General features: G+C 63.0%; 448 protein-coding genes, 2 tRNA genes and 6 pseudogenes (2 of these 456 cut by a window edge). 234 read left to right on the top strand and 222 right to left on the bottom strand.

All coding sequences use genetic code 11. The features are described from left to right. A protein-coding gene (locus tag FJ430_RS13540; protein ID WP_226892182.1) for a mandelate racemase/muconate lactonizing enzyme family protein crosses the window boundary here: on the bottom strand, nt 1-1053 show its 5' portion. 18 nt of this gene lie to the left of the window's left edge; the window shows 1053 of its 1071 coding nt (coding positions 1-1053); its start codon is at nt 1051-1053; its stop codon lies off the left edge, out of view. Nucleotides 1054-1244: 191 nt separating this feature from the next. Between FJ430_RS13540 and FJ430_RS13535 the strand changes: the two genes are divergently transcribed. Continuing rightward, nucleotides 1245-2306 (top strand): LacI family DNA-binding transcriptional regulator, encoded by a 1062-nt coding sequence (locus FJ430_RS13535; protein ID WP_140640499.1) that lies wholly within the window; start codon nt 1245-1247, stop codon nt 2304-2306. 87 nt (nt 2307-2393) lie between these two features. Here FJ430_RS13535 and FJ430_RS13530 read toward each other — a convergent pair whose 3' ends face one another. The 9 genes from FJ430_RS13530 to ehuB form a co-directional block, all read right to left on the bottom strand. After that, nucleotides 2394-3428 carry an ABC transporter permease gene (locus FJ430_RS13530; RefSeq protein WP_140640501.1) on the bottom strand — a complete coding sequence of 345 codons (1035 nt, stop codon included), beginning with the start codon at nt 3426-3428 and terminating at the stop codon, nt 2394-2396. After that, a complete protein-coding gene (locus FJ430_RS13525; RefSeq protein WP_140710430.1) occupies nt 3425-4963 on the bottom strand; it encodes a sugar ABC transporter ATP-binding protein in 1539 nt (512 codons plus the stop codon). The genes FJ430_RS13530 and FJ430_RS13525 overlap by 4 nt, the downstream gene beginning before the upstream one ends. A gap of 75 nt (nt 4964-5038) precedes the next feature. Then, nucleotides 5039-6109 carry a sugar ABC transporter substrate-binding protein gene (locus FJ430_RS13520; protein ID WP_140710428.1) on the bottom strand — a complete coding sequence of 357 codons (1071 nt, stop codon included), beginning with the start codon at nt 6107-6109 and terminating at the stop codon, nt 5039-5041. 61 nt (nt 6110-6170) lie between these two features. Then, nucleotides 6171-6938 carry an SDR family NAD(P)-dependent oxidoreductase gene (locus FJ430_RS13515; RefSeq protein WP_140640507.1) on the bottom strand — a complete coding sequence of 256 codons (768 nt, stop codon included), beginning with the start codon at nt 6936-6938 and terminating at the stop codon, nt 6171-6173. Between the two features lie 695 nt (nt 6939-7633). Beyond that, a complete protein-coding gene (locus FJ430_RS13510; protein WP_140640509.1) occupies nt 7634-8383 on the bottom strand; it encodes a GntR family transcriptional regulator in 750 nt (249 codons plus the stop codon). Continuing rightward, the gene (gene ehuA, locus FJ430_RS13505; RefSeq protein ID WP_140640511.1) at nt 8380-9159 is read right to left on the bottom strand and encodes an ectoine/hydroxyectoine ABC transporter ATP-binding protein EhuA; all 780 of its coding nucleotides are present in this window, start codon (nt 9157-9159) and stop codon (nt 8380-8382) included. Before ehuA ends, FJ430_RS13510 begins: the two co-directional genes overlap by 4 nt. Continuing rightward, nucleotides 9156-9815: an ectoine/hydroxyectoine ABC transporter permease subunit EhuD gene (gene ehuD / locus FJ430_RS13500; protein ID WP_140640513.1), complete on the bottom strand. Its 660-nt coding sequence runs from the start codon at nt 9813-9815 to the stop codon at nt 9156-9158. Before ehuD ends, ehuA begins: the two co-directional genes overlap by 4 nt. Then, on the bottom strand, nt 9812-10540 hold the full coding sequence (gene ehuC / locus FJ430_RS13495) for an ectoine/hydroxyectoine ABC transporter permease subunit EhuC (protein ID WP_140652706.1): 729 nt from the start codon (nt 10538-10540) through the stop codon (nt 9812-9814). The genes ehuD and ehuC overlap by 4 nt, the downstream gene beginning before the upstream one ends. 57 nt (nt 10541-10597) lie before the next feature. After that, entirely contained in the window at nt 10598-11461 is an 864-nt protein-coding gene (gene ehuB / locus FJ430_RS13490) for an ectoine/hydroxyectoine ABC transporter substrate-binding protein EhuB (protein WP_226892181.1), read from the bottom strand. Between the two features lie 231 nt (nt 11462-11692). On the opposite strand from ehuB, the gene FJ430_RS13485 reads away from it, so the two are divergent. From FJ430_RS13485 to FJ430_RS13455, 7 genes are all read left to right on the top strand, one after another. Continuing rightward, the gene (locus tag FJ430_RS13485) at nt 11693-12874 is read left to right on the top strand and encodes a M24 family metallopeptidase (RefSeq protein ID WP_140710426.1); all 1182 of its coding nucleotides are present in this window, start codon (nt 11693-11695) and stop codon (nt 12872-12874) included. A 36-nt stretch (nt 12875-12910) separates the two neighbouring features. Next, nucleotides 12911-14059: a M24 family metallopeptidase gene (locus FJ430_RS13480; protein WP_140710424.1), complete on the top strand. Its 1149-nt coding sequence runs from the start codon at nt 12911-12913 to the stop codon at nt 14057-14059. A gap of 9 nt (nt 14060-14068) precedes the next feature. After that, entirely contained in the window at nt 14069-15325 is a 1257-nt protein-coding gene (locus tag FJ430_RS13475; RefSeq protein WP_140710422.1) for a sarcosine oxidase subunit beta family protein, read from the top strand. Nucleotides 15326-15336: 11 nt separating this feature from the next. After that, nucleotides 15337-15594, top strand: coding sequence for a sarcosine oxidase subunit delta (locus FJ430_RS13470; RefSeq protein WP_140640525.1), 258 nt, complete (start codon nt 15337-15339; stop codon nt 15592-15594). 4 nt (nt 15595-15598) lie between these two features. Next, on the top strand, nt 15599-18547 hold the full coding sequence (locus FJ430_RS13465) for a sarcosine oxidase subunit alpha family protein (protein ID WP_140710419.1): 2949 nt from the start codon (nt 15599-15601) through the stop codon (nt 18545-18547). Continuing rightward, a complete protein-coding gene (locus FJ430_RS13460; protein WP_226892180.1) occupies nt 18540-19082 on the top strand; it encodes a sarcosine oxidase subunit gamma in 543 nt (180 codons plus the stop codon). The genes FJ430_RS13465 and FJ430_RS13460 overlap by 8 nt, the downstream gene beginning before the upstream one ends. Nucleotides 19083-19748: 666 nt before the next feature. Next, complete coding sequence (locus FJ430_RS13455) at nt 19749-20189, top strand: CBS domain-containing protein (protein WP_140710417.1); 441 nt, start codon at nt 19749-19751, stop codon at nt 20187-20189. A gap of 46 nt (nt 20190-20235) precedes the next feature. Here the strand turns inward: FJ430_RS13455 and FJ430_RS13450 are convergent, their stop codons facing one another. Beyond that, nucleotides 20236-20673 (bottom strand): DUF2267 domain-containing protein, encoded by a 438-nt coding sequence (locus tag FJ430_RS13450; RefSeq protein ID WP_140640531.1) that lies wholly within the window; start codon nt 20671-20673, stop codon nt 20236-20238. 277 nt (nt 20674-20950) lie between these two features. Here FJ430_RS13450 and FJ430_RS13445 point away from each other — a divergent pair, with 277 nt between their 5' ends. From FJ430_RS13445 to FJ430_RS13420, 6 genes are all read left to right on the top strand, one after another. After that, on the top strand, nt 20951-21499 hold the full coding sequence (locus tag FJ430_RS13445; protein WP_140710415.1) for a DUF6496 domain-containing protein: 549 nt from the start codon (nt 20951-20953) through the stop codon (nt 21497-21499). A 167-nt stretch (nt 21500-21666) separates the two neighbouring features. Continuing rightward, complete coding sequence (locus FJ430_RS13440) at nt 21667-22527, top strand: NAD(P)H-binding protein (RefSeq protein WP_413467847.1); 861 nt, start codon at nt 21667-21669, stop codon at nt 22525-22527. A gap of 407 nt (nt 22528-22934) precedes the next feature. Beyond that, nucleotides 22935-24695 carry a thiamine pyrophosphate-dependent enzyme gene (locus tag FJ430_RS13435; protein ID WP_140710411.1) on the top strand — a complete coding sequence of 587 codons (1761 nt, stop codon included), beginning with the start codon at nt 22935-22937 and terminating at the stop codon, nt 24693-24695. Nucleotides 24696-24707: 12 nt separating this feature from the next. After that, nucleotides 24708-26699 carry a protein-L-isoaspartate(D-aspartate) O-methyltransferase gene (locus tag FJ430_RS13430; RefSeq protein ID WP_140710409.1) on the top strand — a complete coding sequence of 664 codons (1992 nt, stop codon included), beginning with the start codon at nt 24708-24710 and terminating at the stop codon, nt 26697-26699. Between the two features lie 153 nt (nt 26700-26852). After that, a complete protein-coding gene (locus FJ430_RS13425; RefSeq protein WP_140640539.1) occupies nt 26853-27056 on the top strand; it encodes a hypothetical protein in 204 nt (67 codons plus the stop codon). A 178-nt stretch (nt 27057-27234) separates the two neighbouring features. Continuing rightward, nucleotides 27235-27438, top strand: a complete 204-nt coding sequence (locus FJ430_RS13420) for a DUF2934 domain-containing protein (RefSeq protein WP_140652681.1) — start codon at nt 27235-27237, stop codon at nt 27436-27438. 838 nt (nt 27439-28276) lie between these two features. Here the strand turns inward: FJ430_RS13420 and FJ430_RS13415 are convergent. Continuing rightward, complete coding sequence (locus tag FJ430_RS13415; protein ID WP_140710407.1) at nt 28277-28726, bottom strand: DUF6894 family protein; 450 nt, start codon at nt 28724-28726, stop codon at nt 28277-28279. A gap of 205 nt (nt 28727-28931) precedes the next feature. Between FJ430_RS13415 and FJ430_RS13410 the strand changes: the two genes are divergently transcribed. From FJ430_RS13410 to FJ430_RS13400, 3 genes are all read left to right on the top strand, one after another. Continuing rightward, nucleotides 28932-29249 (top strand): hypothetical protein, encoded by a 318-nt coding sequence (locus FJ430_RS13410; RefSeq protein ID WP_140710405.1) that lies wholly within the window; start codon nt 28932-28934, stop codon nt 29247-29249. A gap of 284 nt (nt 29250-29533) precedes the next feature. Further along, entirely contained in the window at nt 29534-29764 is a 231-nt protein-coding gene (locus tag FJ430_RS13405) for a low affinity iron permease family protein (RefSeq protein ID WP_226892179.1), read from the top strand. Between the two features lie 94 nt (nt 29765-29858). Beyond that, complete coding sequence (locus FJ430_RS13400; protein WP_140710403.1) at nt 29859-30482, top strand: flavodoxin family protein; 624 nt, start codon at nt 29859-29861, stop codon at nt 30480-30482. Between the two features lie 10 nt (nt 30483-30492). Here FJ430_RS13400 and FJ430_RS13395 read toward each other — a convergent pair whose 3' ends face one another. The 12 genes from FJ430_RS13395 to FJ430_RS13340 are packed head-to-tail and all read right to left on the bottom strand — an operon-like array spanning nt 30493 to nt 42298. Further along, nucleotides 30493-30741, bottom strand: a complete 249-nt coding sequence (locus FJ430_RS13395; protein WP_140640549.1) for a cytochrome C oxidase subunit IV family protein — start codon at nt 30739-30741, stop codon at nt 30493-30495. After that, nucleotides 30738-31373, bottom strand: a complete 636-nt coding sequence (locus FJ430_RS13390; protein ID WP_140710401.1) for a cytochrome c oxidase subunit 3 — start codon at nt 31371-31373, stop codon at nt 30738-30740. Before FJ430_RS13390 ends, FJ430_RS13395 begins: the two co-directional genes overlap by 4 nt. Continuing rightward, nucleotides 31370-33010, bottom strand: coding sequence for a cytochrome c oxidase subunit I (ctaD, locus tag FJ430_RS13385; RefSeq protein WP_140710399.1), 1641 nt, complete (start codon nt 33008-33010; stop codon nt 31370-31372). Before ctaD ends, FJ430_RS13390 begins: the two co-directional genes overlap by 4 nt. Further along, nucleotides 33007-33960 carry a cytochrome c oxidase subunit II gene (gene coxB, locus FJ430_RS13380; RefSeq protein ID WP_140710397.1) on the bottom strand — a complete coding sequence of 318 codons (954 nt, stop codon included), beginning with the start codon at nt 33958-33960 and terminating at the stop codon, nt 33007-33009. The genes ctaD and coxB overlap by 4 nt, the downstream gene beginning before the upstream one ends. After that, nucleotides 33957-34709: an SCO family protein gene (locus FJ430_RS13375; RefSeq protein ID WP_140710395.1), complete on the bottom strand. Its 753-nt coding sequence runs from the start codon at nt 34707-34709 to the stop codon at nt 33957-33959. Before FJ430_RS13375 ends, coxB begins: the two co-directional genes overlap by 4 nt. Continuing rightward, nucleotides 34706-35104 (bottom strand): hypothetical protein, encoded by a 399-nt coding sequence (locus tag FJ430_RS13370; protein ID WP_140710393.1) that lies wholly within the window; start codon nt 35102-35104, stop codon nt 34706-34708. Before FJ430_RS13370 ends, FJ430_RS13375 begins: the two co-directional genes overlap by 4 nt. Before the next feature lie 40 nt (nt 35105-35144). Then, nucleotides 35145-36233, bottom strand: a complete 1089-nt coding sequence (locus FJ430_RS13365; RefSeq protein WP_226892178.1) for a hypothetical protein — start codon at nt 36231-36233, stop codon at nt 35145-35147. A gap of 20 nt (nt 36234-36253) precedes the next feature. Further along, nucleotides 36254-36796, bottom strand: a complete 543-nt coding sequence (locus tag FJ430_RS13360; protein WP_140703663.1) for a c-type cytochrome — start codon at nt 36794-36796, stop codon at nt 36254-36256. Next, entirely contained in the window at nt 36793-37320 is a 528-nt protein-coding gene (locus tag FJ430_RS13355) for a DUF3341 domain-containing protein (RefSeq protein WP_140703664.1), read from the bottom strand. Before FJ430_RS13355 ends, FJ430_RS13360 begins: the two co-directional genes overlap by 4 nt. Then, a complete protein-coding gene (nrfD, locus tag FJ430_RS13350) occupies nt 37317-38675 on the bottom strand; it encodes an NrfD/PsrC family molybdoenzyme membrane anchor subunit (protein ID WP_140703666.1) in 1359 nt (452 codons plus the stop codon). Before nrfD ends, FJ430_RS13355 begins: the two co-directional genes overlap by 4 nt. Continuing rightward, nucleotides 38668-41658: a TAT-variant-translocated molybdopterin oxidoreductase gene (locus tag FJ430_RS13345; RefSeq protein WP_140703668.1), complete on the bottom strand. Its 2991-nt coding sequence runs from the start codon at nt 41656-41658 to the stop codon at nt 38668-38670. The genes nrfD and FJ430_RS13345 overlap by 8 nt, the downstream gene beginning before the upstream one ends. After that, the gene (locus FJ430_RS13340) at nt 41642-42298 is read right to left on the bottom strand and encodes a cytochrome c3 family protein (protein ID WP_210239889.1); all 657 of its coding nucleotides are present in this window, start codon (nt 42296-42298) and stop codon (nt 41642-41644) included. Before FJ430_RS13340 ends, FJ430_RS13345 begins: the two co-directional genes overlap by 17 nt. Nucleotides 42299-42494: 196 nt before the next feature. On the opposite strand from FJ430_RS13340, the gene FJ430_RS13335 reads away from it, so the two are divergent. Beyond that, on the top strand, nt 42495-44948 hold the full coding sequence (locus FJ430_RS13335) for a membrane-bound PQQ-dependent dehydrogenase, glucose/quinate/shikimate family (RefSeq protein WP_140703672.1): 2454 nt from the start codon (nt 42495-42497) through the stop codon (nt 44946-44948). A gap of 223 nt (nt 44949-45171) precedes the next feature. Here FJ430_RS13335 and FJ430_RS13330 read toward each other — a convergent pair whose 3' ends face one another. Genes FJ430_RS13330 through FJ430_RS13320 form a run of 3 tightly spaced genes read right to left on the bottom strand, consistent with a single transcriptional unit; the run spans nt 45172 to nt 49047 of the window. Further along, nucleotides 45172-47451: a xanthine dehydrogenase family protein molybdopterin-binding subunit gene (locus FJ430_RS13330; RefSeq protein WP_140703674.1), complete on the bottom strand. Its 2280-nt coding sequence runs from the start codon at nt 47449-47451 to the stop codon at nt 45172-45174. A 2-nt stretch (nt 47452-47453) separates the two neighbouring features. After that, on the bottom strand, nt 47454-48476 hold the full coding sequence (locus FJ430_RS13325) for an FAD binding domain-containing protein (protein WP_140703676.1): 1023 nt from the start codon (nt 48474-48476) through the stop codon (nt 47454-47456). 1 nt (nt 48477) lies between these two features. After that, on the bottom strand, nt 48478-49047 hold the full coding sequence (locus FJ430_RS13320) for a (2Fe-2S)-binding protein (RefSeq protein WP_181175250.1): 570 nt from the start codon (nt 49045-49047) through the stop codon (nt 48478-48480). A gap of 258 nt (nt 49048-49305) precedes the next feature. Between FJ430_RS13320 and FJ430_RS13315 the strand changes: the two genes are divergently transcribed. The 3 genes from FJ430_RS13315 to FJ430_RS13305 are packed head-to-tail and all read left to right on the top strand — an operon-like array spanning nt 49306 to nt 51235. Then, complete coding sequence (locus FJ430_RS13315) at nt 49306-49749, top strand: PPC domain-containing DNA-binding protein (protein ID WP_140652647.1); 444 nt, start codon at nt 49306-49308, stop codon at nt 49747-49749. Nucleotides 49750-49796: 47 nt separating this feature from the next. Continuing rightward, entirely contained in the window at nt 49797-50228 is a 432-nt protein-coding gene (locus FJ430_RS13310) for a GFA family protein (protein WP_140652645.1), read from the top strand. Next, on the top strand, nt 50222-51235 hold the full coding sequence (locus FJ430_RS13305; RefSeq protein WP_140703678.1) for an ATP-dependent DNA ligase: 1014 nt from the start codon (nt 50222-50224) through the stop codon (nt 51233-51235). The genes FJ430_RS13310 and FJ430_RS13305 overlap by 7 nt, the downstream gene beginning before the upstream one ends. Nucleotides 51236-51268: 33 nt before the next feature. Here FJ430_RS13305 and FJ430_RS13300 read toward each other — a convergent pair whose 3' ends face one another. After that, complete coding sequence (locus FJ430_RS13300; RefSeq protein ID WP_140703680.1) at nt 51269-52480, bottom strand: NAD(P)/FAD-dependent oxidoreductase; 1212 nt, start codon at nt 52478-52480, stop codon at nt 51269-51271. A gap of 136 nt (nt 52481-52616) precedes the next feature. Here FJ430_RS13300 and FJ430_RS13295 point away from each other — a divergent pair, with 136 nt between their 5' ends. Next, on the top strand, nt 52617-52898 hold the full coding sequence (locus tag FJ430_RS13295) for a hypothetical protein (RefSeq protein ID WP_140704297.1): 282 nt from the start codon (nt 52617-52619) through the stop codon (nt 52896-52898). 18 nt (nt 52899-52916) lie between these two features. Here FJ430_RS13295 and FJ430_RS13290 read toward each other — a convergent pair whose 3' ends face one another. Genes FJ430_RS13290 through FJ430_RS13280 form a run of 3 tightly spaced genes read right to left on the bottom strand, consistent with a single transcriptional unit; the run spans nt 52917 to nt 54626 of the window. Beyond that, on the bottom strand, nt 52917-53666 hold the full coding sequence (locus FJ430_RS13290) for a metallophosphoesterase family protein (RefSeq protein ID WP_140640592.1): 750 nt from the start codon (nt 53664-53666) through the stop codon (nt 52917-52919). Further along, nucleotides 53659-54465, bottom strand: coding sequence for a nucleotidyltransferase family protein (locus FJ430_RS13285; protein WP_140640594.1), 807 nt, complete (start codon nt 54463-54465; stop codon nt 53659-53661). Before FJ430_RS13285 ends, FJ430_RS13290 begins: the two co-directional genes overlap by 8 nt. Next, entirely contained in the window at nt 54465-54626 is a 162-nt protein-coding gene (locus FJ430_RS13280; RefSeq protein WP_181175251.1) for a hypothetical protein, read from the bottom strand. Before FJ430_RS13280 ends, FJ430_RS13285 begins: the two co-directional genes overlap by 1 nt. Here FJ430_RS13280 and FJ430_RS13275 point away from each other — a divergent pair. Further along, nucleotides 54625-56931: an FdhF/YdeP family oxidoreductase gene (locus tag FJ430_RS13275; protein WP_140703682.1), complete on the top strand. Its 2307-nt coding sequence runs from the start codon at nt 54625-54627 to the stop codon at nt 56929-56931. The two genes, FJ430_RS13280 and FJ430_RS13275, sit on opposite strands and share 2 nt — an antisense overlap. 243 nt (nt 56932-57174) lie before the next feature. Here FJ430_RS13275 and FJ430_RS13270 read toward each other — a convergent pair whose 3' ends face one another. Both FJ430_RS13270 and FJ430_RS13265 read right to left on the bottom strand, forming a co-directional pair. Further along, nucleotides 57175-57834, bottom strand: a complete 660-nt coding sequence (locus FJ430_RS13270; protein ID WP_140704299.1) for a DUF6766 family protein — start codon at nt 57832-57834, stop codon at nt 57175-57177. 195 nt (nt 57835-58029) lie between these two features. Beyond that, nucleotides 58030-58626 carry a cysteine hydrolase family protein gene (locus tag FJ430_RS13265; protein ID WP_226892177.1) on the bottom strand — a complete coding sequence of 199 codons (597 nt, stop codon included), beginning with the start codon at nt 58624-58626 and terminating at the stop codon, nt 58030-58032. Between the two features lie 29 nt (nt 58627-58655). Here FJ430_RS13265 and FJ430_RS13260 point away from each other — a divergent pair, with 29 nt between their 5' ends. Further along, nucleotides 58656-58826: a hypothetical protein gene (locus FJ430_RS13260; RefSeq protein ID WP_226892176.1), complete on the top strand. Its 171-nt coding sequence runs from the start codon at nt 58656-58658 to the stop codon at nt 58824-58826. A 206-nt stretch (nt 58827-59032) separates the two neighbouring features. Here the strand turns inward: FJ430_RS13260 and FJ430_RS13255 are convergent, their stop codons facing one another. The 6 genes from FJ430_RS13255 to FJ430_RS13230 all read right to left on the bottom strand — a co-directional run bounded on the left by FJ430_RS13255 (nt 59033) and on the right by FJ430_RS13230 (nt 64745). Next, nucleotides 59033-59599, bottom strand: coding sequence for a sigma-70 family RNA polymerase sigma factor (locus FJ430_RS13255; RefSeq protein ID WP_226892236.1), 567 nt, complete (start codon nt 59597-59599; stop codon nt 59033-59035). A gap of 367 nt (nt 59600-59966) precedes the next feature. Beyond that, complete coding sequence (locus FJ430_RS13250; RefSeq protein ID WP_140703686.1) at nt 59967-60155, bottom strand: hypothetical protein; 189 nt, start codon at nt 60153-60155, stop codon at nt 59967-59969. Nucleotides 60156-60261: 106 nt separating this feature from the next. Beyond that, on the bottom strand, nt 60262-60768 hold the full coding sequence (locus FJ430_RS13245) for a ferritin-like domain-containing protein (protein WP_140703688.1): 507 nt from the start codon (nt 60766-60768) through the stop codon (nt 60262-60264). A gap of 484 nt (nt 60769-61252) precedes the next feature. After that, nucleotides 61253-62659 carry an aldehyde dehydrogenase family protein gene (locus FJ430_RS13240; RefSeq protein WP_226892175.1) on the bottom strand — a complete coding sequence of 469 codons (1407 nt, stop codon included), beginning with the start codon at nt 62657-62659 and terminating at the stop codon, nt 61253-61255. Between the two features lie 30 nt (nt 62660-62689). Further along, nucleotides 62690-64186: a nuclear transport factor 2 family protein gene (locus FJ430_RS13235; RefSeq protein ID WP_140703694.1), complete on the bottom strand. Its 1497-nt coding sequence runs from the start codon at nt 64184-64186 to the stop codon at nt 62690-62692. A gap of 46 nt (nt 64187-64232) precedes the next feature. Next, nucleotides 64233-64745, bottom strand: coding sequence for a nuclear transport factor 2 family protein (locus FJ430_RS13230; protein ID WP_181175252.1), 513 nt, complete (start codon nt 64743-64745; stop codon nt 64233-64235). An 84-nt stretch (nt 64746-64829) separates the two neighbouring features. Between FJ430_RS13230 and FJ430_RS13225 the strand changes: the two genes are divergently transcribed. Then, a complete protein-coding gene (locus FJ430_RS13225) occupies nt 64830-65675 on the top strand; it encodes a helix-turn-helix domain-containing protein (protein ID WP_181175253.1) in 846 nt (281 codons plus the stop codon). A 59-nt stretch (nt 65676-65734) separates the two neighbouring features. Here FJ430_RS13225 and FJ430_RS13220 read toward each other — a convergent pair whose 3' ends face one another. From FJ430_RS13220 to FJ430_RS13210, 3 genes are read right to left on the bottom strand one after another with little or no spacing between them, the layout of a single operon-like run. Next, a complete protein-coding gene (locus FJ430_RS13220) occupies nt 65735-66754 on the bottom strand; it encodes an ABC transporter permease (RefSeq protein WP_140703704.1) in 1020 nt (339 codons plus the stop codon). Then, on the bottom strand, nt 66751-68271 hold the full coding sequence (locus FJ430_RS13215) for a sugar ABC transporter ATP-binding protein (protein ID WP_140703706.1): 1521 nt from the start codon (nt 68269-68271) through the stop codon (nt 66751-66753). The genes FJ430_RS13220 and FJ430_RS13215 overlap by 4 nt, the downstream gene beginning before the upstream one ends. Next, nucleotides 68268-69383, bottom strand: a complete 1116-nt coding sequence (locus tag FJ430_RS13210) for a sugar ABC transporter substrate-binding protein (RefSeq protein ID WP_181175254.1) — start codon at nt 69381-69383, stop codon at nt 68268-68270. The genes FJ430_RS13215 and FJ430_RS13210 overlap by 4 nt, the downstream gene beginning before the upstream one ends. Before the next feature lie 340 nt (nt 69384-69723). Here FJ430_RS13210 and FJ430_RS13205 point away from each other — a divergent pair, with 340 nt between their 5' ends. Further along, nucleotides 69724-70341: a TetR/AcrR family transcriptional regulator gene (locus FJ430_RS13205; RefSeq protein WP_140784250.1), complete on the top strand. Its 618-nt coding sequence runs from the start codon at nt 69724-69726 to the stop codon at nt 70339-70341. 561 nt (nt 70342-70902) lie between these two features. Here FJ430_RS13205 and FJ430_RS13200 read toward each other — a convergent pair. The 3 genes from FJ430_RS13200 to FJ430_RS13185 all read right to left on the bottom strand — a co-directional run bounded on the left by FJ430_RS13200 (nt 70903) and on the right by FJ430_RS13185 (nt 84803). Then, complete coding sequence (locus tag FJ430_RS13200; protein ID WP_181175255.1) at nt 70903-82359, bottom strand: autotransporter-associated beta strand repeat-containing protein; 11457 nt, start codon at nt 82357-82359, stop codon at nt 70903-70905. A gap of 207 nt (nt 82360-82566) precedes the next feature. Beyond that, nucleotides 82567-84192: a hypothetical protein gene (locus tag FJ430_RS13190; RefSeq protein WP_226892174.1), complete on the bottom strand. Its 1626-nt coding sequence runs from the start codon at nt 84190-84192 to the stop codon at nt 82567-82569. Nucleotides 84193-84727: 535 nt separating this feature from the next. Then, nucleotides 84728-84803, bottom strand: a tRNA-Ile gene (locus FJ430_RS13185). A 210-nt stretch (nt 84804-85013) separates the two neighbouring features. Here FJ430_RS13185 and FJ430_RS13180 point away from each other — a divergent pair. Next, entirely contained in the window at nt 85014-85724 is a 711-nt protein-coding gene (locus FJ430_RS13180) for an SIMPL domain-containing protein (RefSeq protein ID WP_140703719.1), read from the top strand. A gap of 229 nt (nt 85725-85953) precedes the next feature. Here FJ430_RS13180 and FJ430_RS13175 read toward each other — a convergent pair whose 3' ends face one another. Next, entirely contained in the window at nt 85954-86313 is a 360-nt protein-coding gene (locus tag FJ430_RS13175) for a hypothetical protein (protein WP_140640626.1), read from the bottom strand. 219 nt (nt 86314-86532) lie between these two features. Continuing rightward, entirely contained in the window at nt 86533-86979 is a 447-nt protein-coding gene (locus tag FJ430_RS13170; RefSeq protein WP_140640628.1) for a YcgN family cysteine cluster protein, read from the bottom strand. Between the two features lie 1347 nt (nt 86980-88326). Between FJ430_RS13170 and FJ430_RS13165 the strand changes: the two genes are divergently transcribed. After that, entirely contained in the window at nt 88327-89478 is a 1152-nt protein-coding gene (locus FJ430_RS13165; protein ID WP_226892173.1) for an OmpA family protein, read from the top strand. 301 nt (nt 89479-89779) lie between these two features. After that, nucleotides 89780-90328: a TIGR00645 family protein gene (locus FJ430_RS13160; protein WP_140703724.1), complete on the top strand. Its 549-nt coding sequence runs from the start codon at nt 89780-89782 to the stop codon at nt 90326-90328. Here the strand turns inward: FJ430_RS13160 and FJ430_RS13155 are convergent. The 3 genes from FJ430_RS13155 to FJ430_RS13145 form a co-directional block, all read right to left on the bottom strand. Then, the gene (locus FJ430_RS13155) at nt 90312-91178 is read right to left on the bottom strand and encodes an SDR family oxidoreductase (RefSeq protein ID WP_140703726.1); all 867 of its coding nucleotides are present in this window, start codon (nt 91176-91178) and stop codon (nt 90312-90314) included. The genes FJ430_RS13160 and FJ430_RS13155 overlap by 17 nt on opposite strands. Nucleotides 91179-91438: 260 nt before the next feature. Further along, a complete protein-coding gene (locus tag FJ430_RS13150; protein WP_140703728.1) occupies nt 91439-92089 on the bottom strand; it encodes a helix-turn-helix transcriptional regulator in 651 nt (216 codons plus the stop codon). A gap of 8 nt (nt 92090-92097) precedes the next feature. Then, nucleotides 92098-92973, bottom strand: coding sequence for a S1C family serine protease (locus FJ430_RS13145; protein WP_140703731.1), 876 nt, complete (start codon nt 92971-92973; stop codon nt 92098-92100). Nucleotides 92974-93133: 160 nt separating this feature from the next. Here FJ430_RS13145 and FJ430_RS13140 point away from each other — a divergent pair, with 160 nt between their 5' ends. Next, nucleotides 93134-94081, top strand: a complete 948-nt coding sequence (locus FJ430_RS13140; protein ID WP_140703733.1) for a S1C family serine protease — start codon at nt 93134-93136, stop codon at nt 94079-94081. 2 nt (nt 94082-94083) lie between these two features. On the opposite strand, the gene FJ430_RS13135 is transcribed toward FJ430_RS13140, so the two are convergent. Together FJ430_RS13135 and FJ430_RS13130 are read right to left on the bottom strand one after the other, a co-directional pair. Beyond that, nucleotides 94084-97023: a P-loop NTPase fold protein gene (locus FJ430_RS13135; RefSeq protein ID WP_140703735.1), complete on the bottom strand. Its 2940-nt coding sequence runs from the start codon at nt 97021-97023 to the stop codon at nt 94084-94086. A gap of 267 nt (nt 97024-97290) precedes the next feature. Beyond that, the gene (locus FJ430_RS13130) at nt 97291-97716 is read right to left on the bottom strand and encodes a VOC family protein (protein WP_140703737.1); all 426 of its coding nucleotides are present in this window, start codon (nt 97714-97716) and stop codon (nt 97291-97293) included. Between the two features lie 66 nt (nt 97717-97782). Between FJ430_RS13130 and FJ430_RS13125 the strand changes: the two genes are divergently transcribed. Beyond that, nucleotides 97783-98409 carry a TetR/AcrR family transcriptional regulator gene (locus FJ430_RS13125; RefSeq protein ID WP_140703739.1) on the top strand — a complete coding sequence of 209 codons (627 nt, stop codon included), beginning with the start codon at nt 97783-97785 and terminating at the stop codon, nt 98407-98409. Here FJ430_RS13125 and FJ430_RS13120 read toward each other — a convergent pair. Further along, nucleotides 98351-99298, bottom strand: coding sequence for a LysR family transcriptional regulator (locus FJ430_RS13120; RefSeq protein ID WP_140703742.1), 948 nt, complete (start codon nt 99296-99298; stop codon nt 98351-98353). The genes FJ430_RS13125 and FJ430_RS13120 overlap by 59 nt on opposite strands. Before the next feature lie 116 nt (nt 99299-99414). Between FJ430_RS13120 and FJ430_RS13115 the strand changes: the two genes are divergently transcribed. Continuing rightward, nucleotides 99415-100053 (top strand): FMN-dependent NADH-azoreductase, encoded by a 639-nt coding sequence (locus FJ430_RS13115; protein ID WP_140703744.1) that lies wholly within the window; start codon nt 99415-99417, stop codon nt 100051-100053. A gap of 77 nt (nt 100054-100130) precedes the next feature. On the opposite strand, the gene FJ430_RS13110 is transcribed toward FJ430_RS13115, so the two are convergent. From FJ430_RS13110 to FJ430_RS13100, 3 genes are all read right to left on the bottom strand, one after another. After that, a complete protein-coding gene (locus FJ430_RS13110) occupies nt 100131-101306 on the bottom strand; it encodes an ROK family transcriptional regulator (RefSeq protein ID WP_140703746.1) in 1176 nt (391 codons plus the stop codon). 148 nt (nt 101307-101454) lie between these two features. Further along, nucleotides 101455-102474 carry an SIS domain-containing protein gene (locus FJ430_RS13105; protein WP_140703748.1) on the bottom strand — a complete coding sequence of 340 codons (1020 nt, stop codon included), beginning with the start codon at nt 102472-102474 and terminating at the stop codon, nt 101455-101457. Nucleotides 102475-102493: 19 nt separating this feature from the next. Further along, nucleotides 102494-103417, bottom strand: coding sequence for a BadF/BadG/BcrA/BcrD ATPase family protein (locus tag FJ430_RS13100; protein ID WP_140653807.1), 924 nt, complete (start codon nt 103415-103417; stop codon nt 102494-102496). Nucleotides 103418-103563: 146 nt separating this feature from the next. Between FJ430_RS13100 and FJ430_RS13095 the strand changes: the two genes are divergently transcribed. From FJ430_RS13095 to FJ430_RS13080, 4 genes are read left to right on the top strand one after another with little or no spacing between them, the layout of a single operon-like run. Beyond that, a complete protein-coding gene (locus tag FJ430_RS13095) occupies nt 103564-104814 on the top strand; it encodes an extracellular solute-binding protein (protein ID WP_140703750.1) in 1251 nt (416 codons plus the stop codon). Nucleotides 104815-104831: 17 nt separating this feature from the next. Next, a complete protein-coding gene (locus tag FJ430_RS13090; RefSeq protein WP_140640656.1) occupies nt 104832-105767 on the top strand; it encodes a carbohydrate ABC transporter permease in 936 nt (311 codons plus the stop codon). Next, on the top strand, nt 105767-106597 hold the full coding sequence (locus tag FJ430_RS13085; RefSeq protein ID WP_140703752.1) for a carbohydrate ABC transporter permease: 831 nt from the start codon (nt 105767-105769) through the stop codon (nt 106595-106597). Before FJ430_RS13090 ends, FJ430_RS13085 begins: the two co-directional genes overlap by 1 nt. A 36-nt stretch (nt 106598-106633) precedes the next feature. Continuing rightward, entirely contained in the window at nt 106634-107566 is a 933-nt protein-coding gene (locus tag FJ430_RS13080) for a 3-keto-5-aminohexanoate cleavage protein (protein ID WP_140703754.1), read from the top strand. A gap of 12 nt (nt 107567-107578) precedes the next feature. On the opposite strand, the gene FJ430_RS13075 is transcribed toward FJ430_RS13080, so the two are convergent. Both FJ430_RS13075 and FJ430_RS13070 read right to left on the bottom strand, forming a co-directional pair. Beyond that, nucleotides 107579-107872, bottom strand: coding sequence for an HlyU family transcriptional regulator (locus FJ430_RS13075; RefSeq protein ID WP_140640662.1), 294 nt, complete (start codon nt 107870-107872; stop codon nt 107579-107581). Between the two features lie 67 nt (nt 107873-107939). Further along, nucleotides 107940-108581: a TetR/AcrR family transcriptional regulator gene (locus FJ430_RS13070; RefSeq protein ID WP_140703756.1), complete on the bottom strand. Its 642-nt coding sequence runs from the start codon at nt 108579-108581 to the stop codon at nt 107940-107942. 174 nt (nt 108582-108755) lie between these two features. Here FJ430_RS13070 and FJ430_RS13065 point away from each other — a divergent pair, with 174 nt between their 5' ends. Beyond that, complete coding sequence (locus tag FJ430_RS13065) at nt 108756-109433, top strand: PspA/IM30 family protein (protein ID WP_140703758.1); 678 nt, start codon at nt 108756-108758, stop codon at nt 109431-109433. Between the two features lie 41 nt (nt 109434-109474). Further along, a complete protein-coding gene (locus FJ430_RS13060; RefSeq protein WP_140653793.1) occupies nt 109475-109735 on the top strand; it encodes a YiaA/YiaB family inner membrane protein in 261 nt (86 codons plus the stop codon). Between the two features lie 79 nt (nt 109736-109814). Here FJ430_RS13060 and FJ430_RS13055 read toward each other — a convergent pair whose 3' ends face one another. The 6 genes from FJ430_RS13055 to FJ430_RS13030 form a co-directional block, all read right to left on the bottom strand. Next, nucleotides 109815-110471, bottom strand: a complete 657-nt coding sequence (locus FJ430_RS13055; RefSeq protein ID WP_140653791.1) for a PadR family transcriptional regulator — start codon at nt 110469-110471, stop codon at nt 109815-109817. A gap of 136 nt (nt 110472-110607) precedes the next feature. After that, nucleotides 110608-110988, bottom strand: a complete 381-nt coding sequence (locus FJ430_RS13050; RefSeq protein WP_181175256.1) for a thiol-disulfide oxidoreductase DCC family protein — start codon at nt 110986-110988, stop codon at nt 110608-110610. A 162-nt stretch (nt 110989-111150) separates the two neighbouring features. Further along, the gene (locus tag FJ430_RS13045; protein ID WP_140640672.1) at nt 111151-111444 is read right to left on the bottom strand and encodes a GYD domain-containing protein; all 294 of its coding nucleotides are present in this window, start codon (nt 111442-111444) and stop codon (nt 111151-111153) included. A gap of 207 nt (nt 111445-111651) precedes the next feature. Continuing rightward, a complete protein-coding gene (gene rpoD, locus FJ430_RS13040) occupies nt 111652-113679 on the bottom strand; it encodes an RNA polymerase sigma factor RpoD (RefSeq protein ID WP_140703760.1) in 2028 nt (675 codons plus the stop codon). 428 nt (nt 113680-114107) lie between these two features. Then, nucleotides 114108-116051 (bottom strand): DNA primase, encoded by a 1944-nt coding sequence (gene dnaG / locus FJ430_RS13035; RefSeq protein ID WP_140703762.1) that lies wholly within the window; start codon nt 116049-116051, stop codon nt 114108-114110. A gap of 136 nt (nt 116052-116187) precedes the next feature. Beyond that, entirely contained in the window at nt 116188-116550 is a 363-nt protein-coding gene (locus FJ430_RS13030; RefSeq protein WP_140703764.1) for an RcnB family protein, read from the bottom strand. 363 nt (nt 116551-116913) lie between these two features. On the opposite strand from FJ430_RS13030, the gene FJ430_RS13025 reads away from it, so the two are divergent. The 3 genes from FJ430_RS13025 (at nt 116914) to FJ430_RS13015 (ending at nt 120191) form a co-directional block, all read left to right on the top strand. Then, the gene (locus tag FJ430_RS13025) at nt 116914-118578 is read left to right on the top strand and encodes a Na/Pi cotransporter family protein (RefSeq protein WP_140640680.1); all 1665 of its coding nucleotides are present in this window, start codon (nt 116914-116916) and stop codon (nt 118576-118578) included. A gap of 95 nt (nt 118579-118673) precedes the next feature. After that, a complete protein-coding gene (locus FJ430_RS13020; protein ID WP_140640682.1) occupies nt 118674-118883 on the top strand; it encodes a DUF2061 domain-containing protein in 210 nt (69 codons plus the stop codon). Between the two features lie 126 nt (nt 118884-119009). Then, nucleotides 119010-120191: an MFS transporter gene (locus tag FJ430_RS13015; RefSeq protein WP_140703766.1), complete on the top strand. Its 1182-nt coding sequence runs from the start codon at nt 119010-119012 to the stop codon at nt 120189-120191. Nucleotides 120192-120207: 16 nt separating this feature from the next. Here FJ430_RS13015 and FJ430_RS13010 read toward each other — a convergent pair whose 3' ends face one another. Continuing rightward, nucleotides 120208-121584: a PLP-dependent aminotransferase family protein gene (locus FJ430_RS13010; protein ID WP_181175257.1), complete on the bottom strand. Its 1377-nt coding sequence runs from the start codon at nt 121582-121584 to the stop codon at nt 120208-120210. 113 nt (nt 121585-121697) lie between these two features. Between FJ430_RS13010 and FJ430_RS13005 the strand changes: the two genes are divergently transcribed. After that, entirely contained in the window at nt 121698-122084 is a 387-nt protein-coding gene (locus FJ430_RS13005; protein WP_140640688.1) for a DUF983 domain-containing protein, read from the top strand. Between the two features lie 3 nt (nt 122085-122087). Here FJ430_RS13005 and FJ430_RS13000 read toward each other — a convergent pair whose 3' ends face one another. Both FJ430_RS13000 and FJ430_RS12995 read right to left on the bottom strand, forming a co-directional pair. Next, complete coding sequence (locus FJ430_RS13000) at nt 122088-122645, bottom strand: GNAT family N-acetyltransferase (protein ID WP_140703770.1); 558 nt, start codon at nt 122643-122645, stop codon at nt 122088-122090. Between the two features lie 47 nt (nt 122646-122692). Then, nucleotides 122693-123403 (bottom strand): DNA helicase, encoded by a 711-nt coding sequence (locus FJ430_RS12995; protein ID WP_140703772.1) that lies wholly within the window; start codon nt 123401-123403, stop codon nt 122693-122695. A 285-nt stretch (nt 123404-123688) separates the two neighbouring features. Between FJ430_RS12995 and FJ430_RS12990 the strand changes: the two genes are divergently transcribed. After that, nucleotides 123689-124687: a hypothetical protein gene (locus FJ430_RS12990; RefSeq protein WP_140703774.1), complete on the top strand. Its 999-nt coding sequence runs from the start codon at nt 123689-123691 to the stop codon at nt 124685-124687. Nucleotides 124688-124698: 11 nt separating this feature from the next. On the opposite strand, the gene FJ430_RS12985 is transcribed toward FJ430_RS12990, so the two are convergent. Continuing rightward, entirely contained in the window at nt 124699-125148 is a 450-nt protein-coding gene (locus tag FJ430_RS12985) for a GatB/YqeY domain-containing protein (RefSeq protein WP_095817380.1), read from the bottom strand. Nucleotides 125149-125408: 260 nt separating this feature from the next. Between FJ430_RS12985 and carA the strand changes: the two genes are divergently transcribed. After that, nucleotides 125409-126614, top strand: a complete 1206-nt coding sequence (gene carA / locus FJ430_RS12980; RefSeq protein WP_140703776.1) for a glutamine-hydrolyzing carbamoyl-phosphate synthase small subunit — start codon at nt 125409-125411, stop codon at nt 126612-126614. Here carA and FJ430_RS12975 read toward each other — a convergent pair. From FJ430_RS12975 to mntR, 4 genes are all read right to left on the bottom strand, one after another. Then, the gene (locus FJ430_RS12975; protein ID WP_140703778.1) at nt 126611-127888 is read right to left on the bottom strand and encodes a TCR/Tet family MFS transporter; all 1278 of its coding nucleotides are present in this window, start codon (nt 127886-127888) and stop codon (nt 126611-126613) included. The two genes, carA and FJ430_RS12975, sit on opposite strands and share 4 nt — an antisense overlap. 164 nt (nt 127889-128052) lie before the next feature. Next, complete coding sequence (locus FJ430_RS12970) at nt 128053-128982, bottom strand: neutral zinc metallopeptidase (protein ID WP_140703780.1); 930 nt, start codon at nt 128980-128982, stop codon at nt 128053-128055. Nucleotides 128983-129158: 176 nt separating this feature from the next. Then, nucleotides 129159-129347, bottom strand: a complete 189-nt coding sequence (locus FJ430_RS12965) for a hypothetical protein (protein ID WP_140703782.1) — start codon at nt 129345-129347, stop codon at nt 129159-129161. Between the two features lie 95 nt (nt 129348-129442). Beyond that, complete coding sequence (gene mntR, locus FJ430_RS12960) at nt 129443-129901, bottom strand: manganese-binding transcriptional regulator MntR (RefSeq protein WP_140640707.1); 459 nt, start codon at nt 129899-129901, stop codon at nt 129443-129445. Nucleotides 129902-130127: 226 nt separating this feature from the next. On the opposite strand from mntR, the gene FJ430_RS12955 reads away from it, so the two are divergent. From FJ430_RS12955 to FJ430_RS12940, 4 genes are all read left to right on the top strand, one after another. Continuing rightward, the gene (locus FJ430_RS12955) at nt 130128-131486 is read left to right on the top strand and encodes an Nramp family divalent metal transporter (protein WP_140653767.1); all 1359 of its coding nucleotides are present in this window, start codon (nt 130128-130130) and stop codon (nt 131484-131486) included. 36 nt (nt 131487-131522) lie between these two features. Further along, nucleotides 131523-132365, top strand: a complete 843-nt coding sequence (locus FJ430_RS12950; RefSeq protein ID WP_140703785.1) for a protein-L-isoaspartate O-methyltransferase family protein — start codon at nt 131523-131525, stop codon at nt 132363-132365. 153 nt (nt 132366-132518) lie between these two features. Then, nucleotides 132519-133169: a dihydrofolate reductase family protein gene (locus tag FJ430_RS12945; protein WP_140703787.1), complete on the top strand. Its 651-nt coding sequence runs from the start codon at nt 132519-132521 to the stop codon at nt 133167-133169. 91 nt (nt 133170-133260) lie between these two features. Continuing rightward, on the top strand, nt 133261-133911 hold the full coding sequence (locus FJ430_RS12940; protein WP_140703789.1) for a glutathione S-transferase family protein: 651 nt from the start codon (nt 133261-133263) through the stop codon (nt 133909-133911). A gap of 117 nt (nt 133912-134028) precedes the next feature. Here FJ430_RS12940 and FJ430_RS12935 read toward each other — a convergent pair whose 3' ends face one another. After that, nucleotides 134029-134895 carry a LysR family transcriptional regulator gene (locus tag FJ430_RS12935; RefSeq protein ID WP_140704301.1) on the bottom strand — a complete coding sequence of 289 codons (867 nt, stop codon included), beginning with the start codon at nt 134893-134895 and terminating at the stop codon, nt 134029-134031. Between the two features lie 100 nt (nt 134896-134995). Between FJ430_RS12935 and FJ430_RS12930 the strand changes: the two genes are divergently transcribed. After that, nucleotides 134996-135595: a LysE family translocator gene (locus FJ430_RS12930; RefSeq protein WP_140703791.1), complete on the top strand. Its 600-nt coding sequence runs from the start codon at nt 134996-134998 to the stop codon at nt 135593-135595. Between the two features lie 171 nt (nt 135596-135766). On the opposite strand, the gene FJ430_RS12925 is transcribed toward FJ430_RS12930, so the two are convergent. Beyond that, on the bottom strand, nt 135767-136561 hold the full coding sequence (locus FJ430_RS12925) for an SDR family NAD(P)-dependent oxidoreductase (RefSeq protein ID WP_140703793.1): 795 nt from the start codon (nt 136559-136561) through the stop codon (nt 135767-135769). Nucleotides 136562-136749: 188 nt separating this feature from the next. Between FJ430_RS12925 and FJ430_RS12920 the strand changes: the two genes are divergently transcribed. Beyond that, nucleotides 136750-137214: a MarR family winged helix-turn-helix transcriptional regulator gene (locus FJ430_RS12920; RefSeq protein WP_140703796.1), complete on the top strand. Its 465-nt coding sequence runs from the start codon at nt 136750-136752 to the stop codon at nt 137212-137214. Nucleotides 137215-137299: 85 nt separating this feature from the next. Here the strand turns inward: FJ430_RS12920 and FJ430_RS12915 are convergent, their stop codons facing one another. After that, the gene (locus tag FJ430_RS12915; RefSeq protein WP_140703799.1) at nt 137300-138478 is read right to left on the bottom strand and encodes an MFS transporter; all 1179 of its coding nucleotides are present in this window, start codon (nt 138476-138478) and stop codon (nt 137300-137302) included. A gap of 195 nt (nt 138479-138673) precedes the next feature. Between FJ430_RS12915 and FJ430_RS12910 the strand changes: the two genes are divergently transcribed. The 5 genes from FJ430_RS12910 to FJ430_RS12890 all read left to right on the top strand — a co-directional run bounded on the left by FJ430_RS12910 (nt 138674) and on the right by FJ430_RS12890 (nt 145232). After that, a complete protein-coding gene (locus FJ430_RS12910) occupies nt 138674-139030 on the top strand; it encodes an ArsR/SmtB family transcription factor (RefSeq protein ID WP_140640725.1) in 357 nt (118 codons plus the stop codon). A gap of 110 nt (nt 139031-139140) precedes the next feature. Further along, nucleotides 139141-139929 (top strand): SH3 domain-containing protein, encoded by a 789-nt coding sequence (locus FJ430_RS12905; protein WP_140703802.1) that lies wholly within the window; start codon nt 139141-139143, stop codon nt 139927-139929. A 234-nt stretch (nt 139930-140163) separates the two neighbouring features. Next, complete coding sequence (gene carB, locus FJ430_RS12900) at nt 140164-143667, top strand: carbamoyl-phosphate synthase large subunit (protein WP_140703804.1); 3504 nt, start codon at nt 140164-140166, stop codon at nt 143665-143667. Between the two features lie 186 nt (nt 143668-143853). Continuing rightward, nucleotides 143854-144534 (top strand): hypothetical protein, encoded by a 681-nt coding sequence (locus tag FJ430_RS12895; RefSeq protein WP_140703806.1) that lies wholly within the window; start codon nt 143854-143856, stop codon nt 144532-144534. Beyond that, complete coding sequence (locus tag FJ430_RS12890) at nt 144534-145232, top strand: pentapeptide repeat-containing protein (protein WP_140703809.1); 699 nt, start codon at nt 144534-144536, stop codon at nt 145230-145232. The genes FJ430_RS12895 and FJ430_RS12890 overlap by 1 nt, the downstream gene beginning before the upstream one ends. A gap of 40 nt (nt 145233-145272) precedes the next feature. On the opposite strand, the gene FJ430_RS12885 is transcribed toward FJ430_RS12890, so the two are convergent. From FJ430_RS12885 to FJ430_RS12855, 7 genes are all read right to left on the bottom strand, one after another. Next, nucleotides 145273-145659, bottom strand: coding sequence for a Rid family hydrolase (locus FJ430_RS12885; protein ID WP_140703811.1), 387 nt, complete (start codon nt 145657-145659; stop codon nt 145273-145275). A 366-nt stretch (nt 145660-146025) separates the two neighbouring features. Beyond that, nucleotides 146026-146583, bottom strand: a complete 558-nt coding sequence (locus FJ430_RS12880) for a DUF4142 domain-containing protein (protein ID WP_140703813.1) — start codon at nt 146581-146583, stop codon at nt 146026-146028. Nucleotides 146584-146730: 147 nt separating this feature from the next. After that, nucleotides 146731-147555 carry a carbohydrate ABC transporter permease gene (locus tag FJ430_RS12875; protein WP_140703815.1) on the bottom strand — a complete coding sequence of 275 codons (825 nt, stop codon included), beginning with the start codon at nt 147553-147555 and terminating at the stop codon, nt 146731-146733. 1 nt (nt 147556) lies between these two features. Further along, nucleotides 147557-148471, bottom strand: a complete 915-nt coding sequence (locus FJ430_RS12870; protein ID WP_140704303.1) for a carbohydrate ABC transporter permease — start codon at nt 148469-148471, stop codon at nt 147557-147559. A 23-nt stretch (nt 148472-148494) separates the two neighbouring features. Beyond that, on the bottom strand, nt 148495-149751 hold the full coding sequence (locus FJ430_RS12865; protein WP_140703817.1) for an ABC transporter substrate-binding protein: 1257 nt from the start codon (nt 149749-149751) through the stop codon (nt 148495-148497). 426 nt (nt 149752-150177) lie between these two features. Continuing rightward, the gene (locus FJ430_RS12860) at nt 150178-150675 is read right to left on the bottom strand and encodes a GNAT family N-acetyltransferase (protein ID WP_140704307.1); all 498 of its coding nucleotides are present in this window, start codon (nt 150673-150675) and stop codon (nt 150178-150180) included. A gap of 40 nt (nt 150676-150715) precedes the next feature. After that, nucleotides 150716-151711 (bottom strand): lytic transglycosylase domain-containing protein, encoded by a 996-nt coding sequence (locus FJ430_RS12855; protein WP_140703820.1) that lies wholly within the window; start codon nt 151709-151711, stop codon nt 150716-150718. A 165-nt stretch (nt 151712-151876) separates the two neighbouring features. Here FJ430_RS12855 and FJ430_RS12850 point away from each other — a divergent pair, with 165 nt between their 5' ends. Then, nucleotides 151877-152446, top strand: coding sequence for a methylated-DNA--[protein]-cysteine S-methyltransferase (locus FJ430_RS12850; RefSeq protein ID WP_140703822.1), 570 nt, complete (start codon nt 151877-151879; stop codon nt 152444-152446). A 232-nt stretch (nt 152447-152678) separates the two neighbouring features. On the opposite strand, the gene FJ430_RS12845 is transcribed toward FJ430_RS12850, so the two are convergent. Continuing rightward, the gene (locus tag FJ430_RS12845) at nt 152679-153005 is read right to left on the bottom strand and encodes a hypothetical protein (protein WP_140703824.1); all 327 of its coding nucleotides are present in this window, start codon (nt 153003-153005) and stop codon (nt 152679-152681) included. A 259-nt stretch (nt 153006-153264) separates the two neighbouring features. Between FJ430_RS12845 and FJ430_RS12840 the strand changes: the two genes are divergently transcribed. The 3 genes from FJ430_RS12840 (at nt 153265) to FJ430_RS12830 (ending at nt 154258) form a co-directional block, all read left to right on the top strand. Then, the gene (locus FJ430_RS12840; protein ID WP_027168154.1) at nt 153265-153477 is read left to right on the top strand and encodes a cold-shock protein; all 213 of its coding nucleotides are present in this window, start codon (nt 153265-153267) and stop codon (nt 153475-153477) included. A gap of 329 nt (nt 153478-153806) precedes the next feature. Beyond that, nucleotides 153807-154007: a hypothetical protein gene (locus FJ430_RS12835; RefSeq protein ID WP_140640750.1), complete on the top strand. Its 201-nt coding sequence runs from the start codon at nt 153807-153809 to the stop codon at nt 154005-154007. A gap of 62 nt (nt 154008-154069) precedes the next feature. Next, a complete protein-coding gene (locus FJ430_RS12830) occupies nt 154070-154258 on the top strand; it encodes a hypothetical protein (protein WP_319023008.1) in 189 nt (62 codons plus the stop codon). A gap of 44 nt (nt 154259-154302) precedes the next feature. Here FJ430_RS12830 and FJ430_RS12825 read toward each other — a convergent pair whose 3' ends face one another. The 3 genes from FJ430_RS12825 to FJ430_RS12815 form a co-directional block, all read right to left on the bottom strand. After that, complete coding sequence (locus FJ430_RS12825) at nt 154303-154911, bottom strand: glutathione S-transferase family protein (RefSeq protein WP_140703829.1); 609 nt, start codon at nt 154909-154911, stop codon at nt 154303-154305. Between the two features lie 151 nt (nt 154912-155062). After that, the gene (locus FJ430_RS12820) at nt 155063-155923 is read right to left on the bottom strand and encodes an EAL domain-containing protein (RefSeq protein ID WP_140653731.1); all 861 of its coding nucleotides are present in this window, start codon (nt 155921-155923) and stop codon (nt 155063-155065) included. Further along, nucleotides 155920-156822, bottom strand: a complete 903-nt coding sequence (locus tag FJ430_RS12815) for an EAL domain-containing protein (protein WP_140703831.1) — start codon at nt 156820-156822, stop codon at nt 155920-155922. The genes FJ430_RS12820 and FJ430_RS12815 overlap by 4 nt, the downstream gene beginning before the upstream one ends. A 199-nt stretch (nt 156823-157021) precedes the next feature. Between FJ430_RS12815 and FJ430_RS12810 the strand changes: the two genes are divergently transcribed. Beyond that, the gene (locus FJ430_RS12810; protein WP_140703833.1) at nt 157022-158224 is read left to right on the top strand and encodes a pyridoxal phosphate-dependent aminotransferase; all 1203 of its coding nucleotides are present in this window, start codon (nt 157022-157024) and stop codon (nt 158222-158224) included. A gap of 55 nt (nt 158225-158279) precedes the next feature. Here the strand turns inward: FJ430_RS12810 and FJ430_RS12805 are convergent, their stop codons facing one another. Beyond that, the gene (locus tag FJ430_RS12805; protein ID WP_140653725.1) at nt 158280-158675 is read right to left on the bottom strand and encodes a cupin domain-containing protein; all 396 of its coding nucleotides are present in this window, start codon (nt 158673-158675) and stop codon (nt 158280-158282) included. Nucleotides 158676-159085: 410 nt separating this feature from the next. Here FJ430_RS12805 and FJ430_RS12800 point away from each other — a divergent pair, with 410 nt between their 5' ends. The 3 genes from FJ430_RS12800 (at nt 159086) to FJ430_RS12790 (ending at nt 164063) form a co-directional block, all read left to right on the top strand. After that, nucleotides 159086-160615, top strand: a complete 1530-nt coding sequence (locus tag FJ430_RS12800) for a putative bifunctional diguanylate cyclase/phosphodiesterase (protein WP_140703835.1) — start codon at nt 159086-159088, stop codon at nt 160613-160615. A gap of 222 nt (nt 160616-160837) precedes the next feature. Continuing rightward, nucleotides 160838-162886, top strand: a complete 2049-nt coding sequence (locus FJ430_RS12795; protein ID WP_140703836.1) for an elongation factor G — start codon at nt 160838-160840, stop codon at nt 162884-162886. Nucleotides 162887-163562: 676 nt separating this feature from the next. Next, the gene (locus tag FJ430_RS12790) at nt 163563-164063 is read left to right on the top strand and encodes a methyltransferase family protein (RefSeq protein WP_140703837.1); all 501 of its coding nucleotides are present in this window, start codon (nt 163563-163565) and stop codon (nt 164061-164063) included. Nucleotides 164064-164081: 18 nt separating this feature from the next. On the opposite strand, the gene FJ430_RS12785 is transcribed toward FJ430_RS12790, so the two are convergent. Together FJ430_RS12785 and trxB are read right to left on the bottom strand one after the other, a co-directional pair. Further along, nucleotides 164082-164978: a LysR family transcriptional regulator gene (locus FJ430_RS12785; protein WP_140640770.1), complete on the bottom strand. Its 897-nt coding sequence runs from the start codon at nt 164976-164978 to the stop codon at nt 164082-164084. 72 nt (nt 164979-165050) lie between these two features. Then, nucleotides 165051-166025 (bottom strand): thioredoxin-disulfide reductase, encoded by a 975-nt coding sequence (gene trxB / locus FJ430_RS12780; RefSeq protein ID WP_140703838.1) that lies wholly within the window; start codon nt 166023-166025, stop codon nt 165051-165053. A gap of 276 nt (nt 166026-166301) precedes the next feature. Between trxB and FJ430_RS12775 the strand changes: the two genes are divergently transcribed. Continuing rightward, nucleotides 166302-166778 carry an Lrp/AsnC family transcriptional regulator gene (locus FJ430_RS12775; RefSeq protein WP_140640772.1) on the top strand — a complete coding sequence of 159 codons (477 nt, stop codon included), beginning with the start codon at nt 166302-166304 and terminating at the stop codon, nt 166776-166778. Nucleotides 166779-166847: 69 nt separating this feature from the next. On the opposite strand, the gene FJ430_RS12770 is transcribed toward FJ430_RS12775, so the two are convergent. From FJ430_RS12770 to FJ430_RS12755, 4 genes are all read right to left on the bottom strand, one after another. After that, entirely contained in the window at nt 166848-167480 is a 633-nt protein-coding gene (locus FJ430_RS12770) for a D-glycero-alpha-D-manno-heptose-1,7-bisphosphate 7-phosphatase (RefSeq protein ID WP_140703839.1), read from the bottom strand. Continuing rightward, nucleotides 167473-168045, bottom strand: coding sequence for an SIS domain-containing protein (locus FJ430_RS12765; RefSeq protein WP_140703840.1), 573 nt, complete (start codon nt 168043-168045; stop codon nt 167473-167475). Before FJ430_RS12765 ends, FJ430_RS12770 begins: the two co-directional genes overlap by 8 nt. A gap of 7 nt (nt 168046-168052) precedes the next feature. Beyond that, nucleotides 168053-169537, bottom strand: a complete 1485-nt coding sequence (rfaE1, locus tag FJ430_RS12760) for a D-glycero-beta-D-manno-heptose-7-phosphate kinase (protein WP_140703841.1) — start codon at nt 169535-169537, stop codon at nt 168053-168055. Nucleotides 169538-169690: 153 nt separating this feature from the next. After that, nucleotides 169691-170323 carry a LysE family translocator gene (locus FJ430_RS12755; RefSeq protein WP_140703842.1) on the bottom strand — a complete coding sequence of 211 codons (633 nt, stop codon included), beginning with the start codon at nt 170321-170323 and terminating at the stop codon, nt 169691-169693. A gap of 153 nt (nt 170324-170476) precedes the next feature. Between FJ430_RS12755 and rfaD the strand changes: the two genes are divergently transcribed. Genes rfaD through waaC form a run of 3 tightly spaced genes read left to right on the top strand, consistent with a single transcriptional unit; the run spans nt 170477 to nt 173378 of the window. Further along, nucleotides 170477-171427 carry an ADP-glyceromanno-heptose 6-epimerase gene (gene rfaD / locus FJ430_RS12750; protein WP_140640782.1) on the top strand — a complete coding sequence of 317 codons (951 nt, stop codon included), beginning with the start codon at nt 170477-170479 and terminating at the stop codon, nt 171425-171427. After that, nucleotides 171400-172407 carry a lipopolysaccharide heptosyltransferase II gene (gene waaF, locus FJ430_RS12745; RefSeq protein WP_140703843.1) on the top strand — a complete coding sequence of 336 codons (1008 nt, stop codon included), beginning with the start codon at nt 171400-171402 and terminating at the stop codon, nt 172405-172407. The genes rfaD and waaF overlap by 28 nt, the downstream gene beginning before the upstream one ends. Continuing rightward, nucleotides 172404-173378 (top strand): lipopolysaccharide heptosyltransferase I, encoded by a 975-nt coding sequence (gene waaC / locus FJ430_RS12740; protein ID WP_140703844.1) that lies wholly within the window; start codon nt 172404-172406, stop codon nt 173376-173378. Before waaF ends, waaC begins: the two co-directional genes overlap by 4 nt. 276 nt (nt 173379-173654) lie before the next feature. Here the strand turns inward: waaC and greA are convergent, their stop codons facing one another. Both greA and FJ430_RS12730 read right to left on the bottom strand, forming a co-directional pair. After that, on the bottom strand, nt 173655-174128 hold the full coding sequence (gene greA, locus FJ430_RS12735; RefSeq protein WP_027168132.1) for a transcription elongation factor GreA: 474 nt from the start codon (nt 174126-174128) through the stop codon (nt 173655-173657). A 263-nt stretch (nt 174129-174391) separates the two neighbouring features. Further along, entirely contained in the window at nt 174392-174928 is a 537-nt protein-coding gene (locus FJ430_RS12730; protein WP_140640788.1) for a tetratricopeptide repeat protein, read from the bottom strand. A 178-nt stretch (nt 174929-175106) separates the two neighbouring features. Here FJ430_RS12730 and FJ430_RS12725 point away from each other — a divergent pair, with 178 nt between their 5' ends. From FJ430_RS12725 to FJ430_RS12715, 3 genes are all read left to right on the top strand, one after another. Further along, nucleotides 175107-175532: a DUF3775 domain-containing protein gene (locus FJ430_RS12725; RefSeq protein WP_140703845.1), complete on the top strand. Its 426-nt coding sequence runs from the start codon at nt 175107-175109 to the stop codon at nt 175530-175532. Between the two features lie 114 nt (nt 175533-175646). Further along, nucleotides 175647-176654 carry an extensin family protein gene (locus FJ430_RS12720; RefSeq protein WP_413467871.1) on the top strand — a complete coding sequence of 336 codons (1008 nt, stop codon included), beginning with the start codon at nt 175647-175649 and terminating at the stop codon, nt 176652-176654. A gap of 158 nt (nt 176655-176812) precedes the next feature. Beyond that, on the top strand, nt 176813-177622 hold the full coding sequence (locus FJ430_RS12715; protein WP_413467870.1) for an extensin family protein: 810 nt from the start codon (nt 176813-176815) through the stop codon (nt 177620-177622). Between the two features lies 1 nt (nt 177623). Here FJ430_RS12715 and FJ430_RS12710 read toward each other — a convergent pair whose 3' ends face one another. After that, complete coding sequence (locus tag FJ430_RS12710) at nt 177624-178307, bottom strand: gamma-glutamylcyclotransferase (RefSeq protein ID WP_181175258.1); 684 nt, start codon at nt 178305-178307, stop codon at nt 177624-177626. 137 nt (nt 178308-178444) lie between these two features. On the opposite strand from FJ430_RS12710, the gene FJ430_RS12705 reads away from it, so the two are divergent. The 3 genes from FJ430_RS12705 to FJ430_RS12695 all read left to right on the top strand — a co-directional run bounded on the left by FJ430_RS12705 (nt 178445) and on the right by FJ430_RS12695 (nt 182053). Next, nucleotides 178445-179152, top strand: coding sequence for an LssY C-terminal domain-containing protein (locus FJ430_RS12705; RefSeq protein ID WP_140640796.1), 708 nt, complete (start codon nt 178445-178447; stop codon nt 179150-179152). A gap of 172 nt (nt 179153-179324) precedes the next feature. After that, nucleotides 179325-180635 carry a hemolysin family protein gene (locus FJ430_RS12700; protein WP_140703852.1) on the top strand — a complete coding sequence of 437 codons (1311 nt, stop codon included), beginning with the start codon at nt 179325-179327 and terminating at the stop codon, nt 180633-180635. A 122-nt stretch (nt 180636-180757) separates the two neighbouring features. After that, entirely contained in the window at nt 180758-182053 is a 1296-nt protein-coding gene (locus FJ430_RS12695) for a glucoamylase family protein (RefSeq protein ID WP_140703854.1), read from the top strand. Nucleotides 182054-182308: 255 nt separating this feature from the next. Here FJ430_RS12695 and FJ430_RS12690 read toward each other — a convergent pair whose 3' ends face one another. Continuing rightward, nucleotides 182309-182914: an NADPH-dependent FMN reductase gene (locus FJ430_RS12690; RefSeq protein WP_140647526.1), complete on the bottom strand. Its 606-nt coding sequence runs from the start codon at nt 182912-182914 to the stop codon at nt 182309-182311. 90 nt (nt 182915-183004) lie between these two features. Here FJ430_RS12690 and FJ430_RS12685 point away from each other — a divergent pair, with 90 nt between their 5' ends. After that, nucleotides 183005-183373, top strand: coding sequence for a winged helix-turn-helix transcriptional regulator (locus tag FJ430_RS12685; RefSeq protein ID WP_140647527.1), 369 nt, complete (start codon nt 183005-183007; stop codon nt 183371-183373). Between the two features lie 169 nt (nt 183374-183542). Here FJ430_RS12685 and FJ430_RS12680 read toward each other — a convergent pair whose 3' ends face one another. Next, complete coding sequence (locus FJ430_RS12680; RefSeq protein ID WP_140703856.1) at nt 183543-183746, bottom strand: hypothetical protein; 204 nt, start codon at nt 183744-183746, stop codon at nt 183543-183545. 118 nt (nt 183747-183864) lie between these two features. Next, nucleotides 183865-184260 (bottom strand): acyl-CoA thioesterase, encoded by a 396-nt coding sequence (locus FJ430_RS12675; protein ID WP_140647529.1) that lies wholly within the window; start codon nt 184258-184260, stop codon nt 183865-183867. A 188-nt stretch (nt 184261-184448) separates the two neighbouring features. Between FJ430_RS12675 and FJ430_RS12670 the strand changes: the two genes are divergently transcribed. From FJ430_RS12670 to FJ430_RS12660, 3 genes are read left to right on the top strand one after another with little or no spacing between them, the layout of a single operon-like run. Then, nucleotides 184449-186065, top strand: a complete 1617-nt coding sequence (locus tag FJ430_RS12670; RefSeq protein ID WP_140703858.1) for a GMC family oxidoreductase — start codon at nt 184449-184451, stop codon at nt 186063-186065. Beyond that, the gene (locus FJ430_RS12665) at nt 186062-187273 is read left to right on the top strand and encodes a mandelate racemase/muconate lactonizing enzyme family protein (RefSeq protein WP_140703860.1); all 1212 of its coding nucleotides are present in this window, start codon (nt 186062-186064) and stop codon (nt 187271-187273) included. Before FJ430_RS12670 ends, FJ430_RS12665 begins: the two co-directional genes overlap by 4 nt. Next, complete coding sequence (locus tag FJ430_RS12660; protein ID WP_140703862.1) at nt 187270-188187, top strand: NAD(P)-dependent oxidoreductase; 918 nt, start codon at nt 187270-187272, stop codon at nt 188185-188187. Before FJ430_RS12665 ends, FJ430_RS12660 begins: the two co-directional genes overlap by 4 nt. A 72-nt stretch (nt 188188-188259) precedes the next feature. Here FJ430_RS12660 and FJ430_RS12655 read toward each other — a convergent pair whose 3' ends face one another. After that, on the bottom strand, nt 188260-189198 hold the full coding sequence (locus FJ430_RS12655) for a diacylglycerol/lipid kinase family protein (RefSeq protein ID WP_140703864.1): 939 nt from the start codon (nt 189196-189198) through the stop codon (nt 188260-188262). A gap of 927 nt (nt 189199-190125) precedes the next feature. Here FJ430_RS12655 and FJ430_RS12650 point away from each other — a divergent pair. After that, nucleotides 190126-191259 (top strand): hypothetical protein, encoded by a 1134-nt coding sequence (locus FJ430_RS12650; protein WP_140703866.1) that lies wholly within the window; start codon nt 190126-190128, stop codon nt 191257-191259. Between the two features lie 140 nt (nt 191260-191399). After that, the gene (locus FJ430_RS12645) at nt 191400-191915 is read left to right on the top strand and encodes a hypothetical protein (protein ID WP_140647535.1); all 516 of its coding nucleotides are present in this window, start codon (nt 191400-191402) and stop codon (nt 191913-191915) included. A 59-nt stretch (nt 191916-191974) separates the two neighbouring features. On the opposite strand, the gene FJ430_RS12640 is transcribed toward FJ430_RS12645, so the two are convergent. Further along, on the bottom strand, nt 191975-192601 hold the full coding sequence (locus FJ430_RS12640) for a hypothetical protein (RefSeq protein WP_140703868.1): 627 nt from the start codon (nt 192599-192601) through the stop codon (nt 191975-191977). 237 nt (nt 192602-192838) lie between these two features. Here FJ430_RS12640 and FJ430_RS12635 point away from each other — a divergent pair, with 237 nt between their 5' ends. After that, a complete protein-coding gene (locus tag FJ430_RS12635) occupies nt 192839-193321 on the top strand; it encodes a YegJ family protein (RefSeq protein ID WP_140703871.1) in 483 nt (160 codons plus the stop codon). 3 nt (nt 193322-193324) lie between these two features. On the opposite strand, the gene FJ430_RS12630 is transcribed toward FJ430_RS12635, so the two are convergent. Together FJ430_RS12630 and FJ430_RS12625 are read right to left on the bottom strand one after the other, a co-directional pair. Next, nucleotides 193325-194296 carry a DUF3137 domain-containing protein gene (locus tag FJ430_RS12630; RefSeq protein ID WP_140704311.1) on the bottom strand — a complete coding sequence of 324 codons (972 nt, stop codon included), beginning with the start codon at nt 194294-194296 and terminating at the stop codon, nt 193325-193327. Nucleotides 194297-194479: 183 nt separating this feature from the next. Next, complete coding sequence (locus tag FJ430_RS12625; protein ID WP_140703874.1) at nt 194480-195526, bottom strand: CapA family protein; 1047 nt, start codon at nt 195524-195526, stop codon at nt 194480-194482. Nucleotides 195527-195670: 144 nt separating this feature from the next. Here FJ430_RS12625 and FJ430_RS12620 point away from each other — a divergent pair, with 144 nt between their 5' ends. After that, nucleotides 195671-196927 carry a hypothetical protein gene (locus tag FJ430_RS12620; RefSeq protein ID WP_140703876.1) on the top strand — a complete coding sequence of 419 codons (1257 nt, stop codon included), beginning with the start codon at nt 195671-195673 and terminating at the stop codon, nt 196925-196927. A 16-nt stretch (nt 196928-196943) separates the two neighbouring features. Here FJ430_RS12620 and FJ430_RS12615 read toward each other — a convergent pair whose 3' ends face one another. Then, nucleotides 196944-198167: a clavaminate synthase family protein gene (locus tag FJ430_RS12615; protein WP_140653671.1), complete on the bottom strand. Its 1224-nt coding sequence runs from the start codon at nt 198165-198167 to the stop codon at nt 196944-196946. Nucleotides 198168-198266: 99 nt separating this feature from the next. Here FJ430_RS12615 and FJ430_RS12610 point away from each other — a divergent pair, with 99 nt between their 5' ends. From FJ430_RS12610 to FJ430_RS12580, 7 genes are all read left to right on the top strand, one after another. Next, the gene (locus tag FJ430_RS12610) at nt 198267-199202 is read left to right on the top strand and encodes a LysR substrate-binding domain-containing protein (RefSeq protein WP_140653669.1); all 936 of its coding nucleotides are present in this window, start codon (nt 198267-198269) and stop codon (nt 199200-199202) included. A 99-nt stretch (nt 199203-199301) separates the two neighbouring features. Further along, a complete protein-coding gene (gene uvrB, locus FJ430_RS12605) occupies nt 199302-202436 on the top strand; it encodes an excinuclease ABC subunit UvrB (protein WP_140653668.1) in 3135 nt (1044 codons plus the stop codon). Between the two features lie 368 nt (nt 202437-202804). After that, complete coding sequence (locus FJ430_RS12600; protein ID WP_140704313.1) at nt 202805-204331, top strand: ABC-F family ATP-binding cassette domain-containing protein; 1527 nt, start codon at nt 202805-202807, stop codon at nt 204329-204331. A 132-nt stretch (nt 204332-204463) separates the two neighbouring features. Continuing rightward, nucleotides 204464-204853 (top strand): nuclear transport factor 2 family protein, encoded by a 390-nt coding sequence (locus FJ430_RS12595; RefSeq protein WP_140647545.1) that lies wholly within the window; start codon nt 204464-204466, stop codon nt 204851-204853. A gap of 92 nt (nt 204854-204945) precedes the next feature. Further along, nucleotides 204946-205128 carry a hypothetical protein gene (locus FJ430_RS12590; protein WP_041012788.1) on the top strand — a complete coding sequence of 61 codons (183 nt, stop codon included), beginning with the start codon at nt 204946-204948 and terminating at the stop codon, nt 205126-205128. A gap of 145 nt (nt 205129-205273) precedes the next feature. Beyond that, nucleotides 205274-205690, top strand: a complete 417-nt coding sequence (locus FJ430_RS12585; RefSeq protein ID WP_140703878.1) for a VOC family protein — start codon at nt 205274-205276, stop codon at nt 205688-205690. A 108-nt stretch (nt 205691-205798) separates the two neighbouring features. Further along, the gene (locus FJ430_RS12580; protein WP_140703880.1) at nt 205799-206152 is read left to right on the top strand and encodes a DUF1428 domain-containing protein; all 354 of its coding nucleotides are present in this window, start codon (nt 205799-205801) and stop codon (nt 206150-206152) included. A gap of 55 nt (nt 206153-206207) precedes the next feature. Here the strand turns inward: FJ430_RS12580 and FJ430_RS12575 are convergent, their stop codons facing one another. Next, nucleotides 206208-207842: a tetratricopeptide repeat-containing sulfotransferase family protein gene (locus FJ430_RS12575; RefSeq protein WP_140703882.1), complete on the bottom strand. Its 1635-nt coding sequence runs from the start codon at nt 207840-207842 to the stop codon at nt 206208-206210. 192 nt (nt 207843-208034) lie between these two features. Beyond that, nucleotides 208035-208436 carry a Kazal-type serine protease inhibitor domain-containing protein gene (locus tag FJ430_RS12570; protein WP_140703884.1) on the bottom strand — a complete coding sequence of 134 codons (402 nt, stop codon included), beginning with the start codon at nt 208434-208436 and terminating at the stop codon, nt 208035-208037. 449 nt (nt 208437-208885) lie between these two features. On the opposite strand from FJ430_RS12570, the gene FJ430_RS12565 reads away from it, so the two are divergent. The 3 genes from FJ430_RS12565 to FJ430_RS12555 all read left to right on the top strand — a co-directional run bounded on the left by FJ430_RS12565 (nt 208886) and on the right by FJ430_RS12555 (nt 210234). Next, nucleotides 208886-209098, top strand: a complete 213-nt coding sequence (locus FJ430_RS12565; RefSeq protein ID WP_006202520.1) for a cold-shock protein — start codon at nt 208886-208888, stop codon at nt 209096-209098. A gap of 238 nt (nt 209099-209336) precedes the next feature. Beyond that, nucleotides 209337-209549 carry a cold-shock protein gene (locus FJ430_RS12560; protein WP_006202521.1) on the top strand — a complete coding sequence of 71 codons (213 nt, stop codon included), beginning with the start codon at nt 209337-209339 and terminating at the stop codon, nt 209547-209549. 271 nt (nt 209550-209820) lie between these two features. Continuing rightward, complete coding sequence (locus FJ430_RS12555) at nt 209821-210234, top strand: BA14K family protein (protein ID WP_140703886.1); 414 nt, start codon at nt 209821-209823, stop codon at nt 210232-210234. A 67-nt stretch (nt 210235-210301) separates the two neighbouring features. Here FJ430_RS12555 and FJ430_RS12550 read toward each other — a convergent pair whose 3' ends face one another. The 3 genes from FJ430_RS12550 to FJ430_RS12540 all read right to left on the bottom strand — a co-directional run bounded on the left by FJ430_RS12550 (nt 210302) and on the right by FJ430_RS12540 (nt 212505). Beyond that, on the bottom strand, nt 210302-210943 hold the full coding sequence (locus FJ430_RS12550) for an MBL fold metallo-hydrolase (RefSeq protein ID WP_140703888.1): 642 nt from the start codon (nt 210941-210943) through the stop codon (nt 210302-210304). Nucleotides 210944-211156: 213 nt separating this feature from the next. Next, nucleotides 211157-211465, bottom strand: a complete 309-nt coding sequence (locus FJ430_RS12545) for a hypothetical protein (RefSeq protein ID WP_140647552.1) — start codon at nt 211463-211465, stop codon at nt 211157-211159. A 146-nt stretch (nt 211466-211611) separates the two neighbouring features. Beyond that, the gene (locus tag FJ430_RS12540; protein ID WP_140653382.1) at nt 211612-212505 is read right to left on the bottom strand and encodes a branched-chain amino acid aminotransferase; all 894 of its coding nucleotides are present in this window, start codon (nt 212503-212505) and stop codon (nt 211612-211614) included. A 258-nt stretch (nt 212506-212763) separates the two neighbouring features. Between FJ430_RS12540 and FJ430_RS12535 the strand changes: the two genes are divergently transcribed. The 4 genes from FJ430_RS12535 to FJ430_RS12520 all read left to right on the top strand — a co-directional run bounded on the left by FJ430_RS12535 (nt 212764) and on the right by FJ430_RS12520 (nt 216806). Beyond that, entirely contained in the window at nt 212764-213294 is a 531-nt protein-coding gene (locus FJ430_RS12535; RefSeq protein WP_413467846.1) for a MarR family winged helix-turn-helix transcriptional regulator, read from the top strand. Then, nucleotides 213281-214000 carry a response regulator gene (locus FJ430_RS12530; RefSeq protein WP_095766537.1) on the top strand — a complete coding sequence of 240 codons (720 nt, stop codon included), beginning with the start codon at nt 213281-213283 and terminating at the stop codon, nt 213998-214000. The genes FJ430_RS12535 and FJ430_RS12530 overlap by 14 nt, the downstream gene beginning before the upstream one ends. Nucleotides 214001-214050: 50 nt before the next feature. Beyond that, complete coding sequence (locus FJ430_RS12525) at nt 214051-215466, top strand: ATP-binding protein (protein ID WP_140653379.1); 1416 nt, start codon at nt 214051-214053, stop codon at nt 215464-215466. A gap of 275 nt (nt 215467-215741) precedes the next feature. After that, the gene (locus FJ430_RS12520; protein WP_140704316.1) at nt 215742-216806 is read left to right on the top strand and encodes a glycosyltransferase family 4 protein; all 1065 of its coding nucleotides are present in this window, start codon (nt 215742-215744) and stop codon (nt 216804-216806) included. Here the strand turns inward: FJ430_RS12520 and FJ430_RS12515 are convergent. From FJ430_RS12515 to FJ430_RS12505, 3 genes are all read right to left on the bottom strand, one after another. After that, nucleotides 216798-217157: a tRNA-binding protein gene (locus tag FJ430_RS12515; protein ID WP_140703890.1), complete on the bottom strand. Its 360-nt coding sequence runs from the start codon at nt 217155-217157 to the stop codon at nt 216798-216800. The two genes, FJ430_RS12520 and FJ430_RS12515, sit on opposite strands and share 9 nt — an antisense overlap. A gap of 18 nt (nt 217158-217175) precedes the next feature. Then, complete coding sequence (locus FJ430_RS12510; RefSeq protein WP_040989643.1) at nt 217176-217676, bottom strand: YbjN domain-containing protein; 501 nt, start codon at nt 217674-217676, stop codon at nt 217176-217178. Between the two features lie 313 nt (nt 217677-217989). Next, entirely contained in the window at nt 217990-218292 is a 303-nt protein-coding gene (locus FJ430_RS12505) for an accessory factor UbiK family protein (RefSeq protein WP_140647557.1), read from the bottom strand. A gap of 210 nt (nt 218293-218502) precedes the next feature. Here FJ430_RS12505 and FJ430_RS12500 point away from each other — a divergent pair, with 210 nt between their 5' ends. The 7 genes from FJ430_RS12500 to FJ430_RS12470 all read left to right on the top strand — a co-directional run bounded on the left by FJ430_RS12500 (nt 218503) and on the right by FJ430_RS12470 (nt 224597). After that, nucleotides 218503-218742 (top strand): BrnA antitoxin family protein, encoded by a 240-nt coding sequence (locus FJ430_RS12500; protein WP_140703892.1) that lies wholly within the window; start codon nt 218503-218505, stop codon nt 218740-218742. A gap of 104 nt (nt 218743-218846) precedes the next feature. Further along, complete coding sequence (gene lgt / locus FJ430_RS12495; protein WP_140703894.1) at nt 218847-219701, top strand: prolipoprotein diacylglyceryl transferase; 855 nt, start codon at nt 218847-218849, stop codon at nt 219699-219701. Further along, entirely contained in the window at nt 219698-220765 is a 1068-nt protein-coding gene (locus FJ430_RS12490) for a class I SAM-dependent methyltransferase (RefSeq protein ID WP_140703896.1), read from the top strand. Before lgt ends, FJ430_RS12490 begins: the two co-directional genes overlap by 4 nt. Before the next feature lie 88 nt (nt 220766-220853). Next, nucleotides 220854-221642: a peptidoglycan editing factor PgeF gene (pgeF, locus tag FJ430_RS12485; protein ID WP_140703898.1), complete on the top strand. Its 789-nt coding sequence runs from the start codon at nt 220854-220856 to the stop codon at nt 221640-221642. Next, a complete protein-coding gene (locus FJ430_RS12480) occupies nt 221642-222793 on the top strand; it encodes a M24 family metallopeptidase (protein WP_140703900.1) in 1152 nt (383 codons plus the stop codon). Before pgeF ends, FJ430_RS12480 begins: the two co-directional genes overlap by 1 nt. Before the next feature lie 55 nt (nt 222794-222848). Then, nucleotides 222849-223472 carry a hypothetical protein gene (locus FJ430_RS12475; protein WP_140703902.1) on the top strand — a complete coding sequence of 208 codons (624 nt, stop codon included), beginning with the start codon at nt 222849-222851 and terminating at the stop codon, nt 223470-223472. A 189-nt stretch (nt 223473-223661) separates the two neighbouring features. Further along, nucleotides 223662-224597, top strand: a complete 936-nt coding sequence (locus tag FJ430_RS12470) for a ribose-phosphate pyrophosphokinase (protein ID WP_126059768.1) — start codon at nt 223662-223664, stop codon at nt 224595-224597. Here FJ430_RS12470 and FJ430_RS12465 read toward each other — a convergent pair. Together FJ430_RS12465 and FJ430_RS12460 are read right to left on the bottom strand one after the other, a co-directional pair. Further along, on the bottom strand, nt 224594-225163 hold the full coding sequence (locus tag FJ430_RS12465; RefSeq protein ID WP_140703904.1) for a dihydrofolate reductase family protein: 570 nt from the start codon (nt 225161-225163) through the stop codon (nt 224594-224596). The genes FJ430_RS12470 and FJ430_RS12465 overlap by 4 nt on opposite strands. Nucleotides 225164-225285: 122 nt before the next feature. Next, nucleotides 225286-226155, bottom strand: coding sequence for an AraC family transcriptional regulator (locus FJ430_RS12460; protein ID WP_140703906.1), 870 nt, complete (start codon nt 226153-226155; stop codon nt 225286-225288). A 164-nt stretch (nt 226156-226319) separates the two neighbouring features. Here FJ430_RS12460 and FJ430_RS12455 point away from each other — a divergent pair, with 164 nt between their 5' ends. Then, a complete protein-coding gene (locus FJ430_RS12455; RefSeq protein ID WP_181166801.1) occupies nt 226320-227549 on the top strand; it encodes an MFS transporter in 1230 nt (409 codons plus the stop codon). Nucleotides 227550-227700: 151 nt separating this feature from the next. On the opposite strand, the gene FJ430_RS12450 is transcribed toward FJ430_RS12455, so the two are convergent. Next, nucleotides 227701-228870: a glycosyltransferase gene (locus FJ430_RS12450; RefSeq protein ID WP_413467845.1), complete on the bottom strand. Its 1170-nt coding sequence runs from the start codon at nt 228868-228870 to the stop codon at nt 227701-227703. 354 nt (nt 228871-229224) lie between these two features. On the opposite strand from FJ430_RS12450, the gene FJ430_RS12445 reads away from it, so the two are divergent. Continuing rightward, a complete protein-coding gene (locus tag FJ430_RS12445; RefSeq protein ID WP_140703910.1) occupies nt 229225-230109 on the top strand; it encodes a hypothetical protein in 885 nt (294 codons plus the stop codon). Between the two features lie 189 nt (nt 230110-230298). On the opposite strand, the gene FJ430_RS12440 is transcribed toward FJ430_RS12445, so the two are convergent. Then, on the bottom strand, nt 230299-231156 hold the full coding sequence (locus FJ430_RS12440; RefSeq protein WP_140703912.1) for an alpha/beta fold hydrolase: 858 nt from the start codon (nt 231154-231156) through the stop codon (nt 230299-230301). Between the two features lie 148 nt (nt 231157-231304). On the opposite strand from FJ430_RS12440, the gene FJ430_RS12435 reads away from it, so the two are divergent. Next, nucleotides 231305-231748, top strand: coding sequence for a MarR family winged helix-turn-helix transcriptional regulator (locus FJ430_RS12435; RefSeq protein ID WP_140645769.1), 444 nt, complete (start codon nt 231305-231307; stop codon nt 231746-231748). Between the two features lie 78 nt (nt 231749-231826). On the opposite strand, the gene FJ430_RS12430 is transcribed toward FJ430_RS12435, so the two are convergent. After that, entirely contained in the window at nt 231827-232471 is a 645-nt protein-coding gene (locus tag FJ430_RS12430; protein WP_140703914.1) for a glutathione S-transferase family protein, read from the bottom strand. A 348-nt stretch (nt 232472-232819) separates the two neighbouring features. Between FJ430_RS12430 and FJ430_RS12425 the strand changes: the two genes are divergently transcribed. Then, a complete protein-coding gene (locus FJ430_RS12425) occupies nt 232820-233464 on the top strand; it encodes a 50S ribosomal protein L25/general stress protein Ctc (protein ID WP_140703916.1) in 645 nt (214 codons plus the stop codon). 110 nt (nt 233465-233574) lie between these two features. Then, nucleotides 233575-234297 carry an aminoacyl-tRNA hydrolase gene (gene pth, locus FJ430_RS12420; protein WP_140703918.1) on the top strand — a complete coding sequence of 241 codons (723 nt, stop codon included), beginning with the start codon at nt 233575-233577 and terminating at the stop codon, nt 234295-234297. 167 nt (nt 234298-234464) lie between these two features. On the opposite strand, the gene FJ430_RS12415 is transcribed toward pth, so the two are convergent. Continuing rightward, nucleotides 234465-234746: a hypothetical protein gene (locus tag FJ430_RS12415; RefSeq protein WP_140645765.1), complete on the bottom strand. Its 282-nt coding sequence runs from the start codon at nt 234744-234746 to the stop codon at nt 234465-234467. 221 nt (nt 234747-234967) lie between these two features. Here FJ430_RS12415 and ychF point away from each other — a divergent pair, with 221 nt between their 5' ends. From ychF to FJ430_RS12395, 4 genes are all read left to right on the top strand, one after another. Beyond that, entirely contained in the window at nt 234968-236071 is a 1104-nt protein-coding gene (gene ychF, locus FJ430_RS12410; protein WP_140703920.1) for a redox-regulated ATPase YchF, read from the top strand. Between the two features lie 19 nt (nt 236072-236090). Then, nucleotides 236091-237065 carry a magnesium/cobalt transporter CorA gene (corA, locus tag FJ430_RS12405; RefSeq protein WP_140653356.1) on the top strand — a complete coding sequence of 325 codons (975 nt, stop codon included), beginning with the start codon at nt 236091-236093 and terminating at the stop codon, nt 237063-237065. Nucleotides 237066-237179: 114 nt separating this feature from the next. Continuing rightward, nucleotides 237180-237650, top strand: a complete 471-nt coding sequence (locus tag FJ430_RS12400) for a MaoC family dehydratase (protein ID WP_140653354.1) — start codon at nt 237180-237182, stop codon at nt 237648-237650. Then, a complete protein-coding gene (locus tag FJ430_RS12395; protein ID WP_140703922.1) occupies nt 237647-238117 on the top strand; it encodes a MaoC family dehydratase in 471 nt (156 codons plus the stop codon). The genes FJ430_RS12400 and FJ430_RS12395 overlap by 4 nt, the downstream gene beginning before the upstream one ends. Nucleotides 238118-238169: 52 nt before the next feature. On the opposite strand, the gene FJ430_RS12390 is transcribed toward FJ430_RS12395, so the two are convergent. From FJ430_RS12390 to petA, 4 genes are all read right to left on the bottom strand, one after another. Further along, entirely contained in the window at nt 238170-238715 is a 546-nt protein-coding gene (locus FJ430_RS12390) for an adenine phosphoribosyltransferase (protein WP_140645760.1), read from the bottom strand. A 97-nt stretch (nt 238716-238812) separates the two neighbouring features. Beyond that, nucleotides 238813-239670 carry a cytochrome c1 gene (locus FJ430_RS12385; protein WP_140645759.1) on the bottom strand — a complete coding sequence of 286 codons (858 nt, stop codon included), beginning with the start codon at nt 239668-239670 and terminating at the stop codon, nt 238813-238815. 21 nt (nt 239671-239691) lie between these two features. After that, nucleotides 239692-240993, bottom strand: a complete 1302-nt coding sequence (locus FJ430_RS12380) for a cytochrome b (RefSeq protein ID WP_140645758.1) — start codon at nt 240991-240993, stop codon at nt 239692-239694. Between the two features lie 16 nt (nt 240994-241009). Next, the gene (gene petA / locus FJ430_RS12375) at nt 241010-241510 is read right to left on the bottom strand and encodes a ubiquinol-cytochrome c reductase iron-sulfur subunit (RefSeq protein WP_245442304.1); all 501 of its coding nucleotides are present in this window, start codon (nt 241508-241510) and stop codon (nt 241010-241012) included. A 370-nt stretch (nt 241511-241880) separates the two neighbouring features. Here petA and FJ430_RS12370 point away from each other — a divergent pair, with 370 nt between their 5' ends. Further along, nucleotides 241881-242225, top strand: coding sequence for a cupin domain-containing protein (locus FJ430_RS12370; RefSeq protein ID WP_140704318.1), 345 nt, complete (start codon nt 241881-241883; stop codon nt 242223-242225). Between the two features lie 71 nt (nt 242226-242296). Further along, nucleotides 242297-243151: an alpha/beta fold hydrolase gene (locus FJ430_RS12365; protein WP_140703924.1), complete on the top strand. Its 855-nt coding sequence runs from the start codon at nt 242297-242299 to the stop codon at nt 243149-243151. Here FJ430_RS12365 and FJ430_RS12360 read toward each other — a convergent pair. From FJ430_RS12360 to FJ430_RS12340, 5 genes are read right to left on the bottom strand one after another with little or no spacing between them, the layout of a single operon-like run. Beyond that, the gene (locus FJ430_RS12360; protein ID WP_140703926.1) at nt 243148-243459 is read right to left on the bottom strand and encodes a DUF6665 family protein; all 312 of its coding nucleotides are present in this window, start codon (nt 243457-243459) and stop codon (nt 243148-243150) included. The two genes, FJ430_RS12365 and FJ430_RS12360, sit on opposite strands and share 4 nt — an antisense overlap. 9 nt (nt 243460-243468) lie before the next feature. After that, on the bottom strand, nt 243469-245352 hold the full coding sequence (locus FJ430_RS12355; protein ID WP_140703928.1) for an ABC transporter ATP-binding protein: 1884 nt from the start codon (nt 245350-245352) through the stop codon (nt 243469-243471). Beyond that, a complete protein-coding gene (locus FJ430_RS12350; protein WP_140703930.1) occupies nt 245349-247241 on the bottom strand; it encodes an ABC transporter ATP-binding protein in 1893 nt (630 codons plus the stop codon). Before FJ430_RS12350 ends, FJ430_RS12355 begins: the two co-directional genes overlap by 4 nt. A 40-nt stretch (nt 247242-247281) precedes the next feature. After that, a complete protein-coding gene (locus FJ430_RS12345; RefSeq protein ID WP_140703931.1) occupies nt 247282-249162 on the bottom strand; it encodes an ABC transporter ATP-binding protein in 1881 nt (626 codons plus the stop codon). Nucleotides 249163-249188: 26 nt separating this feature from the next. Beyond that, a complete protein-coding gene (locus FJ430_RS12340) occupies nt 249189-249605 on the bottom strand; it encodes a hypothetical protein (protein WP_226892169.1) in 417 nt (138 codons plus the stop codon). A gap of 494 nt (nt 249606-250099) precedes the next feature. Between FJ430_RS12340 and FJ430_RS12335 the strand changes: the two genes are divergently transcribed. Together FJ430_RS12335 and soxR are read left to right on the top strand one after the other, a co-directional pair. Next, on the top strand, nt 250100-250558 hold the full coding sequence (locus FJ430_RS12335) for a tRNA (cytidine(34)-2'-O)-methyltransferase (RefSeq protein ID WP_140703933.1): 459 nt from the start codon (nt 250100-250102) through the stop codon (nt 250556-250558). 148 nt (nt 250559-250706) lie between these two features. Next, a complete protein-coding gene (gene soxR / locus FJ430_RS12330) occupies nt 250707-251150 on the top strand; it encodes a redox-sensitive transcriptional activator SoxR (protein WP_140703935.1) in 444 nt (147 codons plus the stop codon). A gap of 181 nt (nt 251151-251331) precedes the next feature. On the opposite strand, the gene FJ430_RS12325 is transcribed toward soxR, so the two are convergent. Beyond that, a complete protein-coding gene (locus FJ430_RS12325; protein ID WP_140645749.1) occupies nt 251332-251589 on the bottom strand; it encodes a hypothetical protein in 258 nt (85 codons plus the stop codon). A gap of 122 nt (nt 251590-251711) precedes the next feature. Here FJ430_RS12325 and hemF point away from each other — a divergent pair, with 122 nt between their 5' ends. From hemF to FJ430_RS12300, 5 genes are all read left to right on the top strand, one after another. Beyond that, on the top strand, nt 251712-252626 hold the full coding sequence (hemF, locus tag FJ430_RS12320; protein WP_140703937.1) for an oxygen-dependent coproporphyrinogen oxidase: 915 nt from the start codon (nt 251712-251714) through the stop codon (nt 252624-252626). Nucleotides 252627-252884: 258 nt separating this feature from the next. Then, nucleotides 252885-253145, top strand: coding sequence for a DUF1344 domain-containing protein (locus FJ430_RS12315; RefSeq protein WP_140703939.1), 261 nt, complete (start codon nt 252885-252887; stop codon nt 253143-253145). 344 nt (nt 253146-253489) lie between these two features. Further along, nucleotides 253490-253675: a DUF1059 domain-containing protein gene (locus tag FJ430_RS12310; RefSeq protein ID WP_008877709.1), complete on the top strand. Its 186-nt coding sequence runs from the start codon at nt 253490-253492 to the stop codon at nt 253673-253675. A 284-nt stretch (nt 253676-253959) separates the two neighbouring features. Beyond that, entirely contained in the window at nt 253960-254538 is a 579-nt protein-coding gene (locus tag FJ430_RS12305; protein WP_140703941.1) for a hypothetical protein, read from the top strand. Nucleotides 254539-254617: 79 nt separating this feature from the next. Continuing rightward, nucleotides 254618-255598: a S8 family serine peptidase gene (locus FJ430_RS12300; RefSeq protein WP_140703943.1), complete on the top strand. Its 981-nt coding sequence runs from the start codon at nt 254618-254620 to the stop codon at nt 255596-255598. A gap of 22 nt (nt 255599-255620) precedes the next feature. On the opposite strand, the gene FJ430_RS12295 is transcribed toward FJ430_RS12300, so the two are convergent. From FJ430_RS12295 to FJ430_RS12285, 3 genes are read right to left on the bottom strand one after another with little or no spacing between them, the layout of a single operon-like run. Continuing rightward, a complete protein-coding gene (locus FJ430_RS12295) occupies nt 255621-256889 on the bottom strand; it encodes a CCA tRNA nucleotidyltransferase (protein WP_140703945.1) in 1269 nt (422 codons plus the stop codon). Beyond that, on the bottom strand, nt 256886-257518 hold the full coding sequence (locus tag FJ430_RS12290; protein ID WP_140703947.1) for a CoA pyrophosphatase: 633 nt from the start codon (nt 257516-257518) through the stop codon (nt 256886-256888). Before FJ430_RS12290 ends, FJ430_RS12295 begins: the two co-directional genes overlap by 4 nt. Then, nucleotides 257518-258177, bottom strand: a complete 660-nt coding sequence (locus FJ430_RS12285; protein WP_140704322.1) for a DUF1285 domain-containing protein — start codon at nt 258175-258177, stop codon at nt 257518-257520. The genes FJ430_RS12290 and FJ430_RS12285 overlap by 1 nt, the downstream gene beginning before the upstream one ends. A gap of 154 nt (nt 258178-258331) precedes the next feature. On the opposite strand from FJ430_RS12285, the gene FJ430_RS12280 reads away from it, so the two are divergent. From FJ430_RS12280 to FJ430_RS12265, 4 genes are read left to right on the top strand one after another with little or no spacing between them, the layout of a single operon-like run. Beyond that, the gene (locus tag FJ430_RS12280) at nt 258332-259336 is read left to right on the top strand and encodes an AAA family ATPase (RefSeq protein ID WP_140703949.1); all 1005 of its coding nucleotides are present in this window, start codon (nt 258332-258334) and stop codon (nt 259334-259336) included. Further along, entirely contained in the window at nt 259336-260253 is a 918-nt protein-coding gene (locus FJ430_RS12275) for a DUF58 domain-containing protein (RefSeq protein ID WP_140703951.1), read from the top strand. Before FJ430_RS12280 ends, FJ430_RS12275 begins: the two co-directional genes overlap by 1 nt. After that, entirely contained in the window at nt 260250-263072 is a 2823-nt protein-coding gene (locus FJ430_RS12270) for a DUF4159 domain-containing protein (protein WP_140703953.1), read from the top strand. The genes FJ430_RS12275 and FJ430_RS12270 overlap by 4 nt, the downstream gene beginning before the upstream one ends. A 3-nt stretch (nt 263073-263075) precedes the next feature. Then, nucleotides 263076-265163 (top strand): hypothetical protein, encoded by a 2088-nt coding sequence (locus tag FJ430_RS12265; protein ID WP_140703955.1) that lies wholly within the window; start codon nt 263076-263078, stop codon nt 265161-265163. A 52-nt stretch (nt 265164-265215) separates the two neighbouring features. On the opposite strand, the gene clpS is transcribed toward FJ430_RS12265, so the two are convergent. From clpS to FJ430_RS12245, 4 genes are all read right to left on the bottom strand, one after another. Then, on the bottom strand, nt 265216-265521 hold the full coding sequence (clpS, locus tag FJ430_RS12260) for an ATP-dependent Clp protease adapter ClpS (protein WP_140645738.1): 306 nt from the start codon (nt 265519-265521) through the stop codon (nt 265216-265218). Nucleotides 265522-265649: 128 nt separating this feature from the next. Continuing rightward, the gene (locus FJ430_RS12255; RefSeq protein ID WP_140645737.1) at nt 265650-265994 is read right to left on the bottom strand and encodes a hypothetical protein; all 345 of its coding nucleotides are present in this window, start codon (nt 265992-265994) and stop codon (nt 265650-265652) included. A 151-nt stretch (nt 265995-266145) separates the two neighbouring features. After that, nucleotides 266146-266397: a hypothetical protein gene (locus FJ430_RS12250; RefSeq protein WP_140645736.1), complete on the bottom strand. Its 252-nt coding sequence runs from the start codon at nt 266395-266397 to the stop codon at nt 266146-266148. A 37-nt stretch (nt 266398-266434) separates the two neighbouring features. Further along, nucleotides 266435-266737: a hypothetical protein gene (locus FJ430_RS12245; protein ID WP_140645735.1), complete on the bottom strand. Its 303-nt coding sequence runs from the start codon at nt 266735-266737 to the stop codon at nt 266435-266437. A gap of 237 nt (nt 266738-266974) precedes the next feature. On the opposite strand from FJ430_RS12245, the gene FJ430_RS12240 reads away from it, so the two are divergent. From FJ430_RS12240 to FJ430_RS12230, 3 genes are all read left to right on the top strand, one after another. After that, nucleotides 266975-267691 carry a response regulator gene (locus tag FJ430_RS12240; protein WP_140645734.1) on the top strand — a complete coding sequence of 239 codons (717 nt, stop codon included), beginning with the start codon at nt 266975-266977 and terminating at the stop codon, nt 267689-267691. Next, nucleotides 267688-269097 carry an ATP-binding protein gene (locus FJ430_RS12235; protein ID WP_140703957.1) on the top strand — a complete coding sequence of 470 codons (1410 nt, stop codon included), beginning with the start codon at nt 267688-267690 and terminating at the stop codon, nt 269095-269097. The genes FJ430_RS12240 and FJ430_RS12235 overlap by 4 nt, the downstream gene beginning before the upstream one ends. A 95-nt stretch (nt 269098-269192) precedes the next feature. After that, nucleotides 269193-269567: a YciI family protein gene (locus FJ430_RS12230; protein ID WP_140703959.1), complete on the top strand. Its 375-nt coding sequence runs from the start codon at nt 269193-269195 to the stop codon at nt 269565-269567. Nucleotides 269568-269587: 20 nt separating this feature from the next. Here FJ430_RS12230 and FJ430_RS12225 read toward each other — a convergent pair whose 3' ends face one another. Then, on the bottom strand, nt 269588-271066 hold the full coding sequence (locus tag FJ430_RS12225; protein ID WP_140703961.1) for a pyridoxal phosphate-dependent decarboxylase family protein: 1479 nt from the start codon (nt 271064-271066) through the stop codon (nt 269588-269590). A gap of 81 nt (nt 271067-271147) precedes the next feature. After that, the gene (locus tag FJ430_RS12220; protein WP_140703963.1) at nt 271148-272233 is read right to left on the bottom strand and encodes a PLP-dependent cysteine synthase family protein; all 1086 of its coding nucleotides are present in this window, start codon (nt 272231-272233) and stop codon (nt 271148-271150) included. 170 nt (nt 272234-272403) lie between these two features. Between FJ430_RS12220 and FJ430_RS12215 the strand changes: the two genes are divergently transcribed. Further along, nucleotides 272404-274473, top strand: a complete 2070-nt coding sequence (locus tag FJ430_RS12215; protein ID WP_226892168.1) for a transcriptional regulator — start codon at nt 272404-272406, stop codon at nt 274471-274473. Nucleotides 274474-274590: 117 nt separating this feature from the next. Here the strand turns inward: FJ430_RS12215 and FJ430_RS12210 are convergent, their stop codons facing one another. The 5 genes from FJ430_RS12210 to FJ430_RS12190 form a co-directional block, all read right to left on the bottom strand. Then, nucleotides 274591-275628 carry an MBL fold metallo-hydrolase gene (locus FJ430_RS12210; RefSeq protein ID WP_140703965.1) on the bottom strand — a complete coding sequence of 346 codons (1038 nt, stop codon included), beginning with the start codon at nt 275626-275628 and terminating at the stop codon, nt 274591-274593. A gap of 182 nt (nt 275629-275810) precedes the next feature. Further along, nucleotides 275811-277844 carry an autotransporter outer membrane beta-barrel domain-containing protein gene (locus FJ430_RS12205; protein ID WP_140703967.1) on the bottom strand — a complete coding sequence of 678 codons (2034 nt, stop codon included), beginning with the start codon at nt 277842-277844 and terminating at the stop codon, nt 275811-275813. A 111-nt stretch (nt 277845-277955) separates the two neighbouring features. Then, nucleotides 277956-279137: a choline ABC transporter ATP-binding protein gene (gene choV / locus FJ430_RS12200; protein ID WP_140703969.1), complete on the bottom strand. Its 1182-nt coding sequence runs from the start codon at nt 279135-279137 to the stop codon at nt 277956-277958. Beyond that, nucleotides 279134-279988 (bottom strand): choline ABC transporter permease subunit, encoded by an 855-nt coding sequence (gene choW / locus FJ430_RS12195; protein ID WP_140703971.1) that lies wholly within the window; start codon nt 279986-279988, stop codon nt 279134-279136. Before choW ends, choV begins: the two co-directional genes overlap by 4 nt. A 202-nt stretch (nt 279989-280190) precedes the next feature. Then, nucleotides 280191-281126: a choline ABC transporter substrate-binding protein gene (locus FJ430_RS12190; protein WP_140645725.1), complete on the bottom strand. Its 936-nt coding sequence runs from the start codon at nt 281124-281126 to the stop codon at nt 280191-280193. Here FJ430_RS12190 and FJ430_RS12185 point away from each other — a divergent pair. From FJ430_RS12185 to FJ430_RS12150, 8 genes are all read left to right on the top strand, one after another. Then, complete coding sequence (locus FJ430_RS12185) at nt 281125-281367, top strand: hypothetical protein (RefSeq protein WP_140645724.1); 243 nt, start codon at nt 281125-281127, stop codon at nt 281365-281367. The two genes, FJ430_RS12190 and FJ430_RS12185, sit on opposite strands and share 2 nt — an antisense overlap. 8 nt (nt 281368-281375) lie before the next feature. After that, nucleotides 281376-281987, top strand: coding sequence for a thymidine kinase (locus tag FJ430_RS12180; protein ID WP_140653308.1), 612 nt, complete (start codon nt 281376-281378; stop codon nt 281985-281987). A gap of 328 nt (nt 281988-282315) precedes the next feature. Next, nucleotides 282316-283404 (top strand): hypothetical protein, encoded by a 1089-nt coding sequence (locus tag FJ430_RS12175; RefSeq protein ID WP_140703973.1) that lies wholly within the window; start codon nt 282316-282318, stop codon nt 283402-283404. A gap of 34 nt (nt 283405-283438) precedes the next feature. Further along, complete coding sequence (locus FJ430_RS12170; RefSeq protein WP_140703975.1) at nt 283439-284584, top strand: hypothetical protein; 1146 nt, start codon at nt 283439-283441, stop codon at nt 284582-284584. A gap of 24 nt (nt 284585-284608) precedes the next feature. Beyond that, nucleotides 284609-286519, top strand: coding sequence for an AAA family ATPase (locus FJ430_RS12165; RefSeq protein ID WP_140703976.1), 1911 nt, complete (start codon nt 284609-284611; stop codon nt 286517-286519). Next, nucleotides 286512-287846: a DUF6638 family protein gene (locus FJ430_RS12160; RefSeq protein ID WP_140703978.1), complete on the top strand. Its 1335-nt coding sequence runs from the start codon at nt 286512-286514 to the stop codon at nt 287844-287846. Before FJ430_RS12165 ends, FJ430_RS12160 begins: the two co-directional genes overlap by 8 nt. 102 nt (nt 287847-287948) lie before the next feature. After that, nucleotides 287949-289073, top strand: coding sequence for a DUF2333 family protein (locus tag FJ430_RS12155; protein ID WP_140645717.1), 1125 nt, complete (start codon nt 287949-287951; stop codon nt 289071-289073). Between the two features lie 318 nt (nt 289074-289391). Next, a complete protein-coding gene (locus FJ430_RS12150) occupies nt 289392-291071 on the top strand; it encodes a formate--tetrahydrofolate ligase (protein WP_140645716.1) in 1680 nt (559 codons plus the stop codon). Between the two features lie 67 nt (nt 291072-291138). Here the strand turns inward: FJ430_RS12150 and FJ430_RS12145 are convergent, their stop codons facing one another. From FJ430_RS12145 to FJ430_RS12135, 3 genes are all read right to left on the bottom strand, one after another. Next, complete coding sequence (locus FJ430_RS12145) at nt 291139-292452, bottom strand: hypothetical protein (protein ID WP_140703980.1); 1314 nt, start codon at nt 292450-292452, stop codon at nt 291139-291141. A 15-nt stretch (nt 292453-292467) separates the two neighbouring features. Further along, nucleotides 292468-292683, bottom strand: coding sequence for a hypothetical protein (locus tag FJ430_RS12140; protein WP_140703982.1), 216 nt, complete (start codon nt 292681-292683; stop codon nt 292468-292470). A 163-nt stretch (nt 292684-292846) separates the two neighbouring features. Further along, nucleotides 292847-293488, bottom strand: coding sequence for a cysteine hydrolase family protein (locus FJ430_RS12135; protein WP_140703984.1), 642 nt, complete (start codon nt 293486-293488; stop codon nt 292847-292849). 125 nt (nt 293489-293613) lie between these two features. Here FJ430_RS12135 and FJ430_RS12130 point away from each other — a divergent pair, with 125 nt between their 5' ends. Further along, nucleotides 293614-294603 carry a helix-turn-helix domain-containing protein gene (locus tag FJ430_RS12130; protein ID WP_140703986.1) on the top strand — a complete coding sequence of 330 codons (990 nt, stop codon included), beginning with the start codon at nt 293614-293616 and terminating at the stop codon, nt 294601-294603. Between the two features lie 57 nt (nt 294604-294660). Here the strand turns inward: FJ430_RS12130 and FJ430_RS12125 are convergent, their stop codons facing one another. Together FJ430_RS12125 and FJ430_RS12120 are read right to left on the bottom strand one after the other, a co-directional pair. After that, the gene (locus FJ430_RS12125; protein WP_140704327.1) at nt 294661-295221 is read right to left on the bottom strand and encodes a cytochrome b/b6 domain-containing protein; all 561 of its coding nucleotides are present in this window, start codon (nt 295219-295221) and stop codon (nt 294661-294663) included. A 5-nt stretch (nt 295222-295226) separates the two neighbouring features. Continuing rightward, the gene (locus tag FJ430_RS12120; RefSeq protein ID WP_140653284.1) at nt 295227-295493 is read right to left on the bottom strand and encodes a PepSY domain-containing protein; all 267 of its coding nucleotides are present in this window, start codon (nt 295491-295493) and stop codon (nt 295227-295229) included. A 189-nt stretch (nt 295494-295682) separates the two neighbouring features. Here FJ430_RS12120 and FJ430_RS12115 point away from each other — a divergent pair, with 189 nt between their 5' ends. Continuing rightward, the gene (locus tag FJ430_RS12115) at nt 295683-296342 is read left to right on the top strand and encodes a response regulator (protein WP_140703988.1); all 660 of its coding nucleotides are present in this window, start codon (nt 295683-295685) and stop codon (nt 296340-296342) included. 68 nt (nt 296343-296410) lie between these two features. Then, nucleotides 296411-297721, top strand: coding sequence for a sensor histidine kinase (locus FJ430_RS12110; protein ID WP_264296160.1), 1311 nt, complete (start codon nt 296411-296413; stop codon nt 297719-297721). Here FJ430_RS12110 and FJ430_RS12105 read toward each other — a convergent pair. After that, on the bottom strand, nt 297707-298312 hold the full coding sequence (locus FJ430_RS12105; RefSeq protein WP_140703990.1) for a sugar O-acetyltransferase: 606 nt from the start codon (nt 298310-298312) through the stop codon (nt 297707-297709). The genes FJ430_RS12110 and FJ430_RS12105 overlap by 15 nt on opposite strands. Before the next feature lie 147 nt (nt 298313-298459). Between FJ430_RS12105 and FJ430_RS12100 the strand changes: the two genes are divergently transcribed. From FJ430_RS12100 to FJ430_RS12075, 6 genes are all read left to right on the top strand, one after another. Further along, nucleotides 298460-298921, top strand: coding sequence for a DUF4126 domain-containing protein (locus FJ430_RS12100; protein ID WP_140703992.1), 462 nt, complete (start codon nt 298460-298462; stop codon nt 298919-298921). Continuing rightward, nucleotides 298918-300294 carry an FAD-containing oxidoreductase gene (locus tag FJ430_RS12095; protein WP_140703993.1) on the top strand — a complete coding sequence of 459 codons (1377 nt, stop codon included), beginning with the start codon at nt 298918-298920 and terminating at the stop codon, nt 300292-300294. Before FJ430_RS12100 ends, FJ430_RS12095 begins: the two co-directional genes overlap by 4 nt. 185 nt (nt 300295-300479) lie before the next feature. Beyond that, nucleotides 300480-301652, top strand: a complete 1173-nt coding sequence (locus tag FJ430_RS12090) for an MFS transporter (RefSeq protein ID WP_140703994.1) — start codon at nt 300480-300482, stop codon at nt 301650-301652. Nucleotides 301653-301787: 135 nt separating this feature from the next. Continuing rightward, nucleotides 301788-302843 (top strand): succinylglutamate desuccinylase/aspartoacylase family protein, encoded by a 1056-nt coding sequence (locus FJ430_RS12085; RefSeq protein WP_140703996.1) that lies wholly within the window; start codon nt 301788-301790, stop codon nt 302841-302843. A gap of 475 nt (nt 302844-303318) precedes the next feature. After that, nucleotides 303319-305508, top strand: a complete 2190-nt coding sequence (locus FJ430_RS12080) for an anthranilate synthase (protein ID WP_140703998.1) — start codon at nt 303319-303321, stop codon at nt 305506-305508. Nucleotides 305509-305513: 5 nt separating this feature from the next. Further along, nucleotides 305514-306461, top strand: coding sequence for a cation diffusion facilitator family transporter (locus tag FJ430_RS12075; protein WP_140704001.1), 948 nt, complete (start codon nt 305514-305516; stop codon nt 306459-306461). A 239-nt stretch (nt 306462-306700) separates the two neighbouring features. Here FJ430_RS12075 and FJ430_RS12070 read toward each other — a convergent pair whose 3' ends face one another. Then, nucleotides 306701-307801 (bottom strand): hypothetical protein, encoded by a 1101-nt coding sequence (locus tag FJ430_RS12070; protein WP_140704003.1) that lies wholly within the window; start codon nt 307799-307801, stop codon nt 306701-306703. Between the two features lie 99 nt (nt 307802-307900). Between FJ430_RS12070 and FJ430_RS12065 the strand changes: the two genes are divergently transcribed. From FJ430_RS12065 to FJ430_RS12040, 6 genes are all read left to right on the top strand, one after another. Next, nucleotides 307901-308335, top strand: a complete 435-nt coding sequence (locus tag FJ430_RS12065; RefSeq protein ID WP_140704005.1) for a DsrE family protein — start codon at nt 307901-307903, stop codon at nt 308333-308335. 66 nt (nt 308336-308401) lie between these two features. Continuing rightward, nucleotides 308402-309175, top strand: a complete 774-nt coding sequence (locus FJ430_RS12060) for an SDR family NAD(P)-dependent oxidoreductase (RefSeq protein WP_181175267.1) — start codon at nt 308402-308404, stop codon at nt 309173-309175. A gap of 52 nt (nt 309176-309227) precedes the next feature. Continuing rightward, nucleotides 309228-309539 (top strand): putative quinol monooxygenase, encoded by a 312-nt coding sequence (locus FJ430_RS12055; RefSeq protein WP_140645698.1) that lies wholly within the window; start codon nt 309228-309230, stop codon nt 309537-309539. 46 nt (nt 309540-309585) lie between these two features. Next, nucleotides 309586-309816, top strand: a complete 231-nt coding sequence (locus FJ430_RS12050) for a type II toxin-antitoxin system Phd/YefM family antitoxin (protein ID WP_140704331.1) — start codon at nt 309586-309588, stop codon at nt 309814-309816. 117 nt (nt 309817-309933) lie between these two features. Beyond that, a complete protein-coding gene (locus FJ430_RS12045; protein ID WP_210242089.1) occupies nt 309934-310197 on the top strand; it encodes a hypothetical protein in 264 nt (87 codons plus the stop codon). Beyond that, entirely contained in the window at nt 310194-310946 is a 753-nt protein-coding gene (locus FJ430_RS12040; protein WP_140704009.1) for an SDR family NAD(P)-dependent oxidoreductase, read from the top strand. Before FJ430_RS12045 ends, FJ430_RS12040 begins: the two co-directional genes overlap by 4 nt. Here FJ430_RS12040 and FJ430_RS12035 read toward each other — a convergent pair whose 3' ends face one another. Next, nucleotides 310947-311852: a LysR family transcriptional regulator gene (locus FJ430_RS12035; protein ID WP_140704011.1), complete on the bottom strand. Its 906-nt coding sequence runs from the start codon at nt 311850-311852 to the stop codon at nt 310947-310949. It lies immediately after the preceding gene. Nucleotides 311853-311919: 67 nt separating this feature from the next. Next, on the bottom strand, nt 311920-312090 hold the full coding sequence (locus FJ430_RS12030; RefSeq protein WP_226892271.1) for a hypothetical protein: 171 nt from the start codon (nt 312088-312090) through the stop codon (nt 311920-311922). Between FJ430_RS12030 and FJ430_RS12025 the strand changes: the two genes are divergently transcribed. Beyond that, nucleotides 312008-313534, top strand: coding sequence for an MFS transporter (locus FJ430_RS12025; RefSeq protein ID WP_226892234.1), 1527 nt, complete (start codon nt 312008-312010; stop codon nt 313532-313534). The two genes, FJ430_RS12030 and FJ430_RS12025, sit on opposite strands and share 83 nt — an antisense overlap. Nucleotides 313535-313597: 63 nt before the next feature. On the opposite strand, the gene FJ430_RS12020 is transcribed toward FJ430_RS12025, so the two are convergent. The 3 genes from FJ430_RS12020 to FJ430_RS12010 are packed head-to-tail and all read right to left on the bottom strand — an operon-like array spanning nt 313598 to nt 315859. Continuing rightward, the gene (locus FJ430_RS12020; protein WP_140704015.1) at nt 313598-313912 is read right to left on the bottom strand and encodes a nuclear transport factor 2 family protein; all 315 of its coding nucleotides are present in this window, start codon (nt 313910-313912) and stop codon (nt 313598-313600) included. After that, on the bottom strand, nt 313912-314688 hold the full coding sequence (locus tag FJ430_RS12015) for an esterase family protein (protein ID WP_140704017.1): 777 nt from the start codon (nt 314686-314688) through the stop codon (nt 313912-313914). Before FJ430_RS12015 ends, FJ430_RS12020 begins: the two co-directional genes overlap by 1 nt. A gap of 4 nt (nt 314689-314692) precedes the next feature. Continuing rightward, on the bottom strand, nt 314693-315859 hold the full coding sequence (locus FJ430_RS12010; RefSeq protein ID WP_140704019.1) for an ATP-grasp domain-containing protein: 1167 nt from the start codon (nt 315857-315859) through the stop codon (nt 314693-314695). Nucleotides 315860-316351: 492 nt separating this feature from the next. Between FJ430_RS12010 and leuA the strand changes: the two genes are divergently transcribed. The 4 genes from leuA (at nt 316352) to FJ430_RS11990 (ending at nt 321809) form a co-directional block, all read left to right on the top strand. Beyond that, on the top strand, nt 316352-318028 hold the full coding sequence (gene leuA / locus FJ430_RS12005; RefSeq protein WP_413467869.1) for a 2-isopropylmalate synthase: 1677 nt from the start codon (nt 316352-316354) through the stop codon (nt 318026-318028). A gap of 227 nt (nt 318029-318255) precedes the next feature. Beyond that, nucleotides 318256-320043 carry a tetratricopeptide repeat protein gene (locus FJ430_RS12000; protein WP_140704023.1) on the top strand — a complete coding sequence of 596 codons (1788 nt, stop codon included), beginning with the start codon at nt 318256-318258 and terminating at the stop codon, nt 320041-320043. A gap of 205 nt (nt 320044-320248) precedes the next feature. Next, complete coding sequence (locus FJ430_RS11995; RefSeq protein WP_140704333.1) at nt 320249-321052, top strand: alpha/beta fold hydrolase; 804 nt, start codon at nt 320249-320251, stop codon at nt 321050-321052. Nucleotides 321053-321188: 136 nt separating this feature from the next. Next, the gene (locus FJ430_RS11990; RefSeq protein WP_140704025.1) at nt 321189-321809 is read left to right on the top strand and encodes a hypothetical protein; all 621 of its coding nucleotides are present in this window, start codon (nt 321189-321191) and stop codon (nt 321807-321809) included. On the opposite strand, the gene FJ430_RS11985 is transcribed toward FJ430_RS11990, so the two are convergent. Then, complete coding sequence (locus tag FJ430_RS11985) at nt 321799-322734, bottom strand: metallophosphoesterase family protein (RefSeq protein ID WP_140704027.1); 936 nt, start codon at nt 322732-322734, stop codon at nt 321799-321801. The genes FJ430_RS11990 and FJ430_RS11985 overlap by 11 nt on opposite strands. 170 nt (nt 322735-322904) lie before the next feature. Between FJ430_RS11985 and FJ430_RS11980 the strand changes: the two genes are divergently transcribed. Both FJ430_RS11980 and FJ430_RS11975 read left to right on the top strand, forming a co-directional pair. Next, complete coding sequence (locus FJ430_RS11980; RefSeq protein ID WP_140704029.1) at nt 322905-323408, top strand: NUDIX domain-containing protein; 504 nt, start codon at nt 322905-322907, stop codon at nt 323406-323408. Continuing rightward, nucleotides 323377-323961, top strand: coding sequence for an ABZJ_00895 family protein (locus FJ430_RS11975; RefSeq protein WP_140704031.1), 585 nt, complete (start codon nt 323377-323379; stop codon nt 323959-323961). The genes FJ430_RS11980 and FJ430_RS11975 overlap by 32 nt, the downstream gene beginning before the upstream one ends. 21 nt (nt 323962-323982) lie before the next feature. Here the strand turns inward: FJ430_RS11975 and FJ430_RS11970 are convergent, their stop codons facing one another. Next, nucleotides 323983-324969, bottom strand: a complete 987-nt coding sequence (locus FJ430_RS11970) for a glutathione S-transferase family protein (protein ID WP_140704033.1) — start codon at nt 324967-324969, stop codon at nt 323983-323985. Nucleotides 324970-325276: 307 nt separating this feature from the next. Between FJ430_RS11970 and FJ430_RS11965 the strand changes: the two genes are divergently transcribed. The 6 genes from FJ430_RS11965 to FJ430_RS11940 all read left to right on the top strand — a co-directional run bounded on the left by FJ430_RS11965 (nt 325277) and on the right by FJ430_RS11940 (nt 330031). Continuing rightward, entirely contained in the window at nt 325277-325882 is a 606-nt protein-coding gene (locus FJ430_RS11965) for a GNAT family N-acetyltransferase (protein ID WP_140704034.1), read from the top strand. A gap of 27 nt (nt 325883-325909) precedes the next feature. After that, nucleotides 325910-326671: a 3-hydroxyacyl-CoA dehydrogenase gene (locus FJ430_RS11960; protein WP_140704037.1), complete on the top strand. Its 762-nt coding sequence runs from the start codon at nt 325910-325912 to the stop codon at nt 326669-326671. A 6-nt stretch (nt 326672-326677) separates the two neighbouring features. Continuing rightward, the gene (locus FJ430_RS11955; RefSeq protein WP_140704039.1) at nt 326678-327865 is read left to right on the top strand and encodes a CaiB/BaiF CoA transferase family protein; all 1188 of its coding nucleotides are present in this window, start codon (nt 326678-326680) and stop codon (nt 327863-327865) included. Between the two features lie 36 nt (nt 327866-327901). Next, entirely contained in the window at nt 327902-328672 is a 771-nt protein-coding gene (locus FJ430_RS11950; protein WP_140704041.1) for a HugZ family protein, read from the top strand. A gap of 158 nt (nt 328673-328830) precedes the next feature. Continuing rightward, entirely contained in the window at nt 328831-329169 is a 339-nt protein-coding gene (locus tag FJ430_RS11945; RefSeq protein WP_140645679.1) for an ArsR/SmtB family transcription factor, read from the top strand. A 55-nt stretch (nt 329170-329224) separates the two neighbouring features. Next, complete coding sequence (locus FJ430_RS11940) at nt 329225-330031, top strand: TrmH family RNA methyltransferase (RefSeq protein WP_140704043.1); 807 nt, start codon at nt 329225-329227, stop codon at nt 330029-330031. Nucleotides 330032-330055: 24 nt separating this feature from the next. Here the strand turns inward: FJ430_RS11940 and FJ430_RS11935 are convergent, their stop codons facing one another. Together FJ430_RS11935 and FJ430_RS11930 are read right to left on the bottom strand one after the other, a co-directional pair. After that, nucleotides 330056-331195 carry a hypothetical protein gene (locus tag FJ430_RS11935; RefSeq protein WP_140704045.1) on the bottom strand — a complete coding sequence of 380 codons (1140 nt, stop codon included), beginning with the start codon at nt 331193-331195 and terminating at the stop codon, nt 330056-330058. A 134-nt stretch (nt 331196-331329) separates the two neighbouring features. After that, nucleotides 331330-331911 (bottom strand): DUF1134 domain-containing protein, encoded by a 582-nt coding sequence (locus FJ430_RS11930; protein ID WP_140645676.1) that lies wholly within the window; start codon nt 331909-331911, stop codon nt 331330-331332. A gap of 337 nt (nt 331912-332248) precedes the next feature. On the opposite strand from FJ430_RS11930, the gene chpT reads away from it, so the two are divergent. Next, nucleotides 332249-332878, top strand: coding sequence for a histidine phosphotransferase ChpT (gene chpT, locus FJ430_RS11925; protein WP_140645675.1), 630 nt, complete (start codon nt 332249-332251; stop codon nt 332876-332878). A 223-nt stretch (nt 332879-333101) separates the two neighbouring features. Next, nucleotides 333102-333470, top strand: coding sequence for a response regulator (locus tag FJ430_RS11920; RefSeq protein ID WP_140645773.1), 369 nt, complete (start codon nt 333102-333104; stop codon nt 333468-333470). Nucleotides 333471-333539: 69 nt separating this feature from the next. Here FJ430_RS11920 and ctrA read toward each other — a convergent pair whose 3' ends face one another. Then, on the bottom strand, nt 333540-334235 hold the full coding sequence (gene ctrA / locus FJ430_RS11915) for a response regulator transcription factor CtrA (protein ID WP_006203583.1): 696 nt from the start codon (nt 334233-334235) through the stop codon (nt 333540-333542). Between the two features lie 448 nt (nt 334236-334683). Between ctrA and FJ430_RS11910 the strand changes: the two genes are divergently transcribed. Then, nucleotides 334684-335061 (top strand): flagellar export protein FliJ, encoded by a 378-nt coding sequence (locus FJ430_RS11910; protein ID WP_140645772.1) that lies wholly within the window; start codon nt 334684-334686, stop codon nt 335059-335061. An 83-nt stretch (nt 335062-335144) separates the two neighbouring features. On the opposite strand, the gene FJ430_RS11905 is transcribed toward FJ430_RS11910, so the two are convergent. Beyond that, a complete protein-coding gene (locus FJ430_RS11905) occupies nt 335145-335546 on the bottom strand; it encodes a winged helix-turn-helix transcriptional regulator (RefSeq protein ID WP_140653233.1) in 402 nt (133 codons plus the stop codon). 90 nt (nt 335547-335636) lie between these two features. Here FJ430_RS11905 and FJ430_RS11900 point away from each other — a divergent pair, with 90 nt between their 5' ends. Further along, complete coding sequence (locus tag FJ430_RS11900) at nt 335637-336563, top strand: NADP-dependent oxidoreductase (protein ID WP_140704047.1); 927 nt, start codon at nt 335637-335639, stop codon at nt 336561-336563. A gap of 68 nt (nt 336564-336631) precedes the next feature. Here the strand turns inward: FJ430_RS11900 and FJ430_RS11895 are convergent, their stop codons facing one another. Beyond that, a complete protein-coding gene (locus tag FJ430_RS11895) occupies nt 336632-336907 on the bottom strand; it encodes a DUF1153 domain-containing protein (RefSeq protein WP_006203587.1) in 276 nt (91 codons plus the stop codon). A 254-nt stretch (nt 336908-337161) separates the two neighbouring features. Between FJ430_RS11895 and mnmA the strand changes: the two genes are divergently transcribed. Continuing rightward, nucleotides 337162-338352, top strand: coding sequence for a tRNA 2-thiouridine(34) synthase MnmA (gene mnmA / locus FJ430_RS11890; RefSeq protein WP_140704050.1), 1191 nt, complete (start codon nt 337162-337164; stop codon nt 338350-338352). A 35-nt stretch (nt 338353-338387) separates the two neighbouring features. Here the strand turns inward: mnmA and FJ430_RS11885 are convergent, their stop codons facing one another. Beyond that, nucleotides 338388-339353: a Gfo/Idh/MocA family protein gene (locus FJ430_RS11885; protein ID WP_140645671.1), complete on the bottom strand. Its 966-nt coding sequence runs from the start codon at nt 339351-339353 to the stop codon at nt 338388-338390. Between the two features lie 252 nt (nt 339354-339605). On the opposite strand from FJ430_RS11885, the gene FJ430_RS11880 reads away from it, so the two are divergent. Beyond that, nucleotides 339606-339682, top strand: a tRNA-Met gene (locus tag FJ430_RS11880). Here FJ430_RS11880 and FJ430_RS11875 read toward each other — a convergent pair. Both FJ430_RS11875 and FJ430_RS11870 read right to left on the bottom strand, forming a co-directional pair. Further along, nucleotides 339639-341267, bottom strand: a complete 1629-nt coding sequence (locus tag FJ430_RS11875; RefSeq protein WP_140704335.1) for a recombinase family protein — start codon at nt 341265-341267, stop codon at nt 339639-339641. The two genes, FJ430_RS11880 and FJ430_RS11875, sit on opposite strands and share 44 nt — an antisense overlap. A 1148-nt stretch (nt 341268-342415) precedes the next feature. Beyond that, nucleotides 342416-343639 (bottom strand): pilus assembly protein TadG-related protein, encoded by a 1224-nt coding sequence (locus FJ430_RS11870; RefSeq protein WP_140659861.1) that lies wholly within the window; start codon nt 343637-343639, stop codon nt 342416-342418. Between the two features lie 164 nt (nt 343640-343803). Between FJ430_RS11870 and FJ430_RS11865 the strand changes: the two genes are divergently transcribed. Then, nucleotides 343804-343995, top strand: a complete 192-nt coding sequence (locus tag FJ430_RS11865) for a hypothetical protein (protein WP_140704055.1) — start codon at nt 343804-343806, stop codon at nt 343993-343995. Nucleotides 343996-344724: 729 nt separating this feature from the next. Continuing rightward, nucleotides 344725-345816: an ISAs1 family transposase gene (locus tag FJ430_RS11860; protein ID WP_226891885.1), complete on the top strand. Its 1092-nt coding sequence runs from the start codon at nt 344725-344727 to the stop codon at nt 345814-345816. 7 nt (nt 345817-345823) lie between these two features. On the opposite strand, the gene FJ430_RS11855 is transcribed toward FJ430_RS11860, so the two are convergent. Then, the gene (locus FJ430_RS11855) at nt 345824-346129 is read right to left on the bottom strand and encodes a hypothetical protein (RefSeq protein WP_181175603.1); all 306 of its coding nucleotides are present in this window, start codon (nt 346127-346129) and stop codon (nt 345824-345826) included. A 278-nt stretch (nt 346130-346407) separates the two neighbouring features. After that, nucleotides 346408-346731 (bottom strand): annotated as a pseudogene (locus FJ430_RS11850) (DUF736 domain-containing protein); the annotation flags it as partial. A 196-nt stretch (nt 346732-346927) separates the two neighbouring features. Between FJ430_RS11850 and FJ430_RS11845 the strand changes: the two are divergent. Further along, nucleotides 346928-347080 (top strand): hypothetical protein, encoded by a 153-nt coding sequence (locus FJ430_RS11845; protein WP_181175602.1) that lies wholly within the window; start codon nt 346928-346930, stop codon nt 347078-347080. A 717-nt stretch (nt 347081-347797) separates the two neighbouring features. Here the strand turns inward: FJ430_RS11845 and FJ430_RS11840 are convergent. The 4 genes from FJ430_RS11840 to FJ430_RS31605 form a co-directional block, all read right to left on the bottom strand. Beyond that, a complete protein-coding gene (locus FJ430_RS11840) occupies nt 347798-348265 on the bottom strand; it encodes a GNAT family N-acetyltransferase (RefSeq protein WP_226892167.1) in 468 nt (155 codons plus the stop codon). Between the two features lie 464 nt (nt 348266-348729). Continuing rightward, nucleotides 348730-348918 carry a hypothetical protein gene (locus tag FJ430_RS11835; protein WP_181175601.1) on the bottom strand — a complete coding sequence of 63 codons (189 nt, stop codon included), beginning with the start codon at nt 348916-348918 and terminating at the stop codon, nt 348730-348732. 309 nt (nt 348919-349227) lie between these two features. After that, nucleotides 349228-349716 carry an ATP-binding cassette domain-containing protein gene (locus FJ430_RS31610; protein ID WP_140711039.1) on the bottom strand — a complete coding sequence of 163 codons (489 nt, stop codon included), beginning with the start codon at nt 349714-349716 and terminating at the stop codon, nt 349228-349230. Further along, nucleotides 349686-349994 (bottom strand): ATP-binding cassette domain-containing protein, encoded by a 309-nt coding sequence (locus FJ430_RS31605; protein WP_140645664.1) that lies wholly within the window; start codon nt 349992-349994, stop codon nt 349686-349688. The genes FJ430_RS31610 and FJ430_RS31605 overlap by 31 nt, the downstream gene beginning before the upstream one ends. 143 nt (nt 349995-350137) lie before the next feature. Between FJ430_RS31605 and FJ430_RS31750 the strand changes: the two genes are divergently transcribed. The 5 genes from FJ430_RS31750 (at nt 350138) to FJ430_RS11810 (ending at nt 354878) form a co-directional block, all read left to right on the top strand. Further along, nucleotides 350138-350323, top strand: coding sequence for a hypothetical protein (locus tag FJ430_RS31750; RefSeq protein ID WP_413467844.1), 186 nt, complete (start codon nt 350138-350140; stop codon nt 350321-350323). Between the two features lie 93 nt (nt 350324-350416). Next, nucleotides 350417-352123 (top strand): DNA polymerase/3'-5' exonuclease PolX, encoded by a 1707-nt coding sequence (locus FJ430_RS11825; RefSeq protein WP_140711038.1) that lies wholly within the window; start codon nt 350417-350419, stop codon nt 352121-352123. A gap of 702 nt (nt 352124-352825) precedes the next feature. Then, complete coding sequence (locus FJ430_RS11820) at nt 352826-353680, top strand: PRC-barrel domain-containing protein (RefSeq protein WP_140711037.1); 855 nt, start codon at nt 352826-352828, stop codon at nt 353678-353680. A gap of 64 nt (nt 353681-353744) precedes the next feature. Beyond that, the gene (locus tag FJ430_RS11815) at nt 353745-354233 is read left to right on the top strand and encodes a hypothetical protein (protein ID WP_181175600.1); all 489 of its coding nucleotides are present in this window, start codon (nt 353745-353747) and stop codon (nt 354231-354233) included. 180 nt (nt 354234-354413) lie between these two features. After that, the gene (locus FJ430_RS11810; RefSeq protein WP_140645662.1) at nt 354414-354878 is read left to right on the top strand and encodes a hypothetical protein; all 465 of its coding nucleotides are present in this window, start codon (nt 354414-354416) and stop codon (nt 354876-354878) included. Nucleotides 354879-355367: 489 nt separating this feature from the next. Here the strand turns inward: FJ430_RS11810 and FJ430_RS11805 are convergent, their stop codons facing one another. Then, nucleotides 355368-355979, bottom strand: a complete 612-nt coding sequence (locus FJ430_RS11805) for a hypothetical protein (RefSeq protein WP_140645661.1) — start codon at nt 355977-355979, stop codon at nt 355368-355370. A 603-nt stretch (nt 355980-356582) separates the two neighbouring features. Further along, nucleotides 356583-356822 carry a hypothetical protein gene (locus FJ430_RS11800; RefSeq protein WP_140645660.1) on the bottom strand — a complete coding sequence of 80 codons (240 nt, stop codon included), beginning with the start codon at nt 356820-356822 and terminating at the stop codon, nt 356583-356585. Between the two features lie 874 nt (nt 356823-357696). Here FJ430_RS11800 and FJ430_RS11795 point away from each other — a divergent pair. Beyond that, nucleotides 357697-359055, top strand: coding sequence for a phospholipase D-like domain-containing protein (locus tag FJ430_RS11795; protein ID WP_140711035.1), 1359 nt, complete (start codon nt 357697-357699; stop codon nt 359053-359055). 309 nt (nt 359056-359364) lie between these two features. Here the strand turns inward: FJ430_RS11795 and FJ430_RS31600 are convergent, their stop codons facing one another. From FJ430_RS31600 to FJ430_RS31745, 3 genes are all read right to left on the bottom strand, one after another. Next, nucleotides 359365-359496: a hypothetical protein gene (locus FJ430_RS31600; protein WP_264296151.1), complete on the bottom strand. Its 132-nt coding sequence runs from the start codon at nt 359494-359496 to the stop codon at nt 359365-359367. Between the two features lie 83 nt (nt 359497-359579). Further along, nucleotides 359580-359849 carry a hypothetical protein gene (locus FJ430_RS31690; protein ID WP_413467843.1) on the bottom strand — a complete coding sequence of 90 codons (270 nt, stop codon included), beginning with the start codon at nt 359847-359849 and terminating at the stop codon, nt 359580-359582. Nucleotides 359850-359878: 29 nt separating this feature from the next. After that, complete coding sequence (locus tag FJ430_RS31745; RefSeq protein WP_348639945.1) at nt 359879-360067, bottom strand: hypothetical protein; 189 nt, start codon at nt 360065-360067, stop codon at nt 359879-359881. A 508-nt stretch (nt 360068-360575) separates the two neighbouring features. On the opposite strand from FJ430_RS31745, the gene FJ430_RS11785 reads away from it, so the two are divergent. Next, entirely contained in the window at nt 360576-360761 is a 186-nt protein-coding gene (locus tag FJ430_RS11785) for a hypothetical protein (RefSeq protein WP_140711033.1), read from the top strand. On the opposite strand, the gene FJ430_RS11780 is transcribed toward FJ430_RS11785, so the two are convergent. Both FJ430_RS11780 and FJ430_RS11775 read right to left on the bottom strand, forming a co-directional pair. Beyond that, complete coding sequence (locus tag FJ430_RS11780; protein WP_413467868.1) at nt 360733-361227, bottom strand: hypothetical protein; 495 nt, start codon at nt 361225-361227, stop codon at nt 360733-360735. The two genes, FJ430_RS11785 and FJ430_RS11780, sit on opposite strands and share 29 nt — an antisense overlap. Nucleotides 361228-361763: 536 nt before the next feature. Continuing rightward, entirely contained in the window at nt 361764-361988 is a 225-nt protein-coding gene (locus FJ430_RS11775) for a hypothetical protein (RefSeq protein ID WP_140711032.1), read from the bottom strand. Nucleotides 361989-362428: 440 nt separating this feature from the next. On the opposite strand from FJ430_RS11775, the gene FJ430_RS11770 reads away from it, so the two are divergent. Further along, complete coding sequence (locus FJ430_RS11770) at nt 362429-362779, top strand: hypothetical protein (RefSeq protein WP_226892166.1); 351 nt, start codon at nt 362429-362431, stop codon at nt 362777-362779. Nucleotides 362780-363781: 1002 nt separating this feature from the next. On the opposite strand, the gene FJ430_RS11765 is transcribed toward FJ430_RS11770, so the two are convergent. Continuing rightward, on the bottom strand, nt 363782-364240 hold the full coding sequence (locus FJ430_RS11765) for a hypothetical protein (protein WP_140711031.1): 459 nt from the start codon (nt 364238-364240) through the stop codon (nt 363782-363784). Nucleotides 364241-364391: 151 nt separating this feature from the next. On the opposite strand from FJ430_RS11765, the gene FJ430_RS11760 reads away from it, so the two are divergent. Continuing rightward, complete coding sequence (locus tag FJ430_RS11760) at nt 364392-365138, top strand: hypothetical protein (RefSeq protein WP_140711030.1); 747 nt, start codon at nt 364392-364394, stop codon at nt 365136-365138. 44 nt (nt 365139-365182) lie between these two features. Continuing rightward, nucleotides 365183-365512: a hypothetical protein gene (locus tag FJ430_RS11755; RefSeq protein ID WP_140711029.1), complete on the top strand. Its 330-nt coding sequence runs from the start codon at nt 365183-365185 to the stop codon at nt 365510-365512. Between the two features lie 2 nt (nt 365513-365514). Here FJ430_RS11755 and FJ430_RS11750 read toward each other — a convergent pair whose 3' ends face one another. The 3 genes and pseudogenes from FJ430_RS11750 to FJ430_RS11740 form a co-directional block, all read right to left on the bottom strand. Further along, nucleotides 365515-366108, bottom strand: coding sequence for an SOS response-associated peptidase (locus tag FJ430_RS11750; RefSeq protein WP_140711028.1), 594 nt, complete (start codon nt 366106-366108; stop codon nt 365515-365517). 42 nt (nt 366109-366150) lie between these two features. Next, complete coding sequence (locus FJ430_RS11745) at nt 366151-366975, bottom strand: Ku protein (protein ID WP_140711027.1); 825 nt, start codon at nt 366973-366975, stop codon at nt 366151-366153. Between the two features lie 246 nt (nt 366976-367221). Beyond that, nucleotides 367222-367326, bottom strand: a pseudogene (locus tag FJ430_RS11740) (ATP-dependent DNA ligase); the annotation flags it as partial. Between the two features lie 277 nt (nt 367327-367603). Here FJ430_RS11740 and FJ430_RS11735 point away from each other — a divergent pair. The 3 genes from FJ430_RS11735 to FJ430_RS11725 all read left to right on the top strand — a co-directional run bounded on the left by FJ430_RS11735 (nt 367604) and on the right by FJ430_RS11725 (nt 368492). Beyond that, entirely contained in the window at nt 367604-367795 is a 192-nt protein-coding gene (locus tag FJ430_RS11735) for a hypothetical protein (RefSeq protein ID WP_140711026.1), read from the top strand. 197 nt (nt 367796-367992) lie between these two features. Then, entirely contained in the window at nt 367993-368178 is a 186-nt protein-coding gene (locus FJ430_RS11730; RefSeq protein WP_140646304.1) for a hypothetical protein, read from the top strand. A 119-nt stretch (nt 368179-368297) separates the two neighbouring features. Next, the gene (locus FJ430_RS11725) at nt 368298-368492 is read left to right on the top strand and encodes a hypothetical protein (protein ID WP_140646305.1); all 195 of its coding nucleotides are present in this window, start codon (nt 368298-368300) and stop codon (nt 368490-368492) included. Between the two features lie 69 nt (nt 368493-368561). On the opposite strand, the gene FJ430_RS11720 is transcribed toward FJ430_RS11725, so the two are convergent. Together FJ430_RS11720 and FJ430_RS11715 are read right to left on the bottom strand one after the other, a co-directional pair. Beyond that, nucleotides 368562-368939: a hypothetical protein gene (locus FJ430_RS11720; protein WP_140711025.1), complete on the bottom strand. Its 378-nt coding sequence runs from the start codon at nt 368937-368939 to the stop codon at nt 368562-368564. A gap of 67 nt (nt 368940-369006) precedes the next feature. Then, nucleotides 369007-369702 (bottom strand): annotated as a pseudogene (locus FJ430_RS11715) (IS1595 family transposase); the annotation flags it as partial. 54 nt (nt 369703-369756) lie between these two features. Here FJ430_RS11715 and FJ430_RS11710 point away from each other — a divergent pair. The 4 genes and pseudogenes from FJ430_RS11710 to FJ430_RS11695 all read left to right on the top strand — a co-directional run. Next, nucleotides 369757-370006 (top strand): annotated as a pseudogene (locus FJ430_RS11710) (hypothetical protein); the annotation flags it as partial. A 342-nt stretch (nt 370007-370348) separates the two neighbouring features. Continuing rightward, on the top strand, nt 370349-370624 hold the full coding sequence (locus tag FJ430_RS11705) for a DUF6894 family protein (protein ID WP_140646306.1): 276 nt from the start codon (nt 370349-370351) through the stop codon (nt 370622-370624). A 374-nt stretch (nt 370625-370998) separates the two neighbouring features. After that, a complete protein-coding gene (locus tag FJ430_RS11700) occupies nt 370999-371307 on the top strand; it encodes a hypothetical protein (protein ID WP_226892165.1) in 309 nt (102 codons plus the stop codon). A gap of 1031 nt (nt 371308-372338) precedes the next feature. Continuing rightward, nucleotides 372339-372614, top strand: coding sequence for a DUF6894 family protein (locus tag FJ430_RS11695; protein WP_140711024.1), 276 nt, complete (start codon nt 372339-372341; stop codon nt 372612-372614). Between the two features lie 270 nt (nt 372615-372884). Here FJ430_RS11695 and FJ430_RS11690 read toward each other — a convergent pair whose 3' ends face one another. The 15 genes from FJ430_RS11690 to FJ430_RS11620 form a co-directional block, all read right to left on the bottom strand. Further along, on the bottom strand, nt 372885-373268 hold the full coding sequence (locus tag FJ430_RS11690; RefSeq protein ID WP_181175599.1) for a hypothetical protein: 384 nt from the start codon (nt 373266-373268) through the stop codon (nt 372885-372887). A 352-nt stretch (nt 373269-373620) separates the two neighbouring features. Beyond that, complete coding sequence (locus tag FJ430_RS11685; protein ID WP_140646310.1) at nt 373621-374388, bottom strand: SDR family NAD(P)-dependent oxidoreductase; 768 nt, start codon at nt 374386-374388, stop codon at nt 373621-373623. Then, nucleotides 374385-375350: a carbohydrate kinase family protein gene (locus tag FJ430_RS11680; RefSeq protein ID WP_140711023.1), complete on the bottom strand. Its 966-nt coding sequence runs from the start codon at nt 375348-375350 to the stop codon at nt 374385-374387. The genes FJ430_RS11685 and FJ430_RS11680 overlap by 4 nt, the downstream gene beginning before the upstream one ends. Nucleotides 375351-375371: 21 nt before the next feature. After that, nucleotides 375372-376358: an ABC transporter permease gene (locus FJ430_RS11675; RefSeq protein ID WP_140711022.1), complete on the bottom strand. Its 987-nt coding sequence runs from the start codon at nt 376356-376358 to the stop codon at nt 375372-375374. Further along, a complete protein-coding gene (locus FJ430_RS11670; RefSeq protein WP_140646313.1) occupies nt 376355-377386 on the bottom strand; it encodes an ABC transporter permease in 1032 nt (343 codons plus the stop codon). Before FJ430_RS11670 ends, FJ430_RS11675 begins: the two co-directional genes overlap by 4 nt. Then, nucleotides 377383-378909, bottom strand: coding sequence for a sugar ABC transporter ATP-binding protein (locus tag FJ430_RS11665; RefSeq protein ID WP_181175598.1), 1527 nt, complete (start codon nt 378907-378909; stop codon nt 377383-377385). Before FJ430_RS11665 ends, FJ430_RS11670 begins: the two co-directional genes overlap by 4 nt. Nucleotides 378910-378977: 68 nt before the next feature. Further along, nucleotides 378978-379979 (bottom strand): sugar ABC transporter substrate-binding protein, encoded by a 1002-nt coding sequence (locus FJ430_RS11660; RefSeq protein ID WP_210242124.1) that lies wholly within the window; start codon nt 379977-379979, stop codon nt 378978-378980. Nucleotides 379980-380041: 62 nt separating this feature from the next. Beyond that, the gene (locus FJ430_RS11655; protein ID WP_140711021.1) at nt 380042-380701 is read right to left on the bottom strand and encodes an L-fuculose-phosphate aldolase; all 660 of its coding nucleotides are present in this window, start codon (nt 380699-380701) and stop codon (nt 380042-380044) included. 27 nt (nt 380702-380728) lie between these two features. Further along, nucleotides 380729-381505 carry an SDR family NAD(P)-dependent oxidoreductase gene (locus FJ430_RS11650; protein WP_140711020.1) on the bottom strand — a complete coding sequence of 259 codons (777 nt, stop codon included), beginning with the start codon at nt 381503-381505 and terminating at the stop codon, nt 380729-380731. Between the two features lie 201 nt (nt 381506-381706). After that, on the bottom strand, nt 381707-382543 hold the full coding sequence (locus tag FJ430_RS11645) for a GntR family transcriptional regulator (protein ID WP_140711019.1): 837 nt from the start codon (nt 382541-382543) through the stop codon (nt 381707-381709). A gap of 90 nt (nt 382544-382633) precedes the next feature. Then, nucleotides 382634-383878, bottom strand: coding sequence for an MFS transporter (locus tag FJ430_RS11640; protein WP_140711018.1), 1245 nt, complete (start codon nt 383876-383878; stop codon nt 382634-382636). Continuing rightward, the gene (locus FJ430_RS11635; RefSeq protein ID WP_140711017.1) at nt 383875-384327 is read right to left on the bottom strand and encodes a MaoC family dehydratase; all 453 of its coding nucleotides are present in this window, start codon (nt 384325-384327) and stop codon (nt 383875-383877) included. Before FJ430_RS11635 ends, FJ430_RS11640 begins: the two co-directional genes overlap by 4 nt. Then, entirely contained in the window at nt 384324-384764 is a 441-nt protein-coding gene (locus tag FJ430_RS11630) for a Zn-ribbon domain-containing OB-fold protein (RefSeq protein WP_140711016.1), read from the bottom strand. Before FJ430_RS11630 ends, FJ430_RS11635 begins: the two co-directional genes overlap by 4 nt. Further along, nucleotides 384764-385915, bottom strand: a complete 1152-nt coding sequence (locus FJ430_RS11625; RefSeq protein WP_140711015.1) for a thiolase family protein — start codon at nt 385913-385915, stop codon at nt 384764-384766. The genes FJ430_RS11630 and FJ430_RS11625 overlap by 1 nt, the downstream gene beginning before the upstream one ends. After that, nucleotides 385912-387858 carry an acetoacetate--CoA ligase gene (locus FJ430_RS11620; protein WP_140711014.1) on the bottom strand — a complete coding sequence of 649 codons (1947 nt, stop codon included), beginning with the start codon at nt 387856-387858 and terminating at the stop codon, nt 385912-385914. Before FJ430_RS11620 ends, FJ430_RS11625 begins: the two co-directional genes overlap by 4 nt. 134 nt (nt 387859-387992) lie before the next feature. Between FJ430_RS11620 and FJ430_RS11615 the strand changes: the two genes are divergently transcribed. Next, nucleotides 387993-389168, top strand: a complete 1176-nt coding sequence (locus tag FJ430_RS11615; protein ID WP_140711013.1) for an acetyl-CoA C-acetyltransferase — start codon at nt 387993-387995, stop codon at nt 389166-389168. 250 nt (nt 389169-389418) lie between these two features. Here the strand turns inward: FJ430_RS11615 and FJ430_RS11610 are convergent. The 4 genes and pseudogenes from FJ430_RS11610 to FJ430_RS11595 all read right to left on the bottom strand — a co-directional run. Next, a pseudogene (locus FJ430_RS11610) lies at nt 389419-389745 on the bottom strand (tyrosine-type recombinase/integrase); the annotation flags it as partial. A 96-nt stretch (nt 389746-389841) separates the two neighbouring features. Next, nucleotides 389842-390798, bottom strand: a complete 957-nt coding sequence (locus FJ430_RS11605) for an alpha/beta fold hydrolase (protein ID WP_226892164.1) — start codon at nt 390796-390798, stop codon at nt 389842-389844. 59 nt (nt 390799-390857) lie between these two features. Next, entirely contained in the window at nt 390858-391139 is a 282-nt protein-coding gene (locus FJ430_RS11600) for a hypothetical protein (protein ID WP_140646323.1), read from the bottom strand. 55 nt (nt 391140-391194) lie between these two features. Then, entirely contained in the window at nt 391195-391518 is a 324-nt protein-coding gene (locus FJ430_RS11595) for a DUF768 domain-containing protein (protein ID WP_140711011.1), read from the bottom strand. Nucleotides 391519-391808: 290 nt separating this feature from the next. On the opposite strand from FJ430_RS11595, the gene FJ430_RS11590 reads away from it, so the two are divergent. The 3 genes from FJ430_RS11590 to FJ430_RS11580 all read left to right on the top strand — a co-directional run bounded on the left by FJ430_RS11590 (nt 391809) and on the right by FJ430_RS11580 (nt 393621). Continuing rightward, nucleotides 391809-392135: a low affinity iron permease family protein gene (locus FJ430_RS11590; protein WP_140711010.1), complete on the top strand. Its 327-nt coding sequence runs from the start codon at nt 391809-391811 to the stop codon at nt 392133-392135. A 281-nt stretch (nt 392136-392416) separates the two neighbouring features. Further along, on the top strand, nt 392417-392620 hold the full coding sequence (locus FJ430_RS11585) for a DUF982 domain-containing protein (RefSeq protein WP_319023006.1): 204 nt from the start codon (nt 392417-392419) through the stop codon (nt 392618-392620). Between the two features lie 812 nt (nt 392621-393432). Next, nucleotides 393433-393621 carry a hypothetical protein gene (locus tag FJ430_RS11580; protein WP_140646326.1) on the top strand — a complete coding sequence of 63 codons (189 nt, stop codon included), beginning with the start codon at nt 393433-393435 and terminating at the stop codon, nt 393619-393621. A gap of 217 nt (nt 393622-393838) precedes the next feature. Here the strand turns inward: FJ430_RS11580 and FJ430_RS11575 are convergent, their stop codons facing one another. Next, complete coding sequence (locus FJ430_RS11575; RefSeq protein ID WP_226891885.1) at nt 393839-394930, bottom strand: ISAs1 family transposase; 1092 nt, start codon at nt 394928-394930, stop codon at nt 393839-393841. Nucleotides 394931-395137: 207 nt separating this feature from the next. On the opposite strand from FJ430_RS11575, the gene FJ430_RS11570 reads away from it, so the two are divergent. Together FJ430_RS11570 and FJ430_RS11565 are read left to right on the top strand one after the other, a co-directional pair. Further along, entirely contained in the window at nt 395138-397252 is a 2115-nt protein-coding gene (locus tag FJ430_RS11570) for a catalase (protein WP_140710591.1), read from the top strand. 259 nt (nt 397253-397511) lie between these two features. Beyond that, nucleotides 397512-397775 carry a hypothetical protein gene (locus FJ430_RS11565; protein ID WP_140710589.1) on the top strand — a complete coding sequence of 88 codons (264 nt, stop codon included), beginning with the start codon at nt 397512-397514 and terminating at the stop codon, nt 397773-397775. 28 nt (nt 397776-397803) lie between these two features. Here the strand turns inward: FJ430_RS11565 and FJ430_RS11560 are convergent, their stop codons facing one another. The 3 genes from FJ430_RS11560 to FJ430_RS11550 are packed head-to-tail and all read right to left on the bottom strand — an operon-like array spanning nt 397804 to nt 399408. After that, on the bottom strand, nt 397804-398016 hold the full coding sequence (locus tag FJ430_RS11560) for a hypothetical protein (protein ID WP_140710587.1): 213 nt from the start codon (nt 398014-398016) through the stop codon (nt 397804-397806). A gap of 49 nt (nt 398017-398065) precedes the next feature. Beyond that, complete coding sequence (locus tag FJ430_RS11555) at nt 398066-398665, bottom strand: hypothetical protein (RefSeq protein WP_140710585.1); 600 nt, start codon at nt 398663-398665, stop codon at nt 398066-398068. Nucleotides 398666-398679: 14 nt separating this feature from the next. Further along, nucleotides 398680-399408, bottom strand: a complete 729-nt coding sequence (locus FJ430_RS11550) for a DUF4142 domain-containing protein (RefSeq protein ID WP_140710583.1) — start codon at nt 399406-399408, stop codon at nt 398680-398682. Nucleotides 399409-400057: 649 nt separating this feature from the next. On the opposite strand from FJ430_RS11550, the gene FJ430_RS11545 reads away from it, so the two are divergent. Both FJ430_RS11545 and FJ430_RS11540 read left to right on the top strand, forming a co-directional pair. Then, a complete protein-coding gene (locus FJ430_RS11545; protein ID WP_264296144.1) occupies nt 400058-400420 on the top strand; it encodes a cysteine hydrolase family protein in 363 nt (120 codons plus the stop codon). 378 nt (nt 400421-400798) lie between these two features. Then, nucleotides 400799-401716 (top strand): hypothetical protein, encoded by a 918-nt coding sequence (locus tag FJ430_RS11540; protein WP_140710579.1) that lies wholly within the window; start codon nt 400799-400801, stop codon nt 401714-401716. Between the two features lie 106 nt (nt 401717-401822). Here FJ430_RS11540 and FJ430_RS11535 read toward each other — a convergent pair whose 3' ends face one another. From FJ430_RS11535 to FJ430_RS11525, 3 genes are all read right to left on the bottom strand, one after another. Beyond that, nucleotides 401823-402893, bottom strand: a complete 1071-nt coding sequence (locus FJ430_RS11535; RefSeq protein ID WP_140710577.1) for a sensor histidine kinase — start codon at nt 402891-402893, stop codon at nt 401823-401825. Continuing rightward, entirely contained in the window at nt 402893-403636 is a 744-nt protein-coding gene (locus FJ430_RS11530; RefSeq protein ID WP_140654302.1) for a Crp/Fnr family transcriptional regulator, read from the bottom strand. Before FJ430_RS11530 ends, FJ430_RS11535 begins: the two co-directional genes overlap by 1 nt. Nucleotides 403637-404088: 452 nt before the next feature. Further along, nucleotides 404089-404307, bottom strand: coding sequence for a hypothetical protein (locus FJ430_RS11525; protein ID WP_140710575.1), 219 nt, complete (start codon nt 404305-404307; stop codon nt 404089-404091). A 372-nt stretch (nt 404308-404679) separates the two neighbouring features. On the opposite strand from FJ430_RS11525, the gene FJ430_RS11520 reads away from it, so the two are divergent. From FJ430_RS11520 to FJ430_RS31685, 3 genes are all read left to right on the top strand, one after another. Then, complete coding sequence (locus tag FJ430_RS11520) at nt 404680-404895, top strand: hypothetical protein (protein ID WP_140710573.1); 216 nt, start codon at nt 404680-404682, stop codon at nt 404893-404895. Nucleotides 404896-405110: 215 nt separating this feature from the next. Continuing rightward, the gene (locus FJ430_RS11515; protein ID WP_140710571.1) at nt 405111-405491 is read left to right on the top strand and encodes a response regulator; all 381 of its coding nucleotides are present in this window, start codon (nt 405111-405113) and stop codon (nt 405489-405491) included. Nucleotides 405492-405612: 121 nt separating this feature from the next. Further along, complete coding sequence (locus FJ430_RS31685; protein WP_319023015.1) at nt 405613-405780, top strand: DUF6766 family protein; 168 nt, start codon at nt 405613-405615, stop codon at nt 405778-405780. A gap of 292 nt (nt 405781-406072) precedes the next feature. On the opposite strand, the gene FJ430_RS11510 is transcribed toward FJ430_RS31685, so the two are convergent. The 3 genes from FJ430_RS11510 to FJ430_RS11500 all read right to left on the bottom strand — a co-directional run bounded on the left by FJ430_RS11510 (nt 406073) and on the right by FJ430_RS11500 (nt 407527). Further along, nucleotides 406073-406399 (bottom strand): DUF982 domain-containing protein, encoded by a 327-nt coding sequence (locus FJ430_RS11510; RefSeq protein WP_226892161.1) that lies wholly within the window; start codon nt 406397-406399, stop codon nt 406073-406075. Nucleotides 406400-406490: 91 nt separating this feature from the next. Then, nucleotides 406491-407084 (bottom strand): gamma-glutamylcyclotransferase family protein, encoded by a 594-nt coding sequence (locus tag FJ430_RS11505; protein WP_226892160.1) that lies wholly within the window; start codon nt 407082-407084, stop codon nt 406491-406493. Nucleotides 407085-407215: 131 nt separating this feature from the next. Further along, nucleotides 407216-407527, bottom strand: a complete 312-nt coding sequence (locus FJ430_RS11500) for a hypothetical protein (RefSeq protein ID WP_140654189.1) — start codon at nt 407525-407527, stop codon at nt 407216-407218. A gap of 160 nt (nt 407528-407687) precedes the next feature. Here FJ430_RS11500 and FJ430_RS11495 point away from each other — a divergent pair, with 160 nt between their 5' ends. After that, nucleotides 407688-407891, top strand: a complete 204-nt coding sequence (locus FJ430_RS11495; RefSeq protein WP_140710569.1) for a DUF2934 domain-containing protein — start codon at nt 407688-407690, stop codon at nt 407889-407891. A 169-nt stretch (nt 407892-408060) separates the two neighbouring features. Here FJ430_RS11495 and FJ430_RS11490 read toward each other — a convergent pair whose 3' ends face one another. Next, on the bottom strand, nt 408061-408663 hold the full coding sequence (locus FJ430_RS11490) for a diguanylate cyclase (RefSeq protein WP_140646340.1): 603 nt from the start codon (nt 408661-408663) through the stop codon (nt 408061-408063). A 453-nt stretch (nt 408664-409116) separates the two neighbouring features. On the opposite strand from FJ430_RS11490, the gene FJ430_RS11485 reads away from it, so the two are divergent. Further along, a complete protein-coding gene (locus FJ430_RS11485; protein WP_226892159.1) occupies nt 409117-409692 on the top strand; it encodes a response regulator in 576 nt (191 codons plus the stop codon). A 52-nt stretch (nt 409693-409744) separates the two neighbouring features. On the opposite strand, the gene FJ430_RS11480 is transcribed toward FJ430_RS11485, so the two are convergent. After that, nucleotides 409745-410176, bottom strand: coding sequence for a hypothetical protein (locus tag FJ430_RS11480; RefSeq protein ID WP_140646342.1), 432 nt, complete (start codon nt 410174-410176; stop codon nt 409745-409747). Between the two features lie 335 nt (nt 410177-410511). Between FJ430_RS11480 and FJ430_RS11475 the strand changes: the two genes are divergently transcribed. Genes FJ430_RS11475 through FJ430_RS11465 form a run of 3 tightly spaced genes read left to right on the top strand, consistent with a single transcriptional unit; the run spans nt 410512 to nt 415502 of the window. Continuing rightward, nucleotides 410512-411567 (top strand): chemotaxis protein CheB, encoded by a 1056-nt coding sequence (locus tag FJ430_RS11475; protein ID WP_140654195.1) that lies wholly within the window; start codon nt 410512-410514, stop codon nt 411565-411567. After that, nucleotides 411521-415093: a CheR family methyltransferase gene (locus tag FJ430_RS11470; protein ID WP_140710567.1), complete on the top strand. Its 3573-nt coding sequence runs from the start codon at nt 411521-411523 to the stop codon at nt 415091-415093. Before FJ430_RS11475 ends, FJ430_RS11470 begins: the two co-directional genes overlap by 47 nt. Before the next feature lie 34 nt (nt 415094-415127). Further along, entirely contained in the window at nt 415128-415502 is a 375-nt protein-coding gene (locus tag FJ430_RS11465; protein WP_140646346.1) for a response regulator, read from the top strand. 11 nt (nt 415503-415513) lie between these two features. On the opposite strand, the gene FJ430_RS11460 is transcribed toward FJ430_RS11465, so the two are convergent. The 3 genes from FJ430_RS11460 to FJ430_RS11450 all read right to left on the bottom strand — a co-directional run bounded on the left by FJ430_RS11460 (nt 415514) and on the right by FJ430_RS11450 (nt 416665). Further along, the gene (locus tag FJ430_RS11460; protein WP_140710565.1) at nt 415514-415894 is read right to left on the bottom strand and encodes a response regulator; all 381 of its coding nucleotides are present in this window, start codon (nt 415892-415894) and stop codon (nt 415514-415516) included. A 284-nt stretch (nt 415895-416178) separates the two neighbouring features. Beyond that, the gene (locus tag FJ430_RS11455; RefSeq protein ID WP_140710563.1) at nt 416179-416361 is read right to left on the bottom strand and encodes a DUF6894 family protein; all 183 of its coding nucleotides are present in this window, start codon (nt 416359-416361) and stop codon (nt 416179-416181) included. Nucleotides 416362-416365: 4 nt separating this feature from the next. Next, nucleotides 416366-416665, bottom strand: coding sequence for a hypothetical protein (locus FJ430_RS11450; RefSeq protein ID WP_140710561.1), 300 nt, complete (start codon nt 416663-416665; stop codon nt 416366-416368). 210 nt (nt 416666-416875) lie between these two features. Here FJ430_RS11450 and FJ430_RS11445 point away from each other — a divergent pair, with 210 nt between their 5' ends. Further along, the gene (locus FJ430_RS11445; protein WP_140654202.1) at nt 416876-417199 is read left to right on the top strand and encodes a hypothetical protein; all 324 of its coding nucleotides are present in this window, start codon (nt 416876-416878) and stop codon (nt 417197-417199) included. Nucleotides 417200-417429: 230 nt separating this feature from the next. Here FJ430_RS11445 and FJ430_RS11440 read toward each other — a convergent pair whose 3' ends face one another. After that, the gene (locus FJ430_RS11440; protein WP_140646352.1) at nt 417430-417636 is read right to left on the bottom strand and encodes a hypothetical protein; all 207 of its coding nucleotides are present in this window, start codon (nt 417634-417636) and stop codon (nt 417430-417432) included. A 162-nt stretch (nt 417637-417798) separates the two neighbouring features. Between FJ430_RS11440 and FJ430_RS11435 the strand changes: the two genes are divergently transcribed. From FJ430_RS11435 to FJ430_RS11425, 3 genes and pseudogenes are all read left to right on the top strand, one after another. Continuing rightward, complete coding sequence (locus FJ430_RS11435; RefSeq protein ID WP_140654204.1) at nt 417799-418584, top strand: SDR family NAD(P)-dependent oxidoreductase; 786 nt, start codon at nt 417799-417801, stop codon at nt 418582-418584. Between the two features lie 77 nt (nt 418585-418661). Beyond that, nucleotides 418662-419838, top strand: a pseudogene (locus FJ430_RS11430) (zinc-dependent alcohol dehydrogenase). A 59-nt stretch (nt 419839-419897) separates the two neighbouring features. Next, nucleotides 419898-420137: a hypothetical protein gene (locus FJ430_RS11425; RefSeq protein WP_140710559.1), complete on the top strand. Its 240-nt coding sequence runs from the start codon at nt 419898-419900 to the stop codon at nt 420135-420137. Nucleotides 420138-420232: 95 nt separating this feature from the next. On the opposite strand, the gene FJ430_RS11420 is transcribed toward FJ430_RS11425, so the two are convergent. After that, nucleotides 420233-420502, bottom strand: a complete 270-nt coding sequence (locus FJ430_RS11420; RefSeq protein WP_140646358.1) for a hypothetical protein — start codon at nt 420500-420502, stop codon at nt 420233-420235. A 189-nt stretch (nt 420503-420691) separates the two neighbouring features. On the opposite strand from FJ430_RS11420, the gene FJ430_RS11415 reads away from it, so the two are divergent. The 9 genes from FJ430_RS11415 to FJ430_RS11375 all read left to right on the top strand — a co-directional run bounded on the left by FJ430_RS11415 (nt 420692) and on the right by FJ430_RS11375 (nt 429891). After that, complete coding sequence (locus FJ430_RS11415) at nt 420692-421798, top strand: NAD-dependent epimerase/dehydratase family protein (protein WP_140710557.1); 1107 nt, start codon at nt 420692-420694, stop codon at nt 421796-421798. Beyond that, the gene (locus tag FJ430_RS11410; protein ID WP_140710555.1) at nt 421795-422868 is read left to right on the top strand and encodes an NAD-dependent epimerase/dehydratase family protein; all 1074 of its coding nucleotides are present in this window, start codon (nt 421795-421797) and stop codon (nt 422866-422868) included. Before FJ430_RS11415 ends, FJ430_RS11410 begins: the two co-directional genes overlap by 4 nt. After that, entirely contained in the window at nt 422865-424157 is a 1293-nt protein-coding gene (locus FJ430_RS11405) for a TIGR04295 family B12-binding domain-containing radical SAM protein (RefSeq protein WP_140710553.1), read from the top strand. The genes FJ430_RS11410 and FJ430_RS11405 overlap by 4 nt, the downstream gene beginning before the upstream one ends. Beyond that, a complete protein-coding gene (locus tag FJ430_RS11400) occupies nt 424142-425242 on the top strand; it encodes a glycosyltransferase family 4 protein (protein ID WP_140710551.1) in 1101 nt (366 codons plus the stop codon). The genes FJ430_RS11405 and FJ430_RS11400 overlap by 16 nt, the downstream gene beginning before the upstream one ends. 2 nt (nt 425243-425244) lie before the next feature. Then, on the top strand, nt 425245-426372 hold the full coding sequence (locus FJ430_RS11395; RefSeq protein ID WP_140710549.1) for a glycosyltransferase: 1128 nt from the start codon (nt 425245-425247) through the stop codon (nt 426370-426372). Next, nucleotides 426369-427463: a glycosyltransferase gene (locus tag FJ430_RS11390; protein WP_140710547.1), complete on the top strand. Its 1095-nt coding sequence runs from the start codon at nt 426369-426371 to the stop codon at nt 427461-427463. Before FJ430_RS11395 ends, FJ430_RS11390 begins: the two co-directional genes overlap by 4 nt. Beyond that, nucleotides 427460-428569: a glycosyltransferase gene (locus tag FJ430_RS11385; RefSeq protein ID WP_140710545.1), complete on the top strand. Its 1110-nt coding sequence runs from the start codon at nt 427460-427462 to the stop codon at nt 428567-428569. The genes FJ430_RS11390 and FJ430_RS11385 overlap by 4 nt, the downstream gene beginning before the upstream one ends. A gap of 23 nt (nt 428570-428592) precedes the next feature. Further along, on the top strand, nt 428593-429627 hold the full coding sequence (locus FJ430_RS11380; RefSeq protein ID WP_140710543.1) for a UDP-glucuronic acid decarboxylase family protein: 1035 nt from the start codon (nt 428593-428595) through the stop codon (nt 429625-429627). Nucleotides 429628-429741: 114 nt separating this feature from the next. Continuing rightward, the gene (locus FJ430_RS11375; RefSeq protein ID WP_226892158.1) at nt 429742-429891 is read left to right on the top strand and encodes a hypothetical protein; all 150 of its coding nucleotides are present in this window, start codon (nt 429742-429744) and stop codon (nt 429889-429891) included. Here the strand turns inward: FJ430_RS11375 and FJ430_RS11370 are convergent, their stop codons facing one another. Continuing rightward, complete coding sequence (locus tag FJ430_RS11370; RefSeq protein WP_140710541.1) at nt 429892-431640, bottom strand: hypothetical protein; 1749 nt, start codon at nt 431638-431640, stop codon at nt 429892-429894. It lies immediately after the preceding gene. A 173-nt stretch (nt 431641-431813) separates the two neighbouring features. Here FJ430_RS11370 and FJ430_RS11365 point away from each other — a divergent pair, with 173 nt between their 5' ends. From FJ430_RS11365 to FJ430_RS11315, 11 genes are all read left to right on the top strand, one after another. Next, nucleotides 431814-432917 carry an inositol-3-phosphate synthase gene (locus FJ430_RS11365; RefSeq protein WP_140654226.1) on the top strand — a complete coding sequence of 368 codons (1104 nt, stop codon included), beginning with the start codon at nt 431814-431816 and terminating at the stop codon, nt 432915-432917. Continuing rightward, nucleotides 432914-433510 (top strand): histidine phosphatase family protein, encoded by a 597-nt coding sequence (locus tag FJ430_RS11360; protein WP_140654227.1) that lies wholly within the window; start codon nt 432914-432916, stop codon nt 433508-433510. Before FJ430_RS11365 ends, FJ430_RS11360 begins: the two co-directional genes overlap by 4 nt. A gap of 14 nt (nt 433511-433524) precedes the next feature. Further along, nucleotides 433525-434622, top strand: a complete 1098-nt coding sequence (locus tag FJ430_RS11355) for a glycosyltransferase (protein ID WP_140710539.1) — start codon at nt 433525-433527, stop codon at nt 434620-434622. Continuing rightward, nucleotides 434622-435425 (top strand): sugar phosphate nucleotidyltransferase, encoded by an 804-nt coding sequence (locus tag FJ430_RS11350; RefSeq protein WP_140710537.1) that lies wholly within the window; start codon nt 434622-434624, stop codon nt 435423-435425. Before FJ430_RS11355 ends, FJ430_RS11350 begins: the two co-directional genes overlap by 1 nt. Before the next feature lie 2 nt (nt 435426-435427). After that, nucleotides 435428-436189, top strand: a complete 762-nt coding sequence (locus tag FJ430_RS11345) for a TIGR04290 family methyltransferase (RefSeq protein WP_140654232.1) — start codon at nt 435428-435430, stop codon at nt 436187-436189. Beyond that, the gene (locus FJ430_RS11340) at nt 436182-437117 is read left to right on the top strand and encodes a beta-xylosidase (protein ID WP_140654234.1); all 936 of its coding nucleotides are present in this window, start codon (nt 436182-436184) and stop codon (nt 437115-437117) included. Before FJ430_RS11345 ends, FJ430_RS11340 begins: the two co-directional genes overlap by 8 nt. An 18-nt stretch (nt 437118-437135) precedes the next feature. Beyond that, complete coding sequence (locus tag FJ430_RS11335) at nt 437136-438197, top strand: glycosyltransferase family 4 protein (RefSeq protein WP_140710535.1); 1062 nt, start codon at nt 437136-437138, stop codon at nt 438195-438197. Continuing rightward, nucleotides 438197-439189 carry a GNAT family N-acetyltransferase gene (locus FJ430_RS11330; RefSeq protein ID WP_140710533.1) on the top strand — a complete coding sequence of 331 codons (993 nt, stop codon included), beginning with the start codon at nt 438197-438199 and terminating at the stop codon, nt 439187-439189. The genes FJ430_RS11335 and FJ430_RS11330 overlap by 1 nt, the downstream gene beginning before the upstream one ends. 49 nt (nt 439190-439238) lie before the next feature. Next, a complete protein-coding gene (locus FJ430_RS11325; RefSeq protein WP_226892157.1) occupies nt 439239-440099 on the top strand; it encodes a class I SAM-dependent methyltransferase in 861 nt (286 codons plus the stop codon). Nucleotides 440100-440158: 59 nt separating this feature from the next. Next, nucleotides 440159-440377: a hypothetical protein gene (locus FJ430_RS11320; protein WP_140710529.1), complete on the top strand. Its 219-nt coding sequence runs from the start codon at nt 440159-440161 to the stop codon at nt 440375-440377. Between the two features lie 192 nt (nt 440378-440569). After that, entirely contained in the window at nt 440570-440707 is a 138-nt protein-coding gene (locus FJ430_RS11315) for a hypothetical protein (RefSeq protein WP_319023005.1), read from the top strand. Between the two features lie 299 nt (nt 440708-441006). Here the strand turns inward: FJ430_RS11315 and FJ430_RS11310 are convergent, their stop codons facing one another. Both FJ430_RS11310 and FJ430_RS11305 read right to left on the bottom strand, forming a co-directional pair. Beyond that, the gene (locus tag FJ430_RS11310; protein ID WP_140710593.1) at nt 441007-441567 is read right to left on the bottom strand and encodes a sigma-70 family RNA polymerase sigma factor; all 561 of its coding nucleotides are present in this window, start codon (nt 441565-441567) and stop codon (nt 441007-441009) included. A gap of 154 nt (nt 441568-441721) precedes the next feature. Beyond that, on the bottom strand, nt 441722-443647 hold the full coding sequence (locus FJ430_RS11305) for an APC family permease (protein WP_140710527.1): 1926 nt from the start codon (nt 443645-443647) through the stop codon (nt 441722-441724). Nucleotides 443648-444815: 1168 nt separating this feature from the next. On the opposite strand from FJ430_RS11305, the gene FJ430_RS11300 reads away from it, so the two are divergent. From FJ430_RS11300 to FJ430_RS11285, 4 genes are all read left to right on the top strand, one after another. Continuing rightward, nucleotides 444816-445538 (top strand): heme-binding protein, encoded by a 723-nt coding sequence (locus FJ430_RS11300; RefSeq protein ID WP_140710525.1) that lies wholly within the window; start codon nt 444816-444818, stop codon nt 445536-445538. Between the two features lie 92 nt (nt 445539-445630). Then, entirely contained in the window at nt 445631-447409 is a 1779-nt protein-coding gene (locus FJ430_RS11295; RefSeq protein WP_181175578.1) for a methanol/ethanol family PQQ-dependent dehydrogenase, read from the top strand. Between the two features lie 46 nt (nt 447410-447455). Beyond that, complete coding sequence (locus tag FJ430_RS11290; RefSeq protein ID WP_226892155.1) at nt 447456-448259, top strand: substrate-binding domain-containing protein; 804 nt, start codon at nt 447456-447458, stop codon at nt 448257-448259. Then, nucleotides 448256-448488 carry the beginning of a c-type cytochrome gene (locus FJ430_RS11285; protein WP_140654249.1) on the top strand. It continues 301 nt past the right edge of the window, so only the first 233 of its 534 coding nucleotides appear in the window; it begins with the start codon at nt 448256-448258; its stop codon lies off the right edge, out of view. Before FJ430_RS11290 ends, FJ430_RS11285 begins: the two co-directional genes overlap by 4 nt.

The following is a 448488-nucleotide window of genomic DNA, read 5'->3' as shown; positions in this document are numbered from 1 at the left end:
GATCGTCTTCTGGTCGAGGACAAGCCCGAAACCGGCGCCCTGCGGCACTTTGTAGACGCCATTGTCGAATTTCGACCGGTTCGCCACAAGTGCATAGAACATTGGATCGCGATCGGGATGAAACGTTTCCAAATACGTCCCGTTGGATATCGAGGCCAGAAGGTGCGCGGAAATCTGCGGCTCCTCGTGATGCCCCATCTCCACCGCGAAGCATGACGCCAAGGCCGCGACCCGGCGCCATTCGGTCGGCCCGCCACCCCAGCTCGCATCGAAATTGCAGACGTCGATCGCCCCGGCCATCATCAGGTCTCGGCAACCGGCGCGGCTGATCTCGCTTTGCCCGGCCGCAATCGCAATACCGGTCTGGCTACGCGCCGCAGCGAGGTCGAGCCGGTCGTTGTACCAGCGGACCGGTTCCTCGAACCAGCGGATGTTGAGGTCGGACACGTAACGCGAAAACGCAACCGCGTCGCGCAGGCTCCAGCCTTGGTTTGCGTCCACAAGAAGCGCGAAATCGTCGCCCGCGGCTTGGCGCGCCGTGCGCACGCGCTCGGCGTCTTCCTTCGGCGTCCGTCCGCCCACCTTGAACTTGCAGCCGCCGTATCCGTCGGCGCGTATCTGCTCCATCTCGCGGCCGAAATCCGCCAGAGTCTTGTTTTCCTCATAGTATCCGGCAATGCAAATGACCGGCAACGCATCGCGATAGCCGCCCCACAGCTTGTAGAGAGGGGTGTCGAGCGCCTTGCCGACAGCGTCCCACAACGCACTGTCGACGCAGGCCTGCGCGCACATGGCGAGTTTGCGGTCGCGCAGGATATTGTAGCTCGGCTTGCGCATCGCCTCCCAGCATCCTTCGATATTGAAGGCATCCTTGCCGACCAACAGCGGCTGGATCTCATCCAGGATGATCTTGACAACTTCCGCCTGGGTTTCGAACTCATCGCCGTTGTAGACCTCGCCGATGATTCCCTCGGAGGTGTAGACGCGTGTGATGATTGTGCAGCGGTGCGTCATGAAATAGTTGCTGCCCCTGAAGGTACGTGGCAGCGGCATGCAGAGCGGAATGCATTCTATGCGTTCTATTTTGAGGGAGCTTGACATTGAAACGCTCGTTTTTCGAAACGTTTCCAAAAATAAGGGCTTGGCTTTCGGAGGTCAAGCGCAAAGCACGAGCTTCCCGCTTGTCGTCAAAGTCACCGTCGCGCTACTATGCAGTTCTATAACAAGACTGGGCAGTTAAATGGTTGTCTGGTTCGACCGGTATTGACGGGGGCTCGGTGAGAAAAGGGATCGACAAGCCGGCGACAATTCGGGACGTGGCGCGTGTCTCCGGCGTTTCTGTCGGAACCGTTTCACGCAGCCTGAATGCTCCTGATACCGTGCGGCCGGGAACCCTCGGCAAGGTACGTGCCGCGATCCATTCCCTTGGTTTCCAACCGGATTCGCGCGCGCAGAATATGCGCCGCCGCAACACGATGACGGTGGGCTTCGTCATCGATGATATCGCCAATCCATGGCATGCGAGCTGTTTCAAGGCGGTCGACTCGCAGATGCGCGAGCGCGGCTTCTCCCTTTACCTCATGAGCACCAACGGACGGGCATCGGACGAAGCCGCGGCCATCGACATGCTCCAGCACGGCCGCGCGGACGGCATGATACTGACGATCAACAACGAACAGGATCCGCGCACCATCAAGCGGCTCAAGGAATTGCGCGTGCCTTCCGTGCTTCTCGACCGCGACATACCGCTGGAGATCGACGCGGTGCTGACCGAGCACGCGACGGGCTTGAGGCAGGCGACCGGCTATTTGATCGAGCTCGGTCATCGCCGCATCGCCATCATCACGGCGGGCAAGGACATAAGGCCAGGACGCGAGCGCGTCCGCGGATTCGTCGAGGCGTTCCAGAAAAGCGGGCTGGCCGTGCCTGAGCATCTGATCCGTTCGCAAAGCCTGTCGGCGGATTTCGGTTTCCGCGAAGCCACTGCCCTGCTCCAGATGCGCGAACGCCCGACAGCCATCATAGCGGCAGGCAATCGTATCCTGGTCGGCGTGTTGCGTGCCCTCCAGCAGCAAGGCGTTTCGGTGCCGAACGATATTTCCCTTATCGGATGCGACCGCTCCGATGTGGCCATGCTTTATCCCGGCCCTATCACGCTTATCGACCGCCCGGTCGAGGAGATAGGACGTACGGCAGCACTGCTTCTTCTTGAACGGCTGGGCGGCCAGGCCGATCGGCCAGCGCAACGGATTTCTTTTCCGACGCACCTCATTCTCGGCGGCTCTTGCCGGCCGGTCAGCGATTAATTCGTTCTTGGGCACTCAGCCAAGGAACTTGCCCGAGCGACGCCAGCCTCGAAACGCCAATTGAAAATCGCGTGTGCCCGAGCGCCCTCAACCGTGCAAGGATTCTCGCCGCAGCTCCGCACGTCGCGTTCGATGATATTTGATCAATCGGTCGAGTGAGACGGCAAGCACGGTCACCGCTCCGGTAACGAAGGTGCTCCACGTCGCATCGATGCCAAAGAAGATCAACCCGCTCGAGATGACCTGGATGATCATCATGCCGATCACCGCGCCGATGATCGTGCCGTGCCCGCCAGATAGCGGCGTGCCGCCGATGATGACGGCGGCAATGACAACCAGGACGAAGTCGCTGCCTTCATTCGGATCGATGGCGCCGCGAAAGCCCAGATACATTGTGCCCGATAGCCCGCATATCGCGCCCATCAGCACCAAGGTCTGAAGGCGCACCCGGGCCGTCGGTATGCCGGCATGCGTGGCGGCTTCCGGATTGCTGCCGACCGCTTGCACACGGTAGCCGAAACGCGTGCGGTGAAGCACAATGTGCATTGCAATCGCCAGCAGCACGAACACCAGCGCCGCCACAGGCAAAACTCCGAACAGTTTGTAGGAAATCACCCAGAAGAAGCTGCTGCTCTGGTCGGACGGTACGATCGCCCTGCCGTGGTTGACCACCAGCGACAGCCCCTGGAACATCGAATAGGTGCCAAGCGTCACGATGATCGACGGCAGACGCAGCGTAACTGCAATCAGACCGTTGACGAGCCCGAGACAGGCCCCGAACACGATGCCGGCCAGCGCCGCAAGCCACGGGTCGAACCCCGCGACCATCAGAAGCGCTGCAATCACCGCCGAGAAATTGAACATCCAGCCGACCGAAAGGTCGATCTCCCGGATCGCCAGCAGAAACACCATGCCGATCGCCAGCATGCCAAGAAACGTCGTGTTGCCGAGCAGCGAAAACAGGTTGATCGGATTGAGGAAACGCGGCCGGGCAACGCCGATCACCGCCATCATGACGGCAAGCGCGACAATCACGCCGATCTCCTCCGGCATACGAAAGCGCCACTTCGGACCGTCCTGGAGCCGTGGAGCGATTGTTTCTGTGCGGTCGGCTTCGGTCATGCCCTGTTCGTTTCTTGCTGCGGATTTCGAATCCTCCCCGGCATCTCGCCCGTGTTGACAAGATGGAGGATGGAACGGCTGTCCATGGCGCCCGAGGAAACAATGGCTGCCAACCGCCCCTGATAGACAACCACGATGCGGTCGCAGAGACCGATGAGTTCAGGCAATTCGGTCGAGCTGAACAGCACGATGCCGCCATTGGCGGACATCTGACGGATGAGGCCGTATATTTCTCGCTTGGCGCCGACATCGACGCCGCGCGTCGGATCGTCCAGCAGAAAGACTTGCGGACCTATCTCCAACCACTTCCCGATCACGACCTTCTGCTGGTTACCGCCCGACAGCGAATTCGTCAGCGCGTGCGGTCGGCCTTTGATGCGCAAAGCCTCGATCTGCCGGCCAGCGCGGCCCAGGGCGACTTTTGGCGAGAACCACGACGGGCCGTCGTCTCGCGCGCCCACCACGATGTTGGAAATGTTGAACAGGATCGACTTGTCGAGCATCAGACCGTTGCGGCGGCGGTCTGCCGGCACCAGGCAGACATTGCGGCGGGCCGCATCCGTCGGATTTTTTGGCGGTCCACGCCCGTCGGGAAAGCGGACCTCCCCCCTGCGCGCCCTGCGCAGTCCAAACAGGATATCGAACAGGTCTGAAATGCCGGATCCCTCGAGCCCGGCAAAACCCACGACCTCGCCCGACCGAGCCGTGAAATCGATCTGACGCAGCCTGCCGCCGCCGAGCCCGCTGACGGCGATCTCTTTCGCAGTTCCGGCTCTGGCAGGCAGAGCAGGCGGAAACAGCGCCTCGCGTTGGCGTCCGATCATGCCTTCGATGACTTCTGGAATGGTAAGCGCTGAACGATCCCCGGTCAGCACATCGCGACCGTTGCGGGTTATGGTGATGCGGTCGCAGATTGAAAAAACCTCTTCCAGCCGGTGCGAAACGTAAATCATGGTGATGCCGCGCTCGCGGATGCGTTTCAGCACCGCAAACAGCTTCTCGGTCTCGCGCTGGTTCAAAGCCGAATTCGGTTCGTCCAGGATGAGCAGGCGGGGATTTTCAAGGAGCACCCGGCACAGTTCGACAAGCTGCCGTTCACCTATGCTCAGACGGTTGACCGGTGCCCTCACGTCGACATGAAGCCCCAATTCGTCAAGAAGCGGCCGGCATCGTTCCTCCATAACCGTGTTGGAGATGAGGCCGCGGCGCACCGGCTCGCGGTTGACGAACAAATTGGCCAGAACCGAGCGCTCCGGAAAGAGGCTGAGCTCCTGGTACACCATGCCAATGCCGTGCTGGCGTGCGGCGTTCGGTCCGTCGATGGCGACAGTGGTGCCGTCAAGTTCTATGGTTCCGCTGTCCGGTCTGACGACACCGGCCAGCACCTTCATGAGGGTCGACTTGCCGGCGCCGTTCTCACCGACCACGGCGTGGATGGTGCCGCGTTCCACCGCCAGGCTCATATCGTCGAGCGCAATGACGCCGCCATAATGCTTGGCGAGGTTGTGCACGGATATGATGGGCCGGTCGGACATCTGTGCTTTGCAAGGGACCCAGACAGAATCGGGGGCGGCTTCCGCCACCCCGCTTTCATTCAAACGATGCGGTGCTTATTCGGATTCCGCGGAAATCGGCTTCGGCGTCGCCGACAGCATGTCGGCCGTGAGCGTCTGCGTCCAGGACTTGTAATAGGCTGCGGTCGCTTTCGGATCGGCCGCCAGCTTCTGTGCCTCATCGAAAGAGATCGGCGTCAGCCCGTTGCCCATGTCGACCTTGTCGGCGGTCACGATCTGCGAACCGGCATTGTAGAAGCCTGGATCCAGTTTCTTGCCGCCCTTGATCGCATTGACCAGCAGCGCGACCGGCAGATAGCCCTGCACGAAGGCGCTTTGGCCGATGGTCACGTAAGCGTGGCCTTCCTTGACGGCCTTGAGGTTCAGTTCCGTCAGATCGTAGCCGCCGGCCACGAACTTGTCGCCATTGGCGGCGTTGAGCTTGCCGAGGCTGGTCACGTCCGGCGCGCAAAGGCCGATCAAGGCCACCGCGTCAGGATTTGCGCTATAGAGCTGTTCCCAATGATTGTAGTTGTCGACCGCCGAAACTTTGACATCGAAAGGTCCCAGCACCTTGATGCCGGAGGCTTTGGCGAGCGATTCCTCGACACCCTTGGCGCGATTTTCCAGAACCGGGAAACCGGGGAAGCAGTTGCCGATGATGACCGTTCCCTTGGCGCTTTCGCCGCCGATCTTGTCCAGCACCATGCGGCCGAGAACGCGGCCGCTCTCGACCGATTTTTCACCGACATAGGGTGCATTCACCGCCTTCGACAGCAGGTTGAACTGCACGATCGGCACGCCGCTCGAGATGGTGTCGTTAAGACCCTTGGCCATGGATTCGCCAGGCACCGACGTCGCTATCCCCTGGGCGCCTGAATTGGCGAAATTCTGCACCAGCTTCAGCTGCCCTTCCGGTGCGCCGCCGGCCTGTTGCGCTGTCACCAGCTTGACGCCGAGATCGTTGGCGGCGGCCTGCGCGCCATCCTGGATTTGCTGCACGAACGGGTCGCCCTGCGCATGAGCGACGAAGCCGATGGTGATGTCTTCAGCGAATGCGCCTGACACGCTGAACGCCAGCACCAGCGCGCCGAGCGGCAATGTCGTCTTGAACCTTGTGATTGCCATGTGAATTGTTCCTCCCTTTTGATCGTTATCGGTCTGCACGTCTTCTTCTGATGGAGCCGGGTCAGATGGCGGTCAGGCCGCCATCGACGAACATGAAGGACCCGGTCATATAGGACGCGTCGTCGGAAGCCAGGAACGCCACAGCGCCTGCGATCTCTTCGGGCTCGGCGCCACGCTTCAATGGGATGTTCTGTATCTGCCATTCATAGACTTTAGGGTCGGCAACAAGTTCCCGTACGATCGGGGTCAACGTGAAACCGGGAACAACCACATTCACCCGGATGCCTTCCGGCGCATGATCGACAGCCATGACGCGCGACAGGCCATGCACTCCGCCCTTGCTGGAGCCGTAGGCGACATTGGCCGGCGTGCAGCCCGACATGCCGGTAGGCGATCCGGTCAGCACCACCGCACCCTTTCCGGCCGTCGCCTTGATCGCGGCGACGCCGTGTTTGCAGCTGAGATACATGCCAGTAAGATTGACGCCAACGATCTCGTCCCACACCGCTTTGGAAAGCCCGTCGACTTTGCCGTCGCGTTCGCCGGAGAATATCCCGGCATTGGAAACCAGAATGTCGAGGCGGCCAAACCTGGCGACGATCGCCTTGAAAGCGGCCTCGACCTGGGATTCGTTGCTCACGTCGGCTTTCAGCGGCAGCGCTTCGCCGCCCGCCTGCGCGATCTGCTGCGCGGTTGCCTTTGCGCTCTCCTCGTTCCAGTCGAGTATGGCAACCTTGCACCCCTCTTCCGCAAGACGCTTGGCCGCCGCCTGCCCTATGCCGGAACCTGCGCCCGTCACTGCGGCAATCTTGCCGTTGAGGCCCCTCATCAGTGCTCCTCCGCCGGCCGATCACGGCAAAAATGCGCCGTTGGTCGCGCCGATGCATCAAAACAATATCGTTTCCACGATACCTGTCAAGGACGATGACACCGTTGATATTGCATACAAGGATTTGCTCGTAACACTCACAACATAAAGCAGTTTGTGGTATGGAAATAGGAATTGTCGAGCTTATATCGTTTCCAATTGGTGGGTCGATTCAAACGTCATATTGGACTTCTTGGCTTGCCGTTTTTTCGACGGCTAAGCCTGCCTGCCCCCAAAATCCCACGTTCATATCGAGGGCCGCATCGAGGACGGAACCCGACATCGGCTCGTTCAAGGGCATCAAACTGAGTGTCAGCACGGGTCATCGGCCACAACACCATCTCCGTCGACGACCGTGACCCCTCGGCTCGCGGATTTCAAATCCAATGAATGTAGAAGCCGGCGCAGGCACCAAGAATTGCGACTTCCAAGTTCCTGCGACCAAAGCGCCTGCTGTTGTCCGCTTCGGGTCGGATAACGTGGACGACGCGGACAAAACAGGGAAGCACGTCAGGGGTAGGGATTGGGATGGCTAGGAAAAAACCTGGCAAACTTCAAATTGGCGAAAGTCAAAAGGTTCATCAAGGCGCAAGTTGGTTCGTTCGAACTTCGGCAAAGGAAGAGTCGTTAATCGCCTGAGCAGGCGAGTGCTCGGACTATTTTTCTTGCCGTACCAAGCGATCGCTGTTCGTGTCTTTGGCATGACCCCCATGCCGCATCATGCGTCGAAAGCTCATTGAGATATGCGCACGCCTGATGTGTCCGATCGACTCCCAGTCGCCGATCTCCGCCGCGGCCAGGACCTCCTCCATTTCGCGCCGGAAGGCCGTGAACTCCTCCACCAAACCTAGTTGCGGCATCATCTTCAGGACGACACGCGCCACCTGGAAATACAGTCTCTCGCTGATCTCGCGCAGGGGCTGGTTCCCTGTCATGGCGGTCAGTTCAGAGAAGAAATCCATGTTCAGTTGCAGGAAAGCCCGCTGATCCGGATTGAGCATATCGGAATCACAGCGTGCAATCAGTGCCCGGATTCGGTCCAGGTCGGCGGCCGTCCGCGGGATCGGCGAAAGCTTGCCGACCAAAAGCGCCAGTTCCAGACGCAGGTGATAGACCTGCTGCAATTCCTCGATATCGACATCGGTGACTATGGTGCCGACGCCGTGGACGGATTGAACCAGACCCTCGGATTCGAGGCGCGCCAGCACGCGGCGGACCGGCGTGCGGCTGATCTCGAATTCCTGCGCGAGTTCTTCCTCGGAGAGCCGGCTTCCCGGCGGGTAGTCGAGCAGGCAGATGCGATCACGCAGGATCCGGTAGATACGCTCGAACCGTTCCCGCGCCGAAAGCGGTCGTGGCGCGTCTACGATCGCGGTGGTGGCCGAGGCATCCGTCTCCAGCGTCATCCAGCCTCCAGGACAGCGTGCAGGAACTGCCGCGTCCGCTCGTTCTTAGGGGCACCGAACAGCTCGCCTGGCGGTCCCTGCTCGCATATCTTGCCCTGGTAGAAGAAGCAGACGCGATCGGAAAATTCCTTGGCGAAGCCCATCTGGTGCGTGACCATAAGCATCGTCAAATCATGCTCGCGGCCGATTTGCCTTATCACTTGCAGCACTTCGCCGACAAGTTCCGGGTCGAGCGCGGAGGTCACCTCGTCGAACAGCATGATCTTGGGCCGCATCGCCAGCGCCCTGGCGATGGCGACGCGCTGTTGCTGGCCGCCGGAGAGCTGGGAAGGATAGTGGTCCTTCTTCTGTGACAACCCGACCATGTCGAGAAGCTCGGCCGCCCTCGCCTCGGCATCGGCCCGCTTCATGCCAAGCACGGTTATCGGCGCCTCGATGCAGTTGGCCATCGCCGTCATGTGCGGAAACAGATTGAAGGACTGGAAGACCATGCCGATCTTCGCCCGGATGCGGCGGATGTGAGCAAGGTTGGCAGGCACCAGCTTTCCATTCTGCTGCATATGCGTCAGCGGCTCGCCCTCGACCCAGATGACGCCGTCATTGATCGTCTCCAGCGTCATCAGCATGCGCAGCACGGTGGTCTTGCCGGAACCGGACGGACCGATGACGGAAACCTTCTCGCCGCGCGCGATTTCGAGGTTCAGGCCGTCGAGAACAGTCAACGCGCCGTAGCGTTTGGAAACATTGTCGAAGCGGACCATCGGTTGTTCCGTCATCGCGCGTTCCTCCGGTTGAGCAGGCGTTCAAGGGCACGAATAAGCGCGGCCGAAACCAGGCTCATCGCGAGGAAGAACAGGCCGACCAGTGTGATAGGTTCGGTGTAGCGGAATGTCTCGGAGCCGATGATCTTGGCTGTCTGCATGAGTTCCAGCACGGCGATGGCCGAAAGCAGCGGCGTCTCCTTGAACAGCGCGACGAGATAGTTGCCGAGTGCCGGCACGATCGGCGGGATGGCCTGCGGAATGATGATGTCGCGAAAGGTCGTCCAGGACGAGAGATTGAGCGCGATCGAGGCTTCCCATTGGCCTCGATGGATATTGTCGAAGCCCGCTCGATAGACCTCCGAGCAGTAGGCGGCATAGTGGATGCCAATCGCCAGAACACCGGCCGTGAACGCGTCGAGCACAAGGCCGAATTTCGGAAAGACGAAATAAACAAAGAAGATCTGGATGAGCAGTGGCGTCGAGCGGATCAGTTCGACCAGCACCGAGATCGTCCAGCCTGTCCACGGCACGGCGATGCGGATCACCGCCAGGATCAGGCCGAGCGAGGCCGCGATGGCGAAACCAAGCAGCGTCGCCTCTATGGAGATGACGGCGGCGCGGGCCAGCACCGGCAGGATCTCGAGGGCAAAACTCCAATCCCAGATCATGCTGCCTTTCCTCGTGCCAGGCCGAGCGAGGCTCGCCTTTCGAGAAGCCGCATGCCGATGGAGACGGTGAGCGACATGGCGAGATACATCAGCAGCACCAGCGTGAAGATCGGAATGGTCTTGAACGTGTTCTGGTTCATCTGCTGCGCCTTGAAGGCGAGGTCGGACAGTGTGATCAGCGACACCAGCGCGGTCGACTTCAGCAGCTCGATGAACAAATTGCCCCAGGGCGGGATCATGGCGATGAAGGCTTGCGGCAGGATGATCCGGCGCAGCATCTGCGCACGGCTCATGTTGAGCGCCGTTCCCGCTTCCCACTGGCCGCGCGCGACCGACTGGATGGCACCGCGCACGCATTCGGATCCGTAGGCCCCGACATTCAGGCCAAGCGCCAGAACGGCAACGGGAAATGCGTCGAGCGTGACGCCGAATTGCGGCAGCACGAAAAACAGCCAGAACAACTGCACCAGCGCCGAGGTGCCACGAAAGATCTCGACATAGACCGTCGCCAGCCATCTGAGCGGCGCCGGACCATACATGCGTGCCAACGCGGCGAGCACGCCCATGACGACCGCCAGTAGGCTGCCTAGGACTGCGATCTCGATCGTCAAGGCGGCGCCCTGCAGCAGTCCCGGCAGGAACAGGCTGTATGTTGCCTGCGTGGCCAGCACGGCGATCAGGGCCAGCGAGACGACCAGCATGCCAACGAGCGTGCGGATACCCATCTGCTTCTCCGAGGAAAAAAGGGGGCGGCGCTCTCACACCGCCCAGCAGTTGGGAACTTATTCGCCCTTGCAGAGCTGCGCGGTTGTCTTATTGGGCAGATAGTCCTTGCCGAAGCCGAGCGGTTCGACCAGCGCAATGTGTTCCGGCGAGCCGATGAATTTCTTCAGTTCGGCATTGAACGCTTCCTGCAGATCGGTGTCTTCCTTGCGGAAGCCGAAGCCGCCATGCCCCTTCACCGACTTGCCGGCAACCTCGCCGAAGGGCTTGGTCGATTCGACGCCATCGGCCTTCTTGGCCATATCGGCGATCGACAATGCGGTAAGCGCGGCGGCGTCGGCGCGCCCTGCCTGGACGGCGGCGACGAGACTGGACTGGTCGGGCAAGGCGACGATCTGCCCCGCCGCGACACCTGCATCCTTGGCGTATCCGCCCTCGACCGCGCCCGCCATCACGGCGAGCTTGAGGTCCGGATTATCCTTGATGCTCGAATAATCCTTTATGCCCTTCGGATTGCCCTTGGTCACCAACATGGCCTGGCCGATACCGTAGGACGGTTCGGAGAAATTGATCTCGGCGCACCGCTTCGGATTGATGAACATGCCGGCGGCGATGATGTCGAAGCGCCCGGCCTTCAGGCCTGGGATGAGCGAGCCGAATTCGGTCAGCACGCCGTCGACCTGCGCAATACCCATCTTGGCAAGCACCGCCTTGGCGACTTCAGGCGCTTCACCGGTCAATTTGCCGTCGGGCGTCGCAAAACCAAACGGCGCCTCGTTGGCGAAGCCGACACGGATGTAGCCGTCCTTCTTGGCCCGCTCGAGGGTCGTCTCCGCATGGGCCGGCAACGCCGTGAATGCGGTCGCGGCGAGCGCAAAGCCGGCGGCCACCTTCACAACCGTGCGGCGAGATATCTGTGACATGAGCATGCATTCCCCTTTTCTTTTTGACGATTGCCTTGGCTCGGACGACGTTTCTCCTCCGTCGCAGCGAGCGTGTAAGACGTATACAACTGATCTAGACATATCGCAAGACACGCTGTACGAATCCTGAAAAATCCGCACATTCGGATCGAGTGTACGATCGAATAGCCGATAGTTGTGCACAATTATGCTATTTTTCTCGAATTGACGCGGCGGTCAGGGGAAACGGGTTTGAGCGGCTCAGCCAGCTTCACAAAGGCAGAATATGCACGGCGCCTGACAGGCGTGAAGCGGCGCATGGAAAGGGCTGGCTTCGATCTCATCATCTGCCAGGACCCGGCAAATATGTGCTGGCTGACCGGCTATGATGGGTGGTCCTTCTACGTGCCGCAGTGCGTGCTCGTCCATCTGGAGGAAGATCGGCCGATCTGGTTCGGCAGGGCGCAGGATGCCAAGAGCGCCTGCATGACCACCGGCCTGCCTGAAGAAAACATCGTTTCGTTCTCGGAGCGGCTGGTTCAGCAGCCCGTCGAGCATCCCTATGACGAGCTCTCCGGTCTGATCCGGACACGCGGTTGGGGACGGGCGCGGATCGGCGTGGAAATGGATGCGCACTATTACACGGCGCGCTGCCATGCCCATCTCGTCGGCGGCCTGCCCGAAGCGAACCTCGCCAACAACCACGACCTGGTCAACTGGGCCCGGCTGGTGAAATCGGACACCGAACTGGCGTTGATCCGCCAGGCCGGCGCGATCTGCAGCAATGCCATGAACCGCGCCATCGAAAAGATGCGCCCGGGCGTGCCGCAGAACCACGTGATTGCCGAAATCTATCATGCGCAGATCATGGGCGTGCCGGGCGCCGGCGGCGACTACGCCGCGATCTGTCCGCTGATGCCGGTCGGCGAAGGCACGAGCACACCGCACCTGACCTGGTCGGACGCGCCACTTCCCGACAGCGGGCTGGCCATCATCGAGATCGCCGGCGTGCGGCGGCGCTACCACGCGGCGCTGACCCGGACCGTGCATTTCGGCAAGCCGCCGACCGCCCTCTCCGACATGGCCAAGGTGATCGTCGAAGGCGTCGATGCCGGTCTCGATCTGGCACGGCCCGGCAACACCTGTGAACAGGTCGAGGCCGCATGGCAGGCGGTGCTGCGCAGAAACGGACTGAAGAAGGAAAGCCGCGTCGGCTATCCCGTCGGCCTCGCCTATCCGCCGGATTGGGGCGAACGCACCGCAAGCCTCAGGCCTGGCGACAAGACCGAGCTGCAGCCCGGCATGTGCTTCCACTTCATGGCCGGCGTCTGGCTCGACGATTTCGGCGTCGCCATTTCCGAATCCTTCGTCGTTACCGAAGCCGGCGGCGAACGGCTTTGCGACGTGGCCCGCGATCTCATCGTCATTGACTGACCACCACCCGACAGCCGGTAACTTCAAGGATACCCAATGGACCGCAATCCCTTTTCCGAAGCAGAAATCGCCGGCCGCCTGTCGAAGGTCTGCACTGCGCTGGCAGAGCGCGGGCTTGATGCAGCTATCTTCTCTGCGCCGGAAAACATCTTCTACCTCACGGGCCTCGACCATTGGGGCTACTTCGCGCCACACTTCCTGATCATCCCGCTCGGCGGTCGACCGGTTCTAGTCACGCGGTCGATGGAAAAGGTGACGATCGAGAACCAAGTGAAGGCGGCGGATTTCCGCGGCCATTCCGACAGCGAGACGGCCGCCGACCTTGCCGCGCGTGTCCTTGCCGAGCTTGGCCTGACGGGCAAGCGCATCGGTCTCGAGCACTGGACGTCGGGCCTCAGCCACGGCCTCGCCCTGAAGCTCGAGGCGCAGGCCAACGCCAAATGGAGCGATGTCTCCGGGCTGGTCGACAGGATGCGGCTGGTGAAGAGTGCCGAGGAGCAGGCGCTGATGCGCCGCGCTGCAAAGGTTACGGATGCCGCTGCCGGTGCAGCAATCGCAGCGATTTCCGACGGGGCTGCCGAGCAGGAGGTCGCTGCCCAATGCGTGGCGGCGATGATCCGCGCCGGCGGCCACGCGCCCGGCTTCGGCCCGTTCATCCGTCCCGCCGCCAGGCTTGGCGAAGAGCATACGACCTGGGGCGACGGCATCTACCGCGCCGGCGAGCCGGTCTTCGTCGAACTGTCCGGCTGCATCTCGCGCTATCACGCGCCGCTCGGCCGGCTGATCCGCATCGGCAGCATCAAGGATGAAGACGCGGCGATGGCCGAGGTCACAGCCAAGGCATTCGATGCCGTCGTCAAGGCGCTCAAGCCTGGCGTCAGGGCGCGCGACGTCTACGGTGCCTGGCAGGGCGCCGCAGACGAAGCAGGTCTCTCGCATTATCGCCGCCACCATTGCGGCTACCTGGTCGGCATCGGCCAGCCGCCATCCTGGACCGGCGGCAACTCGGTGACCGGCCTGAGGCATGATTCCGATCTCGAGATCGAGACGGGGATGAGCTTCCATATCCTTTCCTGGCTGATGGGCACCGGCCGCGGCGACCATTTCATCTCAAACACCGTGCTGCTGACCGACGCGGGCGCTGAAGTGCTGACCCGCACTCCGGCCGGCCCGATCGTCCGCTAGACCATGAACATGTCGCGCTATTCGGCGTTCTCGATTTTCCGTAACGGCCTGTCCGGCCAGAAGAACTGGCAGCGCGCGTGGCGCGCGGCAGAGCCGAAGCCGGCTTACGATGTGATCATCGTGGGCGGTGGCGGACATGGGCTGGCCACCGCCTTCTATCTCGCCGAGAACCACGGCATCCGCAATGTCGCCGTGCTGGAAAAGGGCTATATCGGCGGCGGCAATGTCGGCCGCAACACCACGGTGATCCGCTCCAATTATCTGCTCGACGGGAACACCCAATTCTACGAATTCTCGGTCAAGCTATGGGAAGGCCTGTCGCAGGCGCTGAATTTCAACGTCATGTTTTCGCAGCGCGGCCAGATCGTCACCGCCCATTCGGCGGATCAGCTCGACACGTTCAGCCATCGCGCCAACGTCATGCGGCTTAACGGCATCGACGCTGACATCCTGGATCGTGACGAAGTGCGGCGGCTCGTGCCCTATCTCGATTTCTCCGACACAGCGCGGTTTCCGATCCATGGCGCGATCCTGCAGGGCCGCGCCGGCACCGCCCGCCACGATGCCGTCGCCTGGGGTTATGCGCGCGCCGCGGACGGCCATGGCGTCGACATCATCCAGAACTGCGAGGTGACCGGCTTCGTCCGCGATGGCGACAGGATCGTCGGCGTGGAGACGAGCAAGGGCCGCATCGGCGCCGGCAAGGTCGGGTTGGCAGTCGCCGGCCACACCTCAGTGCTCGGACAGAAGGCCGGCCTGGAACTGCCGATCGAAAGCCACGTGCTCCAGGCTTTCGTCACCGAACCGCTGAAGCCGCTGGTCGACCATGTCGTCGCCTACGGCGCCGATCATTTCTATGTCAGCCAGTCCGACAAGGGTGGGCTTGTCTTCGGCGGCAATCTCGACGGCTACAATTCCTACGCCCAGCGCGGCAATCTCGGCATCGTGCGCGAGGTGGCCGAGGCCGCGATCGCGCTGATGCCCTGCATCTCGCGCGTCAGGCTGCTGCGCCATTGGGGCGGTGTCATGGACATGACGCCCGACGCCAGCCCGATCATCTGCCCGACGCCGATCGATGGGCTCTATCTCAACGGTGGGTGGTGCTATGGCGGCTTCAAGGCGACACCGGCTTCTGGCTGGTGTTTTGCGCACACGCTGGCAACCGGCAAGCCGCATCCATTGATCGCCGCCTATGGGCTCGACCGTTTCCGTACCGGCCACACGCTCGACGAGGCTGGAGCCGGCCCCGCGGCCTGGCTGCAATAGGAGCAAGACGAATGCTTCGCATCGAATGTCCGTGCTGCGGCCCGCGCGATCATGACGAGTTCCGCTATGGCGGCGACGCTTCGGTTATGCGTCCGCGTCATGACGATCCGGACCCGGAGTCCTGGTACCGTTATGTTTATGTACGCAAAAACCCGCCCGGGCCACATAGCGAGTTCTGGCAACATGTGACCGGCTGCCGGCAATGGCTGGTCGTCGAACGCGACACCCGCAACCATTCCATCCTCTCCGTCGGCTTTGCCAGGAAATAGAAGCATGAACTCGAGCGACAGACGTTTGCCGGCCGGTGGCCGTATCGATCGTGCGCAACCGATCGACTTCAGCTTCGATGGCCGCAAGCTGTATGGCTATCAAGGCGACACGCTGGCTTCGGCCCTGCTGGCCAACGGCGTCACACTCACCGGACGCAGTTTCAAGTATCACCGGCCGCGCGGCATCTTTTCGGCCGGACCCGAAGAACCGAACGCGCTGGTCACGCTCGGGGCTGGTGGACGACGCGAACCCAACATGCCGGCAACTACGCTCGAACTGGCGCAAGCCATGATCGCCGAAAGCCAGAACCGCTGGCCCTCGCTCGGCTTCGACCTGCAGAGCATCAACGGGCTGTTTGCACCGTTCCTTTCCGCCGGCTTCTACTACAAGACCTTCATGGGGCCGTCGCGGCGCGCTTGGATGTTCTATGAGCATTTCATCCGCCGGGCGGCAGGCCTGGGCCGAGCCGGCGCCGAGCCCGATCCCGGCCGTTACGAGATGCGCCACGCATTTGCCGACGTGGCGATCGTCGGCGGAGGTCCCGCTGGCCTGTCGGCGGCGCGCGCCGCAGCCATCGCTGGGGCAAGCGTCACGCTGATCGAGCAGGATTTCCTGCTTGGCGGTCAGCTGCTGTCGGAACGTCCCGATGGCGAGGCGGCAGCCTGGCTGAGGGCGACCGAGGCCGAACTCATGGGCCTGCCCAACGTCGCTATGCTGCGCAAGACGATGGCATTCGGCACCTATGACGGCAACACGCTAGGTCTGATCGAACAAAACGACGATCCGGCCGAGGAAGGCGCTGCGCGGCAGGTCTTCACCATGCTTCGCGCCCGCTCCATCGTCCTTGCGGCGGGTGCCATCGAGCGACCGCTGGTGTTCTCCAACAATGACCGGCCTGGTGTCATGCTGGCATCGGCCGCCCGGGCCTACCTCAACCGTTTCGCCGTTCTGTCCGGCCGACGGATCCTGGTTGCCACCACCAATGACGGCGCCTATCGGACCGCCTTCGATCTTGCTGCCGCCGGTGCGGAGGTGACGGTCGCGGATCAGCGCGGCGACCCGACCGCCGCTCTGGCCGCGGAAGCCAGGCGCCTGAACATGACGATCCGATCCGGGGCCCAAATCGCCGGCCTGCGTGGCGGCCATGCGGTCAAGGCCGCGAAGCTTGCCGGGCCGGACGGCAATTCGGAAATCATGTGCGACCTTGTCTGCGTGTCCGGCGGCTGGTCACCGACGGTGCATCTCACCTCGCATCTCGGCGTCAAACCCGTCTATCGCGACGACATGGATGGCTTCGTTCCCGGCGGCCTTCCGGCGGGCCATTTTGGTGCCGGCTCGATGATGGGCCGCTTCTCGACCGCCGACGCCATCGACGGCGGACATCATGCCGGTATCCAAGCCGCAGCCTTCTGCGGAAAATCGGCAGCCGCACCGGCTCCCGCGAGGCTCGATCTCGGCGAAGCCGCAGCCGACGCGTTCCGCGCAATCCCCTTTGTCGGCCGCGGAAAGGCTTTTGTCGATTTCCAGATGGATGTGACCACCAAAGACATCGAATTGGCGCATCGCGAGGGCTATGAATCGGTCGAGCACCTAAAGCGCTACACCACGCTCGGCATGGGCACCGATCAAGGCAAAACCAGCAATTTTACAGCACTTTCGGCCATGGCGGCGCTGCGCCACGAGACGATCCCGCAAACCGGGACCACGACCTTTCGACCACCCTACGCGCCCGTCGCCATCGGCGCGCTCGCCGGCCGCGCCGTCGGCCACCATTTCAAGCCGTTTCGCCTTACGCCGATGCATGACTGGCATGTGGCGAATGGCGCCGACATGCTCGCGGTTGGGCTGTGGATGCGTCCGTATTTCTACCGCGCCGCCGGCCGCGACGTGAACGAAGCCTATATCACCGAGATGCGCATGGTGCGCGGGGCCGCGGGGCTGATGGACATTTCAACCCTCGGCAAGATCGACGTGCAAGGGCCGGATGCGGCCATTTTCCTCGACCGTGTCTATGCCAACGGCTTTGCCAAGCTGCCGGTCGGCCGCGCCCGCTACGGAGTCATGTTGCGCGATGATGGCATCGTCTTCGATGATGGCACTACCACACGGCTGTCGGAAAGCCGGTTCTTCATGACCACCTCGACCGCCAAGGCGGCGGATGTCCTGTCGCGGCTGGAATTCCTGCTCGACACCGCCTGGCCGGATCTGCGCGTCGCCGTTACCTCGGTCAGCGACGAATGGGCGGCGATGTCGGTCGCCGGACCGAGGAGCCGCGATATTCTTGCCGCCGCCTTTCCGCAACTCGACGTCTCAAACGATGCGCTGCCGCATATGGGCCTTGCCGAAGGCGAGTTCGGCGGCCGGGCGTTGCGGATCATGCGCCTCAGCTATTCGGGTGAACGCGCCTACGAGATCTATGTCGGCGCAACTGCCGACGAGACGGTCTGGCGCCATTTGCTTGAGGCGGGCGCGCCCTTCGACCTGAGACCCTACGGGGTCGAGGCGCTGGGCGCGCTGCGGGTCGAAAAGGGCCATGTCGCCGGACCCGAAATCGATGGCCGCACCACACTCGACGATCTCGGTCTTGGCCGCATGGTCGGAAAACGCGCAGGTTTTGTCGGCGATGCCTTGCGACGGCGTCCGGCATTTCAAGCTCCCGACCGTCAGCGCCTGGTTGGCTTGGAATGCACCGAAGAGGGCAAGCGCCTTCGTGGCGGTGCGATATTGTTCATGCCCGGCGATACCGTCGCCGGGCACGGACGCGGCCGGATAACGTCGGTGACGTTCAGCCCGGAGCTTGGCCGTTATGTTGGCCTCGCCCTGCTGGCAGGCGATGTCGCGGTGGAGGGAAGCGAAGTCCTCGCTGCCTATCCGATGAAGGCTGAAACCGTTCGCGCCCGCATCGTCTCGCCCGTCTTCTTGGATCTGAAAGGAGAGCGGCTGCATGGCTGAGGCTCTGGTATCGAAAGATTTCACTCTGTCGAGGTCCGACTGCCCGATTGTTCAGGTCGAGGGCTGGGACGGGATGCTGGCCCGGTTTGAGCTGAACGTTTCCCAAATGCTGGGCACTGCCCTGCCGGTCTCGGTCGGCGAGACGGTCCGCCATGCCGACACGCTCATCGTTCGGGTCTCCCCCCGCCGTCTCTGGCTGATGATGGAGACGGATGCAAAACCGCCGCAGCTCGCGATCGATCCCGAACTGGGCTGTTCGGTTCCCCTCGGCGAGGGACGCGTGCGCTTCAGCTTGAGCGGCGCGCGCATCCTGGAAATCCTCTCCGGCTGCATCGCAGTCGACTGGCGCGCGCCAGGCGCAGCGCCGGGCCGCGCAATTCAAACGGCCTTGCATCACGTACCGGTGCTTGTCCTGCGCACGAGCGAGACCAGCTGCGTCATGATCGTGCCGCGAAGCTTTGCGCGCAGCCTTGCGGACTGGATCGCCGACAGCGCCAGCAAGCGTTCTTCGCCCGGAATTAAAGCGCGCAATTAACTGCCCGCTGGCCGACAAGATGGAACCGTTTCTCAACCCGTCCACTCAAGCAACACGAGGCCCGGGTGTCGGCGCCCGCCGGCTGTTGGTGGCCGAAGACGAATAGCTGGTGGCGGAAAGAGATGCCGCCGCACCGGTCGCCGACGCTTTGGAGCACCAAGCCATCTCATTCATCTTCGTAAGCGCGTATTCGGTCGACGATTTCCAGGTTCCGGCAAAGCCGTTGGCTATGCTTTGTCCCGACAGCTCCATACACCCTTGGCACTTGCTGCCTTGCGCTCCGCTTTGACAAGCAGGCCGCGGCTGAAGCACAACGCGTCGATGCCTGCACCGGTTCATTCCGGCCGTTGCGAAACCGGCCGCCACGACTACCCGGCAAACCGCGAACAGGCTTTGATCTAGCGCAAACGCATGGCCCAATCGCGCCGCACCCGTAAGTTCACATCAAGCAATTAGGTTGCTTTCTGGTTCCGGCGGGTCGATCTGGACGCGCGCGACCTACGTCTGCGGCTGGATAGGCGCGATGCGCGGGGGGTCGACTTCCCGATGCGGAACGCCGCGAAAAGCGGATCCGCAGGTGAATTGGTGGAACGTTATCGTTGAACAGTTCGTTCCGTCGTCACAGCGATCCGGCGGGGGTCTTTTGCAAACCGATAGGAGATTGCCATGAAAGTCGGCGACTGCATGACGAGGGACGTCAAAATCGCAAATCCTGAACACTCGATTCGAGATGTAGCCCAGATGATGGGCAGCCTCGATACCGGGGTGATGCCCGTCGGCGACAACGATCGGCTGGTTGGCATGATCACCGACCGTGATATCGTGGTCCGCGGCGTAGCGTTGGGCAATGGGCCGGATGCCAAGGTGCGCGACGTCATGAGCGTTGGGGACATCAAATACTGCTTCGATGACGAGGATATCGAGCATGTCCTTGCGAACATGGGCGACTTGCAGGTGCGCCGGCTTCCCGTTCTCAACCGCGACAAACGGCTTGTCGGCATCATCTCCCTTGGCGACCTCGCGAAGAATGGAGAAGCGGCGGAAGCTGGGGAGGCTTTGGGTGGCATATCAATGCCAGGCGGAGAACATTCACAAACCTCCCATTAGAGTTCGCGGAGTGTGGGCCGGCGCTGCTGCAATCCTGTCACGCCGCCTACGCCCCGATGCTTTCGGGCCATAACGCCTTGACATCCTTGGGCAGGCCATCGCGCACTTTCGCCGACTGGCCTAGATCGATGTGATGGGCAAGTGCCTTGAATACTGTTCTGGCCGCGTCGCCGGCGTTTACCGGTCGTCCGGACTTCAGGCCTTCGTTTATGGTGTCGAAGAACTCTTCGACAGAGCGATGTCGGTTCGGCACATTGGACGGCTGGTATTGGTCGTAATATGCACCACGGATCATAAGCGGCAGCTCCGCGCCAAGCTTGGCACCCAGTTCCGCGGGCAGCCTGTCGCGTAAGGCGCGCAGAACCACACCAAGCGCATGCCATGCGAGTTGTCGATCTGGGCCGAGATCGTCCATGATCTCGTTCAACCAGATATTGGTGATCTGAACGGTTTTGTCGAAAACGTCGAGGCCATTTGCGCTCATCGTAATCTCCCGGATAAAAGCGCGCCCCGCGCACCCTGCTTCAGTTGGAACGTCCGACTGAAACTATTGTTTCGTTCTCCGGGCCGGGTGTGCGAGCGCGGTTGCCCGTAGCGCGATCGGGGTGGCCCCAAGTGGCGAAGGACCAAACGCTGCCGCAGGGCGCCGTCGGAACTTTTGGATCAAGATCATTGGATCAAGGATCAATTGCGTCTCTGACGCGTTCCCGCCTTTTGGGGCGCGAATCAGTTGGGTCCCCTATCCGAGAAGGGAGAAAGCGATGCCCGACAAGAAAACCATCGAAAGGGCGCGACGGGATAAGCGGCAAGGCAAGTCGCCAAGCACGCAAGCGGGCGAGTTCGTGCGTGAGGAGATTGATGAGATTCGCAGTGGCAAGCACGGCGCGCGTTCCACAAAACAAGCGATCGCCATCGGCCTTTCCGAAGCGCGCCGCGCCGGGGTCGACCTACCCCCGCCAAAGAAGGGTAAGGTCAAGGAGAGCACGCGAAAAAGCGCTGAATATGCCCACGAAGTCGGCCAAGGTGAACGCAAACCCAAGCCCCGGCCGAAGGTTTCTAAGGCCGTGTCTGAGGTCCTCCAGCACGAACCGAAAAGCAGTGCGTCTCGCAAGGCGCTGTCGCGACAAACCAGGGAAGCGGCTTCGCAACGGACCGCTGAAGAGCGATCGGCCTCTGCCAAGAAAGGGGCCGCGACGAAAGGCGCAGCCGGGCGCTCGGCGGCCGCGCGGAAAGCTGTGGAGACCAAAGGCGCTCAAGGCAGGAAGCAAGCGGCGAAGAAGGCAGCCAGAACGCGTGCCACCCGCAGTTAGCCACAGATTGCCTTGACGGACGCCTGCTGGACGAAGAACCTTTGCAAGAACCGTTGACGGGTATGGCCATCGCACAAACTTCGTCATCAAACACTCGACCGCGGTCGGGGTGCGTCACCGTGTTCGGAGGATCCGGCTTTCTTGGGCGAAGGATCGTCAGGCATCTCTTGGATCACGGGCTTATCGTTCGTTCAGCCTCCCGCCATCCCGCGCATGCGCGACCGGGGTGGGCTAATGGCAAGTCCTTTAGCGCAGTCAAAGCCGATATCCTCGATCGAAGCCAAGTTGCAGCGGCCGTTTCGGATGCAGCAACGGTAGTCAACGCAGTCAGCCTCTATTCCGAACATGGAGACGTTACTTTCGAACGCATCCACGTCGAGGCCGCTTCCCAATTAGCGGACGCGGCGCGGGAAGGTGGCGCCGAACGATACATACAGATATCCGGCATCGGCTCCGACTCACGTTCGCAGTCCAGTTACATCAGGGCGCGAGGGCAAGGTGAGGAGGCCGTCAACGTCGGATTTCCGGGCGCGACTATCGTCCGCCCTGCGGTGATGACCGCAACAGACGACAGGTTTTTGACAACGATCACGAGATTGTTGCCCATCCTTCCCGCATATCCGCTGTTCGGCAATGGCGATACCCGCCTCCAGCCAGCATCCGTTGAAGACGTTGCCGAAGCCATCGCGCGGATCGCCTCCGGAGGCGCCGACGCCCGTCTGTTCGAGTTCGGTGGACCGCGTGTCTACACTTATCGAACCCTGGTGCTGGAAGTCGCTCAATTGCTTGGCATCAAGACACGATTGGTGCCGGTTCCATTTGTCTTATGGCGCATTCTTGCCACTTTCGGCGAGTTCATCCCCGGCGCACCGCTGACACGCAATCAGGTCGACCTCATGCAGATCGACACCGTTGCGGACACCCAGCTGCCGGGATTTCGCGACCTCGGAATAGAACCTCATGACATCGACCAGGTGCTGCGATCTGCAATCGTGCCGGCAGGCAGAACGCGCGCCAGCCGCCGCTAGCCCCGCTCGCTACCAATTGTCCCTGGATATTCCCTGCCAAAGGCAAGCAGGAACCTGCTCCAGCGCTCCCGGGTCGGAAAATGACCGACACCCGGCAAGAGTTCACGTTCACAACTGGCCGCAAAATGACGCGGTCGTCATCGCCGTGCAACGTCAGCGTCGGCACCGAGATGACCTCCGCCTCAACCTGCTTGCGCGCTAGCTCGAAGGACTTCGCTACCCGTTCGAACAGCGCATCGTCGAACCATGGACGCCTACTTAGGGGCAATGCATTAGGGACACCCCACTGGAGCGGCCGCCCAACCCTGCGCAATCGGGTTTGCTCCTTTTGGCCATGAGCCGCCTCGATCCGGCGAGGGAACCAACCGCGGCCTTGCTGGTTCGGAAGCCAACAGCGGAGCCTCGCCATGCCCAATGCAGCCGAAATTCTCGTCGACACCTTGATTGCCTGGAACGTCGAAGTCGTGTTCGGGCTCCCCGGCGACGGCATCAACGGCGTCATGGAAGCGCTGCGCAAAAACCAGGACAGGATATCCTTCGTCCAGGTTCGTCACGAGGAGTCGGCCGCGTTCATGGCTTGCGCCTACGCCAAATGGACAGGCAGGCTCGGCGTGTGCCTGGCAACATCCGGACCCGGCGGCACCCATCTTCTCACCGGCCTCTACGACGCCAAGCTCGACCAGGCGCCGGTGCTGGCAATCACCGGCATGCAGTTCCATGATCTGATCGAGACTTTCACGCAGCAGGATGTCGATCTTACTCGCGTCTTCAACGACGTCAGCGTCTACAACGTCCAGGTCTCGGACGCCGCGCATATGGAGAACGTAGCAAGCCTCGCCTGCCGCACAGCGCTTGCCCGCAAGGGCGTCGCCCATCTTTCGATCGCCAGCGATATCCAGGAACAGCCCGCCGACGCGGCCAAGCGATCCAAGCGCAACCGCCCGGCGCACACGCCGCAGGACATGTTCGCTCCTCACTGCCTCGCGCAAGATGCGGAGTTGGACAAAGCCGCGGCCGTCCTCAATGATGCAGGGCGCGTGGCGATCCTAGCGGGGCGCGGAGCCATCGGCGCGGCGGTGGAGCTCGAGGAAACGGCGCGGCTGCTGCAGGCGCCGATCGTCAAGGCGCTGCTCGGCAAGGCGGTGCTGCCGGACGACCATCCCTACACCACCGGCGGCATCGGCATTCTGGGCACCTTGCCATCACAGGAGGCGATGGAGACGTGCGACGCCGTCCTCATCGTCGGCTCGACCTTCCCTTACATCGAATATTATCCGCAGCCGGGCACAGCGCGTGGCGTCCAGATCGATTGCGACGCGCAGCGTATCGGCCTGCGCTTCCCCGTCGAGGCCGGCCTGGTCGGCGACGCGGCCGAGACATTGCGCGCCCTCAACAAGCGGCTGAAGCAGAAAGGCGACGGCGAATTCCTGGCGGCCGCGCAAAGCGCGATGCAAAAATGGCGCGAGATGATGCGTCAGTCCGAAGATGGCTCGGCGCATCCGCTCAAGCCTCAGCACGTCGCACGGGCATTCGGCGAACGCCTCGCCGAGAATACGGTACTGGCGACTGATTCCGGCCAGAACACCGAGCTTGCCGCCCGCCATGTCGATCTCCGCGCTGGGCAGGCCTTCGGCGTCTCGGGCGCGCTCGCCTCCATGTCCTGCGGTCTCAGCTATGCGATCGCCGCCGGCATCGCCTTTCCCGGCCGGCCGATCGCGGCGATCGTCGGCGACGGCGGGTTTGCCATGCAGCTCGGCGAGTTTTCGACGGCGGTGCGCTACGGCATCCCGCTGAAAATCCTGGTCATCAAGAACAACATGCTGAACCAGATCGCCTGGGAGCAGATGATGTTTCTCGGCAACCCGCAATTCGGCTGCGAATTGCAGCCGATCGATTTCGCCAAGGCCGCCGAGGCGATGGGGGGAAAAGGTTTCAGCATCGAGCGGGCGGAGGAGGTCGAGCGCGTGCTGGACCAGGCTTTCGCCACCAGCGGCCCGGTGATCATCGAGGCGCTGGTCGACGCCTATGAGGCGATGATGCCGCCGAAAATGCCGCCCGACTACGCCAAGAACTTCCGCAAGGCGCTGCCTCAGACTCCGGGCCGCGGTGAGATCGAGGAAAACGTCGCCCGGGAGCCAGCCAAGACGATGATGGGGGCAGGACAATAGGAGGGAATTCCGATGCTCGATCTTTCCCGCGAGCGCCGTCGGATGGTCGATGTTCATCTCGGCCGCCGCGGCATCCATGATCGGGAAATCCTGGCGGCGATGCGCGAGGTCCCCCGCGAAGTCTTCGTGGATCCCGGCTACGAGGAATTCGCCTATGAGGATGGACCGCTGCCGATCGCGGAAGGCCAGACGATATCGCAGCCTTACATCGTTGCCTTCATGCTGGAGATGGCGGAAATCGGCCCGGGCGACCAGGTGCTCGAGGTGGGCACAGGATCGGGCTACGCAGCCGCCGTCATGAGCCGGATCGTCGACCATGTCTACACGATCGAACGCCACACAGCGCTGGCCGAAACCGCACGGCACCGCTTTCAAAGACTAGGCTACGACAACATCGAAGTTCGGACCGGCGACGGCACCAGAGGCTGGCCGGAAGCGGCGCCCTTCGATGCCATCGTGGTCGCGGCGAGCGGGCCGGGCGCGCCGCTGGCCTTGCAGCAGCAGCTCGACGTCGGCGGCAGGCTGGTCATCCCGGTGGGCGACGATCCCGACGAGCAGCGCCTGCTCAAGGTAACCCGCACGGGCGCCTCGACCTACAGCGAGGAGGATTTCGGCGGGGTGCGGTTCGTCCCGCTCATCGGCGAACAGGGCTGGCGGGAGGAAAGCCGCCCGGCGACTGTCCGCGCGATTCCACTGGCGCGCCAGCGCAGCCTCCCGGAAATGATCGCCGCGGCCGCCGAGCCGCTGCCCGACTTCAACGATCCCGGCTTTGCCGAACCGTTCGACCGCTTCGCGGACCGGCGGATCGTCTTGCTCGGCGAAGCCAGCCACGGCACATCCGAATTCTACCGGGCGCGCGCGGCAATCACCAAAAGGCTGATCGAGAGACACGGCTTCACCATCGTGGCGGTGGAGGCCGATTGGCCCGATGCGGCTGCGATCGACCGCTATGTTCGCGGTAAGAGCACTTCCGCTGGCGCCGAGCGACCCTTCCTGCGCTTTCCGACCTGGATGTGGCGCAACACCGACGTCGCGGCATTCGTGGAGTGGTTGCGCGAGCACAATGACATGGTCAAGGCACTCCAGCCGCAAGCAGGCTTCTATGGCCTCGACATCTACAACATGCGCGCCTCGATCGCCGCCGTCCTGGAGTATCTCGACCGCGCAGACCCGGAAGCGGCAAAGGTTGCGCGCGAGCGCTATGGCTGCCTGACGCCTTGGCAGACCGAGCCGTCGACCTATGGCCGCGCCGCGCTGACCAGGGGTTACCGCGAATGCGAGGAAGCGGTTCTCGAACAATGCCGCGAGATGCTGGCGAGGCAGCTTGACGATACCGGACAAGACGGCGACGACCTCTTCGACGCCGCGCAGAATGCCCGTCTCGTCGCCTCCGCCGAGCATTATTACCGCACCATGTATTATGGCGGCCCGCAATCCTGGAATTTGCGCGATACTCATATGTTCGAAACGCTGGAGCATATCCTCGATGCGCGGGGCCCCAAGGCGAAGGCTGTCGTTTGGGCGCACAATTCGCATATCGGCGACGCGCGCTACACCGAAATGGGCATCTCGCGCGACGAAGTGAATATCGGCCAGCTCTGCCGGCAGAAGTTTGGCGATGCCGTGGCACTCATCGGCCTAGGCACGCATGCAGGCACCGTCGCGGCAGCGACCGACTGGGACGGAGACATGGAAATCAAGTCGGTGCGGCCTTCTCGCGAAGACAGCTACGAGCGGCTCTGCCACGACGCCGGCATTCACCGGTTCCTGCTTGACCTCGGGCACGACCCGGACCTGCGCGACCGCCTGACCGAGCGCCGGCTGGAACGATTCATCGGGGTGATCTACCGGCCGGAAACCGAACTGCACAGCCACTATGCCGACGCCTCGCTGGCGCGGCAGTTCGATGCCTTTGTGTGGTTCGATGAAACCAACGCGGTCACGCCGCTCGGACCCGAGCACGCTGCCGAAGGCGTGCCGGAAACCTATCCATTCGGCGTCTGACGCCGGAACATTCGGCATCCCTTCCAGTTTGGGAGGCCATAGCAATTCCAGGAAAAGCGTGAGCGGTTTTCCGTCCGGAATTGCGTAAATCAAAGAGGTAGTGCGTTTCACCGTTTCCGTGAAACGGTGAAACGCACTAATCGAGGAACAGCCATGAGCGGAAACCAGCACCCGAAATCGAAAAGACCGAGCGACGCCGATATGGAGAACGATCCCGGCATTGGAACCTCCAAGGGCACCATCAAGGAAGGTGACGAGTTGGAGCATGGCGAGAACACGGTCGAGGGAGATGTCGAGAACGACACCACCTCAACGGGCGGAATCAACCCGCGTCAGAAAATTCGCACGAACAAGTAGACTGTTTTCGCCCTCGCACCCGACCGTGCCAGCGGCCATCGGCATGGGCGGGATTCCAAAGGCGACGTTCCCCGACGCTTTGCAAACGCACTTAATCCATTCGAATCCAATGGAACAAACCTCTCAGCGCTCGATTGGGGCAGACAAGCGCCAACGTCAGGCGCGACAGGAGGAAAGCATGGACCGGGAAGAACGCATCAGGCAACGCGCCCACGAGATCTGGGAACGCGAAGGCCGCCCCGATGGGCGTGAGCAGGAGCACTGGGATCAGGCCGTCCAGGAGATCGAATCGGAAGGCTCGGAAGCCGAGCGCGGCCCGGTGACACCGGATCCCGCGGTTGGCGTCGGCTCGGATCCGGCCACCAACAAGCCCGGCGGCTGAAGGCACGGCGACCAGCAATGCGTCGTATCGGTACACTTGTCGCGGCTCTGCTGATCGTGCTGATCGCCCTTTGGCTTTGGGCTGACCAGAACAACAGACGCCCCAGCGGCGGCGCCCAGCAGCCGTCGCCGCACGCTATCGACCAAGGTGGCTGAGGTACGGCCAGCCTCACCGGCTGCCGTGTCGCGCTTCAGTTTGCAGCCTCGCGATCGAGCATGTCCGGATCTTTCCAGATCGGCGCCACCCCGCCTGGAATAGCGCGCTCGCGCGGAGCCTGCACTGATCTCAGCCGTGTCGTCCGGCGACCCCGTGCTCGCCGGACGACCGGCTTTTCAATGCACCAAACGGCTTCTGAGCCAGGCGAGATTGCCTTTTACGATCCTGCGAACTCGCGCGGCGGCCCAACTCGCTGCATCGTGGCGCCGGCATGACAGCTGCAGACGACATCATGCAGTTGCCAATCGGACAATTCAAAGAAGCGCCTCGTCCGGAGCGATCAGATATTCATCTTCGATGATCAGTGCCAAGGGCGTCCGCATCTCGGCCTCCGTTAGCCTACCGTGCCCCTCCTTGGCTCGGACTCGCGATTGTTCTCAGCGTGCCCGCCAGGAAAGCGCGGGATGTGTTGCTGCGCCGCGGTTGCGGCGCTGCCGATGGGATTTGGACCAGCCTGCTCCTTGCCGAGACGGAGTTCTATCACGTCAGGGCTCGACAAGGCGGCGCGCGCCTCGAAGAGACGAAGAAACTCCGGTCTGAGCCCATCGCCCCGTGAATTTGCAAGCATATGCAGTGACATGAAGGGATGCATCATCATACCTTTCACAGACGCCGCCTTCCCTCACATCGCGGTGGTTGCCCTTTCCTGCCTTGCTTCTTCGAAATCGACGGCCAAGACGACATCACCGCCGCCGCCATAAACCCGAACCGCCCAGCCGTCCTGACGCGGTTCAGCCGCATCGTCGAGCAGATCGATCGCCGAGCGCACCGCTTCATGGCGAGCAGCTTCGAGGTCGGGCAATTCAACGCCTTCGACCCGCCTCACACTGCCGCCATCGCGATATTCGAATGTGTACGGACCCACCTTGCCGTCCGGTTCATCTCGTTCTGCCGGGTAGCTGAATGCCGCGCACTGAAGCATCATCTCTCTGGCGCGATCGATAAGCGCGGCGTCGCCAAGCAACGGGTCGGACACAATCATGGTGACAGCGATCCTTTCCCCGCCCTCGCCACGAAACTCGACTGTCGCGCCTTTGGGATCGGCATGTATCGCTGTGTCGAGAACTTGCATTCCGGCCTCGTTGTCCTGCTATCGAGGATACAAGGCTCCCTTGACCCGAAAGTTCCGTCCGAGTTCAAGAATCGATCTCGGCAACCGTGCGCCTGACGTCGCGCGGGCAATGAAGTCGAAGGCGCTTGCTTGATCCCGCCTCCTGCCGTGACGCCCGGTTGGAACAGCGGGGCCGGAAGCAGGTTTGGAAACAAAGGAGGCGCAAATGTCACCCAACCAACGTACATCCGCCGAAGCACGCGGCGAAATCCAGGCCGGCAGGACCCAGGACAAGACGCCCGGATTCGACCCGGCGGCGGCGCCGCAGGAGACAGATGCCGAGGCCGGCGATGTCGCGACTTCCGCTCAGCCGGCCGAGGCGCGCAAATCGAACTTCACCAACCAGGCGAGTTTTGCCGACGCGATGCGACAGCCGGAGAACGCGCCCGACCTGCAGCCGCGCAGAAGCGGCCCGGTTCTGGTCATAGTGGCGCTGGTTGTCGTGGCCGCCGTCGCATTTCTCGTCGCCGCGGTCTTTCGCTAGCCGCGAAAGGAACATCGCTCACGGTTCCAGGTTGATAGCGCAGGAGGCTGTTGCGATGCCAAGCTTGAGGATTTTGTTTCGCCGTCTGTGGCGCTGGAAAGCCCAACCCGCAACCGACTCGTCCCCCGTGGATGCCATTGTCCGCCTGCTGCGGGACGCAAACAAGCAGAGCGGCGCGGGTGGCACCAGGTATCAGGATTGAGGCCGACATTGCGGGCGGCCTGACTTGAGCGGACCGGCAACGGACAAAGCCGGCGGCGTGGCTCGTCTTCGAACCGAAGACCTTGGACTGGCACGGTATCGCCACCCTTGCGACCTGGGCAATGACCCTATTGATACAGCGCGCCGAGCACCGCGACACGCAGGCTCTTCAAGCCAAACTGGACGAGCTGATCACATCAAGTCGAACGGCGAGCGACGCTGTCGCGCGTATCGACGAAAAGGAAGCGGAAGAGATCGAAAAGGTGCGGGACAACCACAGGAACATATCGGAGCACACGCGGTTGGACACTTGATGACCCGGCCGACCTTCCCTCCTACGAAAGCGCCACCATCCAAGGCTCGGATCGTCAGGGCGAGACGGTCGCCCCAAGCCGGCAGGAGGATATGATGTCGCTCACCGCGTTCGCGCTCAATTGCACGCTTAAAATGCCGGCGGACGGGGAAGAATCCTCCACCGACAGAATGCTGGCGGAGTTGGCGAAGGCGCTGGCCGCGCATGACGTCGCATGCGAAACCGCCCGCGCTCTTGCCCACAACATCAAGCCCGGCGTGCTCTCCGATATGGGCGAAGGCGACGACTGGCCGAAGCTGCGGGAAAAGATCCTGGCCGCCGACATCTTCATCCTTGGGTTGCCGATCTGGATGGGGCAGCCGTCGAGCGTGGCCAAGCGTGTGATGGAGCGGATGGACGCTTTCCTGTCCGAGACCGACGACAGCGGACGCATGCCGGCTGCCGGAAAGGTGGCGCTGGTGGCGATCGTCGGCAATGAGGATGGCGCGCATCACTGCCATGCCGAGTGCTATCAGGCGCTCAACGACGTCGGCTTCACCGTTTCCGCCAATGGCGGCGTGTACTGGGTTGGAGAAGCGATGGGCGACGTCAACTTCGTCGATCTTCCCGGCACGCCTGAAAAAGTCGTCGGCATGATCAAGATGGCGGCGTCCAATGCCGCTCATCTGGCCGGGCTCTTCAAGACGAAAAACTATGTCGGCGTGCCAGAGGGCGATTGATATCGCTCTCTTATCGTCCGATCAGCGTCAGCCCGAAGAGGATGACGAGCCAAAGCCCGGCGGCCGCAACGGCGAGCCGCGGCAACATGCCTGTCAGATGCATGAACAACATGGCGATCAGGACCGCCTTCGCGGCGGCGATCGCCAGGTTGAGGGCGACATTGAAGCCGCCAAGGTCGAAAAGGGACGAGCCGACCGTCAGTGCCAGCAGCGCGAGCAGGCCGAGATAGCCGAAGGTGAGTTTGCGCAGTTCGCTCATCGGTTGATCAGGTAAAGGACGGGGAACATGAACACCCAGATGATGTCGACAAAGTGCCAGTAGAGGCCGACGGCCACGACCCGGCGCAGCCGGTTGGCAGGGCTGGCGGTCCGCCAGAGCGCGACCATGCCGGCGATGACGACGATGCCGCCGATCAGGTGCAGCGCGTGCAGCGAGGTCATCGCGAAATAGAGGCCGAAGAAGAATTCGGCGTGGGTCGGATCCGGCCCGGCATAGCGAAACGGCAGGCCAAGGAGCGGAGCCAGGCCTTCACCGATTTCCTTGCCATATTCGATGCCTTTCACGGCCAGGAAGCAAATACCCAGCGCAGATGTCGCGGCCAGCGCCCAGACCGTAGCGCGCCAGCGTCTGTGAAGCGCAAGCATATGGGCCAGCGCCATGGTGAAGCTGCTGGTGATCAGCACGGCGGTGTTGAGGGTACCGATCGGCAGCGAAAGATGTTTCGATGCTGCCGCGAAGGCGGGGCCGAAATCGATATGCGCGACGAGGAAGACCAGGAAGATCGCGCCGAACAGCATCGCCTCGGAGCCGATGAACACCCACATGGCAAAATTGTCGGCGCGCCGTTCGCGCTGCGGGGTGTCGAAGGCGACGCTCTCGGTCCCGCTCATCCGCCTGCCTCCAGATGCGGACTGAAGCGTTCGTGCTCAAGCCCCTTCATGTCGTAGGCATAGGCCGGTCGGGTCACAACCGGCATCGTCTCGAAATTATGCGGCGGCGGCGGCGAGCCTGTCTGCCATTCGAGCCCGGTGGCGTTCCACGGATTGTCGGTCGCGCGAGCGCCGCGAAACAGCGACCAGCCGAGATAGAACAACGGCATCAAATAGCCGATCGCCAGCACCACCGCGCCAGCCGACGACAGCACGTTCCAGAATTGGAACTCCGGCGGATAGGTATGATAGCGCCGGGGCATGCCGTCGAAGCCCAGCACATATTGCGGGAAGAAGGTCAGGTTGAAGCCGACGAAGGTGACGGTCGCCGCGATCCGCCCCGCCGTTTCCGAATACATGCGGCCGGTCAGCTTAGGCCACCAGAAATGCAGGCCGGCCATATAGGCGGTCACCATGCCGCCGACCATGATGTAGTGGAAGTGCGCGATGACGAAGTAGGTGTCGTGGACATGCACGTCGACCGCGAGCGACGCAAGGAAGAGCCCCGCCAGCCCGCCGAAGGTGAACAGCGCAAGGAAGAACAGCGCGTAAAGCATCGGCGTCTCGAAGCTGATCTCGCCCTTGCGCAGCGTCAGGCTCCAGTTGAAGACCTTGATCGCCGACGGGATCGCGACGCAGAAGGACAGGAACGAGAATACCACGCCGGCATAGGAAGATTGCCCGCTGACGAACATGTGGTGGCCCCAGACCAGGAAGCCAAAGACGGCGATCGCCATCGACGACATCGCCACGGCCTTGTAGCCGAACAGCGGCCGGCGGCTGAAACAGGGCAGCACCTCCGACACCACGCCCATGCCTGGCAGGATCATGATGTAGACCGCCGGGTGCGAGTAGAACCAAAAGAGATGCTGGAAGAGCAGCGGATCGCCGCCGAGATCGGGATTGAAGATGCCGATGCCGAACACACGCTCCAGCACGATCAGGATCAGCGAGGCGGCGAGCACCGGGGTCGCCAGCACCATCACCAGGCTGGTGGCGTAGAGCGTCCAGACGAAGATCGGCAGGCGGAACCAGGTGAGCCCGGGCGCGCGCAGCGTGTGCACGCTGACGATGAAGTTGATGCCGGTCATGATCGTCGAGAAGCCGACGATGAAGACGCCGAACGCCGCGGTCGAAACCCAGCCATTGGCATAGAGCGTCGACAGCGGCGTGTAGAACGTCCAGCCGGTGTCGACGCCGCCCGCCACCACCGCAAACAGCGCGAACAAGCTGCCGAAGATGAAGACATACCAGCTGGCGAGGTTCAGCCGCGGGAACGCGAGGTCGCGCGCGCCGATCATCAACGGCAAAAGGAAATTGCCCAATGTCGCCGGGATCGACGGCACCAGGAAGAACCAGACCATGATGATGCCGTGCAGCGAGAACAGCCGGTTGTAGACATCGTCGGAGACGAGGTCGCCGGCCGGTGTCGCAAGCTCGATGCGCATCAGCACCGCCATGGCGCCGCCGAGGAAGAAGAAGGTAGTCAGCGAGATCAGGTAGAGCCATGCAACGCGCTTGTGGTCGGTGGTCAGCAGCCACGCGCGAGGCCCGCTCCCCTCCCCCAAATACGTGCCCTGCATCGCCACGTTGGTCATGGCATGGCTCCAGCCGTTGGTTGCGGCGAAAGCGACTTCAGATAAGCGAGCAGCATCTGCAGTTCGCCTTCGTCGATCAGGCCGTCGAAGCTCGGCATGACCGGTTCATAGCCCGCCGCGATTTCCTTCTTCGGATTGAGGATGGAGTCGCGCAGATAACGCTCGTCTGCGATCACCGTCTGCTGGTTGTCGAGCGCCACCGGCCGGCCGAAGATGCCGTCAAGCGACGGCGCCCGCACCTTGCTGCTCGCGCCATGGCAGCCCGAGCAGCCCAGCGCGCGAAACAGTTTCTCGCCGCTCGCGGCAAGCGTCTCGCCTTCGCCCTGGCTGTTCAGCCACGCGGCATATTGCTCGGGCGCCATCACGGTCACCCAGCCGCCCATTTCGGAATGCTGCGTGCCGCAATATTGGGCGCAGAACAGGTGGTAGCGGCCTGGCTCGGTGGCGATGAACCAGATATGCGTCGTGCGGCCCGGCACCGCATCCTGCTTGATACGGAACGCCGGCACGTAGAAGGAGTGGATGACGTCCTGTGAGGCGAGCGACACCACGACAGGTTTGCCGACGGGAACATGCAATTCGTTGATCTCGCGCTGGCCGCCTGGCTGCCTGAACTCCCACATCCATTGCTTGCCGAGTCCGGTGATCTCGAGCGCGTCCGCCGGCGGATGGTCGCGGCGAACGAAAAGCGTGGCGCCCCAGCCGAAGAAGATGAAAGCGACGATCAGGCTGGCGATCGTCCAGCTCATTTCCAGCGGCAGGCTGCGGGAACGCTTGCCCGTCCGATCCGCCTGTGAGCCGACGCGGTATTTCACCGCGTAGCCGACGACCAGTCCGGTCAGCGCCAGTCCGAGAACGACGGAAAAAGCAAGCAAAGTGTAAAACAGCGCATCGACCTGGCCGGCTTCCGAGGAAGCCTCCTGCGGGAAGAAGGGAATGCCGAAGCTCACCTTGCCCTCCCCCAGCTTTGCCAGAGCACGGTTGCGCCGAGGCCAAGCAGCGTTGCCAGGCTCGCGACTTTCAGCGCCGCCCAGATCGCCGGCGTGTACTGGCCTTTCGAACTGTCGAAGCCGGCGCAGAGCAGGAAGATGTGATCGGCAATCGACCCAAGCCTGTTCTCCGACGCTTCGACCAGCGCGAGCTTGAGATCGCGCGGCGTGAAGGTCAGCGCCGGCAGCACCTGTGAAATCCGGCCAGACGGCGTAAGTGCTATGACCGCGATCGGATGGACGAACTGATCGATGCCTTTGCGCCGGTCGAAGGTGATGCCCGCCTCGCTGGCAAGCGTAGCGCCTGCGCCATCGCTGCTGGTCAGGAAACGCCAGGCGGGCAGGCCTGCCGGACCGGCGGCGGAAGCGATGTCATCTTGCGCCGTGGCCGCGTCGGCCGGGGTCTCCTCGGGATCGATCGAGATGAACAGCGCGCGGTAGTCTGCCGGCCGAAGCGATGTCTTGTTCAGGTCGGAGGCAACGGCCTGCTGGGTGACGCCGCACAGGTTCGGGCATTTGTCGTAGCCGAAGATGACAAGCGCCGGACGGCCGCCCAGCGTTTCGCCCAGCGTCAGCTTCCGGCCGCTGGCGTCGATCAGTTCGCGGTCCAGCGTCAGCTGTGCGCCGAGCTTTGGATCGAATGTCGGTCGCTCGGCGGCAGGGGCCGCGCCGGCAACGAACAGACAAAGGGCGGCTAACAAGCTTCTCATCGCCCTGCCCCGCTTTGCTGTCGGCAATTCTGGGCCTGCGGAGCGCGGGGAACGGCCGCTGTGACCAGGGCGCAGTCATCGGCTCCAGTGGTTGCGGATCGCTGCTGCGACCAATCCGGCAAACCGTTGCTGACAATTGCCCACATGGCGTCGTCGATCGGAATACGGGCGATGCCGGCATTGCGGTCGACCCAGCCAAGCATTTTGAGCTGGCGATCCTCCTCGGCGCGAAGACTTGCCAGGTCCTGCCTTGGCGCGGTCTGCAGATCGGGGCTTTCCGGACTGGTTTCCGTCGGAACCGGCAGCCATGTCGGCGTGGTGTTGAAGGCGAGCTTCATGCCGATCGCGGCCAAGGCGATGAACAGCAGCAGCCCGCCACCGAAAGCGAGCAGCATCCGCGGCTGGACATCGCGCGTCTCGGGATGGCGGTGCGCCTTAGCCATGGGCTACCTCCCGCCTCCACCAGACGATCCTGTCTGCCCGGCGGAGCAGGAAGAGGAACAGCGCAAGCCACAGCCCACCCAGTCCCACCCAGGCGACCGCATCATGCCAGAGCGCTAGCAGACCGCCGGAAAAGAGCGGTGGCCGTATACGCCAGAACACATCGGCGAAATGGCCTGCAAGAGCTGCCCCCGCCAGCCAGACCAGGCCGTCATGGCTGCGCTTGAGCCGTCGGCCGAGCGAGCCTGTGAACGCAGCCGCCTGCAAGGCAATCAGCAGCCACAGCAGATACCGCCAGCCCCCCGTCGCGCGACTGATGTACCACCCGATCTCGTCGGGCAGGTCGCCGCCCCAGACGACAACCCACTGCATGAAGACGAGGTAGATCCAGGTCAGCAGGAAGCCCAGCTGCATGTTGGCAAGGTCCTCGCTAAGCGCGACATCTTCCTCGCCACCGGGTATGACCTCCACTGCCCGTCTTGCGGCCAGCACAAGGATCGCCAGGGCGAAAGCTCCGACGACTTCGGCGGAGGCCTCACAAAGCGCGTAGATGGTCGAGGTGAATTCCGGCTCGATCGAAAGCATCCAGTCGATGGCAAAGACGCTGACGGCAAGCGCGTGGAGGATCAGGCCAAGAGCATATTTCCTCCCGTTGCCAGCTTTCTCGGAATCCTCTGAAGTCGAGCCGAGCACCACCCATGTGAGAACGAGCCAGATCGCCGCGCAGACAGCGAAGCGCAGCAGGAAGAACGGCACGTTGAGATAAGCAAGCTTCTCTCGAACCTTCTCAGAAAGCATCGCGGAATCCGCGCCGGCCCATGGGAAGATAAGGTCGAGTCTCATCAGCACCGGCAGGAGCAAGATAAGCGCGAGCGGCAGCATCGCGATCATGACCCGCAAAGGCTGGCGGACCGCCTCGCCCCAGCGTCCGCCGGTCAGCCCGTGCACCATCAATATGGTCAGCGCGCCGAGCGGCAGGCTGATCGCGAAGATAGCTACCGCGACCCAGGCGCCCAGCATTGCTTTGGCATCGAGCGATGCGCCAAGAACGCACAGGACAAGTCCCGCGACGCCGACCGCCACAAAACCCTGCTCCAGGCGGCTCATGGCGATGCCTCCGCTTCAAGCCGCGTGCGCAGGCTTTGCGGAAGTTCGGCGACTGGAGCGGCGCGCGAATATTGCAGCGCGCGGATATAGGCGACGATCGCCCAGCGGTCCTGCGGCGGCACGCGCGCCGCATAAGAATACATCGCGCCGTAGCCGTTGGTGATGACGTCGTAGAAGTGGCGGTCCGAGGCCTTGCGCAGCGCATCCTGATGGTAGCTTGGTGGCGCCGGAAAGCCGCGCTGGACGATCATGCCGTTGCCGTCGCCGGTGCGGCTGTGACAGGGCGAACAGAATATGTCGAAACGCTGCTGGCCGCGCTGTAGCAGCTCGGTCGTGATCGGATAGGGGATTTTGTCCGGGACAGGCGAAAGATCGGCGTCGCGTGTGACAGTGCCCGTGACCGGCGTGCGTGCCGACATGCCGTCGGCGAATTGGCTGCTCGCCTCCAGCGGATCGTAGCGCGGCTGGTCCTCCATGTCCTGCCGGCAGCCGGCGACAGCCAGCGCTCCGAGCAGAAGCGTTAGGCCGAGACGGCTCACGCTTCGACCTCTTCGACCGTCTCGGCACCGAGCCGCGTCAGTTGGCCCCGGGTCACGCCCTTCCGGTATTTCGGATCGGCCGCTTCGATCAGCAGATAGAACTTGCCGCCGCGGGCATAGCTGAAGCTCTCGGCGTTGAAGACCGGATGATGGTAGCGGGGCAGGCCGTTGGCCGCGAGCACACCCAGAAAGCCGGCGAAGGCTGCGCCGAGAATGCCGGCCTCGAAGGCGATGACGACGAAAGGCGGCCAGGAATGCAGCGGCCGGCCGCCGACATTGATGGGATAGTCGATCTCGACGGAGTACCAGATCAGCGCATAGACAAGAGCGGCGCCGGCAATGCCGCCGGCGAGCACGGCCCAGGGCAGGCGCGTGGCGCGGATTTCCAGTATCTCATCCAATTCCTTCAGCGGAAACGGCGAGAACGCATCCATGCGCCGGTAGCCGCGCTCGCGCATGCCGCGGGCTGCCTCGATAAGCGCTTCGGGTGCGGCAAACGCAGCCACGAGACCGTAGAGGCTCATCTGAGCTTGCCCTCCTCCTCAGCCAGTTCCTCGACCTCGAAGATGGTGATCGCCGGCAGGATGCGGATAAACAGGAAGACCAGCGCGAAAAAGGTGCCGATCGAGCCGAAGAGGATGCCGAAGTCGAGCCAGGTCAGCGACTGCTCGCCCCAGGCAGACGGCAGGTAGTCGCGGCTCGGCCCCGTCACGACGATGATGTAGCGTTCGATCCACATGCCGATGTTGATGGCAATGGCGATCGCGAACAGCAGCGGCATGTTGCGGCGGATGCGTCTGAACCACAGCAACTGCAGCACGCCACAGTTCAGGCCGAGCATCGTCCAGAACAGCGGCGCATAGGGACCTAGCGCGCGCTGCGCCATCATGGCGCGTTCGTAGGGCTCGCCCGAATACCAGGCGAAGAATGCTTCGGAGACATAGCCATAGGCGACGACCATGCCGGCGGCGATCATCAGCTTGGCGGCATTGTCCATATGCCTGACCGTGATCAGGTCCTCGACCGAAAAAGCCCAGCGCAGCGGAATGGCGATGGTGAGCACCATGGCGAAGCCTGAGAGCAGCGCGCCGGCGACGAAATAGGGCGGGAAGATCGTCGAGTGGTAGCCGGGCGTGATGGCGAAGGTGAAGTCGAGCGAGACGATCGAGTGGACCGAAACGACCAGCGGCGTGGCCAGGGCGGCTAGCAGGAAATAGACGACCTGATAGCGCGACCAATGATAGGCCGAGCCGCGCCAGCCAAGCGCCAATATGCCGTAGAAGAGCTGCGCCGGCCTTGCTCTCGCGCGGTCGCGCAGCACCGCCAGATCCGGCAGCAGACCCATATACCAGAAGAGCAGCGAGACGGTCGCATAGGTCGCGATCGCCGCGAAATCCCAGACGAGCGGGCTGCGCCATTGCGGCCAGTTCATATGCACATTGGGCAGCGGCAGCAGCCAGTAGAAGAACCACGGTCGGCCGAGATGCAGGATCGGGAACAAGCCGGCCATGGCGACGGCAAACAGCGTCATGGCTTCGGCGAAGCGGTTGATCGAGGCGCGCCATGGTTGGCGCAGCAGCAGGAGCACCGCCGAGATCAGCGTGCCGGCATGGCCGATGCCGATCCACCAGACGAAGTTGGAGATCATCGTGCCCCAGGCCACCGGAATGTCGATACCATAGGCGCCGACACCGACGGCGATCAGGTAAGTGATCGAATAGAGCAGCAGCAGGACGAGCAGGAAGCAAAGGAAGAACGCCGTCCAGAAATGACGCGGCAGGCGGCCGTTGAGCACGATCGAGCCGATGCGCCCACTGATCTCGGGAAAGTCGTGACGGCCGCGCAGGACAGCCGAGCTGTTCGCGCCGGCTTCAGCCATCGGTCGCCTCGCTTGGTCTGGCAAGCCTGCCGTTCGGATTGGAGATTTTGCCGAGATAGGAGGTGCGCGGCCGTGTGTTCAGCTCCTCCAGCAGCGCGTAGTTCTGCGGCGCGCTTTTCTCCCGAACGACCTTTGCGTCTTTCCTGTTGCGATCACCGAAGGTGATGGCCTGGGTTGGGCAGGCCTGTTGGCAGGCGGTGACCACTTCGCCATCGGCGATGTCGCGATTTTCGATCTGCGCCTGGATGCGCTTGGCGCTGATGCGCTGGATGCAGTAGGTGCATTTCTCCATCACGCCGTGCGAGCGCACGCTGACGTTCGGATTGTGCACGCCCTGCTCCGGCCCAGCTTCGTCCTTGTCGAACGACTGGTGGTCGAGGAAGTTGAAGCGCCGCACCTTGTAGGGGCAGTTCTGCGAGCAATAGCGCGTGCCGATGCAGCGGTTGTAGACCTGCGCATTCAGCCCATCATGCGTATGCACGGTGGCGTTGACCGGGCACACCACTTCGCAGGGCGCCTTTTCGCAATGCATGCACGGCACCGGCTGGAAAAAGGTCTCGGGCGCGTCGAGCGGACCGGCATAGTAGCGATCGACTCGCAGCCAGTGCATCTCGTGGCCGCGCTCGCATTCCTCCGGCCCGACCGGCGCGATGTTGTTCTCTGCCTGGCAGGCCGAGACGCAGGCCATGCACCCGATGCAGGCCGAAAGATCGATCGCCATCGCCCAGGCTTCCTGGTCGTAACGCCAATCGGGATAGAGCGATTCCGTCGGCGCCGGCGGCACATCCTTGCGGACGAAATCCGAGTTCTGCCGGAATGCGTCGAGCGAGGCGTGGCGCACGATGGCGCGACCTTCCATCGCCTGGTGTTGCTGCGTGGTGATGACGCGCATGCTGTTCTTGCGGGGTGCGATCGCCGCGCCGGTCGCGAACCATTCCGAACCACGGCGCAAATGGAAGGCGTCGTAGCCTTCCGACAGCGCGGCAACGGAACCGACCTTTCGCCCGAAGCCAAAGGAAAGCGTTATCGTTTCGTCCGGATGGCCGGGCGCGATCCAGGCCGGTCCATCGACGTCCGCGCCATTTGAGGCGACATTGATGACATCGCCGTTTTCGATTTTCAGTCGCTCGGCAGTGGCGGGCGATATGAGCGCAGCATTGCCCCACACGATCTTGGTCAGCGGTCGCGGCAGCTCCTGCAGCCACGACGCATTGGCAAAGCGGCCGTCACGCAGCCACGGATCAGCGACGAAGCGGACCTCGATGCCATTGCCCGCGTTTGCCGCCGTCTTCAGTCCCGCCAGATCCGGCGGCACTGTAACGGATGCCGGCCTGGCGGCACTGTTCGCTATAACACCGTCGCGCAGAGCCTTTCTCCACGTGTCATCATCGAGCTCTGCCCAATGCTGCCGGACAAGCGACAGCGGATCAGTCTGGAATTGGCCGCCAAGCACGGCGAGCAGCTCATGCCCGGTCTTGCCATCGTAAAGCGGCCTGATCAGCGGCTGCACCAGCGAGGCCGTGCCGTCATAGGCTCGGATGTCGCTCCAGCTCTCGAGTTCATGCGCCGCAGGCACATGCCAATGCGCCAGGAATGCCGTCTCGTCGCGATAGAGCCCCTGATGGACAAGCAGCTTCAGGCCGGAAAAGGCTTTGCGCACATCGAGGCCTGCCGGCGCGGTGTGCAGCGGATTTGCGACGAGCACGATGACCGCGTCGATCGCCCCGTGGCCAATCGCTTCGCACATCGCCTCCAGATCGCCATCGACCTGCAGCGCATCCGGCGCCGCGATAAACTCCATCGTATTGCCGAGCGCGCCAAGCCTCGCATTGGCGGCAAACGCGGCAGTGTGAACGAACACGCTCTGATGCGCACCCGGCACGACCAGTGCGTTGCGGCCGGCTGCCTTCAGATCATCGACCAGCGCATTCATCCATGGCGCGTCGATCGGAGTCTGGTCGATTGGCGCTACGGGCGCCCCGGCTTGGCCTTCCAGCGTGGCATGAAGCCCGGCAGCCACGGCTTCGACCTCACTCGGCCGTATCGCTATCTTATGATCGGCCGCCGCGCCGGTGATCGTCGGCGTCGATTCCACCGCATAAAGCCGGCTCATCCCGTCGTTCGGGCTGCGCACGCGTCGCCGCGCGGCGAAGTCGCGCGCATAGGCGAGCCGCCCCGGCCCCTCGCCCAGGAAATCGGCGTCGAGACTGACGATCGTTTCGGCACGATCGAAGCGGTAGACCGGCGTCAGCGCCGATCCGAACAGTGCATGTGACGCCTCCGCCGCCGCAGATATCGCCAACGGGTCGTGACGATGGATTTTCAGTTTCGGATAGCGTGCCCGCAGCGCATCCAACTGCGCCGCAAGAGTCGGCGAGGTAGTCGCTTCAACCAGCAGGGCTCCGCCCTGTCCTTGTGAGGCCGTCCAGCGCGAGACGAGTGCCGCCATGTCCTTGAGGAAATCGCCATAGGATGCCGGCTGTCCATCCTTGAGCGGGGTGCGCGAGCGATCAGGGTCGAACAGCGTCAGCACCGCCGCTTGCATCACCGCGTCGGTTGCGCCGCGCGACGCCGGATGATCCGGATTGCCCTCCACCTTGGTCGGCCGCCCTTCATGGCTCTCGACGATGGCGCCGATGCCGAAGCCGTCGCTCGACAATGTTGTCGCGTAATAGGCCGGCTTGCCGGGGATCAGCATTTCCGGCTGGCGCACATAAGGCACGATGCCTTCCGCCCTGCTGCAGGCGGCCAGCCCGGCAAGCGACAGCGAAGCGCCCATCAGCTTCAGCAGCGTGCGCCGGTTCGGCCTGGCCGGCAGGCGCTCCGCGATTGCCGGAAATTCGGCTTCGACGAAGCGCCGGAATTCCACGGTGCCGGCAATCTCGTCGAGGCTGCGCCACATCTCGCGGCCGCTCGTCAGCCGTCGGCGCAACGCTGCGATGTCGATAGCGGGCTGCGCCTTTCCTTCAGCGATGGCAGACATAGCAATCCGTCATCGTCTCGGGATGGATGTCGAGCATGCCGATAAGCTGTCGCCTGATCTCGGCGATGTCCTCAGGTGGCTGCCAGTGCATCAGGAACACGTCCCGTGGCGGACGCAGATTGGGTCCGGGATTGCGATGACAGCCGAGGCACCATTCCATGCTCAGCGTATGCGCTCGCCTGGTCAGCGGCATCTGGTCGACCTCGCCATGGCAGGTCTCGCAGGCGACGCCCTTATTAACGTGTATGGCGTGATTGAAGAACACAAAGTCGGGTACGCTGTTGACGCGCTGCCATTCGATCGGCTTGCCGCTGGCCAGGCTTGCGCGCACGGGCGCCAACATCTCGGCGTTGGTGAAAAGCTGCGAATGACAGGTCATGCAGACTTCGGTCGCCGGCAGACCCGCCGAAGACGAGGTCTCGACACCGTTGTGGCAATAGCGGCAGTCGATGCCGAGCTGGCCGACATGGTGCTTGTGACTGAACGGCACCGGCTGCGCCAATGGCTCACCTACTCCCGTTACCAGGTCCGAACGGGGAAGGATTGTCCCGATCGCTGCGGCGATCAGCAGAACTGCACAACTTCCCCAGATGACAAAGCGCGCAACGCCATTGGCGTTTTTCGAGAAGATCTGCGGCATCCCCTCGCCGATTCTGCTGAAGGCAAACTCAGAGTTGACGACACCTAACGGTGCTTTCGCCACGAAGGTTCCGAAGCCGCAAAAGGATCACAGAATGGTGACCGGCAGCGACGGCGGATCCCGAATTTAATCCGCAACCACAGCCGGCTGCATGCGTTCGCCAGATATCACGATCTGTTTCACGCTGGAAAATGCCATGACCGACGCCGCTGCAAACAACCCCCATCGTCCTCTGCGCCATCGCGGTGTCGCCTACTGGTGGAGAGGGCTGGTCGGCATCCTATTGGTCGTTCTCGGCCTGCTGATCGGCTGCGGTGGCGCCTGGCTCGTCGCGCTCGGCGGCTCCTGGTATTATCTGCCCGCCGGCATCGCATTGCTGCTCGCGGGCATTCTGCTGCTCGCAGGAAATATGGCCGGTGTCTGGCTTTACGTCCTGACATGGCTCGCAACGCTTGCCTGGGCCTATTGGGAGGTCGGTCTCGACGGCTGGGCGCTGATGCCGCGCGTCTTGGCTCCCACGATCATCCTCATCTTCGTCCTGCTTGCCGTTCCAGCCTTCCGCGACATCGGCAGCCGAGGCAGCAGGAACGCCGCCTATGTGACAAGCCTGCTGCTGCCGGTCATTGCGCTGGGCGCGTTCGGCTTCCTGCACATCGATGCCTTGGCGCAGTCACCGGCGCAACCGCCGGCGCCTGCCGCGCAGCCCGCGCCGAACGGAACGCCGGCCTCGCAGGACACCGCGACCCATCAGGCCGGCAATGACTGGCCGGTCTATGGCGGATCGGAACTGGGGACGCGCTATTCGCCGCTGAACCAGATCACCGCGGCCAATGTTTCCAAGCTCACCCGCGCCTGGTCCTTCCACACCGGCGACATGCCGAACGAAGCGACCAAGGACCTCTACTCGCCCGAAAACACGCCGCTCGAGATCGGCGGCCATCTCTATGCCTGCTCGGCCAAGGACATCATCATTTCCGCCGATGCCCGCAGCGGCAAGGAAGAATGGCGTTACGACCCGAAGGTCCCCGACGACGCCATACCCTATGGCGCGAGCTGTCGCGGTGTTGCCTATTTCGCCGTGCCGGACGCCAAGGCGGATCAAGCCTGCGCGACAAGGCTTCTCATCGGAACACTGGACGCGCGCCTGATCGCCATCGATGCCAAGACCGGCAAACCCTGCACGGACTTCGGCCAGCAGGGCGTCGTCGACCTCACGCAAGGCATCGGCGAGACGGTACCCGGTTGGTATTCTGTCACCGCGCCGCCAACCATCGTGCGCGGTATCGCGGTCGTCGGTGCGCAGGTCAAGGATGGCCAGGCCGAGAACGCGCCTTCGGGCGTCGTCCGCGGCTATGACGCCACCACCGGCAAGCTCGCCTGGGCATGGGACATGGGCCATCCCGATCGGACGGGCGCGCCGCCTGCCGGCGACACCTACACGCGTGGCACCCCGAACATGTGGACCGTCGCGGCCGCCGATCCGCAACTCGGCTATGTCTACCTGCCGCTCGGCAATGCCGCCGTCGACTACTATGGTGTCGATCGCAAGGATTTCGAGAACCAGTTCAACTCATCGATCGTCGCCGTCGATGTCACGACGGGCAAGCCGGCCTGGCATTTCCAGACGGTGCATCACGATCTTTGGGACTACGACCTCGGCTCACAGCCGACGCTCGTCGATTTCTCGACCGTGACCGGCAAGATCGCCGCCATCATCGTGCCCAGCAAGCAGGGCCAGATCTACGTGCTCGACCGCAAGACCGGCAAGCCGCTCTTCCCGGTCGAGGAGCGCAATGTGCCCTCGGGCGGCGTCGAACCGGACAAGCTCTCCAAGACGCAGCCCTATTCAGGCTACGCGCATCTCGACCAGCCGGTGCTGACCGAAAAGGACATGTGGGGCATGAGCCCGCTGGACCAGCTCTACTGCCGCATCCAGTTCCATCGCGCCTCCTATCAGGGCGAGTACACCCCGCCGACGGTCGACCGGCCCTTCATCGAATATCCCGGCTACAATGGTGGCTCGGACTGGGGCAGCATCGCCGTCGACACCGACAGCGGGGTGCTGATCGCCAATTACAACGACATGCCGAACTACAATCAGTTGATCCCGCGCGAGAAGGCCGACCAGATGGGCTTCAAGCCGATAGACAAGGGCGGCAGCCCGAAAAAGGTGAAGGACATCGGCGATCCGCAGGCCGGATCGCCATACGCCATTGCCGTCAATGCCGGCTGGCGCTTGCCAACGGGCCTGCTGTGCTCGAAGCCGCCCTATGGTCATATCCGCGCGATCGATCTCAAGACCGGCAGGACGCTGTGGGACGAGCCGCTCGGCAGCGCCGACAACAACGGGCCCTTCGGCCTTCCTTCCATGCTGCCGCTGACTATCGGAACGCCGAACAATGGCGGCCCGCTGGTGACGGCCGGCGGCCTGATCTTCATCGCCGCGACCACCGACAACAAGCTGCGCGCCATCGACATCAAGACGGGCAAGGAAGTATGGCACGCCGACCTTCCCGCCGGCGGCCAGACGACGCCGATGACCTATGAGGTCGATGGCAGGCAATACATCGTCATCGCGCCCGGCGGGCATCATTTCATGGAGACGAAAGTCGGCGACGAAGTCATCGCCTATGCCCTGCCTGCGAGCTGAATAGATTTGGGGCCAGGCTCTCAAGCCTTAGCTTTCCCCATCGTTGCTCCGCACCGTCGCCTGCGGCGGCTCGCTCCTGTTCCTCGCCAACCGTCGGCTTCGGCGCCTGGCGAGAAAGTACATCCAGATCAGAATGAGGATGAGAGGGATGCCCGCGACAGGCAGCATCCATATGCCAATGTGAAACATTGGTCTCTCCCGGGGAGATCTTCATCCGACATGGTCAGGCGAGCAGTTGCTCTATCCTGATCGGCAGGTCGCGGATGCGCTTGCCGGTCGCATGGTAGACCGCGCTCGCGACGGCCGCGGCCGTGCCGACATTGCCGAGCTCGCCGAGGCCTTTCACCCCGGCCGGATTGACGGCGTGATCGACCTCCGGCACCAGGATCACCTGCAGGTCCTTGATGTCGGCATTGACCGGAACGAGGTAGTCCTGCAGGTCGCGGTTCACATAGCGGGCATAGCGACTGTCGACTTCGGTCGCCTCGTGAAGCGCCTGGCCGATGCCCCAGATCATGCCGCCCATCAACTGGCTGCGCGCGGTGCGCGTGTTCATGATGCGGCCGGCGGCAAAGGCGCCAACGATGCGCGGCACGCGGATCTCCCTGGTATAGCGGTTGATGCGGACCTCGACGAATTCGGCGCCGAAGGCGTATTTGACGGAGTCCTCGTCCTGGTCCGCGCCATGGAACTCCGGCGTGCCGGCATAGAGCTTCTTCAGCGCCTCGGGCGTCGCGCCCTTCGGCGCAAACTCGACATATTCCTCGATAGCGCCGACCTGCATGGTCTTCAGGACGTCCTCGACCTTGGCCGACGCACCGCCCTTTGCCATGATCTTTCCGTCGGCGAGGTCGAATTCCTCGTTATGGGAACCGGCCAGCGGACCCCCCTCGGCGGTCGCGGCGGCATAGAGCTTGGTGCGGATCGCGTCGCATGCCTTGAGCACCGCCGAGCAGACACTGGCCGTGGAGATCGACCCGCCCGAGACCGGAGCCGGAGGCAGGCTGCTGTCGCCCATTTCGACGCTGATCTTGTCGATGCCGACGCCGAGGCGCTCCGACGCCATCTGAGCGGCCACGGTGCGCACGCCGGTGCCGATCTCGTGCGAACCGCATTGCACCCGAACTTCGCCGTCAGCTGTGAGGCGCACGCGTGCCGCGCATGGCGCTACCGCTGTCGGATAGATGGCCGTGGCGCAGCCCATGCCGATCAGCCAGTCGCCGTCGCGCATCGCGCCGACCTTGGGATCTCGCTTGGCCCATCCGAACGCTTCCGCCGCCTGATCGTAGCACTGGGTCAGCGAGCGGCTGGAGAACGGTTTCTTGCCGATCGGCTCCGTCTTCGGCTCATTGATGCGACGGAACTCGACCGGATCCATGCCGAGCGCCACCGCCATTTCGTCCATGGCGTTCTCCAGCGCGTAGACGTACGGGGTTTCGGGTGGCGAGCGCATATAGCCAGGCGTGTTGCGGTCGGCCTGCACCAGCGAGACATGCGTCAGCACCGAACCGTAGTCATACATCCGGCCAGTCGCCGAGGTGCCGCCGACGACATAAAGGTCCGGCCGCGACGTAACCTCCCAGCCCTCATGCGCGAAAGCGGTGATGCGGCCGTCTTTGCCGGCGCCGATGCGGATGCGGTGCCGCGTTTCGGCCCGATAGGTCTGAATGCCGAAAGCCTGCATGCGGCTGGTCACGCAACGCACCGGACGTCCGAGCCGCTTGGCGGCAACGGCCACGATCGCGGTGCGAGGCGTCATCGGTCCCTTCGAGCCGAAGGCGCCGCCGATGAAAGGGCTGACGATGCGCACCTTGCCGGGATCGATCTTCAATTGCCGGGCGAGCTCGACTTTCCAGCCGGTGACGTTCTGCGAGGCCTCGTGCACGACAAGCTGGTCGCCCTCCCAGAACGCGGTCGTTGAAAACAACTCGATCGGATTGTGGTGCTGGGTAGGCGTCGAATAACGCTGGTCGATCTTGACCGCTGCGGCGGCGTAAGCCGCGTCGAAATCGCCTGCCTTGACGTCCTCCTTGAACAAAGGGCTCTTGCCGGCCGCCGGGACGGTTTTCGTGCCGGGGCTGTCGAAGCTCGCGGTTGGCTTGTCGTCCTCATACTCGGCGCGGATCAGCTGCGCCGCCTCTTCAGCCGCTTCGAAAGTCTCGGCGACGGCAAGCGCGATGATCTGCCCGTCATGGAAGATCGTACGGTCGTGCAATGGGCCGATCGAGGTGGCGCCGGAATTGCCGAATTTCGGTTTGTCGACCTTGTCCATGTCGCCATAGGTGACGATGTCGAGCAGGCCGGGCACCGCGCGGGCTTTGTCCAGATCGAGCTTCGTCACCTTGCCTTTGGCGATGCTGCTGGCGGCCAGCGCGCCATAGGCGATGTTGGCGGTGGGCAAGTCGGCGGGATAGTGCGCCTGCCCGGTGACTTTCAGGCGCGCATCGACCCGCGGCAGCGGTGCGCCCTGGTTCTCTTTGGGTCTTGGAGCAGCTGTGTCCATGGTCACACCTCCATGTCGCGGGCTTCGAGCAGCGCGCGCACCAGTGTTCGCTTGCCGAGTTCGATCTTGAATGCGTTGTGCTGGCGCGGTTGTGCTTCGGCGAAGGCGGCATCCGCCGCAACTCCTGCCGATGCCTCGTCCAGCTTCTTGCTTTGCAGGGCTTCTTCGGCCGCGCGGGCGCGCCAAGGCACCGTCGCCACGCCGCCCAACGCGATGCGCGCTTCACGAACATTGTCGCCGTCGAGGTCGAGCGCAATGGCGGCTGAAGCCAGCGCAAAGGCATAGGATTCGCGGTCGCGAATCTTCAGATAGAGCGAGCGCCGCGCCCATGGGATAGCGGGTACTTCGATGGCGCTGACGATCTCGTCGGCCGCAAGGTCGGTCTCGATATAAGGCGTGTCGCCGGGCTGCCGATGCAACTTCGCGAATGGTAGCTTTCGCGACCCGCGCGAGCCTTCGGCATGAACGACGGCATCGAGCGCGATCAGCGCCTGGGCGAAATCGCCGTGATAGGTGGCGATGCAGGCGTCGCTCGCGCCGAGCACCGCGTGCTGCCGATTGAAACCTTCCATTGCCGCGCAACCCGAACCGGGCACGCGCTTGTTGCAGTGCCAGGACGTCTCGCGAAAATATTCGCAGCGCGTGCGCTGCAGGATATTGCCGGCGAGGCTCGCCATGTTGCGGATCTGGCCGCTCGCGGCCAGCCGCAGGCTGTCGGCAATGACCGGATAGCGGCGCTTGACCTCCGCATGGTCGGCGGCCTCGCCCATGCGCACCAGGGCGCCGAAGCGGATACCATTATCGGTGACCCGGATTTGCCTGAGACCAGGGTCGGCAAGCCGGTTGAGGTCGAGCAGCCGGTTCGGCTCGGCAACACCGAGCTTCATATAGTCGGCAAGATTGGTGCCGCCGGCGATGAACTGCGCATTCGCGCGAGTCGGCTGGTCGTCGTTGGTGGTGAAGCGTGAGGCGATCGCGACCGCAGCGGAAATGTCGGTCGGCTGTTCGTAGACGAAGGGGTGCATGTCACGCTCCCTTCATCTGATCGCGTGCCTGCAGGACAGCGGCGACGATGTTGGGATAGGCGGCGCAGCGACAGATGTTGCCGCTCATATATTCGCGGATGTCATCCTCGGATTCCGCGTGACCCTCATTCACGCAGCCGATCGCCGACAGGATCTGTCCCGGCGTGCAATAGCCGCACTGGAACGCATCATGGTCGATGAAAGCCTGCTGCATCGGATGCAACTTGCCATCGCTGGAGGCGAGCCCTTCGACCGTCGTGATGTCCTTGCCGTCGTTCATCACGGCGAAGCTCAGACAGGATAAAACGCGCTTGCCGTCGACCAGCACCGTGCACGCGCCGCATTGGCCATGGTCGCAGCCCTTCTTGGTGCCGGTCAGTCCGACATGGTCCCGCAACGCATCGAGCAGGCTGGTTCTCGTATCGAGCGACAACTCATAAGCCTGCCTGTTGATCCGCAACGACGTGACGGCTGGTTGCCTCAGTTTCGGCTGGGCTGCGCTCGGCGCCTCGGCCCGTGCATGCGAAGCAAGTAAAGGCGCAGTGGCGGCCGCCGACACCGAACCTGCCATGAAACGCCTTCGACTGAGACCATTATTGGATAGGGCTGAGGGCTGGGACATGGCTCGCTCCTGGGCTGGCTGGGTCCGTGCGCTAACCTTTCAACGAAGCCAATGTTCCCATTGGCCACCCCAAAACCCGCGGCACTTCACGGAAGCGTGACTCCGCCGTTGACGGCTGGATCGTCGCTTGGGTCTCTCAACAGACTGGAACATGCGTCCTGATTAGGAGTTCTTGCCCAAGAGCCACCGGCACATCCAAAGGGCATCATGAAATCGAAACTGGTCGCAGAGACCCCCGGGCAAAGGACATTCGTGGTCGTGCTCGATCCGGGCGAGGAAGCCTTCGCGTCGCTCACCGACTTTGCCGGTCAGAAGGGAATTGCCGGCGCCTCCCTGACGGCGATCGGCGCGTTTGAAAAAGCGACGGTTGGCTGGTTCGACTTCCAATCGAAATCCTACCGCGAGATCCCGGTCGCCGAACAATGCGAGGTGCTGAGCGCGATCGGCGACATCGCCGTCGACGACAGCGGCAAGGCGAGCTTGCATCTCCATGCCGTTCTTGGCCTGAGCGATGGATCGACCCGCGGCGGACATCTGCTCGAAGGCATGGTGAAGCCGACACTGGAAGTCACGGTGACGGAATCGCCTGTGCATTTGCGGCGCACGAAACGACCAGCCCTCGGCATCGCCCTGATCGATCTTGACGCGTGAAATCCTGCGCTACCGAAACCGCATCTTCGATCAGGCGTTCAGACTTGATGGAACAACCGGACGTCTTTACGCGAAACGCAGCCGTCGAGCGATATGGCGGGTGCCTGTGCGGGAATATCCGTTACCGCCTGACGGGCGAGCCGCGCGTGCATTATTGCCATTGCGATATGTGCCGCCGCGCGACCGGCAGCGCCTTCGCCGTGCTTGGCTGGGTGCCAGTCGCCGGCCTCGCGTGGCTGACCGTGGAACCGACCTGTCGCCGCTCGTCGCCAATCGCCCGGAGATGTTTCTGCCAGTCCTGCGGTACGCCGCTTACCCTTGCCTATGACGCGAACCCTCGGGAAATCGCGATGCATATCGGGACCTTTGACGATCCCGCCGAGCTTGAGCCACGGCACAATTACGGGTCCTCGCAGCGGCTCGGCTGGGTCTGCTGCGGCATCGACTTGCCGCACCATGACACGGAAGAGCGATGGTAGTGGCCCAAAACAGCGGCTTCCCGCTGCCGTTGGACACGCCGCCGATGGAAGCGCGAACGGCGGAAGTGTTGCCGGAGGGAAACGGCCCTTGGCTTTATGAGCCGAAATGGGATGGATTTCGTTGTCTTGCCTTCAAGGACGGCAAGGCGGTCGATCTAAGGGCGAAGTCGGGCAAGCCGCTTGGCCGCTACTTTCCCGAATTGATCGCGACGATGCAAAGCCTCGATGCCGGGGATTTCGTCGTCGACGGCGAGATCGTCATCGAGATCGACAGTCGCGCTTCCTTTGACGCGTTGCAGATGCGGCTGCACCCGGCCGAGAGCCGCATCCGCAAGCTGAGCATCGAGACGCCGGCGCAGTTGATCCTCTTCGATATGCTCGTCGCCCCGGGCGGCAAGATCACGCTCGAACGCCCCTTGGGCGATCGGCGTAACGCTTTGGCGGCCTTCCTGGCCAAAGTACCCTCTGCCGGGCTCCGGCTGTCGCCATCCACCACTAATGTCGCCACCGCTAGGCAATGGCTGCAAGGCGCCGGCCACGGCTCGACCGACGGTGTCGTCGCCAAGATGCTCGACGAGCCATATCGGCCAGGCGAGCGCGCGATGGTCAAGGTCAAGCGGCTGCGCACGGCGGACTGTGTGGTCGGCGGCTTCCGCTATCTGAACGGCAAGCTGCAGGTCGGATCGTTGCTGCTCGGCCTCTACAACGGCCAGGGGCAGCTCGATCATGTCGGCTTCACATCGACCATTGCCAATGAGAGCCGCGCCGCACTCACGACGAAGCTCGAGGCGTTGCGCGGAGGGCCGGGTTTCACCGGCAAGGCCCCCGGCGGACCGAGCCGCTGGAGCACAGAGCGCAGCGGCGAATGGGAGGCGGTGAAGCCGGAACTGGTGGTCGAGGTTCGTTTCGATCATGTCACCGGCGACCGCTTCCGCCACGGCACCAGGCTCTTGCGCTGGCGACCCGACAAAGCGCCGCGCCAGTGCACGTTCGAGCAGATCGAGTAGCCTAACCTGCCGGCGGCTACAAAGTCTGGAGGATCATGTCTTGAACGCGAACAGACTTGCGTCCGCATCATCTTTGCCGGCGATGGACGCCGAGATGATCTCGGACGCGATCTGGGAAAAGATGATCCCGTTTCCGCCATAGCCCATCACCGCATGAACGCGCGGATGCCCCGGCACGCCGCCGATGATCGGCAGTCCGGTTCCGGTGGCGCCGAATGAGCCTGCCCAGGCGAAGTTCGCCGCTGTGTCCAGTTGCGGGAACATCTTCCCGAGTTTCTGCTCAAGGCGATCCGTCTTTTGCGCGGTCAGGGCGTCGCGCCGTTCCTCGTCGGTGAACTCCTCGTCTTCGCCGCCGCAGATCACGCGGCCGTCGGATGTGGCCCTGAGATAGAGGTAGGGATCGGAAGCCTCCCAGATCATGGCGGCGAGCGGCCAGAGTTTTTTCGGCTGCGGGCGCGTCGCGATCGCCCATGTAGAGATGATGCGATGGCCGGTATTCGGCACGATGTCGAGCAGTTCGTATCCGGTTGTGAGAATAAGATGGCGGGCCTTGATCACAGGGCCATCTCGGGTCGCCACCGTCACGCCGAGCCGATTGTCCTTGATCGCAGTCGCTTCCGCCTGCGCATAGAACCGCGCCTTGCGTTGCAGGGCCGCGCTCAGCAGTCCGGACGTCAATTTGCGCGGATCGAGCGCCAGATTGCCATGGCTCAGAATTGCTGCGGCGCGACCTATCCCGAAATCCTCTCTCAGCTTTTTTCGTGTTAGCAAGCACGCTCCAATGCCCGCCTCACGGCGTGCCTCCGCCTCGCGGCGCAGGTCCGACGCATCGAGCCTATTGCCAGCCAGGTAAAGCGATGGCCTATCCGCCGCCCGGCAGCGGATATCGAGTTCCGCGATGCGTCCGCGCAGGTTGAGCAGCGACAGTCGCGAGCGCCGCCAAGCCTGTCGAGCGGCATCGCCTCCGATCATCCGGGACAGCCTGACGAGCGGTTGATCGATCTCGAACTGGACAAGCGCCGTCGTGGCTGCCGTCGATCCTTTCAGCGGCCCGCGCCTGTCGATGCAAATCACGGAATGGCCATCGCGGGTCAGCGCTTCGGCCATCATCGCGCCGCTGATGCCCATGCCGACGATCAGGATGTCGGTTTTTACATCTCGGGTCAGGCGGTCTGCCGGCACCGCAGTTGAGCGATAGGCAGCCCAGACAGGTGTGCCGCTTCTGAGATCGAGCTTGCGAGGCATGAAAGTTCCCGGTTCCGCACGATAAGTCACAAGGCGCGCTGCCGTTCCCGGTCGACGGCGTTCCGTGGCGAACAAGAAGCGGAACAACTCGTCTTGCGGCGGGTTCTCCAGTCGAAGCTCAGTATTGGAGAACGTCATGGACCCGCGCGACAAACAGCGGCCGGCAAAGACCGAAGAAACCGAAGCCCCGACCATCGAGCAGCAGGATTGGGACGCTCTTGAGGGCGGCAGAATCCTGCCGGACAGCGTTGCCGTGAACGGCGACCCGCAGGATGACGCCGAAGCGGAAGGAGATCTTCCCGAGGAAAATGACGACAACCCCTTCCAGGACAGCGACGAAGCCTTGCCCGACGACGAGGAGGAACGCGTCCTGTCGAAGGATCCTTCCAAGGAAGGCAGTCGTTTCGACGAGGTCTAGGTGCGGTCGCCAGCCAGTTCAGATTTCGAGCAGCGCGTAGGGCCGGCCCGTCGGCTTCGTGATGTGCATGGCGACATTGTAGACCTTGGCGCCGCCGGGGGTCTGGCCCTCATAGCTGCCGCGATGCGCATGGCCATGCACGACGGCGCTCACCTTGAACCGGTCGATCGTTTCGGCAAGGCGGGATGATCCGAGGAACGGGAAGATTTCCGGCGGCTCGCCGGCGACCGTCTCCGGGATCGGCGCATAGTGAAGAACCACCAGCGTGCGCTTGGCGCGGACCTGTCGCATGGCGTTCTCCAGCCGCATCGCTTCATTGACGCTCTCGGCCACCATGGCCTTGATTGCCGGCTCGCCGAAAGAGCCGAGCATCCTCGAGCCGAAGCCGCCGACAAAACCCTTGACGCCGACAAAGCCGACATCCATCAGTTCCGTCGCCTGCCCGTCGAGGAGATAGACGCCGGCCTGACGGAGCGTCGCCGCGATCTGGTCGACGCAGCCGGATTCGTAATCGTGGTTGCCGAGTACGGCGACGACGGGGATCGAGCAGGCCCGCAGGTCCTCGGCGAGAAGCTCGGCCTCTTTGGGCTTGCCGAGGTTGGTGAGATCGCCGGTAAGCACGAGGATGTCGGCCTCGCGCGAAACCTCGCCGAACAGATCGCGGTAGGACGTCTGCGCATCTTCCTGGACATGCAGATCGCCCACGGCAGCGACTTTGACTTTGCCGTTGCCGCTCGCTTTGCGATCTGCCTTGCTTCGTTCAGCCATCGCGGAATTCTCCAACGCCGCCGACGCCCGCAAAACCCCATTCCTTGACGTCGATCTCATAGTCGACCTGCGACAGTAGCCGGCCGCGGCAGATCTTCATCCTCGGCGGAGGCAATTGCCGCTGCCTGGCGAGCCGCTCGACCAGATTGTCCAGCAGCCAGTCGGGAATGTGGTCGCGTTCACTGGGATAGATCCACCGGAAATTCAGCACCTGCATCAAGAGCACCTCCCAGTGGGTGTCGAGATAGGACAGCAATCTTTGCCAGTCGATCTGCTCATGCGCCTTGAGGATGGTGTGGGCGATGTCGGCGCCGTCATGCCGGCCCCTGTCCTGGATGAAGCATTTCGACCAGATGAGCTCGGTCGGCCCGATGATGCGGACCCGGTTGCCCAAGAGTTCGACCTGGCGGGCATTCTCCAGCCACTGGTCCTCGACCTGCATGGTGCCGTTGGCGGAAGCAAAGATCACATCGAAGAAATGCGGGCCTTCGAAGACCTTCCCTAGCCAGCGGTCGTCCTCGATCTCGACCGCGTAGCCGATATCCTTGAAATGGGCGAGGATACGCGGGCAATCGCCGGCCTTGCAGAAGATATCGAGGTCCTTGGTCTGGCGTACGACGCCGGTATAGGCGCTGACGGCGTAGGTTCCGGCGACCAGGAAAGGGATGTCAGTGGCAGCAAGTTCGCGGATCGCGTGCGTATAGAAGGCTTCCGCTTCGGCGCTCTTCAGCGTCGGCTCCGCCTTTGCGTCGATCACAGGGAGCGTCGCCAGCACTCCCGGCAACTCGTCATTGGCCATCAACCGTCGCTCCGGCTTTTTATCTTCTTCCACCTGTTTCCGTAAACAGCGGCGATCCGGTGTTGTTCCGCCGTCAGCGGCACCTTCATGGCGGTGGAGGCTGGAACATTGTGAAACCGTGCGGGTTGGAGATCAAAGCAATACGAGCCGAGCTCCACCATGAATCCCTCCACCACCGATCATGTCGAAATCCGCAAATACAACCATCCGACCGGCGGATGGGGATCCCTCAAATCATTGATCCGCAAGGCACGCGGCGAAGGCTTGCTGATGTCGGGCATCTGGAGCACGCTGCTCAAGCAGAACAAGGCCGACGGCTATATGTGCGTCTCCTGCTCCTGGGCGAAGCCCGCCGAGCCGCGCCCGTTTGAATTCTGCGAGAACGGCGCCAAGGCCACGATCTGGGACCAGACGAAACGGCGCTGCGGCCCGGAGTTCTTCGCCGCCCACTCCGTCAACGAGCTGCTCGATTGGCCCGATCACGATCTTGAGAAGCAGGGCCGGCTGCTCGAACCGATGCGCTACAACGAGGTCACCGACAAATATGAGCCGGTCGGGTGGGGGGCCGCGTTCCGCGACATCGGCGAGGAGCTCCGCAAGCTCGATCCGAGATCGGTCGTGTTCTATACCTCGGGCCGCGCCTCGCTCGAGGCGTCGTTCATGTATCAGCTTTTCGCGCGCACCTACGGCTCGGGCAATCTGCCGGACTCCTCCAACATGTGCCACGAGTCGACTTCGGTCGGCCTGCCCGAGTCCATCGGCTCGCCGGTCGGCACCGTGCAATTGGAGGACTTCGGCCATTGCGACCTGATGTTCTTCTTTGGCCACAACACCGGCGTGAGCGCGCCGCGATTGCTTCACCCGATCGAGGAGGCGCGCCAGCGCGGCATACCCGTCATCACCTTCAATCCACTGCCGGAGCGCGGCCTGAAGCGCTTCAAGAATCCACAGAGCCCGGTTGAAATGCTTTCGCCGGGCGCCGGCACCAGGATGTCGAGCGACTTCTTCCAGATTCGCGGCGGCGGCGACATCGCCGCCATGACGGGCATTGCGAAGGCCGTTTTGGCGCTCGACGACGCGGCAAAGAATGCTGGCGCGCCGCGTGTCCTCGACACGGCTTTCATCGAGGAACATACACACGGCTTCGATGCGTTCGAAGCCTATCTGCGCCGCACATCCTGGGACAGGATCGAAGCGCGTTCGGGCATTGCGCGCGCCGATCTGGAGCATGTGGCTGAGATCTACAGCAAGGCATCGGCGGTCATCGGCAATTACGGCATGGGCCTGACGCAGCACCGGCACGGGACCGAGAACGTCCACATGCTTTGCAATCTGCTGCTGATGCGCGGCAATGTCGGCAAGCGCGGCGCCGGCGTGTCGCCGCTTCGCGGCCACTCCAACGTCCAGGGCCAACGCACCGTCGGCATCTCCGAAAAGCCGGAACTTGTCCCCCTCGACAAGTTCGCCGAATTCTACAATTTCGAGCCGCCGCGCGAGAAAGGGCGCGACACGGTCGAAACATGCGAAGGCGTGATCGACGGCTCGGTGAAGGGGTTCATCGGACTGGGCGGCAACTTCGTGCGGGCCGTTCCGGAAACCGGACTTGTCGAAGACGCCTGGCGGCACCTGAGATTGCATGTCCAGATCGCCACGAAACTGAACCGCAGTCACCTGATACCGGGAGCGGTCACCTATTTGCTGCCCTGTCTCTCACGCATCGAGAAGGATTTGCAGGCTACCGGCGAGCAGCATGTCTCGATGGAGGATTCCACAGCCTGCATCCACGGTTCCTTCGGCTATCGCCCGCCGGCCGGACCCAGTCTGCTCTCCGAGCCAAAGATCGTCGCCGAGCTCGCCAAGGCGACGGTCGCGGGAAGGAGTTCAATTCCCTGGGATGAATGGGTGGCCGACTATTCGCGCGTGCGGGACGAAATCGAACGTTGTTATCCAGACCACTTCAAGGACTTCAACAAACGCTTCCTGGTGCCGGGCGGTTTTCATCGCGACATCAAGGCCTCCAAGCGGGTGTGGCAGACCCCCAACAAGAAAGCCAACTTCAAGCCGCCGACGATGCTCGAAACGGATCCCGACATCGACGTCTCGCGGTCGGATGCGCTGACACTGATCACGGTTCGCTCCAACGACCAGTTCAATACCACCATCTACGGCTACCGGGATCGCCTTCGCGGCATCAGCGGGACGCGGATGGTGCTGCTGATGAACGCGCACGATATCGAACGGCTGGGCCTCCATGACGGCGAGGTGATCGACCTGGAGTCCGCGGCCGACGACGGTGTCGAACGACAGGTGCGCGGCCTTCGCGTTACGCCCTACTCAATTCCGCGCGGCGATTGCGCCGGCTATTATCCCGAGCTCAATCCGCTCATCCCGCTCTGGCATCGGGCCGAAAAGGCGCACGTGCCAGCGGCGAAATCGGTTCCGGTTCGGGTGGTCATACCGGGATGACGCTCGCCCATGAGCCCACGCGGATGAAGCTGGCGCAAAGCCCGGCCTGCGATCTCATTTGTGACACAGGAATGCAGGCCGGGCCTATCCCAAGGGAGGGCACAAAGGCCAGCCTATGTTGCACGGCAATTGAGGCCCTGCCTTAACATAGGTTGTTGAGGCCAGCGGCATGTCCATTCAGTCGATAAGACCGTCGCCAGCTTAGACAGCCAGCCGATCGGGGCGAGTGATGGGTCGCTGCTGTCAATGGCCAGTTTTCGCATGCGGCGCGTGCACAGGCTTGCTCTCCGGGGAGCCGCGCTCCCTCAGCCAGATTGCCAGCAGCACCAGGACGCCCGTCGACAGAAACTCGCTCTGCCAGTTCTGAAAGCTCTCGAACCAGAATTGCCCGGAAACGAGATGCGCCAGAATGGTCTCCGCCGGCTGGTGATGCAGCGCGGCTTCTTCTGCCGCGTGGCGCGTGCTTTGCCAAAGATGGAAGACGAAGGTCGCGACGAAGATCAGGAAGAGCGCTGTTCCAAGCGAATGCGAATAGAGCCAGAGAATGATCCCACCGCGCCTTACCGGCCAGGGGGCATCGGGGTCTTCGCGATGTCTGGCGGGATCTTCGTTTTCCGTTGAGTCCGCATCGGGATCCCTGGACTCTGCCGAACCGCGCTGCACCAGATAAGCGGTGAGGAAAACATAGGCCCATTTTTCCAGGAATTCGCTTTCCCAGTTCTCGAAAACGCTTTCCTGAAATTCACCGGATCCGAGAAACGAGGCAAAGGACTGGTTCGCCAAGCCATGCATCGCCCTGTCCTGTTGGCTGGCGAAATAGCCCGAGATTGCCTGGCCGACCAGACATGCAACGAAGATGGCGAAGACGGTGATCAGCAGGCCGTTATTTCGAAAAAAACGCATCATCCATAACTCCTTGATTTCTCGCCGCCTGCTCTCTTCAACTCTCGAGTCCCGTCTCCTTTTCCAACCGATCGAGCTTCACCTTAATCTCCTTCGGGTCGGCATGCTCAAGTCCGACCACTGAGGTCGCCGCGAAATGTTCCCGGGTGGAAATGGAGCTTGCCGTTCAGACGGCGCGGCCTATCAATGGGTCGCCTACTGCCAGCATTCGAGGATGGCTTCCACCGGCGCCACCTCGACATGATGCGAGTAGCGCTTGGTGAAAAGCTTGAGGATGTTCTCATAGGCCTCGTCCGACGTGCTGCAGATGGCGTCCTCGGCAAGGATGGTGCGGTAACCCAGATCGATCGAGCCCAGCAGCGTGGCCAGAACGCACATATCGGCCTCGCCACCGCTGACGATGATCTCTTCGACGCCTTCGGACTGGAGCACGCCCGACAGTTCGCCGCTTAGCCATGGCGAATAGATCGGCTTGTCGAACAGGCGCGCCGGCGGCAGATGGACGGCAAGCTCGGGCAACAGTTCGATCATTTCCTTGCCTGCCCTTGCGATCGTCATTTGCGCCCAACGCTCATAATACTGCTTCCACTGGCCGTGGCCGTCGCCGGGATTTCTCGCGGGGATGAACCTGGTGAAGATGGTGGCTTCGGGCCGCTTGCCAACCAGCCTCTGCACCTGCGGCAGGATCGCGGGCAGCCATTCGACCGCCCAAGGACCCGGTGGCGCGAACATCCGCTGCATGTCGACGCAAATGTGTATGGCCTTCGCCGAAATCGGTGCGAGGTCGCTCAAATCACGGCCATCAAATGGCGGCACGTTCGATGCTGCCGGAAGCAGTTTGCGACTGGAGCCGCATCGGCAAGCCGGACTCCTTGATGCGACGCGCCAAGGCACGCATCGCGCGCCACCGGGTACATCTTGATGCGTTCGAATTCCATTGCCTGTGCCTCGGCCATGGCCGCGCACCGTTCCCGTTCGACGATTTCCGGTGAGGGAGTTCCGGCAGCGTATGCCATTGTGGGTTTCCAATCGTGTGTCTGCGACTAACTCGATGGAAGGCGGTCTGTTCCATAAAAGCGTAATGCATTCTTGCACTTGGAGCAGTTCAGCGTTTGATAGAATCGCCGAACTGCTCCAACTCATTGTTTTTACGCAATTCCGGACAGAAAAACCGCTGCGCACTTTTCTTGGAATTGCCCTAGCGCCGGCTGGAGGACGACCAGGAAGGCACCGCAACATTGGACGAGGTGTCCACGGCGGCGGCTGGAGATGTTTCCCCCAGGTCTTCAATCAATGACATGCGTGCTCGGTTCAACCGACTTTTGATCGTGCCGATGGCGCAACCACAGATGCTCGCTGTTTCCTCATAGCTCACGCCCAGGATGGCGATCAGCACCAGGACCTCGCGCTGCTGGGGCGGCAATTTGCCGATGGCGGCGTGAACCTCCTGGCTGCGGATATGCCATTCCTGGTCGCCATAGCTGATTGAACGGGCCGATGCGCAGTCGGTCGCTCCTGGCGCCTCGCGCATATAGACCTTGTGCTTTGTGTAGAAGGTGTTGCGCATGATCGTGAACAGCCACGACTTCATTCGCGTGCCGGGTTCGAACTGATCGATATGCGCTATGCCCTTGAGGAGAGTTTCCTGCACGAGATCGTCCGCGTCGGTCTTGTCTCTACAGAAGGTGCGCGCAAAAGCTCTCAAAGCTGGGATCAGATCGAGAATCGTCGCCTCATTTTGGAGGGCTGACGAGCCGGAATTCATCGTCCGCAAAAACGCCTCCTGGAGGATAGCTTGGATTGGATGATCAAGGCTAATGCGCCGCGAACAGGTAGGTTCCTGTTGCGACCTCAATCGATGTTCAGCCGCTGCAAAAATTTCGAGCGCTGTCTTTACTTTGGCGATCGATCTTCGCCCTCGAAGCCAGGATCGCGCTTGACGCCGTGTGCAATCTCTCGCGGCATGCGCGACATAGCACCAGCCGGCCGCCGCAGTTTGCGCATCCATTTCGGCGTGCGCTCGGCAAGCAGATTTTAAAGCGGGCATCTATGCTCTCAAGCTTTGACGCCAGAAGCCTCCAACACCGCCAGACGGGATTTAACCCGGCTGGCGGTGCCACCTTGAAGTTTTGTCAGTGCAGCTTGCCGTCGGCTTTCGCCATCCGAGCAGCCGCTTCCAATTCCCGTGCCAACTCAACCAGCCGCTCAGGCGCTGGCTCGTCCGCGACGATCTCAAACGCGGCAAGCAGTTCCCCATCGAGCGTTGAACGCTTTGGAGCCGCGGTTTGGGTCTCTATCGGGATCACGGTGTGTCGACGCACGGGCCTGCTCATAACAAATGTTAACACACCCGGCGTAACCGGCAATCAAAGCAAAGTTCCCTTCCTGCCTTCCTCGGAGAATTGAGCGGCGGAGCCGGGCGGCCTGTCATTCCGCCGCCATGGCATTGACCTTGCGCTCGGCAATTTCCGACAGCTTGTCGTCAGCCGCTTTCTCTTCCTTGAGGGTCTCGGCCAGGACAGCGGCGCAGTCGTCTCGGCCGAGTTGCTTGGCCCACGCTATCAGCGTTCCATAGCGCGTCATTTCGTAGTGCTCGACGGCTTGAGCCGACGCGATCAAAGCAGCGTCGAGAACCTCCTTGTCGTCGACATCGGCGCTGACATCGTCGGCCTCCTCGAGAATGCCGTCGATCGCAGGGCAATCGACCGCCTTAATCTTCTGGCCGTGCATCTCGAAGACCTCTTCGACCCGCGCGACATGGCCCTCCGTTTCGCGAAGATGCTTCTCGAACCCAGCCTTCAAATTGCCGTCTGAAGCCTTCTCGATCATCTTTGGCAGCGCTTTTAGGATCTGCTGCTCCGCATAGTAGATGTCCTGAAGCGTATGAACGAACAGGTCGTCCAACGTTTTGATGTCCTTCGAGAAAAAACCCATGATGGCCGCCTTTCGTTTGTGACCGCAATTGCTGGACTTCCAGACCGTGATGGGCCCGGAAGCCGCCTAATCACGAGGTCTGCTGAATGTTCCCCAGGCTCGATTGAGCGACTGGCTCGGCCGTGAGGAGTCACAAGCCGGATTCGCAGGCGGACGAGATGGCTCGGCGCAGGCCTTTGCCAAGCCCTTCGTAACGATTGATAAAATAACGACAATGGAGCAATTATGGGGAAGGTCGCCGCCAAGCGACGCTCGGCATGATTGATCCGCGAGTGAATCGCGGGCGTAATGTGAAGACGCCCGCGCCTCCGCCCAGCGAGCGAAACAAGCTCTCCGTCTGACTTTACCCGCTCGACCAGAGGTCTGGAATGCCATAAATCCCAGAAATTTCGCCATTATACTTGACAACTCGATTACGCTTCAGCTGGTTTGAATTGATGGGGAGATTACTCTTCGTATTTAATTGATTTATCTTTAGCTGCAGTCATGAAAAGATGACTTGGACCGAACTGTTCTCCTCAAGTCCAAGTTGCCCAAATTCGACGCCGATGCCGGAAGATTTGACGCCCCCGAACGGTGCGTTCGGCTGGATGGCGCCGTGCTTGTTGATCCAGACCGAGCCGCATTCGAGGTGCGATGCGATCCGTTTGGCTTCCCTGACATCCCTGGACCATACCGAGCCACCAAGGCCATTCACGCTGTTGTTTGCCTCTCGGATCGCATCGTTGACGTCGGCATAGCGGATGATCGGCAGGACGGGGCCGAACTGCTCCTCATCGACCAGCGGATCGCCATTGGCGAGGCCGGAGACAAGGGTGATCGGATAGAAGTGGCCTGGGCCTTCCTTGGCGCTTCCGCCGAGCAGAACTTTCCCGCCACGCGCCTTGGCGTCTTCCACCAGCCGCGTCACCTTGTCGAACTGGACCCTGTTCTGGATTGGTCCCAGCAAGTTGGCCTCGTCCATGCCGTCGCCCATCGTGACCTTTGCGGCAAAGGAAACGAGGTTCTCGCAGACCGCGTCATGAACATCGGCGTGCACATAAAGCCGCTTCATGGCAGCGCAGGTCTGCCCGTTGTTGATGAAGGCGCCCCAAAAAAGCCCTTCGGCAATCGCGGCCGGATCGACATCTGGAAGGACGATGCCCGCGTCATTGCCTCCAAGCTCGAGCGTCAGGCGCTTGAGCGTATCAGAGGCCGACCGCATCACTTTCTTGCCGGTCGATGTCGAGCCCGTGAAGACCAGCTTGCTGATTCCGGGATGTCCGGAAATCAAATCGCCGACATTGTCCTGGCCGGTGACGACGTTGACCACGCCGGCTGGCAGGCACCCGTTTAGAATCTCGACCATACGGATGGTTGACAGCGGCGTGTAGGGCGACGGCTTGATGACGACGGTGTTGCCCGCGCGGATCGCCGGCATGATATGCCAGCAAGCAATCATCAGCGGCCAGTTCCAGGGGGTGATAGAGCCGACCACGCCGAGCGGCTTTCGATGGAGCTTGACGCGGCCTTCATCGTTATCCTGAAGGATTTGCACCGGAAGTTCGAGGTCCGCGGTGTAACGGGTCCAGGCCATGGCGCCTGCGAGTTCGAAGCGTGAGCCCATCCCGCCAAGCGGCTTACCCTGTTCCAGGGTCAGCAGTGTCGCGAGCTCTTCCAGATGCTTTTCGATGGCATTGGCGGCATCATGAACGGCCTTCCTGCGGACTTCATTCGACGTCCTGCTCCAGCCTTCGAACGCCGCCCGCGCCGCCGAGACTGCGTTGTCGATATCCGTTTTCTCTGCCTCAGGAGCTCTGCCTACGATCGCCGCCGTCGACGGGTTGTATACGTTGAAATGGTTGCGCGCCGTGACCTGCACGCCGTTTATGATGTGACAGAAATCGTTCATCGCTCTCTCCCGGGTACGATGCCTGTGCGCTCAGGACGATTTGCCAACGAACGGAACCGTGGTGACCTCGGCCTTCACGACGCCGAGCGGGTGGCTGACTTCGATCACATCGCCGACTTCGACCGAGGCATCGACCAGCGCGATACCGAGGCTGCGGTCGAGCGCGAATGAGTGCGCCGCCCATCGCACGACGCCGGGATTGCCTCTCGCGTCCTTGGCATCCCAGAACCACTCCATGCGCGGAACCGGTCCTTCGATGAACAGGCCAACCGACTTGCGCCTGACGCCATCGGCCCTGATCCGTTTCAGCGCATCCTTGCCTATGAAATCGGCCTCGACGTCGAGATGGACGAACTTGTTGCCAAGATCCTCAAGCGCGTTCATGCCCGAATTGGTGTAGTAGCTGATGTCGGTCACGCCCCGCTCGAGCGCGCGGAAGATGTTGGGGCCCATGACCATGATATCGTAAGGCTCGCCCGCTTTCTTGACCGCGTCCCAGATGTCGGTCGCGCCCACGGACGACAGGGGATAGATTTCGAAGCCTTCGCCGCTGCTCCAGCCCGTGCGCGAAACGACCACATCCTTGCCGAGCACCGTTGTCCGCATGCATGTGTAGTTCTTCAGCTCCCAGACCGGATCTGCGCATATCGCCTTCATGACCTCGATGGAGAGCGGGCCCTGAATCTGCATGGGGGCGATGTCCGGTTCGGACACTTCCACCTTCCAGTCCGAGCCCATCACGATGCCGCGCGCCCAAAGCGTGATGTCGGTGTTTCCGTGCGAGATCCAGATCGTATCTTCCGATGGACGCAGCACGACCGGATCGCACAGGCAGATACCGTTCTCGTCGGTCAGCAATGTGTAACGGCATTGGCCGACCTTCATGGCGGACATGTCCCGGCATGACAGATAGTCCATGAACCGCAGCGCGTCGGGACCCTTGAGCTGGGTCTGCCGCTCAAGGCCGACATCCCACAGCGTAACGCCATTGAGCAGGGTGTCGTATTCCTGGAATGGCATTCGCCCGTAGATCATCGGGAAATGCATGTTGTTGTAGACCATCCACTCCATGCAGCCCTCTTCCACGGACTTACCGAAATAGGGCGAGAGTCGATTGACGGTGAAGACCCGCTGGCGCTCTTCGGGGAACATCGGTCGGCGGTCCAGGTACTCCGTAAGCCGCTTGATCTTGCCGTCGACGAGCGTGATCTCGCCGACCATGCGAAAATCGACGCGATGCGGCGTGCCATCAAGCTTGCCGCCAGTCCCGACAACCTCTGCGGAGTAGTTGGCCTCAACAAAACCGGTCGCACCGGCGTCGATCGCCGCAGTGACCTCCACCTGTATGTTCTTTTGGCTGAGGGCCGCCTGCCGCATCTCCTTTTCGATACTGGCGCGGCCTTTAGCCGGCTTGTCGGCCATGGGTACGATGAACTCCCCATCATCGGTGAACATTGAAGCGATCGCCGCGGCATCGCCGGCGATGAAATGGTCGCAATATCTGCGGAACGCTTGTGTGGGGGTCATGGCTATTGGTGCTTTCGATGCGTTTTCGACGGGAAAAGTGCGGGAGCTAAAGGATCGCCTTGTCTGACCAGAGGCGCTGATTGCGGCCGTCCATATAGAGACTGAGACGCATCAGGCGCTCCGAATCGACTTCCGCCACAATGGCGACGGGATGCACGTGCTGGACGCCGCCCCGCTCCGTTTTCAGCCTGCCGCTTGCAATGGCAACGATATCGTTGACCGCTGGCTCAGACAGTTCGAAGCGTGACGAAGAGACGGCCTCGAAGATCGCTTCATGACCGCGGCGCAGTTCTGTCTGTCCGAACAGCCGGTTCGGCTTCAGCATGGGAATCTCGACGAGTCCGCCATTGGAAAACAGCTCCATGATCGCGCCAATATCCTTCCGCGCGAAGGCGCGCACATAGGCTTGCAGCGCGTCTCCCGGGTTGGACAAAGCTTCTGTCTCCACAGCCATCCAGCGTTCCTCACTATCTTCTTGCGGCGCGCAATTGCGACGCTCTCGGGTCTTGACTAAGCTATGGAGAAGACAGGCAAAATGCATGATGACCCCAGTACCCATGCGCCGTTTGTCGGAGGAACCACGACCTATGCGGAAGGAGGCTTTTTCAGACGCGGGCGTGTACGCCGATCCAGGCGGGAGCGCTTGGCGAAAGCCAGGGAAATGGTGACGCGATCCTCGGAAGTCACATTGGGACTGTTATCGCGTGCACTCGACCACCGGGGCGAGGCTGACTTCCAGTTCCAACTCCTGGAAGCGTTGAGTTCCCTGCTGCATTGGAACTATCGCTATATTTTCCGCTATGGCCCCAACGAGCCGCCAGTTTGCCTGTTTCGAGAAGGCGGCGATTTTCATTCGTTCGATGTTTACCTGAGCGGTTTCTACCGGTTCGATCCGTTCTACCGGCTGTGCCTGAATGGCCCCCAACTCGGCGTTGAGCTGTTTCGCGACCACACCGTTGCCGAAAGAGGATTTCAGACCTACCACGACCTGCTGACATCGGAAGGCGTGTCCGACGATATCGTCGTCATGCTTCCGGATTCGAATGGCGCTACCCTGGTTCTCTGCTGGGATCGCGCCGAGGGGCAGTTCTCCACGCGGACGGTGCTTTTGCTGCGCACCTATCTGGCGCTGGCAAACTCGATTCATCAGACGCATCTCGGTACGCCCAACGCGAACCCGACGGCTCAAACAGACCAAGTCTCGGACGGCTTGTCCGCCACGCGCGGCGCGCCGCCTTCGCTTCTGTTCGATGTCGCGGTCGAAACCTACAGTCCTGGTAACCTTGCCCCGCGTGAACTCCAGATCGTGCGGCTCTCGCTTCGAGGCTATCACAATGCCGCCATCGCGAAGGCCATGGGCATCAGCCATCAGGTGGTCAAGAACCGCAAGCGAATGGTCTATGACAAACTGGACATCACCTCCGAGCGCGAACTGTTCCGGCTCTTTCTCGACCACATCATGAGTGATGTTCGGGAGGACGCCGTTTGAGGCAAGTTGAGCCGCGTCGCGCCGCAGACGGCCAAGCTCCCCTTGAGGGCGGCGGCACTTCAGGCGCGGTTGCGACCCAGGAACTTGGAAAGACCGACACCGAGGATGAGGGCAAAGCCGTTGACCAGATCGTTGACGTAGACCTCGGCGCCGGCAAGGTTGAGACCGCTGTTGATGGTCGCCAGGAAGAACACGGCGACGATAACTCCGGCGACGTTGTAGGTGCCCGGCAGAATTGCGGAGGCGCTAAGAAACGCCGCCGCGAGGGCCGGCAAGGTGAAGGATTCGCCGACACGCGGGTTTGCGCCGCCCGTCCTGGCGATCTGGATGAAACCGGCGAAGCCCGACAGGGCACCGGATATCACGAAACTGAGGATCACCATGCGGGTCGTATTGATGCCGACGAGTTTGGCTGCCGAGATGTTTGAGCCGATCGCATAGAGATAGCGGCCGAACGGTGTGAAGATGATCACATATCCGAGAAGCAGCGCGACGATGAGAAGAGCGAAGAAGGGCAGCGGTATCCCGAACAGGGTGCCCGATCCGAATTTGGACAGGATCGGCGGAATGTTGCTGACGATGCTGACGCCGCCAGTCTTCCAGGTCACGCTTCCATGGATAATGATCGATATGCCGAGTGTCGAAATCAACGAGTTGATTCCGGCGCGCGTGACCAGGACGCCGTTTACGACACCGATGGATGTGCCGATCGCGACCGCAAGCAACAGCGCCAGGAACCAGGGCATGCCTGCCGACATCGCGACCGCTGCAAAAATGGAAGAAAGCCCGAGATTTGCGCCCACGCTGACGTCGAACTCGTTGACGATCAGCGGGACGAAGGCTGCCAGCGCTACGATCGCCAAGACCGCCTGATTGGCGATCACGATGCGCAGATTGGCCGACGTCGGGAAGGTCTCGCGTGTCGCCGGCAAGAGCGTGAAGAAAATCGCGATCAGAGCCAGGAGTGCCACAAGAGCGTAGGCCTCGCCATAAAGGCGGAAGAACCTACGGGCGCCATACTCCCGCGGCGCGGGCTTTGCATTGTTCGTGCCGGTTGCGACGAGAGCTGGTTCGGTCATGCTGCCACTCGCAGTTGGGTTAGTTCATGGAGGTGTTGTGTCGTGAGCTCGTTTCCGGACACATGGGCGCAGACCCTGCCACCGTTCAGCACCAGGGCGCGATCGCACAAGTCGACAAGTTCAGAAAAATCCGATGAGACGACAATGGCCGCCGCGCCTTCCATCGCGGCGGCGCGGATCAGTCGGTGGATCTCCGCCCTGGCGCCGATGTCGACACCCTGCGTCGGCTCATCGAGAAGCAGCAAGCGCGGTTTGCGCGACAGCCATCGTCCGATCGCTACCTTTTGCTGATTGCCACCGGATAGTTTGTCGACGGCGAGATCGACGCGACGCGGTTTGAGACCGACCAGATCGGCAAGGCGGAGCGCCTCCCGCTTTTCGGCGTCGAAGCGCAGGCGCAATCCCGACCAGTATCGATCAAGACTTGCAACGCTGAAATTGTTCATGACCGACAGGCTGGCAAATATTCCGTCTGCCATCCGGTCCTCGGGAACGAAGGCCATGCCGGCACGCACAGCGGCCCTGGGATCGATCGCGGTATACGGATGTCCGTCGAGCAGTATTGCACCCCCGGTCGGCCTGATTATGCCGAAGAGGGTACGCAGCAGCGCGCTTCGGCCACTGCCCAACAGTCCGGCGATACCGATGATTTCGCCGGCTCGTGCCGACAGGTCGACGCCGCGAAGCGGCCCGCCCTTAAGCCCTCTTGTCTCCAGCAGTATCGCGCCGGGGACCACACCCGCCGGCCTGGTGGCAGCAGTGTGGTTGGGGCCCGCGATGAGCCGGACAAGCATCGCCTTGGTTATTGAATCGCCGGAGAGATTCCCCGCGACCTTTCCATCACGCAGCACCGTGACGTGGTCGGCAAGATCCATGACCTCCTGAAGATGATGGGTGACGATGATGATGGTCTGGCCGGCCGCCGAGAAGCGGCGGAGTGCTGCTGCGAGCCTGTCCGCTTCCGCCGCCGACAGCGCCGAAGTGGGCTCGTCCAGAACCAGCAATCCGCTCGATTCGCCCTCCTGATCCTGCAGGGCTCGGGCGATCGCCACCATCATTTGGGCCGCCGGGCGCAAATTCGAGAGAAGTTGATCCGGATCTGCCTCGATGCCGAAGCGCTCGAGCACCTTGTCGGCCCTCCGCCTGACACTCGACCAGGAAATGCGTCCAAACCCGGCCGTCTCGAAACCCCTTCCTATTGAAAGATTTTCTGCCACCGACAGATGCGGGAATGTCGAGGAATGTTGGTGCACGACGTGGATCGAGCATTTCGTCGCCGTTGCCGCCGAAAAAGTGGACGCGGCAAACTCGACGCCCCCGAGGTCGATCCGACCTGCGTCGGCTCCGACGACACCGGCCAGGATCTTGATCAGCGTCGATTTGCCCGATCCGTTGCCGCCGAGCAGCGCATGGATGCTTCCCGAGGATACATCGAACGATACATCCTCCAAAGCCCGGGTCGCTCCATAGGCCTTCGAGATTGCGTGCAACCTGACGGCGAATTTAGCCGCATTCATTCCGTGATGCCCCAGGCTTTCTTGTAGGCGGCGACGAAATCCGTCGAAGCATTGAACGCACCAGCGGTGCCAGCGTTGTGATCCTTGTCGAAAACTTGCAGGCCAGCCCCCGAATTGACGGCCGGTTGCCCGTTGAAGACCCTGTTTAACGCGTCAACCGCGGCATAGCCTTCCCAGGCGCTGGGAATTCCGACGCCCGCACTGACCTGCCGGCTGCCCGCCCGCACAAGATTCATCGTTGCCTCCTGGCCCTCCGCGGCCACGACAACCAAATCTCGTCCGGACGCTTCGATCGCCGGTCCGACTCCGCTCAGGATGACGGAATCCGCGGGAACAATGAGGCTGTTCGCATTGGGGAAGCGCAACAATGCCTGTTCAGCAAGCTGTTGCAGTTGCGGGCCTTGGGAACCGTAGCTGAACGACACTTCGTGGACAGTGCAGCCCGGGCAGCGTTTCAACTCTTCGATCGTGGCTTCGCTCGTCAGCTTTGAAACAAGCACCTCGTCGCTGATCAACACAATGGCCTCAGCCTTGCCCCCGGTCTTGGCGATGACGTAGTCGGCCTGCCAGGCACCATATTTCTTGACCCAGGGAATGAGATCGCCCTCGACATAGGTGACGGCAGCGTCGAACAGGGAAGGCTCGCCCGGATCGCTGACGCTGCAGTCCACCCCCTCGATACTGACGATCTTCAGGCCGGAGTCCCGGGCCTCCGCCAAAGGTCCCTTGACGCCGTTGCAGTCGGCGCCGGCGAGAACAACCGCATCGAACTTGCCAGCGATCGCCTGCCTGATGCCGTTGGCCATGACGGCCGGATCATATTTTCCATCGAAGATCGTGGTGTCCCATCCCAACAGCCGGCCCGCTTCCTGAGTACCTGCTGCCTCCGCCGCGCAGAGACTGACGTCCTGGCTGCAGGAAACGAACCAGATCTTCTTGCCGGTGACGGGTTTGGGGCTTTCAGACGGCGGCAGCCGATAGCTCCCCGTGTAGAGATCCTGAAGAGATGGGAAATCCGAAGCGCCCGCCTGAGCCGGCATGAGCCAGCCTGAGAAGGCTCCAATCAACGCCGCGCCAAATCCGGATAGCGGTGGCCGTGAACGATGCGACATGTTCTTCCCCTTGGTTGGTTTCGTGAACCGCATGACGGTTGGTAAATGGTTATCTGCCTCGTCTCGCCTCTCCCGGCGAAAGAGCGGCCAACGTCAGGGCGATGAGCGGACGCCCAATCCCGTCTGTGGATTGAATTTGTATCGAGCCTGCCGTCCTCCTCCGACGTGAACCCAAAAATCTCGCCAGCGCTGCGGCCACGCGGTAGTTAATGTGTTAACAAACCCCACTCAATGTGTCAATTGACCTATAAACAATACGCCGAATACCGTCTATACCGTTCTCGTGAACGCGATGACGCAAACGCCTCGAACTGCTAGTCGAGGGAAACGGGAGGGCAAGATGGATCAGCGGGTCAAGGGCAAGAAGAGGATGGCGGCCGGCGAGCGCAGCGCCCAGATCGTAGACGTCGCGCGTGCGATCATGATCGGCGACGGCTATGGCGCCCTCACCCTGCGGGCCGTTGCCTCCGGCTGCGATGTGAGAATCGCCACCGTTCAACATTTCTTCGGCAACAAGGCAAAACTCTTCGAGGCCGTCATCGACTCCATTACGCATGACTACAACGAAGCCTTTGGCCGCCTCGAAAGCGAGACTCTCGGCAATGCAGAGACCAAGCTTCGGCGCATGCTGCATTTCCTCATCGAGGACAACAAGAACGCCCACACTGCCGGGTTCTTCTACGAACTCTGGAACCTGGCGCATCGCGACCCCATCGCCAGCAAAGCGCTGGATCGGCTGTGCGACGAGCAGCTCGTCCGCTTCCGCGATCTGATCCTGCGCATAAGGCCGGAACTCTCCTTCGACGCCGGGCTGCAACGCGCTGCTGTCATCATGGCCGCTACGGATGGACTGCTGCTGACGGTTGGCTACGGTCGGAGTCCGCCGGAAGCGCTTCGAGGATCGGGCCAGGATCGCCTGGTGGATATTTTGATGCACGTGGCAACGGCACAGGCCTGAGGACATCTTGCCCGCTATTTGAGGGCTGTTTGTCGTGATCGCGCCTGCATGACGAAGGTGGAAAAGTGGGCCACGCCGGCGCCGCTTGGTTCCTGCCCCGTGAAGCTGCGCAGATAGGCCGCAAGGTGGCCAAGGCGAGTCTCCGCCGGGAGGCGCTTTACACTGGTAGCTGGACCCGTTCCTTGAGTCGACTTTGGCGAACCGCTTCGCAAGCTATTGGTTTATAACGATTATGTTAGTCGCTGAGGGTGTGAGACTCCCTAAAAATCAATGGTTTAGCGGATGGTTAGCCAACCCATATCCTTCGTATTGTCTCGTATGGTCCGGCGAACCGAACAACAACAACACAGGTTGAGGCTGCGCCTCACCTCCCGCTACAAAAACAATGCCTGCGGTACTGCGTACGTTGGTTGCGGGGGCACGAAAGCACCAACGCCGACATTCGCTGATCGTGCCGTTTGAGAACCGTCTGATCTTTGTTTCCATCTTCAAAGGTCGCTCCACCGGGAATGCGAGCAGCCACACATGCATTCCGACCGAGAGTGAGCAGATGGTCAGCTGCTACCAGCGCACGCTGAAGCCGAGCTTTGCACCGATTGCCCGGCTGTCACCGACGTTTTTCAGGCTCGATTTGGCGAAGGCCTCGCCGTAGACCATGTAGCGGTCGTCGGCCCAGGAGAGCGACCCGCCGACACCCAGCCCGCCCCACAGCGGCTGGTCGTGCTCGTGCAGCGCCGTGCCCGAGACATCGACGTCATTGCCGTCGAGGAAGTCATAGTAGAGGTTGGCGATGCCGTAGAGATGCGAGCGGCTGACCTTGCCTTGAGCGCCCGTCCAGGCATCCTCATAATCGAGCGACAGGCCGGCGCGGCCGATCAGGGCATCGCTGCCACCCAGCGACACCGCCGCATCGAACGGATCGGTGAAGCTGCTGAAGCGAACCGAGGAATAGGCGAGCTGAGCCTGCGGGGTCAGCGTCCATTTGCCCTGCAGCGCGATCTTCCGGCCGGCCTCGATGCTCAGCGCATAGCCGAAGCCGTTGTTGCCCTTGGCAAGCTCGCTGCCCAGCGTGGCGGACCTCAAGTCGCTGTCATACCAAGTCATCTCGCCCTGAGCGTCGGTGTAGAAGCCGTTGTCGCCATACCAGGTCAAGGTTCCGCCGAAGCCATAGCCGGTGGCCTGGACGGAACCGGCGCCGTAGATCGACGAGATGTCCGACGAAGCCGTTCCGTAGTGGAAGGTGAGGCCGCCCAGAAGAATTCCGGTGGCATCCTCATAAAGCAGCCCGTCGATGCCGGACTGCAGCTTCCAGGTGGTCACGTCATAGTCCGAGACGGTGGTCGCGCTCCCAGGGCTCTGCCTTGTATGCGCCGCCTCGATGCGCGCCCAGATCGCGCTCTGGGTTGGGACGCTGCCGATCTCGTCGGCGCCCTGGCTTGCTCCCGCCCACGAGCGGTTGCCGACGCGCTGCTGCAGGGTGCCGAGTTCGTTGAGACTCTGCAGCACGCCGGGATAGGCCTCGTAGATCGGCACGGCCGGCGAATAGAGCGGATTGTTGATCAGCGCCGAGCGCAGATACCAGTCGCCGTCGGCCGGCGTGCTGACGCCGTTCTGATAGAGCCGATAGGCGTAGGCGCCGCTGACCACGGCCTGGTCGCCTTGGAAGACATAGTCGCCGGCAAGCGTGAAGGTGCCCGCCGAACTTCCATCGACGTCCACGATCTTGATGCCTTCCACTGTCTGGACCCCCGCCCCGCCGACATTGGTGACCGAGAGCACCGAGGTGCCCGAGGTGCTGCCATGCACAACCAGCCTGTCGGTGGTCGAGCCATCGCCATCGAGCGTGGTATTGAGGAAGATGGTTCCGCCGGCGCCGACGTAGTCGCCATTGATGGTCAGCGTCGTGCCGGGCGCGGCGCCGAGGCGCACGGAGCCGCCATTGTTGAGCGAGGCGACGGCCTGGTTGAAGCCGCCGAGATCGAGCGTCGCGCCGGAAGCAACGGTGAATGCAGAGCCGGCGCCCAGCACGTCCGCCGCGCCCGCCTTCAGCGTGCCCTGCTGGACGGAAGTCGGTCCCGAGAACGTCGAGCCTCCCGCCGTCAGAACAAGCGTTCCCTGTCCAGCTTTGTTGAACGCGCCAGACCCGGTCACAGCCCCGTTCAGGGTCAAGGTGGTATCGGCGGCGGTCGAGATCGTGCCAGAGCTCATCACGTTGACCGCACGCGAGGTGGCGAAGCTGCCGGTCGTGCCGAGCGTGCCGCCGTCGAAGGAGAGCGCTCCGGCGGCATCACCCAGATTGGCATCCTGCGAGACCCGCAGCGTGCCGCCATTGATTGCCGTGCCACCCGTGTAGCTGTTGATACCTGTCAGCACCAGCGTGCCGCGATCCGACTTCACCAATTGTGCGTCCCCAGAGAGGACGGAGGCGATCGTTGCCATCATCTCCGCGCCAGCCGCCGTGCCGTCACCGACGACTATGCTGCCGGACGGCCCGACGAGCTCGATCCCGTCGCCCCGGACGATGTAGCCGTCGGTCATGAATTGCATGCCCGATGCGGCCACCTGACCCAGGCTGTCGTCCACGGTTACGGTGCCGGCCTGTCCGGCGAAGATGGCGAAGGAGGCATCGGCGAAGCCGGCATTGGCCGTACCCGTCTCATTTGCCCAATTGTCATTGCCGGCGGCCGATTGCCAGACGCCGTCGCCGCCATTGACTGCGCCATTGTTTTTCGGGCCGGTATTGCCATCCCAGTAGTTGAAGGTCAGGCCTTCGGTGTTGACGAGGTTCACCTGGTGGTCGATCGAGGTCTGGATCGAATAACCCGACGATGGGATCGCCCCGACGACGAGCCCGTTGTTGGTCAGCGTGCCATCATAGCTGAAGACGCGATAGACGCCTGGCCCGAAGGTGCCGCCGGCGCTCACGCCGACGTTGAGCGTGCCGTCGAGCACGAGATTGCCGCCGACCGTGGTCAGATCGTTGAGCGCTCCGCCGGCGACATCGGCCTCACCGAAAGAATAGTTGAGGACCGCGCCGCTGGAGAGATTGAGGTTCCCGGCGATCGCCAGCGTGCCTGGTATCCCGTCGGCAGAGCCGGGCGACAGGGTCGCGCCGTCGGCAACCGTGACATCGCCGCCGATGACACCCTTGCCGCCGATGGTCGCGCCGCTTCCGACAGAGACCGCACCGGCGACCGCGCTGTTGTCGCCATCGACATAGAGGCCGCCGGCCGTGACCGTGGTTGACCCCGCGTAGCTGTTCGCGCCGGTGAGGGTGAGCGCGCCGGCGCCGGTCTTGTTGAGGCCGCCGGCATCGGTGAGCTGGCCCGAGAGGATAAGGTCGGCATCAGTCTGGAACGTGCCGGTACCCGAGGTCAGGCCAATATCGCGCGACGAGGTGAAGGCCGCGGTGGTCTTGAGCGTCGTACCATCATCCAGGCTCAAGCCGCCGGTCGCGTCGCCAAGGTTGACGTCGGCCGAGACCCTGAGCGTGCCGCCATTGATGGCCGTGCCGCCGCTGTAGGTATTGGTGCCGCTCAGCACCAGCGTGCCGAGGTCGGTCTTCACCAACTGGCTGGCGCCGGTGAGGTCTGAATTGACGGTTGCCACATAAGCTGCGCCGACCAGCGTGCCGTCGCCGACTCGGATCGTCGCCTGCGGTCCGTCGAGCGCGATGCCGTCGCCCTCGATCAGGTAGCCGCCGGTCGCAAATTGCATGCCGGTGGAGTGAATGTCTCCCAGGCTGTCGTCGACATCGACCGTACCGGCAGCGCCGGCAAAGATGGCGAAGACGCCATCCTGGTAGGGAGCGTTGAGCGTCCCGTCATTATTGGTCCAGTTGTCGTTGCCGGCGGAGTTCTGCCAGACGCCGTCGCCCCCGTTGATCGTTCCGTCGCCTTTCGGCCCGGCTGCGCCATCCCAGAAGTTGAGCAGCACGCCGGAGGTGTTTACGAGATTGACCTGATGCGCGATCGAGGTCTGCACGCTGTAGTCGCTCGAGGTGGCGTCGAGACCCTGATCGTTGAGCGTCCCGTCATAGCTGATGACGCGATAGATGCCGGGCCCGAAATTGCCGCCGGGGGCCTCGGTGACATTGATCGTGCCGTCAAGCGACAGATTACCATGCACGACGGTCAGGTCGTTATAGGCGCCGCCAACCACGCCGGCCTGGCCGAACGAGTAATCAAGGTTCGAGCCGTCGGCCAGTTCGAGGTTGCCGTTGATGGTGAGCGCGCCGGGCGCGGAGCCGAGGCCACCGGGGGCCAGCCTGCCGGCCACGTCGACGAAGACATCGCCGCCGATGGTGCCGTTGCCGCCCAGCGTGCCGAAATTGACGTTGGTCAATCCGGTTGCGGCGCTCTGGTCGCCATTGATGTAGAGCCCGCCTCCGCCGACAATCAGCGTGGTGCCGCCGTAAGTGTTGTCGGCCGTGAGCACGGTGTTGCCGGTTCCATCCTGGCTGACGCCGCCGCTGCCCGAGATCGTGCCGCCGAAAGTATAGAGGTTGGAGCGGTTGAAGCTGAGCGTGCCGTTGTCGACCACATCGCCGAGGATTGACCCGGTCGTGCCGCCGGTGCCCAGCATCAGGATGCCGCTCGCAATGGTCGTGCCGCCGGCATAGCTATTGTCCGCGCCGAGGATCAGCGCCCCGGCGCCGGTCTTGGTGAGCGCGCCCGCGCCGTCGACCGCGCCTTCCCACTGCAGGGCGCTGTCGACCTGGAACGTTCCGCCGCCCGCCTGAAGCGTCGCGTCGCGGCTGGTGACGATGCTGGACAGGGTCTGATGCAGCGTGCCGCCATCGAAGGTAACCTTGCCGGCCACATCGCCGAGATTGGCATCGGCGGTGATCTGGACCGTGCCGCCATCGATGACGGTGCCGCCTTGGTAGCTGTTGGCGCCGCTGAGCACCAGTATGCCGCCACCTTCCTTGGTCAAAGTTCCGGCGCCGCTCACGGTGTTGGTGAGCGCCAGGCTGGTCGCGCCGTCGGTGTCGAAGGTGCCGCCGCCGGCATTGAGCGTCACGGCGCGGGCAGAAGTGATATCGGCCGTCGTGTGCAGCGTGCCGCCGTCGAGCGAAAGACCGCCGGAGGCGTTGCCGAGATTGTTGTCCGACGCGATCTGGACCGTGCCGCCATTGATCGCCGTGCCGCCGGCATAAGTGTTGGTGCCTGACAGCACCAGCGTGCCGGCGTCGGTCTTCACCAACTGCGTGGCGCCCGTCAGGTTGGAGGCGATCGTCGCGACATAGGCCGCGCCCACCGCCGTGCCGTCACCGACGCGGATGATCGATTGCGGGCCGACCAGGCCGATGTCCGCGCCCTGGACCAGGTAGCCGTCCGCCGCGAACTGCATGCCGGCGGCCTGCACCGGGCCGTTGGTGCCGTCCACCGTCACCGTGCCGGCGGCCCCCTGGAAAATCGCGAAGCTGGCATTGGCGAAGGGAGCCGCGAACGTTCCGGTGATGTCCGTCCAGTTCTGGTCGCCTGCGGCCCGCCAGGTACCGCTGCCGCCATTCACCGCGCCATTGGAGTGGGGGCCGGCATTGCCGTCCCAGTAGCTGAGCGTCAGCCCGGCCGAGTTGACCAGGTTGACCTGGTTGGCCACCGAGGTCTGCACGAAATAGTTGGGATCCGTGACGTCGAGACCGTTATCGGCAAGGGAGCCGTTGTAGCTGATGATGCGATACACGCCCGGACCCAGGGTTCCTCCCGGGCTCTGGGTCACGTTCAGCGTGCCGTCGAGCGTCAGGTTGCCACCGACATTGATGAGATCGTTAAGCGGGCCGCCGGGCACGTTTGCCTGGCCGAAATTGACGTTGAGGTCGGAGTTGCCCAACGCGAGGTTGCCGTTGATGGTCAGCGTGCCTGGAGCATTGCCGGCGCCGCCGGGGGCGAGCGTACCGCCGTCGGCGACGGTGACGCTGCCGCCGATGGTGCCGGTGCCGCCGAGGGTCGCGCCGCTCGCGACCGATGTCGAGCCGGTAGCACCCGACTGGTTGCCGTTGATCAGCAGCGTCCCGGCATTGACGTTGGTGGCGCCGCTATAACTGTTGGTGCCGGTGAGCGTGGTCACGCCGGTGCCGAGCTTGTTGACCGAACCCGTGCCGGAGATGACGCCGTCGAAGCTGTAGGTGTTGTTCAGGTTGAACGCGAGCGTGCCGTTGTTGACGACGCTCGGTGTCGTCAAGGTACCCGCTGTCGCGCCGCTGCCCACCTGGAGCGTCCCGCCCTGGATCGTCGTGTCGGCGCTGTAGCTGTGGTCACCAACAAGCGTCAACGTTCCGGTGCCCTGCTTGTCCAGGCTCTCGAACCCGCTGATGCCCGCGCCCTGGACTGTGCGATTCACCGTGTTGATTACCCGAAGCGTGTCGCCCGCGCCCGTCTCGCCACCGGTGCCGGCGTTGACTGTTCCGGTGAGAACGGCGCCGTCGTTAAGCGTCAGCGTGTCGTTGCCGGCGCCAAGGTTCAGCGCTCCCACTCCGGTGTTCAAGGTCCCGGTCAGGTTGACAGTGTCGCTGCCACCGCCAAGGTCGCCTGTCGCCCGGAAAATGCCGCCAGTTTTGATATTGACGGTGTTGTTGCCAGTATTCCCGGTAATGGCGGTTTGGGTGGAGCCGGCGGCCTGGACCGTGCCTCCGACGGTCAAAGTGGAACTGCCCGTCATGGCGATGGTCGGCGTTTGCAGGCCGCCATCCACCTGCAATGTGCCGGCATTGATGGTGGTCGCGCCAATGGCGTTGTTAGGCGATGTCAGCACGCTTGTGCCCATACCGATTTGCGCCAGGGTGCCAGGCCCGCTCAGCGTGCCGCTGAAGGTGAAGGTGTCGCTGCGATTGAGGGACAGGGTGGACGTTGACGAATTGACGATGACATTGCCCACACCGGCATTGCCGGTGGTGCCGCCATTGCCGATCATCAGATTGCCGTCGTTGATGACGGTGTTGCCGGAATAGGTATTGTTGCCGGTGAGGACCCAGGTGCCGCTGTCGTTCTTGGCGAGCGTCGTGGCGCCGGTGCCGTTGTCGCCGATGGCACCGCCCATCGTGTTAAGGCCGGTGTTGGTGCCGCCTAGCGCAATCGTGCGCGTTGCGTTGGTGCCGGTCAGGCTGACCGTCCCGGTATTGGCGAAGACGAGCGCTCCTGTTCCCGAGGACTGGATATAGGTCACGCCGGTATCGAGCGTGAATTGACGGTCGGTGGTATCGCCCGTGCCGACATAGCGCAACGTCGAATCCTTGCCGATCACCAGGTTGCCGGCCGCGTTAGAAGACGCACCGATGCTGCTGGCCATTCCGCCATCGGCCAATTTGTCGACGATCAATATGCCGCCGCCGATGGTGGTCGCGCCCGTATAGCTGCTGGCCTGATTGGTCAGGCGCCAGGTGCCGGTGCCGGTCTTGGCGAGCGAGGTGACGCCGGCGATGTTGTCGTCCAGCCGGGCGCCCAAGATATTGGTGCCGGTATTGGTGCCGGCCAACGTCAAGGTGCGCGGGGCGTTGCCGGCGAGGGTTACCGGGCCGCCATAGGTGAACTGTATGGCGCCGGTGCCGGAAGAATCGAGCGTGGCGCCGCCCGCGCCCAGCGTGAACTGCCGGTCTGTCGTGGCGGCCGCGCCGACATATTGCAGGGTAGCGCCGTTGCCGATCACCAGGTTCGCCGGATTGGACGACGAGGCGCCGATCGAGCTGTTGACGCCTCCGTTCGCCAGGCAGGTGACCTGGAGCGTGCCGGCATTGATCACGGTGCTGCCGCTGTAGCTGCTGTTGCAGCCGGAGAGCGCCTGGATGTTGGCGCCGTTCTTGATGAGCCCGCCGGTGCCGCTGATGGCGCCCGCGTAGGAACGGGTGTCGACGCCGTTGATCGTCAGCGTCGCATTGCCCAACTTGATGTTCCCGCCAGTGGCTCCGCCGCCGATGAGGGATGTTACCACCGTGTTGAAGCCCGCAAGGTCGAGCGCAACGCCGGCGGTGTTGTCGAGGGTCATATGTCCCTGCGGACCAAAGGCGTTGGTCGTCCCCGCGCGCAGCACGCCGCCCGAGATCTGGGTGTTGCCGGTCGATGTATTGGCGCCGGACAGGACCAGCGTGCCCGGGCCGTCCTTGCGCAAGCTGCCTGCCCCAATGACATTGCCGGTGAAGGTCAGGGTCGCGGCGGCATTGGAAACATTGATGGCGCCGGTATTCGCCGAGAGTTGGAAGCCGCGGTCGGTCGTGACGCTGCCGCCGGTATAGATAAGCGAGGCATTGTTGAAGATCAGGTTGGTCGCAGCGTTGCTCGAGGCGCCGATGCCGCTGGCGACGCCGCCGTTGCGGATGCAATCGGTGCTGATGTTCGCGCCGTTGAGGTTCGTGGCTCCGCTATAGCTGTTGTTGCAGCCAGTGAAGGTCTGGGTGCCGCCACCGGTGCGCAGGATGCCGCCGGTGCCGCTGATCGAGCCCGAATAACTGCCGTTGCCGCCATTGATCTGCAGCGTGGCCGAACCCAGCGTGACATTGCCGCCATTGGCGCCGCCGCCATTGAGCGCGCCGACAACATTGTTGAAATTGTTGAGGTCGAGCGATACGCCCGCCGTATTGGCAAGCGTCATCGGCCCGCTATTGCCCAGTACGTTTGCCGCGCCGGCACGCAGGATGCCGCTATTGACCGTATTGCCGCCAGTATAGGTGTTGGCCGCGGTCAGGGTCAGCGTGCCCGCGCCGTTCTTGGTAAGGGCGCCGCCTCCCACCACCTGGCCACCGACCGTCAGCGTCGTGCCGGCCGCGCTGACATCGACGACGCCGCCGCCGGTCCCCAGCGTGAAGCCGCGATCGGTGGTGGTCGTGACGCCAGTATAGCGCAACCCGCCGCCGCCACTCAGCGTGAGATTGGCCGGAGCGCTGCTGCTCTGACCGATCGGGCTGAGCTGTCCGCCGTTGGGCAGCGTGTTCACGGCCAGGAGGCCGCCGGTGACGGCGACGGCGCCGGTAAAGTCGTTATTGGAGTTGGCGAGCGTCAGCGTGCCCGCACCGCTCTTGGTGAAGCCGGCGCCATCCGTGCTGGTGACGAGGCCCGAAAAGATGAGATTGGCGTTCGCGTTGGTGACCTCGACACCGGCGCCCGTGATGGCCCCTGATTTGCCGAAGGTGAAACCGCGGTCGCTGCTGTCGCCGGCTCCCGTATAGCGCAGCGTGCTGCCTTCCAGCACCAGGTTGGACGAAGCCGCCGACGATGCACCGATGCTGCTGGTGGCACCGCCATTGCCGATGCTGGTCACCGCCAGCGTGCCCTGCACGACGCGGGTGGCGCCGGTGTAGCTGTTGGCGGTGTTGGTGAGCGTGACGAGTCCCGTGCCGGCCTTGGTGAACCCCATGCCCGGACCGTTGTCGACGATCTGCGAGGCGATGGTGAAGTTGCCGGTACTGTTCTGCTGGACCCCCAGCACGCCGCCATTGGCGCCGGTCATCTTGCCGCCGGTGATCAACTGGTTGTTGCCCAGCACCGTCGGCGCGACAATGATTGTGCCGTCCACGCCCAGCGTCTCGCCGGCATTGACCGTCACAGTGGTGGAAACCGGCTGGGTATAGCGCAGCCCGCCGAGCTGCTTGGTCCCCGTCACCGTACCGGAAAAGCCGGCCACATCGGTGATGAACTCATTGTCCAGCCAGTTGGCGGCGTTGTCCTTGTCGGTGTAGTCGGCGTCGGTGAATGCGAGGATGTTGCCACCGACGACCTTGGCATAGTCGGTGCCGTTGACCGTCGCCCAGCCGCCGAGCGAGGTGTTGGTCGTCCTGATGTTGCCGCTGGTCGGCAGGTTGAAGTTCATCAGCCCGCCGGTGCGGGTGATGGCGCCCAAGTTGACGGTCATGCTGCCGCCGGTGCCGGAAACCGCACTGACCGTGTTGTTGCCGGCGGTGATCGTCAGGCCGTCGAAAATCTGCGTGTCGCTCTCATTCGCGGCACCGGTCACCTTTAGCGTGCCCCCCGTCATGACCAGGGCGGAATCGCTGCCGACGATGTCGCTTGTCGGGCCGCCGGCTGGGCTGAAGTCGAGAGCCAGCGTGCCTCCGCCGATTGTGGTGTCACCTGTATAGGTGCTGGCGCCGGTGAGCGTCTGGGTGCTGTCGCCCAACTTGGTGAGCCCGCCGGTGCCGGTGATGCTGCCGGCGAAGCTCGCGGTGGTGCCGGTTGGCGCCTGGATCGTCAGCGTAGCGCTGCCCAGGTCCAGCGTGCCGCCTGTGCCGGCCAGGGTGGTCAGCGTCTGGCTGTAGCCGTTGAAGTCCAGCGTGCCGCCATTGACCACGAATTGGCTGGAGGCGCCGAAAGCGCCGGCCGATCCCGCGCGCAGCGTTCCGCTGTCGACGATGGTCTGACCGGTATATGTGTTCGCGCCCGAAACAACCCAGGTGCCGGTCCCGGCGCCGCGCAGGTTGCCGGCGCCCGAAATCACCCCCGAAACCATATTGTCGGCGCCGGCGAAACTGCCGCCCAGCGTACCCGTGCCGCTGAGGCTCATGGTTCCGCTCAGCGCCAGTGCGCCGCTGCCGTCATTGTCGAGCGTGCCGCCGCCGCTGAGCACCCAGTTGCGGTTGGTGCTGGCGCCCACCCCGGTATAGCTCAGGGTGCCGCCGCTTATGCCTGTTGTGCTCCCCGCTCCCAGCGAGCTGGCGACGCCGGCATTCGCAATGATGCCTGCCTTCACGGTTCCCGCGCCTGATACACCAGAATTGCCGGTGAACGTATTGGCACCACCAAGCGTCAGGGCCTGCCCGGCATTCGCGATAAAGGTGGCGCTACCGCCGCTGATGACGCCAAGCAGCTCCAGGTCGGCGGTCGCCGCAGTGAAAGAAGGCACTTGGGCGAGACCGCTATTGCCCACCGAGATAGAGCCGGTCAGCGTCAGGGTGCCGGTGCCGCTGTTGCCGAGGCCCGTGCCGCGATAGCCGTTGGAGTACAAGCTCCAATTGCGGTTCGACACATCGCCATCGCCGACATAGGTAGCAGTGCGAGTGCCGGCGGTTCCGCTCGGATTCGATATGCTGATGTTGCCGTTCGCGACCGTGGTGGGCGCCCCAAGCGAACTCGCCTCGCCCAGATTGCCGATCGAGGTGAAGGTGGAGCTGCCAGCGCCAACGAAGCTGGTTGCACCGGTGTAGTTATTGGTATCGTCGGTCAGGTTCACCCCTGGGTTGACGGAAAGACCGCCGATGCCGGTGAAATGGGCGCCGCCGATACCCGCCCCCGAGAGGGTGACCACCGTGCCGCTGAGCGTGACGGTGCGCCCAGTCAGGCTGCCGCCGGTCGTGCCGATATTCAGCGCACCGCCCGAGATGGTGATGTTGTTGCCGACATCGCCCAAGGCGGCGGCACCGCTCGCGGTTAACGTACCGCTGACGTTGATCTCGCCCATGAAGCTGTTGATGCCGGTCAGCGAGAGCGCGCCGCCGGTGACCACGGGGCTGCTGCCGAAGCTGTTGTTGCCGGTGAGGGACAAGGTGCCGGCGCTTACGGTGAGGCCGCCATTGAAGCTGTTGTTGCCGGACAACGTCAGCGTCCCGCCACCGGCCTTGATCACCCTGCCTGTGCCGTTGATCGTCGATGCGATCGTGGAGCCCCCGGTCGTGACCATGAGCGTGGGGTCGACTCCGCCGAGAGTCAGCGTGCCGCCAGTGACGGAATAGCCACTGACCTCGAACGTCACGTTGTGGGCGGTGATCGGCGCGCCGAGCGTAATGGTGCCCGCCGTGCCGCCAAAGAAGGCGTCGTCGAGCGATCCGTTGTTCCAGGCACTATAGGGGCCGCTTACACCGTCATTGCTGGCGCTCCAGACCGAATCGGTCAGATTCCAGATGCCTGTGCCACCGCGGTTGAGCGACGTATTGTTGACGTCCCAGTAGAGGCTGGCTGCCGGAGCAGCTGTCGTGGCAAGCCCTGTGAGCAGCGCCAGCGCTGGCAGCCTGCCCAGTACTCCATGGGTGACGCATGCGAAGAACCCGACCGCCTGAGGGGCGTAGCTGGCCGCTTGTCCTTGCCATTTCGTCATGCGTCCGCCGCGAACGGCTTGCAGGCGACAAGATTGTACAGTTCGATCCCGCCGCATGTTCCCCTCGCACCGTACCTAGGCGCGATGGTCACCGGAAAAGTCATGGAAACCGGTATTTTACGCCCCAGGCTATCTATGGCGAAGCCCAGCCACAACGGAACGTAACTTACGGTATCGAACATCGGGAACGGCGCCTCGCATGGGGCATCAATCCCGCATCAAGCCTGCTTTCTTGAGGGAGCCGAGGAATGTCTCGGCATCATTGGAATTGCCGAACCGGAACAACGTCTCTTGTCGAATATTTGCGACCAGTCCGGGCTCATGGAGCATGAGCCAGGAACGCTCGCGCTCGGCGTCCGCCGTGTAGCCTCCCTCGGCAAAGATCGCGGCGGCGATCGAATGATAGAGCGCATTGTCGGGAACATTCGCCTTTTTGATCCACATTACCGCCTGCTCGATGTCGTGACTGAAATAAGCGCAGAGAGCCAACCCCGCCTCGTAATAGGCGAGCGGCCCCGGATTGCGATTTCGTGCCTCCGCGACCAACGGGCACCCTTCTTTCCAATTTCCGGACAGCGCCAGCCGATACCCGTACTCACCTACGAATACAGTGTCGTTCGGGTTGATGGCCATGGCACGGCGCCCCACTCTGATGGCCGCGTCAATTTCCCCCTTGAAATAGAGTGCAATCATCTGCGCCTGAAGGGCCCGGACGTTGGTCGGCTCCAGTTGCACGGCGCGATCCGCCGCGGCAAGGGCGCGATCGATCAGCGGTGCCGATTTCTGGGATTCGAACGGATAGTAGAACCGGACTTCATCAATGTAGATCAGCGATAGAAGCGCCCAGGCGGTTGCATATCCGGGAAATCGCTCCACGGCCCTTTCGAGACAGGAACGGACAGCGGGACGGGTTTCAGGATTGAAGCCGGCTCGATACGAATAATAGGAAAGCGTGCAGAAATAGGCAGCCTGATCGTCGGGAGCACCGGGAACGGCGCGCTTGGCATCTGCCTCGAACAGCGCGCCATATGGCTGTGCCAGGCTCGTGGCGACATCGGCGGCGATATCGGCCTGGACCTTCAGAAGTTCGGGCACGGTTGTCGCGCCGTCGTAACTGTGCGCCCAGAGCACCGATCCGTCCCCACGGTTGAGCATGCGAACTCGAACCCGAAAGCTCCCGGCGGACATATCCACACTTCCTGCGAGCGCGTACCGTATGTCGGATCCCACTTGGCCGAGAGGCTGGACCACGACAATGTCACTGAATTTGGAGAGCTGGCTTATGACCTCCTGCGTAAGCCCACGGGCCAGAGCTGTGGTTGCGCTCGACCCGTTCATGTCGTCAAACCACTCAACCAGCAAATGTGGGGTTTCCGGCTCGCTTGGAGAAAGCCGGGAAGAACCGAACCACAAGACGAGCGCCGTGGCAGCAGCAACCAGCACGGCCACCGCTGCGATGAGTCGAGGCTTGCCCGGTCGGCGCGGCGGCTGCGGGGGCTCGCGTATAATGGCGGGCGTATGTTCTTCTGAGGAGGCAGCTACGGTGTCGCGCGATGAGAACGCGGCAACATATCCTCCCTTTGGAAGGCTGATGAGAATGGGATCGGCCAGTCCAGCCGTCAGGTAATACCGTTCAAGCGACCTGCGAAGGTGGCTGGCCGTAATGCGCACGATCGGGTCAGTCTGCGGGTCGAACGAAGGGTCCCGGTCGAACACCTCTACGGCTATTGAATAGGCCTTGATGCGATCGCTCCGCCCAGCCAAGGTTTCGTCCACGACATAGCTGAGGAACCGACGCTCGCGATCGGTTGCCTGAAAGTCCGCGCTGCTCAAAATACTCGCCAGCTGGGCTCTGCAGTCTTCGGTGGAGAATTCTATCCGTCCATGTGCGTTCAATTTCGCGCCAATCTATCCCTCATCCACCTTCATACCAACGGCGCCGAGTCGTCCGCGCGATGGCGCAGGCGTCTGTTGGTTACATTCCGGCCCGTGTGTCTGCAATGGTGCTTGCGCGTACCTCACCAGCTGTGGGCGGGAACTCGATTAGGGAGTCGACGGAATTGGAGGCACGCAAGCCGGCGGCGACATAGCCGGAAACTGGTTTCCCAGTGCCGCTGCATCTGCGGCCCGACCGCCATCGGCCTTTAGCGTCCCGACACCAACGATGGATTCGCCCGTGAACGCCTAGTTCTCGGCGCCACGGCTGATTTTTGCTCGATCGGCGGCGGAACTCCGGCGTTGCCGCCATCGACAGCATGACATAGGCGGGATTCGTGAGCAGAGAACGGTCACGGTCAGCCAGCCGCTAGCCGCCTCCTGGCTAACCGAAGGAAGAAATAGACGCCAAATCATTGATAAATAACAACAATGGTGGGCCCGGAGGGACTCGAACCCCCAACCAAGCGGTTATGAGCCGCCGGCTCTAACCATTGAGCTACAGGCCCCACGCGGGCTGGCTTAGTGTTTTTCGTTCGTCCGCACAAGGCTTTCGAAAACTCTGGCGGGAACCGTCAAAATCAGCCCATATTCGCTGCGTAGAGCGGCTTGCGCCCATAAAGGCGCGTGAACAGGTCCAGGCCATGCACCGCACTGCAGGGAATCGGCGCCTTTGCGGGGTCGCACGGGCGGCGGACAGCAGACTTCGAGGAGTTTTCATGACCAGACATCTTTTGCCCATCGCGCTCGCTGCCGCGGTCGCGTTCCCGGGGCTGGCAAGCGCCGCCGACACCCAGCCCCCGCCCCGCATCATCGTGTCCGGTGAAGGCGAAGCGACGGTGGCGCCTGACATGGCGATCCTTTCGCTCAGCGTCATGCGCGAGGCCAAGAGCGCGCGCGAAGCGCTCGATGCCAACAACGACGCCATGGCGGCGGTGGTCGCGGCGATGAAATCCGCAGGCATTGCCGACCGCGACCTGCAGACCGCCGGCATCCAGATCAACCCGCGCTACAATTACACCAACAAGGCCGACGGCAGCCAGGAAGCCCAACTCGTCGCCTATCAGGTGACCAACACGCTGTCGGTGCGCGTGCGCAACGTCGACAAGACGGGCGAGATTCTCGATAAGGCGGTGTCTCTCGGCGTCAACCAGGGTGGCGGCATCACCTTCACCAATGACGATCCGAAGGCGACGATCACCGAGGCGCGCAAGAGGGCCGTCGCCGACGCGATGGCCAAGGCAAAGACGCTCGCCGAAGCGGCCGGCGTCAGCTTGGGCAAGGTGCTCGAGATCACCGACCAGAACGTCGCGCCGGTGCCGATGCCGATGGCGGCCAAGTCGTTCGATGCGGCCCGTTCGGCCGTGCCGGTGCAGGCGGGCGAGAATTCCTACAACGTCCAGGTCACGGTCACCTTCGAGCTGAAGTGACGCCCGGCCCAGTCGCGGGCATGCCGTTAATAAAAAGCCCCGAAGGAAACATCCTCCGGGGCTTTTTTGGACCCGCGCCTCATTTGAGGGGCTCCGCTACTCAAGATTGATCTTCGCAGGAGATCATATCTGAATTGATCTTCGCAGGAGATCATATCTGATAGCTGATCCTCGCAAGGATCATGCTTTCAGGCGATCCTCGCAGAGGATCGTCCTTTCAGCTCCAGCCTCAGCGATAGATGATCGGGCAGCCGCGCTCGTTGGCGAACACCACCACGACACGGTCGCCATACTGGCGGCCGGCCACCTTCACGGTACGGCGGCTGATGTCGACGATGCGCGCGCGATGCAGGCCCATGCGCTCGGCCTTATCGAGGGCGCGGTCCGGCGAGCAGCCGCGCCAGTCGCGGTCGCGGTCGCGGCGCCAGTCGCGGCGATAGCCGTCATCGTCGCCGGTGTAGATGCCAAAACGCGGGTCGTGCCTGTCCCCGAAACCGAGATAGAGGCTGTCCGCATGCGCCGGAATGGCGGCCAAAGTGCCAAGCCCGACAAGGGCCGAAAGGGCTGCCGTCTTGATCGTGTTGAACATCGTCTTCTCTCCTTGTTGTGGGCTTTCGCCCGTAGAACCGATGATTGGAAAATGCCTGTTTGTGTCTGAATTTTCTGCGAACCGACCATTCATGTCCGGTTCATGTAGCGCGAACCCGCCAGGGTTCCCCGCTCGCAGTGCTTAAACGCGAACCCCACGACGGTTCGTCCTTAAACGCGGACCCTTCAGCGTTCGTCATCAATATGCGTTGCGAACCGGTTACGGTTCGTCATCCAGTATATAATCGAAGTAGTCGTCTGGCTCGGCCAGATCGGTTTCCTTGGCCTTCACACGGCCCTGGATTGAAATCCCGGCATCGTGCACGGTCGCGGCGCTTCCCGAAACAAGCCTGTGCCACCAGTAGAGATCATGGCCCTCGGCGATAAGCCGGTAGGCGCAGGTTTTTGGCAGCCAGGTGATGGTGCGCACATTCTGCGGCGTCAGGCCGACGCAGTCGGGCACCCGCGCCAGGCGGTTGGCATAGTCGGAGCAACGGCAGTTCTGCGCGTCGAACAACCTGCAGCCGACGCTTGTCCAGAATATCTCGCCGGTATCCTCGTCCTCGAGCTTCGACAGGCAGCATTTGCCGCAGCCGTCGCAAAGCGATTCCCATTCGGCCGGGGTCATCGCTTCAAGCGTCTTGGTTTTCCAGAACGGCGCGGTCATTTTGGTGGATTTGGCCCTCCGCGGCCTTCCGGTCAAGCGCTGCTGTGACGCTGACCCCGTATCAACATTAGAAAAACATGAAATTGCCTTTAAAAGGCCGGTTGGGCGTCCTTGGCTGGTGCCAATGCCTGACGGAACCAATTGCGGATGATGAAAGTTTGGGCAGGGATGGGACCCTACTAGGAGAAAATTGATATGAAACGCCAACCACGGATTCTGGCGGGCACGGCAATCGGCCTGCTTATGGCATCCGCGCCGTTGGGCGCGTACCCGCTGCAGGGGGGTGTCGCTTCTGGCAGCCTGCACGGCGCGCCACTCATTCTCGCGCAGGCCGCCTGCGCCGAAGGCCAGTCGGCCGAGGAATGCGCCCAGGCCGGTGGCGGCCAGCAGGGGGAACAGCCGCGGAAAAGGAAGCGCGAACAGCAACAGCAAAGCGAATCGGCGCCGGCTGAACAAGCCGCACCCGCCGAGTCCGAGCAACAGCCGCGCAAGAAACGGCACGAGCAGCAGCAGACGGACAATGGCCAGTCCGGGGAGGCTGCCCCGGCCGAGCAGCAATTCAAGCCGCGCAAGAAGCGCGACCAACAGCAGCAGATCGAAGCGGCGCCCGCCGACCAAGGCGGCCAGCCCGCGACCGACGAACAGCCGATCAAGCCGCGCAAGAAGCACGATCAACAGCAGCAGATCGAGGCGGCGCCCGCCGACCAGGGCGGGCAGCCCGCGACCGACGAGCAGCAGCCGCGCAAGAAGAAGCGCAATCAGCAGCAGATCGAAGCAGCGCCGGCCGACCAGCAGCCCGCGGAACAGGTCGCACCTGCCGCCGGTAACCAGCAGCAGAACGACCAGCAGCAAGGCAACCAGGGTCGCAAGAAGCGCAAGCACGATCAGCAGCAGAGCGAGCCGGCCGGTCAGACCGGCGAGCAGGTGGCGCCGACCGAACAGACCGCTCCCGCCAACGACAACCAGCAAGGCGGCAACCAGGGGCGCAAGAAGCACCGGCAGAACCAGCAGAACGAGACCGCTCCGGCGGGCGAACCCGTGCCACAGGCCGAGCCACTGCAAAACGGCGAGCAGCCGGTCCAGGGCGAACAGACCCAGGACAAGAAGAAGCGCGGCAAGAAACCGGCTGCCGAACAGCCGGCAAACGGTGAACAGCCCGCTACCGGTGAGCAACCTGCCAACGGCGAGCAGACAAAGGCTGGCCGCCAGCCCGCCACCGGCGAGCAGCAACCCGGGACCGGCGAACAGCCGGCGAACAACAACCAGCCTGCCAATGGCGGCAACGCCGCGCAGGGCGAAACCGCCAATCCGAACGAGGCACCTGTCCTGGACAGCCAGAAAGATGCCGTGCGCAAGCACCGGGGTCGCAACGATAACGGCCAGAACGGTGGTGCCCAGAACGACAACGGCCAGGCCGGCAATGGCCAGAAGACCAATCAGGCCGGACAGCGGCAGGGTGGCGAGCAGGCGCAGCAGCCGGCTCCGGTCGACCAGGGTCCGCCGCCCACCGACGACAAGTCGGCGCAGCAGGCGATCAGGCCAGCGAAGCTCGTCCCTGTGGATGAGGAGAAGGGCAAGCGGATCGACCGCACGCCCGAAGACTTTGCCCGCGACCGCCGGCGGCCAAAGGGCACGGACGTCGTGAAGCAGTTCGGCGACCGCGTCATCCTCCAGTTCAACAACCAGACATTCGTGGAAAGCAACGAGGCGCCCCGCATCACCCGCGGCGCCAAGGACGTCTACTACGAGGACCTGTCGGGCGGGCGCACCCGCGAGACGGTCGAACGCGGCAACGGCGTCCGCGTCGTCACCATCCGCAACCGTTATGGCGATGTCATCCAGCGATCGCGGGTCATGCCGGATGGCCGTGAATATGTGCTGAGCTATGTCGATGAGCGGCAGTACCAGGATGACGGCGACTGGCGCGATCCCGGCGACGACCTGCCGCCGATGCGGCTCACCATACCGCGGCGGGACTACATCCTCGATTCCGAGGATGTAGAGAGCGACGACGACTACTACACTTTCCTCGAGCAGCCGCCGGTGGAAAAGGTGCAGCGTCTCTACTCGATCGACGAGGTCAAGCGCTCGGCCCGCGTGCGCGACATTGCACGGCGTATCGATCTCGACACGCTGAACTTCGACTTCGGCTCGGCCACCATTTCCGACACCGAGGTGCAGAAGCTCGATGGCGTCGCCAACGCTATCGAAAAACTGCTGCAGAAGAACCCGGCCGAAACCTTCTTGATCGAAGGCCACACCGACGCCGTCGGCACGCCGGATGCGAACCTCGCTCTGTCGGACCGTCGCGCCGAGGCGGTCGCCGAGGCGCTCACCAACGCCTTTGGCATCCCGGCCGAGAACCTCACCACGCAGGGTTATGGCGAGGAGTATCTCAAGGTGAACACGCCCGGACCGAACCGCGAGAACCGGCGTGTCGCCATCCGCCGCATCACCTCGCTGGTGGCGCCGGTGGCGAGCAACAGCGACCAGCAATGAGCGTGTGATTTCAAGATCCTGTCCGGATTTTCGGAATCAGCGCGCAAGATGAAGGCCCGTCCCGTCGGGACGGGCCTTTTTTCTTGCCGGCTCAAGAAGATTTGTCCTGCCGATTAGCGACTGCTCATTGAATCGCCGCATTGCGACACCCAGATTCTGTGCAGGGCGTTCCCTGCCCTGTCCCGACTCCAGCGGGACACACTGAGCCCCGCCGGGTCCCCTCCCCGGCGGGGTTTTTTGTCTTGAAAACCGGCCCTGTCTGGCCGAAATACCCTCTATCGCAATTTGAACGGAAGCCTTCATGAAGCGTCTCGAACTCGCCATCGAATCCGTCATCCTGGCCTCGCGCTGGCTGCTGGTGGTCTTCTATCTGGGGCTCGGCGTGGCGCTGGCGATCTACGCGCTTTCTTTCGGCAAGAAGCTTTATGAGTTCGTGATGAGCGCCTTCACGCTCGGCGACACCGACACGATCCTGAAGATGTTGGGCTTGATCGACGCCGCGCTTGTCGCCTCGCTGGTGGTGATGGTGATCATCTCGGGTTACGAGAACTTCGTCAGCCGCTTCGACGAGCAGGACGGCGAGGTCCATTGGCTGGGCACGATCGATGTCGGCTCGCTGAAGGTCAAGGTCGCCTCGACCATCGTCGCCATCTCCTCCATCCACCTTTTGCAGGTGTTCCTGAATTCCGTGTCCTACACGACCGACCAGCTGATGTGGCTGACCATCATCCATCTCGCCTTCGTCGTTTCGGCGCTGATGCTGGCCTATATCGACCGGGTCATGGCGTTGGCCAAGGGCAAGAAGGCCGCGATGGATCGAGGCGAGCGCTCCATCAGTAGATCCTTCTGACTTTCGTCTGCGAGTTCGCAAACACCTCGTCGGGGACAAAAAAGTCGCCCGCGAGCTGATCGGCCGCGCCCGGCGCGTAGACCGAAAAGTCCGTGACGCCTTCGCCGCGCAGAACCTCTTCGTCGATGTAGAAATTGCCGGTCGCCTCGCGCGACGGGCGCAGGAAGATCGCGTGCGCCGCATCGGCCATGATGTCGGGCGAGCGGCTCATCGCCGCCACCGTCGCGCCGCCAAGCAGGTTGCGCACGGCGGCCGTATCGATGGTCGAGATCGGCCACAGCGAATTGACGGCGATGCCGGCTCCGGCGAACTCCGCGCTCATGCCAAGCGTGCACATCGACATGCCGAACTTGGCCATCGTGTAGGCGACGTGGTTCTTGAACCACTTGGCCTTCATGTCGAGCGGCGGCGCCAGATTCAGGATGTGAGGATTCTCTGCCAACTTGAGGTGGGGAATGCACATTTTGGAGACCAGGAAGGTGCCGCGCGTATTGATCTGGTGCATCAGATCGTAGCGCTTCATGTCGGTCTCCAGTGTGCCGGTAAGCTGGATGGCGCTGGCATTGTTGACGCAGATGTCGATGCCGCCGAACCGCTCCACGGTCCTGGCCACCGCCTCGGCGACCTGCGCTTCGTCGCGAATGTCGCAAAGCACCGGCAGCGCCTTGCCGCCGGCCTGTTCGATTTCTTGCGCCGCGCTATAGATCGTGCCCGGCAGTTTCGGATGCGGCTCGGCGGTTTTGGCCGCGATCGTCACATTGGCGCCGTCGCGCGCCGCGCGCAGCGCGATCGCCAGCCCGATGCCGCGCGATCCGCCCGAGATGAACAGCGTCTTTCCGTTGAGCGACATCCTTCGCCTCCCTCATCAACTCGGAAGGCAACTTGCGCGGCTGATGGGCACGGCGCAAGAGCCGAAAGGAGGCGAAGCGGTTACGCTGCGTAGCGTAGGAAACCACCCTGGCGCGGAGCGGGTCACTTGAGATTCAGGTCAGGCCGAGTCGAGAATGGTGGGTTCCGAGAACCGGAGCGGAGCGTACTTGGGGTACGTGAGCACCGGAAGCGCAGGAAGCCGCCATTCGCAGGCTGACCTCACCTGAATCTCAAGTGACCCTAGACCAGCACCAGCCCCTGCCGCATGGCGATGGCAATCGCGTCTGTCCGGTTGGCGGCGCCGAGCTTGATCAGGATGGCGGCGACGTGGAACTTCGCCGTGTGGACGGAAATGTTGAGCCGCCGGGCGATGATCTTGTTCGGCGCGCCTTCGGCCAGCAGCGCCAGCACTTCAGCCTCGCGCGGCGACAAGGCCGGGCGAGGCTGGTTGTCGTCAGGCGTCTCTTCCCCGGCAAGCTCGTCGTCGTGGAAATCGCCATGCGCGACCTCCGACGGCGGCGCCTTGCCGACGCGGTAGCCTGACGCCGCCAATCGCGCAGCGGCGGCGATCAGCAGGCCATCTGCGGAGACAGGCAGCACGGCCAGCACATTGTCCGCCGCCCCCCGCTCGCTGCCCGCACGCCGCGAAAGCAGGACGATGGGCGTCGCCGAACTGACGACCCGGCTTTCCAGGCCGGCCTCATCGGCGACGGCGACATCCGCCATTTGGCCGACGCCACTTCCAGCCAATGCCGGCGCCAGATCGTCGCTCGCGGCCAGCGCATCGGCAAGCTGCTCGGCCCGCTGGGCATCGGCAAGCGCGACAAGCACCGTCAGCCGGTGGGTTGCCGGCTCCGGTCTCGTAATCGTTTGTGCCGTGCTGCTGGCCATCGATCCTCTCAGCTCAGCGGTTTCTCGCCGATGGTGATCGACACGTCGCGCTCGGCGCCGCCGCTCGAAACGCCTAGAGTGACGGTGGTGCCCGCGCTGTCCGGTCCGAGCTTGCGGATCAGCTCGCGCGGTCCATGCACGGCCTCGCCGTTCCAGGCGATGACGATGTCGCCGACATGCAGGCCCGCAGCCTTGGCCGGGCCTTTATCGTCGAGGCTCATCACCATGGCGCCTTTGGTGTCGCCATTGCGGATCGGATGCAGCCCGGCGCCGAGATAGCCGCGCGCGACATGGCCCTTCTCGCGCAGTGTCGCGACCGCGCGCTCGATCGTCTCATAGGGCATCACCAGCGCCCGCCGGCGCGGTCCGAACAAAAGCATGCCGATCACGCCGCCCTTGGCGTCGAGCACCGGCCCGCCCTCGAAGCGCCCGCCGGTGTTGATGGCGAGGTTGATGCGCCGGTCGATCGTGCCGCCGCGCATCGAGCGCCAGGCCGGCCCGACCTCGCCGACCGTGCCGAACACGGCAAGCGCGGTTCCCTCGCTGCTGCCCGCGGCGATCGCCAGATTGCCTGGGCGCACGGCAGAGGCCTGGGCCAACTGCGGGAGACCGGCAGCACCGGAAGCAGGCTTCAACAGGGCAACGCCCGTCGAAGGATCGCGTCCGACAAGCTCGGCCTTGACGGCCTCGCCGGAAGCCAGCGTCAATTCGATCTCCTCGCCGGCTTCGACCGCTTCCTCGGCGGTGACGAAGAAACCGTCGCGCCAGTGGAAGGCGCTGGCGGTGCGGTGATGGTGCGTGACGAAACTCGCCAGCGCGGGGGCGGCGGTGGCCGCGACATCGGCGATCGCATCGGAAAAGGCACTGAGATTGAAGTCGCTCATAAGACTGTCTCCTGGGTTCGGTGACCCAGATATCGCTCGGTAGCGCAGCCTCGGGTACTCGCCTGACGGCTAGTCACCGGCCCGACTGGCCATCTGGTCAGGTCGCGGCAATTGCGGCCGCTCCGCACATATAGTCATCATTGTACGAGGGAACACGCCCATGGCTTTCGCAGCCGAAAAACTTCCACCCGATGACACTTTGCTCGACGCTTACTCGGTATCCATCGCCGATGCCGTCGACCGCATCGGTCCGGCCGTGTGCCGCATCGAGCGCATCGGCGCCGGCGGCCACGGCTCCGGCTTCGTCATCGCGCAGGACGGACTGGTCGTCACCAACTTCCATGTCGTCGGCGACGCGCGCGCCGTGCGCGTCACCATGCCGGACGGCGCCGCACGCGAAGGCCATGTGCTCGGCCGCGATCCCGACACCGACATCGCGCTGGTGCGCGCCGACGGCAGTTTCGCCGACGTCGCGCCGCTCGGCGATTCCAATCGCCTGCGCCGCGGCCAGATCGCCATCGCTATCGGCAATCCGCTCGGTTTCGAATGGACAGTCACCGCCGGCGTCGTCTCGGCGCTCGGCCGCTCGATGCGCGCCTCGACCGGGCGGCTGATCGACGACGTCATCCAGACCGATGCCGCGCTCAATCCCGGCAATTCGGGCGGACCGCTGGTGTCGTCGGCGGGCGAGGTGATCGGCGTCAACACCGCCATGATCCACGGCGCGCAGGGCATCGCCTTCGCGGTCGCCTCCAACACCGCCAATTTCGTCATCTCGGAAATCATCCGCTTCGGCCGTGTGCGCCGCGCCTTCATCGGCGTTTCCGCCGACACGACCAACCTGCCGCGCCGGGCGGCGCTGCTGTCGCAAGTGACCACGAACACGGCGGTGCGCCTGCGCGGCGTCGAGAAGAACGGCCCGGCGGCCAATGCCGGCCTGAAGGAGGGCGACATCATCGCGGCAATAGACGGCCGGCCGGTCACCGGCGTCGACGACCTCGTGCGCATGCTCGACGCCGAGCGCATCGGCCGCGAGACGCTCTGCACGGTCGTGCGCCGCACCGGCGTCAGCCAGGTGACGGTGATGCCGGTGGCGCGGACCGCGTAATCTTAGGATTCTTCGGTTGGAGCCGGTTTCTTCGGCGGTGCGACCTCTATTAATTGGCCGCTAGCTGGGGGCAGGATCTGCCGAAGTTTCAGGATATGTGCAGTGGTAATGGCACAATCTTGCCACTCCTGATCGCCTTGAAACTTGATGATCGCCATCACTTCTACCTTCGCTCTCAGCGCCCTCAAGAACGCGTTGGTGTTTTCAACAGGCAGGTAAGTAACGGCCTCGTCTGGCCGATTGAGTAACCGATTGGCGAGGCCGGGATAGGTGCTCAGCGTAAACCAACTTTTCGGCCATTCGATCATCAAGATGATCCACAATGCCAGTATTTTCCATTCGGTTGAACCGGGTTGCACGCCCTGCTCGATGCGAGCCACCTCTTGCAAGAGAGCGACGGCGTTGATGATACGCTTTATTTGGCGCGGATTCGGCGGCAGTACTGAGGACAAAGCTTCAAGCCAATGCCGTGTGGCAGCCTCAGCGGTTTTGTCAGTTGCAGCACGCAGCGATAAACGCCTGTCGAGATCGGTCAGGACGACTCTGGCCGCCGCGTCGGTCGCTGCGCTGGTCTTAATGTCTTCTCGCACCGCTTGAGCGGCGCTTTCGCGCTCCAAAGCCTGGTCCTGCCGCAATATTGCCTCCACACGCCTTTGAAGTGCGCTGTCCATAGGCGAAGCGGCCTCGAACTCTAGTTCCTGTGTCGGAGGCCGCTTTATACCCAGCAGATCCCGCACATAAGTGCGGCGGGCTGAGTCTGAAATATCGGGAAGCACAAAGGAAAATTGGATGGCTTTTTCAGCAAAGCGTGCGCCGAACTCATGTTCAGGCCCGACATGAATTCCTTTCATTGCCTCGTTGACCTTGGTAAAGCATTCCTCGATCCAGTCGCGGTCGCCAAGCAGAATGAACACTAAGCGCGGGCTTTTGAGAATCGTCTGCATGCCACGAATCAACTCGACGACAAATGTCGGCTCGCAGCGGTCGAGGTCATCGATAACCACTAGAACCGGGCGTTTAAGCGAAGCCATCATTCGCGCGAAATGCGCTCGGAAGCGGTCGAGAGGATCGCCTGAGCCCAAGGCATAGTTCTTTGCAGCATCTGGTGTACCGGACAGCAGGGTGGAGCTTAGCGCCGAAAGGACGGTCCATATTAACGGCGCCCCTCCCACAAGCGCGGCAATGACAACAGAAATGAAGGGATAAAGACTGGAAGTGTTCGGATCGACAGCCCCCTTGTCGTTGAGTTTGAGCAACCCGAATTGGAAGAACAGACCAACCGCAGCAATACCCAAGACGGTAATTGCGACCTTGTTGCGGATATCGGGTGTCCACACTCGCCAGAACATTTCACGCAGCCAACTCCATGACCAATCTGCAGTGCGCAGCCATGACGAAAGATATCCTTGCCCAGCAGCCGGCGGTTGCGGCACCTGTGGAGCGTCAGGCAGAGGATTGCCCAACAGGTCTGTTGCAGAAGCAGGCTCGACTAGCGCCCTTTCAGCAAAGATTGCGTCTGTCGTTTGTTTCCGGATCGCCTGATAGAACACCCACCATGGTGGCAGAACGTGCTGATGCTGCCATGCGTTGAAAGTGACGATGTGCCACGGCCGCCTGTAGGATTCCGGCCAGAAGGTCGGATCGCCAAGCGGCAGGCCCAACATCCAGTCCGGAGGTGAGCCCGCCACCTTGTAGGGATTGAGTAGGCGGATAAGGAAATTGGCAAAGCAGGTCTTACCACCGCCCCATGGCGCGTCGATGTGAACGACAAAGCCCGGTGGGGGCTCCCTGCTTGGGCGTTGGGGCCAGAGACCCGTCCACCGAGCACTGTTGCCAGCATAGTTTTCCTGAGGTTGTATCTTGTTGAGTTGATCCCAGATCTGATTGAGCCGCCCAGCGAGTACAAAAGCTAGATCCGCGCGACTGAGAAAATCGACATCGGGATCGGCAGAATCATCAAGGAAATTAGTATCAATGGCGGAGGTTTCAGGCAGGGACAGAGGTCTTTGCCGCGGCGAATCTTCTGTCCCTTCTGAGTTAGAGTTCCTTTTGTCCCCAGCGATCTCGCCGGATTGCGAAATTGATTCTAGGATCTCGGCAGGCGGCACATGCGGACCGGAGTACGTGTCTGCGGAATTTTCGGAAATACGCCCGGCACTCCATCTTGCGATGTCTTCATTCACTTTCCGCGGCTCGCGACTCCACCAAGTGTCAGGTTGGCCGGCGATGCGCACGTCAAGTTTCTCACCGAAATAGGATGTCGGCCGTACAGTTCGGCCGTTCGGCAGTATCGCACGGTACCATGCGATCCAATGACGAAAGCCCGTCTCAATCAGAGTAGTATCCTTGGTCATCCTATCAAATGGCGTGCGTGCCCAACGCGGAAAGTTCGCCTGAAATTTCGGATCACCGCGCACATCGGTCAGCCACAGCGGCTCATGCATTAACCTTCGGGCGATCCCGGCGCGGTCTTGGCTTCGCGCCTCAGAGAGGTAGGAAACATCAGCACTAATGCTGGTCCACAATTGCGTCGCATCGCCAACGTCTGTCGCCAAATCAGCCGCAGCGGCTAGGGAAAAGAGCGCTGTATCGTCGGTAACTGCATTGGTGACCGCAGCCTGAACGACAATCCTGGCCGCGGCTGCTGTGCTAGCGCTGGTCCCCATTATGTCGAGAGTTGCCGTAACAACTCTGGCAGCATCCTCCGCAGCTAATCTCACATCATGCTCCGGGTAGCTGCCAGCAGCCCATGACACAAACGCTGCACGAAACATTGCAAGAGCCAATCGATCTGGAGAAGACGGAGTCGGCGAGCCGAAAGCTGCTAGCGGTAGCACTCTCAGTGCAAGGCGCGCAGCAATCGCCTGGGCCCAGATCGAAGGTTCCCCGGCGAGCCACCTTTCAAGCCCTCCCCGACTGCGAATGTTGATCCCGTCCACCATTTCAAAGCCCCCCAAGTTGCTCTAAAATGGCTCGCAACTCGAGCGCACGCAATCATAAAACTTAGACGTAGTATTACTCTATTTTATAGTGCGGATATTTTATTATGCCTGGCGCGGATATGTGCCCGTCAATATCCATTCGACATTTTATCGGTTCGACAATCCCATTTTTCATGATCATTCGCCTAGGGCGCAAGAAAACAGCGGCGTTCGCACTCCGAACCGTTGCGGCCTAAACTAATGCCGGCATCTGCTGCACTGCGAAGCTCAGGGTCCGGCCGCGCCCTCGGCGTAATGCGCCAGGAACTCCTCGCTTGGCGGGATCGGCTTGATCACGTCGATCAGCACGCCGTTGGGATCCCTGGTTATGAAATGGCGCTGGCCGAAGGGCTCGTCGCGCAAGCTGCGCAGGATCGGCAGGCCTGCGGCAACGACGCGCTCATAGACGGCGTCGGGATCCCGGACCTCGAAATTGATCAGCAGGCCGGACGCGCGCCCCCGTCCCTCTTTCGGGATCGTCTCATGGTCGCCCTGGACGATGCCAAGGTTGACGCGCCTGTCCTCGACCGACTGCAGGTGCACATACCAGTCGCTTTCGAAGAGCGGGGTGAAGCGGAAATGCTCGACGTAAAAGGCCGCCGTCCCGGTGACATCGTCCGTCATCAGCACCGGATAATAGCTGGTCGTCTTCATCTTTCCTTCTCCTCGCATCCAACATACAGTCTGTATGTAAGTTCAAATAACATACAGGCTGCATGTATGCAACAAGAGTCCGGGCGCCGCTCCAACCGCGACCGCACCGAGGCGACGCGCGCCGATCTGATCCGCGCGGCGCGAAAGCTGTTTACGGAAAAATCCTATGCCGAGACCGGCACGCCGGAGATCGTCGCCGAGGCCGGCGTGACGCGCGGCGCGCTCTACCATCACTTCGCCGACAAGCAGGCGCTGTTCGCGGCGGTCGTCGAGCAGGAGGCCGCGTCCGTGGCGGCGGAGATCGACCATGCCTCCCCGCCCTCGCTATCCGCGCGTGACGCGCTGATCGCCGGGTCAGATGCCTATCTCAAGGCGATGCGCGCGCCCGGCCGCACGCGGCTTCTGCTGCTCGACGGGCCGGCCGTGCTCGGGCGCGCCGCCATGGACGAGATCGACAACCGCCGCGGCAACCGCTCGCTGCGCGAAGGTTTGGCGGCAGCGATGCGCGCGCAAGCGATGACCAGATTGCCTCTTGAGGCGCTGACCGCCCTGCTGGCGGCCGCCTTCGATCGGGCGGCTTTGGCTATTGAGGCGGGCGCGTCCGGCGCGGATTACCGCGCGGTGCTGATCGCGCTCATGGACGGCTTGTCTCCGGCCCTTCCTCCGTCCACACGCCCGGCTCCATCTCATTGAAGCAGCCGAGCTGCCGCTTGAACTCGTCGATCAGCCAGGTTGCCGCCGGCTTGGGGCTGCGGTCGACGCGGTGCATGGCATAGAGCGGCGAGCGCACCTCGCGATAGGGCTCGAGATCGAGTTCGACCAACCGGCCGCTGGCAAGGTCGTCGGCGATCAGCCAGCGCGGCAGGCCGCCCCAGCCAAGGCCTTCGCGCATCAAGGCATGTTTGGTGCGCACATCCGTCAGCCGCCACGTCCGATAGGCAAACACGCCATAGTCGCGCCCGCGTGTCCGCTCCGATTGGTCGGTGACGACGAGCTGGATATGCTCGCGCAAATCCTCGATGGCGACGGGTCTGGGCAGCTTCGCCAGCGGATGGTCGGGCGCCGCCGCCGGCACCATCGAGGTGAAGCCGATGCGCAGCAGATTGACCTCGGCATCGCCTTGCAGGCCGCCAAAGCCAAGATCAGACTGGCCATTGACGACCTGGTCGACGATCAGGCCGAGGGAGCCGATGTAAAGGCGCAACATGACCGCAGGGAACTGAACCTCGAAGGCCTTGAGCACGCGCACCAGCGCCGGTGAAGGCAGCGCCACGTCGACCGATATTGCCACTTCCGCTTCCAGCCCTTGTTGGTAACCGTCGGCGCGCGAGCGGATGCGCTGCAGGACGCCGATCATGCGCCGCGCGTCCTCCAGCATCGCCTTGCCGACATCGGTCAGCTGCGGCTCGCGCACGCCTTCGCGCTCGAACAGTTTCAAGCCGAGCTGCGCTTCGAGATTGGCGATGCCGTAGCTCACCACCGACTGCGCCCGGTTGAGCTTGCGCCCCGCGGCCGAGAAGCTGCCGGTGTCGGCTACTGCCACCAGGATCTGGAGCTGATCCAATGTCGGGTTCGGCTGCATGGCTAGGCCATCCATTTTATTGATGGATTGTATGCACATTATACCAGTTATCCTGATGGAGCAGCAATCCCATATTGGTGTGGAAAGTTTCAATCCAACCCCAAGGGGACACCGCCATGTCTATTCTCCTCGTTACCTCCAGCCCGCGCGGCGCCGCTTCGCACTCGACCCGCGTCGCCACTGATCTTGCCCAGAAGCTGGTTGCCTCCGATCCGACCAGCACGCTTGTCGTGCGCGATCTGGTCGCCAATCCGCTGCCGCATATCGATCCTGACTACGCCACCGGCATCTATACGCCGGCCGAAGCCCGTACGCCTCGCCAGGCCGAAGTCGTCGGCGTTTCCGACGCCGTGCTCGACGAGCTCTTCGCCGCCGACACGGTTATCCTCGCCACCGGCTTCATCAACTTCAACATCTCTTCCACGTTGAAGTCCTGGGTCGACCACGTCGCCCGCTCGGGCAAGAGCTTTGCCTATGGCGAAGGCGGCCCGAAGGGTCTCGTCAGCGGCAAGAAGGTCTATATCGTGCTGGCTTCCGGCGGCATCTATTCTGAAGGCGCCGCGGTGCAGATGGACCATGCCGTGCCTTACCTGCGCAGCGTGCTCGGCTTTCTCGGAATGACCGACGTCGAAGTCATCCGCGTCGAGGGCGTTGGCATGGGTGCCGATGCGGTCACCGCCGCGCTGGCCAAGGCCACCGCCAAGGTCGATGCAATCGCTGCCGCCAACGCCAATCAGGTCGCCGCCGCGGCCTGATCGCCGATGCCGGTAATGAAAGAGGCAGGCGCCCGCCAGCGCGTGCCTCTTTTTGCATTCGCTGGTAGGTGGCCGCCCTACAGCGGCGGCAGCACTACCGCCGGATGGCGATCCTCGCGCAGGATCAGCCCCAAGCTGTAATCCAGCGCCAGCTTCATGGCGCCAAGCGCGGTTCCGACATCTTCCAGCGAGCTGACCGCAATCTGCGTCGGCCATGCCAATTCGCCGGCCACCCGTTCGACCTCCGCCGTCATCAGCGTATTGCGCCCGACGCCACCACCAAGCACGATCAGGCCCGGATCGAACATGCCGATACAGCCGGCCGCGAGCCGGCCGATATCGGCGGCATGGCGCGACACTGCCTCGGCGGCCGGGCGCGACCCTGCGAGCGCCAGCGCGAACAATTCCTTGGCCGAGCTAGGCGGGGCTCCTTCTTGCGCCGGCCAGGTCTGCCGGCTGCGTTCGATCAGCGCCCGCGAGCCGAGATAGTGCTCCAACCCTTCGCGATAAGGCACTTCGCTGACCGACCACGGAAAAGGCATGCGGCCGACTTCGCCGGCAGCGCCGCCTGCGCCGCGATAAAGCCGGCCCTCATTGATGAGGCCAAGGCCGACGCGCACGCCGACCTGCAGGAAGGCAAAAGTCTGGTGACCTTGCGCCGCGCCGAAATGCATTTCGCCGATCGCCGCGCAGTTGACGTTGTTCTCCAGGATGATCGGTACATCGATCTTTCGTCGAAGCGTGTGCAGCACGGCGTCCGGACTATTGCCCTGACCATTGCCGAGGCGGCTGTGCGAGACGATGCGCGGCACCGCGACCGCTATGCTGCGCAAGGTGCGGAAAGTCTTGCCAACCTTTGCGGGGATCGATTTGGCCACCGACAGAACGACCGCGCCGATCTCATCGATGGTTGCCCCGTCCGCAATGCTCTCCTCCCCCGTGGCCAAAGGCTGGGCATCCATCGAATAGGCGACGGCGCGCACTTGTGCGGCGCCGACATCGATGCCGATCACATAGCCGGCACCGGGGCCAATGCCATAGACGGTGGCGGTCCGCCCGACGGCGCCGCGTTCCGTCCCGCGCGACGCAACGAGGCCGAGCGCGCTGAGCTCTGAAACGGCGGCCGACATGGTCGGCTTGGAGAGTTCCAGCATCGAGCCGAGCTTCGGCCGCGTCACCGGCCCTTGCGAGGCCAGCAGGCGCAGCACGGCGCGGGCGCTTTCCGTCAAGCTGGGGATGTCGGCTGGAGCCATCTGCGACGTTTATCCCGCCTCTAATTCCTCTTGGCGCTCGGGCCGAACCTGCCGTAGCGTATATCGCGAATCAAACACGACAGCCGTCATTGTGAAGGGTTTGAGCGGTTTCCGCGAATTCCCGGCAAGAACAGCGGCGGCGACGGGATCAAAGCTCAGTCGGCGACCAGGGTTTCAGCTTGGTGTCCGTCTGCCGGTAGCGGAAGGTGATATCGGTGAGGCCGGCCGCATCCTGCATGTCGCCGACGATCATCTGCAGCGCGATGATTTCCAGGATGCCGTCCGCCATCGCATTGCCCAGCGCCGGAATGGAGATGACAGCCAGCCTGTCGGCAGCAGCGATGTCTATCCTGCGCGTAATCAGGACCGAGGGGCAGCCGAAGGCCGCGACATCCTGCGCGATCTTGACCTCGCGGCCGTCGCCGAAGGCGACAAGGCCTGTGGCCGCGTCCTGCGATTCCATCGGGCCGTGCAGATAGTTCAGCGTATCCCAGCCGGAGGCAGGAACCCGAACTGCCTCGCGGATCAGCATCGCAGCCTCGCCCGCGTTCGCAAAACCCATACCGGCGCCGACGATGTCGATGGAGGCACGGCCGGCCAGCAGCCTCGCTGCCCGGCCGGCACTTTCCCAGCCATCGGCCAGCAGTCGCTCGACTGCCCCCGGCAATTGCGCCCAGTCGAAGGAGCCGCCGGTGATCCTGTCGACCAGCATGCCGAGCGCGAGCAAAGTGCCGGTATAGCCGGTCGAACTCGCGCCATTGTCGGCGCCCGATTCCATGGCGATCACCGCGCCAGTTATACCGGCCAGCGGATTGTCGCCGCCACGGCAGATGGCAAGGCGAGGATAGGCTTTCGCCTGTAGCATCACATCGGCGATTTCACGGCTCTGGCCGGAGGCCGACAGAGCGACAAAGGCCTCCGCGGACGCATCTATCCGGCCATAGAGCTCGGTCGGCACGAAAGCGAACCCCCGCCTGCCGGACTGGCGCAGATAGAAGGCGCCGGCGAGCGCCGCCTGATAGCTGGCGCCGATACCGGCAAAGCCGATGGCTCCCGCGGTGAAGCCCGAGAGGTCGAGCGTGTCGAGTGCCTTGGCCACAGCCTGCCTTCCGGTCTCAAGGCTTTCAGCTTGGCGGGACACCGCCGTTCGGTAGCCGATACGCTTCATTTTCGATGCTCCATGACTGCTATGCTCTGCTGCGGGAAGCTGTTTGGCCCGCGACAAGGCGTCCAGCCAGCGCCACCGCGCCGATCACCGGCGGCTCGCGCAGTAGGACCACGTGGCTTATCGGCGACACCGACGCCATGGCCTCGACGAAAGCATCCATCAGCATCGGCTGCTCGGCAATGACGCCGCCGCCGGCAACGACAAGCGCGGCATTGGCGCCGCGTTCGATCAGCAACTGGACGAGCGCGGCAAGTCCCTCCCCGCCTTCCTTGATGACGCGGGAAGCGAGCGGCGAGCCGGCAGTTGCCGCATCGAAGACGGCGTTGGCGTAGCGGCCCCAGGCCGCGGCACCCCTCGTCTCGTTGAGCAATATACCGAGCTTGGTCTGGTCGTCGGTTCCGATTTCGCGCATCAGCACGGCGATCAGCGGATCGCCCTCCTGGCCGCGGTCGAGCGCGCGGCGGATCGCCTTGGCCGCTTCGCGCACCAGTGCGGCGGCGCTGCCTTCGTCACCCAGGATCCAGCCCCAGCCGCCAGCGGCAAGCATCTTGCCCTCGGCTGTGCGCGCGACCGCGATCGAACCGGTTCCGGCCACCACCCCGATGCCGTCATCATAGCCGGCCGCGGGCACCATCAGTTCGGCGTCGTTGACCACCTGCACCCTCGTTTTGAGGTTGGCTGACAGCAGCGCCTGGAAACGCCGGCATTGCTCGTCGGTATCGCAACCATGCGCGCCGACGGCCATGGCAGCCGGCGATGATCCGCCGCACAGGTCCGCAACGATGGCCGCCAGTTTCGCCGCGTCGGCCTCCATCTGGCGGATCCGCCACTCGTCGGTGACAACCGTCTTGTCGAACAACAAGGTGTCGCCGCGCCGCCCCATGATGCGCGTCTTGGTGCCGCCTATGTCCACGCCCGCCAACAGGTTCTGATCCACGAACATTCCCCTCGTCCCACGGGCTACCGATGGACCGCACGACGTCACGACATTAGTTAGGAAACTTTACAAACTATCTTTCCAAACGGCAAGAACTATGATTTGATTAATCGCGTCAAAGCGCATGAAGCGCTGAATGGGAGATCGGGAAGATGAGCAGGAGAAGGATCGGCCTGGCCCTCGCGGCCGCCTCTTTCGCATGGGGATTCGCAACAAGTCTGGCGCACGCCGCCGACATCTCGTTCTGGACCTGGCGCCAGGAAGACAAGGCCGCCTACAACGAGCTCTTCGCCGACTTCACCAAGGCCAATCCGGACATCCACGTGAAGTTCGAGTCCTTCCCGGACGAGAATTATCCGACCATCGTCTCGACGGCGTTGGCCGGCGGCAAGGGCGGCGACGTCATCCACACCCATGCCTATGGCTGGCTCGAGCAATTCGTGAAGGCCGGTTATTTCGAGCCGCTCGACATGAGCACCGTGCCCTCGCTCGCCAACCAGCCGGCGGATGCGCTAGTGTCCGGCACCTACCGCGCCGACAAGAAGGTCTATTCGCTGCCCTTCGCCTCGCAGACGCTTGGCCTGTTCATCAACAAGGACGTCTTCGCCAAGGCCGGCCTGACGCCGCCGACCACCTGGGATGAGTTCATCGCCGTCAGCAAGGCGCTGAAGGAAAAGGGCATCTATCCCTTGGCTAACGGCATGGGCACAAGCTGGTTCAACGAGATGTTCGTGGCCATCTTCACCAACCCGTTCCTCGGCCAGGACTTCGTCAGCGACCTGACCAGCGGCAAGACCACCTTCAAGGACCCGCGCTATGTCGCGGCACTCGGCAAGCTGCTCGAACTGCGGCCCTATATGCCCGAAGGCTTCGAAGGCATCGACTATGAGACGGCCGGCCAGTTGTTCCTGAGCGGCAAGGCGGCGATGCTCGCCGGCGGCAGCTTCGACATCGCCACCTACCGGTCGCAGAACCCCGCCATCAACATGGACTTCGTCGCCCCGCCAATGGCCAAGGCCGGCGACACGCCGCAAGCCACGAAATTCTTCGACGGCGGCTACGCGGTCAATTCCAAGTCGGCTAACAAGGAAGCGGCGCTCAAGCTGGTCAACTGGATGGGCACCAAGGAGTTCGGCGACAAGTTCTCGGCCTTGCTCGGCAACATCTCGCCGATCAAGGGCGTCGTCATCAAGGACGAACTCTTGTCGCATGTCGCCAAGTTGAACGAGACGGCGATGCCGCATATCAATGTCATCTATTTCCGCTTCGAGAAGCCGACGGGATCGGAGCTGCTGCAGGGCGACATCACCAAGATGATGTCCGGATCGATCACGCCGGACCAACTCGCCGCCGACATCACCGACGGCCTCGCCAAATGGTACAAGCCGTTCCAGGGCCAGTGAGTTCCAGGGCAAGTGAGATGACGGACGGCTGGCGCCACACCGAAAGACCTTTTCCGTGGCGCCGGTCGCTCTGGATTGCCGCGCTGCTGACGCCGGCGCTGGTGGTCATGGTGCTGTTCGTGCTGTGGCCGCTTCTGTCGGCCTTCCGCTTCGCCTTCTATGAGTTCAACGGCCTGCGTCCGTCCGGCTTCATCGGTTTCGAAAATTTCCGCGAGGTCCTGTTCGAAAAGCCATATAGCGACTGGACTTACAATGCGCTGAAGCACAACGTCGTCGCCTTTCTGGCGCTGATGGTCTTCGAGAACGGCACTGCTTTCCTGATCGCCTTCGCGCTGCTCAAGGCGCTGCCGGGCCATCGCGTCCATCAGGTCATCGTCTTCCTGCCGGTGGTGCTGTCGGCGGTGATCGTCGGCTTCCTGTGGAAGCTGTTCCTGCATCCCCTGTTCGGGCTGGTGAACCAGCTCCTTGGCCTGGTCGGCGTCGGCGCCATTCCGTGGCTCGGCAACGAAAACACTGCGCTCGGCAGCATCCTGTTCGCCAACATCTGGCACTGGCTCGGCTTCCCCACTCTGGTGCTGCTTGCCGGCATGCAGCGCATCAGCAAGGACGTGCTGGAGGCCGCCCGCCTCGACGGCGCCGGCGACTACGCGCTGATGACGAAGATCGTCTGGCCGTTGATCGCGCCGAGTGTCACCATCGTCACCATCCTGACCTTCATCGGCAGCTTCAACTGGTTCGAAATCCCTTATGTGATGGCGGGCCTGACCGGTTCGCCGGGCGGCTCGACCGACGTGCTCGGCCTCTATTTCTACCGCACGGCCTTCGGCAGCACGACCACCGGCATCCAGGATTTCGGCCAGGGCAGCGCGCTGGCCGTGCTGATGTTCGTCTTCGTCGCCGGCGTCACCGCCATCGCCCTGCGTTACCTGCGCCGTCGCGAAATCGAGCAGTGATGAGGGATCGCGGCGAGACGATCAGGAACGGCGCCATCCAGCTCTTGCTGGCGGTCAATGCCGTGATCATGATCTATCCGCTGTTCGTCATGGTGGCATCGTCGTTCAAGACCAACGCCGAGATCTTTTCCTCGCCGCTCTCGCTGCCGACGCATTTCTCGACCGCCAATCTGGAGAAGGTTTGGACCGAGACCAATTTCGTCCGCTATTTGGCAAATTCGGTTGGCATCACCGCGGCCTCGGTCGCGCTGATCCTTTTGTTCAGCACGCTCGCCGGCTATGCGATCGCCCGCTACCGGTTCCGGCTGAGCTCGCTGGTCCTGATGTTCTTCCTGAGCGGCATGACCGTGCCGCTGAAGCTGGCGATCATCCCGCTGTTCATCCAATTGGACACGCTCGGTCTCGTCGACAGCTATCTCGGGCTGGTGCTCGTCTATGTGGCCATGGGCATTCCCTCGGCTGTCTTCATCATGACCGGCTTCCTGCGCACCTTGCCGCGCGAGTTGGAGGAATCCGCCCGTATGGACGGCGCCAGCGAGCTCCGCATCATGTGGTCGATCATGCTGCCGCTGGCGCGGCCGGCGATGGTCATCGTGGCGATCCAGAACGCGGTGCCGATCTGGAACGACTTTTTCTTCCCGCTGGTGCTGATCACTTCCGACAATTTGAAGACACTGCCGCAAGGGCTGACCGTGTTCGTCGGCGAATTCACCACCGACTGGGGGGTGCTGTTCACCGGGCTGACACTGGCGGCGCTGCCGATTACCCTGCTCTATATCGTGCTGTCGAAGCAGTTCATTTCTGGCATCACGCAAGGCGCGGTGAAATAGGCGCAGTCAGACAGCGAAGAGATCGAGGCATCAAAAGTGGCGAACCAGAACAAGATCATCATCACCTGCGCCGTAACCGGCTCGATCCACACCCCGTCAATGTCGCCGCATCTGCCGGTGACGGCCGAGGAGATCGCCACCGCCGCCATCGAGGCCGCCGAAGCGGGCGCCGCGATCGTCCATCTTCACGCCCGCAATCCGGTCGATGGACGCCCCGACCAGTCGACAGAGGCGTTCGCCCCTTTCCTGCAGGTCATCAAGCAGCGCTCCAACTGCGTCGTCAACATCACCACCGGTGGTGCTGCGACGATGAGCGTGGAGGAGCGCGTCCGACCGGCGAAGGTGTTCGCGCCCGAGGTCGCGTCGCTCAACATGGGCTCGATGAATTTCGCGCTGTTTCCGATGCTGGAGCGCTTCAAGACCTTCGAGCATGAGTGGGAGCGGCCTTATCTGGAATCCTCGCGCGACCGCATCTTCCGCAACACCTTTGGCGACATCGAGCACATATTGCGCACCTGCGCCGACAACGGCACGCGCTTCGAGATCGAGTGCTACGACATCGGCCATCTCTACACGCTGGCGCATTTCGTCGAGCGCGGCCTGGTCAAGGCGCCGTTCTTCGTCCAGAGCGTGTTCGGCATCCTCGGCGGCATCGGCACGCATCCGGAGGACGTCGCCCATATGAAACGCACGGCCGACCGCCTGTTCGGCAACAACTATCACTGGTCGGTCCTGGGCGCCGGCCGCCATCAATTGCCGATCGCCACGCAGGCGATCGCACTGGGCGGCAATGTGCGGGTCGGCCTGGAGGACTCGCTGTGGATCGGCAAGGGCAAGCTCGCCCGTTCCAGCGCCGAGCAGGTGACCAAGGTCCGCCAGATTATCGAAGGCCTCGGCGCCTCGATCGCCACGCCCGACGAGGCGCGGCAGATCCTGCAGCTCAAGGGCGGCGACAAGGTCGCGTTCTGACTGGGGCGCCGGTCAGCCGAACATCCGCTCGCCCTGCTCGTCGACGAGTTGGATGCCCTTCTTGATCGAGATGTCGACGGCGTCGTCCAGCCCGGCGAAACGGTCGGCGCGGATGAAGCGGTGCTCTTTCATCACGCCGTCCACTTCCTTCGAGACGACGCCGCAGGTCTGGTACTGGCCTTCGGCCTTGTAGGGCGTCGCGCTGATCAGGAATCCCTTGTGCTCGACCTGCTTGGCCGGCTTGGCGGTGCCGGTCTCCGTTGCCTCACTACCGCCGCCGCCAAAAAGCTTTTTCAGAAAAGACATTTTTCAAAACTCCCGTTCACGCCCACACAAGAGGAATCACGGCATTCCCTGTTCGCGCAGGCCCTGTTCACGCAGGCTTCGTCTCAGCATGCGCGAATGCGCCGCCGTGTTCCAGCCCCTTGACGAAAACGCCGACAAGAAGCTCGATCTGATGCCAGATCTCCTCTGCCTGCCTGCTGTTCGAATTCGCAACATAGCCACTGGTCACAATGCCATGCACGCTTGACCACAAGGTCCGCGCCGCAAGCGCGCGACGGTCGTCGTCGAGGCCGAAATCGCCTGCCTTGAGCACGCCGGCGACGATGTCGAAGAGTGCGTCGAGCAGCGCGTCATAAGCGTCCGGGCCAGGCCGCGTCGCGCGTCGGCGGTTGAAGGCAAGCACCGCCGGCCAACTGCCGGGATGCGCCTCGACGAAGCGCACATAGGCAGCCGCCATCGCCAGGATGCGATGCTGGACATCGGTCACCCCTTGCCTTTCGAGATCGGCCATCGCCGCCAGGCCTGTCGCCCCCAACCGGTCGAGCAGCCGCATGTTGACGGCGCGATGCACCTCGTCGAGATCGGCAAAGAGGTTATAGACGGATCCGACGGAGATGCCGGCCTGCTCGGCGATGGTGCGCGCTTTCAGGTTCTCGGCGCCGCCGTCGTTGAGCAGCGCCTCGGCGATGGCGAGCACCTTCTCGCTTATCTCTTCCTTGTCCAGCGCCATGCTCTTTCCTGTCCTTATGTCCGAAGTCGCAAGCCTAGCCCGGAATCCATTCCATTTGCTTGCGTTTACCATGTCCGGCGGCCCATGAACAGCGTTCAAAATAATCCTTGAACAATGTTCATTTCCTGTTATGTTGAGTTTGTGAACATCGTTCACGAAAACAGGGAGAAGACCATGCTTAGCCTGATCAAGACATTGCTGGACGGCGCCAGCGCACGGGCCGAGGACAATCTGAAGGATCGTTTTGCGATCGACCTCCTGGCCCAGCGCATCCGCGACGCGGAGGCGGGCCTTGCCGCCGCCAAGCAGACGCTCGCCTCGCTGATCGTACGCCAGCGAGCCGAGCAGACCAGCCTCGACCAGCTCGACCGCCGCATCGCCGATCTGGAGACCCGCACGCTCAGCGCGCTTTCGGCCAACAACCAGGTGCTTGCCGAAGGCGGCGCTTCCGCAATCGCCGAACTCGAGAACGAGCGCGAGGTCCGCCGCGCCACGGTCAAGAGCTTGGGCGAGAAGACCTTGCGGATGCGCCTGTCCGTAGAACAGGCGCATCGCCGTATCATCGATCTCAACCAGGGCATGATTTCCGCCCGTGCGATCGATGCAGAACGCAAGGCGCAGTCCCGTCTCAACCGTTCGATCGGCCGCACCGCGAGCATCAACGAAGCGGAGGAATTACTCGCCCGCATCAAGGACGGCAGCGACCCGTTCGAGGAGGCCGGCATCCTCGACGAGATCGACGGCGATCTGCGCCACGAGGCGATCCGTGAACGCCTCGCCGAAGCAGGCCACGGACCAGCCACCAAGGTGCGCGCTGAGCATGTCCTGGCGCGCCTGAAATCACTGAACTGAGCCCGAAATTCCAAACCGGATCAAACCAAAGGAACACCACGATGAACGGCAATCAGACCTACATCCTGTTCAACACCGTGTCGGTGGGCGCCGCCTACTTCATGCTGGCCCTGTCGCTGTGGCTGGCGCCGGTCGACCTCTCGACCAAAGGCTATTGGGCGATGGGCGTCCTGTTGCTCACCGGCAGCCTGGTGAACCTGGTCAAGTACCGCACCGACGAGCGGATCGCGGCCGAGACCACCGCCAAGATCGAGAAGGCGCGCAACGAGAAGCTGATCAGCGAATATGTCGGCAAGGAATAGTCCTCTGCCCTTGCCGATCACGGACTGAATGCAAAAGCCCGGAGCGGTCCGGGCTTTTGGGTTTCCATATGAGAATGGCTTAGCGACGAGCCAAGGCCTCGATCGCCTCGGCGGCGTCTTCCAGGATGCTGATCGCCTCGGCCTGCTTGTCTTCCGGCGCGTCGGCGATGTCGCCGAGCGCGGCGCGCAGCCGGTGGCGCAGCGCGCGGAACCGGTCGCGCGTTTCCGAGCGGCCGCGGCGCCCCTCGTCCTTGTCGTCGCCCCAGCCGAACCATTCGCGCGCCGCGGCCATCTTGCGGCCGAAACGCTCAAGATGGTCGAGCACGCTGTCGATCATCTCGCGATTCTCCTCGAGATGCGCCTTGCCGGCCTCGGTGATCGAAAACACCTTCTTGTTGCCTTCGCTAGAGGACACCGCGTAGCCCGCCTCCTCCAGGAAGGTCAGCGTCGGATAGACCACGCCCGGGCTCGGGCTGTAGACGCCGCTGGTGCGCTCTTCCAGAGCCTTGATGATGTCGTAGCCGTGGCGCGGCGCGTCGGCCAGAAGCGACAGCGTGATCAGCTTGAGATCGCCGTCGGCCAGCATGCGCCCGGCGCGGAACATGTCGCCCGGGCCGCCGCGTCCGCCGCCCCTGCCGCCATGGCCGAACGGGCCAAAGCCGCCGCCACCGCGGCCGCCGAATTTGCCGGCCATATGCATGAACATACGCTCGCCGAAGTGGTTGTGTCTGTGCATGGATTGCTCCTTGAGTTATATCTTACGATACATCGTAAGTAAGACGCACGGCTTGCAGAGTCAAGATATATCTTAAGATATATCTTACGACGTGCCAAGACCGCTTATGCGTCTTCGTATGACTGGGCCGAGAGCGCTACCAATGGCCCTTGCGTCGGTTCCAGGCGTAGAGCACGTCCGCGAAACGGTCATAGGCAAAGCGCGTCAACGGCAGGGCGATGGGGTTGCCGAACAAGCTCGCCAGCCATTCCCCGCCCGGCGTGATCCGCCAGACCGCGATCGCCACGTCGGCGCCAACCAGCAGCCGCCCGCTGGCGTCGGTCGCGTGCAGGCGCCGGCGGATATCCTCCAGCGAGGCGCCGAAGGCGGAGAGCGCCTCGGGTTCGAAATTGATGTCGCGGAATTCGACGCGGCCGGCCTTGACCGCTTCCGCGAGCCGCCGCTTCTGGTGGTTGATGCCGGCGTCGCACACCGGACAGCGTGTGTTGTACCAGACGGTGAGCAGCGGCTTGGGCATGGCGCGACTATCGGGAATGCGGCGCGGCTGCGCAACAGCCGCGCCGATCCCTAGGGCAATTCCAGGAAAAGTGTGGGCGGTTTTCCGCCTGGAAATTGCAACAAAACAAAGACTTAGTGCGGTTCACCGTTTCCGTGAAACGGTGAACCGCTCTAAGTCGCCTTACCCGAGCGAGCTGATGATTTCGCGATAGGCGAATTCCGGGAACGCCTTCATCGTCCGCGTTTTGACATTGCCGCCCGACGACAACAGCAGCGCGAAGCGGGCGAGCACCGCATCGTCCGGGGCTTCGACGATGGCGACCATGTCGCATTCGCCCATGGTCAGATAGAACGACTTGAACGATCCGCCCATTTCTCCCAGCAGCTTCTTGGCGGCATCGAGCCGCTTTGGCGACTCCCGCACATTCTTGGCGCCCAGCTCGGTCCAGTTGATAAGCACGATGTAGGTTGTCATGGCACACCTCCCTCCGGCGCCACGGAGCTCGACGCCTGGCCGTTACGACCGGCGCCGGGGCGGGCATCCGGCTTTGTCGCCCATAAATGCATCCGACCCCGAAATTATCCTCCTGTCGGGCAAAGCCGGCAAGCCGGCATGAGAGACGGCCGGGAACGAAAAAGGGCGCCGGAGGCGCCCTTTGGATCTTGATATGTCTGGTTCCGCTCAGCTGTCGAGGAAGCTTCTGAGCTTACGCGACCTGCTCGGATGCTTGAGCTTGCGCAGCGCCTTCGCCTCGATCTGGCGGATGCGCTCGCGGGTGACCGAGAACTGCTGGCCGACTTCTTCCAACGTATGATCGGTGTTCATGCCGATGCCGAAACGCATGCGCAGCACGCGTTCCTCGCGCGGCGTCAGCGAGGCAAGCACGCGCGTCGTCGTCTCGCGCAGATTGGCCTGGATCGCCGCGTCGATCGGCAGGATCGCCATCTTGTCCTCGATGAAGTCGCCGAGATGCGAATCCTCCTCGTCGCCGACAGGCGTTTCGAGCGAGATCGGCTCCTTGGCGATCTTCAGCACCTTGCGCACTTTTTCCAGCGGCATGGCGAGCTTCTCGGCCAGTTCCTCCGGCGTCGGCTCGCGGCCGATCTCGTGCAGCATCTGGCGCGAGGTGCGCACGATTTTGTTGATCGTCTCGATCATGTGCACCGGAATGCGGATGGTGCGCGCCTGGTCGGCGATCGAGCGGGTGATGGCCTGCCGGATCCACCAGGTGGCGTAGGTCGAGAACTTGTAGCCGCGGCGGTACTCGAACTTGTCGACCGCCTTCATCAGGCCGATATTGCCTTCCTGGATCAGGTCGAGGAACTGCAGGCCGCGGTTGGTGTATTTCTTGGCGATGGAGATGACCAGGCGAAGGTTCGCCTCGACCATTTCCTTCTTGGCGATCGCCGCCTCCCGCTCGCCCTTCTGCACCTGGTTCACGATCTTGCGGAATTCCAGGATCGAGATCGCCGTTTCGGTGGCGAGGTTCTGGATCTCGGCGCGCAGCTCCTTGATCGCATCCTTCTCGTTCTTGGTGAACTCCTTCCAGCCACGCGAGGTCAGGTTGGCGATCGAGCGGGTCCAGTTGGGATCGAGCTCCGAACCCTGATACTCCCTGAGGAATTCCTCACGGCGCACGCCATAGCTTTCGGCGAGGCGCAAAAGCTTGCCCTCGTTCTGCACCAGGCGCTTGTTGATGTCGTAGAGCTGCTCGACCAGCGCCTCGATGCGCGCGGCGTTGAGCGACAGCGACTTCACCGCCTTGATCAGCTGGTCCTTCAGCTCCTTCAGGCGGCGGTCCTGGCTGGGCGAGAGCGTGCCGGCCGCGGCCAGGCGGTTCTCGACCTGCTGATCCTGCAACTTGCGCAGCTTCTTGTAGGTGTCGGCGATGACGTCGAGCGTCTCCATCACCTGCGGACGCAGTTCCGCTTCCATCGCGGCCAGCGACAGGCTCGCCTCGTCTTCGTCGTCTTCCTCTTCCTCCAGCCCGCGCGTGTCGCCGCCGACATTGGTGATGTCGTCTTCTTCCTCGCGCGCCGCCGCGCGGCCGCGCGGCTTCTCTTCGGGCTTGGGCGCTTCCTCGATGCGTTCGACCACGGGCGCCTGCTTGGCCTCGGGGCCGGCATAGGTCGCCTCGAGGTCGATGATCTCGCGCAGCAGGATCTTCGATTCGTTGAGCTCGTCGCGCCAGATGATGATGGCCTGGAAGGTCAGCGGGCTTTCGCACAGACCCGCGATCATCGTTTCGCGGCCGGCCTCGATGCGCTTGGCGATCGCGATTTCACCCTCGCGCGACAGCAGCTCGACCGAGCCCATCTCGCGCAGATACATGCGCACCGGGTCGTCGGTGCGATCGGTCGGCTCTTTCTTGGTGGTCGTGGCGGCGACGGCGGTGCCGGTCTGCTCGGCGAGCTCGTTGGCGTCTTCCTCGGCGTCGGCGGCCGGCTCGGCTTCGGTCTCCTCGCCCACCTCGTCGTCCTCGACGACGTTGATGCCCATGTCGCTGAGCATCGCATTGATATCTTCGATGCGGTCCGGATCCGTCTCTTCCGAGGGCAGCACCGCGTTGAGCTCGTCGAGCGTGACATAGCCGCGTTTCTTCGCGGCCTTGATCATCTTCTTGACAGCATCGTCGGAAAGGTCGAGCAGAGGGCCATCGGTGGCGCCTTCACGTTCGGTCTCGACCTCTTCCTTTTCCTTTGTCGCCATTCTTTGTCGTCTCCAAGCGGCCGAATTTCGAGGCCGCATAAACTGCCGTACCGGTTATGCTGGACGCGCTCGCGCCAGAACGCTTTTCATCGGCCCAGCAACCGCGTCATCTCTTTTGTTTTGTGCATGTCGCTAGTCCCAAACCGGTTTCCACTTTTGGGCGACATGCATTAAGTCCAGATTAACCCTGATATCTGGAGCGGGCACTCTGCCTGTCCAGTTGTCACCAGTGCCTCACATCGCTCGAATTTCCCGCCGACGCCGGGCACGGGCTAACGTTTCGAATCGTCCTGATTCCGCCAATCTGCCAGAAGGTCAAGCGCCTCTGGCATGATTCGCGTGAAAAAAGCGAATCAATTACCCGACTTAGAGGCGTCGATTCGACGCGCTGCGCATTTCCACATCACTTCCAATGGAGGTATTCGGCCCTAAACGCGGCCAACCCTGCCCGATGAAACGCCAAACCCTTCGATCAGCGCTTCCGTTGCCTGCACATCGTTGAATTGCGCTTGAATCTCGACGAGATGCCGGAAGTTTTCGTCCGAAGGGTCTGCGTCGAGCGCCGCCTGCGCCTGTTTCAGCTCTCTATGTAATGTGCGGGCGCTGCGCTGCAAGTGCATCGCCTGGTTGAAGGCGTCGCGGGCATCCTCGAGCGCCGCGGTCTCCAGCGCCGGCCATTGACGCGCGCGCTTGATCAGTTCCACCGCCCGCTCCCAGATGCCGCCGCAGCCGGCGCGCTCGATGGTGGCGATGACCGCGCCGCGCTCGTCGGCCGCGTCATGCGCCATGGCGTCGAGAATGGCGGCATGGAGTTTCAGCAAATCCGAATTGGCAAGGTCGAGGAATTCGACATGCGCGAAATTCTCGTCGATCAGTGCCGGATGGTTGACGAGCGCCACGATGATCGTCGCCTCGCGCACCGACATCCCCTCGCCCCGCTTGACCAGCGCCGACTTGCCGAGGCTTTCGCTGATCGCGATGCGCCCGCTTCCGCCCTTGGCGAACTGTCCACCGGGTGCCGGGGCTTTGCCTTGGCCGCGCTCGCCTGGTCGGCCGCTATCCTGGCGGCCCTGCCGCGGGCCGCGCTGCGAGCCGAAGAAGCTCAGCTCCCGCTCGCGCATTTCCTGTTGGTAGTGATAGCGTGTGCTTTCGTCGCGTATACGACTTGCGAGCTCACGCAGCCTTTTTCCAAGTTCCGCCCGACGCTCCGGCGTGTCGAAGACGCCGCCCGCGGTCTCGCGCATCCACAACAGGTCGACCAGCGGTCGCGCATCGGCAAGCACCGCGCGAAATGCGTCCGGTCCGTCCGCCTTGACCAGATCGTCAGGGTCCTTGCCTTCCGGCAGCAGCGCAAAGCGCGCCGAGCGTCCAGGTTGGACTGCCGGCAGCGCCAGGTCGGCGGCGCGCCATGCCGCCTTCAGCCCTGCCTGGTCGCCGTCGAAGCACAGAACCGGCTCGCCGGACATGCGCCACAACAGCTCGAGCTGGTTTTCGGTAAGGGCCGTGCCGAGCGGCGCCACGGCGTTCTCGAAACCGGCCTGCGCCAGCGCGATCACGTCCATATAGCCTTCGACCGCGATCACCGTGCCGCCCTTGGCGAGAGCTTTGCGGGCGCGGGCGAAATTGTAAAGCACATTGCCCTTGTGGAAGAGCTCCGTCTCCGGCGAATTCATGTATTTGGCCGGAGCATCGGGCGCCAGCGCCCGCCCGCCGAAGGCGATGATCTTGCCGCGCGAATCCGGGATCGGAAACATGATGCGGTCGCGGAACCAGTCATAGGAGACCGGGATGTCGTCGCCATGCCGCACCAGCCCGCAGGCCTCGATGTCGGCCTTCGGCACGCCCTTGGCGGCAAGATGTTCCTTGAGCGCATTGCGGCTGTCCGGCGCATAACCCAGCCGGAACGACTGCTGCGTCGCCGGCGTTAGCCCGCGGTCGCGCAGATAGGCGCGGGCCTTGGCACCCTCCGGTCCTTGCAGCCGCTCCTGGAAGAAGGCGGTCGCCATTTCCATGACGTCGGTCAGGCTGGCGCGTTCCTTCTCGCGCCGTTCCTCTTGTTCGTTGCGCACCGGCATCGGCACGCCGGCCATCTCGGCGATCTTCTCGACCGCTTCGGGGAAGCTGATGCCGTCGAGCTCGGTGAGGAACTTGAAATGGTCGCCCGAAACCGAGCAGCCGAAGCAGTGGTAGCGACCCTTCTTGTCCTCGCAATGGAAGGACGGGCTTTTCTCGCCGTGGAACGGACAACAGGCCCAGTAGTCGCCGCGCGACGCGTTGGTCTTTTTCCTGTCCCACGCGACGCGGGTGCCGATGACCTGCGAAATCGGCACGCGGTCGCGTATCTCGTCGAGGAAGGCGGGCGGAAAGCGCATCGGGGAAACTCGTTTGCCCTCCATATAATCAAGCCGCCCGGGCACGGCGACTCCGTCCGGCCCATCGTACCCGCTTTTCACAGACGAAAAGAAGGCGGCCGGGCGGCCGCCTTCTGAATTTCGGGATTGCCGTGGATTACTGCGCGGCGATCGCGCCAAAGATGATGCCGGAAAGGATGCTGACCAGCACGTAGTCGTTGCCGACGCGGATCCACTCCTGGCCGGGGCCGGGGCGGCGCAGGCCATGGCGGTTCCAGTCGCGGACCGCCTGGTGACGTTTCCAGTTGGAATAGCGCTGGCCGTTGCGCCAATGGCTGCGCTTTACCACCTTCTTCTTGACGATGACGCGCTTGTCGACATGCCTGCCGGGCTTCTGCCAGTCGACCTGCGTGTAATTCGACTGCGGCGCGCTCGGCTGGGCGAGCGGCGCGGCCTGGCCGGAGAAGGCCGAGGCGGCCAGCATCGAGGCGGTGACGGCGGAAAGTATGAGACGCTTCATGGTCGGTACTCCTTGTTGTCGATAGGCAGAGGAATAGCCGCCAATGGATGAACTGAAACTGAACATGAAAATTACAATTCTGTAATGGTTTCCGATGCTTGCAGAGCTTGCTTCAACAAGGCTTCGGATCGCGCCGGTCGTGCCGTCCCGGCATCGCTTCATTCCGAGCGAAGGCGCAGCCGCCAGGCGCATGCAACCAATGCTTCCGCCATTCATTTCCGACATGCGCCGTCGAGCCGGGACTATCATCGCATCAGAAAAATCTATTATCCGGCTAATCTTAATTGGTATATTTCCACGCATTGAAATGATTGAGATTCGTCCTCCTCCACGCATTGCCAGAGCCACCTTGCGAGGTCGGCCTTGAGCGGCTCCGTCGTCCTCCTGCACCTTGCCGGCGCGGTGGCGCTGATGCTGTTCGCCACCCGCATGGTCAAGACAGGCGTCGAGCGCGCCTATGGCGACGTGCTGCGCCACAGGCTGCGCGCCACCATGCGCAATCCGGTCATGGCGGTGCTGGCCGGCTGTGGGCTGGCGGTCGCGCTGCAGAGCTCGACCGCGGTGACGCTGCTGGTCGGCTCCTTCGCCGGAGCCGGCATCGTTTCGGGCGCCGCCGGGCAATTGGCAGTGCGCGGCGCCGAGATCGGTTCGGCGCTGGTGGCCAAGCTGCTCACCTTCGACCTGACGCTCTTGGTGCCGCTCTGCCTGATCGCGGGCACGGTCATGTTCATGGCCACCGAGCGGCGCGATTGGCGGCAGCTGGGCCGTATCCTGATCGGCGTCGGCCTGCTGATCCTGTCGCTGGAGATGATCGGTCAGGCGTCGGAGCCGCTGCGCAACAGCCAGTTGATGCCGCTGATCATCAATTATTTCTCGGGCGACTCCATCACTACCTATCTCTTGGCCGCGCTGGTCACCTGGCTGTTCCAGTCCAGCATTGCCGCAGTGCTGCTGATGGCGACGCTGGCGGGCCGCGGGCTGATCACGCCGGAGCTCGGCGTGGTGCTGGTGCTTGGCGTCAACCTTGGCTCGTCGCTGATCGCGCCGATGCTGACGCGGTCGGCGCCACCGGAGGTGCGCATCGTGCCGATCGGCAATCTCTTGATGCGCGGCCTCGGCTCGCTGATCATGCTGGTGCTGATCATGACCTTCAAACCGGATGTCGCCTTCCTCGGCAAGACCGCGCCGGATCAGATCGTCAACGCCCATATCCTGTTCAACGTGCTGATCCTGCTGGCCGGACTGCCGCTGGCCGGCCTCGTCTACCGCGCTTCCGAAAGGATCGTGGCGCTGGGCAGCAAGCCTCAACCGGCCGCCGCGCTCGAGGTCGTCGAGCTGTCGGCGCTGAACGAGAGCGCCCTCGATACGCCGAGCCAGGCGCTGGCCAACGCGACGCGTGAGGTGGTGCGGGTCTGCGAAATCGTCGAAATCATGCTGAAGCGCATCATCGAGCTTTACGAGGATGCCGACCCCGCCAAGATCAAGGCGCTTGCCGCGCTCGACGACCGCGTCGACAGGAAGCATGCCGCGATCAAGCTCTATCTCGCCAAGATCACCAGGAATCCGCTGACCGAGGACGAGGCATTGCGGTGCCAGGAGCTGATCGGCGCTTGCGTCAAGCTCGAGCAGGTCGGCGACATCATCGTGCGCAACATGCTGGTGCATGTCAGGAAGAAGCTGGAGCGCGGCCTGGAGTTCACCCCGGAAGGCTGGCAGGAACTTTGCGCTTTCCATTCCTCCGTGCTTGCCAATGCGCGGCTTGCCTTCAACGTTCTGGTCTCGCGCGATCCGGAAACCGCCAGGCAATTGGTGCTGGAAAAGGACCTGCTGCGCGAACGCGAGAAAGAAACCAGCGCCAGCCATTTCGTGCGTCTGCGCGAAGGCACCGCCAAGAGCGTCGAGACGAGCTCGATCCACCTCGACACGATCCGCGACCTGAAGCAGATCAACTCGCTGCTTGCCTCCATTGCCTATCCGGTGCTGGAGGAGCGCGGCCTGCTTGGCGGCTCGCGGCTGAAAGCCAGCTGAGGTTATCGAAGGCAGCCGAAAAATTAATCTTTGCTCATCCTCGCTTCCGTCGGCTAAGGATCGCCTGAGGGACCTGTTAAGAGGACGATCCGTCGATGGACACGCATTCGCGCAGCTTCGCCAAGGCGCTTTCCTGGCGCGTCACCGGCACGATCGACACGATGATCATATCGCTTGTGGTGACCGGCAGCATCAAGCTCGCGGCCACCATCGGGCTCACCGAAGTCGTCACCAAGTCGCTGCTCTACTACCTGCATGAACGGGCCTGGCTGAAGATCCCGTATGGACGCAAAACGGCGGCGTAGTCGCGGCGACAGGCCGGTTCTGATCGATCCGGTCAAGAAAAGCTAAAGCGCCATCGTCAATTTCTGCATTGCCGCGCCCGCCCGAGCGTGGTTTGAGGCGTGCATTCCTCGCCTGTGTTTTGAACCATGCTGCCGCTGATTGCCCTTTTCCTTGCCGCCTTCGCCTTCGGCACCACCGAATTCGTCATCGCCGGCGTGCTGCCCGAGGTGGCGCAGGGCCTCGGCGTTTCGGTGCCGACCGCAGGCTATCTCGTCTCCGGCTATGCCTGCGGCATTGCCATCGGCGGCCCGCTGCTGGCATTGGCCACTGGCAAGATCTCGCGCAAGACGCTGCTGATCGGGCTGACGATCGCCTTCACCCTTGGTCAGGCGGCCTGCGCGCTGGCGCCCGACTTCACCTCGATGCTTCTGCTGCGTATCGCCACCGCCGTGGCGCATGGCTGCTATTTCGGCGTCGCCATGGTGGTCGCGGTCAGCCTGGTGCGCGAGGACCAGCGCGGCCGGGCGGTCGCGGTCATTCTCTCGGGGCTGACGGTCTCCAATGTCATCGGCGTGCCGGCGGGAACGGCGATCGGCAGCCTGTGGGGTTGGCGCGCGACCTTCTGGGTGATGGGCGCGCTGGGCATCATCGCGATCCTCGCCATGCTGGCGCTGCTGCCGCGAACGGCGGGCGCCGCCAATCGGCCAGCCGGGCTGGCGCGCGAAGTCCGTGTGCTCGCCCGCCAACAGGTCTGGACGTCGCTGATCCTGATGCTGATGCTGATGATCGGCCAGTTTGCGCTGTTCACCTACATCACGCCTATGCTGCTTGAAGTGACTGGCCTCGACGAGAGCCTGATCCCCTTTGTGCTTTTGCTCAACGGCGTCGGCGCCACGATCGGCGTTCTGGTCGGCGGCAAGCTCGCCGACTGGAAGCTGATGCCGTCGCTCATCGTCATGCTTGCCCTGCAGGCGGTGGCGCTGGGCATCATCCATCTTGTCAGCCCCTATCCGGTGCCGATGGTCGTCGCCATCGTGATCTGGGGCGGTCTCAACTTCGCCATCGGCGCGCCGATCCAGACACGCATCCTCGCCTGGACGGCCGATGCCTCCAACCTCGCCTCTTCGCTGATTCCGTCCGGCTTCAATGTCGGCATCGCGCTGGCCGCCTCGCTGGGCGCGGCGATGCTCAATGCCGGCTACGGCTATCGCAGCCTGCCGCTGGCAGGGGCCCTGGCCATGTTGGTGGCGGTGGTGGTGGCTGTCGCCTCGCAGACCTGGGAGTGGCGCAGCCGCGCGACCCCGCCGCTGCCGGCGGCGGCCGAATAGCAGGCTTTCGCTTGCCTTAGACTTTTGGCCGCGAAAGGCCCGCAGTTCCCGAAAGAATGGAAGCCAGGCCTTGAAGGCCTTCCGTCAACCGTTCCCGATTGGGGGTGGCGCCCAGCGCCAGGCGAAAGCCGTTGGGAAACTCCTGCCCGACGGCGAACTCTTCCGCGGGGCTGATGGCTAGCCCTCGGCGGCGAGCGGTGCCGGCGAGCTCTTCCGAGCGCAGTTGGCTCTCCAGCGGATACCATAGATGCAAGCCGGACTCCGATGCCACAAAACCCCCGGGCAGGATGTCGTGCGCGATCTCTTGCCTGGCCTGCGCTTCGGTGCGCACGGCGGTGATGATTTCCCCGGCAAGACCGCTGCGCAGCCACTCGCAGGCGAGGCCCGTCATCAGCGGCGGCGCCATCATCGTCGTGCCGCGTATCGCTGTGGCGATCCGCTCGGCGGCTTGCTGATCGGGCACCGCCAGGAAGGCCGTGCGCAGGAAAGGTGAGATGCATTTCGCCAATGTCGCGACATGGAAGGTCCGCTCCGGCGCCAGATTCAGAAAGGCCGGCGGCGGTGCGGCGAGCAACCTTCTGTAGGGATCGTCCTCGATGATGGTCAGCTCGAGTTTTTCGGCCATGCGGGCGAGTTCGCGCCGCCGGCCTTCGGGCATGACGGATGCGGTCGGATTTTGAAGCGTCGGATTGACGTAGAGAATGCGGGCGCCATGCCGTCGCGCCGCCTCTTCGAGATCGTCCGGCCGCATGCCCTCGCCATCGTTTGCGACAGCGGCGAGCTTGCGGCGCGCGGCCTCGGCTAGCGCGATCAGCCCGGGATAGGTCAGCGCATCGGAAAGGATCGTGTCGTCCTCGCGGGTCTGAGACAGGACGACGGCCGTGAGCAGCGCCTGCGCGCCCGAGCCGACAACGACCCTGTCGGCCGGCAACCTGTCCCCCGTTTCGGCAAGCCATGACGAGCCGACGGCGCGCTCCACGGGCGAGCCCGGACCGGGATGGTAGGAAAGCAGCGCTTCGGCGCTGGAGCGCTTGAGCAATCCCTCGATGCCCGTCCTGATCAAGGCCGGCAGGTTGAGGCCGGCCGGTGCCGGCGGAATGTTCATGCTGAGATCGAGGACAGGCTCTTCCGGCTCGCCCGGCGTGACGAAGGTGCCCCGGCCCGCGTTCGCGTCGATAAGGTTCCTGCGCCTGGCTTCGGAAAACGCCCGCGTGACCGTCGTGAGATCGACCCCCAGCAGCCTTGCGAGTTCCCGCTGGGGCGGCAACCTGTCGCCAGGCTGCAACCGGCCGTTCGAGCGGGCATCCGCAAGGGCGTCGACGATCTTCAGATAGACCGGTCGCGGCCCTGCCTCCAGAACCGGGAGCCAGCCGATATCACTTTCGTCCGTCACGTATAGCCAATCCATACATTTTGTCGCATTGTATGCATACAAGTATGATATATGTATGTATCCGAGACCTCCAGGCCTGCACCGGCCCTCACGCGAGGTCCATTGGAGCGATCATGGAAGACCTTGCGCATTATCCACGTTTGGTACCTTGGCAGGTAGGAATCCGTGGCCGTTGCCCGCGTTGCGGCGAGGGCCACCTGTTCGAGGGATTCTTGAAACTGGCTCCGAAATGCGATGTCTGCGGGCTCGACTATTCCTTTGCCGATCCAGCCGACGGCCCGGCGTTCTTCGTCATCTGCTTTGCCTGTGTGCCTTCGGTGCTGTTCGCCGTCTGGGCGCAGGTGACTTTCGAGCCCTCCATGTGGTTCCACGCTTTCGTTTCGATCCCGATCGTTCTTGCGACCTGCATCCCGCCGCTCAGGCCGCTCAAAGGCTGGCTCGTCGCAAGCCAGTTCTACCACAAGGCGGAAGAAGGAAGACTGGCCAGGCCCGGCGAGTAACCTTCAAAGGTCGATGCGGAACTTGAGGCTCTCCGCGCCGCCATAGGCGGCGTCCTCGAAGAAGCGGCCGACGAGTTTGCCGCCATTGGCTGTGATGACCTTGTGCGAAGCCGGATTGCCCGGCTTCGCGGTGATCTCGACATGGTCGAGCCCGACCGCCCTCGCCTCGTCCAGCATCAGCCGCAGCGCTTCGGTGGCATAGCCTCGGCTCCGCTTCCACGGCACAACCGCATAGCCGATATGGCCAAGCACATGCGAGGGCAGCGCCGACGTGCCCTTCTGCCAGCGGAAACCGATCGAGCCGGCGGCCTCGCCATCCCAGATCCAGCGCCGGAAGCCCGGCAGGCGCGCGACCTTGGTGCCGTCGGGCAAGGTGATGGGCAGCCCCTTCGCTTCGGGGTCGTCGAGGCCGGCGAGAAATTCGACGGGATCTTTCTCGATCGCCTCGAGCTGCTCGCGCGTCGCTTCGAGCAGCCGCACATTGTCGGGTGACCACCCACGCTCCAGTGCCGCCCTGTAGGAAGGCAAATGTTCGAGCGCGGGTTTGACGATTTCGATCATGGTTCGCTTCCCTGTCGAGACCGGCATAGCCGCGACACGGATCGCCCTCAAGTCGCCTGAAACCGGATTTCGCCCTTGTTCAGGAAACAGGCCTTGTCGAACAGTGACATGTCGAGCGGGTTCGGCAGCCGGATATCGCCGATATCCGGGAACGGTCTCCCGGAGGAATCATAGGACCTGTCGACCTGCGAGATGAAGACGAGCACCAGTCCCCGTTCCCGGGCAAACGACCTCAAGGCGCGGATCTGGACCATGAGCTCGGGATTCTCCCGCTTCTGGTCGAGCAGTTGCAGATAGTCGATGACCGCCAGCGTGCCGCGCGGCGCCGACCGCAACCTCTCGATGATGTAACTGGCGCTTATGGCGTCGGAATTGTCGAAATCGAACAGGTGATTGAAATCGGCCGGGTCGATCCCGATGTCGCGGAACCGGTCGAGGATGTCGGCGTGCATGTATTCCAGGGTGAAGAACACGGCGCGACTGCCTTGCTTCATGGCCGCCACGGCGAGATCGAGGCTCATCAGCGTCTTGCCCTGGCCTGGCCGCGCCGCCACGAGAACCATGTCGCCGGGGATCAGCCGCCTCAGCAAGCTGTCGCCGGGCGCGGCCTCGGCGGCCTTGGCCGCAAGCAGGCTCCAGCTGGCAAAGCCTTCCTTGACGGCAACGCGGTCGAGCGCCTGATGGAGCGGAACATTTTCCCGGCGGGACAGGAGCCTCGCCTGGCGTTTCAGATGATAGACGGGTGCGGAAAGCCGCATCGAAAAACCTCCTGCCGCGAGCAGTCTCGACAACCCCTCCTTTTGCCTGGTGCTCGAACAGTTGGTTGGATGTGAATTGCCCTGCATGAACGATGCTTCCCGATGGAGGGAGGAGGCGTGGGCGCGCCGGAATCAGATCATAGCTCAATCGAAGCGGTCCGGAAATCCGACTTCCAAAAGGCGTCGCTAAACTAGAAGTGTTTCGCCGACGGATGCGAGATCTTCTATGATCGACCTGGGTGATTCACGGGTACGAGACAACGCTTCGACAGGAGGGGCAAAACGGTGCGGTTGAAATCTGTTCCGCTGGGCGCGGCCATCTTTGGTCTTGTCGCGACCCTCGCCGCATTGACGGCGTCGGTCAGCTCGTTCGCGGCGTTGCGGCCGTCGACCGTTCCCGATTGGCTGCAGCGCCATGTCGGCGACGGCGAGGGCCAGATTTCGCAGGTCGTTCTGGAGCGGGCGCGCGCGCTCTACCAGAAGAAGGTCAGCGATGGTTCGGTCGGCAACCCCTGCTACTTCGCCATGGATGCCACGCGTCCCGGCGACCTCGGCAACAGCGTGCTGGGCCAGCGCTATTACATCATATGCGAAAGCAAGCAGCTCTTCCGCGCGGTTTCCTCGGGCCATGGCGGCGGCCGCAACCTGAAAGGCGTTGCCGATTTCTCCAACGGCAGGCGTTGCGCGAAGAACTTCGGCAACGCGATGGACTCGGCGCTGACGGCCGGCGGCGCCTATATGACCGCCGAGACCAAGACGTCCTTCAAGGGGTATTACCGTGTCGGCGCGCAGAACGCGGTGTTCATGCGCAGCTTCATCCAGTTCGACGGCGAAGGCGAAGCGGCGAACGCCAGGCAGCGCGTGATCGGCGGCCATCCGGCTGCCTTGCTCAGGGGTATGTGCATGCGCAAAGAGCCGAACAGCTCATACGCCGACCATGACGGCCTTGTTCCGTTCGGCAAGCTGGTGAACTATGCCGGCGGCCGCAGCAATGGCTGCACCAGTTGGTCGCCCGCTGACGCCGAGCAGATCATCCCGCTGGTGAAGAACAAACCGACGACGCTCTACATCTATCCGGAATCGCGCGACATCGCCGCTGTCGCCCGGGCCAAGGCCGCAGGCCAATCGCTGTCAGGCGCGGGCCTCTATTGGAACGCCTCCTGCCTGAACGAGATCGGCTCGCCGAAATTCTGGCCCAGGAAGACGCTGGAGCCGATCATCGCGCAATACAAGAAGGATCATCCGGCACCGCCGCCGCAGCCGATACCGATGTGCAAGGATTAGCGAAGCCGCACCTACTGCAGCAGCCCCTTGATGATGGCGCTGGCCTTGGCGAAGTCCATCTGGCCGGCATACTTCTGCTTCAGCGCGCCGATCACCTTGCCCATGTCCTTCTGGCTGGCCGCACCCGTCGCCGCGATCGCTTCGCGCGCCGCGGCCTGGATCGCCGCGTCGTCGAGCTGCGTCGGCAGGAACGCGCGGATGATTTCCATCTCGCCGCGCTCCTGCGCCGCCAGTTCCGGCCGCTTGCCGTCCTCGAAGGCCTTGGCCGATTCCTCGCGCTGCTTCACCATCTTGGCGAGGATCTGCAGGATCTCTTCCTCGCTCGCCGGCGGCTTGCCGGCGCCGCGATTGGCGATGTCGCGATCGTGGATGGCGGCCTGGATCAGCCGCAGCGTCGGCAGGCGGTGCTTGTCCTGCGCCTTCATCGCGCTCTTCATGGATTCGGCGATTTTCTCGCGCATCGTGCTTCTCCTTCGAATGCGGCGGACAATAGCTTTGCCGAACGGCCAACGCAAATCGCGGCAAGATGCTGATATTGCTGGACGAAAGCAAATCGGCCGTGGTCCGGGGACGCCGCATTGACCGCTCCGGCCCGTTCGCCTATGTACTCGGTCCTGCATGAGACAATGAGTTGACGCGTGGGAGCCGGGAAATCCAGCTTCGCGCCTTGCCGCGCAAATGGTCCTGCCGACCGATTGCCGCGCCTGACAGGAGTGCCGCAATGGCCACCACCACCGCCCCCTGGGCAACTGAAAAGCCGACCGCCCTTCTGGTCCTCGCCGACGGCACGGTGATCGAAGGCCGCGGCCTTGGCGCCACGGGATCGGCCGTTGCGGAAGTGTGCTTCAACACCGCGCTGACCGGCTACGAGGAAATCCTCACCGATCCGTCTTACGCCGGCCAGATCGTCACCTTCACCTTCCCGCATATCGGCAATGTCGGCACCAATGACGAGGACATCGAGGATTTGCATCCAGCCGCCCGCGCGGGCGCTGTCGGCGCGATCTTCAAGGCCAACGTCACCGACCCGTCCAACTATCGCGCCGCCGGCCATCTCGACAAGTGGCTGAAGCGGCGCGGCATCGTCGCGCTGTCCGGCATCGACACCCGCGCGCTGACCGTGCTGATCCGCGAGAAAGGCATGCCCAATGCCGTCATCGCGCATGCGCCCGATGGCGTCTTCGACATCGAGGACCTGAAGCGGCAGGCCGCGGCCTGGTCGGGCCTGATCGGCCTCGATCTCGCCAAGGAGGTCACGTCGGGCCAGTCTTCGGTCTGGCGCGAGACGCCCTGGGTCTGGAACGAAGGCTATGGCGAGCGGGGCGAGCCTTCCATGCACGTCGTGGCCGTCGACTACGGCGTCAAGCGCAACATCCTGCGCCTGCTTGCAGGTCTCGGCGCCAAGGTCACCGTCGTGCCGGCCAAGACCGGCGCCGAGGAGATCCTGGCCATGCGGCCGGACGGCATCTTCCTGTCGAACGGCCCCGGCGACCCGGAGGCGACCGGCGAATATGCCGTGCCGGTGATCCAGAACCTCTTGAAGACCGACATCCCGGTGTTCGGCATCTGCCTCGGCCATCAGATGCTGGCGCTGGCGCTCGGCGGCAGGACCGAGAAGATGCACCAGGGCCACCACGGCGCCAACCATCCGGTCAAGGACCACACCACCGGCAAGGTCGAGATCGTCTCGATGAACCACGGTTTCGCCGTCGACGCCGACTCGCTGCCCGAAGGCGTCGAGGAAACCCATGTCTCGCTCTTCGACGGCTCGAACTGCGGCATCGCGCTGACCGGCCGTCCTGTGTTCTCGGTTCAGCACCATCCCGAGGCCTCGCCCGGCCCGCAGGATTCGCATTACCTCTTCCGCCGCTTCGTCAACCTCATCCGCGAGCGGCGCGGCGAGGAAGCGCTGGCCGAACGCGCCTAGATCAAACCGCCGTCCGTCACCGCCGCCTCCTGCGTGTGCATGCGCTCGACTTCCTTCGGCGTCGGCTTGGCCACTTTCGTCACGAAGACGATGACCGCCAGCGTCAGGAAGATCGCGCCGAGCACATAGGGCGCGCCGCCGAACACGACCGGCGCCGTCGGGCTCGTGAACCAGGAAAAGATAGCCGTGTAGAGCAGCGGCGTGATGATCGAGGTGATCGAGAAGATCGAGGTCATCGCGCCCTGCAATTCGCCCTGCGCCGAGGGCGGCACCTTGGCGGCGGCGAGGCTTCTGAGCGGCGGATCGGCCAGCGCCTCCAGGCACCCGGCCACGATCACCGCATAGATCATCCAGCCTTGCGTCGAAAATGCATAGCCGAAGGCGCTGAGCGCGGTGAAGGTCAGCCCGATAGCCGCCGTCCTCCATTCGCCGAGCTTGGGAATGATCCGCGGCAGCACCGTCGCCATGATGATTGCGCCGCACAGGCCGAAGGCGCCGAGCGAAAAGCCGATCTGCTGCTGGCTCCAGCCATAGCGATAAGTGGAGACGAACGACCAGACCGCCGGATACATCATGTGGCCGAGCGTCATCAGGAAGAACACCAGCCCGATCCAGCCGATGCCTGGATAATTGCGCATCTGCATGAGCGTGCCGACTGGATTGGCACGCTTCCACTCGAAACGGCGACGATGCTTTTCATCCAGCGTCTCCGGCAGCAGGAACATCGCGATCAGGAAATTCACGAAGGCCAGTGCTGCGGCGAAATAGAACGGCACGCGCGGCCCGAACGTACCGAGCAGCCCGCCCAGCACCGGACCGATGACGAAGCCGACGCCGAAGGCGATGCCGAGCAGGCCGAAATTCTTCGCCCGGTTCTCGTCGTTCGAGATATCGGCGATGAAGGCCGATGTCGTCGAATAGCTGGCGCCGGAAATGCCCGCGAGCACGCGGCCGATGAACAGCATCGGATAGGACCAGGCGATGGCGCAGATCAGGTTGTCGATGGAAAACGTCAGCACCGAGGCAAGCAGGATCGGCCGTCGTCCGAAGCGGTCGCTCAAGCCGCCGATGATCGGCGCGAAGACGAACTGCATCGCCGCATAGACGAAGAACAGCCAGCCGCCCTCGATCGCGGCCTCACTCACGCTGACGCCGCTCAGTTCCTCCAGATAGGCCGGCAGCACCGGCATGATGATGCCGAAACCGATGATGTCGAGCAGCAGCGTCGTGAAAACGAGCGCAAGGCCCCGCTTGGCGGTCTTCGGGTCGATCATGGTGACAAGCTCCTCAACCGCCTTGCGGCACAGGCGGGAGGGACCTTATAGGCGAGGTTAGCGGCGGGAACAATCCGCGAACGAAGGCAAACGTCTTATGCTGACATCCCTTGCCAGCCGCCTTCGATCATTGGTCGTCACCCGAAAGAACCGGCAGCGCCGCCTCAGATCGGACCGCTCATCGTGTTGCAGTCGGACAGCTTGCCGCTCTTGTAGCCGCGCGCCAGCCATGTCTGCCGCTGCTGGGAGGTGCCATGGTTGAAGCTTTCCGGCACGACATAGCCCTGCATCTTCTTCTGCAGCGTGTCGTCGCCGATCTGCTTGGCAGCATTCAGCGCGCTTTCGATGTCACCCTGCTCTAATATACCTTTTTGCGCGGTGTAATGGGCCCATACGCCGGCGAAGCAGTCGGCCTGAAGCTCGATGCGCACCGAGAGCTGGTTGGCGTCGGCCTCGCTCATGCCTTGGCGCATCTGGTTGAACTTGCTCATGATGCCGGTGAGGTTCTGCACATGGTGACCGACCTCATGGGCCACCACATAGGCACGGGCGAACTCGCCGGAAGCGCCGAACTGCTGGTCGAGCTGCTGGAAGAAGGTCATGTCGAGATAGACCTTGCGATCGCCCGGGCAGTAGAACGGACCGGCCGCCGCCGAGGCGAAACCGCAGGCTGAACGGATCTGGCCGCTGAACAGCACCAGCTTGGGATCCTCATAGGTCAGGCCCTGCGCCTTGAAAATGCCGGTCCAGGTGTCTTCGGTTTCCGCCAGCACCGTCGCGACGAACTGCTTCATCTCGTCATTGGCGGGCGCGCCGCCATTGTCCTGCGAGCCGCTGTTGTCGGTGATCTGGCCGCCGCCACCCGGGAGCAATCCGCCGTCGCCGCCACCCAGGATCTGCGACGGATCAAAACCGAAATACCATCCCGCAAGCACGACCAGGATGACCAGGAGAATGCTGCCGCCGCCACCGGTACGGCCGCCGACGGGAAGTCGGAACTGACCGCCGCCGCCCATTCCGCCGCCAAGTCCGCCGCCGCTGTCGCTACGGTCATCCTCGATGTTGTCGCTCTGACGACGGCCTCTCCAAAGCATGGCAACTCCTCGCAACGCGAATGTCCTGGAGGGACTGGCCCACGACCACCCCCTGCAGACAATTATCGCAACGGCTGGCCTAAGTCACAGAATTTTTCGCTCCCGCCAAATGTCGGACGCGCCGGAAACCTCAATCGGACAAGCAAAGCCCACCGACCATAAACCGGCTGAAAGCATCAGCTTTTCTGCTTGGCGCCGGCGCTCTTGCCGTCCGAACTTTTCGAATGTTCCTCGAAACGCGCCGCGCCCTTCTTCAGCGGATGGCCGGTCTCGGCCTCGGTCTTGCGCTCGTCCTTGGCGGCCGCCTGCCGCAATCCCCTGGCTGCCCGCTTCCCTTTAGCGGTCGGAGCCTGTTCGACGCCCATTGCTTCCTCCTTGAGCGCGGCAATCGCGCGATGTGGGAAGTAATGCGGCGGAGATGCGTCGGTTCCGCTTCAATACGGTCGGACGGACCGCAGACCTAGTCCTGGCGGTTCGTCATCGCCCGGCGGAAAGCTTCCAGCGTTTCGGCGCTGACATGGTGCTCGATGCCCTCGGCGTCGATGCGCGCCGTCTCGGCGCTGACGCCGAGAGAGCGCAGGAACGCCTCCACCGTCTGGTGGCGGATGCGGCTTTCCTCGGCGACCTTGCGTCCGGCTTCGGTCAGGAACACGCCGCGATAGGGCTTCCGCGAAACCAGCCCATCGGCGCACAGCCTGGTCAGCATCTTTGCCACCGTCGGCTGCGCGACGCCGAGCCTTGCCGCGATATCCACCTGCCGCGCTTCGTTGCCGTCCTCGATCAGGTCGGCGATCAGTTCGACATAGTCCTCGACCAGCGCGCCGCGGCGCGCTTCGCGCGTCTGCCGGAAACCCTCCGAATGGATTTCGGCATCGGGAAGCGGCTCCTCGCGTCGAACTGGTTTGTTCCTAAGCGCCAATACGCGCTCCTCCTTGAATCGGGGTCGTATCCATAACACGAACCCCTGATGGTCCGGCCGTTTATTTGCATTCCCGCGCGGGCGCAACCAGCGTTTGCGGTCGCCCGCGTCCAGACCCGCTCTGGCGCATCACGAAAGCATGATCAATGAAATATAGCCTATTGCATAATGTTGAGCCATGGCGTAGATAAAAGGTAGCTTCGATACATTCCAGCGGAAATCCCCCATGTCCGACGCCGATGCAGCAACCGTAGCCCGACCCACATGGCGATTCGATAAGCCCGACGACGAGCAGCCAAGCCTGCGCGAGGTGAACGCCTCGATCGCGGTGCCACAGACTGGAGTCTGGTTCCGCCGCCTGTTCGCGTTCATGGGACCGGGCTACATGGTCTCCGTCGGCTATATGGATCCGGGCAACTGGGCGACCGACCTCGCCGGCGGCGCCCAGTTCGGCTACACGCTGCTCTTCATCATCATGCTGTCGAACCTGATGGCGATCCTGTTGCAGGCGCTCGCCGCGCGCCTCGGCATCGCCACCGGGCGCGACCTCGCCCAGGCCTGCCGCGCCTATTATCCGCGCCCGGTCAATCTGGTGCTCTGGATCGCCTGCGAGCTGGCCATCATCGCCTGCGACCTCGCCGAGGTGATCGGCACGGCGATCGCGCTGCAGCTTCTGTTCGGCATCCCGCTGATCGGCGGCGCCATCCTCACCGCGCTCGACGCTTTCCTTGTGCTGCTGCTGATGAACAAGGGCTTCCGCTATCTCGAGGCCTTCGTCGTCGCGCTGCTGATCATCATCTTCGGCTGCTTTGCCATCCAGATCTTTGTCGCCGCGCCGCCGGCCGGCACCATCCTGCATTCGATGTTCGTGCCGTCGCCGGAGATCGTCACCAATCCGGCGATGCTCTACATCGCCATCGGCATCATCGGCGCGACGGTCATGCCGCATAATCTCTATCTGCATTCCTCGATCGTGCAGACCCGCGCCTATGAGCGCACCGATGCCGGCAAGCGCGACGCCATCAAATGGGCGACGACGGATTCGACCATCGCGCTGGTCCTGGCGCTGTTCGTCAATGCGTCGATCCTGATCGTCGCGGCGGTCGCCTTCCACGATACCGGCCATCACCACGTTGCCGAGATCGGCCAGGCCTTCGAGCTGCTCTCGCCGCTGCTCGGCCTGGGCATCGCCTCGATCCTGTTCGCCGTCGCGCTGCTTGCCTCCGGCCTCAACTCGACTGTCACCGCAACGCTCGCGGGCCAGATCGTGATGGAGGGCTTCCTGCGCCTGCGCATCCCGCAATGGGCCCGTCGCCTGGTGACGCGCGGCATTGCCATCGTCCCCGTGGTGATCGTCACGGCACTTTATGGCGAGAAGGGAACCGGCCAGCTGCTCGTCTTCAGCCAGGTGATCCTGTCGATGCAGTTGCCCTTCGCGGTGGTGCCGCTGGTGCAGTTCGTGTCGGACAAGAAGAAGATGGGCAATTTCGCCATACCGCGCGGCGTAGCGGCGCTGGCCTGGGTGGTGGCCGCCGTCATCCTCGTTCTCAACTTCAAGCTGCTCTACGACACCTTCGCCGGCTGACCGCGACATTCGCGCCGGCCGCGCTATCTTCGCGCCATGGCCAAACCGGACGAAGCCCGCAGATTCTACGCCAGGCTGATGGCCGCGCAGGCCCGGTCGTCCGATCCGCGCATCGAGGAGGTATTCGCCTCGGTGCTGCGCGAGGCTTTCCTGGGTCCGGGACCATGGACTGTTTTTGCCGGCGAGGGCCGGTTCGAGACGCCGAGCGCCGATCCAACCTATATCTACCAGAACGTGCTTGTCGTGCTCGATGCCGACAAAGGCATCAACAATGGCGAGCCGCTTCTGCATGCCATGTGGCTCGGCAAGGTCGGGCCGAAGCCAGGCGAGCACGTCACCCATATCGGCGCCGGCACCGGCTATTACACGGCATTGCTGGCGAGGCTGGTCCAGCCGGGCGGCGGCGTCACCGCCTTCGAGTTGGAGGCTGGTCTCGCCGCGCGCGCCAAAGCGAACCTTGCGGCTTACGGCAACGTCGAAATTGTCCAAGCCGATGCCGTCGCCAATCCATTGCCGCCGTCCGACGTCATCTACGTCAATGCCGGCGTCGTCGCTCCGCCCGCCGCGTGGCTGAAAGCGTTGACGCCCGGCGGCCGCATGATCTTTCCGTGGCGCCCGTCCGAAACCGTCGGCCTCGCGGTCCTCATAACACGCCTGGAAAACGGCTTTGTTTGCCGACCGTTCATGGGCTCCTGGTTCATACCTTGCGTCGGCGCCTCCATTGCCAAGCCGGCCGCGAAAATACCGACCCGCGAGCGCGCCGCGCGCACCCGGTCGATCTGGCTGAGGGAGGACAAAGCGCCGGACCGGACGGCAACCGCCGTATTCGGCGACGTCTGGTTCTCATCTCGCACGGTCCGCGCCGAGAGCACGCGATAGAAATTTTAAAACCCTTGTCGAAAACGCGCCTTGCCGTTCGTCCTAAGAGCAATTCCAGGAAAAGTGCGAACCAGTTTTCCGTCAGGAATTGCGTCAAACCACTCTAGGCAAAATCCGGCCCTGACGGCGCGGATCGTGAAACGGAGAAGACAGATGCGCAAGATCATCGCCGCCACATTCGTAAGCCTCGACGGCGTCATGCAGGCGCCGGGCGGGCCGGAAGAGGATCCGGTCGGCGGTTTCAAGTTCGGCGGCTGGACCTTCCATTACTTCGACGAAGTGGGGAGCGCGGCAATGGAGGAACTGTTCTCCAAACCCTTCGCCTTGCTGCTCGGCCGCAGAACCTATGACATCTTCGCCGCGCACTGGCCGTATCAGAACGATCCGATCGCGGATGTCTTCAACCCCGCGGTCAAATATGTGGCCACGCACCGGCCGGATTCGCTGACCTGGCAGAACACCCAGTCGCTCGGGCCCGATATCGTTGCCAGGCTTAAGGAACTCAAGCAGGAAGACGGACCGGACCTGCTCATCCAGGGATCGGGCAATCTGACCCAGACCTTGCTCGCCAACGGGCTGATCGACGAGATCCGGCTGATGACCTTCCCGCTGGTCCTGGGCAAGGGCAAGCGGCTGTTCGGCGACAGCGCGATGCCGGCGGCGTTCAAGCTCGTCAAATCGCAAGCTTCCGCCACCGGCGTCATCATAGCGATCTATGAGCGCGCCGGCGAAATCCGCACGGGCTCGTTTGCTCAGCAGGAGCCTTCCAAAGCCGAACTCGAACGGCGCAGGAACTGGAAGTAACACAAGGCTGTCGCGCGGCGGCCGGGCCCGCCGCGTATTCGCTTTATGAAGCCTCTCTTCGCCACGACGACTGAACGGTCAGGAGCCGCCGATGATCCCCACCATTACCGCCTTTGAACGCTCGCCCGATGGCGGCAGGGGGCTGGCGCGCGACATGCACGTGCGCTGGGCGCTCGAGGAAGTCGGCCAGCCTTATGACGTTCGCCTTGTTTCGTTCGATGCGATGAAGCGACCCGCACATCTTGCGATCAACCCCTTCGGCAGCATCCCGACCTATGAAGAAGGCGATCTCGCTCTGTTCGAGTCAGGCGCCATCGTCCTTCACATCGCGGTTCGTCACCCCGGCCTGATGCCCGAGGATGCGAACGCGCGGGCGCGCGCGATCGCCTGGATGTTCGCAGCCTTCAGCACCGTGGAGCAACCGATCCTCGATCGCACGACAGCCGTGATCCTGGAGCGCGAAGCGGCGTGGCACGACCAGCGCCTGCCTTTGGTCGATGACCGGATCCGCAAGCGGCTGGCCGAGCTCTCCCGCCATCTCGGCGATAGCGACTGGCTCGACGGCGCGTTCAGCGCCGGAGACCTCGTCATGGTAGGCGTGCTGCGCCGGCTGCAGCGATCGGGGTTGCTGAACGAATTCCCGAACGTTGCCGCCTATGTCGCCCGCGGCGAGGCGCGGCCGGCCTTCAAGCGTGCATTCGACGCGCAGTTGGCGGTCGCCATGGCCGCGTCGAACGGCTGACCGGGTGCCTAGAGCAATTCCAGGAAAAGTGTGAGCGGTTTTCCGTCCGGAATTGCGTAGAAACAAAGAGATAGAGCGGTTCGCCGTTTCCGTGAAACGGTGAAACGCGCTAGCCGTTCACGCTGCCTGGCGATAGCGTGAAAGGCCCTCGCGGATATGGCTGGCAAAAGCCTGCGCGGCCGGTTGGGTGGCATGTTTGGGCATATGCAGGTTGACGGAGAAATTCGGCAGCGCCGGAAGCCCGGCATCGGACAGGATGTCGAGATCGGCCGGAACCGTCGAGGCAAGCCAGGTGGTCACGGCAAGATCCGACCGCACCGTCGCGGTCGTTGCGTCGATGTTGCCGTTCTCGAACACGGTGCGCCAATCGAGCCCGTGCTCGCCAAGCGCTGCCAGCACCGCCGGCCGGAAGGCGCAGGTGTCGGCGACGATCGAAACCGGCAGCGGCCGCTTCAGGCGTGCCGTCCCGCCTCTGGCGCCGACCCAGACCAGCCGGTCGACGAGCAGGCATTCGCCGGCGGTCGGACCGACGCGCTCCTCGATGACGGCAAGGTCGATCGTGCCCGCCGCCAGGGCCGCCGCGAGTTCCGGCGAGGACGCGCAAACCAGCGAAATCTCCACCTGCGGATAGGCTTCGGCATAGGCCTTCAGCGCGGGCGCGAGCAGCGTGCCGACGAGATCGTAAGGCACGCCGATCCGCACCTGCCCGGCAACCGCCCTGCCCCTGATTTCGGCAAGGATCTCGTCGTTGAGCTGCAGCAGGCGCCTGGCCCTGTCGAGCAGCCGCTCGCCGGATCGCGTCAGCTTGAGGCCGCGGCGATCACGCTCGAACAGGCTCTGACCGAGCACCTCTTCAAGCCGCTTGACCTGCTGGCTGACGGCGCCTTGCGTCAGGTGAAGCGCATTGGCCGCCGCTGTCATGCTGGCCTTGTCGGCCGTCGTGACGAAGGTGCGGATGAGAGTCATGTCGAGATCGCGGATCATGACTTGCATTATAATCTCTAATGCAAACCATATGAAACATTGCATTTACTGATGTTACGAAGCGCCTAAGCATGCGGGCTTCCTCGACTGGGAAGCCCGCATGTCCGACACCATCATCCCGCTGGTCCTGTTCGCGCTGATATCGACCTCGACGCCAGGCATCGCCACGACATTGTCGACGGCGTCCGGCGCGCAATTCGGCTTCCGCCGTTCCGTGCCTCTGATGGCCGGCAGCGCCGCCGGTTTGGCTACCGTGGCGGCTGCGGGCGCTGCCGGGCTGGCCGGTCTGCTCGCCGCGGTGCCGTCCTTGCAGCTTGCCATGAAGATCGCCGGCTCACTCTATCTGATCTGGCTGGCCATCAAGATCGGCCGCAGCGGTCCTCCCAACCTCGACATCAGCATGGCCAGGCCAAACAGCTTCTTCGGCGGCGCCGGCATCCAGTGGATGAACCCGAAAGGTTGGGCGATGGGACTGGGCGCGGCCGCATCCTTCGCGGCGCTGGCCGATGGTCCCTTACAGCTGGCGCTCCTGCTCGGCGCCGTGTTCGGCTTGGCAGCGGCCTTTTCGCTGTCGCTGTGGTGCGTGGCGGGAACCCTGCTTGCCCGCCAGCTCAAGACCGAGCGCCAGTGGCGTATGCTCAACATCGTGCTGGGCCTGCTGCTGGCCGCCTCGATCCTGCAAATGTGGCGGCCGGTATGAACGCTCATTCCTCGCCCCACCAGAGTGGGGGAGAGGTGGCTCGGCGAAGCCGAGACGGAGAGAGGAACTGGCGCCCAAGGTTGCCAATTATCCGGTGACGGGATCGCCCTACGAAAGCCCCTCTCCGGCCACTCCGCGGCCACCTCTCCCCACTTCGTGGGGCGAGGAACTTCAGACGGCGTAGCGCGCCGCCGGCTTGCCTGAGAACAGGCTGCCGAAGAACTGGTCCCGGGCACCGAGATAGGTGGCCAGCCCGGCCGCATCGGCAAGGCCGGGCGCGGTGACGGTCTCGCCCTGGGCGAACCCGGCAAGTGCCGCATCGACCAGATCTTCGGCACTCATGATCCAGTCCGGATTGATCCTGTCGAGGCTGATGCCGGAGACGTCCCACAACTCGGTGCGGATCGGTCCGGGCACGACGGACTGCACCTTCACATTGGTGCCGGCGACTTCCTTCTGCAGCGCTTCGGTGAAGTTGGCGACATAGGCCTTGGTGCCGCTGTAGATGCCGCCGACGGCAATGCCATAGGCGACGACCGAGGCGATGTTGATGATGGCACCGCGGTTGCGCGCAAGCAGGCCCGGCAAGACCGCCCTGGTCAGCCTGGTCAGCGCCACGACATTGACCTTGATCATGCGCTCCGCCGTGTCGGCGTCGGCGTCGGCAATCGTCTCCAGGCCGGCCACGCCGGCATTGTTGATCAGCAGCGTCACGCTATCGTCCGTCGCGACCGTCTGTTCGACGCGGCGCAGATCGGCATCGACGGAGAGATCGGCGACGATCGTCTTGACCTTGCGCCCATAGGCATAGGCCAGCTTGTCCGCCACTTCCTGCAGCCGGTCGGCGCGCCGCGCCACCAGCACCAGGTCGTAGCCCTGCCCTGCCAGCCTGTCGGCATAGACCGCGCCGATGCCCGACGACCCGCCGGTGATGACAGCCGTGCCCTTGTTGTCCTTCATGCTCATAGTCCTGTTCCTTTGTTCGCTTCGCTTGGTCCGGCGTCGATGATCACGTCATCCGCTGAGCCTCTGATTTCAATTAGTGGCATATGCCACTTTCGCAGAAGTAGGTATATGCCACTATCTTGTCAACGGCGGCCGCGAAAACTATTTCTGCGGCAGGCCGGCGCGTCGCCTCGCCGGCAGGAGTGAACATGACCGATGCTCAACAACCCGGATTCAGCCGCTGCAACAACGCCACGCTGCGCCGCGCCGCGCGCAGCCTCGGCCGCTTCTATGACGACGCGCTGGCGCCTTCGGGCCTGAAGGGCACGCAGTTCGGACTGCTCTTTCAGATCCATGTCAGCAACGAGCCTGCGATGAGCACCGTGGCCGACGCCCTGATCATGGACCTGTCGGCGCTCGGCCACACGCTGAAGCCGCTGATCCGCGACGGCTATGTCGAGACTTTTGCGGACACGAACGACCGCCGCGTCAAGCGTTTGCGGCTGACGCGGCAAGGCCAGGCCAAGCTCGATGAGGCGCTCAAGCTCTGGAGCGTCGCGCAGCGGCAATTCGAGGACAAGGTCGGCGCGGAGCAAGCGGCGAAGCTGCGCGCGGCGCTGGACGCCGTGGCCGATCTCGATCTGGAACTGCCGACGGCCGCTCCTTCACTCTGAAGAAGCAGCCGCCGGTCATTTCTTTGACTTTTGAAGAGGTGCCGAGATCCAGGTCGGGCTGGGCTCACCTGAATATCGGCACCTCTTATTCGGCTGGCATCGCCACCGGCCGGGCCAACATCCGGCCGGCGAGCACGATGCCCAGACCAATAATCGGGAACACCGCCGCGATCAGGCCGAGGTCGGCCGGGACGCCGAAGCGCAGCACGGCGGCGCCGACCACGGCGCCCAGCGCGACGCCGAAGTAGAGCGCCGAGGCGTTGAGTGACAAAACAATGGGCGCGGCGTCGGGCGCTAGCTTGATGATGCGGCTCGCCTGCGCCGGCGGAAAAGCCCAGCCGACGATGCCCCATGGCACCATCATGGCCATCAGCGCCGGTCCGGCGAGATGATGCGGCAGGAAGGCCGGGATCAGCGAGAAGGTGGCGAGCATCGCGGCGGAGAGCGCCAGCGACCAGGCGACGGTGCGGGTGGCGCCGAAGCGGTCGGCCGCCTGCCCGCCGGCGATGTTGCCTATGACGGCGCCGACGCCGAAGGCGAGCAGCATGCCCGGCAGCGCGATCGGCGAGAGCCCGCCGCTTTCTATGGCCAAGGGCGCGATGAAGCTGAAGACGGTAAAGGCGCCGACAAGCGCAAGCGCCGTCGTCAGAAGGATCGGCATCACGCCGGGACGCACAGCCGCCGCCAGCCTGCGCTTCAGCGGCAGCCTGGTGCCGACGATGCCGCGCGGCAGCCGCCACCACAGGATCGCGCCGGACAGCGCGCCGAGCCCGGCGATGGCGAAGAAGGTGCCGCGCCAGCCGGCGATCGCCGCGACCAGCGCGCCGAGCGGCGCGCCGACCGCCACGGCCACCGTGGTGCCGCCGACGACGACGGCGATGGCGCGCGCCCGGTGATGGTCGTCGACCAGCGCCACGGCGGTCCCTTGCGCGGTCGCCGCGAACAGGCCGGACGACAGCGCCATGACGATGCGCGCGATCAAAAGCAACTCGAAGGACGAACTGAGCGCGGCAACGATGTTGCCGATGACGAAGAACACCAGCGTCCACAGGATGACACGGCGCCGGTCCCATTCGCCGGTCAGCGTCGCCAGCACCGGCGCGCCGATCGCATAGGCGAGCGCGAAGGCGGTGATCAGCGAGCCGGCGAGCGGCACGGATATGCCGGCGTCAGTGGCGATATCGGGAAGAAGGCTCGAGATGACGAAGCCTTCGGTCGAGATCGCAAACGATCCGAGCGCAAGCCAGAAGATCCGCTTGTCCATGGGGAGTTGTCCTTAGTTCAAAAGTTATTGAACAATTGGACATAACAGGGCATGATGTCAACCGAGCCGGGACAAAAATAGCTGAACCCTGCTGACAGCCCTGTGTCAGGACCGGGGCCAAAATGGAGAGGCTATGTCCATCGGCAGAAAGGAAGCCGCGTTGAAGTTCGTGCTGTTTGTGCTTAATTCTGAGCCATGACCCTGCCCCATCCAACCGCCGACCAGATCAGCCTGCCGATCGTCCTTGCCGTGCTCGGCGACCCGACCCGGCTTGCCATCGTGCGCTATCTGGCGAGCAAGGAAGGCGTGCCGCTGAACTGCAGCAAGTTCCTCGACCTCGCCTCCAAGACCAATCTCAGCTACCACCTCGCCAAGCTGCGCGAGGCGGGCGTCACCCGCAGCGAAGCGGTCGGCACCAGCCGGCTGATCACATTGCGCCGTGACGATCTTGACAGGCGTTTCCCCGGCCTGCTCGACAGCGTGATTGCCGCGGCTGAGGGCGATCCTGCTTTGCCGGCAGTCGGCACCGCTGAAGTCGAGGTTTCGGCCTGAGCGACACATTTGCGCGTGGCTCGGGCCTCACAATCGCCGCTAAATTCAGGATGACATTCGGCAGCCTCGCCGCCTATATCTGGTCGCGCCTTGGAACTTGCAGTTAAAAGATGAAGCGCAAAGTCACGCTCCGATCGACACTGCTGATCGCCGCTCCTTTGCTGCTGGCCGCGTTGCCGGCCATGGCTCAGGATCCGCCGGGACCGATCATTTCGATTATCGGCGGCCTCGCACCGGATGATCTCCTCAATATCCGCGCCACCGCCTCGCCGGGTGGAAGGGTGGCGGCGCGGCTGCCCAACGGCACGGCCGTCAAGAATTTCGGCTGCAATGTCATCAACGGCTATCCCTGGTGCAAGGTTGAGGATACGCAGGATGCGCATATCGTCGGATGGGCGCCCGCCCGCTATCTCAGCCCCAACAACCCTGCGCCGGTGCCTGAAGACGCCGCCGCGCCAGCAGTCGCGGCCGTTGCGCCTCAACCTTCCGGGGAGCCGCAGCCGGATATAGCGGCGCGCCTGGGCGGCGGGGAGCCGGCCGAGCCGCCGTCTGCAGCCGAGATCGGCAGGACCGCCATGCAGGACGCATATGGTCTCGCCTTCGCAGCCTCGGCCAGCGCCGGGTCCGATGCCCCAGACGCCAGCATCCCCTGCGCTCGCGATGTCGGCCAGCCAATGATCCGTTGCGAGATCAGCGTCGCGCACACAGGCGCCGACAGAACCGTGACGGTGACCTGGCCGGATGGCGGCAGCCGCGTCATCACCTTCCATGGCGGCAAGCCGAGCGGCTCGGACTCGCCGGACGAATTCCGTTTCACGCGCGAAGGCAGCCTCAACATGATCCGCATCGGCGTTTCCGAACGCTTCGAGATCACGGACCAGCTGGCGTTGGGGAATTAGGGGTTAGGCAGTAGGGAATAGGCAGTAGGGCAATCAAGAGCGTCTCCCTACTGCCTACTGCCTACTGCCTACTGCCTACTGCCTACTGCCTATTCCCTCATTTTCAGGGTTACATCCGCCAAAACTCTTCCCTATAAGGCCCTCCTAGCCTGATACCAGAATCGCAAGCACAACCGGCCGGGTCCTCCCCGCCCGGTTTTTCGTGCAAGCCGCTCGCCGAACGGATTTTCGAATATGCCAAGACGCACCGACATCAAGTCGATCCTGATCATCGGGGCCGGCCCCATCGTCATCGGCCAGGCTTGCGAATTCGACTATTCCGGCACCCAGGCCTGCAAGGCGCTGAAGGAAGAGGGTTTCCGCGTCATCCTGGTCAACTCCAATCCGGCCACCATCATGACCGATCCGGAACTGGCCGACGCCACCTATATCGAGCCGATCACGCCCGAAGTGGTGGCCAAGATCATCGCCAAGGAGCGGCCCGACGCGCTGCTGCCGACCATGGGCGGCCAGACGGCGCTCAACACGGCGCTGTCGCTGCGCCGCATGGGCGTGCTCGAGCGCTATCAGGTCGAGATGATCGGCGCCGACGCGCACGCCATCGACAAGGCCGAGGACCGCGCGCTGTTCCGTGAGGCGATGAGCAAGATCGGCCTCGAAACGCCGAAGTCGATGCTGGCCAACGCCACCGACGTCAAGAACGCCGACCGCAAGACGCATGAGGCCGAGCGTGCCGCGCTGAAGGCGGAGAACCCGGAAAACCTCGATGCCGCGCTCGATGCGCTGGAAACCCGCTGGAACCTCGGCGAAGGCGACCGCAAGCAGCGCTATATCAGCCACGGCATGGCGATCGCCGCGCAGGCGCTGGACCATGTCGGCCTGCCGGCCATCATCCGCCCCTCCTTCACCATGGGCGGCACCGGCGGCGGCATCGCCTACAACCGCGCCGAATTCTACGACATCGTCCAGTCCGGCCTCGACGCCTCGCCGACCACCGAGGTGCTGATCGAGGAGAGCGTGCTCGGCTGGAAGGAGTATGAGATGGAGGTCGTCCGCGACAAGGCGGACAATTGCATCATCATCTGCTCGATCGAGAACCTGGATCCGATGGGCGTTCACACCGGCGACTCCATCACCGTCGCGCCAGCGCTGACGCTGACCGACAAGGAATACCAGATGATGCGCAACGCCTCGATCGCGGTGCTGCGCGAGATCGGCGTCGAGACTGGCGGCTCCAACGTGCAGTTCGCCGTCAACCCGGCCGATGGCCGGCTGGTCGTCATCGAGATGAACCCGCGCGTCTCGCGCTCATCGGCGCTTGCCTCCAAGGCCACCGGCTTCCCGATCGCCAAGGTCGCGGCCAAGCTTGCCGTCGGCTACACGCTGGACGAGCTGGAGAACGACATCACCGGCGGCGCGACGCCCGCTTCCTTCGAGCCGACCATCGACTACGTGGTGACGAAGATCCCGCGCTTTGCCTTCGAGAAATTCCCCGGCGCCGAGCCGGTGCTGACCACCGCCATGAAGTCGGTGGGCGAAGTGATGGCCATCGGCCGCACCTTCCAGGAATCGCTGCAGAAGGCGCTGCGTGGTCTGGAAACCGGCCTGACCGGATTGGACGAGATCGAAATCCCCGGCCTCGGTCACGGTAGCGCGCCAGCCAGCCACGCCGACGACCGCAACGCGATCCGCGCCGCGCTTGGCACCCCGACGCCGGACCGGCTGCGCATGGTGGCGCAGGCGATCCGCATGGGCACCTCGCTGGAAGACGTGCACGCCATGTGCAAGATCGATCCGTGGTTCCTCGAGCAGATCGCCGGCATCATCGCCATGGAGGAACGTGTCCGCGAGCACGGCCTGCCGCAGGACGCCGTCAATCTGCGCATGCTGAAGGCCATGGGTTTTTCCGACGCCCGCCTCGGATCGCTGACGAAGACCGACGCCGAAGTGATTCAGAAGGCTAGGCAAAAGCTCGACGTTCACCCGGTTTACAAGCGCATCGACACCTGCGCCGCCGAGTTCGCCTCGCCGACCGCCTACATGTACTCGACCTATGAAGTGCCCTTCGTCGGCGAGCCCGCCAACGAGGCGCGCGTGTCGTCGCGCAAGAAGGTCGTCATCCTCGGCGGCGGCCCGAACCGTATCGGCCAGGGCATCGAGTTCGACTATTGCTGCTGCCATGCCGCCTTCGCGCTGCGCGACGCCGGCTATGAAGCGATCATGATCAACTGCAACCCGGAGACGGTCTCGACCGACTACGACACCTCCGACCGCCTCTATTTCGATCCGCTGACGGCGGAGGACGTGCTGGAGATCCTGCGCGCCGAGCAGGCCTCGGGCGAGCTCGTCGGCGTCATCGTCCAGTTCGGCGGCCAGACGCCGCTGAAGCTCGCCGACGCGCTGGAGAAGGCCGGCATCCCGATCCTCGGCACCTCGCCCGACATGATCGACCTGGCCGAAGACCGCGACCGCTTCCAGAAGCTGCTGCACAAGCTCAACCTCACCCAGCCCAAGAACGGCATCGCCTATTCGGTCGAGCAGGCCCGCCTCGTCGCCGGCGAGCTCGGCTTCCCGCTGGTGGTGCGCCCGTCCTATGTGCTCGGCGGCCGCGCCATGCAGATCATCCATGACGAGGGCATGCTGCAGACCTATCTGCTCGACACCGTGCCCGGCCTGGTGCCGGAGGACATCAAGCAGAAATACCCCAACGACAAGACCGGCCAGATCAACACGCTGCTGGGCAAGAACCCGCTGCTGTTCGACACCTATCTCTCCGGCGCCATCGAGGTCGACGTCGATTGCCTCTGCGACGGCAAGGCGACCTTCGTTTCCGGCATCCTGGAGCATATCGAGGAAGCCGGCATCCATTCGGGCGACTCGGCCTGCTCGCTCCCCGTTCACTCGCTGCCCTCCGACCTCGTCGATGAGTTGGAGCGGCAGACGGCCGCCTTGGCGCGCGCGCTGAACGTCGGCGGCCTGATGAATGTGCAATACGCCATCAAGGACGGCACGGTCTATGTGCTGGAGGTGAACCCCCGCGCCTCGCGCACCGTGCCCTTCGTCGCCAAGACCATCGGGCGTCCGATTGCAAAAATCGCGGCGCGCATCATGGCCGGCGAGACGCTGGAAAACGCCTTCGCGCACTATGGCGCGATGCCCGATCCGCGCAATCCCGGTCATATCGCGGTCAAGGAAGCCGTCTTCCCCTTCGCCCGCTTCCCCGGCGTCGACATCCTGCTCGGCCCGGAAATGCGCTCGACCGGCGAGGTCATGGGCCTCGACCGCGATTTCGCGCTCGCCTTCGCCAAGAGCCAGTTAGGGGCGGGCGTCGACCTGCCGCGCTCCGGCACGCTGTTCGTCTCGGTGCGCGACGAGGACAAGAAGGGCATCCTTCCGGCGGTGAAACGCCTTGCCGGCCAAGGCTTCAAAGTGCTCGCCACCTCCGGCACCGCCCGCTTCCTCGCCGAGAACGGCGTGACGGCCGAAAAGATCAACAAGGTGCTGGAAGGCCGCCCCCACATCGAGGACGCCATCCGCAACCGCCAGGTCCAGATCGTCTTCAACACGACGGACGGCCAGAAGGCCGTGTCGGACTCGAAGTCGTTGCGGCGGGCAACGCTGATGCAGAAGGTGCCGTATTACACGACGCTATCCGGTGCTGCGGCGGTGGCGGAGGCGATTGCGGCGCTGCGGGCGGGGAACCTGGAGGTGAGGCCGCTGCAGGAGTATTTTGCCTAAGCGATTAACTCTGCCTTTCAGAGTTCCGACAGGCCGTAGGCAGCGTGAGCTTTGGCACGCATGGCAACGCTAAGCCGTCAGCCGAGCTCCGACCAAGAGACCATAGCCAACAAGTATTTCAACTATTTGCGGATTGAACCGACGCTTGCTAATTTCAGTACATAGCGGCGGAGTCGGGATTTTTCCGTGGACAGTTCGAAGGCCTTGGTCAGTGCGAAACTTGCTCTTTCACCTACAAATAAGGTTGGAAAGACTTTAGGTCTCACGGTTCGCGCCGGGGAGGCCAAGATCGGCTGGCATTTCCCTACTATTCGTTATGCCGTGAGCCGCATAGTCCTTCATTTTCACACAGAAGATTGTTCTCTTCCAGAAGAGGATTGGGCTTTTGACGCCATAACTTTGGGAGACATAGAGGTCGCCCACGAGATTTCGGAGACTACCGAAACCAACAAAGGTGTAGACAATGAATGGACGGCATCTATCTCTGCGTCCGCCCCAAGTGGAGGCGTAAAATCATCTCGTTCGGGATCAATCAAAAAAACAGGTGTAAAGACGTCACGATTTTCCACGACAAACAAGTCGATTTTGGCGCATGGAAATGAGGTGAAGCCAGCTTGGAGTCTTACCTCTGAACTGGGGCAAAGACCGCTGCTTGGAACACTTATCAAACACGACCGGTTCTGCAGAGCCGAGCCCAACGGGCCTAAGCCAAAAGTTTCCGTCTCGTTCGAAATCCCGTACGACGCCCTTCTATTCAAGCGGATGGATGGCTCATTCTCATCTGGGAATAAATTTGGAATTATAAGGCTCTTGTTGCGAGCATCGATATGTGAACGAAACCAGCCTCTCTGTGAGACGGATTTATAATGGTGGTGGAACTAGACGAGGTTTTGGCGAAGGTTCATTCAGCCGATACCGACAACTTTGTAGAGTTGGTGAGGATATCGGGCCTCGATCCAGCATCGGATTTTCGTTTTGCTAATTTTGAAGGCATGGATTTTTCAAATTGCAAATTGAGAGGATTTGATTTCACGGGCTGCGATTTCACAAAAGCGAATATCGGAAACGCCAATTTCAGCGGCGCCGTTACTAAAGGCGCCAAGTTCACCAACAATTCCAGCTCGCCGGATCGAATTAGAACTCAAGCACTCATTCAAAAGAGGCGAGAAATCGTAACTGCGATGTCCTCCCGGCTTGGTGATACCTTGATACAAACAAGTCAGGCAATGTATCAAAACGCTGACGGGAAAAAGCGGATAGCGTGCACAATATCGAAAAGATACGATGGCCGAACACCGTATTGGTACGCATACCATCCAAAATGGGATGACTTTCTGAGAGACGCGTCGGATGGATATTTCGTGCTCGGCTGCCTAGATTTAAAAATTGCGTTTTCCATCCCTAGATTGGTTGTAAATAGACTTCTAATTGATCTTCACGCTTCAAAAACAAAAACTAGCCAATATTGGCATGTTCACATCGGCGAGCCGGCAGAGGGTGAATATGTTTTGATAATCCCTCACAAGAAGACCGTTAGCTTAAAACCTTATGAGTTTCTAATTTGACTTATCTGCGGGTGCTGCACCTGCCCATGATTCAGGGCTCTCACGCCACCGCCACGCACTCATTCTCGATATCGAACTGCCACGACGCCACCGGCACGAAACTCCGCGCCGGCGGGTTGGTCGCAAAATACCGCGCATAGATCCGGTTGATGGCGTTGTAGAGGCCGGAATTGACGGCGTAGATGCGCACCATCACCACCTTGTCCAGCGAGGTGCCGGCCGCTTCCAGGCAGTGTTTCAGCGCCTTCAGCGACGCCTCGGTCTGGACCTCGATGTCGCCGCGCACCATCTCGCCGGTCACCATGTCGACCGGCGGCGTCGCCGAGATGAACACGAAGCCGTTGGCCTTCACCGCCGTCGAGCACGGCAGGCCGAGCGCCCGTACTTTGGCCGACATTACCGGCACTTCGATGACTTCCTTGTTCATGGTGGTCCACCCCTTGTTTGCAGGTCAGCGCCAGGCCCCTCACCCAGCCTCCGCTTCGCTCGGCTGACCTCTCCCCGGCGGGGAGAGGAGGCTTTTGGCGCCGGCACTTTCTCTTCTCCCCTCGGGGGAGAAGGTGGCCGCGTAGCGACCGGATGAGGGGGCTGCGCCACACCTTGGTTTTGAAGCTTATCGTGCTTTAGATTGAATGCCAGCGTAGCGCTCTACCGCGCCCCCTCTGTCCACCAGGGTTGCAGGATGGGCGGGGCGCTCAAGCTGCTAATCTCCCCACCTGTGGGGGAGATGTCCGGCAGGACAGAGGGGGGCGCCGTAGGGCGCCACCGTTGACCGATCAGCCTCCCGCCGCCCTCACCCCTGATGCGCGACCGCCAGTTCCTTCGCATGCTTCTCGTGCATCTTCAGCACCGGCAGCGTCTTCTTGGCGAACTCCTTCATCGCCGGGTCGTCGCCTGAATTGGCATAGGTGGAAAACAGCGCGACCGCGTCCTTGTGCGCGTCGGTCTGCATCGTGATGTATTTGGTGTCGAAGTCCTTGCCGCTCGCAGCCTTCAATTCGTCGAGCATCTGCTGCTCCTTGGGCTGCAGTCCCGGCGCGGCAGGCTTGATCGAAGCCGTCGTCTGACCCTGGCTGAGTGCGGCTTTAAACTCCTCGCCGGCCTTGGTGTGGTCCTTGATCATCTGCGCGGCGAAAGCCTTGACGTCGGACGAGGGCGACTTTTCCTCGGCCAGCTTGCTCGACTGGATCTCGAATGCGTTGGCGTTGGGCACGGTCGCGACAAAGGTCTGGGTGTCGACCTTGTTCTCGGTCACCATCGGTCCCGCGGCGTCTGAATTGTCCGACTGGGCGAACGCGGCGGGCGCGCCGGCAAGAAGCGCGACGGCGACCAGGGGCAGCAGCGTTTTCATCTCAAATCTCCGATCCGAAACAGCCCCTCCGCCATCCCCAACGCGGCATCGGCCCCGCGGTTGCGTGGAAAGAAGCGCCCACCGGCCCGCCGTCCTCGGTCCTGCGTCGGCTGTTTCGCCCGCCAGGCGGCCTGAGACCGCGCCGCGTCAGCCCTTCACCCCACCGGCGGTGAGGCCGGACACGATGCGGCGCTGGAAGACCAGCACCAGCGCCACCAGCGGCACGGTGACGATCACCGAGGCGGCCATGATGTTGCCCCACGGGATCTCGAACTGCGAGTTGCCGGAGAGCAGCGCGATCGCCACCGGCACGGTGCGCTGCGTGTTCGTTGAGGTGAAGGTGAGCGCGAACAGGAACTCGTTCCAGGCGCTGATGAAGGCGAGCAGGCCGGTGGTGGCGAGCGCCGGCCACATCAGCGGCAGGAAGATGCGCGTCAGGATGGTCCATGGCCCGGCGCCGTCGAGGATCGCCGCTTCCTCGATCTCGACCGGCAGCTCGCGCACGAAGGTCGTGAGCACCCATACCGTGAACGGCAAGGTGAAGATCATGTAGGACAGGATGAGCGCCAAGAGCGAATTGTAGAGGTGCAGCGCCCGGATGATCTCGAACAGCCCGGCCAGTGCCGCGACCTGCGGAAACATCGACACCGATAGTATGGCAAGCATCAGCGCCGAGCGCCCGCGGAAGCGTATGCGCGCCAGCGCGTAGGCTGCGGTGACGCCGAGAAGCAGCGAGATCGCCACGACCGCGCCGGAGACGATCAGCGAATTGACGAGATTGCGCAGGAAAGGGCCCTCGGTCAGCACGTTGCGGTAATTGGCAAGGCTGAACGATTTCGGCCAGAGACCTGCCTGGAACAACTCGGTTCCCGATTTCAGGCTGGTGACGATGGCGTAGTAGAACGGAAACACCGCGACGAAGACGATCGCCAGAAGCAGCAGGTAGAAGCCGGCGCGCTTCAGCAACCTCATGTCAGCGGCCTCCGTCCAGGCTCAGCCGGCCGATCCGGATATAGGCGATGGTGAGCAGGCCGATGATCAGGAAAAGCAGCGTCGAGGCGGCGGAGCCATAGGCGAACTTGTCGAACTCGAACAGGTTCTCGCGCGCGAAGATCGACATCGACTTGGTCTGCACGTTGTTGGGCGTCAGCACATAGATCAGGTCGAAGATGCGCAGCGCGTCGAGCGCGCGGAAGATCACCGCCACCATCACCGCCGGGCGGATGAGCGGCAAGGTCACCCGCCAGAAGATCTGCCAAGGGCTGGCGCCGTCGAGCCTGGCCACCTCGAGGATCTCGCGCGGCAGCATCTGCAGGGCCGCCAGGATCAGCAGCGCCATGAACGGCGTCGTCTTCCAGATGTCGACGATCAGCACGGCGATCATCGCTGTGTCGGCGCTGGCGGTCCAGGCGATCTTGGCGTGGATCAGGCCGAGATAGAGAAGCGCGGCATTGATGATGCCGAACTGGTCGTTGAGCATCCACTGCCACATCTTGGCCGAGACGATGGTCGGGATCGCCCAGGGAATGAGGATCGCCGCCCGCACGATCCCACGTCCCGGGAATTCGGCGTTGAGCGCAAGCGCCACGATCATGCCCAGCACCGTCTCGCAGGCCACCGAAACCACGGCAAAGCGCACCGTGTTCCACACCGCGCGCCACCAGACCGGATCGACAAGCAGCCCGTCATAGAGCAGGCGGCCGCTCGGCAGACGCAGCACCGAAAAGTAATTGTCGAAGCCGATCCATTGCCGCGCGTCCAAGTCGGCCAGCGAAGCATCGGTGAAGCTGTAATAGACCGTGCGCAGGAACGGCCAGCCGGCGACGGCGGCGAGCACCAATAGCATCGGCGCGAGAAACATCCATGCCGTGCGCACGCGCCGGCGCATCAGCGGCGATCGTCTTGCCGCGCTCACCAGCCCTTGCCTTTCAGCCTGGTCAGCCTCGCCGCGAGATCGGCCAGATTGTCGGCGGCGGTGCCTTGGCCGGAGATCGTGTCGTGCACGGCAGTCCAGAACTGGCTGGATGCCTCGTTGTATTTGATCCTGGCGGTTGCCGAGGGACGCGGCTGAGCGTCGAGGAAGATCGGTTTCCAGCGCGGCACGATCGGCTGCTGCCTGGCGATGTCGGGGTCGTCATAGAGCGCTGCGATGGTCGGCAGGTTGGATGTTTTGAGCGTCCGGTATTTCTGCATCTCGCGCGAAGCGATGAACTTGACCAGCTCGATCGCAGCGTCCGGATGTTTCGAATATTTGGAGACCGCAAGGTTCCAGCCGCCCAGCGTTGCCACCGGCCGCCCGCCTTCGCCGGCCGGCAGCGGCGCCACGTCGAACTTGCCCTTGATCGGCGAATTCTCGCTGTTGCCGAGCGCATAGGCATAGGGCCAGTTTCGCATGAAGACGGCATTGCCGGTCTGCCAGACGCCGCGCGCTTCCTCCTCCTGATAGGCGAGCACGCCCGGCGGCGCGATGGTGCCGATCCAGCCCTTGACCATGTCGAGCGCGGCCGCAGCCTTGGGGTTGTCGATGGAGATCGTGCCGTCCGGCTCGATGATCCCGCCGCCGCCATTCGACATCACCCATTCGAGCGCGTTGCAGGTCAGCCCCTCATAGGCGTTGCCCTGGAAGACGAAGCCCCAGATGTCCTTGTTGCCGGCCGCCCGCTCCTTGTTCATCACAAGCTTCGCAGTATCGGCGAGCTCCTTCCAGGTGGTCGGCACCTTGGCGCCATATTTGTCGAGCAGATCCTTGCGGTAGTAGAGCGCCGGCGCATCGGTGAAGATCGGCAGGGCGACCAGCCTGCCGTTGACCGTCTGCGACCTGATGATCGACGGGAAATGCTCACCCACCACATCCCTGGTCGCCTCGGTCAGGTCGAGCAGCTGGCTGGCAAGCTGCGGCGCCCAGATCACGTCGGTCTGGTAGACGTCGATATCGCTGCTGCCGGCGGCGAGCCAGAGCCGGTATTGGCCGAACTGGTCGGTGGTCGAAGGCGGAATGATGACGATGTCGACCTTGTTGCCGCTCTTCTTCTGGTAACGATCGAGTATCTCGCGCAGCACCTTGATGCCGTTACCGGTATCGCCCGACACGATCGACAGCTCCACGGCTCGCGCTTGAACAGCGCCAAGCATGATGCCGGCGGCCAGGAATGCTAAAGCAAGTTTCACGGGGTTGCGGACCTCCCTGCGCGACCGGCGACGCGCAGGTCGCGGCTCATCAAGGCCCCTGCGTTGAATGCGCCACGCCGCTTAGGGTTCCCGCGCTTGTGCGTGCCGACCGGGCCGGCGGGTTGGTGAAGCCGATCTCGGTTGGCTTGACCGCGTCGGTGGCCCGTTCCGTCCACCTCGCTTCGCGCGAAAGCGGACGGGCTCCGAAACCCCCGCCCCGGAGCCCGCCTGGGAGTGGCTGACGCATGCCGGCACAGCCTCCTCCGACGCCTTGCCCGCGTCGATCCGCCGATCGGCCGCCCGGCACGACGACGAATTAGCATGCCCTAACGTCAGCCTATGTGAAGCCGTTCACAATGCTCACGCGCGCAGGTGATTGCAACGCCGCGCCGGGAGCCTCCAATCCGGCCCGCCGCGCTTTGCGCGTCAGCCTTCCCAGCCGACCGGGATCATGCCGAGCCGTTCGTAGAGCCGGAAGGCCGTGGTGTTCTTCACACTATTGGTCTTGAGATCGACATGCGTCGCCCCGCGCTCGCGAAACGTCAGGAACACCTGCCGCATCAGCGCCTCGCCGAGGCCCTGCCGTCTCGATTCCGGATGGACGGCGAGGTCCTTGACGAAACCGGACGTCCAGCAAAGCGCCGCGCCCGCCAGCAGGCCCTTGCCGTCGATCGCCAGGAAACAGAGAGCGGGATCGAACTCCGCATCGCCGGCAATGCGCGGCCACCATTCGTCGAACGGTCCGTCGGCGCCGTCATCGAACACCTCTTCCAGCAGCGCGTGCAAAGCCGGCGCATCCCGCTGCTCGAACGCGCGCATGACGAAACCCTCCGGCCAGTGCGGCGGAGCGAGCGTATCGTCGAACAGCTTGCGCAGGCGGATGTCGTTGGCAGCCGGCGGGCGGGGCGTCGTGTTTTCATGCATGGCGCTGTCTCGAACGCCGCGCGCGACCTGACCCGTCGGCTCAGGCGTCGGGTTGCAGGCGGCGGCGCTTGCGGTCGACGCCAAGGCCCGTCGCCTCGAGCAAGCCCTTGCGCTTGGCGTCGTAATAATAGCCAGTCTGGTAGAGCGTGTCGGCCCGCTTGGCGTTGCCGCCCGAAACCAGCCAGGCGCCCCGCAGATATTTCACCGCGTATTTGAGATTGGTCTCGGCATCGAACAGGCCGGTCGCCGGTCCGTCATAGCCCATGCCGCGCGCCGTCGCGTGCTTGATCTGCATCAGTCCCCAATGGCCGTGATTATAGGCTTTCGGGTTGAAGGTGCTTTCACGATTGACGACATGGCGTACCAGGTCGATCGGCACTTCATAGATCGCAGAATATTTCTCGATCAGCCGTTCGATCTCGCCGCGCGGGCCGCTGGCGTGCTGCTCGGGTTGGCCAGGTGCCGCAAGCAGCGCCGGATTTTCCGGCGCCACATAGGCGACCTGCTGGACGCCGGGCATCGGAGCGACTTTCGCCGACTGGCCGGTGACCGGCATGGCGACGCCCGCGGTCGTATAGACCGCCGCTCGGCTGATGGATCCCGGGCCGGTCGGCGAGCCGCCGGCGGTCAGCACCGGGGGCGGCGGAAACTGGCCGACGAGCGGCGTCGAACCAGCGAAAGCCGCGGGTTGCGCCTGCGTAACACCGGACTGAGGTGCGCCAGGCTGGACAGGCGGCGGCAAAAGCGCGCTTTGCGTCGCCAGCGCGCTTTGCGTCGCGGGCGCGCCAGGCGTCGTGGCCATGGCGACGGCATCGCCTGTGAGCGCCGCGGTCTGCACCTGCGCAAGGCCGGAAGGCTCCGGCAATACGGCGACCTTCTCGGGCAGCGCAAGGGTCGGCGTGTCGTCCGCGACGGCAGGCGTCGAGGCTTCCGCAAGCGCGGGCGCGGCCTTCATCTGCGAGGTCGAGGTGCAACCGCTCAGACCAGCAGCGGCAACGAGCACGCCGAGCGCGGTGATTATGATTTTAGCGGGCAAGCCGTACGGGTCCGGTTTGTCGGTTGTTAAGAAGTCCTTACACCAGCGATTCACACCCGGCAATCGGGGCCACCAAGCGGTTTTCGGGTGGCGACAACAGAGCGGAAGTGCCATATTGTTCTGGATATGTACTCGTTTTTCGCTGTTTTGCGGAAGGAATACGTCATGAAACCCACATCCCAGATCACGGCCGGCCACGCAGTGTTAGAAACAGTGATCGGCTTCATGGGCATCGCATGGAGCGAGAAGGGCCTGATCCGGCTTTGCCTGCCAGAGCGCAGCCGCGAAGCGGTCGAGCGCCGGCTGCTTCGCCACCCCGGCGTCTCAGCCTCGACAGACCAGCCGTCCTGGGTGGTCGATCTGATCGCCTCGATCAAGGCCTATGCGGCCGGCGAGGACGTCGACTTCTCCGGCGTGCCGGTCGATCTCGACGGCGTCGACGATTTCCGCCTCGCCATTTATGAAGCGGCGCGCACGCTCCGCTTCGGCGAGACCACCACCTACGGCGAACTGGCCAAACGCGCCGGCCATGCCGGCCTTCCGCGCGAAACGGGCGCGGCGCTTGGCGCCAACCCGGTCCCGCTGGTCATTCCGTGCCATCGCATCCTGGCCGCTGGCGGTAAGATCGGCGGCTTCTCCGCGCCGGGCGGCTCGGCCACCAAGGAAAAGATGCTGGCCATGGAAGGCGTGCGCGTCGGCCCGCCGCCGGCCGTGCAGGCCTCGTTCGGGTTCTGAGAACACAGAGCAATTCCAGGAAAAATGCATAGCGGTTGGGCTCGGCGGCTGCGCCGTGGCGTTCCGTCCGGAATTGCGTCAGACAAAGAAGATAGAGCGGTTCGGCGTTTCCGTGAAACGCCGAACCGCTCTAATGCATGTCGCGCAAAAGTGACCTCGGTTTTGCGATAACGACATGCATCAAGCAACGAGCTAAAGCGCGTCGCGTGAATCCGTTTCGACGCGATGCGCTTTAGTCTTGCAGGAACCGACGGCGGAAGCGCCGGTCGAAATCCGGACGCTTGCAGACATAGACCATGCAGGACCTGGTGTCGGCGCTCGGCACATAGGCGCGCGCCCTCACTTCGCCCGCGTTGCAGAAGCGCTCGTCGCGCACGTAGCGGTCGTAAAGCGGCAGCCCCGGCACGCGCGTCGACTGGTAGCGCAGGATGACGGCGCCCTGTCTCGCGATCGTCGCCTGCACCCGGTCGCAGCTCATGCGCGTCGGATCGTAGCGCGACACCGCCTGCGCCTCGGCGGCCAGCAGCAGGAAGCAGGCGGCAAGCAAAACGGTCTTCATGGTTCCTCTCCATGGAACGGCAAGCATCTCATCCCTCCACAACGCGCGGCCGCTGTCAAAACTTCCGTGCAACCGCGAGCAGCGCGCCTGCAACCCGTCTTGTATTCCTTCGCAAACTGTCCTATATGCGGGCCATTGAATTTGGCCGATCGATCGGGCCTCGCGATCCCTCGCGTTTGCTGACGTCTCCAAAATTTCGATACCACCGGCCGGACTTCGGGTCTGGTCAAACGAAAGCAAATGTGGAAGGGCATTTTACATGGCAACTGGTACGGTCAAGTGGTTCAACGCCACCAAGGGCTACGGCTTCATCCAGCCTGACAATGGCGGCGCGGACGTTTTCGTCCACATCTCCGCTGTCGAGCGCGCTGGCATGACCAGCCTCGCTGAAGGCCAGAAAATCAACTTCGAGATCGAGCAGGACCGCCGCACCGGCAAGTCCGCTGCTGGGTCTCTGAGCAAGGCAGCCTGATTTGGCTTAAGCATTTTGCAGCCAAGCGGAATCGCTTGGCGTTGCAGAAATGCGGCTAAGCAAAGGCGCGCGCCGGACGAAGGTTCGGGGCGCGCGGCAAGTCACGGATGTACTGACGGTCGCGCGAGAAGCGCGCCGGAGCGAAAAGACCCGACAAGCTGGAACAGCAGATAGCTGCCAGCCCGGACCAGACGCTCCCGATCAGGCTACCGGCAGAGGAAGGCGGGCATTGCCCGCCTTTTTTGTTGTCCGGATTTTTGGGTGGGTTGTTGTCCGGGCCCAGCAGCCCGCGGATGGCACTTTTGGCCCATCAATGCTACCTTTGATGCATGACCAAACTCGAACAGATCGAAAAATCCGTCGCGGAGCTCAGCCCAGATGAGCTTAAAGCGTTCGCCGCATGGTTCGAAGCGCTGCAGGCTGATTTATGGGACCGGAAGATCGAGGCCGACGCAAAATCGGGCCGGCTGGATAAGCTGGTGGCAGACGCACGTGCCGAAATAGCCGCCGGCAAACTGCGTGACCTGTGAGGCACAGAGCCACCGCTAGCTTCTGGACAAAATACAATTCTTTGCCAAAGGCCGCTCGCCGCGTGGCCGACAAGAATTTCATTTTGATGAAGACCAATCCGCGACATCCATCCCTCCATTTCAAGAAGGTGGGAGAGCTTTGGTCGGCGAGAATAGACGACAATTACCGGGCCTTGGCCCTTGAAAGCAGTGATGGTTTTGACTGGATCTGGATCGGCACCCATGCCGAATATGATCGACTTATCAAATAGCCCTCGCGCTTGTGCTCCAGCGAAAGCGGCTAGCAGACGCTAGATCATTCCTTCCACTCGATCGGCACATGCCCCTTGTCCGCCTCGACCCGCTTCAGCCAGGCGGCGACCGCCGGATAGGCGTCCAGCTGGAAGCCGCCCATCTCGGCGGTGTGGGTATAGGCATATAAAGCGATGTCGGCGACGCTGTAGGCGCTGCCGGCGAAGAACGCGTTTTGCTGCAGGTGGCTGTTCATCACGCCGAGCGCCTTGTTGCCGCGTTCCAGCGTCTGCGCCAATCGTTCCGCCGTCGCGTCCTTCGCCCGCTCCGGGAAAGTCAAAAGCGCCTTGCGCACCGCGATATAGGGCTCATGGCTGTATTGCTCGAAGAACAGCCATTGGTAAGCCAACGCCCGCTCATATTTGTCGGCCGGCAGGAAGCGCGTGCCTTCGGCGAGGTAGAGCAGGATGGCATTGCTCTCGGCGATGCGCCTGCCGTCGTCGAGCTCGAGCATCGGCACCATCGCATTCGGATTCTTGGCGACATAGTCGGGCTTGCGCGTCTCGCCGGTATGCGAGCTCACCTCGACCCGGGTGAAGGGGATGCCGAGCTTCGCCATTAACAGCCGCGGCTTGTAGCAATTGCCGCTGTCGGCCATGTCGTAAAGGATCATGCCTCTTGCCCTCTCGAGTCTCCTGGGAACGCTCTAACGCGCGCGGCTAGGTCCCATCCAGTGATTTGTTTTTGAGACGAAACATCAGCATCGCTGATGCGTCCTTTGGAGTCCCGCATCAGCGATGCTGATGCGTTTTCCTTGGTCGGCATCAGCGATGCTGGTGCAGGGGCACGACCTTGTTGCCGGCGCCGAGCAGCGCGTCGACGGAAAGCGGTTCTTCCTTGAAGATCGTGCCGGCGAGGGCCGGACGGGCGAGATGGAAACCCTGCAAAAGGTCGACGCCGCCCTCGAGCGCGACGCGCAAATGCTGTGCGTTCTCGATGCCCTCGACCAGCACTTTGGCGCCGCGCTCGTGCAGCGTCGCCACCAACGGCCGGAAGAAGCGTTCGGCCGCGGCATGGCGGCAGAGCTCGCCAAACCAGGCGCCATCGATCTTGACGATGTCGGGCGCAAGCAGATCGATGCGCGCCTCGGTCGAATGCCCCGTGCCGAAATCGTCGATGGCGATGCGGATGCCATCGCGCCGCATTTCGCGCACCAGGCTGGCAAGAACCTGGTCATCGGCTGCCTGCTCCGTGATCTCGCAGACCAGCAGGCTGGGCTCAAGCTCCAGATCGTCGAGATGCCTGGTCATCAGCCGGATCTCGGCGAGCGCCCGTCCGAGATGGTCGTTGATGGTCGGATTATAGTTGAAGAACAGCGTCAATCCCTCGACGCCGATGTTGCGATAATTGCCGAGATGCAGCATCCGGCACATCGTTTCGACGAACAGAAGGTCGGGCGCGGGAATGCCGCCGAAGAAGACCGAAGAGGCTACCGGCTGCGCGACGCGGCGCGGCTCGATCAGCCCCTCGACGGCGACGGCTCTGAGCACCCTGCCCTCCGGCGCGAAAATCGGCTGATAGGCGCTCCACAGCCGGAACTCGCCATAAACGCCGAACTGGAGGCCGATCTCGTCGGCGAAGATCGCCTCGGCGACGTTGCGCCGCCTGTCTGGTTGTCCGCTCATGGCGTGACCTTGCGCCCGAACACCCTTGCCGGCCGTCCGTGCGGCGTTGGCGCCGCCGGGCTTGGGGCGGCCGATGCCTTGCTGTCTCCGGTCGAAGGCTGCTGCGTGCCCTTGCTGAAAACGCGAAAGCTGGTGGGGGCAAGTTCCGGCCGGGCAAGCACATAGCCCTGCACCATGGAGGCGCCGGACCTCTCGGCAAGCTCCAGTTGCCAGCCTTCCTCGATGCCTTCGAAGACGGTGCGGATGCCCTGGTTCTCGAAGCTCTGCACCATCGCCATCAGCAAGGCGAAGCCGGCGCCGGACTCCATCAGATGGGTGATCCAATGCGCGTCGAACTTGACGATGTCTGGTTTGAGTTCCTTGATCCGGTTGATGTCGGATTCATCGGCGCCATAGTCGTCCACCGCGATGCGGAAGCCGTTGGCCCTCAGCGCCTCGACAAAATCGTAGAGTGTTTCCTGCGAGGCCGATTTCTGCTCGGTGACCTCGCAGACGATACGGCGCGGATCGATGCCGGCTTCGTGCAGCACCAGCCGCATGTCGCGCAGGGCCTTGTCGGCGATGCTGCGATCCGTGAAGACCGACGGATCGAAATTGACGAAGATGGACGCCTCTTGTGGTAGGCAAGCGCCGGCGTTCAGAAGATGCAGAGTGCGCGTCAGCGCCTCGATATGCAGCCGGTCGGCCGCCGGGCAGGTACCGAAAAATGTCCCCGGCGACTGCGGCTCGCCGTCGCGGAACGGCCGGATCAGCCCCTCGAAAGCGGCGACCGAAAGCTTGCCCTCCTTGAAGGCGAAGATCGGCTGGAACGCGCTCTGCAGTGTATAGATGCCCCAGACACCGGTCGAGGTGCCGTCATTATGACGGATGAGGTGGGCAAGCCCGATGCTGCGCGACAAGGTTTCTCGCTCCGCGAACAGGCGCAATCCGATCTGCGGTCCTGCCAGCCAAGGGTTTACCGGCCGTTGATGAATTTAGCGTTGCCGCTCACGCCTCCTTGACCTCTGGCTCATCGCACAATGCTTGCGCTCCGCGCCACGATGCGACATGAGAGGCGCCGCGGCCGCTCCTGGCCGCTTTCCTAGGAGACATTTTGTCATGGCCTTTCTCGCCGACGCCCTTTCCCGCGTTAAGCCTTCCGCGACCATCGCGGTGACGCAGAAAGCGCGCGAGCTGAAAAATGCCGGCCGTGACGTGATCGGCCTTGGCGCCGGCGAGCCGGATTTCGATACGCCCGACAACATCAAGAACGCGGCGATCGAGGCGATCCGCCGCGGCGAGACCAAATATCCGCCGGTTTCCGGCATCGTGCCGCTGCGCGAGGCGATCGCCAGGAAGTTCAAGCGCGAGAACAACCTCGACTACCGGCCGGAGCAGACCATCGTCGGCACCGGCGGCAAGCAGATCCTGTTCAACGCCTTCATGGCGACGCTGAACCCCGGCGACGAAGTCGTCATCCCGCGCCCCTACTGGGTGAGCTATCCCGAAATGGTGGCGATCTGCGGCGGCACGTCGGTGTTCGCCGACACCTCGATCGACAACGGCTTCAAGCTCACACCGCAAGTGCTGGAAAAGGCGATCACGCCGAAGACCAAATGGCTGTTGATGAATTCGCCGTCGAACCCCTCGGGCGCCGCCTACACGGAGGCCGAGCTCAGGGCGCTAGCCGACGTGCTGCTCAAGCATCCGCATGTCTGGACCCTGACCGACGACATGTATGAGCACCTGACCTATGGCGACTTCGTCTTCAAGACCATCGCCGAGGTCGAGCCGAACCTCTATGAGCGCACGCTGACCATGAACGGCGTGTCGAAAGCCTATGCCATGACCGGCTGGCGCATCGGCTATGCCGCCGGCCCGGTGCCGCTCGTCAAGGCGATGGACATGATCCAGGGCCAGCAGACGTCGGGCGCCTGCACCATCGCGCAATGGGCTTCCGTCGAGGCGCTCAACGGGCCGCAGGATTTCATTGCCAGGAACAAGGCGATCTTCCAGGGCCGGCGCGACCTCGTCGTCTCTATGCTCAACCAGGCGCGCGGCATCTCCTGCCCGTCGCCGGAAGGCGCCTTCTATGTCTACCCGTCCTGCGCCCAGCTGATTGGCAAGAAGACCAAGACGGGCAAGGTCATCGACAATGACGAAGCCTTCTGCTCCGAACTGTTGGAAGCCGAAGGCGTCGCGGTGGTGTTCGGCTCGGCCTTTGGGCTGGGGCCGAACTTCCGCATCTCCTACGCCACCTCGGACGCGCTGCTGGAAGAAGCCTGCACGCGCATCCAGCGCTTTACCGCGTCGCTGACCTGATCGCGCAAACGCCGTCACATCGGAAACCCGGCTTCAGCCGGGTTTTTTGTTGGCCTTAGCCGCCATATTGCTCCGGCGTGACCGCTTCCAGCCAGTCGGCATGGACGCCATCCAGCGCCTCCTGCATGGCGATATGGGCCATGGCGGTTTTCGCCCCGGCGCCGTGCCAGTGCTTTTCGCCCGGCGCGAAGGAAATGACATCCCCTGCCCTGATCTCTTCGATCGGTCCGCCCCAGGTCTGCGCAAGCCCGGCGCCGGAGGTGACATAGAGCGTCTGTCCGAGCGGGTGCGTGTGCCAATGCGTGCGTGCGCCGGGCTCGAAGCTGACCAGCGTCGCCCTGAGCCTTGCCGGCGCCTCCTTCTCGACGATTGGCGTCTGCAACACCCGCCCGGTAAAGTATTTGTCCGGCGCGATGACTGTCGGCACTGAGCCGCACGCAATGATCTTCATCGTCCAATCCTTCTCGAATAATGCTTCGCTGGAGCAATTCCAGGAAAGTGTGAGCGGTTAAGTTCGGCGCCTTCGCCGTAACCTTCCGTCCGGAATTGCGTAAAAACAAAGAGATGGAGCGTTTCGCCGTTTCCGCGAGACGGTGAACCGCTCCTGCCTCGTCTTGCGAAGCAGTTTCACCCCGATGCGCTGTTGACGCAACCGGCCTTTTTCAGCCGCCTGACGACCGCGTCGAGGCCCCGCGATAGAGGCTCGTTAGCCGGTCAACAAACTGTCATAAATCGTTGCTTTTTAACCATAAAACGCCACCGCTCAATCCGGCGCTGATTAATGCCGCGGAACGGTCGCCGAACTCAGTGTTTGTTAACGGCTGAAGCCCTAGCCATGTCGCGTGCTGTGGGGGCGCGGACATGAGTATCTTGGCGACAATCAAGGATCACAGCGGCCGTATCTATCGCGGCATCCAGGCTTTGCTCGTGATGAGCATCGCCGCCACTGGGCTTGCGGCTTTCGCGCTGACGGAGAACGCCTCCCGCGCAGGCGCGCTGGCGGTATCGGTGGCATCGACCTTAATGGCGCTTTTGGTGTTGATGTATATGCGCTCGAGCGTCGTCCAGCGCCTGCAGTCGGCGGCGGATGCCGAGGCCGAGAAGCATCGCTTTCTCACCGTCGATGCCATGACCGGGGCCATGACCCGGCGCTATTTCATCGAAGCGCTGGGCGACTGGCTGGGCGGCTTGCGCAACCGTCGCCAGGCAAGCCTGCTTTTGATCGACCTCGATCATTTCAAGCAGCTCAACGACACGTTCGGCCATCAGTTCGGCGATCTGGCGCTGGCGCACCTGGTCGCGGAAGCCCAGCGCATCTTCGAGGACGGCGTCATCGGCCGGCTCGGCGGCGACGAGTTCGGCATCATGGTTCCGCATGGCGACGTCGCCATTATCAACAAGGACGCGCGCCGGCTGCTGGACGCGATGCGTGCCGGCAAGAGGCATGAAGGCAAGATCATTCCCCTGTCGATCTCGGTGGGCGTCGCGCTCGCGCCGTTGCATGCTTCGAACGGCGCTGAATTGATGCTGCTGGCCGATCTCGCGCTCTACGAAAGCAAGGCCGCCGGTCGCGGCCGCATCACCGTTTTCGATGAGGAGATGCTGTCGGACAAGCGTTATCGCCGCCTGGTGGAACGCGAACTGCGCGCCGCGGTCTATCTCGGCGAGCTGGAGCTGCACTATCAGCCGATCGTCAATCCCGACGGCTCGGTCGACGCGCTGGAAGGCTTGATCCGCTGGCGTCACCCGGTGCGCGGTTTGATCTCGCCGGCGGAATTCATCCCGATCGCCGAGCGCTCGACGCTGATCGACATGATCGGCGAGTGGGTCTTCAAGCGCGCCTGTGCCGATGTCGGGCATTTTCCCGGACGGCGTATCTCGATCAACGTCTCGGGCGAGCAGTTGAAGCGCGACGAGATCGTGACGATGTGCAACCGGATCCTGCGCGAAACCGGCCGGTCCGCATCGCAGTTCATCATCGAGATCACCGAGACGGTGGCGACGGCCGCGACGCCCGAGGTTCTGAGGCGCCTGGAGGCGCTGCGCGGCCTCGGCTTCCACATTGCGCTGGACGACTTCGGCACCGGCCATTGCGGTTTCAACTATCTGAAGTCGCTGCCCATCGACAGCGTCAAGATCGACCGCTCCTACATCCGCAGCCTCGCCCATGACCAGGTGGCGCAGATCTTCGTTTCCGCGCTTGCCCAGATCGCCCGCATCCAGGACATCGCCATCGTCGCGGAAGGCGTCGAAACCGCGGAGGAATTCGCCCTCGCCAGGACCGCCGGCTGCAGCCGTTTCCAGGGCTATTTCTTCGGCAAGCCCGCGCCGCGCGACAAGGCAAGCGCGTTGTGTGCAGCCGCCCGCGAACCGCTCGCCCTCACAGCCTGACATAGGAAATGGTGGCCTGACGACTCCAAGCCGGCGAACATCCTATTTTTCTTGCCCTCCCGGCGAACCCGTGTGACGATGGCTTTGGGAAGGGGTGGATAAACCCCGCCCGCGACGGCCGAACAGGCCGGCCGCCGCTCTGCACAGGGTGCGATCGGACGCAAAACCGGTTTTCACTTTTGCTGGTCGCTCTCTTGGGAAACGCCTGAGTGGAGGTCAGCCATGGGTACTCGCGCCGGAGGACGACGCACGGGACCGAAATGCATCGCCATAATCGGTCCCTTCGCAAGCGGTAAGACGACACTTCTCGAAGCCATACTCGCCCGCACGGGCGCCATTCCCCGCCAGTCACCAGTTTCGTCGGGCAACACTGTTTCCGATCATTCGCCCGAGGCCCGCGCTCACGCCATGAGCGTCGAGGCGACCTTCGCCACCACCGATTTCATGGGCGAGCAGATCACCTTCGTCGACTGCCCCGGCTCCATCGAATTCGCCTTCGAAGCCGAACCCGTGCTTGCCGCTTGCGACCTCGCTGTGGTCGTCGCCGAGGCCGACGAGAAGAAGATCCCGGCGCTCCAGCTCATCATGCGCAAGCTCGACGATCTCGCCATTCCGCGCATCCTGTTCCTCAACAAGGTCGATAAGGCGATCACGGGCGTGCGCGACACGCTGAAGATGCTGCAGCCGGCAAGTTCTGTGCCGCTGCTGCTGCGCCAGATTCCGGTGCGCAAGGACGGCGTCGTCATCGGCTCGATCGATCTGGCGCTGGAACGCGCCTACATCTACCGCGAATATGCCGAGAGCCAGGTCGCCGACATCGCGAACGACGACAAGGCGCGCGAGCTGGAGGCGCGGTTCTCCATGCTGGAGACGCTTGCCGACCATGACGATCACCTGATGGAGCAGTTGCTGGAGGAGATCGAGCCGCCGAAGGATGCGATCTTCGATGATCTCTCGGCCGACCTGCGCGCCGGCGCGGTGACGCCGGTGCTGATCGGCACGGCCGAGAAGGGCAATGGCGTGCTGCGCCTGTTGAAGGCCATTCGCCACGACGCGCCCGATGTCGAGGCAACCAGGAAGCGCCTTGGCGCGCCGGACGGCCAGACGGTGGTGCAGGTGATGAAGACCATCCACACTGCGCATGGCGGCAAGCTTTCGGTGTCGCGCGTGCTTTCCGGCCAATTGGCCGACGCGGCCGAGCTCTTCCTTTCCAACGGCGACACGGCGAAGGTTTCCGGCATCTACAAGATGCTCGGCAAGGACCAGACGAAGCTGACATCCGCCAAGGCGGGCGACACGGTCGCGCTCGGCAAGCTCGACGACGTCAAGACCGGCCAGACGCTGAGTTCGGCCAAGGGCGGCATCCGGCCATTGATCACGCTGGAACCGCCGCAGCCTGTCTTCGCCTTCGCGCTTCGCCCCAAGGAGCGCAAGGACGAGGTCAAAATGTCCGCGGCGATCCAGCGGCTTGCCGAGGAGGATCCATCGCTCAGCCTGCGCCACAACCAGGATTCCGCCGAAACCGTCCTGTCGGGCCACGGCGAAATGCATCTGCGCGTGGTTCGCGAGCGCCTCGAGGGCAAGAACCAGATCCCGATCGAGGGTCATGCCCCGGCGGTGCCTTACCGGGAGACGATCCGCAAAGGAGCGCAGCAGCGCGGCCGCCACAAGAAGCAGTCCGGCGGCCACGGCCAGTTCGGCGACGTGGTGATCGAGATCAAGCCGCTGCCGCGCGGGTCCGGTTTCCAGTTCTCCGACACCATCACCGGTGGCGTGGTGCCGAAAACCTACATTCAGTCGGTGGAGACCGGCATCCGCGACTACCTGAAGACAGGCCCGCTCGGCTTCCCGGTTGTCGACGTCGCCGTCAACCTGTCGGACGGCTCCTACCATGCCGTGGACTCCTCCGACATGGCCTTCCAGATGGCGGCGAAGCTCGCGATGAAGGAAGGCATGACCGCCTGTTCGCCGGTCCTGCTGGAGCCGGTGATGAAGGTCGAGATCGTCACGCCTTCGGACGCGACCTCGAAGATCATCGCGCTGATCCCGCAGCGGCGCGGCCAGATCCTCGGCTATGATGCAAGGCCCGACTGGCCCGGCTGGGACGTCGTCGAGGCGACCATGCCGCAGGCCGAAATCGGTGACCTGATCATCGAGCTGCGCTCGGCGACCGCCGGCGTCGCCAGCTACAAGGCCGCTTTCGACCACATGGCCGAGCTCACCGGCCGGCTCGCCGATGAGGCGATGAACGCCAACGGCAAAGCCGCCTGAGCAGGTCGCAGACTTCTGTTGAAGACATGAAAACGGCGTCCGGATGATCCGGACGCCGTTCCTATTGCGGACCGTTTTCCTGGGAGGCAACGGCTGGTCCGCCGCATCCGGAAAAATGGTTCGGACGCGGTGCTTGCCTGAGCCCGGTCTTCCGAGTGATGCCCCCATCTCCCGAACCGACCAACCGCGTCCTATCCTCTACTTAAACCATAGAGTTCGTCCGCGACATGTTACCCGATGTTACATGTCACTGTTACGTGGTGGATCCAGTCGTTTTTTTCCCGGCTCGAAGGCACGCGGGCAACAAAAAAGCCGGATCAATAAAGATCCGGCTGAGTTGATTGGAAGTGCCGATTAGGGCTAACCTCCAGAGGGGAACACTCGAGGGCGCTAATGGGAGGAGAACGCGCCCTGGAGATGACACTATATATGTGCTCATCATGCCCAAGAAACAAGCATCTATTTTGCAACACACGCATGCAAAAAGACGCAGGCTGTGGTCCAACCTATTCCTGGAACCCATAGGACCAGAAAAATCGCCGATTCCGGTGCGTTTCCGGCCCTAAAGCGACTGCTTAAATGCAAAATCGAGCTGATTTTGCTCGGAAATATGCGAATCGGCGAAATGATGTCGATTTCGGCAAGCCGAGTTTATTTTTACGGCAGGAGACCGACGATGCGAACTTTTTCGGCAATCGCCGGCAGCGCGCTGTTCCTTGTCGTTGCGCCGGGCGTCGTCGCCGGCCTGGCGCCATGGCTCTTGACCGACCGCTATCGCAAACCTCTGTCGGCTCTGCCGGGCTTCGTGCCTGCGGGCTCGCTTCTCGTGGTCGGAGCCGCCGCCATCCTGCTTCATGCCTTTGCCCGTTTTGCCCTCGAGGGCTTGGGCACGCCCGCTCCCGTGGCTCCGACCGAGAAACTGGTCGTCGGCGGCATCTACCGCCATGTGCGCAACCCAATGTACGTGGCGGTGCTGGCGATCATCCTTGGCCAGGCGCTGATCTTTTCGAGCTGGGCGATGCTGGTCTACGGCCTGATCGCCGCCGCGGCGATGGTCTCCTTCGTCAAGGTCTATGAAGAGCCGACGCTCGCCAACCGCTATGGCGCGGAATACGAAACCTACCGCCGCGCCGTCCCCGGCTGGCTGCCACGGCTGACGCCGTGGCGCGGGCAGTAGTTTCTCGGCCGGGCGTTTTTAGTAAGACCAGCTGCGGGCCTTGGCGATGATGAAATCGCGAAAAACGTGCAGCTTCGCCTGGTTCTTCATCGCGTCGGGATAGGCGAAATAGGTATCGAAGGACGGCACCTCGGTCTCCGGCAGCAACTGAACCAGGTTCGAGTCCTTGTTGATCACATAGTCCGGCAGCATGGCGATGCCGGCGCCGCCCTGCACGGCCCGCTTGATCGACAGGATGTCGTTGATCTGCAGCGTCGGCACCCGCTGCGCGCCCTCGAAATCGCCGACGGTCTCCAGCCAGTTCAGCTCCGACAGATGCGAAGGCACCGGCACGCCGAAGGTGACGATGCGGTGGTTTCTGAGCTCGGCGATCGAGGCCGGCCTGCTGAACTTGGCGATATAGGACGGCGCCGCGTAAAGGTGGAAATGCACCGTGAACAGCCGGCGCTGGATGAGGTCGGGCTGCTGCGGCTGGCGCAGCCGGATCGCGCAATCGGCCTGGCGCATGGTGAGGTCGAGCTCCTCATTGGCGAGGATCAGCTGCAGGCTGATCTCGGGATAGAGCTCGATGAATTCCTGCACCCGTTCGGTCAGCCAGCCGGCGCCCAAGCCCACCGTGGTCGTTACCCTGAGCACGCCCGACGGCCGGTCCTTGGTCTCGGTCAGCCGCGTCTTGATCGTTTCCAGCTTCATCAGCACGTCATGCGCCGTGCGGAACAGCATCTCGCCCTGCTCGGTCAGCACCAGGCCGCGCGCATGGCGGTGGAACAGCGCGACGCCGACATCATGCTCCAGCGCGCTGACCTGCCGCGAAATAGCCGATTGCGACAGATGCAGCGTCTCGGCGGCATGGGTGAACGACCCAGCCTCCGCCGCTGCGTGAAATACGCGTAATTTGTCCCAGTCCAGCGCCATGATTCCCCTCGCGTTGCCTTCGGCGTCTGAATGAAAAATCAGGCTTTTAAACGGCTTCTTTCAGCCGATCTGTCATTCCGCCGCTTCGCGGTGAACCTCGATGCCCGCCAGATATTTTTCCGCCTCGAGCGCTGCCATGCAGCCAAGCCCGGCCGCCGTCACCGCCTGGCGGTACACGTCGTCGGTGACGTCGCCGGCGGCGAAGACGCCGGGCACATCGGTGCGGGTGGAATCGGGCGCCGTCCACAGATAGCCGTTCGGCTTCTGCTTCAGCTTGCCGGCGAAGAGTTCCACCGCCGGCGCATGGCCGATGGCGACGAACACGCCGTCGACCGGCAGCTTCGATTCCTGGCCGGTCACCACGTTGCGCAGCGTCAGGCCCTCGACCGAGGGCGGCAGCGGCGCCTTGCCCGGCCGTCCGGTGATCTCGTCGACGACCGTGTCCCAGATGACGCGGACATTGTCCTTCTTGAGCAGCCGCTCGCGCAGGATGCGCTCGGCGCGGAAATCGCCGCGCCGGTGGATGACGGTGACGCTCTTGGCGAGGTTCGACAGATAGAGCGCCTCCTCCACCGCGGAATTGCCGCCGCCCACCACCGCGACGTCCTTGCCGCGATAGAAGAAGCCGTCGCAGGTGGCGCAGGCCGAAACGCCGAAGCCCATGAAAGTCTGCTCCGACGGGATGCCCAGCCACTTGGCCTGCGCGCCGGTGGCGATGATCAAGGCGTCCGCCGTGTAGACCGTGCCGGAGTCGCCTGTGGCGCGAAACGGCCGCACATTGAGGTCGACCTCGGTGATGATGTCGTTGATGACGTCGGTGCCGACATGCTCGGCCTGCTTGAGCATCTGCTCCATCAGCCAGGGGCCCTGGATCGGATCGGCGAAGCCGGGATAGTTCTCGACGTCGGTAGTGATCATCAATTGGCCGCCCTGCTGCAGGCCGGCGACCAGCATCGGCTTCAGCATGGCGCGCGCGGCGTAGACCGCCGCCGTGTAGCCGGCCGGGCCGGAACCGATGATAAGAACGGGCGCATGTTTGGTGTTCATGAAAGTCCCCTGCGGCGCGCAGCCGTGGTTTGTCGCGCGTAATGTAAGTGTTGCCCGTGAGACCAGCAAGGCAGGTTGGCTTTCGTCCCCGGAAAGCTTCGTTCCCCGCCTATCGGGCCATATCGCCGCCCGTCACCGATGCATGTCGTCCAGAGATATGCGCGGCTCTGGGATCACGGCATGCCTCAAAACAGGGAGAAAATCATCGCAAAGCTATGGCCTCTGGCGCGAAACCAAATTACAAAATTGCGAAAGATTCTTGCGCGAAAGTCCTTCATGCCGCTGAAAGCCGATCTCGACGCCATCGACTGGAAGATCCTGCGCGAACTGCAGGGCGACGGCCGCATGACCAATGTCGAACTGTCCAACCGGGTCGGCATCTCGGCGCCGCCTTGCCTGCGCCGCGTCAGGCGGCTGGAAGAGGCCGGCATCATCCGCGGCTACCGCGCGCTTCTCAACGCCCCGGCACTGGGCATGGATGTCGTCGCCTTCTGCCTGATCGGCCTGCATCATCAGGCCGATGCCGAACTGAAAGCCTTCGCCGAGCGCACGCGCGGCTGGCCGATCGTGCGCGACGCCTGGATGGTGTCGGGCGAATCCGACTTCCTGCTGCATTGCGTGGCAAGCGACCTCGGCACCTTCCAGACCTTCGTCATCGAGGAGCTTGCTTCGGCGCCCAATGTGGACACCGTGCGCACCGCCTTGACCATCCGCCGCGTCAAGGATGAGGGCCTGGTGGCTTTTCCGACTTAATGTGCCGGCTTCCGGAAATTCACCTGCAAAAACAAGCGGTTTAGCTCGGGGCTTTGAATCAAACCGCGATCAGAGCGACCGTATCGCAGTAAGCAGCGCCTCAAGGTCATGAGCGCCGCGCAACGGCAAAACCGAGAGCCCGCCCATCGTCGAGCCTTCGCCGTCGACCAGCCAGCCACGCGCAAGGCCGGCGCGCTGGCCGGCTTCCATATCGGCCGGCTTGTCGCCGACGATCAGCGATCGCTTGAGATCGAGGCCGAGCCGCCGGCCCGCCTCCAGCAGCATGCCCGGATTGGGCTTGCGCATCGGATGGTCGGCAACCGCTAGCGGATCCTTGCCGGCGTCGTGGTAGGCGCAGGCAAGAACCATGTCGACAAACGCGTTTTGTTCAGCCATGAGGCCGAGCACGCGCTCGTTGACCCTGGCGAACGCATCCCAGCCGAAATAGCCGCGTGCGATGCCGGACTGGTTGGTGACGACAACGACCGGAATCCCGCGCCGGTTCGCGGCCTCGATGGCAAGTATGATATCGTCGCGCAGCTCTACATCGGCCGGATTGTCGGGATAGCCAGTATCGACATTGATGGTGCCGTCACGGTCGAGAAACAGCGCCGGTCGGCCGGCCGCAAAGACCTTGCTACCAATCCGCTCCACCCATAGGCCGGGCTCGACGAGCGGAAAGGCGGACTCGCCCTCAGCCATTGCTGAGACGCGCTTCGACCGCCTCGCACAGATGATGATAGAGGCACAAATGCCCCTGCTGGATGATCGGCGTCGAGGTCGACGGCACGTTGAGCAGGATGTCGGTCAGCGGCCTGAGCTTGCCGCCGGTGTCGCCGGTCAGGCTGATCACCGTCATCTCCATCACACGCGCCTGCTCGGCGGCGGCAAGAATGCTTGGCGAGTTGCCGCTGGTCGAGATGGCCAGCAGCACCGCGCCTTCCGATCCATGCGCCTCGACCTGGCGCGAGAAGACGGTGTCGAAGCCGTAGTCGTTGCCCCAGGCCGTCAGCACTGCGGCGTTGGCCGGCAGCGCGATGACGTTATAGGCCTTGCGTTCCTTCAGGAAGCGGCCGACCAGCTCGCCGGCGATGTGGATGGCGTCGCTCGCCGAGCCGCCATTGCCGCAGATCAGCAGCGCCTTGCCTTGCGACAGCGCCTTGACGACGGTCGCGACGGCGCGCTCCATTTCCGCGGTGAGGTCGCGTTCAACCATCGCTGAGATCGCCGCCGCGGAGCGGACAAGATAATCGTTCAAGTCAGACATGAGATCCTCAGTTTGCGGCACGCAGCTTGCCGATGGTGTTCGTCGTGCTCTTGCCGGCGACGAGATCGACCAGCACCACGCGCCCGCCCGCCTTCTGCACGACATCGGCACCGACCACGGTCTCGACCGTGTAATCCGCGCCCTTGACCAGGATGTCCGGCAGAAGCGCCTCGATCAGCTTCAGCGGCGTGTCTTCCTCGAAGACGACGACGGCATCGACCGACGCGAGCGCGGCCAGCACGCAGGCGCGATCATGCTGGTTGTTGACCGGGCGCCCCGGCCCTTTCAGCCGGTGCACCGAGGCGTCGCTGTTGAGGCCGAGCACCAGCCGGTCGCACTGGCTGCGCGCGGCATGCAGCAGGCTGACATGGCCGGCATGCAGGATGTCGAAGCAGCCATTGGTGAAGCCGACGGTCAGCCCCTCTTCCTTCCAGGCTGCCACCATCCTGGCCGCCGCATTGGCGTCAAGAATGGCATCGGTATGAGACGTCGGCCCATGCGAGCGGAACAACGCGCCGGACAGTTCCTCGACGTTCAGCCGCGCCGTGCCGCGTTTTCCCACCACGACGCCGCCGGCGGCATTGGCGATGACGGCGGCATGCACCCGGTCGGCGCCGGCGGCGAGTGACAGCGCGAAACTGGCGATGACCGTGTCACCTGCGCCGGAAACGTCGAACACCTCGCGCGCCTGGGTGGAGATGTGGCGGGCATCCTCGGCGGAGACCACGCTCATCCCCTTCTCGCTGCGCGTGGCGACGATGAACTCGAAATCATGCGCGGCAATCAAGTCGCGCGCCGCGGCTACGATCTCGTCGTCGCCGAACACCTTGCGCCCGACAGCCTCGCCAAGCTCCTTGCGGTTCGGCGTCACTGCCGTAGCACCTGCATAGCGCGCGTAATCGCGCCCCTTCGGATCGACCAGCACCGGCTTGCCGGCATCGCGGCAGATCGCGATCAACTCGCCGGCGACGCCGTCGAGCAGGATGCCCTTGCCGTAGTCGGAGAGGATGACGATGTCGGCGCGGTCAAGCGCGGCCTGGAAATGATCGATGAGCTTCGCCCGCTCGGCTGAAGTGAGCGGTTTGATCTCTTCCTCGTCGAAACGCAGCACCTGCTGGTTGAGCGCGCTGAAACGGCTTTTCGACGAGGTCATGCGGTCCTGGCGCTGCAGGAGCCCGTCCGCGTCGACGCCGATCTCGCTGAGCATCCGCATCAGATTGTTACCCGCCTGGTCGGCGCCGATCACCGACACGGGTATGGCGGCAGCACCCAGCGAAACGATGTTGGAGACGACATTGCCGGCGCCGCCCATGTTCAACGTCTCGCCCTTTCCATGCAGCACGGGAATGGGGGCTTCCGGCGAGATACGCTCGATCACGCCGCTGACGAAGCGGTCGAGGATGAAATCGCCCACCACCAGCACGGTGACGTCGCCGAACCGGGCGATGGTGCGATGCAAAGGTTCCGGAGAAGGCGGATTGTGCTTGATCATCTCACTCGAGGTCTGCCTGAAGACGGCCGGACTTGATTAGGTTTCAGCGCCGGAATTGTGGCGTGGGCTACTCAAGGCGATGCCGATATACCGCAATTCGGGCGAGCGCAACGGCAGGCCCGACGCGGACCCAAGCCGGAGACGGCTGCGCAATCAGCTCTTCTGCAGGGCGACGTGGACGCCGAGGCCGACCAGCACGGCGCCACCCGCACGCTGCATCAGCCGCTGCGCTCGGCCCGAGCGCCGCAGCCGGGCGATCATCGCACCGGCCAGGAACACGCAGGAGATGTCGGCCGAGGAAAACATCAGATTGACGATGGTTCCCAGCACCACGAACTGCAGCCAGACCGGCAACGCCGCCGAAGCGTCGATGAACTGCGGCAGGAACGCCATGAAGAAGATCGCCGTCTTGGGATTGAGCACCTCGACGGTGATGCTCTCGAAAAAGGCCCGGCGGGCCGATTTCCGCTCGATCGCGGGCTGCGCCGTCTCGCCATCCGCGCGCTTGCGGAAGAGACAAACGCCGAGCCAGATCAGATAGAGCGCGCCGATGAGCTTGACCGCCATGTAGAGCGGCGGCACGGCGTGGAACAGCACGGACAGGCCAGTGGCGGCAGCGAAGACATGGAAATAGCCGCCGAGATGGATGCCCAGCGCCGCCGTCAGCCCCGACCAGCGCCCGCGCGCCATGGTCTGCGCCGCCGCATAAAGCATGGCGGGGCCGGGTATATAGGCGAAGATCGCCGTGGTGGCGAAGAACGCGATGAGCAGCTCTGTCGACGGCATTCTTGGTCCCTCATGGTACTGCGGGTAGCGAATGCCTACTGAAGCGGGAGCTTTGCGGCTTCACTGTGATGCACCGGAGCGCCTGTTTTATCGACACTCCCGTCCACCTCCCCTATAAGGGCCGGAATCGGCAACGGAGCAAGGCTGAAAAGCATGATCATCGTCACGGGCGGCGCCGGCATGATCGGCTCCAACATCGTCGCCGCTCTCAACGCCGAGGGGCATGACGACATCGTCGTCGTCGACGACCTCACCGACGGCCACAAGATCGCCAACCTCGCCGACCTGCGCATCGCCGACTATCTCGACAAGGACGATTTTCTCGCCCGGATCGAGGACGGCGCGCTCGGCCGCATCGAGGCCGTCTTCCATCAAGGCGCCTGCTCGACCACCACCGAATGGAACGGCAAGTTCATGATGGAGGTGAACTACGCCTATTCCAAGCGCCTGCTCCATGCCTGCCTCGGACTGCGTGTCCCGTTCCTCTATGCCTCCTCGGCGTCGGTCTATGGCGGCGGCTCAGAATTTCGCGAAGAGCCGGAGTGCGAGCGCCCGCTCAACGTCTATGCCTATTCGAAGAAGCTGTTCGACGACTATGTCCGCCGTAACGTCTTCGACACCGATCATTCGCAGGTGGCGGGCCTGCGCTATTTCAACGTCTATGGACCGCGCGAGGCGCATAAGGGCGCCATGGCTTCGGTCGCTTTCCATCTGTTCAACCAGGTCGAACGCGGCGAAAACCCGAAGCTGTTCGGCGCTTATGGCGATTTCGGCCCCGGCGAGCAGAGCCGCGACTTCATCCATGTCGGCGACGTCGCGGAGGTCAATCTGTGGCTGTGGAAACGCGGCACGAGCGGCATCTTCAATTGCGGCACCGGCCGCGCCCAGCCGTTCCGCGCCATCGCCGAGACGGTCATCGACACGCTGGGCAAGGGCGAGATCGAATTCATCCCCTTCCCTGACCATCTCAAGGGCAGCTACCAGAGTTTCACACAGGCTGATATGTCCCGCTTGCGCGCGGCCGGCTACAATGGCCAATTCCGTACAGTCGAAACCGGCGTCAGGGACTATGTCGAATGGCTGAAGGCCCAACGATCCTCGTGATCGGCCCACGCTGGGTGGGCGACATGGTCATGGCGCAGTGCCTGTTTGCGGCGCTGAAGGAAAGGCATCCGCACGCCGCCATCGACGTGCTGGCGCCGGCCTGGGCGGCACCACTGGTCAAGCGCATGCCCGAGATACGCAGCCAGATCGACTTTCCGCTGATGCCGGGAGCGCTCGAATTCCGCAGCCGCAGGCGCTTCGGCCGCCTGCTGCGTGGCCGCTACGACATGGCCTATGTGCTGCCGGGAAGCTGGAAATCGGCGCTGATCCCGTTCTTTGCCCGCATCCCGCATCGTGTCGGCAATTTGCGCGAGATGCGCTATGGCCTGCTGACCGATGTCGTGCCGCTGCCCGAAGCGCTGAAACGGCGCACGGCGCGCGCCTATTTCGGCCTCGCGCGCGGCGGCACCTTTCGCGCGCCGAGGCTTACCGTCGACGAGGCCAACCAGGCGGATTTGCTGGCGCGCTTCGCGCTGACCGGCCGTAAATTCGTGGCGCTCATGCCCGGCGCCGAATTCGGCCCGGCAAAACGCTGGCCGAGCGATCGCTATGCCGGGCTTGCCCGGGACATGATGGCCAAGGGTCTGGGCGTCGCGCTGCTCGGCTCGAAGAACGATGCCGACGTGACCGGTGAGATCGCAGCCCTTGCGCCAGGCGCCATCGACCTGGCCGGCAAGACACGGCTGGAGGATGCCATCGACCTGATCGCCGCGGCGAAGCTTGCGGTCTCGAACGACAGCGGACTGATGCATGTCGCGGCCGCCGTCGGTACGCCGATCGTCGCCGTCTACGGTTCGACCTCGCCGCAAAACACGCCGCCGCTCAGCGAGCGCTCCGAGCTGATCTGGCTGCATCTGTCCTGCTCGCCCTGCCATAAGAAGATCTGCCCGCTCGGGCATCTCAACTGCCTGAACACGCTCGATGTCGCGCGTGTCACCGCCGCGGCCGACCGCTTGCTCAAGGTTCCGGCGGCGGCATGAAGGTGCTGATCGTCAAGACGTCGTCGATGGGCGATGTCATTCACACTTTTCCCGCCGTCGAGGACGCGGTGCGAAATTGCCCCGATGTAAGCTTCGATTGGTGCGTGGAGGAGCCGTTTGCCGGTATCGTGGCCTTACATCCGGCGATCGGCACCATCCACAAGGTGGCGATCCGGCGCTGGCGCAAGCGGCTTCTCGACGGCCAAACCTGGCGCGAGATGGCAAGTCTGCGGCGGGCGCTGCGAGCGGAAAACTACGACCTTGTCATTGACGCCCAAGGCTTGCTGAAATCGGCCCTGGTCGCCATCCAGGCCGGCGCGCCGATTGCCGGTTTCGACCGGGCCAGCGCCCGCGAACCTTCGGCGACATTGTTTTACCGGCACAGATATGCCGTGCCGCGCGACCTGCACGCCATCGAACGCACCAGGCGGCTGTTCGGGCTGGCGCTTGGCTATCAGCCCGACCTGTCGACGCTTCACTCAGGCATCGTGCCGCCGGCGGGCAACCTGCCTGGCATTGAAGGCCGAGCCGCCTTCCTGCTGCACGGCACCAGCCGCGAGGAGAAGAAATGGCCGGTCGAAGATTGGATCGAAACCGCGCGCCAACTGGCCGGGCGGCAGTTCACGCCGGTGGTCACTTGGTCGAACGAGGCGGAAAAGAAGGTGGCGGAAGCCATTGCCGGTGCCGTGCCAGGGACGGTGCTCGTTCCGAAATCGCCGCTCGCGGACATCGCCGCAATCCTCGGCCGCTCGACGCTGGTCATCGGCGCCGACACCGGCCTCACCCACCTCGCCAGCGCCTTCGGCCTGCCGACGGTCGCCATTTTCCTGGCGACGGAGCCAGGTCTCACCGGCCCGCGCGGGAAGTTTGCATCGACCTTGCTGGCGCCGTCCGGCGGCAAGGTCACACCGGCTGAGGTCGTGGCGGAGGCGGAACGGTTGCTGGCGCTCAGATCAAACGCGCCAGCCTAGGCCGCATGCTGTTTCGTCATCCACGGGCGGAGCAAGGAGCGAAGCAGCGCAGACCCGAGGATCCATGCCGTGACGTCGAGGCGCCGCCGCGATGCAGAATTCTGCTCTGCTGCACCCTTCGCGCGAGGTCACGGAATGGATCCTCGGGTCTCCGCGACGCCGCTTCGCGGCTGCTCCGCCCGTGGATGACGACGTCAGGGATGCTTCAGCCAATTCCGAACGTTTAGATCAGGATGACAAGTCAATGAAACGTCATCCTGGATCTAGCGAAGCGCGCTAAATAAACTGCACCTGGACGATCTCATACCCTCGGGCTCCGCCCGGAGCATTGACCTCGATGGCGTCGCCGACTTCCTTGCCGATGAGCGCCCGCGCGATCGGCGAGGAGATCGAGATGCGGCCGGACTTCACGTCCGCTTCCTGGTCGCCGACGATCTGGTAGGTCTTCTTTTCCTCGGTGTCCTCGTCGACGAGAACGACGGTCGCGCCGAACTTCACTTTGTCGCCGGACAGCTTGGAGACGTCGATAACCTCGGCCCGCGCGATCAGATCCTCGAGCTCGTTGATGCGGCCCTCATTGTGGCTCTGCGACTCCTTCGCCGCGTGATATTCGGCATTTTCCGACAGGTCGCCATGCGAGCGCGCTTCGGAGATCGCCTCGATGATACGGGGACGTTCCTCCTGCTGACGCCAGCGAAGTTCTTCCTTCAATGACGCGAACCCCTCGCCTGTCATCGGGACCTTGATCATATGCCTGACCTTTCCTGCCGCCACCCCCGCTTTTCGGGAGCAGCCTTGTCAATGGGTACAAAAAGAAAACGGTCCGGCAGCCTCGGGCTAACGGAACCGTTTCACCACAATTTCCCTGAATATAGCGATCTTCGCGCGATTTTCACGCCCAAAAATTGAAGTTCGGCAAAATGATCACCGCTTTCGCGGGCCCGCGGCTGACGGCGAACAACAAAAACCGGCTGTGAGCAATCACAGCCGGTTCGAGAGATGTCGAGCCCTGCTCAGCTCCTCAGGAAATGATCGATCTGCTCGGACAGCATGCCGTATTCGCGCGAGCCCTTGCCGGTCCGCTTTTCGATTTCCTGGAGCTGCTGCTGGGCGCCGGCGAGATCGCCGATCTGCAGATGCGCTTCGCCGAGATATTCGCGCACCAGCGTGTAGTTCGGGTCGATGCGAAGCGCTTCCTCGTAATAGCCAAGGCCGACCGTGACGCGGCCGGAATGGCGATGCGAATAGCCGAGATAGTTGAGGATGCGCGGATCCTGCTTGTTGGCGGCAAGCGTCAGCACTGAGATCGCCTCGTCATAGCGCCCGGCCATCGCCAGATCGTGGCCGGCCTCATAGATGCTGTCGTCATCCAGCATGCCATATTGCGGCACGACGCATTTCTTCTTTTTCTTGTCCCAAACCTCGCCCTTCTTGCAGGTGGTGGTCGTCTGGCCACCGCTGCTGCCGCCTTCACCAGCTGCAAAAGCCGGCGCAACGAACAGCGGCAGCGCCGCAATAGCCATGACCTGAACAAGCAAACGTCTGCGCATCGAAGCCTCCATGAGCGTGACAATGCCAGATTAACGCCGCTTTGGCGCGGTTTCATCCCGAAATGCGGGTAGCTGCCGAACTATTTTGGACGGCCGGACAGAAGCCGTTACCGCCAGACGTGACGCGCGCTTTAATTCCGCTATCATCGGGGCCAAGCGCATCACGTGGAGAAGGATCGTGCAGCAGCGCCTCGAGAAGGAGTGGGACCTTTCGATCGATCCGGACACGGTGCGCCTGTTCATCCTCAAGGCCAAGGCGCTGAGCGCCGCCGTAAACGAGGACTATGACGACGGCGCCGAGCACGAGATCGAGTTCGACGGCGACACCCATGCCAGCCATCACCATGACGGCCTTGTCGAGGAAGCCGCGGAAGACCTCACCGAGGAGGAATTCCGCGAGCTGATCAACGATCTCAATATCGACGAAGCGGCCGAACTGATCGCGCTCGCCTGGGTCGGACGCGGCGACTATGACGCATCCGAATGGGCGGACGCGGTGGCCGCGGCTAGGGAGCGTCCCAGGAAGCGCACGGCCAAGTATCTGCTCGGCCTGCCGATGCTTGCCGACTGGCTGGAGGAAGGCCTTGAAGCCATCGGCGCGTAACGCGCCGGTAACCGATTGTGATCGGCAAGGCGGGTCGCGCAGGCAACTTCGCGACGCGACCGCCGTTTCCGGGCGATGGCAACGCTGAGCCTTTCACGATTTTGCAGACTGGCGCTGCCTGTGGCGGCTGCGATCCTGCTGGTTACGCCGGCCGCCGCCAAGCATCATCATCGGCATAAGAGGCACCTGCCGCCGGCCGGCCAAAGCGCCGCTCCGGCGCCGCAAACGCCTGCGGCGACACCGGTTCCGGGGTCGCGTCCGCGGGATATGGAGAACGGCGCCGATAGGTCCGGGCGAGACAAAAGCGGCCTCGACAGCAATGACGACTTTCTCAACCAGGACAAGTCGCATCCGAAATGGGATGCCCGCCCGCCACGTTCGAAGGGCGCTCAATCCGGGCCGCGGACGCAATCCGAACCGCAGACGCCGGATGTCGTACCCACGCCCCCGCAGAAGCCCACCGAACTGGAGCCCGAGCCGCCGGAAACTGGGCCGCAACCATCGGAAAAACCCGAACCGCCGGGCGAGGAAAAGATGCTTCCCGATCCGCGTTCCGCCGAGATGCCGGCCGACAAGATGCCGGCGGAGGAAACCGCATGCCGGGAAAGGCTGAAGGCGCTTGGCATCGAATTCGAGGAGCACAAGGCCGAGCACGACGCGGAAATCGGCTGCTCGATTCCCTATCCGATAATTTTGAAAACGCTTGGCAAATCCATCGGTATCAGCCCCGGCACCGAGCTCAACTGCCAGATGGCGGAGGCGGCCGCGCGCTTCATGGCCGATGTCGTCCAGCCCACGGCGAAGGCCGAACTCGGGGCCGACCTGAAGTCGATCAACCAGACTTCGGCCTTTGTCTGCCGGCCGCGCCACGGCACGCGCAAACTGTCGGAACACGCCTTCGGCAACGCGCTCGACATCGCCAGCTTCACCTTGTCGGACGGGAGGACGATCGAGGTCGGGCCGGCGCCGCCGGAGAAGGACGCGAAGTTCCTCAACGCGGTGCGCAAGGCTGCCTGCGGGCCATTCAAGACGGTGCTCGGGCCGGGCGCCGACGCCGACCATGCGCTGCATTTCCACCTCGACCTGGAACCGCGCCGCCACGGCGGCACTTTTTGCCAGTAAGCGCGATATCGAAAGTCCCGGGTCACGTCCGGCAAGAACAGCGCCGCAATTCCGCCCCATGCGTGAATGGGGCCGCTGATCTTTCCTTTACTCTTGGCGATTAATCTTGTGCCATTCGGGGACAAGGACGCCTTTCAATGGCTCGAAGACTTGGCGCCATGCTTGGCTTGGCGCAACGGAACAAGCGTGCGCGCGTCACGATCGCAGGGCTGGCCGCGGGCGTTGCCATCGCGACGATATCGGCCTGTACGACGGGCGACGTCTTTGCGCTGCAGCCGGCCGTCGATGTCGGCAGCCAGACGGCAGCCGTGCCGCAGCCCGACGCGCCGCAATATTCCGGAATGCAGCGCCTCGTTCCGTCCAATCCCTACATGACCGAGGCCGCTTATCCGCGCATGGACGAGCCGATGTCGCCCGGCGAGCAGTTGCCGGCCAGCGAGATCGACTGCCGCAACGAGTTGAAGCGGATGGGCGTCGTCTATCAGGACATCCAGCCGATCCATGAAGGCCAGTGCGGCATCGATTTCCCGGTAAAAGTCTCGGCCATCGGCAGCGTCGCCATGAAGCCGGCGGCAACGCTGACCTGCAACATGGCTGCCACCTTTGCCGCCTGGACGAAGAACGAGCTGCAGCCGGCCGCCCGCTGGCGCTATTTCTCCGGCGTCAAGGCGATCCACCAGGGCTCCAGCTATTCCTGCCGCAACATCGCCGGCGAAGGCGTCCTGTCCGAGCACGGCAAGGGCAACGCGCTCGACGTCATGAGCATCGAGCTCAACAATGGCGACGACATCGATGTCCGCAAGCCCGGCCTGTTCGCCTTCCGCACGCGCGGCTTCCTCAACAATGTGCGCGCCGACGGTTGCGAGTATTTCACGACGGTGCTCGGCCCCGGCTACAATTACGACCACCGCAACCATTTCCATTTCGACATCAAGAACCGCAAAAGCGGCTACCGCGCCTGCCGCTAGATCAGCCTGGGGCTTCGGTGGCAGCGATGATCTGCCGGGCGACCAGATCCTGGATACGCCAAAGGTTTCTGTCGCGAATCCCGCTTTCCTCCAGTTTGGCGACCGTTCGGAAAAGATATTGCGCCGAGGAGCCCCAATGCCCGGCGGCGCGCGCCAGCGTGTGCGCAACCTGCTCCAGCGCCAGCTTGCCGGCATAGGCCCTTCCTTGGGGTGCGGCGACAAAGGCCAGGGCACGCAACGGTCCGTCCTTGGTCCGGAGCTTGATCCAGCAGGGCACTTTGGTCGGCGGGTTCGCGTCTATTTCGCGACGAAGCAGTTGGACGATTTGCCCAAAATGGTCCTCCGACGGCAGCCGGTAGGCGATGCCGTTGCAACTGCCTCCCCGGTCGAGCGCCAGCATCAGCGCCGGCAACTCACGCGTTCCGCGCCAACGTGTCAGCGTCAGGCAGAATGAGCGATGCCACCCTGGCGCGGTGGCTGGACGCTGCTCTTCATAGATGAACTCCGGATTCCAGATCAGCGAACCATAGGCAAAGACCCAGAGCGTCTCAGGCCGATATTGCGCAAGCAGCTGCTCGGCCAGATCGTCAAATTCGGCATCGCTGTGTTCGTCAGTTCCGGGCTCGGGACCGGGATCGGGCTCCATGCGTTCGACCCTCGCCACAAGCTCCGCGGTCAGCGCCATTTTCCCGTGGCTTGTCTTTGTCCGCCCCATTCGCACCCCCCTTTAGCGATAACTAATGATAAATGGTCTCCAGATCGCTGGCCATTGATTTCCCATGATTGTAGCGCAACAGATGCCATACGGGTCGGGCGGCATTCATGAGCCAACGAAGCTTAAGACGGCGGGCGGCGATCTGGCTGGTGGCGTTTTGTGCCTTCTATCTGGCGCTCGCCTATCTCGCCGCGCCGGAATTTTGGACCTGGCGGGAGCGCGGCTTCCGCACCCGGCCCTTCGAGATGGTGACGCACACGCCGCAAGGCATTCCCGGCGACCCGATCAATGTCGGCCTGGTCGGCACCGAGAAGGAAGTCGTCCACGCCTTCGCCGTCGCCGGCTGGGATACGGCCGATGCCGTGACGCTGCGGACCGCGATCGACATCGGCGAAAGCGTCTTGTTTTCCCGCCCCTACCCCGATGCGCCGATGAGCCGCCTTTTGTTCGAGGGCCGTGCCCAGGACCTCGCCTTCGAAAAGCCGATCGGAGGCAGCGCCGACCGGCGCCACCACGTCCGCTTCTGGCAGACGGATACGGTCGGCGACGACGGCCGTCCGCTCTGGCTGGGCGCCGCGAGCTTCGATCGCGGCGTCGGCCTCAGCCACGATACGGGCGCCGTCACCCACCATATCGGCCCCGACATCGACGCGGAGCGCGACTTCCTGATCGGCGACCTGAAGGCCGCCGATCTGCTGGCATCCACCAGCGAGATACCGGGGATCGGCGCCACCAAGGCAGGACGCAACGGCGGCGGCGATCCCTATTTTACCGACGGCATGGCCGTGATCGGCGTGCTGAAGACGCCGCAATGACGGCGCACCCGTCACGCGCGCGCTGACGCCTAAGGTGCGCGTCGTCATCGACGCGCTTGTCGGGCATTTCTCGGCGCCGATCTGGGATGCGGCTTGAACAGCGCGCCTGTCATGTTCCAAAAATACCGACAAGCTATTTTCGAATGCACTGCAGCAATGCTATTGACCGCCCATGCTTTATGTTGAAATCGCCGTCGTTGCCGTCCTCATCTGCGTGAACGGCCTTCTGGCAATGTCGGAGCTCGCCATCGTGTCGTCGCGGCCCGCCCGCCTCAAGGCGATGATCGACCGCAACGTCAAGGGCGCCGGCCGCGCGCTGGCGCTGGGCTCGAACCCTGGCAAATTCCTGTCCTCGGTGCAGATCGGCATCACGCTCGTCGGCGTTCTTTCGGGCGCGTTCTCGGGCGCGACCCTCGGCGAAAGGCTGGCGCAATATCTGGCCACGACCGGCATCCGCGAAAACATCGCCGACCCTGTCGGCGTCGGCATCGTCGTCGCAATCATCACCTATGCCTCGCTGATCGTCGGCGAGCTTGTGCCGAAGCAGATCGCGCTGCGCGATCCCGAGCGCGTCGCCGTCCGCGCGGCGCCCGCAATGACCATCATTGCCACCATCTCGGCGCCGCTCGTCTTCCTGCTCGACATTTCCGGCCGCGCCGTTCTGTGGCTGCTCGGCCAGGCCGGCGAGGCGGAAGAGAAGGTCACCGACGAGGAGATTAAGATGCTGGTCGCCGAGGCCGAGCATCACGGCACCATCGAATCGGACGAGCGCCGCATGATCGCCGGCGTCATGCGCCTCGGCGACCGCGCCGTGCGCGCCGTCATGACGCCGCGCACCGAGGTCGACTGGCTGAACCTGCAGTCCGAAGAGGCCGCCGTCAAAAAGCTTCTGATGGATACCCAGCACTCGCGCCTGCCCGTCGGCGACGGCAATGTCGACGCCATGGTCGGCGTCATCCAGACGCGCGACGTCCTGGCCGCCCTTCTCGCCGGCAGGGTGTTGGATCCGCGCCAGCATGTGCGCGCCGCCCCCATCGTGCATGACCAGGCCGACGCGCTCGACGTGCTGCAGAAGCTTAGGGAATCGGACGTGCCGATGGCGCTCGTTCATGACGAATACGGCCATTTCGAAGGCATCGTCACGCCGGCCGACATCCTCGAAGCCATCACCGGCGTGTTCCGCTCCGACCTCGAGGCGGGCGAGGAAGAGAACGCCGTCAAGCGCGATGACGGCTCGTGGCTGCTGGCCGGCTACATGCAGGCCGACGAGATGGCTGAAGTGCTGGGCATCGACCTGCCCGAAAACCGCGACTACGAAACCGTCGCCGGCTATGTGCTGTCGCATCTCCACCATCTGCCGACGACCGGCGAGTGCGTCGACGCGCAAGGCTGGCGCTTCGAGGTGGTCGACCTCGACGGCCGCCGCATCGACAAGCTGATCGCCACCCGCCTGCCCGGCGGCCATCGCCCGGTGGCGCGCTAAGTGGCCGGAAAGTTCGATCGGGCGTCGGGGCGGTTGGCGCGGCAGCCAAGCTTCGCTTCCTCACTTAGGATTGACCCGTCAGAAAGCTTTGAAGCGCTGCGAAAGCGTCTATATCGGCAACCATGGATGCATCGAGCGAACATGCGCTGAACGACGAGCTTCTTTCAGACATCCAACGTCTGTCCTTCGACTATTTTCTGAAGGAGGCCAATCCGGTCAACGGCCTGGTCGCCGACCGCAACACCGCGGCATCGCCCGCCAGCATAGCCGCCGTCGGCCTCGCTTTGTCGTCCTATCCTGTCGGAGTCGAGCGCGGTTTCATGACGCGCGCCGCCGCGGTCGAGCGGACGCTCGCCACGCTCCGCTTCTTCTGGAATGCGCCTCATGGGCCGGAGCCCGACGCCACCGGCTACAAGGGCTTCTATTATCATTTCCTCGACATGCGGACCGGACGCCGCGTCTGGAACTGCGAATTGTCCACCATCGATACCGCGCTTCTGCTTGCCGGTGTCCTGACGGCCGGCGCCTATTTCGACGCCGACGACGAGTTCGAACTGGAGATCCGCCGGCTCGCCGATGCGCTCTACCGCCGCGCCGACTGGCGCTGGGCCCAGCATGGCGGCGCCACCGTCACCCATGGCTGGCGGCCCGAAAAAGGCTTCCTGCGTTACCGCTGGGAAGGCTATGACGAGGCGCTGATCCTCTACATGCTGGGCCTCGGCTCGCCGACTTTCCCATTGTCGCCCGAGAGCTACGCCGCCTGGCTGTCGAGCTATAGATGGAAGAAGATCTATGGCCGGGACCTTGTCTATGCCGGTCCGCTCTTCATCCATCAGTTCTCGCATATCTGGATCGATTTTCGCGGCATTCGCGATGCCTTCATGCGCAATGTCGGCAGCGACTATTTCGAGAACAGCCGGCAGGCGACCTTTCTCCAGCGCGACTATGCCATCCGCAATCCCAAGGGTTTCACCGGCTACGGGGAGAATTGCTGGGGTCTCACGGCCAGCGACGGGCCGGGCCCGCAACAGAAGCAGGCCGGTGGACGCCGCTTCTTTGGCTATCTGGCGCGCGGCGCGCCCTTCGGTCCCGATGACGGCACGCTGTCGCCTTGGGCGGCGATCGCCTCGTTGCCGTTTGCGCCGGAGATCGTGCTGCCGGCGCTGCGCTACTTCCACGAAATCGACCTGCACGACGGCAATCCCTACGGCTTCACCGCGAGCTTCAATCCAACGATCGCCGCCATTGAAGGCCGGCCTTGCGGCTGGGTGTCGCCGGACCATCTCGGCATCAATCAGGGGCCGATAGTGTTGATGATCGAGAATTACAGGTCCGATTTCCTGTGGCGGCTGATGCGAAGCGTGCCGGCAATTGCCACGGGCCTGCGACGGGCCGGATTTTCGGGCGGCTGGCTGTAAGGATGAGCCTACTCTTCGTATGGTAGGGCAGCGTCCGCACCGGCCTCTGCCGGTTGCGCTCAATGGGCATCCGGCGGCGGCGCCTTCGGCGTCACGTTGGGCAGGAACGGCACCAGCGCCGTGGCGATGACGAAAGCCACCGTGATGACCACAGGAACGCATCGGCATAGGCCATCGTCGAGGCCTCGCGACTTCCGCAAATTAAAAAGGGCGGCGCAAGCGCCGCCCCTCGGGAGGATAGTCCACGCAGGCTCTTTAAGCGGCCTGGGCTTCGCCGGCGATCGCGTCGGCGGCGCGGGCGGCCTTCAGCACCTTCGCCCACCAGGCGACGTCGTTGACCAGCGCGGCGGCGGCCTGGTTCAGATGCTCGATGTCCTCGAGCTTCTTCTCGCCCTGGCGCACCGCAAGGAAATCGCCCCAGGCGATATGGACGGCCGACTTGACCGGCGCCATCTGCAGCTCGACGGCGATCAGGCGGAGCTGTTCGACCGCGCGCGCACCGCCGACCGAGCCATAGCCGACAAAACCGGCCGGCTTCTTGTTCCATTCATTGGCAGCGTAATCGATGGCGTTCTTCAACACACCGGTCGGAGCGTGATTGTATTCGGCGGCGGTGAAGATGAAGCCGTCGAACTCGGCGACCTTCTTCTGCCAGCGCTGCGCCACTTCGTTCTGCGACGGCGCCCAGGCGGAGGAAGCGACCTCGTCGAAGAAAGGCAGCGGCCAGTCGCGCAGATCGACGATCTCGACGTCGATATCGGCGTGCGACTTGGCGATCTTGGCGATCCATTGCGTCGGCACGTCGGCGAAGCGGGCGGCGCGCGTCGAACCGACGACAATGGCGATTTTGGGTTTGGACATAAGGGGCTCTCCTTGCGGGAATTTTTGGTATCGTTTGGATACCGGCGCTATATGTGATACTGACAAATCGGCGCGCAAGGAGGCACGTTTTTGTTACTGAGGCACCCGCACATCACCGAGGACTGCCGCGCCGTGTCGGAGATCCTGCAACGGGTCGGCGACAAATGGACCGTGCTCGTGGTCGGCAAGCTGGGCGACGGGGCGATGCGCTTCAACGAGTTGCGCGCCGCCGTCGGCGGCATTTCGCAAAAGATGCTGACCACCACCTTGCGCGGTCTGGAACGCGACGGGTTCGTGACGCGAAAAGTGTTTCCGACCATTCCGCCACGTGTCGATTACGAGCTGACCCCGCTCGGCCACGAGCTGCTCGTGCCGGTCGGCGCGCTCGGCGAATGGGCGCGCAAGAACACCAATCGGGTCCGCGAAGCGCGCGCGAAATTCGACAGCCAGCAGGCTTGAAACCCTTGTAGTTCAATGGTTTCTGAACCATTGGATGAACCGTGCGGCTCGGCGCCGGCCCTGTCTCGCGTTTCGCTTCGATCAAATCCGCTGCGGTCTCGCCGCTAGCCTCGCTGGCGTCTCCGCGCAACCGCCTCGACAAGAAGGGCTGTCTTTAGCCGGCCACGCATCAGGCGTTAGGATTGGTGCTGCCGCAACACGCCGTCGAGCAGCTTTCCGATTGCGCGGCCCTCTTGCCGGCCACGGTGCGATCCCGCATGCAGGCGACGCGTGGAAGGTCTTTCCTGACCTCCATATAGGCCGTTACGCCGAGCAGGCAGACCAGGGCAATAAGGGCTGCCACGAGCCAGCCGTTCAGCATATGTTGACGCATTGTTGTCCCCTCGCCACCTCAAAGTGGGGCGCGAAGGCAACCATTGGATGTCGCGAAGCGCATCTCCCACGCGGGCGTTGTTACAAAACGGCAAGCCTGGGGAGAATCGGGTATCCCGTCAGATCTCGGCCGGAACCGGCTTTGGCTTGCCTTCGCCGTCGAGCGCGACCATGACGAAATCGGCATGGGTGACCTTTTCCATCAGGTCGGAAAGGTAGCGCTGCGCCCAGGCCTCGACCTTGAGCACCATCGAGGTGCGGCCGACGCGCTCGACATGGGTGTAGATGCAAAGCGTGTCGCCGATCTTCATCGGCTTGGCGAAGGACATCTCCTTGACCGCGGCGGTGACCACGCGCCCCTTGGCGCGCTCGGCGGCGCGGATGCCGCAGGCAAGGTCCATCTGCGCCATAACCCAGCCGCCGAAGATGTCGCCGGCCGCATTGGCGTCGGAGGGCATGGCAAGCGTCCTCAAAGTGAGATCGCCGAGAGGTTTTCCGTCCGCGTAATGCACCATGGCGAAATCCTTGGAGGTCGGTTGCTGTTGCGTAGCAATGCGACCGCCATGTCGCAAGCTTTGGTGAAAGCGAAATGCACGCCGCTTCGCCGGTCGCTTTTTTCACAAGCCATGCCGGAAGCCACGGCGACGCCGCGAGCCGGCAATGTCTAGGGTAAGCCCGACATTGCGGAGCCGCCCACACCATCATGCAGACTTATGATTTCATCGTCGTCGGCTCCGGTTCGGCCGGTTCGGTCGTTGCCGACAGGCTGTCGGCGTCGGGCCGCTTCTCGGTGCTGGTGCTGGAGGCCGGCGGAACCGATCAGCGGTTCTACGTCCAGATGCCGCTCGGCTACGGCAAGACCTTCTTCGATCCGGCCGTCAACTGGAACTACAAGGCCGAGCCGGATCCCGGTCTCGCCGGCAATGCCGACCACTGGCCGCGCGGCAAGCTGCTCGGCGGCTCGAGCTCCATCAACGCCATGGTCTTCATCCGCGGCGCGCGCGAGGATTTCGACGCCTGGGCCGCCGCCGGCAATCCCGGCTGGGGCTATGACGACCTCCTGCCCTCCTTCAAGGCGATGGAAGACAATGCGGCCGGCGCCGACCGGTGGCGTGGTGTCGGCGGCCCGCTGCGCGTCACCGACTGCACGAACGCGGTGCATCCGCTGACCAAGCGCTATCTTGCCGCTGCCCAACAGGCCGGACTGCCATTCAATCCGGACTTCAACGGCGCCTCCCAGGAAGGCGTCGGCGTCTACCAGATCACGACGAAGAACGGCCGCCGCATGTCGGCTGCCCGAGCTTTCCTGCGGCCCGCGATGAAGCGCGGCAACGTCCGCGTCGAGACAAAGGCGCTGGCGACGAAAATCCTGTTCGAGGGCAAGCGCGCCGTCGGCGTCGAATACGAGCAGAACGGCGAAACGAAAACTGTCCGCGCCGGCCGCGAGGTGATCCTCTGCGGTGGCTCGATCAACTCGCCACAGCTGCTGCAGCTTTCCGGCATCGGCCCGTCGGCGCTGCTCGGCAATCTCGACATCCCGATCATTCACGCCAACGACAATATCGGCGCCAACCTGCAGGACCATGTCGGCATCAACTATACTTTCAAGGGCAAGGTCCCGACGCTCAACCAGATCCTGCGCCCATGGTGGGGCAAGCTGCTGGTCGGCATGCAATACATACTGACACGCTCAGGCCCGCTGTCGCTGTCGATGAACAATGCCGGCGGCTTCTTCCGCACCGACCCGTCGATGGCGCGGCCGAACATGCAGCTCTATTTCCAGGCCTTCTCGACCGTCATCCCGAAGAGCGGCGAGCGTCCGATCCTGACGCCTGACCCATGGCCGGGCTTCTCGATCGGCCTGTCCAACTGCCGGCCGTCGAGCCGCGGCGAGATCATGATCCGTTCGAACAACCCGCGCGACTATCCCAAGATCACAGCCAACGCCTACTCGACCAACGCCGATGTTGACGAAATGCTGGCGGCGGTGAAGTTCGTGCGCAAGATCGCCGCGATGCCGGCGATGGCCGAGATCATCGAGGAAGAGGTTCTGCCTGGCCCCTCGATAAAGTCGGACGCCGACTTGATCCAGGATTTCAGGAAACGCTCGGGCACCGTCTATCATCCCGTCTCGACCTGCCGCATGGGGCCGGACGCATCGCGCGCCGTGGTCGATCCCCGGCTGAAAGTGCACGGGCTGGACGCCTTGCGGGTCATCGACGCTTCGATTTTCCCCGACAACGTCACGGGCAACACCAATGCCGCCTCGATCCTGACCGGATGGAAAGGCGCCGACCTGATTCTGGAGGACCACAAATGAAAATCACCGACGTGAAGACCTGGGTTGTCGGCAACCCGCCGCCCGGCATCGGCGGCAAGTATTTCATCTTCGTCAAGCTCACCACCGACGGCGGCGTGGCCGGCTATGGCGAAGCCTACAACGCCACCTTCTCCGCGCATGTCACCGCCAGGATGATCGAGGACATGGCCGAACGCTATCTCGTCGGCCGCGATCCGCACGACATCGAGAATTTCTTCCGCCGCGCCTATTCCTCCGGCTTCACCCAGCGGCCGGACGTCTCCGGCATGGGCTGCTTCTCGGCGCTCGAAATGGCCTGCTGGGACATCGTCGGCAAGGAAGCTGGCAAGCCGGTCTACAAGCTGCTCGGCGGCCAGGTGCATGAGACGCTGCGCTCCTACACCTATCTCTATCCGCACACCGGCAGCGTCCATTCGGAAGATGCGCGCGGCAAGAACGTCTACAACGACCCCGACATGGCCGCCGCCTGCGCGCTCGAATATGTCGAGCAGGGCTTCAACGCCGTGAAGCTCGATCCGGCTGGCCCCTACACCGCCTATGACGGCCACCAGCCGCGCCTGATCGACATCGACCTTTCGGCGCGCATGATCAAGGCGATCCGCGAGGCGGTCGGCACCAGGGCCGACATCCTGTTCGGCACGCATGGCCAGTTCACCGCATCCGGCGCGCTGCGCATGGCGCGCGCCATCGAGCCCTACGATCCGCTGTGGTTCGAGGAGCCGGTGCCGCCGGACATGCCGGAGGTGATGGCGCAGGTCGCCCGCGGCACGTCGATCCCGGTCGCCACCGGCGAAAGGCTGACGACGAAGTTCGAATTCGCCCGTGTCATCGAGAATCGCGCCGCGACCATCCTGCAGCCGGATCTCGGCCGCTCCGGCGGCATCCTCGAAACCAAGAAGATCGCCGCCATGGCCGAGGCCTATCACATCCAGATCGCGCCGCACTGCTATTGCGGGCCGATCGTCGGCGCGGCCAACATCCAGCTTGCGGCGACGCTACCGAATTTCCTCATCCTCGAATCGCTGAAGCAGTGGGACGGTTTCCACGAAAAACTGCTCAAGAAGAAGATCGAATGGCAGGACGGCAACGTCATCCCCTCGAAAGAGCCGGGCCTCGGCGTCGAGCTCAACGAGGAAGTCTGCGACGCGCATCCCTATAACGGCAAGGACCTGCATCTGCAGATGATGCAGACCCCGTTGATGCCGTGACCCTCGCCTACGCCTTCATCGGGCTTGGCCATCTCGGCGGCAACCTTGCCGCCAGCCTGCTGCGCAACGGCTTTGCCGTCACCGTCGTCGACCGCGACCCGGCGGCGGTCGAGCGCCTGGTCGCGTTTGGCGCCACGGCGGCGGCGAGCCCGGCGGAAGCCGCTGCCCGCGCCGGCAACGCGATCACCTGCCTGCCTTCGCCGAAGGTCAGCGAAGCGGTGCTCGCCGGCCCGGACGGATTGCTTCAAGGCCTGCCCGCGGGCGGCACCTGGATCGAGATGTCGACCAATGGCCGCGACGAGATCCTGCGGCTGGCGGCCCTCGCCTCGGCCAAGGGTATCGAGACGCTCGAATGCCCGGTGACAGGCGGCGTGCATCTGGCGGCGGCGGGCAGAATCACCGCGCTCGTCGGCGGCGATGCCGCACTCTACGAACGCCATCGCCCGGCCATCGAGGCGATGTGCGCGAAGTCGTTCCTGATGGGACCAGTCGGCTCGGCTGCGGTGATCAAGGTCATCACCAACATGCTGGCCTTCATCCATCTCGTCGCCGCCGGCGAGGCGCTGATGCTGGCCAGAAAGGGCGGGCTCGACCTCGCCCAGGCCTACCACGCCATCGTCGCCTCATCCGGCAACAGCTTCGTCCACGAGACCGAAAGCCAGCTCGTGCTCAACGGCTCCTACGACATCGGCTTCACCATGGACCTGGCGCTGAAGGACCTCGGCTTCGCGCTCGCCATGGGCAGGGATTTCGGCGCGCCGCTCGACCTCGCATCGCACGTCAACGCGATCTTCGAGGAGGGCAAGCGCGCCTATGGCGGCGATGCCTGGTCGACGCAAATCGTCAAGCTGGTCGAGGATGCGGTCGGGACGGAGCTGCGCGCGCCGGGCTTCCCGGCCAAGCTCGAACTGTAATCCGGCAAAAATTTAGCCAGCTATTTCAACCATCTGGCCGTGCCAGCGGAATCAAACTCTCAGCCAGTTGATTCAACCTCGCAGCGTCAGCGCGCCGGGCAGGATCTCGAAGGTCGCCGGAATCCGGCCGGGGGACTCGCCGTCTATGTCGACCAGCGCGCCGTTCTTCTCGACATCGCCGAGCGGCTCGACCAGCACCTTGCGGCCACGCAGGATGGTGATTGCCGGATGGTTGCGATGGCGGCCGCCATAGAGCAGGCGAAGGTCGCGGATCAAGCCGAGTTTGCCGGCGGCCCGCAGGATAACGATGTCGAACTGGCCGTCGGCGAGCTCGGCGTCCGGCGCGATCATCATGCCGCCGCCGAAGAATTTGCCGTTGGCCACCGCCACCAGCGCCATGCGCGCCTCGACCGGCTCGCCGTCGTCGATGGTGATCCGGACGTCCTGGAAGCGGTAGCGGACGAACTCCAGCACCGTGCGCCAGAAGAACAGCGCCTTGGCTGACACACTGCCCTTGCGCTTGTCGGCATTGACGGCGCGATCCGTCGCGCCGGACAGGCCGAGGCTGGCGATATTGATGAAGTGGCGGCTGGCCAGCGCGCCGTGGTCGTCGATGTAGCAGATGCGGCCGGCGTCGATCTTGCGGCCCTCGGCATCGGCGATTTGCTTGACCGAGGCGCCTATGCCGCGCGGCAGGCCAAGCCCGCGCGCGAAGTCGATGCCCGTGCCACAGGGCAGAAGCCCAAGCGCGCTTTCGCGGCCGCTCTCTTGCCGTGCCTGCAGCAGCCCGTCGGCCACCTCGCTGGCGGTGCCGTCGCCGCCGGCCGCGATCACCAGGTCGCATCCGCCGGCGGCGAGGTCGATCGCCAGCCGCTCGGCGTCGCCGCAGGCTTGCGTCTCGCGCAGGTCGAAATCGCCGAAATTCATCTTGAGCGACGCCGCCGCCTCCGCCCAATGCCGCTTGAGCCTGCCGCCTCCGGCAATCGGATTGAGTACTACCCCGACCTTCAAGCCGACCTCCCCCGAGGCACGCCGCGCAAAATGCGCGGCGGAGTCCGCGCTGGCGCCCAAAGTCTTTTGCCGGCCCAAACTCTTTTGCCGACATTGAAACGCGGACCGGGCGGCGGAGCAAGGCTCGAACACCCAAGGTCGCTAAAAAAGCGGGGCAGGCTGTCTAAGGGGTTCGGCCGGCAGCTTCAGAAGCTTTTGCCATTGGTCCCCGATAATCCCGCTATCCACAGGCACGCCGGCATTCCCCAGACCCCTTATCCGGCGTACATTCAACCCATCTCAGGCGGCCACTGAACGCCCAGCCGAAAGGCAAAAGCGCAAGGCGGATTTCCTGAGGCCCGTACGGCCCAGAACGAGAGCAGGCTTGCCTGTTGGAGGGACGGATGCCGAGACCTACGGGTGCCGCGGAAAGCGTGCCAACGCCGACGGCGGACCGATGCTGCCATGAAGGCCGGTAAAAACCTTCGATGGCACGCTGGGCGAAGCCCGCAAGGGTGGAGATCGGCGTGGTCTGGAACGGGAGCTGCCCTCGGGTGGCGACTGGCAGGACCGTCAAAATCAAGGCTGGCCTGGCGCGACGACTTTACGGGAGTTGCTGCCTTAACCGGTTCCTGATCTGACAGGGAGGCGCTGGGAGAAATCCCAGCGCCAACTGTCTTTTTGGGAATGGCTTTCCAGGCAGTTTGGCGCGATGCCTCACCAGCGGGCGAGTGCTGCCGGCGGAGATCGCCGGCGCCGGTAACCTGTTTTGCGCTTTGTTGCGGAGCCGGGCTGTTCGCCGCGCCAAAATCGGCTAACGTTCAGCGTGACGTGAAGGGGGATGCTTCATGCCGCTGATCCGCAAGCTTGCCGTCGCCGGCATCTTCACCGACCGTGCCGACTTTTGCATGCCGATATACCGCCCCATCGATCCGGGCGCGGCCTGACATGTTCCTGCTGCGCTGGCTGAGACGGCTCATCAAGACAATTCTCTGGCTGGTCGTTATCGTGGTGCTGATCCCAGTCGTCGGACTGGCCTACGGCTTTCTCACCACCCCGGCGTTCGACAAGACCCCATTGCCCGGCATCACCGACGGTGCTCCGCCGGCACAACTCGCCGCGAAGGTCCGGCAAGCCATACCGGATTATCAGTCGCCCGCGCCGTCGGCCTGGCTGGCTTACCTGAAATGGGCGACCGTCCATGCCGCGCACGACTACGCCACCTTTGTCGACAAGGATCAGCCGAGCGGCTTTCCCTATTGGGACTATGTCGGCCATTACTGGCAGGACTATGCAACGATTATCCGTGTGACGTCCGCTCGCGGCATCGACATCCTCGATTACGTCGCGCCAACGCTCATCGGCACCGGCCTGACGATCGACTACGCCATCCAGTGGGCCTACGAGAACACGGTCGGCCGCATCACCGAGGCAACCGCCGGCAAGCGCGTCGCGGCAGATATCTATCAGGCGAAGGCAGCCGGCGACCATGCCGTCTTTCTCGACACCAGACCCTGGTCCAATTTTCCTTATGCCGAAGAGCGCGCCGGCCTGTTTGCGGTCGAGCCCGCCGCCGGCGACGACTCCATCCGCACCAGCGAACGCAAGCTCGCCTTCGGCCTGGCCGACACGGTCAAGCAATGGTGCGCCGATCTCGGCAAATCGGCGTTGGCCGCCGCCGGCTATCCGAGCCCGCCCGACCTCCATGTCTGGGCCAAGGGCCCGGTCGGCGAGGCGGCGCGCAACGAGCCGGATACGCTTCTCGAGCGCGATCTCGGCGGCGCCGGCACCATCTTCGTCACCAGCCGCTCGCAAGCCTTTACCGGGATGGTCCCGCGCCTGATCGACAAGGGAATCTCCTTCGTCGAGATCGGCGGCAAGGACGAGATCATGATCACGGCGACCTCGGGCGCGGAAATCACCGCCCCCGACGGCTCGCGCATCCTGTTCAGCCAGCCGATCCCTGTATCGCCCGACACGCGCCGCACGGCGCTGACCGTCGCCGTGCGCAAGCTGCATTTGGTCCTGCCCGCTCTGGCCAAGGCCGGTGCCGAATTGGAACATGTCTACGCCGACGACTGAGGCATTTCGGCCACAGTCGCCGACTGAGCAACCTTCGGAAACGCCCCGTCATCCACATTTCACAATGGCGGCCAAATCCCGCCTTGTTCGGCGCGGATTGATGCAAGCGGTTGGGGAGGCAATTTCGAAGGGACAAGACCGTGATCAAGACCGCCCTTGTCGCCATGACCATCGTCGGCTGCGACTGCGATGCCAAGCTGTGCGAATATATCGGCGAGACGCCGGCCAAATGGACGACGATCGCCGACTGCGAGGCGGCGATGAAGAGCCAGATGCTGCACCAGCGCAATTTCAACTATCCGCTGGTTTCAGGCATCTGCCGCGTCAAGGGCTCGGCCTCTTCCTCCGAGCTTGCCGCGAAAGCCTCCAGGCCGGATCTGAAGCCCAGGAACCGCGTCGTCGAAACCATCGCCCCGCTGCCGCCCGAGCTCGACCATCGCCCGAGCGCCCCGGTCGGCGCAACGGTGACCGCCAGCGAAACGGAATCGGCAAAGCCCGTCGCCTTCGATAGGTCGGTCGATGGCGGCCGCGCCGTGCTTTACCGCACTAAGGCCGGCTATGCCGTGGTCAAGACCGATCTCAGCCGCGCCGCTGGCGCAACGGTGGACGCGGCGAAGCGCTCGGCGAACTGGCTGGCCGGCCTGACGGGTCTGTAAGCCAGTCCAAGGCGTGTGGAGATTCAGGGCGGGCCGGCCTCACCTGAAGATCGGACACCTTACAGCTTGATCTTCAAGGTCTCCCAGAACTTGTCGATCAGCGGTTGTTCGGTCGCATTGTCCTGATCGCCGATGCGCGTGATGAAGAGCAGTCCCCGATCGGCGGTGCCGAAGCCGACGATCTCGAAATCCGCACTGTCTGTGCGCGTCTTGACGGTGGCCCTGAGGCCCGTCAACTCCTTGCCGTCGGCAAGCTTGCGGCTCGTCGGCTGCTGCGTCAGCTGCCCACCCGCCTGGACCGTTTCCTTGGTCATCTCCTGCAGCATCAGCTGGTTGAGGGAAACCGGATTCATCCTGTCGTATTTCTGCACCACGACGAGGGTGCCGAGCGCCGAAGCCATGAGATACTGGGCGATGCCGTCGCCGAGATCGGTCTTGGTGACCGAATTGCTGCTCGAATGGACGAAGGAGAATGCGCCGCCGGAGAAGGTCGCGAAATCATTGTGATCGATCCGCACCTTGCTGGTCCTGTCGCCGGGCAAGGTCACGTCGACATCCTCGCCCGGATCGATGTCGATCGTCACGCCGTCGATGGTCAGCTTGAACGCCTTCGGGTCATCGGCACGGGCAGGCCCGGCGCAAAGCACGATCGCCACGAACGCCGCTGCCGCAAATCTCGGTCGCATATCCTGCCCTTTCCGCGCAGTTCCATTCAGCGTATTCGATTTCTTCGGCAGCCGGGTCTTCCTGCTTATCATACCCAGCTGACGATCAGCGTGGGCCACTTAGCAAAACCACGGATGATTGTCGCAATGGCAGGCGTCCGCCGATGGCTTCAATAGCTTGGCGGCGAACCGCAGTTCGATTGATAATGCCGACATATTACAGGAAGATAGTGGCCTTGACTGGGGTTGGGGGGTGTCATGACAATTGCCGTTCGTATCGCGCTATGCCTGCTGCTGGCGCTCGTTCCTTTGCATGCCTGGGCGGAAGGCGACGACAAGGCCATGATGATCGCCTCCGACGACGCCGAGATGGCGGCGGCGATCGCAAGGGCGCGATCCAGCCTGGATGAATTCCTGAACCTGTCCGACGCTCCGCCGCCGGGAACCGACAGGTTCAAGCTGAAGGTGATGATCGTCGACGGCAATGCGACGGAGCATTTCTGGGTCATTCCCTTCAAGCGGACGGCCAACGGCTTCGTCGGGATATTGGCGAACGAGCCGGAAATCGTCCGCAATGTCGTCCTTGGCCAGAACATCGAATTCACCAGGGACGACATCTCCGACTGGGGCTACACCAGGAACGGCCGCCAGGTCGGCAGCTTCACCGTCTGCGTGATGCTCAAGAAAATGTCGAAGGAAGAGGCTGAGTACATGCGCGCCCAATACGGCTTTGATTGCTGAACCCTATCCGGCCACTTCGTCCTTCGCGCCGATCTTGCGCACCAGCGCCGCCGTCGCCAGCATCGCGCCGAGATCGGTGATCATCGGCGCGACATGAATGTTGTAGTCGATCGGTTGCGAGATATCCGGCAACTCGAAGAAGTTCTTCGACCGCGGCATCAACAGAAAGCCGTCGCTGCCGCCGAGCGCCACCCGCGCCTGGTCGTAGGGCCATGTCTCGCGCAGCCAGGTCAGCGCCCGCGCCATCCGGCCGGTCACCAGCGGCCGCGCCGCCTCGACATTGTCGGTGCGGAATTCATAGGCGGCGTCGAGGTCTTCGACGCCGGAGGACAGCTCCTGCATCTTGCTGGCGAACATGCCGCGGAAGAAATGCGCCACCTTGCCGGCCTTGCGCGCGGCAACCAGCGTGCCCGGGAACGGCTCGATGGTCTCGAAGGCGACGATGACGCCCTTGAAGGCGATCGTCTCGCTTTTGCCGGAGCCTTCCCAGAGCTTGGCCTCGTAGAGCTCGAAGGGAAAATCCTCATAGCGCCCGGAAATGACGTCGTCGAAGCTCTGGCGGTTGAAAGCGCCGACGGTTTCGCGCGGCATCCTGTCGAAGGAGTTCGGCCGCGTTCCGTGCTGGTAGCGCACGTCGCGCACGAAGCCGAAGATCATCGGCAGCAGCGTGTCGCGGAAGGATTGCTGCAGCCGGGTCGCCGGCCGCAGCGCCTGGAAATAGAGCACCACCGCCGCGGCCATGCCGCCAAGATAGAGAAAGACATGCGGCGTGGAGAGCCACTGTTCGTGAGGATCGGCGGCGGCGTTGAACAGCCAGGCAATGAGCGCGATGAAGACGACGGCCAGGCCGACGAACACGGGCACCCGCCAGCGGACCTGTTTTTGGGCTGACGCCCGTTTCGCCTCATAGTCCTCGATGCCGCGCCTGATGCCTGCGATCGCCGCTTCGCTCGGCATGAAATCCACTGCTTCCATGGCCACCCCCGGCCGCCGCTGAGATGCGGCCATGATAGCGGCTTTTGCGCGAAAGTCGCCTGCGCTCGCGGCGACCGGCGGCCAGAGCAATTCCAGGAAAAGTGTGAAACGGTTTTCCGTCCGGAATTGCGTCAAAACAAATAGCTAGGGCAGTTCGTCGTTTCCGTGAAACGAAGAACTGCCCTAGTTCCGCAAGGCTGGGAAAATCGTCGCCAGCCGGTCCGTTACCCGCGACTTGGGCGCCCCGTCGAGCGCCTCCACCGGCACCAGCCGCTCATGGCTGCCTGCCCGCAGCCGCATGAAGAAGTGCATCTTGTAGGCGGCGATGGCGCCGCGCGTGGCCGGATCGGCGCTGACATCGACAACGAATATCGAGCCGACGCGTGCCGGCCATGGCAGTCTGGCAAAGGCGGTGCCGAGAAAATCGCCGAGCCCATAGGCGACGAAGCTGTCGCCGATGCGCTCGATGGGCTGCAAAACATGCGCGTGATGCCCGGCGATCAGCTGGGCGCCGCGATCCGCCAGTCGCCTCGCCAACGCCCGCGTCGCCGGCCGTGGAAAATGCCGGAACTCCCAGTCCCAGTGCGGCACCGCGCAAAGCAAGTCGATGCCGGAAGCGTTGCGCGGCCATTCGGCGGGATCGCTGCGCATCGAGATGCGTTCCTCGAACGGCGCGGCATCCGTGTTGCGCCACAGCGTGAAGGCCGCAAAGCCGATCGTCAGCGATCCGGCCGCATGACGCTGGACCGGTCCGCCCGCAACCGTGCCGATGGTCCGGATCCCGAGCCGGTTCAGCGCCGCGAGCGTTTCCTCGAAACCGGCAATCCCCTGGTCGAGCACATGATTGTTAGCCAGGGACAGCACGAGCCTGTCGCGCGCGATGCCGGCGGTTGCAAGCGCATCGGCCAGGAAGCGCTCGCGCATCGCATGATGCGTGCCGAGCCACGTGCCGATCGCGGCACGTGGGCGTTCGACGATCGGGCTTTCGCAATTGCCGACCACGAGGTCGGCAGATGAAAGCAGCGCGGCGATCGCCGGATCGCATTCCGGCGCATCGCGATTGGCGACTGCCGAAATGTCGCCGACGAACGCCAGCCGCACCTTCCGCGTTGGCTGCGGATCGATCAGCGTCGCCGCCGGCGCCGCGAAACCGTCCCGGTCGCCGGCAAGCGACGGTCGCAGCAGGCGCGGCAGCCACGACAGTTTGTAGGAAAGCGGATAATTCGACACGGGCAGGTCCAGTTTCGCCCTGTGTAGACTGTCTGACAGGCCGGTTGAAGCCGGGCGCCATTGCGAAAACGGACCCGCTGATCTGGAGGACCGGAGAACGCCTCGAGCCAAATACGTGTATGCTCGCGGCATGAGTGGAGGGCAATGACGATGCGTAGAGCGACCCTTGCAGCAGCCTTGTTTGCATTCCTGCCGGCATCCTTCGCGTGGGCGGAGATTCCGGACGCGGCCAAGTCCATGTTTGAGGCGAAGAGCGTTGCCGACCGCAACGCGGCGCTGTCGACGCTGGAGGCGACAGCGGCCAGGGACCCGGCAGCGGCCTATGCCGCGGGCGCCGGCGAATTCTTCACCGCCTTGGAACTCCTCGCCACCGGCCTGCATCGGCATGGGTTCGAGAGCCCGAAATCCTTCATGCTCCCGCTGATGCAATTGCCCGTGCCGGACAATCCCAACCCGCAACCGCTGACCTATGAAGAATTCCGCGCCATCCTTGTCGCCTTCCGTGACCGGCTGGAAAAATCCGCTGCAACGCTGGGCTCGGTGCCGGCCGATGCCGATATCGGCATGGTCGTCGACCTCACCCGCGTCGGCATCGACCTCAACGAGGATGGCAAGCTCGCTCCCGACGAAAGCATTGCCGCCATCATGGCCTCGCTCGCCCATGGCAGCATCGACACCAGCGATGCAGCACCCTCGTTGACCTTCCGCTTCGACCGCGCCGACGGCTTCTGGCTGCAAGGCTATGCCGAGTTCCTGATGGCGCAGGCCGATTTCTGGCTGGCGCATGACTTCAAGGGCATGTTCGACGGCTCCTTCCACATGCTGTTCCCCCGCGCGAAACTGCCGCTGCAGGATACGCTTGTGCCACTGGACGGCGGCATGAGCGGCAACATGTTCGCCTCGGAATGGCGCTTCGCCGACTTCGTCTCGCTGGTGCACCTCGTCAACTGGCCGGTGGTCGAGCCGGAGCGCCGGCGGGCCGCGCGCCGCCACTTGCTGGAGATGATCCGGCTGTCGCGCGAGGACTGGAAAGCGATCCTGGCCGAGACCGACAATGACCGCGAATGGCTGCCTGGACCGCAGCAGAAAGGCGTCAATCCGCTGACCGGCCTCGAGGTCGGCGAGCAGCAGGTGACCGCCTGGCTCGCCGCGCTGACCATGGCCGAGGATCTTCTGGAAGGCCGCGTGCTGCTGCCGCATTTCCGCGTCACCGGCAGGGGCATCAACATGAAGCGCTTCTTCGACGAGCCGAAACCTTTCGACCTCGTGCTCTCGATCACCGGCCCCGGCATCGCGCCTTATCTCGAAAGCGGCAGGATCCTCGCCGGTGACGATTTCGACCAGATCCAGCGCGAATTCGGCGGCGCCGGTTTCCTGACTTTCGCGCTGTGGTTCAACTGAGGACCTATCCCACAGGCTAAAGAATAGCCCCCTGGTAAAGCACCGCCTGTGCCTCTTGCGGCGCGAAGCGACGGGCCAGCGTGCGGAACGCGCTGTGGACGCCGTCACGGTCGAGGTTGCAGCTTCTGAGGTGGCGGACCGCCAATGTCGGATCGAATTCGGTGCGCCCGTGCAGGACCCGCTGATTGTCGAAGACCAGCACCTCGCCGGGCTGCAGCTGGTGCCGGAACTGGTTCGCCGGATCGCAGATCAGCCGCGTCAGCTCGGCAAGCGCCTCGATCAGCCCATCGATCTCGTCGACGGCGCCGGCCTGCGGCGCCAGGCAGCGATCGTTGAAGCGCATGCCGGTGACGGCGCCGGTCGCGTCTAGGCTGATGACATGCGCCTCGGCGCTGAAGAACACGTCGCCGGCGTGCTCGCGATGGAATGTCACGCCATGCCGGGTCAGCAGGTCGAACAAATGAGGCGTGTTCGTGCGCATCTGTTCGGCGACCTGAAAACCGTCGACCATCAGCGATGTGCCGCCGCTGCCGGCGCCGGTCCTGATGGCATGGAAAAAGATGAAGCCCGGCGGCGAATAGCGGAACGGCTCGTCCGTGTGCGGGATCTGCGCCCGCGCCGTCTCTCCGGCCACCCGCGCGTCAGGTCGTGAGATGAGATCGAAGACCTTGCCGTAGCTGGTCTCGCGCACCGGACCGTAGCGGCCGGCGACACGCAGCGTCGCCTCGGGCTCGGCCGGAACGCCGGTCAGCATGGCGACGCCGTGGTCGCGCAAGGCGCGCAGCGAGTGGAAAAGCGCCTCGTCGTCCTCGACCACGGCATCGAAGGCGAAGCGACCGAGCCGCCTCGAGAGATCGCTGTTCCACAGTTTCGGATGGAAGCGTGGCGCGCCGAAATCGCCGACCCGTCCGGCATAGACAGCCAGAAAGCCCGCCGCGAAACGGGAGGCATGGCCGTCCTGCCAGACCACATCCATTGTCCCGTCGGACGAGATTTCGACCGACGTCGCCCGGATATCGGCGGGAACGTCGGCGGGCGTCAGCCAGCGCTTTCCGGAAGCGGTGTCGCCGCATATCTCGCATTCGCAGGCAAGCCGCAGCCAGCGCATCGACAGCCTGCCGGCGCTGCCGTCGTCGAATTCGACCGCGATGCGTGCTCCCTCGTTGCGCATCGATCGGAGCGAGCAGGGCGGCGCAAAAGCCTGATTAACGGGAATGGACTGCGTTTGCATATCGAGCATGACTTGGCATCCTAAGTTGAGCTGGCTTCAACGCTAGGTCGGCGGTAGCCCACATAGCAAACGAGTTTGTTTTCGTAAGTTTTGAGGTAAGCTCAATCCATGATGTTTCTTCGCCACCTCCCTTTGTCGGCTTTGCGGGCGCTCGCCGCCGCCGCGCGCACCGGCAGTCTCACGCGCGCCGCCGACGAGCTCGGTGTCACGCCGGGCGCCGTCGGCCATCAGTTGCGGCAGTTGGAGGATCGGCTTGGCGTCAAGCTGGTCAGGCGCGAGGGCAACGGCATCGCGCTCACGCGCATCGCCGAAGCGGCGCTGCCCGACATCGACCGCGGCTTCGACGCGCTGGCGTCCGGGCTGCGGCGGCTGCGTTTCGAGCGCCGCGCCGATACGTTCACCGTCGCGGCCGATCCGTCCTTCGCCTCGCTTTGGCTGGCGCCGCGCCTTGGCAATGTCCGCGCGGCTCTCGGCAGGCTGGATGTGCGCGTCGTCGTGTCGATCGCGTTGGATTCGATGCTGGAGGAAGGCATCGACCTCGCCATCAGCTACCGCAACAGCTCGGCGAAGCACCTCGCTTCGGCCGAGCTCTTCACCGAAAGGGTAGTCCCGGCCTGCGCCCCGGCGTTGATCGGGAACCGCTCCGACCGGGACGGCGCCGGGATGCTCGACCGCCTGCCTCTGCTGCATATCGATCAGACCATGGGCGACGACGTCTATCCCACATGGGAGAACTGGTTCACCGCCGCCGGCCGACAGCGCAAGAACATCGACCACGGACCGCGGTTCCCCTTGACCGTACTGGCCGCGCAGGCCGCGATCTCCGGGATGGGCGCGCTGCTCGCCAGCGAACTGGTACTGAGACAGCATTTCCGCTCCGGGCAGCTCGTCGAGATTGCCAGCGAGATTCCGGCATTGACCATCAGGCGCCGTCTGGTCTGGCCGGTGGATGGACCCAAGGCCCGCCGCGCCGCCGCCATCGCCGCGGCACTTGCCTCGACCGCGACAGCGGACGCCAGCGATCCCCAGCTCGCTACGTCATGACGCCTCTCCTGACAGCCTGCTGTCAGCAGCGTCCGCGCGCGGCCGGCGCCGTTTCACTCGGCTCTTTCCATTTTGGCCGAGTCCACCCATATTCCGGTCATGGCCAGACATCCTGACAAGAAGACGCCTTCGCCGGCGCAAGATGACGCGCCGAAGCGGCGCAGTCCGCTGACGGAATTCCTCGATGCCGCCGAGCCGCTGAAGCCCGGTGGTTTTGACGAGGCGCCGCAGGCCGACTTTTCCGGCGCGCCGCTGACCGGCTCGATCTCCGATTGGGCCGGGCAGATTGAGCGCGAGGCGGAAAAGCAGCCGAAGGCGAAGGTCCCGAAGAAGATCCCCGAGCGCTCGTCGGCGCCCGGCCGCACGGCGCGCGGCACCTCGATGGGGGGCGCTGCGTCGGCGCGCGAGCGCACCGCGGCCGGCCTCAATCCGATCGCCGGCCTCGACGTCTCGCTGGAAGAAGCCGAGACGATGACGTCCAGCGGCGTAACCGCCACGGTGGCAGCACTGTCGGCACTGATCGAATCCGGCAATCCCCTGCACAAGGACGGCGTGCTTTGGACGCCGCACCGTCCCGAGCGCCCGGAAAAGTCCGAAGGCGGCATCGCCATCAAGATGGTGTCGGATTTCGAGCCGGCCGGCGACCAGCCGACCGCGATCAAGGATCTCGTCGAAGGCGTCGGCAGCAACGACCGCACCCAGGTGCTTCTCGGGGTCACCGGCTCGGGCAAGACCTTCACCATGGCCAAGGTGATCGAGGAAACGCAGCGTCCTGCCCTGATCCTGGCGCCCAACAAGACGCTGGCCGCGCAGCTCTATGCCGAGTTCAAGAAATTCTTCCCCGAAAACGCGGTCGAGTATTTCGTCTCCTACTACGACTATTACCAGCCGGAGGCCTATGTGCCCCGGACCGACACCTTCATCGAAAAGGAATCCTCGATCAACGAGCAGATCGACCGCATGCGCCATTCGGCGACGCGTTCGCTGCTCGAGCGCGACGACGTCATCATCGTCGCCTCGGTGTCCTGCATTTACGGTATCGGCTCGGTCGAGACCTATACGGCGATGACCTTCCAGATGCAGATTGGCGACCGGCTCGACCAGCGCGCCCTGCTCGCCGATCTCGTCGCCCAGCAGTACAAGCGCCAGGACATCAATTTCGTCCGCGGCTCCTTCCGCGTGCGCGGCGACACCATCGAGATCTTCCCGGCCCACCTGGAAGACCGCGCCTGGCGCATCTCGATGTTCGGCGACGAGATCGAGTCCATCACCGAGTTCGACCCGCTGACCGGCCAGAAGACCGGCGAGCTGAAAAGCGTCAAGATCTACGCCAATTCGCACTATGTGACGCCGCGCCCGACCTTGAATCAAGCCATCAAGTCTATCAAGGAAGAGCTCAAGCTTCGCTTGCAAGAGCTTGAAAAGGCTGGCCGCCTGCTGGAGGCGCAGCGGCTGGAGCAGCGCACCCGCTTCGACCTGGAGATGCTTGAGGCGACCGGTTCCTGCGCCGGCATCGAAAACTATTCGCGCTATCTAACCGGACGCCAGCCGGGCGATCCGCCGCCAACCTTGTTCGAATACATTCCCGACAACGCGCTGGTCTTCATCGACGAAAGCCACGTTACCGTGCCGCAGATCGGCGGCATGTATCGCGGCGACTTCCGCCGCAAGGCGACCTTGGCCGAGTACGGTTTCCGCCTGCCTTCCTGCATGGACAACCGGCCGCTTCGCTTCGAGGAATGGGACGCCATGCGCCCGCTGTCGGTGGCGGTTTCGGCGACGCCGGGCAGTTGGGAACTCGACCAGTCCGGCGGCGTCTTCGCCGAGCAGGTCATCCGCCCGACCGGCCTGATCGACCCGCCGGTCGAGGTGCGTCCGGCCAAGAGCCAGGTCGACGACGTCGTCGGCGAGATCCGCGACACGACAAGGGCCGGCTACCGCACGCTGGTCACAGTGCTGACCAAGCGCATGGCCGAGGACCTCACCGAATACCTGCATGAGAACGGCATCCGCGTCCGCTACATGCATTCCGATATCGACACGCTGGAGCGTATCGAGATCCTGCGCGATCTGCGCCTCGGCGCCTTCGACGTGCTGGTCGGCATCAACCTGTTGCGCGAAGGCCTCGACATTCCCGAATGCGGCTTCGTAGCGATTCTCGATGCCGACAAGGAAGGTTTCCTGCGTTCGGAAACCTCACTGATCCAGACCATCGGCCGCGCCGCCCGTAACGTCGATGGCAAGGTCATCCTCTACGCCGACCAGATCACCGGCTCGATGGAGCGGGCGATGGCCGAGACCAACCGCCGCCGCGAGAAGCAGATGGAGTGGAATCTCGCCAACGGCATCACGCCGGAATCGGTCAAGTCGCGCATCGCCGACATCCTCGACTCGGTCTACGAGAAGGACCATGTCCGCGCCGACATCTCGCAGTTCACCGACGATGCCGGGGCGATGATCGGCAACAACCTCAAGACCCATCTCGAGGCGTTGGACAAGCAGATGCGCGATGCCGCCGCCAATCTCGACTTCGAGAAGGCGGCGCGCGTCCGCGACGAGATCAAGCGGCTGCGCGAGATGGAGCTCGCCATCTCCGACGATCCGCTGGCGCGCGAGGTGGAAGGGCAAAGTCCTGCATCGGGCCGCGAAAAGGGCAAGCACAACAAGGGCGTGGCCAAACATCGTACGGTCGAGGAACAGGAGCGGTTCCGCAAGCTCGATGAAGCGCGTGCCGCCGACGAAGCGGCCAAAGCTGCCCGGCCCAACCTGTTCCGCAAGCCGCATCTCGACGAGATGGGCGCCGACGGTGCCGTGCCGGTGAAGAAGCCGCTTTTCGCCAAGCCGTCAATCGACGACATGGGCCCCGGCACCGACATGACGACCCCGGCCGGCGCCGTCTCGCGTTCGCTGTTCAAGAAGCAGAGCGCGCAGGAAGCGCATGGTTCCGATTTCGGCATTCCCGGCGACCGCAGCAAACCGCTGTTCCGCAAGAACTCGCTTGACGAGATGACGGTGCGCCGCACCGAGAAGCCCGTCGAAGGCAAGAAGCCGGCTAAGCCGCAGCCGATCTCCCCCCCTGGGGGCGAAATGTCCGGCAGGACAGAGGGGGGCGCGAAGGAACGCGACGACAAACCCATCGTCCGCCAGCGCGCCGGCATCGGCTCCTACGAGGATCCAGCCGACGAGCGCCGCCAGAAACGCCGGCCGGGCAAGACTGGTCGGCCGGGGCAGTAGCGCCTTTTCCTTCTCCCCGTGTGGGAGAAAGAAAGTGCGGGCCCACTTGCCCTCACCCTCGCCTTTGATGTAGTCGCTTAGCATACTCGAACATCTGGAAAGGAGGGCTGCGTGAACTACTATCACCATCGTCAGCGTGGCCCGATTTGTGCCCTGCGAGCTTGCTTGCAGGGCTGACCAGGACGGTCCGGGTTTTCCCGCTTCGATTTTTGGTCTGCCCTTCGTGGTGTCGCTGAACCTGGCCTGATGGCCCGCCGGCGCACCGTCTAGGTGCATTGAGCCGCTAGAGCATGATCCCGAAAAGTGGGAACCGTTTTTCGGGAAAGATCATGCTCCAACGAAGTGTCGGCAAGACCAGAGATATCGACATGGCCCTGATCAGCCTCAAATCCCTCGGCGTCACCATGAGTGCGCCGCTTTTTTCCAATCTCGACCTCATCATCGGCGCCGGCGACCGGCTCGGCATCGTCGCGGCCAATGGCCGTGGCAAATCCACTTTGCTCAAATGCCTGGCCGGCGAATTCGAAGCCACCACCGGCGACATCACCCGCTCGCGCGGCTTGCGCGTCGGCCATGTCGAGCAAGCCGTCCCCGACGCGCTGCTCGACCGCAGCTTCCATGACGTCGTCGCCAATGCTTTGCCGCCCGAACAGCGCGACAGCGAGCTCTGGCGCGTTGACGTGGTGCTGGATTCGCTCGACGTGTCGGAGGACATGCGCGAGCGGAGAATGCGCGCCCTGAGCGGCGGCTGGCAGCGGCTGGCGCTGATCGCGCGCGTCTGGGTCACCGATCCGGACGTGCTCCTGCTCGACGAGCCAACCAATCATCTCGACCTTGCCAGGATCAGCCAACTCGAGACATGGCTCAACGCGTTGCCCCGCGAGGTGCCGGTGATTATCGCCAGCCACGACCGCGCCTTCCTCGACGCCACCACCAACCGCACACTGTTCCTGCGTCCGGAGGAGTCACCGGTGTTCGCCTTGCCGTATTCGCGCGCCAGGCAGGCCCTCGACGAGGTCGATGCGGCGACGGCGCGGAAGTTCGAGCGCGATATGAAAACCGCCCAGCAGCTGCGCAAGCAGGCCGCCAAGCTGAACAATATCGGCATCAATTCCGGCAGCGACCTTTTGACGGTGAAGACCAGGCAGCTCAAGGAGCGGGCGGAGAAGCTGGAAGATGCGGCGGTGGCGGCTCACCGCGAACGCTCGGCCGGCGCAATCCGGCTCGCCAACCGCGGCACCCACGCCAAGGTGCTGATCACGCTCGAGGACGCGGCGGTCGAAACCCCTGACGGCACGCTGCTGTTCAGGTCCGGCAAGCGCCATATCTGCCAAGACGATCGCATCGTGCTGCTCGGCCGAAACGGCGTCGGCAAGACGCGCTTCATCGCGATGATCCGCGACGCCGTCGCCGAGCCAGGTTCGGTCGCGAACGTCAAGGTGACGCCCTCGACCGCGCTCGGCTACAGCGATCAGGCGTTGTCGGGCATCGATGGCGACGACACGCCGCTGGCGATGCTCTCGCGCCGCTTCGATGTCGGCGAGCAGCGCGCCCGTTCTCTGCTCGCCGGCGCCGGCATCGCCATCGAAATGCAGGAGCGGAAGATCGGACTTCTGTCCGGCGGACAGAGGTCGAGACTGATGATGCTGGCACTGCGGCTCATCCATCCCAATTTCTATCTGCTCGACGAGCCGACCAACCACCTCGACATCGACGGTCAGGAAACGTTGGAGGACGAATTGCTGAAGCATCAGGCGAGCTGCCTGCTTGCCTCGCATGACCGCTCCTTCATCCGCGCCGTCGGCAACCGCTTCTGGCTGATCGACAGGCGGCGGCTGACCGAAGTCGACGACCCGGAAGCGTTCTTCCGCTCCGTCGCCGAAACGCCGAACTGAGAAACGATACATCTGCCGGGCCAGCATTCGAAGCAACGCCGGCCCGGCAGGCTTTGCTGCCGGCCCGGCAATACTTTTCCATCTGCTAAAAAAGGAGCATCTTGAATTGCTCAGCCATGGAGGGAACGGGCCATGCGTGCAGTGGAAATCGTCAGCAATCTCTACAAAGCCTATGCGGACCGCGACATCGAGGGCGCCCTCGCCCATTGCGCCGAGGATGTCGTATTCCGCTGGATTGCCGATCCCCGGCAATCGCGTCATGCCGGCACCGCGCACGGCAAGCAGGAATTCCTCGCCAGGCTCCTGGCGCTCGACGATGACTTCGAATACCGGCACTTCGTCCCGGTCGAGATCATCGACGGCGGCGACAAGGTCGCCGCGCAGGTCGAGATCTACATGACACGCCGCGCCACCGGCGAGGAGTTCATCATGCGCACCGCCAATTTCTGGACGGTGCGCGACGGCGAGATCATCGAGATGGTGGAATATTACGACACCGCGCTGGCGGCGTCGGTGTTCTGAAAAAGATTGAGGCGATCTGTCGGATCGCCTGTTGCCGCCTCGTCCTTGGGATGCCGACACGGTGATGCCGGCATCAACCAGGGAGAACCAATATGTCGGTACTGTCATCCATCGGCCGCCTCGCCAACCGGTATGCCGCGGCGCGTGCCCGTCATCGCAGCGAGCGCATCCTGCTTTCGCTGCCCGCCGAGTTGCGCAAGGACATCGGCTTTCCGGAGATTTTCGAAACGCGGGAAAGCCGCCGTGCCGCCACCTTCTCGGCGAAGGTCATATAAAATGGCATATCCAATGCGATTGTTCTCCGGTCGCCCCGGCTGCCGGGAACCGGCCCTTTAAGAAATTTTCGAGAGGCATGTAGGATCGCCGCCGGTTCGTCCGTCCTTGGGTGGCCAGATCAACCCCGTGAAGAGGAACACGAGAATGAACGACCAGACCCCGCCCCGCGCCAAGGTCCTTGGCGGATTGACCCCCTACCTGCAGGTCGACGGCGCCATCAAGGCCGCCGAATTCTACAAGAAGGCTTTCGGCGCGGAGGAAGTGTTCGCCTATCCGCCGGACGACAGGGGCCGCACCATGCACATCCATCTCTACGTCAACGGCTCGACGCTGATGCTGGGCGATGCCTATCCCGAGCACGGCCATCCGCACCAGGCGGCGCAGGGCTACACGCTGCAGCTCCATCTCGGCGGCGACGATATCGATGCCTGGTGGAAGCGCGCGGTCGATGCCGGCTGCGAAGTCGTCACCCCGCTGCAGGTGATGTTCTGGGGCGACCGCTGGGGCCAGGTGAAAGACCCCTTCGGCGTCGCCTGGGCGATGAACGCGCCGGTGAAGTGATTTCCTGGCGAGCAGCGGCGCCCGCCAATGGCGGGCATGTCGCGCTCACTCGCGCCGGGTCGCCCCCCCGCCGGCCCGGCGCCTGATTTCAGCAAAGAGGAGTCCACCATGTCCTATGTCGATGGCTTCGTGCTCGCCGTGCCGAAGGCAAATCTCGATGCGTACAAGAAAATGGCTGCGAACGCCGGCGCCGTCTGGAAGGAGCATGGCGCGCTCTCCTACGTCGAATGCGTCGGCGACGACGTGCCCTATGGCGAGCTGACATCGTTCCCGCGCGCCGTGCAGGCGAAGGACGAGGAGATCGTCATCTTCGCCTGGGTCGTCTACGAGTCCAGACAGAGCCGCGACGCGGTCATGGCCAAGGTGATGGCCGACGAGCGCCTCAAGATGGACTGGTCTGCCATGCCGTTCGACGGCAAGCGCATGATCTTCGGCGGCTTCCAGCCGTTCGTGGAGCTTTGAAGAACTCGGCCCTTCGCTTCGTCATCCTATGACGAAGCCGAGAGGCTTCGCCCTGCTATGCTAGCTTATCCAGCAGCGGCTTCAGCCGGTCCCCATACCGCTTCCACAGATCGACCGAGCCCTGATACATCGGCTGGCGCACCTGCGCCGCCGATGCGGTACGCACCGGCCGGTCCGTCTCGTGGAACGACAGGACCTTGTCGTCCCAGGGCAGGCCGAGATACGCCATCAGCGCCCGCGTCTGCCCTTCCTGGTCGGCGACGAAATCCTCGTAGCGCACATCGTGCACGACGCCCGGCAGCACCTTGTGCCAATGCGCCATGATGTCGGTGTAGAGGTTGTGGAAATCGGCGAGCTCGCCGAGATCATAGCCGTAGCGATGGCTGTCGCCGCGGAAATGCACCTTGAAGATCGACAGGCACGTCGCCGCCGCGTCGCGCGCGCAATGGACGATCTTGGCCTTCGGCAGCATCATGTGCAGGAAGCCGACCAGAAGGAAGTTGCCCGGCATCTTGTCGGTGACATGGCGGTACCCCGGATAGCGGCTATGCAGCATGTCGAGATAGGCCTGGCCGGCTTCGGCGAACGCCTTGCCGGGCATGTCGGCGATACCGGCCGGGAAGCCGCCCGGCATGTTCATCGGAAACTGCTTGCCGACGGCCGTCTTCAGGATGTTCAACTCGCCGGCGCCAAGGACCTGTGGGTGGCTGGCGATGATCTGCTCGACCAGCGTGGTGCCGGAACGCGGCATGCCGACGACGAAGATCGGCGTGTCGTCGGAAATGCCGCTTGGCTTGTGCTTTTCGAAAAAGGCTGTGTCGAAGGCCGCCTTCATCGCCTCGAATTCGCCGCGCGTGCGCGCGGGATCGTAGTCGATCGCCTTGTGGCGGATGGCATTGCCCTCGGCGAAATAGTCGAAAGCGCGGCCATAGTCCTTGAGGTCGTCATTGACCTTGCCCAGGCCGAAGGAGAGCTGCATGCGCGCCAGGCTGCCCTGCGGCGCCTTGGCGTGCTCGGCCTCCATGCCGGAAAGCTCCTTGTCGCGCTCGGTCTGGCGCTTGACCTGCGTGAGCAGTAGCCAGGCCCTGGCCATGTTCGGGGCGATCGCCAGCGCCTGGCGGGCGAGATCGGTTGCCTCGTCGAGCTTGCCCTTCTCCATCATCGCGACGCCCAGCCCGTAGAGCAGCTCGGCGTCCTTCGGCCGGATCGACAGCGCCTCGCGGAACAGCTTGATCGCCTCGTCCAACCGCCCGGCTTCCTGCAGCGTTTCGGCGAGACCGACACGCGCGCGGACATGGAACGGATTGCGGCCGATCGTGCCGCGATAGATCTCCTCGGCGGCGTCGAACTGCCCGAGTTGCGTCAACGACGAACCGAGATTGTCGCGCGCGGCCAGTTGGTCGGGCCGGATATCGACCGCGCCGCGGAAGAAATCGATCGCGGCGGCGACGCGCCCGAGGTCACGCATGACCGTGCCCATATTGTTGAGGAAGTCGGCATTCTCGGGTTGCAGCGTCACCGACTGCTCGATGAGATCGAGCCCTTCCTCGCTCCTGCCGGTCTGGTGCAGCAGCAATCCGAGGAAATGCAGCGCGGCGGCATGGTTCGGCTGCTGCCCCAGGACCTGCCGGTAGAGCGCCTCGGCCTCCTGGCGGCGCCCCGCCTGATGCAGTTGCAGCGCCTTTTGCACATACGGGTCGAGCGGGCTGGCCGAGCCACCTGGCCTGCCGCCGGCGTTTGCCGCTCTTCTGTGATCTTTGCTAATGGGAAACCTGCCGTATTTGTTGGTCCGCCGGACCTAAGCCATGCGGGCAAGAGATTCAAGACAAAGCGTCAGCGCGCGTCGCGGTGTCCATTTGCGCGGATGGACACCGCGGTTTTCTCAGCACGGCCCGTCGCCGACGATGCGATAGTCCGCCGCGCGGGCCTCGCATGCGTTCGGGAAGGTGCGCACTTGCCCATGTCGCCTGGCGCAGACCGGCGCGTATTCGCGCGTGCAGAATGTCTGCTCCCCGCCGCCACCGCCTCCACCACCACCATCGCGGCAAGGACCGTCGCGCACGATGCGGTAGCCTTCCCTTTCGGCCAGGCAGGCATTGGCGAAGGTCTGGCGGTCGCCGCCGCGCCGCGCGCAGACCGGTTCGTATTGCATGGTGCAGAGCTGCGGATGTGGCCGGGGCGGCCGCGGGCGCGGCCCATCGTCGACGACGACGGTACAGGCTGCCAGCAGCGCGGACAGCATGAAAATGACGACGCCCTGCCGCCAGACCGCAAGAAACCGCATATGTCCCTCCTCCATCCCGACGCGTGATGCCGGCTCGCGATATCCTCGCATCCCGCGCGGTAAACGCAACCATCGTTTGTGGAGCGCACGACCCATGGTCGCTACCCTCATTCTGGCCCATGCTTGGCCCGTCTCTGGCCGATGACCGGTGATGAGGCCGGGTCTATCGAGGCCCCAGCGTTGGACGCGCCGCGGGCCGCCCGCGAGCGTCGTCTTGCAAGCATCACGTTTCCGTGTAATAAAAATCATGTTCGGGCATTTGCGACCCGGAGAGCGGAACGTTTTGGACGACCTTTCCCCGACAAGTGTGAATCTCTGACAACCCCGTTTTTCGGCGGGGGGTTTGACCATGCGCGAATGCATGACCGCCGAAGCAACCACCGGGATTTGCCCGAGGCGCGAGGCAGCGGGCGAACCACAAGACTGACACGGGTGAAGGAGTTTCCCCAATGGCCCAGACCGGTACCGTAAAGTTCTTCAATGCCACCAAAGGCTTCGGCTTCATCACGCCGGATGGTGGCGCCAAGGACGTGTTCGTCCACATTTCCGCGATCGAGGCCTCAGGCCTGCGCACGCTGGTCGACGGTCAGAAGGTCACCTTCGACGTCGAGCCGGACCGCATGGGCAAGGGCCCGAAGGCGGTCAACCTGCGCGCCGCCTGATCCCCGCAACAGCCTTATCCTTGCGGATGCAATGGTGCGGCAGGATCATGAACCGGCTTCTGCACAGGCCTGAAATTGCGAAGGCGCGACCGAGACGGTCGCGCCTTTTTTGCGCGCAAATGCTTGGATCGGCAGGCGAAAACTTTCTCTTGCCGATAGCGCTAAAATAAAGGACAAATTTCCTCTCGGGCAGTTTGCCGGCCCGAGACTTGACTTGATGGGATCAAAGGAGTTTCCCATGCCGCAGACCGGCACCGTCAAATTCTTCAACCATGCCAAGGGCTTCGGCTTCATCACGCCCGATGATGGCGCGAAGGATGTCTTCGTCCATATCTCGGCTGTGCAGGCGTCGGGCCTTCCCGGTCTTGAGGATGGGCAGAAAGTGACATTCGACACCGAGCCGGACAAGCGCGGCAAGGGTCCGAAGGCCGTCAATCTGTCGATCGGCTAAGCCGGCCCACGACGGATCCGACGGAGGCCTTTCAGGCGGGACCGCTCCCGCCCGGAATGGATCGTGCCCAGGCCCGGAAAAGTCGCCCCGGCTTCAAAAAAATCGCCCAGGCTCCAAAAGTCGCCCGGGCTTGAAAATCGGCAAGCCACGAAAAATCGTTTGCGCCGACTTCCGTTCAGCCTCCGTTCAGCCACGGTCTTCTATTAACCTTTGCTAAAGCCGGTCCGTATCCCCCGAAAAAATGCGCGGGCCGGCGCGAAGGAGACCGAAAATGAATAGCTTTCTCAAGACCGCCATTCTGAGCGTTGGCATTGCCGCGACCACCTTGGCCACCTTCTCGGCGGCCAATGCCGACGACTGGCGCTGGCACCATCATCGCAGTCACCGCGGTGACGCCCTTGCTGCCGGCGTTGTCGGCCTCGCGGCGGGCGCCCTGATCGGCAGTGCGCTCAGCAACCCTGGGCCGCGCTACTACGACCCGGCCTATGATGACGGCTATTATGTCGACCGGCCGGTGCGTCGCTACTACGTGCAGCAGCCGCGTGTCGTCTATGCCGACCGCTACGCCGAACCGTGGACCCGCGGCTGGTACGAGTATTGCTCGGATCGCTACCGCAGCTTCAATTCGCGCACCGGCACCTTCACCGGCAATGATGGCGCCCAGCATTTCTGCGTTGCCAATTAAGAAAACCCAGGGTTCCCTGCCCAGGCAAAAGCGCCGCCTCCAGCGGCGCTTTTTCTTTACCTGCGGGTCAGGTCAGAAACGGATTGGTCCGCCGCTCGTCGCCAAAGCGGCTGCCCGGGCCATGGCCGCAGATGAAACCGATGTCGTCGCCAAGCGGCAGAAGCTTGTCCTTGATCGAGGCGATCAGCGCGGCATGGTCGCCGCCGGGCAGATCGGTGCGCCCGATCGAGCCCCGGAACAGCACGTCGCCGACATGCGCGAACTTGGCCGCCCGGTTGTAGTAGACGACATGGCCCGGCGCATGCCCCGGGCAATGCAGCACCTCGAACCGATGGCCGCCGAAGGACACGACCTCGCCTTCGGTCAGAAAACGGTCCGGCACGCAATTGCGCACCGGGTCGGTGAGGCCGAAGCGCTTGGCCTGGTTCTCGAGATTGGCAAGCAGTGGTTTGTCGGCCTCGTGCGGGCCGATGATGTCGATGCCGAGCGCATCCTTCAGTTCCATCGCGCCGCCGGCATGGTCGATATGGCCGTGCGTGATCCAGATCGCGCCGACGGTGATGGCATTGTCCTTCAGCACCGATAGTATTTTGTCGACATCGCCGCCGGGATCGACGACGACGCCGTTCCTGTCGTCCATGTCGAATAGGATGGTGCAGTTCTGCTGGAAGAGCGTGACCGGCACGATGCTGGCATTGAGCTGACCCATGGCTTTCCTTTCCCACCGCTTTCCTTCGAAGTGTCGCCTGATGTAGACAGCCCGGCGAACCTCGTCCACCATTGTCCGAACTTCGGCAGGAAATGCGCGGCCGAGGCTGCCGGCCATGTTCCAAAACAAATGGGCGGCCAAGGCTGCCGGCCATGTTCCCAAAAGGAATGGGCGGCCGAGGCCGCCCATGGCAAAGGTCCGAAAGAACCGGACCTATTTCTTCATCGCATTCATGACCGCGCCGATGATGCCGGTCAGGATCGCACCGCCACCAACACCGCCGAGGAGGTTCTTCAGGTCGAGCGCGCTGCCGATGCCACCCGCCGCCGCTGCCGCGTCAACGCCGCCGCCGCCGAGCAAACTGCCGAGAATGGCCGCGCCGCCGACGCCGCCGATCGCACCGCCGAGGATTTTGGTGACTTGGCCCATCGCCGCCTGCTTCAACGCCGCGCCAACCGCCTGGCCACCGATAACGCCGGCAATTACCTGTACAACGATCTGGATAATCGTGTTGCTGTCCATGTAACTAGTCCCTCCATAGCCGCCAGCCTCCTCGGGCCGACGCCATCATGAGACGCCGAATTGTTTGAAAGTCAAATGCGCGTGCGCTTAAATAAAAGGGGCAGCTCGAAAACCGCCCCTATTGCACAAAAAAGCTGTGACTATCGCTATTCTGCAGCGATTGCGTGCTTCGGCTGCACCGCGGCGGAATAGTCATTCATCAACGTCTTGGCGATCTCGCCGACCTCGAATCGGTATGGACCGATCTCGGAAACCGGCGTGACCTCGGCGGCGGTGCCGGTGAGGAAGCACTGCTCGAAACCTTCGAGTTCCTCCGGCATGATGACGCGCTCGATCAATTCGAAACCGCGGTCCTTCGCCAGGCCGATCACCGTGCGGCGGGTTATGCCATCGAGGAAGCAGTCGGGCGTGGGCGTATGGATCTTGCCGTCCTTGACGAAGAAGATGTTGGCGCCGGTGGCTTCCGCCACCTGGCCGCGCCAATCGAGCATCATGGCGTCGGCGTAGCCCTTGGCCTCGGCGGCGTGCTTGGACAGCGTGCAGATCATGTAGAGGCCCGCGGCCTTCGACTTGGACGGCGCGGTGCGCGGATCCGGCCGGCGCCATTCGGCGACATCGAGGCGGATGCCCTTGAGCTTCTGCGCGGGGTCGAAATAGCTCGGCCACTGCCAGATGGCGATGGCGCAGTTGATACGGTTGTTCTGCGCCGAAACGCCCATCTGCTCGCTGCCGCGCCAGGCGATCGGGCGCACATAGGCGTCCTGGAAACCCTGTTTCTTCAACAGCGTGCGGCAGGCCTCGTCGATCTCGGCGACCGGATAGGGAATCTTGAAGCCGAGCAGGCGCGCCGATTCATGCAGGCGCTCATTGTGTTCGGTCAGCTTGAAGATCTGGCCGCCATAGGCGCGCTCGCCCTCGAAGACGGCGCTGGCATAGTGCAGGCCATGGGTCAGCACATGGATCTTGGCGTCGGCCCATTTGACGAACTCGCCGTTCATCCAGATGAAGCCGTCCAATTGATCGAAGGGAACGGATGCCATGGAAACCTCCCGCGGGCGAGTGCCCGCAAATCGTTGTGTTTTAAAGCCTTTCGTACCGGCCCCGCCACAGGATCCGAAAGACTGGCCAATGCTTGAAAGCGTAGGCGGATATTCAATCCGTGGCAAACTCAGGAAGTTCCAGAAAAACGGCTTCCCCTTGCCTTTTCGTTCGCAATCCGCCGAAAAGCTTGTCAAAAATTATCATTGTCCGGAAATTACGTCAATAGTACTGACATAATTCCCGCCTCGCATGGAGAAATGATGACGACCACCGCAGCCGGTAAACCGATCAGGACGGCGATCGCCGATGAGGACGGCATCGACTTCGCCATCATCGAACTGTTTTTCTTCGCCTATCGCGATTTCACCTCCGATCCGGACCAGATCCTGGCCGATTACGGCTTCGGCCGCGCCCATCATCGCGTGCTGCACTTCGTCAACCGCAGGCCGGGCCTCACCGTCGCCGAATTGCTCGATGTGCTGAAGATCACCAAGCAGAGCCTCGCGCGGGTTTTGAAGCAGTTGATCGACACCGACCATATCGTCCAGGTGCAGGGTCCGCGCGACCGCCGGCAGCGCGAACTCTATCCGACCGCCAAGGGTCGCGCGTTGGCCTTGGCGCTGGCACGGCCACAGTCACGCCGCATCCGTGCGGCATTGGAGGATTCCGGAACCACCGAACGCGCCACGATCGAGCGCTTCCTGGAAGCGATGGTCAATCCGGAACTAAGAGCGCAGATCGACATTGTGCCTGCGCAAACATCGGGGAAGAACCATGGAGACCATTGAGAAGGTTGATCATCCGTCAGCGCCCGACGATGACGCGCCGCATCTCCTGGTCGTCGACGACGACACGCGTATCCGCAACCTGCTCAAGCAGTATCTGTCCGAGAACGGTTTTCGCGTCACCGTGGCCGGCAATTCCGGCGAGGCCAGGCGCAAGCTCGCCGGCCTCGACTTCGACCTTCTGGTGCTCGACGTGATGATGCCGGGCGAGACCGGCGTCGACCTCACCAAGGCGCTGCGGGCCGAGAAGAACGTGCCGATCCTGATGCTGACGGCGCTGTCCGAGACCGACAGCCGCATCACCGGGCTGGAAGCCGGCGCCGATGACTACCTGCCGAAACCGTTCGATCCGCGCGAGCTGATCCTGCGCATCAACAACATCCTGCGCCGTGGCGGCCCGGCGGCGACGCCGAAGGTGGAGCAGCTGGTGTTCGGGCCCTACACGTTCCAGATCGCCAAGCGCGAATTGAAGCGCGGCGGCGAGGCGCTTAAGCTGACCGACCGCGAGCAGGAGATCCTCGCGATCTTCGCTGCGCGTGCGGGTGAGACCATACCGCGCCATGAGCTGGTGGGCGATGAATCGGATGTCGGCGAGCGCACCATCGACGTGCAGATCAACCGGCTGCGCCGCAAGATCGAGCGCGATCCGTCCAATCCCGTGTGGCTGCAGACGGTGCGCGGTATTGGGTATCGGCTCAGCGTCGAATAAGCTACCGTCGAAGGCCCTTTGCTGAACGGCCATCGACGAGCGGAAGGCGAATGGCGACCACGCAACTGGACAAGCCGAAAGGAAGCGGTCTCGGCGATCTCGCATTGCGGACGCTGAGGGCGATGCCGCGCGCCTGGAACCGGTTCTGGCGTCTGGTCGCGCTCTATATGCCGAAGCGGCTTTACGCCCGCTCGCTGATCATCGTGATCGCCCCGATGATCCTGCTGCAGTCGGTGGTCGCCTTCGTCTTCATGGAGCGCCATTGGCAGACGGTCACGCAGCGCCTGTCGCAGGCGACTATCTCGGACATAGCGGCCGTCATCGACATGATGGAGACCTATCCGCACGACGCCGATTACGCCAACATCATCCGCATCGCCCAGGACCGCATGCAGTTGAAGGTGGATCTGCTGCCGCCAGATCCGCTGCCGCCGCCCGGCCCGAAACCGTTCTTCTCGATCCTCGACGAGGCCTTGTCGTCGGAGATCACGAAGCAGATCAACCGTCCGTTCTGGATCGACACGGTCGGAAACTCCAACGTCGTCGAGGTTCGCGTCCAGCTTGAAGGCAAAGTGCTGCGCGTCTTCGTGCGGCGCAGCCAGGCTTATGCCTCCAACACCCACATCTTCCTGATCTGGATGGTCGGCACCTCTCTGGTGCTGTTGATGATCGCCATCCCCTTCCTGCGCAATCAGATCAGGCCGATCCTGACGCTCGCCGAGGCCGCCGAGAGTTTCGGCAAGGGTCGGCCGATGCCGCGCGATTTCCGCCCGCGCGGCGCCGAGGAAGTCCGTCGCGCCGGCTTCGCCTTCATCCAGATGCGTGAGCGCATCGAGCGCCAGATCGAGCAGCGCACCGCGATGCTGACCGGCGTCAGCCACGACCTCAGGACCATCCTCACCCGCTTCAAGCTGCAACTGGCGCTGGCCGGCGGCAAATCCGAGACCAAGGCGGCGCTGAACCAGGACATCGACGACATGCAGTCGATGCTGGAGGGCTATCTTTCCTTTGCCCGCGGCGAGGGGGCGGAGGACACCGGCCGTTTCGATCTCGAAACCTATTTCCAGAAACTCGGCGAGGAAGCGCAATTGCGCGGCTGCAAGCTCACGACGGCGCTGACCGGCGATCCGACCGTGCATGTGCGGCCGAACGCCTTTGCCCGTTTGCTGTCGAACGTCATCGGCAATGCCTTCCGCTATGCCAAGACCGTCGAGGTCCACGCCAATCACGGCCGCGGCTCGCTCACCGTCACCATCGACGACAACGGCCCCGGCATCGCGCCCGACAAGCGCGAAGAGGTTTTCAAGCCTTTCCTGCGGCTCGACGAGGCGCGCAACCTCGACGCCAGCGGCACCGGACTTGGCCTGTCGATCGCCCGCGACATCGCCCGCAGCCACGGCGGCGACATCGGTCTCGAGGACAGCCCGCTCGGCGGCCTGCGCGCCGTCATCAAGGTTCCTGCCTAGCCCGAGCATGATCCCGAAAAGTGAAAGCCGGTTTTCGGATAAGATCATGCTCGATCAAAAAAGCAGCTTCATCCGCCCGTCATGAAATCATGGTCAAGAGCGCGCATGAAGCGCGCGACCTTCGTTGATTCGGCCCTGCCGCCCCGCTTCGATCCCGTGCCCGCCCGGGTGCGCTGGAGCGAGGCGCGAGCTGCTGCCTGGCTGCCGTTCCGGCACCACGCCGGCGCGACCAGGAACTATCGCGGCAAAGGACCGTCATGCGCATCGGGATCGCCATGCGGATCCTGATGGTCACCGACGCATGGCGGCCCCAGATCAATGGCGTGGTGCACACGCTGGAACGTCTCACCGAGGCGCTGAAACCTTTCGACGTCGAGCTCGATTTCCTGACGCCGAACCTCTTTCACACCTTGCCGATGCCGACCTATCCCGACATCCGGCTCGCATTGACGACGCCTGGCCATGTCGCGCGTATGATCGACGCCGCCAAGGCCGACCACATCCACATCGTCACCGAAGGTCCGCTCGGCATCATGGCGCGCCGCCATTGCCGAAGGATTGGCCGCCCCTTCACCACCAGCTACCACACACGCTTTCCCGAATATCTCAGCGCCCGCCTGCCGGTGCCGGAGAGCTGGGCCTACAATTGGCTGCGCGACTTCCACAATTCGGGACAGGGCACGCTCGTCGCGACGCAATCGCTGGCGGACGATCTCGCTGCGCGTGGCTTCAACAAGCTGAGGCCCTGGACACGCGGCGTCGACACAGACCATTTCCGGCCCGACAAGCGCAAGGAAACCGGCTTCCCCCGCCCGGTTTTCCTGTGCGTCGGCCGCGTCGCGATCGAAAAGAACCTGGCCGCCTTCCTCGATCTCGATTTGCCCGGCAGCAAGGTTATCGTCGGCGAAGGACCGGAGCTGGCAAAGCTCAAGGCGCGCTATCCCAAAGCGAATTTCCTCGGCCACCGCCCGAACGACGAGCTGGCCGAGATCTATGCGTCGGCCGACGTCTTCGTCTTCCCGAGCCGCACCGACACCTTCGGCAACGTCATCATCGAGGCGCTGGCCAGCGGAACGCCCGTCGCCGCCTATCCAGTGACCGGACCAATCGACATTGTCGGCGATGGCGTCGGGGGGGCCGTATCGAACGATCTGGGCGAGGCGGCGATGAAGGCGCTTCACGTCAATCGCGCCGAAGCACGCCAGCGCGCGATGCGCTACAGCTGGCAGGCCTGCGCCGAAATGTTCCTCGACGTGGTCAACGAAGCGCTGGGAATGCCAAGCAAGCGCGCCGATCAGGATCAGCTGGCTCCAGGTAGCCCCAGGCTCGTCCTAGAATAAGCGCCCGCCGTCCGGCACCTTGCGTTCGATGGCGCCGAGCACGACTGCGCCTTCTTCATCGGGAAAGCCGAGCGTCAGCACCTCCGACATGAACGGGCCGATCTGGCGCGGCGGGAAATTGACCACCGCGAAGACCTGGCGGCCGATCAGCGTTTCCGGTGCGTAGTATTTGGTGATTTGCGCCGACGACTTCTTCACCCCGATCGCCGGACCGAAATCGATCTTCAGCTTGATCGCCGGCTTGCGCGCCTCCGGAAACGGCTCAGCCTCGACGATCGTGCCGGCACGGATGTCGATACGGTCGAAATCGGCAAAGCTGATCTCCGGCTTGCGCTCGCTGCTGGAACTCATCGGCGATATCGGCCTGGCTCAGGCGTTTCCATGGGTCTCGAAGAGCACGCTGGAGAGCGCGTCCTTGGCCGATGTACCCGACCAGACGACGAACTGGAAGGCCTGGAAATAGCATTCGCAAGCCTCCAGCGCTGAGGACAGAAGCACCTCGACCTGCTGGCTCGAGGGCTCGACCCCACCGGCAAGCAGCAGCGACTGTCGGAACATGATCGCGCCTTCCTGTTCCCACAGATCGAAATGGCCGAACAGCATCTGTTCGTTGATCAGCGACAACAGCCGCATCACTTCCAGCGCGCGCGTTTCCGGCACCTTGATGTCGAAGGCGCAGGCCAGATGCAGCGCCTCGAAATCCTCCATCCAGGAAAAGGAGACATGGTAATCGGTCCAGCTGCCGGCCACCGAAATCGAAATCTCGTCGTCGCCGGCGCGCTCGAAGGACCAGTCGTTGTTGTGGGCCACCTGCTCGATGACATCCACCGGGTGGATTTCGCGGGAGAATTCGAGTTCGAGGAGTTCCATGAATGCTTCCTGTGTTCAGGGGAGCGCCACACGCTCCGCGGGGCACACACGACGAACAATCTTGTCTAGAACTCGGACGGTCAGGACTTCCCAACGCAAAGACCCAACCGGACCCCACCGCCCGGCGCATGACCCTGCTTCGAATCATGCAACAAATTCAGTCTATTGATCGGGAGTCGCGTGAACAGCCCAATTTTTCGCACTGCGTCATCCGCATGTGGAAAGGTGGCTGTCACAGAGATTCATGCAATGCCGGTAAGCGATTCACGGCAAAGCGATTTTTCGGATCGCGCTATGTGGAAAAGTTTAACGATTATTTTTTTGCGCGGGGCTTTGCAGCACCCGTAGGTGCGGCTTGTCCGGTCAGTTCGGCAAGCTTGGCCTCGAGCGCCTCGACGCGCGTCGCCAACTGGATGTTGTCTTCCCTCGCCTTGACCGCCATCTCGCGAACGGCCTCGAACTCTTCGCGCTGCACGATATCCATGGAGTTCAGCATGCGCTCGGCCTGAGCCCGGAACGCCGTCTCCACTTCGCGCCGCACGCCCTGCGCGGCACCCGCGGCGTCGGTCATGATCTTTGCGAATTCATCGAGAATGCGGTTCGGTCCGGTCGACATGGCAGATCCTCGCTTTGTCGTTTTGACGTAGTGGCGAGCGCCGCGGAATGCAAGAACGTTAAGGGTTGATGCGTCCTGTGCGTTGCTATGGCGCATGGCGGTGAATTGCCTTATGCAAAGCTCCGCAAGCGCCCCAGACTGTACTTGAGGGCACCCAATCGCCTAGTGTGTTGCGTATTGCTTCAGCGCTCTTCAGTCCAGGGTCAACCAATGGCAACGCCCCCACGCCGACCGACAAATCCGATGGCCGCCGCGGAAGCCGCCTTCAAGCCAGTCAAAAAACCGGCGCCCACGATTCGCGAGCCCGCCACCGCGCCAAACGTCAGAGAGCTTGTTTCGATCAGGATCGATCGAGCTGTGCTGGACCACTTCCAGGAAGATGGTCCCGGCTGGCAGGACAGGATCAACGACGCTCTAAGGCAAATTGTCGTCGGCAAGCCACCGGTTTAAGACCACCTCTGTGACAATCAAGGCAATCACCACCTTGCCTTGACCCTGCCAAAACCCTGCCGCATGGTCCGCCCGACAGACGACCGCAACCGGGAGACCCCAGTTTGAGCGAATATTTCCTGCTGCCGCTGGCCTCCCTGCCCTTCCCCAACATCGATCCGGTCATCGTCAACATCGGGCCGCTCGCGGTGCACTGGTACGGCGTCGGCTATATCGTCGGCATCCTGTTCGCCTGGTGGTACGCCAAGCGCCTCGTCACCAATTCTCGCCTCTGGCCGGACGGCCGCCTGCCGATGAAGCCCGAGGACCTCGACGACTTCATCGTCTGGGCGGCGATCGGCGTCGTGCTCGGCGGACGCACCGGGTACGTGCTCTTCTACGACCTGCCGCGCTACGTCGCGCATCCGCTCGACATCTTCGCGGTCTGGCAGGGCGGCATGTCGTTCCATGGCGGCCTGCTTGGCGTTATCCTCGCCATGACGCTGTTTTCGCTCAGGCGCCGCATCCACACCTGGACATTGTTCGATGTGGTGTCGGCCGGCGTGCCGGTTGGGTTGGGCCTGGTCCGTGTCGCGAACTTCATCAATTCGGAGCTCTGGGGCCGGCCTTCGGACGTGCCATGGGCGATCGAATTCCCCAATGGCGGGCCCTTCACTCGGCACCCTAGCCAGCTCTACGAGGCCTTGCTCGAAGGCCTGGTGCTGTTTCTGGTGCTGCGCTTCCTCACCCATTCGCGCCTCAAGCTGAAAACGCCGCGCTTCGTCGGCGGCGCCTTCATCTGCGGCTACGGCCTGTCGCGCATCTTCGTCGAGTTCTTCCGCGAGCCCGACCAGCAGCTCGGCTACCTGCTCGGCACCAACTGGCTGACCATGGGCATGATCCTGTCCACGCCGATGGTGCTCGCCGGCATCTGGGCCATGGTCACCGCAAAGCCGATGGCGCAACCGCAGACGGCATGACCCGGCTGAAGGAGCGCATCAAAGGCCTGATCGGCGCGACGGCGCCGATCCCGGTCAGCGAATATATGGCGCTCTGCCTGTTCGATCCCGACGCGGGCTACTACACCACGCGCGAGCCCTTCGGCGCCGCCGGCGACTTCATCACCGCGCCCGAGATCAGCCAGATGTTCGGCGAGCTCGCCGCGGTCTGGCTCTACCAGGCCTGGCAGGGCGCCGGCCGGCCATTGCCCGCGACCGTCGCCGAGATCGGTCCCGGCCGCGGCACCTTGATGAAGGACATGCTGCGCACCTGGTCGCAGCTCGACCCGGCACTTACCGGCAAGGTCTCGTTTGCCCTCATCGAGACCAGCCCGCGCCTTGTCGAAATCCAAAGAGAGACGCTTGCCGGCCAGGACGCAAAGCTGGACTGGCATCAGACCATCGACACGCTGCCGCGGCAGCCGCTGTTCATCGTCGGCAACGAACTCTTCGACGCAGTGCCGATCCGGCAGTTCGTGCATGTCGGCGAAAGCTGGCGCGAGCGCGTGGTCGGCCTCGACGACAATGACGAGCTGCGCTTCTTTGCCGGCGCGGGCTCGCTCGACCCCACGCTGTTGCCCGAAGATGCCTCCAACGCGCCCGAAGGCGCGATCGCCGAAGTGGCACCGGCCCGTGTAGCACTGATGTCGGCGATCGCGGCGCGCATCGCTGCCCAGGGCGGCGCGGGCCTCTTTATCGACTACGGCCATTTGCAGCCTGGCATCGGCGACACCTTGCAGGCCTTGCGCCGGCATCGGCGTGAAGACGTGCTGGCCGGCCCCGGCGAGGCCGATCTCACATCGCATGTCGATTTCGCCGCCCTTGCGACAGCGGTCCGTCCTCATGGGCTTCGTGTCGAGATGACGACACAGGGAGAATTCCTGCTTGGCATGGGCTTGATCGAGCGCGCCGGCGCGCTCGGTGCGAACGCTGATGAGCAAGCCCGTCAAGCCATCTCCGATGCGGTCGAACGCTTGGCCGGCCCCGACGCGATGGGCGAGCTTTTCAAGGTGATGAAGATCCTGCCGGCGACGAGAGCTGCTTGAGCCGGCGGGCGCGTCCTGCCGCCTGGCCCTCTTTGTCGTCCGAACTTCGCCTTGACGAAACCGCCTTGCACGGACGACAAACCCAACCATGCTGAATCAGACCAGACCAGATCCAGTACGCTCGCCGCTGCTTGAAAAGGCGCAAGGCATGCGCCACGGCTATTTCACCCGCATCGGCGGCGTCTCCGACGGCATCTATCGGGGGCTCAACATCGGCACGGGCTCCAGCGACGATCAGACACTGGTCGCCGAGAACCGGCGACGCGTTGCCGACTGGATGGGCGTGCCGGCCGATCACCTGTTGACAGCGCACCAGGTCCACTCGCCGGATGTCATTGTGGCCAGGGAACCCTTCGCGGGCCCTCGCCCGAAGGCCGATGCAATCGTCACCGACCGTCCGGGCATCGCCATCGGCGCCTCGACCGCCGATTGCGGGCCGGTGTTGTTTGCCGATGCCGAGGCGCGCATCATCGGCGCCGCCCATGCGGGCTGGAAAGGCGCCTTCACCGGCGTGCTCGAGAACACTATCCTTGCCATGGAAGGCCTCGGCGCCCGCCGCGAGCGCATCGTCGCCGTGCTCGGTCCTTCCATCGGCCCCGACAATTACGAGGTCGGGCCGGAATTCGTCGCCCGCTTCGTCGAGGCCGATGCCGACAACCCCCGCTATTTCAGGCCATCGACGACCGCCGGCCACTCGATGTTCGACCTCAACCAATATACGGTCGACCGGCTGCGCAAGGCCGGCGTGACCGCCGAGGGCCTTGGCCGCTGCACTTACGCGGAAGAAGACCTTTTCTATTCCTACCGGCGCACCACACACCGCAAGGAAGCGGATTACGGGCGCCAGGTTTCGGCAATCGTCCTGGAGAAAGAGTAATGGCGCTGCATTTCGAACGATCGGAATTCGACGCGCGGCGCGACCGGCTGCTGATCGAGATGGCCGAGAAGAAGCTCGACGCCGTGCTGTTGTTCGCGCAGGAGAGCATGTACTGGCTGACCGGCTACGACACGTTCGGCTTCTGCTTCTTCCAGTGCCTGGTGGTGAAGGCCGACGGTTCGATGGTGCTGCTCACCCGTTCGGCCGATCTCAGGCAGGCGCGCCATACCTCGACCATCGAAAACATCGTGCTGTGGACCGATCGTCAGGGCGCCAACCCGGCGATCGACCTGCGCAACCTGCTCAACGACCTCGATCTGCTCGGTGCCCGCATCGGCGTCGAATACGACACCCACGGCCTGACCGCCTATAACGGCCGGCGCCTCGACGAGCAATTGCAGACCTTCGGCCAGATCGCCGATGCTTCCGGCATCGTTGGCCGCCTGCGCCTGTTCAAGAGCCCGGCCGAAATCGCCAAGGCGGAAAAGGCCGCCAATCTTTCCGACGACGCGCTGGAAGCCGCCCTGCCCCTGATCAAGCAGGGCGGCGACGAAGGGCTCATCCTTGCCGCCATGCAGGGCGCGGTCTTTGCCGGCGGCGGCGACTATCCCGCCAACGAGTATATCATCGGCTCCGGCGCCGATGCCTTGCTCTGCCGCTACAAGGCCGGCCGCCGCAAGCTCACCAAGAACGACCAGCTGACGCTCGAATGGGCCGGCGTCTTCCACCACTATCATGCTCCCATGATGCGCACCGTGCTGACCGGCAAAGTGTCGAAACGTCACCAGGAATTGTTCGACGCTTCCCGTGCCGCCCTGCTCGCGGTCGAAAAGGCGATGACGCCGGGCAACACGTTCGGCGATGTCTTCGACGCGCATGCCCGCACGCTCGAAGCGCACAATCTGACCAAGCATCGGCTGAATGCCTGCGGCTATTCGGTCGGCGCCCGCTTCACGCCGTCTTGGATGGACATGCCGATGTTCTACCAGGGCAACACGGAACCGATCGCACCCAATATGACGCTGTTCGCGCATATGATCATCATGGACTCCGAGACCGAGAGCGCAATGACGCTTGGCCGCACCTACCTCACCACGGAATCGGCGCCGAAGCCGCTGTCGCGCCATGATCTCGACTTGATCGTGCAGTGAATCCATAATGGTTGGTTCACGCGGGGGCGTTCGCCAGTAGGGAGTTTTCAGGCAAATGAGACGATCGCGGGTGCCGACCGTGTCATTGCTTGCGGCGCTGGCGCTTGGCGCCTGCACCAACGCCAAGGACGTACTGGAACCTTCGGCCATCACCCCGACGGCGAGTTCGGCCCAGTCTTTGCCTGCCCCGCAGGGCTCATCGACAACGGCCACGTCTCCGACCACGACCGCGGCTGCTCCTTCGCCCGCGCCTTCCACCGCAGCGTCGCCCGCGACACGCGCAACGCCGGCACAGACCGCCGTCCTCGCCAGGACGCGGCTGCAAGTGGCGCCGATCGTCGGCGCCACGGTGGAGGCCGCGGCGCCCTTGACGGCGGAACTGCAGACCCGAGCCCGGCAGCGCGGCCTGACGCTCGTCGGCAGCACGGACCAGACGGCTACGCATGTGCTGAAAGGCTATTTTTCGACGATGTCCGAGGGCAAGGACACGACCGTGATCTATGTCTGGGACATCTACGACCCCTCCGGCAATCGCCTGCACCGCATCAATGGCCTGCAGAAGGCGCCTGCGGCCGGCAGCGGCGAGGGCTGGCCCACGGTGGCGCCCGCGACCATGCAGGCCATAGCCGACCAGACGATCGACCAGTTCGCCGCCTGGCTCGGCGGCGGCGCCGGTTGACCGAACTGTTGCCGGCCAAACTGTTGCCGGCCAAACTGTTGCCGGCTTGCGATGTTTTCCGTGTTTGTTGCGGTCGCCGGAAGGATTCCCCACAACGAGGCTTGCAATACCGGCCCGGCCCGCTAAAAGCCCGCATAAAAGGCTTATGAGAGTCTCTCCGGCCTCTCCATCCTTCACCAGGAACGGTGCATGAAGCTTTTCGCGGGCAATTCCAACCGGGTGCTGGCCGAAGCGGTCGCTCGCTATCTCAACATCCCGCTGGGGAAGGCCAGCGTCAGGCGCTTCGCCGACCAGGAAATCTTCGTCGAGATCCAGGAAAACGTGCGCGGCGAGGATGTCTTCATCCTGCAGTCGACCTCTTATCCGACCAATGACCATCTGATGGAACTGCTCATCATGATGGACGCCTTCATGCGCTCCTCGGCACGACGCATCACGGCGGTCATCCCCTATTTCGGCTATGCGCGGCAGGACCGCCGCGCCTCCGGCCGCACGCCGATCTCGGCGAAGCTGGTCGCCAACATGATCACCCGCGCCGGCGCCGACCGCGTGCTGACGCTCGATTTGCATGCCGGCCAGATCCAGGGTTTCTTCGATATCCCGACCGACAATCTGTTCTCGGTGCCGGTGATGGCCCGCGACGTGAAAGCCAAGTACAAGCAGCTCGGCAACGTCGTCGTCGTGTCGCCCGACATCGGCGGCGTGGTGCGGGCGCGCGCGCTGGCCAAGCGTTTCGACGCGCAACTCGCCATCGTCGACAAACGCCGCGAGCGCCCTGGCGAATCGGAAGTCATGAACATCATCGGCGCCGTCGCCGGCAAGGACTGCCTGCTGATCGACGACATCGTCGATTCCGGCGGCACGCTTTGCAACGCGGCCGACGCGCTGCTCGCCAATGGCGCGACCTCCGTCACCGCCTACATCACCCACGGCGTGCTCTCCGGCGGCGCCGTTGCCCGCATCGCCGGATCGAAGCTGCAGGAACTGGTGATCACCGATTCCATCCAGCCGACGCAGGGCGTACTCGACGCGCCGAATATCCGTGTCATTTCGATCGCCGACCTGATGGGCGAAGCGATCTCGCGCACGGCCACGGAAGAATCGGTGTCGAGCCTGTTCGATTAATCAAAACTGGTCGCCGCGGGCGCATAGCGCAGCAGCGTCACCCCTTGCGCAAGGCGCTCCGTGCCGAGCGGCTTCAACGCCAGCGACAGGCCGGACCGGAAATATGGCTTGCCGCCGCCCAGCACGACCGGATGCACGTAAAGCCGGTACTCGTCGATCAGCGCGGCACGCGCAAAATACCCGGCAAGCTCGGCGCCAGCGACGGAAATCTCGCCATCTGTATCCGTCTTGAGGGTCCTTGCCACCGCCTCCGCGTCAGCCTTCACCAGCCGGGCATTCGGCCCGACCTCCTGAAGCGTGGTCGAAAACACGACCTTCGGCGTCTCTCGCCAGGCGCGGGCAAAATCCCGCTCGACGTCTTCAGCGGCGATCCCGCGCTCCGGGCTGTCCCAGAAGCGCATGGTTTCATACATCCTGCGCCCGCAAAGCGCGATCGATGTCCGTCGCATCTCGTCGTTGAAATGCCGATGCAATTCTTCCTCGGGAACCGGCAGGTCGATGTCTCCGCTCGGCCCGGCGATGTAGCCATCCAGCGATGTCAGCATGGCATAGACGATCGTCGCCACTAGGCTTCCTCCGATTTTGCCTCCAGCAAAAAGAGCACAACTGATTGCAATTCGCAATCAGTATTTGGAAAATAGAACCTGTGCTGAGAACGGGCGAACCGCTCAATACCGCGGGCGCTGCTTCACGCGGCGATCGGACCGCCTGTGCGGCGCTGGTTCTCACCGGCATCGCGCGCGCCACGCATATAGCCGCGCGGCGAAGCGCCGAGCATGCGCTTGAACATGGTGATGAAGGCCGGCACGCTGTCATAGCCGAGATCGAGCGCCACCCTGGTGATCGGCTCGCCGTCGGCAAGCCTCGGCAGCGCCGCGAACAGGCAGGCCTGCTGGCGCCAAGTCGACAGCGACAGCCCGGTCTGGCGGTGGAAGGCGCGGGTGAACGACCGGCGGCTCATGCCCGCGGCATCCGCCCATTCGTCGATAGTCGCATGCGGTGAAGGGGCTGCCACGAAGCGCCGGCAAAGCGCCGCGAGCTTCGGATCGGACGGGAAAGGCAGGCCGAGCGGCCGTTCCGGCAGGCTCGGGATCTCGTGCAGCAAAAGTCCCATGACGAGCGCGGCACGCCCTTCGAGCTCGCCGCCCTGGGGCAGCTTCTCCGATTCGACGATCAGGCTGTGCATCAGCTCGGTGATGCCGACGACGCGCAAGCCTTCCGGCAGGCCGGCAATAGCGTCCGGCATCACATAGACCGAGCGCATCGAGACGTCGCCGAGCATCTCGACGGCGTGCTCGGTGCCGGCCGGTATCCACATCGCATGGTCGGGCGGCACCATCCAGCGTCCGTGCCTGGTCGTCACCAGGACCACGCCAACCAGCGCGTGCAGCAGCTGGCTGCGGCTGTGGCGGTGCTGCGGCACGCGATAGCCGTCCGGATATTCGGTCGGCAGCGCGACCGCCGGCCCGACGGCCTGTTCCAGCCATTGCCAGCGGCTTTCATGCAGCCGGCCGAGCTCGGCGGCGTCGCCTCTGAATATCTCCCGGCTATTTGGCATCGGATGTGGCCCACTTGCGAAACTATTGGACCAAACCACGAAAGAAGTCGCTTGGCAACAGGCCTATAAGGCCGCCTGCGGTTCGCCGCCTAGAGCATGATCCCGAAAAGTGGGAACCGGTTTTCGGACAAGATCATGCTCCAACAAGACTACGGAGCATTGCCTTGACTGATACGACCGCCACCTCCGTCGCCGCACCGGCGCCGGCAAGCAACATCTCGGCGCAGGCGACGGCCTTCACCGTCATTCTTGCGGTGAGCTTCTGCCACTGTGTCAACGACATCATGCAGTCGCTGCTTTCGGCGATCTATCCGCTGCTCAAGGACAATTACGGTCTCGATTTCTGGCAGATTGGCCTTCTGACCTTCACCTTCCAGGTGACGGCCTCGCTGTTGCAGCCGGTGATCGGCATGATCACCGACAAGAAGCCAATGCCCTACTCCTTGCCCTGGGGCATGGCCTCGTCGCTGGTCGGCCTGGTGGTGCTCGCCCATGCCGGCCATTACTGGCTGCTCCTGATCGGCGCCTCGCTGATCGGCATCGGCTCGGCGATCTTCCATCCGGAATCCTCGCGCATCGCCCGCTTTGCATCTGGCGGCCGCTTCGGCCTTGCGCAATCGCTGTTCCAGGTGGGCGGCAATTTCGGCCAGGCCATGGGCCCGCTGCTCGCCGCCTTCATCGTCGTGCCGTTCGGGCAGACCAGCATCTCCTGGTTCGCCGTCGGCTCGCTGATCGGCATCGTCGTCTTGTGGCAGGTCGGCGGCTGGTACAGCCGTCTGCGCGCCTCGCTGGCCACCCGCAAGCAGGCCGCCCATGTCTCGCCCTTCGCGCGCAAGAAGGTGATGTGGGCGCTGGCCGTGCTGACGCTGCTGGTGCTGACCAAGAACGCCTATATCGCCTCGCTCTCCAGCTACTACACCTTCTACGCCATGCATAAGTTCGGCGTTTCGGTGCAGATGAGCCAAGTGATGCTGTTCCTGTTCCTCGGCGCCTCGGCGCTGGGCATCCTGCTCGGCGGTCCGTTCGGCGACCGCTATGGACAGAAGGCGATGATCTGGTTCTCGATCGTCGGCGTGCTGCCCTTCACGCTGGCGCTGCCCTACGCCAATCTGGAATGGACGATGGTGCTCACCGTGCTGATCGGCCTGATCCTGTCGTCGGCCTTCTCCAACATCGTCGTTTTCGCGCAGGAACTGGTCCCGGGGCGCGTCGGCATGATCGCCGGCATCTTCTTCGGCTTCGCCTTTGGCATGGGCGGCATCGCCGCCGCGGTGCTCGGCGTCGTCGCCGACATGAAGGGCATCGACTTCGTCTACCAGATCTGCTCGTACCTGCCCTTCCTCGGCCTGCTGACCGTGTTTCTGCCCGACATGAAGGAAGCGCGGAAGGCCTGAGCCGGCGAGATCGGCGGCCAAGCCGCCGTTCAGCCTATAATCGCCGCCGGGTTTGAGACCTTGAAGGTCCCGGATCCGGTGGGCATCTCATGGTGCAGCGCTTGCATTGCCCAAAACGCAGGTTCTTTTCTCGGCGCCCTTGCGCACGAGATCAGCTCTTTCCGATCAAACCCAGGCGCCGCAGAAGGCCGCGAAGAAAGCGGCCTCGGCCATTGGCCGGGTTCGCCGTCGCCTGGCGTTGCCGCCTCGGCAGCGCTGCGAACTGCTCGGAAAGCCGCCGAAGCGTCGAAGTCCAAAGCAGCGTATCGAGCTGCGCGATATCCGCCGATTTCAGCTCCTCCGGTTCGCTTCTGAGCGCCTGCGCCAGCAGATCCCGGAAGTCATCCGGCCTGTCGGCCAGCCGGACATTCCGCCAATGCTTGAATTGCTCGTAGCCGCGCAACGCGAAAGTCGTCGCCACGACGGGCTTGCGATTGTACAGCGCTTCCGCGGTCTTGATGTTCGTGCCGCCGCCCTCAAGGATCGGAAGCATCACGACATCGGCAAGCTCGATCAGCGCGCTGAGGGTCGCGCCGTCCTGCACGCCGAGCAGCTCGATCCGTGCTTTGTCGGCGCCACCGTGCCGCGGGAATCCGGGATCGTTGCGTATCTGGTCGGCAACGTCGCCGACCACCACGATCCGCTCCGAGGCTGAAAGGAAACCGAGGTCCGGGCCCGTCATCTGGAGAAAACCGCGGGCGTTGGGCGGATGGCCCGAGCCGACGAACAGCGCCGTGCGCAGGCCGGCGAACCGCGACGCCCAACGATCGAGGCCGATAGGCATTTCCCGCGGCCAAATGCCGTTGGCGGCGACCACCACGCTTGGATTGAGCTTGCGGAAATAGGTTGCATCCTGCTCGCTGACGGCGACGATCAGGTCTGCCTTTGCGGCAAGATCGGGCTCGATGTCCGCCGCGCGTTGAGCACTCCAGAGGTCCATTTCCGCGCCGGCGATCATGGCCTCTTGCGCCAGCATTTCCTGTTCGACGTTGTGCGAACTGTACACGATTGAAAAGCGTGCCTCGGGCGAGCACGTTTCAACATACTCGCGCAAGGCCGGCCAAAGCCAGCACTGCTCCAGGGCGATGACATCCGGCCTGAAGCCATCGAGAAATCTTGCGATTTCGCGGCGATGGGACTTGCTGCCTGCGATGAATTCAGCGGCGGCGACATCGGAACGCCATTCGCGCCGGGCCATCTTCTTGCGAAAGCTGCGTGGCATCTCGATGAAAAGATCGCCGGCCTCCATTTCCCGCCTGGCGCCGCGGTTGGGAGTGACCACGACATGGCGTGTTTCCCATCCGCAATCCCGCAAGACCCTGTGGATGGCATTCACCCTCAACTGACCGCCATGGACCGGCCGCTGGATCGGAAACGTCCCAAGCGAAACATACCTCATCGGATCGATGTGATGGCCAAGCCGCCGGCATGAAGTGGCCGTCTCAACGTCGCAATCATTCTCTGGCCCCCAATTTAAGCGGGACACTACCATTGGACGCCCAGTCTGGACATTATGTTGGTGGATGGATGCCAGGTGCGCCCAAGATAAACCGGCGATTGCAAAGGTGAGAGCATCAACTCGTGTCTAAGGGGAAAGAAGCATTTGACGTCGAGCAACGGTCGAGATCCTTCCAAGTTGCGAATCCTGACGCTTCTGGCGCGCCATGGCACCGCCAGATATCCCACCGCGCTGCAGGATTTGAAGGCGATGTTTGCCGCGCAAATGCCCGACGTGGCGCACCACACGCTTGTGATCGACAATTGCCTGCCGGAAGGTCGGAGCGTCCAGCTTGATCGCGAAGTCGAATTGATCGGGGGCTCCAACTCCAGCTGGGAATTCTCCGCCTGGGACAGCGGCATTGCCCACATCGGCAAACGGGTGAATGACTATGACCTGGTCCATCTCGCTACGTCTGCATTCGCCGAATACACGCCGGACCATCTCAAGCTGATCGACCAGGACGTCGTGCGGCATCTGTCGGGCTTGAATGCGGTGCTCGGCCATATCGATTTCTTCAATGAGCCCGTGTCGATGTTTGGAATTCCCTCGCAGGCTTGGCTCCGAAGCTCGTTCATCCTGATGCGGCCCAGGCATTTGCAGGCGCTTGGATCGATGGTCGGCGTGACCGATGGCGCGCCGATTTTCAGCGGGAATCCGCTTTCGCCCTTCCGGGAAGACGCGCCGGTCTCGCGCCCCTATAGACAGCTGTTGGTTGGATGGCTTACCGGAGCCGGTACCGGGCAAGGGCCTGGATGGCACTCCCGGTTCGATCTCACGGACGAAACGCTGCCTCTTTTCGAGAGCAAGGCAAGGGCGATCCTCAACGAGCAGATGCTGACGAACCGATTGCTCGCAATCGGCAGCGCAATCGTCGATGTCACCTGGCTCGCGCGAAAGGCCAAGGCTGCAGACAGCATATCCTTCGGCGACATCCCCGATTGGCGAGCGCAACTGCGGCCGAGAGTGGGGCGCAAATTCGCGCGCCTCCTCGGTAAACCCGGTCGGGGACGACAGCCCTAGAGCATGATCTCGAAAAGTGGGAACCGGTTTTCGGAGAAAGATCATGCTCCAACAACGAGTTAGATCGAGACGGCGATTCAACGAAACGCCATCACGATCTAGCAGAAAGCAGCAGGCACGATTTCGAGCTTCATCCTCCCTGCAGCACCCGCCAGAGGGCGGGTGCTTTCGTGTTTCCGGCAAGCAGGCTCAGGCCTTGAAGAACGCCAGCAGGTCGGCGTTGATGACATCCGCATGGGTCGTTGCCATGCCGTGCGGGAAACCCTTGTAGACCTTGAGCTCGCCCTTCTTGAGCAGCTTGACCGAAAGCAGCGCGGAGTCCGCGATCGGGACGATCTGGTCGTCGTCGCCATGCATGACCAGCACCGGCACGTCGATCTTCTTCAGGTCCTCGGTGAAGTCGGTCTCCGAGAACGCCTTGATGCAGTCGTAATGCGCCTTGGCGCCACCCATCATGCCCTGGCGCCACCAATTGTCGACGACGCCTTCGGAAACCCGGGCGCCGGGACGGTTGAAGCCGTAGAACGGGCCGGCCGGCACGTCGTGGAAGAACTGTGCCCGGTTGGCCGCCAGCGCCGCGCGGAAACCGTCGAACACTTCGATCGGCAGGCCGCCGGGATTGGCCGGCGTCTTCAACATGATCGGCGGCACCGCGCCGATCAGCACGGCCTTGGCGACGCGGCCTCCGCCGCCATATTGCGCGACATAGCGCGCCACCTCGCCACCGCCCGTCGAATGACCGACATGGATGGCGTCCTTGAGGCCGAGATGCGCGGTGAGCGCGGCCACGTCGGCAGCATAGGTGTCCATCTCGTTGCCGGCATCGGTCTGGCTCGAACGGCCATGGCCGCGTCGGTCATGGGCGACGACGCGGTAACCCTGTGCCAGGAAGAACAGCATCTGGACGTCCCAGTCGTCGCTGCTCAGCGGCCAGCCATGGTGGAAGACGACAGGCTGGCCAGTCCCCCAATCCTTGTAGAAGATCTGCGTTCCGTCCTTGGTGGTGATCGTGCCGCTGCCCGAACCCGACTTGGTCTGCGAGGTCATCTCAATCTCCTTTTATCGATGTCACGATAAACAATATCGCGATAACTATCTCGTAACGGAGGTCGGGAACCTTGTCCATGAAATTATTTATCGCGATATCATTTTCCGTGGTATGCAATAGATGCTCAGTCGGCAAAAGGAATGCGCCGTGCCTCTCCCGTTGGACAATCAGCTCTGCTTCACGCTCTACGCCACTAGCTTGGCGATCAACCGCACCTACAAGCCCATGCTGGACGAGATGGGGATCACCTATCCGCAATATCTCGTGCTCAATGCGCTGGGAGAGACGGACGGCATGTCGGTGGGCAGCATCGCGCATCGGCTCGCCCTCGAATCGAGCACCATCACGCCGCTGGTGAAGCGAATGGAGCAGGCTGGGCTTGTCACCCGCCAGCGCAGCCAGACGGACGAGCGCCAGGTGCAGGTCGACCTGACCCCCGGCGGACGAGCCTTGCTCGTCCAATGCAATTGCCTGAACGAGACGCTGATCGAGCGGTCAGGCATGAAACTGGCTGAACTCGATGCCTTGAACCGGCAAATCCAGGCGTTGCGCGACGCGCTGAACGGCGGCCTTGCGGTCGACGCCGTCTGAGATGTGCTGAACAAGAGAGCGGGCGCGACCGGACAAGCTTGCGTCCCGGGCGCCTTGGACGGGCTCAGGGGATGCCGGTCACGCCTCTATCTTGACCGGCGGCAGTTGCGGTGCCTCCAGCCCCTGGAATGGGTCGCGCCAGGCGTCGATCGCCTCCAGCCGGCCGTACCACCGCCGGATCGCCGGGTAGTCGGCGAGCGGCAATCCGGCGACGTCGTTGAAAGGCAGGAACGTCGCCATGCGGAAGTCGGCATAGGAGATGGAATTGCCGACCAGCCACTCGCGTCCCGAAAGCTCGGGCTCGAGGATCGCCGCGGCTCCATGGAATTGCCTCAGCCCCTCCTCGACCAGCGCCTGGTCGATAGGACCGAGCCCATAGCGCTGCTTGGTCCCGCGCTCGAAATGCACCATATCGCAGGCGAAAGCGAACCGTTCCTTGCCCCAGCTGATCCAGCGGATCATGTCCGGCTCGTCGTCGCCACTGCGCCAGAAATCCGAGCGAACCTCGCGCGAAAGCCGGCAGGCGATGGCGTCGGCCTCCCACAGGCTCCATCCTGATCCCACCAGTATGGGCAATGTCAGATTGGGGTTGAGCGCGCGATGGCGTTCGGCCTGCCCCGGCGCCATGGGCGATGCGAACTCGAACGCGATCTTAGCCTTGAGATGGCGCGCCGTCGCGACCGCGAGGCGAGGATTGGGATTGCGACTGAACAGCAGTTTCATAGTTGGTCCTCTTGGGATGGTTACATGCCGCAGGACGACCGAGAACCGCCCGCTCCTACATTCGCGCAAATCGGATTTCCGGCTTATGCTTTCGGTGCTGGAACCCGCCCCCGCAAGCCTTCCAGCCCAACCGCTTGCGCCTCTCGCCGCCTTCCGCTATAGAGCCGCCACCCGCGTAGACACCCTTGGAGGCAACGCGGAGGAAGGCCGGCCAGGCCTCGCATGATCCCCAGACGCATTTGGATCGCCAAACGCATCGGACAGATCGTGCAAGGCCGCGACGGCTTTCGACGTTTACGGGCGGATTTGCCGGCCGTGGACGCTCCACAACATGCGAAAGGAAGTGCCATGAGCCACGATGCTTATGAGCTGAAAGCCGAAGCGCGCGAACAGGTCGGTAAGGGGTCCGCCCGTGCAGTTCGTCGCAACGGTAAAGTGCCTGCAGTGATTTACGGCGACAAGCAGCCTCCCCTGGCGATTGCGCTGAACTACAAGGACCTCTTCTACAAGATCCACGGCGGCGGGTTCCTGACCACGATCGCCACGATCGATGTCGACGGCAAGAAGATCCAGGTCCTGCCGAAGGATTTCCAGCTCGATCCGGTCAAGGATTTTCCTGTCCATGTCGACTTCCTGCGCATCGGCAAGGACACCGAGGTCAATGTCGACGTGCCTGTCCACTTCATCAATGAGGACAAGTCGCCCGGCATCAAGCGCGGCGGCGTGCTCAACATCGTTCGTCCCGAAGTCGAGTTCCACTGCCCGGCCAACGCGATCCCGGAATTCATCACCATCGATCTCACCGGCACCGACATCGGCGATTCGATCCACATCTCGGCGGTCAAGCTGCCGGCCGGCGTCAAGCCGGTCATCTCCGATCGCGACTTCACCATCGCGACCGTTGCCGGCTCGTCGGCGATGAAGCCGGAGACGGAAGCGACCACCGAGGCGGCTGCGGAAGAGACGGCGGCTCCGGCGGCCGAAGAGAAGTAATTCTCCAGGCCGGATGATTTCATCCGGCTCTAGATCAAAGAAATAGAGCATGATGTTTTCCGAAAACCGCTTCACACTTTTCGGCATCATGCTCTAGTCCGGAGGCGGCGATGCTTGTCTTTGCAGGCCTCGGCAATCCGGGCGCGAAATACGAAAACAACCGGCACAATGTCGGCTTCATGGCGGCGGACGCGATTGCCCGCCGCCATTCCTTTTCGCCCTGGTCGCGAAAATTCCAGGGCCTGATCTGCGAAGGCACGCTCGGCGGCGAGAAGGTGCTGCTGATCAAGCCGCGGACCTTCATGAATCTGTCCGGACAGTCGGTCGGCGAAGCGATGCGCTTCTACAAGCTCGAACCGGCCGCCCTCACCGTGTTCTACGACGAGATCGACCTTGCCGCCGGCAAGCTCCGGGTCAAGGTCGGCGGCGGCTCCGGCGGCCACAACGGCATTCGTTCGCTCGACCAGCATGTCGGCAACGCCTATCGCCGGGTGCGCATCGGCGTCGGCCATCCCGGCGTCAAGGAGATGGTGCACGGCCATGTGCTCGGCGATTTCGCCAAGGCCGATCGCGAATGGCTCGACGTCCTGCTCGACGCCATCGCCGACGACGCCGGTCTGCTGGCCAAGGGTGACGACAGCTCGTTCATGAACCGCGTCACGCTGGCGCTCCGCGACAAGCTTGTGCCGACCGGCGATGACGACCGCCCGCCGCCCAAGCCGCCGAAGCAGCAAAGCCATGTCCGCCAGGCGCGCCCGCAGCAGCCGGCGGCAAAACTTCCCGAAAGCGGCCCGATGGCCGCCATGCTGAAGAAGCTGTTCGGAAAAGGCTAAAGCGCGTCGCGTCGAAACGGATTCACGCGACGCGCTTAGGTCGTTGCTTGATGCATGTCGTTGTCGCAAAACCGAGGTCACCTTTGCGCGACATGCATTAAATCATCGGGCCGCTCCCCATCGGATCGGCAGGAGCCGCCGATCGCGGAGAACGGCGCCGCCTCGAACTACATGGCGCCGACGGCCATGCCCTTGGTCGTCTCGTCGATCGCATCCCTGACCAGTGCGATGGCCTTGAGACGATGACCGCCCTTGTCGGGAATGGCGACCTGAAGCTGGTTGAGCGCCGTTTCCAGGGCTGCAAGCGCCCGGCTCATATGCGGCTGGCCGGCGGCTTCGGCTTCAGTGGCGGCAAGCGCTGTCGCGCCAACGGCGACTGCGGCGCCCGCAACTCCAAGCGCCACGATGTTGCGTAGACTGTCACGACGGGACAGATTGAAATCGGCCATGTCAGAATTTCCTTTGCTCGAGACTTTTATCGTCCATGCGACCGGGCCAAGCTAGCGTCAAATTGCGACGCCCGCGCTAAACGAACCCCTGATCAAGCCGCTTGCAAACCGCACGCCCAGGCACTGGCGACGCCGGCTGCCGTCTTCGAAGGGCTTGACGTTCGTCACCCCTATCGCCCATAGCCCTCACCAAAATCGAATTCCGACAGGACTGGACGAACATGGGTTTCAAATGTGGCATCGTTGGCTTGCCCAACGTCGGCAAGTCGACGCTGTTCAATGCGCTGACCAGGACGGCCGCCGCGCAGGCCGCCAACTATCCTTTCTGCACCATTGAGCCGAACACCGGCGAGGTGGCGGTGCCTGACCCGCGCCTGCAGAAGATCGCGGCGATCGGCAAGTCGAAGGAGATCATCCCGACCCGCATCTCCTTCGTCGACATCGCCGGCCTGGTGCGCGGCGCCTCCAAGGGCGAAGGGCTGGGCAACCAGTTCCTCGCCAACATCCGCGAGGTTGACGCCATCGTGCACGTGCTGCGCTGCTTCGAGGATGACGACATCACCCATGTCGAAGGCCGCATCGACCCTGTCGCCGACGCCGAGACGGTCGAGACCGAGCTGATGCTCGCCGATCTCGAAAGCCTCGAGCGCCGCATCGCCCAGATCCGCAAGCGCGCCGCCGGCAAGGACAAGGAAGCCATGGCCGTCCTGCCCATGATGGAGGCCGCGCTCGAGCTTCTGCAGGCCGGCAAGCCGACGCGCTTCCTGCTCCACGGCATCGCCGCGGAGGACCTGCGCATCCTGCAGGGGCTGAACCTGCTCACCTCGCATCCCGTTCTCTATGTCTGCAACGTCTCCGAGGCGGACGCCGCCACCGGCAACGAGCACACCAGGGCGGTGGAGAAGATGGCGGCCGCGCAAGGCGCCGGCACGGTGGTGATCTCGGCGGCGATCGAGGCGGAAGTCGCCCAGCTTTCCGACGAGGAGGAAATGGAGTTCCTTGCCTCGATCGGCCTCGACGAGCCCGGCCTCAACAAGGTGATCCGCGCCGGCTACGAGCTCCTGCATCTGATCACCTATTTCACCGTCGGACCGAAGGAGACGCGCGCCTGGACGATCCACAAGGGCGATAAGGCGCCGCAGGCGGCCGGCGTCATCCACACCGACTTCGAACGCGGCTTCATCCGCGCCCAGACGATCGCCTACAACGACTTCGTCACGCTGGGCGGCGAAGTAGCCGCCAAGGAAGCCGGCAAGGCGCGCGACGAAGGCAAGGAATATGTCGTCCAGGACGGCGACATCATGCTGTTCAAGTTCAACACCTGATCTCCAGGGAGACCCGGCGATGATAAAAACCTTCGTCGTCGACAATGATCGCCTGCGCCTCACCGAGGATCTTGCGGCCGATGGCGACAGGGTCGTCTGGGCCGATCTCTTCAACCCGACCAAGGAGGAAGAGGCGCGCATCGAGAGCTGGCTGGGCATTGCCATTCCGACCCGCGAGGAGATGGAAGAGATCGAGATTTCGAGCCGCCTCTATATCGAGGATGGCGGCTACTTCATGACCGCCGTGCTACCGGCGCAGACCGAGGCCGACGATCCTTTGATGTCGCCGGTAACCTTCGCGCTCGCAGGCAAGAGGCTGATCACCGTCCGCTACCATGAGCCCAAGGCCTTCAAGACTTTCCCGCAGCGCGCCGAAAAGGTGGCGACCGGCTGCACCAGCGGCGACACCATCCTGATCGGGCTTCTCGAGGCGATCGTCGATCGCCTGGCCGACATCCTCGAGCGCGCCGGCCGCGAGGTCGAAACAATCTCGCGCGACATTTTCGAGGCACGCTCGACCAAGGCCTCGAAGCGCAACCGCGATTTCCAGGAGCTCCTGAAAGGCATCGGCCGCAAGGAGGACATCGCCTCCTCGGTCCGCGACAGCCTGATCTCGCTGCAGCGCCTTGCCGGCTTTCTCGCTCATGTCGCTGACCAGACCAAGATGAGCAAGGATGTGCGCGCCCGCATCAAGACGCTGTCGCGCGACGTGCTCTCGCTCGCCGACCATGCGACTTTCCTGTCGCAGAAGATCTCCTTCCTGCTCGATGCCACGCTCGGCATGATCTCGATCGAGCAGAACGCCATCATCAAGATCTTCTCGGTCGCCGCCGTCATCTTCCTGCCGCCGACGCTGGTCGCCTCGATCTACGGCATGAACTTCGACATCATCCCCGAGCTCAAATGGGAGTTCGGCTACCCCTTCGCCATCGCCCTGATGGTGGTCTCGGCCATCCTGCCCTTCTGGTATTTCCGCCGCCGCGGCTGGCTCTGACGGGGTTGGCCGGCGACGGCTGGCTTACCAGAAATCACTTGACCAAATTGACTAGGACCTTCATCCGGGAAGGCCCGACTTTGGGGACCACGCGTTGTCAACCGGATTGTCAGCATGACCGGAAAGACCTGGGCCTATGAGGACTTCGTCGAGGGCGCCTCGCTCGACCTCGGCAGCAAGGACGTGAGTGCCGCCGAAATCATCGAATTCGCCAGCGAGTTCGACCCGCAGCCGATGCATCTCGATGAGGAAGCTGGCAAGGCGAGCATCCTCGGCGGGCTTTCGGCTTCGGGCTGGCATACCTGCGCGATGTTCATGCGCATGCTGTGCGACGCTTTCCTGCTCGATTCGACCTCTCAAGGCTCGCCCGGCATCGAGCATGTGAAATGGAAGAAGCCGGTGCTGGCCGGCGACAGGCTTACCGGCACGCTCACCATACTTTCCAAGCGCCAGTCGAAATCGAGGCCGCAGCTCGGCTTGATCACCATGCGCAGCGAGCTCGTCAACCAGCGCGGCGAAAGCGTCTTCGAGCTGGAGAACACCGGCATGTTCCTCGCGCGTGATGCCGCGAGGGACCTGTCATGACTTTGGACGAGTATTTCCTGATCGGCGAAACCGTCACCCTCGGCGCGCATAAATTCGAAGCCGACGAGATCAAGGCGTTCGCCAGAAAATACGATCCGCAGATCTTCCACGTCGATGAAGAGGCGGCGAAGAAGAGCGTGCTTGGCGGGCTCTGCGCCTCGGGCTGGCACACCGCCGCCACCTGGATGAAATACAACCTGGAAAAGCGCATGGAGACCGAGGGCGTGCGCTGGACCGGCCCCGGCCCGCAGCCCGAATTCGGCCCCTCGCCCGGCTTCCGTAACCTGAAATGGCTGAAGCCGGTCTACGCCGGCGAGACCGTGACTTTCACGCGCATCGCGCAGGCGCACCGTCCGCTCGCCGGACGCCCGGGCTGGAACTTGCTGACGCTGCGTTCGGAAGGTTTCGATTCGACCGGCGACAAGGTGATCGAATTCGACAGCGCCGTGCTGGTGAAGGTGGGATAGTGAGTAGTGAGTAGTCACTATTCACTATTCACTATTCACTATTCACTACTTCCTAATGCCCCTCGAACCCGATCAGCGTCCTCACCGGCACGCCGAGCGCTTCCAGCTTCTTGCGCCCACCGAGGTCCGGCAGGTCGATGACGAAGCAGGCCGCGACGATGTCGGCGCCGATTTGCCTGAGCAGCTTCACCGCGGCTTCCGCCGTGCCGCCGGTGGCGATCAGGTCGTCGACGATTATCACCTTCTCTCCTGGCGAGACGCCGTCCTTGTGCATCTCCATCTCGTCCAGCCCGTATTCGAGACTGTAGGCCACGCGCACCGTCTCATAAGGCAGCTTGCCTTTCTTGCGGATGGGCACGAAGCCCGCCGAAAGCTGGTGCGCCACCGCGCCGCCCAGGATGAAGCCGCGCGCCTCGATGCCGGCGATCTTGTCGATCTTCAGCCCGGCATAGGGATGGACCAGCTCGTCGATGGCGCGGCGAAAGGCACGCGCGTCACCCAGCAGCGTGGTGATGTCGCGAAACAGGATGCCGGGCCTGGGATAATCCGGAATGGTGCGGATGGCCGCAAGCAGCGTGTCTTCGAGGGAGGATTTCATGGGCGGTTGATCCGTTGCCGCACAGTTTTGCCGACAAGCGGCCGAAAAGAAAAGGGCGCCATTCGGCGCCCTTGCATTTTTCTGGAAGCAAGGCGCCTCAGTGCGCCACGTCGGCCCACACCCTGCGCTTGGTCATATAGACCAATGCGCCGAAGAGCAGCAGGAAGATCATGACGCGGAAACCGGTCTTCTTGCGGTCCTCCAGATGCGGCTCGGCGGCAAACATCAGGAAGGCCGAGACGTCGCGGGCATACTGGTCGACCGTCTGCGGCGAGCCGTCGTCATAGGTCACCTGACCGTCCGAGAGCGGCTTCGGCATCTTCAGCGACAAGCCGGACAGGAAGTACGGATTGTAGTGCGTGCCTTCCGGGATCACCATGCCGGCCGGCGGCGTCTGATCGTAGCCGGTGAGCAGCGAGTGGATGTAGTCCGGGCCGCCCTGCGCGTACTGCGTGAAGATATCGAAGATGAAGCGCGGGAAGCCGCGCTCGACGCCGCGCGCCTTGGCGAGCAGCGACATGTCCGGCGGGGCGGCGCCGCCATTGGCGGAGGCCGCGGCCTGCTCGTTCGGGAACGGCGCCGGGAAGTGGTCCGACGGCTTGCCGGGACGGTCGAACATGTCGCCGGCGTCGTTCGGGCCGTCATGGATGGTGTATTCGGCGGCCAGCGTCTTGATCTGCGCTTCCGAATAGCCGAGCCCTTCCAGCGTGCGGAAGGCCACCAGGTTCATCGAGTGGCAGGCCGAGCAGACTTCCTTGTAGACCTTCAGGCCGCGCTGCAGCTGCGCCTTGTCATAGGTGCCGAACGGACCGGCGAAGCTCCAGCTCATTTCCTTCGGTTCGTTGATCGGGAAATGCGTCGGAGCGGCCGCGTTGTGTTCCTCTTCGGCGGCGATGGCAGCGGTGCCCGCGACCACCAGGCCAAGCAGCGCCAGCGAGGTGAGAATCTTCTTCATACCCAAAATCCCCTCAGATTCTCAGCCCGTGGTTTCCGGCGCGACGGTAGCACGTGCCGGATGTCCGCTGCCGCCCTTTTTCTTTTCAAGCACGGCCTCGGTGATCGAGTTCGGCAGCCTGCGCGGCGTCTCGATCAGGCCGAGCACCGGCATGATGACCAGGAAGAAGGCGAAGTAGAACAGCGTCGCCATCTGCGCCATGAACACATAGCTGCCTTCAGCCGGCTGCGAGCCGAGCCATCCGAGCAGGACGGCATCGGCCACGAACACCCAGAAGAACAGCTTGTACCATGGACGGTAGACCGCCGAGCGCACCTTGGAGGTGTCGAGCCACGGCACCAGGAACAGCATGGCGATGGCGCCGAACATGCACAGCACGCCGCCGAGCTTGGAGTTGATCGGCCCGATGTTGAAGGTGATGGCGCGCAGGATCGCGTAGAACGGCAGGAAGTACCATTCCGGAACGATGTGGGCCGGCGTCTTCAGCGGGTTGGCGACCGTGTAGTTGTCCGGGTGGCCGAGAAAGTTCGGCAGGTAGAAGACGAAATAGGCGAAGACGAACAGGAACACGATCATGCCGAACGCGTCCTTGATCGTGGCGTAGGGCGTGAAGGCGACAGTGTCGGTCTTCGACTTGACCTCGATGCCGGTCGGGTTCGACTGGCCCACGACATGCAGCGCCCAGATGTGCAGCACGACGACGCCGGCGATCATGAACGGCAACAGGTAATGCAGCGCAAAGAAGCGGTTCAGCGTCGGATTGTCGACGGCGAAGCCGCCGAGCAGCAGTTCCTGGATCCAGTTCCCGACCAGCGGAATGGCGCTGAAGAAGCCGGTGATGACGGTAGCGCCCCAGAAGCTCATCTGCCCCCAGGGCAGCACATAGCCCATGAAGCCGGTGGCCATCATCAGGAGGTAGATGATGCAGCCGAGGATCCACAGGAGCTCTCGCGGCGCCTTGTAGGAACCGTAGAACAGGCCGCGGAAGATGTGGATGTAGACGGCCACGAAGAAGAACGAGGCGCCGTTGGAATGGAGATAGCGCAAGAGCCATCCCGAATTCACGTCGCGCATGATCTTCTCGACCGAATCGAAGGCGAGATTGGTGTCGGAGGTGTAGTGCATCGCCAGCACGATGCCGGTCAGGATCTGCGCGACCAGCATGATCGACAGGATGCCGCCGAAGGTCCACATATAGTTGAGGTTGCGCGGCACCGGATAGGCGACGAAGCTGTCATAGACCAGCCGCGGCAGCGGCATGCGGGCGTCGAACCAGCGCTCGATACCGGTTTTGGGCGTATAGGTCGAGTGTCCCTCGCTCATCGAAATATCCCCTGCCTCAACCGATAAGGATCTTGGTATCGGAAATGAACTTGAATACCGGGATCGCCATGTTCTCCGGCGCCGGGCCTTTGCGGATGCGGCCGGCGGTGTCGTACTGCGAACCGTGGCACGGGCAGAACCAGCCGCCGAAATCGCCTTCCTGGCCGAGCGGGATGCAGCCGAGATGGGTGCAGACCTGCACCATCACCATCCAGGCTTCCTTGCCGGGTGTGGTACGGTTGGCATCGGTCGCCGGCGCGTCGGAGGGCAGGTTGGCGTTGCGCGCGATCGGGTCCTTCAGATCGGCGAGGTTGACGGCCTCGCCGTCCTTCATTTCCTTTTCGGTGCGGTTTCGCACCACCACCGGCTTGCCGCGCCACTTGACGATCAGCGAAGAACCGGGCTGCAGCGAGGCGACGTCGACCTCCACCGAGGCCAGCGCCAGCGTCGAGGCGTCGGGGCGCATCTGGTCGATGAACGGCCACGCGACGGCTCCCGCGCCGACAACGGCGGCCATGCCGGTGGCTACGTAGAGAAAATCGCGACGGTTGGGATCGTGGATGTCGGTTGCGCTCACGGGTGCCTGATCCTTTCGCCTCTTCCTAACCGGAGGCCGAGCCTTGTCCCCGCTCAATCGCACCTGCCCGACAGCGCATGGCGAACAGGCTAGCGAATTCCTCCGGCATTTGGATTTCGGTTTATGCGTGCAGCCCGTTTTTGTCCAGCGGGGTGAAGGCACAAGGGCAGATTGTCGCGGGGACGCACAGCGGCCTTGGCCGACGCCTCCCGGCCAGGCCGTCGGACAGCGTGAAACAGCGAGAAATCCGGGGTGAATCGAGCCGGTGTTCGCCTCGACATCGGCTCCTGGCCCGGTCTATTGTCCCGCCATGGCGCATGTCATCGAACGCGACAGTTGGGCCGAAGCCGCCGACCGCTGGATAGGCGAGCTGCAATGCGGCCAATTCGGCGCCAATTCCTGCCTGATCTTCAACTATCAGCCGACGATCGGCGGCGGCCCGCGCCTGCACAAGCACCCCTATGCGGAAATCTTCGTCATCCGCTCCGGCACCGGCCTGTTCACGATCGGCGACCGGGAAATCGAGGCCACGGCCGGCCAGATTCTGATCGTGCCGCCCGACACGCCGCACAAATTCACCAATCTCGGCCCCGGCCCGCTCGAAAGCACCGACATCCACGAGAACGGCCACTTCATCACCGAGTGGCTGGAATGATTCTGATTGGGCCTGTCCGAAGCCTGACCGCAACCTAGTTCCATCCATCTGGCAACGATGGAGATCGACGCATGCAAACACGCGCCGTCGAGGTCGAGGGGATGGCTATCGCGATCCGGGAAGCAGGACCGTTCGATGCGCCCGGCCTTCTGCTGCTGCATGGCTGGCCGCAAAGTTCATATGCATTCGAGGCAGTCATCGACCGGCTGGCCGAGAACCAGCACGTGGTCGCGCCAGACCTGCCGGGCATCGGCGGCTCGTACGACGTGCCCGGGACTGGCGAAAAGAGATATCTGGCAAGATTGATAAGGGGGCTGATCGCCGTTTGCGGCTTGCGGCAGGTCATCGTCGCCGGTCATGACGTCGGTGGCCAGATCGTCTTCGCGCTGTTACGCGACATGCCCGAGGGATTATCCGGCGCGGTGATCATGGACGTCGTCATCCCCGGCGTAGCGCCGTGGGAAGAAATCATCCGCAATCCGCATATCTGGCATTTTGCCTTTCATGCGATCCCGGCTTTGCCGGAGATGCTGGTAGGCGGCCAAGAGCGCGCCTATTTCGATTTCTTCTTCGATATCCTTTCCAAGGAAAAGACCGCGATCCCCGCGGAAGCCAGGGACATCTATGCAAAGGCCTATTCGCGGCCGGAAAGCCTCAAGGCCGGCTTCGACTGGTACCGCGCCTTTGCCGAGGACGCCAAGGTCAATTCCCGCCCATCCGCGATGCCGATCACCACGCCGGTTCTTTATCTCAGGGGTTCGGCCGAATCCGGCGACATCGCCGATTATCTCGACGGCTTGAAGGCAGCAGGCCTGTCCAATGTCGAAGGCGATATCATCCCGGCTAGCGGCCACTTCGTCGCCGACGAGAATCCCGGAGCTCTTGCTGCGCGATTGGGGCGCTTTCGCCAGGAAATCGGCGCCTAGCTGGCGCCGAGCCTGACCAGCACCGCCCGCGGGATGTCGTATTCGCGGATCACGGCATCATGCTTGCGCAGGCCGCAAAGCTCGCGCTGGATGAAGTAGGCGTGGACGGCCGCCGCGGCTTCCTTCAGCAGCCGGTTACGATGCTCGCCCTCGCCGCTCTCGCGCAACTTGGCAAGGGTTTCCTCGACACGCCGGCCGGCGCGGCCGAGCGCCGCGGCCTTTTCGGCGAGGATTTCGTGGCCGAGCAGGTCGAGCGCGCTCTCCTGCGCGCCTGACCGTCCGAAATTGGTGGGCATGCGTACCGACATGACGCCGTTCTACTCCGCAGGGCGCGTCTCTTCCAGCGCGCTTTCCTCATTGAACAGGAAGCCGCCGGACTGCCGTTTCCAGAGCCGCGCATAGAGCCCATCGAGCGCCACCAGTTCGTCATGCGTACCCTGTTCGACGATGCGGCCGCCGTCGAGCACCACCAGCCGGTCGAGCGCCGCGATCGTCGACAGCCGGTGCGCGATGGCGATCACGGTCTTGCTTTCCATCAGCCTGGTCAGATTCTCCTGGATCGCCGCCTCGATGTCCGAATCGAGCGCCGAGGTCGCCTCGTCGAGGATCAGGATCGGCGCATCCTTGAGGAAGACGCGGGCGATCGCCACGCGCTGCCGCTGCCCGCCGGACAGCTTCACGCCGCGCTCGCCGACATAGGCCTCGTAGCCGGCGCGGCCGCGGTTGTCGCGCAGTCCGAGGATGAAGTCATGCGCCTCGGCTTTCCTGGCCGCGGCGATAACCTGCGCGTCGGTGGCATTCGGCATGCCGAGCTTGATGTTGTCGCGCAGCGAGCGGTGGAACAGCGCGGTATCCTGGCTGACGACGCCGATATTGCCGCGCAGCGAGTTCTGCGTGACCCCGGCGATGTCCTGGCCGTCGATCAGGATCTGGCCACCCTCCAGGTCGTAGAGGCGCAGGATCAGGTTGGCCAAGGTCGTCTTGCCGGCGCCCGACGGGCCGACCAGCCCGACCTTCTCGCCCGGACGCACGACGAGATCGATGCCGTCGAGCACGCCTTGCCCCTTGCCGTAATGGAAGGTGACGTTCCTGACCTCGATGCGGCCGCCGGTGACGACCAGTTCCTTGGCGTCCGGCGCGTCGGTCAGGCCCAACGGCTGCGAAATCAGCGCCTTGGAGTTCTCCAGCACGCCGAGGTTTCGCAAGATGCCGTTGAGCTGCATCATCAGCCTTCCAAGCAGCATGTTGAGCCTGAGCACCAGCGACAGTGTGAAGGCAACGGCGCCGACCGTGATCGAGCCTTCGACCCAGAGATAGATGGCAAAGGCTGCGATCGCCGTGATCATGATGCCGGAGAGCATGGTCAGCGCCATGCGCACGCCGGTCAGCCGGCGCGTGAACGGCCGTAGCGCGTCGAGATAGATGTCGAAGCCGCTGCGAATATAGCGGTCGTCGCCATCGGCTGAAAACAGTTTCAGCGTCTGCACGTTGGAATAGGAATCGACGATACGGCCGTTGATCATCGAGCCGGCCTCGGCCGTCGCCTCTGCATGCTTGCGGATCGCCGGCAGATAGAGTTTCGCCAGCCAGCCGAAGGCGGCGATCCAGATCACCACCAGCACCGCCAGCCGCAGATCGAGACCGGCGACCAGCGCCAGCGTGGTGACCGTATAGACGATCATGAACCACACGACCTCGATGAAGCTTTCCATCAGGTCGCCCGTCGCTTGCCCCGCCTGCCAAACCTTGGTGGCAATGCGGCCGGCGAAATCATTCTGGAAGAAGGCGTAGGACTGGCGCGAGACATGCCGATGCGCCTGCCAGCGCACCAGATTGTAGAAGCCGGGCGTGATCGTCTGTTCGTCGACAAGCGCCGACAGGCCGACCACGGCGGTGCGGATGACGAGCACCACCGCGCCCATGAACAAGAGCTCGGGACCGGCCGCGGCCCAAAGCGCGTGCCAGTTGCGTTCGCCGGGCAGCTGGTCGAGGATATCGACCAGCCTTCCGACGAAATAGAACAGGCCGGCCTCGACCAGCGGCGCGATGCCGCCGATGATCAGCATGGCGAAGAAGGCGAGCTTCGCCTGGCCGACATAGTGCCAGAGAAAGCCGCCGACGCTGGCGGGCGGCCGCAGATTCGCCGGCTCGCGGAACGGGTAGACCCAGCGCTCGAACCAGCGATAGACGCCCTTCATCATTCGGCGGCTTCACCTTTCGTCGCCAGATCGTCGGCGACCGGTTTTTCCTCCAGCAGGAACCCGCCCGACTGGCGCCGCCAGAGCTGGGCGTAGAGCCCGCCCCTGGCGATCAGCGCCTCATGCGAGCCGTCCTCGACGATGCGGCCCTTGTCCATGACGACGAGCCGGTCCATCGCCGCGATGGTGGACAGGCGGTGAGCGATGGCGATGACGGTCTTGCCCTGCATGAGCTTGTAGAGGTTCTCCTGGATGGCGGCTTCCACTTCTGAATCGAGCGCGGACGTGGCCTCGTCGAGAATGAGGATCGGCGCGTCCTTCAGCATAACGCGGGCAATTGCGATGCGTTGCCGCTGGCCGCCGGACAGCTTCACGCCGCGCTCGCCGACAAGCGCCTCATAGCCGCTCTGCCCATGGGGATCGGTCAGCCCCGCGATCACATCGTCGATCTGGGCGGCTTTGGCGGCGCTGAACATCGCCTCGTCGCTAGCCGTCTGGCGCCCATATTTGAGGTTCTCGCGAACGGATCGATGCAAGAGCGAGGTGTCCTGGTTGACGAAGCCTATCGCCGTCCGAACGCTTTCCTGCGAGACGTTGCGGATGTCCTGCCCGTCGATCAGCACCTTGCCGTCTTGGACGTCAAACAGCCGCAGCACGAGATTGACCAGCGTCGACTTGCCGGCTCCCGAACGGCCGATCAGGCCGACCCGCTCGCCCGGCGCGATCTTCAGCGACAGATTGTCGATGACCCCGCCTTTGCCGTCCTTGCGCCAGTAATTGAAGTTCACCCGGTCGAACTCGATGCCGCCGGCGGTCACGACGAGGGCCGGTGCGTCGGGCTGGTCCTGCATGACGATCGGCCGCGCGATCGTCGTCATCGAGTTGCTGGCGACGCCGATCTGCCGGAAGACGTTGGCGCCGACGTCGAGGATCCTTCCGGAGATGTTGGCGATCTGCAGCGCGAACGGTATCGCGGTCGCGACGGCCGCGGTGGTCAAGGCGCCGGCGTTCCAGCCGACGAGCGCCAGCCAGCTCACGGCGATGAGCAGCGCCGCGTTGAGGACGAACAGGGCCGACCACATCAGGGTGAAAACGCGCATCAGCTGGTAGAATGTGTCGGCGTGCTCGACGACTGCCTGCGAGACATATTTGTCTTCGTGCTCGCCGGTCGAGAATGTCTTGAGCGTCAGGATGTTGGTGTAGCTGTCGACCATGCGGCCGCTCACCTGGGACCACCGCTCCGACAGTTGGGACGAGCGTTGCGTGATCCTGGGCATCGCGGACCAGAAGATCAGGCAATAGAACACCAGCCACACCGCCACGACCGCCAGGAGAAGCGGATCGAGCCGCGCCAGCACGACGATGGCGACCGCAACGAAGACCAGTGCATACCAGACGGCATCGACGGTGAGGTTGACGCTCATCTCCATCGAATCGCCGCTTTGCATAACCTTGGTTCCGATGCGGCCGGCGAAGTCGTTCTGGAAGAACGACCAGTCCTGGCGCACGACATGCCAATGGCTCTGCCAGCGGATGAGGTCGATGAGGTTTGGCGCGATGGCATGGTTGCGGATAAGCGCGTCGATGACCATCGACAGCGGGCGCAGCAGCACGACGAACGCCATCAGCACGAGCAGCGGCCCATGGGCGGCGAAGAAGTCTCCCGGCCTGGTGCTGGAGAGCAGGCCCACGATCAGGCCGACGAAAATCGGCAGCATCGCGTCCACGATTGCCGCGACCGCAACGATGACGATGCGCAGCCAATAGGCGGTGCGAAACTGCCTTATGAAATACCAGTAGAACCGCCAAAGCCCCATTGGCGGCTGCCTGTCTTCGGCCAGCGCCACCGGCGAATAGCGGCTTTCGAACCAGGTGAAGATGCGGTCGAGCATTTTTCTCTCATAGACGCCGGAAACTGCAATCGCGATCGCGTTACTCAGCTGCCATCTCGGATTCCGGCGCCTTGGCATCAACCTCGGTCGGCGCGTCATCGAGCAGGAAGCCGCCGGACTGGCGCTGCCAGAGCTGCGCATAGAGCCCGCCCTTGGCGACGAGTTCCTCATGCGAGCCTTCCTCGATGATGCGGCCCTTGTCCATGACGACGAGCCTGTCCATCGCCGCGATGGTCGACAGACGGTGCGCGATGGCAATGACGGTCTTGCCCTGCATCAGCTTGTAGAGGTTCTCCTGGATCGCGGCCTCGGCTTCCGAATCGAGCGCCGAGGTCGCCTCGTCGAGGATCAGGATCGGGGCGTCCTTCAGCATGACGCGGGCGATCGCGACGCGCTGGCGCTGGCCGCCGGACAGTTTGACGCCGCGGTCGCCGACATGGGCGTCGAAGCCCTTGCGGCCGTTGTGGTCCGAAAGCCCGCCGATGAAATCGAGCGCCTCCGCCCGGCGCGCCGCCTCGGTGAGCATCTCGTCGGTCGCGTCGGGCCGGCCGTAGAGGATGTTCTCCCTCACCGAGCGGTGCAGCAGCGAGGTGTCCTGCGTCACCATGCCGATCTGCGCGCGCAGCGAATCCTGCGTCACCGCCGCGATCTCCTGGCCGTCGACGAGGATCCTGCCGCTTTCCAGGTCGTAGAAGCGCAGCAGCAGATTGACCAGCGTCGACTTGCCGGCGCCCGAGCGGCCGACGATGCCGACCTTCTCGCCGGGCTTCACGGTAAGCGACAAGTTCTCGATGACGCCCTTCTGCTTGCCATAGTGGAAGCGGATGTCGTCAAAGCGGATCTCACCCTGGCTGACACTGATGTCCTTGGCGCCCGGCCTGTCCTCGACCAGGCGCGGCAGCGAGATCGACTGGATGCCGTCCTGCACCGTGCCGATATTCTCGAACAGCCCGGACATCTCCCACATGATCCATTGCGACATGCCCCACATTCGCAGGACAAGGCCGATGACCACGGCGACGGCGCCAATCGTCACCGCCTGCCCCAGCCAAAGCCATAGCGAGATTGCCGTGACGGAGAACAGAAGCAGCGAATTCAAGATGTAGAGCAGGCCGTAGAGCACCGTCACCAGCCGCATCGAGCGGTAGACGGTGTCGAGGAAGCTCGCCATGCCTTCCCTGGCGAAGGTTGCCTCGCGCCGCGCATGCGAAAACAGCTTCACCGTCTGGATGTTGGTGTAGCTGTCGACGACGCGGCCGGTCATGGTCGAGCGCGCATTGGCCTGCTCTTCGCCGACCTTGCCGAGCCGTGGAATGAAAAAGCGCAAGAGCCCGATATAGCCGACCAGCCAGACGGCGAGCGGTGCGGCCAGCCGCCAGTCGGCCGAGCCGACGATGAACAACATGCCGAGGAAGTAGACGACGACGTAGTTCAGCACGTCGATCAGCTTGATCACGCATTCGCGCACGGCGAGCGCCGTCTGCATCAGCTTGGTGGCGATGCGGCCGGCGAACTCGTCCTGGTAGAAGGCCATCGACTGCTTGAGCAGATAGCGATGCACCTGCCAGCGGATGCGCATGGGATAATTGCCCATCAGCGTCTGCTGGTTGAGCAGCGAATGCAGCCATACCGTGCCCGGCAGCGCGAACAGCACGACGAAAGCCATGCCGGCGAGCTTCCAGATCTCCGTCTGCAGGAAGGTTTCGCGGTTCTGCGCCGACAGCCAGTCGACGATGCGGCCGAGGAAGCCGAACATCCAGACTTCGGTGAAGGCGATCGCCGTCACCAGCACCGCATCGACGACGATGTAGGGCCAGGCGCCGCGCGTGTAGTGCACGCAAAACGCGATCAGCGTCCTCGGCGGCTCGACCGGCTCCGCGGCGGGGAACGGATCGAGCCTGTTTTCAAACCAGCGGAACATTCCAGGCACTCGACTTATCTGTGCGCTCACGCGGCGCGGGATTGATGGGCAAGGCTTTGCGGCCGCGCGGCATTGCGGACCGGCGACACGGAATCATCCGAGTCGCCGGCCCTATCCCGCGCAATATAGGGTTTCGCCGGCATTTCGCCGACAGGTTCGTTTGACGATCCTGACGGCCCCGAAGTTCCTGACGAAAGGCCGGAGCCTGCCCGGTTCCTGTCGCCCGGCCGGATCAAACGGATGATCCGGCGCACCAGCGTGGGCCGGCTGTGGTCGGGCACCGCACGCGAGAAATCGACGTCCGGCAGCATGCCGCGATGCGGCCTGCGCCGTTCCTCGGCATGCACCGCCGAGGAATAGGTCTCGCCGATCAGCAACGCCCAGGTAGCCACCTTGCGCTCATGCAGGCTTCTTGACCCCGGTATCTTGTAGGGATCGAACATCGGTCCGTCCTCCATATGCAAATGCGTTAAAAAGGGTGATGCGGCCTCGACCACCGGCATTCGGCCCAAGGCGCGGATCGAATCGGCCGGAACCGGACGACGAGCGTCAGCCTCGGCACGACGGCAACCGTCGTTCTTGACACGACGGCAAGCATCGGTCTTGACACGTTCAGCGGGGGCGCGGCGCCCCTTTGGCAGTTTGAAAAACATCGCAAGATTCCTTCGAAGGCCGAAAACTGGGTTCGACGGGAATCGGTGCGATGAGGACTTAAAGTGTCAGAAGAATCGTCGTACCGAAACCGCCGGTGGGCATAGGGGTGCCCCGGAGAGGAGCTGGAAGTGCATGGTCATCATGTGGTCCCCCTCCTTCGGTTCGGGTTGACGATGGTCAGCATATACTCGACTTCGCAGAAAATGGCCACCCGCCAGTCCAGAAATCGCCGAAAGCCGCAGGCGCCTGTGGCCGATCTGCCACTTATTAGCAGGATACGGAAATGAACGATCGTCTCCGCATCGCGCTCTACCAGCCGGATATCGCCGGCAACACCGGGACAATCCTGCGCTTCGCCGCCTGCCTCGATATCGGCGTCGATATCATCGAGCCGGCTGGTTTCCCGCTCTCCGACCGGGCGCTGAAACGGGCCGGCATGGACTACCTCGAAATGGCGGCGCTTTCCCGCCATGCCGACTGGCACGCCTTCGAGGAGTGGCGAAAGACCGGCGCGCGCCGCCTCGTGCTGCTCACCACCAAAGCCACGGCCGCCTACACCGACTTTGCTTTCGCTGCCGGCGACATCCTTCTGTTCGGCCGCGAATCCGCCGGCGTGCCGGATCAGGTCCACCAGGCGGCGGACGCGCGACTGACCATTCCGATGCGGCCGGGCGCGCGCAGCATCAATGTCGCGCTGTCCGTCGCCATGGTCGCGGGCGAAGCTCTTCGCCAGCTCAGCTAGTAGCTTTTGCGCTTCCTCGCCATCGCGGGCTGTTGCCCCTTCCGCCGTCATTCTTGCCCAGGCGCACATCGCCTTCTCCTGCATTTGCCATATCGTCACTCTTTCGCTACAAGCTCAACTTAACTTGAGGTCAAGCGGGAATTTGAGAATGGCTCCGGTGAGGGAATTGACGGTCGGCCAGGTGGCGGTGCGCAGCGGCGTGGCGGTATCGGCGCTGCATTTCTACGAGGCCCGCGGGCTGATCCGCAGCCATCGCACTTCGGGCAACCAGCGGCGCTACAGCCGCGACGTGCTGCGCCGCGTGGCGATAATCCGCGTCGCCCAGGAAGTCGGCATCTCGCTTGCCGGGATCGCCCAGGCGTTCCAGTCCCTGCCCGAAGAGCGCACGCCGACGCGCGAGGACTGGAACCTGCTTTCAACGGCCTGGCGCGACGATCTCGACCAGAAGATCGCCCAGCTCAAGAAATTGCGCGACGGCCTGACCGACTGCATCGGCTGCGGCTGCATGTCGATCGACAAGTGCCCGCTGAGGAACAAGGAAGACCGGCTGGCCCGGGAGGGGACGGGGGCGAGAAGGCTGGCGGTGCGCTGACAGTCTGTCGCCAAGGTGCATTGAGATTCAGGTCAGGCCGAGCCGGAGTCGAAGACGGGCGCGAAGCGACCAAACTAGGTGACTTCCGAGAACCGGAGCGGAGCGTACTTAAAGTACGTGAGCACCGGAAGCGCAGGAAGCCGCCGTTTGCAGGCCGGCCTCACCTGAATATCAATGCACCTTAATCGGCCGCCGGCAACCGCCGCATGGTGAACTCGATCACGTCGCCTGGACGTTCGAACCAGCTTTCGATCTCGGTCCAGTAGGCCTGCTTCGGAAAACGCTCGAACCACTCCTTGGCCTTGAGGCGCGCATCCGGGCGCGGCAGCACGAAGGTTTCGCGCAAGAAACCGTCGCGCGGCTGGTTTTCGCGCTCAGCCCGTGAGCGCTCCAGCCTCTTCTTCAAGCCATCCAGCGGCGGTCTTGCCGGGGTGCGCACGAAGGAACTCCTCTGCACCTGGATCAGACAGGACTTGACCCTTGTCCTCAAGAGATTAGGGATCGCGCGCAGAAAAAACGAGTCATTTGTCAGGCAAGTGAAGCCTGTGACTGGAGACCGAATTGGAAAGACCTGATCTTCCGATGGGCCTGCCGGCCGATATCGAGCAGAAGAAGATGAAGGCCCGCCTCTGGTTCGAGGCCTTGCGCGAGCGCATCTGCGTCACCTTCGAGCAGATCGAGCAGGAGCTCACCGGCCCGCAAGCATCATGGTCGCCCGGCCATTTCGATAAGACCCCCTGGGAGCGCGACGAAGGCCGTGGCGGCGGCGGCACCATGTCGATGATGCGCGGTCGCGTCTTCGAGAAGGTCGGCGTTCACACCTCGACCGTCCATGGCGAATTCTCGCCCGAGTTCAGGAAGCAGATTCCCGGCGCCGAGGAAGACCCGCGTTTCTGGGCGAGCGGCATCTCGTTGATCGCCCACCCCTGGAACCCCAACGTGCCGGCCGTGCACATGAACACGCGCATGGTCGTCACCACGCGCCAGTGGTTCGGTGGCGGCGCCGATCTGACGCCGGTGCTCGACCGTCGCCGAACCCAGGACGATCCCGACACGATTGCCTTCCATCGCGCCATGCAGTTCGCCTGCGAGAAGAACGCCGCCGTCGCCGACTATCCCAAATTCAAAGCCTGGTGCGACGAGTACTTCTTCCTGCCGCACCGCAACGAGGCGCGCGGCATCGGCGGCATCTTCTTCGACTGGCTGCATTCGGACGAGGACAGGGGCGGCTGGAATGCCGATCTCAATTTCGTCCAGGATGTCGGACGCTCCTTCCTTGTCGTCTATGCCCATCTGGTGCGGGGCAACTTCAACCAGGACTGGACCGACGGCGAGCGCGACGAACAGCTGATCCGGCGCGGCCGCTACGTCGAATTCAACTTGCTTCACGATCGCGGCACCATCTTCGGCCTGAAGACCGGCGGCAATGTCGCCTCGATCCTGTCCAGCCTGCCGCCCGAGGTAAAATGGCCGTAACGATCCGGTGAGCCCAGGCCATGGCCGCATTGCTGTCCCATTCGCCGAATCTTGGCGGGCAATGTGGCAGGGGCGATATCTTTTTCGTCTAATATCCTTTTGAAAAAATTGATCTATTTAGGGTCGTCGGGTCGGGAAGCGCCGGCGGTCGAAGCGGAGATCACCTGTCTCCGCCGGCCGTGACTTGACGCGACTTGACGGCCCTGACCAGGAGGGTGCCTGATCAAACGGGTGCCCTTGTTTCCAGGAGAGCATGCCATGCGCAAGCTTATCGTGGCGGCGGCAGCCGCCGCCTTTCTCGCCTCCGGTGGCGCCGCATTCGCGGCGGTGAAGCACACCACCGGCACCGTCAAGAGCTTTGATGGAACGGCCATGAGCCTTGTTCTGGACGATGGGTCGACATTCAAGCTGTCCAAGGCCTTCAAGGATCCCGGCGTTCAGGCCGGCGAGAAGGTCCGCGTGTCCTGGGACATGAGCGGCAAGAACAAAATCGCCGAGGCCGTCAAGATCATGAAGTAACGACCTTGCTCTGAAGGTCCAGTTCTCAGGCAGCGGGGAAAGGCGGGGCATAGTGCTCCGCCTTTCCTTCCATTCCGGGATTGGGGACTTTCGATGCAACCGAACCGTCCGACACGTGTTATGGTAGTCCGGCAGAGCAACCGGAAGAGGCGCGCCGCCGTTTCCCTCCCGGACTGCCAAGAAAAAAATCAGGGGCGGCCGGCCGGCCAAGGTCGAACCACCCGCGCTAGAGCAATTCCAGGAAAAGTGTGATCGGTTTTCCGTCCGGAATTGCGTTAAATTAAAGAGATAGGGCGGTTCGCCGTTTCCGTGAAACGGTGAAACGCGCTAGGAAAGGAAGAGTCATGAAGGAATTCCAATGCGGATCGCTGGTTCCCGGCTGTGACTGGCACACGCGCGCCGACGAGGAAGCGGAGGTCATGCGCCGCGCCGTCGAGCATATGCGCGAAACGCATGGCGAGACCGTTATTCGCGAGACCATGATCGAGGCGATCCGCTCGCGCATCCAGAAAGTTCGCGACGCCGCCTGATCGGGCCAGATCGCAGGCTTCCAAACGTCACCGGCCGACAGGCACGATGGCGGATCGTTGCTTCCGGCGCATCCCGCCCTTTTCGCCGGCGATCCTCCGATCGCCTGCCAAGGCACTGGTTATGCTTAATTCCAGCGAATTCTTATATTCGTAACAGCTTAGGTAACCTGGCGGTAACGGTCTGCGTGCGATTCTCCCGCGCATGATCCGGCCAGAGGCGGCTGCCCGAGAAGCCCTTCGCCATCAAGGCGCTGTCCGGAATGGTGGGGCGAGGTGCTTCGCGCATGCGCGAGCGATCCGACATCCGAGGCGGTCTCTGCACGGCGGTGCTCCTGTCGTGCGCCTTCCTCTTGGCGTCCGCTGCGACAGCGCAGGAATGGGCCACCTCGCTGGTCGATATCCATCAGGGTTCTCCGCTCAGCGACCGCGCCAGGGGCCTCGGCAACGGCGGCTATGAGCTGCAGAGCGGAAGCTGGGTCTCCTTCAGCCGTTGGTATCACGCGAGCTGGGTCGACATGCATGTCGACTTCCTCACTCAGATCACGCCCGATACCGGCTTTCTCTGGGGATTTGGCACTGGGGAACAAGGCGAGAAATACAGCATCGAGCCGAGCCTCAAGCTTGGTTTTCTCGCTCAGACCCATCCCAATCCGAACAGCACCCTGTCCCTGTCGGTCACCTCGGTCATCGGCGGCAACCTGACCGAAAAGCCCTGCGAGGCCGACTACGGCGAGTTCGGAACCTACAGCGTCAACTGCCGGCTGGCGGCCGGCGAGACGGCGCCCGAGGAAACGCTGAAATATCTGGTCAGCGCGAAGCCGGAGAGCATGCATCTCTGGCTGAACTACCGTCTCACTTTCTGATCGGAGGGCCGCGAATGAAATCATCTTGTCCCGAAACTCACGATCGTCCGTCTTGGTTCTGTCTGACTGGAGAATGAACATGTCGGTTAAGTCCTTGAAGTTCGGCCTCGCCGCTGCCCTCGCCATCCTTTCGGCGCCGATGGCATCGGCTCAGGAAGCTCTCAGCCCGGACGAAATGGCTGCACTCTGCCATGGTGGCGGGTCGATCTGCGTGAGCGCAACGATCCCGGCCGCGCGGACGACGCAAGCCGTACAGAGCTGGATGAGCCCCGACGTCGGCGCCGCGTGGGCAGCCGGCTACAAGGGCAAGGGCGTCACCATCACCATGGTCGACGACTTCAGCAGTTCGTCGCGCTTTTCCGGCAATTTCGGCATCGGCGTGCAGACCCAGCGGCACGGTGAATGGACGCGCGAGGAGGCTGGCATGATCGCTCCGGCGGCGACCATTCGCTCCAAGGATTTCTCGACGGGCACGGCCGTCCCGCTGGCCGCCGGCCGCAACGTGCTTAACCTGAGCTACGGCATGTACACAACTGCGGGCTACAGCACGAACCAGATCTGGTGGGGTCCAGAGGAGTCCTCGATCATCTCCTACGCCACCAAGGGTTCGGCCATCGTCTCGAAGGCGGCCGGCAACGACGCGGTCGCTGTCGGTGGGGTCACGGGCGGGCAGCAGGACTACCTCGACCTTGCCCTGATCGGCAAATCGACGGCGATCTTCGTCGGCGCATTGTCGACGAACGGCACCACAGCCAACAAGGCCCAACTCGCCTGGTATTCCGACTATGCCGGCTCCAACACGGCTGTGCAGAGCCACTTCCTGGTGGTCGGCGTCGAGGGCAACAAGACCGGTCTTTATGGAACTTCGTTCGCCGCGCCGATCATCTCGGGCTACGCCGCGATCATCGGCAGCAAGTTCACCAAGGCGACGCCGGTGCAGATCACCAACGACCTGCTCAACACGGCCCGCACCGACACGCTGGTCAATTACGACCCGTCCATCTACGGCAAAGGCGAAGCAAGCCTCTCGCGCGCCCTGGCTCCCGTGGCGATACGTTGACTGGCGCCGGCGCTCCGGCCGTCTAGAGCTCCAGCGCCTGCGCGGCGCGTTCCATCAGCGCGCCGCGTTCCAGGGTGAAGCCTGACTCCATCCATTCCTTCTCGAGGTTCTTCAGCGTGGCGCCGAGCTTGGGCCCCGGCGACGCTCCAAGCTCGGTCAGGTCGGCGCCTTTGATCGGGAACACCGGCTTTTCCCATTTAAGCGTGAAATTGAGCAGGCGTGAAAAACCGCCGGCTTCCATCATCGCCTGATTGTCCTCGACGGCACGCGTCCGCGCGGCGGCAAGCGCCAGACGAATACGGTCGAGATAGCCGTCGCGATCGCCGTAATAGAGTTTCTTGGCCAGTTCGGTCTCGGTCGCCTTGGCATCCGGCGCAACGGTCAGCGCCCAATGCCGCAGGCGATCGGCATCCTCGTTCGAAAGTCGCAGCCTCTCGCCAAGCCTCTTCATACGCACGGCATCGGGCGGGACGATCGCCTCCAGCCTCAGCATCGGATCGGCGATCCAGCCGAGATCCTCTCCAGCCTTGATCAGGCCATGGATGGCGTCGATGCCCCATTTCTCGCTTTCCGGCAGCACGGCGGTGAGCACGCCAGCCTGGCGCATCCACAAGAGCGCGCGCGAGGGATCCGGAGCCGACAAGAGCTTCTTCAGTTCGGACCAGACGCGTTCGGCCGAAAGCCGCGCAAGTCCATCCTTCAGCCTGGCGCAGGCCTTCAGCCCTTCCGCGTCCGGCCGTCCTTCGCCATACCAAGCAAAGAAGCGGAAAAAGCGCAGGATGCGCAGATAGTCCTCGCGGATGCGCGCCTCCGCGTCGCCGATGAAACGCAGCCGCCGCGCTTCGATGTCGGCGATGCCGCCGACGAGGTCGACGACCGCGCCGTCCGCTTCGGCATAGAGGGCGTTGATAGTGAAGTCGCGCCGCTCGGCGTCGGCTTTCCAGTCACGTCCGAAAATCACTTTTGCCCGCCGCCCGTCGGTCTCGATATCGGCGCGCAGCGTCGTCACCTCATAGGGCTTGCCGCCCGCGACCACTGTGACCGTGCCGTGATCGATGCCTGTCGGCACCGTCTTGAAGCCGACGGCCTTGGCGCGTCTGATCGTTTCCTCGGGCACCGTGGTCGTGGCGATGTCGACGTCGGCGACCCGTTGGCCGATCAGCGTGTTGCGCACCGCGCCGCCGGCGATACGCGCTTCCTCGCCGCCCTCCTTCAGCGCGGCAAGCAGCTTCTGCAGATGCTTTTCGGCCAGCCAATCGGCCTTGCCCGAGAGAGACACCTCAGCGCTCACGCATAGAGCCTTTCATAGAGCGTGCGGACGATGCCGGCGGTGACGCCCCAGATGCGCTGGCCGCCATAGGGCATATCGTAGAAGAACCATTCGAGGTCGTTCCAGAAACGGCTGTCGCGCGCGTGATTGGCGGGGTCCATCAGGAAACTCAGGGGCACCTCGAAGGCCGCATCGACCTCGTCGGCATTGAGCGTCAGCGAAAAACCCGGCCGCACGATGGCAAGCACCGGCACGATGCGGTAGCCGCTGCCGGAGACATAGTCGGGCATGCGGCCGATGATCTCGATGAAATCCCGCTCGAGGCCGATCTCCTCAAAGGTCTCGCGCAGTGCCGTGGCCTCGGGGCCAGGATCGGTCGGATCGATCGTGCCGCCTGGGAAAGCCACCTGGCCGGAATGGCTGCGCAGCTTCTCGGCGCGCTTGGTGAGCAGCACCATGGCGCCCTTGGCACGGTCGATCACCGGAATCAGCACCGCCGCGCCGCGCAGCGGCTTGACATGTTTGAGCCTGGGATGGCCGGGATTGAAGCGATGGTCGCCGAAATCGTCGCCAGGGACGATCGCCGCCTGCGCCGCGACGCGGGCACGAAAGTCAGCGATCGAAAACGGCGCCGGCGTCACCTGGTCCATCACGCGCTCAGCCGCTTCAGTTTCTCGGCCGGCATGAGCGGATAGACCTCGCCGCCCGAGCGGACGGCGAACATCGCCCTGCCGTCGATGTCGATCTCCTCGCCATGCTCGACCAGTTCATACATCACCGGCCGCGCCACCAGCGCCTCCAGCCGTCCGCGCACCAGCACATAGGGCTTCAGTCCGCCGGTTTCGTCTTCGTCGACGAAGCGCAGCGGATGGCCGGGGCCGGCGGCGACGACGTCGCCGACATTGGTGCGGAAGGTGATGACCTGGTCGTTCCCACTCCCGGATACGTTCATTTCGACCGCGATGAAGGGGGCGTCGACGACGCGGATCCCGACCCGTTCGACCGGCGTCACAAGGTAGGTCTTTCCGTCGGCATCCTTGCGCAGCACGCTGGAAAAGAGCTGCACCAGCGGCATGCGGCCGATCGGCGTGCCGAGATAGAACCAGGTCCCGTCGGCCTTGATCTCCATGTCGAGGTCGCCGCAGAAGTCCGGATTCCAGCGCTCGACCGGCGCCGGCCCCTTGCCGGCCCGCGCCGCGCGCGAGATCAGCGCCTCCAGGCCGCGCGCCTCGGTGGCGCCGGTCAGGCTCTGCTCGCCCGGACTCCGTTCGCCCGGTGTTTGTTCACGATGTTCGCTGCGTTCGGCCATGGTCACGAAATAGTCACTGTTGTCCCGATTGTCAGCCTTGTCCGTCCAAGTCTGTGATTTAAGTTCGAATACAGGCGCCAGGCGAAGCCGAATCGCGGCATTCTGCGGCATTGAGAGTGCAGGCCGGTATTTCCAACCACAAGGATCGAACGGCATGAGCGTAATGATCAAGGAAAGCCCGATCAGCGAAAAAGCGATGATCGACGAAGCCGAAAAGGCGCTGGCAGACATCTCCAGGGTCCGCGACGCGGTCGGCCGGGTGATCTTCGGCCAGGAGGCGGTCGTCGAGCGCACGCTGGTGGCGCTGCTGGCGGGCGGCCATGCTCTGCTGGTCGGCGTGCCCGGCCTCGCCAAGACCAAGCTGGTCGAAACGCTGGGCATCGTGCTCGGCCTCGATTCGCGCCGCGTCCAGTTCACGCCCGACCTGATGCCGTCGGACATCCTCGGTTCCGAGGTGATGGAGCAGGACGAGTTCGGCAAGCGCTCCTTCCGCTTCATTTCCGGACCGATCTTCACGCAATTGCTGATGGCCGACGAGATCAACCGCGCCTCGCCGCGCACGCAATCGGCGCTGCTGCAGGCGATGCAGGAATATCACGTCACCATCGCCGGCGCCCGCCACGACCTGCCCGCGCCCTTCCACGTGCTTGCGACGCAGAACCCGCTGGAACAGGAAGGCACCTACCCGCTGCCGGAAGCCCAGCTCGACCGCTTCCTGATGCAAGTCGACATCCTCTATCCGGAGATCGAGGCGGAGCGCCGCATCCTGCTCGAAACCACCGGCGTCGACGAAGCCAAGGCCGACAATGTGCTGCAGCCGGCCAGACTGAGGGAAATCCAGACGCTGATCCGCCGCATGCCGGTGCCGGAAAGCGTCGTCGAGGCGATCCTCAAGCTGGTGCGCTCGGCCCGGCCCGGCCAGGGCAATGCCGAGACGGACAAGCACGTCGCCTGGGGGCCAGGGCCCCGCGCCAGCCAGGCGCTCACCCTGTGCGCCCGCGCGCGCGCCCTATATGATGGCAGGTTGGCACCTTCGGTCGACGACGTCCGCGCCTTGGCCGAACCGGTGCTGCAGCATCGCATGGCGCTGACTTTCGCCGCCCGCGCCGAAGGCACCTCCGTGCGTGACGTGGTGGCGAAGCTGGCAAAAGGCATCTGATGGGTCGAATAGGCGAGGTCCAGGCACCGGTTGCGACGCGCGATGCGCTCGCCCGTGGCCGGTTGCGGGCTTCATTGGTCCCCGACCTGCTGGTCGAGGCGCGCCGTATCGTCAACACGGTGATCGCCGGCTGGCACGGCCGCCGCAAGCGCGGCATCGGCGAGAATTTCTGGCAGTTCCGGCCCTATGTCGAAGGCGATTCCTCGCGCATCGACTGGCGCCGCTCCGCCAGGGACGACCACACCTATGTGCGCGACCGCGAATGGGAGGCCGCGCACACCGTCTGGCTCTGGGCCGACCCATCGCCTTCCATGCTCTACAAATCGGCCGGCGCCGGCGTTTCCAAGGAATCGCGCGCGCTGGTGCTGGCGCTCGCCTTGGCCGAGCTCTTGTCGCGCAGCGGCGAGCGCATCGCCTGGCCGGGCCTGACGGACCCGTTCACAGCCCGCAACGGCGCCGAGCGCATCGCCGCCCAGCTGAGCCACGCCGCCGCGCTTCCCGCCAAGCCCGATCTGTCGGCCATCCGCCGTTTCTGCGACATCGTGCTTGTCAGCGATTTCCTCGATCCGGTCGAGGAAATCATGGCCTGGCTCGACGTGCTGGCGCGCCACGGCGTGCGCGCGCATCTGATCGAGGTGGCCGATCCGGCCGAGGAAACCTTCCCCTATGCCGGCCGCACCGAATTCACAGATCCCGAGACCGGCGACAAGCTGACCGCCGGCCGCGCCGAGATGCTGGCCGAGGAATACCGCCTGCTTTACCGGGCCCGCCGCGAGGAATTGGCCGCCTGGTGCAAGCGTCTCGGCTGGAGCTATACCGTCAACCACACCGACCGCCTCGCCTCCGAGGCGCTGGTGCGCATCCACATGGCGCTGACCGCCGACGGTAGCAATAATGTCGGAAAGGCGGTCGCATGAGCTGGCTGCCGCTTTCCTTCGGGGCGCCCATGGTGCTGTGGGGACTTCTGGCGCTGCCGGTGATCTGGTGGTTGCTGCGGCTCACCCCGCCCAAGCCGCAAACGGAAGTGTTCCCGCCGTTGAAAATCCTCGCCCGGGTCCTGAGGCGCGAGGAAACCCCGCAGCAAAGCCCGTGGTGGTTGACGCTGCTTCGGCTGCTGATGGCGGCGCTCGTCGTGATGGCGTTGGCCGAGCCGGTCTTCAATCCGCGCGAAAAACTGCCGGCGGAAGGTGCGGCCTTGGCGCTTGTCATCGACAATGGCTGGGCAAGCGCCGCCGACTGGAACAAGCGCGTGGCCACCGCCGAACGGCTGATCGCCGACGCCGGCTCGAACGGCGTGCCGGTCGTCATCGCCTTCACCGCCGAGAAGCCCAATGCCGAGATCGGCCCCTTCGATGCCTCGGCCGCGCTCGACCATCTGCGCGCTGCAAAGCCGCGGCCGATCCCCACCGACAGGCCCGCCGTCTACGCCCGCGTCGCCGCCGCGTTGGAGCGCCTGCCCGGCGCCAGCGTTGCCGTGCTCGCGGATGGCCTTGCCGCCAAAGGCGACGAGGCCGCTTTCAAGACGCTGCTCGAAAAGAACGCGACACGGCTGGTTTGGGCCATTTCCGACCGGCCTTCGCTGACCGGCCTGATTGGCGCCGACAACCAGGTCGACGGCTTCGCGCTGACCGCCATCCGCGCGCCGGGCGATCCGGCCCCGGCGCAGGTCACCGCGGGCGCCTTCGACGACAAGGGCCGCCGCATCGCCGATGCGACGCTGACCTTCGCGCCGGGCGAGGCCGCGACCACGGCCACGATGGCGGTCCCGTTCGAACTGCGCAACGATTTCGCCTCGATCGCGCTCGACGGCGAGCACCAGGCCGGCGCCGTGCGCGTGCTCGACGAGAGTTCGAAACGCCGGCGCGTCGGCCTTCTGTCGCAGGCCGAGGCCGACCAGGCGCAGCCGCTTCTGTCGCCGCTCTACTATATCCGCCGCGCCCTGCAGCCCTTTGCCGATCTGGTCGAGCCGTCGAGCGCCGATCTCGCCGACGCCATTCCGCAGCTTCTCGACCAGAAGCCGGCGATGATCATCATGGCCGATGTCGGCACCATCCCGGAGCAGGTCAAGCAGCGGCTGGTCGACTGGGTCGACAAGGGCGGCACGCTGATGCGCTTTGCCGGCCCGCGCCTCGCCGCGGCCGGCAATGACGACGACCTCCTGCCGGTCAGGCTGCGCAGCGGCGAGCGCGCGCTGGGCGGCGCGCTGTCGTGGACGACGCCGCAGGCGGTGACTGAATTCCCGAAGAACGGCCCCTTTGCCGATCTTTCACCGCCTTCCGAGGTGACGGTCAGCCGGCAGGTTCTGGCCGAGCCGACGCCCGACATCGTCGAGCGCACCTGGGCCACGCTTGCCGACGGCACGCCGCTGGTGACGGGCATGAAGAAGGAGAAGGGCACCCTGGTGCTCTTCCATGTCACGCCCGAGGCGACCTGGTCGAACCTGCCGATCTCCGGCAGCTTCGTCGAGATGCTGCGGCGCGTCGTGCAATTGTCGCGCAACCAGGGCGCCGCGATCGCCAATGCCGAAGCCGCCGCGGCGTCGCTCGCGCCCTACCGTATGATCGGCGCCGACGGCACGCTGACGCCGCCCTCGCCCGATGCGCGGCCGCTGGTGCCCGGCGCCGGTCCGCTGCCGGTGACGCTGGAAAACCCGCCAGGCCTTTACGGCTCGGAGACCGGTGTGTTCGCGCATAATCTTCTCAACGCTTCGAGCACATTCGCGCCGCTGGCGCGCCCGCAGGTTTCGCTGCCGGTGACAACCGTCCCCTATGCCTTCGACGAATCGGAAAACCTCAAAGGGCCGCTCGTCGCCATCGCGCTCCTGTTGATGGTGCTCGACACCTTGGCCGTGTTCTGGATGGGCGGGCTGCTGGCGCGCTGGCCGCGCCGCGCTAGGGCTGTAGCAACCGCCGCGGCCGTTCTGGTCGTGCTCGGTGGGCTCTTCGGCCACGCCGACCTTGCCCGCGCCGACGATTCGAAACCTGGCGACGCCCAGGCGATCGACGACATTTCGAAAACCCGCATCGCCTATGTGATCACCGGCGAGCCCGGCGTCGATTCGATCAGCCGCGCCGGCCTCGAAGGCCTCACGCGCTTCCTCATCGAGAAGACCGCGCTTGAGCCCGGTCCGCCGGCGGGCGTCGACATCGCCAAGGACGAGCTGTCCTTCTTTCCGCTGATCTATTGGCCGATCGACGCGTCGGCGCCTATGCCCAGCCAGGCGGCGATCGCCCGCATCGACGCCTATATGCAGCAGGGCGGTACGGTTCTGTTCGATACGCGCGACCAGTTCTCGAATGGCATCGGCGCCGGCTCGGCAAGCCCGGCGACCGAGCGGCTGCGCGACATCCTCGGCAATCTCAACGTGCCGCCGCTGGAGCCGGTGCCGTCGGACCACGTGCTGACCAAATCCTTCTTCATCCTTCCGGAGTTCCCCGGCCGCTTCAATGGCAGCCCGCTCTGGGTCGAGGCCTCGCTCGAGGCCAGCAACACCGAGAACCGCCCGGTGCGGACCGGCGACGGCGTCTCGCCGATCATGATCACCGCCAATGATTTCGCCGGCGCCTGGGCCATCGACGAGAACGGCGACCCGATGCTGCCGACCGTGCCGCCGGATCCGATGCAGCGCGTCTATGCGCTGCGCGCCGGCGTCAACATCATGATGTACATGCTGACCGGCAATTACAAATCCGATCAGGTGCATGTGCCCGTGCTGCTCGAACGGCTGGGGCAGTAGGTCATGAACTGGTCGATCTCCTTCGAACCGCTGGTTTCCTGGCCGCTGTTTGGCCTTCTCTTCGTGCCGTTGCTGCTGCTGGCGCTGGTCGGCCTGTGGTTCCGCCAACGCGGCTCGGCGCTGCGCTTCATCGCGTTGCTCGCGCTTGCCGCGGCATTGCTCAACCCGGTGTTCCTCGCCGAGGAACGCGAGGCGCTGAAGAGCGTCGTCGCTCTCATCGTCGATCGCAGCCAGAGCCAGGACATTGGCGACCGCGCCAAGCAGACCGACGAGGCGCTGGCCGGGTTGCAGCAGCGTCTTGCCCGCTTCAAGCAGTTCGATGTCCGTGTCGTCGAGGCCGGCAAGTCCGAAGCCGCTGACGAGCGCACCGAAACCAGGCTGTTCAGCGCGCTGGAGGGCACTTTCCGCGACGTGCCGCCGTCGCGCATCGGCGGCGCGATCATGATCACCGATGGCGAGGTGCATGATGCGCCGGCCGGCGCACCGGAGTTCAACGCGCCGCTGCATGCGCTGATCACCGGCAACGAGCACGAGAAGGACCGCCGCATCCGCTTCGAGAACGCGCCGCGCTTCGGCCTCGTGGGCAAGCCGCTCGACATGACCTACCGCGTCATTTCGACGGAAGGCGATGGCGCTCCGGTGGACGTGCGCGTCTCGGTCAATGGCGAGCAGGTCTCGGTCGAGCACGCGACCGTCGGCCAGCCGATGAAGCTCTCGGTCATCATACCCAATGCCGGCCGCAACATCGTCCAGCTCGGCATCGACCGGGAGCCCGGCGAACTGACCGACGCCAACAACCGGGCGATCGCTTTGGTCGACGGCATCCGCGAGAACCTGCGCGTGCTCTTGGTTTCCGGCGAGCCGCATGCCGGCGAGCGCACCTGGCGCAACCTTTTGAAGTCGGACGCATCGGTCGATCTCGTCCACTTCACCATTCTGCGCCCGCCGGAAAAGCAGGACGGCACGCCGATCAACGAGCTGTCGCTGATTGCCTTCCCGACGCGCGAGCTGTTCGTCGAGAAGATCAAGGATTTCGACCTGATCATCTTCGACCGCTACCAGCACCGCGACGTGCTGCCGATCCTGTATTACGATTACATCTCCGAATATGTCGAAAAGGGCGGCGCGCTGCTGATTGCCGCCGGCCCCGAATATGCCGGCGAAAACTCCATTGCCCGCACGCCGCTGAACGCCGCGCTGCCGGCCATGCCGACCGGCGAGGTGGTGGACAAGGCATTCTATCCGCGCCTGACCGATCTCGGCCAGCGCCATCCGGTGACGCGCGGGCTCGACGGCTCGGCGAGCGAGCCGCCGCATTGGAGCCGCTGGTTCCGCACCATCGGCGTCAAGAATCCGGAAGGCGAAGTGGTGATGAAAGGCGCCGACGATCGGCCCCTGCTCCTGCTCGACCGCAAGGGCGAAGGCCGTGTCGGCATGCTGCTCTCCGACCAGGGCTGGCTGTGGGCGCGCGGCTTCGAGGGCGGTGGACCGCATGTCCAGCTTTATCGCCGCATCGCCCACTGGCTGATGAAGGAGCCGGAACTGGAAGAGGAGCGGCTGACCGCCGACGGCCGCGGCATGATGCTTGAAATCCGCCGCCAGACGATGAGCGACGACCCGGGTCCCGCCCAGGTCATCACGCCGTCCGGCAAGGCGATGACGGTCAAGCTCGAGAAAGCCGAGCCCGGCATCTTCACCGGCAGTCTGCAGACCGGCGAGATCGGCCTCTACCAGATCGGCAATGGCGACCTTACCGCGCTTGCCCATGTCGGCCCGATCAACGCGCCGGAATTTTCCGACGTGATCTCGACCGAGGACAGGCTGAAGGCGCCTGCCGAGGCGACCGGCGGCAGCGTGCGGCGGCTGGCTCCGTCGTCGACGCTCGGCAATCTCGCCGGCGGCGTGACGCTGCCGTCGATCATCCCTGTCCGCTCTTCCGCGGCCGCTTCGGGCGACGACTGGATCGGCCTGCGCACCACCGACGACAGCACGCTCAAGGCCGTGTCGCGCGTGCCTCTGTTCGGCGGCTTCCTCGGCCTCGGCCTGCTGCTGCTCGCCATCGGCTCGATGTGGTATCGCGAAGGGCGGTGACACCACTTTCTTCCTTCTCCCCTTCTTGTGGGAGAAGGGAAACTCCTCCGCCCTACTCTTCGGGCTCGGTGGTGAACAGCAGCGGATAGCCCTTGGCCTTGCCGGCGTCGGTCGCCCGCGTCGCCTTGGTCTCGGCGATATCCTTGGTGAACACCGCGACGACGCAGACACCGCGCGTATGCGCGGTGATCATGACGCGGTGCGCCTGGTCTTCGCTGAGTTTGAACTCGCCCTTGAGCACCGTCACCACGAACTCGCGCGGCGTGAAATCGTCATTGACGAGGATGACCTTGTAGAGTTTCGGCCGCTCGGTCTTCGGCTGCGGCTTGACGCGGGGCTTGATGACGGTTTCTGGCATCGGATCCGGCGGCGAGGAACTGAGTTCTCGCTCTCATTTTGTCACGCTGAAAAACACCCGTCCAACCCTCCGCGTGGATAGCGACGGATTGGACGTTCGATATTATGTGGGGAAGCGCCGCCGATGGGTCAACGGTCCTGGCGTCCGACCGGACGGCGCAACGGGGTGCCCGATCTGCCTGAACCGACGTCGCCATCCATGCCCGAGCCGCGCTCCATGAAGGCAAAGAATATCCAGCCGGCCAGGCCGATCAGCGTTATGCCGGTCAGCACGAGCAGCATCCAGGACTGTGCCGGGGTGATGTAGTCGAAGCTCGAGGAGATCAGTGGAGCGAAAAGCTCGGGTTCGGTCCTGCCGCTGGCGGGATCCGGCACGGGGCTTGCGGTAAAGATGATCAACGATCGTGCCGCCCCGGTGGCGATCAGGCCGCCGAGCGTCAGCGAGCGCATCAGGGACGAAAACCGCTTCCTCATGCGGATTGTCCTACAGCACCGGCATTGCGATCGGGTTAAGGATCGGGAGCGGCGCGGCGAAATCTGCCGATGCCAGGCTTCGGTCGCCGGAAGACCGCTCCAGCCGGAACCGGCCGGAGCGGTTTTGAAGGATCAGGACTGAAAGCCTGGATTAGGACTTCTTCGCCGGAGCCTTCTTGGCCTTCTTGACCGGGCACTTGTGCGTCTTGGTCACCTTGCAGGCCTTCTTGGCAGCGACTTTCTTCATCGGCTTCGCAGCGGTGCTGTCGGCCGGAGCAGCCGTGGTGGTCGCGGTCGAGGCAGCCGGGGCGGCGGTCGTCGTGGCGGCGGCGTTACCGAGAGCCGGCATCGCGAAAGCGAGAGCAACACCGAGGCCGAGGGCGGAGAGGATGGACTTCTTCATGGCTTCATTTCCTTTTTCTTGCAGGTCTGGATGAGCGTCACTGAGCAGGATCGATCGGTGTCACTCCAAGCAGCTTCAAAGCGTTTGCGAGCATCCGGATTCCCTGCGCCTGTTTCTTGTTGGCGCAGAACCGGTTTCCCTTTCTTTGCAGTGCTTTCGCCGCGGTGACCTGCGTTGCCGCGGCATGGGTTTCGAGGGCTTCGTCAACCTGACGGCTCAGATTGGTGCAACGCTCGGTCCGGGTGAGCGGCGCGACCTTAGCGGTGGAGGCGCCGGCCGCTGCTGTGATGAGCGATATGCTGAGCAAAGCACCCGTCACGCTGATCCAGAACCTCTGCATTGGTCTTGTCCGTTACTCCGGAAACTTGCGTCGCAGCCGATGACCTGACCGCCACGGCACCGGTTATGCTCTTGAAATTTTTCACCAGTTTTTCCCGACTGTAGAATTTTGTTTCTGGATTGTTTCTGGGGAATCCGGCCGGCGCTACGATCGAGGCCACTGGCCAAGATGTGGCCCGAATTCTATCGTGTGAGAGACCGGCGAAGGATGCACGGCCAACAGAATCATAGGTTTCGAGTGAAATCGGACGCACACATACTGATCGTCGACGACGACAAGGGCATACGCGACCTGCTGCAGGAGTTCTTCCAGAAGCGCGGGCTGCACACGACGGTGGCTGCCGACGGCATCGAAATGGAAGCGGTCCTGCGCCGCACGCCGGTAGACCTGATCGTTCTCGACGTGATGCTGCCCGGCAAAAGCGGGCTTGAGCTTTGCCGCGAGATCCGCGCCAACTACACCACGCCGATCATCATGCTGACCGCGGTCACCGAAACGACCGACCGCGTTGTGGGCCTTGAAATGGGCGCCGACGACTACGTGCCAAAGCCCTTCGACCCGCGCGAGCTTTTGGCCCGCATCCGCGCCGTGCTGAGACGCAACGGCAGCGCCGAGCCGCGTCGCCCCACGGCCAAGCAGATTTATCGCTTTGCCGGCTGGACCATGGATTGCGCGAGGCGCCGACTGACGGCGCCCGACGACGTCCGGGTGGAACTGACGATGGCGGAGTTCAACCTGCTGCAGACCTTCGTCAAGAGCGCGCAGCGCGTGCTTACCCGCGAACAGCTGATCGAGCTCTCCGGCGGCGACACCGGCTACAGCTTCGACCGCAGCGTCGACATTCTGGTGAGCCGCCTGCGCCGCAAGATGGAAGACGATCCGAAGACGCCGAAACTGATCCTGACCGTGCGCAGCGGCGGCTATCAGTTCCTGCCCGAGACGACGTCCGAATGAGACGCTTCCTGCCGCAGACCCTGCCAGTCTGGGTGCTGCTCATCGTCATTGCCGGCCTCATGCTCAGCCAGGTGACGACGCTCTACATCGTGGCGCGCGACCGAGCCGCCGCCAACGGCGTCGTCGATCTCTACCGGCTGAACGACCGCGCCTATTCGCTGGTGCAGCTGATGCATGACGCCACGCCCGAAGAGCGCAAGGCGACCGCGTCCGGCCTGTTCAACTCGACCTATGCGCTGACGGTTTCGGACACCCCCGCCGTCACCTCTTCGATCGCCGGCGACGACCAGCTTGCCGAGTTGGAGGACATCCTGGTCGGCCGCCTGTCGAAGTTCGGCATCACCGATGCGCGCGTGCGGCGCGATCCGGCCACCCAGGAGGCCGATGTCCCGGACGGCCGGGCGGAGAACAAGGATGTTGGCCAGGTCGAGCGCGACCTGCTGGTCCTGGCCGCGGATTTCGCGCAAAGCGACAAGCTGACCGCCTCGCTGCGCTTTTCCGACGGCCAGTGGCTGAATTTCACCGAGCCGATCACGCCGGCGGGACCGATTCTCAGCCTCGACAGCCTGCCGCTCTATTCGCTGATCGCCGGTTTGATCGTGGTCATGTCGATATGGTCGCTGCGCCGGCTGACCGCGCCATACCGGATGATGGAAACGGCGGTGACCCGCATTGGCAATGACCTGAAAAGCCCGCCGATCGCCGAAAGCGGCAGCCGCGAGATCCGCGCCGCCGCAAAGGCCATCAACGCCATGCAGATGCGGCTGCGCGATTATGTCGAAGACCGCGAGCACCTCGCGGCGGCGCTGGCGCATGATCTGCGCACGCCGCTGACCCGGATGCGCCTGCGCCTCGAACTGTTGCGCAGGTCGCCCGCGCGCACGGCGCTGGCGCACGACCTTGCCGATATCGAAAGCATCGCGAGCTCGGTCATCGACTTCGCCAAATTCGAGGTAACCGAGGAAAAGGCCGAGCGGATCGATTTCTGGTCGCTGGTGGAATCGGTCGCGGACTCCTTCGACGGCGCATCCTTCGACGAAGACGTGGTCCCGTCGCGCGGCCTGATCTGCATCGCGCGGCCGGTGGCGCTGCGGCGCTGCATCACCAATCTCATCCAGAACGCGGTGACCTACGGCAAGAAGGCGCATCTCGGCGTGCGGCGATCGGGCGACACGATCACGCTTTCGATCCGCGACGAAGGCCCAGGCATCCCGCAGGAGAAGCTGGACGCGGTGTTCGGCTCCTTCGTGCGGCTGGAGGAATCGCGCAACCGCACCACCGGCGGCCTCGGCCTCGGCCTCACCATCGCCCGCAACATCGCCCGCGGCGCCGGCGGCGAGGTCGATCTTTCCAACTACCCCGGCGGCGGCCTGCTGACGGAGCTGCGGCTGCCGGTGGCAGCTTGAGTCAGGAGCGGCGTCGGTCCGCCGTCCGCGCCTCTGGATCAGTCGAACCATCCTTGTGATAGTGCGGTCCGCCTGATCACGAGGGAGACACGCCCATGTTCTACGCCGTCCTCGCCTATCACGTGGAAGACACTGTGCAGTCCTGGACGCCCGACGAGGACGCGGCGCTGATGAAGGACCTGCTCGAGGTCAACGACAGGCTGACTCGCGACGGCAAGCTTGGGCCTGCGGCAAGGCTTGGCCCGACGGCGGGGGCGGTAACTTTGCGCGGCCCGGCCGACGCCATGGTGATCGATGGCCCGTTCGCCGAGACCAAGGAGCAGTTGCTGGGCCTCTATGTGCTTAACTGCGCGAGCCTTGACGAGGCGATCGCCGCCGCGCGCGATCTCAAGCGCGTCAACCCAAGCGCCGTCTACGAGATCCGACCGATCGCGCTTTATCTGCCCGGCGCGCCGCTGACGGTAAGCTGAGACAAGTTCCCGAGCGTGCCTCAGGCCGGTGTCGCGGCCTCGATTTCCCGTCCCAGCCGGAGCATCTCGCCGACCACCAGGTCGAGATCGTCGCGGCGCGTGCGGTGATTGGCAATCGCCACCCTCAGGCAGTGCCGGCCGTGCACGGTCGTGTCGGACAGGGCCGCGATGCCCTCCTCCTGAAGTCTCAGCATGATCTCGGTGTTGAAAGCCTTTAGCCGCTCTTCGGACGCGCCCGCCAGCCGGTGGCGGAAGCTGACGATGTTGATGGTGGTCGGCGCCATCAGCTCCAGCGCCGGCTCCGCCTCGATCAACCCGGTGAGGTAGCGGGCCTGGGCGATGTTCTGGTCGATCAGCCGGCCGAACTTTTCGACGCCATGCTCCTTCAGCGCCATCCAGATTTTGAGCGCCCGGAAGCCGCGCGATGTCTGCAAGCCGTAATCGTGCAGCCACTCTCCGGACGCGAGGCCGCGCGGCGTCGATTCCAGATATTCCGGCGTGACGGCAAATGTGTTGCGGTGCGCGGATGCGTCCCGCACCAACGCGCAGCCGGCTTCAAACGGCGCGTGCAGCCATTTGTGCGGATCGAGCGCGATGGAATCCGCCCGCTCGATGCCTGCGACGAGCGATCGGCTCTCGGGCGCGATCGCGATCAGCGCGCCGATGCACCCGTCGACATGGAACCAGAGGTCCTCTTCGCCCGCCACGCTCGCCAGCGCCTGAAGGTCGTCGACGGCGCCGGTGTTGACGGTGCCGGCGGTGCCGATCACGCAGGCCGGCTTGAATCCCGCCGCGCGGTCCTCCGCGATTGCCGCCTTGAGCGCGGCGATATCGATGCGCAACCCGGCGTCGGTCGGGATCCGCCGCAACGCCCGATTGCCAAGGCCCAGCAGCTCCATGGCCTTGCGGTGGCAGGAATGCACCTGGTCCGAAGCGTAGTAGCGCAGCGGCCTGGGGATGGCGCCGACGCCACGTTCGCGCACGTCGACGCCTGCCTTGACGTTGCGCGCCACGGTCAGGCCGATGATGTTGGCCATCGAGCCGCCGCTGACCAGCGTGCCGCTGGCAGAGGTCGGGAAGCCGACCATCTCCTTCATCCAGTTGACGACCTGGCTGTCCATCAGTCCGGCGGCTTGGTTGCCGCCGCCGAGATTGGAACCCTGGATCGCCGCCAGGAAGTCGCCGAGCGCGCCGGTGAAGTTGCTGGACCCCATGTACCAGGACCAGAAACGCGGATGGACGTTACCCATCGGGTAAGGCATCAAATTGCGGGCGACGTCGTCATAGACGTCGGCCGCCGGCGCCGGCGAGCGCGGCAAGGGTGCGCCGAAGAATGCCCGCACCTCGGCGGGCATCCCGCGCCAGACCGGCCGGTCGCGGACATCCTTGAGATAGACGATGGCATCGTCGAGGATCCGGTGCGACAGCGATCCCACCTCGGCCCAATCCGGTGGATCGAGCGTTTCTTCCGCGTTCGTCGCTTCCTGAAATGTATCCATCTCGCCTCTCCCGCCGGCGCGGGCCGACCCGCGCGTAAAAGAATGACGCCGCCATGTGGGGCGGCATCGCGGTCGGCGTTGTCAGGCTTCGAATTGACAGCTCGGCGTCGAGCGCGACAGCGCCGTTTCCTCGGCGTCCATGTCGGCCTCGATGCCGTCGAAGAGCGGCGTCGACATGTAACGCTCGCCTGTGTCGGGCAGCATGCACAAGATCACCGACCCGGCCGGCGCGGTGCCCGCGATCTGCCGCGCCACCGCAAACGTGGCGCCTCCGGAGATGCCGGTGAAAATGCCTTCCTGCTGCGCCAGCGCCTTCGCCCATTTGATGCCTTCGGGACCGGAGATCGGCATCACCTCGTCATAGTAGCGCTGGTCGATCGCCTCCTGCAGCACGTTGGGGATGAAGTCCGGCGTCCAGCCCTGGATCGGATGCGGTTCGAAGGCCGGATGGCTGGCGGCCGGCGCGCCGCCGGCGCCGCGCTCTTGGCGCTTGCCGCTGCCGATCAGCTGCGCGTTCGCCGGTTCGGTCAGCACGATCTTGACCTCCGGCCGCTCTCGGCGCAGCACACGGCCGACGCCGGCAACCGTGCCACCGGTGCCGTAGCCGGTGACCAGATAGTCGAGGCGCGACCCGGCGAAATCATTGATGATCTCGCGCGCCGTCGTCGCTTCGTGGATGGCGGCATTGGCCTCGGTCTCGAACTGGCGCGCCAGGAACCAGCCATTGGCTTCGGCGAGCTCGACCGCTTTCTTGTACATGCCGAAACCCTTCTGGGCGCGCGGCGTCAGCACCACCTTGGCGCCAAGCATGCGCATCAGCTTGCGGCGCTCGATGGAGAAGCTGTCGGCCATCGTCACCACCAGCGGATAGCCTTTCTGCGCGCAGACCATGGCAAGGCCGATGCCGGTGTTGCCGCTCGTCGCCTCCACCACCGTCTGGCCGGGCTTGAGCTTGCCGCTGCGCTCGCCTTCCTCGATGATGTTGAGCGCCAGCCGGTCCTTCACCGAGGCCGCCGGATTGAAGAACTCGGCCTTCACATAGATCGTCGCGTGACCCGGGCCGAGATTGTTGATGCGGATGACCGGCGTGTCGCCGACCGTATCGAGAATGCTGTCGAACAAACGGCCGCGCCCGGACGTGGTTCTGATTTTCAATTGTTGCAACATGGCTTTCTCCTCGATGTCCTCACGTGCCGGTTACAAACCGGCAGCTTTGGCGGCGCGGTTTCGACACCTGGCCGCGATAGGTTGCTTGATCTGCCGCAAAAGCGGCAACGGCGGCGTTCCGGCACGGAATGGGGCTGCCGGCTGCCTCCTGTCATCTTTGGTGATAGACTATGGACCAACTGGCCAGCGTTGGAGAAAGCGTGGAAACATACGTGGAATCCACCCGATCGAGCCTGAACGGCCCCGTTGGCCTGTCCGTAAGGCTGCTCGGGCAACTGACAATTGCCCGCGATGGAGTGCCCGTTACCTTGCCCTCGTCGCGCAAGCTGCGCGCGCTGCTTGCCTATCTGGCGCTGGCGCCCCACCCTGTCAGCCGCAGCCGCCTTTGCGAACTTTTCTGGGACGTGCCCAACGATCCGCGCGGCGAGCTGCGCTGGTGCCTGAGCAAGCTGCGCGCCGCGCTTGACGACCCGGATCGGCGCCGGGTCGAAACCCATGGCGATACGGTGTCGCTTCGCCTCGACGATGTCCACGTGGACGCGCTGGATGCCGCCGCGGCGGTGGCCGAAGGTGTCGAGACGCTCGATCTCATGCGGTTAGAGGCGCTTTCGCAACATTTCGCCGGCGACTTTCTCGACGGTCTTGAGCTCGATCGCAGCCCGCATTTTGGCAGTTGGCTGACGGCGCAGCGCCGCCGTTTCAGCGCGTGCCATGTCGCCGTCCTGGAGCACATCATCGGTCTTGTCCCGCCCGGAGCCGACGAGGCCGGCGCCTATATCGACAAATGGCTGGAGCTCGCGCCCTTCGATGGCCGTGCGCATGTGGCGCTGCTGGAAAATCTGGCCCGGCGCGGACAGATCGGCGCCGGCGAGGACCATCTTGCCACGGCGGCGGAGCTGTTCCACTCGGAAGAGCTGGATTTCACGCCATTGCGCGAGGCGTGGCAGGAGATAAGAGCCCGGAACGCCGGCGCAATGCCATGCGCCCGATCCGGACCGGCTTTCCCGGTCTCGGAGCCGCCCGTCGCCGCTATCGAATCCGAGCCTGTTGCGACACGCCGGGCGTCGCTCGCGGTGATGCCGTTTGCGGAGAGCGCCGGCGCTGGCGACTTCCGCGGCGGGCTCGCCGACGGCCTCACGCATGACATCATCACGCGGCTTGCCAAGCTTCGCGATTTCTTCGTCATCGCCCGCGGCTCGGTCTTCGCGCTCGCCGAGAAGAATATCGCGCCGGAAGATGCCGGACGCAGGCTGAATGTCGACTATGTCACGACGGGCTCGGTGCGCAGCCTGCCGGGCCGTATCGTCGTTTCCATTGAGCTCGTCGAGGTGCGCACGGCGAGAATCGTCTGGGCCGAGACCTTCGAGCACAATCCCGACGACATCTTCATCGTTATCGAGGATATCGGCAACAGCATCGTCTCCTCGATCGCCGCCGAGATCGCGACGGTGGAGCGCAACCGCGCATTGCTGAAAGCGCCAAACTCGCTCAATGCCTGGGAGGCCTATCATCGTGGCCTCTGGCACATGTATCGCTTCACCCGCCAGGAAAACGAGCTGGCGCAGCATTTCTTCGGCGAGGCGTTGAAGCTCGATCCCACTTTCGCGCGCGCCTATGCCGGCATGTCCTTCACCCATTGGCAGAATGCCTTCCAGCGCTGGGGCGAGCGCGATCGAGAGACCGCGCTTGCCTTCGAAAGCGCCGGCCGGAGCCTTTTGGTCGACGACCGCAACCCTTCCGCCCATTGGGCCATGGGGCGGGCGCTGTGGCTGCGCGGCGAGCAGGACGGTTCATTGCTCGAGTTGGCGAGCGCCGTCGACCTCAGTCCCAATTTCGCGCTCGGCCACTATGCGCTGTCCTTCGTCCATTCGCAGTCGGGCGACCCGCAATCGGCGATCGGTTCGTCCGATCATTCGCGTCATCTCAGCCCCTTCGATCCGCTGCTGTTCGGCATGATGGGCGCCCGCGCCATGGCGCATGCGCGGCTCGGCGAATACAACGAGGCCGCGGAATGGGCGCTGAAGGCGGCCGCGAGGCCAAACGCTCATGTCATCATCCTGGCGATCGCCGCTCATTGCCTGGCGCTGGCCGGCCGGCGGGACGAGGCGCGGAATCACGCCGCCATGATCCGCAACACCTTTCCGAATTATCGCGCCGACGACTTCATCGCGACATTCCGTTTCGACCGGGATGGCGAGGCTCTCTTCCGGAATGGCGCGAAGCTGATCGGGCTGAATTGAATCCAATCGGGCCTAATGCATGTCGCGCAAAAGTGTGCAGCGGTTTTGCGATAACGACATGCATGAAAACAAAGGCTTAAAAGCGCGTCGCCTGAATCCGCTTCAGCGCGCCGCGCTTTAATGCATCAGCGGCCCGCTGGCCTTGCGCCAGGCGTCGATGCCGCCCTGGATGTGGCGGGCACTGGCAATACCGACATCCTGCGCTGCCTGCACCGCCATCGCCGAGCGCTCGCCGAAGGCGCAATAGAACAGGATCTGCTTGCTGGTAGACTTCGCCAGTTCATGCAGCATGCCGCCGGCGGCGATGTTTTCCTGCAGCCGCGCATAGGGCAGATGGATCGCGCCGGGAATGACGCCGTGCCGCTCGCGTTCGGTCTGCTCGCGCAGGTCGATCAGCGCCACGTCGGGCCGCCCGATCATCGCCAGCGCCTGCTCCGCGCTCACCGCCCAGCCGCGGCTGGCGATATCGTCCTGGTGCAGCCCGACCCGCATGTTGGCCGGCACGGCCACATCCATCATTTTCGGGTTGGACAGATTGAGATTGTTCATGATGTTCACATACTCGTCGACCGACTTGACCTGCAGGCGCGGATTGAAGGCCTTTTCCTCGCCGATCGTCGACACGGTCTCACCCTTGTAGTCATGTGCCGGGAAGATCATCGTCTCGTCGGGCAGTTTGAGCAGGCGGCCGAAGATCGATTCATATTGCTGGCGCGGATCGCCGTTCTGGAAGTCGGTGCGGCCGGTGCCGCGGATAAGCAGCGTGTCGCCGGTGAAGACCCGGTCCGGCAGGATAAAGCTGTAGGAATCGTCGGTGTGGCCGGGCGTGTAGATGACGTCGAGCGCCAGTCCCTCGATGCCGAGCTTGTCGCCGTCGGCAAGCCGCATCGACACCACGTCGGCCTTGGTCTGCTCGCCCATCACGGTCACGCAATGCGTCTTGTCGCGCAGCGCGCCGAGGCCGGTGATGTGGTCGGCATGAAGGTGCGTGTCGACCGCCTTGACCAGCCTGAGGTCGAGCTCATTGACCAGTTGCAGATAGCGCTCGACCTTCTCCAGCACGGGATCGATGATCAGCGCCTCGCCGCCGCGCCGGCTGGCAAGCAGATAGGAGTAGGTACCCGAGACGGAATCGAAGAGCTGACGGAAGATCATCGTCGCATACCCCGCTGCATTTACACCGCCGGGCATCGCCCGCGCGGTCATAGCAATATTCTACTGCACGGACTTCTGGAATCGGAATGGATTTCGAAAAATATATATGCCGGTAGGCGACCTTCCCTGCGGCGGCGGGATGCCAGCCTTCAAATGCGGTCCGGGCTGGTCGATCAGCTCCCTCAAAAAGCCTTGCTTAGACGGGCCTGGCCGCGGACGGTGAAGGCATTGTCGGTCCCGTAACCCGCCTCGAAGCCGGCATTGAGCGTCATGCCGGCGCCCACCTCCGCCGCGACGTCCGCGCCGGCAAAGCCGCGCAACACAAATTTTTTGCCGCCGACGGGAAAAGAGATGTCTTGGCCGAACAGTGTCGCCGAAACGTCATCGCTGCTTTGCGCAATCGCGTCGATCCCGGCTCGAAGCGTGGTTTGCCAGGTCTGGCTTGGCATGCTGACGGGCGCCAATGCCAGCGCGACCTGGCCACGCGCCTCGAAGACGTTGACGTTGCGCCGCGCGACCGCGAGATCCCCGTCCGAACCGGTCTCGGCGTAATCGTCGAAGAACAGTCCGGCGTAACGCAGCCGCACGCTGGGTATCAGCGTACCGGACGAAACCGGCAGCCGCGTGCCGAGCGTAACCGACGGGCTGAGGAAGACGCCGTTGAAATCCGCCCGCGCCGTCTCGATGCCGTCGAGCACCAGATTGTTCGCGACACGGCGGCGGCTGCGCTCCTGGAGCACGCCGGCGACGAATGCCGCTTCGGCAAAATTGACGCCTCCGTCATAGCCGAGATAGCCGCCCGCGAACACGCCGCGATGGACGATCTCCTGCGCGTCGTCGTCGACCTCGGTCGATCCGGCGGCGCCTCCGATGAACAAGCCACCGAGGAACCCGTCGCCCGAGCGCGTTTCGGCGCCGGCGACCATGCCGCCAAGCGCCTCGCTGAACCCGGCCGATGCGCCGGAACCGCCCTGGGAGCGTAGTCCGCCGAATGTCGAGATCCAGGCGTCTGGACCTTTTTGCGGCGCAGGCAAATCGTCGCTTGGAGCGGACATGCGCGCCTCGGCAACACCGGCTATGCCGTCGACAAGGTCCTCGACCAACGGCCCGCTGCTGGCAAACCCGGTGATGTCCACCACCGCCACGCTGGCGCCGCTCGTCACGAACGGCCTGCCGCCGGTCAGCACGGTTTGCGGCAGGCCGCTTCCTGAAAAGCTCATGACGGCATTCAGTCCGGGGCCGAAGGTGACGGTGTTGCCGGCGCCGGAAAAGACGATCGGCCCCTGAATGGCCGTCCCGCCCAAAAGATTCAGCACCGCGTCGGGCGCGCCGAAATAGATCGCCACGCTCTGGTCGCTGAAGACTCGGCCGGAATTGGTGACGACAGAGTTGCTGCCCTGGGCGGCGATGGCAACACCGCCCACGCCCCCCACGACGACCGAACCCGAATTGACGATCGTGGCGTTGCCGAACAGGGTGCCTATGCCTGTCGAGGCTGTCCCGAAGACATCGACCGTGCCGCTGTTGGCAATTGCGATGTCATTGCCGCTGGCGCCGATGCCGACGGAAGCCAGCCCCGACACAACGATCGACCCGGAATTTTGCAGTTGAAGACCGTTGCTCTGCCAGATGATCCCGGCGGCGGCGGTCCCATGGGCCTCGATCGAGCCGCTGTTGTCTATCCCCAGGTCCGGCCCATCGCCGATTATGCCTGCGGCGGCCGTGCCTGAAACGCCGATAAAGCCACGGTTGTCCACGCGCCCGCCCGGGGCGTCGCTGATGATGCCGTATGTGGCGACCCCAAGCGCTTCGATCGAGCCGTTGTTCACGATGTGCGCATTGCCGCCCTCCGACAAGATGCCGATGGAGGCATCGCCTATCGCCAGGATGGCTCCGTTGTTGAGGATGGTCGCGCTGCTGCCTTGCGAATGCACATTGGCGGCGGCGCCGCCCAAGGTTGCAATCAACCCGTCATTGGTGAGCCGCTGGTTCGAGTTGAGCATTCGCACGGCATCGATGCCGGCGCTGAATGTCTCGATCGCCCCGTTCGGCTGCACGATGCCGGTATCGCCGGCAGCGGCCATCGTCTGCTGGCTGGCGACGACGCCATTGCCGATGACAAAACCTTGGGAAAACGCCGCGCCTCCTGCGAGCGATATCCCGGCGAACATCGACAGCGCTATCGCGCCTGGAACCCCTGTGCGCGACGTCGGCATCACCCCCTCGGCGCATGGGCATACAACAGATAGATTCTGCGCTGGAAGGAACCGGAAAACAAGCCGCGGGCAGCGCGCCCGGACCGGAGACCCGGGCGCCTTCGAAGAAGCCTATCGCCGCAGCACCGCGCTCAGCACGTCGCGGATGCCGATCGCGCCGACGAAGCGCGAGCCTTCATCGAACAGCGCCACCGGCGCCGTCTGCGAGCGGTGCATGGCGAGCATCACCGTCTTCAGCGGCGTGCCGGGATTGGCCCAGAACACCTGGGCCCCCTCCTCCGGCTGACCCTCGACATCGGCGCAGGAGATCCATATCGCCGGCTTGCCGTCGCGTTCGGCCGCGGCCACCAGGCCGTGGTCGTCGATCTTGAAGCGCGTCGTCTTGCGCCGGTCGAGCCACACCCAGCCGTCCTCGCCCTGTTCGAGATCGCGGCGATCGCGCATCACATTCCATGCCGTCAGCACCGAGAGCGGATTCACATTGGCGATGAAGTCGCGGACATAGTCGTTGGCGGGCCTAAGCACGATGTCTTCCGGCGCGCCGGTCTGGACGATGCGGCCGCCTTCCATGATCGTGATGTGGCTGCCGATCTTCAGCGCCTCCTCGAGGTCGTGGCTGACGAAGATGATGGTCTTCTTCAGCTCGGCCTGCAGTTGCAGCAACTCATCCTGCAGCTTGGTGCGGATCAGCGGGTCGAGCGCCGAGAACGGCTCGTCCATCAACAGGATAGGCGCTTCGGTGGCGAAAGCGCGCGCAAGACCGACGCGCTGCTGCATGCCGCCCGAAAGCTCATGGGCGTATTTCTTCGACCATTGGTCGAGATGGACCAGCTGCAGCTGCTTCTGCACGCGCGCCTTGCGTTCCGCCTCCGGCACGCCGGCAAGCTCGAGGCCGAAGCCGACATTTTCCTCGACCGTACGCCATGGCAGCAGGCCGAACTGCTGGAACACCATGGCCACCTGCTTCTGGCGCAACCGCCGCAAGGTCGCCTCGTCGCAGGTGACGACATCGACGGTGCGGTCGCCGTCCTTGACCAGCACCTGGCCTCGCGACACCACATTGAGCCGGTTGACGGCCCGCAGCAGCGTCGACTTGCCGGAGCCGGACAGGCCCATCAGCACCGAGATCTCGCCTTCATGCACGGTAAGGCTGGCACCGGCACAACCCAGCACGTTACCGGTCTTTTCGAGAATTTCGGCGCGCGTAGCGCCCTTGTCGATCATCGCCAGCGAACCTGCCTGATCGGCGCCGAAGACGATGTCCACATTCTTGAAATCAACCGCGACGGTCATTTCTTGCCTCCAGCGCCGATGCGGGTCATGCGGTCGAGCACGATGGCGAGCACGACGATGGCGAGGCCCGCCTCAAGCCCGAGATCGATGCGGCGCGAGCCGAGCGCGCGGTTGATTTCCGTGCCGAGGCCGCCGGCGCCGATCAGGGCGGCGAACACCACCATCGACAGCGACAGCATGATCGATTGCGTCAGGCCCGCCATGATGGTCGGCAGCGCCGACGGCAGCTCCACCTTCCACAGAAGCTGGCGCTTGGTGGCGCCGAACGCCTCGCCCGCTTCGACGATTGCCTTGGGCACTGAAACCACGCCGAGATGTGTGAGGCGCACGGCTGTCGGGATGACGAAGATGATGGTGACGATCAGGCCGGGTGCGTTGCCGAGGCCGAACAGCGTCAGCACCGGGATCAGGTAGACGAAGGTCGGCAGCGTCTGCATCAGGTCGAGCACCGGCAGCATGACCCGGTAGACCTTCGGCTTGTGCGCGGCCCAGATGCCGAGCGGCACGCCGATCGCCATGGCCATGGCGGCGGCGGCAACCACCAGCACCAGCGTCTGGACCGTCTGCTTCCACAGATTCTGGTTGATGATGAAGATCAGACCCAGGAAGACGCCGATGGCGAGCGGCCGCGAACGCTGCAGCAGCCAGGCGATGATCGCGATGACCAGCGCCAGAAGCACGGGCGGGACCACCAGCAGCAGATCCACCGCCCCGTCGAGGATGAAGTTCAGCCCGTTTGAAAACGCCCGGAAGATGGTGTCGAAATTGTCGGTCAGGAAGCCGAAGAAGGCCTTGCCCCACGGCCCGATCGGGATTTTGTAGTCGGTCAGGAATTTCGAAATCGGATCCATCTTTCCCCTCTCGGCTTTGCCGCGCTTGCCGCACGGTCAGCTTCTCGCAGCTTAACGCATGTCACCCAAAAGTGTGCAGCGGTTTTGGGAAAATGGCATGCGTAAAACAGAGACTTAAAGCGCGATGCGCTTTAAGAAAAAAGGGCAGCCTTTTCTATCTGGCTGCCCTCTTCCGGATCATCGTTCCGGATTCAAAGCCGGCTCAACCTCCGAGCGCGGTCTTGACGGCAGCGGCCGCGTCGCCGCCATCGAAAGTGGTGACGCCGGCAATCCAGGGCGCGACCGCGTCAGGATGCTTCTTCAGCCAGTCCGTCGCCACCGTCTGGGCGTCGCCGCCCTTCAGGATCGCGTCCATCATCTCGCCTTCCATGTCGAGATTGAACTTCAGGTTGGCGATGAACTTGCCGGCGTTCGGGCATTCGGTGGTGTAGCCCTTGCGCACATTGGTATAGACGGTGGCGGCGCCGAAGCCGCTATCGCCCATGCCGTCGAGATAGGTGATCTTCATGGCGCCCATCACCGGATGCGGCGTCCAGCCGAGGAAGGCGATCCACTCGTTGTTCTTCATCGACTGCTCGGCCTGAGTCAGCATGCCGGCTTCGGACGACTCGACCAGTTCGAAGCCTTCGAGGTTGTCCTTCGGGTTCTTGATCATGTCGAGGATGATGCGGTTGCCGTCATTGCCGGCCTCGATGCCGTAGATCTTGCCGTTGAACTTGTCCTTGAACTTGCCGAGATCGGTCAGTGTCTTGACGCCGGCATCCGCGACATAGGTCGGTACGACGATGCCGTAGCCTGCACCGGTCAAGTTGGTGCTGATCGTCTCGACCGACCCGTCGGCGGTGTAGTCCTTGATGTCGTTGGTCATCGACGGCATCCAGTTGCCGAGGAAGACGTCGAGGTCCTTGTTCTTCAGCGAAGCCATGGTCACCGGCACCGAGAGCTGGATCACCTGCGGCTCATAACCGAGCGCGGTGAGCAGCACCGAGGCCAGCCCCGTGGTGGCCTGGATGTCGGTCCAGCCGACATCGGAGAGCCGAACCGCCTTGCAGCTCGCAGGATCGCCGGCATAAGCGGCGGTCGTGGACAGAAGCGCCGCGAGGCCGAGGCCTGCGACGAAAGATTTCATACGCGACATGAACTTTCTCCCATTGCAATTCTTAAGGCAAAGCGAAGTCACGGTTCTTGCGCCCGCCTTGTTTCGTCAGCCAAACACCATTTTGATGTTGTTTCAAGCGGTTCAACATCACGATGAACGGCGCGCGCTGGTCATTAAGCGACATGACACCCTTTTGAGCGACATGGAGTTTTTGAACGGCAGGGAGTTTTTGGTGGACGGAGCCGGTGCCCTCTCCCCGCGCGGCGGCAAGTCGGCTTAAAAGCACCTATGGCCAAGCTTTATTTCCACTACGCGACGATGAACGCCGGCAAGACGACCATGCTTTTGCAGGCATCCTACAACTATCGCGAACGCGGCATGTCGACGATGCTGTTGGTCGCCGGCCATTACTGCAAGGGCGACACCGGATTGATCTCGTCGCGCATCGGCCTCGAATCCGAGGCCGAGATGTTCCGCGGCGGCGACGACCTCTATGCCAGGGTCGCCGAGCACCACCGGCATGCCCCGGTGCATTGCATCTTCGTCGATGAGGCGCAGTTCCTCGAGGAGGAGCAGGTCTGGCAGCTCGCCCGCATCGCCGACCGGCTGAATATTCCGGTCATGTGCTACGGCCTGCGCACCGATTTCCAGGGCAATCTCTTCTCCGGCTCGCGAGCGCTGCTCGCCATCGCCGACGACCTGCGCGAGGTGCGCACCATCTGCCGTTGCGGGCGCAAGGCGACGATGGTCGTGCGGCTGGGTCCCGAAGGCAAGGTGGCGAAACAGGGCGATCAGGTGGCGATCGGCAAGGATGTCTACGTCTCGCTCTGCCGCCGGCATTGGGAAGAGGAGATGGGCCGCGCCGCGCCCGACGACTTCATCGGTTTTGTCAGCCGCTGAGCCGGAAGGCTGCCTAGAGCCGGATGTCGTCCGAAAACCGCTTCAAGCCTTGACCGGCGCCGGCGAAACGGGCATCGCCGCGGCAAGATATTTGCCGGCGCTGTTTCATGGCCGTTCGCAAAAACAAGACCTTAAGGCATATCAGCCAAAGCTGTTCGATGATGGTGCGCGTTACTAGGCACCATGCGCATGCTTGCCTTGCCTTTCAAGGATCCAACCAATTCTTTTGTTTCGACGCTTCTCCTTGTCTTCCTTCTTTCAATCCCTTGAAGCCCCACATATATTCGCCGCCACGACACGGAAACGGATGCCGAAGCGGGAGGCCCCAATGGCGACATTGCAGAATTTCGATGCCGAAATTGCCAAGACCAAGCAGGTCGTGCAGGACATGCGCACCAAGATCGAGCAGTCCGGCACCGTGCTCGACACGCTCGCCCAGGCCGACAAGAAGATCGGCGACGCCAATTTCGACATCGAGAACGCCCGCATCGAGGACGTGCTCAAGCAACAGAAGGTCATGGAAGGCAACATCGCCGACCTGATCATCGGGCTGGAGGACGCCACCAATGTCTTCGGCGCCGAATTCGAAAGCATGAAGAACTACACCGGCTGGGAAAACTTCGTCGGTGTCTTTTCGGCGCAGCGCAAGCAACGCATGCGCACCGACCGCGTCCGCAATATGTCGCTGGCCGGCAATCTTCAGGAGCTTTTGGCGAAGTCGGACACCATCGTCGGCATCCTGAAAGCGCAGAAGCAGGTCCTCGACCAGCGCTACAAGACCTCGGAGACCAGCCTGTCGCAGGTTATCGAGCGCCGCAAGGTGACGATGACCAATCTTGAAGCGGTGCAAAAGCGCATCGAGGAATTGAACCCGATGTTGCTCGACATCGAAAACAAGATCGCCGCCTCCACGACCCAGAAGGAGCGCACCGAGCTTGAGGGCGAGCGCTCGAAAATGGCGACCGAATACAATGAAAAGCAGGCCAAGGAGCAGGAGCTGCTGGCCGAAAGCCAGACGCTGGAGCGCTACACTTCGATGTTCCAGACCTTCGTCGATTCGCTCAACAACCAGATCGCCGCGCAGTCGACGCTGATCAACAAGCTGACCATCGACACCGAACAACGCATCGTGCTGTACAAGGCGCTGGAGGATTCGCTGAAGACCGCCGCCCAGCAGGACGTCGCCCACAAGATCAACACGCTGGGCAGCCAGGTCGATAACACGGCCGAGGAGACGATGGCCGGCATCGGCGCCGCCTCGCAGAAGCACATCGGCGACCTCTTGGAGATGCACGAGAAGAACATGGTCGCCAGCGCCGACATCCAGCGCCGCAAGAAGCTCGCCGACGATGCCTTCGCCCGCCGCTTCGACGATGTGATGAAGAAGCACAATTCGGCAAACTACGTGCAGTCGTAGGCGGCGCCGCTGACTTCATTTCCACGGCAGCCACATGACACCTGAAAACGACGCGGCGGCACGCTATTTCTCCGCCATCACAGCGGCGCTGAGCGGGCTGGAAGTATTCATGCGCGACGACCGCTCGCCGCTTTACCGGCACGGCATCGTCGCCAGGATCGTCGCGGAGTATATCGCGCGGCTGGACAAGTCCTTTGCCTGCTGGCGCAACCGGCTGCGCTTCATGGACACGTTCCGCATTTCGCGCGCCGACAGCGGCTATCCCGTTTTCCAGAACCTGCTCGAGTTGGAAAACGACCGCCAGCAGGCCGATGCCCGCCTGGCCAACATCCCGCAGGCGGGCGAACTGCGCGAGGAGATGGCCGACTTCATCCTGCGCCACAAGGAGTTTCCCGAGGCGCTGCAGAAATCGATGGCCGAGCGGCTCTATCTGGAGGACGTCAAGAGCGAGGCGACCTTCGGTCCGTTTACCCTGGCGCAGACGGCCAAGGTCTCGGTCAACCCGAAGACCATGCGGCCTTATTATCTCGTCCACTGGGCGACGTTCGACGGCAGCGCCAATCTGCCGCTGGTCTATATGGTGACGGTGGAGGACTCCTCCGAAAACATGGTGCGCCAGCTGGTCGACGTGAACGGCAAGCTCAACGAGAAGGTCGATATCCCGCTTCCCGTCGACGGCCTGCTCAACCCGGAGCTTGCGCACCGCTTCGACGATTTCACCGAGAAGAACTCGGCCTATACGCTCTCGCCGGCGACGATCGCGGTCAATCTCGACAAGGATTTCGAGCCGCTGCATCCCAAGCAGCTGCGGCGCGTGGTGCTGGGCCCCTTCTACTCGGCCGGCATCACCGACAACAATTCGACAGTGACCGAGGTGCTGGCCAAGGTGCGCAAGCCGCAAAACGCCTGGCTGCTTACGTGGACCATCCAGGAGGTCTTCTCCAAGGCCGAGAAACCCGGCCGCAAGGGCCTGTTCTCCAGCGAGAAGACAACGCAGGAATTCTTCATCAACACCGACGACCTCGAAGCGGCGCGCCAGGGCGTGTCGAGCTACGAGAACCACGCGCTGATCCCGCACGAGGCCTACCAGGCGCTCTATGCCGCGGGTGAGGCGCAAAAGATCTTTTCCGGCTACAAGGTCCACATCCTGTCCAACGGACAGGTCATCAGCGACGTCTGACCGTCAAACCGCGGAGCATCCTTCATGGACACCGGCCTGACAACGATCTCGGAAGCCGCAATCGAAAAGCACCGCGCGACAGCGCAGAGCTTCATCACCCGCATCGTCGTGCTGGAGGATCCGTCCCGCGAATCAGGCACCGCGCTCGCCGGCACCAACCGCCGCTTCGTCTCGACCGTGTCGGTCGGTTCGGTGCGCCGCACGCGCGAGGTCGAGCTGTCGAAGACGGTCGCGGCCATCCATCCCGACGACCAGCTGATGAGCATCCCGCAGCACACGCTGCTCTACCGCGCCCGCCGCGGCCTGGCGATCGCGCTGGCCATTTCGGATGTCTTCGCCGAGGGATCCGACCTCGAAAGCCTGCAGGCAAGGAACGTCCGCGCGCCGCTCGAAGGCGACGAAGCCGCGAGGTTCAAAAAACTTCTGTCGGCGTCGGCTTACGTGTCGGCCTTCAGCTTCGCTTCCTACCTGTTCCAGCTGGTCGACAGCGACGGGGAGGCGCCGAACGACAGCCCCGAACCCGACTTCCTGTTCGACACCCCGCAGGACGCGGTGAAGTCGATCGTCGCCGGCCTCGACAAGGCGATCGCCGGCTCGAAGGACGATGCGGACCTGATGACGCGGGCGCGGGCCTTTGCCCGGGTCGCCATCGACGGGCTCTTGGCGCGCAAGGGCCGCTTCGACGGCATCGGCCCATTCGAGAACGCGCATATCCGCATCGATGTCGACGATTTCATCCTCGATGGCTTCGACGTCGCGCCCGGCAAACGATCCAAGCCGCTGGTGATGACCTTCAAGAAGCCGGAAGAGGTCGTCGGCAACCACATCGCCAAATACCAGTCGGTCAAACTGGCCAAGATGCTGATGGCCTATGATTTCGAGCGCGAGCTCAATCCCTTTGTCGAGCTTGGCGGCTTCCTCTTCACCTTCATCGGCGACGGCGCGCCGGGCACCGGCAAGACGACGCTGATCCAGATGATCGCCGGCCTCGTCAATGGCTACTGTCAGGTCGCCGGCTATCCGTTCGCCTACGAGAATTTCGGCGTCGACCAGATCTCGTCCTATCAGGGCAAGTCCGGCCAAAACTGCCGCCAGTTCATCAACAACGTGCTCAATCCGCGCGTCATCGGCTTCGGCACCATCGACGACATCGACCAGGTGGCGGCGCGCCGTTCCGACGACCGCGCCTCGGCCGGCCAGCAGGAGATCACCGGCGTCTTGATGGACGCTTTTGCCGGCGCATCCACCGTGGTGCGCGGCAACTGCTCCTTCGGCATGTTTTCCAACTATCCGGAAAATGTCGACGATGCGCTGCGCCAGCGCGCCGGCGCGCGATGGCTGGTCGACGGCCCGCAGACCCGCGACGACTATATCGACATCTTCGTGCTGCTTGCCGGCAAGAACCACAAGATCCCGCTCGGCAAGCACGAGCTCTATGCCGCGCAGGAGATCCAGCGTGCGGTGAGCGAGGCCTATGAAGAGCACGAAAAGCCGCGGGAAGACGGGCTGATGAAGGTCTATGAGCGCTACATGAAGGAGAACGGCGCGCCGAAGACCATGGCCGATGTCGGCACTTACCTGCACATGATCAAGGACGCCGAGCCGCGTTTCACCGGCCGCGCGATCAAGAACGTCACCGACGCCATCAAGATGCGCGCCATGGATATCGAGTTGCCGGACGACTGGTTCGAGAAGCCGGAAGCCTTCATGCACAAGAGCTACGACGACAAGAAGGCGATGATCGAGGAACTGCGCGGACCATTCTCGATGGACATGGTCATGCAGGAGATCAACCGCTACGCCGATTCCGAGTTCCGTTATTCCGACAAGTCCGACGATGCCGCGGTGGAGAAGCTCCTGCGCGACGCAAGGCTGCGCGAGCGGGCGGCGCGCGAGATGGAGGAATTGAAGAAGAAGGGCTCATGGAATGCGTAAGCCTTCGCCGGCGGCGGCTGCGCCGCCCGCCGCCAAAAAGCCCGATCTTCTGCGCGACAACGAGCTGATCTACGGCCGCTTGCTCGCCATCGACGAGCCGCACCTCATCCAGCGCTACAACAAGGCGCTTGCCGCCTTCGGCCTCGAGCCCACCAAGCTCGCAAGCTTCCAGATCGACCGCACCGGCTTCTCGCCGGAGATCGCCGAGGAATGCGGCGACTATGACTATCTCGACCCCAACGAGGTCAACCGCCGCTTCATCATCCTGACGCCGTCGCAGATCGACCTGCCGGTGGTGCATACCGCCTTCTCCAACACCTCGCAGCTGATGTTCGAGTTCATGTCGAAGAACCAGCGTGCCATCGACGCGCTGACCATCAAGGACGTGATCTACGGCGAGATCGAGGACTCGGTTCCCAAGGTCAACGACATCGAGGACCTGCTGTCGATCAACCAGGTCGAGTTCAAGGTGCTGTCGGCAGAGGACGTGCTGGGCAAGGCGGTCGAGCTCGGCAAGCTGGTCGACCGGCTGAAGCAGGAGCCCGACGCCTGGCGCGACAACGCCATGCTCCAGCGCATGGTCGATCTTGCCAAGGTCTGCGGCGACATCCGCGAGAACGCGCTGGTGCCGGACCAGGTTATCTTCCGTCACAACGCCTACTGGACCAGCCATTTCGGCGGGCTCTACGTCTTCGTCGACCCCGATATGACGACGGTGATCAGCGATCCGGCCGCCCCCGGCTTCCGCCGCTCGCGCCCCTGGCAGGTAAGCTATCTGTCGATCAACGACGCCGACAAGGTGTTCCGCTTCCTGGCCGCCACCGGCCGGCTCGACCTGCCGCGCGCTTCCTGGATCGAGGCTTCCGGCTATCTCGAGCATCGCGCAGAGATGGTCGTGCGCGCGCTGATCCGCGACGCCGAGCCCAACCGCAATCTGACCGATGTCGACAAGGTGTGGCTGCAGACCTGGATCCACGGCCATGCCGATCTGATCGCCCAGGACGGGAACTTTCCCTTCCTCAATGCCGCCAAGCGCGAAATCGCCCAGTTCGGCCATCTCAAGATCGAGGATGTGCCGCCGCGCCAGCGATTCCTGGTCGTGCGCGCCAAGCCCGACCACCCCGATGCCTGGCTGACCAACCAGTTGATCTCGGATTTCGTGCCGCAGGACTTCGTTTCGCGTTACGTCTTCAACAAGCCGGGTTTCTACAAGGACTATGACGGCTTCAGCGACGCCTGGAGAAGCCATGTTGTGGACGTTCTGAAAACCACATATTTGAAGGAAAAGGCGGCGTTCCGCGCGCGCCTTTACGGCTTGACTGACTAGAACGAAATGAACCGTCATTTCGTTCTAACTTATTGTTTTGGCGCATGATGTTATCCAAAAAGTCTGCAACTTTTTGGCATCATGCTAGGGGGTGCCACAGCCATGCTCGACCCGATCGTGAACTTCTTCACCCAGATATTCCAGTGGATCGGCCGCGGCATCGGCTTCGTCATCGGCGTCATCCTGTGGCCATTCATGTGGGTCGGCCGCTGGTACGGGCAACGCGGCTGGATTCTGAAGGCCGTGGTCGGTCTTGCCCTCCTGGTGCTGATCGGCCTCTACGCCAATTTCTTCTACGCTACCCAGTGGTGGAACAATTTCAACCCGAACTATCCCGACACCTACACGTTCGAGAAGCGGAACGTGTCGGCGGGCGAGCAGGTTTCGGCCGGCAGCGGCACCGATACGGCCAAGACCTGCGGCAACTCCGCCATCGCCCAGGTTGCCGCCGATCTGACGGACTTCAACGTCAACCAGAATGCCTGGATCTCGTCGATGATCCTCTACAAGCTCGGCCTGTTCGGCATCGATTGGGACAACACGCCCTGGATGGACAACAAGGCGTCCTTCCAGCGCGGCATCAACCAGGCGGTGCGGCGCACCGCGACCGAGCTTGCCGACAATCTTGGCCGCGTTCGCACGACCTCGCAGATCGACGCCGACCTGCAGGACGCGCGCGGCAATCTGCAGTTCGACGAATACACCTGGTATTTCGGCCTGAACCCATTCGGCCCCAAGACGCCGACGCCGAGCTATTATCGCGACGCTGTGCGCAAGCTGCGCTCCTTCAACGCCCGTCTCGCCACCTGCCAGGCGACCTTCGACGCCCGCGCCGACAATCTGAAGCAATATATCGACCGCATCGCTTCGGACATCGGCTCGACCTCGGCCATCCTCAAGGAACGCGCCGAAAACCACAACAATGGCTGGTTCGATACCCGCGCCGACGACCGCTTCTGGTTCGCTTATGGCCAGCTCTACGCCTATTACGGCCTGATGAAGGGCGCCCAGGCCGACTTCGACGACGTGATCAAGGAGAAGCACCTGCAGAACCTGTGGGACACGATGGACCAGCAATTCGTCTCGGCGCTGCGCATCCAGCCCTTCATCATCGCCAATGGCCGCGAGGATGGTTGGCTGTTGCCGACGCATCTGACGACGATGGGCTTCTACATCCTGCGGGTGCGCTCCAACATGGTCGAGATCAGCAACGTGCTGACGCAGTAGCAGCCTCTTCGGCCAAGACAGGGATGGTGGATTTGCGCCGTCGCTTCTGTCGCTTTTCGCGTATTCAGCGGCTGTTTTGAGACGGCGGAACGGCCTTCGCTCTGGCTTCTATACGCCGCAAACGACTGGGGTCGAAGACCCGAACAGGGTCGCACCGGGAACAGCAATATTCTTTCTTTACAGGAAACATAGTTGCATGAAAGTTGACGCCCAGGCAGCGACAGGGTTAGGAAACACCCTTGCGCCCGTGCGGCGTTCCAAACATGCACAATTGATCAAAACAGTCCCTTCCAACGCCCAATCCAGAGGAAAGCCGTCATGGCCGAAGTGAAGTCCGACATCGAGATCGCGCGCGCCGCCAAGAAAAAACAAATCCAGGAGATCGGCGCCAAGATCGGCATTCCGACCGAACACCTTCTGCCCTACGGCCACGACAAGGCAAAAATCTCGGCCGAGTTCATCAAGTCGGTCAAGGGCAACAAGGACGGCAAGCTGATCCTGGTCACCGCCATCAACCCAACGCCGGCCGGCGAAGGCAAGACCACCACCACCGTCGGCCTCGGCGACGGCCTGAACCGCATCGGCAAGAAGGCGATCATCTGCATCCGCGAAGCCTCGCTCGGCCCGAATTTCGGCGTCAAGGGCGGCGCCGCCGGCGGCGGCTACGCGCAGGTCGTGCCGATGGAGGACATGAACCTCCATTTCACCGGCGACTTCCACGCCATCACCACCGCGCACAATCTGCTCTCGGCGCTGATCGACAACCACATCTACTGGGGCAACGAACTCGGCATCGACACCCGCCGGGTCGCCTGGCGCCGCGTCATGGATATGAACGACCGGGCGCTGCGCGAGATCATCTGCTCGCTCGGCGGCGTCGCCAACGGCTATCCGCGCGAAGCCGGCTTCGACATCACTGTCGCCTCGGAAGTGATGGCGATCCTGTGCCTGGCCACCGACCTCAAGGACCTTGAGAAGCGCCTCGGCGACATCATCGTCGCCTACCGCCGCGACAAGTCGCCGGTCTATGCCCGCGACCTCAAGGCCGACGGCGCCATGGCGGTGCTGTTGAAGGACGCCATGCAGCCCAACCTGGTGCAGACGCTGGAGAACAACCCGGCCTTCGTGCATGGCGGCCCGTTCGCCAACATCGCGCATGGCTGCAACTCCGTCGTCGCCACCACGACGGCGCTCAAGCTCGCCGACTATGTCGTCACCGAAGCCGGCTTCGGCGCGGACCTTGGTGCCGAGAAATTCTTCGACATCAAATGCCGCAAGGCGGGCCTGAAGCCTTCCGCTGCGGTCATCGTCGCGACCGTGCGCGCCATGAAGATGAATGGCGGCGTCAAGAAGGAAGACCTCGGCAAGGAAAACATCGAGGCGGTCAAGAAGGGCTGCGCCAATCTCGGCCGTCACATCGAGAACATCCGCCAGTTCGGCGTGCCGGCTGTGGTTGCCATCAACCACTTCTATTCCGACACCGAGGCCGAGATCCAGGCGATGAAAGACTATGTCGCCTCGATGGGCGAAGAGGCGATCCTGTGCAAGCACTGGGCCAACGGTTCGGCCGGCATCGAGGACCTTGCCAACAAGGTGGTGGCGCTCGCCGAATCCGGCGCCTCCCAGTTCGCGCCGCTCTATCCCGACGCAATGCCGCTGTTCGAGAAGATCAACACCATCGTCCAGCGTATCTATCGCGGCTCGGAAGCGATCGCCGACAAGTCGGTGCGCGATCAGCTCAAGGCGTGGGAAGAAGCCGGCTACGGCAATCTGCCGGTCTGCATGGCCAAGACCCAGTATTCCTTCTCGACCGACCCGAACCTGCGCGGCGCGCCGACCGGCCACACCGTGCCGGTGCGCGAGGTCAGGCTCTCGGCCGGCGCCGGCTTCGTCGTCATCATCTGCGGCGAGGTCATGACCATGCCCGGCCTGCCCAAGGCGCCGTCTTCGGAAAAGATCTTCTTGAACGAGGCCGGCCAGATCGAGGGCCTGTTCTAAAACTTCGTTCGAATTGAACGACCAAGGGCGCCGCCTCATCGCGGCGCCCTTTTTGTTTCGCCGGCCTTCATGCCACCGTGGGCGAGCCGAACTTCTTGATGCCGGCGACCGACATCGAGACGAACTGGTCGAGGATGGCGAAGAAGATATCGAGGCTGAAGCCGAACAAGAAAGCGAAGGTGAACAGGCTGAATCCTATGCCGGTCACCTCGCCGCCGAGCTTGGTCCCCGGCGCCATGAACCAGGCGAGGATCATGCCGGCAAGCCCGCCGAGCGCGATGCGGTGAATGAGCCGGGACAGCGACGGATTGGGCAAAAGCGGGTTCAGGATCATGCGCATGTGGAACATGATGCCGCCAAGCGCGCCGTAAAGCGCGGGCAGGATCCACAGCGCATAGGGGCTGAGGACCTCGCTGAGCGTCTTGGCCTGCAGTGTCAGCGTCGAAATCGAATTCGGCGTGATGGTGATGACGCCTTCGCACTGCAGATCGCGCGTCGCCTCATCGAAATCGGCGTTCACATCTTCGGCCTGGCCGGCGATGCCGGTGGCGCTTACGGCTTGCGTGCCGCCTTCGGTATTGCCGTTGTTCTTGCAATCGAAATCCGACTGCTTGAGCGGCTGGCTGTTCCCGGCCCCGCTTTGCTGTTGCGCCAGCGCGATTTGCTGACCGCAGAACTGGTCTATGGCCATCTGCCGGGGGTTGGAGAAATCGATTGGCGCGCCCGCCTTGGCCGACGAAGCCGAAAGCTTGCAATAGGCCCATTGCATGCCCCAGAGCGGGAATGGCGCTTCCTGTGTCATGAACCCCTGCGCCCGCACCAGCAGCGAGGAAAAACGTTGATCGAGCGAATGCAGGCTGTCGACGGAATTGTAGTAGGCGTCCTTCAGAAGCGTCAGATCGGTCGCCGACGCCTGCTGGGCGGCGGCCGAGCTCAATTGCTTCTTCGTCGCCCAGACCTGCCGGATCGACTGTCCGAACCGGGCGCTGAAATCGTTGTTGTCGATCTCCTGCAGTTCCGCATTGATCGAAACGCCTCTGTTGTAGACATAGGTCAGCTTGCCGATGATGATCATCATCGTCACCGACAGGGCTATGAGAAAATAGGTCGCGAGCGCGGTCCGCCGCGACATGTCGCCGGGCGACCAGCCGGTGCGGAGCGCGGCCAGCGTGGAAAACGGCACGGTGTTGGAGCAGTCGTTGAACACTGTCTGAAGCTTGACGACCTCGGGCTGGCTTGCGGTCGCGTCATTGAGCTTTTCCGCATCGCCGATGGCGGCGAAGAGGGCGCTGTCCTTGAACACGCCGTAGCGGCCGTAGCCGGCAACCAGCTTTGCGTCGGCGAGCAACCCGGAGACAAGAGGGTCGTGGGACGTCGTCATCGCTTCCCCCGACGACTAGCCCAGATAGCCCGGCACGAAGCCATATTGCGACGGGCATCCGCAGGGGTAGCCGGGCGGTCCGGGCGGCTGCGCCCAGCACCAGAAGAATTGGGTGAAGCAGATCGTCCCCGGCGCATGCGGCGGGACTTGCGCAAGAGCGGGCCATGGCAGCAGCGCCGCGCCGACGGCGAGGGCCAGGACGACCATGGTTCGTGCAACGCGCGCCTTCAATCCAGCCCCCAAAAAGCCAACCGCGCTTACTCACATGCGTGGTGACTTTCCGAAAATACCGGAGCGACGTCCGTGAAATGGCTCACGCTCTGCTGGATAGTTGGCGCGCCAAGAAAAAGGCGCCGCATCCAGGCGGCGCCTTGCCGTTCGAAAGCGGTTCAAGCTAGGCGGCATTACGCTGCAAGGCACGCTGGTTCGATGCATAGATCGTGTCGCGCTCAGGCAGGGCGCCGGTCTTCAGGCAATCGATCCACTCGGCGGTCTTCAGCACGGCGGCGAAGCGCGACTGCAAGACGACGCTCACCACCCGGTGGATGTCCTCGGCCGATGCATAGCCGGCGCTGTTGGCATAGGGCACCGAGCCGCTGGCATCGGAAAGGAACTCGACGGCAAAGCCCATGTGAACCGCGTGGATGATGGTCGACAGATCGCAATTGTGGGTCATGTAACCGACGACCGCGATCGTATCGATGGCGTTGGCGCGCAGCCAGGCTTCGAGATCCGTGCCGGTGAAGGCCGAAGGCAGCGTCTTTTCGACATAGTGGTCGCGGCTGCGCCTGGCGATCTCGGGATGCAACTCGCCACCATGGCTGCCCTTGGCGAAGATCGGCGAGGTCTCGGGCGCCATCTGCCTGACCACGACGATCTTGATGCCGGCCGCCGCGGCGGCATCCATGGCGCGCGCAACATTGGCGACCGTCTCGGTGAATGGCGGATGTTGGATGGCGAGATTGCCGCCATTGTAGTCGTTCTGAACATCGACGACGACAAGCGCGCGGCGTGGCTGGGTGGCGGGAGCTGACATGGCGGTTTCCTTTCGATCGTGTTGATGGGTCAAAGCTAGTCGGCTGGTTCGGCTCCAGAAAGTGGCCCGATTGACATCATTCGAAAGAATTGGGACATTCGACTTTCAACGGAACGATATTTGTCATGAAGAACCCGATCATCGCTGCCGTCGCCTTCGACGGTATCAGCCCGTTTCATCTCTCCGTGCCGTGCCTGGTGTTCGGCACCGATCGAACCAGGCTCGGACTGCCGCGCTTCGACTTCCGTGTCTGCGCGATGGAGGAGGGACCCATTCATACCGATGCCGGGCTGAGCATCCTGGTGCCGCATGGACTTTCCGCGCTAGACGAGGCCGACATCGTCATCATTCCGAGCTGGAAGGATCTCGAGGCTCCGCTGGCCGCGCCGTTCAAGGATGCGCTGCGACGCGCGCATCGGCGCGGCGCGCTGATCGTCGGCTTGTGCCTCGGCACCTTCGCCATTGCCGGCGCTGGATTGCTGGCCGGGCGCAAGGCGACCACCCATTGGGCTTATACCGACCGGTTGCAGGCGCTGCATCCCGATCTCGCGATCGACGCGGACGTGCTCTATGTCGACGACGGCGACATCATCACGTCGGCCGGCGTCGCCGCCGGGCTAGACTGTTGCCTGCACATCGTGCGCGCCCGCTATGGCGCGGAGGCCGCCCTTCGGCTTGCCCGCCATGTCGTGCTCTCGCCGCACCGGCAAGGCGGACAGGCACAGTTCATCGAGCGTCCGCTTGCGCCAACGCCGAACGCGGACCGGTTCACGCGCGCTCTCGACCAGGTGCGGGCAACGCTCGGCGAAACGCACAGTCTAGACAGCGTCGCCGATAGGGCTGGCCTCACGCGCCGCACCTTCACCCGCCGCTTCCAGAACTCGATCGGCACCAGTTTCGGCGACTGGCTCGCCGACCAGCGCGTGGCACTGGCGCAAAGGCTGCTGGAGCAGACGGACAAATCGATGGACATGGTGGCCTTCGAGGCAGGCTTCGGCAGCGCCACGTCGCTGCGCCAGCATTTCGCCGCGCGGCTCGGAACCTCGCCGATGCGGTACAGGCGCGAGTTTTCGGGGCGGGTCGATCAGGACGAGCGCATGAAGCACGCGTCTTGAGAACAGCAAGGGGCACCACGTCGACGCGGCGCCCTTTGCATTCTCCAGTCTCATTCTTCAGGCAACGTCTTCCGGCGATGGCGCGCGTTTCCGGCCGGTGACCATCGCCCGAACCAGGTTCTCGCCATGGCGCAGGCTTGCCAGAACCACGCCGCCGACATGGAGACCGATCAGCACCAGGATACCATTGCCCAGAACCTTGTGCGTGTCCTCAACCCACGCCACGCCCCACCAGGCGTCGGTGGTCTGCATCCATCCGGTCAGCGCAATTCCCGCGATGCAAATCACAAGTGCCAGCACCATGGCGCCGCCAGCAGGATTGTGGCCGAGATATCGCCTCTCACGGCCATGCGCCACGTCGGCGAGATACGATCGCACCATACGCGGTCCGCGCACGAATTGATCGAAGCGCGTATACCCGGACCCGGCCAGCCCCGCGACCAGGCGCGAGGCGATCAGGACTCCGGCGCAATAGCCGGCCAGCTCATGCACCTTCATGATCTCCCCGGAAGAAAGCCACGCCACGGCAATGCACAGAACCAGCGACCAGTGGAAGAGGCGAACATAGGAGCTCCAGACCCCGACCGAGGTTTCCCGTGTCGAAACGGTGGCGTTCATGGCGATCAACCGTCGTCGGAATCGGCGCCGACCGACTCCAGCGTCTTGGGATTGAACACGCCTTCCAGCCTCTTGCCGCTGGCGTCGACCGCCTTGGCTTCGTAGCAGCCGTTTTCGGTCTTGATGCTGCGGACCTTCCAGCCCTCTCCTTCCAGCTTCTTCTGCAATGCCTCGCGCGGCTGCCACTGGTCGGTCGGCACGTTGCATCGGTCTGCTGCGAAGGCTGGCGCGGCCAGGCCCAGCGCCAGCGCGGTCAGGACGATTGTTCTCATATCGGTTTTCTCCATCGGTTGATTCCGATGCCGAAAACCTGCGACCGAAAGCTGACAGCAGCCTGAACGCCGGCCGGTTCGTGCAAATGCCGCACTTGGAGAGCAGACGCGCCGATTGATGGGACTGGCGTTCAGGCTACTGTCAGTATCGTTCTGCATAGGACGAATGGGTCAGGCAGCGGAGGCGGCGTGCGTGTTCTGTTGATCGAGGATGATCGGGTGCTGGGTGAAGCCGTGCGCGACCACGTGGCCGCCGATGGCCATGCCGTCGATTGGAACGGCACACTTGAGGAAGCCCGTGAGCATTTGCGTGTCGTGACGTATCAGCTGATGCTGCTCGATCTGCATTTGCCGGACGGCAAGGGCCTGGAATTCCTCAAGGTTTTCCGCCGCGACGGCCACCGCACTCCGGTCATAATCCTCACTGCTCGCGATCAGCTCTCGGACAGGATAGACGGGTTGAATTCCGGTGCGGACGATTATCTGGTCAAGCCATTCGATCTGGGCGAATTGTCCGCCCGCCTGGCGGCGGTGGCGCGCCGCTATGTCGGGAACCCCAACCCGCTCATCCGGATCGGGCCGGTCGAGGTCGACACTGCCCATCGCCGCGTTCTGGTCGGCGGCAAGGAGATCCAGTTGACCGCCCGCGAATGGACCGTGCTGGAACAATTTCTCGGCCGGCCAGGCGTCACGGTCAGCAAGGGTCAGGTAGAGGACGCGCTTTACGCTTTTGGCGCCGAGGTGGAGAGCAATACCGTCGAGGTCTATGTGAGCCGCCTGCGCAGAAAACTCGGCCGCGACGTGATCTCGACCGTGAGGGGGCTGGGCTATCGCCTAGTGGCCCGATGAGCTGGCGATTCAGCCTTGTCGGACGGCTGGTCGCCTCGTTGATCATCGTAACCGTCATGTTTGGAGTTGTGGCTGCCGCCACCGGAACCTTCACGCTTCATCGCGAAATCAACGAGGCCATGGATAATTCGATGCAAGAGGCGGCCCGCAGGTTGCTGCCGCTCGTCATTGACGACCTCTTTGGACGCGAAACGCTTCAGCCTCCGCGCGAACTTGCGGAGGCTGTCTCGCAAGAAGAAGATGGCCAACGGCTGATCTACCAGGTGCGGGACAGCCAGGGTCGGATAATGCTCCATTCCCACGGCGCGCCAGCCACTCCGCTGACGACCGGGCTCACGCGAGGCTTCTCGCAAGAGGCGGGATGGCGCGTCTACACCGAGCCGGCGGTAAGCGGCACCTTGTTCGTCCAGGTCGCCGAGAGCGACGAACGCCGCAACGAAGAGACGTTGGAAGCCGCCGCTGGCTTCCTCGTGCCGATGATTGCCCTGACACCGCTCAGCGCGATACTTGCCTGGCTGACCCTGACACGGTTCATGCGCCCGATCGGAAAGCTGCGCGCCGACATCAGCGCCCGCGATGGCGACAATCTCGCCGCAATCGACACCGAGCATCTCCCCGTCGAGCTTGCGGCAATCGCCAAGTCGGTCAACAGGCTGATGCGGCGGCTCCACATGGCAATGGAAGCCGAAAAGGAATTCACCGCCAACGCCGCCCACGAACTGCGCACTCCGATCGCCGGAGCGTTGGCCCAGGCCGAGCGGATGATCGCCGAGGCAACCGACGATGCAGGTATGAAGCGCCCGCGACAGATCAAGGCGGCGCTCGTCAGCCTGTCCAACCTTTCGGAGAAACTCATGCAACTGGCGCGCGCCGATGCCGGAATTGCCGCCGGAAAATCGGCTGATCTGGGCGCAGTGGTTGCGCTTGTGGTCGCGGATTTCGAACAGCATGCCGAGAACAAATCCCGGTTGAGCCTCGAAGGGCCGTCAAAAGGCACGGTGGAGGTGGCCATCGATCCCGACGCGCTGGCGATCGTGACGCGCAACCTGATCGAAAACGCCCTTCGACACGGCGCCCAGGGTCGAACGGTGGTGATACGGGTCGACGACAGCGCGGGGTTGAGCGTGATCAATGAAGGTCCCGTCGTGCCGGCGCCCGACAAGCTGCTGAGACGCTTCGAACGCGGAACGACGCCTTCTGGCGGCTCGGGTCTCGGCCTGGCGATCGTCGGCAAGATCCTACAGCAGATTGGCGCGGCACTGAGCCTGAATTCGCCGGCATCGGGCCGCGAAGACGGTTTCGAAGCGACGATCCGGTTTGCTTGCGCCACAGCAATTCCAGGAACCCTGCGCGACGGTTTTCCGTCAGGAAGCGCATAGAACAGCATACCGGAACGCTCGAACCGCAGTGCGCTCAGCGAGGCGCAACGCCTCGCGCCGGTTGCCGACGACGGTGGTGTTCGCCGCCACGTCGCGCGTCACCACCGCACCCGCGCCGACGGTCGCGCCCTCGCCTATGCTGACCCCGGCGAGGATGACCGCGCTGCCGCCGATCCAGGCATTGTCGCCGATCGTCACGGGCCTGGCGATCTCCAGCCCGGCCAGCCGGCCGGCGGCCTCGCGATGATGCTCGGCGCAGTAGATCTGCACATTGGGCCCAAGCAGCGATCCCTTGCCGATGCGCACTGGCGCGGTATCCAGGATGGTGCAGCCGGCATTGAGGAAGACGCCATCGCCGAGGAACAGGTTGAAGCCATAGGCGCAATGGAACGGCGCCTCGATGCGGGCGCCCTCGCCCACGCCGCCGAGCAGCGCCCGCAAGGCCGGAGCGATATTGCCGCGCTGCCGGGGCAGCAGGCCGTTGTGCTCGAACACCGCATCGCGCGCGGCAACGCGCAACGCCTCCAGCTCATCGTCGATGCAGGTGTACCATTCGCCCGCCGCCATCTTCATGCGTTCGCTTGTCCTCATGGTGGCACCTCCAGGTTTCGTCTGCTGCCAAAGCATAATCGCCAAAGCATAATCGATTGTCTGACAAAAGCCCCGTAGCCAAACGCTTGGCTTATGCTAGCCTGCCGTTGCGAGACCATGCGACGGTCTCAATTTGGGGGGTCGATCATGCTTTACATTCTTGCACTGCTGATAGGCGTCATTGCCGGCCTGCGCGCCATGACCGCGCCCGCCGCCGTCGCCTGGGGTTCCTATCTCGGCTGGCTCCCGGTCGCAGGCACCTGGGCGAGCTTCATGGGTCACTGGATTGCCGTCGGCATCTTCACCATCCTGGCAATCGTTGAGCTGGTCACCGATCAGCTGCCGTCGACGCCGAGCCGGAAAGTGCCGCAGCAATTCGGCGCCCGCATCGTGACCGGCGCCTTCTGCGGCGCAGTCATCGGCGCGACCGCAGGCGCCACCATCGGCGGCCTGGTCGCAGGCGCGATCGGCGCGGTGATCGGCACACTGGGCGGCGCCGAAGCGCGCGGCCGGCTGGCCGCCGCCTTCGGCAAGGATCCGCCCGCCGCCTTCATCGAGGATGCGGTCGCCATCATCGGCGGGCTGCTCATCGTGGCGGCGGTCGCATGAGCGCAAAGAGCTTCGACGCCATCGTCATCGGCGCCGGCCAGGCCGGCCCGCCGCTCGTCGGCCGGCTCGAGGCCGCCGGCATGAAGGTCGCGCTGGTCGAGCGCAAGTTCATCGGCGGCACCTGCGTCAACACCGGCTGCATGCCGACCAAGACGATGGTGGCGAGCGCCTATGCCGCGCATCTCGCCCGCCGCGCCGCCGACTACGGCGTCGCGCTCTCGGGCCCCGTCGGCGTGGACTACAAACGGATCAAGGCGCGCAAGGACAAGGTGACCAACGACGCCCGCGGCAATCTCGAAAAATGGATCGCCGGCCTGAAGGGCTGCACGCTCTATCGCGGCCATGCGCGTTTCGAATCCGCCGACACTGTGCGCGTCGGCGATGAGTTGCTCACGGCGCCAAAGATCTTCCTCAACACCGGCGGCCGCGCCTCGGTGCCCAACCTGCCCGGCGTCAACGACGTACCCTATCTCACCAATGCCTCGATGATGGACCTCGATGTGCTGCCCAGCCATCTGATCGTCGTCGGCGGCAGCTACATTTCGCTCGAATTCGCGCAGATGTTCCGCCGCTTCGGCTCCGAGGTCACGGTGATCGAGAAGGCGCCGCGGCTGACCGGCCGCGAGGACGAGGACACCTCCGCGGCCATCCTGTCCATCCTCGAAAACGAAGGCATCGCCGTTCATGTCGGCGCCGGCGATATAAGCTTCGCCAAACAAGGCAGCGACATCGCCGTCACCTTCTCCGCCGACAAGCCGGCGGCGGTCGGCTCGCATGTGCTGCTGGCGCTGGGGCGCGTTCCGAACACCGACGATCTCGGCCTCGACAAGGCCGGCGTCGCGGTCGATCAGCGCGGCTTCGTCGTCGTCGACGACCAGTTGCGCACCAATGTGCCCGGCATCTGGGCGATGGGCGACTGCAACGGCAAGGGCGCCTTCACCCATACCTCCTACAACGACTTCGAGATCGTCGCCGCCAACCTGCTCGACAACGATCCGCGCAAGGTCAGCGACCGCATCGAAGCCTATGCGCTCTATATCGATCCGCCGCTTGGGCGCTGCGGCATGACGGAAGCCGCCGTGAAGAAATCCGGCCGCCGCGCCCTGGTCGGACAGCGGCCGATGACGCGTGTCGGCCGCGCGGTCGAAAAAGGCGAGACGCAAGGCTTCATGAAGATCCTGGCCGATGCCGACACCGGCGAAATCCTCGGCTGCTCGGTGCTCGGACCGGGCGGCGACGAGGCTATCCACTGCGTGCTCGACCTCATGTATGCCAAGGCACCGATCTCGACGCTGGCGCGCGCCATGCACATCCACCCCACCGTCTCGGAGCTGCTGCCGACCATCGCCCAGGAGCTGAAGCCGCTGGTTTAGGTTAAGTCCAGGAAAAGTGCGAAGCGGTCAGGCTCGGCGACTTCGCCGCAGCCGTGAAACAAAGGTCTCTGAGCCCAGCCGGGCGCTCTTCCGTTTCTGCATTGCTGCGTTGCAACAATGGCGCTTGTGCGCCGGGCATATCCAGCGCCAGTCTAAATTTTGAACCGATTCAGTCCGGACATCCCATGCCGCTGCCGATCCTAGCGCTCGCCATTGCATCCTTCTGCATCGGCACCACCGAATTCGTCATCATGGGCCTGCTGCCGGAAGTCGCGGCCGACCTCGGCGTCTCGATCCCGTCCGCTGGCCTTCTGGTAACCGGCTATGCGCTGGGCGTCGTCTTCGGCGCGCCGATCGTAGCCATGGCAACCGCCCGCCTGCCACGCAAGCCGGTGCTTGTCGGCCTCGCCACCCTCTTCGTCATCGGCAATCTCTTCTGCGCCATCGCGCCGAACTACTGGCTGCTGATGGCGGCGCGCGTCTTCACCGCTTTCGGCCACGGCGCGTTCTTCGGCATCGGCTCCGTCGTTGCAGCGAGCCTCGTGCCGCGCAACAAGCGGGCGAGCGCCATCGCGCTGATGTTTGCCGGCCTGACGCTCTCCAACATCCTCGGCGTTCCCGCCGGCACGGCGCTCGGCGAGGCTTTCGGCTGGCGTGCCACCTTCCTCGCCGTCGTCGGCATCGGCCTCATCTCGGTCGCGGCCATCGCCTGGCTGGTGCCGTCGGATGTCGCCGAGCCCAGCGGCGGCGGTCTGGTCGGCGAACTGCGCGTGCTCGGCAAGCTGCAGGTCTGGCTGGCGATGCTGATCGCCTCGCTCGCCTCCGCCAGCCTGTTCGCCGTATTCACCTACATCAAGCCTTACCTCACCGACGTCTCCGGCCTGTCGACGGCGACCGTCACCTGGGTGCTGCTACTCTTCGGCGCCGGCATGACCATCGGCAACATCATCGGCGGCAGGCTGGCGGACTGGAAGCTGATGCCGACGGTGATTGCCACGCTGCTCGCCATGGCCCTGCTCTTCGTCGTCTTTACCGAGCTCGGCGCCATCGCAAGCGTGGCTGTCGCCATCGTCTTCCTGTGGGGCATGCTGATCTTCATCGTCGTGCCGCCGCTGCAGATACGCGTCGTCGAAGCGGCTGCCGAAGGACCGAACCTTGCCGCCACGCTCAACCAGGGCGCCTTCAATGTCGGCAATGCCGGCGGCGCCTGGATCGGCGGCCTCGCCATCTCCTGGGGCGTATCCTACGCCAGCCTGCCGCTGGTGGGCGCGGGGCTCGCGCTTCTGGCCGTCGCGGTGGCCGTGCTGTCGCAGGCGCTCGACCGCCGCACGGTCCTGAAGCCACAACCAGCTGAATAAAGCTCGGCGTCTTCGTCGTAGCAGCTCGGCGTCTTTGCCGTAGCCACCCTGCCCCGACAGCACGGCACTGCTGGACCACTCGACAGCCCGATCGCAAAAATGCATGGGTGAAACCTCTTCACGCGGAGGTATCCCATGCAGAAGACGATCGAGCGCATCGCCGGCGACAGCGAGGGTGTCGTTTACGAATTTCCGGTCCTGCGCTTCGAGGGCAAGGACAAGGCGGCTCCTTCCGCCTATCTGCAGGCGGCGCTGCATGCCGGCGAGCTGCCGGGCGTCGTCGCCATCGACGCGCTGATGCCGATGCTGGCCAAGGCGGAGGCCGAGGGGCGCATCAAGGGTCCGATCACCATCGTACCCTGGGCCAATCCGATCGGCCGCGCGCAATATCATTTCGGCGAGCATCAGGGCCGCTTCAATCTCGGCACCCGCACCAACTTCAACCGCTCCTTTCCGTTGCTTGCCGCGCCCGACGCCAGGCTCTTGCCCGATGTCAGCCTCGGCGGCGCCGATCGCCGGCTGAAGAACCGGCTCGTCCAGCTCTCCCTCGGCAACGACATCGTCCTTGACCTCCACTGCGACGACGAAGGCCTTGCCTATCTCTACATCCACACCAGCCTGTGGCCGCATATGGCCGACTGCGCGGCCGCCATGGGCGCCGAAGCCGTCCTGCTGTGGAGTGAGGACAACACCGGCACCTTCGAAGGCGCCTCGATCATGCCCTATCAGAACGTGCCAGCGAGCGTCGCGCGCTTCGACCGCCGCGCCGTCACCACGGTCGAATATCGCGGCATACTCGACGTCGATGGCGCCCTGGCCGCGGCCGATGCGACAGGACTCTACCGACTGCTGGTGACGCGGGGCGTCGTTCGGGACCCGTCCGTACCGAAATTCGAGAAATTTTCCGGCCCTGTCGTACCGCTGGAAAACATCGACATGATGCCTTCGCCCAGGGCCGGCGCGATCCTCTACGACGTCAAGCCCGGCGACCGCGTCAAGAAAGGCGACAGGCTGGCGACGATCGTCCATGCGCCCGGCGAGGCTGGCGGCCGCACGGAAGTGTTTGCCCCGCAATCAGGCTTCATCCTGACCCGCCGCGCGCGCCGCATCATCCGCGCCGGCGAGGATCTTCTGAAGCTTGCCGGCGACGCCAGGAGCAGCGACGCGCGCTCCGGCACGCTGGAAGACTGAAGGTCTCATCCGTCGATGAGCGCCTCGGATCAGAGGCCGCGCAGGCTCTCCAGATTGGGCACATGGACATGGTAGCCGGCGCCGTCAGCCGGCCGATCAAATTCATAGTTGCTGAGCCTAAGCACGATCCCTCACCGGTCCCGCCGCGCTGAATGGCTGCTCGCCTGTCTCGACCGGACCGCGCGAGATATCGAAACCGGCTCCCGCTCTCTCGCGCCGCGCACGAAGGTGGCAGGCGATCTGCGTCGTCCGGTGAGTTTCCCGATTCCGCTTGCCGATCCAGTCATTCGCCGCTATGGGAGTCGCCATGAACATGCGTTCGAACAAGACCGTTTGGTGGTGGGCTCGCTGACAGCGGCCTGTTCGTGCGTGTGCGCGTGAAAGTAGAGGGTGGCCGCAACGGAATGTCCGGGCGGCCATTTGTTTTTTAAAGCCATTCCCGGGTCCGTTGCCCAAAACGCTGATGGAGACGGCAATGACGACTAAAGTTCTGGACAACGGGGCGGAGCGTTTCGTCACCGCGGGCGGTGTGACGATCACCCGCGAACGCCACGACAAGCCCTATGAAGGCGCGATCGATGCCTATGTCGACGGCCTGAATTCTCGCCGCGGCGCTGTGTTTTCCTCCAACTACGAATATCCGGGCCGCTACACGCGCTGGGATACGGCCATCATCGATCCGCCGCTGGTGATCTCCGCGCGAGGGCGCACGATGCGCATCGAAGCGCTGAACCAGCGCGGCGAAGCGCTGTTGCCCGTGATCGGCAAGGCGCTTGCCAGCTTGAGCGAAGTGACGATCTCCGAGACCTCGAAGACGCTCATTCGTCTCGATGTGGCGAAACCCGGCCGCGTCTTCACCGAGGAGGAACGCAGCCGCGTTCCGTCGGTTTTCACCGTGCTTCGCGCCATCACTGCGCTGTTCAAGACCACCGAGGACGCCAATCTCGGCCTTTACGGCGCCTTCGGCTACGACCTGGCCTTCCAGTTCGACCCGGTCGACTACAAGCTCGAGCGCAAGGAAAGCCAGCGCGATCTCGTGCTGTTCCTGCCTGACGAGATCCTGGTCGTCGACCATTATTCGACCAAGGCCTGGACCGACCGCTATGACTATTCCGGCGAAGGCTTCTCGACCGAGGGCCTGCCGCGCGACGCCCATGCCGAGCCGTTCAAGACCGCCGACCGCATCCCGCCGCGCGGCGACCACGAGCCGGGCGAATATGCCAACCTGGTGCGGCGCGCCATGGAGAGCTTCAAGCGCGGCGACCTGTTCGAGGTCGTGCCCGGACAGATGTTCTACGAGCGCTGCGAGACCCAGCCTTCAGACATCTCGCGCAAGCTCAAGTCGATCAACCCGTCGCCCTATTCCTTCTTCATCAATCTCGGCGAAAACGAATATCTGATCGGCGCCTCGCCCGAGATGTTCGTGCGCGTCAACGGCCGCCGCGTCGAAACCTGCCCGATCTCAGGCACAATCAAGCGCGGCGACGACGCCATTTCCGATAGCGAGCAGATCCTGAAGCTGCTCAACTCGAAGAAGGATGAGTCCGAGCTCACCATGTGCTCGGACGTCGACCGCAATGACAAGTCGCGCGTCTGCGAGCCGGGCTCGGTGCGCGTCATCGGTCGCCGCCAGATCGAGATGTATTCGCGTCTGATCCACACCGTCGACCACATCGAGGGGCGGCTGCGCGAAGGCATGGACGCCTTCGACGCGTTTCTCTCACACGCCTGGGCTGTCACCGTCACCGGCGCGCCGAAGCTGTGGGCCATGCGCTTCATCGAGCAGAACGAGAAGAGCCCGCGCGCCTGGTATGGCGGCGCCATCGGCATGGTCAACTTCAACGGCGACATGAACACCGGCCTGACCTTGCGCACCATCCGCATCAAGGACGGCATCGCCGAGGTGCGCGCCGGCGCCACGCTGCTTTTCGACAGCGTGCCCGAGGAAGAAGAAGCCGAAACCGAACTGAAGGCATCCGCCATGCTCTCCGCCATCCGCGACGCCAAGACCGGCAACGCCACCGGAACCGAGCGCACCACCGCGCGCGTCGGCGACGGTGTCAACATCCTGCTGGTCGACCATGAGGACAGTTTCGTCCACACCTTGGCCAACTACTTTCGGCAGACCGGCGCCAATGTTTCCACGGTGCGCTCGCCGGTGCCCGAAGAGGTCTTCGAGCGGCTCAAGCCCGATCTCGTCGTGCTGTCGCCCGGACCGGGCACGCCGAAGGATTTCGACTGCGCCGCCACCATCAAGAAGGCGCGCAGCCGCGACCTGCCGATCTTCGGCGTCTGTCTCGGCCTGCAGGCACTGGCCGAGGCCTATGGCGGCGAGTTGCGGCAGTTGCACATCCCCATGCATGGCAAGCCGTCGCGCATCCGCGTCTCGAAGCCGGGCATCATCTTCTCCGGACTGCCAAAGGAAGTGACCGTCGGCCGCTACCACTCGATCTTCGCCGACCCGGTGCGCCTGCCCGACGGTTTCGTGGTCACCGCCGAGACCGAGGACGGCGTCATCATGGCTTTCGAGCACCGCAGGGAGCCGATCGCGGCGGTGCAGTTCCATCCGGAATCGATCATGACGCTCGGTCACAATGCCGGCATGCGCATCATCGAGAACATCGTCGCGCATCTGCCGCGCAAGGCCAAGGAAAAGGCCGCTTAGAAAAGATGGCGCAAACGCTGGACACGACAGCGGCCGCGGCGAAAGCCGCGACCCGGGAGAAGGTCGCCAGGCTTGCCTTCTGGTCGATCGTCGTCGCCTGCGTCGTGCTGGTCTTGAAGCTTGCCGCCTGGTACATCACCGGCTCCGTCGCGCTCTATTCCGACGCGCTGGAATCGATCGTCAACGTGATTGCCTCGGCCGCCGCCTTCTGGGCGATCCAGGTCAGCTACAAGCCCCCCGATCAGGACCATCCCTTCGGCCACCACAAGGCCGAGTATCTTTCAGCGGTGCTGGAAGGCGTGCTGATCGTCGTCGCGGCGCTGCTGATCCTCAACGAGGTCTGGCAGTCCTGGCAGCATCCGGCCCCGCTCGAACAGCCCTGGGAAGGCCTTGCGGTCAACGGCGTCGCGACGGTCATCAATGCGATCTGGGCCTGGACGCTGATCCGCACCGGCCGGAACGCGAAGTCGCCGGCTCTCGTCGCCGACGGCCAGCACATCATGACCGATGTGGTGACATCCGTCGGCGTGTTCGGCGGTCTTGTCGGCGCCGTGCTCACCGGCTGGCAGATCCTCGACCCGGCGCTTGCCGTCATCGTCGCGCTCAACATCCTGTGGCAGGGCTGGCATGTCATCGGCTCCTCGATGAACGGGCTGATGGACCGCGCCGTCGACAACCACGAGCACATGCAGATCCGCGACATCATCTCGGCCAATTCGAAGGGCGCGCTCGAGGTCCATGATCTCAAGACGCGCATAGCCGGGCGCGCCACCTTCATCGAGTTCCACCTCGTCGTCGACGCCGACATGACGGTCGGCGCCAGCCATGTCATCTGCGACCGCATCGAGGATGCGCTGAAAGCCGAAATTCCCTCGGTGCGTGTCACCATCCATGTCGAGCCGGACGACGAGGCCAAGCTGCCGAAAGGCACCACGGCGGTGCCTTTCGCCTGACGGTGTAAGCATGGCAGACGTTGGAGATTGGCCGGAGCCTCTCAACTTCGTCATTCTAGGGCGGAGCAGGAGCGAAGCTCCGTCGCGAAGACCCTAGAATCCATTCCGTTACCTTCGCCAAGGCGTGCAACGGAACAAAATTCTGCACCGAGGCGGCGCTTCCAAGTCACGGCATGGATTCTATGGTCTGCGCCGCGTCGCTTCGCTCCTTGCTCCGCCATAGAATGACGAAGCGCTGGTCACGGCGCGCAGGCCGACTGTGGCAGTGGCTGCAGCCGATAGACCTTGTCGTCGGATCTGGTCTTGCCATTCGCCGCCTTCGAGCAGAGATCGAGGACCGCCACCGCATTGTTGGGGTTCGCGACCATCATCGTGCCGTTGGCGCCGCGCTTGAGGAAAATCTCCTTCTGCGAGATGTCGCAGGAAAAGTCGCTCATCTTCGAGCTGGCCGAGCAGCGCCACTGGTCGGCCTCGCCCTGGCAGGAATAGGTCTGCGTGACCTTTTTCCCTTTCTGCCTCGTCGTCGCCGAAACGGCGATGTCCGCCCCGTCTGGCCAGTTCGCCGCATCGCCGCCGGCGGCGAAGGAGGCAAGCTCGACGGGTCCGCGGAAGACGCGGATCGATTGCGTCAGCTGGTTGGGATGCGACTTCAGATGCGCATCGTCGTAGTCACGCCCGAAGCAGAAGGGCTGATCGGGCTTCAGCCGCACGCGCAGCGGATCGCCAAGCGCCGGGTCGATCGGATCGATGCGCGCGAACTCCGCCTTGCAGCTGTCGGCCGGCATCGGATCCAGTTTGAAATTATCATCCTCGCTGCCCAGCGCCTGCTTGTTGTATTCCGCTTTGCCGAGCTGTTCTTCCGAATCCGGATCGAGATAGACGTCTTGCGACAAGCCGGACAGAAGCAGCTTTCCCTTGTCGTCGACTTTCAGCGAAGCCAGCGTGCGGTCGCAATCCATGCCGCAGCGGATGCCGCTCGCCTTGTCGCTTGGATCCTCCTTGTTGCACCAGCTGCTTGCCCATTCCGGCTTCTTGGCGCCGCGCGCCGTGGTGGTGAGGAAGCCGTTATAGGAAGTATCCTGGTTGGCGGCGGGTTCTTCGTTCGGCCGGCTCACCGGGTCATGGCCGTAGAGGAAGAAGATGCGCGCCACCTTCTGATGCGGATGCGCCTTGAGATGGGCGGCGTCGTAGACGCGGCCGAAGCAGGCGTCGGCGCCGGTCGGGCTGAGCTCGGGAAGTTTGGGCGGCTGTTCGGCGCGCGCCGCGCCGGCAAAAGCGGCAAGGGCGGCGCAAAGCGCCACGCCCGCCATGGTCCTCGCCACCATGGTCCTCGATGTCATGTGATCCTCCTCCCACCGACAGGGCCGGGATATGCTAGTCTAGGAGTGCCGCCTGGACCACGCAAAATCGCGCGAGCGGGCGAGGCAAGGGAGGATAGGATGCTGCGCCGTGACATTTTTCGTGCCGGTTTCGCAGGCGCCACGGGCCTGTTCGGCCTGAGCCGGGCAAATGCGGCAACACCTGAGGGGCGGCTGAAAGTCGCCTATCATCTCAGCGACGCGGACAAGGTCAACTTCGTCCTCGGCAACATCAAGAACCACTATGAAGGCACCGGCGGCAATGTCGATATCGTGCTTGTGGTGCACGGTCCGGCTCTGGCCGCCTTCAAGTCCAAGGGCGCTTCCGGCGCTGTTTCCAGCCGCTTCGCCGGCCTGGTCCAGCAGGGACTTGTCCCGCAAGCCTGCGGCAACACCTTGCATGGCATGGATATCGCACTGACCGACCTGCTGGCGGGCTTCGAGCTTGCCGAGAAGGGCGGCGTCGTGAGGCTCGCCGAGTTGCAGCACCAGGGTTATGTCTATCTCAGGCCCTGAATGCGCGGACTTGAAGGCCAGGCCGACAATGGCCTACGAAGGATGGCAGCCCGGAGGCCAGCCGACATGACGACACTTGCCATCCCCGATCTTGCCGGAAAGGCGGTGCTAGTCACCGGCGCTTCGACCGGCATCGGCGCGGCCCTTGCCCGTGCTTACACGGCACAGAAATGCCGCGTGGCGCTGCATTACAACGCGAGCCTAGCGCCCGCCGAAATCGTGGCCGGATCCATCCGCGACGATGGCGGCGAGGTGTTTCTGGTCCAGGGCGACTTTTCGAAACCTGCCGACGTCGAGCGTGTCGTCGAGGAGAGCGCAAACCATTTCGGCCGGCTCGACGGCCTGGTCAACAATGCCGGCGGCATGCTCGGCCGCGTCGCTTATGCCGATCAGGACGAGGCGCAGTACGACGCGGTCATGGACCTCAATGCGCGCTCTGTCTTGACCGCCTCGCGCAAGGCGATACCGTGGCTGAAGCGCCAGGGCGGCTTCATCATCAACACCACTTCGATCGCCGCCCGCAACGGCGCCGGCGGCGGCGCCGGCCTCTATGGTTCGTCCAAAGCCTTCGTCTCCAACGTGACGCGCGGCATGGCCAAGGAGTTGATCGGCTTCGGCATCCGCGTCAACGCCGTGGCGCCGGGCACGATCCTGACGCCCTTCCACGAACGCTATTCGAACGCCGAGCAGATCAAGGCGATGGTCGCCACCATACCGCAGGGCCGCGCCGGAACGCCTGAGGATTGCGTCGGCGCCTATCTGTTCCTGTCGTCCGACCTGTTGAGCGGCTACATCATCGGCCAGGTGATCGAGGTCAATGGTGGCCAGTTGATGCCGTGAGCGGTCGATTGCATACTCGGTGCAGCGCGCAACCTGGAGGGAGAGCAAAGGCATGTACGGACTGATCGGCAAGATGCGGGCGGCGCGCGGCCAGCGCGATGCGGTCATGGACGTGCTGCGCGAAAGCACCGGCGCCCTCCCCGGTTGCCTGAGCTACATCATCGCCATCGATCCGGTCGACGCCGACGCGATCTGGGTCACCGAAGTATGGACCGACCAAGCGAGCCACAAGGCCTCGCTGCAATTGCCGGAAGTCCAGGCCGCGATCGCCAAGGCGCGTCCCTTCATCGCCGGCTTCGAGTTCCAGGTCGAGACCAACCCGGTCGGCGGCTTTGGCCTTCCCGCGCCCGAAAAGGCCGGCTGACTGGGGAACAGCTCTATCGTTTGTTGGAGCACCTAATGCGGACCGTATCCACCATGCAAAGACTAATTTATCACGTCTGGTAGACCAGGCCGCCGGAGGTGAGCCGTTTATCATCACCAAGGCAGGCAAGCCGTTGGTCAAGGTCGTGCCTATCGGTCAACCTACCGCTGCACAGATATGGCGTGTGGGCTTTATGGCTGGCCAGTTTTCCAGCCCCGAAAGTTTCGATCGCATGGGTGGCGAAGAGATCGAAGCGTTGTTTGGCATGGACAAGTGAGGGTGTTGCGGCCCTGCCAACAAGGTGCCACGGGGGTTCGCATTCCCGGCTCCGGGTCTAAGACCAAAAGGTGGACTCCTCACCAGAGCGCCCTCGGACGCGGCGCTTCTGGAGCGCATGGCGCGGAATCTCCTTCGTCATGGCGCTGCAGCCGCCGCGCTTCCTGGTCGTGCTGCTCATTGGGCCAAGCGTAGCCAAGCTGGTGGCGCGAAACGTCGGGACCTGATCCGGGCTATCCAATGCCAAAGCATTCCAGGAAAGTGCTCGGCGGTTTTCCGTCCGGAATTGCGTAAAAACAGAAAATTGGAGCAGGTCGGCAATCCTGGCGGGATGCTGAATTGCTCTAAAGAAGCAGGGGAATTGCCGATGAACCGCCGTTGAACGCCGTCGATCTTTCCGGCCGCATCGCCGTGGTGACGGGCGGCGCGCAAGGCATCGGCCTTGCGGTCGCGCGACGCCTGCTGTCGTCGGGCGCCGGTGTCGCTATCTGGGACGTCGACCAGGCCGCGATGGCCAAGGCCGCCGCCGAACTCGCTTCGCTCGGCCGCGTCGAGGCCATCCTTTGCGACCAGTCGCAGATCGAGGCCGTCGACCGCGCCGCCACTGAGACCGAGCGGACGCTCGGCCCCGTCGATCTCCTGGTCAACAATGCCGGCATTGCCGGGCCGGCGGCGACGGTGGTGGACTACGATCCCGCCGCATGGCGCCAGATCGTCGATATCGATCTCAACGGCGTCTTCTATTGCTGCAAGCGCGTGCTGCCCGGCATGATCGCGCGCAATTACGGCCGCATCGTCAACATCTCCTCGGTGGCCGGCAAGGAAGGCAATCCCAATGCCGCCGCTTATTCCGCTGCAAAAGCCGGCGTGCTGGCGCTGACCAAGTCGCTCGGCAAGGAACTCGCCGGACACGACATCGCCGTCAACGCGCTGACCCCCTCGCCCGCTCGCACCCGCATTCTGGAGCAACTCACCGAGGCCCAGGTCGCTTATATGCTCGGCAAAGTGCCGCGCGGCCGTTTCGTCGAGGTCGAAGAGGCGGCCGCTATGATCGTCTTCATGCTGTCGGACGAGAACTCCTTCACCACCGGCGCGACCTTCGACCTCTCCGGCGGACGCACGACCTACTGATCATCGCCGCGGGCTCTCGTCCCGCCCTGCCGCAAGCCGTTCGGGCAGGAAATCGACGAAGACGCGGACCTTCGGCGAGAGGTGGCGATTGGACGGCCACAGCATGCGGAACTGGCCGCGGCCGTCGACATCGTCTTCAAGCACGGTGCGCAACTTTCCCTCATGCAGCGCCTCCCGCACCAGGAAATCGGGCATGCAGGCGATGCCGAGACCGGCAAGCGTCGCGCCTTTCAACGCCTCCATGTTGTTGCAGGTCAGCATCGAACGGATCTGCGGCGCGGCGCTCCCGGTGATGAACGGCCAGTCGAGCAGCCTGCCGCTGTTGAGAAAGCGGAAATGTATGCCGAAATGCGCCGTGAGATCCGCGGGCGTTCGGGGCGTGCCATGCCGGTCGAGATAGGAAGCGGCCGCATACAGAAGCATGCGAAAGGGCGCGACCGGCCTCGACACCAATCGTGAGTCGGGCAACTCGCCGCTGCGGATCGCGACGTCGATACCCTCGTCGATGACGTCGACGATGCGATCGTTGAAATCGATGTCGAGTTCGATTTCGGGATAGCGGGCCATGAACTCCGACAGCACCGGCAACAGCAGGTGATAGGTGACGATCGGCGTCGAGATGCGTAGCCGGCCATGCGGCGTCTCGCGTGTGCGCGACAGCATCGCCTCCGCGTCTTCCATGTCGTCGAGGATGCGGCGCACCCGCTCGTTGAACAGCTTGCCCTCCTCGGTCAGGCCGATGCGCCGCGTGCTGCGCTGCAGCAGCCGCACGCCAAGCTCCTGCTCGAGCCGGGCGACGCTCTTGCCGACGGCGGAGGCGGAGATGCCGAGCGCCCGTCCGGCGGTGACGAAACTGCCGAGCTCGGCAGTGCGGGTGAAAGCCAGAAGGCCGTTTAGACGATCCACGGTACAAACCTATTCGAGCGTTTCATTCCGGGATGACTGGAGATCTAATACTATTTTGCCGGAAATGTCACCGCCCTATCTTGTCGTTACGATCGGCGCCGCCAGTCAGGGGCACGCCGGCAAGCCCGCCACAGATAGGAAAATCCATGACTTTGATGACCAGAACCGGCCCGGCCGGCAGATGGCTTGTGTTGCTATCGGTTTGCCTCGCAGCCATGACGATGCCGTTGAGCTTCACCGGCCCTGCCGTGGCGCTGTCCCGCATTGCCGCCGATCTCGGCGGCAGTCCGATCGAACTCAACTGGGTGACCAATGCCTTCATGCTGACCTTCGGCGCCGGCTTGATGGCTGCCGGGGCATTGGCCGACAACCATGGCCGCAAGCGGATCTTCCTCGTCGGCCTCGCGACCTATGTGCTTGCCGCGCTGAGCTGCATGCTGGCGCCGGACATCGTCCGGTTCGACATGTTCAGAGCCCTGCAAGGCATTGGCGGCGCTGCCGCCTTCGCCGGCGGCGCCTCTGCGCTTGCCCAGGAATTCGATGGGCAATTGCGGCTGCGCGCCTTCAGTTTCCTCGGCACCAGCTTCGGCATCGGGCTCGCCTTCGGGCCAGTCGCCTCCGGCCTGCTCATCGATACATTCGGCTGGCGCGCGATCTTTCTTCTCGTGGCGACGCTTGCGATTGCTGCCGCCGCACTTGCCCTGCGCACTGTCGCCGAATCGCGCGACCCTGACGCAACCGGACTCGACTGGGCGGGAGCCGGCACCTTTACCGTCGCGCTTGCCGCGCTGACCTATGGCGTGCTGCAGGCGCCGCAGAGCGGCTGGGCCAATCCCTTCGTTGTCGCGCTTCTCGGCGTGGCCGCCATCTTCTTTGCCGCCTTCGTCATTGTCGAGCGGCGCGTGCGCCGGCCGATGCTGGACCTGACGCTGTTTCGCTTCCCGCGTTTCGTCGGCGTCCAGTTCCTGGCCGCGGCGCCCGCCTATGCCTTCGTCGTCCTGCTCGTGCTCCTGCCGATCCGCTTCATCAGCGTCGAGGGGATGAGCGAGATCAAGGCGGGGCAATTGATGATCTGCCTCTCCGGGCCGCTGCTGATCTTGCCGCTGCTGGCCGGCCAGGCGGCGCGCTGGATCGCTCCGGCGACGATCTGCGGTGCTGGCCTGCTCGTCGCCGCGACCGGCCTTATCTGGCTCAGCCGGGTGCCCGCGGCGGACAGCGCGCTGGTGGCTCCGCTGATCCTGATCGGCATCGGCATCGCCTTGCCCTGGGGGCTGATGGACGGACTTGCCGTCAGCGTCGTGCCGAAGGAGCGCGCCGGCATGGCGGTCGGCATCTTCAACACCACCCGCGTCGCCTGCGAGGGCGTGGCGCTGGCGATCGTCATGGCGACCTTGTCCGGTTTCACGGCCGCGCGGCTCGGCGCTCAAGGGCTGGCCTCGCCCGCCGAAGCGGCTGCGGCGGCGCAACTTCTGGTTACCGGCAACATCGTGGGAACGGTGCAACATCTGCACTTGGCTGACGCCAGTGCCCTGGTTCAAGCCTACGAGACGGCCTTCGACCGGTTGCTCGTCGTGCTGGCGACCATCACCGTGCTGACCGCCATCGTCGTCTTTCTCGGCCTGCGTCGCGGATCGGCGCCGGAACAAGACGTCGCTCCTATCCCGGCCTGCCAGGAAGGCTGAGGTCACCAAGCCGGGCGCGCTCTTCCGGCCTTCTCCGCCGACCGCCCCACGGCCTGTCCGGCCTCAGCTGATGATCAGGCTTGCGATCCGGTCGCCGTCCAGCGTGAAGGCCATGTCGCCCTCACCATTGAAGCCGTTGCCCGTCACGGCAACGCGGGCGTGGTAGACGCCGTCGCGCTGCGCGACGCGCACGATGCGAAGGTTGGACTGGACGCCGATATTGTCCGACTGGTTCCACCGCGCGATCCCGTCGCGGCCGTGGAAATCGCGACCCCAGTCGCTGAGGAAAGCATCGTCGGTAAATGCGGCCAGAAAGGCTTCGGTATCGCCGGCATTGGTGGCTTCGACAAAGCGGCGGATCGCGTCGGGCGTGGTCATCAGTCCAACCTGTGCATGAGGTCGTCATCTAGCCAGCGCCCGAAGAAATAGACAAGCTGCTTGTGCCACCACGGCCAGTCGTGGCTGACGTCCCCGCCCCAATAGTCGACCCAGGCCGGGATGGATTTATCGCGCAGCACCTGTTCCAGCTCGCGCGTCTCGACCAGCATGCGCTCTTCCCAGGCGCCCTGCCCGCAGCAGAAGATGAGCCGCAGCGCCCTGAGCCGCCCGAGCAGCTTCTGGTCGACGATGCCGGGCAGATAGTCGAGCGGCGAGTTGAAATAGATGTTGCCTTCAAGCGTCCGGCCGAAGAAATCGCGGACCGAATAGACGCCGGACAGCGAGATCACGCCGCTCGCCAGCTCCGGGAAGCGGAACACGAAGTTCGACGAGTGGTAGCCGCCCATCGAGCAGCCGCAAAGCAGCGGCTTCAAGGCGCGGCCGCCATTGGACTTGGCGGCGACCGCCTGCAACTCCGGCAGCGCTTCCTCGCGCACATAGCGGAAATAGGCCTCGTGGCGGGCGATGCGATGCGCCGCGTCGGCATGCTTGTTGAAGAAGGATTCCGAATCGATGCCGTCGAGCGTGAACAGCTGGATGCGGCCGGTGTCGATGAACTCGGCGAGCGCGCCGACGCCGCCGGAATCCTCGAACTGATAGAACCGCCCCTGCGAGGTCGGGAACACCACCACCGGGCGGCCGGCATGGCCATAGCGCTTGTATTCCATGTCGCGGCCGAGATTGCGGGCATGGCCCTTGTGATAGGAGACGTCCATCGGCTCAGGCCTTTTCCGCGTGGATATAGTCGACCGCCTGGCGCAGCGCCTTCGGATCCTTCGAACGCATCTGATAGGCGTAATTACCCATGGCGCGGCTGAAGACCTCTTCGATGGCCTGGTGGTGGACGATCTTGTCGCCGTGGGCGGCTAGCACGTCCGCATGGCTGTGCAAATAGTCGATATGGCGTTTGCGGCTGGCATAGGCGGTGAAATACTTGCCCTTGTAAGGGCCGCCGGAGGCATCCTTGACCACCATGTCGGCCCAGGCGGCATAGACGTCGATGTCGAACGTGTAGTTGATGGCGTCCGTCATCCAGGCGCCGGGCGGGCGCATGTTGACCTCGAGCGCGATGATGCGCTTGTCCCTGGTTTCGAACAGCTCGATGTGGAAGAAGCGCTCGCGCACGTCGAACGCTTTCAGGATCTTGCGCCCCGCCTCCTCGACCGCCGGGGTGATTTCGGGGAAGCAGGTGTAGCTCATGTGGCGGTCCTTGTTGACCGCATCCATGATGCTTTGGTCGTAACGGTGACTGGCCGCCAGCACCACCTCGCCGTCGCGGTTGACCAGCCCGTCAAAGGTCACCACCAACCCTTCGATGAACTGCTCCATGACGAAAGTGACGCCCTCCGGCTTGTCCCTGAAGAACTGGTCGAGCTCCTTGGCGTTGGAGATCTTGAAGGTGTTGGAAGCGCCGGAGCCCGAATCCGGCTTGACCACCACCGGGTAGCCGACACGGCGGATGAAGGTCATGGCACCGGCGCGGTCGGAGCATTTGCGCTGCGGAATGGTCTCGACGCCGCTCTTGCGGAAGAAGGCGCGCATGCGGCTCTTCCGCTTCAAATTCTTCACGAAATCGACCTTGGTGCCGAAGATGTTGAAGTCGGTTCGGATGTTGGCTTCGAGTTCGAGCCAATGCTCGTTGAGCGACTCGAAGCGGTCGATGCGGCCCCATTTGTGGATGAAATGCCCCATCGCCCGGAACACGGCATCGTAATTTTCCATGTCGGCGATGCGGTAATATTCCGAAAGCGCCGCCTTCAGCTTGCCGTTCAAGGTCTCATAAGGCGCATCGCCGATGCCGAGCACGGCGGCGCCGGCTTTCTTCAGCCGGTCGCAGAACTCGGCGCCATTGGCCGGGAAATGCGGCGAGAAGAACACGAAATTCATGGGCGACTCCTCCCCGAAGCCTCGCTCGGTAGCGAAGCCTTCGAAGCCAAGTCTGGCCCATTTGCGAGGCGCGGGGAAGAGCACCCGCAGCGGCAGCGTTATCAGTCAAGGCGCACTCGGCCATGCGTCCCGCTTGCCTCCGCCGGGCCGCTCCTGTAAGAGAGCCGCCATGACCACGCGCGTCCGCTCCGTCGCCTCCTCTCGCATCGGCTTTGCCGGCGAGACCGCGCGCGCGCTCGCTTCGACCCTGCTTCTTCTCGGCCTTATCGGCGATCGCCGGGTTCGCTGAAGGAGCGCCCGGCGGTCGGTACCCGCCGCCTCAGGCGCATGCTCCTTGGCAAAATCATATCAAGCGAATGAAATTCTGGTAGAGGCGACGCTCGCCACCAATCCGCCCAAGGCGAACGCGAGCCGCCCGGAGAAGAGACGATGAACGCACGAGAAGAAATCCGCGCCGGCGAGGCTGAAGCCGGGAAGCGCGCGGCCGGCCACATGCCGGATGCAGCACGCAAATACCAATCTTACCCGACGGTCGGCCTGACCGACCGCACCTGGCCGAACAAGGTGATCGACAAGGCGCCGATCTGGTGCTCGGTCGACCTGCGCGACGGCAACCAGGCGCTGATCGATCCGATGGGCCACGAACGTAAGGCGCGCATGTTCGCCATGCTGCTCGACATGGGCTTCAAGGAAATCGAGATCGGTTTCCCCTCGGCCTCGCAGACCGACTTCGACTTCGCCCGCTGGTGCATCGAGGAAGGCGGCGTGCCGCGCGATGTATCGCTCCAAGTGCTGGTGCAGTGCCGGCCCGAGCTGATCACGCGAACCTTCGAGGCGCTCAAAGGCGCGCACCGCCCGATCGTGCATTTCTACAATTCGACCAGCGAGCTGCAGCGCCGCGTCGTCTTCGAGAAGGACGTCGCCGGCATCAAGCGCATCGCCACCGACGCCGCCAAGATGATCACCGACATGGCGGCCAAGGCCGGCGGCGGCTACCGCTTCGAATATTCGCCCGAAAGCTTCACCGGCACCGAGCTCGAGGTCGCGCTGGAAATCTGCAACGCCGTCACCGAGATCGTGAAGCCGACGGCCGACAACAAGCTCATCATCAACCTGCCCTCGACGGTCGAGATGTCGACGCCCAACGTCTATGCCGACCGCATCGAGTGGATGTGCCGCAATCTCGACAACCGCGAGAACCTGATCGTCTCGCTGCACCCGCATAATGACCGCGGCACCGGCATCGCCACCACCGAGCTCGGCCTGATGGCTGGCGCCGACCGCGTCGAAGGCACGCTGTTCGGCAATGGCGAGCGCACCGGCAATGTCGACATCGTCACGCTGGCGCTCAACATGTTCACCCAGGGCGTCGACCCGGAGCTCGACTGCTCCGACATCAACCGGATGAAGGATGTCTACGAGTATTCGAACCAGCTGAAGATCCCGGAGCGCCACCCTTATGTCGGCGAACTGGTCTACACGGCTTTCTCCGGCTCGCACCAGGATGCCATCAACAAGGGCATGAAGGCGCTGAAGAAGGCCAACACGCCGATCTGGGAAGTGCCCTATCTGCCGATCGATCCGGCCGATGTCGGCCGTACCTACGAGGCGATCATCCGCATCAATTCGCAGTCGGGCAAGGGCGGCATCGCCTATGTGCTGCAGGCCGATTACGGCCTCAATTTGCCGCGCAATCTGCAAATCGAGTTCAGCCAGGCGATCCAGGCGATCACCGATGCGGAAGGCAAGGAAGTTCCGGCCAAGCGCATCCACGAACGCTTCCTCGAAACCTATGTCGACCAGCCCGGCGCGCGCCTGAAGTTCCTCGACCATCGCACCTTCCCTGACACCGAGGTGAAGGGCCGGCGTATCGTTGAGGCGGAGATCCTCGACAACGGCAAGGAAGTCACCATCACCGGCTCGGGCACCGGCCCAATCGACGGCTTTGTCGATGCGCTTTCGCGCCATGTCGGCATCGACATGTCGGTGCTCGACTATTCCGAGCATTCCTTGCAGCGCGGCTCCAACGCCTCGGCGATCTCCTATGTCGAGATGGAGTATCCGGGCGGCAAGCTGTTCGGCGCCGGCATCAACACCAACATCGTAGCCGCGTCGCTGGAGGCCGTTGTTTCGGCCGCCAACCGGATCATCGGCGGCTCGAGCAGATGATGCGAAACGATCAGGCTCGGCGGCAGGCTTGACCGGGTAGATCTGTTCAAGCGTGGCGCATTCCAATTGCGCCACGCTTCAGACACAGATGCGAAAGCTGCCATTCGTTAACCTGCGGGGGAATTTCCGGTGGCTTACGCGAAAGCATAATAGAAGCATCCTTGTGCGCCGGCGCGAGCGCTATATTATCGCGCCCTAACCTGTGCCGACTTCGAAAGGTTCGACACTTGGAGCATGCCCCGCCTGCCGCCCCCGCAGTGCGCGAGACATTGGAGCGACTGCTAGCCAGCGAAACGTTCGGACGATCCGAGCGTGCCCGCAGGCTATTACGTTATCTGGTCGAACGCGAGCAGGCCGGCGAGGCGGACAGGCTGAAAGGCGTTTCCATCGCCATGGACGTCTTCGGCAAGGACGGCGATTTCGATGCCTCCACCGATGCCGTGGTCAGGGTCCAGGCCGGCCGCCTGCGCGAGCTCCTCGAGCAGTACTTCGCCAATGAAGGTGTCGCCGAGCCCGTGCGCATCGCGATTCCGCGTGGCGGCTATGTCCCGTCCTATGAGCTGAATGCAATTCGCCTGCCTGGCGACGCCAGGTCCGCCTCCGGCGCCATCGCACGATCAGGCGCATCTGCCAACGCTGCTCCGGCCGCGGCCGAATATCTCCATGGCCCGACGCTCGGTGAGCCTGTAGCGCTCATGGCGCCCGCGGCACCTGCCCAGTCGCTCACGCGGCAGTTGCGGTTCTTCTGGGCTGCCATGGTCCTGGTCATTGTCATGCTCGGCGTGCTCATCGCGCGTCAAAGCAGTGCCTTCCTCAACGGCGGCGACACGACCGCGACAGTCGAAACGGCGCGCCTGGCTGGCACCGCCGCCCAGCCGGCATTCGACTCGCTGCCGCTGATCTACATTGCGATGAAGGCGGATGGAGCGGAAGCAGCTCGCGTCGCGTCATCGCTGCGCGCCGGGCTTGCCGGTTTCGACACCATCGATTTCATCGGGCGTGACCCGGATTCGACGCGCGATCGGTCCGCCGATCCAATCAGTTTCGTTTTCGAAATTGTCCCCGGGCCTGCTGCCGGCGACGTCACGGTGGAATTGCAGAGCGTCGCGACCGGCCGGGTTCTCCTGTCGCGCAACCTGACATCGGCCGAGAGCGCCTCCGTTGCGGTTGAAAGCAACATCGCCAGCCTTCTTACCTCGACCGTTCCCGCGTCGGGCGCGATCTACAGCTACATTGACCAGAGCGACATCCGGACCAGCCAGATCGGATGCCTGGTGCTCGACGACCGCTATTATCTCGACATGAGCGCCGCGACCCACGAGGCTGCGTATCGCTGCCTGGAGAAGCTGGTCAGCGAAGGCACCAAATCGTCGCTTGTCTACGCGGAACTGGCCTCGCTTCATACGGAAGCTGTCACCAACCACTATGCGTATCCCGCCGGCGCTTCGCTGGAAAAGGCCATGTCGCTTGCCCACCGCGCCGTTCAGATGGGGCCGATGAGCCCGCATGCGCATCTCGCCTTCGGCTACCTCAACTCGCGTCTCGGCAACACCGACGAAGCGATCCGGTGGATGCGAAAGGCCTACGAACTCAACCCGTACGATCTCGGCATGGCCGCCGGCTATGGTTACGGTCTGATCTTCGCCGGCAAATATGACGAGGGAACGCCAATCCTGGGCCACGCGGTCGAGGCCTTCAGCGGCCATCCGACCTGGTGGGACTATGGCCTGTTCATCGGAGCCTTCATGCAGGGCGATATGAGAAAGGCGGCGGTCACCAGCGAGTCTTTACGCACGACGGCATCCAAGCCGCACTACCTGGCCGCGCGCCTGATCGGCGCCAGGATTTCAGGCCGCGACAAGCTGGCGGGCGAGCTTGCCAACAAGCTCACCGCTGAATTCCCGAAATTCGCCGCCGACCCGCGCGCGACATTCGTCGACCGCAAATACCCCGCCGATCTCACCGACCGGCTGGTGCAGTCCCTGCGGGCCGCCGGGATCGGCAACCCGAGCTAATCCACTCCGCGCCTGTGTTTGGGCCACACGATCGCCGGAGCGCGAAAGTATGATGCTGTGATCCAGCAAGTATTAGGACATGCTTGCGCGTCGAACGCCTGACGGGCGCCGCGGTCGCGAAAATTTTACTGGCCATGGGTCTGGATCGGGAGCAATTCAGCCACAATTTGAAATTGCTGCCTGTCTTCTTCACCGCTCCATTTTCATGCTTCCATTCCCTTATGCCGCCGTGGGCGGCGCTGGTCCGAAGACGATCGTCCTTCTGCACGGCTTAGGAGCCTGTAGTGAGATCTGGCGTGACGTCGCGACCTCGCTGGCGGCGGAGGCGAGAGTGCTGGCCTATGATCTGCCGGGCCATGGACAATCACTCGAATGCGAAGGCATGGGCGGCGCCAAGCCGACCGCGCGGGCCATCTTGGCCGATCTTGCCGCGCGCCAGTTGGGCAAGGTCCACCTCGTCGGTCACTCCATGGGCGGCGCGATCGCGACACTGATGGCGCTCGCCGACCCCGACAGGATTGCTTCGCTCACTCTGTTGGCGCCCGGCGGCTTCGGCCCGGAGGTAAACGCAGCCTTGCTGCGCCGCTATGCCGCTGCGGCCGGCAGGAAGCAGGTCCGCGCCAGTCTTGCGGCCATGTCGGGTCCGCGCAGCGCGCCGCCCAACCACGTGGTGGATGCGTTGTGCCGGATGCGCACCCGGCCGGGCCAGTTGCAGACCCTGATCGATATGGCGGCCGCGATGACAAGGGATGACCGGCAAGGAGTGATCCCCCGCGCGCAGCTGGATACGCTTGACATGCCGGTGATGGTTGTCTGGGGAGCGGAGGATCCGCTGCTGCCGGTCGAGCAGGCCGAGGCGCTGCCGTCGCATTTCCACCTGCACCATGTCCTTGACGCGGGTCATATGCTGGTTGAGGAAGCTCCAGACTTGATTGCCGAAATCGTGCGTCGCAACACGCGCCGGCGCGGCAGACGATTGCTTCCACCGCTGGGCGCCGCGGCGAGCTGACCTCTCCCGAACCGACCTCGAAAAATATCCGTAACCCGCTTCCGCCGGACCGCAGCAGTCGCACGGCTCGTCGTCGGCAGTGCATTTTGCCCGCGATTGTGTTAACTCGCTGTTAACCAACAACGAGGCAGCCGCCATGAAGGATGCAGGCGACAAAATCACCCCGATCGAGCCGTCGCGGAAGCTCGCCGATGCGGTACGCGACATCAAGAACGCCTTCGCCGACCGCGACGATGTGATTGTGGAGATGCGGGACGCGCACCGCATGCGCCTCGATCTTCTGGCAGCCGAGCTCGCCCCGGTCTTTGCCGATGTTCCGGCCGACATGGACAGCTTCGACTTCGCCGTCTCGTCCGGCCTGCAGCCGCGGCTATGGATCGACGCGGTGAGCCACGTCGCCATGGGACGCGACCGCCGCACCTATCGATTCCTCAAGGATACGCGCGTCGGCCGCGTGGTGCTGGCCGAATCGACCGAGCTGAAAGCCGTTGCCGATGCGGTGACGCGCTACGTGGCGGAACGTGTCGTCGAGCGGCAGCGCATGATGGAAGGGAGCATGGAGAGCGCCGTTCCGGGCCTGCATCGCCCCATGGTCAAGGAAGCGGAGCCGCCGATCCGATCCGAAACCCGCCGCAGCAATGGCTGGACGACGTTCTTCGCCGGCCTCGGCCTGATCGCCGCCGGCGCCCTTGTCGGCCTGGCTGTTTCGCTGGCGTTGTTCTGGGATCGCATCGTGCACATGAAGATCAGCTTCTGACGAGTTCACGGTCCTTCACGACCGGCACGTCGAGATCCATCGTTTGCAGATCCGAAGGCGGCAGCGCCGGCCCCGTCAGGCCGCGCCGGATCAGGCGGAGACGCCAGTCGCCTTTTTCGCCGTCGATTTCGAACAGATTGTACTGAGCGGCCGGATGCTTGCCGCCCGGTGCCTGGCCTGCGGCGGCAACCCCGACCACGGGCACCTTGGCGCCACGTGCGCCGATGGTGAACAGCGACGGCAGATGCGAATGGCCGTGCAGGACGAGTTCCGCGCCATGCCGGCGAATGACCTTGTGAAAGCGAGCGATGCCGAACAGCCGCTTATGCTGCGGTACGGCGCCGCGCACCGGCGGGTGGTGGATCATGATGGCGCGGAAAAGCCCTTGTTTCGCCGCATCGTCGAGGATCTTGCCGAGCCGCTCGGCCTGCCCCTCCATGAAGAAGCCGTTGGCCATGAAGGGCGCGGTGGCGCGCGCCGTGGTGACGCCGATCAGCGCGACATTGGCGCGCACGCGCAGATACGGAAAGGAATTGCGGTCGACCGGGCTGTTGACGCCGTCGCCCGTCATCCAGGGAGCCCACGCCCGGCAAACCTTGTCGAAGGCGCCTGGCACATAGGCGTCGTGATTGCCGGGGACCACGGAGACGTCATGCGGCGATCCGAGCGTCTCCAGCCAGTGCTTGGCCATCTCGATCTCGCCGTCGAGCGCCAGGTTGACGAGATCGCCGGTGACGGCGAGGTGATCGGGCGTGCCGGCCTTGATGTCGGCGACGATGGTGTCGATCACCGCGTCATGCATATGGCGGCGGCGATTGCGCTGCCAGTTGACATAGCCCAGCACGCGCTTGGACGCGAGGTCGCGATAGGTTACATCGGGCAGCGGTCCCAGATGAGCATCGGAAATATGCGCGAGCCTGAACATGGCCCCTTCTTAAGCGACGCCGGCGAGGCTTTCCACTCACCGTTTGCTGTTCGCCCACGCAGGTTCCGCAAAAGTGTCCCACGGTTTTGCGGTCCGAACCTGCGAAAAACAAGGAAAGCCAAGCAGATGTTCGTGGGGCAACCCACGAACATCTGCTTGGGGATCGTTGGATGAATCGCCGAACCGATTCGGAAGAGGCATTCCGCCAGACCGGCTGGCCGGGGTTGCGGGCAAGGCTGTTCCATTTTTACTTCCTGTTGCGCCGCCCGATGACGCTTGGCGTGCGCGGACTGGTCTATGACCGCGCCTCCAACTCCGTCTTCCTGATCCGCCACACCTATGTTCCCGGTTGGCAATTGCCGGGCGGCGGCGTCGAGGTCGGCGAAACTCTCGAGGAAGCGCTGGCGCGCGAACTGGCCGAGGAAGGCAATATCGCTCTGACCGCGCCGCCGGTGCTGAAATCGATGCATTTCAACCGCCGCCCCAGCAAGCGCGATCATGTCGGCCTTTATCTGATCGAAGCTTTCCGCCAGACGGCGCCGAAACTGCCCGACCATGAGATCGCCGAGGCGGTTTTCTTTCCGCTCGATCGTTTGCCGGAAAATACGACGCCGGCGACACTTCGACGGATCGCTGAAATTCTTGGAGCCGAATTACCATCCCTCTACTGGTGACTTGATCCCGGCGATTTTTCTTGCGTTTGAAATTCAAGACTCTATCATTTCTGAAACGCGGGGAAATATGATGCTCATAGACAACATGGAAACGGTGAATATTTGGCGCTACGTCGGAATTTACATTACTATTACAATCGTATTGTATCTCGCATGGATCGCCTTTGTGTATATGGTTCCATCCATGGAGTCAGCCACGGCAACACCCGTTAATCTAGCCATAGTATTCGCATCCACCTCTTTCTCTTACTGGGCATTCATAAAACGACACGGAAGGCTTTTTGAGCGAAACGAGTACTGGAAAATAGTCATATTTTCGACAGCCGCATCGCTGCTGTTTTCAATGGTTTGCCTGCTGTTTTCAATGGCGGTAGGCATCACGCCGGCGAGCTTGGAACACGTCTCCGCCGGAGCCTGGGTAATGGTTCTGGCAATACTTGCGCTGTTTGGTTTTTGCATCAACGCCATCGGCTTCAACAAACGGTTCGGCAAAAGGTTTTTGAAGGCCAACCGCGGCAGACGGGCTCAACTCGATGCGGAGCCCTTTCAATAACCTGCTCGCGGTCGATGGATTTCAAGCCGCCTTCCTGAACCTGTTCCGGTCATGCGGCGCGGCATAATCAAGCTCAGGCCCTGCCGGAACGATTCCCGTCGGATTGATCGACCCGTGGCTGCCGTAGTAATGCGCCTTGATGTGATGCAGGTTGACCGTGCCCGCGACGCCGGGCACCTGATAGAGATCGCGCAGATAGTTCGACAGGTTCGGATAGTCGGCGATGCGGCGCAAATTGCATTTGAAGTGGCCGACATAGACCGGATCGAAACGAACCAGCGTCGTGAACAGCCGCCAATCGGCCTCGGTGATGCGTTCGCCGGCCAGATAGCGTTGGTTCGAAAGCCGCTCCTCGATCGTATCGAGCGCCGAGAACAATTCGCCGAACGCTTCCTCATAGGCTTTCTGCGCGGTGGCGAAGCCGGCGCGATAGACGCCGTTGTTGATCGCCGGATAGACCAGCGCGTTGATCTTGTCGATCTCCGCCCGCAGCGCCGCCGGATAGAAGTCGAGACCGGCATCGCCCCATTCGTCGAAGGCGGAATTGAGCATGCGGATGATCTCGGAGGACTCGTTGTTCACGATGGTCTGCTGCCTTTTGTCCCACAGCACCGGCACCGTCACACGGCCTGAATAGGCCGGATCGGCCTTGGCATAGATCTGGTGCAGGAAATCGAGACCGTAGAGCGTGTCGCCGGTGGCGCCGTCCTCGGCTTTGAAGGTCCAGCCGTTCTCGCCCATGAAATGATGCACCACGGAGACCGAAATGATGTCCTCGAGCTTCTTCAGGGCACGGAAGATCAGTGTGCGATGCGCCCATGGGCAGGCGAGCGAGACATAGAGGTGATAGCGGCCGGGTTCCGCCTTGAAGCCGCGTGCGCGCCCTTCGGCCGGCCTGCCATCGCGCGTAATCCAGTCGCGCCATTGCGACTCCGTCCGCACGAACCGCCCACCGCTGTCGGTGTTCGGCGCGCGATCCTGCCATTTGCCTTCGATCAGCAATCCCATGCGAAAATCTCCCTTGCGGTTGGAGATTATCTAGGTTGATGACCGGGCCGGCGAAGCCCTCAGGCGCTGAACAGTTCGTCAAATGACGAAACCGGTCGGAGACGGACAAGTTCGGCGCGCGAGGCAAAGAAAGCCGGAAAGCACCGATTGCAGCGGCGCAGAATTGGTGCTAGCGGAGGCGCCCATGTTCGACTTTGCCTCGATCCGGTTCGACCGACGACGAAAGGGCGCCCGCGCTTAAGTAGCGCTGACTGGCGAACGCTGCCGCTTGCAGCAAACCTTCCTCGCATACCGGAACGCAAAGACCATGAGCCTTGCCGACGTGAAATACCTGCCGGAAACCCCGGCGCATGACCCTGAAATCGAAGCCATCAACGACGAGGCCTTCGGCCCGGGTCGTTTCGTGCTTGCTGCCTACAAGATCCGCGAGGCCGGCGGACATGACCGCTCGATGTCCTTCGTCGCCGTCAAGGACGGCACGGTCATCGCTTCCGTGCGCATGACGCGCGTGGCCGCTGGCGCCGGTCGCGCCATGATGCTCGGCCCGCTCGCGGTGCGCCCCGCCTACAAGAATCTCGGCATCGGCCGCAAGCTGGTGGCGATCGCGCTGGAGGCGGCCAGGAAAGCCGGCGCGCCGGCCGTCATCCTGGTCGGCGACGAGCCATATTATGGGCCGCTGGGCTTCAAGCGCTTTCCGCGCGGGCAGATCACCATGCCGCGTCCGGTCGATCTCGACCGCCTGCTGCATCACGAAATCAAGCCCGGAGCCGTCGCTCGCTTTGCCGGCGATGTCTGTCACGCCAATACGGCGAGGGTTGCCGAACCTGCGCCGGCCTTGGCGCGGTCGGCTGCCACGGCGCAGCAGTCGATCGATCCGGCTATGGCGGTTGCGCCTCCCTTGCGCGCCTCGTAGCATAAATCGAAATCCTGGGAGGCTTGCATGAACCCGAACGGCCAGATCGCGATCGTCACCGGCGGCGGATCGGGCCTTGGCGAGGCGACGGCGCGCGCGTTGGCGGCCAAGGGCGCCAGTGTCGCCATCCTCGACGTGGGCATCGAGCGCGCGGCAAAAGTCGCGGCCGACATCGGCGGCATTGCCGTCCAATGCGATGTCGGCAGCGGCGACGGCGCTGCCGCCGCGATCGCCGAAGTGGCTGAAAAGCTCGGGCCGCCGCGCATCCTGGTCAATTGCGCCGGCATCGCCATCGGCGTGAAGACGATCGGCAAGGACGGACCGCATCCGCTCGACCAGTACCGCAAGGTGATCGAGATCAACCTGATCGGCACCTTCAACATGATCCGCCTCGTCGCCGACCGGGCGGCGAAACTCGATCCGCTCGCCGGCGGCGAGCGCGGCGTCATCGTCAACACCGCCTCCGTCGCCGCCTATGACGGCCAGATCGGCCAGGCCGCCTACGCGGCCTCCAAGGGTGGCGTCGTCGGCATGACGCTGCCTGTGGCGCGCGATCTCGCCCGCTCCGGCATTCGCGTCTGCACCATCGCGCCCGGTATCTTCAAGACGCCGATGATGGCAGGCATGCCGCAGGAAGTGCAGGATTCGCTCGGCGCTTCCGTGCCCTTCCCGCCGCGGCTCGGCGAGCCGTCGGAATATGCAGCACTTGCCCTCCACATCGTCGAGAACCAGATGCTGAACGGCGAGACCATCCGCCTCGACGGCGCCATCCGCATGGCGCCGAAATAAGCGGGGATGAATGGCTCGCCGACAGGCGCCGGTGCTGCCGCCGGAAAGACCGGCCCGCTCGCTGGCCTCAAAGTGATCGAGATGGCCGGGCTCGGTCCGGTGCCGCTTGCCGCCCTGATGCTGTCCGAAATGGGCGCCGAGGTGCTGCGCATCGAACGCGCCGACGCTGGCCAGCCGCTCCTGAGCCTACCGCAAGAATACGATCTCGACCGCCACGGCCGTTCCGTCCTCAAGCTCGACCTCAAGCACCCGGCGGGCGCGGAATTGCTGCTGCGCCTTGCGGCACAGGCCGACTTGCTCGTCGAAGGCTTCCGCCCCGGCGTGATGGAGCGGCTCGGGCTGGGGCCGGATGTCGTTGTCCAGCGCAATCCGGCGCTGATCTATGGTCGCCTGACCGGCTTCGGCCAGGACGGGCCGCTGTCCGGGCGAGCCGGGCACGACATCACCTATCTCGCCTATGCGGGCCTCCTGCACGCGGTCGGCAGGCAGGACGCGCCGCCGGCGCCGCCGCTCAACCTCGTCGCGGATCAAGGCGGCGGCGCCATGATGCTGATCGCGGGCGTGCTCGCCGCTCTCTTCCAGCGCTCGCGCAGCGGAAAGGGCCAGGTGGTCGATGCCTCGATGATCGAGGGAGCCTCGATGCTCGCCGCACCCATTCACGCCTATATGGCGGCGGGTCTGTGGAGCGACAGGCGCGGCGAGAACCTGCTCGATTCCGGGGCGCCTTTCTACGATACCTATGAGACGGCGGACGCAAGGCACGTTGCCGTCGGCTGTTTCGAACCGCGCTTCTTCGACGAATTCGCCAGGCTGCTGCCGCTCGACGGGCATTTTGTCGGCAGCCAGTACGACAAGTCGTCATGGCCCGCGATGCGCGCCGCCATTGCCGGCCGGATCAAGGCAAAGACGCGCGACGAATGGGCCGAGCTTTTCGCCGCGACGGATGCCTGCGTGGCGCCCGTGCTGTCCCTGGTCGAAGCCAGGAACCATCCGCACAATCGTGCCAGGCAAAGCTTCGTGAAGTCCGGCGAACTCGATCGCCCGGCGCCGGCACCGCGTTTCTCGCAAGGCGCACAAACGCTTGCCGCAGCTCCGGCCGTCGCCGATCGAGAGCCCTTAGGCATATTGACCCGTTTCGGCTTGAGCGAAGAGGAGATCGGAGCGCTTGCAAAGGCGGGTGTATTCGGTCGATAACCGGAGAACGAAAATCAGCTTATCTCGGGTGCGCTTGTGACCGAACCGAAGAAGGACGTCATCCGCGAGACCGACGCAGAGGCGATCAGGCTGGCGAAAACCCTGATCCGCGCGGCGCGTTTCGGCGCGCTCGCGGCGATCGAGCCTGGCACCGGCGCGCCGCTGGCAAGCAGGGTTGGCGTCGCCACCGACATCGACGGCGCGCCGCTGATCCTGATCTCGATGCTGTCCGCGCATACCGGTGCGTTGCTCGCCGATCCGCGTTGTTCGCTGCTGCTTGGCGAACCCGGCAAGGGCGATCCGCTGGCGCATCCGCGCATCAGCCTGGCATGCCGGGCCCTGCGGCTGGAGCGGGGATCGACCGATCAGATCCGCGGCGAGCGGCGCTACCTCAACCGCAATCCGAAGGCGAGGCTTTATGCCGGGCTCGGCGACTTCTCGTTCTTCCGGCTCGAGCCCGAACGCGCCAGCCTGAACGGCGGCTTCGGCAAGGCCTTTCTTCTCGACCGCGACGATTTCATCAACGGCGCCGCCCTTGTCGAGGAGTTCGCCGGCAGCGAACAGGCGGCACTCGATCACATGAATGCCGACCATCGCGACGCGCTTGCCCTTTATGCCCGTCATCTCGGCCGCGCCGAAGGCGACGGCTGGATCGCCACCGGTTTCGATCCCGATGGCATGGATCTCGCCGCCGCCGATGCGACCTGCAGGATTTTCTTTCCCCGGTCTCTGCAAAGCGCACGCGAATTGCGTTCGGCGCTTGTCGAGATGGCAAAGGCGGGACGCGCCGCGGAGCAAGAGCGATAGTTGATCGCGCTGCGGCGAAAGCAACGCTTGAGATTTGGACGAAATGATCTACCCTTGTAGTGACGCTGATTCAGCAGCGCCCATCGACATCTGAACATCGCGGAATCAGGCACCATTGCCCCCTGGCGCCTGGATGAGCCAAGACCCTTGGGGGATCTATGATCTCAAATAAGCTAATCGCCAATGCGGAATCGGCGGCCGCCTTTCTCACCCTCATGGGCAACGAAAAGCGCTTGCTGATCGTGGCCCATCTGATCGACGATGAAATGTCGGTCGGCGCCATCGCCGAGAAGGTGCAACTCAGCCAATCCGCGCTGTCGCAGCATCTCGCCAAGCTGAGGGCGCTCGATCTCGTCGAAACCCGGCGCGACCGCCAGATGATTTACTATTCCTGCAAATCCGAGGCGGTGCGCGAATTGCTGCGCATGCTGGAAGGCATTTTCGGCGACGGCGACCTCTCCCAGATGGCCTATCGGCTGCGCCGCGCCGGGGCTTGACCCGCGCCATCCAAAGCCTCTTACCTCGCTGGCATTTTTTGCCGGCGAGATTTGCATGAACCTCATCCCCATCGACGATCCTCAGGACCCGCGCGTCGCTGCCTATCTCGATATCCGCGAGCGCGATCTCGCCGGCCGGCATGGCCGCTTCGTCGCCGAAGGCAAGGTGGTGCTGGACCTCCTGTTGTCGACTGGGCGCTTCGCCGCCGAATCGGCCCTCATCCTCGAAAACAGGCTGGCGGGCGTGCAGGAGATCTTGCGCAAGGCGCCTCCCGAGTTTCCGGTCTATGTCGCCGCGGGCGAGGTCATGGACCGGATCGCCGGTTTCCACATGCATCGCGGCATCCTGGCGATCGGCATGCGTGGCGATCCGGCGCCCGCCGAGATTCTGGTGGAGACCTTGCCCCGGCGCGCATTGGCCGTCGTCCTGGTCGGCATATCCAATCATGACAATATGGGGGCGATCTTCCGCAATGCGGCCGCCTTCGGCGCGGGCGCGGTACTGCTCGACCGAACGTGCTGCGATCCGCTCTACCGCAAGGCAATCCGTGTTTCGGTCGGCGCGGCGCTGAAGGTTCCCTTCGCCACCTTCGACGATACCGGAACCTTCACCGCGACGCTCGATCGGCTCGGCTTCAGCCAGTTCGCGCTCTCGCCACGCGGAAACGTCGACATCCGCGCCGTGGAACGCTCGGCGCGCCTGGCGCTCTATCTCGGCACCGAAGGCGAAGGCCTGCCCCGGGATCTGCTTGCCCGGCTGCAAACGGTGAGGATCGCAATGGCGGAAGGTTTCGACAGCCTGAACGTCGCCGCCGCGTCGGCAATAGCCCTGCATCGCTTTTCGAAAGCCGGCGACGCATAGGCTGAATAACGGCGGTCGTGTCGTTCAGTTGGCCGAGCCGGCCTTCTGCAAAGCCCTCACCCGGTCGGCCAGGCTGACGCCGCGCCCATTTTGCTGCCCCTCGCCCGCCAGGGCCTTGGCGATAGGCGAGTCCGGCCCGTCCAGCTTCATCGTCAGATTGACCACCTCGGCGGCCAGCTCGTTCATTTGTTCGCGAAGGCCGGCGCCGGAGCGCGCGTCGCCCGCCGCTTCGGGCATTGCCGTCCCGGAGGCTGCAAGATCGGTTTTCAGCCGCTTGTTCTCGCGCGCCAGCGCCGTCAGCCTTGCCTCCAGCCGTTCCCGGTCGCCCTCGAGCCTGGCGATCGCCTTGTCGACATTGTCGCCTTTCGTATCCGTGCCGGCAGCCAGTTGCGCGACGCCGTTCGCGGCGCTCTCCTTCGAACGTTCGCGCATTCGAGCGAGATCCTTCTCGCGCCGGTCGAGCTTTTCCTCGCGGTCGGCAAGCGTGGCAAGCAGCCGCTCGACCTTCTTGTCGAGCTCGGCCGTTTTCTTCTTCTCCGCCTTCAACGCTTCGCGCGCGGCCTTGCTTTCCAACGCGATCTCCTGGTTGTGCCGGTCCGCCTCCTTGCGCTGGCCCTTGAGCAACGCAATGTCGCTGGCGAGCTTTTCCAGCTCCGATTCGCGGGCAACCAGTTCGATCTGGCGGTTCGAGGACGAGAAGCTGGCGTCGTCATACATCTGCTCGAGCTTCTGCAACTCCAGCGCGCGTTTTTCCAGCGCCCGCTCCGTCTGTACGTGCTTTTCCGACAGCCGGTGCAGATCCTCCTCGCGCTGCCTGAGCTCCGCATTCTTTGCCTGTAGATCGGAGAGCGCCTGGTTCTTGTCCTTCTTTTCGACCGCCAGTCCCTTCAGGGCCTCGCGCCCGCGACCGATCTCCACCAGTTGTTCGGCCGCCTTCTCCTGAAGGTTCTTGACGGTTATCTCCAGCCGGCGCGTCGTCATGGCATATTCCGCCCGGACCCGGTCCTTGTCCGCCTGGATTTCGGCTGGCGTCAGCGGCAGCGAAGCCTCGAGGCGCCTGCGCGTCAGGATGACGGCCCGCCGCCAGACCGCCGGCGCGACCAGCGACACCAGAAAAACGGCGCAAAGGAAACCGAGTACGAAGAACAGAACCGACTGGACCAAGGCGTGCTATCCACTTTACGGAGCGGCAATCGCTGGATTGTGCCACCTTGGCATGGCGGAAATTCAACGCCGCGGCAAGAGTTTGCCGCAGCGCGATCAGCACTGTCCGAGCGATTGCAGCGAGCGCAATCCGATCAGAACGGGTTCCAGGTCGGCCTTTCGGTGAGCTTCAGATAGCCGAGATTGACCCCGAGACGGGCACCTACGCCGGTGCGGATCGGCACAATCAGCACCCGGTTGCTCTGCAATACGTTGAAACCGACGCCCGCAATGACATAGGCGGAGCCGGCAACGCCGCCGAAGCGGTTATAAAGGCTGCTGATGTCGTCGAGGTTGTAGACAAGCATCATCACCCGCGATCCCTCGCCGCCGAAATCCCAGCCGAGCGACGGACCTTGCCAGAACACCTTATGGTCGCCAGCGTTCTTGGTGTAGAGCGTCCCTTCGCCATAGGTCAGGCCGCCGATCAGCGCGCCGGATCCTTCCTCGCCCAGCAGGTAGCCGTTGGGCAGGCCGTAGGAGGCAAAGATCTTCTCGACGACGGTGGCAAGGCCGCCGGACGTCTCGCCGAAGAATTTATGACCGGAATCGACGATCTCCTGAGCGGTGTATTGTTGGGCCCGTGACGCAGCGGTCGAAAGGACAAGAGCCCCCAGGAGCGTGATGGTCATGGCGAGGACACGGACGAACGTCCGGTCGTAGTATCGGGAAAACATGCTTCCAATCTCCGTCAGGGAGCACTTTCGCCGACGCCTCGCACCCCTGCGGCTCTTGCCGGCCGTTCGGGGTGGCTATCACGGGCAAACTATGCCGTAATCCTTTTTCAACCATTAAGCTCCCACACGAAGATGGCGGTTCGAAGGCTGCGCTTGCGCCCCGGCGGCGGGTTTCCCCTGCGAACACACCATTTTCGCTGTCGGCAATTTTGGATTTGTTGATGCGCGCTCAGGCCCTGTGTATTCAGAAAGCCTTGGAAAAGAGCGTGATTCGTGTGGACAGGCGCGAAAACGGTCGCTCGGCCATGAACAAATGACTTAAGCAGGGATTTCGCCGATGGCCGAGCTTTTCACTCTTTCCGCGCCAGATCTCGCTGCGCTGCTTTGCAGCCGTGTCTGCCACGACATCATTTCGCCGGTGGGCGCGATCAACAACGGCCTTGAGCTGCTCGACGAAGGCGGCGCCGACGAAGACGCCATGAAGCTCATTCGCCAGAGCGCCAAGAACGCCTCGGCGCGATTGCAGTTTGCCCGCATCGCCTTCGGCGCCGCGGGTTCCGCCGGCATGATGATCGACACCGGCGATGCCGAGGCCGTGGCCATCGCTTTCCTGAAGAACGAAAAGCCGGAACTGGTGTGGAACGGCCCCCGAGCGCTCTTGCCCAAGAACAAGGTCAAGCTGCTGCTTAACCTCATTCTCGTCGCCAACGCGGCCATACCGCGCGGCGGCAAGCTGGTGGTCACGCTGGAAAGTCTCGAAACCGAGCCGCGTTTTTCGCTGGCGGCCGGTGGCCCGATGCTGCGCGTGCCGCCGAAATTCCTCGAACTGCATTCCGGCCACAAGCCGGAGGAGCCGATCGACGCCCATTCGGTCCAGCCTTACTATACGCTGCTTCTGGCGCGCGAGGCCAATATGACGATCTCGATCCACGCGACCGCCGACGAGATCGTGTTGACGGCTGCATAAGAAAAGCCGAAGTATATTCGATTGCTAATATTTGTGCTGGCAGTGCAGGTCGAGCAATGCCGGCCGCAATGCATGTAACGGCGCTGCGCGTTAAAACGGCGCGAGACGCTCGTTTGGAAAAACTTTACCTAACGGCTTTTCGGCTTCTTTACCGGATTGGCCTATGGTGCTTTCCGGTTGCCGGAAGTTGCCGGTTCGGCAGATGGCAAAGAGGACCCCGGATATGAAGCGCTGCCTGTTCGTCGATGATTCGAGCGTCATCAGGAAGGTCGCAAAACGCATTCTTGGCGGCTCGGACATGATTGTCGTCGAGGCCTCGACCGGGGTCGAGGCTGCCGAGATTTGCGCCGGCGAGATGCCCGATGTCATCGTCATCGACGGTGGTCTTGCCGACATCCAGGCGGTCGACCTCATTCGCCGTATCCGCGCCATCGAAAGCTCTGCCCGGCCGCAGATCCTGATCTCGCTGGTTGAAGTCGATGTGGCTGCGATCATGCGCGCCAAGCGCGCCGGCGCCCAGGGCTATCTGCTGAAGCCCTTCAACCGTGCGCAACTGCTCGAAAGCTTCCGCGTCCTGAAGATAGCCGCCTGATTCGCCGAGACCGTTTTCAAACAAAAAACCCGGCCTGAGCCGGGTTTTCGTTCGAATCACTTGGATCGTTTACGCGCTGACGCGGATGTCTTCGGGCTCGCGCAGCACATAGCCGCGGCCCCAGACCGTCTCGATGTAGTTCTGGCCGCCGGACGCCGCGTCGAGTTTCTTGCGCAGCTTGCAGATGAAGACGTCGATGATCTTCAGCTCCGGCTCGTCCATGCCGCCATAGAGATGGTTGAGGAACATTTCCTTGGTGAGCGTGGTGCCCTTGCGCAGCGAGAGCAGCTCCAGCATCTGGTATTCCTTGCCGGTCAGGTGCACGCGCTGGCCGCCGACCTCGACCGTCTTGGCGTCGAGATTGACCACCAGGTCGCCCGTGGTGATGACCGACTGGGCATGGCCCTTGGAGCGGCGCACGATCGCATGGATGCGCGCCACCAGCTCGTCCTTGTGGAAGGGCTTGGTCATATAGTCGTCGGCGCCAAAGCCCAGGCCGCGCACCTTGTCCTCGATACCGGCCATGCCGGAGAGGATCAGGATCGGTGTCTTGACCTTGGAGAGGCGCAGCGTCCGCAGGACTTCATAGCCCGACATGTCGGGGAGATTGAGATCCAGAAGGATGATGTCGTAATCGTAGAGCTTGCCGAGATCGACACCTTCTTCGCCGAGATCGGTCGTATAGACGTTGAAGCTTTCCGATTTCAGCATCAGTTCGATGCTCTGTGCGGTTGCACTGTCATCTTCAATCAGCAGAACACGCATTTCATTCCCCTTTTCTGCTGCCGGACCGTGTCACGACCCGTCCGGGACCGGAGCAGTGATTGCCTGAACAGAAGGTGCCACCGATTGGTTAACAAATCCTAATTTCGTGTCATCCACGATACCAGATTTTTTAACCCCTTTCTACACCCACTTGAATCTAATAACGAATCACAGACCAAAATCGCTAATGCACCACATTAATAAGTCAGCCTAAGTGACTCCAGAGACTCGCTGGCCCGGGCTTCCCGCCGCAGCCGGAATTTTTACCCGGCCTTAAGTCCTCGCCCGTATGATTAACAATGCCCGTAAACGAATGGTTACCGTCGGCAAAAATCTTTAGGGCTTTGTTTCCCATAGCCCAGGGAAAGCCGGGGGAAACGGGCGGCGCTTGGGTCGTTCCGGGCGGACTGGGCGGTATTGCAGGTGTGCGTTTGCGGAGTATCGAATCATGAAGTCACGTGAAAACCTCGTTCGACTGAAGCAGTTTCAGGTGAATGAGAAGCGGCGCCAGCTCTTGCAGCTGGACATGATGATCGCCGAGTTCGAGCGCATGGCCGTAGAGCTGGAAGCGCAGATCATCGCCGAAGAGAAAAAAGCCGGCATCACCGACATCAACCATTTCGCCTATCCGACCTTCGCCAAGGCGGCTCGCCTGCGCCGCGACAATCTCAGGAACTCACAAAGCGACCTCGCCCAGCAGCGAAGCACCGCCGAATCATTACTCGGCGAAGCTGAAGCGGAGCTGTCCAAGGCGGAGATGCTGGAATCGCGAGACACCAAGATCCGCGAAACCGAAATTGGCGGCCGCAGCGCCATGATCGGCTGATCGCCTGGCATATTTGCAATCATGCCGGAGATATCTCCGGCATCTTCAGAACCGGCAATCGGCAGAAATCGGACTCGCCGTCTTCACGGCACAGCGCCCATCTCGCCATGATCGGCCGATGCCCGGGCCCGGGCATCCTTGATTTCCGGCGCATGCTCTTCCGCCCAGGAGCGTATCTGGCTGAGCAGCCCCGCCAGGTTCTGGCCAAGCTCCGTCAGCTCATACTCTACGCGCGGCGGGATGACCGCAAACACCTCGCGTCGCACGAGGCCGTCGCGCTCCAGCACGCGCAGCGTCTGCGTCAGCATCTTGGGCGTGATGCCTTCCAGCTTGCGCGCCAACTCGCCATTGCGCAGCCGCCCGCGCCGCAACGCGCAGACCGTGAGATAAACCCATTTGCTGGCCAGCATCTCCAGCACCGTATGCGACGGGCAGGTGCGTCGGAACGCGTCGTAGCCGAATGGCGATCTGTCTTCACTATCCATGAGGTACCTATATATAGAAAAGGTGCATACTCGACAATCGAATATTACTATCCAAATGATAGCGGCACATTCATCGAACAGGAGGCGTTCATGCGTGCCGTTATCCAGACTTCCGTCGGCGGACCCGAGGTCCTTTTCGTGGCCGAGCCGCCCGACCCGGCGCCCAGACCCGGTGAAGTGCTCGTCCGCGTCAAGGCGGCGGGCATCAACCCGGTCGACGGCGCCGTGCGCGGCGGTTTCTATCCGTTGCTTGGCGAACCGCCTTTCATCCTGGGCTGGGACATTTCGGGGACCGTCGCGGCGCTCGGCCCCGGAGTGACCGCCTTCAAGGTCGGCGACGAGGTGTTTGGCATGCCGCACTTCCCCAAACAGGCTGGAGCCTATGCCGAGCTCGCCGCGGCGCCGGCGGACGAGATCGCCGCGAAGCCCGCCGCCATCGACCATGAGCAGGCTGCGGCCTTGCCGCTGGCCGGACTGACGGCCTGGCAAGGCCTCGTGCGCCATGGCGGCCTGCAGGCCGGACAACGCGTGCTGGTTCACGCCGGCGCCGGCGGTGTCGGCCATCTGGCGGTCCAGATCGCCAAGGCGCGCGGCGCTTATGTCATCGCTACAGCCAGCCCGAACAAGCTCGACTTCGTCCGTTCGCTCGGCGCCGATGACGTCGTCGACTACACCAAAGGCAACTTCGTCGAACAGGTCGGCAATGTCGATCTTGTGCTCGACCCCATCGGCGGCGACCATGTCGGCGAGTCGCTGAAGGTGGTGCGTGATGGTGGCGTCCTGGTGTCGCTGCTCGACGTTCACGACGCCACCAGGGCGAAGGCCAAGGCGCGCGGTGTCCGCGTCGAGCGCATGTCCGTGGTGCCCGATCGCGAGGGCCTTGTCGAACTCGCCAGGCTGGTCGACGCCAAAAAGCTGATGCCGCACGTGGCCAAAGCTTTTCCGCTCGATCAGGCGGCGGCCGCCCATGCCTTCCTTGCGGCCCGACCCATCGGCAAGGTCGTGCTGACTGTTTGAGTGGAAGGCCGCTTCAAAAAGCGTAAGGGCGCGGTGTTCCGCGCCCTTACGTTTAATAGCTGTCTGGCCTAGTGGCGGTATTGCTGGATCCGCGTGGTGCGCAGCCCGGCAAGGCCGTATTCGTCGATCGATGCCTGCCAGGAGAGAAATTCTTCGGTTGTGAGCTTGTAGCGCTGGCAGGCTTCCTCAAGGCTGAGCAGGCCGCCGCGTACCGCGGCGACCACTTCCGCCTTGCGCCGGATAACCCAGCGCCGAGTGTTCGTCGGCGGCAGATCTGCAATCGTAAGAGGGCTGCCGTCAGGCCCAATAACATACTTGACTCTAGGTCTAACCAGATCGGTCATCGTACTCTCTACTAAAAACTCAAAGACCCAATCCCCGCCACAGTACCGCCACAGCTTTAAAAATTGCCTAAGCGAACCCTAATCACTAGGTAAGGATCATGAACGCCTGGTTAGGATTTCGTTTAGAATTTGAAACACCGGCCTCCAGGCCTTGGTTTTGCCGGTAGGCTCGTCTTGCGCCGCAAGCTGGCGCACACGTGGGGCTTGACCTATATTCCGGCCATTGGCATTGAGCGCCGCACAGTGAAAGCACCATGAACAGCCTCGATCTTCCCCGCCGCCCCGAAGAAACCCGCGTCGTCGTCGCGATGTCGGGCGGCGTCGATTCGTCTGTCGTCGCAGGCATTCTGAAGCGCGAAGGCTATGACGTCGTCGGCGTGACGCTGCAGCTTTACGACCACGGCGCGGCCACGCACCGTGCCGGTTCGTGCTGCGCCGGCCAGGACATCGACGATGCCCGCCGCGTTTCCGAGACGCTTGGCATCCCGCATTACGTGCTCGACTATGAGGAGCGTTTCCGCAAGGCGGTCATCGATCCGTTTGCCGAGAGCTATGTCGCCGGCGAGACGCCGATCCCTTGCGTGGCCTGCAACCAGACGGTGAAGTTCGCCGATCTTCTGGCCACCGCCCAGGATCTCGGCGCCGACGCCTTGGCCACTGGCCACTATATCCGTTCGCGCGCCAACGGCGCGCATCGCGCGCTCTACCGTCCGGTCGACGCCGACCGCGACCAGAGTTATTTCCTGTTCGCCACCACGCAGGCGCAGATCGATTATCTGCGCTTCCCGCTCGGCGGCCTGTCGAAGCCGCAGGTCCGCGCCATTGCCGAGGAGATGGGCCTAACTGTCGCCGCCAAGCAGGACAGCCAGGACATCTGCTTCGTGCCGCAGGGCAAGTATTCCGACATCATCGCCAAGCTGAAGCCGGCCGCCGCCAATCCGGGCGACATCGTGCATATCGACGGCCGCGTGCTCGGCCGCCACGAAGGCATTCTGCGCTACACGATCGGACAGCGTCGCGGCATCGGCATCGCGTCCGGCGAGCCGCTTTATGTCGTCCATCTCGACGCCGACCGGGCGCGCGTCATCGTCGGCCCGCGCGAGGCGCTGGAGACGCACAAGATCTATCTGCGCAACATGAACTGGCTGGGCGATGGACCGCTGTCGGACGTTCCGGCCGGCGGGATCGAGCTTTTCGCCAAGGTTCGCTCGACCAGGCCGCCGCGTCCGGCCGTGCTGCGTCACCGCGACGGCGTGACCTCCGTCGAACTGGCCGACGGCGAGTCCGGCATCGCGCCTGGCCAGGCCTGCGTGCTCTATTCCGACGACGGCAACGAGGCGCGGGTGCTCGGCGGCGGCTTCATCGAGCGCTCGGAACGAGGCGCGGAAGCCGAGGCTATGTTGTCCAGGCTTGCCGCAAGGCCCGCGCAGATCCCAGCCGAATAAGTTTCTTAGTCTTATCGCCGCCGTTTCCGGACGCTTCAGGCGGACGAACCGGTGTGGATCACCGTGCCGGCGGTCAGGATGCGCAGCACTCTGATCGCTTCCTCGCCATCGGTGCGCGGCTCGGCGCGAGTCTCGATGCACTGCATGAAATGGGCAAGCTCGCGCGTCAGCGGCATGCCCTCGCCAACCGGCACGTAGGCAGGCTCATTGGCGGTGAAGGCCCACTGGCCGCTGTCCTGCCAGACCGCGTGTCGGTAGACGGCAAGTTTGCGCTCCCAGGGCTCGACGTCGTCGAACACCGCCATCGCCTTGGTGCCGACGACCGTCAGCCGCCGCTCGCGATAGGGATTGAGGCGCGAGGCGAAGAGATGGCTGCGCAGGCCGTTCGGGAAGCGCATGTGCAAATGGGCGAAGTCGCTGAGATTGTCGAGCAGCGCCGCCCCCTCGCCCCTCACCTCGATCGGCTCGGTGCCGGTGATGGCGAGGATCATCGACAAATCGTGGGGCGCAAGGTCCCACAACGCATCGTTTTCAGTATGGAACTTGCCGAGGCCGAGCCGGTGCGAGTGGATATAGCGCACTTCGCCGAGCTCGCCATTGTCGATCAGCGCCTTCAGTGTCTCGAAAGCCGGATGGAAGCGCAGCACATGGCCGACCATGAACACGCGGCCATTGTCTTTGGCCGCCTTCACCGCGCGCTCTGCATCCGTGACCGTCAGCGCGATCGGCTTTTCCACCAGCACGTCCTTGCCGCTTTCGACCGCGCGCACCGCGGTGTCGGCATGGAATTGCGGCGGCAACGCCATGACGATGGCGTCGATATCCGTTCGCTCGAACAGTCTGTCCGGCTCGATCGCCAGGCAGTCCTGCTCGCTGGCGAAACCTTCGGCGCGGGCGCGGTTGACGTCGGAAACGGCATGGAGCGCGCCAAGCGCCTTGAGGGTGCGGATATGGTTGCTGCCCCAGTATCCGCAACCGAGGACGGCGATGCGCGGCTTCATTCGCTCAAACTCTAGAATTTCATGGCCGAGACATAGCGACGTGCCCCGCCGAACTCAACCCCGGGACATGCCTTGAGTATCTGTCCGGCAAAGCTTTTCTGGGATGAGATTATGCCGGCCGGATTATGCCGGCATGTCGGCCGCTTCGAAGCTTGACACGCTCACCCTCCCAACCTTATATCCGCGCGACCTTGGCGAACGCCTTGAAACACCCATCCATCCAGGACGGTTTTTCGGGCCATTTGCCACCCTGGCGGGGTAGCTCAGTTGGTTAGAGCACGGGAATCATAATCCTGGGGTCGGGGGTTCAAGTCCCTCTCCCGCTACCACCATTCCCCCCACTCCTTTGACACCGTGGGGGAAGGCACCCTCGCCCAAGAGGGCCGTTAGCCGCCCAGCGATTTCGACTTCAACCCCGCCGATCCTCGACGGATCTCGAAACACCGTGACGGTCTCGATCAGGTCCCGCATCGCCTCTGCAGATTCGGAATCACCGCTAGCAATGCCCTTGGCAAGCCCTGCCTGAAGCTGGTTCAGTTGTTCCTCGTAGCGTGCCAGCACCGCAGGATGCAGCGCGATCACTCCGGCCGCGGTGGGCACCTGATCCAACTCTGCCAAAATGGACTTACGCTCTTCATGCAGCATTGTTGATTGCGGTCCCAGTACGGCTGGGTCGCCGTGGCCCTTGGCAATAGCGTTGACCAGCCGCTCGATCTCCCGAGATAGTTCTCCAAGCCGTCGCTCCAAACGAGTGCGCCTGGCATCGGTGTCGGCTGCCAAGCGCTTCCGTTCTTCGTGGTACGTCTGGACGTACTGGGCAATCACTTCAGGGTGGCGCAGCTCGGTGGTAAGCCCGTTCAGAACTGCAGCTTCGACGGTATCCAAATAAAAGGTCTTAGGATCAGCGCATGTTCCGCTTTCTGTCGCAGCGGAACAGCGGATACGAACGCGCTTGGAATTGTCCATGCCTTTTGACGACATTCCCGCACCACAGGCACCGCACCTCAGAAGCCCCGCCAACATATGCCGTGGTCGGCGCTGATGGCTTGGATGGGTGATTGCGCGCGCCTTCTTCCGCGCGTGTGCTGCGTCGAACAGGTCGGGCGAAACAATGGCAAGATCGGGAACTTCAACTATCCGCCATTCACCTTTGGGATTCGGACGCGAGACACGTTTCCCTGTATCAGGATCCTTGATCATCCTGACCCTGTTCCAGATCAAGCGGCCTGCATAAAGCTCATTGTGAAGGAGCCCCGTCCCTCTCTGCCCATTTCCATTGATAGTAGAGGCATTCCAGGCTCGCCCACGAGGCGGCGGTATGCGGTCTCTATTTAGATTGTGGGCGATATCACGCGGTGTCTGTCCGTCGACGTACTCCTTGAAAACACGCCGCACGATATCCGCTTCCTCCTCCATGATAAGGCGCTTTCCAGGGTCGCCCAGCACGTACGAGTAGCCGTAAGTCAATCCACCGGCATGGAGTCCCTTGCTGATTCGGCCCGCTTGGCCTCTCCGAACCTTGTGAGCGATGTCCTCTCGATAGAGTTGCCCAACGAGACCGCGAAGCCCGACCAAGACCGTGTTCACCACGCCCTCGTGGACAGCACGAATTTCGATGCCAAGAAATGAAAGGCGCTTGTGAATGCCCGCAAGGTCTTCCATGTCGCGAGAAAGGCGATCAAGTGCCTCCACGACGAGCACATCAAATTCGTGCTCACGAGCTTTGTCCATCAGTTGTAACAAACCGTCACGGCCCATGACGGAGCCGCCGGAGCGAGCTCGGTCTTCGAACGTTGCGACAACGTTCAACCCCTCACGCTCGGCATACGTCCGGCATAGCGCGAGTTGGTCGTCTATCGATCGCTCATTCTGAAGATCGGTTGAGAAGCGTGCGTAGATCGCGGTTCGATTCATGATGTATCTTGTCGGCCTGTTCACCCTCGTGATCTTCGCGGGCCGCTTGGCGCGCGAGAGCGCTTGCAAGGCGCAGAATCGCTCTGTCAGGCACTTGGCGCAAGACCCGTTTGTGCGATTTCACAACCACTGCGGGTAGCGCTCGCTATGGGTCAGGAATAGCGCCAGTTGTGCTCCTGCGGAAAATAGCAGTCCAGAGGATGCGTGGCCTTCTTCAATCCTGCCGAGATCATGATCTTGGTCCATGCCTCGCAAGATATGCTCGTGCTGGAGCCGGGATAGACGTCAGATCGATCGGTCGCAGAAAGGGATAGTAAGGCGTGTTATTCGGAAATCCGCTAGCCTGATCGATTGCTCTCCGTTTTCAGCCTTGTTGGCAAAATCGTAGGTTCAAATCACGGACGCCAAGCCACTGAAACCGACATTCGCTGGTCGTCGACTTTTGACCGTGGCCGTGGACTCCGAGATGGCGCAGATACCCGGAAGTCGCCACCGATTCCTGGTTTATGAACGACTGCCAAACCGAATGCGTACCGCGTTATCGCCGCATTCCAGCTTCACCAATCGTCTCCGCTAGCCTCCAGGGACCGGCCTCCCAATGAATGTTCGAGATGACTGGACTGGGGCCGTAAGAAGACTGTCCGGTCTAACACATGGGCAGAAAACGGACGATTCTGTCTATCTCTCCTGACAGATTTTCGGGTCAGCGGCGATCCGGTTGAAGGCGAATTCGGCAAGCATGGAACTCTCCCTCAAAAGCTCCTCGTACGCAGACCGCATTTTGCTCCTCCTGCCAATTGAGAACAAGCATGTGCTAATGTACCGTGCCGGGCTGGAGGGGCCCTCAATGCTCAAGGCACGACAGAAGCCAAAGAAGGTCTATCCGAACCGCCGACCGCTTCGGAGTGGATGGCCGACGCCTCTACAGCGCCTATGATGCCGCAGCTATAGCGCGACGGCCTCGGCAGATATGGGTCAAGCGCATTCGACTTGCCGCCATCATGCTCGCCCTCATCGCCGCGATCGCCGTCGTCGGCGCGTTGGTGCTACACTAGGCTTTCGTTCGCTTCGGCGGGATGCGAAGTGACCAGCCTGACCGCGGACAGCTTGACCGTGATCCCAAGATCCTTGCTGCTGATCCCGCTTCCCTACTCGACAACCGCAACGGACTGCGCAGCCGGAATGTCCTTCATCCCAAGGCTGGAGCAATTCTGGTTTATGGACGTGTTGCCTGACCACTGAATGGTGTCGGCAACGACTTGGGTGCAGCCGTTCTTTCCCGAGAAATTGCCGAGATAGTTGACCTGCTGGCGAGGGAAATAAATCGCGCCGGTCAACAGGGAGGCAGCGTTCCCGTTGAAGTTGCTCGATGCCGAATTGCCCGTTCTATCGCCATAAAATAGCACCCCCGAATACGTCCCCGACGTTGGCGCGCTCAGCGTGACTGTGGCGTTGCCGTTGATGGTCACCGTCGAACTACCCTCCATGAAGATAGTCACTCCGCTGCCCGAGACGGTCGTGTTGCCGTTGATCTTCAGGTTGCCCTGGACGACATAGACACCTGGAGAAAGCGTGACATTGCCCTTGGGGCTCATTCCGCTGCAGTAAGTCCCTGGGCTGAGCGTCGGCGCGCTATCGCTCAGGCATTGCCCTGAGGCTGCTGGTGTCGGCAGGCCGGCATACGGATCGGGCGCGGGCAGTGCTTGAGTAACCGGAGCCGGGCAGATCGTAGTCACTGGATTGCTCAGCGAGACGCCGCCGGTCGACATCAGGCAGTCGGCCTGCAATGCCGCCGATCCCTGAAGCTTGATCGCGTCTGAAGCGTCCGAGTCGGCCATGATCGAACAGCCGGTGAGCTTGAGGCTGCTGTTTCCCGAGAACAGCGCCGCCTTCGAGGCGGTCGCATTCAGCGCCAGCACACAAGCCTTTGACGAGCTCTTGATCAGTGCAACTGACCTCGCCTGCTCGGGTACTTTGCCCCGGGTGAAGATCGAGGTGAATATCCGGTCGAGGTTCTGGCTGACCATCACCTCGACTGCGTTCTTGGCGGTGTTCGCACCCGATTTCGGCGGGATATTCACGACGATGGTGCCCGTGCCGAGGCCATTGTCGGAAGCCGCCTGGACCGCCGCTGCCGTGATCGTCTGCGTGTTCGATCCTGCGACCTTCTCAAGGGCGCCGGCATAGGCCGCTGCGTCTGCGATCGCCTGCAGCTTTAGGCTTGAATAGTACCAATAGGACGTCTCGACGCCTAGCCCTGCGCCGCCGACGACGATCGGCAAGGTGAGCGCGAATATGGTGGCGACGTTCCCGCCCGCCTCACGGCGGATTTTCCGCATTGAGTCCCAAATGCGCGCTTTGGTTACCATCATGTATTAGTAGGCTCGCATATGTGAAGGAAAAGCTAATGATGCGCGGGCCTGCAGTGTCTTGCCTTGACGCCGGAGCAGCGGAAGGGCTGGACGCCTTGTCCGTGACCTTGCGAATAAGTCGTGACCTATGCATCATGTCGCGCACGCATCTAGCGAGGCGCGAAATGCTGGCACGTTGCCCTTTTACAGAAGTCGAGATCGCAGGCATCGGCACATATCGCCTGCCCAATGTGTGGCGACTCCGACGCATCAAGCGCCTTCGCGGCGATGCCCGGCACATCGCGCGCCTGGCGCTCGGCTCCGTCATGGCCTTTGCCCGGACGACCGGCACCGACATTAACGCGCCGCCCAACTGATGCCATCAAAATTGACATCGAGCGCGATCGGCCTCGCCTTGTTGATCGCATCGCGAATTTCCTTGGCTAAAGCGGCCACGTTGATCGATGCGATGCGGGACGTTCGTAGCTTCGCGGCGCGACAGTTCGACACCCATTTTTCCCCCGCGCATGATCAAGTCTCAACTTCAGGCTGGTGGCAAGTTTGAACAGCGTCCGGCAACGCCCTAAAGGGCAAGACGTTGCTCGCACCGCCGGCCGCACCGCATACCGCTGAGGAAATCGCCAAGATGACGACGAACAGCACCACCATATGAGTCTTGTAAGCGGTGACGAGGCAATTCGCGAGATGGTTGAACGTTAGGTCATACGTACGGGACTGTGGCTTTCTGGCCATCGTTCCAAGAGACTGGTATGCGGCAGTTGCCGCAATTCGTCGTCCCGGTCGCTACGTTCGCTTATGAACGGCGGCAAAGTTTGCCTCTACGACCGAGAAGAGGCGCAAAGCGGCCGATTCGCGTGACCGGTTCTAGACTAGCGTGCCACGACACTTCCCTGACCGGCCTCTATGAGGGGGCACGACTACCAGTGCAGCACACTCTTTGCCACCCGCCTCACCAGCTTCATGTGGATCAAAGGTCACTCGCGCCTCTCGAAACGCAAAAGCCGCCCCGGTTAGACCGCAGGGGAATCGCATATGGCGTTTTTTGGGTTGAGTTTAGGCTGAGAAAGGATTCTTTGGAGAGGCAGTTGAGCGAAGGAGCGACTGCCATTTCCTGCCTTGAGAGCTACTTTGGCGCGGTGCCTGATCCCCGCGCGCCCAACGCCACGCACCGGCTTGGCGACCTGATCGTGATGATGATCGCGGCAAGCCTGTGCGGTGCCAGTAATGCGACGGAATTTGCCTTGTTCGCACAGGAGCGCAAGCAAGCGCTGTCGCGGCTGATCGACTATGACGCAGCTCCCAGCCACGACACTTTCTCGCGGCTGCTGCGCCTGCTCGACCCGGAGGCCTTCGGTCGCGCTTTTGCCGCCTTTGCCGCCGCTTTCGCCCGAGCCAGCCGAGAGACGCCCGAGGTGGTATCGCTTGACGGCAAGGCTTTGCGGCGGGCCTACGAGAAGGGCTTGGCAGCCAGTCCGCCGTTGACGGTGTCGGCCTTCGCAGCCGAGACCCGGCTGTGCCTGGCGGCAGTCTCGCCGAGTGATGGTGAGAACGAAGTCGAGGCCGCGCTCAAAGTCGTCGAACTCATTGATCTTACGGGCAGATTGGTCACCGCCGACGCGCTCCACTGTCATACCCGAATGGCTGCGGCCATTACCCAAAGAGGTGGCGATTACCTGCTTGCGCTGAAGGGCAACCGGCGTCATTGGCTGCGCCGTGCCAACTTGAAACTGGCCGACGCGACCCCTTCCATTGCCGAGCGGACCGAGACCAGCCACGGCCGCAACGAATGGCGGCAAGCCGAGATCGTGGCGGCGGCCGAGCCGCTGATGCCTGGTCACCTGGCCTTCATCCGCATCACCAGCCGACGCGATCAGGCCAAGCCGTTGATGCGCCTGTTCATGGCCTCCACGCTCATGTCGCCTCAGCAGGCGCTCGACCTCACTAGAGCTCATTGGCAGATCGAGAACGGCCTGCATTGGATGCTCGATGTCCATCTTGATGAGGATCTCAGCCGGGCCCGCAAGGACAATGCTCCCGCCAACACAGCCCTTCTCAATCGCCTCGCTAGAAACATCCTTCAGGCCGCCGATGCTGCCAAAGTCCCCATCAGCCATCGCATCAAGAAATGCGCCTGGAACGACGACTATCTCATCAATGCAATCACTCATATGCGATAGCCCTGGGTTAGACCGGGACGGTTATTGATTTATGATAAAATTGGTTGCGGGGACCTGCAGCCCCTTTTGTCATAAGATCGACAGGCTTTTGATTTTGGTCAGGATTAGCGAATTCGAGGATGCCGAACAGCTCGCGGCGTAGCTCGGCATGGACCTCCCCGCGCTTGTCGCCGGGAGTGAGGACGATCTCTCCGATCAACGAGCGCAGTGCCTCGGCGGCTGGACGTCCGTCCTCGGGGTCGGCGAGCGCTTGCGTAAACTGCTCTACCCGCCTGCGGTAGAGAGTGGCGGTGCTGGGATGCAGGTCAGGCACGTCAGTGGGCGCCACGCCAGACGCTCGGCGGTCTCCGCCTTCTGCCTCTCCAGGTCTTCCATTCTCGCTTTCATCGAAGGTTGGTAAGCCCATCCTCGATCGCGGCCATGATCCCCGCAATGGCGCGCTCGATCTTGTCGAGTGCCTTACGGTCTTGTTCACGTTGCGCGCGACGCTCTTGGTTGAGGCGGTTGGCCGTGTTCGCCGCGAAGTGGTTCGCCATGCCGAATGCAGGAAGCATCCGCCAGGACCAGCCGGGCGGGAAAGTGAAAACCTGAGTCGCCGTTGCGGCGGGTCGGGCGGGACCAGATAAGGCTGTAGCTCTCCCCGTCCTCGCCCTCTACAAGGTTGGCGTAGATGGGGCCCGTGAACGAGGGATCGTCGAGCTTGAAGCCCAGGTACGGACGTCCCTCGTTGGACTGCTTGTTCCAGGCTGCGCCGATCTCGGCTCGGCCAACGAAGAGCCGGTGGGTCGGAGCATTCTCGCCGCTGGCGCGGCTGTCGGGGACGACGCGAAAGTTCTTGGCCTGGACCGAAAGAGTGACGATTACACCGGTGAACTCGTTGGTGCCAGTCTTCTTGAAGGTGCCGACGGTGGCCATGGTAGTTCTCCTTGGTTCTGCTCGAGCCCGCACCATGCGGCTTCGATGGCGATCGTCCGAAGGCGATCGACGGCGCACCCGAAGGGGGCTGACGGCAAAGGAGGAACTATCTTGCTGCGCGAGGAATCCCGGCTTCTTGGCCGGGAGGGGAAGATGGTTTCGACGACGCTGTTGCGCTGTTGCGCTCATCCGACTCATGAGCGCGCTGGATGACGTGGCGCGTGCCAAGCTGATTGAGCCACCTTCGCTCCAACCCAACGACGCGGCGTTGCTGGCTGCTGATTTCTACCGATCCCTTCTGGTCGAAAAGATAGTCGACGTATTTTCCGCGGCCATAGCCGGCGCATAGTCGTTGGCCAAGTGCGTCGCCCAGCGACTCGCGCGATCTGTTTGAGGCGCGGAAATGCCGGTCCGCGGGGAAGACGGAGCGGATTCGGGTGGTTGCGGGATGTCATTTCAGTACCGGCGCTGCTTAGCTAGGAACTAGCGCCACCGCGAAGGGTCTTGAGTACGCGATCGGCCTTCGCTTCGGGGACGGCTATACCTCGGAAAACCGCACGGTCTCGGTTCCCTAACGCGATAAGCCCCGCGCCTAGACTAGACGCGTTAAACTGCTCGATCATCCTGCACTGTCGTCCCGACGGCCTTCCAGTCGCCGCGCTGTGTGCCCGGCTGAAGCAGGACCCGACGACCCGCCCTATTCTGCTTGTCGCCCTGATCGCACCGGGCGCCGAAGACCAGCATATCGCACTAGCCGACCGACCTCGGACACCACAGCGTCTGAAGGGCTCGCGAGCCCGGCGGAATCTTCGCCCCGCTCACGCCCTGTCCGGCTTACCACTACCACCCTCTATCCTCGGCCACCCTGACCAGACCAGCTCAGACATCGCGGCCGGGTGGGAGCACCGCGCGGCCGCTGGTAAAATGCGGATCAAGCGTTTCAAAGCTACACAGCTCTCGTGCTTAGCTGTTGTCTTGACGACATTTCGGGCGGACACCATTTCACGTTTCCTGGAATCGCTTGTCGCCGCCATGAGGGTGCGGTCCGGGCGCTTGCGCACCGCGCTCAAGCCAAATGCCTGTGCAGGAAGATGCGGGCGTGTCCGCCGACCCCGAAATCAACCCTGCCGAACTCCTGGTAGCCATGTCTGGTGTAGAAACCCGGCGCTTGGAAGCTGCTCGTCTCCACCACCGCCCCGCTGCAGCCACGGCGCTTTGCCTCCGCTTCGACCAAGGCGAGGAGCCGCGTGCCGTGGGATTGCCCCCGCAAATGCTCGGGCAGGAAAAACATGTCGAGGAAGAGAAGGCCCATTTCCGTCCGCCCCCACAGGCCGCCTAACACCTTTCCGGCGTCGTCGCACAGCTCGGCTCCAATGGCGGCACGGTCGTCCACGGCCGTTGCCGCAACGTTGTAGCGATAGAGCGCATCCGCCGCCTGCGCCTTTGCATCGGCTTGCGCCGACAGCCTTATGTTTAATCCTTGAATGGAACCGCTCCGCTTGGTGCAATCCCAATGAACCTTGGCGAGGCTCAAGCGTTCCCCGGGTATGGATGAAAACCTGTTCGTCTTCGGTACGCTGAAGAGGGGATTTCCGCTGCACGAGGGCTTTGCGGCGCCTCCTACCCGGCAACCGGGTTGAAATGGCGGTGCTCCAATCAATCATGCAAGTAGCAAACTCGTCAATGCCGAGCTTTGTTTGCAATCCAAACATCATCGCCGTTTGAATTTATGAGTTCACGGCCTAGCACGCGCCCGTGAAGCGCCGCGGACTTCTGCCAGTGGCGCCTGTCGTCGCGTCATTTCCTTTTGGCCGGTATCGCCGGCCTTTGTCTTGCCGGTTGTTCACAAAAGGAGGCCGGGGCGCCGGCGGCGCCACGAACGGCCCGCGTGGTGGTGGTCACGCCGCCCTACAAGTTCGTGCTGGTGACGTAAGGCGCCGGCCGCCTCCAATCGCGCTATGTTAGCCAGGTTGGCTTCGAGGTTGGGGGCGGCTCGTCTCATGCGATGCCGACGCCGGCGCAACGGTCAAGAAGGGCCAGAAGCTCGCGGAACTCAGCGCCGTCGATTACCAGAACAAGGTCACCGCCACCGCGGCGGACCTCGACGCGGCCAAGGCCGCGCTTGCTCAGGCTGCCGCGCAGGAAGACAGGTTTCGGCTCCTCCTCGGCAAGGGCTTCGCCACGCATTCGCAGTATGATGATGCACTGAAGTCACTGCGGAGCGCGCAAGCTCAGGTTCAGGCGGTTGAGGCCAATCTGCGCGCATCGCACAGCACCAACTCGCCTATACGGAGCTCAAAGCGCTGGACGACGGCATTGTGACCGCGACCAGGGCAGACCCCGGCCAGGTGGTGGCCCGGGCGATTTGTCGATGGACCAAACCGCTCCGGCATCGGCAAGGGCGGCTTGGCGGTGCCGAAGAACGAAGGCGGCGTCCAGCAGGCGCAACTGCGCTATCCGTTGAATTTTCAGGCAATGTCGCCAACCAGCGGCGGCTCACCCAGACCGACCTAAAGGATGAACACTCGGCCACGCTGCCAGCAGTTCTCGGGTATAGGCATCGCGCGGCGACTGGAACAGAGACGCGGCCTCGCCGATCTCCACCACCCTGCCGGCCCGCATCACGACGGCGTTCTCGGCGATCAGCCATATCACTGCCAGATTGTGGCTGATGACGACAAGCGTGATGTTCTGCACGCGCCTGATGTCCTGCAACAGGTTGAGCAGGTCGCCCTGGACGGAAACGTCAAGGCCGGCGGTCGGCTCGTCCGCGTGGATGGAAGGCTTCATCAAAAGGGCGCGCACTATCGCCACCCGCCTCGCCTGCCCGCCGCTGATCTCATGCGGATATTTGTCGATGATACTGTCCGGCAGGCCGAGTCGCTTCAGGATGACAAGCAGACGCTCATGCGTCGCCACATGCGGTTCCTTCAACACAGTGCCGGCCTCGTTCATCAGTGTGCGGATGCGGCTGCGTGGCGACAACGAGGCGGCTGGATCCTGGCAGATCGGTTGGACAATGAGGGCGCGCTGCTTGAGCGCGGCACGCCCCTGCTGCAACGGCGTGTGTCAAGGATGCGGATTTCGCCAGCGTCCAGTCGCTGCAGGCCGAGCACGGCACGCGTCAGCGTCGTCTTGCCGGATCCGGATTCGCCGACGATGCCGAAGCATGTACCCCGCGGGATCGAAATCGAGACGCCGTCCAACGCCACCGTCTGGCCGAAGCGCAACCGTGCATCATGAACCGCGATCGCATCGGTCATGGCGTCACCAGCCGAAAGCAGCGGGCGCCATGCGCCGCGTTTCCGAGCGATCCCTCTCACTTCACGGCCGCGTTGCCGAAGGCGCGCCGCAAGGGGCGCATCTTTGTGGACTATTTGCGTAACCAGCGTGGGCGACCGCGATCATGCCGTACAGCGCAAGGTCCCGACCGGGCGCTCCGATCGCGGCGCTGATCACCTGGGCGGAGATGAAGACGATAGATGCGCCCTCGCATTTCCATGTCGGCGACGCTGCTGAATTAAAGAAACGCGCAGCCAGCAAATCCCTGGCGGGGTGGGACCGAGCTGACCAATCGTTGCCAGATCTGTAGCCCCATTCCGCGAAAGGCAGCAAGACTGGATTAGGGGCGTCGCTGCCTTGGCCTGAATGGAACCTGCGAAGATTGGCCCCGTTTGCCTCGACCATGGCAAAAACCGATCCGCGGACAGTCGCCAGCCTCTTAAGGGAATATGCACATCGCACGTCACTGCGCGGGGACAATCCCTATCGCACCAAGGCTTACTTGCGCGCGGCCGATAGTCTGGCTGCGTTGTCGCAGCCGCTCGATCGGCTCATCGCCGCAGGCGCCCTCACCAGGATTCCGGGAATCGGTGACGCAATCGCAGACATTGTGCGCAAGCTCCATGAAACGGGCACGCATCCACGCCTTGAGAAGCTGCGCGAGGAGGTGCCAGCAGGTGTGATGGAGCTTTTTGCCGTGCCTGGGCTTCGGCCCGACAAGATCCTGAAACTTCATCGGGCGCTCGGCGTGAACTCGTTGGCTGAGCTCGAAGCCGCAGCAAAGGCAGATCGCATCCGGCCACTTAAAGGCCTCGGTGCTTCGCTTCAGACAAAGATTCTGCAGAACCTGGCTATAGCGCGAAGCGGCGAAACACAGCTTCACCTGCATAAGGCCGCCGCTCTCCTCGAGCATGCAGTTGTATCCGTGAAGCAAGAGCATCCGGAGTTTTCGCGCGTGGAAATCGCCGGTGATTTCCGGCGCGGTTGCGAACTTGTTGCCGACCTCGCGCTGGTAGCGCTGGGAAAGCAGCCGATCGAAATCGAGCAGTCCACCCTCAGGCTTGTCGTCACGGACAAGAAGCACTTTGGCGCGAGCTTACTCGAAGCAACCGGTTCGGCGGCCCATCTTGAGCAGTTGAAGATGTATGCGACCGAGAGGGGGTTCGCCCTCAGACCCGATGGGCTCTACCGCGGGAAAAAGCTGATCGCATCAGCGACAGAGGAGGAAATCTACGAAGCGTTGGACCTGCAGTTCATTGAACCCGAACTACGCGAAGGCAGGGACGAGATTGAGGAGGCAGCGAGGCGGCACCTCCCTACTCTCGTCCGGGATGAAGATCTGCATGGCATCCTGCATTCTCACACGACCGCATCCGATGGCACCGAGACGCTTGAGGCAATGGCTGAAGCGACCCGCAAGCGTGGGTTCGAGTACTATGGTGTCGCCGACCATTCACAGTCGGCCCACTACGCGGGTGGGCTCTCATCGCAGGAGGTTGCCGAACAGCACCGCGAAGCCGATCGGTTGAACACGAACTACGGTGGAGAATTCCATATCCTGAAGGGCATCGAGGCAGACATCCTAGCCGACGGCTCGCTTGACTATCCGGATCACGTCTTGAAGCAGTTTGATTTTGTTGTGGCGAGCGTGCACAGCCGCTTCAAGTTGCCTAAGCAAGAGCAAACGGATCGTATCATCCAGGCAATCGCGAACCCTCTGACGACAATCATCGGGCACATGACCGGTCGCCAGTTGTTGCGTCGCCCCGGCTATGAGCTTGACATCGACAAGGTCCTCAGAGCGTGCGCGAGATATGGCGTCGCTGTCGAAATCAACGCGCATCCGTGGCGGCTCGATCTCGACTGGCGGTGGCATCAAAAGGCACTCGACTACGGCTGCATCTTCAGCATCAATCCGGACGCTCATTCAATCCGCGAACTCGACCACATGCATTGGGGTGTCGAGATGGCCCGCAAGGGAGGTGTCCCCAGGACGCGCGTTCTCAATGCGATGGGTTTGGCGGCTCTGCTTGCGCACCTTTCAAAGCGCAAGTGCACGTCCAAGACCGGCGGCAAGCGCCGCTCGCCTGCGCGGAAAGCTATCGCATGAGGCTCGAGTTCCTGTCGGCAGAACAGGCAACGGGTCTCGGACGGGCCGCCGCCGGTATGGTTCCCTAGCGCGCCGTCAACGCCAGCAAGGAACCTCATAACGCACTCTTTCCTGTGGCGGTCAACATGCCCTTCGCAGGTCAAGTGAGAACATGCAGAGACCCTCTGCCTCTCAGCGTTTAGACCGGCGTTTTACGTTTTGGATGCCGAGGAACTTTCCCCGTGGACCAAGTTCGGGATTGTCTTCGTTGGGGGAGGTAAACCCGTGCAAGGTCGAAAGCTCGTAAACGGCCGCGCTTGTCAATCAGATCGATGCGGTTCGGTGCATCGGCTCCAAGCCGAACTGGAAATCCTGGCGTTCTGGAATGAGTGAACGCTAATAAAGGCGCGTCTTGTCCGGCTGGGACCGTGCTGGCGAACTATCCATCAGGGCAAGGTCAGAGTGGCGCTCGGATGTCAATTGAGAGCCAGCTCGCGGAAGGCCACCGCTTGAAAAACCCTCAAGAAGACTATGCTGCCGGCGGGCCATGGGATTGCACCGGCCGCAGGAATAGCCGCGCGCCTATTTCTGCGTGAGCCTTCGGTCTGGGGCCGGTTGCGACCATTGGCCCCTCCCGGAACGTAAGGCGGTTCCTTTCGTTGGATGAACTGACGTTGGCAGATCCCGACGTCAATCGACCAGGCAACAGGAGGAATTTCACCAATGATCCGCAAGATACTAGTTACGGCCGCGACGGCTGCTCTCATGTCGACGGCGCTCTGCACGGCGGGTGCCCACGCCGCAAATACCAGCAAGCCCGCTATCCAGACGGAGGTTGTTGCCCCGGTCACTGATGGCAAGCTCGTCTCCAAGATCATGGGAGCCGCGGTCTATGACAGCACCGCTGATGACGCTGCGAAAATCGGCGATGTTAATGACATCGTCCTCGACAAGGACGGGAACGCCAAACTTGTCGTCATTGGCGTCGGCGGGTTCCTTGGCGTGGGGGAAAAGAATGTGGCCTATGATTTCAGCAAGCTTGAATGGGTCAACAAGAAGGGCGATCGCTGGTTAGTCGCGAAGACGACGAAGGATGAGCTCAAAGCTCAACCTAATTTCGATACGAAGGCTTATGATACCGCGGCAGCGTCGACGTCCCCACCCACCAACAGCACGGCCGACAGCCAGGCGGCCAATGGCAAAACCGATACCACTGCGACGGCCTCGATTGACAAGTCGACCTTGACCGAAATGCCGTCAGACAAAATCAGTGCGGCAAATCTGATCGGAACCAACGTCTATGGCGCAGATGATGCGAAGGTCGGCGAGATTGGCGACGTCATCCTGACTGGTGACAAGAAGGTCGACACAATAATCGTTGATGTAGGGGGCTTTCTGGGCATTGGCGAAAAGAAGGTCGCCGTCGGTATGGAGAACCTCAAGTTCATGACCGACAAGAACGGCAACCGTTACCTCTATACGAACTTCACCAAGGACCAGCTGGAGGCGCAGACTGCCTACGACAAGGCCACTTACGCCCAAAACCGGGACAAGCAGCGCATCATCGTCAACAAATAAAAAAATCATCGCTAAGCGCTCGCCCGTGTGGCGGGCGCTTAGACTGGAAAACGCGGGAGCGGACTTGAAATTAGCCGACGAGGTCCGTCATAGCTCTGAAGATATTAGCGACCTCGTTCTGTCTGATGTCGTTTCTGCGCTTCATCGACGAGTTAGGATCAGCCACGAGTTCGATATTCCCTACATTGCTGGGTACAGCAGGGATGCAACGACGATTTACATCGACCGACATCTGCCGCGCACCATCAGGTGGAGAGGCAAGGACGTGCGGCTCGAACCATTTCTGGTGTGCCACGAAATTATTGAAAAAGCTCTCTTGGACGAGTTGCGGCTTCATTATCTGCACGCCCATCAAATTGCCTCGCGCATCGAAAGAGATGCGGTGAGAGGGGCTGGCCTGACCTGGCGGCACTACCAAAGCGTCATCAAGGGGCACGAGAAAGCGATCGATGAGGAACAGCTTCGCTGCGTGCCATGGGAGTTAGATCTCACGCCTTACAAGGACCTGAAGGATTACCCATTGCTCCAACGGCTGGTCGAAGCATCGCAGTAGCTCATTGCACGGGATGGTCCAAGGCACAGAGACAGCGGGAAATTGAAGCAGGCACACTGTCAAATTTCCTGGCCAATGGAACTTCCCGACGGACTGCTGGTTCGCCTGCATAGGGACGACCGAGGCCCATTCCGCCCTGTGCATTCTGCAGGCAGAGCGCCTCGCCAACAGGAGACGGCCATGAAACATCAGACACTTGAAGAACTGCATGAGGTCGCGGAAGTCGAAGTATCCTTTCCGACTATGGCGCGGCGTCAGCGTTTGGAACATTGGGCCATGCTGCTCGAGCGAAATCCCGAGCGGTGCCTCGCCGCCTTCCCCGGGACGGAATACATGACCCTGGACGTGCGTGACAAGGCGCGGTCCCTGGACTCCGCGCTCAGCATCGCTTTCGCCGATCCAATATTGCGCGCGCAAGGACTGAAGAACGATACCTATGGCGAATCGAAACGCTTCTTCGAGCTAACGGATTGGCAACTGCACGCGATTGTTTGCCACTGCCACGTCGGCGGGACCATGAAGGCCGGATGGGCTGCCGTTCAGGTCCGATCTGCCGGCGACAAGGAAGGCAAGCTTTTCAGCAGATTGCGTGAAGCGATTGCCCATTGGCCGGTATTTCGCATTTTAACTCATGCGAGGGAGTAAGAGACGCCTCAAGAAGCTGAAAAAGGCGGCGAGCGAAAGTCCAAGCACATGCATTTGGCCTGAGATCGCTAACTGTGAGAATACGGGCGAGCGCCGCCCGTATTCCTTTTGCCTCGTCAGGCTAGTCGAAGATCACTCTCCTCGAAAGCAACCTCCTCAGATCCGCAGCATAGCGGTGATTACTATGTACCTCGTCCAAATGCTGTTACACCAAGGTCAACTCTTCCCCGGAAGGGATTTCGATCGTCTGAAAGAAGAACTAGCGACCCGCTTCGATGGCGTGACGGCCTATCTCCAGGCGCCGGCGAGGGTCTTTGGAAGGACGTCGGAGAGACAGACCGGGATGATATCGTCGGCTCCGGGACCGTTTTCAGCCCGTCCGGTATTGGCCAAGTTTGGCGACAAGTAGACACTCTCCAACGGATGATCTCTATGACCTTGGAACAGCTGCGGTTGGCTTTGCCGGCCGGGCGAGTGCATTGTTTTGCACTAACGCTTGCGCAAGAAAACCGGTACGACGTGGTGAAAAGCGATCCCCTCATCGCGGTGTTCACCCCCGGCAATCGCTGCAAACCATGCTGCCGCAGCGCCAAGCGCGGAGCCTGCAGCAGTCGCAAAGCTAAAAATGGCAGTTATGTGGGCTGAAAGGCGCACCGTGCTTTCGTTGAGTTGCGCGTCGGGGCGATTGACCACGGCGGCTGCGCCGTGCCCACCAATCATTGCCAAGAAAAACGCTGCTCCAAGTGTCGCTAGGGCCCAGACTGCGATGCCGTGTATGCCGTCGCGGAATTCGCTTTCACTTTGGTTGCTATCTTCCCAGCGCGTGCGCATCCGTCCAGCTACATAACCGCCGGCTGCGGAACTTGCTATAGCAACGATAACTACCCACAGCCCGGCCACCAGCACATTCCAGGAGGCGCCACCGTTGGGAAGAGTCGGAGAACCCAGCGCCAAACCAGCGCTCGACCCGAATTGCAGAAGAACCACCGAAATGGCGCAAGCGATGACACCCCCGCCAAATATGCCTCCCCACTCAAGATAGGACGATGTAGCCACTTTTGGGGTCACTGCAGCGCTTTCCGTGGGGGCTATTTTGGCCATGATCTTACCGAAGTCCAAAAAATGATAGAATGAACAAAACGATCACGACGAGGCCAACAAGATAGATTATTCCGTTCACGGCATCCTCCTCCTGATTGCGGACCGAAACACAACGTGCCCGTGAGGTTTTGGTTGCAAAGGAGCCCGGCCCGGAATTGGACATTGACGATAAGGGGAAATTCCGCCTGAGATCCGCATCCCCAAATGATGTGCGCGTTTAAGCAGCGGCAAAGCTGATTCAATGCATCGGTTTCCCTGCTTCGACCGGAATGGGGCCGACAACTGACTGTCCGTTTTGGGAACGTGCTGAAGAGCGGACCGATGCGTCCAACGCAGTACGGTCCGGGTCGCGCCATAAGCAGCCATTTTGGGGTGCGTTTCGAAACGGCGGGAACTGCCAAGAACGAGCATGAGCACAAGGTGGTGTTCGGCTAAGTGTCAGAGCCGGGACCGACCAATAGCAGCTCCGGGCGCCTTATCGGCGCCGGACTCCGCCGCGTCTGCCAAGTCCTGCAAGCACAGATCGTCTCCGGGACGCTGTTTTGCCATTGAACTCGCATCCGGATATTCAATGATCGGGGCATTCGCTCGGTGTTCGAAGGTTTATGTCCCGTACCGGCACTCCAGCGCGTCAGCAATCCGCTCGCAAAGCAGTTCACCTCTGATGATGCTGACATGAAGGCGAACACGTCTCCCTCCTACGTCGACTATGGTAACTACAGCTCCATACTCGGAATAATCGGTTAGCTCCAGAACATCCTCAACAACGAAGTCTTGCACTTCAGGCGGGTCATTCATTTGATCTTCTTTCAGCTTATCAATAACATCAGCGACTATTTTCATTTTAGTTTATCGAAACCTTCTCATATGGTCTGTACCCCCAAATATTTGCCCTGCGCGTCCCCCCGCCACCATACCCCCCTCCCTTGTGAGCATCATGCAGCAACGTGGCCGAGCAGTGGCCTCGACTTTACGAATGGTCGAGCCGATTAGTACCCATTGTGGATTGGTGGCTGTGCGGGCAAACCCAGCCTGCTCCTTTCGACATCGGCGAAGGCTTCCGCTAAGGTCTGAACCTCGAACAGGTGAATGGTTGCGGTCCCCTTTTCGACGACGCGGACTACCCACTCAGTTCCGGCAGATTTCACCCGCACGTCGTCCGGTTCCCCGCCCACCATCCCACGCCACCGTGATACGAATTCAAGTCAGTACTGCTGACAACCAGCTATGGGGTGGATTTTGTCAATCCAACCCTTTCTAATGGTTGATATTCATATAGCTAATGACAACGAAAACACTCAACAAAATTGGAGTTCGCGGCCTTTTGCCAAGAAATAGACCATCTATAAGCCACCACAATCAATGTTCTGGATCAGGGTTTTTAGTCATCTGACCCAAACGTCTCTGTTCTTTTATTACTGCTGTGCGTTGACTTCGTAGCTCTTGATCACACCTGACACGACTATGGCCATCCTTTTCGGTGATCCCGACGGACATTACGCCGGTCCAATTTGACCATCGCTTTCAGGTGAGGGAAAAGCCCGTGTTGACGACCGCTTTGCGGCGCAAAGCGGCCATGTCTGTTGTCGGCCGCAAGCGGTCGGACCGCTTCCGCCGCTGCAGCATTCATGTGTGGTGAATTGCGCGGGCGCAAAGGATAGCGGCCCTCGTCCGCAGCTGGGAACCTCCCGTCGCACTCGAAGTTCTTGTGTTGCACATGGCCACCATCCACAGCGCGGGCGGCACGGGGTGTAAGGGTTTGACTCGGGAAAAGCCGACCGTACTCAGAGGAAAGTTCGGTCGTTGGTTCAACGTACTTAAGTATGTTGCCATCGCGATTGTCGTGAGTTCGATCACTGTGATCGTGATGAACTTGATCCCCGATTCCCGGAGTATCCGCGCAATCGTTCCCCACCGTTTTGACGCAGCCGATCCTCAATTCGCGAGGAGCATGACCAGCTATTCCCAGGGACAAATGTTCGACGCCAACGCGGTGCAGACGCTGGTCAATGGCGATGAGATCTTTCCAGCAATGCTGGAAGCCATCCGCACTGCGCGTTCGACCATCAACATGGAAACCTACATCTATTGGTCGGGAAAGGTGGGCTACGAGTTCGCCGCGGCCTTGGCGGCGAAAGCCCGAGAAGGCGTCGAGGTTCGTGTGCTCGTCGACTGGGTCGGCAGTCTCCCCTTCGATGAAGAACTGATCCACATCATGACGAGTGCTGGAGTGCGGTTCCAGCGCTACCGGCCCATCTACTGGTATACCCTGGATCGCGTGAACAACCGAACGCATCGCAAACTGCTCATCGTCGACGGTCGGATAGCGTTCACCGGCGGTGTCGGCATTGCGGACAATTGGCTCGGAGACGCTCGCAATCCGACAGAGTGGCGTGACACGCACTACCGCATCGAGGGACGTGCCGCAGCCGCATTCCAGGCGGCATTCGCCGAAAACTGGCTGGAGACCGCGGGCGAGCCGTTGCAGGGCGAGAAGTTCTACCCGCCGCTCGCAGCTGCGGGGAACCTGAGCGCTCAACTTATCTTGTCCTCGCAACCAAATGGCTCCGAAGACATGGAGCTGATGATGTTGGCTGCGATGGCTGCTGCCAAGGATCACTTGCGGATCGGAATGGCTTATTTCGTTCCGGACGACATCGCCCTGCAGCAGATACTGGATGCCCGAAAAAGGAGCGTGATCGTCGATATCATCGTCCCCAACTCGCTGACGGATGTTCCTATCGTTCGAAAAGGCTCGCGCTACTTCTGGGGCGAATTACTCAAGGCGGGCGTGCGGATTTATGAGTTCCAGCCCACGATGTACCATCCTAAGCTGCTGATCGTCGACGACGTCTGGGCGAGCTTCGGTTCCGCCAACCTTGATGAGCGATCCCTTGGTCTTAACGATGAGGCCAATCTGAATATCTATGGCAAGGACTTTGGACAAACCCAAATCGATCTGTTCAACCGGGACCTAGCACGGTCTAAGCAGATCAGTCTCGAGGAATGGCAAGCCCGCCCCTGGACTGAAAGGGTGACGGATTGGATGGCTAGCCGACTGCATTCCCAGCTTTAGCACACGATCGCCGCCCGATCGGGTAAGACCGTCGGAAGGTGGTCGTCGGCTGGAGGCCAGGAGATGCGAAGGAATCTGGCGGGAGCGGTCGCTATCGGCTGATCGGGTGATGTCTGCTTTTGTTGAAGCTTGTTAGGTGCTTGTCGAGCGCTGCGGCAATGCTCTGTAGAAAGCTGATCCACTCAGACGGGAATGATCTGGGGATCACCTTCAAAGTCCATGCCGTGCGCCTCTTCACAAGCCACGTGCCGCCGAAGAGAAAAACACCGCGCATCGACAAGCCTTGTGAGGACTGGAGCGCCGCTCAGCCTACCGATTTGGACGGTCTTCCGCCATGACGTTGTAGAGCATGAGGAACGCCAACAGGCAGACGATACCGCCTAAGAGATCGGCCCCTGTCAGTTGGCAGAAATAGACGAAATCAAACGCTAGCACGGCCATCGCTCTATCCTCGGAAAACGCACTAGGATCGGAACCGTTAGACAAGCCTAATGTTCCGCTCCGAGGGAGCAGCGCCGGCACGCCTACGTTTCCTTGAAATCCTTCAGCGAGACGAGGCGCAGCATCTCCTCGCCCTTCAGGAACTTCACTCGTCCGACGAGCTCGGGCCGCAGCCACTCGGCCTTTTCCTTCGCCAGCCCCTTCGGCGACGGCGCGCCGGTCAGGCCCTGCACCTGGTCCCAAAGCCGCTGCCGCCGGTCGAGCTTGAAGTTGACGACAGCGGTCCCGACGTACCGGCCCTTGTCGGCCATCAGCACGCGCGCGGCTTGCCCAGGATCGCGCTGGTGGCCCATGATGTCTACCGTCTTCAGCTGGAAGCATTTCACCTTGTGCCAGTCAGTGGTCGGGCCGCTGCGGTAGCGGCTCCCCTTCCGCTTCGAAACCATGCCTTCGACGCAGGCCATGTCGACCAGGTGGAACACTGCGTCGCCAGGCCCGCCATCGCTTCGCTGAACTGGATGCGATTGCCGGCGGGGATCAAGGCCTGGAGGATATCGCGGCGCCTTTCCACCGGCTCGTTCCGGAGATCCTTGCCATTCAGATAGATAAGATCGAAGCGACCAGATAAATGTCCCGAGCTTTTCGGATGCCAACAGCTTTTTAGAGCGCTTGGAAATCGGCGAGGCCGGCGGCATTGATCTTGATCGTTTCGCCCTCAGGAATGAAGTTTTCGGCTCGGATCGCGGTCGCCGCGGCCGCCAACTCGGCAAATATGCCGGTCCAGTATAGTCCCTTTTGGTGAAAAGCCGGATGCCGTCGCGGTCCTTGAGAATCTGCGTTCGGTACCCGTCCTGCTTGACCTCATGAATCCAGTCGTCGCCCTTCGGAGGATCCCTGAAGAGCTTGGGCTTCATTGGATGGATAATGGGCAACCGTTCACCGTCGGCGCGCTTACGCATCACAGCCCCAACTCTACGATTTCACTCAATAACGCGATGAAGTTTCAGTTCCATTAGCATTCGCTGAAACAAGTCTTCCCGAGAATCGGTTATAAGCCAGCATGGCCTTGGAGATATCCGATGGGGAAGAAGGCGATCCTAATTACCGAGAGCGTTTCGGAGGAGCGGCTGGTTGAGGCCGATTTTTACGCCCGGCGATGTGGGCTACCACGCGACGAAGTGCTTCAAATCATCGAAAGCGCCTACAGCGCGACGGGCTTCAAAAAGCAGGACAGATCTAAGCACCGCAAGCGTTCGAAACGGTAAATCGGAACATTTGCAATATACATGGTTCCTCCTGACCAGGAGGAGAACGCCGTGGCAGACGAAGAGCAAACAACTCAAGGCGGCGTGAGAGCCCGCCCTGTGGGAAACGGGCTCTCGCCGGAACGGTTGCAATCGTTCCGACCCAGCGCGCTGCTCGTCCGAAGTGCGCCGTGCAAGAGCAATTTCTGAGGCGGCGGAATGTTCCATTAGCAATCGCTTGACGTGCGCCGCCACCGCCCCAGACTCTTCGGATGAAGAACGATCCCGAGTGCCGCGCCGCGCTCCAGTTGATCAGGGCGACGATTGAGGAGCACTGCGGTATTATGGCGCGCGGCGACAGAACTAAACTCACATGCCAGCGGGTGGCTAGCATGATCGGCGCGGTTTTCTTCGGCATCAGATGGATGGCCTTTGTCTCTTTGAAGCCGTGTGCCTTCATACGCTCGGCCAGCTCGTCATATGTCAGATCGGCCCGCGTTAGTTCGACCTTCAGATGACGCGCCTCCCGTTCGGCCCATTCTTGTTCCGTAGTTGCGAATCCGATGGGGACGAAAGCGATCCTAATTACCGCGAGCGTATCGGAGGAGCGGCTGCTTGAGGCCGCCCGGCGATGTGGGCTACCACGCGACGAAGTGCTTCAAATCATCGAAAGCGTCTACAGAGCGAGAGGTTGCCCACGCCGCCTTAGGGTGATCCCCGAATTGCAATGAAGGGACCAGCCCACTCTGATGGAGGTTTCTGAAATGTGTTCGCAGACGGAACTTATGAGTTCCAGGGTGGGACGTTCGTCTCACGTCCAATACAGCTGACCAGCAAGGGGCAGCGATGCGCGGAACGACGCAGAATTTCCGTAGTTCTCGCACTGCCTGCCGCGCACGCCTTGCGTGGCAGGCTACTTCCCGGCTGCCCATCGGCATCGGTCGACGGGCCTTTGATTGCGCGGAAATTTACCATCCCTGGCGGCGGGTAGCCGTGCCAGCGTCGGGAGGGATGGCCATGCTCTCAGGTCAGCGTCGGTTCGCCCACCGTCATCTCGGTGAGAAAGGACGCGGCGATCAAGTCGTCCGCGTCGATGCGTAAGGAACCTTCTCCGCGCGCCATGATGGCCGCGACCTTCTGGAAGGTCTTGATCTCATGCTCGGTGATGCGGGCGTCCCGCATCCTGGCTTTGAGATCGGCGACACGCATTCCGAGCGAACGGGATGTTCCGATTTCTCGATTCGACATTTTGGTCAGTCCTCCTCCCCCCGCCCGTGCCTGTTTCGCCGCCGCCCGAATCCGCGGCCTGCCACAGTCTGGTGTTTGCAGTTGAGGAGCATCAGCATGCCCGCTTATGAGAATCCGCTGATATTATGAATGAACGATGAATGACACGCGGCTGTATTTCAGCCCTCGGCTGTTTCCCGTCCACAGCTCACCGTGAGTTGTTTGCCTACCGTGGCAACAATGGGGATGGAACATAAGCCACATCACCGGCTTAGTCCATCGGGTAGCTCACCTCGCCAGACGGTCGCGCTGCCTTCGGGCTGCCCACAGCCCGAGAGCCCGCTATCGTCCCTCAACGGTGGCGGGCTCAAATCGGAGCTTCTCCTATCAGCGGAACCTAATGTTCGCCTGCCGCTTATGGCGAGATGAGCACTCGCGGGATAAATTTCTTCGACAAATGGATGGCAGAGCATCTGCCGGATGCGGTGACCGACGACCCGGCCGCGATAAAGGATCTAGCCGACCAGGCTATGGAAGCCGCAGACCGAGAGGGCATCGCGATAAGCGAAATCTATGAGGAAGTCGGCAGCGTCTTCGAAGTGATCGCGGCGGCGATGCAGCATCGCGATGGCAGCTTGCTCGAGGCAGATCCCGCCACCTTTGATCTCTTGGCAGACCGGTTGTCCCGAGAAGCAAACATCTCCAACGAGCAAGCCCACGATCTTATTGGGCGTTTCGGCACCGATTGGGAAATGCTGCTCAACGAAGCCCATTTTATGAAAGAGCTTGAAGGCCGGCTGGCGAAGGAATGACAAAGCACGGGCGATTCGTTAGGGCTGCCGAAGCAGCAAGCGTCCACTGACACGAAGCGCTCTAACGAAATGCTCCAGGGGTGCTTAAGACTGGGCCGGATCACAAGCGCGGTAGCGCATCAGAGTCACGTCGCAAGCGAAAGCGCGGATCGCACAGGGAGAAACAAGAGAGCAATGGTTTCCAAGGTAGCCAATAGCCTTGGTGTCAGAAATGCTTTAGCGTACCCTTCTGTACTAGTTTGCAAGGGATGGGATAATGCAAGTTGATCGTTTTCGAAAGATGCTTCGGGAGTTTTCGAGGCAGGCTAGAACCGGTCAGATAGCGACTAACACCATCACGGGCAATGCCGTCGCTAACATTGCCGACCAGTTAGAGCGCGACTTGGGAAACTCCATCGCAAATCGCCGGATAAAGAGCGACACCACAATATCGTTCGCTCCTGATATTTGTCCCTGTTGCGGTAAGTAACCCGAATGACGATGTATGTGGCATCTCCGTATCCCAAAATGCGGAGCACCCGGCGCCGGCGGCGTGAACGTCACGCCGTCGAACGCGGCCGGTCCACCTAGGTTATGGTGTTACAGCGGGCCAGAATATAAAAGCCAACAACACCACGAATATCACCAGGGCTGCAACAGCGCCCCACATTAGAACATTTCGAGTGCCGCGCTGCTCTTCGTGTCGGGAAATATTGTTGGGCATTGTCGAATCCTGGTGACGTCGGTTTCATCAGCAACGCTAGCTTCATATGCTGGTTCCGAGGCCTTCAGCGAATTGGCCTCATGAGCCAAGCGCTCCGCTTCCGCTCGCGACAGCCCGATAAGCAAACTGTCGTAGCGGAGTGCGGGCAAATCCGTCGACCGGTCATATACCAGCCACTCATCGGCTGGATCACACATTGTCTCGAACCTCATCGCCGCGCTCCCATGCGTTAGGGTGTCCTAATCTTCGCTTGCCACCGTTGTTCCAACCTCAACCTGGAAAGTCGCTGTCCAAACCGTTCATCGAGGCAGCGACAGGATTTCGAGGCGAACTGGTCCACCTCGATTACAACTTGTGCAAAAAAGCGCCCGCTCCACAGAACTGAACAGCGCGGCCTTGCCATAGCGTTTGATGAGCGCCTCGGGTTTCACCGATGCATGATGCGAGCAGTTTTTGCACCAGGCCCGAAGCGTGTGCCAGCTTCGGAGATCGCCAAGCGCCACATCGAGACCGGCGTGGATGCTACCGTCCACTATCGTCTCGAGAGGAACTGTTGGCTCGCCAGGTGTGAGCAGCTTCTCCATTGCGTAATTGGCGTTTCGATGAATGAGCAGCATTCCCGGCCGACGCCGAATTGCCGCTTGCCATCCGGCCTGCGACACGACGAAATCCGGTGATCGCGATATGGTTTCGATAGGGGCGACCTCGTCGCGATCCCACACCTCGATTCGGAAATTGTCCTCTGCTGTTTTCCCCATAGCTCCGCAGCCGGACGCTTGGGCGACCGCCTATTCCTCCGAAATGCTGATCCCCTTTGAATAGAGAACAAATTCCTAGCCGGTCAATGGCAGCTTGACAGTTTTGTTCCTATTTTGTTCACTTCTTGCATGATAGCCACAGGAGGCACGAATGCCGCTTCGACTGGTGATTGAGAATGCAACCTGGGAAGAGTTGTGCCGCGGCGTCGCGGCCGCGGAGGCTGTTTTCGCCCGCTCGGGAATTTCATACGAAGATGCTGTCAACGGGATGCTGGCAGCCGATCCCTGGATGAAAGAGAATTTTCCTGACTTTCCAGAGCCCAGCAAGAAACAGGAGACGGCAGCCAGCGTCTGGTACGAGGCCGAACGCGCCGCTTGCCAAGCTTGCTGTGCGGGATGGCTCGAAGACAAGGTCGTTCGCCCGCACCGGGTTTTGGGGATCGGTCCAGTTGAACCGAGGGTGAAGACGGCGAACCTTGCTACATGGCCGGACAGGCAGGGGCGATACCGGGAGATCATCGAGCGCTTGGAGACGGCCATTGGTCCCGACCGGCAACTCGATATCGATACCTGTTACGTAATGGGCTGGATCGATGGGCCGTGCACACCCGAAGACGCGGCCGAAATGGAGCTCCCCTATCTCACGGGCAAACTGGCACAGATTGTGGAGATCACCAAGAAATCCCTTCCCAAATGGACGATCGAAGTCGACCACGAACCATGCGATGCTCGCATCATCGAGCCGGATCGCGACAGGGATGAGCACGACGATTTGAGCGTGGCTGCGTGGCGTTGCTCAGATGGCTATCAACACATGGAGAAGCCTCCTGCCAACGCGGCAATTGCACTTACACTCGCGGCAATGCGCCTGCAGGGTTTTCTGCCCCCGGCATGGTGAGACGAAATCGCAGTATTCCGCCGCCAACGGTCATCGATCGCGAGATGCCGCACCAGGTCGCCCTGCCCGACGACATCTGCACAGCATACAACTTCACGCTGATCCGACGGTTTCTCGAGGAGCAAGGGCTATCATGCCGGACGCGATCGGTGATTGCGATCTGGGAAGACGGCAAGCAGGAGCAATGGCGACTGCACTGTTTCGCAGATCGCGATGCCGCCGCCGCCTTCTTTGAGCACTTCGGCGGGTTCATGTTCGATCCCAAGCATGACCGGGAGAATGGCCGAGCACGTGGCGCCTGGCGCCGCAAGGGCGTCTATCAGCGGATCTTCGAGATTGGACCTCTCAGTGTGCCGGAAGTCCTGCGGAACTGAACTCAGGCGCGCTCTGGCCGTACCGTTTCAACGGATAACGATCCCGCCGGCAAGGGTCGCAACAACTCGCTTTCCGGTCTCGACAGATCGAGCCAGACTCTCCAATTCTCAGGCTGAAGAACGACCACCTGCCGATTGTGATACGGCGCGACATCCGGCCCAGGATCGGTCGTCAACATCGTGAAGGTGGGCGGCTTGTTGCCGGCCGCCTCACGCCAGAGCCCGGCAATGGTTAGGAATGGAGCACCGTTCAACGTGAAGCGGTGTTTGGCTTTTGGATATTTCGTGCCCGTGAACTCGAAGAACGCCGATGCCGGCACGAGGCAGCGTTTGCTGTCAGCAAAACGACGTCCTTCGGACCGGAAGTTGAACACCGGCCCTCCCTTCGGGCCGGCCGGCGGAAAACCAAACGTCATCGACGCAAGTTCAACGCCGTCCCCGGCAGCACGCATGATCGGCGCCGGATCGTTGATGCGAATGTCGTCAGCTTGGGGAAGATCAAGCTCGGTTTGATGGGTCGGGATATTCAGCGCCAACGATTCCATCATCCGGCAATATTCTGCCCAGGCGACGTGCTGCTCGTAGTCGTTGCACATGGAGTTTCCCGCGGAAACGACGAAGATGATCTTGGGAAGCTACTAGGCCGATTTTCGTGCAGGCTTCGACTTTGGCGCCGGCCTAATGCCCTCCTTGGCGAGGCTCTTCTTCAGTACGGCGGCGAGGTCGACAACATTCTCCTCGGGTTTCTGTGCCGGCTTGGGCGGCTTCTTGCCCTTGCGCTTGGCGTCGATCATTGCGATCAACGCATCCTCATAGGTATTTTCGAACTTCGATGGGTCGAACTTAGTCACCTTCTTGTCGATCAGGAGCCCGGCAATTTCGAGCAAATCCTTGTCGTACTTCGGGCTCTTCAGATCGTCGAAGACGCTGTTTTCCGAAATCATCTCGTTATGCGTGCGCAGTTCGGTCAGCAGCATTCCCTTGCCGAATGGCTGAATAATCACCTCCCTGCCGCGCTGGTAGAGGACAACGCAGGATCGCGCCGCGACCCGCTTCTTGACCATGGCTTCACGCAGCACCGAAAACGCCTCCACAGCGGCGCCGTCGGCCGGAATGACGTAATAGGGCTTTTCCAGATAGCGCGTGTCGATCTCGTCAATCGAAACGAACCCTTCAACATCGAGCGTGTGCTGCGACGTGAGCTTCAGTTTCTTGATTTCGTCCGGCTCGATTTCGAGAAACTCGCCCTTCTCCACCTCATAGCCTTTGATCTGGTCTTCCGCGGGAACCACGTCGCCTGTCTGCTCGTCGACATAGGCGCTCTTGACGGGAAGTCCGTCCTCGCGGCTCAGGATCTTGAAATGGACCTTGCCGGCCTCGGTGGTCGCCCCGACCAGCTTGACCCCGCAAGTCACCGATCCGACCTTGAGGAATCCTTTCCATACCGCGCGTGGTGCCGCCATTTGGTCAACTCATGATTTGTGGAACATCCTGACGGGGGAAACTTGGCCTCGCCACAATGGTTCCGCGTCGGCTCAAAGACGCGCAGATGCAAGAAGATGCCCGTCGTCGGAAGGAAATGCAGCGACGGGCATCTGGCCTGAGCCAACGGCGGCGAGAGGGGAACGCGTCCGCCTGGAACACAGGCCGGCAGGGCCAAACTTGTTCCCAGGTGAGCCGTGGTCCGCACTCCAATCCTCTCTGAGCTACTGAGAGCGGTAGCCGTCGAACTTGAGCTCGTGCATCCAGCCATCGCCTTCTGGCGGCTTGTCCACGAGCGTCGGCATCAACGGCGGTATGAACGTCAGACGCACCGAGGTTACCCCGACGCCATTTCGAATTTGATTCAATATGGCATGGCCGTTTCCGTTCCACCATGCGGATGCATATGCGCCGCTTCACGCGCCTGACCAACGGCTTCTCAAAGGGCGATTATCTGGTTGAAAACCCAAAGCGAAATAGGAATATAATCAGCACGGGCCGGCAAGCTATCTCTTGGTATGAAAACGTACAATCGAATCAGCTTGAACAACCGATCTCGACGGAATTATAAAAATCGACGTTACCCTTGCTCTCTGGGGAGGCACTGCGATGGATAACGTGGTTCTATTCCGCAGCCCGGCCGCGCGGGTCGAACTGGCGGAAGTCTCTGGCGAATGGCTCGTCCGCGTCATCGAAAACGACCAAGAACTCACCCGATCATTTGAACTGGAAGAATATGCGCTATCCTACGCGGAAGGACAGCGCATGCGCCTAGGTCTGAATAACGTCACACGGTCTTAACAACGAAAAAGTCCCGGCGCTGAGGGGTCGGCGCCGGAGCTTTTGGGGCATGCAAGCCGCATCAGCATGACCTTGCGTTAGCTTGCGCTAAGTGAAATGGGAATATGGTCCTCGACAGGCCGCACAGCCAAAACTTTCGACTGGATTGGAACCTTCCTGGCTAACGGGAGTTGGATTCGATTCGGGGACGAAATCTCATGGCACAAAAGGCTAGCGGCGAAGCCATCCGCTCGATGATCCGAGACGAGCAAAACCGCCGCGCATTACACAAGCTTTTAGGGCTGGAAATCGATCCGGTGTTGCCGCTTAACTTCGTCTCGCTACTCAAGGCTCTTGAGGAAGCGGAGGAAGGCGAAGGGGATGACGACGACTCGACGCATTAGTGGCATCGTTGGCCCGCTCCTCGCTCATGCAACGGTGAGACTCGCGAAATAGGTCGTGTAGGGATATAAATCGCTCATTCGCGGGGGATGGTTTTCGCCCCGCCATTTATGAGGGGACAATGGCGAAACGCGGCCTATCTCCATTCGATGCCGACATCTTGCGGACGGCCTTCCATAAGGCCGTGAAGGACGAGAGCACGCCGGAGAGCAAGTGGCGAGAATTGGCCGCGCAGCTGATTGCTACATATACCGGCTCATCGACTGTCGATCCCGACTTGGTGGAATGGATAGTGCAAAGCGAAAGTCACCAGTAGGCGGCCGACGCTGTACCGGCATGACCTTACGTTAGCTTGCGCTCATATCGCGAACGAAGGGTGATTGCCTTAGCCCTTGGCCTTGTCGCGCTTCCGGCGCGCCAGTTCCTTTATCTGCTCGTTGGTGAGCTTGGGCGCGTGGGCGATCTTATTGACGGCAGCCTCAAAGGCTTCGTCGGATTGGTCGGTGCCGAGTTCGCGCGCAGCCTCCTCGAATTTCTCTTTTTGGGTTTTTTCTTTCATGATCCCTAATGCTTCGATGGCATCAGCCCTTTGATTTTTTCCAGCTTTTGAATGAACTCCGACAGATCGTCGGCGTTGTCGAATTGGTAGTGACCCGACACGGTTTCCATATCGAAAACGATTGGTTTTAACGTCGGCTGAGCCGGCGGGGGGCGGGGTCTGCGGGAATGGGTCCCAAGCTGGCGATTGGTTTTTGTTTTCCATGACTTTACCCTTATCAACTTCGGGGTCAGGCTTGCCTGCACCCTCATCGGTTTCGGGCGATTCTAGAGTGCGTCACGACATCATGCGAGGCGAATTCCTGGCCAACGCGGCGATACATGCCAGCCTCGTCCGTCATCAACGCGCTTTCCTTGGCGATGTTGGCGCGGACAATCGGCATGATCGTGCCAATGCGGGCGGTATCAACGTGGAAGGAACGGGCGCGCCCACCACGCTCTACCAGCGTGACAAAGGTATTCTTGTGAGAGCCGCCGCCGGGCTTCACAGGAGTGCCCTTAAGACGACCAATGTAGGTCTCGTCAACCTCGACGGTCTTGCCGTTGCTACCCATCGGGGCAAGCTCGCCAGACGCCATTGCAAGGCGAATGCGGTGGCACAGGAACCAAGCTGCCTCATAGGTGCATTCGAGTATGCGGTGCATCTGGTGAGCGCTGATACCCTTCTTAGAGGCGCACATAAGGTGGATGGCCTGTAGCCACTTGGTCAGCGGCAGATGGCTTTCCTCGAAGATCGTTCCCATGCGGACGGTGAACTGCGAGCGGCAGGCGCTGCACTTGTACAGGCCGTGACGCTCGACACCGTTCGGGTTCTTCTTGGAAGGCTTAGTGCGAACACCCTTCAATGCGTAGTGGCGATCAACGCTACCGCACTTGGGGCAAACCGGACCATTCGGCCACAGTATTGACTCCACATGCTCGAAAGCCTTTGCTTCGTCATGGAACTCGGGGCGGGACAGAATGGACATGGAAATCTCCTATGTCCTTACCCCACGTAATCACTTTGGGTTTGTCAACCAGATAATCGCCTCTCAAAGAAGGTGGAAGCCCACGCCAACGCGGTAGCGCTGCACTTCATGTATTACAACTTTGTTCGCATCCACGCCTCACTACCGCATGACGTCGGCAATGGCCGCTGGTGTGACTGACAAGCTTTGGGAGATTGGCGATATCGTCGCGCTAATCGAGGCTAAGGAAGTCGAGAAGACGACAACTCGGTGCCCTTACAAAAAGCGCGTTGCCGAAATAGGAACTGAGAGCCGCAACCATTAACATGGCTGGGTGGTTGGGCATGTAGTGGTCCCGGGTGCATCTTCGCTCATCGGGAAAAGCCGGAGTGAGGGTATGCCGGAGGCGCCTTCGGCTCTTCCTTTTTTTAAGGGAGTGACTGATGGAACGCGATCCCCTTACCGTCATCGGTAACCAGGAAGTCCGCGCGCAAGTGGCGAGCTACATCCATTCTTTCTGGTGCCGACGGATTGGCCAGAGGAGATTGATGCGCTTTTGAAGAGCCTGCACTGATCGCCGTCAAATTTCAAACTGACCCACTACCCAATCTCGGGAGAAACAAAGTTGCGCTGAGAGCGTTGGAGCTTGTTCACGGGCCAGAGCAGCATGACCAGATACTATTTCCACGTTGACAACGGCACCTTCGTCCCCGACCCTGAAGGGGTCGATCTCCCGGATTTAGACGCGGCGCGGCAGGAAGCAGTGCGCACTGCTGGCGAGATGATAAACGACAGCAAGCAGTCTTTCTGGGAGCATATGACGCCTTGGATCATGAATGTGACGGATGATGAGAATCATCTCCTGTTCACGCTTCAGTTCGCGGCGAAAGTGCCTTCAGGCGATGCGCTCTACATCCCGCGCATGGAGGCTGAGCGCGACTAGGGTTGAGCCCGACAAAGAAGCCCGCCGGCCAAAGCCAGCGGCAGAGTTACTGGAGTAGGGTTCGCTAAGTGGAAAGATGCGCGACAGGCTGGTCGGGGGACAGCGGAAAGCAGCGCGAACTCGGCAGCGAAACCGGTGGAAAGACATAAAAACTTATGTCAATGCAATTATGCTAATTTAGCTTCCGATTAGCCGACTCTCCCCTACGAGTCGGTTAGGCCCGGCGGTTTAACCCACGCACCCCAACGCGGAACTGTCGGGCCGCTAGCTTGGGGCGGCGTCCAGGCTTTGCGCCGCCAGGAAGGCAACGAATGAGCAGGCAGCGAGAATATTAGCGAAGGCTTGACGAACCCAGCCGTCGCACACTCAAGGGCATGGCGAAGGGTAACATCAACATTGGCGACGAGGTCGCGATCATGGCGACGGTGCGCCGGCGAGTCACACGAGGATCGCGTCAGCGTCGCAATCCCTGGCTACAACCAGCCGCATTCGATCCTCGACCGGACATCGAAGGTCAGCAAGGGTCGGCCGATCGAGCTGGTGGCGATGTCACGCATGTCGATGGGGCAAAGGTCACCGTGAACCTCGGCATTCGTGTCACCGTCGATGCCGAAATAGTCACTCTGAAGACGCGCTATGTGCCTCCGAAGCGGAAGGCGCCGCTCATCGACAAGGCGTCCTAAAAGAAAACCCGCCGGCCGGAACCTGGGGGATTATGCAGTTCGGCTGATCGGTGATAGATCAAGCCGGCTCAGGCGGAGGCACAGACGGTCCGGCAACGATAACGGAAAGTTTGCCCTTGCGAACGAGGACGGGCTTCTCGTAGGTCTTCTTCGCTGAAAACTCCCCCAAGGTTGAAGATCCCTCAAACGCGGTGAAAATGACCGGCGCCACCGCTGGTTGTCAAGACAAGAAAGCCCGCCGGCCAAAGCCAGCGGGCAGTTACTGGAGTAGCCTGGGCGCGCAAACTGGCAACGTGCGCGGCACGCTACTCAGCAACAGCGCAAAACCCGAGTAGTTCCCTCGACACCTGTGTCTTGCTCCGTCAGTCGTAATATCCGTCGGACGAACGTCTTATCCGCCAACTCATAAGTCCCGAAGGCGAAACATCTTCCGCAGATCTTCATTAGGAGGTGCTGGCGAGCATAGTCCCTTCGTCGCCAGGTCATGGATGCCCGCCACTACCTGCGATGATGGTGGGCATCCATCATTCAAAAGGTGCCGGATTGCCGCTTCCTCAAGAACTTGAAGACGAATATCTCACCTTTGAATGCCCACGATGCGAACGCGCGATCGTTCGAAAAGGCATATGGTTCAAGACCATTTCCTCATTCAAATGCCTGTCCTGCAAGGCGGCGGTGAGGCTTGGATACGCCGAGAAGCTACACCTCTTCGAGAAGCACAGGCATCTGATAGCGACCCGACAAACCGATGATGTAAAAGCCTCGCCGGCCGGAGCCGACGGGCGCTAAAATGCGGTGTCGTCAGCCTGGCGGCAGGACGACTACAACAGACGCCGTTGCAACGACTGCGGAAAGCTTGCCCTGGCGCACCAGCATGGGCTTCTCGCAGGCCTTCTTCATGGGAATTCCCCCGGTTTCGGTTGATCCCTCAAACACCATGACACTGTCCCCTGGCCTTCTTTGGTTGCCAAGCTGGGAGAAACAAAGTTGCCCCGCAACAGTTTGGGCCTGTCCAACAAGGGCAAAGCATCATGACAACCTATTATTTCCACGTCGACAACGGCGAATTCATCCCCGACGGAGATGGTGTCGATCTCCCGGATCTGGACGCGGCGCGGCAAGAAGCCGTGCGTGCTGCGGGCGAGATGATAAACGAGAGCAAGCGCTCGTTCTGGGAGGGTATGACGCCTTGGATCATGAATATGACGGACGATGAAAATCATCTCCTGTTTACGCTTCAGTTCGCGGCGAAAGTGCCTTCAGGAAACGCGCTCTACATCCCGCAAACGGAGGCTGACCACGCCTAGACTAGGCCACCGCCCGACAAAAAACCCGCCGGCCGGAGCCGGGGTTGGAGGTAGGTTTGAAATGACCAGGAGCCATCCTGGCAATTCTCAAGTGGCAGGTGTCAAAGGTTCCGTCAAGGGACGCGGCGCCGAGCCAAGCGGTGCGCTCAAATATCAAATGAAAAAGCCCGCCGGCCAGGGCCAGCGGGCAAAGGTTGGCTATGGTCTCGACCCACCAAAGGGACGAACCAACACAATACGCGCAGCGGGCGGCGAGCGCTTTCACAAATGTTAAGGCACTGCTTGCTTCAGTTGACGCTGTTCCAACTGGTCAATCCGCTCAGTCAGGCGTTTGATGTAATCGGATAGGGTGTAGGTATTCCCGAATCGCTTGCCGGTTCCGCTCGCAAGGCCAGCCTCGCGCTTGCTCGTGAACTCCTCAACGTAGCCGTACCGTCCGACGATGACACCACGGACGAACCGGACAACTTCCGCCCGCCATGCCCATGCTGTGACGGCCGCATGATCGTGATCGAGGTGTTCGAACGATGGAGGCAGCCGCGCGAACCGCCACACGGTTCCCGGTCGACCGGGAGCAGCACGCCATGTCCCGGCATGGAATGGTTCAGCCTTCAGCTGCGGGCACTCAGCCTCCGGCAGCGGATCGACACACATCTATGGTGATGATCGACTCCGACAGAGCCGCGCCCGGCCGCCCACCGTCCCGACAACACCGCGCGGAGGCGCAACGAAGCGGTCTGTCCGTATTCACCCCAGAGTTCCCCGGTCGCGCCATTGCCGACATCTGCCAAAATCCGAAATCCCCATAGCCATCACCTGTGGCCCACGGGTTCCTTCCTCGGGGACTTTCGTACGCTTGCCGGCGCCCGAAACTCTTCACGGAAGCGGAAGGTCCGGTTAGGGGATGGTTGAGGTAAACTACGAAGCCGACGTTCCAGCCCGCATAGTCTCGACGGCTTCGGAGCGAAGCGGATATGGCGACCGCGCGGGCCAACTCAGCGAGCGGTCAGTGATAGTAAATGCCGCCGTCGACGTTGAGCGCCTGGCCAGTGACAAAGGCCGAGAGATCGGAGGCGAAGAACAGCGCCGGGCCTATGATATCCTCCGGCGCGCCGAGGCGCTTCAGCGCGGCGACGTCCTCCCAGTGGCGGATGGCGGCTTCGCTGCCCAGATTGTTCTTGCCCATTTCGGTCAGGATGATGCCGGGGCAGATCGCGTTGACGGTGACCCCGTCCATGCCGACCTCCTGCGCCAGCACGCGGGTGAGCGTTATCACCACCGCCTTGGTCGCGGCGTAGTGGCCCTGCGTCGGCACGCCCTGCCGGCCGGCGATCGACGCGATGTTGATCACCCTGCCCGACTTCCTGGCGCGCATATGCGGCAGCACCGCCTGGCACATCATCAGCACGCCCTTGGCGTTGACGTCGAAATGCGCGTCCCAATTGGCCTCGTCGAGATCCTGCAGCAGGCTGGGCTTGAGGATACCGGCATTGTTGACCAGCACGTCGATGCTTCCGGCAGCCTTGAGCAGCGCCTGCGCGGTGGCTTCGATGTCCTTCTTCTTGCTGACGTCCATCGTGTAGACATAGGCCTTGCGGCCGGCCGCCTCGATCTCGCCTTTGGTCACGTCGAGCTCGGCCGCCTGCGATTGCAGATCGGTGATGGCAACGTCGAAGCCCGCTTCGGCGAGCCCCTTTGCGAGCGCCCTGCCGATGCCACGGCTGGCGCCGGTGACGAGAGCCGTCTTGCCCTTGGCCTCAGGAAGAATGGTCATGCTGCTTCCACCTTTGATGTCTTGACCGGAAGCGAGTTCATCGCCGCGATCGTGTCGTCGAACGAAACGAGTTTGCCGTCGGAGCCGAGCCCCATCGCCACCTTGGCGGCGACGGCGCTGGCAAAGCGTGCGGACTGCCTCAGGTCCCAGCCCTTGACGATGCCGACGATGATGCCGGCGGTGAAGGAGTCGCCGCAGCCCGTGGTGTCGAACAGCTCGACCTCGAAGGCCGGCAGATGGAAATCGTCGCGATGCTCGGGCGAGACATAGACGCCGCCGGCACCGAGCGTGAGGATGCAGTTCTTCACGCCCCTCGCCTTGAAGAAGGCAGCGACGCGGGCCGGATCGCGGTCATGCGCCATCTCACCGGCCTCGTCGATGCTGGGCACGAAATAGTCGATGTAGGGCAGGCACGGCTCGACCAGCTTCCAGGTCTCCGGCGTCGCCTGGATGAGATCGAAAGTGGTGACGCGGCCAAGCTCCTTGGCGCGCTTCAAGAGCCTGACGGTCGGCTCGCCATCAAAGCGCTTCAGCAGGCCGGTGCCGCCGACATGGACGACGGTGGCGTCGAGCGCCGCGTCGAGATCGGCATCGGCGACCTCGAACAGGGTGGCGGTGCCGGGAACATGCAAGGCTGGCCGCTCGCCGTTCGGCCGCACCGGCAGGATGGTGGATGACGTCTGGACGCTGCCGTCACGGCGCACAAGGCTCGTCTCCAGCCCATATTTCTGAAGTTTGGCCAGGAACCAGTCGCCCATGTCGTCGGTGCCGAGCGTGGTGACCGCCCGGGTCTTCAGGCCGAGGATGGCGCAGTCCATCCCGGTCGCGCCGGCCGTGCCGGCGACAGTCATGCGGATTTCCTCAATATAGTCGGCGCGGCCGCCTTCGGGGATGCGCGAGACCGGCCGTCCCAGGATGTCGAGGACGTAGAAGCCGATCGAGCTGACGTCGAATTGTGGCATGGCTGACTGGACCTTTCGAACTCAATGGGCGGCGCGGCGCAGGCCGAAGCTTGCGGCCAGCACCAGGAAGACGAGCACGCCGATGCCGACCTGCTGCCAGTAGAAATTCCAGCCGACGAGCAGCAGCCCGTTCTTGACGATGGCGAGCAGCAGCACGCCGAGCAGCGTGCCGATCACCGAGGGCTTGCGCTCGCGGCTGAGCGTCGTGCCGATGAAGGTGGCGCCAATCGCGTCGAGCAGGAAAGCGTTGCCCGACAGCGGCACGTAGGACTTCACCGTCGCGGACAACAATATACCTGTGATGCCGGCAAGCAGCGCGCACAGCACATGCACCATCGACAATTCGCGCGGCACGCGGATGCCGGAATACCAGGCGACGCCGGGCTGGGCGCCCATGGCCTGGACATAGCGGCCGAAGACCGCGCGATGCAGCAGGAGATGGACCGCGACCGCCAGGACGATCAGCACGATGACCGGCGTCGGTATTCCGAACATAGCGGTGCGGGCAATGGCGTTGAATTGGTCTGCTGCATAGCCGCTTGTTAGATAGATCGGCTGGCCACCGCTGGTGGCGAGCTGCTGCGTGCTCTGCCCGATGAAGAGCACGCCGAGCGTCGCCAGGAAGGGGCTGATGTTGAGCCTGGTGATGAGGATCGCATTCAGCAGGCCGACGATCAGCGCGGCGCCGAGCCCGCCCGCGACGCCGACCGCGCCGCTGTAGCCGGCGGCCAGCAGCATGACGAAGATCATGCTTGCCATGTCGACGGACACGCCGACCGAAAGGTCGATGCCGCCCGACGAGATGACGATGGTCAGCCCCAGCGCCACGATCGCCAGCATGACGACGTTGTTGACCAGCACGTTGAAGAGATTGGCCGGCGTCAGGAAGGTCGGGCTCGCCACCGAAAAGAAGATGACGATGGCCGCGAAGGCAATGAGCACGCTGTATTTGGCGAGGAAGCCGCGCAGGCTCGCCTTGGCTGCGTTCTCGTTGGCCGAGACACTCATCGCGAACCCTCCGAACCGCGGGCAAAGGATGTGATCGCCACCACCAGCAGGATCAGCGCGCCCTGCACCCCGTTGACCCAATAGCTGGAGACGTTGAGCAGTTGGAAGCCGTTGGCCAGAAGGCCGATGAATAGCACGCTGAGCAGCGTGCCGCCCATGGTCGGCACGAAGCGGCGGGAAAAGACCGTGCCGAGCAATGCCGCCGCCAGCACTGACAGGAGCAGCTCGCCGGAACCGGGTGTGCTGGCCGACAGGCGAGAGACGGTGAGGATGCTCGCTACAGCAGCACAGAAGCCGCTGAGGATGTACGTGAAGGAGACGTAGAACGGGACGCCGATACCGGCCGCCCGCGCTGCCTCGGGATGACCGCCGACAGCGTAGAGCCTGAGCCCGAATGCCGTGCCGTGGACGACTGCGATCATGATAGCGGAGAAGACGATCAGCGCCCAGGCAAGCGCCGAGATGCCGAGGAAGCTTCCCGAAACCAGCACGCCGAGCAGCGGCGAGGATGCGCCGACGACCGTGTTCTGGGTGAGCGTGAGTTCCATGCCGGCCGCGACATTGAGCACGGCAAGCGTCGCAAGCAGGGGAAGGATGCCGAGGCCGACCACGGCAAGGGCGTTCAACGCGCCGACCGCCATGCCGACGGCGATGGCCGCGAGCACCGAAAGGAAGTCGCCATAGCCCATCGACAAAAGTGTCGCGTAGACGGCGGCGCAGAGCCCCATATTGGCGGCGATCGACAGGTCGATGCCGCCTTCGGTGACATCGGACCCGCCGCCGATGATGACGGCCGTCATGCCATAGGCGAGCACGCCTAGGATCGCCGACTGCTCGACGACATTGATCAGGTTGAAGGTCGAGGTGAAGCCCGGCGCGAAGATGACGAAATAGGCCATGATCGCGGCGAAGGCGGCGATCGCGCCAAGCCGCACGACCAGCGCGCCGAAGCGCCGGCCCGCGCTTTTGACGGCGGCTTGCTTTTCATCGGACGCGCCGACTTCGGTGTGGAGAACAGTCGCGCTCATGCGGCCACTCCACCGGTGATCGAGCGCGCACCGGACGAAGCGGCGAGCAGCGCGTCGCTGTTCATCGAAGGACCGGAGAAGCTGCCGGCGAGCCTGCCGCGATAGACGACCAGAACGCGGTCGCAGACGCCGACCAGTTCGAGCAGGTCGGAGGACAGAAGCAGGATCGCCGCGCCCTCTCCCGCCAATCGGTTCAACAGATTGTAGATCTCGACCTTGGCGCCGACATCGACGGCGACTGTCGGCTCGTCCAGCACATAGACGCGCGACTGGCAGCTCAGCCATTTGGCCAAAGCCACCTTCTGCTGGTTGCCGCCAGAGAGCTCGCGCACCAGCGCGTCGCGATGCGGCGTCTTGATCGACAGTTCCTTGATCAGGCCGTCGACCGCCTTGTTCTCCAAGCCGCGGCTGACCATGCCGCTCCTGGAGTAGCGGCGCAGGCTGGCCAAAGAAATATTCTCGCGCACCGACAGGCCAAGCGCCACTCCATGCGCGCGGCGATCTTCCGGCAGCATCGCAATGCCGTCGCGCACCGCCTTGACCGGCGTCGACAACGCAAGCTCCCTACCCTCGACCTTGACCTGGCCGCCATCGGCGGTCTTGAGGCCGAACAGACACTGGACGATTTCCTTGGCGCCGGAGCCGAGCAGGCCGGTGAGGCCGACGATCTCGCCGGCGCGCACGTTGAAGCCGATATTCTCGAAGCTGCCGCCGAGGCGGAGGGAGGAAACCTCCAGGACCGGGGCGCCTAGAGTGACCGAGCGCTTCGGGAACATCTCGCCGACATCGCGGGCGATCATCATCGAGATGATCTCGTCGATCGACGTCGGGCGCGGATCGACCGTGCCGACATCGGTACCGTTGCGCATCACGGTGACGCGGTCGCAGAGCTTCTCGATCTCCTGCATGTAGTGGGAAATGAAGACCACGGCGATGCCGTCGTCGCGCAGCCGGCGCAGCACGTCGAACAGGCTGTCGACCTCGCGTTTGACCAATGCCGCGGTCGGCTCGTCGAGCACCAGCACCGACGCTTTCTGAGCCAGCGCGCGGGTGATCTGCACGACCTTCTGCTGCGCGGTCGTCAGGTCTTTCACAAGAGTTCCCGCTGGCAATTCCATGCCGAAGAAGCGCTTCAACAGGTCCGCGGCCCTGCGCTCCATGGCGCGGCGGCTGACGAACGGGCCGAGGCCGATTTCGTGGCCGAGGAAGACAGCTTCGCCGACGGTCGCGGTCGGCACCAAAAGCCTGTCTTGGTGGATGAAATGCACGCCGAGCTTTTCGACCGAAGCCGGCGTCAGCGTGCTGACGGTCTCGCCGTTGATGAGGATGGTGCCGCTGTCCGGCTTGATGATGCCGGCCAGCACCTTGATGATAGTCGACTTGCCGGCACCGTTCTGGCCGACAAGGCCGAGGATCGAGCCGCGCGCGATCTCGAGGTTGGCGTTTTCCAGCGCGCGAACCGGTCCGAACCGCTTCGATATGCCCGTCATCGATACAGCAATGTCACGCTTTGCTGTCTGCATGGCCGTCAATCCTGGTTGGATATGACGGGCAGCCACAGTCGTTGGGCTGCCCGTCGTTTCGTTCCGTCCTATTTAACGCCAGCCTTCTCGGCGGCGTCGAGGAACGGCTTTCCTTTTTCGGCGGCGTTTTCCTTGTTGATCAGCACCGAAGGCACGAAAGTGAAGGGCGGCACCTTCTGGCCAGCCAAGTACTTGGCGACGTTGTCGACCGAGGTCTTGCCGATCTCATAGGGCTGTTGCGCTGCCACGGCGCCGGCGGACGACTTCGGATCCATCACCATCTTGATGACTTCCGGGCTGCCGTCGATGCCATAGGTCTTGACTTCGTTGCGGCCGGCGGCTTCGACCGCCTGCGTGGCGCCGATCTGCGGCACGTCCCAGCAAGCCCAGACCGCGCCGATCGAGCCCTTCTCGGGCGACTTGGTCAGCATGTCGGTGACGTTGGAATAGGCGCTCTGCACCGTATTGGGGATAACGTCGCGCAGCTCGGGCTCGACGATCTTCACATCCGGGAACGAGGTCAGCACATATTTCAGCTGGTCGTAGCGGATCTTGCAGACCGGCACGCTGTAGAAGCCGTTGAAGACCAGCACATTACCCTTGCCGCCCATGTCGGCGACCATCTGCAAGGCGATCTCGGCGCCGATATTGTAGTTGTTGGAGGTCGTGTTGTTGATGGCGTGCGGGGTGGCGGTATCGACCGTGAACAGCGGGATGCCGGCATCGCGGATCTTCTGCAGCCACGGGTTCAGCACTTCGAGATTGCCGAGCTGCTCGATGATGGCGTCGGGCTTCTGCGCGATCAGCGTCTGCAGTTGCGCGATCTGCTGCTGGTCCTTGCGACCGGCGTCGAGCGCGATGACTTCGCCGCCGAGCTCCTTGACGCGGTCCTGGATGCCTTTGAAGGCCATCAGGTCCCAGTAATGGTCCGTGCCGATGGCCGAGACGCCAATGCGCTTGCCCTTGAGCGACAGCTCCTCGGCGGTTGCGCCCGAGACGGCGGCAAGGCTGCAAGCCGCCGCCAACCCCAGGGCGAGCGCCTTAACGAGGCCTTTCATGGATCTGGTCATTTCATTTCCTCCCTTCTTGATCGCTCCGGGCCTTCCGGAGGATTCTGCCTGATGGCCGCCGCTCAGGCGGCGGCCTCCTCGCCGCGCAGACCGTAGCTCGCCATGCGCTTGATGACGTTTTCGATCTCCTCGTCGGACAGCACCGGCGGCTCTCCGATCTGCAGGGCGCCGTGATACTGGCGCGCCAGCGTCTCGACCTCGACGGCAAGCCACATGGCCTGAGCGAGGCTCGATCCGACAGCGATCATGCCGTGCTGGGCAAGCAGGCAGGCCTTGCGGTCGCGCAGCGCCTCCACGGCATGCGCCGAAAGCTCGGCCGTGCCGAAGGTGGCGTAGGGCGCGCAGCGTATGTCGCTGCCGCCGCCGACCGCGACCATGTAATGGATCGCCGGTATTTTCCTGCCCATGATGGCGATCGTGGTGCAGTAGGTCGGATGGGCGTGGACGACGGCGTTGACCTCGGGCCGCGCCTTCATGACGTCGAAATGGAAGCGCCATTCGCTGGACGGCGGCAGGCGGCCGTCGACCTCGCCATCCCAGCCCATGAAGACGATGTCTTCCGGCTGCAGCGTGTCATAGGGCGTGCTGGTCGGCGAGATCAGCATGCCGTCGCCATGGCGCCGGCTGATGTTGCCGGATGTGCCCTGGTTGATGCCCAGCGCGTTCATCTGGATGCAGGCATCGATGATGGCCTGGCGCGCCTCTAGATCCGAAACGGTCATGCGATATACCAATCCTTGCGAGGCCAATTACCAGGCCGTGTAACCGCCATCGATCGACAGGATCGCGCCGGTGACGTAGCTCGAGGCCGGTGAGGCCAGGAACAGGATCGCCGAGGCGATCTCCTTCGGCGTACCCAGCCGGCCCATCGGCGTCATGTCGATCCAGGTGTTGAAGAGTTCGGGACGCTCGCGCATCTTCAGCGTCATCTCGGTGCCAACGTAACCCGGGGCCAGCGCGTTGACGCGCACGCCCGATTTCGCCCACTCGACCGCGAGCGCCTTGGTCATCATGTGCACGGCGCCCTTGCTCACCATGTAGGACGGCGCCGTCTGCGGGCGGTTGATGATCAGGCCCGACATCGAGCCGAGATTGACGATGGAACCCTTGTTGCGGTCGACCATCGAGCGGCCGAAGGCGCGCGAGGCCCAGTAGACGCCGTTGACGTTGACATCCATCACCAGGCGCCATTCCTCGTCCGGCGTGTCGAGCGCGGTGTTGAGGCGCGCGATGCCGGCGCTGTTGACCAGGATATCGACCTTGCCGAAGTCAGCTACGACCTTGGCAGCCATCGCCTCGACGGCTTCCGGATTGGTGACGTCGAGCACGCGGCCATCGACGCTTACGACACCGGCGGACTCGAGCGCCTCGGCGCCGGCCTTCAGCCCATCCGCATTCATGTCGAGCAGGACGATATTCGCGCCGCAAGTTCCGAGCGCCTTAGCGGCCTCCAAGCCGATGCCGCTGGCGCCGCCGGTGACGACGGCGACCTCGCCCGTCAGGTCGAATTGCGACCGGTAATCCATGCACGTCCTCCATCAGGACAGGCTCGAGCGCGGGCAACATTCGCCCTCGCCGCCGAGGCAGCGCCGCAAGCCGACCGGTCCTGATAATGCCTCCGGGGTCAGGCTCCTCCCGACCCCATGGCGAGCACGTTACAGAAGCTTCCGGGGTCCGTCAATCTGGTTATAACCAGAAAACAGCAATCTTTTTTGAATGATCCATGATCAGGTGCGGTCGACGCCATTCACCGTCGCCGAAGGCTGCTCGACCGCCATGTGGATGCGAGCCACGGAGGAGTTGTAGAAGGCCTCATAATATTCGAGCGCGGCGCCGTCGGCGTCATAAGCGATCGACTCGATCTCGATCAGCGGCGTGTTGGCGGCGACGCCCATCTCATCGGCCTCTTCCTTGGTGGGCAGGGCGGCGCGCAGCCAGCGGTCGGCGCGCTTCACGGTCAGGCCGAAGACGGCGCGGATGGTGCCGAAGATCGACTGGTTTTCCGACAGGATGTTCTCCAGGCCCGGTACCCGATGTCCCGGCAGGCTGATGCGCGTCATGGTGATCGGCGCGCCGTCGGTCATGTAGACGCGGCTGATGCGGACCACGCTGCCATTGGCGGGAATGCCGAAAACCTTCGACTCCTTCTCGTTCGGCGGGCAGCGGTAGATCCCCAGCGTGCGGGTCGAGACCTTGTGGCCTTTGGCGGTCAGGTCGTCGAACACACCGAGATTGGCGGTCATGAAGTCGACATGCTCGCGGGGTGCCGCGACGAACATGCCCTTGCGCGGCATCTTGATGATGCGCCCTTCGTTGGAAAGCGAGCCGATCGCAGCGCGCACGACAGGGCGCGAGACGCCGAAGAAATCGCAAAGCGCCTGTTCGGAGGGAATGCGCGAATTGGCGGCCAGCAGGCCGGTGTTGATCGCTTCCTCGACCTGGTTGCGCAACTGCACCCAGAGGGGTGCGGCCTCGTCGCGGTTGAGCTTGACCTTGGAGCCGATCGAGCGGAAAGCCTCGGCCGCCTCGGCATCTTCCTGGTCGTAACGAGGACGCCCGCGCATTCTGGTTGCTTGTTCCATCATCGGTCTTCAGGCTGCGGGCAAACCGCCCGGTATGAATGTTTGCCGCGATTCAACGCGCAGCAGCGGCTCCTAACGGAGCCCGCCAGCCATTTTCTCGCTCTCCGGCAAGTTTCGCAACCATAGCATCGCGGCTGCTCCCAGCAGCGGTCCGGGAACCAACAGCAGGAAGGCCCAGCGCCAGCCGCCCATGAAGTCGGCGAAGCGCGGCGTCAGCCAGATGGCGAGCACCGTCAGCGCGAAACCGGCGCCCAGTTGCACCGAGAGCGCTGTGCCGACGAAGCGGCGGTCGGCAAGCTCGGTGACGGCGGCGGAAAACTGCGCCGAATCGCCGATCACCGAAACGCCCCAGACGATAGCCACCAGCATGAACAGCCAGAGCGGACCGGTGAAAAGGAAGCCCATCAGCAATGCGCAGCCGCCCGACACGATCATCATGCCGGCGGTGGTCGCCGTGCGGCCGACGCGGTCCGAAAGATAGCCGCCGAGCAGGCAGCCGAGAATGCCGGACGCGACGACGAAGAAGGTCGAGAGCGAAGCGGCAGCCGCCGTGCCGATCGCCTGCGCGTCGAAGGCCGCCCGCGTATAGGCAAGCAGCCATGCCCACATGGCGTAGAGCTCCCACATGTGACCGAGATAGCCGAGATTGGCGAGCAGCAACGGCTTTTCGCGAAACACCTGGCCGATGCGCGAGGGCTCGAAGATAGCCTTGCCGAAGGGATAAGGGCCTTCCTTGGCGAACAGTAGGAACAGCAGCGCGCCTGCCGCCGTCGCCACGCTGGCGGCGGCGACCACCGGCCGCCAGTCGAGCGCGGTCGAGACGGCGCGGAAGAGATGCGGCAGCGCCGAGCCGATGGTGAGCGCGCCGATGACCGCGCCGAGCGCAAGGCCCCGGTCGCGGGTGAACCAGGTGGCGACCAGCTTCAGTGCCGGCGGATAGACGCCTGCGAGTGCCACACCGGTGACAATGCGGGCGGCAATCACGCCGCCCGGCCCAAGATGAAGCAGCAGGCTTGCGTTGGCGAGCGCGGCCACCAGCGCCGCCACTGCCATCAGGCGGCCGAGCCGCACAAGATCGGGGAGGTTGACAAAGCTCGCCGCCAGCGCGCCGAGGACGAAACCGACCTGGACGCCATTGGTCAGCCAGGCCTCGGCGCTCGCGCCCAGTGCCAGCTCCCGCTTCAGTTCGGGAAGGATCGCGGTGGCCGAAAACCAGGTGGTCAGCGACAGGACGACCGCCAGGCAAAGCAGCGACAGCACCCGCCAGCGCTCGCTGTCGGACGCCACGCCAATCCGACCGCCGCCGACCGTGCTCATGCGCTTTGCAGCGGCACGGTGAAGACCGTGGCCGTGCCGGTGAGGCAAAGCTCGCCCTGGCCATTGCGCACGCTCGTCTCGATCTTGCAGATCGGCTTGTCGTGCCGCACTTCCTTGACCTCCACGCGTCCGGTGATCTCCTCGTCAACGCCGACGGCCTTGACGAACTTCCAGGCCACTTCGAGGAACACGGTTCCTGGGCCGGGCAGATCCTCAGCCACCAGCGCATTGAGAATACCAGACGTGACGCCGCCCTGGACGATCAGCTTGCCGAACACCGACTTCTCGGCCAGCGCGCGATCGTAATGCAGCGGATTGCGGTCGCCGGTGATGTCGGTGAAGGCCTCGATGTCGCTCATCTTCGTGCGGCGCGTGCGCTCGGCGAAGGCACCTACCTGCGGGCGGCCCTTCACGACACCCACCCAACCGTCTTTCGTCTCGGTGCTCATTGCGGCTTCTCCTCTGCTCCGGGTTCGACTGGTTTGAAGGCCGGCAGGACGCGGCCACCGATGGCTGTGGGCGCAAGCCGGAGCATGGCCCCGACCTGTCGCGGCCGTGTGCCGGGCAGGATGAAGCTCAGTATCGTCGGGCCTTCGGCCAACTCGACCAGACCGACCACGTAGGGTGCCGCCGGCAGCCAGCCGGGATGCCCTGGCTTGTGCACTTCCGAAAAGGATTTCAGCCGTCCCCTGCCCGATGCGTCCTTCCAAACCAGACGCCCGCTCCAGCAATGCGGGCAGATCGGGCGCGGGTAAAAGACAGCCTTGCCGCAATCCTCGCAGTGCTGGATGGTCAGCCGGCCTTCGGCGGCGGCATCCCAGAACGGCTTGGTCAGCGCGGTGATCGTTGGGCCGGCGGTCTTAAGCGTGCTCAAATCGACAGACATCAGGCGGCTCCCAGCACGAGCGCTGTGGCTTCGCTCATCGTCGCGCCATTGCCGGTGACCAGCGCGAGCCCGGCCTCGCCGATCTGGCGTTCGCCCGCCTCGCCGCGCAGCTGGCGCGCCGCCTCGACGACATGGGTCATGCCGCCGGCGAGATCGGGCTGGCCGAAGCCAAGCTGGCCGCCATGCGTGTTCAGCGGCTTGTCACCCTTGTGGGAAAGGTCGCGGTCGCCGAGCCACGCGCCGAACTGGCCCGGTGCGCAGAGGCCGGCATCCTCGATCGTCGTCGCGACCATGATCGTGTAGCAATCGTAGAGCGACAGAAGATGCATCTCGTCGGCATGCGTGCCGGACTGCGCGAAGGCCCGGGCCATGGCGCCCTTCAGCGGACCGGAGGTCAGGCTCGGCGCCTGGCTCACGGCGCGATGCGTGACCTTCTCGCCGGCGCCGAACAGATGCACGGGCAGCTTGCGCAACGACCGCGCGCGCTTGGCAGACGTGACGACGACCGCTTCACCGCCGGCGACCGGCATGACGATTTCGAGAAGATGCAGCGGAGAGGCGATCATCGGCGACGCCAGCACCGCTTCCACATCGGCAGGCTTGCCGAAAAAGATGGCGTCGGGATTGAGCTGCGCGTTGGCGCGCGCCGCCGCGGCGATCATGGCGAAGTCCCGCGCGGTCGAGCCGTATTCCGCCATATGCGCCTGCATCAGCAGCGCGTAGGAGATGTTGGCGCCCGAGGCGCCGAAGGGCACGTCGAACTCGCGGATCGGATTGCGATTGGGCGAGCGGGGTGCTGCCTCCTCTCGGTTGTTGGCGAGCACGCACAGCACCGTCTCGCACATGCCGGCCTCGATCGCGGCCGCCGCGCGCCAGACCATGCCGGCGCCGGACGCGCCGCCGAGATCGACGACATTGGCCATGTTCGGCGCCAACCCCAGATATTCGGCGATGGTTGCCGGGACATGCTGCGGCGTCTCGCCAACCTGCGGCCCGACCAGCAGCCCGTCGATCGCGCCCGGCTCCAAGCCCGCATCGAGCACCGCCAGGCGCGAGACCTCAGCGATCATCTCCAGCGTCGTCACGCCGCGGGTCAGACGTTGCGGCTTCAGTTCGCCGATGCCGACGATTGATCCTTTTGATCGGCTCATGCCGCCTTGCTCCGGTCGAGCGCGCGGTATTCCTCGAGACATGCCGGATTGGCGAGCGAAGCCATGTTCTTGACCGGCTGGCCTTCGAGCGTGGTGCGGGCGGCGCCCTCGACGCGCTTGCCGTTCAGCGTGTAAGGCACGGCCTGCACCGCGTGGATGCGATGCGGCACGTGGCGCGGCGACGCGGCTTCGCGGATCGCCCTGCGGATTTGCTCGGCAAGCTCGGGGGTCAGTTCAAAACCGTCATTGAGTTTGACGCAGAGCACGATTTCTTCGTCGCCCTCGACCGGCGCCCCAAAGACTAGGCAATCCTCGATCTCGGCGAAGTTCTCGCAGGCCGCGTAGATCTCGGCGGTGCCAATGCGCACGCCGCCGGGCTTCAGCGTCGTGTCGGAGCGGCCGTGGATGATCCCCGAGCCATAAGCCGTTATTTCGGCGACGTCGCCATGCGTCCAGATCTCGCGGCGGACGGCGAAATAGGTGGCGTGATAGCGCGCGTCGCCGTCCTTGCCCCAGAAGGTCAGCGGCATGGACGGGAATGGCTCGGTGCAGACGAGATCGCCTTGCCTGCCGATGACCGGCGCGTTGCGCTCGTCCATGACGGCGACCGCGAGGCCAAGCCCTTTCACGGTCAGCTCGCCCCGGCGCACGGGGTGAATCGGCGACCCCAGCAGGAAGCAGCCGATGATCTCTGTGCCGCCGGACATGGAGGCAAAGATCATGTCGCGCTTCACATGCTCGTAGACCCAGTCGAACTGTCCGGGCGAAACGGGCGCACCGGCAGAGAGCAGCGAGCGCAGCGACGACAGATCGTGCAGGCGTCGCGGTGCGTAGTTCTCGGCGGCGAGTGTGGCCAAATATTTCGGGCTGGTGCCGAAATGCGTAACGTTGGCGCGCTCCGCCATTGTCCAGAGCGGACTGGAATCGAGGCCAGCGGGCGATTTCAGGATCGGCGCGCCGTCATAGAGCACTACCGTCGCCCCGCAGCCAAGGCCTGAGATCAGCCAGTGATACATCATCCAGGCGGCGTTGGTGTACCAGCTCATGACGTCGCCCGGACGGACGTCCCCGTGCAGCAGGTGCTCCTTCTGGTGCTGGAGCAGAACGCCGCCAGTACGATGGACGATCGCCTTCGGCGCGCCAGTCGTGCCGGAGGTGTAGAGCACATAGGCCGGATGGTCGAAGGGCACGCGCTCGAAGGTCAGCGGGCCGTCGCCGCCGAAATCGTCGAACGCAACGCAATCTGCCGCGCAGTCCGGCCTGAGGCCGGGTTCGCCGGTCAGCACCAGCGTCGTCACCGTCGGCATCGCGGCGACGATCTCGGCCAATCTGCCGGAGATGTCGTGCTCCTTGCCCGCATAGCGATAGCGAGATGCTGCGAACAGCACCTTGACGCCGATCTGGCCAAGACGGTCGGCGATCGCGGTGGCGCCGAAATCCGGCGAGCAGGACGACCAGACGGCGCCGACGGAAAGCGTCGCCAGCAATGCGACGAGACCTTCAACGCGATTGGGCAGGATGCCGCCGACACAATCGCCCTTGGCGATACCGGCCGCGCGCAGGCCGTCGGCCATTCTAGCCACGAGCCGGCGCAATTCGGCAAGCGTGACGGTCCGGAAATGGCCGCTCTCGTCGGCCTCGATCACTGCGACCCTCTCGCCGTCGCCACACAGCAGGTTTTCGGCAAGATTGAGCGATGCCCCCGGCAGGAAGCGGCTCCCGGTCATCGGCGCATTGTCGTCGCGCAGGAAGGCGATCGCGCCGGACTCGCCGATGACCTCGGCGAAATCCCACACCGCGCGCCAGAACGCGCCAGGATCGCCGACCGACCAGCGATGCAGCGTCTCGTAGTGGCGCGGGTCGAAGCCGTTGGCTATCGAAAAGCGCGCAAGGTTGGACGATTGGAACGCGGCCGGCGCCGGCGTCCAAAGCACGGATGACATGGATTTCCTCCCGCAACGCAGGCTCGGCTCGACACCGCGGCCTTGCCTGCCGATGCGTTTCAGATTATTGGTTATAACCAGAATGTCAAGCTGCGATCGCGACCACGTGGACAGCGCTGGCGGAGGAGCAGACTATGGATGCCGTGCATATCGTTGCCGCGAAGCGGACTCCCATCGGCAAGCTGAACGGCGCGTTCGCCAGCCTTTCGGCGGCGGAGCTGGGGGCGAAGCTTATCCAGGCGATGCTGACGGCAACGCAGCTCGCGCCCGATGCCGTCAGCGAAGTGATCATGGGCCAGGTGCTGACCGGCGGCGCCGGGCAGAATCCGGCGCGACAGGCCGCGCTCAAGGCAGGCCTGCCGGTCAGCGTCCCCGCGATGACGGTCAACAAAGTCTGCGGCGCCGGCCAGAAGTCGATCCATCTCGCCGCGCAGGCCATTCGCTGCGGCGACGCCGATTGCGTGATCGCCGGCGGGCAGGATTCGATGACCTCGGCGCCGCATTTCATTCACGGCGCCCGCGCCGGCATCCGCATGGGCGACCGGACCGTCAAGGATTCGATGATCACCGACGGGCTGTGGGACGCCTTCCATCAGGTGCATATGGGCGTAACCGCCGAAGCGCTGGCGCAGCGCTACCAGATCACCCGCGAGGAACAGGACCGCTTCGCGCTGCGCTCGCAGGAGAAGGCGGACGCCGCCATCCGGGCTGGCAGGTTCGACGCCGAGATTGCGCGGGTGTCGATCAAGGCCAGGCAAGGTGACCTTGTCGTCGAGCGTGACGAGCATCCCAATCCTTCCACCACCATGGAAGGCCTCCGCCGGCTGAGACCGGTCTTCGATGCGGCGGGAACGATCACGGCAGGCAGCTCGTCAGGCCTCAACGACGGGGCAGCGGCGGTGCTGGTGATGTCGGAGGCGCGGATGAAGGAACTCGGCCTGACCCCCCTCGCCCGCATCGCGTCTTATGCTTGCGCCGGTGTCGAACCGATGGACATGGGCCTCGGACCGGTGGCGGCCTCGCGCCGCGCGCTCGACAAGGCTGGCTGGCGGGCGTCCGACCTCGACGTGATGGAGATCAACGAGGCCTTCGCCGCGCAGGCCATCGCGGTCAATCGTGAGATGGGCTGGGACGAGGACATTATCAACATTAACGGCGGCGCCATCGCGCTTGGACATCCGCTGGCCGGCTCCGGCTGCCGCATCGTGGTGACGCTACTGCACGAGATGGTCCGCCGCGACGCGAAAAAAGGATTGGCATCGCTCTGCATCGGCGGCGGACAAGGAGTGGCAATCTGCCTGGAGCGGTGAACCTGACACTCTGAGCAGTAATTGCCTGAGGGAATTGGGCAATGGGCTTGGCCACGACAGCTTTTGGTCAACGATAGAGCGCAAGAGTGCGGCCAACATAGGCGTTGCCGCCGAAGCTCATTGCCACATGCAGGGCAGCTTTCCCGGGGTGATCGCCCGAAACCTGCACCTCCGCTTCCCACCCCAAGACAAGCAACGTAGTCTCGGGAGCTGAAACGGTCATCCGCGCTGCGACGGTGACCGCCCAGCGTCAGATTTCGGTCCGCTCTGCCAAGAGCAGTGCGTCCTCCACGTCGACGCCAAGATATCGGACAGTATTCTCAATCTTTGAGTGGCCGAGCACGATCTGGATGGTGCGGATATTGCCCGTCGCCTTGTAGATCATCGAAGCCTTCGCGCCGAAGCGAATGAGTGCCGTACTCCTCTGGACGCAGACCGATCGCAGTCACCAATTCGTCACGAGACGGGCGTACTGCGTTGTCCTCATGTGGTGTGCGAGATCGACCCGGCTCGGGAAAGCATCGTCCTCGACCGTGCCACCATGCCGTTCCGGCCAATCCAGCAGGCTTGCTCTCGAGGTCCTGCCTCAAGCCATCCGGGATTTATGCGCTGGCCTGCTGCAGCCACCCGGTTCCTGACCGGATGGCTCGTTGCAAGGCGACGCGGACGTGTCTTAGGAACCGGAGACTTGAATAGGGGCCCCAGAGACCGGGTCGGCAACGCTCGCGAGAGCGGCAACCTTGTCGATCATTGCTAGAACCGCCTGCGGCTTGCTTTGATGCACCATATGTCCGGCATCCCGGACGATATCGACCAGCGAGTGGTCTATCTCGGCGTGCAGCCGTAGCGCCTCGGCCTTGGCATCAAACAGCTGATCACCTGCGCCGGCAATTATCCCGACAGGAATGGCGATGTCGGCATATCGACGATTGGGGAACAGAGCCGACGCCAGCATCAGGAAGGATTCCGCAGAGATGGACCGCAGTTGCGAGGGGCGGCTCGCCAGCCCGCTTGTCGTTGCCGCGAAAAGGGTCGCGACCCTTGCCGGGTGGAATATCTTCTCCATCGCCCAGCGCCAGTTCAGCCTGACCAGCGAAGGCAGTATGGCGTGACGCAATACCGTCCCGATCAGCGGGACCGCCGGCAGCGCGGAGATGGCTAGCGCCAGCCTTGGCGGCGGATAGTGATAGCCAGCGACAACGACAACACCGGCGACGAATCGGGTGTGCCGGCGTGCCATCTCGAGCGCCACGGCGGCTCCCCATGAATGCCCGACAACCACATAGCGCTCGACGCCGAGTTTTTCGGCCGCGGCCTGGATGAGATCGGCCTGGGCGCCGGCGGTCCAAAATCTGCCCACCGGGCGTGGGCTCAGGCCAAAGCCGGGTCTGTCAAAGGCAAGCACACGATACTTGGCAGCGGCTTTGTCGAAGATGCCGCTTGTCGTGAAGTCCTCCGCCGAAGCGCCGTTGCCGTGCAGGAGCAGCAACGGTTGCCCGTCTCCCGCCTCCAGGAAATGCAGCTTGGTTCCGCGGAGGTGGATGAAACGCCCGAGCGGGCGTCCGGCCAATGCCCGTCTCGCGAGAAGATTGTTGTAGAGCGCCAGCCCAGCCGTTGCCGCTGAAAGCAACAGGAGCAGGTTCCGCTTGGACCTTGTTGTCACGAGAGCAGTCGCGTCGCTGCTCGCGATCAGGCCGACCCTTTCTGAGGCAGCTCGGTCTCTTCCTCGACCTGATCCCGCAGCGCCTGTCGTCCGGACTTTCGATCTTCAGCCCCAGGCGAGCGCTTTTGCCGTTCCAACTCGCGATCCACCGTCTTGCGCGATCCTTCCGCGGGGTCTTGCTCCGGCAATGTCTCTGTTTGCCGCTTCGCCTGATTATTGCTTGATTCCGACCCGACAGGATCGCTCTTTCCAGGGGACTTCATCATCGTATGCGTCTCTGTTCGTCGGAAGGGCTGCATGGCTGCCATGGACAAATCGGTGCCAAACCCTTGGCATCAGCCTTTGTTCCGCCGCTGCTGACCCTCACCGCAGGCCCTCGGCGTCGTCCGGCGCCTCGTGGTTGGGATCGGCAGCTTCCAAGGCATCGATAACCGGTGCCAGTGAATTCTCCTCATCGGAATTCGAGTCCGTCTTCGCATTTTCCGCGCCGGTTTTATCAAGCGCGCTTTGGATGGCTTCTTCGATGTTGCCGACCTCCTGCTCCCGCACTTCGCGACCGTAGCCGGCGGCGTCGGCGTCCTGCTCGAACTGCTGCGCCAGCATCGGAACGCTGACCGCGGTATCGGCGAGCAAATTACCGACATTCTCTTCCAGCCAGCTGCGCAGGAATTCCTTCGTCGCATTCATGGAGCATCTCCTCGCAGCGAGATAACCGGACCGTGGCACTGAGGTTCCCGCTAATCCGAAACCGCGAGGAACGAACGGATCGATGGACGGTTGGGAACCCGAACATCCCGCGAAATTCCATGACTCGACGATGAACACGGTCAGCTTCTTCCTGGGTCGCCTGGAGACCGTGCGCCCAACGGACTTAACAAGTAAGCCTCCCCTGGCTTGGCGACGCGTGGGGAGGCACTACACCTCCCGCCGCCAGCCGCTTTTGCGGGAACCCGCATTGCCCTCAGCCGTTCGCACGCATGGCGACATTGCAGCTTCGAGAAGCGCTGACCAAGGTCGGCACGTTGACGTCCCGGCCAGCGGCATTTTTGATTCTGGGCGGCTATACTGTTTGTTGGCTTGTCCTTGAACGGGAAACGCTTGACTGGCACGGCGCCGCGACGCTGATCACGTGGGCAATGACGCTGCTTATCCAAAGGGCCGAGCATCGCGACACTCAAGCCCTCCAAGCGAAACTCGATGAGCTGATCAAGGCGAACGATGACGCTCGCAACGAGATCGCCGAAGTGGACGACAAAGAGCCGGAAGAAATCGAGGAAATGCGAGGCTCCGGCGAACGAAGCTGACAAATCGTCGAGCCGCGCGGGCACCCTGCCGAGCCCGCCCCCCCGGGCCGAAAGCAATTTCATCAACAAGATCAACGGTTGCAGTGGGCCCGTAGGGTGCTAAAGAAAATCAACGGGTTAGCGGATGGTTAGCCAACCCATACCCTTCGTATGATCTCGTATGGTCCGGCGAACTAAGGTAGCCGCTGTCGGCTCCTTGCCTGCCCGGAAGCTCAATTGTTCGTTCGATTTGGAGGATCTTATGAACGATCGGATGTTCGACAGCCCTGTTTTCGTAAAAAGTGGAAACAGCCTCCATCCAAGAGATCGCGTGTCTCGAAGACGCTGTGGAATTCTTGTATGAATGGCCAAAGCATAAACGCGGTCCGATCTACGACACCGCCCTTCGCGCTCGCCAGCGGGCCTTCGACAGTGATTACCCGCTGACGTCGGCGCAGTCCGCGTTTTCCGGCTTTGCCAGATCTGCTAAATCGTCGAGGACGTGAGTGCTCCGCCGCCTTGGATGACGGGCACGAGCGGCCGCGGTGGTGGATTGACAGCCTGAAGGCATCGGGAGTGTAACGGAGCTCGCGATGCTTTCCAAACCTTTCGAAAAACCAGTCCGCGTGTGGGTCGGGTTGGGCTTCCCGCGTCAACTCAATACGGTGATCGAGGCCTACCAATTCGCGGTTGACTGGTGCGGCAACAGCCCGGAGCAGAGGGCAGCCATTCGGGCTTGCAAGGCCGTCTTGGCCGGAGAATCGACGCGGAGACGGCGAGGAGCATTTTTGTGGGCCTTCGCGCGTCGGAAAGACATTTTCGTTGAAGACCGGGACCTCCCGTTATCGGAAACGGCCGCCCCACTCACGCTTATGCCGGCGGAGCGCCTGACGGCAGTTCGGCGCTCTGCATTCCGCCGCCCTTTCATGAACTCAGATAGATGACGACCGCCCAAACATGAGGTCAATGCCGCCCATTATGATAGTGATTGCCAAGATGCCCTCGCATCGCGCCTCGACGAAACTAATCGAAATGGCTGAGAGGGCCGGGTGGAATAGAAACAGCGTGGCTTCGGCGCTGATGGGCTGCAAAGAGGCTTAATAGCGATAGCGCGTCGCGGTAGCGGTATCCCTCGGCCATTCTTTTTCAAATCGCGAGAACGGCACCAGCGGCCACGGGCTGACAATTCGCCATGGTCATCAAGGCGAATTGCTGGCGAGAAGTTTTGGGCCTCGTCGACGGCGGAACGTCGTCGGCGGGAACCTTATTTTCCCCAATGGGTTAATGTGCTGTCGTTAACTTATGTTAGGAAGAGGCAGTGGCACGGAAGGTTGATGAAGTGCTCAGTCCGGAAGAGTTGTCTTCCGACACCACAAAAGTGGAGCGCGAAATAGCCGTGGCTTTGGATGCGTTGGCACACCAAGAAGCGCCTTCTCGAATGCTGGAACTGGCGCGAAAGCTGGACGCTGCGATCACGTTGCGTGCGCGCAAAGCCCGTCCGAATTGACGGCCAGTGACGACGTTCTGATCGCGCCGCCTCCGGAACAATCATGGCCGGAATTGTTCGCCTGTGAAACCTTCCATGGGCAATCGGATGAAGAGCTAATTCAAAGGCCGAGTTCCTGCAGCGCTGGTGGCGCCGAATTCTCTTACCTGGCACCGAGAGAGGGTGCCGGCTCGCGCATCCTCTCGGATAACCCGGGCTGTCCCCAAGCCAGCCAGGGCTATCGCATATGAGTGATCGCATTGATGAGATAGTCGTCGTTCCAGGCGCATTTCTTGATGCGATGGCTGATGGGGACTTTGGCAGCATCGGCGGCCTGAAGGATGTTTCTAGCGAGGCGATTGAGAAGGGCTGTGTTGGCGGGAGCATTGTCCTTGCGGGCACGGCTGAGATCCTCATCAAGATGGACATCGAGCATCCAATGCAGGCCGTTCTCGATCTGCCAATGAGCTCTAGTGAGGTCGAGCGCCTGCTGAGGCGACATGAGCGTGGAGGCCATGAACAGGCGCATCAACGGCTTGGCCTGATCGCGTCGGCTGGTGATGCGGATGAAGGCCAGATGGCCAGGCATCAGCGGCTCGGCCGCCGCCACGATCTCGGCTTGCCGCCATTCGTTGCGGCCGTGGCTGGTCTCGGTCCGCTCGGCAATGGAAGGGGTCGCGTCGGCCAGTTTCAAGTTGGCACGGCGCAGCCAATGACGCCGGTTGCCCTTCAGCGCAAGCAGGTAATCGCCACCTCTTTGGGTAATGGCCGCAGCCATTCGGGTATGACAGTGGAGCGCGTCGGCGGTGACCAATCTGCCCGTAAGATCAATGAGTTCGACGACTTTGAGCGCGGCCTCGACTTCGTTCTCACCATCACTCGGCGAGACTGCCGCCAGGCACAGCCGGGTCTCGGCCGCGAAGGCCGACACCGTCAACGGCGGACTGGCTGCCAAGCCCTTCTCGTAGGCCCGCCGCAAAGCCTTGCCGTCAAGCGATACCACCTCGGGCGTCTCTCGGCTGGCTCGGGCGAAAGCGGCGGCAAAGGCGGCAAAAGCGCGACCGAAGGCCTCCGGGTCGAGCAGGCGCAGCAGCCGCGAGAAAGTGTCGTGGCTGGGAGCTGCGTCATAGTCGATCAGCCGCGACAGCGCTTGCTTGCGCTCCTGTGCGAACAAGGCAAATTCCGTCGCATTACTGGCACCGCACAGGCTTGCCGCGATCATCATCACGATCAGGTCGCCAAGCCGGTGCGTGGCGTTGGGCGCGCGGGGATCAGGCACCGCGCCAAAGTAGCTCTCAAGACAGGAAATGGCAGTCGCTCCTTCGCTCAACTGCCTCTCCAAAGAATCCTTTCTCAGCCTAAACTCAACCCCAAAAACGCCATATGCGATTCCCCTGCCAAGCCAGCGGAGCAGAGGAAGGATCGGACGCTGTTCCAAGCTAGCTCACGCCACGGCATGCCTCGCTAAACCGGCTGGAACATTCGGCCATATTGCTCGTTCGGCAACATCATTTCAGCGAGCACAAGGGAACCGACAATGCCGAAGAAAGCTTCCCCGGCCGACGCTACGACCGTGGCTGAGATTCATGACCAGGAACTTGTCCGCGGCAATGGCGGCGAACTGCATCAGGTGGCCGAAGGCGAGGTCGAGGTGCAGACGACGGCGCTTGGTACGCCGATCGCGGATGACCACAACACGTTGAAGATCGGCGAACGTGGTCCCACGCTGATCGAGGATTTTCATTTCCGCGAAAAGATCTTCCACTTCGATCATGAGCGCATCCCCGAACGCGTGGTCCACGCGCGTGGCTACGGCGCCCATGGCTTCTTCGAGACGTATGAGTCACTCGCCCAGTATACGAAAGCCGATATCTTCCAGCGGCCCGGCGAAAAGACACCAGCCTTCGTTCGTTTCTCGACCGTCGCCGGCAGCAAAGGGTCTTTTGATCTGGCGCGGGATGTCCGGGGCTTCGCCGTGAAGCTCTACACCAAGGAGGGGAACTGGGATCTGGTCGGCAACAACATCCCGGTCTTCTTCATCCAGGATGCGGTCAGGTTTCCGGATATGGTCCATGCCGTGAAAGAGGAACCAGACAGGGCGTTCCCGCAGGCCCAATCCGCGCACGACAATTTCTGGGATTTTATCTCGCTGACTCCGGAATCGATGCACATGATCATGTGGATCATGTCCGACCGCGCCATTCCGCGGTCCTTCCGGTTCATGCAGGGCTTTGGCGTGCACACGTTCCGTCTGGTTAACGCCAAGGATGAATCGACCTTCGTGAAATTCATCTGGAAGCCGAAACTCGGCATGCAGTCGGTGGTCTGGAACGAGGCCGTGAAGATCAACGGCGCCGATCCCGATTTTCACCGTCGCGACCTCTGGAACGCCATCCGGTCCGGCGATTTTCCGGAATGGGAGCTCTGCGTGCAGCTCTTCGACCAGGATTTCGCCGAGAGTTTCGACTTCGATATCCTCGATCCGACCAAGATCATTCCAGAGGAGGTCATCGAGCCGCTGCCGGTCGGCCGCCTTGTTCTCGATCGCATGCCGGAGAATTTCTTCGCCGAAACCGAGCAGGTCGCCTTCATGACGCAGAACGTGCCGCCGGGCATCGATTTTTCCAACGATCCGCTGCTGCAGGGACGCAACTTCTCCTACCTCGATACGCAGCTCAAGCGTCTGGGCAGCCCCAACTTCACCCACCTTCCCATCAACGCGCCGAAATGCCCGTTCCATCATTTCCAGCAGGACGGCCACATGGCGATGCGCAACCCGGCTGGCCGCGCCAACTATCAGCCGAATTCCTGGGGCGAGGGGCCGCGCGAGGCGCCTGAGCGGGGCTTCCGCTCCTTTGCCGATGCGGAGGAGGGACAGAAGGTCCGGCTGCGGGCGGAGAGCTTCGCCGATCACTACAGCCAGGCCCGGCAATTCTTCCTCAGTCAGACCGAGCCTGAGCAGCGTCACATCGCGATGGCTTTGACGTTCGAACTGAGCAAGGTCGAGACGCCAGTCATCCGCGAGCGGATGATCTCCCATCTGCTCAACATCGACGGGACGCTGGCGGTCACTGTCGCCGACAAGCTCGGCATCAAGACGATGCCTCCCGCGGCCGATGCCGCCGTGCCGACTCGCGATGATCTCGAGCCGTCGCCCGCACTCAGTATCATCAATAACGGGCCGGACAGCTTCAAGGGCCGTAAGATGGGCGTGCTCGTCAGCGACGGCATCGATTCCGGCCTTCTGCAAGCGGTGCGGGATGCGGCGCACGCGGAGGGCGCCAAGGTGGAAATCGTGGCGCGCAAGGTGGGGGGTGTCGAGGCCGGGGATGGCAGCTGGATCGAAGCCAACCACATGATCGACGGCGGACCGTCGGTTCTCTTCGACGCGGTCGTGCTGCTCGTATCTGAGGAAGGCGCCGAGATGCTGTCCAGAGATGCTGCCGCAAAGGACTTCGTGTCTGACGCCTTCGCCCATCTGAAGTTCATCGGCTTCGTCGCGGAGGCCGGACCTCTGCTGGCAAGCGCCGGGGTAGCGACCGATGCGGACGAGGGGCTCATCGAGCTTAATGGCGGCGGTTCCGCGCGCTCGTTCGTCGAGGCTTGCCGCAGGTTGCGGCTATGGGCGAGGGAAGGTGCCGTGAAACTCTGACGTGTTCATCCGACCAATAGAAATACAGGACTTTGCCGGAACATTTCGAGCGCATGCCGGTTCGAGAGAAGATCGCCCTCCCTCCAGCGATCCGGGGTCCCATCAAGGCCCATGAGGGCCCGTTGCCGCATGGAGGCATCGGGCCCTTCTTCGTCTGCGGATATTCGGTTGCGGCGAATCTCGCGAAAGCGGGCGCGGCGGGAACAAGCGGGATGTCTTCCGGGTTCTTTCGAGAGGAAACCGTCGACAGGAGGCCGCAATGAGCGAGGCTATGACGACCTCAAATCACGAAGTGATCCGAGCATGGATCGAAGCGCGCGATGGCAGGCCTGCCATCGTCGCGGCGCCGGGGAAGGCCGCGATGCCGCGGGTCGATTTCGGCGGAGGCGATGAAGATCTGAAGCCGATCGAATGGGAAGATTTCTTCAAAGTGCTGGACGACAACAACTTGATGTTCGTTCACCAGGACATGACCTCGGAGGGCAGCACCAGCCGCTTCAACAAATTCGTCCCGCGAGAGTAGCGATCTGGGAAGTGACGGGCTTCGACAATTACTGAACTCCCGGCATTTTGCTGGCGTCCTGGGGATTCTTCGTGATGCCGGCGGCTGGCGAGGTATCCTGCGGCGCATTCCCGCCTTGGTTTTGTTCTGGTGTGCGTTTGACGGGCGCTGTTTGCCAGCCGGTGCCGACATAGGCGAAGGCCCAGTAACAGAGCGCCATGACCATCATCAGCAGCAGCAGCGGCAAAAGCACCCGTTTCATGCCGAACTCCTGACGGGCTTTGCTGTTGCACCGCAGGCGCCGGCGACGCTCATGCTTCCCGCCGTCGCGCAGCCTCGCGCTCGACATCTTCAGCCGAATAATCGCCGGCAGCCGGGTCGAACGCTGCCCATCCGCCCGCTTGGTATTCACTACGGCGGTCGGCGATGTTGACTGACGCGGAGCTGCGGAGAACTTCCCGGGCTTCCGAGGCGAGGTCATCCTCGACGCGAGCCGTCACCAGCGTGCCGCCGCGGCGGACGCCTTCGGCATAGACATGCGCGTCTTCCTCCGCCACGCCCGCATCCGTCAGGCTGCCGATGATGCCGCCGGCGGCGCCGCCCACAATCGCTCCGGCGACGGCGCCCGCGGCTGTTGCCGCCAGCCAGCCCGCCGCGACCACCGGCCCGACGCCCGGTATCGCCATGGCGCCCAGGCCTGTTGCCAGGCCGCCAGCGCCACCCACGACCGCGCCGATGCCGGCGCCGCTTGCGGCATCCTCGGAGGCTGGGGATTGCGTGTTCTGGTACCAGCCGCGGGCATTGTTGGCCATGATGCTGATGTCGGATGACGGGACGCCGATGGACTCCAGCGCGCCCACGGCGTCAGCGGCGTCGTCATACTCGTCAAACAGAGCGGTGATCGTTTGCATGTCGGTTCTCCTGTTTATTGTTGGCTGGCAAAGACGTTGCCCTGATAGTCGAGCGCAACGGCGGTGCCCTTGCCGTCCTTCGTCGCCTGACCGCGCCAGATGCCCTGTTCGTCCTTGGCGAGCGCCGAGACGTCCCCGTAGCCGGCATCCTCGATGCGCTTCCTCGCCTGCGCTTCGGTGAAGCTGTTCGCGCCGGGGACAGGAGCGGATGGTTTGGGCGTCGATGCCGATTTAACCGCCGGCATGCCCGCGCTGCCGCCGGCGATCTTCTCGATCATGTCCTGATGCATCTTCAGCGTCGGCAGCGTCTCCGCCGCGAAAGATTTGAGGGCGGGATTGTCTCCATCCTTGGCGTACGCCTCGAACAGGCCGACTGCGTCTGCATGCGCTTTGCGCTGCATCTCTACGTAAGGCTGGTCCAGTGAGGCCGTCGTGCTCTGCAATCGTTCCAGATCGCTCTTATGTTTGGCATCGGATTGCGCCGGTACCTGCAACTTCTGCTCGCCGGCGATCTTCTGCAGCTTGGCGTTCGCCGCGCCGTGATCGGTGATCATCCGCTTGGCGAAATTCTTGATCTGCTGATCCTTCGCGTTGTCCTGCGCGATTTTGCTCGAATCCACTTCGAACATCCCGCCGATGGCTGCCTTGTTGACGAAGGTCTGCGCGTCGTCGGCCGCGAAGGCCGGAAAGGCAAGCATCAACGCAGCGGCCGCCGATGGGATAAAGAATGTCCGCGTGCTCATGGGGCAAGGCTCCTTTGGTCTTGGTGGCACCGAACAACCGTTCTTGCCCTTTGTTCCCCAGGCGCCTCATTCCATGCTCTGAAAAATAGCCCGGCCGCGGCCGGGCGGATCGTGAGTTGGATCCGTTTGGTGTCGAAGTGGCTTGGACGGCAAGTTAGATGCTTCAGCCAACCCGTTGGGCTCTGCCTCCGCGAGATGGAGGGCGCGGCGTGGGTTTGTACCCTCCATGATCTCGCGCCTTCTCGAACGCGAACGGTGCGCGGCCATGGCCAAGGCGCACGCGAGGGAATTCGAACGCATCAAGATGTATCGTTCGCACGCGCAATACGCGTCTTAGCCTGTCGCATCAAAGAGTCCGGCCCGACGCGGGATTTCGACACGCGAACTGCTTCTCGCGATTTCGAACGCGCCGCGATTTGAAGGCAAAATACTTTGGCAGCGCTCTCACCGATCTCGGAGAAAGCCGTCCATATCTGCGTAACATGCAGCAGATGTCACGCCGCTGGGGCCTTGGGCGGTCGAATGGCTGCCTGCCACAAGTTCACAGGCTGGTGCGCAAGCAACCGGAAGCCACGATCTTCACCAGGTTCATCCCGGCGTGGAATCCGGGCAAAGGCCATGGTCAGTGGAATATGAGCATCTGGCGGAGATGACGATCGCAAGGGCCGGCAAGGAGATGGTCGAACTTCTGCCCGAGCTTGCCATCCACATCCCGCCGGCGTGCCTGTTCGATAAACCGATCTATTCACCGTGGCTGAGCGGCGAACTTGCTCGCGTGCTTCAGTCCGAAGGCGTCGAGGAGGTCATCGTCAGCGGCGGCGAGGCCGACATGTGCGTTCTGGCGACCTTGCTCGGCTCTGTCGATCTCGACTATCGAACGATCTTGGCGGAGGACGCCATTTGCAGCACGTCCGATGAAGCCTATGAAAACATCCTGAAGCTCTTCACCAAGCGCTACTCCCACCATGTCGAAGTGGCGCCGGTAGACGCTATTCTTGGATACTGGCATTAGCCGCCTTGAGCGATGTTGGTACGGCCATTTTGACTGTCCTGATTGCTGAGTTCTCCGGGAATATCTAGGCAAAACCTCAGTTCGACCGGCGATGGCGCATGTCGCGTCCCCATGCGCCATCTCAGGCCTCAATTGTCTGATCGAGGCCCGCCCGTTCCCCCTTGCGGGCGGGCTTTGCCCGCTGAAGCCCCCAGCTTTGGATCAAGTCGGCGCTTCATCCGTCGAAAGGAACGAAAGCCAAATCCGGGAATTAGGTACAAGCATCTGAACATGATTTCCAGGAGGAAGAAATGGGACGAGGTATTCTGCTCTGGCTGCTCGGCGTTCCAATCCCGATCATAATTCTTTTGATGCTTTTCGCGCGTTAGGAGCCCGACGATGACCAATGCATTTTCCGGGGTCGATGAACCGGCCGCAATCGAAACGTCGAGCTCCGCGGTCAGTTGGGGTCCCATTGTGGCCGGCGCTTTTGCGGCCTCAACCCTTACAGTCGTCCTGATGCTCGTAGGGTCCGGGCTTGGCCTGACCATGATGTCGCCCTGGGGCAGCGCCTCCCTGACGACATTTGCGGTCTCGACCGCGATCTGGCTTGTCATCGTGCAATGGCTCTCATCCGCGCTGGGAGGCTATATTGCCGGGCGGCTTCGCACCAAATGGGTCAACGTCCACACCGACGAGGTGTATTTCCGTGATACGGCGCATGGCTTCCTCGCTTGGGCCTTGGCTACCTTGCTGGTGGCGACCGTCCTTGGTTCGGCGATCTCGGGGATTGTCGGCGCAGGCACCCAGGCCGCGACCGGCTTGTTGAGCGGCGCCGCCACCGGCGCGGCTTCGCGGGCCTCGGCGCAGTCGCCATCCGCCAATGACTTGGCCGGATACTTCGTCGACTCGTTGTTCCGGCCGGCCGACAACGCAGCCGCTGCCGCGCCTCCCGCGGCTGGCGCGCCCCAGAACAACGCGGACACCACGGCCCAGGCATCACGCATACTGGCGGTCGGCGCCGCGAACGGGGAAATGAGCGCGGACGACAAGGCTTATCTCGCCCGCCTGGTAGCGTCGCGCACGGGTCTTCCACAGGCTGATGCGCTGAAGCGGGTCGACGACGTCTTGGCGCGGATCGAGGATGCCAAGAACAAGGCCAAGACGGCCGCCGATAAGGCTCGCAAGGCAAGCGCCACGACCGCGCTGATCGGAGCTTTGTCTCTGGTAATCGGCGCCTTCATCGCGGCCGTCGCCGGAGTGCTTGGTGGCCGCCAGAGAGATGAGGACGAGGCCCGCTTTTTGCGAAACAGCTGACGGATATCGCCGGGCCTGGAGCATTCCAGGAAAGTGTGAGCGGCTTTCCTCTCGGAATTGTTTTGAAACAAAGAATAGAAGGGCAATTCAGCCGCCGCCCGTGGTGCTACTGGCTGCCGATGGCCTCAAGCGGGATGACAGCCATGAAATTGAGACCGCTCGGAGCGATCCGCAAATCCACCGTCGCTCCGAGCTCGTAAGGCAAGGTGTGCTCCAGCACCTCCAGGCCGAAGCCGCGCCGCTCAGCGGGGCTGAAATCATGGGGACTGCTTTCTGTCCATGTGAAGCGGAGCGTGTCTTCTTCCAGCTGCCATTCGATGTCGATGCGGCCCGCGCGACTTGAAAGTGCTCCGTACTTCAGGGCATTCGTCGCCAGCTCGTGAATGGCCAGCCCCATTGTCTCGGCGGCCTTGGGCCCCAGAGCCACGGACGGGCCTTTGATCATCAGGTTCTCGTCTTCCCGGCCACCTGCGGCGCGCAATTCTTCCGCGACGATCGACGCCAGATTGATGCCGATGGACGGGCGCCGCGTGATGGCTGCCTGCACACGGGCGAAAGCGTTGATGCGACCCTCCAGATGAGCCGCCGCCTCGTCCAGCGATTCGCTCTTTTCCATCGTACGCCGCACGATCGAACGGATGACCGCCAGCGTGTTGCGCGCATGATGCTGCAATTCAGCGAAGCGCGCCTGCTGCCGTTCCTCGGCTTCCCGCTGACGCGTGATGTCCTGGCCGACGCCACCGATATGGGCGACCTTTCCCGCTTCATCGCGCATCGGAAAATCGGCATCGCGCAGCCAGCGTATCTCGTTGTCGGCTGGCCGGCATATGCGGTATTCGAAGGTCGCGCGTTCGCCCTCGCGAATGCGCTCGATCTGGCCCAGCACATACTCGCGATCTTCGGGCACGATAAGCTCGATCCAGGTGGCGAAGTGGTTGCCGGCCAAGGCCTGTTCACGGCTCATCCCGTAAATGGCATCGAAGGCGGGCGTCAGGTATTCCCACTGCAGCGTCTCGGCGTTGCGGATCCACAATACGTCCGAGGCGGCCTCTCCGAAATCCTGCAGGTTCTCCTCGCCGTCACGCAGTCGGGCCTCGGCACGCGCATGCTCGCGCATGGCCGCGTTGACATTGGCCAGACCGCGTTCAAGCGGCTTGTTGGGCGGGCCCTTGGACATCACTCCTCATTAGCATCGAGATGCCTGCCTTCGCGATCGAGATGCAAATAGTTGGGATTGAAAAGCGCGACGTCCTGCAATGCCTGGAGATTGGGAATGGTGAGCGTCCTGTCCTTCAGCACAATGAGATTCGAAGCGCGCAACTCCTGCAGCGTACGATTGACGTGAACCGTCGACATACCCAGCGTCTCGCCCAACTCCGTCTGCGTCAACGGGAATTCGCAACTGCTATTGCTTGTGCAGCCGGCAGCCTCCAGCCGGATGAACAACTCGCATAACAGATGCGCCATCCGCTCGAGCGCATCGCGCTGGCCGAGGTTGACCGTCCACTCGCGCTGGATGGCCGCCGCCACGAGCAATTCCCACCACAGTGCCTGAGTGATGCGCGGGTGCCGGATCATCATCTCGTCGAAAGCGGCGCGTGAAATTTCCGAGACTACGACCGGCGTGATGGCACCGATCGAGTGGTCCATTTCCTTGAGGATGAAGACGTTGAGATCGCACAGATCGCCGGGGAGGAAAAACGCAATGATCTGCCGGCGTCCGTCTTCGAGGGTCTTATAGCGGTAGGCCCAGCCCTCGTTGATCAGGTTGATAAATTCAGGTTTCTCGCCTTCATGGATAATGTCTTCTCGGGCGGAGAAGCGCCGGACACGTTGCGCCGCGATTTTGACCAGCATCTCCTTGTCGGCATGCGAAAGCCGCGTGAATTTCTCGAGCTTGCGGATCAGAGGTCGCCTCATCCTTATCCTCTTGTCCCGTGGTACACAGAATGATCCGCCGGCGACCTTACCTATGTTAATGTCGAGCTTGGGCGCGGCGACTCGCCGTCGGGGGAGGCAGGCCAATGGATTAGAAGGTCGCCGGTGCTCGCGTGCTCGAGATGGAAGACAAGTATTTTTCTGGGACAGGATATCACCAAAGCGCTCGCTGCGCTCGGTCTGGCTGTCATCGGTCCTGTCGCGACCAACTATGAAGCGATGGAAGCCTGTCATGATCGCGTCGACGCCGCCGTCCTCCCTCTGGACCTCGCCGCAACCGTCGACTTTGCCGGCGGCTGCCGCTGGTTTTCGCCACCGGCTACGACGCGAAAGTCGCAGACCTGAGAAGCCTTACGATCCTATGGAACTGGCGCGTCACATACCGGAAATGACACGCCAGCCATTGCCGGCACCGCTGAAGGTTCGTCGCCGGATCAGATGCCCATCAAGTCGAAGCTCACGACATGGCCGTGCTTTACGGCCGATCGCGCGATCATGTTGCTCAATTGCGGGCTCTCGACCGAGCAATCCGGCATGACCGTCAAGATGGCACGCGTGGCCGCGGCCACGGACACCGGCGAGCGGTTCGAGGAACGCGTTTCCATGTAATGTTCGATGAGTTCGTTGAGCCGCACAGGATGATATTTGATCACGCCGCAACCTCCCTTAGCCGCGCTTTTGCTGTCTTGCAGTTGATAATTGCGCCCGGCCTCGCGGCCACGCATTAACCCATGAGAGGAAGGCGGAAATTCTTTGGAAGCTTCGGCGCGGCAAGGGTCCGATCAGGAGAAAGGGCCCGCCTCGCCTGGGGGTAGAGTTAGGCGGGCCCTCCGGCTCTCTTTGGCTGCAGCCGTTTTGTCAAGCCAGGGCTGAGATTTATCCGAACCGGGAAAGAGTTGCTTTAACCTGCGTTATGTCGGGCACCGGCGCCGAGCGCAGACATCTTCAGCGTCACCGGCGGACCCGGTCGAAATGGCGCCTGGGATCGCCCGCAAGGCGTTCAGCCGAACAGTAAGAAGAACACAATGATCTCCGCTCCCAACAGCTCTGGTTTTTGCGAAATCACGGCTGTAGCGCGTGAGCTCTCGCCGTCCGATCTGGCGGTGCCGATCGAGGACATCGTCCGGTCGCTTTACGAAAATCTCCACGAGGGCGAACCCTGCCCGCCGGCGTTGATCGAGGCCTTCAAGCAGGCGTTGCAGAACCCAGCACGCGAGGAAACAGACGCAAATGGTATCTGAAGATGCGCTGCCATTGAGATTTCGCGACGCTGAGCCATATTCCTTTCCGCTCCGACATGCGTCGACCACTAATATCGTCAGCCAATATTGGAGCGGGAGGCTGGATTGCGGAAAGATGACAAAGGGAGTCATCCGCCGCGTCAATTTGGCGGTCGCCAGGGGCAGCAAGAAGCGCTCCTAAGGGTGACACGGTGTTTGGAGGAGCACTGGCTGTGATGGGAGGATCTGATCTCGGCGGCCGCACTGTGCTGGTCGTGGAGGACGAATATTACATCGCCCTCGAGGCGGCGCGCGCGTTGCGCTGCGCCGGCGCCGAGGTCATCGGGCCATGTCCATCCGATCGGGCTGCAAGGGCTGAACTCGAAGAGCGGCGCCCCCATGCGGTTCTGCTCGATATCAACCTCGGGCCCGGGCCGTCATTCAGCCTGGCCGATTCCCTCAAGGATATCCGTATCCCGTTCGTTTTCATCACCGGCTACGATCAGGAGGTGATCCCCGACCGGTTCGACGACATCGAGCGGCTGCAGAAGCCGGTGCAGCTCCGGCAAATCGTCGGCGCCATTTCCAAGGCGCTGGGAGACGCTCAAATCGAATAGCAGCCTGTTGCCGTTTTGCATGGCTGCCTAAGGTCGACAGCGGCTGTGGAGGGACGGCGACGGGTGCGCGCCTAGCGCTACGCCTGCATCGCAACCATGCCTGGATGGTGCGTTGGAGCTGATGATCGCCTGGCAGAGCGAATTTTTGTCGACGGGCGTCCTGGTGCTGTTGGCTATCTGGCTGAGAGAGCGCGGCTCCCTCGAGAGCAAGCCAGTACATGCGCCACATGCGAAACGGGTCACTGACAGCCGGGGCACCACCGTTCGTCGTGGTCGCCATTCTGTCTGATGACCACGGGCTCATCGACTGAATGGAACATGCGGCTTGCTTCGCTGTTCGGCGCTATGGATGAATTTCGCTCGCATAGCATTCAATTGTACCTGGAAGACCTTCTCCGGACACGCATGCGCGCGGAGCGTCTGATGGATGAAACCGGCTCGGCCATTGCCCAGGCCCAAATTCTGCTGCAGCAATCCCGCGTGCTGCTGGACAGGATCGAGAGCGACAGAAGCCTTTATCCGCTCTGGCGAAATGCTCAAGGCGCCGGGAGAGGGGCTCGCAGGCGAAATAGCGGCCGACCTTAAGTCTGGTCGCCAAGGAAAATCCTTGCGTCTTTTGCGGCGGCGACGAAGGCCTGGCGTGCCACGCGTGGAGGCTTTCCGTCCCGCAACACCGACAAACATGCCCTGATTGCATGATGTCGCGCGCTGGAGTCCGGTTGCGGCCAAGTATGCAGAAGGATGTCGGCCGCATCCAGCACAGTGACCACCACCCGATCACGATCGACCCTGCCGGGCTGCACGATAACCGGTTTGCGAAAACGTTTGATGCGTTCTGTGCGCATGATCGTTTTGCCGCTGACGATTTCGCACAAAAAGAAGCGCGTAATTGCCGCCGCAATCAACAACCTATGTTAACGCAGTCCCGTCATTCATGGGGCAATGTTGATTTGGCCTTTGTGCCCTCACCTAGGCTGGGCCCGGCCCCGCAATCCTGTGTCACGGACAACATCGCGGGCCGGGCTTTGCCGGGTCCTCCCGGATGAAACGCCGATCCTCGTAGCGGTCGAGCAATCCGGATTGGATCGGATCAGCAAGGCTGCGAGACTTCATGTAGACATGTGCCAGCGTGCTTGACCCGTCCGCGACAGGATCGATCTCGATCAGGATGCGAAAGTTCCCCGGTTTGCCGATTGACTCAATGCTATCGAGCTTCGCCAGAACGCATTCATCGACGATATAAAGCTCGCCGCTGACATGAAGGCCGCTCCCTGGCTCATTGAACATCATCGGGGCGAAGCGTGGCCCTGCGATCAGCATCGGATATCGCTGTTTGGTACGGCACGGGCCGATAAATCGCGCGCCCGACAGGCCTTCATCGTGGAGCGGAAAGCCTCTTTTCAAAGTGCCGAACACGAACACGTTCTCGGCCAATGGTCGGCTGGACATCTCAATCGACGGGCTTTGACCGGCGGCGAAGCCTGTCGCGTTGGTCGAGATGCACCCGTTGGTTTTCTCCAGCAAGTAGCGAAAGGCGGCCCAACGGCCGCCGCCCGTTCTCGCAGGTACTCGCGTGACGCTGCTTTTGTTCATAGTATCGATTCGCCATGGTTGCGGCGGCTCCGGACGGTTCCAGAGCCTCACAATCCGCCGCCGGATCGTCGGCGGCGGCAGTCCCTGAACTTAGAAGTCATGGCTATGTTCCGCGACGACCGCGGCGCAGTTCATTCCTTCACGTAGGCGCCGGACTGACGACCACTCCTCGGCGCCTTGGCGTCCTTGGAATGCTCCGCGACAGAGGGACCGGCCCCTGAACTCTTTTGCGTGGCCGGGCTGGGCGTGGTCTGGCGCGGCGGATTGCGGCCCTCCGACTGATGGGTCCTGTCCTCGACCTCGCCCTGTCGTCTGGTGAGACCCATGCCTTCGCGAGGCTTTTCATTCTCGGCAGCTTCCTGCGAAAATTGGTCGGCAGGATCCGGATCGCTATTAGCGGGATATTTTGTGGCGCCCGTCTCGCGGCGGTTCTGATTGTTCATGGCTGATCTCCATTTCTCATGGAGAAGTAACAATGGCGCGAAGGCGACGTTCCCGATCCAGCACGATACACGGCAGCCAAGTTTTGACCGGACGGAACAAACGTGCAGGCAATCAATTAGGCGCGGGCAGCGCTACGGGAGGTGCGAAAGGAGGCTCGTCATGGACGGGGAAGAACGCATCAGGCAACGCGCCCATGAAATCTGGGAGCGTGAAGGCCGCCCCGAGGGCCGCCAGCAGGAACACTGGGATCAAGCCGTCCAGGAGATCGAGCCGGAAGGTTCGGAAGTCGAGCGCGGCCCGGTGGCGCCCGATCCCGTAGTTGGCGTCGGCTCCGACCCTGCCGCCAACAGGCCGGGCGGCTGAAGCACCTCGGCTTGCGGATGCGTCGTATCCTAATTGCACTTGGCATTCTGGTGATCGTTCTGGTCGCGCTATGGGTCTGGTTTGACCAAAACGGCGGACGCCCGCGCGGTGGCGCCCAGCATCCATCGCCGCACGCTATCGACCAGAATGGCTGAGAGGATAGCTAAACTCACCGCGTCGCGGTGTCGCCGGGCTCATGCCGTCTGGCCTTGGCAGGCACCAGCCGGCCTGAGTTGGCGCGCAAACCTCTGAAGAACTCCTCCACATAGGGCAGCAGTTCGAACAGCACGATGACGATCATCACGGCGGCAATATATGTCACCGGCAGTTGCTGTTCTTTCCAGGTTAGATCGAGGCGAGCCTTTTCCGTTCCGGCGCCGAACAGAGCCAGGAATTGGTCCCAATGCAGCGCCACCACGATGACCAGACCCATCAGCGGGATCATTTCCAGGAAGCTGTGCACATGCTGCTCGATCGGGCTCACCGTGCGCGCGGTGGTCGCATAGCGAACGTCCCACAGCGCCGTCGCTTCGTGGACGAAGAAGGTGACGATCATCACGGCGATCACCAAGGCATTCACCTCCAGGAACATTGCCGCAAGCAGCGGGATTCCAACCTCGGCGAACATCAGCAAATGAATGAGCGATTCCTTCGCACCGGTCGTCGATTCGATGTGGGTGGCGCGATGGCAGAGCCAGTCAGCAAAGCCCGCAATCAGCCAGACCGGCAAGACGAAATACATTAGGATGAGCACCATCGGATCAGCTAGCACCGCGTGTCTCCCTATTCTCCGCGTCGCGCTCGAGCTTTGCAGCCTCGCGATCGAGCACGTTCGGCTCGTTGCCGTATTTCAGCATCAGCGCCAACACCACTCCGCTTGGGATTCTCGCTCTTTCCGGAAGGTCGCGGACGCATTCGGCATTTCGACCCCGTTGTCGTCCCTGGGAGCTTCGCCGTGCGACGTCATAGTCATGGTTTCCGGCCGACCTCACGCCGAACCGCAGGCCGGCGGAATGGTTCCATGCCTGTCGGATCCCGATCGAAGCGCGCGCAGTGAACGGCTGGAACGGTTCACACGTCGCCGCGTTCTACCAATTGGGTTCCCTGCGATCTCGTGGATATACGCGCCGGGTATCGACCCGGCATGCCCCGCGACCGAGGTCTCACCACAATGAGAATATGAACTAAGGAGCTTCGTGTGCGAAACCTCAGGGGACTTCACCTCTTGATCGCGGAAGACGAGTGGCTGGTGGCCAGCGATCTGGCGACTTTCTTCGCTGACATGGGCGCTATCATCCTCGGACCGGCAGCGACAGTGGAGCAGGCCGGGCGACATGCAAAGGCGGCGGACGCAGCGATTCTGGATATCAATCTGCATGGCCGCCACGTTTTCCCGGTAGCGGATGAATTGATGCGGCGCAACGTGCCTTTCGTCTTCTTCAGCGGGTATGACGAGATCGCCATCCCCGAGCGTTTGCGGTTCGCGAGCAGCCTGAGCAAGTCGTCAAACCGTGCTGTCGTGGTCGATGCGCTGTTCCAGCCGGAGCCCTCTGCAGAGCCATTGACCTTCGCGCAGCCGGCGACCGCGGCGGAGGACGTCGTAGCGCTGCTCCCCAAACTCCGGCTCACCGCGCGTCTGCTGCTGGACGATGCCGGCGCTTCCGACCGCCTTGTCGAGCACACTTTGGAACAGGCGCTTGAAGATATCGACAAAAGGCCCGAAGGGTCGTCGATCGCCGACTGGCTGAACACCATCATGCGCAGGATGGCGCGGCTGCGCGGAGCTTGTCTGCTGCACTGATCCCAGACAGCCGAGCCGCCGGCGACCTGCGTTCGCCGGGCGACCAGCATTCTCAATGCGTCAGGCGGCTTCTGAGCCAGCCGAGAATCCGGTTGCCTTTTATGATCCGGCGGACCCGCGCGGCAGCCCAGCTGGCTTGCATCGTCGCGCCGGCATGGCAGCTGCACACGACGTCATGCAATTGCCAATCGGACAATTCGAAAAAGCGCTTCGCCTCGCCGTAGGTGTCGGACTGCAAGCCGGCCGCGCGCAGCAACGGATCATCGAACGCAACCGCGAGCGGCGATCCGTCCGCGCGCACGCGTTCGCGAACCTCGGGATCGACATATTCGGTGCCCGTTAGCGCGGACAGGCACCGAAGGGGATTGCGGTCCAGCAGTTCCGCCCACCGCTCGATCCGCTGCGTTCTCGTTGCAAGCGGAATCAATCCAAGCCGGTCGACGACTGCCACCGATTGAAGTTCATATGAGGTCTGATGCTTCATTGCTGTCTCCTGTGGTTTGAGGCCGATATCTGCACGGCGCGGCAGACCTGCCGGGCCGGAAGCCCGCGCCTACGAGGGACAGGCGCGGGCCGATCAGGGGTGTTGCCCACCGATCCTCGACAAACGCCTGGCGTGGCGTCTGAAGCGAACCCGAACTGCCAGTCCTCCGCTATGTTCCAGCCATCCTCGCGGTGATGAGCCTGGGCCGGCAGCGAATGGAACTTCGTGCAGATTGCAGGGTTGAACATCTGACCAGTCGTTTGAACCGCTGAACCGCGGTGGCGCCATCACTGCATCGGAGCGGTTCTCAGCCAAGCTTGGAGGCTTGTTGGCGAATGGCCCGTTCCCATGGCCCATCGAACAACCACAATATCATCGTCATCGGGGCGTCGGCCGGCGGGATCGAGCCGCTGAAGCGGATTGTCAACGACCTGCCCGCCGATCTGCCGGCCGCCACGTTCGTCGTGGTGCATATCGGCCAGGTCAGCTACCTGCCGGAGATCCTAGACCGCGCGGGCACACTCGAAACGCAGCCGGCCAGGAACGGTGAAGAGTTCAGGACTGGCTGCATCTATGTGGCGCCACCCGGCTTCCACCTTCTCCTTCACGATGGCCATATGATGCTGCGGCGCGGCCCGCGCGAGAACCTTGCCCGGCCGGCCATCGACCCCTTGTTCCGCTCGGCGGCGCTGAGCTACGGTGCGAGTGTCATCGGGGTTCTGCTTTCGGGTTCGCTTTCCGACGGCACCGCCGGGTTAAGGGCCATCAAGTCCGTCGGCGGGCTGGCTGTCGTCCAGCACCCCAAGGACACGCTGGTGCCGGGGATGATTGAAAGCGCGCTGCGCTATGTCGACGTCGACCACTGCCTGCCCGCTGCCGAGCTCGGCCCTTTGCTGGCAAAGCTTGCGGTCGAGCCGCCCGGAGAATCCTTTCCTCCCCCGCCTGTGGTTAGATTGGAAGCGGCCATTGCCGCGCAGGAGCATTCGACGATGCAAGAAGCGGATCGACTTGGCGAATTGTCAGTGTTTACATGCCCGGAATGTCACGGGCCGTTGTGGGAGATCGAAGACGGTGACATGCTGCGCTATCGGTGTCATACCGGGCATGCCTTCACCACCGACGCGGTGATGGAGGTGCAGGCGGTGGAGGCCGACGATATCCTGTGGAGCCTGCTCCGCTCGCATCAGCAGCGGGCGGCGTTTGCCAAGCGAATGGCAGAGCGGGAGCGGGCGAAGCTCCGCTCCGAACTCGCCGCCGAAATGGGCAGGCGGGCGAAGGAATATGAGGCGGATGCCGCTGTGATCGAACGCATTCTCGAAAGCAGGCGGGTTCAGGTAAGGGGCAATGGCGAAGTCAGCGCGGAAGGCAAGTACTCACAAGGCAAGGGTTAGTTCGCCCGACGATGAAAAACAGCCGGCGTCCTTCCCGATTGTCGGCATCGGCGCATCGGCGGGTGGCATCGCGGCATTGCGGAGCTTTTTTCCCGAGGTGCCCGCCGACAGCGGCTTCGCCTACGTGGTCATCCAGCATCTCGACGCCGAGCACGAAAGTGCACTTGCCAGCATCCTCCAGCGCTCAACCGCGATCGCAACGCAAACAGTTGCCGAAAGCGTAGAGATCAAAGCCGATAACATTTATGTGATCCCGCCAGGTGTTTCGGTGAGGATTGAAGAGCGGCGCTTTCACTTGGTCAAGATCGCGGCCGAGCGCGACAAACGGGCGCCGATCGATGATTTCTTCAGCTCCCTTGCGCAGGAGCAGGCCGAGAACGCCGCCGGAATCATTCTTTCCGGAACCGGCAGCGACGGCACCGTCGGCCTGAGGGCTATCAAGGAGCGCGGCGGACTGACCCTTGCGCAGGAGAGCGCCGAATATGACGGGATGATGCGCAGCGCCGTCCAGAGCGGCCTGGTCGACATGGTGCTTCCCGCGGAGGAGATGGCCGGCAAGCTGGTCAGCTATTTCACTCACGCGAGCCGCACCGAAACCGAGCGGGATCGGCGCAAGCGCGAAGTGACCGAACAGCTTTCGCGCATCGTCGCCCTGCTTCGCTCGCGCACAGGCCATGATTTCAGCGGCTATAAGGACAACACCATTTTGCGGCGCATCCAGCGCCGCATGCAGGTGCTGCAGATCGACGATCCCACCGTCTTCTATGAGCGGCTACGCGAGGACCCGCAGCAGGTCGATCTTTTGTTCCAGGACCTGTTGATCGGCGTCACCAGCTTCTTCCGGGACCCGCAGGCTTTCGAAGCTCTCGAACGTGTGGTCATTCCCCGGCTGCTCGAGAGCCGCAAGCCTGGCGAGACGATCAGGGTATGGGTGCCGGGCTGCGCCACCGGCGAGGAAGCCTATTCGATCGCCATGCTCTTGAAGGAAAACGCGCCGCGCGGCGCCGCCTCGCCCAACTTACAGATCTTCGCCACCGACATCGACGAGCGCGCGCTGGAAGTGGCGCGCGCCGGTCGCTACTCGGCGACGATCGCGCCGGACGTTGCGCCGAAGCGGCTGAAGGAGTTCTTCTCGCGCGAGGACGGTACGTACCGCATTTCCGCCGACTTGCGGGAGATCTGCCTTTTTTCGGCGCACAATCTCTTGCGAGATCCGCCCTTTTCGAAGCTCGACCTGATCGCGTGCCGCAACCTTTTGATCTATATGGGCCCGGAACTGCAGGAAAAGATCGTCCCGATCTTTCACTACGCATTGCGCAACAACGGCTATCTCCTTCTCGGTTCCTCGGAGAACGTCACGCGCCATCCACAGCTGTTCTCGACGGTAGATAAGACAAACCGCATCTTCCAAAGGCGCAACGGGGCCACCACACATCGGTTGCCGGAATTCCCGCTCGCTGCCGCGGCGAGATCGACGGATCCAAGTGCGCGCCGGCGGGCAACGACCGAAACCCTGCAGGAAATCGCGGAGCGTTTGCTCGTCGAGCGCTATTCGCCGGCATATGTGATCGTGAATGCTGCCGGCGAAATGATGCACAGCTCAGGCGGCACGGGCAAATATCTGGAGCTCGCTTCCGGCGCCCCCAGCCACAGCGTCTTTTCCATGGCGCGTCGCGGGTTGCGCATGGATCTGAGGGCCGCGCTCCACAAGGCCGTAAGCACCGGACAGGTGGCAGTCCAGAATAAGATCAGCATCGGCACCAATGGCGGGCGTCAGACGATCAGCCTGGCTGTACAGCCGCTGCCGGGCGATGGTTCTTCCGACCCCCTCTATATGCTGGTCTTCCGGGATGTCGGCGGGATCAAGCCTGAAGCCGAGGACGACGCCATCCACATAACCGACGATGTTGAAAGCGCCAATGTCAGCCAGCTCGAAAGGGAGCTGAGGGAAACCAAGGAGCGTCTGCAGATCACGACGGAGGAACTCGAATCCTCCAACGAGGAGCTGAAATCCTCGAACGAGGAGCTTTCCTCGATCAACGAGGAGTTGCAGTCGTCCAACGAGGAACTGGAGACCTCGAAAGAGGAGCTCCAGTCGATCAACGAGGAGTTGCACACCGTCAATGCCGAGCTCAGTCTGCGCGTCGACGAGCTCACCCGCGCCAACAACGATGTGGCGAACCTGCTCGAAAGCACGCAGATCGCCACCGTCTTCCTCGACCGCGACCTCTGCATCAAGAACTTCACACCGACCGCGCGCGACCTGTTCCGGCTGGTGGAAAGCGATGTCGGACGGCCGCTGGCGCATGTCCGTCCGCGCTTCCCGGCCGACGGCCTGCAGGCCGACATGGAACAGGTGCTGCAAAGGCTTGGCACGATCGAGCGGCAAATCGAGGGCATAGACAACGGCAAGAGCTATATCATGAGGGTGCTGCCCTACCGGACAGTCGACAACATCATAGCGGGCGTCGTCGTCACCTTCGTCGACATTACCCAGATCACGCAGGCCGAGAAAACGATCGGCGCACTCTCGCACGACCTGCGCAACCGCGTCGAAAGCCTCGGAACCCTGCTCGACCTCGTGCCGATCGGCATCTTCATCGCCGAGGATGACGCTGGCGTGCAGATCCGCGCCAACCGGCGCGCGGCGGAGCTGTTGGGTCGGCCCGCTGCCGGCACCAAGCTGATATCCGTGCCCGCAATCCTGCCGCTGACGCTCAATGGAACCAAGGTAGGCACCGACGACCAGCCACTGCTCAAGACAATGCGCACCGGCAGGGCAATTCCCGGCTATGAAGCGAGGGTCCAGCATGAAGACGGCACCGCAATCGACGTCATGATGTCGGCCAACCCGCTGTTCGACGAAAAGGGCAAGGTCCGCGGCGCCATCGCGGCGCTGGTCGACATATCCAGCCACAAGGAGGCCGAGCGCAGCCAGGAAAGGCTGCTGCACGAATTGCAGCACCGCGTGAAGAATATCCTGGCCACGATCACCGCGCTGACATCTCGCATGGTTCGCACATCCAGTTCGATGGGCGATTTTTCCACGTCCTTCCAGCAGCGGCTGCAGGCAATGGGTCGAACGCACGACGTGCTGTCTTCCTACAACTGGACAGATGCCGATCTCGAGCAGTTGCTGCGGGCAGTGCTGTCGCCTTACAGCAGCAAGCTGCGCCAGAATATCATCATCCTCGGAAGCCCTTTGCAGCTTGGCGCGAGCGCGGCCGCGACACTCGGCATGGTGTTCTTCGAGCTTGCCAGCAATGCCGCGAAATACGGGGCCCTCTCGACAGAGGACGGTCGCGTCGAAGTAGCCTGGAACACCGACAAACCGGGCATTCTGTCGATCCGCTGGAGGGAAATCGACGGACCTGTCGTCGAAGAGCCGCCAAGGCGGAATTTCGGAACGAGCTTCATCCAGCAGAGTTTGGAGTACGAGCTGGGAGGGAAGGTCGATCTGAGGTTCGAACGCTCCGGGCTTGAATGCGACATAGAAATTCCGCTTGCGTCAGGCAAAGGTCGGTGACATTTGCCGCTGAGCGATGAGGAGTGGACACAACATGCTCTTGTCCGGCCTGAATGTCCTTGTGGTCGAGGACGTATTTATGCTTGCGGAGGATCTCACCGACCGGTTGACCCAAGCAGGATGCACAGTGATCGGCCCGGCACCTACGGTCAGACAGGCGCTTGCACAAATCGATGGTGTTGCCCTGGACGGAGCCGTGCTGGATGTGAACCTTCGGGGGGAGCAAAGCTTTCCGCTGGCCGAGCATCTCACGCTCGGCCGTGTCCCTTTCATTTTCCTTACCGGCTATGACAGCGTCACCGTCTTTCCCGACCAGTTTCGCGACAAGCCCAAGCTGTCGAAGCCGGTCGATTACAACCTGTTGATTGAAGCGGTGTCGCGGTTCCGCAAGAGCGATGCGCCGGACTGAGAAAGCCTGGCCTACGACGTGGTGCGATCACCTATCAACCGGCTCGCAAGTTCGACCAGATGCCGGATCGGCGCAGGCTTCGGCAGAAAAGGCGCGCCATGGAAGACAGCGGACTGGAACGCCGGATCGTAGCCCGAATGGACGACGAAAGGCACACCCGCTTCCTTGAGGCGAGCGGCGGCGGTACCCCGTTGGCCGTCGAGCAATTGGATGTCGATGATGGCCAGATCGGGGTGGTTGTCGTCCAGCCATGTCGCCGCTGCCCGTTCCGAGGCCACGCACGCCACCTCGAAGCCGAGCGCCCTTAAGCCATCCGCCACGTCGCAAGCGATCAAATATTCGTCTTCAATGATCAGTGCCAAAGGCGCTTGCATAACGATCTCCTCAGACACGCTTACCTCCTCCTGGCACACGGCTTGATGTACTCCGCCGGCCAGGGAAGCGCACAATGTTTCGCCCGCAAACGGCTGCGCGGCTGCCGATAGGATTCGGGCTGGCTTGATCCAAGCCTGCGTCCTCGCGCCGGCTAAGTTGGATCACGTCGAGGTCTGACAAGGCCGCGCGGGCCTCGAACAGTCGAAGGAATTGCGACCTCAGCCCATCGCCCCTTGCGGCGGCAATCGCGTGCAAGGGCATAAAGAGATTTATCGTCCGATCCTTCACAGACTTGCCTCCATCACAACGCCGCGGCCGCCTTTTCCCGCTTTGCCTCATCGATAGCGATGGACAAGATTACATCGCCGTCGCCGCCCCGAACCGCCCAGCCCTCCCGCCAAGGTTCGGCAGCCGGATCGTCGAGCAGATCGATCGCCGAGCGCAGCGCTTCATCATGTACAGCTTCGACGTTGGGGAATTCCACCCCATCAAGCCGCCTCAAAACTGCCACCCTCGCGATATTCGAATGTATAGAGACCCACGTCGATTGGCCGCTCGTCGGCGGGCCGGACGGCATCCACGGTGCCGTCCTGGCTACCTTGCGCAGATCGGCCGCCGAATGCCGCGCACTGAACCATCAACTCTTTGGCGCGATCGACAAGCGCGGCATCGCCAGGCAAGCGGTCGGAGAGAACCATGGTGACAGCGATGTTTTCCCCGTCCTCGCCGAGAAATTCGACCGTCACGTGTCCAGTACCGGCATGTATCGCTGTGTCGAGAACTTGCATTCCTGCCTCTTCGTCTCCGCGTCGGGGATACAAAGCTCCCCTGCTCCCGAAAGTTCCGCCCCAGTTCAAGAATCGACTTAGATAGCCGCGCCTGACATCTCCAAAGCGCTCGCGATGAACTCGAAGGCGGCTCCCTGATCGATATCCATCCTAAAGGCCCGGTTGGAACAGCGGGGCCGGAAGCAGGTTTGGAAACAAAGGAGGCGCCGAATGTCACCTAACCAACGCACACCCGCCGAGGCCCGCGGCGAAATCCAGGCCGGCAGGACGCAGGACAAGACCCCCGGGTTCGACCCTGCGGCGGCGCCGCAGGAGACGGATGCCGAGGCCGGCGATGTCCCGACTTCCGCAAAGCCGGCCGGGCCGCGCAAACCGAGCTTCACCAACCAGACAAGCTTTGCCAACGCGATGCGGCCGCCAGAGAACGCGCCCGGCCTGCAACCGCGCAGGAATGGCCCGGTGCTGGTGATCGTGGCGCTGGTTGTACTGGCCGCGGTTGTGTTTCTGCTCGCCGCGGTCTTCCGCCAGGTATGAAAGGAACATCATTCCCCGTCCCAGGTTGGATGGCGCAAGGAGGTAATTGCGATGCCGCGCTTGAGACGTTTGTTTCGTCATCTGTGGCGCTGGAAAGCACAGCCAACAACACACCCCTCTCCAGTCGACGCCATTGTGCGGGTGCTGCGCGAAGCCGAAAAGCAGCGCGGATCCCGACGTTCGGGGTGACAGAGCCCCCGCCGGCTAGTGTCTCCGGGATCGAGCCGGAGTCACTTCTCGTCAAAGATATGCTCGTGGATGATGCCGAGGATCTGCAGCTTGACCGTTTCCCGCGCTTCGGGCTTCACGAAGGGCATCAGCAGATCGACCGTTTCCTCCACCCGCCGCGGCAGGTCGGCGCTCGGATCGCTCAGATAGCTTCCATGAGCATATAGGTTCTCGGTCAGCTTTTTGCTCAGGTCGGAAAAGAGTCCCATGCCATTGCTCCTTGCTGATCCAACAGCCTGAGCGCCCACGCGGTTCCCTCGGCCGACCGCATAGCAATCGGCCGCGCGCAAATCCTCCTTGCCCGAAATCCTACCCGCCCGAGGAACATTCGGTCCAACCGGATGTTCGGCCGAACCACTCAGGAGGATCGAATGGGAAACAGGAAACTGGCGGTCGTCACCGGCGCCTCGAGCGGCATCGGCAAGGCGCTCGCGAAACTCTGCGCCAAGGACGGCTACGATCTAGCCATTGTCGCCGATGAGCCGGCCATCGAGCAGGCCGCCGAGGCGCTCCAGTCGCATGGCGTCTCGGTCGACGCAGTGGAGGCCGACCTTGCAAGCGAGGACGGCGCCGACAAATTGATCGCCAAGATCGGCGATCGCGACATCGATCTTCTCTTCCTCAATGCAGGGCGCGGCCTGGGCCGCGGCTTTGTCGACCAGGACTGGAGCGAGGCACGCCGCGTCATCGACACCAACATCACCGGCACCGTCTACCTCGCCCATAAGCTCGGCCGCAAAATGGTGGAGCGCGGCCGCGGCCGGATCCTGTTCACCGGCTCGATTGCCGGCTTCATGCCGGGTACGTTCCAGGCGGTCTACAACGGCACCAAGGCTTTCATCGATTCCTTTGCCATCGCGATGCGCCACGAGCTGAAAGACAGCGGCGTGAGCGTGACCGTGCTGATGCCGGGGGCCACGCAGACGCGCTTCTTCGAGCGTGCCGATATGATGGACACCGAGGTCGGAACGCAGGAGAAGGACAACCCCGCGGATGTGGCGAAAGACGGCTACGATGCCTTGATGGCAGGCGAAGAACAGGTCGTCAGCGGCTGGAAGAACAAGATGCAGGTCGCCGCCGCCCATGTCACGCCGGTCGGCGCGCTGGCCGAACAGCACCGCGAGATGGCCGAGCCGGGTTCGGCGAAAGAGGGCTGAAAATGATCCGGGGACATTCCCGCTCAGCGTCAGTTCCGCCGCATCGCTAGGACCCACAATTCATAGGAACAATCCCAATGAAAGCCCTGACATGGCATGGCAAAGGCGACATTGGTTGCGATCAGGTCGCCGATCCGGCGATCGAGAACGACCGCGATATCATCATTAAGGTCACCTGCTGCGCCATATGCGGTTCGGACCTGCATCTGATGGACGGCTACATGCCGACGATGAAATCGGGCGACGTGCTGGGCCACGAGACCATGGGCGAAGTGGTGGAGGTCGGCCGCGCCCATACGAAGTTCAAGAAGGGCGATCGCGTCGTCGTGCCCTTCAACATCTCGTGCGGAGAATGCTGGTTCTGTCAGAACAGCCTGTTCTCGCTCTGCGACCGGTCGAATCCCAACGCCGAGCAGGCTGCCAAGGTCATGGGCCAGTCGCCCGCGGGCCTGTTCGGCTATTCGCATCTGGTCGGCGGCTACTGGGGAGGACAGGCCGAGTATCTGCGCGTTCCCTTCGCCGATGTCGGCCCCATCAAGGTGCCCGACGGCATCGATGACGAGCAGGTGCTGTTCCTCTCCGATATCTTTCCGACCGGCTACATGGCGGCCGAGAATGCCGGCATCCAGGAAGGCGACACTGTCGCCATTTGGGGTTGTGGACCGGTCGGCCAGTTTGCCATCCAGAGCGCGTGGATGCTCGGCGCCGGCCGCGTCATCGCCATCGACAAGGTGCCGGAACGGCTTGCCATGGCGCGCGACTACGGCAAGGCGGAAACGCTCGATTTCAGCAATTCCGATATTTACGATGCCCTGATGGCCATGACCGGCGGGCGCGGGCCGGACAGTTGCATCGACTGCGTCGGCACCGAGGCCGATGCCACCGCAACGACCGATTCCATGCTCGATAAGGCCAAGGCCACCGTCTATCTCGGCACCGACCGGCCGCATGTGCTGCGAGGTGATCTATTGCTGCCGCAAGGGCGGCACCATCTCGGTGCCCGGTGTCTATATCGGCCTGGTCGATCACATTCCCTTCGGTGCGGCGATGAACAAGGGGCTGACATTCCGCATGGGCCAGACCCACACCCAGCGCTATCTCGAGCCGCTCCTTCAAAAGGTCGAGAGCGGCGAGATCGACCCGTCCTTCGTCATCACCCACCGCGCCGGCCTCGAAGACGGACCCGGCCTCTACAAGACATTCCGCGACAAGCAGGACGGCTGCATCAAAGTGGTGATGCGCCCGCACGGCTGATAGCGCCGATAGCGAATGATAGGCTTTGCAGATCTCTGACTGAACCAGGAAGGTTCGAAATGGCTCAAGCGAAAGATACGTCCAAGCCTCCAGTGAAGTCGCCCGACCGCGGAGGTCTTCCACATCCGCGTCGCGATGCGCAGGGCAGCGATGCAGGCGCGAAGCCGATCGCTCCGAAGACCGCAGGCGCCCCGGAGCCATCGTCCTCGCAGCTCGATAACCGTGTTGCCAGCCGCAATGCCGGCCGGCGCCGCGAGGCCGGGCCGACACCCAGGCCGACGGACAAGCCGCTCGATTGAGCGGGACGAACAAATGCGGCAGCCTGACCGCCTGTCGCGGCGCCGTTGCAGGGTCTCCTCTCCCTTCAACGGCGCCATGACACTATCCTTGGCCGTCAGCTCTTCCGGCTGCGCTCGACGAATTTGTTGAAGCGGCTCGTTCCGCCGCCAGCTTCATCCTGATGCAGGAAGGCGAGATCGTTCTCGTCGAAGATGCGGAAGAATTCGTCCCATTCGATCGGTTCGAGCGTGTCTTCGGGCTCGCCGAAATCGATGCGCAGAATGCCGCCCTTGCCTTTCGTGCGAACGACAGCCGGCTGGCCATTCCGTTCTTCTACCCACTTCCGGATTTCGTCGTGGTTGGTGGTCGTCTTGGCCTCGGACATGGACTTTCCTTTCTGCAGCGGGGACCGATGAGCGGTCCTAACAGCAGCCAACAGGCAATGTTCCAGATGGTGGAACGGCTCTCTGACAAAGCTGCGGCACCTCCTGAGACGGGAACTTTGTTGAAGCAGGGAACAAACCTTTTGCCGCGCAGTTCGGGGCGCCGAAGCCAAATCCGCAAGGGAGTCATCGTGAAACGTGTATTGGTTACGGGAGGTTGCGGCTTCATCGGCCGCCACGTCGCCCAGGAACTCACCGACCATGGCTATCAGGTGCGCCTGCTCGACGCGCTTGTCGAACAGGTGCACGGCGCCGAAGCCATCAACCTCCCTACGGGGGCCGAACTGATCAAGGGGGACGTGCGCGACCGCGACGCTGTCGCTGAGGCGGTTTCAGACGTCGATGCCGTGATCCATCTGGCGGCCGAGGTTGGCGTCGGCCAGTCCATGTACGAGATCGCCCGCTATGTCGGCACGAACGATCTCGGCACGGCGGTGCTGCTCGAGGCACTCATCAAGAAGCCGGTCGAACGGATCGTCGTGGCGTCCTCCATGAGCATCTATGGTGAAGGCCTCTATCAGACTCCGGACGGCGAGCGGATCGACAATGCGCGCCGCAAGCCTGCCGATATAAGGGAGGGCCGCTGGGATTTGCTGTCGGCGACCGGCCAAACACTGTCGCCTCTTCCGACGGACGAGGAGAAGCGGCCCGATCTCGCCTCGATCTACGCGCTGACCAAGTATGCGCAGGAACGCGCGGTGCTGATCTTCGGCCAGGCCTACGGCGTCGATGCCGTTGCACTGCGCCTGTTCAACGTGTTCGGCGCCGGACAGGCGCTTGCCAATCCCTACACCGGCGTTCTCGCCAACTTCGCCTCGCGCCTTGCCAACGGCAAGCGGCCGACGATCTTCGAGGACGGCGAGCAGAAGCGCGATTTCGTTCATGTGCGCGATGTCGCCACCGCGTTCCGGCTGGCGCTGGAGCAGCGCCAGGCCGCCGGCCATGCCATCAACATCGGCAGCGGCCACGCCTATTCGATCAGGGACGTGGCCCGTCTTCTTGCCAAGGCTATGGGCATCCCAAAGCGGCCGCCCGAAATCCTCACCAAGGCGCGCTCGGGCGATATCCGCAACTGCTTCGCCGACATCGCCAAGGCCCGGGAACTGCTGGGCTTTGAGCCGAAGCGTCGGCTGGAAGATTCGCTCGGCGAATTCGCGGCATGGGTCCGCAACAGCGTCGTTATCGACCGGGGCGCGGACATGCGGCGCGAGCTGGAAGAGCGGGGATTGGTCTCATGACCCAGAGCCACCGCCATCCGCGCAAGGCACCGATAGCCGTCATTGGCGGCAGCGGCTTCATCGGCTCCAACCTGGCCGACAGCCTGCTATCCGATGGCGAGGCCGTGCTTGTCGTCGACAATCTCAGCCGCCCGGGCGTCGAGCAGAATCTCGACTGGCTGGCGCAAAAGCACGGCGACCGGCTGAGCGCCGAAACAGTCGACATACGCGATGCCAGCGCACTGGCGGCGGCGCTGGCGCCGGCAAAGGCGATCTTTCACCTCGCCGCCCAGACCGCCGTGACGACCAGCCTGGTCGATCCCGCGCAGGATTTCGACATCAACCTCAAAGGCACGTTCAACGTGCTGGAGACCGCTCGCAGCACCGGCGTCCCGGTAGTCTTCGCCAGCACCAACAAGGTCTATGGCAGCCTGCCCCAGATCGCGGTGCGGCAAGCCGACGATCACTGCGAGCCGCTTGACGAGAAGGTGCGTGCGAGCGGGGTCGATGAGAAGGTGGGCCTTGATTTCTGCACGCCCTATGGCTGCTCGAAGGGCGCGGCCGATCAGTATGTGCTCGACTATTCCAAATCCTACGGACTCCCGACAGCGGTGCTGCGCATGAGCTGCATCTACGGGCCGCGCCAGTTTGGCACCGAGGATCAGGGCTGGGTCGCGCATTTTCTACTCAGCGTCTTGTCCGGCCGGCCGATTACCGTTTATGGCGACGGCAGGCAGGTGCGCGACATCCTGCATGTGTCCGATGCCGTAGCCGCCTATCGCGGCGTGTTGGCCAGGATTGAGGACCTCAAGGGCCAGGCGTTCAACCTGGGCGGCGGCCCGAGCAATGCGGTCAGCCTGCGCGTGCTGCTGGCGGAGATAGCCGAGATGACGGGCAGCGACGTCGCGCTTCGCCACGACCGCGAGCGCGTTGGCGACCAACCATTCTTCGTCGCCGACACGCGCAAGCTGCAAGCCGCGATCGGCTGGCAGGCGCGTGTCCCATGGCGCGAAGGCGTCTGCGATCTCGCCAGCTGGCTGGTGCGACATCGGCTCCAGTCGCGCCCGGAAGCCACGAGGTACGTCGCATGAAAGTCGCCTTGGTCAATCCGTTCTGGACGTATGAGCACAGCATCTATTTCGGCTGCCGGCAGCCGCATCTGCCGCTGGAGCTCGGCTATTCGAAGGCAATGCTGGAAGCGGATGGTCACGACGTCATGATGCTGGACGGGCAATTGCAGGTCCTCGACAACGCGGCGCTGGCAGAGCAGGTGGCGTCATTCGCGCCGGACATGACCGTGGTCACCACCGCGCCGACCTATCTGTTCTGGCGCTGCGCGCCGCCTGAACTGCGCGTGCCGGGGGAATTCCTCAGCCATCTCGCCGGACGCGGCGGACGAACCGTGGCGGTCGGACCGCATGGCTCGGCGACGCCTGCACCGACCCTACGCAAGCTCGGCGTCGATGTCGTCGTGCGCGGTGAATGTGAGGACGTCGTGACGGAGCTTGCACGGCAGAGCGACTGGAGCAAGATTGCGCATACGGCCCGGCTCCAAAACGACCTTCCAGTGTGCAATGGCGGCGTGCATGCCAGCCCGTTCGTCGATCATGCTGCGCTCGCCTGGCCGTCCGACTGGATCGCCGCGCATGGCCACCACCACCACAGGTTCGATGCCCATCAGAAGGGCGCCGGCGCCGAGGTGGAAGCGTCGCGCGGCTGCCCCTATAATTGCAGCTTCTGCGCCAAGATCGATTTCCGCGATGCATATCGGCGCAGGAAGCACGACGCCGTTGTGGCCGAGATCGACGGTTTGATCACTCAAGGGGTCGGCTATATCTATTTCATCGACGAGATCTTCCTGCCGCAGAAGGCGCTGCTGGAGGCCTTGGTCGAACGCGACGTCCAGTTCGGCGTTCAGACACGTATCGACCTCTGGAAGCCGGAACTGCTCGAACTGCTTGGCGCGGCCGGCTGCGTCTCGATCGAGGCCGGTCTTGAAAGCCTGACCGTCGAAGGCCGCGCGATGCTCGCCAAGCGCTGTCGGCTCGACACAGAGGATCTGGCTGCGCTTCTGGTTGACGCCCGCCGTCATGTGCCTTTCGTCCAGGCCAATCTGATTGGCGTGGTCGAGGACGACCCGACGCTGGTGGACTATTGGCGCAAGCACCTCGTCGATCACGGCGTCTGGGCGAACGAGCCCGTGCCGCTCTATCCCTATCCGAGCTCTCCCAGCTACCGCGAATTGTGGGGCGAACCCGACGACCTCGCCTGGGAGCGCGCCCATGAGCACTACCTCGCCTCCTTCCGATCCTTCAGCGACATCCAGGACCAGCGGCCGCATGCGCTGGCTGAGTTGGAGTCCTCATGCTGCAATCACTGACCCATCGTCCGCGGCGCATCCTTATGACGACTGACGCCGTCGGCGGAGTCTGGCGCTATTCGCTCGATCTGGCGCGAGAGCTGGTGGCCAGCGGCGACAGCATCGTGCTTGCCGGGCTGGGACCCGAGCCTTCCCCCGAACAGGCTCGGGAAGCGCGGTCCATCGCCGCGCTGGTTTGGCTGAAATGCCCGCCGGACTGGATGACGCGCGACACGAAAGATCTCGACCGGTTGCCTGGCGAATTGCAGGAGCTTGCGTCGGACTATGCAATCAATCTCGTACACCTCAATGCGCCGGCGCAGGCAGCCGGTCTCGAGCTGACTTGTCCGATCGTCGCGGTATCCCATTCCTGCGTGGTCACATGGCTGTATGCAGTGCGGGCGCAAATGCCCGAGGGCGATTGGGCGTGGCAACGAGAGCGCAACCGCGCCGGATTCGACCGCGCCGAAGCCATTGTCGCGCCGAGCCGAAGCCATGCCGCCATGCTCGGAGCCTGCTACGGTCCGATCGCGGGCTTGAGCGTGGTCCACAATGGTGCGCTCCCCGGCCCGGCAAGCGCGCATCGTGAGTCCTTCGTTCTCGCTGCCGCCCGCTGGTGGGATGAGGGCAAAAACGGATTGGCGCTCGATGCCGCGGCTGCCTTGTGTGGCCCTCCCGTTTTCGCCGCAGGCGAAACTGAAGGTCCGGATGGACAGCGCCTGTTCTTCGATCATTGCATCTCGCTTGGCTCGATCAGCCATTGCGAGGTTCGGCAATTGATGGCGCGGGCCAGCATGTTTGTCTCGCCGTCCATCTACGAGCCTTTCGGGCTGGCCGCCCTGGAGGCAGCCTCTGCGGGCACCCCCTTGGTGTTGGCGGACATCGCGACCTACCGCGAGATCTGGGACGGAGCAGCGACGTTCTTCGACGCGCGCGATCCCCACGCGCTTGCCGGCTGCATCGCCAGGCTCTCGCGTGACGAAAGCTTGCGACGCCAGTTCGGTCAGCGCGCCGCCCGACGGGCGCGCAAATTCTCGCTCAGCGCCCAGACGGCGCGGATGCGAGAGGTCTACGATCGGGCGGCGACGGCCATGGCAGGGCTTTGACCATGCGCTTCGTGTTCTACACCCATTCCGCCGTTTCCGACTGGAATCACGGCAACGCGCATTTCCAGCGCGGCATCATGCGCGAGCTCGTCGCGCGCGGACATGAGGCGGTCGCGCTGGAACCCGCCGACGGCTGGAGCCGATCGAATCTGCTTGCCGAGCAAGGCCCTTTCGCCGTCGAGCGCTTCCGCAAGGATTTCCCGGAGCTGATGGCGCTGAGCTATGGCCCCGGCTTCGCGCACGAAGCCTGGCTCGCCGGCGCAGATGTCGTGATCGTCCACGAATGGACGGACAAGGATCTTGTCGCGCGCATCGGACAGGCGCGAGCCTATGGCAATTTCACGCTCCTGTTCCACGACACCCATCACCGCGCCGTATCGGCGATGCAGGCGATAGCGGCACTTCAGCTCGAGCATTACGACGGGGTGCTGGTCTTCGGCGAGGTGCTGCGCGAGAGCTATCTTCGCGCCGGCTGGGGCAAACGGGTCTTCACCTGGCATGAGGCGGCGGACGACCGGCTGTTCAAGCCGTGCCCGGATGTCGACCCCGTCTCCGACCTCGTCTGGATCGGCAATTGGGGCGACGACGAACGCAGCGCCGAGATCTCCGAGTTCCTGATCGAGCCGGCGAGCGCTCTCGCGCTGTCGGGAACCGTGCACGGCGTGCGCTATCCGACCGATGCCCGAGCCGCGCTTGCCGAGGCAGGGCTGCGCTATGATGGCTGGATTGCCAATGCCGACGTGCCGAAGAGCTTCGCCCGGCATCGCGTCACCATGCACATCCCCCGCCGGCCTTATCGGGAGAGCCTGCCCGGCATTCCGACCATACGCATGTTCGAGGCGATGGCCTGCGGCATTCCGCTGGTCTCGGCGCCATGGTCGGATGTCGAAGGACTGTTCCGTGCCGGCACGGATTTCCTGTTCGCCCGGAACGGCGCCGAGATGCGGGGTCACCTTCGCGACGTGCTGAACGACAGCCAGCGCGCGGAGGCGCTGGCCGCGTCCGGCCGGGAAACCATCCTTGCGCGCCACACATGCCGGCACCGCGTCGACGAGTTGTTCGACATTCTCGCCGCATGCGGCAATCGCGAGGTCGCTGAAATCAAACCTGCAAGGGAGGCCGTCGCATGAAGATCGCCTTTTACGGATCGAGCCTTCTGTCGTCCTACTGGAACGGCGCGGCCACCTATTATCGGGGCTTGCTCAAGGCATTGTCGAAGCGCGGCTATGACATCGTCTTCTATGAGCCCGATGTCTACGATCGCCAGAAGCATCGCGATATCAAGGCGCCGGACTGGTGCAGCGTCGTCGTCTACGAGCCGACAGCGCATGCGCTGATGCAGGTCGCCTCGCGCGCCGCGCAGGCAGACGTCGTGGTCAAGGCAAGCGGCGTCGGCTTCGAGGACGAGGCGCTGCTGCATGCGGTTCTCGACAACGCTCGCCCGGATGCGCTGACCGTGTTCTGGGACGTCGACGCGCCAGCGACCCTAAGCGAGTTGCGCAATCATGCCGAACACCCCCTGCATGAGACGTTGAAGAGGATTGGCCTTGTTCTGACCTATGGCGGCGGCGATCCCGTGGTTTGGGATTATCGCGCGCTCGGCGCCGCGGAATGCGTGCCGATCTACAACGCGCTCGATCCCGAGACACATCATCCGGTCGCCGCAAATCCGGGCTTTGCCTGTGACCTCGCTTTCCTCGGCAATCGGCTGCCCGACCGCGAGGCGCGCGTCGACGCCTTCTTCTTCGACCCGGCCCGTGTGCTTGGCAGCCAACGCTTCCTGCTCGGTGGATCCGGCTGGGGCGACAAGCCCTTGCCGGCGAACGTTTCGTGGCTCGGCCATGTCGGTACGCGCGATCACAACGCCTTCAACGTCACGCCGAAGGCGGTGCTCAACATCAGCCGCGACAGCATGGCGGCCAACGGGTTTTCGCCCGCGACACGCGTCTTCGAAGCGGCGGGCGCGGGTGCATGCCTAATCACCGATGCCTGGCTCGGCGTCGAGTTGTTCCTGACCCCCGGCGAAGAGATCCTGGTCGCGCGGGACGGTGCCGACGTCGCCGAGATCGTGCGCACGCTGGCGCCGACACGGGCGAAGGCGATCGGCGCCGCAGCGCTGCGGCGCGTTCTGGCCGAGCATACCTACACGCTGAGAGCCCGGCTGGTGGACGACATCTTCAAGGCGCATTTCGAGCGCCGGGCAATGGAGGCCGCGGAATGACGAAACCGCTCGACATCGTTTTCCTCGGACTTTCGTTATCCTCATCCTGGGGCAACGGCCACGCGACGACTTTCCGGGGGCTGCTGCGCGCGCTCAACGAGCTCGGCCATCGCGTCACCTTCCTCGAACGCGACGTGCCCTGGTACGCGCATCACCGGGACCTGCGCGACCCCGATTTCTGCGACTTGCGCTACTACCAGACGGTCTCAGAGCTGCGCCGCAATCACCGGCAGGAGTTGCAGCGGGCCGACGCGGTGGTGATAGGCTCCTTCGTGCCGGAAGGCAGGGCCATCATCGACGACCTCGCTTCGCTGTGCACTGGACAGTTCTGCTTTTACGACATCGACACGCCAGTGACGCTGGCGCGGGTTGCCGAGGACGATTGCGATTACCTTGCCCGCAGGCAGATCCCCTATTTCGACGTCTACTTCTCCTTCACCGGCGGACCGACGTTGCAGCGCCTCAGATCGGAGTTCGGCGCACTCCGAACGGAGCCGCTCTACTGCTCGGTCGATCCAAAGCGACACCATCGCACCAGAGACGCGATCGAATGGGATCTCGGCTATCTTGGAACCTACAGCGCCGACCGGCAGCTCGCCCTCGAAACGCTGCTGCTGGAGCCGGCGCGGTGCCTGCCGGACCGCCGCTTCGTCGTCGCCGGCTCGCAATATCCATTCGACATCGCCTGGCCGGACAACGTCCAGCGGATCGAGCACCTGCCGCCCGCCGAACATGCCGCCTTCTACAGCCGCCAGCGTTACACATTGAACCTTACGCGGGCGTCAATGATCGCGGCAGGATGGTCGCCCAGCGTGCGGCTCTTCGAGGCCGCCGCCTGCGGCACACCGATCATCAGCGACCGCTGGCCCGGTCTCGATAGCTTCTTCCCCGAATCGACGATCGAGACCGCAGCCAGTGCCGGCGACGTGCAGGAAATCCTCACAGCCAAATCGGAGCGGGCCAGACTCGATATGGCCCGCTCGGCACGCGAGGCGGTGCTTGCAAGCCACACCGGCGGCGCTCGGGCGCGTGAATTCGTTCTGACTTTGACTCAGTCAGTCCATACGCGCGCGGCGATCGATCTGAACGTGGAAAGTGCAGCATGAATAGCAGACAGGAGACTTTGCAGATGCGGCGATCAAGAAGGGTTCAGCAGACACGGACGGCGCTTGTCGCCGGCGGTGCCGGTTTCCTCGGTTCGCATTTGTGCGAGGCCCTGCTTCACGACGGGTATCGCGTCATATGCGTCGACAACTTTCTTACGGGCCGAATGGAGAATGTCAGCTCGCTAATCGGCCAAGCCCGGTTCCGGCTGATCGAGCAGGACGTTTGCGTCCCGCTGGAACTCGGCGAGGCTGTCGACCGCGTTTTCAACCTGGCCTGCGCGGCATCGCCGCCCCGCTACCAGGCCGATCCGGTCCACACAACGCGCACCTGTGTGATCGGAACGCTCAATCTGCTCGAGCTCGCCGCAAGCAACGGCGCCCGCTTCCTGCAGGCTTCGACCAGCGAAGTCTACGGCGATCCAGAACAGCACCCACAGCGCGAGGACTATGTCGGCCACGTCAACTGCACAGGACCGCGCGCCTGTTATGATGAGGGCAAGCGCACCGCGGAGACGCTCTGCTTCGATTATCTGCGGGCCGAGATGGCCGATATTCGCGTCGCCCGCATCTTCAACACCTATGGTCCCAGAATGGACCCAGCCGACGGCCGCATCGTGTCCAACCTGGTCATGCAAGCGATCGAGAAACGGCCGCTGACGATATTCGGCGATGGCCGGCAAACCCGCTCATTCTGCTATGTCAGCGACATGATCGGAGGATTGCGACGCCTTATGGATGTCGATCCCAATCCGCGACAGCCGGTCAATCTGGGCAATCCCGGCGAGTTTTCGATCCTCGAATTGGCAAGGCTGGTTCGGGAACTGACCGGCAGCAGATCACCCGTGAAATTCCTGCCCTTGCCGCAGGACGACCCGCGCCGCCGGCGGCCCGACATAGGCCGCGCAAGAGCGCTTCTCGGCTGGTCACCGAAGGTGCCTCTCAGGCAAGGCCTACTGCAAACCATCGCCTTTTTCTCGAGGCTCGACGACCTCGCGATGGAGGCCATCGTACCGGTCAAGAGGACTGAGGCCGGAAAAGCTCAGAACCTTCAGCTCTGAGGCGGTGGCTTCCTTCACCGTAGCGGAACAACCGACCGGGGTTGCGGTTGGACATGACAACCGTCATGGAGAAGAACTGTGCAGCCGAAGCGACCAATCAAGGACATCGACCAGATGGCGGCGGCCGAAACCGCCGCGTTCCTGCGGCGAGCCTCCATCACCTATCTCGAATGTTGCGTCAGTCTGATGATGACACATCTGCAGCGCGAGGAAGTGGCCACAATTCTGGAGGAGGAAGCGGACATGCTGCGCAGGCTGGACTGATCAGGTCCTCGCGCGCTCGATAAAACGCGAAAGCCTGGTTTCGTAGCGGTCGGCGGCGCGCGTGGCTCTTATCCGCTCATCGCCGTGTGTCGACTGTCGGGCCATCGTCCACAGCCCAAGCTGGAAGGCGAGATAGCAGGGCTCCATGTAGTCCACCAAGGAATGATCGACGGCACGCGACATTTCTGCCTCAACGCCTTGGATGAGCCGCGAAAGCTCGGCGTCGGAAAGCTCATATTCCACCGTCGCGCCTGCAATGTCCCACGTTATGTCCTGACAGCCGACAATGTCGTGCGAGCGGCAATGGTCGACGGCGTCCGTCTTGAGCAGGGTTCCCTCCGGCCGAACCAGAAATTCCCACGGGTGCAGGCGTCCGTCGATCTCGATCCTCCGCAGGAAGGAATGTGAGGAGTGGCGGGCGAACCAACCCTTTAATGCTTGGGCCGGCTCTTCCCCCAAGGCTTCCCTGCAGTTTTGCATGGCCATGTCTGCAAGCCTCTCCAGCGACGCGCCGGCCTCTTCCGTCTGCAACTCGGCAGCGCGCCAGCCGAGATAGCGTCCAAGCCATTCGACCAGCAGGTCCCTGGCCAGCTCTGTCCGATCCAGCCTGTCCGCGTCTGTCCAACGCTCGATCAGGAAGCCGTGGCAGAGTCCGGCAGGCTGCGTTCCAAAACCGGCCCTGTGCACCGACCTTGCCGTGTGCAGCTTGTGCTGCCCGGTCCCGCCGAGACCGGCGAACTTGACCAACCAACGCTCCGTGCCCGCCAGTGCCAGGAATTTTCGCCGCTCAAATCCGGCAAACACCGGAGGCCAATGCTCCGGCGCCGTGGAAATATGCTTGCGCCATTCGCCGCCGGAAATGTCGCTGAGTTCGACATCGGCCTTGCCGAGGAGGTTCGCCACCCATCGGCGAAGGTTCGGCGCGACGCATCCATCGAAGGCCGCTTCGAAGTCCGCGACATGGCGCGAGCAGTGACTCCAAATAGCCTGCATGTCTGCCGAAGCTTGCACGCCCGGCCCGCCACGGTGGCTTGGGAACAGATGAATGCGCTCCTGGTCGATGTCCTGCCGGCGCAGCCAGGCAACGACAGCATGAAAGGAACTGCCGGAGAGGCCCGGACCTTCATCAACGATGGCAAATTTGGCAAGAGGTCTGTCGCGCCAAGAGCCGAGGAGTTCGGGCGCGGCGCAAATGTGCCGGGAAAACGGATGGCCGATCGGTCGCACGCTAACAGGCGGCGGCGCATGCAGGGCGGCGGCGACCATCGCCGCCAAGCCGAGACCAATGCTGCGGATGCCGATGACGCATGTGTTTGCGTCGAGTCCCGACCGCAGCGCTGCAAGCAGATAGGTTTCCGGATATAGCGCATAAAGCGCGTAGCCTTCGGCCGGGCCGGTGGTTATTTCGTTGCCACAGTCCATGCCGGCAAGCTTCGCAAGCAGCGACGCATCGAGCACTCCATGCCGGACAAATCCTTGTTGCCAGGATCGCAGCACTTCCTCCGACAACTCGACGAGAATTTCCGACCCCAGCTTCTGTCTCGAGGAATTCCAATCGCCGCCCTTGATGTCGAATTCCGCATCGGCAAGGCCTTGTATAAGTTCGGAAGCGCCGACGAAAAGATCGACCAGGGCAGCGTGGCGCTCGATGCCCGCGGGCAGATCGCCGATCGCTCTCGCGGCGGCCAACACAGCTTCCCTGAGCTGTTGTGCGCTGTGCGCTCGCTTGTGGTCGCCGAAGACGATCATGCGGCTCCTACCCGGCTGTCTGCCGCCAACGCGAACCGCGTCTCTTTTGATCCGCAACCCAGCCCAGCAATTTTCGGACGCCGGGCAATTTTTCGCGGCGCCACGGAACATTCGAGGCCGCTCCCGGTTCGGCGGCGAGGAACTTACCTCCAACCAAAAGGGGCAGCGGTTTCGTGACATCGAAGAAAGTTCGTATCGGCATCGTCGGCGTGGGCAATTGCGCGTCATCTCTTGTGCAAGGTCTCTCCTACTATCGCCACGTCAACGGCAACGAGCCGATCCCCGGGCTGATGCATGCCGATCTCGGCGGCTATCATGTCGACGACATTGAGGTCGTCTGCGCCTTCGATGTCGCGAAAAACAAGGTTGGACGCGATGTGGCGGAAGCGATCTACACCGCGCCCAACAACACCTTTCGTTTTGCTGATGTCGCGCCGACCGGCGTTCGTGTGGAGCGCGGTCCAACACTCGACGGCATCGGCAAATATCTCCGAGAGGAGATCGAAGAGTCGGATGAACCGGCCGCAGACGTAACCACCCGGCTCCGCGGGAGCGGGGTCGAGGTGCTGATATCCTATCTTCCGGTCGGCTCCGAACAGGCGACGCGCTTCTATGCCGAATGCGCGCTTGAGGCCGGCTGCGCTTTCGTCAATTGCATCCCTGTCTTCATCGCCTCGCGGCCGGAATGGCGCAAGCGCTTCGAGGAACGTGGCCTTCCCCTGGTCGGCGACGACATCAAGAGCCAGGTCGGTGCAACCATCGTGCATCGGCTGCTCGCCAATCTCTTCCGTGAGCGCGGCGTTCGCATCGATCGCACCTATCAGCTCAACTTCGGCGGCAACACCGACTTCCTCAACATGCTCGAGCGCGAGCGGCTGGAATCGAAGAAGATCTCGAAGACGCAGTCCGTCACCAGCCAGATCGACGTCCCGCTTGAGGCCGGCAACATCCATGTCGGACCCAGTGACCATGTCCCGTGGCTGACCGATCGCAAATGGGCCTATATCCGTGTCGAAGGCACTACTTTTGGAGGCGTGCCGCTCAATGCCGAGCTCAAGCTGGAGGTCTGGGATTCGCCCAACTCGGCCGGCGTCGTCATCGACGCCCTCCGCTGCGCAAAGCTCGCCCTCGACCGCGGCATCGCCGGCGCGCTCACAGGCCCCAGCAGCTACTTCATGAAGTCGCCGCCGGAGCAGTTCACCGACGCGGAAGCGCGCCTGCGCACGCTCGCCTTCATCGCCGGTAACGACAAGCCTATGCTGGACGCCGCCGAATGACCACGACGTTCTTTCTCATCCGCCACGCGGCGCATGATCATGTTGGCTCATACCTGGCCGGGCGGCTCGAAGGCGTTCGCCTCGGCGAAGCCGGCCAGGCGCAGGCACTGCACCTCGCGCGGCGACTGACGCGAGAGCCGCTCGCGGCGATCTTGAGCAGTCCGCGCGAGCGCACGCTGGAAACAGCGAAGCCGATCGCCATCGCTTGCGAGATTGAGAAGATCGCGATCTGCAAGGAACTCGACGAGATCGACTTCGGCGAGTGGTCCGGCAAGACATTCGAAGAACTGAGCGGCGATGCAAGCTGGCGGCTTTGGAACGACCAGCGCCAGAGCGCCCGCACGCCGAGCGGCGAGACCATGCTGGATGTGCAGCACAGGATGATCGGCCTGATGGACGCGCTGCGCGAGAATGGACAGGGTCAGTGCATCGCGCTTGTCAGTCATGCCGATGTGATCAAGGCGGCTGTCTGCGCGATCCTCGGCCTGCAGCTTGGCGACTGCTTTCGCTTCGATATCGCGCCGGCCTCCATCACAACAGTCGTCCACGGCGACTGGGGCTCCAAACTGATCCGTTTGAATGAAGTTGCCTGAGGGAGTGGTCGCCCATGCGCATGGTCATATTCGGTCTGACCGTTACATCGTCGTGGGGCAATGGGCATGCCACGCTCTGGCGGGGACTGATTAGCGCGCTAGCACCGCTTGGCTGGTCGATCAGCTTCTTCGAGCGCAATACACCGTACTATGCCGGCGCCAGGGACATCGACCGGTTGAGCGGCGGCGGTGTCGTTCTTTACCCGGATTGGGAGGATATCCGCCAAGAGGCCGAGGCAGCGATACGGCAGGCCGACGTCGTCATCGTCACCTCCTATTGTCCAGATGCCGTGGAGGCCTCGCGGCTCGCCAACGACCGCTGTCGCGGCCTGAAAGTATTCTACGACCTTGATACACCGGTGACGCTGGCGAGCATCGAGCGAGGTGATTACCCGGCCTATTTCGAGCCGGAAGGATTGCGCGATTTCGATCTGGTCCTCAGCTATACAGGAGGGCCGGCGATCGATGCGCTGAAGCGCATTCTCGGCGTGCGCCACGTCCTGCCGCTCTACGGCCATGTCGACCCCGACCGTCACCAGCCGGCGCAGCCAAGGCCCGAGTTCGCCGGCGACCTATCCTATCTCGGGACCTACGCCGAGGATCGGCAGGCAGGCGTCGAAATACTGCTTGTCGCTGCCGCCGCCCGGCTTCCAAACCGACGTTTCATCATCGGCGGGGCGCAATACCCGCAGGACTTCCCCTGGAGCGGCAACATCTATTTCGTCCGGCACCTGCCGCCCGCCGATCACCCTGCCTTCTTTTCCTCCTCGCGCCTGACGCTGAACGTCACCCGTGAAGCGATGGCGCGAAAGGGCTGGTGCCCATCAGGGCGTCTGTTCGAAGCAGCCGCATGCGGCGCCGCGATCATCTCCGACGACTGGGCCGGCCTGGACAGCTTCTTCACGCCCGGCAGCGAGATTCTGTTGGCACACACTACCGACGATGTCGTCGCCGCGCTTGGCCAGTCGGACAGCGAAATCGAGGCGCTTGGCCGCCGCGCCCGTGAACGCGTTCTCGACGAGCACACGTCCGCGCACCGCGCCGCCGAACTCGATCGCATCTTGAACGCCGCCGTGTCCACGGCAGGTGGAGCAATGGAGGAAGTCGTCTGATGTTGGGCATCGTGCCTGCCGCAGGTCGCGGCAGCCGCATTCAACCGCTGGGTTTTTCCAAGGAACTGCTGCCGGTCGGCAGCCGACTGGATGGCCAGACCGAACGCCCTTGCGCGGTGAGCGAATATCTGGTGCGGCGGATGGTCCGTAACGGCGTCGACCGCATCTGCTTCATCATCGGTTCCGGCAAGTCGGACATCCTCGAATACTACGCCGCCGGCTATGACGACGCCGCGGCGATCTTCGTGGCGCAGCCTTCTCCGGTTGGACTGTGCGACGCGATCTTCCGCGCGGCACCGCTTGTGACGCCGGAAGAAACGGTCCTGATCGGCCTGCCGGACACGATCTGGTTTCCTGAAGACGGCTTCTGCCACCTGGCCGACGACCAGCTTTCTTTCCTGATGTTTCCGGTCGATCGCCCCGACCTGTTCGACGCCGTCGTCCTCGATCGGAACGGGCGGGTCGAGCAGATCCAGGTCAAGCAAGCTGACGCAGCGACAAACTGGGTCTGGGGCGCCTTCAAGATGCCGGGTCGTATCTTCCTTCAACTGGCGGCACTGTGGCGCCAGCGCGACGGCGTGGACGAGTATTTGGGCACTCTGGTCAACGCCTATCTCGCCGGCGGAGGCGAGGCTTACGGCGTCAAGGCCGGGACGGCTTATGTCGATGTCGGTACTTTCAACGGCTATCGCACGGCACTCAGGCTGCTGGAAAACAACGGCGCCGCGGAAGACGAAGTCCCGCCGATGTTCGCCCGGCAAGACCGCTCGCCTGTGCCACTCCTCCCAAGCGAAGGAGCTTAGTCATGCCCCATTCCAGCACGGAGATACGCCGCCGCATCGACGCATTGGGGCCCTGGTTTCACAATATGGAGCTCGCGGGCGTGGAGACCGCTCCCGATCATTTCCTCGGCAACTACCCGCTGATCAAATGGCGCAAATTCGCGGATGCCATTCCGACTGATCTTTCGGGCAAGTCGGTGCTCGATATCGGCTGCAACGCCGGCTTCTACTCGATCGAAATGAAGAAACGCGGCGCCGCTCGCGTGCTCGGAATCGACTTCGACCAAGCCTATCTCGCCCAGGCCCGCTTCGCCGCCGAGATCGCCGACTGCGAGATAGAGTTCCGAGAATTGTCCGTCTACGATGTCGGGGCGCTCGGCGAACGCTTCGACATCGTGCTGTTCATGGGCGTGCTTTACCACCTGCGCCACCCGTTGCTGGCGCTCGACCTGATCCGAGCGCATGTCGCGGGCGACCTGATGATCTTCCAGTCGATGCAGCGCGGCAGCGGCAAAGTCTTACCGCTCGAACAGAACTACCATTTCTGGACGCGCGATCTGTTCGACCAGCCAGAATTTCCAAAGCTGCATTTCATCGAGCATCGTTACGCCGACGACCCGACCAATTGGTGGATCCCGAACCGCGCCTGCACCGAAGCGATGCTGCGCAGCGCTGGTTTCGACATCCTGCTGCATCCGGAAGACGAGGTCTATTTCTGCCGCGCGTCCGACGACCCGACAGGCAGCGGCGCCGTCTATCCTTCGAAAGGAGAGACCGATGATTGAAGCCGCCATGATCTGGAACGAGCCCAACAACAAATCGCATTGGGACCCAGAGCTCGACCCCGACTGGAGCCGTTTTGCCACGATGGCGATCATGGCTGCCGATGCGATACGCCGCGAGAACCCGGCAATCACCAAGGTCCTCGGCGGCATTTCCCCGATCGATGCTGGCTTCATGACGCGCATGAAGGAGTTCGGCGTGCTTGACCACGTCGATGCCGCCGCAGTGCATGGCTTCCCGCTCGACTGGAACCTCTGGCAGATCCACGAGTGGCCTCACAAGCTCGGTGAGATTGCTACAGTCGCCGATATTCCGGTCTGGGTCAGCGAAGTCGGTGTGTCTACCTTCGGCGCCGAGGAGGTGCAAGTTTGGGGCTTGCGCCGGACGGCGGACCTTTTGCTCAGCCTCGCGCCACGCGTGCAGTGGTACAGCCTCTATGATCTGCCGCGTTCCTGGGAGGCGACGACGCGCCATCGGGAAGCGGAAGGCTCGTCCTATTACAGGCACTTCTACATGGGCCTGCTGCGCGAGGACGGCACGCCCAAGCCGGCGCTCGAGGAGTTCGCGCGCCACACTCCGCAAATGGGCCTAGTGCAGTGGTTCCACTATGAGGACCATCGGCTGGATGATGCCGTTGCCTGGATGCACCGTCTGGGCGTTACGCATCTGCGCACAGGCCTATCCTGGGCCGACAGTTTTCGGCCGAATGCGCAGGGCTGGTTCGATCGTCAGATGGAAGCGCTTGCCGATTTCAACGTCACGGTCACCTTCTGCTTCACGCCGCAACATCGCGGTCTGCAGCCCCATCACACCAGCCCGCCCCAAGTGCCGGAGGAATTCGCCGAGTTCTGTGCGGCGATGATCCGCCGCTACGCTCCGGCGATCAGCGATGACATGGCACCAACGCTACGTGTGTCGGCAGCATGGTGAGTTCCGGCTCGATCGGCTATGACACTGACCGTCCTCAACGTCGCCTACCCCCTCGCGCCCGTCGGGCCGGATGCGGTCGGCGGCGCCGAGCAGGTGCTGTCGGCGCTGGACCGGGGGCTGGTTGAGAAAGGCCACCGGTCGGTTGTCGTCGCCTGCCATGGGTCAAAGACGGCTGGCGTCTTGGTGGAAACACCGGCCGAAGCAGGCGTGCTCGACAAGGCGGCGAAGGACCGGGCCCAGCAGGCGCATCGCGATGCGATCACGGCCGCCCGGGCGCGCTGGCACATCGACGTTGTTCATCTCCACGGGATCGACTTCGATGCCTATCTGCCTTCCGAGGGCCCAACCCTGGTGACGTTGCACTTGCCGCTCGGCTGGTATTCGTCCGAGGTGCTTGCCCCGCCACGCGAGGACCTGTGGCTGCACGCGGTCTCGTGGGCGCAGCACAGGACGGCGCCGGCAGGGTCGAGACTTGCGAAGCCTATTCCAAACGGCGTTGATATCAAGGCGCTGAACCAGCCCCGATCGCGGCGCAATTTCGCGCTGGTGCTCAGCCGCATCTGTCCCGAAAAGGCCATCCATCTCGCGATAGAGGCGGCCAAGCGCGCCGGCATTCCCCTGGCGATCGCCGGCCAGGTCTATCCCTACGAGACCCATCTGCGCTATTTCGCCGACGAAGTGCACCCTCGGCTCGATCGGCAGCGGCGTTTCCTCGGGCCACTCGGCTTTTGTGCCAAGCGGCGCCTGCTCAACGCCGCCCGCTGCCTGGTCGTTCCCAGCCTTGCCGCCGAAACAAGCTCGCTTGTCGCGATGGAGGCGCTTGCCTGCGGCACGCCGGTCGTCGCTTTCCCGAACGGCGCCCTTCCCGATGTCATCGAGCATGGCAGGACCGGATTCCTGGTCAATGACGTCGAGGAAATGGCGAAGGCCATTGTCGCATCCGGAGCCTTGGACGACGAGGCATGCCGGGCCGAGGCGCGCCGCCGCTTCTCGCTTGAGCGCATGATCACATCCTACATGGATGCTTACGAAGCGCTGGCGAAGCTTGGCACCCGTCGCGCTTTGCTGGGAACCGGCTGATGGGCAGTCTGCGCACCGAGATCATTCGCGCCCCCGGGACGTTCGAGGACCTGGAGCCGTGCTGGTGGCAGCTCTGGGGGCAAAGCATCTCGGCCACACCGTTCCAATCTCCTGCCTGGCTCATCCCCTGGTGGCGTACATTCGCGCCGGGCGATCTCACGGCAATTGCCGTGTGGAGCGGAGACGATCTCGCCGGACTGGCGCCGCTCTATATCGAAAGGCATAATTGCGGTCAGCGCCTGCTCCCCATCGGGATTTCGCTGAGCGACTATCTCGACATTTTGTGCGCGCCGGAACTGCAGGCGGAGGCTGAGGCCGCCATAGCCGAGGCGGCGCTGTCGTTGGAATGGTCGCAGTGGATCCTGCCCGACCTCTCGGCCGATGCCATATCGCTGAGCCTTGAACTGCCGAATGCCGAAGAGCGCAGATCGATGGCCCACGCGGCCTGTCCTGTGCTGTCGCTCGATGGCGATCGGACTCTGGCCCGCTCGGTTCCGGCGAGACGAAGGCGTCAGTTGCGCCGTGCCGAGAGAGCTGCCAGGCGAAGAGGAGCCGTCATTGTCAGCCGCGGCGAGTCCGATCCGCAGACATTTCTCGACAGGCTCATCCGACTGCATGGCGCGCGCTGGACTGGCCATGGCGGTGGCGTGCTATCCGACACGGCTGTGGAATTTCATCGCAGGGCCCTGCCGCGGCTTGCCGATAACGGCCTGGCGCGATGCTTGACGATCCAGATCGACGATCTCGTCATCGGTGCCTATTACGGTTTTCATCACCGCGACCGGGCCTATGCGTACCTTGGCGGTTTCGATCCGGCCTATGCCGACGAAAGCCCCGGCGCGATTCTGATCGGGCATGCCATCACCGGAGCCGCCAGCGAGGGCGCGCTGGAGTTCGATTTCCTACGCGGCAGGGAAGGTTACAAATATGGCTGGGGCGCGAAGGACCGCTGGACGGCGCAGAAGGTGTGGACCAGGAGCGCGTCGCCGTGAACATCGCGAAGCAATCAGGCGCGATTGCCAGGCGCTGCTCAAGGATTGCATGACGGACAGCCTTTCCGTTGACAACGCGCTGGGCAGATTGGCCGTTTATATTGACAAGACCACCAGCGCGGCGCAACTGGCGGATATCGCGCTGGATATGCGTCCAAGCCATGCTCCCCGGCGATGCTGGCTGGAAGAGATCGCCACGATGCTTCGTGGCAAGGCGGATGCCTTCGACAAGGTCCGAAGAGCGGCTGCCTGCGTGTCGCATGACCGGCCGGATAGCGAACCGACCGCCATGACTGTCAAACGGCTGGCCGGCAGCTTCGATCGGGCGGCCGCCATATCTCCCGCGGCCAGCGTCCAATTGTCCTCGCTTGGTGACGAGCACAGGCTTTCGACTACGACCGCCGAGATTGTCTCATGGCTGGAACAGCAGGGTTTCCTTGGTGCCCATAAGCACATACTGGACATCGGCTGCGGCATCGGGCGTCTCGGACATGCGCTCGGCACCCAGGCAGGATATGTCGTCGGCATCGATATCTCGTCGCGGATGATCGAAATCGCGCGCCGGCGATGCGCCGGCCTTGTCAATGTGGAATTTCGCCTGACCTCGGGCCTTGATCTCGGTGATTTCGCCGATGCAAGCTTTGACGGCGTGCTGGCCCTGGACAGTTTTCCTTACCTTGTGCTCGCCGGGGTTGCCGAGCGGCATTTCAGCGAGATCGCGCGCCTGCTGCGACGGGGAGGAATGGCAGCGATCCTCAACTATTCCTATCGGACATCGCCGGGCATCGATTCCCGCGACATCAGCCGTCTTTCTCATGTATGCGGCATGGACGTTGCGGTCGACGGTGAAATGCCGTTCGGCAGTTGGGACGGCATGGTCTTCCTCGTCCGCCGTGCCGGCGGAACATAACGCACCGGCGGCAGTTCGGTCACCGAACAGTTCCACGCCTGCAGAACAGGGAGAAGGAAATGGCATCCGGCGGTAAGAAGCAGATGGGCCGCGGCAGCCAGGGCAAGGGTTCCGGAAGCGGAGCGAAGGCGACGCTTGCAAAGGACGTGGTCGGCGAGAACGACGTGCTGTCCAACCGGGACAAGAAGCAGCACACCGAGCAACGCGGTCTCGACGGCAACCGGATTACGTCCGATCAGTATCAGGATCACGCGGCGAACCGCCTTCCCGAGGATTGAGCTGATGTTCCCAGATCACCTCTTGCCGCGAAATCCGGTGACAACGGACCGGAAATCCCACAGCCTGCGGCAAGCGCCTTGCAAAGGCTGGTCGGCTATGCCCCTGTGAGATTTGAAGGGGCCTCTATTTGTTAAGAGAATGCGATGTCTCACAGGAGTCAGCGCGATCTTTGCGCCCAGTTGATCCTGAGCTTGGACCAGGAGATCGCATCACTGTTGAATGCTATCGAGCGGGAAGAGGTCCCTGACCGGCTGACAAGGCTTGCGCTCGAACTGCAGAAGGCGCTGATCGAAAAGCGCAAAGGCGACATGACGGGTGAGCGCGGTTGAAGATGTCACCGGCAAGGATGCAGCATTACTCGGAGACGGGCAGGTATCAATATCGCCCGCTGTCGCGTGATCGGTGGAACCTTAACATAAGTGAATCGTTGTAGCCGTTTGGGGGGTCATCCCGATGGCTGGCAGAACTCCGGAAGTGGACGAACTCGCTCGGCGGCTGGTCGCAAAGACGGGCATCACCGAAGCGCAAGCGCTCGAACTTGTTGCTCTGCTCGGCCTGAATTGGGCCTCGTTGATGAGAGAGGCGAAAGTCATGAGAGCAGCTCAGCGCCTGTAGGATTTGGCCGCGCTTAGCGCCTTGCGCCCTCAGCATCCCAATGGTTGTCCGAAAATTGACCTCGTGGCTCGATCAGCACTTGCGGCGAGGTTTCCCCAAGGAACTCCAGAACGCCGGCACGGGCGCGGTTGAGACGGCTTTTGACGGTGCCGACAGCGCAGCCGCATATTTGCGCGGTTTCTTCGTAGCTTACGCCCAGTACGCCGATCAGCATCAAAACCTCACGCTGATGGGAAGGCAGCTTCTGGATGGCTTGATGCACTTCCCTGCTTTGCACGGACCAGTCCTGGGACGGTTCTGAAGTCGGACGGCTGGAGGCGCAGTCGAGCAGCCCGGGCGCCTCCCTCGCCGCCGCTTTGATACGCGTGTAGTGCGTGTTGCGCATGATGGTGAAGAGCCAGGACTTCAGGCGCGTGCCGGGCTCGAATTTGTCCAGATTGCCAAGCCCCTTGGCCAACGTTTCCTGCACAAGATCGTCGGCATCGTCAGGCACGCGACAGAAGGTTCGGGCAAAAGCCCGTAAGGCAGGAATGAGATCGACGATGGAGATCTCCTCGGTGCTGGGGCTCGGCAGATTATGCTCTCTGGATGACAATGTTCCGGCCCCAGCAAGTAGGAATTACGAGGTGCAGACCAGAGAGAATGTTTGAAAAAAAGGAACGTTCCTGTTTTCCATCGCTCGGCCAAAACTTTTGGCGACGTGGCGTGATCGAAGGGAGCGGCAACATTCAATGGGCCCCCTCGATCCTCGGTTCTTCGATATACCAGGGCATTGAAATGATCACGATGTCCGACCCGCCGAACTCGAGCAGTTTGGCGTGCAATCGGCGAGCGCGATGCGTATGCAGGATATGTTGCCACCAATTGGGCGGCACGACCTCTGGGAGCAGCACTGCAATGGGACGGCCATCGAACTCTCCGCGCAACGTCCTGATCTCCTTCAGTAACGGCTCGTACATCAGCCGGTAGTCGGCATTGAGGAGAAGAAGACGCGGCGGGCGCAGGCCCGCCGCTCTCGCCGGCGCTTCCACATCCTGCGACCACCTTCCGCGAATTGCGCGCTCTTCATCGCTCTCTTCGCCCGACAGCCGCGCCACATGGACGGCGATGACATCTCCGGACAGGTGAAAGGCAAAGCTGAGCGCCTTGTCCGCCATCCTGTTCCATTGCTGGGTCACGACAAGAACGACAGCGGGCTCGGTGCTGCTCAAATCGACTTTGCCGGGCTCGCGCAGACTTGCCTCGAGCTGGTCGTAATAGCGCCGCACCAGCCGCAGGAGGAGGATCACCACCGGGATGACGATCACCGTGATCCAGGCCCCTTCCCTGAATTTGGCGACGACAATCACGATGAGCGCCAGCGCGGTGACTATGCCGCCGAACGCGTTGATCGCCAGATGCATGTGGTTGCCCGTCCGGTTCGTGTCCTTGGTTGTGCGAAGCGCCCTTACCCAGTGCATCACCATCCCGGTCTGCGACAGCGTGAAGGTCAGAAAGGCGCCGATGGCGAAGAGCGGGATCAGATGGTCGGTGATGCCGCCGAACACGATCAGCAGCAGTCCGGTCGACAAGGCGAGATAAAGGATGCCGATCGAGAAAACGAGCCGCCGGCCAACCATGGCGAAGGGTTTGGGAAGGTACCCGTCTTCCGCCACCATGCGGCAAAGGCGGGGGAAATCGACGAAGCTTGTATTGGCCGAAAGCGCCAGCACGCAAAGCAGGCTACCGATGGCGACGTAGTAGAAGACACCGTCGCCAACGACGGCATGCGCAAGCTGCGACAGCACGCTCTGATAGCCGTCCTTCTCCTGATCCATCGCGCCGATACGGTAGTGTGCCGACAGGAAACCGATGCCGCCGAGCAGCAGCCCAAGGATCAGACAGATCGCCGCCAGCGTGCGCCGGCCGTGCCTGACAGCCGGATCCTTGAAAGCGGTCATGCCGTTGCTGACCGCCTCCACGCCGGTCATCGCCGTGCAGCCGCTGGCAAAGGCGTGCATCAAGAGGAGCAGGCTTACGGTTTCGAACGGCTGCTGCAGGGGCGGCGGTGGAATTGCCGGCACCGGTTGACCGCCGGAGGCGACCGTCTTCGCGACGCCGATCGCCAGGATCGCCAGGAAGCTCGCGACGAACAGATAGGTCGGCAAGGCAAACAGCCGGCCGGCATCGAGCGTGCCGCGCAGATTGACGACGGTCACCAAAAGCAGGATCCCGAGGCAGATCCAAAGCGTGTAGGCATGCAGCGAAGGCAGCGCCGACACCAGTGCGCCGACGCCGGCAGAGATGCCTACGGCGACATTGAGCACGTAGTCGACCATCAGCGCGGCGGCGGCAAGCAGGCTGGCGTTGCGGCCAAGATTTTCGCGCGAGACGATATAAGCGCCCCCATTGCTGGGGTAAGCGGCGATAGTCTGGCGGTAAGAAAGATAAAGGACCGCGAGCAAACCGACTATGGCGCCCATGATGGGACCGATATAGCCCAGACCCGCCGCGCCGAGCGGGATCAGGATCGTGAGCGCCGCTTCCGGACCGTAGGCCGACGAACCCAGCCCATCGAGGCCCATGGCTGGCACGCCTTCGAAAACACCGATCTTGCGCTGCGACTGTTCCTGATTGGCCAGCCGGCGACCGAGAATCCAGCCCAGTATCGACATGTTGTGTGTCCCGGGAAACTCCTCCCGAATAGCGCGGAAAGAAGAATGTTCCTCGACTGCGACTTCCGACCCGGAGTGCAGGCGGGAATGCGCCGGTCGCTATAAATCACCAGTTCCCGTTGCTGGAGAGCGACCGAGCTCCCGATAGCGGCTCTTGTTGCCGCCCGTAACGGGACGTGACATTCGACCGTCCGTTGTATTTGCTGCAGATCGCGTCGCCTTGGACCGCAGCACGGCACGCGGTCACATACAGTGGCAAGTCCTTACGAGGAAAAACACGCCCACTCCATATGGGATAACGACGAGTGCGAGGGCAATCCAATAGCCCGGCTGCGCCATTGCCGCGAAATCTGAACGAAGCTGTTCCATTGCCATCGAACGACGCGCGCCTCATCGTTGTTCCAAGCGGGGCTCAAGACGGCAGTCCTGGGGCATGACGCCTTCTGAATTTGCCGGCAATAGAACATGTTCTTGAGCTTCCAGTTCGAGGCAGGACCAAAAGCAGTGGAGACGTTTGGTGGCTTCTATAACGCCAGAACAGGTAACGCGGCCCGTGTCCGGTTGACCTGTCCTCCGGTGCGGCTTGGAGCAAAATGTGATTTGAGCGAAGCGAGTGTTCGCGCGTTTGAGCGTGGTGGCCGTCCACCCGCCGGAAAGCTGCTTGCCATGCGCCAGGCATTCCAAGCCGCCGGCATCGTGTTTTTCGGACGGGATAGCTCCGGCAAGCCTGTCCTTCGATTGCAAAGCCCGGCTCGTGTTCCGGTCACCAATCTTACTGATGGCGAGGCTGGGATAATCGGCAACAGCGCAACGCAGCCACTCTCGCCATCTCGATCGGCGTGCCGAGCGGTTCGGGGAATTCGCGTGGCAGACAGAGTAAAGACAGTTTTGTAACCCTGCCGCGGTCGCAAAAACGGCCAAGCCCTGCCCCAATGCCATGATCCGACCTGGCGCCGACACGTCTGATGCGGCCACTGATCCATACTGAATCGGTTGCTCGACGTCCTTCCACGCCAGCGGACTTGGTCGGCTACAAACGCCTTTCATGAAGGAGGAACAAAGCTGCCTGTTGCCAGTTTGAATAGCCTCAACAGAGTGCTTCGAGGCCATGGCTCATCGTCGGTTTTCGTCACTGGGTCTGGGTTTCCTGGTCTTGGCGTTTGGCTCGATGCCGCAAGGCACTGCTCAGGCCCAGGCGCCCTGCTCGGCCGATCACGATAAGCTGCTCTCGGCGTTGAAGGCTAATGTCAAGGCAAGTGGCGGCCCCGCGAATGGCGGCTTCGAGAACAATGAATGGGCAGCGATAGTCGCCCGCGACGGTACCGTCTGTGCCGTTGCCTTCAGTGGACCTACCGCCGATGCGCAGTGGCCGGGCAGCCGGCTGATCGCGGCCGAGAAAGCCAATACGGCCAACGGGCTCAGCCTGGCCAACATGGCGCTGTCGACAGCCAATCTCTATGCCGGGGTGCAGCCGGGCGGGCCGCTGTTCGGTCTCCTGGCCACCAGCCCCGTCAACCAGGCAGCAGCCTATGCCGGTGACCCCAGGACTTTCGGCAGCGCCAACGACCCGCTTATTGGCAAGTCGATCGGGGGCGTCGTCGTGTTTGGCGGGGGACTGGCTCTTTACGACGGCAAGACAATCGTCGGGGCGCTCGGCATCAGCGGCGATTCCTCCTGTGCCGACCACAATGTCGCCTGGCGCGTTCGCGCCGCTCTCGGCCTCGACAAGGTTCCGGCGGGCGTCAATCCCAATCGCAAGGACGCCATCATCTACGATCTTGATCCCGGGGGGAAAAGTGCCTCCGGCTGGGGTCATCCGCTTTGTGCCGGTCGCGAGGCCGATATTGCGGCGGAAATCGGTTCCGGCGTCGGAGGTTCGACGCCGAAATGAAGCAAGCAACCGAAACTGCAACATTCTGCGGTGATGCCGCGTATTCCGACCGCCCGGCCGTATCTCAAAAACGTTTTGGCGTTCTTACAGCCATGCTGCTGGTCTGCGCCCCCTTGCTGACAGCCGCTTCGGAAGCTCCCCCATCGCCGGCGATATCTCCGCCTCCCGCGGCCGCGCCGCCTGATGACGGGCAATGGACGATGCCCGCCAAGAACTACGCCTCGACCCGTTATAGCGAACTCGCGGAAATCAACGAGGGTAACGTCAAGAACCTGCAGGTCGCCTTCACCTTTTCGACCGGGGTGAACAAAGGCCAGGAAGCAGCGCCGCTGGTGGTCGGCAGCACCATGTATATCGTGAGCCCGTTTCCCAACATCGTCTACGCGCTCGACCTTTCCAAGCCCGGCGCGCCGATGAAATGGAAATACGAGCCCAATCCTGAGCCGGCCGCTCAAGGGGTTGCCTGCTGCGACGTCGTCAACCGCGGCGCGGCTTTCGCGGACGGGCGCCTCTTCTTCAACACGCTCGACGGCCACACCATCGCGCTCGATGCGGACAGCGGCCAGCCGCTCTGGAACGCCCATATCGGCAACATCAATATCGGCGAAACCATCACCATGGCGCCGCTTGTGGTGAAAGGCAAAGTGCTGGTCGGCAATTCCGGCGGCGAGATGGGCGTTCGCGGCTGGGTCAAGGCGTTGGACGCCGGCGACGGTCACGTCGTCTGGACGGCCTATGGCACCGGGCCGGACAAGGACGTGCTGATCGGACCGGACTTCAAGCCCCACTACGATATGGACAAGGGCAAGGACCTCGGCGTCACCTCATGGCCGCCCGAGGCCTGGAAGATCGGCGGCGGCAATATGTGGGGCTGGATTTCCTACGATCCGGACCTCAACCTGATCTTCCACGGCACTGGCAATCCCGGCCCCTGGAATCCGGATCTGCGGCCCGGCGACAACAAGTGGACATCGGGAATTTTCGCCCGCGATCCCGATACCGGAGCGGCGAAATGGTTCTATCAATGGAGTCCACACGACCTGCACGATTATGACGGCATCAACGAGCAGGTCCTGCTCAACATGAACTGGCAGGGCAAGCCGCGCAAGGTGCTGGTCCGTCCGGAACGCAACGGCTACCTTTATGTCCTTGATCGCACCACCGGCGAGGTCCTGTCTGCAAAACCTTATGGTCCCGTCAATTCCAGCAAGGGCGTCGACCTTAAGACCGGCCGGCTGATCGAAAACCCTGACAAGCAGACCGGCACCGGCAAAGTCGTCCGCGACATCTGCCCGACCGCGTCGGGCCTCAAGGATTGGCAACCTTCCGCCTTCTCGCCGAAAACCGGCCTGCTCTATATCCCGCACAACAATCTGTGCATGGACGAAGAAGGCGTCGAGGTGAACTACATCGCCGGCACGCCTTATGTGGGGATGAACGTGCGCATGATCCCCGGGCCGGGCGGCAATCGCGGCGCTTTCACCGCCTGGGATATCGCGGCTGAGAAACCCGCCTGGAGCCTCAAGGAGAACTTCCCGGTATGGAGCGGCGCGGTCGTGACCGCCGGCGACGTGGTCTTCTATGGAACGATGGAAGGCTGGTTCAAGGCAGTGAGCGCAAAGACCGGCGACCTGCTTTGGCAATTCAAGACTTCGTCCGGCATCATAGGCCAACCCATCACCTATCGCGGCCCAGACGGCCACCAATATGTCGCCGTCTTATCCGGCGTCGGCGGCTGGGCGGGCGCCATCGTGTCGGGCGACCTCGACCCGCGCGATGCCAGCGCCGCGCTCGGTTTCGTCAATGCAATGAAGGACCTGAAGAACGCGACCACGGCGGGAGGCACGCTCTATGTGTTCCGGCTGCCCTGATGCGTTCGGCTTGATCCACGGCGTGGCACGGAAGGCGTTCCCACGAATGGCGCTCGGCACCGTCGCACTCGCCTTGCTGCTCTTGCCGGCGACGGCCGGCGTTCGTGAGCTCAGGGTCTGCGCCGACCCGAACAACCTGCCCTTTTCCAATGCGGCCGGACAAGGATTCGAGAACAGGATCGCCGAAATCATCGCCGCCGATCTCGGCGCGAAGCTGACCTACACCTGGTGGGCGCAGCGCCGCGGCTTCGTGCGCAACACGCTGAAGGCGGGTCTCTGCGATCTCGTGCCCGGCACGCCGGCCAATCTCGAAATGCTGCGCACCACGAGGCCCTACTACCGCTCCTCCTATGTCTTCGTGACTCGCCAGGACGACCCCGACGTCGCCTCCTTCAACGACCCGCGGCTGCGCGACTTGCGCATCGGCGTTCAGCTCATCGGCGACGACGGCGCCAACTCGCCTCCTGTCCAGGCGCTTGGCCGCCGCGGCATCATTGGGCATCTAATCGGCTACCCCGTCTATGGCGACTACTCCGCTCCCAATCCTCCGGCGCGTATCGTCGAAGCAGTGGCGAGCGGCGATATCGACCTCGCGGTGGTCTGGGGTCCGCTCGCCGGCTATTTCGCCCAGAAGCAGAAGGTGCCGCTCCGGATCACGCCGGTTACGCCTCGCATCGACGGGCCGCAATTGCCGCTGATGTATGACATCTCGATGGGCGTTCGGCGCGAGGACGATGCGCTGCGCAGCGATGTGAACAGCGCGCTTGCCAGACACAAAGCCGAGATCGACGCGGTTCTGACGCAATATGGAGTGCCTCGTCTCGACGTGGCCGGGAGCCCGGTGCGATGAGATCGACCGCCGCCATGCTTCTCTTGGCGATTTTAGCGCTGGCGGCCTGCCAGCGCGAGGAGCGGGACACACGGCCGCAGTCGGCGCTCGGCTCCGGCGAGCAGCCGACACCGGTGACGACTCTGGAACCCGGCGGGCAGCGGCCCTCTCCCACAGACAACAAGGCGGCGAGCTTCGAGGCCAATGCCTTCCATCTGAGCGAAGGCAAGCGCCTGTTCGGCTGGTTCAA

It is taken from the genome of Mesorhizobium sp. B2-8-5, from assembly GCF_006440675.2.
Lineage (GTDB): Bacteria > Pseudomonadota > Alphaproteobacteria > Rhizobiales > Rhizobiaceae > Mesorhizobium.
Note: the sequence above shows the minus strand (reverse complement) of the source record. Positions and strands in the feature narration are given on the sequence as shown.

Excerpts from the sequence above, each read along its gene's own strand:
- FJ430_RS11325 (WP_226892157.1), top strand. The coding sequence starts at position 439,239 with ATGACGGACAGCCTTTCCGTTGACAACGCGCTGGGCAGATTGGCCGTT.
- FJ430_RS13150 (WP_140703728.1), bottom strand. The coding sequence starts at position 92,089 with ATGGCCAGCAGCACGGCACAAACGATTACGAGACCGGAGCCGGCAACC.
- FJ430_RS11465 (WP_140646346.1), top strand. The coding sequence starts at position 415,128 with ATGCTCTTGTCCGGCCTGAATGTCCTTGTGGTCGAGGACGTATTTATG.
- FJ430_RS13525 (WP_140710430.1), bottom strand. The coding sequence starts at position 4,963 with ATGTCCGACCGGCCCATCATATCCGTGCACAACCTCGCCAAGCATTAT.
- FJ430_RS12400 (WP_140653354.1), top strand. The coding sequence starts at position 237,180 with ATGACCGGAAAGACCTGGGCCTATGAGGACTTCGTCGAGGGCGCCTCG.
- FJ430_RS12555 (WP_140703886.1), top strand. The coding sequence starts at position 209,821 with ATGAATAGCTTTCTCAAGACCGCCATTCTGAGCGTTGGCATTGCCGCG.
- FJ430_RS11450 (WP_140710561.1), bottom strand. The coding sequence starts at position 416,665 with ATGCAAGTTCTCGACACAGCGATACATGCCGGTACTGGACACGTGACG.
- FJ430_RS12675 (WP_140647529.1), bottom strand. The coding sequence starts at position 184,260 with ATGGTGCATTACGCGGACGGAAAACCTCTCGGCGATCTCACTTTGAGG.
- FJ430_RS11500 (WP_140654189.1), bottom strand. The coding sequence starts at position 407,527 with ATGAACAATCAGAACCGCCGCGAGACGGGCGCCACAAAATATCCCGCT.
- FJ430_RS12650 (WP_140703866.1), top strand. The coding sequence starts at position 190,126 with ATGTTCCTGCTGCGCTGGCTGAGACGGCTCATCAAGACAATTCTCTGG.
- FJ430_RS11750 (WP_140711028.1), bottom strand. The coding sequence starts at position 366,108 with ATGTGCAACGACTACGAGCAGCACGTCGCCTGGGCAGAATATTGCCGG.
- FJ430_RS11670 (WP_140646313.1), bottom strand. The coding sequence starts at position 377,386 with ATGAGCGCGACTGTTCTCCACACCGAAGTCGGCGCGTCCGATGAAAAG.
- FJ430_RS11730 (WP_140646304.1), top strand. The coding sequence starts at position 367,993 with ATGGCACAAAAGGCTAGCGGCGAAGCCATCCGCTCGATGATCCGAGAC.
- FJ430_RS13115 (WP_140703744.1), top strand. The coding sequence starts at position 99,415 with ATGTCTATTCTCCTCGTTACCTCCAGCCCGCGCGGCGCCGCTTCGCAC.
- FJ430_RS12480 (WP_140703900.1), top strand. The coding sequence starts at position 221,642 with ATGGCGCTGCATTTCGAACGATCGGAATTCGACGCGCGGCGCGACCGG.
- FJ430_RS11340 (WP_140654234.1), top strand. The coding sequence starts at position 436,182 with ATGATTGAAGCCGCCATGATCTGGAACGAGCCCAACAACAAATCGCAT.
- FJ430_RS13275 (WP_140703682.1), top strand. The coding sequence starts at position 54,625 with ATGAATCCCTCCACCACCGATCATGTCGAAATCCGCAAATACAACCAT.
- FJ430_RS12515 (WP_140703890.1), bottom strand. The coding sequence starts at position 217,157 with ATGAGTTCCAGCAGCGAGCGCAAGCCGGAGATCAGCTTTGCCGATTTC.
- FJ430_RS13510 (WP_140640509.1), bottom strand. The coding sequence starts at position 8,383 with ATGACGCTGGAGACGGATGCCTCGGCCACCACCGCGATCGTAGACGCG.
- FJ430_RS12845 (WP_140703824.1), bottom strand. The coding sequence starts at position 153,005 with ATGAAGACCGTTTTGCTTGCCGCCTGCTTCCTGCTGCTGGCCGCCGAG.
- FJ430_RS31600 (WP_264296151.1), bottom strand. The coding sequence starts at position 359,496 with ATGGCCGTGCTAGCGTTTGATTTCGTCTATTTCTGCCAACTGACAGGG.
- FJ430_RS12920 (WP_140703796.1), top strand. The coding sequence starts at position 136,750 with ATGACCGATGCTCAACAACCCGGATTCAGCCGCTGCAACAACGCCACG.
- FJ430_RS12275 (WP_140703951.1), top strand. The coding sequence starts at position 259,336 with ATGGGTCGAATAGGCGAGGTCCAGGCACCGGTTGCGACGCGCGATGCG.
- FJ430_RS11700 (WP_226892165.1), top strand. The coding sequence starts at position 370,999 with ATGGCGAAGGGTAACATCAACATTGGCGACGAGGTCGCGATCATGGCG.
- FJ430_RS12395 (WP_140703922.1), top strand. The coding sequence starts at position 237,647 with ATGACTTTGGACGAGTATTTCCTGATCGGCGAAACCGTCACCCTCGGC.
- FJ430_RS13060 (WP_140653793.1), top strand. The coding sequence starts at position 109,475 with ATGAACGGCAATCAGACCTACATCCTGTTCAACACCGTGTCGGTGGGC.
- FJ430_RS12175 (WP_140703973.1), top strand. The coding sequence starts at position 282,316 with ATGGCGACATTGCAGAATTTCGATGCCGAAATTGCCAAGACCAAGCAG.
- FJ430_RS13480 (WP_140710424.1), top strand. The coding sequence starts at position 12,911 with ATGGACCGCAATCCCTTTTCCGAAGCAGAAATCGCCGGCCGCCTGTCG.
- FJ430_RS13215 (WP_140703706.1), bottom strand. The coding sequence starts at position 68,271 with ATGAATGCGGCTAAATTCGCCGTCAGGTTGCACGCAATCTCGAAGGCC.
- FJ430_RS11795 (WP_140711035.1), top strand. The coding sequence starts at position 357,697 with ATGGCCACCATCCACAGCGCGGGCGGCACGGGGTGTAAGGGTTTGACT.
- FJ430_RS11660 (WP_210242124.1), bottom strand. The coding sequence starts at position 379,979 with ATGACCAGATCCATGAAAGGCCTCGTTAAGGCGCTCGCCCTGGGGTTG.
- FJ430_RS12095 (WP_140703993.1), top strand. The coding sequence starts at position 298,918 with ATGAGCGCAAAGAGCTTCGACGCCATCGTCATCGGCGCCGGCCAGGCC.
- FJ430_RS13125 (WP_140703739.1), top strand. The coding sequence starts at position 97,783 with ATGCAACAAGAGTCCGGGCGCCGCTCCAACCGCGACCGCACCGAGGCG.
- FJ430_RS12155 (WP_140645717.1), top strand. The coding sequence starts at position 287,949 with ATGCTCGACCCGATCGTGAACTTCTTCACCCAGATATTCCAGTGGATC.
- FJ430_RS11875 (WP_140704335.1), bottom strand. The coding sequence starts at position 341,267 with ATGAATCGAACCGCGATCTACGCACGCTTCTCAACCGATCTTCAGAAT.
- FJ430_RS11600 (WP_140646323.1), bottom strand. The coding sequence starts at position 391,139 with ATGGCAGCCATGCAGCCCTTCCGACGAACAGAGACGCATACGATGATG.
- FJ430_RS12060 (WP_181175267.1), top strand. The coding sequence starts at position 308,402 with ATGACGACACTTGCCATCCCCGATCTTGCCGGAAAGGCGGTGCTAGTC.
- FJ430_RS12935 (WP_140704301.1), bottom strand. The coding sequence starts at position 134,895 with ATGATCCGCGATCTCGACATGACTCTCATCCGCACCTTCGTCACGACG.
- FJ430_RS12190 (WP_140645725.1), bottom strand. The coding sequence starts at position 281,126 with ATGTCGCGTATGAAATCTTTCGTCGCAGGCCTCGGCCTCGCGGCGCTT.
- FJ430_RS12080 (WP_140703998.1), top strand. The coding sequence starts at position 303,319 with ATGACGACTAAAGTTCTGGACAACGGGGCGGAGCGTTTCGTCACCGCG.
- FJ430_RS11960 (WP_140704037.1), top strand. The coding sequence starts at position 325,910 with ATGAACCCGAACGGCCAGATCGCGATCGTCACCGGCGGCGGATCGGGC.
- FJ430_RS12010 (WP_140704019.1), bottom strand. The coding sequence starts at position 315,859 with ATGAATTTCGTGTTCTTCTCGCCGCATTTCCCGGCCAATGGCGCCGAG.
- FJ430_RS12430 (WP_140703914.1), bottom strand. The coding sequence starts at position 232,471 with ATGAAACTGCTGTTCAGTCGCAATCCCAATCCTCGCCTCGCGGTCGCG.
- FJ430_RS12520 (WP_140704316.1), top strand. The coding sequence starts at position 215,742 with ATGCGGATCCTGATGGTCACCGACGCATGGCGGCCCCAGATCAATGGC.
- FJ430_RS12910 (WP_140640725.1), top strand. The coding sequence starts at position 138,674 with ATGACCCTGCCCCATCCAACCGCCGACCAGATCAGCCTGCCGATCGTC.
- FJ430_RS12205 (WP_140703967.1), bottom strand. The coding sequence starts at position 277,844 with ATGCCGACGTCGCGCACAGGGGTTCCAGGCGCGATAGCGCTGTCGATG.
- FJ430_RS11885 (WP_140645671.1), bottom strand. The coding sequence starts at position 339,353 with ATGAAGCCGCGCATCGCCGTCCTCGGTTGCGGATACTGGGGCAGCAAC.
- FJ430_RS12770 (WP_140703839.1), bottom strand. The coding sequence starts at position 167,480 with ATGGCTGAGGGCGAGTCCGCCTTTCCGCTCGTCGAGCCCGGCCTATGG.
- FJ430_RS11390 (WP_140710547.1), top strand. The coding sequence starts at position 426,369 with ATGAAGATCGCCTTTTACGGATCGAGCCTTCTGTCGTCCTACTGGAAC.
- FJ430_RS12940 (WP_140703789.1), top strand. The coding sequence starts at position 133,261 with ATGATCCCCACCATTACCGCCTTTGAACGCTCGCCCGATGGCGGCAGG.
- FJ430_RS12135 (WP_140703984.1), bottom strand. The coding sequence starts at position 293,488 with ATGTCAGCTCCCGCCACCCAGCCACGCCGCGCGCTTGTCGTCGTCGAT.
- FJ430_RS11650 (WP_140711020.1), bottom strand. The coding sequence starts at position 381,505 with ATGGATTACCGGTCGCAATTCGACCTGACGGGCGAGGTCGCCGTCGTC.
- FJ430_RS13320 (WP_181175250.1), bottom strand. The coding sequence starts at position 49,047 with ATGGCAGGTTCGGTGTCGGCGGCCGCCACTGCGCCTTTACTTGCTTCG.
- FJ430_RS13530 (WP_140640501.1), bottom strand. The coding sequence starts at position 3,428 with ATGACCGAAGCCGACCGCACAGAAACAATCGCTCCACGGCTCCAGGAC.
- trxB (WP_140703838.1), bottom strand. The coding sequence starts at position 166,025 with ATGAACACCAAACATGCGCCCGTTCTTATCATCGGTTCCGGCCCGGCC.
- FJ430_RS12045 (WP_210242089.1), top strand. The coding sequence starts at position 309,934 with ATGGCGCGGAATCTCCTTCGTCATGGCGCTGCAGCCGCCGCGCTTCCT.
- FJ430_RS11695 (WP_140711024.1), top strand. The coding sequence starts at position 372,339 with ATGACAACCTATTATTTCCACGTCGACAACGGCGAATTCATCCCCGAC.
- FJ430_RS12995 (WP_140703772.1), bottom strand. The coding sequence starts at position 123,403 with ATGCGGCTTTCCGCACCCGTCTATCATCTGAAACGCCAGGCGAGGCTC.
- FJ430_RS13140 (WP_140703733.1), top strand. The coding sequence starts at position 93,134 with ATGGCTTTCGCAGCCGAAAAACTTCCACCCGATGACACTTTGCTCGAC.
- FJ430_RS13220 (WP_140703704.1), bottom strand. The coding sequence starts at position 66,754 with ATGACCGAACCAGCTCTCGTCGCAACCGGCACGAACAATGCAAAGCCC.
- carA (WP_140703776.1), top strand. The coding sequence starts at position 125,409 with ATGGCCACCACCACCGCCCCCTGGGCAACTGAAAAGCCGACCGCCCTT.
- FJ430_RS11685 (WP_140646310.1), bottom strand. The coding sequence starts at position 374,388 with ATGACCATTCTTCCTGAGGCCAAGGGCAAGACGGCTCTCGTCACCGGC.
- FJ430_RS11615 (WP_140711013.1), top strand. The coding sequence starts at position 387,993 with ATGGATGCCGTGCATATCGTTGCCGCGAAGCGGACTCCCATCGGCAAG.
- FJ430_RS11300 (WP_140710525.1), top strand. The coding sequence starts at position 444,816 with ATGCCGCAAGGCACTGCTCAGGCCCAGGCGCCCTGCTCGGCCGATCAC.
- FJ430_RS12475 (WP_140703902.1), top strand. The coding sequence starts at position 222,849 with ATGAGACGATCGCGGGTGCCGACCGTGTCATTGCTTGCGGCGCTGGCG.
- FJ430_RS12075 (WP_140704001.1), top strand. The coding sequence starts at position 305,514 with ATGGCGCAAACGCTGGACACGACAGCGGCCGCGGCGAAAGCCGCGACC.
- FJ430_RS12710 (WP_181175258.1), bottom strand. The coding sequence starts at position 178,307 with ATGGCGCTGACCGCGGAGCTTGTGGCGAGGGTCGAACGCATGGAGCCC.
- FJ430_RS12245 (WP_140645735.1), bottom strand. The coding sequence starts at position 266,737 with ATGCAGAGGTTCTGGATCAGCGTGACGGGTGCTTTGCTCAGCATATCG.
- FJ430_RS11655 (WP_140711021.1), bottom strand. The coding sequence starts at position 380,701 with ATGACCGTTTCGGATCTAGAGGCGCGCCAGGCCATCATCGATGCCTGC.
- FJ430_RS13355 (WP_140703664.1), bottom strand. The coding sequence starts at position 37,320 with ATGAGCCTCTACGGTCTCGTGGCTGCGTTTGCCGCACCCGAAGCGCTT.
- rpoD (WP_140703760.1), bottom strand. The coding sequence starts at position 113,679 with ATGGCGACAAAGGAAAAGGAAGAGGTCGAGACCGAACGTGAAGGCGCC.
- FJ430_RS11540 (WP_140710579.1), top strand. The coding sequence starts at position 400,799 with ATGACCAATGCATTTTCCGGGGTCGATGAACCGGCCGCAATCGAAACG.
- FJ430_RS12440 (WP_140703912.1), bottom strand. The coding sequence starts at position 231,156 with ATGACCTCGCAGACCAAGTCGGGTTCGGGCAGCGGCACGATCACCACC.
- FJ430_RS12620 (WP_140703876.1), top strand. The coding sequence starts at position 195,671 with ATGACGATGCGTAGAGCGACCCTTGCAGCAGCCTTGTTTGCATTCCTG.
- ehuD (WP_140640513.1), bottom strand. The coding sequence starts at position 9,815 with ATGATCTGGGATTGGAGTTTTGCCCTCGAGATCCTGCCGGTGCTGGCC.
- FJ430_RS13400 (WP_140710403.1), top strand. The coding sequence starts at position 29,859 with ATGTCGCTCACCGCGTTCGCGCTCAATTGCACGCTTAAAATGCCGGCG.
- FJ430_RS13420 (WP_140652681.1), top strand. The coding sequence starts at position 27,235 with ATGGACCGGGAAGAACGCATCAGGCAACGCGCCCACGAGATCTGGGAA.
- FJ430_RS12560 (WP_006202521.1), top strand. The coding sequence starts at position 209,337 with ATGCCGCAGACCGGCACCGTCAAATTCTTCAACCATGCCAAGGGCTTC.
- FJ430_RS11990 (WP_140704025.1), top strand. The coding sequence starts at position 321,189 with ATGAAGGATGCAGGCGACAAAATCACCCCGATCGAGCCGTCGCGGAAG.
- FJ430_RS13370 (WP_140710393.1), bottom strand. The coding sequence starts at position 35,104 with ATGCTGCTCGCTTTCGGTGGCGGGCTGCTGCTGTTCATCGCCTTGGCC.
- FJ430_RS13045 (WP_140640672.1), bottom strand. The coding sequence starts at position 111,444 with ATGACAACCTACATCGTGCTTATCAACTGGACCGAGCTGGGCGCCAAG.
- FJ430_RS13065 (WP_140703758.1), top strand. The coding sequence starts at position 108,756 with ATGCTTAGCCTGATCAAGACATTGCTGGACGGCGCCAGCGCACGGGCC.
- FJ430_RS13450 (WP_140640531.1), bottom strand. The coding sequence starts at position 20,673 with ATGAGCGCAAATGGCCTCGACGTTTTCGACAAAACCGTTCAGATCACC.
- FJ430_RS11350 (WP_140710537.1), top strand. The coding sequence starts at position 434,622 with ATGTTGGGCATCGTGCCTGCCGCAGGTCGCGGCAGCCGCATTCAACCG.
- FJ430_RS11985 (WP_140704027.1), bottom strand. The coding sequence starts at position 322,734 with ATGTTCAGGCTCGCGCATATTTCCGATGCTCATCTGGGACCGCTGCCC.
- FJ430_RS13130 (WP_140703737.1), bottom strand. The coding sequence starts at position 97,716 with ATGAAGACGACCAGCTATTATCCGGTGCTGATGACGGACGATGTCACC.
- ctrA (WP_006203583.1), bottom strand. The coding sequence starts at position 334,235 with ATGCGTGTTCTGCTGATTGAAGATGACAGTGCAACCGCACAGAGCATC.
- FJ430_RS12025 (WP_226892234.1), top strand. The coding sequence starts at position 312,008 with ATGACCAGAACCGGCCCGGCCGGCAGATGGCTTGTGTTGCTATCGGTT.
- FJ430_RS12880 (WP_140703813.1), bottom strand. The coding sequence starts at position 146,583 with ATGAAAACGCTGCTGCCCCTGGTCGCCGTCGCGCTTCTTGCCGGCGCG.
- FJ430_RS12085 (WP_140703996.1), top strand. The coding sequence starts at position 301,788 with ATGCAGAAGACGATCGAGCGCATCGCCGGCGACAGCGAGGGTGTCGTT.
- FJ430_RS11625 (WP_140711015.1), bottom strand. The coding sequence starts at position 385,915 with ATGAGCCGATCAAAAGGATCAATCGTCGGCATCGGCGAACTGAAGCCG.
- FJ430_RS11595 (WP_140711011.1), bottom strand. The coding sequence starts at position 391,518 with ATGAATGCGACGAAGGAATTCCTGCGCAGCTGGCTGGAAGAGAATGTC.
- FJ430_RS11805 (WP_140645661.1), bottom strand. The coding sequence starts at position 355,979 with ATGGCCAAAATAGCCCCCACGGAAAGCGCTGCAGTGACCCCAAAAGTG.
- FJ430_RS13255 (WP_226892236.1), bottom strand. The coding sequence starts at position 59,599 with ATGAATTCCGGCTCGTCAGCCCTCCAAAATGAGGCGACGATTCTCGAT.
- FJ430_RS11360 (WP_140654227.1), top strand. The coding sequence starts at position 432,914 with ATGACCACGACGTTCTTTCTCATCCGCCACGCGGCGCATGATCATGTT.
- FJ430_RS12640 (WP_140703868.1), bottom strand. The coding sequence starts at position 192,601 with ATGCGACCGAGATTTGCGGCAGCGGCGTTCGTGGCGATCGTGCTTTGC.
- FJ430_RS12590 (WP_041012788.1), top strand. The coding sequence starts at position 204,946 with ATGTCGGTACTGTCATCCATCGGCCGCCTCGCCAACCGGTATGCCGCG.
- dnaG (WP_140703762.1), bottom strand. The coding sequence starts at position 116,051 with ATGCGCTTTCCGCCCGCCTTCCTCGACGAGATACGCGACCGCGTGCCG.
- FJ430_RS11320 (WP_140710529.1), top strand. The coding sequence starts at position 440,159 with ATGGCATCCGGCGGTAAGAAGCAGATGGGCCGCGGCAGCCAGGGCAAG.
- FJ430_RS12490 (WP_140703896.1), top strand. The coding sequence starts at position 219,698 with ATGACCCGGCTGAAGGAGCGCATCAAAGGCCTGATCGGCGCGACGGCG.
- FJ430_RS12315 (WP_140703939.1), top strand. The coding sequence starts at position 252,885 with ATGCGCAAGCTTATCGTGGCGGCGGCAGCCGCCGCCTTTCTCGCCTCC.
- FJ430_RS13015 (WP_140703766.1), top strand. The coding sequence starts at position 119,010 with ATGCTGCCGCTGATTGCCCTTTTCCTTGCCGCCTTCGCCTTCGGCACC.
- FJ430_RS13110 (WP_140703746.1), bottom strand. The coding sequence starts at position 101,306 with ATGGCTCCAGCCGACATCCCCAGCTTGACGGAAAGCGCCCGCGCCGTG.
- FJ430_RS12985 (WP_095817380.1), bottom strand. The coding sequence starts at position 125,148 with ATGCGCGAGAAAATCGCCGAATCCATGAAGAGCGCGATGAAGGCGCAG.
- mnmA (WP_140704050.1), top strand. The coding sequence starts at position 337,162 with ATGAACAGCCTCGATCTTCCCCGCCGCCCCGAAGAAACCCGCGTCGTC.
- FJ430_RS12680 (WP_140703856.1), bottom strand. The coding sequence starts at position 183,746 with ATGCGTCAACATATGCTGAACGGCTGGCTCGTGGCAGCCCTTATTGCC.
- FJ430_RS12705 (WP_140640796.1), top strand. The coding sequence starts at position 178,445 with ATGAGCCAACGAAGCTTAAGACGGCGGGCGGCGATCTGGCTGGTGGCG.
- FJ430_RS12630 (WP_140704311.1), bottom strand. The coding sequence starts at position 194,296 with ATGGAAGCAGTGGATTTCATGCCGAGCGAAGCGGCGATCGCAGGCATC.
- choV (WP_140703969.1), bottom strand. The coding sequence starts at position 279,137 with ATGACCGTCGCGGTTGATTTCAAGAATGTGGACATCGTCTTCGGCGCC.
- FJ430_RS11835 (WP_181175601.1), bottom strand. The coding sequence starts at position 348,918 with ATGCGTGGCGAAGCCCTTGCCGAGGAGGAGCCGAAACCTGTCTTCCTG.
- FJ430_RS12930 (WP_140703791.1), top strand. The coding sequence starts at position 134,996 with ATGTCCGACACCATCATCCCGCTGGTCCTGTTCGCGCTGATATCGACC.
- FJ430_RS11665 (WP_181175598.1), bottom strand. The coding sequence starts at position 378,909 with ATGCAGACAGCAAAGCGTGACATTGCTGTATCGATGACGGGCATATCG.
- FJ430_RS12535 (WP_413467846.1), top strand. The coding sequence starts at position 212,764 with ATGATGACGACCACCGCAGCCGGTAAACCGATCAGGACGGCGATCGCC.
- FJ430_RS13090 (WP_140640656.1), top strand. The coding sequence starts at position 104,832 with ATGACGGACGGCTGGCGCCACACCGAAAGACCTTTTCCGTGGCGCCGG.
- FJ430_RS13520 (WP_140710428.1), bottom strand. The coding sequence starts at position 6,109 with ATGGCAATCACAAGGTTCAAGACGACATTGCCGCTCGGCGCGCTGGTG.
- FJ430_RS12805 (WP_140653725.1), bottom strand. The coding sequence starts at position 158,675 with ATGAAGATCATTGCGTGCGGCTCAGTGCCGACAGTCATCGCGCCGGAC.
- FJ430_RS12790 (WP_140703837.1), top strand. The coding sequence starts at position 163,563 with ATGCGAACTTTTTCGGCAATCGCCGGCAGCGCGCTGTTCCTTGTCGTT.
- FJ430_RS11410 (WP_140710555.1), top strand. The coding sequence starts at position 421,795 with ATGACCCAGAGCCACCGCCATCCGCGCAAGGCACCGATAGCCGTCATT.
- FJ430_RS12145 (WP_140703980.1), bottom strand. The coding sequence starts at position 292,452 with ATGACGACGTCCCACGACCCTCTTGTCTCCGGGTTGCTCGCCGACGCA.
- FJ430_RS11640 (WP_140711018.1), bottom strand. The coding sequence starts at position 383,878 with ATGAGCACGGTCGGCGGCGGTCGGATTGGCGTGGCGTCCGACAGCGAG.
- FJ430_RS12540 (WP_140653382.1), bottom strand. The coding sequence starts at position 212,505 with ATGGCATCCGTTCCCTTCGATCAATTGGACGGCTTCATCTGGATGAAC.
- FJ430_RS12775 (WP_140640772.1), top strand. The coding sequence starts at position 166,302 with ATGCCGCTGAAAGCCGATCTCGACGCCATCGACTGGAAGATCCTGCGC.
- FJ430_RS11435 (WP_140654204.1), top strand. The coding sequence starts at position 417,799 with ATGGGAAACAGGAAACTGGCGGTCGTCACCGGCGCCTCGAGCGGCATC.
- FJ430_RS13175 (WP_140640626.1), bottom strand. The coding sequence starts at position 86,313 with ATGTTCAACACGATCAAGACGGCAGCCCTTTCGGCCCTTGTCGGGCTT.
- FJ430_RS13100 (WP_140653807.1), bottom strand. The coding sequence starts at position 103,417 with ATGTTCGTGGATCAGAACCTGTTGGCGGGCGTGGACATAGGCGGCACC.
- FJ430_RS13020 (WP_140640682.1), top strand. The coding sequence starts at position 118,674 with ATGGACACGCATTCGCGCAGCTTCGCCAAGGCGCTTTCCTGGCGCGTC.
- FJ430_RS13470 (WP_140640525.1), top strand. The coding sequence starts at position 15,337 with ATGCTTCGCATCGAATGTCCGTGCTGCGGCCCGCGCGATCATGACGAG.
- FJ430_RS11720 (WP_140711025.1), bottom strand. The coding sequence starts at position 368,939 with ATGGAAAACAAAAACCAATCGCCAGCTTGGGACCCATTCCCGCAGACC.
- pth (WP_140703918.1), top strand. The coding sequence starts at position 233,575 with ATGCTTGTCTTTGCAGGCCTCGGCAATCCGGGCGCGAAATACGAAAAC.
- FJ430_RS11565 (WP_140710589.1), top strand. The coding sequence starts at position 397,512 with ATGAGCGAGGCTATGACGACCTCAAATCACGAAGTGATCCGAGCATGG.
- FJ430_RS12890 (WP_140703809.1), top strand. The coding sequence starts at position 144,534 with ATGGTGGTGGAACTAGACGAGGTTTTGGCGAAGGTTCATTCAGCCGAT.
- FJ430_RS11470 (WP_140710567.1), top strand. The coding sequence starts at position 411,521 with ATGGCGAAGTCAGCGCGGAAGGCAAGTACTCACAAGGCAAGGGTTAGT.
- FJ430_RS12610 (WP_140653669.1), top strand. The coding sequence starts at position 198,267 with ATGATGTTTCTTCGCCACCTCCCTTTGTCGGCTTTGCGGGCGCTCGCC.
- FJ430_RS11480 (WP_140646342.1), bottom strand. The coding sequence starts at position 410,176 with ATGAAGCATCAGACCTCATATGAACTTCAATCGGTGGCAGTCGTCGAC.
- FJ430_RS12105 (WP_140703990.1), bottom strand. The coding sequence starts at position 298,312 with ATGAGGACAAGCGAACGCATGAAGATGGCGGCGGGCGAATGGTACACC.
- FJ430_RS13315 (WP_140652647.1), top strand. The coding sequence starts at position 49,306 with ATGAAATCGAAACTGGTCGCAGAGACCCCCGGGCAAAGGACATTCGTG.
- waaF (WP_140703843.1), top strand. The coding sequence starts at position 171,400 with ATGGCTGAAGGCCCAACGATCCTCGTGATCGGCCCACGCTGGGTGGGC.
- FJ430_RS11590 (WP_140711010.1), top strand. The coding sequence starts at position 391,809 with ATGGCGACATTGCAGCTTCGAGAAGCGCTGACCAAGGTCGGCACGTTG.
- FJ430_RS11425 (WP_140710559.1), top strand. The coding sequence starts at position 419,898 with ATGGCTCAAGCGAAAGATACGTCCAAGCCTCCAGTGAAGTCGCCCGAC.
- FJ430_RS13410 (WP_140710405.1), top strand. The coding sequence starts at position 28,932 with ATGTCACCCAACCAACGTACATCCGCCGAAGCACGCGGCGAAATCCAG.
- FJ430_RS11290 (WP_226892155.1), top strand. The coding sequence starts at position 447,456 with ATGGCGCTCGGCACCGTCGCACTCGCCTTGCTGCTCTTGCCGGCGACG.
- FJ430_RS12885 (WP_140703811.1), bottom strand. The coding sequence starts at position 145,659 with ATGAACAAGGAAGTCATCGAAGTGCCGGTAATGTCGGCCAAAGTACGG.
- FJ430_RS12280 (WP_140703949.1), top strand. The coding sequence starts at position 258,332 with ATGAGCGTAATGATCAAGGAAAGCCCGATCAGCGAAAAAGCGATGATC.
- FJ430_RS12615 (WP_140653671.1), bottom strand. The coding sequence starts at position 198,167 with ATGCTCGATATGCAAACGCAGTCCATTCCCGTTAATCAGGCTTTTGCG.
- FJ430_RS13120 (WP_140703742.1), bottom strand. The coding sequence starts at position 99,298 with ATGCAGCCGAACCCGACATTGGATCAGCTCCAGATCCTGGTGGCAGTA.
- nrfD (WP_140703666.1), bottom strand. The coding sequence starts at position 38,675 with ATGGCTGAAGCCGGCGCGAACAGCTCGGCTGTCCTGCGCGGCCGTCAC.
- FJ430_RS13390 (WP_140710401.1), bottom strand. The coding sequence starts at position 31,373 with ATGAGCGGGACCGAGAGCGTCGCCTTCGACACCCCGCAGCGCGAACGG.
- FJ430_RS11505 (WP_226892160.1), bottom strand. The coding sequence starts at position 407,084 with ATGAACAAAAGCAGCGTCACGCGAGTACCTGCGAGAACGGGCGGCGGC.
- FJ430_RS11895 (WP_006203587.1), bottom strand. The coding sequence starts at position 336,907 with ATGACCGATCTGGTTAGACCTAGAGTCAAGTATGTTATTGGGCCTGAC.
- FJ430_RS11705 (WP_140646306.1), top strand. The coding sequence starts at position 370,349 with ATGACCAGATACTATTTCCACGTTGACAACGGCACCTTCGTCCCCGAC.
- FJ430_RS11965 (WP_140704034.1), top strand. The coding sequence starts at position 325,277 with ATGAGCCTTGCCGACGTGAAATACCTGCCGGAAACCCCGGCGCATGAC.
- FJ430_RS12530 (WP_095766537.1), top strand. The coding sequence starts at position 213,281 with ATGGAGACCATTGAGAAGGTTGATCATCCGTCAGCGCCCGACGATGAC.
- FJ430_RS13105 (WP_140703748.1), bottom strand. The coding sequence starts at position 102,474 with ATGAAGCGTATCGGCTACCGAACGGCGGTGTCCCGCCAAGCTGAAAGC.
- FJ430_RS12265 (WP_140703955.1), top strand. The coding sequence starts at position 263,076 with ATGAACTGGTCGATCTCCTTCGAACCGCTGGTTTCCTGGCCGCTGTTT.
- FJ430_RS12670 (WP_140703858.1), top strand. The coding sequence starts at position 184,449 with ATGCAGACTTATGATTTCATCGTCGTCGGCTCCGGTTCGGCCGGTTCG.
- FJ430_RS13285 (WP_140640594.1), bottom strand. The coding sequence starts at position 54,465 with ATGGCCAATGACGAGTTGCCGGGAGTGCTGGCGACGCTCCCTGTGATC.
- FJ430_RS12185 (WP_140645724.1), top strand. The coding sequence starts at position 281,125 with ATGAACTTTCTCCCATTGCAATTCTTAAGGCAAAGCGAAGTCACGGTT.
- FJ430_RS13155 (WP_140703726.1), bottom strand. The coding sequence starts at position 91,178 with ATGTCGCTCAACGGAAAGACGCTGTTCATCTCGGGCGGATCGCGCGGC.
- FJ430_RS12860 (WP_140704307.1), bottom strand. The coding sequence starts at position 150,675 with ATGCATGAAAACACGACGCCCCGCCCGCCGGCTGCCAACGACATCCGC.
- carB (WP_140703804.1), top strand. The coding sequence starts at position 140,164 with ATGCCAAGACGCACCGACATCAAGTCGATCCTGATCATCGGGGCCGGC.
- FJ430_RS12765 (WP_140703840.1), bottom strand. The coding sequence starts at position 168,045 with ATGTCTGACTTGAACGATTATCTTGTCCGCTCCGCGGCGGCGATCTCA.
- clpS (WP_140645738.1), bottom strand. The coding sequence starts at position 265,521 with ATGCCAGAAACCGTCATCAAGCCCCGCGTCAAGCCGCAGCCGAAGACC.
- FJ430_RS13005 (WP_140640688.1), top strand. The coding sequence starts at position 121,698 with ATGGAAGACCTTGCGCATTATCCACGTTTGGTACCTTGGCAGGTAGGA.
- FJ430_RS13210 (WP_181175254.1), bottom strand. The coding sequence starts at position 69,383 with ATGTCGCATCGTTCACGGCCACCGCTATCCGGATTTGGCGCGGCGTTG.
- FJ430_RS11760 (WP_140711030.1), top strand. The coding sequence starts at position 364,392 with ATGCCGCTTCGACTGGTGATTGAGAATGCAACCTGGGAAGAGTTGTGC.
- choW (WP_140703971.1), bottom strand. The coding sequence starts at position 279,988 with ATGGATCCGATTTCGAAATTCCTGACCGACTACAAAATCCCGATCGGG.
- FJ430_RS31690 (WP_413467843.1), bottom strand. The coding sequence starts at position 359,849 with ATGGGCCACCAGCGCGATCCTGGGCAAGCCGCGCGCGTGCTGATGGCC.
- FJ430_RS12210 (WP_140703965.1), bottom strand. The coding sequence starts at position 275,628 with ATGATCTTCCGTCAGCTCTTCGATTCCGTCTCGGGTACCTACTCCTAT.
- greA (WP_027168132.1), bottom strand. The coding sequence starts at position 174,128 with ATGATCAAGGTCCCGATGACAGGCGAGGGGTTCGCGTCATTGAAGGAA.
- FJ430_RS11560 (WP_140710587.1), bottom strand. The coding sequence starts at position 398,016 with ATGAAACGGGTGCTTTTGCCGCTGCTGCTGCTGATGATGGTCATGGCG.
- FJ430_RS11520 (WP_140710573.1), top strand. The coding sequence starts at position 404,680 with ATGATCTCCGCTCCCAACAGCTCTGGTTTTTGCGAAATCACGGCTGTA.
- FJ430_RS11690 (WP_181175599.1), bottom strand. The coding sequence starts at position 373,268 with ATGTGTGTCGATCCGCTGCCGGAGGCTGAGTGCCCGCAGCTGAAGGCT.
- FJ430_RS13030 (WP_140703764.1), bottom strand. The coding sequence starts at position 116,550 with ATGAAGCGTCTCATACTTTCCGCCGTCACCGCCTCGATGCTGGCCGCC.
- FJ430_RS13075 (WP_140640662.1), bottom strand. The coding sequence starts at position 107,872 with ATGTCTTTTCTGAAAAAGCTTTTTGGCGGCGGCGGTAGTGAGGCAACG.
- FJ430_RS12460 (WP_140703906.1), bottom strand. The coding sequence starts at position 226,155 with ATGCCAAATAGCCGGGAGATATTCAGAGGCGACGCCGCCGAGCTCGGC.
- FJ430_RS13290 (WP_140640592.1), bottom strand. The coding sequence starts at position 53,666 with ATGGCTGAACGAAGCAAGGCAGATCGCAAAGCGAGCGGCAACGGCAAA.
- FJ430_RS12290 (WP_140703947.1), bottom strand. The coding sequence starts at position 257,518 with ATGGACCAGGTGACGCCGGCGCCGTTTTCGATCGCTGACTTTCGTGCC.
- FJ430_RS12785 (WP_140640770.1), bottom strand. The coding sequence starts at position 164,978 with ATGGCGCTGGACTGGGACAAATTACGCGTATTTCACGCAGCGGCGGAG.
- FJ430_RS13475 (WP_140710422.1), top strand. The coding sequence starts at position 14,069 with ATGTCGCGCTATTCGGCGTTCTCGATTTTCCGTAACGGCCTGTCCGGC.
- FJ430_RS11940 (WP_140704043.1), top strand. The coding sequence starts at position 329,225 with ATGAACCTCATCCCCATCGACGATCCTCAGGACCCGCGCGTCGCTGCC.
- FJ430_RS11900 (WP_140704047.1), top strand. The coding sequence starts at position 335,637 with ATGCGTGCCGTTATCCAGACTTCCGTCGGCGGACCCGAGGTCCTTTTC.
- FJ430_RS13445 (WP_140710415.1), top strand. The coding sequence starts at position 20,951 with ATGCCCGACAAGAAAACCATCGAAAGGGCGCGACGGGATAAGCGGCAA.
- FJ430_RS13425 (WP_140640539.1), top strand. The coding sequence starts at position 26,853 with ATGAGCGGAAACCAGCACCCGAAATCGAAAAGACCGAGCGACGCCGAT.
- FJ430_RS13300 (WP_140703680.1), bottom strand. The coding sequence starts at position 52,480 with ATGCCTCGCAAGCTCGATCTCAGAAGCGGCACACCTGTCTGGGCTGCC.
- FJ430_RS13230 (WP_181175252.1), bottom strand. The coding sequence starts at position 64,745 with ATGGGTACTGGGGTCATCATGCATTTTGCCTGTCTTCTCCATAGCTTA.
- FJ430_RS13310 (WP_140652645.1), top strand. The coding sequence starts at position 49,797 with ATGGAACAACCGGACGTCTTTACGCGAAACGCAGCCGTCGAGCGATAT.
- FJ430_RS11375 (WP_226892158.1), top strand. The coding sequence starts at position 429,742 with ATGGCGGCGGCCGAAACCGCCGCGTTCCTGCGGCGAGCCTCCATCACC.
- FJ430_RS13200 (WP_181175255.1), bottom strand. The coding sequence starts at position 82,359 with ATGACGAAATGGCAAGGACAAGCGGCCAGCTACGCCCCTCAGGCGGTC.
- FJ430_RS13050 (WP_181175256.1), bottom strand. The coding sequence starts at position 110,988 with ATGCCCAAGCCGCTGCTCACCGTCTGGTACAACACACGCTGTCCGGTG.
- FJ430_RS12585 (WP_140703878.1), top strand. The coding sequence starts at position 205,274 with ATGAACGACCAGACCCCGCCCCGCGCCAAGGTCCTTGGCGGATTGACC.
- FJ430_RS12950 (WP_140703785.1), top strand. The coding sequence starts at position 131,523 with ATGGCCAAACCGGACGAAGCCCGCAGATTCTACGCCAGGCTGATGGCC.
- petA (WP_245442304.1), bottom strand. The coding sequence starts at position 241,510 with ATGGCCGCCGTTGTCGGCGCGGGAGCCGTCGCGTGGCCGTTCATCGAC.
- FJ430_RS11775 (WP_140711032.1), bottom strand. The coding sequence starts at position 361,988 with ATGTCGAATCGAGAAATCGGAACATCCCGTTCGCTCGGAATGCGTGTC.
- FJ430_RS12525 (WP_140653379.1), top strand. The coding sequence starts at position 214,051 with ATGGCGACCACGCAACTGGACAAGCCGAAAGGAAGCGGTCTCGGCGAT.
- FJ430_RS31750 (WP_413467844.1), top strand. The coding sequence starts at position 350,138 with ATGCCGTACAGCGCAAGGTCCCGACCGGGCGCTCCGATCGCGGCGCTG.
- FJ430_RS12370 (WP_140704318.1), top strand. The coding sequence starts at position 241,881 with ATGGCGCATGTCATCGAACGCGACAGTTGGGCCGAAGCCGCCGACCGC.
- FJ430_RS11955 (WP_140704039.1), top strand. The coding sequence starts at position 326,678 with ATGAATGGCTCGCCGACAGGCGCCGGTGCTGCCGCCGGAAAGACCGGC.
- FJ430_RS13170 (WP_140640628.1), bottom strand. The coding sequence starts at position 86,979 with ATGACCGCGCCGTTCTGGAAAACCAAGACGCTTGAAGCGATGACCCCG.
- FJ430_RS12350 (WP_140703930.1), bottom strand. The coding sequence starts at position 247,241 with ATGCTCGACCGCATCTTCACCTGGTTCGAAAGCCGCTATTCGCCGGTG.
- FJ430_RS11530 (WP_140654302.1), bottom strand. The coding sequence starts at position 403,636 with ATGAGGCGACCTCTGATCCGCAAGCTCGAGAAATTCACGCGGCTTTCG.
- FJ430_RS12340 (WP_226892169.1), bottom strand. The coding sequence starts at position 249,605 with ATGTTCGATCCCTACAAGATACCGGGGTCAAGAAGCCTGCATGAGCGC.
- FJ430_RS13460 (WP_226892180.1), top strand. The coding sequence starts at position 18,540 with ATGGCTGAGGCTCTGGTATCGAAAGATTTCACTCTGTCGAGGTCCGAC.
- FJ430_RS12070 (WP_140704003.1), bottom strand. The coding sequence starts at position 307,801 with ATGACATCGAGGACCATGGTGGCGAGGACCATGGCGGGCGTGGCGCTT.
- FJ430_RS12925 (WP_140703793.1), bottom strand. The coding sequence starts at position 136,561 with ATGAGCATGAAGGACAACAAGGGCACGGCTGTCATCACCGGCGGGTCG.
- ehuA (WP_140640511.1), bottom strand. The coding sequence starts at position 9,159 with ATGACGGAACAACCGATGGTCCGCTTCGACAATGTTTCCAAACGCTAC.
- FJ430_RS12965 (WP_140703782.1), bottom strand. The coding sequence starts at position 129,347 with ATGGGCGTCGAACAGGCTCCGACCGCTAAAGGGAAGCGGGCAGCCAGG.
- FJ430_RS11755 (WP_140711029.1), top strand. The coding sequence starts at position 365,183 with ATGCCGCACCAGGTCGCCCTGCCCGACGACATCTGCACAGCATACAAC.
- FJ430_RS13330 (WP_140703674.1), bottom strand. The coding sequence starts at position 47,451 with ATGGACACAGCTGCTCCAAGACCCAAAGAGAACCAGGGCGCACCGCTG.
- FJ430_RS12285 (WP_140704322.1), bottom strand. The coding sequence starts at position 258,177 with ATGGCCGAACGCAGCGAACATCGTGAACAAACACCGGGCGAACGGAGT.
- FJ430_RS11400 (WP_140710551.1), top strand. The coding sequence starts at position 424,142 with ATGCTGCAATCACTGACCCATCGTCCGCGGCGCATCCTTATGACGACT.
- FJ430_RS12500 (WP_140703892.1), top strand. The coding sequence starts at position 218,503 with ATGGCAACGCCCCCACGCCGACCGACAAATCCGATGGCCGCCGCGGAA.
- FJ430_RS13335 (WP_140703672.1), top strand. The coding sequence starts at position 42,495 with ATGACCGACGCCGCTGCAAACAACCCCCATCGTCCTCTGCGCCATCGC.
- FJ430_RS12255 (WP_140645737.1), bottom strand. The coding sequence starts at position 265,994 with ATGAGGAAGCGGTTTTCGTCCCTGATGCGCTCGCTGACGCTCGGCGGC.
- uvrB (WP_140653668.1), top strand. The coding sequence starts at position 199,302 with ATGGCCAGACATCCTGACAAGAAGACGCCTTCGCCGGCGCAAGATGAC.
- FJ430_RS12635 (WP_140703871.1), top strand. The coding sequence starts at position 192,839 with ATGACAATTGCCGTTCGTATCGCGCTATGCCTGCTGCTGGCGCTCGTT.
- FJ430_RS11550 (WP_140710583.1), bottom strand. The coding sequence starts at position 399,408 with ATGAGCACGCGGACATTCTTTATCCCATCGGCGGCCGCTGCGTTGATG.
- FJ430_RS31605 (WP_140645664.1), bottom strand. The coding sequence starts at position 349,994 with ATGACCGATGCGATCGCGGTTCATGATGCACGGTTGCGCTTCGGCCAG.
- FJ430_RS11810 (WP_140645662.1), top strand. The coding sequence starts at position 354,414 with ATGAAACATCAGACACTTGAAGAACTGCATGAGGTCGCGGAAGTCGAA.
- ctaD (WP_140710399.1), bottom strand. The coding sequence starts at position 33,010 with ATGACCAACGTGGCGATGCAGGGCACGTATTTGGGGGAGGGGAGCGGG.
- FJ430_RS12355 (WP_140703928.1), bottom strand. The coding sequence starts at position 245,352 with ATGATGAAGGGCGTCTATCGCTGGTTCGAGCGCTGGGTCTACCCGTTC.
- FJ430_RS12850 (WP_140703822.1), top strand. The coding sequence starts at position 151,877 with ATGAAACCCACATCCCAGATCACGGCCGGCCACGCAGTGTTAGAAACA.
- FJ430_RS11535 (WP_140710577.1), bottom strand. The coding sequence starts at position 402,893 with ATGTCCAAGGGCCCGCCCAACAAGCCGCTTGAACGCGGTCTGGCCAAT.
- FJ430_RS12730 (WP_140640788.1), bottom strand. The coding sequence starts at position 174,928 with ATGCGCAGACGTTTGCTTGTTCAGGTCATGGCTATTGCGGCGCTGCCG.
- FJ430_RS11495 (WP_140710569.1), top strand. The coding sequence starts at position 407,688 with ATGGACGGGGAAGAACGCATCAGGCAACGCGCCCATGAAATCTGGGAG.
- FJ430_RS11675 (WP_140711022.1), bottom strand. The coding sequence starts at position 376,358 with ATGAGTGTCTCGGCCAACGAGAACGCAGCCAAGGCGAGCCTGCGCGGC.
- FJ430_RS11765 (WP_140711031.1), bottom strand. The coding sequence starts at position 364,240 with ATGGGGAAAACAGCAGAGGACAATTTCCGAATCGAGGTGTGGGATCGC.
- FJ430_RS11800 (WP_140645660.1), bottom strand. The coding sequence starts at position 356,822 with ATGAAAATAGTCGCTGATGTTATTGATAAGCTGAAAGAAGATCAAATG.
- FJ430_RS13345 (WP_140703668.1), bottom strand. The coding sequence starts at position 41,658 with ATGTCTGCCATCGCTGAAGGAAAGGCGCAGCCCGCTATCGACATCGCA.
- FJ430_RS11630 (WP_140711016.1), bottom strand. The coding sequence starts at position 384,764 with ATGTCTGTCGATTTGAGCACGCTTAAGACCGCCGGCCCAACGATCACC.
- FJ430_RS11920 (WP_140645773.1), top strand. The coding sequence starts at position 333,102 with ATGAAGCGCTGCCTGTTCGTCGATGATTCGAGCGTCATCAGGAAGGTC.
- FJ430_RS12690 (WP_140647526.1), bottom strand. The coding sequence starts at position 182,914 with ATGTCCAAACCCAAAATCGCCATTGTCGTCGGTTCGACGCGCGCCGCC.
- FJ430_RS11570 (WP_140710591.1), top strand. The coding sequence starts at position 395,138 with ATGCCGAAGAAAGCTTCCCCGGCCGACGCTACGACCGTGGCTGAGATT.
- FJ430_RS12415 (WP_140645765.1), bottom strand. The coding sequence starts at position 234,746 with ATGGCCGATTTCAATCTGTCCCGTCGTGACAGTCTACGCAACATCGTG.
- FJ430_RS11545 (WP_264296144.1), top strand. The coding sequence starts at position 400,058 with ATGACGATCGCAAGGGCCGGCAAGGAGATGGTCGAACTTCTGCCCGAG.
- FJ430_RS12360 (WP_140703926.1), bottom strand. The coding sequence starts at position 243,459 with ATGTCGGTACGCATGCCCACCAATTTCGGACGGTCAGGCGCGCAGGAG.
- FJ430_RS11620 (WP_140711014.1), bottom strand. The coding sequence starts at position 387,858 with ATGTCATCCGTGCTTTGGACGCCGGCGCCGGCCGCGTTCCAATCGTCC.
- FJ430_RS11945 (WP_140645679.1), top strand. The coding sequence starts at position 328,831 with ATGATCTCAAATAAGCTAATCGCCAATGCGGAATCGGCGGCCGCCTTT.
- FJ430_RS11980 (WP_140704029.1), top strand. The coding sequence starts at position 322,905 with ATGAATCGCCGAACCGATTCGGAAGAGGCATTCCGCCAGACCGGCTGG.
- FJ430_RS12100 (WP_140703992.1), top strand. The coding sequence starts at position 298,460 with ATGCTTTACATTCTTGCACTGCTGATAGGCGTCATTGCCGGCCTGCGC.
- FJ430_RS11645 (WP_140711019.1), bottom strand. The coding sequence starts at position 382,543 with ATGCGCGGGCGTCCTCGTTACGACCAGGAAGATGCCGAGGCGGCCGAG.
- FJ430_RS13305 (WP_140703678.1), top strand. The coding sequence starts at position 50,222 with ATGGTAGTGGCCCAAAACAGCGGCTTCCCGCTGCCGTTGGACACGCCG.
- FJ430_RS13395 (WP_140640549.1), bottom strand. The coding sequence starts at position 30,741 with ATGAGCGAACTGCGCAAACTCACCTTCGGCTATCTCGGCCTGCTCGCG.
- FJ430_RS12365 (WP_140703924.1), top strand. The coding sequence starts at position 242,297 with ATGCAAACACGCGCCGTCGAGGTCGAGGGGATGGCTATCGCGATCCGG.
- FJ430_RS12580 (WP_140703880.1), top strand. The coding sequence starts at position 205,799 with ATGTCCTATGTCGATGGCTTCGTGCTCGCCGTGCCGAAGGCAAATCTC.
- FJ430_RS11820 (WP_140711037.1), top strand. The coding sequence starts at position 352,826 with ATGATCCGCAAGATACTAGTTACGGCCGCGACGGCTGCTCTCATGTCG.
- FJ430_RS13160 (WP_140703724.1), top strand. The coding sequence starts at position 89,780 with ATGAAGCGTCTCGAACTCGCCATCGAATCCGTCATCCTGGCCTCGCGC.
- FJ430_RS12300 (WP_140703943.1), top strand. The coding sequence starts at position 254,618 with ATGTCGGTTAAGTCCTTGAAGTTCGGCCTCGCCGCTGCCCTCGCCATC.
- FJ430_RS12875 (WP_140703815.1), bottom strand. The coding sequence starts at position 147,555 with ATGAGGTTGCTGAAGCGCGCCGGCTTCTACCTGCTGCTTCTGGCGATC.
- rfaD (WP_140640782.1), top strand. The coding sequence starts at position 170,477 with ATGATCATCGTCACGGGCGGCGCCGGCATGATCGGCTCCAACATCGTC.
- FJ430_RS12125 (WP_140704327.1), bottom strand. The coding sequence starts at position 295,221 with ATGAACGCCACCGTTTCGACACGGGAAACCTCGGTCGGGGTCTGGAGC.
- FJ430_RS12905 (WP_140703802.1), top strand. The coding sequence starts at position 139,141 with ATGAAGCGCAAAGTCACGCTCCGATCGACACTGCTGATCGCCGCTCCT.
- FJ430_RS11930 (WP_140645676.1), bottom strand. The coding sequence starts at position 331,911 with ATGTTTTCCCGATACTACGACCGGACGTTCGTCCGTGTCCTCGCCATG.
- FJ430_RS11355 (WP_140710539.1), top strand. The coding sequence starts at position 433,525 with ATGCGCATGGTCATATTCGGTCTGACCGTTACATCGTCGTGGGGCAAT.
- FJ430_RS12915 (WP_140703799.1), bottom strand. The coding sequence starts at position 138,478 with ATGGACAAGCGGATCTTCTGGCTTGCGCTCGGATCGTTTGCGATCTCG.
- FJ430_RS31685 (WP_319023015.1), top strand. The coding sequence starts at position 405,613 with ATGATCGCCTGGCAGAGCGAATTTTTGTCGACGGGCGTCCTGGTGCTG.
- FJ430_RS12510 (WP_040989643.1), bottom strand. The coding sequence starts at position 217,676 with ATGGAACTCCTCGAACTCGAATTCTCCCGCGAAATCCACCCGGTGGAT.
- FJ430_RS13415 (WP_140710407.1), bottom strand. The coding sequence starts at position 28,726 with ATGCAAGTTCTCGACACAGCGATACATGCCGATCCCAAAGGCGCGACA.
- FJ430_RS12250 (WP_140645736.1), bottom strand. The coding sequence starts at position 266,397 with ATGAAGAAGTCCATCCTCTCCGCCCTCGGCCTCGGTGTTGCTCTCGCT.
- FJ430_RS13235 (WP_140703694.1), bottom strand. The coding sequence starts at position 64,186 with ATGACCCCCACACAAGCGTTCCGCAGATATTGCGACCATTTCATCGCC.
- FJ430_RS11905 (WP_140653233.1), bottom strand. The coding sequence starts at position 335,546 with ATGGATAGTGAAGACAGATCGCCATTCGGCTACGACGCGTTCCGACGC.
- FJ430_RS13245 (WP_140703688.1), bottom strand. The coding sequence starts at position 60,768 with ATGGGTTTTTTCTCGAAGGACATCAAAACGTTGGACGACCTGTTCGTT.
- FJ430_RS12700 (WP_140703852.1), top strand. The coding sequence starts at position 179,325 with ATGCTTTATGTTGAAATCGCCGTCGTTGCCGTCCTCATCTGCGTGAAC.
- rfaE1 (WP_140703841.1), bottom strand. The coding sequence starts at position 169,537 with ATGATCAAGCACAATCCGCCTTCTCCGGAACCTTTGCATCGCACCATC.
- FJ430_RS11635 (WP_140711017.1), bottom strand. The coding sequence starts at position 384,327 with ATGAGCACCGAGACGAAAGACGGTTGGGTGGGTGTCGTGAAGGGCCGC.
- FJ430_RS11305 (WP_140710527.1), bottom strand. The coding sequence starts at position 443,647 with ATGTCGATACTGGGCTGGATTCTCGGTCGCCGGCTGGCCAATCAGGAA.
- ychF (WP_140703920.1), top strand. The coding sequence starts at position 234,968 with ATGGGTTTCAAATGTGGCATCGTTGGCTTGCCCAACGTCGGCAAGTCG.
- FJ430_RS12715 (WP_413467870.1), top strand. The coding sequence starts at position 176,813 with ATGCTTGGCTTGGCGCAACGGAACAAGCGTGCGCGCGTCACGATCGCA.
- FJ430_RS12150 (WP_140645716.1), top strand. The coding sequence starts at position 289,392 with ATGGCCGAAGTGAAGTCCGACATCGAGATCGCGCGCGCCGCCAAGAAA.
- FJ430_RS12380 (WP_140645758.1), bottom strand. The coding sequence starts at position 240,993 with ATGAGCGAGGGACACTCGACCTATACGCCCAAAACCGGTATCGAGCGC.
- FJ430_RS11555 (WP_140710585.1), bottom strand. The coding sequence starts at position 398,665 with ATGCAAACGATCACCGCTCTGTTTGACGAGTATGACGACGCCGCTGAC.
- FJ430_RS12970 (WP_140703780.1), bottom strand. The coding sequence starts at position 128,982 with ATGCTTTGGAGAGGCCGTCGTCAGAGCGACAACATCGAGGATGACCGT.
- FJ430_RS11440 (WP_140646352.1), bottom strand. The coding sequence starts at position 417,636 with ATGGGACTCTTTTCCGACCTGAGCAAAAAGCTGACCGAGAACCTATAT.
- FJ430_RS13070 (WP_140703756.1), bottom strand. The coding sequence starts at position 108,581 with ATGGCGCTGGACAAGGAAGAGATAAGCGAGAAGGTGCTCGCCATCGCC.
- FJ430_RS11680 (WP_140711023.1), bottom strand. The coding sequence starts at position 375,350 with ATGCCACAATTCGACGTCAGCTCGATCGGCTTCTACGTCCTCGACATC.
- FJ430_RS13375 (WP_140710395.1), bottom strand. The coding sequence starts at position 34,709 with ATGAGAAGCTTGTTAGCCGCCCTTTGTCTGTTCGTTGCCGGCGCGGCC.
- FJ430_RS12835 (WP_140640750.1), top strand. The coding sequence starts at position 153,807 with ATGACCAAACTCGAACAGATCGAAAAATCCGTCGCGGAGCTCAGCCCA.
- FJ430_RS11825 (WP_140711038.1), top strand. The coding sequence starts at position 350,417 with ATGGCAAAAACCGATCCGCGGACAGTCGCCAGCCTCTTAAGGGAATAT.
- FJ430_RS12595 (WP_140647545.1), top strand. The coding sequence starts at position 204,464 with ATGCGTGCAGTGGAAATCGTCAGCAATCTCTACAAAGCCTATGCGGAC.
- FJ430_RS13180 (WP_140703719.1), top strand. The coding sequence starts at position 85,014 with ATGACCAGACATCTTTTGCCCATCGCGCTCGCTGCCGCGGTCGCGTTC.
- FJ430_RS12130 (WP_140703986.1), top strand. The coding sequence starts at position 293,614 with ATGAAGAACCCGATCATCGCTGCCGTCGCCTTCGACGGTATCAGCCCG.
- FJ430_RS12310 (WP_008877709.1), top strand. The coding sequence starts at position 253,490 with ATGAAGGAATTCCAATGCGGATCGCTGGTTCCCGGCTGTGACTGGCAC.
- FJ430_RS13280 (WP_181175251.1), bottom strand. The coding sequence starts at position 54,626 with ATGGTGGAGCTCGGCTCGTATTGCTTTGATCTCCAACCCGCACGGTTT.
- FJ430_RS13465 (WP_140710419.1), top strand. The coding sequence starts at position 15,599 with ATGAACTCGAGCGACAGACGTTTGCCGGCCGGTGGCCGTATCGATCGT.
- FJ430_RS12600 (WP_140704313.1), top strand. The coding sequence starts at position 202,805 with ATGGCCCTGATCAGCCTCAAATCCCTCGGCGTCACCATGAGTGCGCCG.
- FJ430_RS12390 (WP_140645760.1), bottom strand. The coding sequence starts at position 238,715 with ATGAAATCCTCCCTCGAAGACACGCTGCTTGCGGCCATCCGCACCATT.
- FJ430_RS13055 (WP_140653791.1), bottom strand. The coding sequence starts at position 110,471 with ATGCACAGACACAACCACTTCGGCGAGCGTATGTTCATGCATATGGCC.
- FJ430_RS12170 (WP_140703975.1), top strand. The coding sequence starts at position 283,439 with ATGACACCTGAAAACGACGCGGCGGCACGCTATTTCTCCGCCATCACA.
- FJ430_RS13430 (WP_140710409.1), top strand. The coding sequence starts at position 24,708 with ATGCTCGATCTTTCCCGCGAGCGCCGTCGGATGGTCGATGTTCATCTC.
- FJ430_RS13295 (WP_140704297.1), top strand. The coding sequence starts at position 52,617 with ATGGACCCGCGCGACAAACAGCGGCCGGCAAAGACCGAAGAAACCGAA.
- FJ430_RS11370 (WP_140710541.1), bottom strand. The coding sequence starts at position 431,640 with ATGATCGTCTTCGGCGACCACAAGCGAGCGCACAGCGCACAACAGCTC.
- FJ430_RS11735 (WP_140711026.1), top strand. The coding sequence starts at position 367,604 with ATGGATAACGTGGTTCTATTCCGCAGCCCGGCCGCGCGGGTCGAACTG.
- FJ430_RS13260 (WP_226892176.1), top strand. The coding sequence starts at position 58,656 with ATGCTGCCGGAAGCAGTTTGCGACTGGAGCCGCATCGGCAAGCCGGAC.
- FJ430_RS11385 (WP_140710545.1), top strand. The coding sequence starts at position 427,460 with ATGACGAAACCGCTCGACATCGTTTTCCTCGGACTTTCGTTATCCTCA.
- chpT (WP_140645675.1), top strand. The coding sequence starts at position 332,249 with ATGGCCGAGCTTTTCACTCTTTCCGCGCCAGATCTCGCTGCGCTGCTT.
- FJ430_RS11725 (WP_140646305.1), top strand. The coding sequence starts at position 368,298 with ATGGCGAAACGCGGCCTATCTCCATTCGATGCCGACATCTTGCGGACG.
- FJ430_RS12955 (WP_140653767.1), top strand. The coding sequence starts at position 130,128 with ATGTCCGACGCCGATGCAGCAACCGTAGCCCGACCCACATGGCGATTC.
- FJ430_RS12235 (WP_140703957.1), top strand. The coding sequence starts at position 267,688 with ATGAGACGCTTCCTGCCGCAGACCCTGCCAGTCTGGGTGCTGCTCATC.
- FJ430_RS13435 (WP_140710411.1), top strand. The coding sequence starts at position 22,935 with ATGCCCAATGCAGCCGAAATTCTCGTCGACACCTTGATTGCCTGGAAC.
- FJ430_RS11865 (WP_140704055.1), top strand. The coding sequence starts at position 343,804 with ATGCTGGCACGTTGCCCTTTTACAGAAGTCGAGATCGCAGGCATCGGC.
- FJ430_RS12795 (WP_140703836.1), top strand. The coding sequence starts at position 160,838 with ATGGGTACTCGCGCCGGAGGACGACGCACGGGACCGAAATGCATCGCC.
- FJ430_RS12820 (WP_140653731.1), bottom strand. The coding sequence starts at position 155,923 with ATGAGCGGACAACCAGACAGGCGGCGCAACGTCGCCGAGGCGATCTTC.
- FJ430_RS13340 (WP_210239889.1), bottom strand. The coding sequence starts at position 42,298 with ATGCCGCAGATCTTCTCGAAAAACGCCAATGGCGTTGCGCGCTTTGTC.
- FJ430_RS12335 (WP_140703933.1), top strand. The coding sequence starts at position 250,100 with ATGAACGATCGTCTCCGCATCGCGCTCTACCAGCCGGATATCGCCGGC.
- FJ430_RS12800 (WP_140703835.1), top strand. The coding sequence starts at position 159,086 with ATGAGTATCTTGGCGACAATCAAGGATCACAGCGGCCGTATCTATCGC.
- FJ430_RS12230 (WP_140703959.1), top strand. The coding sequence starts at position 269,193 with ATGTTCTACGCCGTCCTCGCCTATCACGTGGAAGACACTGTGCAGTCC.
- soxR (WP_140703935.1), top strand. The coding sequence starts at position 250,707 with ATGGCTCCGGTGAGGGAATTGACGGTCGGCCAGGTGGCGGTGCGCAGC.
- FJ430_RS12425 (WP_140703916.1), top strand. The coding sequence starts at position 232,820 with ATGAGCCACGATGCTTATGAGCTGAAAGCCGAAGCGCGCGAACAGGTC.
- FJ430_RS12810 (WP_140703833.1), top strand. The coding sequence starts at position 157,022 with ATGGCCTTTCTCGCCGACGCCCTTTCCCGCGTTAAGCCTTCCGCGACC.
- FJ430_RS12755 (WP_140703842.1), bottom strand. The coding sequence starts at position 170,323 with ATGCCGTCGACAGAGCTGCTCATCGCGTTCTTCGCCACCACGGCGATC.
- FJ430_RS12870 (WP_140704303.1), bottom strand. The coding sequence starts at position 148,471 with ATGCGCCGGCGCGTGCGCACGGCATGGATGTTTCTCGCGCCGATGCTA.
- FJ430_RS11395 (WP_140710549.1), top strand. The coding sequence starts at position 425,245 with ATGCGCTTCGTGTTCTACACCCATTCCGCCGTTTCCGACTGGAATCAC.
- FJ430_RS12505 (WP_140647557.1), bottom strand. The coding sequence starts at position 218,292 with ATGTCGACCGGACCGAACCGCATTCTCGATGAATTCGCAAAGATCATG.
- FJ430_RS12015 (WP_140704017.1), bottom strand. The coding sequence starts at position 314,688 with ATGGACGTCTCCTATCACAAGGGCCATGCCCGCAATCTCGGCCGCGAC.
- FJ430_RS13455 (WP_140710417.1), top strand. The coding sequence starts at position 19,749 with ATGAAAGTCGGCGACTGCATGACGAGGGACGTCAAAATCGCAAATCCT.
- pgeF (WP_140703898.1), top strand. The coding sequence starts at position 220,854 with ATGCTGAATCAGACCAGACCAGATCCAGTACGCTCGCCGCTGCTTGAA.
- waaC (WP_140703844.1), top strand. The coding sequence starts at position 172,404 with ATGAAGGTGCTGATCGTCAAGACGTCGTCGATGGGCGATGTCATTCAC.
- FJ430_RS12945 (WP_140703787.1), top strand. The coding sequence starts at position 132,519 with ATGCGCAAGATCATCGCCGCCACATTCGTAAGCCTCGACGGCGTCATG.
- FJ430_RS11995 (WP_140704333.1), top strand. The coding sequence starts at position 320,249 with ATGCTTCCATTCCCTTATGCCGCCGTGGGCGGCGCTGGTCCGAAGACG.
- FJ430_RS13205 (WP_140784250.1), top strand. The coding sequence starts at position 69,724 with ATGGATCAGCGGGTCAAGGGCAAGAAGAGGATGGCGGCCGGCGAGCGC.
- FJ430_RS12695 (WP_140703854.1), top strand. The coding sequence starts at position 180,758 with ATGGATGCATCGAGCGAACATGCGCTGAACGACGAGCTTCTTTCAGAC.
- FJ430_RS13000 (WP_140703770.1), bottom strand. The coding sequence starts at position 122,645 with ATGATCGAAATCGTCAAACCCGCGCTCGAACATTTGCCTTCCTACAGG.
- FJ430_RS11475 (WP_140654195.1), top strand. The coding sequence starts at position 410,512 with ATGGCCCGTTCCCATGGCCCATCGAACAACCACAATATCATCGTCATC.
- FJ430_RS13135 (WP_140703735.1), bottom strand. The coding sequence starts at position 97,023 with ATGGTGGACGGGATCAACATTCGCAGTCGGGGAGGGCTTGAAAGGTGG.
- FJ430_RS12570 (WP_140703884.1), bottom strand. The coding sequence starts at position 208,436 with ATGCGGTTTCTTGCGGTCTGGCGGCAGGGCGTCGTCATTTTCATGCTG.
- FJ430_RS12160 (WP_140703978.1), top strand. The coding sequence starts at position 286,512 with ATGCGTAAGCCTTCGCCGGCGGCGGCTGCGCCGCCCGCCGCCAAAAAG.
- FJ430_RS11380 (WP_140710543.1), top strand. The coding sequence starts at position 428,593 with ATGCGGCGATCAAGAAGGGTTCAGCAGACACGGACGGCGCTTGTCGCC.
- FJ430_RS12345 (WP_140703931.1), bottom strand. The coding sequence starts at position 249,162 with ATGTTCCGCTGGTTTGAAAACAGGCTCGATCCGTTCCCCGCCGCGGAG.
- FJ430_RS12305 (WP_140703941.1), top strand. The coding sequence starts at position 253,960 with ATGCGCGAGCGATCCGACATCCGAGGCGGTCTCTGCACGGCGGTGCTC.
- FJ430_RS12065 (WP_140704005.1), top strand. The coding sequence starts at position 307,901 with ATGCTGCGCCGTGACATTTTTCGTGCCGGTTTCGCAGGCGCCACGGGC.
- FJ430_RS11870 (WP_140659861.1), bottom strand. The coding sequence starts at position 343,639 with ATGATGGTAACCAAAGCGCGCATTTGGGACTCAATGCGGAAAATCCGC.
- FJ430_RS12665 (WP_140703860.1), top strand. The coding sequence starts at position 186,062 with ATGAAAATCACCGACGTGAAGACCTGGGTTGTCGGCAACCCGCCGCCC.
- FJ430_RS11845 (WP_181175602.1), top strand. The coding sequence starts at position 346,928 with ATGAGCGCGCTGGATGACGTGGCGCGTGCCAAGCTGATTGAGCCACCT.
- FJ430_RS13270 (WP_140704299.1), bottom strand. The coding sequence starts at position 57,834 with ATGCGTTTTTTTCGAAATAACGGCCTGCTGATCACCGTCTTCGCCATC.
- FJ430_RS12550 (WP_140703888.1), bottom strand. The coding sequence starts at position 210,943 with ATGGGTCAGCTCAATGCCAGCATCGTGCCGGTCACGCTCTTCCAGCAG.
- FJ430_RS11330 (WP_140710533.1), top strand. The coding sequence starts at position 438,197 with ATGGGCAGTCTGCGCACCGAGATCATTCGCGCCCCCGGGACGTTCGAG.
- FJ430_RS11345 (WP_140654232.1), top strand. The coding sequence starts at position 435,428 with ATGCCCCATTCCAGCACGGAGATACGCCGCCGCATCGACGCATTGGGG.
- FJ430_RS13085 (WP_140703752.1), top strand. The coding sequence starts at position 105,767 with ATGAGGGATCGCGGCGAGACGATCAGGAACGGCGCCATCCAGCTCTTG.
- FJ430_RS12470 (WP_126059768.1), top strand. The coding sequence starts at position 223,662 with ATGAAGCTTTTCGCGGGCAATTCCAACCGGGTGCTGGCCGAAGCGGTC.
- FJ430_RS12545 (WP_140647552.1), bottom strand. The coding sequence starts at position 211,465 with ATGGACAGCAACACGATTATCCAGATCGTTGTACAGGTAATTGCCGGC.
- FJ430_RS11785 (WP_140711033.1), top strand. The coding sequence starts at position 360,576 with ATGGGGAAGAAGGCGATCCTAATTACCGAGAGCGTTTCGGAGGAGCGG.
- FJ430_RS11970 (WP_140704033.1), bottom strand. The coding sequence starts at position 324,969 with ATGGGATTGCTGATCGAAGGCAAATGGCAGGATCGCGCGCCGAACACC.
- FJ430_RS12225 (WP_140703961.1), bottom strand. The coding sequence starts at position 271,066 with ATGGATACATTTCAGGAAGCGACGAACGCGGAAGAAACGCTCGATCCA.
- FJ430_RS11420 (WP_140646358.1), bottom strand. The coding sequence starts at position 420,502 with ATGTCCGAGGCCAAGACGACCACCAACCACGACGAAATCCGGAAGTGG.
- FJ430_RS12840 (WP_027168154.1), top strand. The coding sequence starts at position 153,265 with ATGGCAACTGGTACGGTCAAGTGGTTCAACGCCACCAAGGGCTACGGC.
- FJ430_RS12165 (WP_140703976.1), top strand. The coding sequence starts at position 284,609 with ATGGACACCGGCCTGACAACGATCTCGGAAGCCGCAATCGAAAAGCAC.
- FJ430_RS11910 (WP_140645772.1), top strand. The coding sequence starts at position 334,684 with ATGAAGTCACGTGAAAACCTCGTTCGACTGAAGCAGTTTCAGGTGAAT.
- FJ430_RS11295 (WP_181175578.1), top strand. The coding sequence starts at position 445,631 with ATGCTGCTGGTCTGCGCCCCCTTGCTGACAGCCGCTTCGGAAGCTCCC.
- ehuB (WP_226892181.1), bottom strand. The coding sequence starts at position 11,461 with ATGTCACAGATATCTCGCCGCACGGTTGTGAAGGTGGCCGCCGGCTTT.
- FJ430_RS11335 (WP_140710535.1), top strand. The coding sequence starts at position 437,136 with ATGACACTGACCGTCCTCAACGTCGCCTACCCCCTCGCGCCCGTCGGG.
- FJ430_RS13325 (WP_140703676.1), bottom strand. The coding sequence starts at position 48,476 with ATGCACCCCTTCGTCTACGAACAGCCGACCGACATTTCCGCTGCGGTC.
- FJ430_RS12120 (WP_140653284.1), bottom strand. The coding sequence starts at position 295,493 with ATGAGAACAATCGTCCTGACCGCGCTGGCGCTGGGCCTGGCCGCGCCA.
- FJ430_RS11405 (WP_140710553.1), top strand. The coding sequence starts at position 422,865 with ATGAAAGTCGCCTTGGTCAATCCGTTCTGGACGTATGAGCACAGCATC.
- FJ430_RS12020 (WP_140704015.1), bottom strand. The coding sequence starts at position 313,912 with ATGACCACGCCCGACGCGATCCGCCGCTTTGTCGAAGCCACCAATGCC.
- FJ430_RS11515 (WP_140710571.1), top strand. The coding sequence starts at position 405,111 with ATGGGAGGATCTGATCTCGGCGGCCGCACTGTGCTGGTCGTGGAGGAC.
- FJ430_RS13515 (WP_140640507.1), bottom strand. The coding sequence starts at position 6,938 with ATGAGGGGCCTCAACGGCAAGATTGCCGCAGTGACGGGCGCAGGTTCC.
- FJ430_RS12220 (WP_140703963.1), bottom strand. The coding sequence starts at position 272,233 with ATGTTGCAACAATTGAAAATCAGAACCACGTCCGGGCGCGGCCGTTTG.
- FJ430_RS12270 (WP_140703953.1), top strand. The coding sequence starts at position 260,250 with ATGAGCTGGCTGCCGCTTTCCTTCGGGGCGCCCATGGTGCTGTGGGGA.
- FJ430_RS11445 (WP_140654202.1), top strand. The coding sequence starts at position 416,876 with ATGTCACCTAACCAACGCACACCCGCCGAGGCCCGCGGCGAAATCCAG.
- FJ430_RS12385 (WP_140645759.1), bottom strand. The coding sequence starts at position 239,670 with ATGAAGAAGATTCTCACCTCGCTGGCGCTGCTTGGCCTGGTGGTCGCG.
- ehuC (WP_140652706.1), bottom strand. The coding sequence starts at position 10,540 with ATGGGTATCCGCACGCTCGTTGGCATGCTGGTCGTCTCGCTGGCCCTG.
- FJ430_RS12215 (WP_226892168.1), top strand. The coding sequence starts at position 272,404 with ATGGACCAACTGGCCAGCGTTGGAGAAAGCGTGGAAACATACGTGGAA.
- FJ430_RS11770 (WP_226892166.1), top strand. The coding sequence starts at position 362,429 with ATGGCAGAGCATCTGCCGGATGCGGTGACCGACGACCCGGCCGCGATA.
- FJ430_RS12565 (WP_006202520.1), top strand. The coding sequence starts at position 208,886 with ATGGCCCAGACCGGTACCGTAAAGTTCTTCAATGCCACCAAAGGCTTC.
- FJ430_RS13240 (WP_226892175.1), bottom strand. The coding sequence starts at position 62,659 with ATGAACGATTTCTGTCACATCATAAACGGCGTGCAGGTCACGGCGCGC.
- FJ430_RS12180 (WP_140653308.1), top strand. The coding sequence starts at position 281,376 with ATGGCCAAGCTTTATTTCCACTACGCGACGATGAACGCCGGCAAGACG.
- FJ430_RS12825 (WP_140703829.1), bottom strand. The coding sequence starts at position 154,911 with ATGATCCTTTACGACATGGCCGACAGCGGCAATTGCTACAAGCCGCGG.
- FJ430_RS11745 (WP_140711027.1), bottom strand. The coding sequence starts at position 366,975 with ATGGCGGCACCACGCGCGGTATGGAAAGGATTCCTCAAGGTCGGATCG.
- FJ430_RS12055 (WP_140645698.1), top strand. The coding sequence starts at position 309,228 with ATGTACGGACTGATCGGCAAGATGCGGGCGGCGCGCGGCCAGCGCGAT.
- FJ430_RS13095 (WP_140703750.1), top strand. The coding sequence starts at position 103,564 with ATGAGCAGGAGAAGGATCGGCCTGGCCCTCGCGGCCGCCTCTTTCGCA.
- FJ430_RS12975 (WP_140703778.1), bottom strand. The coding sequence starts at position 127,888 with ATGATCGACCCGAAGACCGCCAAGCGGGGCCTTGCGCTCGTTTTCACG.
- leuA (WP_413467869.1), top strand. The coding sequence starts at position 316,352 with ATGCCGGATGCAGCACGCAAATACCAATCTTACCCGACGGTCGGCCTG.
- corA (WP_140653356.1), top strand. The coding sequence starts at position 236,091 with ATGATAAAAACCTTCGTCGTCGACAATGATCGCCTGCGCCTCACCGAG.
- FJ430_RS12090 (WP_140703994.1), top strand. The coding sequence starts at position 300,480 with ATGCCGCTGCCGATCCTAGCGCTCGCCATTGCATCCTTCTGCATCGGC.
- FJ430_RS13145 (WP_140703731.1), bottom strand. The coding sequence starts at position 92,973 with ATGAGCGACTTCAATCTCAGTGCCTTTTCCGATGCGATCGCCGATGTC.